This is a genomic window from Microbacterium sp. NRRL B-14842 (assembly GCF_050470785.1).
Genome location: NZ_JBFLUM010000001.1, coordinates 2,473,513 through 2,930,275, shown reverse-complemented (window position 1 = coordinate 2,930,275; position 456,763 = coordinate 2,473,513). Strand labels below are relative to the sequence as shown.

The window sequence follows — 456,763 nt, the reverse complement described above, 5'->3', positions numbered from 1 at the left end:
ATGCTACTCCGGCGTCAGCGACCGAGCTTCTCGGCGCAGGCCACGCAGTATTCCGCGAACGGCCGTACCTCCAGGCGCTCCGGCGGGATAGGCCTGCCGCAGTGCGCGCAGATGCCGTAGGTCCCGGCGTCCATCCGCATCAGCGCCTCGTCCACCTGGCGGAGCTCCGCCTGCGCCGCCTCGGCGAGCCCCGACAGTCGCGACCACTCCGACGAGAGCGTCACCCCCTCCGGGTCGTGCTCGTCGTCGTCGTTCGAGCCCTCGCGATCGTGCATGAGCTCCGCGAGGGTGGCCGCCGTCGCCGTGACGCGAGCCGCGGCCTCGGCGCGACGCTCTTCCAACAGCGCTCGCAGATCCATCCGCCCACTCTAGGCCCGGCGACACTCACGTCGTCGCGGGTCCAGGCGTCCGCGCCGATTCAGGCGACACAGGCAGCAAGTGCCTGAACTCCCGCGCCTGCCTGTCCTCTCGGGACAGCCTGCGCCCGCGAACGCTCGCGCAGGGTCAGGCATCCGCGCGGCATCAGGCGACACCAGCAGCAGGTGCCTGAACCCGCGCGAACGCCTGAACCCGCGCGTGACCGCGATTCAGCCGCGGGTGCGCGGAGCCTCCACGGTGGGCACGGAGTCGGTGTGCACGCTGGGGTGATCCCGCTCCAGCGCCGCGCCCTCCATGTCGACGTTCGGGATGATGCGGTCGAGCCACTTCGGCAGCCACCAGGCCGAGCGTCCGAGCAGGTGCATGAGCGCGGGCATCAGCAGCATCCGCACGACAAACGCGTCGAGCAGCACGCCGAACGCGAGGCCGAACCCGATGGACCGGATGATGGTCGACTCCGAGAACACGAACCCGCCGAACACCGACACCATGATGAGCGCGGCCGCGATGACCACCGAGCGCCCGGCCCGGAAGCCCTGCGCCACGGCATCGCGCGCGGAGGCACCGTGCACATAGGCCTCGCGCATCCCCGACGCGAGGAAGAGCTGGTAGTCCATGGCCAGTCCGAACAGGATGCCGACGAGGATCACCGGCAGGAAGCTCAGGATCGGACCGGTGCTGTGCAACCCGATGAGGTCGGCGCCCCACCCCCACTGGAACACCGCGACGATGAGCCCGTACGTCGCGAACAGCGACAGCACGAACCCTCCCGTGGCGATGAGCGGCACGAGCAGTGAGCGGAACACGACGATCATGATGAGCAGCGACAGTCCCACGACGACCACGAGGTACAGCGGCAGCACGCTCGCCAGGGCCTCGGAGATGTCGATGTTCGTGGCAGCCTGCCCGGCGACGCCGAGGGTGATGCCGCCGTCGATCTCGGGGAGACCTCGCAGATCCTGCACCAGTTTCTCGGTGGAGGCGCTGTTCGGGCCCTCGGCAGGAAGCACCTGGAAGGCGAGGAGCGTGTTGTCGTCCGACGTCGCGATGGGAGCGACCGCGACCACGTCGTCCTGCTCCGCGATCTTCTCGGCCACGGTCACCTGGGTGGCCAGCAGGTCGTCGTCGCTCACGGCGTCGTCGAGGGTCGCGGTCACCAGGAGCGGCCCGTTCGCACCCTCGCCGAACTGCTCGTCGACGGTCTGGAACGCGCGGTAGCTGGTGGAGTCGGCGGGTTCGCTCGACCCGTCCGGGAGGCCGAGGCGCATCGACATCGCGGGGATCGCGATCACGAGCAGCGCGATGACGCTGACGAGGGCGGTGACGACCGCGCGCAGCGTCGACATCCGGCGCACGGGCTTTCCGGCCGCGTGCTCCTGGCCGATGGTCGCCCGCGCCTTGCGGCCGAGCAGGCGGGTGCCGACGAGGCCGAGGATCGCCGGGGCGAGGGTCACGGCCACGAGCACGGCGACGGCGACGCAGACCGCGCCCACCGTGCCCATGAGGCCGAGGAACGGCACGCCCGTCACGTTGAGGGCGAGGAGTGCGACGATGACCGTGGTCCCCGCGAACACCACCGCGGTCCCGGAGGTGCCGGTGGACAGGCCGATGGACTCGCGCACGGGCGACCCGGCCAGCAGCTGCTTGCGGTGCCGGTTCACGATGAAGAGGGAGTAGTCGATGCCGACCGCGAGCCCCAGCATCACGCCGAGGACGGGAGTGACCGAGGCCATGTCGACGACGCCGGAGAACGCGAGGGACGCCGTGACGCCCACGCCGACACCGACCACGGCCGTGACGATCGGAAGGGCCGCACCGATCAGCGAGCCGAGCATGACGATGAGCACGACCGCGGCGAACGCGAGACCGATGGCTTCGCCGACGCCGAAGATCTCCGGCACACCCTGGGCGATGTCGGTGCCGAAGTCGACCGTGACGCCGTCGATCTCCTCGTCCTGGAAGTGGGCGATGGTGCTCTGCTTGGTCTCTTCGGCGAGTTCCAGGCGCGGGTCGACGAAGGAGACGTTGACGATCGCCGTGGAGCCGTCCTCCGAGACGACGCCGATGCCCTCCGAGAGGTTGAGAAGGGTCGTTCCGAGCTCCAGCTGCTCCGCACTGTCGGCGAGCTCGTCGCGGTTCGCGTCGATGGTGGCCTGCTGGGCCTCGAGCTGCGCGAGCTGGGCGTTCAGCTCCGCGAGCTGCGCGTCGAGCGCGGCAGTCTGCTCGGGCGGTGCACCGGCGGCGTTGGCCTGAGCCCGCGCTCCTTCGAGCTGGGTGATCCCGGTCTCGAGCTGGGCGCGGCCGTCGTCGAGCTGGGCCTGGCCGGCGTCGAGCTGCGCGCGGCCGTCGTCGAGCTGGGCCTGTCCGTCTGTCAACTCCTTCGCCTGCTCGTCCTGCTGCCGCTGGGCGTCGAACGGGTCGACGACGGAGGCGACGCCGTCGAGGTCCTCCGCGCTCGCTGCGAGGTCGGAGATCGCCTGCTTCTGCTCGTCGGTGAACGGCTCGCCGTCGTCCGTCCGGTAGACGACCGTCCCGGTGCCGCCGGCGGTGTCCGGCAGCTTGTCGGCGAGCTGATCGGTGACCTCGCCGGACGCGGTGCCCGGGATGTCGAAGCTGTTGCTCAGCGTGCCGCCGAACGTGAGGAAGGCGCCGACGCCGAGCCCGAGGATGAGCACCCAGGAGACGATCACCGTCCATGCTTTGCGCGCAGCGAAAGAACCCAGACGGAACAGCAGTGAAGCCACGTGATCTCCTTCAGACGAAAAGAGCATACGGCACGTCTCGTCTAGGGATCTGTGGCTATCCTGAACGCATGGTGAACGAGCATCGCAGCGGCCCCGTGCGCAGCACCGCGGCCCGCGAGGCGATCCTCGACGCGACGGCCCGGCTCTTTCACAATCAGGGGTACGACCGGCTCACGATCGAGGGCATCGCCAAGGAGGCCAAGGTCGGCAAGCAGACCATCTACCGCTGGTGGCCGTCGCGGGGTGCGCTCATCGGGGAGTGCCTGGCCGAGGGGCGACTCATCCCCGTGGACTTCGTCGTGCCCGACACCGGAGACCTCTCCGCCGACGTGGAGACCTGGCTGCGGAGCGTGCTCTCCATCCTCGAGAAACCCCAGGGCGGGGTGCTGCTGCGATCACTCGTGGCCGCGGCGACCGAGGACGCCTCGGTCGGCGCGCACCTCGGGGAGAGCCTCGGGGTGGAGAAGTACCTGTCGGAGCGCCTCCGCGGGGGCATCCGGGACGGTCAGCTGCCGGAGGACGCCCCGGTCGAGCAGCTCGGCCGCGCGATCCTCGGGGCCATCATCGTGGAGTCCCTCGGCCGCGAGGCCCACGATCCGGGTTCCGTCGTCGCCCTGACCCGCTACCTCTTCGCCCGCTGAGGTCGCGGATCCGCACGAGGTCGCATGGGTTCCTGGAATCCCTGCGACCGGGTGCGAATCTGCGACGTAACGCCAGGTCAGCCGAGGAGGATGGTGAGCACGGTCGCGCCGCCGCCACCGAGGATCAGTGCCACGATGACGGTCCACGCGATGATGCGGATGCGCCGGTTGCGCTTCTCGCCGAGGTCGCCGTAGTCCTCGCTGAGGCCGTCGCCGCTCATCAGGCCACCGGCTCCGTGACGGTCGGACCGAAGTACGACGGCAGCGTGGCCTGCGAGCGCTGGCGGAGCTCGGCGGCCGAGACGGTGAAGACGTCCTGCACCTCGAGCTGTGGCTCGCTGTCCGTGACGCCGATGCGGGCGACCGGGTAGCCGCGGCCCTCGCAGAGACCGCGGAACTTCACGTCGTCCTCGCGGGGGACGGTCACGAGCACGCGGCCGGTCGACTCGGAGAACAGGGCGGACGCGGCGTCCACGCCGTCGCGCTCGATGATCTCGTTCAGCCAGACGCGGGCACCGACGCCGAAGCGCATGACACCCTCGGCCAGGGCCTGCGCGAGACCACCCTCCGAGAGGTCGTGCGCCGAGGAGATGAGCCACTCGTCACGGGCCGCGGCGAGCAGGCCGGCCAGGCGCTTCTCGCCCGCGAGGTCGACCTTCGGCGGGCGGCCGCCGAGGTGCTGGTGCACGACGTCGGCCCACGCGGAGCCGGACAGCTCGGTCGAAGTCGTGCCGAGCAGGTAGATGTTCTGCCCCTCGTCCTGCCAGCCGGACGGGATGCGGCGGGAGACGTCGTCGATGATGCCCAGCACGCCGACGAGCGGGGTCGGGTGGATCGGCACGTCACCGGTCTGGTTGTAGAACGAGACGTTACCGCCCGTGACCGGGGTGCCCAGCTCGTAGCAGCCGTCCGCGAGGCCGTCGACGGTCTGCCCGAACTGCCACATGACCTCGGGGTTCTCGGGGGAGCCGAAGTTCAGGCAGTCGGTGATCGCGGTCGGCACGGCGCCGGTGACGGCGACGTTCCGGTAGGCCTCGGCGAGCGCGAGCTGCGCGCCCGCATAGGGGTCGAGCTGGCAGTAGCGGCCATTGGCGTCCGTCGAGACCGCGAAGCCCAGGCCGGATTCCTCGTCCACGCGGATCATGCCGGCGTCGTCGGGGAAGCTCAGGGCCGTGTTGCCGAGCACGTAGTAGTCGTACTGGTTCGTGATCCAGCTCGTGTCCGCGAGGTTCGGGGAGGCGACGAGGGCGAGGAACTGTTCGCGGAGCGTCTCCGGGTCGTTTGCCCGCGGCAGGTTCTCGGCGGCGTCCGCCTGCAGGGCGTCGATCCACGTCGGGTAGGCGACGGGACGGTCGTAGACGGGGCCGTCGACCGCGACGGTCGAGGGGTCGACGTCGACGATGCGCTCGCCCTGCCAGTCGATGATGAGGCGTCCGTCTCCGGTGACCTCGCCGAGCACGGAGGTCTCGACCTCCCACTTGTTCACGACGGCCAGGAAGGCGTCGAGCTTCTCGGGGGCGACGATCGCCATCATGCGCTCCTGCGACTCCGACATGAGGATCTCCTCGGCCGTGAGCGTGGGGTCGCGCAGCAGCACGTTGTCGAGGGAGACCTTCATACCGCTGTTGCCGTTGGCCGCGAGCTCGCTCGTCGCGCACGAGATGCCGGCGGCGCCGAGGTCCTGGATCGCCTCGACGAGCTCGCCGCGGTACAGCTCCAGGCAGCACTCGATGAGCACCTTCTCGGCGAACGGGTCTCCCACCTGCACCGCGGGGCGCTTCGTGGGGCCGCCGTCGGCGAACGTGTCGGAGGCCAGGATGCTCGCGCCGCCGATGCCGTCGCCGCCGGTGCGGGCACCGAACAGGACGACCTTGTTGCCGACGCCGGTGGCGTTCGCGAGCTTGAGGTCTTCGTGGCGCAGCACGCCCACCGCGAGCGCGTTCACGAGCGGGTTGGCCTGGTAGACGCTGTCGAAGACGGTCTCGCCGCCGATGTTCGGAAGGCCCAGGCAGTTGCCGTAGAAGCTGATGCCGCTGGTCACGCCGTGCACGACGCGGGCGGTGTCCGGGTGGTCGATCGCGCCGAAGCGCAGGGCGTCCATGACCGCGACGGGGCGGGCGCCCATCGAGATGATGTCGCGGACGATGCCGCCGACACCGGTCGCCGCGCCCTGGAAGGGCTCGATGAACGACGGGTGGTTGTGCGACTCGGCCTTGAAGGTGACGGCCCAGCCCTCGCCGACGTCGACGACGCCCGCGTTCTGGCCCATGCCGACCATCAGGCGTTCCTTCATCTCGTCGGAGACCTTCTGGCCGAAGCGGCGCAGGTAGTTCTTGCTCGACTTGTAGGAGCAGTGCTCCGACCACATCACCGAGTACATCGCCAGCTCGCCCGAGGTGGGGCGGCGGCCGAGGATCTCCTTGATGCGCGCGTACTCGTCGTCCTTGAGCCCGAGGGCGCCGTACGGCTGCTCCTTCTCGGGCGTCGCGATCGCGTTCTCGACGGAGTCGGGGACGTGCTGGGGGGAAGGTGCAGGGGCGGTGGTCACGCGCACTCCAAAGGAAGGGGCCGGCGGGGCGTGTTCAGTCTACCGGCGCGGTCGGGGCCGTTCTCTCGTGCGCGCAGTCGCACGGCGTCGGGGTGGGAAGGCGGCGTCATGGCAGCTCGGCGAGGCTCAGGCCCTGTGCGCGTGCTGCGGCCGCCAGCTCACGGTCGAAGGTGAGGAGCGCAGTGACCACGTCGCCGAGTTCGAGCGCGGCGGCGAGGTGGAGAGCATCCAGAGCGCGGAGCCCTGAGCCTGCCTGGATGGCCGCGGTCAGCGTTTCGTCGTCGACGGAGACGAGCGCGACGCGGTCGAGGAGATCGACGACGGCTGCGCGGTCGAGGGAACGGCGGTCTGCGATCGCGTGCAGTTCCACGGCGAGGAGGCGCGAAGAGACGAACTCGCTGCCGTTCGCGAAGGCGCGGACGACCGCTTCCGACCCCTCTTCCTCGATGAGTGCCTTCGCGGCCGCTGAGGTGTCGAGGTAGATCACGACCGGTCGGCCCGAAGCTCGCCGAGGATCTCCGTCACGGACAGCGAGTCCGGCACGGGGGCGTGGCGGAGCGGACCGTTCGCGCGGGGCAGCGTCACCCGCCCGTTGACGATCATGCGCGTCCAGGCCGTCTCGGCGGGCGGCGACAACTCGGCGATCGGGCGCCCGCGGTCTGTCACCGTCAGGTGCTCTCCGGCGGTGACGCGCGCCAGCACCCGCGCGGTCTGCTGATTCAGTTCGGTCTTCGACACGGTGCCCATCTCCTCAGGGTAGATCCAAAGTAGTAGAACTACTAGTTCTTGGATTCGTGGGTCCAGTGAACCATCGCTCGGCGACATTGCGAGGCCGGGTGGACGGAGCTCCCCGAACGTTCTGGATAACTCCCCCACAGGGCAGCGTCAGGAGGAGGAGTGCGCTGCCGCGAACCGCTGCGCCAGCATCCCCGCCGCCTCGCGCAGCGCCTCGGGCCCGACCACCGTGAACGGTGCGTCGAACCGGGCCACCGCGGCGAGCACACCCGTCCACGACCAGGAGCCGACCATAAGGCGGCACGAGCCGTCCGACAGGGGCACCACCTCGCCGTCGCCGACCCACGGCATCACCTCCCGCGCGGGCAGGTCGAGGTCCACCTCGCCCGTGCACGGCCAGCGATCCTCGGTCGTCGAGCCCTTGGCGCGCGCGGCGAGGAGTGTCTGCGCGTTCGCGGCGGGGAGAGGCCGCGGCGTGAAGGAGGGCCCGGTCGGCGTGCGGGGCCGCAGTCGATCGAGGCGGTACGTGCGCCAGTCGGCCGCGTCGAGGTCCCAGGCCAGCAGGTACCAGCGGCCTTCCCGCGCCACGACGGCATGGGGCTCCGTGCGCCGGGGCGGGCGGTCCCGTGCGGAGCCGTAGTCGAATCGGAGCACCTGTCGGTCGCGCACGGCCGCGCTCGCCGCCTCCAGCACGGCCGGGTCCACGCGGATCTCGGCCGGTGCGCCGGTGAAGCGGATGCCGTCGATCCGGTGGCGCAGGCGTGAGGGCATCACCTGGCGCACGGTCGCGAGTGCACGCTGTGCGGCCTCGGTGACTTCGACCCCGGTCGCGCTCGCACTCTGCAGGGCCACGGCGATCGCCACGGCCTGATCGTCGTCGAACAGCAGCGGCGGCATATCCGATCCCGCTTCGAGGCGGTAGCCGCCGTACGGGCCCTTGCTGGATCCGATGCGGTAGCCGAGCGCGCGCAGTCGATCGACGTCGCGGCGCACCGTCCTGGGTGTGACGCCGAGACGGTCGGCGAGTTCCCCGCCCGGCCAGTCCCGTGTCGCCTGCAGCAGGGACAGCAATGCGAGCATGCGCGAGGAGCTTCCGGTCATGGCTCCATTCTGTGTGGGGAAGCGGACAGAAACAGACCTCTACTGCTGTGAGGGTGGGGTCACACGGCCCGATCGGCGGGCCGGGACACGGAGGACACCATGACTCTCACGACCACCACCCACCTCAACTTCCGCGGCACGGCTCGGGAGGCGCTCGACTTCTACGGGTCGGTCTTCGGCGGCGAGGTGACCGCGGCGACCTACGGGCAGTTCGGGATGCCGGAGGGGGTTCCCGGGTTCGACAAGGTCGTGTTCGGGCAGCTCGACGGACCCGTGCGGCTGATGGCGTACGACATCCCGGGTGCGGACGACACCGCTGCGCCCTCGGGAGCCACCCGCCGCGAGAACGGGATGACGATCACCGACCGCTCCTTCTTCCAGTCGCTGCGGGCGGAGTCCCTCGCGGAGCTTCAGCCCGTGTGGGATGCCCTCGCCGACGGCGCGACGGTGGTCGAGCCCCTCGCCGCCTCCGCGTGGTCGGCCGGCTTCGGCATGCTCACGGACCGCTTCGGCGTGACCTGGGTCCTCGACGTCGCCTGATCCCGTCGGACACTCGACCCGGCCCTGTGCCGTCGACCCGGCCCCTTCCGGTCGTCCGCAAGGGGCCGGGATGCACAGAACGGGGTGGCTCGACGAGCGGCGTGCCTCCTGTGCCCGAACCGGCCCCTTGCGGTCGACCCGGCCCCTTGCGACCGTCCGCAGGGGGCCGGGATGCGCGGAAGGGGGTGGGTCGGCGCGGGCGCGCGACACGACATGTCAAGGGCCTCTTCGCTGTCGGTCGCCTCACGTAGAAAGGAGGAGACGAAAGGCAGGGCATGGCCGCAGGAGACATCGAGACGTTCTCGCGCAACGGCATCTGGTTCAACCGGATCCAGGGCGAGTCGCACACGCTGGGCAGCAGCTTCGAGTCGATGGAGGAGGCGGTGAAGGTCGGCCGCGGGGCGGCGACCGCGCGCCAGGTGCAGCACTTCGTCCGCACGGAGGAGGGGCCGTCGGAGGACGTGGCGCCGAACGAAGCGCACCCGCGCGACCTCATGTGGTGAGGCGCGGATGATCCTGCAGGCCTGTGTGAACGGCGCCAGAGACGTCGCGGAGCACCCGTGGCTGAGCGCCGACGAGACGGTGGTCGCTCAAGACGCCGCGGCGGCCGTCGATGCCGGGGCTGCGGAGATCCACGTGCACCCGAAGGACGCCGCCGGCCGCGACTCCCTCGCGCCCGAGGATGTGCAGCGGTGGCTCGGGGCCGTCCGCGCCGCGGCGCCGGGAGTGCCCGTGGGCGTGACGACCGGGGCCTGGGCCGAGCCCGACGTGTCGCGAAGGCTCGAGGCCATCGGAGGCTGGACGGAGCTCCCCGACTATGCCTCCGTGAACTGGCACGAAGACGGGGCCGACGATGTGGCCGTGGCGCTGGGTCGACGGGGCATCGGCGTGGAGGCGGGTATCTGGGACGCGGCGGGACTCGAGGCGTGGCGGGTCTCCCCGGTCCGCGGCGACTGCCTGCGCGTGCTCGTGGAGCTTCCGGCGGAGGCGGCCGACGTCGTCCGTTCGCACGCTGAAGGTCTGATCGCGCACGTGGCTCGCGAGGAGCCCGACCTGCCGATCCTGCTGCACGGGGAGGAGCTGTCGACCTGGCCCGCCGTCGACCTGGCCGCGGAGTTCGGCCTCGACACGCGGATCGGCCTGGAGGACACACTCCTCCTCCCAGACGGCTCCGAGGCTCCGAGCAATGCCGCCCTCGTCCGCGCCGCCCGCGCCCGCCTCCCGCGCCCCTAGCCACGCCGCGTCCCTCCTTTCGCGTGAGAGTGCAGGAACGTCCCTTCGGCCACCGGATTCGGGGCGTTCTTGCACTTCTGACCGCAACGAGGTGACGATCCTCTCTACCTACCGTCGCTGGAGCACGACCGCCCCTACGCTGGAGCGATGTTCGCCGGTACCTCCGTCCTCTTCCTCCTCGTCTACCTGGTCGTCCCGCTTCTCGCGCTGCTGCTCCTGTGGCTGATCATCTACTCGGCGGTCCGGGCGGCCCTGACTGCGCATCGCCGCGCGCTTGCCGCCGAGCGCACCACCGCGCCGGATACTCTCTGACCCTTCGCCTCCAGCGACCTCGACGGCCTCATGCGTCGTCGCTGAAGCCCCGGTGCAGGCGCAGAACCGTTCCTCCCGTCGCCGGCTCGGGCACGTTTCCGCCCTTATCTGCACGGGTTCCCGTCCGGGACCCCGGTGCGAGCGCAGAAACATCCCTCATCCTGATCTCGCCTCGACCGGAACGGTTTCGCACTCCCCACCGGGTGCATCCCATTTCAGTGCCGATACGGGATCAGAAACGGCCCTGACGCCGCCCGCCCCGGGACGTTTTCGCACTCTGCACCCGCGGGAGACCGCACGAACGGGCCGCACGAACACCCCGGACTCACGCGGTGCTCCACCCACGCCAGTCGGGACGGTCGACGACGCAGAAGCGGTTCCCCTCGGGGTCTTCCATGATGATGTAGTCCGCGTCGTCGGGGCGGCCATCCCAGTGCACCTCCCGCGCTCCGAGTCCGGCGAGGCGCTCCACCTCCGCGGACTGGTCCTCCGCATAGATGTCGAGGTGGATGCGCGGCGGAAGCACACGCTCCGAGTGGTGTGCGTCGAGGGCGATGCAGGGTGCGTCGGCGTCGCGGGGTCTGAGCACGACCCAGTCGTCCTCCGCGGGGTCTCGTTCGACGTAGTCGAGGGCGGCCTTCCAGAACGCGGTCTGGGCCGGGAGGTCGTCCACGCGGATCACGATCGACACGATCTTCAACATGCGGCGAGGGTACGGCGAGCGAAGGCATCCGCGGAGGGGCTTGCGCCGCCGCGTGCGATCAGCTTCCGGAACGGCCGAAGTCGCTCGTGAGCCACTCCTCGACCGATGCGAACGGGAACTCCCGGGGCGCGAACACCCCCGGCAGCGCCCGCACCTCCCGCATCCGGTCGAGCCGGAACAGCCGCCAGTCGTCGCGGTCGATGTCGAAGCCGACCACGTACCACCGCCCTCCGCGGAAGATATGGCGATGCGGCGCGATCACCCGCTCCGAAGCGCGATCGTGCTGGTCGGTATAGGTGAAGGCGACCCGAGCGCTCTGAGCGACCGCGTCGGCCAGCGTCCCGACCGCACCCCACTCTGCGGGTGCCGGCTCCGCGCGCAGGATCTGCGTGGACAGCGCCGTCGCCGCAGCCCGTCGCCGGAGGCCAGGCGGGAGGACCTGTTCGATCTTCCCGCGGGCGACGGCGGCGGCCGGGTCCTCCGGGCTCCACGCTTCGAGGACGAGCAACCCGGTGATGATCGTGGTGACGTCGTCGGCGTCCAGGAGCAGCGGCGGAATGCGCGTCCCCGGTCGCAGGCGGTAGGCCGCGCCGGGACCGGGGCGGGAGCGCACGTCGTAGCCGAGGTCGCGCAGGCGCTGCGCATCACGGCGGACCGTCCGCGGGCTCACCGCGAGGCGGGCGGCGAGGTCGGGCACGCTCCACTCGCCGCCGGTCTGCAGCAGAGACAGCAGATGGAGGGTGCGGTGCGAGGGGGCGTCCACGGCTCCATCATCGCGCGAGATGCGGCCGGAATCAGGCCGTATCCGTCCGTAGCGTGGAGCGACACCGACCGAGAGGACCCTCATGCGCATCGCTGTCACCACCCCCAACGGCCACGTCGGGCACCACCTCACGCGGATGCTGATCCGCGCCGGCGTCCGTCCCCTACTGCTCACCAGGGACCCCGATCGCATCGCCGCCGACCTGCGCCCGTACGTCGACATCGCGCAGGCCGACTCGCAGGATCCCGAGGCGATCGTCGCCGCGACACGAGACGTCGATGCCCTGTACTGGGTGGATCCGTCGGCGTTCTCCGACGACCCGCTCGCCGACTACGCGCGTGCGACCGAGGCCCTGGTGCAGGCCGTCCGGGCGAACGGCGTCCGGCGCGTGGTGTTCCAGAGCAGCGTCGGGGCGGAGAAGCGGCACGGCGTCGGCGAGATCGACGGCCTGGCCGGCACGGAGGTCGCGCTCGACGCCCTCGACATCGACGTGACGCATCTGCGCTGCGGCTACTTCTTCACCAACCTGTTGCTCGACGTCGAGTCACTGCGGGGAGGGACGCTCGCCACCGTGCTGCCGCTGGACTTCCGGATGCCGTGGGTGGCGCCGCGCGACATCGCGGAGGTCGCCGCCCTCACGCTGCTGAACGGGGAGTGGAGGGGGCGGCGGGTGCAGGCCGTGCACGGACCCGCGGATCTGAGCTGGGCCGAGGTGGCCGCGATCCTGACGCGCGAGCTCGGGCGAGAGGTGACCGTGCAGCGCGTCGACGACGAGGAGATGCGCCAGGGGCTCCGCGCCGCCGGGATGCCGGAGGCGATGGCCGTGGCCGTGCTGGGGATGTCGACCGGGCTCCGCGACGGCTTCGTGGCGGAGCAGCCGCGGTCCGTCCTCTCGACGACGCCGACGACTCTCGAAGCATGGGCGCGCGAGGAGCTCGTCGGAGTGGTGTGACCGGCATCCTGCCGGAACCGGTCCCGTCCGATATGGTGCGGCCATGGAGACTACATCCGAGGTGACGCACGAGACCGATGACGACGCGCGGTCGGGGACCGCGCCCGAGACCGATGAGGTCGACCTCGCGGAGCGGCGACGGCTGGCCGTGAACAGCTTCGGATGGATCGCCGCGTGGGGTGTGTCGGTCGTGGCCCTGATCGTCGGCATCAGTCTCACGGGAGTCGGGACGGTCGAGCACATCGTCGAGTACGACGACAGCTACGACGTCTTCACGCGAGAGGTCTGGCCCGCGGGTCTCGTGCTCCTCGGCGTGGGCGCGCTCGGCATCATCGGCACCGCCCTCGCCACCACGGTCCTCACGCAGAGGCGCTGACCCCGGACGGAGAACGCCCCCGCCGTTCGGGTCGGCGGGGGCGTCGGTTCCATGGAGTCGCGTTACTGCACGGACCAGCCTCCGTCGGAGGCGAGGATGGCGCCGTTGATGTTCACGGCGTCATCCGAGAGCAGGAAGGTGATCGACGCGGCCAGGTGCTCGGCGGTCGCGACGGTCGGGATGGCCTGCTGGAATGGGGCGAGGCGGCCGGAGCCGTACTCGGACATGTTCGGGGGCATCGGGATGCCGGTGGCGACGCCGCCGGGGGCGACGGAGTTCACGCGGATACCCTTCGGCCCGTACATGAAGGCGGCGGACTTGGTGACCCCGATGATGCCGTGCTTGCTGGCCGTGTAGGCGTTGCCCGAGGCGTTGCCGCGCAGACCCGCCTCGCTCGACACGTTGAGGATCGCGCCGCGACCGGCCTTCTCCATGACGGGGATGACCGCGCGCATGAGCTTGAACGGCGCGGTGAGGTTGATCGCGATGACGCGGTCCCACACGGCATCCGGGGTCTCGCCCGCAGGGGAGAAGTCGTCGTTGATACCGGCGACGTTCGCGAGCCCGTCGATGCGGTCGCCCGCGGCGGCGAGCACGGCGTCGATCGCGTCCTGCTTCGTGAGGTCGCCCGCGACCGTGACGATGTCGGCATCCGGGAGCTCGGCCTTGAGGGCGTCGAGCTTCTCGGCCGCGATGTCGCTGGCGATCACGCGTCCGCCTTCCCGGGCGATGCGCGAGGCGGTGGCCTTGCCGATGCCGGAGGCGGCGCCCGTGACGATGACGGTCTTGCCGGCGAAGCGGCCCGCCGTGACCTTCTCGGTCCAGCCCTCGGAGGCGTCGTCCTCGGGGATCTCGCCGTTGTTCGCGGCGCGCACGAGGTCGTCGACGACCGACTGCGGGAGCTGGCCCTGGCTCATGGCGACGAGCTGCTGCAGGGGGAGTCCGAGCACGGGGGTGAGGAGTTCGGGGTCGGCACCCGTCTGCTCGAAGAGGCCCCGGATGAGCGGGCCGCCGGTGGGGTCGTTCATCCAGTCGCCGATGGTGGAGTGTGCGGTGAGGGCCATGCTCTTTCTCCTTGCTCGGGTTTCGCAACGGTGCGTCTACTTATGTTCCAGTGTACGCCTCTGTACGCTCGAAAGGTGCCTCGTCCTCGCAGTGAAAAGGCCCGCCAGTCCGTGCTGGAGGCGATGCGTCGCGCGCTCGCCGCAGACGGGTACGAGGCCGTGACGATCGAGGGTCTCGCGGCTGAGGCGGAGGTGTCGAAGCAGACCATCTACCGCTGGTGGCCGTCGAAGGCCGCGATCCTCGGCGAGGCGCTGCTCGAAGGGGCGGTCCCTGGTTCGGATGTCGTCGTACCGATGACGGATGACCTCGGCGCGGACCTGCGTGCATGGTTCACAGCGGTGTCCGCGGGGCTCGCCCGGCCTGAGGGTGTGTCGCTGGCGCGGGCGCTCATCGAGGTGACGGCGGCTGATCCCGAGCTGGGGCTGGTGTTGAACGAGCGGCTGGCGGCGCCGATCCGGGAGTGGGTGTCGGAGCGTGTGGCGCGCGGACGGGCGGACGGAGACGTGCGGGCGGACGTGGATGCCGCCGCGGTCGCCGACGAGTTCATCGCGATCGCCTCATACTCCGCCCTGATCGGGCAGCCGTTGAGTGCGGAGCGGGTGGAGGAGACGGTGGTGCGGTTGCTGCGGGGGATTGCGGCGGGCTGAGTCTCTCGCTGGATTGCTGTGCGGCGCGACGGTCGCGGTTCTCCACGCTGCACTCGTCGGGTACTCGAGGCGAGAATATCGGTTGTGACCTCATATGTATGCTTCCATGTGTCACATGACACAGCGAGCGCGATCTCGCGGCATTGTGTTGGTGGGCCCGCGGGTGTGGTGGCCGTGGGTGAGGAACTGCTAGAGGTGGACATCATGCTCTTTGTCGCGGTGGGCGTAGCTCTTCTCCTCTGGGGGGCGTTGGTGGGGCGGGTCGGCAGGAAGCTCGGTACTCTTCTCGCCATGGTTCCCGTTCTGGTGTGGTTCGGGGTCCTTGCGTGGTTCGGCTCGTCGGGCAACCTCGACAGCCCGGCTGGAGATGCGCTTCCGGTGTACCTCGTGATCGGGCTCCTTGCCTTGATGACCGGCGTCAACCTCACCGATCGCTCCGTGTCCGTGCGCAATTCACGACAGAAGCCATGACCCGATCGGCGGGTGATGCCGGCGACGAGTGTGGCGGTGACGTCTTGACCGTGCCGCCGGCCGGGGTCTGACCTGCGCGGGCTGAGAAGTCGCCCTCCGCCGCCTGGAAGCGGATCAGCCCGCGAGACCGCCACATCTAGACGGAGGAGACGGCGGAGCGGTTGCTGCGGGGGATCGCGACGTGACTAGTCCGCGGTCGGGCTGAATCGGAGCACGTTCGTCTCACGCCTGCGGAACCCGACGGACTCGTACAGCCGCAGTGCGGACTCTCGGGACGGGCGTGAGGTGAGATCGAGCGTCCGGAGCCCGCGCTCTTGCGCGAGCTGAGTCATGTGCTCCAAAAGGAGCCGCGCGATGCCCCGCCCCCGAGACGCCTCGTCGACTACGACGTCTTCGACGTGCCCGCGGAGCCCGGTCAGGGAAGGCGCGGTCACGAGAGTGGCGGTGCCGACGATGCGCCCAGAGTCACGCGCCACCAGGAGCTCCGTCGCCTCGTGTGCGATGACCGCCTCGGTTCGAGCGCGATCGAACTCGGCAGATGCGGAGAGCTGCGTCAGGAGTGACGCCAATGCCGCGCCATCGGTGTCGGTGAGACGTTGCAGCGGTTCGACGATCAGGCGCGGCTGGTCCATCTCGATACCGTAGCCCGGCGCGGAGCGCGGCGAGTGCAGATCGGGCTCGTTGCGCCGGCGCATCAACGGTTCCGCCCTGATGCCTTCGGAGTTCAGGGAGAGGCTGTCGCCCGTCGCGGTGATGAGGCCGCTCCGGGTCAGAACGTCGACCGCCCTCTCCACCTTTGCCCGGGGGATGTCGCCCGCGGATACTCGGAGGACGATGCTCGCGAAAACCCGAGCGACCTCCTCGTTGGCCAGACAAGCCAACGTTGCTCTCACGTCACTCACGATGCCTCCACTGTCCCAGGTCGGCGCCGCGGGCTCCGCATCGGCCCGAGCAGGACGAGCAGCACGCAGAGAGCTTAGACGGCGCACGAACAGATGACCGTCCACTCGAGAAGCGAGCACGGGAAACGCTGATCAATCGCCTGGGTCAGGGTCCATCGCTGCGACGAAGGCCACTGCGATAGCTCCTCATCATCGCGACGTACCAGCTGGCGACGCCCACCATCGCAGTCACTTCGAGGACGGGTGCGATGTGTGGCAGGAGTCCGCCGCCCATGAATGCGGCGATGAACCAGGTCCACACGCCGAGGGTCGCGATCAGGTGACGGCGAGGCTTCGTGATCGTCGAGAACCACCCTTCGGGCTGCTTGCCGAACATCGTGGTTCCCTCCTCGTGAAGCGTCAACGACTCGCAATGCGTTGCAGGTCCTCATCGGTGACGTCCTGAAAGCCGATCGACACGGGCGCGAGGCGAGTGGTGTGTGCCTTGCCACTGCCGTCCGTGTAGTCAATGGACGGACTCATGACGCGGAAGTCGAAGTCTCCGTCGCATGCAAGTTCCGCTGTGACGCTGTGCGACCGTGTGTCCAATGAGACCCCGTCTGCGTGGACGTCTGGTGAGCCCGGGTCGAAGCGCTGTACCCACGCCACAGCATCAGGAACGGGGAAGTCAGCCGTTGTGCACCTCGGCATCCCGACCACGTCCGCGCTGGCGTCTGCGGAGGCGAAATCGTCGGCCGGCGCGCCCTTCAGTGACCAGCTGCCGACGGGCACCTGAGTGATCGTCGATGAGCCCGCGAAGACGAGGCCGACCGTACGGAACGACAGCCCGGCGGCGGGAATGTCGACAGTGAAGGTGACGTTCCCGAGCGTGACCCCGTTGGCACCGTCTCCGCGGGCGACGGTGAAGTCGCCCGGCGGGACCGAGAGGTCGTCCGAGAGCATGATGCCGGTGAGGTTCGTCCAGATCGCGTCGTCGGGCGCGGCCACGAAGATCAGGTTGACCGGATAGGCCGCGTTGGTCGGCTGGACGATCGTCGCGGATGTCCGTGCGAAGGAGGCGGTCGAAGGTGACGTTTCCTCGGGAGAGCAGGACGCCAGGGTGGGGATGAGGCTCAGCGCGAAGATGCTCCACGTACTCAGCGTCCCGACGAGGTTCTGACGTCGTTGCGAGACCATCGAGAACCACGAGCCGTCGCCTCCGAGCGGATCGTCAACGAAGATGCGGGCTCCCACGTCGCTTCTGCTCGACATCACGACGAGAGTTGTACCGAAGTCGGCGGTAGGCCGCTCTTCCCAAGAGGAAGATGGCGTACCCCGCACCGCCGACGACGACGAGCCAGAGGAGGATGACGGTGACAGCGAAGACGTTTCCGAACATTGGGGTTCCTTCGTGCTGCGGCGCTGGCGGCGTTCAATAGGTGGAGACGGATGTGCCGCTTACGCGGATCCCGATAGAGCCCTTTGTGGTTGCCCAGGCCAAGTTCGCGGTGTACCGGAGTTCCGCCCATGCCGGGCCCGCGGCGCTCTGCGTCGCCCGCTTGATGCTGCCCGATCGGGTGCAGGAGCCGGCGACGTTGTCGCAGGTGAGCGATCGCATGTCGCGAACCCTCGCGCGACCTGAAGTGCTGGTCTGGTAGTCGATGACGAAGGTCGCGCTGCTGATGAGGTCGTAGACTCCCACCCGGCATCCCACCTTCCAGCCCGCGGAGCTTCTGCAACCGCTGATCGAGGAGCGTGTTGCTGCGTCTGACGCACCGGTTGGAAGCTCGAGTTCGGTCCAACTCCGAGAACCGTCGGCGAAGATGCTGATGGTGCGAGTGCCGGTGCTCGTGGATTCGATCATCGTCCGCACAGGACCCTTTCCAGCAAGTGAGTCAGGAGCTTCGCCGTGCTCCATCTTGTCGACTAGCTGATCCTGGATCTCCAGGTCGATGCCGCCCTCGGTCATCGTGGAGCGGATCGCCGACTCTTCGGCGTCGGAGAGAAGTCCCGCATCGGCCGAAGCGGGAGCCGCGAGGAGCAGCGTTGTAGCCACACTCAGGCCAGCCACCAGGCCGAGGCTGGGAATGTACCGTCTCATGGATCCTCCTATGCGATCTGTATCTGCAGTGAGTAAAGCTCACACGTGAGGACGATTGCAATATATTTGGGTTACGAACGTAGTCCAGGCGATGGTGTCGGAGATGGTGCGGTTCCCGGCGCATCAAGGGGCTCACTGAGTGTTGGCCTGGGAGTGTTCGGCTCTCGGGTGGGCTGCCGCTGTCCGCCCATCCGTGAACCGCGCCTGCGCACGGTCGTGTCGCCGCGGCACGGGCACGTGCTCCGTCGCGGCTGCGAGGCCCATGCGCTTCGTCGAGACGTACACGCTCTCGGCGGTGTCGACGAGGAACGTCTCGTGCCACACGCCGACCGTTCCCGGAGCCTTGCGGGCGGCGCGGTTGAAGGCCGTCCATGCCGGACGATGCTGCTGGTCCGGGTTCGAGGCATAGGCGTAGAGCTTGTCGACGGACGACCAGAACTGCACGACATAGGGCCCACCCGATCCGAGGAGGAGCTGGTAGCCGAGCAGGCCGGAGTCGGGCTCGGTGCTGAGCTCGCGCAGCATGCGCGGCATGGCGACGAACGCCGGCAGCCACAGGTCGGGGCGCCACCAGCGGTTGATCTGCATCCCGATGTGGAACACGACGAGCTCGCCGTCGTGGCGGTGGGTTATGCGGCCCGTGATGACTTTCGACATGATGTCTCCTTGATTGGATAGCTGCACTATCCATACTGGATAGCGCTACTATCAAAGTCAAGAGGTGGCCATGAGAATTTCCGAACTGTCAGCCCAGACCGGCGTGACCGTGCCGACGATCAAGTACTACCTGCGCGAGGGGCTGCTGCCCGAGGGTGAGCGCAGTTCCGCGACTCAGGCCGCGTACGGCGAGAAGCACGTGGAGCGGCTGCGGGTGATCCGGGCGCTGCTCGACGCGGGGGTGAGTATCGCCGAGACAAGGCGGGTGGTCGGTGCGCTGGATGATCCGCCGGAGAGCGCGCACGAGCTGCTGGGCGCGGCGCATGCGGCGATCATTCCGCCGGTGGACGAGTCTTTGGATCTGACGGAGGCTGAGGCTCTTGTCGCGGGGCTCGGGTGGAAGCCGGGGATGTGCGACGAGGCGGTGCTGCATGCGGTCGCGCGGGCGCTGCAGGGGTTGGAGCGCGTCGGGTTCACGGTGCCGGAGGCGGCGATGAAGGAGTACCTCGCGAGTATGCGGCGGATCGCGGATGCGGAGATCGCGGGGGTGCCGGAGGGCTCCGCGGAAGCTGCGGTGCGGTACGTGGTGCTGGGGTCGGTGTTGGTCGAGCCGTTGTTATTGGCTTTGCGGCGGGTGGCGCAGCAGGTGAGCTCGGGGGAGAGGTTTGGGGGGAACTAGCGCATCGACGCAGTCGCTTGACGCTCCCTCGGTGCTGGATTACGCCCATAGGCGTATGTCCTTCGCATGGCACGCGTTAGCAGCACTCGTAGATGTTCCGGATGAACGTCAGCAGTTCGCCGTCTCCAAACGCGCCTTTCAGGTGCCCGGTATTCTCCCTGCCCTTCTAGTCGCGATAGCTCCGGTGATGCTCCCACCGTCAGCGAATCCTCGCAGGTGGAACTGCGGCACGTTGTGATGCCGCTTCGAGGCAAGCGCAGTCCCCATGACCCGACGATATCGCCGCGCGGCTGAGCCCGGTCGATCTCGAAATCCCGGCTAACGCGGGCCGAGGAGTCGGCGGTCAGGTGAAGTAGTCCTCGTCTACCTCGACGGCGCTGAAGTGCTTCTCCTCTTGAACGCCGACGCGGTACGCGATCATGAGCTCGACGAGCCGGGAGCCGTCGATCAGGATGATCCGCGACGGCACCTTGTTCGCGTATTCGATGGCACCACTGGTGAAAGCGCTAGTGGTGAGGAACACCCCGCGAGATGCCCCGAAGCCGTGCAACGCACCGACGAACGCCTGGATCGCCTCGCGCCCGACATTGTTGCCTTCTTTGTAGCGCTTGGCCTGGATGTAGACCTGATCAATGCCGAGCGCGTCTTGGTCGATGAGCCCGTCGACCCCCTCATCATTGGTGCCGCCGATGCGCTTGCCCCGCTGGGCCGCACCGCCGTATCCCATCTTCAGCAGCAGATCGACGACCGCTTGCTCGAAGAAATCGGGATGGCTGTCGCGCAACCGGTCGAGGAGCTCGCCACCGACGAGCGCCTCGATGCGAGCGATCGCATCCTCGATCACCTCCACCGGATCAGAGACCTCGTCCGATTGGGATGACGTAATCGCCTGCGTCGAGTCGGCCTTCGTCTTCTCGGGCCAGAACGGTGCGAACACCAGCTTCGCCAGGCTGTAGTCGAATCCGTCGGGGTACTGTGCCAGCGCCGCGCGGCCGGCGTCAGTGATCAGGTACCGTCCACGTTCAGGCCGATCAACCCACCGTGCCTTGCTGAGGTTGCTCAGCGCCCACCCCATGCGCTGCTCGAAGCGGGTACCCCCGGACTTCAGTGTCTCGGCGCGCGCCTCGTCTGCCACGTTGGCATAGTCGGCGACCGCATCGAAGATCTCGCGACGATGGCGGCTCTGCCCATCCGAGAGAATCTGCAACGTGGGGACGGCGAGCATCGGCCAGATGGGAACGAGTGATTCTTCAGACATTCGGTTTTTTCCTTGAGCTTCGCGGCCTGCGCCGCCTCAGATTCCGAGGTCGGGCAGACCGTCTACGATCTTCATCGTGTCGAGGCTGACCCGGGTCACGCGGCCAATGAGGTCGATGATGTACCGAGGCTGCTCGTGCTCGCGTGACCAGTCGTTGGGGTCGTTGACGATGCCAGAGGGATTGTCGGTTTTGACTTGGTAGCGCTCGATGATCCAGTCGAGCGCGGAGCGGCTGCCGAGCATGTAGCGCTGGGCATCTTCCGGGATGCCGTCGACGTCGATGAACGCGTTGTATTTGATGCGGGTCTTGTCCCACGCACCGGCCTTGCCGGCATACTTCATCCTCTGCGCTGCGAACCGCTCGAACTGATCCTCCGGCGCGCCTTGGCGAATGGACTCGGTGAGCGGATACGGCTCCACCGTTTCGTAGCCGATGTGCAGCTCCGACAGCTTCCGCCCGGCGTCGACAAATGCCTCGAAGCGTTCCCGACCCGGCACCATCGGGATGCGCGGCAGCTGTTTCTTCAGGTCGGCGGCGTAGCGTTCGCGGTAGTCGGGTGAGTGCAGCAGCCCGTAGACATAGAAGAAGATGTCATCCTTCGTGACTTGAACACCGTACTCGCGCTGGTACTCACCGAGTGCCCAGTCGGTGATGTTGTCGATGCGTTCCGGCTCAGCGAGGAGCTGATTGGCGTCGGGCTGGGTGTAGGAGTAGCGGGCGAAGAACTGGCCTGTATCCAAAGTGTGCAGGTCTGGCACAGAGTCCGTAGCGAGCACCTCGAACGTCGGATAGTGCGTCGAAGGTGAAGTGAGGTAGAACCCGAGAGTGCCGCGCGCGGGCGACGGGAACAGCTTAGGCACCTGGCCACGTTCGTGATTGAGTAGGCGCGCGAAGTACACTTTCTGCTTCTGGAATGGCCGGTAGAGCCCGTCGTGCATGCGACCTTTGTCGTACTGGAGCCGTTCGCCCTTCGCAAGAGCACTGCGCAGGCTCCGTGCCCAGCTGATCTTCGTCGCGTCAGTGTCGATGAATGCCTCGACAGGTTTCGGTTGTCCGGCCGCTTCCCAGCGGTCGACTTCGGCGTTGTAGTTGTCGATCATGCGGCGCACGTTCGATCTCACTTCTTCGGCGGATGACCCGTACACCCACGCATCCCGTCCGGTCTCGAGGCCGCGGCCGAAGGTGCGGAAGATGGTACGTCCGGTCGCGTCCTTCTTGTCACCTATTGGCGGGTAGGTGTCGTAATGCGGGTCGCGCTGATTAATCCAATCGCCCTCAGGGTTCGGGGTGATCGTCTGCCAATCGAGTGTGCCGATGGATGCGCCGTCGACCGTGGTGAGTTTCTCGTCGCGGGTGAGGTAGTCGCCGATGTCCTTGTAATGCAGTGTGCTGTCGGCGACGGTGCCGGGACGCTTGATGAGCACCAGGATCGCGACGGTGTTTCTTGAGCCTGAGTCGAAGATCTTGCCGCCTTCTTTGCGGCTCTGCTCACCGGCGGTGCGCTGATTGCCGCGCAAGTTGTAGACATAGATGTCGTGGAACTCGCGGCTGAGTGTTTTGCGGAGTCCGTCGGCGGTGTTTCCGTCGATGTAGCCGCCGTTGGAGACGTAACAGATGATGCCGCCGTGGTCGGATTTCAAGACTCGGTTGGACGCCCACCGGATGGCGCGGATGTACGAGTCGTAGAGCGAGTTCTTGTTCGTCGCGGTAGAGAGCTTCGCGTACGTGTCGCGGATGGTCGCGTCGAGGGTTGGGTATTTCAGGTTGGCGTTGTTGTCGTTGCCACTGGTCTGCCCGACCGAGTAGGGCGGGTTGCCGACGATCACGCGAATGTCGAGGGCGTTCTGTTCGACGACGCGGTCGCTGTTGGAGGTGAACATGCGCTCGTCGAGCGCGTCGCCGTCTTCGGTCATCTGGAACGTGTCGGTGAGCACGATCCCGTCGAACGGTGCGTAGTCGACAGCATCCGCATCTTCGCCGCATTCACGTGCCTGGTCTTGCTGCAGGGCGTGGAAGGTCGCTTCGATGTTGATCGCGGCGATGTAGTACGCCATGAGTAGGATCTCGTTCGCGTGCAGCTCCTTCGTGTACTTGCGCAGCAGATCTGCCTGGTCGATCAGCCCGGACTGCAACAGCCGCACGATGAAGGTGCCAGTGCCGGTGAACGGATCGAGCACGTGCACACCCTCATCGCCAATGCTCGCGCCGAAGTGCTCACCGAGGGCGTCGTTGACGGCACGGAGGATGAAGTCGACAACTTCCATGGGCGTGTAAACGATGCCGAGGCTCTCGGCGACTCGCGGGAAGGCGAGCTTGAAAAACCGCTCATAGAGCTCGGTGATGATCTTCTGTTTGCCCGCCGCGCTCGTGATGCCTTCCGCGCGTACCCGGACGGAGCGGTAGAAGTTCTCCAGCTGCGCCGTCTCGGAGTCGAGGTGGTAGCGGTCGAGCACGGTGAGCATACGATCCATCACCTGGGACACCGGGTTGTGCTCGCTGAACGCGTAGTCCTCGAATAGGGCATCGAACACGGGCTTGGTGATGAGGTGCTGCACGAGCATGTCGACGGCGTCGCGGCTGGTGATGCCGTCGTTCAGGTTCGCCTGCAGTGCTTCGTGGAAGCCGACGAACTCAGTGTGCGCGTCAGGCACGGTGTCGAGAATCGTCTGGATGCGGGTGACCTGACGGTCAGCGATGTCTTTGACGTCGCTCGCCCAGTCCTCCCAGTACCGGCGGTCGCCAACCTTCTTCACCATGCGGGCGAAGATCGCATCCTGCCACTCGGCGGCGTTCGCCATCGAGAACAGCGCGGCGTTCGCGCCAGCATCCGATGACGCAGTGCCGGCGTCACGGTCGTTGCCGCCTCCGCCGATGCCGATGACGTCGATGCGGTTGTTGGCTTTCTTGTCGAGGTCGATCTTGTTGATCATCGCTTCGAAGCGGTCATCGTGCGCGCGCAGTGCCTGCAGCACGTCCCATACGACTTTGTACTTCTTGTTGTCGTTCAGTGCTGTCTCGGGATCCTGCGAGGCGGGCACCGCGATCGGCAGGATGATGTACCCGTACTCCTTGCCCTCAGCGCGGCGCATGACGCGCCCGACGGCCTGGACCACATCGACCTGCGAGTTGCGGGGGTTCAGGAAGAGCACCGCGTCGAGGCTGGGAACATCCACGCCTTCGGTTAGGCACTTCGCGTTCGTGAGGATGCGGCACTCGTTTGCCGCGTCTCCGCCCTGCAACCAGTCCAGCCGGGCGGAGCGTTCCAGTACGTTGAACGTGCCATCGACGTGCTTGGCCTGCAATTCGAGGGCGGAGTCGCCGTTGCGTGCGTTCATGAGCAGCTCGCGGCCGATGACGTTCATCTGGTTCGTGATCGCCTTGGATTCTTTGATGTTCCTGGCGAACGCGACCGCCCGCTGCATCGGCGCGTCATCCGTGATCGAGAGGCGTTCGCCATTCACACCGCGCTTGGAGAGACCGTTCCAGCATCCGACGATCCGAGCGACGTCATCGAGGTTCATGTCGCCCTCGCGTGCGAGGAGGTCTTGGAAGCTGGTCGCGACTGATTCTTCGTCGACGGCGAGGATGAGCACCTTGTAGTCAGAGAGGTGCCCCATCTCGACGGCGCGCCCGAACCCGAGGTGATGGAACTCCGGGCCGAAGGTGTCCTCGTCATCCATGGAATAGGTGACGATGCCGTCCTTCGCGGCCTTCGCCTTCGAGTCCTCGACGTACACGCGCGGGGTTGCCGTCATGTAGAGGCGCTTCCTCGCGGCCAGGAACTCTGTGTTGTGCACGCGGACGAAAGCGCTGTCGTCGCTGCCGGGCTGGGAGATGCCGGTGGTTCGGTGCGCCTCGTCACAGATCACCAGGTCGAACTCACCCAGGCCCAACTGCTGCGCCTGATGGATCACATCGATCGACTGGTAGGTCGAGAACACGACCGAGATCGTTTCGTCACCCGTGGAGATCTGGAAGCGATGGAACAGCTTCGCCGGGTCGGTCGTCGCGGGGAACCCGAGATCGTGGGCAGAGACGTCCTCGTTCTCCTTCCGCCCCACCGAGGAATCCGAACACACGGCAAAGGGCCGGATCGGCACGTCGGCCTGCGCAGTCCATTCGTTCAATGTCTGCTGCAACAGCGCGATCGACGGCACGAGGAACAGCACCGAACCACCAACGGGGACATGCTCCTCAACCAACTTTAGCGACGTGAACGTCTTGCCCGTGCCGCACGCCATGATCAGCTTGCCGCGATCGTGCGTCTCGAACCCAGCGATCACATCGCCGATTGCCTCGCGTTGGTACTTACGTGGAGCCTTACCCGCCCCCTTGTACAGCACCTCCGGCGTGCGAGGGTCGAACAGCGACCAGTCGATCCGGGAATCGGCGAGATTGTTCAGATCTACCCGCTGTACCGGCTTGGACTGATCATTCAGCGCGGCCTCAGCGTGCTTGGACCAATTCCGTGCCGTTGTGACGATCATCCCGTTCGCGAACGGAGCCTTGCCTAGCTCGGTGAAGAACGAATCGATCTCCTGCTTCGGCAAGGACCGGGCGGGATCGTAGAACTTTGCCTGGATGGCGGTGAGTTCACCGGTGTATCGATCCTGCGCGACCAGATCGATGCCCGTATCGGGGCGGCCCGCTCGGCCGGGCCACTCCTGCCACATCCACACATCCGAGAACAGGTCCACATATTTCGGCTCTGTCTGAAGGTAGCTCTTGAGGAACCGTTCGAACTTTGAGCCCTTGTCGCGCTCGTTCGTCGCCGCGCGATACATCTCATCCAGCAGGTCCCAGAGCGTAACCCGCGGATTCGTCGGCCTCAGCGAACGCCGCAGCGGTCCCGACGTCCCCTTGCTATCGGGTGTCGTTGCATCCGGCGTCGATGTAAAAGAGACAGACATACTTCTATGCTCTCGCATACTCGACTCCGCATGTTGAGACGGATCGACGCGTGTCTGCTCTTATGTGTCGTCACGAGCTATGAGTTTTAGATCCGCCGAGCGCTCCGAGCGATGCGGAGCCGGAAAGAGCACTATCTCACGGCGCTCCGCATCGTTCAGCTCTCTACTCAAACCCACCCGTCAGCCGCCCGTGCATCGTCCCGCTCGAGTCATTCATCCCAACGATCTCCACCGTTTTCCCCAACGCCCGATACTTCGTCTCGATCGCATCCAAGGCCGAAACGGTCGACGCATCCCACACGTGCGACCCCCACATATCCACGACCACCCGCTCCGGATCTTCCGGATACGAGAACAACGTCGTCAGGTCATTGCTCGAGGCGAAGAACAATTCTCCCTCTACGACATACGTCACCACGTCGCCCGCCGGCCCCAGAACCCGACGAACCGAAACGAAGTGCGCCACCCGCCGCACGAACAGCACCGACGCGACCAGCACCCCACCGACAACCCCTACCGCCAGATTGTGCGTTAGCAAGACAAGAACAACGGTCGCCACCATCACGAACGTCTCGCTCTTCGGCATCCGCTTCAGCGTCGACGGACGCACGCTGTGCCAGTCGAACGCCCCGATCGCGACCATGATCATCACGGCCACGAGCGCCGCCATCGGGATCGTCCCGACGAAGTCACCGAACACCACGACCAACACGAACAAAGACAGACCGGCGCAGTACGTCGAGATGCGGGTACGCGCACCTGACGCCTTCACGTTGATCATCGTCTGACCGATCACCGCACACCCGCCCATGCCGCCGAAGATCCCCGACAGCACGTTCGCGACGCCTTGCCCCCACGACTCGCGCGTCTTGTTCGAGTGGGTGTCGGTGATCTCGTCGACGAGCTTCGCGGTCAGCGGTGACTCCATCAGCCCGACGAGCGCGACCCTGAGCGCGAACGGCGCGATGATCGTGAACGTCCCCTCGTGCTGTGCGCCGCGGCCCTCGCGCTCGTGCTCGCCCTTCTTGTCATCGAACGCCGCACGCCGGAGCCGCTCCTGCCGCTGACGGTCTTCCGCAACCGGGACCTCGCCCTCGGTAACGTCGTGATGCTCCTCGGAGGCGCCGCCATGGTCGCGCTCTTCTTCGCCCTCTCCGTGTTCATGCAGGAAGTGCTGGGCTACGACGCACTCGCCACCGGGCTCACGCAGCTCCCCCTCGCCGGAGCCCTCGTGATCGTCGCCGGTGTCGTCCCCGTCCTCAACGGCAAGCGAGGAGGCCGTGCGGTGCTCGCGGCATCCCTCGTGGTGCTGGTCGGCGGCCTCGTGTGGCTTGCGTTCGCTCCGTCCGACGCGGTGTTTCTCCTTCACCTGCTCGGCCCGACCCTGCTGATCGGCGTGGGCCTCGGTGGCGCGTTCGTCGCCATCACCCAGCTCGCGGTCGATGGCGTCCAGGGAGGGGAAGCGGGGCTCGCTGGGGGCCTCATCAACACGAGCCAGCAGATCGGAGGTGCGGTCGGTCTCGCCGTGCTCGGGTCCATCGCCGGAATTCGGACGTCAGCACTGGATCTCGCCGGCGCCTCGCCGGCTGACGCTCTCACCGGCGGGTTCGCCTGGCTCTTCCTGGGGGCCGCCGGACTCTCCTTCCTCGAGGCCGCCGGACTCTCCTTCCTGGGGGCGGTTGTCGTGGCCGTGTGGCGGCGCGCCTAGGACCGCGAGTTGTGCCCCGCGCGCTCGGAATATCGTCGAGCGCGCGGGGGTTCGCGGCGTTCCATAACAAACCCGCAAACAGCAGCTTTCCGCTCACAGCGTTCTGCCAGGATGAGCGCATGACAACACCCAACAACACCCCCGCCGGCTGGTATGACGACGGCTCGGGCCGGAATCGTTGGTGGGACGGTCAGCAGTGGGGGAATTTTGCCGATGAGGCAAGCGCTCCGGCTCCCGTCACCACCGCCGCGCCTGTCTCGCCCGCCGAGCCTCCGAAAAAGCTCAACGTTCTCGCGCTCGTGTCGGCGATCGTCGCCGCGATCGGCTTCGTCTTCGCCTGCATTCCCGGTGCACTGATCGTTGGCTGGATTCTCCTTCCCATTGCCTTCGTCTTGAGCATCGTGTCGCTCTTCCTCAAGGGAGATAAGAAGTGGCTCGGCATCGTCGGACTCGTCCTGTCGATCGTCGGAACGATCGTCGGAGTCCTCGTGTTCCTCGGAGTCGTCGCTGCCTCCGTCGATGAGGCGTTCAGCGGGGGGGAGACCACGGTGACACAGCCCACCGAAGAGGGTGACGCTGAGGAAGAAGCCGCGGAAGAACCGACCGCGGGCGAGCAGGGGAGCCGGGAGAACCCTCTCGCGCTCGGCTCGGAGATCAGCAACAACAACTGGACCGTCGTCGTCAACTCCGTAAACCCGGACGGCGACGCCGTCGTTGCAGAGGCGAACCAGTTCAATGAAGCTCCTCCGGCAGGGTCGCACTACGAGATCGTGAACTACACGATCACGTACAAGGGTGCGGAATCCGCCTATGCCGTGGAGGTCATGGTCGACGCTGTCACGTCGGCGGGGAACGTCATCAATGGCTACGACAACTTCGCGATCCTCACCGACAACTTCTCTTCGGATGAGCTGTACAAGGGCGGAAGCGTCACGGGCTCCCAGGCGTTTCTCGTGCCCGATGGCGAGACGATCCTGATCCGCGTCACCCCCGGAGTCCTCGCAGACGAGGTCTTCGTCAAGCCGTAACACTGCGGTATCGGGCCCCGGAGCGCAGGCGCGTTCCGGGGCCTTTGGCGTCAGCCCCGACTTCTCGGGCCGGCGCCACGGGTTAGGTCGTGCGCTTGCGGGAGGCGGCACTGCGCGGGGGATTCGCCCGGAGGTGGGCGCTGACCTTCGTCATGACCCGAGCGAGCGCCGCCACCTCGTCGCTGTCGAGAGAGTCGAGCAGCTGCGTCTTCACGGCCTGGATGTGTCCCGGGAAAACGGTCGACAGCACTTCGCGGCCCTCCGCGGTGATCGCGACGATCGTGCTGCGCTCGTCGTCGGGAGACGGCCCGCGCGTGACGAGCCCGCGGTCTTCCAGCAGCTGCGCTTGATAGGTGAGGCCGCTGCGGCTGTACACGACGCCGTCCGCGAGATCGGTCATCCGCTGGCGGCCGTCGGGGGCGTCACCGAGCCGAGCGAGCAACTGGAACTGCACGTAGCTGAGCTTCGCGGCATCGCGGAGCTGCTGCTCGACGGCATGACGCAGGAGCCTGCTCACCTCGGTGAACGCGAAGTAGGCGGTGAGCTCTGTGGCGGAGAGCTGAGGTGTGGGCGTGCTCATGCGATGAGCCTAGCAGTTGCTTCGAATTCGAAGGAGTGATAGCGTCGCCGTAGTGCTTCGAATTCGAAGCACATGACGAGAGGAATGACATCATGAAGGCAGTGCGGTTTTACGAAGTGGGCGGACCCGAGGTTCTTCAGTACGGCGACGTAGAGCAGCCGGAGCCGGGTCGCGGAGAAGTGAGACTGCGTGTTGCGGCCTCCGCGTTCAACGCGGCGGACAACGGCATGCGAGCCGGCTTCCTACCGATCCCTGTCCGTCTCCCGCATGTTCCCGGATACGACGTGTCGGGCACAGTCGATGCGCTCGGTGAGGGCGTCGACGGCCTCACTATCGGCGACGAGGTCATCGGCTTCCTGCCTATGGCCGAAGACGGAGGAGCCGCCGAGTACGTCATCGCCCCGGCGGAGGTCCTCGTCGGGGCACCGACCACCGTCCCGCTCGCCGACGCCGCGGCTCTGCCCTCTGTCGCTCTCACGGCCCGACAGGCGCTCTTCGATGACGGCGGTCTCGTCGCCGGGGAGCGGGTCCTCATCGTCGGTGCCGGTGGCGTGGTCGGCAAGTACGCGATTTCCCTCGCTCAGCGCACGGGCGCCACGGTGATCGCCACTGCGAGCCCCCGGAGCGCCGAGGCCGTGCGCGCCGCCGGGGCGGATCAGGTCATCGACCACACAACGACGCCTGTGCAGGATGTGCTCGCCGCCCCGGTCGACCTGCTGCTCAACCTCGCGCCCATCGATCCGGAAGAGTTCACCAACCTGGTGCGACTCGTACGGGACGGAGGCAGGGTTGTGAGTACGACCGCGTGGATGCCGGCGCCCGACGATGCGGCCCGGAACGTTCGCTCGACCGTCGTGTTCGTGCGAAGCGACGCGGACAGGCTGCGCGAGCTAGTGGGGCTGCTCGACAGCGGCCACCTGACGCTGGAGGTCAGCCGTCGTATCCCTCTCGCCGACCTTCCGGCGTTGCATGCCGAAGCGGCCGAAGGCCGGATCGTCGGCAAGGTCATCGTGCTCCCGTGACCGCGGACGGGGTGTGCGGACGCCGGTCGGTCAAACCTGGGTTGGCCGACCGGCGCGGCGTGCTCCCGCCTACTTGAACCCACCCGTCAGCCGCCCGTGCATCGTCCCGCTCGAGTCGTTCATCCCGACGATCTCCACCGTCTTCCCCAGGTTCGCGTACTTCGTCTCAATCGCATCCAATGCCGCAACGGTCGACGCATCCCACACATGCGACCCGGACAGATCCACCACGACCCGAGCCGGGTCCTCGGTGTAGGAGAACAACGTCGTCAGGTCGTTGCTCGACGCGAAGAACAACTCCCCTTCCACGACGTAGGTCACAACGTCCCCCGCCTCAGACAGCACCCGATTAACCGAAACGAAGTGCGCCACCCGCCGCACGAACAGCACCGACGCGACCAGCACCCCGCCGACGACCCCGACCGCTGTTTCCTGGGGACTCCCTCTCAGAGGTAGGGCGTGAACTCCGCCGTCACATCCCGCCCTAGAGTCTGTGCGGAACGGAGAGACAGAAGGTGGCCATTCACGTGCGCTGACCAGCGTGAAGCACTGCGGACCTCGTTCGGTCCGATCTCCCTCGCCCACTGGAGCGCATACGTGCGCGAATCGAGCACCAAGAGCGTGGCGACGTCGAAGTCAAAGGACCGAAAGACGGAGAAGACCGCATTCGCACTCGTCGATGCGCTCCTCGTTCGTGCCTTCACCTGGATTCGACGGTCACCCGCGAGCACGTCGTACGACTTGGCGGAGTTCGGCTCGAGAACGCCACCGTAGACCCGAGCGGCGATGTGCTCGGCGTAGTCCCCGAGTGGCGCGTTCCCGGTCCGGACGACTCCGCGCATGCGCAGTTCGGCGAGAATCTGGGCGTATTGCGTCAGCAGCGCGGGCGTCGGCTCCGACTCGAGAGGCCGAGTTACTTCCCTAGCGAAGACCTCATCGAAGAGATCAAGAACTTCCTCGGCGGTCAGATCCCAGGCCTCCCCGCCCTTCGGAAGAGCACCGTGACGGGACCGGAGAGCGGTGCGCGCCTCTGCTATCGGCACGTCGAACCGGGCAGCGAATGCGCGGGCGGTGATCTTCACTCCTTCACGCTACCCACGACCGAGGAGAAACCAGGAAGGCTTCCGCCCACCCCACACATCCGCCAGGATGAACACGACCGCCCCGAAAGTAGCCGCCGCATGCCGTCGCAAGCCCCCTCCACCTCCCCGGACACGGCACCCGCCGCACTCCCCGGCGCCGTGGTCATCGCCGCGATCCGCCGCGTCCTCCTCTGGTCGCTGATCACCGCGTTCCTCTACCCGGCGCTCATGACCGCGAGCAAGGGCATCTGCCCCGGCGCCGTCGACGGGAACGGCGGGTTCATCGACTCCGCGGGTCAGCCGGTGGACGAGGCTCCGCAGTGCATCCAGCTGTCGCTCACGCCGAGCCCCCTCGTCTACATCGCCATCGCCGTCGTCGTGCTGCTCGCGCTCGGTCGGGTGATGAAGGCGGCCGACGAGCGCACGGCGCTGCGGACGCTGGAGTGGACGCTGCGCGGAGTCGGGGTGCTCGTCGTGGTCGCGATCGTCGTCTCGCACGTGTGGTTCGCGCTGATCCCGCTCGAGCAGTTCACCGGCGACTCCTGGAGCGTGTTCAGCCCGTTCCCGTTCGGCTCGATCGACGTCGAGGTGACGCCGATGACGACCTCGTGACGGCTTAGTCCCGCCAGTCGATCCCGACGCCGGCGATCCGTCGCCCGGCCTCGTCGGCGGCCACCGGCTCTCCGACGTCCGCGCCGCGTTCGAGCGAGACGGCGGAGTGCACGATGGTGTCGGCGTAGACGTGCACGAGGTTGTAGCCCTGTGCGGCGTCCTGTCCGCGGGTGGCACCCACCGGCTGCGCGAGGTCCTGACCGTAGGCGCTCGACGAGGCGACGGCCACGGGGATCCCGGCAAAGGTGCCGAACGACGGGTGGTGCACGTGTCCCGACAGGATGCCCCGCACGTCCGACCCCCGCAGCACCGCGGCCAGCGCGTCCTGGTTCCGCAGCTCGACGGTCACGGCGAGGTCGAGCACCGTGGGCAGGGGCGGATGGTGCAGGAGCAGCAGCGTGCCCTGCGGTGCCGCCGTCGACAGCTCTCCCTCCAGCCGAACCAGCTGCGACGACGGCACCTCCCCCCAATGCGCGCCGGGCACCGTCGAATCGACGACGATGACGCGCATCCCCCCGAACCACCGCACCTCGACGATCGGCTCGTCACCCGCCCCCGCGAGTCCGAGCTCCGATCGCATGGCACGGCGGTCGTCATGGTTGCCGGCCGCCCACACGACCTCGCACCCGAGCGCCGCGGCAGCGGGCGTCACGAGTTCGCGCAGTCGCCCGTACGCGGCGGCATCGCCCCGGTCCGTCAGGTCCCCCGTGAACAGCAGCGCGTCGGGACGGAGCCCCGAGGCGACGAGCCGGTCGAGCATCTCCGCCAGGTTCGCGTCGGCGTCGGCCCCGCTGCCGTACAGCGGCGACCGCTCACCGGGCAGGTGCGTGTCGGAGATGTGCACGAAGGTGTGCGACGGGCGAGGGTGTTCGGTGAGGATCATGTCTCTTCCTGGTCGGCGGACGAAGGCAGGTCGGGGCAGATGTCAGACGGCGGCGGCCGTGGATCCGGGGACGAGCGTTCCCGTGAACGAGCGGCGCACGAGCGTCTCCGGCTCGTCCGCGGTGAGCAGCTGCTGCATGGTCTCGACGGCGGCCGCGGCCACCGCCTCCACGGGGATCCGCAGGGTGGTGAGCCCGAGCAGATCGGCGCCGGGCAGGATGCCGTCGCACCCGGTCACGCTCACGTCCTCCGGCACGCGGAGGCCTGCCGCGCGGGCGGCGCGCATGACGGCGAGCTGCCGGTAGTCCGAAGCGCACATGACGGCGGTCGCCCCGGCTCGCACGGCGGCGAGGGCTTCGTCGACGCCGTCATCGGGACGCGCGCCGGCGGAGATCATCGTCACGGCGACGCCCGCCGCGGTCAGGACCTCCTGCATCGCGAGCGCGCGGAGGTGCTCGGGGTACGACGCGTCGGGGCTTCCGGCGAGCACGACGACGGTCCGGTGCCCGAGCGCGACGATGTGCTCCGCGAGCAGTCGCCCGTGCCCCTCGTCGTCGTAGTGGGCGGTGTGGATGCGGCCCGCCGACTCCACGCGCCCGGCACGGAGGATCGGCACCTGGTCGGCGAACGGCTCGAGCTGCGCCGCGGAGATGCCGCCGGTGGCGACGATGAGTCCCGCGACCCGCATGCCGAGCAGCCGGTGCAGCGCATTCACCTGCTTGGCGCCCTGCTCGTCGGCGCCGATCGTGACGGTCACGAGGTCGAGGCCGCGCTGATGCGCCTCCTCCTGCAACCGGGAGAAGAGGAGACCGTACGCGGGGTTGCTCGCGTCGCGCAGCATGAGGCCGACGGTGCCGGTGCGTCCGGCGGCGAGCTCAGCGGCCATCGTGTTGCGCACGTATCCGAGCCGCTCGGCGGCTTCCAGGATGCGCTCCTGCGTCTCCGGCGCGAACCGGCCCTCGCCCTTCAGCGCCCTGGTCGCCGTCGCGCGGGACACTCCGGCTGCCGCGGCGACGTCGCTGATCGTGACCCGCAGGGCGGGCGTCCCGGCATCCGCCCCGCTCATGCGCGCTGCTTCCGTCGGCGGGGCGCTCCGGCGCGTGAACCTCGTCCATACACGAGATACATGGTGACACCCATGATGATCATGAGCAGCACGGTGTAGACGAACGTGATGGGCATCGCGTCGAGGTTGTTCTCCCCGCGCGTGCTCTCCTGGATCGCGACGCCGAGCGGCTTGTACAGCGGGTGGTAGAGGAAGATCGCGGCGTCGTAATCGTCGAGCAGGCTGTTGAAGTTCAGCGCCGTGATCGCGGCCGCGGTCGGCAGCACGAGCGGGATGAGCACGCGCCGGAACGTGGTCAGCGAGCGGGCTCCGAGGATGCGCGAGGCGTCTTCCAGCGAGTCCGGCACGGACGCGAACCCGGCCTTGAGCAGCCGCAGCGTGAACGGGATCTTCACGCAGATGTACGCGACGAGCAGCAGCACCGGCGTCCCCGTGAGCACGATGTTGCCGACGAGCGGCTGCGGGGCGTCGAACGCCATCACGAAGGCCAGCGCGATCAGCACGATCGGCAGGATCCACGGGATGTGCAGCACGTATTCGATGGCCGTGGTCAGCAGATTGCGGTGCTTCTGCATCATCCGCGCGACGAACAGCAGCCCGCCCACCACGATGACCGCGGCGAGGGCGCTGTAGACGACGCTCACGATGAACGGCCGGAGGGCCGCCGCGCTGGAGAACACGGTGATGTAGTTGTCGAGCGTGAAGCTGTCGAGCGTGATGGATCCGGCGAGGATGCTCCGCGCGTCCACGAACGAGAAGATCACGATGAGCACGACCGGGATGAGGTAGATCACCCAGAGCAGGTAGGCGACCACGTGCACGACGGCATTCGCGAACGGGTTGCGGATCCGCTGCTTCTGGATCGGCGTCGCCACCTTCGCCACCGAGAAGTACACACCCGACTTCTCGGCGCGGTTCATGATCGCGAGCAGGATGATCGTCGCGACACCGAGCACGATCGCCAGCAGCGCCGCGATGTCACGGGTGATGGGGCTGCGCGACAGGTCGATGATGAGGGGTGCGACGGTCTGGAAGTCCGGTCCGCCGAGCACGAGCGGCGCGGTCAGGGCCCCGAGGCCGATGAGGAACGTCAGCACCGTGACGGCGAAGAGCATCGGCTTCATGACCGGCAGCACGATGCGGCGCAGGATCGTCCAGGTCGAGGCGCCCATGAGCTTCGCGGCCTCGATCGACGCGTAGTCCACCTTGCCGAGCGACGAGGACAGGAACAGCATGTGGTTCGTCGTCGTCGCGAACGTCATCACGAAGACGACCGCGAAGTAGCCGGAGAACCAGTCCCGGTTCATGTCCGGCCAGATGTTCACCATCAGGTTCGTGATGAAGCCGAACTTGCCGTAGATGAAGTTGTAGCCGGCGGCGAGCACGATGCCGCCGTAGATCAGGGTCGTGGCGTAGCCGAGCCAGAGGAGTTTCGCGCCGCGCACCTGGAAGTACTGCGTCACCAGCACGATGAACACTCCGACGACGTTCACCGTGACGGACAGCGTGATGGCGAGGAGGAAGCTGTTGCCGAGCGTCTTCAGCGCGCGCTCGCTGCCGAGCAGCTTCTCGACGGCGCGGATGCTGAACTGCCCGTCCGGGAAGAAGGTCGCGGCGAGCAGCTCGGCGTTCGGCAGCACGAGGAAGGCGGCGGCGAACCAGATCACGACGATGCCGGTCACCCAGGCGAGCGGCGAGCGGAGCATCGCGCGCACGCTGCCGGGACGGCCGCGGCGGAGGCGGGGCTTCGTCGCGGTGCCCGCCTCGGCCGCCTCGGTCGTCAGCGCGCCGGGGGTGTCGGTCATCGCCGCGGACGGCGGAGGCACCGGGCGGGAGTCGTTCTGCGGAGCGCTCATGTCACGCCGCCGGGTACTGCAGGATCCACCGCGGATCGACGTCGATGCGCACGGCATCGCCGACGTCCCAGCGGTGCGCGCTCGCCGCGGCCGGCACGCTCACCCGGAGCGTCGCGTCGGCCGCCGACACCGTGTAGACGCTGTGGCTGCCGTGGTACGTGCGCTCGGCGACGGTGCCGTCGAGCGACGCCGTGCCGCCGGCGGTGGCCTCGGACGGCGACGCCAGGTGCAGCTTCTCCGGCCGCACGTAGCTCTCGGCCGTAGCATCGAGGCCGGCGCCGATCGCGATGAGCTGCGCGGGCGTGAGGCGGTTGTTCTCGCCGATGAACCGGCAGACGAACGGCGTCGCGCTGCGGTCGTAGATCTCCTCCGGCGTGCCCACCTGCTGCAGCGTCCCGGCGTCGAGCACGGCGATCCGGTCGCTGAGAGTGAGCGCCTCCTCCTGATCATGCGTGACGTACACGGTGGTCACGCCGACCTCGTGCTGCAGCTCCTTGAGCTGTTCGCGCAGCTGCACGCGGAGCTTGGCGTCGAGGTTCGACAGCGGCTCGTCGAGCAGCAGGATGCTGGGGGTGAGCGCGAGCGCCCGGGCGATGGCGACGCGCTGCTGCTGACCGCCGGACAGTTCCGCCACGTTCTTCTCGAGCTGCGACGCGGCGAGCCCGGTGCGGTCGGCGACCTCGTCCACGCGCCGCCGCTGCTCGGCCTTCGACACCTTCTGCACCGAGAGGCCGAACGCGATGTTCTCCCGTACGTTCATGCTCGGGAACAGGGCGTAGTTCTGGAACACCATGCCCACGCCGCGCTTCTCGCTCGGCACCCGGGTCACGTCGCGGCCGGCGATGTGGATGCGGCCGCGGGTGGGCTCGATGAACCCCGCGAGCGTGCGCAGGGCGGTGGTCTTGCCGCATCCGGACGGACCCAGGAGGGTGAAGAACTCACCCTCCTGGATCTCCAGATCGAGGTGCGAGACCGCACGGTGGTCGCCGAACACGACCTCGACGTCGTCGAAACGGATCATCGTCTTCTCTCTCTGCCGGTGCGGGACTGCGCGGGTCAGCCGATGTACTCGAGCGTGACCTTCTCGACCCAGGCGCCGAGGTTCTCGCTCACGAAGCCGAAGTCGATGTCCTGACGGTCGAGCGTGCCCATGAGCTCGACGACCTCGGGGTTGGCCTTCTCGACCGCGCCCTCGTTCACGGGCATGGCGTTGAACTCCGCAGCGAACTCGCCCTGGACCTCGGCGCTGCCGAACCAGTCGATGAATTCCTGGGCCTTCTCCTCGTTGTCCGTGCCGTTGATCTGGGCGATCTGCTCGGTCACGTAGGGGACGCCGTACTCGGGGACGATCATGCCCGTGCTGGTGCCGTACTCCTCGTCGCGGGCGGAGATGCCGCTCGACGGCAGCACGCCGTAGTCCACCTCGTCGCGGGTGATGCGGGCGTAGAGGTCGGTGCCCTCCACGGCGGGGGAGCCGTTGGCGTAGTACGACTTCGCCAGGTCCCAGCCCTCGTCGCTCACGCCGAGGTCGCCGTCCTCGTCGAGGTGACGGGTGAGCATGCTAGCGAGCACGAGCTGCGGGGTGGCCTGGCCGAGCGCGGGGTTGACCTCGTAGCGGCCGGCGTACTCCTCATCGGTGTACAGGTCGTCCGGGTCCGCCGGAGCGTCGCTGATGCGGTTCTCGTCGTAGACCGTGACGATCGCCTGCTCCACGAGCGGCCAGAACGCGCCGTCCTTCGGGTCGCCGGCGTCTGCGGGGACCTCGCCGCTCCAGCTCGGTTCGTAGGCCGTGATGGCCTCTTCCGTCTTGAGCTGCTCGAAGAACATGTTGTTCAGGCCGAAGACCACGTCGCCGACGGGGTTGTTCTTCTCCGCGATGATGCGGTTCGTCAGGTCGGCGCCGCCGAGGCCCACGATCTCGATGTCGATGCCCGCGTCCGCCGCCTTCTCGGTGATCCACTCACCGCGGCCGTCGCTGTTCGAGTTCGTGTAGACGATGAGGGTGTCGCCGTCGCTGCCGCCGCCGTCGCCCGCGTCTCCGTCGCCGCCCGCTGTGCATCCGGTGAGCGCGATCGCCGCCGCGGCCGTCAATCCGATGAGCGCCCAGCGCCTCTGCTGCCTGTCGGCCATGTTCGTCCCTTTCTCGCCTTCGAGGTGTGTCGATGCGACACTACCGGTTCTTGTGGTGAAGGCACAAAGATTGTCTGGTTTCGTGAGCGCGGTCGCGCGTCCGCACTCAAGGTAGGCGCGCGGCGTGAACGCGAGGATGCGACGAGGTGAACGAGTGGGATTCGTGAATGTCATCCTTTAGTTGACGCTCGCGAGTCAGGTCCATAGGCTCGCTTCATGGATGGATCATCGACCAGCGGCTTGTCGCTTGCCGACCTCGCCTCCCTCGTCGACGCTGGCGGACGAGAAGCGCCGTCTCGCTCGGATGACGAGGTCCTGATGATCCGTCAGGCCGACGAGTTGGTCCGGCGTTCGCGTGAGCGCTTGCAGGAGTCGGTCTCCACCGCGCGCTCGCATGGCGTCTCGTGGCAAGAGATCGGCGCCACGCTCGGCGTGAGCCGACAAGCAGCGTTCAAGCGGTTCGGCACCAAGGGTGAGGGAGAGATGATGGCAGCGCCGGTGACAGACCTCTCGGATCGCACGAGCGCGGTATTCGCACACCTGGATGCCGGCGACTACGAGGCGGTGCGAGCACACATGACGTACGCCTGCGGTCGCGCGCTGACCAAGCGCAAACTGATGAGCGTGTGGGACCAGATCCGCAGTGACACCGGCCGCCTCGAAGCCTGCGTCGATTCGACGGTACAGACGGCGGACGGCAGTACGCCGCTGAGCACGCTCGCCAACCGGCACCTGAGTAACGGAGCGATCGTGCAGGTGACCCTGCACCACGAGGCCGGAGAGTGGATCGGCCGCGTTGCCTACAACGGCTTCGGCAAGATCACGGGCATCCTCATCGCCCCACCGGGGTCTCGCGACCTGCCGTTCTAGACTCGTTCCACCCGGGCGTCTCACCCTCCTGACAGGGCGGGTTGCTGTGATTTGATCCCGCCGCCGCTGTCCTGCTCGGGACGTGTGGTGTCGTCGCGTGCTGATGCGCACGCGCGATCGTCGGACCGATCGACACGGCCCGTGATCTTTCCCGCCGCGTGGGCATCGGCGAGGATGCGCCCCGTCGACCTCGCCGAATCGGCGTCCGTTCGCCTCGCGATCCATAGGGGAGACGCCCGAGAGGAGCCGTCGCCTGTGCGCGGGGCGCGGAGGCGCCGTCGCGACTGCCGCCCTGACTCGTTTTCGGGAGCGTAGGGGCGGGCGGGAACGCTGCAGAATGCCGGCATGCATTCGAACATAACTTCGAAAGTCGAGGCCTGACGAGATAGAATGAAGCATGTCGAAAACGTCCGGACTGCGCGAGGCGATGGATCGCCTCGACGAGGCGTGGGGCGCCGCGGGCGATGTCGCCGAGCTCTCCCGCGTGCAGCTCGTCGAGGTGGCCGACGCGATCGGACTTCTGCAGCGCCGGCTCGATGCGATCCACGTCGACGTGGCCGCCGGCATCGCCCGGGAGTCGCGCGCGGAGCTCGGGGCCGACAGCTTGGCGAAGCAACGCGGGTACCGCACGGCGGCGAAGCTCATCGCCGCGACGACGGGCATCTCGACGGCGGGGGCGCAGCGCCTGGTGAAGGTCGGAGAGGCGACCGCGCCGCGAAGCGATCTGCTCGGCGCGCCGCTGCCCGCGCGGTATCCGCTCCTCCGGGAAGCACTCGCGTCGGGTGTGCTCGGAGCGCCAGCGATCGGTCTCCTCGTCGCTCTCCTCGATCGCTGCCGCGTGGCCGCCGGTGTGGAGCGCATCGCCGAGGCGGAACGCGTGCTGACCGCCGCAGCCGAAGGGCTCGAGCTTGATGCGGTGCGCAAGCTCGTCCTCCGCGCCGAAGCGTGGCTCGACCCCGACGGTGTGGCGCCGCGGGCGGAGGAACAGCGCGGTCGGCGTGGACTGCGCATCTTCGAACGTGACGGCATGGTGCATCTGCACGCGCAGCTCGATGTCGAGTCCGCTGCGCCGGTCGTCACCGCGATCCGCGGGCACGTGTCTGCCGTGTTCGCCGCCCGCCTCGAAGCCCCCGATGCGGAGTCGCCCGACGCGGATCGGCGCTCCGTCGCGATGATCCAGGCCGATGCGCTGTCCCTCTTCTGCGCGCACGTGCTCGGGTGCGAGGGCGATCGGGTGCCGCTCGCCGGGGCGACGGTGATCGTTCGGGTATCGCTGGACGATCTGCAGGCGGGAACCGGGTCGGCGACGGTCGACGGGCTCGACCAGGTGATCGACATCGGTGCCGCCCGGCGGATGGCGGCCAGCGGGGGCGTCATCCCCTGCGTCCTCGGCGGTGCGAGCGAGGTACTGGACTGGGGCCGCGAGAAGCGCCTCTTCACCCGAGCCCAACGACTGGCCCTCGCCGAGCGGGATGGCGGGTGCGCCATGTGCGGGCTCCCGCCCGGGATGACGAAGGCTCACCACCTCCGCTGGTGGCAGCGAGATCGAGGTCCGACGGATCTCTCGAACGGGATCCTGCTCTGCGAGACCTGCCACCACCGTATCCACGACAACGGGTGGGAGATCGTGATCGAGGGTTCCGGCGTGACCGGCCGACCGTGGTTCCTTCCGCCGCGGTGGGTCGACCCGCAGCGCACACCGCGGCTGGGCGGACGGGCGCGCTTCGATGTCGCAGCGTGACTGGGCCGCGCCTGCTCGCGGTGGTGGGTGTCGGGGTCACAGCTGGTCGGCGCCCGAAGGGAGGGGGCGCGCGACGCTCGGTCTGTCAGCGGCGAAGTCGGGAGCGGACGCGGCGGGCGGCTCGTGCGAGGGCGTCGCGCCAGGCGCCGCCCGGCCACTCGCGGCGCAGCCGCAGGCTGCCGTCCTCGTTCCGTACGAGCTCGACCCGACGGCCCGCGAGAAGCGGGGACCTGCCGAGGTGTGCCGTCACGTCGGGCGCCGCTGTCAACGGGGCGGTGAACATCCACCCGGCGTAGCGGACGGCCACGGTGAGGTCGGCGTCGCGAGCGCCGTCCTCACGGAACGCCTTCATCGGGTCCAGGGCGATCGGCACCGCGTCGAGGCGCTTCGGGCGTCGGCCGCCGATCTTGCGCTCCGAGCCTGCCGTCGACTCCGGCGCCTGTCCGGGGGTCGGCGTATCCCGCGCGACGAGGTCGACGCGGTCAGCGCGACGCTCCTTGCGAGCGTTGAGCACCCCGGAGGGGAGGTCTTCGGTCGCCGACGGGGGCAGGGAGACCAGCCGGTCGGCGGAACCGACGGTCTCGAACACGAACGCCTCCTCGCCGTCCCGGAGCAGACGGACGCGCACGGTGAGCTGCAACCCGCCGCGCGACCAGCGCGCCGCGGTCACGGTGGCCGTGCAGGTCGTGTCCGCCTCGAACGCGGCGAAGGCGAGCAGGTCATCCCGGCGGTCGGCGCGCAGCAGAGCCGCCCGGATGCGCTGCGGGAACGACAGCCCCGCATCCACGCCGGGGCCGAATCGACGCTGCGCGAGCGGCACCACCACGTCCAGCAGGCGGTCGCGGTACTCCGCCGGGTACTTCACCATCCGTCGTCCGGCGATCCGGTTGAGGATCTTGCCGCGGAACCAGTGCCGCAGCAGCCGGTCGCGCACCTTCCCGGGCTCCGTGTTCGCCTCGACGACATCGAGCACGGTCTCCAGGTGCGGGAAGTACGACTCGGGGTCGATGCGCGACGAGCTCGCACTCCCGGGCTCCTTCACCCACGCGTAGCAGGGCTCGCTGGCGAGCACCGAGATCGTGTCGGCCGCGAAGTACGCCTGCATCACGAACAGGTGGTCCTCGAGTCGCACCTTGCCATCAGGGAAGCGGATGCCGTGCTCGCGGAGGAACGCCGTCCGGAACATCTTGTGCGGCGTCAGCATCTCCAGGATCGGGTCCTCGCCGAGCACCGCGTGCGGGATGTCGCGCTGGAAGATCTTGGCGGGCAGCTTCCGTCCGATGCCCACCTCCTTGCCGACCACGACGTCCGACCCATGCTCATCGGCGTAGTCGCACAGCCGCTCGAGTGCGCGCGGATACAGCCAGTCGTCCTGGTCCACGAACTGCACGTACGTCCCTCTGGCCTCCTCGACGCCGCGGTTGCGCGGAGTGCCGGGCCAGCCGGAGTGCGGCAGCGACAGCACCCGTACATGAGGGCGATCCTTCGCGATGCTCTCCAGCCGCGCGGCCGTCTCCTCCCCGGAGCCGTCGTCGCAGAGCAGGACCTCGAAGGCCTCCCGATCCAGCGTCTGGGCGTCGAGCGAGGCGATGAGGTCGTCGAACGACGCCTTCGGCCGGAACACCGGCACCACCACACTCACCCGCACTCGGCTGCCCGCCGCCTCGTGCCCGGTCGTACTGCTCATGGACGCCGTCCCCCCTGTGGTCGTACCCGGCTCGAATCTCCCCCGCCGGAGGTTCCAGCCAACCATCCCTTCCTGTGGAGCGCGCCAGGCTCGCGGCGGTCGCGGGTGTATGCCGGCGCCGCGGAGGAGTCAGCGCAGGGTGAGACCGATCTCGAAGGAGCGCCGCCAGGGGAGGGTCAGCTCCTCGATCCGCACGTCGTCGGCGGGAAGCATCGACTCCAGCAAGCCCGTCAGCTCGGCGCGGATGACGCGCTCCGCCGTCGCGACCTGCGCGTCGTCGGCCATCGGATAGATGTCAGGGAAGAGGGACGGCCCCGCATCCGTGCGCACCACGGCCTGGTAGGCGAAGTCGTCGAGCAGGCGGGTCAGCAGGGCGATCCGCGCGGCGCGGTCGTCGAAGGAGCCCGAGGCCCGACCGACGACGCCGGCGGCGGCCACCGCGACGACGCTGCCGAGCGTGTTCCCGGCGGTGTTCCACCCGCCGAAAGCCTCCAGGCGGCCGAGCAGTCCGGCCTCGGCGAGCGCGCGCACGAGCGCCTCGTCCGCGCCGTTCGGGTACCGCACATCCGCCAGGGCGACGTGCTCCCCGGCGTCCAGACGCTCCCGCACGAGAGCGACCGTCCCCGCGACGGCGTCCGCATCGACGACCTCGGGCCGCCCGCGGAACATGTCGTGCCGGTCGGGGTCGGGGGCGTGCAGCACGAGGGTGACGTCGCCTCCGGCGGCCACCTCCTCGGCGCCGGCCGCGCGGATCTGCCGGCTCGCCGACGCCGCGAGCGACATGTTCTCGTAGGGCGGGACGCGCTCCATGCCGTCGGCGTCCGCGCAGGCGACCGAGAACGAGGCGGTCACCCCGGCGTTCGCCGCCAGGGCCCGGGCGACGAGCGCGGCGCCCACCTCGTCGGCCCCCGGGTACATCAGCACACGCCGGCCCGACGGCAGCATCCGCATCCAGTGCCGGAGCCACACCTGCTCTGCGCTGCCCGCCGCGAAGGGGGCGGTGTCGTCGGCGGTGATCGCCAGGAAGTCGAGGGTCTCGTCCTCCATGAGTCCCAGCGCGGAGAGGTTCACGATATGGTTGCGCAGCCGTCGAGACGAGTAGTCGGAGACGACCTCGGCGGGCACCGGAGTCAGGTCGTCCAGCGGCAGCACCTCGGTCTCGCCGAGCAGTCGGTGCGCGTCGCCGCCGAGCGCGTGGATCTCCTTGCCGTGCTCCGTCCAGTAGGTCGGCTCCTCGGCCGCGGAGTAGGAGTTGCTCGCCCGGGTCACTAGCGACACCGCCGAGATCGGCAGGTCGGGCCGCATCCGCCGCACCTCGCGCAGCACGTCCAGACGCGCCAGCACGCCGCGGGTGGTGTCGTCGCTCGTGCGGCTCGCGATCAGACCGCCGTAGAGGAGCATGTCCACCGAGACGACCAGGTGCACCGTCGCGGGGTCGGCCGCCCGCTCCCGCAGCCACCCGCCCAACGCGTCGGCGTCGCCCGCGGTCCGGTACGAGGGGAGGATCTCGGCGGGCGGGACGTCGAGGATCACTCCGGCGACGGCCGCGACGTCGCCCGGGAGCTTGACGTTCACCGGCCGATCGTCGAGGGGGAGCAACGCGATGCGCGGGCGGAGGGTCGGGTCGGACACGAGGAGCCTTTCGTCGGTGAAGGGGATCGCAGGTCGGGAGTCGTCGGGGATCAGGGGCGGGCGATGGAGACGAGGTACGAGTAGCGGTCGCCGCGGTACACCGACTCGGCGTACTCGATCGGGCGGCTGCGGGCGTCATAGGTCGTGCGCTTCACGAGGAACGCGGGGGAGAACGGCGGCGTCTGCAGCGCGGCGGCCTGCTCCTCGTCGAGCACGACCGCATGGATCTCCTGGTCGGCGCGCACGGCGGTGATGCCGAACCGGGTGCGCAGGTCGTCGTAGAGCGAGTCGCCCACGATGCCGTCCTCCAGGCCCGGCACGGCGTCGGCCGCGATCGAGCACACCTCCAGGCAGATCGGGATGTCGTCGGCGGTCCGGACGCGGCGGATCCGCACGACGGGGGACTGCGGGCTGAGGTTCAGGGCGTACCCTGCGGTCTGCCCGGCCGCCGCGGTGCCGACGTCGACGGAGAGGGAGCCCGGTCGCATGTTCCGGGCGAGCATGTCCTCCGAGAACGAGGTCAGCTCGAAGGCCTTGCTGATCCGCGAGGCGCTCACGAACGTGCCCGCCCCCTGCAGCCGATAGACCAGTCCGTCCCGTTCGAGCTCGTCGAGGGCGCGACGCACGGTCTGCCGGTTCACCTCGAGCGACTCCGCGAGCTCGCGCTCCGTGGGCAGCTTCTCGTGGGGTGCGAGGCCCTGATCGATGACCTGCTCCAGATGCCGCCGCACGCGTTCGTGCTTCGTGACGCCCTCGATCGCCGACATGATTCCCCCTCGTTTGGACTAACCCAATCTTGACGATCACCCCGGTTTGTGTCAATGTCTCCTCTCAGCGGTTCTTAATTGGTCTATTCCAATCCTTTGCACGGTCAACGATGAGCGGAGAATCCCCATGCACGTGAAGCACAACATGCGCCGGCGCGTCCTGGTCGCCGGGGCGCTGGGCACGGCGACGGTCGTCGCCCTGAGCGGCTGCGCCGGTGGCGGCGGCGACGCCGACGGCCCCACCGAGATCACGTTCTCGTACCTGTGGGGCGGGGAGGAGGCGAAGGCGCTGGAGGCGATCATCGCCGACTTCAACGCCAGCCAGGATGACATTGTCGTCAAGGGCGTCTCCAGCCCCGACACCCAGAAGCAGCTCACGTCGATGTCGTCGTCGAACGGCTCCTTCGACATCTCCGACAACTTCGGCAACACCGTCGGCGCGTGGGCCTCGAAGGGCATCCTCGCGCCGCTCGACGACGCGATCGCCGCCGAGGACATCGACGTCGACGACTTCGTCCCGAGCGCCATGGAGCAGATGACCTACGACGGCACGATCTACTCGCTGCCGATCGCGATCCACAGCTTCCAGCTCCTCTACAACCCGCAGCTGCTGGAGGAGGCCGGGGTCACCCCGCCGACGACGATGGACGAGCTCGCCGCCGCCATCCCGAAGCTCACCAAGAAGGACGCCTCGGGCAAGATCACGCAGCTCGGTCTCGGCTCGGCGAACGACAGCACCACCCTCACGACCCTCGGCTACGCGTTCGGCGGCAGCTGGGACGGCGAGGACGGCCCGACCCCCGCGGAAGGCGGCAACCTCGAGGCCCTGCAGTGGTACCAGGACAACGTGATCGAGCCGGTCGGCGCCGATGCCATGGCCACCTTCGTGTCCGGACAGGGCGAGTACCTCTCCGCACAGGACCCGTTCTTCAGCGGCCAGGTCGCCATGATCATCGACGGCGAGTGGCGGTCGGCCAGCGCCGCCAAGATCGCCCCCGACTTCGAGTGGGGCGTGACCGCGATCCCCGCCGCCTCGCCGGACCTGGAGAACAGCACGCAGGTCACCGCGAGCACCCTGTTCATCCCCGCGAACTCGAAGCACAAGGAGGAGGCGGCCACCTTCCTCGCCTACCTCGTGAGCGACGAGCCCATGGAGAAGTTCGCCGTCGCCCTCGGCAACCTCCCGGGCCGCTCCTCCCTCGCCGGCAGCGCCGCGTTCGACGAGCTGCAGGACTTCGGTGTCTGGGCGGAGGCCGCGTCCTCCCCGAACGCGAAGTCCCTGGCCAGCCGTCCGTACAGCGCCGAGTACGCGACGGACCTCGCGACCGCGTTCGACGAGGTCGTGCGGCTGACCGCCACCCCGGAGGAGGCGATCGCGACCGTCGAGGAGCGCATGGCCTCCTACACCTCGAAGTGAGCCGGTCCTCGTGACCACGGCAACAGCACCCCGGGTCCGGCAGGAGAACGCTCCTGCCGGACCCGGCGCTCCCGTCCGGCGGCGCCGCAGCCGCCGGACCACGCTGATCGGCCTGGCTTTCGCGTCGCCGTTCATCGTCGGCTTCCTGTTCCTGTTCGCCTATCCGATCGCGGCGTCGGCGTACTACAGCTTCACCGACTTCAACCTGTTCCAGGCGCCCGAGTGGGTGGGGCTGGACAACTACACCCAGATGTTCGCCGACGGGGTGTTCTGGAAGTCCCTCGCCAACACGGCCGTGCTCACGGTGTTCGGCGTACCGCTCGCGATCGGCATCGCCCTGGCCGGTGCGCACCTGCTGAACACCCCGGTGCGGGGCCAGCCGCTGTACCGCGCGCTCGTGTATCTCCCGTCGATCGTGCCGGTCGTCGTCGGCGGCTACCTGTGGCGCTGGCTCCTGAACGCCCAGTACGGCTTCATCAACCACTTCCTCTCGTGGTTCGGCATCGAGGGACCGGCCTGGCTGCAGCAGCCGGAGTGGACGAAGCCCGCCATCATCCTCATGTCGCTGTGGACCGTGGGCGGCACCATGATCATCTACCTCGCCGCCCTGCAGGAGGTGCCGAAGGAGCTGTACGAGGCGGCCGAGCTCGACGGCGCAGGCGCCTGGCGCCGCTTCACCAACGTCACCTGGCCCACGGTCTCCCCGGTCACCCTGTTCCAGGTGATCGTGAGCATCATCGGATTCCTGCAGATCTTCACGCAGCCGTACATCCTGTCGCAGGAGCGCCTGAATCAGGCGGGGTCGGGCCCGGGGCAGTCGATGCTCTCGTACGCGATGTACCTGTACCAGAACGCCTTCGTGTTCCTGAAGATGGGCTACGCCTCCGCCATGGCGTGGACGCTGTTCATCGTCACGCTCGTCGTGAGCCTCATCGTGCTCGCGACCTCGAGGAAGTGGGTCCACGATGGCGCACGCTGACATCTCCGCTCCGGTGCGCCGCCCCCGTCGCACCCTCCGCCGCGTCCGGCAGCAGATCGCGGTGACGCTGCTCGCGCTGCTGTTCCTGTTCCCGTTGCTGGTGATGCTGTCGACGGCGTTCAAGACGCCCGGCGACGTGTTCTCCTCGCCGCCCACCCTGCTGCCCGCCGAGTGGACCACGGCCAACTTCGCCGAGGCGTTCGCGCAGATCCCGGTGTGGCGCTACCTCGCCAACACGCTCTTCGTCTCGGGCATGAGCATCCTCGGCACGGTCATCTCGTGTCCGCTCGTCGCCTACGCCCTCGCGAAGGTGAAGTGGCGCGGTGCCCGGCCGCTCCTGATCCTCGTGCTCGCCACGATGATGCTGCCGCCGCAGGTCACGCTGATCCCGCTGTTCCTCGTGTGGAACGGGCTGGAGGCGACGAACACCTACCTCCCGCTCATCGTCCCCGCGTTCCTGGGCACGCCGTTCTTCATCTTCATGATCCGGCAGTTCCTCCTCGCGGTACCGGACGAGCTCATCGAGGCCGCCCGTCTGGACGGCGCCTCGGAGTTCCGCACCTACGCGACGATCGTCCTTCCCCTGGCGCGTCCGGCCATCGTGACCGCCGCGATCTTCCAGTTCGTCTGGGCGTGGACCGACTTCCTCAATCCCCTCATCTACCTCAACGACCAGTCGACGTACACGCTGTCGATCGGTCTGTACGCCTTCTTCGGGGAGAACGACGTGGCCTGGGGGCCGCTCATGGCCGCGTGCGTGATGTTCACGCTCCCGGCCGTGGCGATCTTCCTCCTCGGTCAGAAGTTCTTCATCGGCGGCGCCAGTGCAGGAGCCCTCAAGTGACCCACGATTCCCTCGCTCTCCTCCGCGGCCGGCTCGTCGCCTCGGTCCAGGCCTCCACGGGCGCCCCCGCCAGGGACACCGACGTCATCGGTGCGCTCGCCGAGTCTGCGCTCCTCGGCGGCGCGAGCGGTCTGCGGCTCAACGGGCCGGAGGACATCCGCCGGGTGCGTCGGGTCACCGACGTGCCGATCATCGGACTCCACAAGATCTGGAACGGCGTCCGCAACGTCATCACCCCGGAGCTTGCGCTCGCCACGGGGCTGGCGGAGGCCGGGGCCGACATCATCGCGGTGGACGCCACGGCGGAGCAGCTCGGCGCGGACTTCCGGCTCATCGGGGAGATCGCCGCGGCGACGGGGCGACCGGTGATGGCCGACGTGTCGACGGTCGCGGAGGGCGAGCGCGCATGGGCGGCGGGGGCAGCGGTCGTCGGCACGACCCTGTCCGGCTACACCCCGCACTCGCCGCGCCAGGACGAACCGGACCTCGACCTCGTGGCCGCGCTCGCCGCCGCGGGGATCCCGGCCATCGCCGAGGGGCGCTACCAGTCGCCCGCGCAGGTGCGGTCGGCGTTCGACGCCGGGGCCTTCGCCGTCGTCGTGGGCGGGGCGATCACCGATCCCATCGCCCTCACCCGCCGCTTCGTCGCCGCGACGCCGGCCGCCACGGAGCGGGCGTGATCGTCGGGGTCGACATCGGCGGCACGAAGATCGCCGTCGCCGGGTTCCGGCAGGAGCCGGACGGCGGACGCCGTCGCGTCACCGCCGTGCGCACCCTGTCCACTCCGGCCAGGGAGGGCGGCGAGGCCATCGTGCGGGCGGTCGTCGATGCGATCGACATGGTCCGCGGTGCGGAGCGGGTCGCGGCGGTCGGTGTGGGCACCGCCGGGGTCGTCGATCAGGACGGCGGCATCACCTCGGCGACCGATGCGATCAGCGGCTGGGCGGGCTTCCCGCTGCGCGCGGCGCTCATCCACGCCCTCGATGTGCCGGTGGCGGTCGTGAACGACGTGCACGCGGCGGCGGTCGCGGAGGCCGCGGCAGGGGCGGGTCGGGGAGCGTGCGGGCTGTTGATGGTCACCGTCGGCACCGGCATCGGCGGAGCCGTCGTGCTCCCGGACGGTCTCCGCGCGGGCGTGACCGGCACGGCGGGGTCGGTCGGGCACACCGAACTGGCCCTCCCTCCGGAGCTGGCCGGGCGTCGCTGCGGCTGCGGAGGAGTCGGACACGTCGAAGCCGTCGCCTCCGGCCCCGGGCTGGAGCAGACGTACCGGGAGCGCACGGGCACGGCGCTCACGCTGCGGGAGGTGGACGCGGCCGCTCGCGCCGGTGACGCGGTCGCCGAGGAGGTGATCGCGGAGGGGGCGCGGTTCCTCGGTCGCGCGCTGGCCGGGGCGCAGGCGCTTCTCGACGTCGAGGTGATCGCGGTCGGCGGCGGTGTGGCGGCCATCGGGGAGCGCTATCTCGCCGAGGTCGCCCGCGCGTACCGGGCGGCGGCGATGCCGGGGCCGACGGCAGCCCGCGTGCGACCCGCGGAGCTCGGGATCGATGCGACCGTCACCGGGGCTGCGCTGCTCGCGCCGGTCTGAATCCGGATTCCCACCCCGCGTTCAGTGTTAACGATATATCGTTGAGTATCGTTCACGACTGGGAGGTCATCATGAACAACGCATTCCCCTCCACCCCGTTCGGCGGAAACAGCAACGGCAGCAACAGCGGCGATTTCGTCGGCGGCCTCGGCAATCTCTTCGGCGGCTCGCAGGGTCCGGCCGGAGCGCTGTTCGAGGCGATGGACCAGCTGCGCAAGTCGTTCGAGTCGCGCCCCTCCGGCGGATCCCGCATGGCCCGCGGCGACGTGCGCGCCGCCGTCCTCTCGCTCCTCGTCGAGCGACCGATGCACGGCTACCAGATCATCAACGAGATCGCCGAGCGCAGCGGCGGCACCTGGAAGCCGAGCGCCGGTTCCGTCTACCCGACGCTCCAGCTCCTCGCCGACGAGGGCCTGATCGAGGCCGAGGAGCAGAACGGCCGCAAGACCTACGCTCTCACCGAGGCCGGCCGTGCCGTCGCCGCGGAGAGCACCGAGACCCCGCCGTGGGTGCCGTCCTCCGACAAGGACCGCAGCCGCGACGCCCGCTACAGCGCCCTGCCCAAGGCCGGGGTCGACCTCGCCGCCGCGGCCGCGCAGGTCGGGCGCAGCGGCTCGCCGGAGCAGGTGCAGCAGGCCATCGAGGTGCTCGACGAGGCCCGCCGTAGGCTGTACACGATCCTCGCCCAGGACTGACCGCGTCGTGCGGCGTCCGGCGCGGAACGGCGGAAGGATGACGCGATGACAGCAGCGGCGGCACAGGGTCCTCACCGAGCCCGGTACCGCCGCATCCTGTCCTTCGCGAGCCGTGAGTTCGTGGCGATCTGGTGGTTCGAGCTCGTCCTTCCGCGGTTCGGGCTGCGTGGTGTCGCCGAGCGTACCCGCGCCCGCCGCATGCAGCGGTTCGCGCGGCGGTTCCATGCGCTCGCCGTCGATCTCGGCGGCCTCATGATCAAGGTCGGGCAGTTCATGTCCTCGCGCCTCGACGTGCTGCCGCCCGAGATCACGGCGGAGCTGGAGGGGCTGCAGGACGAGGTCCCGGCCGTGCCCACGCCGCAGATCCGGGCGCTCGCGGAGGCCGAGCTGGGCATGCCGCTCGAGCGTGTGTACACCTGGTTCGACGACACCCCGGTTGCGGCCGCATCCCTCGGCCAGGTGCACCGCGCCCGCCTCTCGTCGCTCGATGCCGAGGACACCGGGCTCGACGAGGTCGTGGTCAAGGTGCAGCGCCCTGGCATCGACGAGATCGTCGCCGTCGACCTCGCCGCCCTCCGCCGGGTCGCGCGGTGGTTGACCCGGGTCCGGATCGTCGCCGACCGGGTGGACGCCCCCGCCCTCGTCGAGGAGTTCGCCGTGACGAGCCTCGAGGAGATCGACTACCTCCACGAGGCCCGCAGCGCCGAGCGGTTCCGCGAGAACTTCGCCGACGACCCGCGTGTGGCCGCCCCCGAGATCGTCTGGGAGCGTACGACCCGCCGGGTGCTCACGCTGTCCGACGTGACCGCGATCAAGATCAACGACACCGCGGCTCTCCGAGCGGCAGGCATCGACCCCTCCGCGGTCGCGGATGCCTTCGCCGAGGTCATGTTCGACCAGGTCTTCACGCACCGGTTCGTGCATGCCGACCCGCACCCCGGCAACATCTTCGTCACGCCCGTCCCTTCGACGAGCTCAGGGGCCCAGGGCGGCTCAGGAGCCCAGAGCGGCTCAGGAGCCCAGGGCGGCTCAGGGGCCCAGGGCGGCTCAGGAGCTCAGGGGGGCTTCCGGCTCACGTTCATCGACTTCGGCATGATGGCCGAGGTCTCCGACAACCTCCGGCAGGGACTGCGGACGCTGCTCATCGCGGTGACCGCGCGGGACAGCCGGGGCCTGGTCCGCGCCGCGAAGGAGATCGGCGTACTCCTGCCGACCGCCGACACCGGCGAGCTGGAGCGGGCGCTGACCGCCCTCTTCGCGCGCTTCGGGGGGATGGGCTTCGCGGAGCTGAGCCGCGTGGACCCGCGGGAGTTCACCGACTTCGCCGAGGAGTTCGGCGACATGGTGCGCCGGCTCCCGCTGCAGCTCCCCGAGGACATGCTGCTCCTCATCCGGGCCGTGTCCCTCACCTCCGGCATGTGCAGCGCCCTGAACCCGGCGTTCAACGTGTGGGACGCGGCCGAGCCGTATGCCGCGCGGCTGCTCCGGGACGAGTCCGGCACCCTCATGCAGGACATGGCGGAACAGGCGATGGCGAACGCGGCCACGACCTGGCGGCTCCCGAAGCGCATCGACGACATCATCACCCGCGTCGACGACGGCAATGTGTCCTTCGACACCTCCCGCCTGGAGCGGCGGCTCGACCGGCTGGAGGGCATCGCGCGACGGATCGCCTCCGGGGTCCTGTTCGCGGCGATGCTCGTGGGTGGGGCGCTGCTCGTCGATCCGCTCCCACCGTTGGGCATCACGCTGCTGTGGGTGTCGGTGCTGCCGCTGCTGGGCGCCCTCTTCCTGGGTCGCCGCCGCCCCCGCTGACCCCGCGCTGACCCCGCGCTGACCCGCCCGACGGCCCCGCGAGAACAGGCGCTCGCGCGGGATCAGGCGCTCTCGTGCGGGAGCGCCTGATCTCCCGCGTTCGCCTGAGCCCGCGCAGGTGGAAAGATGGTCTCTCATGGACACGCCTGACGAGAAGCCCACCGAACGCTCCGCAGGATCGACCCGTCCGCGCACCGACGCCGTCGTGACCGGGACGCACCGCCAGGCCGCGAAGGCCTCCGAGACCGCGCGCAAGATCGTCCGCGACATCACGACGGTCCCGCCGCGCAGCGTGCACCCGGCGCTCGTCCCCGGGGTCTCGGTCGAGGAGACGGGGCGCACCTACCGCACGGACCCGCTGGTCTTCGGCGTCGCCGCCGCGTTCGCCCTCGCCTTCATCGCCTGGGGCGTGTTCGCGGGGGACAACCTCGCCGGCACGACCAGCACGGTGCTGGCCTGGGTGGTCGAGTACTTCGGCTTCTTCTTCACGACGATCGCCACGATCATCCTCGTCTTCATGCTGTTCGTCGGGTTCAGCAAGTACGGGCGCATCCCCCTCGGCCGCGACGACGAGGAGCCCGAGTTCTCGATGTTCTCGTGGATCTCGATGCTCTTCGCGGCGGGCATGGGCATCGGCCTGGTGTTCTGGGGCGCCGCCGAGCCGCTGACGTTCTTCGAGAACCCGCCGCCCGGCACCGTCGAGGCGAACACCCTCGAGGCCATGCACACCGCGCAGACCCAGGTGCTGTACCACTGGGGCCCGCAGGCCTGGGCGTTCTACGCGCTCGTCGGTGGAGCCATCGCCTACGGCGCCTACCGCCGCGGTCGTACGCCGCTGATCTCGTCGATCTTCGCCCCGCTGCTGGGCGAGAACCGCACGACGGGTCCGGTCGGCCGCACGATCGACATCTTCTCCATCATCGTGACGCTGTTCGGCACGGCCGCCTCGCTCGGCCTCGGGGCGCTGCAGATCGGCCACGGCGTCGAGATCATCAGCGGAGCCGGACCCCTCGGCAACGGCATCCTCATCGCGGTCATCGCCGTGCTCACGGCGTGCTTCATCGCCTCCGCCGTGTCGGGCGTCTCCAAGGGCATCCGCGCGCTGTCGAACATCAACGCCGTCGTCGCCATCCTGCTGGCGTTCTTCGTCTTCTTCGTCGGTCCGACGCTGCTGATCCTCAATGTCATCCCGTCGGTCGCGGTCCAGTTCCTCGGTGACCTGCCGACCATGATCGGCCGCTCCGCCTCGCAGGGTGAGGCCGCGCAGGCCTTCCTGTCGAGCTGGACGATCTTCTACTGGGCGTGGTGGATCTCGTGGTCGCCCTTCGTCGGGATGTTCATCGCGAAGATCTCGCGCGGCCGCACGCTGCGCCAGTTCGTGTCCGTCGTCATCGTGGTGCCGTCCGCCATCTCACTCGTGTGGTTCGCGATCTTCGGCACCACGGCCATCCAGCAGCAGATGGACGGCGCGGGCCTCGTGGTCGACCCGCCGGAGGAAGTGCTGTTCGGGGTGCTGGGGAACCTCCCGTTCCCGCTCATCACCAGCATCGTGCTGATCATCCTCATCGCGATCTTCTTCATCACCGGCGCCGACTCCGCCTCGCTCGTCATGGGCACGCTGTCGCAGCAGGGCCGCCCGGAGCCGTCGCGCTGGGTCGCCGTCGTCTGGGGTGTGCTCGTGGGGGTGATCGCCGCCGTGCTGCTGGTCAGCGGGGCCGAGGGCAGCGGACTGCAGTCGCTGCAGAACGCGACGATCATCGCGGCTCTGCCGTTCGCGATCATCATGGCCTTCATGATGATCGCGTTCATGAAGGATCTGCGGCGCGATCCGCTGATCCTGCGCGACCGGTATGCTCGCGCCGCCGTCCGGCACAGCGTCATGGCCGGGCTCGAGGAGTACGGCGACGACTTCGCCCTCGTGCCCGTCGAGTACGACCACTCGGAGGACGACCTCGCCTGGATCGACGAGGACACCGTCGACGACACGCTCGCCGAGGTCTACGAAGCGGCGACCGAGGCGATCGACATCATCCCGCCGGCCGAGGTGGACGCCGCCGTCGAGGCCGCGATGGACGCCCCCGCCGACAAGGACTGAGCGCGGGAGCTCAGGCGCTCACGCCGGGTCAGGCACTTCCGCACGGAAGGCGCCTGAACCGGCGTGATCGCCTGACTCGGCGGCCGCGGTGATCCGTGCGGCCATGCCGGAGAAGATGAGTCCGTGGAAGGGCAGCACGGCGAGCCAGTACAGCCGGCCGAGGAGGCCGCGGGGGAAGAACACGGCGCGCTGTTCGTAGCGGGCGCCCTCGCCGTCGGGCACCGCGCGCAGTTCGAGCCAGGCCTCGCCCGGCACCTTCATCTCCGCGCGGAGCCGCAGCAGATGGCCTTCCTCGGTCTGCTCCACCGCCTCCACGCGCCAGAAGTCGATCGCATCCCCGACCCGGGCGGCGGTACGGCTGCGGCGTCCGCGGCTGAGGCCCACGCCGCCGACCACGCGGTCCATGAGCCCCCGCACCGCCCAGAGCAGCGGCGACGAGTACCACCCGTTCTCCCCGCCGATCCCGAGGATGACGCGCCACAGCTCCGCGACGGATGCGCGCGTCGCGACCGACCGCTTATCCGTGAAGACGGTCCGTCCCGCCCAGTCGGGGTCGCTCGGCAGCGGGTCGCTCGGCGCTCCGGACACCTCGGCGTCCTGCCAGCTCGTCTCCACGGCGTCCGCGTCCACCCGGCCGAGGGCCAGCGCCACAGACCGGCGATACGGCGTGAGGCCGCCCTCGGGCCGCGGGATGAGTGCGTCGACGGCATGATCCTTCATGATGCACTCGTTCTGCAGCGAGGCCACCAGGGGCCGGGCGATGGAGCGCGGCACCGGCGTGACGAGGTTCACCCAGTGCGACGCGAGCTCCGGCGTCAGCACCGGGAGGGCCGCGATGGCGCGCTGCCGCAGTCCGGCCTCCACCGCGTACCCGTTCATCATCTGGCCGTAGCGCAGCACATCCGGTCCGCCGATGTCGACGGCGCGATTGACACCCGCGTCGACCCGCGCCGCGCCGAGTAGATAGTGCAGCACGTCGCGGACGGCGATCGGCTGGATCCGGTTGCGCACCCACTTCGGCGCCGGCATGTACGGCAGCACGTCGGTGAGGTGCCGGATCATCTCGAAGGACGCCGAGCCGGAGCCGATCACCACGCCCGCCTGCAGGACGAGGGTGGGCACCCCGGACTCCAGGAAGATCTCCCCGACGTGGACCCGGGAGCGGAGGTGCGGGGAGAGCTTCACGTCGTCCGGGTGCAGGCCGCCGAGGTAGACGATCCGCCGGACCCCGGCTCGGGCAGCCGCCGTGGCGACGGTGGTCGCCGCGCGCTCGTCGCTCTCCTCGAAGCCCGTGCCGGCCGACATGGAGTGGATGAGGTAGTACGCGACGTCGACGTCGTCCATCGCGGAGGCCACGGCGTGCTCGTCGTCGGCGGACCCCTCGAAGATCTCGCACTCCTCGCCCCAGCCGAAGGAGGCGGCACGAGCGGCATCGCGCGCGAGGACCCGGACCCGGTAGCCGGCGTTCAGCAGGCGCGGTGTCAGGCGGCCGCCGATGTAGCCGGTGGCGCCGAGCACGAGCGCGCGCGGCGCGGAGCCGTCGCCGCGCGGGATCGCCCGCAGGGCGTCCTCGCGACCGGTGGGCTGGGTGAGCTCGCTCATGCTCCGAGCGTAGATCCCGGGGCCGACACGCGGAACGGGCTTGCGCCCCCAGCATCGCGCCGTGACGACACGCTCGCGAGCACCCCGGAGACACGGTACGGTCGTATCCGTGACTTCAATCGAATCGATTCGACGAGCACCCGCGAACGTCGCCACCCGTCGGGCGCGCATCGCCGTCTCGGCGCTGTTCCTCACGAACGGCGCCCTGTTCGCGAACATCCTGCCGCGGTACCCCGAGATCAAGGCCGCCCTCGGCCTCGACAACCTCGGCTACGGTCTCGCTCTCGCCGCCTTCCCCGCCGGCGCGATCGCGGCCGGACTCCTGGCGGCCACGCTGATCCGTCGCTTCGGGTCGGCGCGCATCGCGGTCATCGGCACCGTCCTCACGAGCCTCGGTCTGCTGTCGGCGGCGCTGTCCCCGACCGGCGTCCTCTTCGCGATCGCGCTCTTCGTCGGCGGTGCCTCCGACGCCATCACCGATGTCGCGCAGAACGTCCACGGCCTGCGCGTGCAACGGCGGTACGGGCGCTCCATCATCAACTCCTTCCACGCCATCTGGTCCATCGGCGCGGTGCTCGGCGGAGTGATGGCGGCGGGCGCGATCGCGCTGCAGCTCCCGCTCGCCGTCCACCTGGGGATCTCGACCGCGGTGTTCGCCACGGTCGCCCTCGTCGCCCTCCGCTTCTGCCTTCCGGGCCGCGACGACGAGACGGAGGAGGACGCCGTGGCGGAACCGGTGGAGATCTCCGGCGCTGTCCGTCGCGGCATCCCGGCGCGGACGGTGGTGGCCGTGATCGCCCTGACCCTCATCGCGATGGCCGGCGCCATCGCCGAAGACGCCGGCAACTCGTGGGCCACGCTCTACCTCGGCGACTCCCTGGGGGCGGCAGCCGCGGTCGCGCCGCTCGGGTTCATCGCTCTCGTCGGCGCGCAGTTCGTCGGGCGTCTGCTCGGCGATCCGATGACCGACCGCTTCGGACAGCGCTGGGTGGCGCGGGTCGGCGGCCTCATCGCCGCCCTCGGGATGACCCTCGCTCTGCTGTTCCCGAGCGTGCCCGGCACGATCCTCGGGTTCGCGGCTGTCGGCTTCGGCATCGCCACCCTCATCCCCGCCGCGATGCATGCCGCCGATGAGCTCCCGGGGCTGCGGCCCGGTGTCGGGCTCACCGTGGTGTCCTGGCTGCTCCGGCTCGGCTTCCTGCTGTCGCCGCCGTTCGTCGGATGGCTGGCGGAGACGCAGAGCCTTCGCGCAGGGCTCGTGGTGGCGCCGGTCGCGGCGCTCGTGGCGGTGCTGCTCGCAGGCTTCCTGGACAAGCGGCGCCCGCGGAACGCGTCGGACTAGGCCGGCTCGTCCACGAGGTCGGCGCCGCTGTGCACGGCGTCCGCCTCGGCGGCCTCCTGGATCGCGGCGGTCATCCCGACGAGGAACCGCATCACGACCACGCGCTCGTCGTCGGAGAGGTCGTCCACGAGGGAGAGCATCCGGCGGTGCATCGCCCCGAGCGTCGCCCGCACCTCGTCGTCGCTGCTCACGGTCGGCACGACGATGCCGGCGCGACGGTCGGTGGGGTGGGGTTCGCGGCGCGCGTGCCCGCCCTTCTCCAGCCGGTCGATGAGTGTGGTCGTCGACGCCGTGGAGATGTCCAGCGTGCGGGCCAGGTCGATCGGGCGCACGATGCGTCCCGCCTTCTGCTCGCGCAGCAGGAACCGGAGGGCGACGAGGTCGGTCTCGTTCATCCCCATGGACGCGCGCGTGCGGGCGCGCATCGCCGTCTCGGCGCTGCGGTAGCGCCGCAGCATGTTGAGCACATCGACCGTGGTGGCGCGCTCGCTGTCGGGGTACCAGTACCCGGAGGCGTGGAACTCGCCGGTGCTGTCGGTCACGCGACCTCTCCTTCGTCGCTGGAACCGGCCTCCCGCTCGAGCATCTCCATCGCGCCGGTCTCGACCTCTGCGGGGACGATGCGCAGGAGCCCGCCCGTGATCGCGTCGGTCTCGGCGCTGATGATCTGCTCGATCCGGCGTCGCGAGACGGAGGGGAAGAGTTCCTCCAGACGGGCGAGCAGATCGGCGTAGCGGATGTACGACGCCTCCTCGATACTCAGTCGCTCCGGCATGGCATCCTTTCGGGGGCAGACTTCCATCTTCGCATCTCCGGAAGTCCTGGTCGCCCCCGAATATCGCTAGTCAGCCTTACTGTCAGTCAGTCGAGGTACCATGGGAAGCGGGGAAGGAGGATCTCTGCATGGGGAACATCAGTACCGACGTCACGACCTCGGCGCTCGCGCGCGATGTCGACGATTTCCGTCGCGCCGACGCGCAGTTGAACCGCCGTCTCGCCGCCCGCCGCGAGCCCAACGATACCGACCGCGCGGCGATGCACTTCATCAGCACGGCGCCCGTCGAGAAGCCGGTCACTCCCCGCGATCTCGCCACGTACCTCGGCATCAGCACCGCCGCCGTCACGAGTGTCGTGCGACGGATGTCCGAGCGGGGGCAGATCGTCGTCGCCCCGCACCCCCTGGATGCCCGGTCCAAAGTTCTCCGTCCTTCGCTCCGTGATCTGCACGGTCACGGGGATGAGCTCACCCAGCGGGTCGCCGCCCTGGAGGAGGAGTTCTCCCCGGAGGAGGCCGCGGTGATCTCCCGCTTCCTGCGTCGACTCACCGACGAGCTCGGCGACCTTCCCTGATGGATTTGATTTAACTAGTTAAACTAGTAAACTATCCTCGTCCAGGTTTTCTGCCACGAGGAGAAGAACATGGGAACCCTCACCTACGCGAACCTCGCCGACCCGATCGAGATCGACGACGAGCTGCTCGCCCACCTTCGCGCCGCCACCGTGACCAAGCTGCGGCGCAACGAGCCGTTCGCGCTCACGGTGCAGACCGGCGCCGACCGCACCGAGACGCTGTGGATCCACGCGTCCATTCCGATCCGCTTCGTCGTCGAGACGTCGGTCACGCTCCAGCGGCCGCTGTTGGCCCGCCTCATGCAGGCCGCGGGCTCGACCGGCGGACTCGACCTCACCGACCCCGAGCTCTCGCTCGATGCGATGTCGCGCGAACTGCACGCGATGTCCGCCTGATAACGGAGGGGTGCACAACCTGCCTCATCGCCTCGGGATCCTCTTCAAGGGCTCTCGGATTCCCGGACGGTGACGGCTACGGCGAGAACGGAGCGGGGGCTCTGGATCGCCGACCGCGGCATCCGGCCGCCGGGATTCGGGTTCCCGGCAGCCGGATGCCGTTTCTTCGTCAGAGGGCGGTGTAGCCGCCGTCGACCAGGTGGTAGCTGCCGGTGATGAAGCTGGCCGCGTCGCTCGCGAGGAACACCACGAGGTTCGCCACCTCGTCCGCCTGGCCGAGGCGACCGATCGGGTGCTTCGACACGAGGAAGTCCTTCGCCTCGTCGCCCATGTTCGCCAGGAGCGGGGTGTCGATGAAGCCGGGGCCGACCGAGTTCACGCGGACGCCCTGCGCCGAGTACTCCAGAGCGGCGGTCTTCGTCATTCCGACGACGCCGTGCTTGGCGGTGACGTAGGCGGGGGAGCCTGCGAAGCCGACGCTGCCGAGGATCGAGGCGATGTTCACGACCGAGCCGCCGCCGTTGGCGAGGATCGACGGGATCTGCGCCTTCATGTTGCGGAAGACCGCGTTGAGGTTGATGGCGATCACCTTGTCCCACGCGTCTTCCTCATAGTCCGCGGTGGGCGCGGTGGCGCCGCCGATGCCGGCGTTGTTGACGCCGATGCGGAGCGGGGCGAGCGAGTTGGCGAGCTCGACCGACGAGGCGATCCAGGCCGGGTCCGTCGCGTCGCCGACCGACGCCTCCGCGGTGCCTCCGGCGGCGCGGATCTCCTCGACGACCGCGTTCGCGTTCTCCGCGTTCAGATCGTTCACGACCACCGCCGCGCCGTTCTGCGCCAGCAGCAGGGCGACCGAGCGGCCGATGCCGCTGCCCGCTCCTGTCACGATCGCCGAGCGGTTCGAGACGTCGTACTGAGCCACTTTCGGGCTCCTTCCCGGGCGGGCGCGGTGCCGGGAGATCTTCTCGGACGGTCCGTCCTTCCCTCCAGCCTACGCCCGGAATACCGGTGTGGATTCATGTGAATGGAAATGCTCGGCCGCCTGGCTACGCTGTGGGGACCGTCTGCCGCGGGAGTGCCGACTCCGGCGGGACGAATCCGGAGGAGGCGACCAGTGGATCCGCTCGCAGATGAGTCCGAAGGCTCTCCGGGGGCGGACGCGTTCTCGCCCCTCGCCCTGGTCGTCGTCGGGGAGGATGACGGCGTGGTCGTGCGCCGTCTGCGTGCGGCGCGGCCGGATGCGGTCGTGACGGGTCTCGGGCCCGTCGATGCGGCCACCGTGGCGCACGCCTCCGCGACGGCGCATCTCGTGCTCGGCATCGGCGAAGTGTCCGCCGGCGCGTGGTGCGACGCGGTTATCGCGGAGGGCGACGAGGACGGCCTGTCCCGCTTCTTCGCCCGAGCGGCGGAGGTCGAGGAGCGCCGGAGGGCTCGGCGACTCCCTCCGGACACGCCGCCGATCCTCGAGTCCTGGTCGCCGCGCTGGGCGGCGGATGCGGCCCGCCTCGGCGCTCGGATCGCCGCGGCATTCGACGGTGTCCTGGTGCGCGTCGATCACATCGGCTCGACGGCCGTGCCCGGGCTGCGCGCCAAGCCGATCATCGACCTCCAGGTGGGGGTGCGCGACCTCGCGGACGCGGATGCCGCGGAGCAGCGCCTCGGGGACGCCGGCTTCGTGAACGTGCAGCGCATCGTGCCGGACGCGCCGGGCGTCTCCCGGGACAACGCGCGGACGGGCGGCGATCCGGACGAGTGGTCGAAACGCCTGTTCGCGAGCGTGGACGCCAGGGCCCGGGCGATCGTGCACGTGCGACGCGTCGGGGCGTCGAACTGGCGATACGCCCTCCTGTTCCGAGACTGGCTGCGGGCGGACCCGGAGGCGCGCGACGAGTACGCGGCGCTCAAGACCGCTCTGGCCTCCGCGCACCGGGGCGACTGTGACTTCGACGGCTACGCGCGGGCGAAGGACCACTGGTTCGACCGGGCGCAGGGGGAGATGGAGGCCTGGGCGCGAGCGACCGGGTGGGTGCCGGGCGGCCGTGCGGCGTGAGTGCCGCGGAGAGATCCGAGCTCATGACGCAGGGCGAGGCTGCTCCTCGGCTGCGGGATCGCTGTGCTCCGGTGCCGCGTCGTCCGAGTCCTCGGGGTCATCGACACCCTCGCACGGCTGAAGGCCACGCATGAGCGTGGCACCCAGGCACAGCAGGACGAGAGCGACCACCCCGGCACCGACCAGGGCAAGCCGGGGGCCGGCCACCGCCACGATGATGCCGGCGGAGAGGAAGACAAGGATCTGGATGACGTTCTCGGCCATCTCGTCGAGCCCGCCGATTCGCCCCAGGTGTTCGTCCTCGACGCTCGTCTGAAAGAGCGAGGTGACGGCGACGTTGTAGGGCGCGTTGACGAGCGCGCTGATACCCACGCCGACGAGGAGGACTCCGATGTTGGGTGCCATGCCCATCACGAACTGCGCGACCACGAAGAAGGCGAGGCAGACAAGGAACAATGGTTTGACCTTCACCCACTTCACGAAGATCCCCACGAGCAAAGCAGCGACGACCGCAATCAGTCCGTTCCACGACAGCACGATTCCCAGGGTCTCGACGGGGAGGCCGAGTTCGTCGTCGAGCAGGAAGATGAGACCGAAGGAGTTGACGCCCGCAGTGAACGTCACGCCGTAGGAAGCGACCAGCATGCCGAGCGCGAGTCGGTTGCGCGCCAGGATGCCGACAGCTTCGGGAATGCCGCGGATCGAGTCGGTGGCTTCCCCCAGGCCGGTGCGGATGCTGACGCGGAGAGGCGTCTTCTCTCCACTCGTGGGCTCGGGGCGGATCAGGACCTGCAGGAGCGCGGCCGAGATGAGGAAAGACACCGCGTCCAGGAGGAAGGCGACCGACGGGCCGTAGGCGGCGAAGGCAAGCGCCGCCAACGCCGGACCGACGGAGGCGAGGGCCCAGCTCACCGCCTGGATGATGCTGTTCGCGCGGGGGATCATCCCGCGCCGAACCAGGCGGGGCACGAAGACGAACGCCGACGAGGCGAAGAAGACGCTCGCCGTCGCTGCGCTGAAGACGAGCACATAGGCGAGCACGCCTGGAGCAACCAACCATGCGACGACAGCGAGCGCCACGCTGAGAGCGCCGCGGATGAGCATGGTGGCAATGAACGTCTTCCGAAGGTCGAAGCGATCGGCGATCGCTCCGGCGATCGGAGCGAAGAGCATCCCGGGGATGACTCCTGCCAACAGGAGAAGGACGCGGGTGAGCTCCTTGTCCGGAGTCTCCTCGTAGAACCAGAGATTCAACGACATGACCCGGAAGGCGTCGCCGAGGTTCGACACGGCGATCGTGCTCAGGAACACGAAGAAGGTTCCGGGGAGGCCGAAGAACGACCTTCCGGGGTGCCGCACTGTGTTCATGCTCTGCCTTCTTGATTCGGTGCAAGACGATCCGCCCACCGTAGCCGAGCGGGGATCGCCGACAGGAAATGTCAGAATCGCGATGAAATCGGACTAAGTCCGATGTAAAGCGCGAAGCCCACTCCCTCACCGAACCGCCTCACGAAGGGGCTGATTCGATCATACGGATGGGGTCGGACATCTCGCCTCAGGGAGCTCTGAATCCCCATGGCGCGCATCTCGGCGACCCAGCGCTCCCCGATCGGCCAAGCAGGACAGCTCTAGCGTCGAAGTTCGTAACCCTGTTCGTTAAGGAGGTTGATTGCGATCTCGAGCAGCGTCCCAATGAACTCGATGAGGTCTGCGATCAACTCCTCGTCTGGTTCGTACAGAGTCCTGCCCATCTGAGGTGTAGATGGGCGCGTCTCGATCGCGTGGCGCAGAGTGGTGATGAACTGCCCGTGCGCGTGGGCCGAAGTTATCGCCCAATAGTTGAAGGTCCGCAACGTGGGGCCTGGAACGCGACTCGCAATCTTCCTTGTGATCGAGGAGGGATCGATCAATGGCGCACTGAGAACGTCCTCTGGATCGGACCCGAGGTTGGTCGCGGTGGTCCTAAGGAAACGCCCCAGCGCGGCTATTCCTTGTTCCGTTCTGTCATCTGGTGTTTGAGCTTTGCGCAGAGCGTTCGTCAGCTTCAGCCCGTGCCTGTACTCGATGCGGGCGATCTCGAGCGCCCTGCGGACTCGAGGAATCGGTGCCGTCCAGGATCCAGATGAGCTCCGCAAGCCCCTCCAAGACAGGACGGAACAAGGTGTAGTCAGCCTGCATATGAAGGAGCAACACGTTCTCCTCGGGGCTAGCGGCAAGCTCCGCCCAGGCGGATACGTGGTCCGCAGCGGTGAGGACGAGCCCGGAGACTATGGCATGAGGGATGACGATGTTTCCTGCGAGGGCTTGATCTTCCTCCGCCATTGACCCCTTTCGAACCGTGGGCACTCCACTCTTGATCGCCGCCGCGAAGTCCCGGAATCCTTCGACAGCACCGCCGAGAGTCTGCAATGTGGAACGCTTTGGCATAGCACTGAGAGTACGGGTGGATCGAGCGTCATCTGATAATCCGAGAATCGCGGACTGCCGTCCTGGGGCGGTTCTATTTCTTAACGCGGTAGCCGAGCCTTTTCACGGCTTTCGCGAGGTACACGTTCGCACTGGATGAGTCCAGTCGGGTGTGCACCAACGGCAGCGGCGGGAACGAGCCCTCGGCGGACGAGAACAGCGTCACCATCGGGCCGAAGTCGATCGATGACACATGGTAGAGCCCGTCGATGCTCGACCCAAGCTGGTCATGGATCGCATTCGCCCAGTTCCGCGTGTATCGCTTAGGCCCCATCTGGATCGAAGAGGTCGTCCCGTTGATCACGGGCCAGTTGCTGGTGAGATCCAGTAACCGAAGCTCACGCGTCGGCCGCCAAGCCGCGAGGGTGTTTCCACGAACGCGCCGATTGATTAGTCGGCCCTTCTGAAACACCTCGCCGAGAGCTGTTGTAGATCCGGCAGCTGCGTACGTCACGCCATAATCGGCATGGTGCTGCTGCGGCTCGGGATGCGGGTCAAAGCGCATGGTTCTGATCGGCCCGAAGTGCCGTAGCTCATCCCACGCCTGTGGGTGAGCACCTCTCGTAGCGAAGACCCGCCAGAGGATCCCATCGAATGATCTCAGGTGCTCACTCGCGTCGAGTGTGAGCGGCGCCGGGGGTGTTGCGGGGACTTTCGCGTTCGACGGGCTCACGTGATGTCGGCGTCTTCGAGGATGTCCACTACGGGTGCAGGATCCTTCGCGGCAGCCAGCCACTCGATCGGCGTCATCCATTCCTGGGGGTCGACAGACTCATCGCTCGACCGCAAGTCGTCTTGAGGTGTTGTCATGAAGCCTTCGACGTCGGCCGGATCCCAGTCGGACGGGATCGCTCGGACGAGCAGCGGGAGGTGGGGGATCGTCGAGACCCTATCGCCGGAAATGAACTGCCATCGAGGGTAGAGGCGGATCCTTCCTGCCCGGAAGCCGTACAAGGTGTTCTTGCTCTGGCGGTGACGCACACTGGAGGCATCGATGCCGAGGAGCGCTGCGACCTCGGATGCGGTGTAGGTGTTGGTTAGGGCGCGCACGTGAGTCTCGCGCTCGAGCTTGGCGATCCCACCGCTGGTGACGAATGCGGCTGCCTCGGCGAGCTCCTCCGGAGTGAAATCGCCAGACTCGATCAGGAAGTTGGCTTCCTGCTCTGTGAGGCCCAGCTCGGTCGATTGACGGTCGGTCATGGCATCGGCGAGCTCGTCGATGAGTGCGTTGAACACGGATACGTCGACGTTTGACGTCTTCGCCACCTGCGCAAGGCGCTCGACACCGGCTTGTACGTCGGTCTTTGCGGGGGCCTTGGTCGCCACGACGAGCTTCGGGTTCCCGTTGAGGAATCGACCTGTCACTGTGCCGCGGTTCACAGTCGCCTCGCGAGCGGAGGCGGCACGAGTGCGACTTTTCTTCACGGCCATCTTGCCTCCTCGTGTCGTCATCTGGTTAGCGCGTACACGCAATATCTTACGCGCGCTTTTGCGTGTATGCACCCCCGCGAGGTGACGAGGTGAGAGCGGTCAAGAGCTCCCTGGCCCGGGAGCAGCGGCGTTGAAGGAGACCTGTCGTCCGCGCGTTCGAGGCGGCACCCCAACTCTTCGCCACCTTCCTCCCCGGCGCAACGCTTTCAACGCTCAGTAATCAGTGCGGATGTCGTTGGCTTACGCTTGAATGCTTGCGTGGGAAAGAGCAAGAAAACTCGGAGAAGCAAGCGGTCTCGATCTCAACCGCGGGCGGTGAGCGCCGCGCGACGGGAGCCCGACGCACTCGAACTGGCCTTTTCAGCGTACGATCCGGACGAGCTCTGGACGCTGATTTTCGCCGCCGCCACGTCCCCCGGCAACAGGCATCGGTCGGTGACATTGGGGAGCAGCTTCGCGGCTGCGCTACGAGCCTCCGCCGCTCCGGCGCCAGACGAATACCAGCCGCTGCCTTCGATCCAAGCACTGTCCGATCTAGCGGCTACCACCTATGGGATCGGCCCGGCGCGTGAAGATTTCATCCCCACCGACCCGACTCGAACTGTCTTCCTCGCGGTCGGCTCTGAGCCGCTGCGCGCGGTGCCTGGCCTCACCGAACGGCCGGTCGCCGACCTCACGCGTGCGCTCAGAATGGCGGAAGCGGTAGACGGTCGGCTTCACAGACGATTTCAATTCGGCATCGCAAACGTGGTGAACGTGGCGATGAAGTACGGCGACTTCTGCGCCCGCCACCTTGCAGACGCATGGGTACCAGCCCCGGACCTCGCGCTCAACGACGAGGTCTCCCTGCCGGACGCGGAGTACGAAGCGACGCGGGCCCTCCTCAACCTGAACCCGCTCGACCACATCGAACTCGGTGAAGCTGATGAAAGGGCGTTGGAATGGATGACGAACTCCGCAAGTCGGGCCACGTTCGACGCGGAGAGTCTCTCCAGCCCGTTCGGGAGGTACCTTCGCTTCGCTGACTCGGCGGGTGCACATCGATGGGTGCCGCCACTTTTCATCCCAGAGATCATGGCCCATGCCGTACGAGAACTGGTGTCTGCGCTCGACCGGGACGGGCAAGCACGACGAGCCCTCCGGAGTTCTTGCCTGAACCAGATTCGCCAGTCCCTATGGCGCTTTTCCAACAGCTTGATCGAAGCTCCTCCCAACAGCGAAGGCCTCGATTCCCCGCTTCGCGGGATTGACGTTCAGTGGTTGGTGCCGGTGAACCCGTCCACTTTCATCGCCGTCTCAGTCATCTACGTCCCCGACCTGGGGGCCGCGCCGGCGCCATACATCGGCTCAGTGGAGCTGGCGAAACAGGTGAGGTCGCAATCAGACCCTGTGCCGGTGCGGATGGCGGGCGGGCGACGAGGAACCGTCAGGCCGGGCGCGGAGGTCATCCCGTTGACGGTGTTCGCTGCGCCCGGTCACATCGCTGTGCCGCAGGCGGTCGGCGAAGCAAAACTCGCGCTCGAAGACCTGACCTGGATCGCGGAAACGGCTACGTCCGACGATGATCTCTACGCATTCACGCGGGACCTGAGCGCTCCCGATTTCCCTGAGAGTTTCGGATGGGAAGCGATCAACTACTGGGAGCCATGGAAAGCCAATGGCAAGTCTTTTTTCAAGGGTGGCGTGGTACCCAATGCCGTCTACTTTGAAGCGCACGCGGGCGAGGCCGAGTGGGATCGAGCGGTAGAGCTATCGGATCTCGAAGTGGCGCTCCTCAGGGTTGGGCTTCCCCCGATTCGAGACCTCCGAGCGGCAGAAGTCGCCCCGGGGCCCGTCGCAAACGTCGCGATGATCGCAGGTGACCCCATGTACGACGCCACCCGCGGTGTCAACATCGCGCCGAGTGTTGACGGGTGGTCTCTCGCTCTCACCGAACCTCCCGTTGCCGTGGCACGGGCGAGCCTGGAGGAAGCATCTGCCGACCACCGACGGTTCTTCTTCGACTTCTGCGGCGGGCTAATCTACGGCTTCGCTGCGCTTGGTGATCGATGGCGTTTCGCGCACCAGGAGATCGATGTGCCCGGATACGTCCTCTACCTCCACGCATCGGAAACGGTCTCGGGTGAACCGCCCGGTGTGGTCACGCCGTATCTCGACCCGCACGCGCGTGCCGTCGACGAACCAGTCAACTTCTTGTGGCGCATCGATGTCGAGGGATTCGCAGACTCGGCGAATGGAGATCCGCACGCGGCGAATCTCCTAACAGCGGATGCAGTGTTCGATCTGCTCCGCGCGGGCGGCATGGATATCGACACCGGAGCGGCGCTCCGCGACCAGTGGCGCACAGCGAGACCCTTTCTCATCTTGGAGATGAAGCAGGCCCGGACCACTCTCAATCACCTGCCTGATCCGTGGCGTCTACGACCCTCTGATGAGAGCCGCATGGTTGCGGCTTTGGGACGACGACTCCACGACGCCGGCGTTCAACCGGGAGAGTACCGAGCGGACGACGCGAATCGACTCATCCGCGAGCATCTTGCGCCCCTTGCTCTCGAGACCCTGACTGAAGGAATCAAGAGACACGACGTGAGCGAGGTGGTGCTCACGGGGATGGAGCAGCTGGCGAGGGTGATGGACAGTGCCATTCATCAGCAAGACGATCTATCCCGAGTCGCAGCGAATCTCGCGACCGAATGGGATCCGCTCACCCGCACGGCCGAGCTCTCGGCGGAGACACTTCAGCTTCGTCAGTGTAACGAGATCGTGGTGGAGGCTGCCTTGCGCATCCTGGGCAATCCGGCGGCGGTGAAGCCGATCACTCCTCAGGAGTGGAGCGGTCTTCTTGCCGCCGCAGATGCGTACCTCACCGCGACCACGCTGAGTGAGCGGATGTATCACCAAGTCGCGCCCGCAGTCATCAACCTCAGCCCGATGTACGAGCTGGCAGTTGACGACGATCCGCATCCCGACGCATCGGCGTGGGGCCTGCGAAACGACGAACTGACCCGTGCAGCTGCGAGCGTCCGATTGCACGGCACTCAAGACGACGACTCGCTGCAACAGGCGAACGAAGAAGACGACGTCGAAGATGCGTTCCAGCCGGCATGGGGAGCGACGTCGCAGGACATGCTCGCCGCACTCGCCACCCTCGCAAAGTGGGAAACGTTCGAGCCAAGCAGGACGACCGCGCACGTCACCGTGGCCGAGGCAACAGCATGGGTCTGTGACGCGCTGGGCCCGGACGCGGATGAGTCGCAGAGAACGCGTGTTGACGCCGCTATTCGGATGCTCACCAGCACGGCCGTCCAGATGCAAGCCGTGGAGTGGAAACCCTGGCAAACGCGCACACGGCGTCACCGGCTCCTCGTGCAACCGCTGGTGCAAGACTCGGACGGACGACTCATTATCAGCCCGCAGTACTTACTGACGTCCTTCCAGGTCTACTACCGCCACCTCCTCCAAGGAGTTCTTCCCTGGGCGGGAGACGTTCCCCAGCCTGTCAGCAACGCGCTTGCGGATCGCCGTGCGCGCCGCAATATTCGGTTCGAAAGATTCCTTCAAGACCGGCTAGAGGAACTCGGCTACACCACGGTCGCCCGCGTGAAACCCAACGACCACGCGCGACTCGGCGTGCCGATTCTCACGACCGAAGTTGACCTCGTGTGCGGACGCCCTGGCGATAGCACCATCTGGTTAATCGAGGCGAAGGATCCTGCGTCGGTGCACGGATTCGCTGAGACGGCACGCCAACTGCGCACCTTCTTCCGGGACCAGGTAGGAGACCGCGGGGCCAAGCCCTGCTACGCCACGCAGCTAGCCCGCAAGGAGAGCGAACTAGCGCCCCACGTCGCGAGCATTGCGACGCGCCTCGGACTCGGGGACCCGCCTGAAGGCGAGCAGTTTCGCCTGAGCACGCTCTTCGTAACCCGAAATCTCACTCCGGCAAACTACGTCGACGAGCGGTATCGGGTTGAGACGGCGACGGAGTTTCTCGCAGCTCGAGGCCAAACGCCGTAGGTGACATGCGAGAGCGGCGGCGCGCACGAATTCACGTCCCCAGCAGGAGCTCTATCGCCACTTCTGAGCCTCGATGATCCGAGCCAGGGTCTCCGCGTCGCCGCCGCGCCTGAACCATTCCACAGGGCTCTGGTGCCCGTCGGTGACCATGATCGACTGGGGCGTCGCCATGAGAGCCGATACCGACACCCATCCTTTGTCTTTCACAATGTCGATGATCTCGGTCAGGTGCGGCAGGATTTTTCCTGGCGACGAGAGACTGAACTGCCACGACGGAAACCGTCTGGAGTGGGCAACATCGACGGCGTACAACTCGCCACGATCGGCGGCGGCGAAGAGCGAGTCCTCGTCCATACTCAAGAAGGCAGCGGCTGCGGACGCGGACATGGTTTGAAGCACGCCCGTCAGAAGGGTGCTCGCTTCGCTCGCCAGAAGACCGCCGCGAGCAACCCGAGTCGATGTCTTCTCGAACGACTCGGGCGTGAAGGCCTTGGACCGGGTGAGATAGCTGATCTCCTGCGGCGTCAGCTCTTCCTGGTCCGCGATCGGTCGCTCTGCGAGCAGCTGGTCAGTCAGCGCTCGAACGATGAAGTCCCCGTCGGCGTTCAACCGAGCGACGGCGTCAGTGAACGCCGCGATCACATCGGTGGATGGCTGTGCTTGCCAAGGGCGGGGCCGTGGCTGGCCATCGGTTTCATCCATGTGCGACAGCGTAGATGAGCCTTCACCGGAAGGGGAGGGTTCCCTGGGCATTGACGTCGAGGATCCGATCGGTTCAATGGCAGGCGGGCGGAGCTCAGGCCTCGCCCTACTCGGCTCAAATGTGCGCGCTGGTGATCGGATTGGGATCGTTTCTCGTCGCCGGGAGAACCCCGTACGGTCGAACGCGTTCGCTCGCCGGTTCAGCCGGATAGGCAGCAGCACTGGTACAGAATGTCTCTAATGCGCCTCATAGGCGTCGACGTTGACCCGGAGGGACTCTGTGGGCCACTACAACCTCAACCGAATGGGCTGGCAGCAGTTCGAGCACATGCTCCAAGCGCTTGCAAAGGCTGAGCTGGGCAATGGTGTCCGGCCGTTTGGGTCAGGTCGCGACGCGCAGCGCGACGCCACGTTCGACGGCCGCGTCGACTTCCCGGTCGGGGCGGGCGCGAAGTGGGATGGCTACGGCGTCATTCAAATGAAGTACAACGAGAAGCCTGTATCGACGACGGCTGACTGGCGTTGGTTCCTTGACGAGGTCCGCTCCGAGCTGCGTGGTTGGCTCGTAAAGAGGAGGGTCGGCGAGAAGACGCCGGAGTACCTGCTGTTCTCCACCAACGTTGTGCTGACGGGGACCAAAGACACGGGCGGCCGCGACCAGTTCGACCAGCTTCTTGCAGCCAACGCGGAAGATTTGGGGCTGCGTGGGTGGTACGTGTGGGACTACGACGAGATTCGCGTCATGCTCGACACCCACACGTCCATTCGACAGCGATACCTGGAGCAGATCGTCACCGGCGACTTTCTTGCGCAAGTCGCCGAACTGCTCCCGGAAAAGACAGCTCTCGAGGTGGACCGGCTTGCTGGGCATGCAGTCGCCGAGCTCATCAACAGGCAATGGGTTCGAACGGGCGACGCGGGGTACAACGACGCGTCGAAGGTGAGGCTCGCGGACATCGCTATCGATTTGCCGTTCACTGCGGAGGCGCGCGCGGGCGAGGAGGGCCACCTGCGGTTGATGACCGCGGCCGAGACGGTGCAAATCGGAGACCTCCACTTGTCGACCGTCTCAGGGCGGGGGCCTCGCGGGGTGGTCATCGTTGGAGGCCCAGGTCAGGGCAAGAGCACGATCGCCCAAGTGATCGCCCACACGTATCGTGTCGCCTTCCTCGCTGACACAAACGTCGCGGAGTACGGCGAGAGGGCGCAGCTCGCCTTCGATGGCCTCGACGCACGGCTCAGAAAGGCGGGAATCCCGAACCCGCAGAAACGTCGGTGGCCGTTCGTGATCGAGCTGGCAAAGGCGGGGGCCGCAATCGCATCCTCCCCGTCGACGTTTTCATTGCTCACCTACATTGCAGATTCCATCCTGATTCGGGGGAAGAAGTCGGACCCAGGGGCGTTGCTGGACTGGTTGCGCACCTGGCCGTCATGCCTCGTGCTCGACGGCCTTGACGAGGTGCCTGACGCGAAGATCCGCAGCCGGCTCATCGAGGCCGTCACAGCGCTAGTGAGCGAGCTCAGCTCTGAGAAGGCGGACGTGCTCTTCGTCGCCACAACACGCCCACAGGGATACCGGCGGGAGTTCGACGATGCGTTTCCCTGCACGCAGATCATCCTGTCTGAACTCACCGAGACAGAAGCGATTAGCTACTCGGAAGCACTCACCGCGTTGCGGGCGGTCGACGATCCGGACCTCGCCGAGCAGGTTGCACAAAGGCTCATCACGGCCGTCCATGGACGAGTGACGCAACGACTGATGACCACACCGTTGCAGGTGACGATCATGACTGCTCTCGCTGAAGAAGCAGTCGACCTTCCGACGGATCGATTCGAGCTGTTCGACCGGTACTATCGCGTCGTCTACGACCGTGAACTGGCGAAAAGTGAAGCCTTCACGGAACTGAAGTCGCTGCGCCCACACATCGACCATCTTCACGAACAGGCCGGGCTCAAGCTGCAAGCAAGAACTGAGCGACCAGGTAACTCGGACGCTATCCTCACGAAAGCCGAGATCTCCCGTATCCTATGCCGCCGGCTGAGCGCGGCTGGGTTCGAAGAGAGTGAATCGGAGTCGATCGCGACGACTCTCCTCAAACTGTCGACGGAGCGACTGGTCATGCTCGTCTCCCCGAAGACATCGAAGTATGAGTTCGAGGTGCGATCGCTGCAGGAATACATGGCGGCTCGCGCGATCACCGATGGTGACGAACAGGTCGTCTTGCAGAACCTGCGCGAACTCGTTCCATCAAGTCACTGGCGCAACACGTGGCTGCTCGCGGCGGGCCGCCTGCTGAAGCGTCGAGAGCACCTCATCGATGACCTCATCAACATCGTCGTTCAATACGACACTCAAGCCGCCGAGTCGCCGATCACAGCCCTCGGCGCGAGCCTCGCCGGCGACCTCTACCTCGACAACTTCGGGATCGAGTTCCCGGCGACACGACGCAAACTCCTCAGCGCCGCTGTGAACCAATTCGCAGATCTCGCTGATGGCATGCCGGCCGGCGTTGCGAACCTTCTGGCGACTGCGTTGGAGCAAGGCGAGCGAGAGCAGGCCATCGTGCTTGAAGCCCTGCACGAGCTCAGCCGCGAGAACCCTGCAAACCTCGCCACCCGCGCATTGAGCGACAATAGTGCCGGTATGTCAGATATCGCCAAGCAGGCACGAACGACCTTGACCGAGGGGCGGAAATACATCAGACCCGAACCCGGACCGATCCACGCTGATGCGGCGATCCTCGCACGCGCTCTCGCCCGGGCATCCAACCCGACGGCGGAGGTCCTCCTCCTTGTCGAGCAACTGCAGACGCCTGGTGCTGTCTGGCGGGGACGTTCGCTCGGAGTCTCGGTCGACATGCTGATTGCTCTTGAGCGGGATGCCGCTCGTCCCGCCCTTGCAGCTGCTGCGAAGAGCTTGTCGCAGAGCAGTCCGGCAAGCGCAGCCCTCAGTATCGAGCTACTTCGGTTGCACGCCGCGTCGAAGCTTCGCGGCGACATGTTCGCGAAGTAGTCGCGTCTCAGTCCCGCACGTTTCGAGCACCGGCACGTCTGAGGGGGTCGCAAGGTTCGGCAACTAGAATCCTGGCATGACCGCTCAGCCTGCACCGAAGCCTCGGGTCGGAGCTGCGCTCAATCGTGGTGCGGCCGAAGAGCTGGCGCGGACGCTGAGGGCGGTCGCTGATCCGACTCGTCTCCAGATTTTGAGTATCGTGCTGGGCTCGGCTGATGAACGGGCGACCGTAGGTCAACTGACGGAGGCGCTGGGGCTGCGGCAGCCGACAGTGACCCATCACGTCCGCATTCTCTTGGACGACGGGTTCCTGGCACGTGAGCAGGACGGCAAGCTCGGCTGGCTCTCCGTGCACCCGACGCGCCGCAGCGCCGTTGAGGATTTTCTGCGGTGAGCGAGGAGTCGCAGCACCGAGTGGGAAGCCCTCTCGGCGAGCGTGCTGCCCGGGAGCGCGCAGGTCAAGTGTCGGTTCTCGGTAACCCCGACACGCTCCGTGTTCTCAGCGCGCTTGCTTCCGGTATCAAAGCGCCGGACATAGCGGTTGTGCTGAATGCCGATCTCTCGGTCGTCGAGCAAGCAATCCACTCGCTGGAGCTCGTCGATCTCATCCGCAGCGATGACGATGTCTGGGTGCCGACCGTCGATGCCTGGGTCCGTTTCGGGAGACTGCTGTTGAGTGAGTCGATTGAGCCGACAACCCCCGAGGCTCCCGTCACGGCTCTCCCACGCGCTGTGGCCACCGTCGTTGACGACCTCTCTTACAGATTCAGTTCAACCTTCAGCCGCGAGACAGTGGCCGGTTATGTCGCCCAAAGCTACCTGTTGCTGAGCCAGCGAACGCGAGTGCGTGAGCACCTGTTGACGATGACCGCTCGGTACGCGGCCGACCGCTTGGACGCACTGGCGACTAGTCAGGGCCTGGTTCTCCGTGACACTCCTGAGGTCCTGTTTGTGTGCGTTCAGAACGCGGGGCGGTCGCAGATGGCTGGAGCCCTGCTACGTCATCTTTCGGGCGGCCGGGTGCACGTGCGTACCGCAGGTTCCTCACCGGCGGAGGGTGCACACCCTCGTGTTGCCGCTGCGCTCGAGGAAGTGGGCGTGGAGCTGTGGGGAGAGTTCCCGAAACCGCTGACCGATGAAGTGGTGCGTGCCGCCGACTACGTCATCACGATGGGGTGTGGGGATGCGTGCCCCGTCTTCCCTGGGCGCCGCTACATGGAGTGGGATCTACCGGATCCGTTGGAGCTCGACCAAGACGGTCTTCGTGGCGTTCGAGACGACATTCGCGCCCGGGTGCTACAACTCCTGGTCGAGCTCAAAGTGGAGCCTCAGGACGCGAGCCGGTAGCCGGCGACTCGCACCGTCTCGATGAGGGCTTGTGCGGGGGCGAAAGTCGCCAGCCGTGCGCGCAGCTTCGTCATGGCGACGCGAACAGAGGCGTGCGGATCCTCAAGGTCGGAGCCGAAGGCGAGGGCGAGTGTGTCAATGCTCACGCTCTCCGGGTACGCGCGCATGATCTGATGCAGGAGTTCGAATTCGCGCGGAGGAAGCAACAGCGCATGCTTCTGCCAACGGAGGCTGCGGTGCGTGATGTCGAGGGTCAGTTCCCCGAATCGGAGGGTGCGGTCCAGCGGCCCTGTCCGTGGGTGCAAGCGGGCCAATTCACGCAATCGGTCGGGGGTGATGGGGAGGCGGATGGTGCCACGCATTCCTGCCCGCATCGCGGCTTCAATCATCGACGTCTCCGTGTCTTCGCTCACCCCGAAGAAGATCGGTCCTCCGCACACCGGCTCGGCGATCTGCACGATGGCCGCCAGCCGGTCAACTGACTCCCCGCCGGCGAGGACGAGCGACGCCTCGTAGTCGTGGGCCAAGTCTGCCAGCGCATCGACGATCTCAGCGTGCACCGCTATCGGGACGCCTGCATGCCTGAACTCAGCGAAGCTTCCACGAAGGATCTCCGAACTGCGTCCGTGCAGAACGAACCGCGGGTCACCACCAGACGGGGAGGTCATCCGAATCGTCCGCTGATGTAGTCCTCCGTGCGCTGGTCTTGCGGCTGCTCGAAGATGTTGCGGGTGAGGTCGTACTCGACGAGCACGCCGGTGCGGTCACCGGTGCTTTCGTCGGCGAGGGCGGTGAAGAATGCGGTGCGATCGGCCACGCGTGCTGCCTGCTGCATGTTGTGGGTGACGATGATGATCGTGTAGTCCTTGCGGAGCTCGTGCATGAGGTCTTCGATCCGAGACGTGGCGATCGGGTCAAGGGCGGAGCAGGGCTCGTCCATCAGGATCACGTCGGGTTGCACGGCGATCGTCCGCGCGATGCACAGGCGCTGCTGTTGACCACCGGAGAGACCGAACGCGGATTGTTTGAGCTTGTCCCTCACCTCGCCCCAGAGCGCGGAGCGGGTCAGTGCCTCTTCGACGAGGTCGTCCATGTTGTCGACTTTCATCCCGGTGACCCGGGGGCCGTAGGCGATGTTGTCGTAGATCGATTTCGGGAACGGGTTGGGCTTTTGGAACACCATGCCGATCCGCCGACGAACCTCGATCGGATCCACGGCCTTGGCATAGATGTCCTCGTCTTGGAAGAGGACGGTGCCCTCCACGCGGGCACCATCGACGAGGTCGTTCATACGGTTCAGGGAGCGCAACAGCGTTGATTTTCCGCAGCCGGAGGGTCCGATTAGCGCGGTGATCTCGTTACGCCCGAACTCGAGGTTGACGCCGGTCACGGCCCGGAAGTCGCCGTAGTACACATTGACGTCTTCGCAGCGGATCAGGCCACTGGGGGTGGCGGCGAGCCGTCGTGTTTCTGCGGCATGGAAGTTCGTGTGCGTCGCTGTCGCGGCGCTGCCTGTGGGAGTGCTCATGGTTACCACCGTTTCTGGAACTTGTTGCGGATGAAGATCGCGAGAGCGTTCATCAGGATGAGGACGGCGAGCAGCAGGATGCTGGTGGCGCCGGCGAGTTCGTGGAACCCTTCTTGCGGGCGGCCGGTCCAGTTGAAGATCTGGATCGGCAGCGTGGTGTAGCCACTGAGGAGCCCGTTCGGGTCGAAGGTGATGTACACCAGCGCGCCGAGCACGAGCAGCGGGGCGGCCTCCCCGAGTGCGCGGGAGAGCGCGAGGATGGAGCCGGTCGCGATCCCGGGAACGGATGCGGGGAGCACCTGTCTCCACGTCGTCTGCCATTGGGTGGCGCCGAGTGCGAGGGATCCGTCGCGAATCTCTCGCGGGACCGCGCGCAGTGCTTCTCTGGTCGCGATGATGATCACCGGCAGGATGAGCAGCGTCAGGGCGAACGCCCCGCCGATGACGATGTTTTTGTTGGTGACGCCGAGCATCGAGAGGAAGGCGAGCGCGAGCAGCCCGTACACGATCGAGGGCACTGCGGCGAGGTTCTGCACGTTGAGTTCGATGAACCGGTTGAACCACCGCTTCCGGTCGGCGAACTCTTCCAGGTGCACGGCGGCGGCGATCCCGAGCGGGAGTGTCATCACGGCGGTCGCACCGATGGCCCACACGGATCCGAGGATGGCGGGCCGGGCTCCGGCCTCGTCAGGGTCGGCGGAGGGGAAGTTGAACAGCAGCGCCGTGGAGAGCTTGTTCTGCCCGGTGAGGAAGATCGTGATCAGCAGTGTGATGAGCACCGCGAATGCGACGAACAGGGAGAGCCACAGCAGCACAAGGAACGCGAGTGCGCTCGGTCGCATCTCACCGTTGCGGCCGGTCGCGATGGGGGCCGAGGCGCGCAACGGTTGCGTCGCGGTCGTCGAGGTGGGGGACATCAGTAGGCCTCCCGGAAGCGGCGGACGAATCGGATGCTGATGAAGTTGATCAGCAGGGTGATGAGGAACAGCAGCAGCCCGACCGCGAACAACGTGTTGTATTCGAGGCTCCCGACACGGGAGTCGCCGAGGGCGGCGTTGGCGATGAATCCCGTCATCGTCTGCCCCTGATCGAGCGGGTTGGTGACGAGCTGTGCTTGGTTGCCGGCGGCGATGGCGACGATCATGGTTTCGCCGACCGCTCGGGAGATGCCCAGCACGACGGCCGCGACGATCCCGGACAGGGCGGCGGGGAACACGACACGGAGGGTGGTCTGCATCCGGTTCGCTCCGAGCGCGGCGCTGCCCTGGCGGAGCGCCTGCGGGACAGCGGACATGGCGTCTTCTGCGATCGACGCGATCGTCGGGATGATCATCACACCCATAACGAGGCCCGCCGCGAGGACACTGAACGCCCCGGTCGGAAGGTGGAGCCAGTCCCGCAGGACGGTGCCTTGCACGAACTGCAGGGCGAAGAATCCGTAGACGACCGTGGGGATGCCAGCGAGGATCTCGAGCAAGGGCTTGAGGACCTTGCGGACGCGGGGGCGGGCGTACTCGGCGAGCAGCGTTGCAGCCCCGAGCCCGAACGGCACCGCCACGAGCAGCGCGATGAGCGTGGTCCACAACGTCGCGGTGACCAGGGGCAGCACGCCGAACGATGCGTCGGCGAAGCGCGGCGCCCACCGGGTGCCGAACAGGAACTCCAGGACCGGGACCTCGGCGAAGAAGCTCAGCGACGGGATAAGCAGCGCGATGAGGATCCCTACCGTCGTCACGACGGTGACGGCTGCAGCCAGGCGCAGGGCGAGCTTGATGAGGAACTCGCCGGGGCGGCGGCGGCCGGCGAAGCTGCTGGCGGGGGCAGGGGCCCGGCCGGAAGCCGGACCCCCACGCCGTTCAATGATGGCGGTCATGGAGAGTGCGGTGCTCAGCCGAGCGAGGCGAGCTCGTCGGTGGCGATGGTGACCTGCTCCTCGGTCAGCGGCACGAACAGTGCACGCTCAGCGATCTCCGCGGAGTTGGCGACGTAGAAGTCGATGAACGACTTCACCTGCTCCTTGTCGACGTACGAAGCGTTGTTGACGTAGATGAACAGGGGGCGACCCAGCGGCGTGTAGGTGCCGTCCTGCACGGTCTCGGTGCTCGGCAGGACGCCGTCGACGGCGACTGCCTTGATGACGCCTTCGTTCTCCTCAACGTAGCTGAGACCGAGGAACCCGATTGCGCCGACGTCTCCGGCGACACCCTGGATGGTGATGTTGTCATCTTCGGAGGGGCTGTAGTCGGTGCGGATCGCACCGTCCTCGCCGTTGATCGCCTCGGTGAAATAGTCGAACGTTCCTGAGTCGGTGCCGGCGCCGAAGAGCGTGATGGCCTGGTCGGGGAAACTGGAATCGACCTGATTCCAGTTCGTGATCTCGCCTTCCGCTTCGGGACCCCAGATCAGGTTGAGCTGCTCGACGGTCAAGTCCTCCGCCCAGTCATTCTCCGGGTTCACGATGACCGACAGGCCATCGTTGGCGGCGATGATCTCGGTGTACTCGATGCCAGCGGCCTCGCACTCGGCGGCCTCCTCGTCCTTGATCGGACGTGACGCGTTGGACACATCCGTTTCACCGGCGCAGAACGTCTTGAAGCCACCACCGGTTCCCGACGTCGCGACCGAGACGTTCACGCCGCTCTCCTCGTCGCGGAACAGATCGGCGGCGGCCTCAGTCAGCGGGGCGACGGTCGATGAACCGTCGGTGTTCACCGAACCGGTCAGTCCGCCTCCGCTCGCGCCGGATCCAGAGGTGTCGCCACCAGAGGACTGCCCGCCGCACCCGCTCAGGGCTAGTGCCCCGATCACGACCAATGCGGTGGACGCGAAGATCTTTGCTGTGGACTTTCGCACGTGTGCTTCCTTCATCTCAGGTATTCGAGGGATGAAGCAGTCAAATCGCCGCTTCACATAGATGCTTGTCTATCCGACGTAGTTATAGAAGGCTATCTATATGAACGCGGGGTGAACGGGGGCGAAAGGGTTCGTTGATCTTCCCGCCCGGGTGTCGGATCGTGCCGTGATCGACGCGATGATCAGGTGCGCGGACGTCGCGCGCGTCAGTGAGGCTTCGCAGGCGGCGAGGTCTCGACAGAAAGGACTCACATGCACCTGGTCGTGATCGGGGGAAGTGACGCAGGAATCTCCGCGGCGCTCCGTGCCCGAGAGGTGGACGAATCCGCTGATGTGACGGTCGTCGTTGCCGATGCATACCCGAACTTCTCGATCTGTGGCATCCCTTACTACTTCTCGCGGGAGGTGCAACCGTGGCAGTCGCTCGCACATCGCACGCTTGCCGATCTGGAAGCGGCCGGTCTCCAGGTGCGCACCAACACGCTCGCGACGGGCATCAGCGTCAATGCCCGCACACTCACCGTGCGGAACAACGGTGGAGCGGAGTCCGCCATTCCTTACGATGCGCTCGTCGTCGGGACGGGCGCATCCGCCTCGACGGCGGGTATCCACGGGACCGACCGGCTCGGGCCTGCGGACGGGGTGCATACGCTCCACACGATGGGTGACACCTTCGCTCTTGAGAACTACCTCGATGAGCATCAACCGTCGACGGCAATCATCATCGGCGCGGGGTACGTCGGCCTCGAGATGGCCGAAGCGCTCACCATCCGCGGGCTCCAGGTCACGCAGCTGCAACGCGGACCCCAGGTGCTCTCCACCCTCGACACGGAACTCGGAGCGCTCGTGCGCGACGAGCTCGACCGCAACGGCGTCACGGTGGAAACGGGCATGCAGGTGCACGATATCGGCCGCGACAGCGGGCTCCTCGCGGTCCAGGGCACCCGCGACGGTGCCCCGTTCGTGCGTCGCGCCGAGCTGGTCCTCGTCGTGGTGGGTGTGCGCCCCAATGTGGAGCTCCTCACCGGAATCGGGGCACGAACCGGAGCCGGCGGCGCCGTCATCGTGGACGAACGGATGCAGACAGGGATCCCGCAGATCTGGGCGGGCGGGGACGGTGTGATCACCCGTCATCGCCTTCTCGGCGACACGTATCTTCCGCTCGGCACGACCGCGCACAAACAAGGGCGAGTCGCGGGCGCGAACGCGGTCGGCGCCGATGCGCGATTCCACGGCAGCCTGGGAACCCAGGTCGTGAAGGTGTTCGACCTGGTGGCTGCCCGCACGGGCCTTCGAGATCACGAAGCCGAAACCGCGGGGCATCGACCGCACAGCCACACCGTCACTGCCGACGACCACAAGCGCTACTACCCCGGTGCCACCCCCATCCACATCCGCGTGACCGGAGACTTCGAATCGGGGCGTCTCCTCGGCGCGCAACTGCTCGGATCGCGCAGCGCCGAGATATCCAAGCGCGTCGATACGTTCGCGACAGCACTGCACCACAGCATGTCCGTAGACGCGATCAGCGACCTCGACCTGTCCTATACCCCGCCGCTCGGCTCCCCCTGGGATGCGGTGCAGATCGCTACCCAAGCGTGGAGCACGTCAACCCGCGCAGCGGGATCAACGACCCCTGTCCACGCCGGTGCGTCTCGCAGCTCGGAGGCGGGCGGCATTGACCGGGCGGCGAGATCAGGTGAAGCGGGCGAAAATGAGTGAAAGCCCGGCGAACCCGACAGCAACCCATGCCATGGCGGAGTACGACCCCGTCGCCACCGCGATGAGCGGGCCGAGTGCGGGACCGACCGCACCGATCGCCGTGATCGGTGCGGCGAAGACACCATTGATCGAGCCGTAGTTCCGCGTGCCCCACCGGTCAGCGACGGCAGAGCCCTGCACGAGCGTCTGTGCACCGCGCACGGCTCCGACCCCCACGCCGATACTGATGAGCAGCCACGGCGGCCCAGGCACGATCGCGAGCAGAGCAAGCCCGATGACGCTCAGCCCCGCCGTCGCCGCCAACGCCACCCAGGGTGCGGCGGCGTGTGGGATGGCGACATACAGCAGTCGGCCGATCACCTGGCCGGCGCCGAGCAGCCCCAGCGCCCAAGCGGCGACCTCGTACGTCATCCCCTTCTCAGTGAACAGAGGAATGATCGCGAGTGTGACGCTGAACAGCGCCGCCGCCAAGGTGAGCATCGACGCCTCAAGCATCCAGAAGCGCCGCGTGCGCACCACGCTCGCCACCGTATGGTGATCGGCCGACGCATCATGGACGACGGGCGGCCAGGACGACTCGAGAAAGAACCAGTGCAGCGGTGTGGTCGTCACCACGAGGACGACGGCGAGGACAAGAAACACCGACCGCCAATCCATCACCGTCAGCAACACGGCGACGATAGGAGCGAAGACGGTCGACGCCAATCCTCCCGCGAGGGTGAGGATCGTCATCGCACCCCGGCGGCGGTCTCCATACCGGCGAGCGATCACCGTGAACGCGGCCTGGTACAACACCGCGGCCTGCGCGGTCCCCGCCACGATCCACCCCGCCGTGAACACGACAAGATTCGGCGCGGCCGCGACGATGACCAGCCCACCCGCACCGACAATGCTTCCCACGGTCATGATCATCCGAGGCCCACGCTCGTCGAGCCAGCGCCCGACAACGACACCCGCGATCGCCGACGCAGCGAGTCCACCCGAGAACGACAACGTCACCAGCGCCACGGGCCACCCTGTCGCGTCCGCGATCGCGGGCGAGGCGACGATCAACGCATAGAACAGAACCCCCCAGCTGATGACCTGCCCCAGCGACAGCGCGACAAGCCGCCCCCCGAACCGGGAGCCCGGGGCCCGGGCCGTCACACCGAACGCAGGGTGTCCGCGGCGGCGTCCAGCGCCCCGTCGGTGATCGCGAAGTATGCCCACTTCCCTCGCTGCTCGCGGGTGACAAGCCCCGCGTCGGCGAGCAACTTCATGTGGTGCGACACCGTGCCCTGCGACAGTCCGACCGGCGCGGTGAGGTCGCAGATGCACGCCTCCCCACCGTCACCGGCGGCAATCAGCGACAACAGGCGCACCCGTGTCGGATCCCCGAGCGCTTTGAACACCCGTGCGACGCGCTCCGCGTCCTCGACCGTGATCGCTGCTGTCACCCGAGGGGCGCAGCAGGACGTCGAGGTGTCGAGGGTGGCAGGAAGACTCATGACACCAGTATCGCACGCATTGACAAACTTCGATAGGAGGAGCAGGCTATTCATATTGAAGTTTTTCGATTTGAGGAGATGTGATGAACGAGCTTCCCGTCGTAGTCATCGGCGCCGGCCCCCAAGGGCTTGCTGCGGCCGCCCACCTGACGGAGCGTGGCATCGCCGTGACGGTCGTTGAGCGAGGCGATGAGCCAGCTGCTGCGGTGTCCGAGTGGGGGCATGTGCGCCTGTTCTCCAGCTGGCCGGAACTCACCGACACGGCCGCCCGGCGTCTGCTGGAGCCGACCGGGTGGACCGCACCGCACTCGGGCTACCCCACGGGAGCCGAATGGGTCGCCGGCTACCTGGACCCGCTCGCCCGCGTCTTCGGTGACCGCGTCGTCTACTCGACGACCGTCACCGGTGTCGCCCGCAAGGGCCGGGATCTGATGGTCGACAGCGGCCGTAAGGGGCAGCCGTTCATCGTGCATACCCGGGACACGCAGGGGGCAGAAGGGCGGATCTCCGCGCGCGCCGTCATCGACGCCAGCGGCACATGGACGCTCCCGAACCCTGCCGGGGCGGACGGGCTGCCCGCGCTCGGCGAGCGGGCCGCGGTCGCGGCCTCACGGATCTCGTACCGCATCCCGGAGGATGTCTCCGCGTGTGCGGGGCAGCACCTGGTCGTGATCGGTGCCGGGCACTCCGCAGTGCATGCCGTCCTCCGGCTGAGCGAGCTGGCGCGCAGAACCCCAGGCACCCGGGTGACGTGGCTGCTGCGTCGCGGTACGACGGGCAACGTCTTGGGTGGTGGAGCGGGCGATGAACTGCCCGAGCGTGCAGCTCTGGGCACCCGAGCGCGCAAGGTGATCGAAGCCGGTGTTGTCGAGGTGGTGACGGGCTTCCGCGTCGCCGAGTTCCACGACGAGGCGGCGGGGCTGCGCATCGTCGCGGAGAACGGCAAGGAGGTCGACGGGGTGTCCCGCGTGTTCGCGCTGACCGGATTCCGCCCCGATGTGAGCATCCTGTCGGAGATGCGCATCGACCTGGATGCGTCCTTGGAGGCGGTCGCCGGGATCGCGGAAGAGATCAATCCGAACGTCCACTCCTGCGGATCGATCGGCGCCACCGGGGCCCGCGACCTCACCCAGCCCGAGCCGGACTTCTTCATCGTCGGCGCGAAAAGCTACGGGCGCGCCCCCACCTTCCTCGCTCTCACCGGGTTCGAGCAGGTTCGCAGCGTCGCCGCCCACCTCGCGGGCGACCATGCAGGCGCCGAGCGCAATGAGCTCGTCCTTCCCGACACCGGCGTCTGCGGCGGATCCGGAGACTTCGACGGGGCCGGCAGCAGCTGCTGCGCAGCGCCCGTCATCCAGCTCGAGCCCACCCGCGTCGCCGTCGGCTGACCGGCCGCTCGAACCACCACCCAGCGCCCCGCGGGGCGCAATCAACCCAAGGAGTACTCACATGGCCAACCAGCTGATCGAGAAGAACGTCACGATCGAAGACCCCCGCGACGGCACCCCGCTCGCCGTCACCATCCAGCTCGAGCTGGATCTGTCCGACTGTGCATGCACGCCGCGCACGCCCTCCCTGGGCAACCCAGTTGGATACGGCTCCAAGTAGACCTGGACGTCGAACCTCGGCCCCGCGAAGGGGAGCTCTTCCACCTCGGGCGAGCTCCCCTTCTGCATGTATCGCGGGACATCTGCCGTGAGTGGCTTATGGGGAGAACAGCGTCCGCACGCGGGGAATCACTCGTCTGTACGTCTGACGGACTTCCCCGTACGCGCTGACGAGTTCGAGGTCGGGCTGAATTTCTTGTCCTGTCCCCACCATGGCAGTGATGGCGTCAGCCCAGGTGGGGTGCAGCCCCGTCCCGACGGCCGCGCAGATCGCTGCCCCCATACCAGCTGCGTCACGTACACGGGGTGTGCGCACGGGTACCCCATATACGGCAGCCAGGATGCGCAGCATGAGATCCGATTCGCTTCCACCGCCGGTGACGATGAGGGAACGACGGTCTCGCCCGAGCGCGCGGCGCGCACGGGCGTCAGCGCTCTCGGTCTCGATCGCGAGCGCCTCGAGGATCGCCCGATAGATGTGGAACCGTCCCTGCGTGCCGTCGAAGCCGACCAGCGCCCCGCGCCGCCACGGCTCATCCGCGGGCGCGAGCCAGTCCAGAGCAGCGACGAGGCCGCCCGCGCCAGCCGGGACGTTGTCGGCACCGCGGTTGAGGTCATCTTCCGACGTTGCCTCGATGGACCCGGATACGACGTCGCGGAACCAGCTGACCGTCCACATGCCGCGTCGCACTCCGGCGCTTTCGTAGAGGTATCCGCCGGGCTGTGACGAGAAGTTCGTCCACACGTCTGGATGCGGTGGCAGCGGACGATCCCCTGGCGTCATGGTCGCGACGTACGTGCCCAGGGACAACAATGCGTCCCCCTCGTCCTGGAGCCCTGCACCCAGGGCTTCGACGGCCTTGTCGTTCGACGTCGCGATCACGGGGATTCCCGCGGGCAGACCGAGCAGCAGTGCTACCTCGGAGGCGAGAGTGCCGAGTGCCTCGCCTGGAGCGACCAGGTCGAACAACATCTCCCGTCCCAGACCCACACGCTCATACTCGGCGGCATCCATGCTCCAGGCCCAGTGTGCAGTGTCGATAGGCCAGCTGCCCTGTACGTTGCCCGCGGCATCCTGGCGCTCTCCGGTGAGCTTGTGAGTGATGTACCCCGACGAAGTTGTGACGTACACCGCCTCGTCGGTTTCACGCTCGTACGCGCGCGGCAGACGCTCGTCCATCCAGCTCATGACCGGCTGGGCGAGCGATCCGTCAGCGCGCAGCACGGCCCGGCAGAAGCGGATCGTGCACAGGCCGATGCCGCGGATCTCGGCCGGATCCCCCGCGAAGTCGGCGACCGCGGCGCGCGTCGCGGCGACGATCGAGTCCCACAGGTCGTCGTCCGGATGCTCCCATCGACCCGGCGCGGGCGACGAATACGGCCGCAGCGCGACACGGGCGCTCGCGTGCACGGTCCCGTCGCCGTCGACGATCAGGACCTTCGTGCTCTGCGAGCCGTTGTCGATCGCGACGACGTACCCCGCCGCCGACGCGCTCACGCCCGCGTCGCCATCTCGGCCTCGGGCGTGGCGACGTCGTCCAGGGGATAGATGGTCCCGCGGTTCATGATCCCGCGCGGGTCGAGCCCGTCCTTGAGGGTGCGCAGCAGCCGGTAGGCGCTGCCGTGCTCCTCATGTGTCCACGGCGTGCGGTACTTGCCGATGCCGTGGTGGTGCACCATGGAGCCGCCGAGGCGCAGTGCCTCCTCCACGACGATCGCGTTGAGGGGCTCGTGGTACTCGGTGATCTCTTCGCGCGGCTCGCAGGCGATGTCGTAGTCGTAGACGAAGTACAAGTTGGTGCCGGTCTGGTAGCTGTGCGAGGAGTGCGCGCCGAGCATCCGCAGGTCCGCCGCGCGCGGGAACTCGGTGCGTGCGCGGCGCATGACGGACTCGAACAGTTCCTCGACGCCTGACCAGTCGATCGATACCTCGGTCGTGTAGCCGAGGCGCGCCTTCTCGAGCATCTCGCGCTTCTCGGCGTCGATCTTGTCCTGCCCCCAATTGAGGTTGTCGAACCAGTTCTCGATCAGTGCGGGGTCGACCTTCTCGTGCGGGATGCTGGCGAAGATTTCCTCGACGCCGGCGGCTGTGGCGTCGGCCACGCCCTTCGGTCCTTCGGCGACGACCACGACCACGGCCTTGCCGTCGGCGAAGTGCGAGAAGTGCTGCGCGGCGTCCTCCTCGGAGTACGCGCGTGCCACCGACGGGCGGTAGCCGGCGACGATGATCTCGCGGAGACCTGCCACGCCCGCCGGGAGCGAGTCGACGAGGTACCCGAGGAAACGATTGTTCTCCGGCTGGTAGGTGAACACCTTGACGGTGACCTCGGTGATGACGGCAAGCGCGCCCTCGTTGCCGATCATGATGTGGCGGATGTCGGGTCCGGCGGCGCGTCGCGGCACGTTCTTGATGCGTACGACCTCGCCGTCGGGCAGCACGGCTTCGAGCCCGATCACCATGTCCTCGATCCCGCCGTACAGCGTGGAGAACTGGCCGATGGACCGGGTCGCGACCAGTCCACCCATCTGCGCGAGCGGCTTCGACTGCGGTGAGTGCCCCGTCGTGAGGCCCTGCGCCCGAAGGGTGTCTTCGAGCAGCTGCAGCGGAACGCCGCACTGGGCCGTGACCATCATGTCGACGGGGTCGATGTCGAGGATCGCGTCCATTCGCGAGCCGTCGAGCACGATCGAATCCTCGACGATCGTCTCGAGTCCGCCCTCGGTCGCGGTGCGGCCGGTGCGGGGCACGACGTTGACGAGGTTCTCGTCCGCGAACGCGAGGATCGCCGACACGTCGGCGGTGGACCGCGCGTAGGCGATCGCGGAGGGGATCGGACCGTCGAAGATGCCGTGCACGGATGTGTACTTCTTGAAGCGGTCGACGCTCGCCTCGCGCAGCGCCTGCGCCTCGGTCTCGACCTGGTCGGTGCCGAGGATCTCCTGCAGTCGGGTGACGATCTCCTCACGTGAGAGAGCGGATCGTGAAGTGACCATGGGGAAGGTGTCCTGTTCGTTGAGGGTGTGGGGGCGCCGCGGTCAGCGCACCAGGTAACCGCCGTCGACGGACAGCACGTGCCCGTTGACGAAGTCGGAGGCGGGGCTCGCGAGGAAGACGGTCGCGCCCATGAGATCGGCGACGTCCCCCCACCTCCCCGCCGGCGTGTGGTCGACGATGCGCCGGTTCGCCTCCGCGTCCCCACGCGTCTCGGAGGTAATCGGGGTGGCGAAGTATCCCGGGGCGATCGCGTTGACCTGGATGCCGTGTCCGCCGAGCTCGTCGGCGTACGCCTTCGTGAGCCCGGCGATGCCGTGCTTGGTCGCGGCGTACGCGGGAGATCCGAGTCCCCCGAGGAACGAGAACAGCGAGGCGATGTTGATGATCTTGCCCGAGCCCTGCGGGATCATCCGCTTCGCGGCCTCGTGCGACATTTCGAACGCGGCGGTGAGGTTCACCGCGACCATGGGGTCCCACTGCACGCGCCCGAACTCGGTGACGTCGGCGATGCGGCTGATCCCGGCCGAGTTGACCAGAACGTCCACGCCCCCGAACGCCTCGACGCATGCGTCGATCACGCGCGCGGGTGCGCCCTCCGCCGTGATGTCGACGCGGAGTTCCCGGTAGCCGACACCCGCCTCGGCGAGGAGAGCTGCGGTCTCGCCGCCGTCGTCGAACAGCGTCGGAACGAACATGTCGGCACCCGCTTTGGCGAGAGCGAGGGTGAACGCCTGGCCGAGACCGGTGTTGCCCCCGGTGACGATCGCCCGCTTGCCCCGGAGGGAGAAGTGGTCGAGGGAGAAGTCGGTGATGTGCACGGATGATCCTTCAGGAGTGGGTGCCGACGAAGGGATCGGCGATGCCGATGTAGGTCGTCTCGAGGTACTCGTCGATGCCCTCGAAGCCGCCCTCGCGACCGATGCCGGACTGCTTGACGCCACCGAACGGCGCAGCCGGGTTCGACACGAGTCCGGTGTTGAGGCCGAACATGCCGGTCTCCAGACGCTCGGCGAGGCGCAGCGCCCGGTTCAGGTCGCGGGTGTACGCGAAGCACACCAGCCCGTACTCGCTCGCGTTGGCGAGGCGCACGGCCTCGTCCTCGTCGCGGAACACGGTGATGGGCGCGACGGGTCCGAAGATCTCCTCCTGGAGGATGCGGGCGTCCTGCGGCACGTCCACGAGCACGGTCGCCGGGTAGAAGTAGCCGCGCCCCTGGGGGATGCTGCCGCCGAGTGCGATGCTCGCTCCGTCCTCCAGCGCGCCGGACACGAGGTCGGCGACCTTCTTGCGGGTCGACTCGTCCACGAGCGGCCCGAGGGTCGACTCCGGGTCGGTGCCGCGGGCGTTGACGTACCCTGCCATGCGTTCAACGAGCCGCGAGGTGAATTCCTCCGCCACGCTCTCGTGCACGAGGAAGCGGTTCGCGGCGACGCAGGCCTCGCCGCCGTTGCGGAGCTTTGCGAGCAGGGCACCCTCGACCGCGGCGTCCACGTCAGCGTCGTCGAACACGAGGAAGGGGGCGTTGCCTCCGAGTTCCATCGAGACGCGGAGCACCTGGTGCGCGGCGTCCGCGATGAGGCGGCGCCCCACTTCGGTTGATCCGGTGAACGAGAGTTTGCGCAGTCGCGGGTCGGTGATGAGCGGGCCCGTGACCGCGCCGGCGCGGGTCGTGGGGATGACGTTCACGACGCCGTCCGGCACTCCGGCCTCGCGGAGCACCTCGGCGAACAGGAGTGCGGTGAGCGGTGTGAGCGCGGCGGGCTTGAGCACCGAGGTGCAGCCGGCCGCGAGTGCCGGCGCGATCTTGCGCGTGGCCATCGCGAGCGGGAAGTTCCACGGGGTGATGAGCAGGCTCGGACCGACCGGTCGCTTCGCGACGAGCAGTCGGTTGCGGCCGTCGGGAGCGGTGGCGTATCGCCCGGAGATGCGGGGTGCTTCTTCCGAGAACCAGCGCAGGAACTCGGCGCCGTACGCGACCTCGGCGCGCGATTCGGCGAGAGGCTTGCCCATCTCGAGCGTCATGACGAGTGCGAAGTCCTCGGCGCGGGCCGTGACGAGCTCGAACGCCCGGCGCAGGATCTCCCCGCGCTGTCGCGGAGCAGTGGCGGCCCAGGCGGTCTGCGCCGCAGCAGCAGCGTCGAGTGCGGCCATGCCGTCCTCGGGCGTCGCATCGGCGACATGGGCGAGCACCTCACCCGTCGACGGGTCGTGCACCTCGAAGGTGTGGCCGGAGGTCGCTTCCCGCCACTGACCGCCGATCAGCAGGCCGGTGGGGACGGAGGCGATGACCTCGGCCTCGCGTGCCGCGGTCATGCGGGCATCTCCCGACGGAGGTCGCGGCCGAGTAGTTCCTCGTAGAGACGCACGGGCGTCATCTCCCCGGCGCGGTCGCCGTAGCTCGCGCGGGCTCGACGGAAGATCTGCTCGACGAGGGAGGACAGCTCGACCGGCATCCCGACCGAGCGGGCCAGATCGACGGAGAGACCGAGGTCCTTGCAGGCGAGGGCGATCGCGAAGCCCTCGTCGTAGTCGCCGTGGTCGAGGATCGACAACACGTCGCGTGAGACGAAGGTGCTGTTCGCGGGGCTCGCGATGAGCGCGTCCCGCAGCACGCCAAGGTCGACCCCCGCGGCGACGCCGACCGACAGCACCTCCGCCGTCGCGACCAGGTGGGAGAACCACAGCTGGTTGATCATGAGCTTCACGGCGTAGCCTGCGCCGGGCCCGCCGACGTGCAGGATCCGCTCCGGGTCCCCCATCGCCTCGAACACGGGACGCAGCCGCTGCACATCGTCGGCGTCACCACCGACGAAGATCTGCAGCATCCCGTTCGCGGCGCCCACTGACATCCCACTGACGGGGGCGTCGAGCAGGTGCAGTCCGCGGCCGGCGGTCGCGGCGCGCACACCGTCCAGCACGTCCGGCACCGAGGTCGACATGTCGATCCAGGTACCGCCGTCCGGCAGCCCCACCACGAGGCCGTCAGGCCCCGAGGCGACGGCCTCGACGTGCTTGGGCGTCGGCAGCATCGTGATGATGAGGTCACTGGCGGCGGCGACCTCGCGAGGGGTCTCAGCCCACCGGGCACCGCCCTCGATCAGGTCGGACGCCGACTCGCGGCGCAGATCGGTCACGACCAGCGGGAAGCCCGCGGCCTGCAGGTTGCGGGTCATTCCTGACCCCATGTTGCCGAGTCCGATGAACCCGACGGTGGGTCGGGTCCCGACCGGCGTTGGGTCGAGGACGGGGGTGGGAGAGCTCATGGGTGATGCGTGTCCTTTGTGGATCAGGCGGATGCGGTGGAAGGGGTGTAGAACGGATTGGTCGGCGCGTGCCGGGCTTCCAGCACGGCGTCGAGCTTGGGCAGGCCCGCCGCGCCGTTCGCGAGCGCGGTGCGTGTCGCCTCGCGGTTGTTGCGGTAGACCGTGTCGGCGTCGTCGGCCGCCGGATTGACCCACACTGCGGCGATGAGGGCGTGCGTGTCGGCAGCCTCGCGCGGGATCACACCGTCGGCGACGGCGTCGGCCACGCCCGCAGCGACTCCGGCCTGCGCCGGGCCCCAGATGAGGAGGCCGTGCTCGTCACCCGCCGGTGCGGCCTTCGTGACGAACAGCGTCAGGGGCTTCACCGGGAGGGAGGGGCGGAGCACCGCCACGAAGGGCACGTGCCCCTGGCTGGGGCTGGCGAGGGCAGTGGCCCACGCCGTCCCCGCAGGTCCCTCGCGGTGGCCGAGCACGGTGTTGATGTGTGCGGCGTTGACGCCGTCGCCGACGAAGCTCTCGCCGAGCTGGATGGTCGAGGTCATCAGATGAGTCCCTGCTCCTCGAGCCAGTCGATCGCGATGTCCTCGGGGTCCTCACCGTCGACATCGGCCTTGGCGTTGAGCTCCTGCATGACCTCGGTGGTCAGCAGCGGGCTCAGCTCGGCCAGCACGTCGGCGATCGCCGGGTACTCGTCGAGGGGGCTCTGCTTGAGCGTGAAGCCGCCCTGGTAGCTGGGGAAGAACTCCTTGTCGTCTTCCATCACCACGAGGTCGAGGGCGGGGATGCGGCCGTCGGTCTGGAAGACCTCGCCGAAGTTGCAGTCGTCGCCCTTCTGGGTCGCCGTGTAGATGACGCCGGTGTCGAGCATCGTGACGTTCGAGTCCGGGGCATCGAAGCCGTAGGCGGCCTTGAGACCCGGCCAGCCATCGTCGCGCGTCGAGAACTCGCTCTCGATGCAGAACGTCTGATCGGCGCTCGGCAGGGCTGCGACATCACTCAGCGTCTTCACGCCCAGCTCGTCAGCCTCCTTCTTACGGATCGCGAAGGCGTAGGTGTTGTTGAACGGCGCGGGGTCGAGCCACGCGATGCCGTTCTCGGCGTCCGCTCCCTTGACGGCATCGAACTGCGCCTCGGCGCCCTGCACCGGCGTCGTATTGCCGTTGTACGTGATCCACGACGTGCCGGTGTACTCCCAGTAGCCGAGGAACTGGTCATTCTCGAGCGCCTGACGCACGTTGGCGGAGCCGACGAGCTTCGTGTTGGCCTCGACGTCGGCACCGTGCGCATTGAGCAGTTCCGCCGTCATGTAGGCGAGGATGTACTGCTCCGAAAAGTCCTTCGAGCCGATCTCGCCAGTGAGACCTTCCAGCTCGTCGCCTTGGGCTCCGGAGCCTCCGCCGGCACCGGACGAGCAGCCGGTGAGGAGCAGAGCGCCGGCGGCGATGGCGGCGAACGAGGCGGTGGCGATGGTGCGTGTGTTCATTGCAAGTTCCTTTCGGGAAGGGAGTGTGCTGTGCATGTGAATTAGTGGTGGAGTGGTGGTGCTCAGAGGCCCTTGGGTCGAACGATGTCCTCCACGACGCCGGCGGCCCAGTCGATGAGCACGGCGATCGAGGCGACGAGGATCGCTCCGACGACGAGAACGGGATAGCGCTGCAGCTTCAGGCCGTTGATGATCATGTCGCCGAGACCGCCGGCGTTGATGAAGGTCGCGACCGTGGCCACACCGACCGCGAAGACGAGCGCGGTGCGGAGTCCCGCGAGGATCACGGGCGAGGCGAGCGGCAGCTCCACTCGGCGCAGAACCTGTGACGGGGTCATGCCCATGCCCCGGGCCGACTCGCGGATGCTGGGATCGACCTGGGCGAGGCCCGCGATCGTGTTCTGCAGCACGGGCAGGAAGGAGTAGATCACGAGTGCGAGCAGTGCCGTCGTGAATCCCGTCTGCCAGACGATTGCGAGCAGGATCACGACGCCGATCGCCGGCGTCGCCTGACCGATGTTCGCGATGCCGATCACGACGCCGCGGAACACCTTCGATCGGGAGCGGCTCACCGCGATGCCGGCGGGGATCGCCAGCACAGCCACGAGCACGGAGGCGATGATCGACAGCACGAGGTGCTCGCCGATGCGGGCCGTGATGTAGTCGGCGTTGAGCGTGCGCTGCTCGATCGAGTCGAGGTCGAGGCTCGACACCCACACGTAGGTGAGCACCAGCACGACCGCGACGACGATGAGCGGCATCAGGCGGCGCAGCAGCACGGGCATGCCGCGTCGGGGCGCGGACTGCGTGCGCAGCATCGTGGTCGCGGAGGGCACGACCTGGGGGCCGGTCACGGTCACGCCTCCTCGGCGCGACGCGCGGGGCCTTCGGAGCCCAGCGCTGCCGAGATGGCCGCCTGGTCGATCGAGCCGACGACCGCCCCGGCGCGGGTGACGTTGACGCGCGCGGCGCCGGTCAGCACCAGGGTGTCGAGGGCCTCGCGCAGCGAGGAGTGCTCGTCGACCGTGACGGCCGGGGCTGCGGCATCCGCGGATCCGATTCGCGCGTCCGTCACCGGGATCAGAGCGAGACGCTTCAGGGCGGCCCCCTCGCCGATGAACGATCGTACATAGTCGTTGGCAGGCTCGGCGAGGATGCGCGCCGGAGTGTCGAACTGCTCGATCTGGCTGCGATCGCTCAGCACTGCGATGCGGTCGCCCATGCGGATCGCCTCTTCGAAATCGTGCGTCACGAAGATGATGGTCTTGCCGATGTCGGCCTGAATGCGCAGGAACTCCGCCTGCAGCTTCTCCCGCGTGATCGGGTCGGTCGCACCGAAGGGCTCGTCCATGAGCATGACGGGCGGATCGGCAGCCAGTGCCCGGGCCACTCCGACACGCTGCTGCTGCCCGCCGGAAAGCTGACGGGGGTATCGCTGTGCGAACGTGCCCGGGTCGAGCTGCACGGTGCGCAGGAGCTCGTCCACGCGCTCGGCGATACGGGCTTTGGACCAGCCGAGCAGCTTCGGCACGATCGCGATGTTCTCGGCGATCGTGAAGTGCGGGAACAGGCCGATCTGCTGGATGACGTAGCCGATGTGCCGACGCAGCTCGTTGCCGTCGAGCGACAGCACGTCATCGCCGTTGATCCGGATCGACCCGGAGGTCGGCTCGATGATGCGGTTGATCATCTTCATCGTCGTGGTCTTGCCGCAGCCGCTGGGGCCGACGAACATGATCAGCTCGCCGGGCTCTACACGCATCGAGAAGTCCTCGACGGCGGGCCTCTGCTGACCCGGGTACTGCTTGGTGATGTGGTCGAGGACGATGTCGACGCCGCCCTGCTGCGCCGCGAGGGAGGTGAGAACGCCGGTGTTCGTTGTGATGTCAGGCACGGAGACCCCTTGAGGTGGTGAGGCGGGCGACGAGCACGAGGATGCCGTCGAGGACGAGCGCGAGGATGATCACTGCGACGGTGCCCGTGAGCGCGTAGTTGAGGGCGTTCTTCGAACCGAGCGAGCTCAGGCCCTTGAAGATGTACTCGCCGAGCCCGGGGCCGGCGACGTAGGCGGCGATCGCCGCGATCCCGACCGTGAGTTGGGCGGCGACACGGATGCCGGTCATGATGACCGGCCAGGCGATCGGCAGCTGCACCGTGAAGAGGATGCGGGTGGGGCCGAGGCCCATGCCCCGCGCCGACTCGAGCACCGAGACCGGTACTTCGCGGAGTCCCACGACGGTGTTCCGCACCACCGGGAGCAGCGAGTAGAAAACGAGGGCGACGACGGTCGGCAGCCACCCGAGGCCGAGGACGGGGCTCAGGAGGGCAAGGAGGGCGAGTGACGGGATGGTGATCGCGACAGCGGCGGCCGTGAGCACGGTGGTGCGGGCGATGCGACGGTTGCGGACCAGGATGCCGAGGCCGATGCCGATAATCGCCGCGAGGACGACTGAGACGACGACGACGACGAGGTGATCGCGGGTGAGCTCAAGAATGTCGTCCGCGCGACGCGTGAGGAAGGCCATGAGGTCTTCCCAGTTGAATCCGGTCAAGAGGGCTCCTGTCTCGTCGTTGAGGCCGGTACCGGGGATGAGACTCACGGTAGCCTTTGTGGCCATTTCGTCAAAGAGCGTTGTGTATATGGCAACCGCTGACGCTACACTCTTACCGTGACCACCACCTCCGGCGGCCCTCGCCGCAATTCCTCCGGCCTCGGACGCGACATCGAGATCCTCGAGCTGCTCGGCGGCGACGAGGCGTTGCGCTCCGGCGGACTCGGCGTCTCGCAGGTGGCACAGCTCACCGGGCGGGACAAGGCGGTCGTGTCACGCACACTCGCGACGCTCGCCGAGACCGGACTCGTCGAACGCGATGAGGAGTCGCTGCGCTACCTGCTCGGGCCGCGGCTATACGCCCTGGCGGCGCACACGGCCACGTCGACGCTCGTGCACGCCTCGCGCAGCATCCTGCGACGACTTGTGCAGTCCACGCGCGAGACGAGTCACCTGTGCGTGCTGCGCGGCGGCAACGTGCTTACGCTGCTTAGCGAGCTGAGCCCGCACGACGTGCGCACGACCGGCTGGGCGGGCACCACCACGGCCGCGTGGCGCACTCCCTCGGGTCGTGCGCTGCTGAGCGACTGGGACGAGGAGTCCCTCGCACGCTGGTATGACGACCACGGGCAGGATCAGCCCCTCGTCGGCCGTTTCGACCAGGCTGACCCCTCCGGATTCCCGGTTCTGGACTCTCCCCCGCCGGGCAACTCTCCGGTGACGGATCTCGCGAGCCTGCACACCGAACTCGGCCGTATCCGCGAGCAGGGCTACGCGCTATCGGACGAGGAGCTCGAGTTCGGGGTGGTGGCAGCCTCGGCGCCGATCATCGACTTCACGGGACGTATCGTCGCAGCCGTGAACGTAAGCGCCCCGAAGGCGCGAATCGGGCACCGCCTTGAGGCGCTTGGCGCGCTCGTCTCGCGAGCTGCGCGCGAGCTGTCGACGCGTCTAGGTATGGTCTGAACTCGCCGAAGGCGACGGCCGCGACGGCCAGAGGTATTGAGGTCGATGCAAGCCTGCCATGCTCTGAGGTGTACCGCCCAGGCGGGAGTGGTGATGAAGGTTGAGCGTGCCTGCGCTGCGAGGATCTTCCTTGAGGGGCCTGGCTACTCCAACAGTCGGGCTGCCAGTGCCCGCACCTTGAGATCGACCGAATCGCGCAGGTCACGAACCGAGTCGCTGTCCACGGACCAGTCCGCAGGGTCGGGGAACTCCCACTGCACGAGCTCGCCGGAGACCGGCCCGGGTAGTTCCAAGCCCGGCTTCATCAGCACCACCACATCAGCGTTCGCGAGGTCGTCCGGGGTGACACCGCGCGGTACTGCCGCTGATGTGTCGATGCCGAGGTCGTCGAGGGTCGCGGCGACCGCGGGGTTGATCGCGGCAGCGGGGTGCACTCCGGCGCTGTCTGCGATCAGTCGATCGCCAGCATGCCGGGCCAGCAGGTGCGCGCCCAGCTGCGAGCGTCCCGCATTGTGCGTACAGATGAACAGCACGGTCTGAGGGTCTGTCACGTCATCCTTCTCTCCTCCGGCGAGACACTCGCCGGATCGTTGGTATGACACCAGGCTTGCACGTTGCATTGATAAGTGTCAATATAGACGCATGTCGATTCAAGAGGTTGAGCTAGTCATCATCGGATCCGGGCCCGCCGGGTATACGGCTGCGGTGTATGCGGCGCGGGCGGGCCTTGCCCCTGTCGTGCTTGCCGGTTCCGTCACCGCCGGCGGTGCGCTCATGACAACCACCGAGGTGGAGAACTTCCCCGGTTTCGTCGACGGTGTCCAGGGTCCGGAGTTGATGGAGTCGATGCGCGCGCAGGCTGAGCGCTTCGGTGCCCGCATCCTTCTCGACGACGCTGTCGCGGTCGACCTGGCAGGGCCGGTGAAGACGGTGCGCACCGGATCGGGTGACACGTACCTGGCGCGTGCGGTGATCCTCGCCATGGGGTCCGCGTACCGCAAGATCGGACTGGCCGACGAAGAGCGTCTCACCGGCCACGGGGTCTCCTGGTGTGCGACCTGCGACGGCTTCTTCTTCCGCGACCAGGAGATCGTCGTGGTCGGCGGTGGCGATTCGGCGATGGAGGAAGCTCTGTTCCTCACCCGGTTCGCGTCGAAGGTCACCGTGGTGCACCGCCGCGACACGTTCCGCGCCTCACAGATCATGGCGCAGCGGGTGCTCGAGCACCCGAAGATCGACGTCGCCTGGAACAGCGAAGTGGCCGGCATCCTCGGGACGGACAAGGTCGAGGCGGTCACGCTGCGCGACACGGTCTCCGGGGCGGAGCGCGAACTCTCCGTCACTGGGGTCTTCGTCGCCATCGGGCACGACCCGCGCTCCGAGCTCGTCGCGGGCTCCGTCGACACCGACGCCGACGGGTATGTGCGGGTCGTCCACCCGTCCACCCGCACCACCCTCGACGGCGTCTTCGCCGCCGGCGACCTGGTCGATCACACCTACCGGCAGGCCATCACCGCAGCCGGTACGGGCTGCGCGGCCGCCCAGGACGCCCAGCACTACCTCGCGGCCCTCACGGACACCGCGCCCGCATTCGATGCCCAGGAGGTCCTCGCATGAGTTTCCCGATCGTGGTCACCGACGCCACATTCCAGAACGAAGTCACCGACTCCGAGATCCCCGTCGTGGTGGACATCTGGGCCACCTGGTGCGGTCCGTGTAAGCAGATCGCACCGCTTCTGAACCAGCTCGCCGTCGAGTACGACGGGCGGGTCAAGATCGTGAAGCTCGACGCCGACCAGAACCCGGCCACGGTGACCGCCATCGGCGTCACCTCGATCCCCACGCTGGTCTTCTACAACCAGGGTGCGCGCGTTGACATGCTCATCGGCGCCCACGCCAAGCCCGTAATCGCAGAGAAGATGGAGGCGCTCCTCGCATGAGCACCGCAACCGCACCCACCCCCACAACGACGACCCGCCGCCTGTCGACCCTTGACCGATGGTTGCCGCTGTGGATCGGACTGGCTATGGTCGCCGGAATCCTCGTCGGCCGCTTCATCCCTGGCGTCTCCGACCTCCTCGCACACATTGAGGTTGGCGGCATCTCTGTGCCGATCGCTCTCGGCCTGCTGGTGATGATGTACCCGGTCCTCGCGAAGGTCCGCTACGACAAAGTCGCCGCTGTCACCGGCGACAAGAAGCTACTCATCTCCTCACTCGCTCTGAACTGGGTCGTCGGACCGGCACTGATGTTCGCCCTCGCCTGGGCGTTCCTTCCGGATCTCCCCGAGTACCGCACCGGCCTCATCATCGTGGGCCTGGCCCGCTGCATCGCGATGGTCGTCATCTGGAACGATCTCGCCTGCGGCGATCGGGAAGCCGCCGCCGTCCTTGTCGCCATCAACTCCGTGTTCCAGGTCATCGCCTTCTCCCTGCTCGGTTGGTTCTACCTCACCGTGCTCCCCGGATGGCTCGGACTGGACTCGCAGGGACTGGAGATCTCGGTCTGGCAGATCGCCCTCAATGTCCTCGTCTTCCTCGGCATCCCCCTGATCGCCGGCTTCGCCTCCCGCCTGATCGGGGAGCGTGCGAAGGGCCGCGACTGGTACGAAGAGAAGTTCCTTCCCAAGATCGGACCGTGGGCGCTGTACGGCCTGCTGTTCACGATTGTGTTGCTGTTCGCCCTGCAGGGCGAGCAGGTCACCAACCGGCCGTGGGATGTGGCCCGTATCGCCCTCCCGCTGTTGGCGTACTTCGCCGTGATGTGGTTCATCGGACTGTTCACCGGGAAGGCGCTCGGGCTCGGATACGCCCGATCCTCCACGCTGGCGTTCACGGCCGCGGGCAACAACTTCGAACTCGCCATCGCCGTCGCCATCGGCACCTTCGGGGCCACCTCCGGTCAGGCCCTCGCCGGCGTCGTCGGCCCACTGATCGAGGTCCCCGTGCTCGTCGGACTCGTTTACGTCTCCCTGTGGGCGGCCCGACGCTGGTTCCACACCAACCCGTACACCGCTGAAAGGATGTAGCCATGAACGTCACACTGACGACCACCGGCGACACCTGCAGTCCCGTCGCCACCCACGCGATCGGCATCGACGCTGCCACCTCGGTCGCAGCGACGCTAAAAGCGCTGTCCGACCCGCTCAGGCTGCGCATGCTGTCGGCCATCGCCTCCGATCCCCGCGGAGAATCGTGCGTGTGCGACCTGGCCGAACTGGCCGACGTCTCCCAGCCCACCGTGTCGCACCACCTGAAAGTCCTCAAAGACGTGGATGTCCTCGTCTCCGAGCGGCGTGGCACCTGGGTCTGGTACCGCATCAACCCGAACCGCCGAGGCGCGGTCACCGCTCTCCTGGACTCGTTCGCACCTGCGACCGTGAGTGAGCCGTGGAGCGTTGAGCACACGGATGCGAGCACTCGACCCGACTTCGACGCGCGCGTGACTCATCTTGCCGATGAGCTCGCCGCCGAGATTTCGGAGGTTGACGCGGACGTGGTGCTCACCATCGTCCGCGAGTCGTACACGTCCCTTGCCCGCACTGCTCGCGTCACCTCTGCATTGATCCCCTTGACCGAGAGGTTCGCCCGGCAGCGCCTCGCTGACCTCACCAGAGACCGCGTCTCTTCCGTCCCGCAGGTGCTGTTTGTGTGCGTCGCGAACGCCGGACGCTCCCAGCTCGCCGCAGCACTCGTGAATCAGATCAGCGGCGGCAAGGTCGTTGCGCGCTCCGCAGGGTCGAATCCCGCGGACGTCATCCACCCCCATGTGCGATCATTGCTCACGGACATCGAAGGTGACATTGCCGCCGATCGGTATCCCAAGCCGCTCACCGACGACGCGGTGCGCGCGGCAGATGTGGTCGTCACGATGGGCTGCGGGGACGTTTGCCCGATCATCCCCGGCGTTCGGTACGACGACTGGGCGGTGGGTGACCCCGCTCTCGCGTCTCGCGAAGGCGTCGAAGCGATCCGTGACGATATCGCCGCACGCGTCCATGTTCTCGTCGACGACCTTCTCCGCTAACCCCTCTACCGCCCATTCAGGAGCAAACATGACTGACACCACCGTCAAGCCGTCCGTCCTCTTCGTCTGCGTTCACAATGCCGGACGGTCGCAGATGGCGGCCGGGTTCCTCCGCGAGATCGCTGGCGACCGTATCGAAGTGCGCTCGGCCGGGTCCATGCCTGCGGATCAGATCAACCCCACCGCCGTCGACGCGATGCAGGAACTTGGTATCGACATCACCGCCGAGCAGCCCAAGGTCCTCACCACCGAGGCGGTGCAGGCCTCTGACGTCGTGATCACCATGGGTTGTGGCGACGCCTGCCCGTTCTTCCCCGGAAAGCGCTACGAAGACTGGAAGCTCGACGACCCCGCTGGCCAGGGCATCGACGCCGTACGGCCCATCCGCGACGATATCCGTGGTCGCATCGAACAGCTGGTGAGCGAGCTCCTCTGAGAAGCGCACGCGCTCGACAATCCGCGACGCTGACGTGAACGGCGAGTCGGCAGTGCGACCTTGGTCAGGCCTTCAGCGCTTCTCGACTCGCTCGCGTTTGGGCGAGCAGCGAACACGTGAGCCTTTGTCCTTCGTGCTCGAGGGGGTCAGCATTGCCAAGTGCGAGCTCGATGGCGTTGGAACCTGGAGTGTCGCTATTTGCGGCATTCGGGGCAGCGGGCGTGAGGCCTGCGGGTTCTGGTCTGAACTCTCGATGGCCATGTATACCCGCAGGCACAGTGCCAGGTGACTTTTCTCCCCGATCCCACGGTGACCTCGGTGGGCGAGAGGGCGTTAGAGGAGTCCCACTGCGCTGCGAGATCGGGTCGCAGGGTTGCAAGGTCGGTCTCCCCTGGGATGGGTAGCTTTCCTGTGCAGTAAGGGCAGCCGCAGCCGGACGTCCGGTTTTTGACTGTCGCGGGCCACGAGTGATTGCGGTGGCAGATCCACGACACTTTCACGTGGGAGGAGACCGTGACCTGATTCGGTGAGCAGTCGTTGCTGGGATCCCATTGCGCGGCAATATCGGGTCTGCGTGTCGCGAGGTCAGTGGCTCCCGGGATAGCGACCCGGCCGGAGCATGACGGGCAGCCTGAGCCTGCGTGTCGGTTGGCGACGGTCGCTGGCCAGGTGTGGTTTTCTGCGCACCGCCATTGGGCTTCATAGGAACTACTGACGGTCACTTCGGACGGTGTCCGGTCGTTCGCTCCTGGGGTGCGGTCCCATTCCGAAGCCAAATGAGGATCGAGAGTCCCCAAGTCATTGAACCCCGCGAGGACGACGCGATTCGCACACACGGGGCATCCCGTCTTGTCCTTCGTGCGGCCCCAGACGGGGAGCTCCCATGTGTGACTCAGCGCGCAGCGCCATACTGCGGGGTAATCCGAGCCCGCGGTGACCTCACAAGCGGACTTGGAGTTGACGCGGTCCCATTGTTCGGCGAGATGAGGGTGAGTGGTGGCGAGGTCATTGAAACCGGCGAGGGTGCGTTGATTGGAGCAGTACGGGCACCCGTGTCCTGAGCAACGGTCACCGACAGCCGCGTCCCAGCTGTGGTCGCAGTGGCCGTGCCACCAGACGACACGGTCCGATCCGGGGGTGACTGTCTCCGGAGTGATGGAGCTGTCGTTGAGTTCGTGATCCCACTCTGCTGCGAGGCCGGGGTGAAGAGTGGCTAAATCTGTTTCACCCGGTATCGCCCGGCTACCGCTGCAATAGGGGCATTTGCTTTCTTGCGTGGTGCGGGAGCGCACCTGGGCGGGCCAGGTGTGCTCGTGAGCAGTACACCTCCAGTTGATTTTCCGGGCGGAGGTGGCGCTCACGTGATGGGGGTCCCCCCGGTTGGCTCCTGGGGTAGTGTCCCATTCCGCGGCGATGTCTGGCCGCAGGGTGCCGAGATCGGTGTGTCCCGGCCAGAAGTCCATGCCGATGCAATATTCGCAGTTGGTCTCGGCAGAGCCTCGCACGTGGGGGCTTGCTTCCCAGGAGTGCCCCTCCTCGCACAACCACCACGCTTTGTGAGAGACATCGACTCCGGACCAGGGGTCGCGGGTGGGCGGGTTGCGATCCCAGTCCCATTCGGAGATGGCTTTCGGGTGGCGGAGGATCCACAGCGGGTAGTTGGCGGTGGTGTCGAGGATGCGGGGGACGTCGACGGTGTCGAGGGCGGCTTCCAGGGGGCGGAATTTCGTGGGGATGGTGTGGCGGCGGAGGGGGCGGAGCCAGAGAATCACGCGTTCGACGAGGATGTCGCTGTTGGTGAGGCCCAACGTTGCGGTGATGTCGAGTCGTAGATCTGCCGCCGACTGAGTGCGCCATCGTGCGCAGTGTGCACGATTGGACAAGATCTGCAGAACGCGCACCGTCGCGCGGTACAGATGTGCGCGGCGATCGATCTCGCGTACCGCGCTCATCAAGCACGGATTCTGCCCGGTCTCTGCGTTCTGGGCGGAGAGCGTTTCGTTGTCGCGCACCATGGCCCACACTTGACCGTGCAGTTGTGTGGTGACCCGACCAGTGGCGACGAGTCGACGGAAGGAGAGTTCCGCGTTCCGAAGCGTGGGATCGAAGGGAACGATCACCTGGGTATCGGGTTCGGTTCCGGGACCGACCCACACCATCTGCCTCGGGTGTCGGAGACAGAAGTTTTCCCGATCGTGGGGAATTTGCTCGATCGTCTCCCCGGCACTGCATAGGCGGCACAGGAAGCGCTGCGGGTAGGCCCGTGTGGAGTCCGGTTGCGCTAGACGCTTCATGCGGAGGTAATGACCGGCTGGGCGCCCTGCCGTCGCCTCGACCGTCCGAGCGGCCGCTTCGTCGTCGATCCAGACGCGGTGGATGTTCGGTTGCGCTCGGCTGGTCAGTGCCCTCTCGGCGAAGTCGAACGGTACTCCTGCGGCGCGGCATTGCCGCTGCGCGTAGGAGCGTGGCGTCTCAAGATGATGCCACTTGGGTCGTTTCGCCCACGCCTGCGTGCTGATCATGCGGCGTCCACCAGGTCGTCCAGGGTGACGTTGTGTGTGTTGAGCGTGGTGCGCCGGAGAGTATCGAGAACCCCGAAGAGTCGCTCGCGGGTTACGGTCTCCGAGGTGCGCGATTCGTCGCGCAAGATGGACGCGACGAGGCGGTCCACGATCATCGCGAGAACGGCGAGTTTCCCGTCGGCGGCGTGGACTAGCGTGCCGGCGTTGCGGGTGAGAAGGCCGTGGGCGTGCCCGCATAGTGGTAGGAAGCTGTCGAAGGTGGCGACCCATTTGATCCATTGTTCGAAGTCCTCTTGGACGGCGGGGTCGATCTTGTCGAGTGTGACGAAGTCACATCGTGCGCTGACTTGCAGGCCGTCGCCCGTCTTGAAGGCTTGGTCGAGATTGATTCCAACCAGGACGACGGTCGCACAAGACTCGTTCTGGAGGGCTTTGATGACACTGGAGGGTTCAGTCCCGCCGAGCTTGTGCGCTTCGTCAATCACGAGCAGCTTCGTGCCGTGACGGTGGAGGGCCTCGACGGCAAGCTTCCTCAGCCTGTCGGTGGCGATCTGTTTGGGGAGAACGATGGTGGGGGCGAGAAACTCCACGATCTGGGCAAGGAGAGCTTTTCCGGTCGAGTGTTCGGTCATCTCCACCCAGACGACCGGTGCGTCTCCGTCTCTGAGGTAGTCGGGGTGTTGGGCTGCGTGTCTGCGTTCTACGGATCGAGCCAACAGGAGAGCGAGCTCTGTCTTGCCGGAGAACATCGGCGCGGATATCATCAGCCCGCGCCGCGAGTTCTTCAGCCGAGGGTTGATCCGGATGAGGTCCTCCAGAATGCGAGCGCAGACCGCTTGCTCGCGTGTCTTCACCCTCAGCGTCAGCCGGAGAAAGTCTTCGCGAGCTTGGTCGTATAGCTCTCGAGCTTCACTGTCCAGATCTCTGTACTGACGGAAGGTGATCTTCGGCGGGGATGCGGGCTCGGCGTCGAATGCTTCTCGAAGCCCTGCAAGGCTGGTCTTGCGGTCATGGTGGAGGACGAGTGGGGTGATCTTCATGAATCAAGCTCCTCTGCTTGCGCGAGATCTATGTCGGGGGATGTCCAATCGATGGTGCTGATGTCGACGGGTTTGGCCCATTGCCGTAGTGGGATCGGTGTCGTTGTCGAGGGGCCTGGTTCACGTTGCGCTTCGACCTTGAGGCGCTGTTGCTCCCGTTTGTGCTGGGTGCGCTTCCGTTTGTCTCCTCGTTCGCGACTTTCGACGTGGTCGATCCACTCGCGGCGGCGGTCGGGATCGTCGATTGCGGCGTCGGGGTATCGGGCAAGGAGTTTCATGTCGATCTCGGCGACCATCGGTGCTGTCTTCTCCCGCAGAGCGATGTCCCAGCACTCGATCCACACACCGGTTTCTGGGTGACGCACCCAGACGGCATTGGCGTTGTAGGGGTCGAAGCTCACTGGGAATTTCCTGGCTTTCGCGGATCCCGGTTCAGCGCCCGTGAGGGAGCGATTGCGGAGATCTTCCAGGTGGGATGAGTCGTAGCGGCGATTGTGGAGTTCGATCCCTGCACGACCGATCATGCGCCGTTCCGTGGGCAAGAGCGCGAGGTACTCCTCAACTCCGAAAGGCACCGGGACGCCGGGTCCTACAGCGAACAGTTCGGTGTACATCTGATTCGGGGTGAAGATGCGCCCTGGGGAGCTCGTCGACTTCAAGCCACGGTGAGGCCTGTTCAGGTAGATGTTCGTTATCCAGCTGTCGAGGATGAGGCGAAGCGAATCCAGGGTGAGGGTGGGGTCGTCTTTGGCGGCCCGATGGGCGACGGAGTTCCCCACGAAACCGGCCAGCCATGCGGCGAAGTCTGTCGAGAGGGTGCCGAAGTTGCGCTCTACGTGTGGCTTTACCGTCGGCGTTCTGGAGGGGGCAAGTTCCCTGTGGATTCCGTACGCGCTGCAGGCATCTCTGAACGTGCGGGACCGAAAATCTGCTCCGCCGTCGATAGTGATCGATCGCGGGAAGATCCACGGGAGGGCCAGAGAATCGTCAGTGAGGTAGGGGTTCACCTGCTTCATCAGGTCAGAAGGCAACGTGGCTGATCCCGCGAGGGTGGCTGCTCCCGAACCAGGTACGGCTTTGCGCCCGATGACAGCCCGGGCGAGCAGGAGTGCATGGTCGAATCCGCCAGGGCTGTCCGCGTGAATCGCCCAAGCGAGCGGTACCCGGCTTGCGACATCGAGAAGCACGGTGAGTGTCGGCCGGAACTCACTGTTCTCATCCCAGACGAGAACGTCGAGTTTCGTTGAATCGATCTCGCATCGCTCCCCAAGTTGATAGGCAGCCCCGGAGTAGTACTGACGCTTGGGGCTGTTATCGGTGTTTCGCCGGGTGGTCGCTTTGTCGAAGCTGTAACGGCCGGCCGCCCGCTCGTTGATGTAGCCCTGGAGGGTGCGAGCCTTGATCTCGCATAGAGGATCGCCCGGGTAAGTGGTCTCGAGCTCTCGCCTCACCAAGACAGCGCACCGGCGTTTGCTGCTCGTCGACTTGTCCGTTTGGCGATCGAGGAATCGATCGATGATCGTCACCAGCCGTGCATCTGCCCGGCTGATGGAGAGTCGCTGCTCGCCCTTGCGATGCATGCGGGCATTCAGCCCGGCTGCACCGTCTTGCTGGTACGTCTTCCACAGGAGGTGAAAGGTGCTGCGCGCTCGCCCAAGTGACGTGCCTTTTAGCTCGAGCAGCTTCGCGTCAACGCGTGCGTTCTGAGTTGTCAGCGCAGGGTCGTATTGTGCCCGAGAAGCGGAGGCCAACGGATCCATCGGCCTGCCCGTGAACGCCTCAAGGAGATGGGCTTCCATATCGCATACGTCGGTCGGCCATGCATCCCCGTCCGGTCGAAGAGATACGCTGCGATCCCGTTGGGCTGTTCCGGCCTGGAGCAGGAACTCGTCTACGGACATGATCAGGTGTCGATCGGGCGCGTGTTCAGAGCGGAGCTTCACCTCCAGGCCAGGAATGATGTGGACCCAGACCCAGCTCTCGCCGTCAATCTCGAAAGAGTCTCCGAGCTTCAGTTTGCGTTCATCGGACACTGATCGCGTCCGTTCTCTCCCGATGTGCGGTAGTCAGTAGCGTGTTGCTATTGAATACGGACGACAAGTCGAGCGCGAGAAGTCTGCGCCAGGCGAGGTTGTCAACCCATGCGCACGCTAGAAGCGGGCAATCTGGAGACGCCAGCTCACACAACTCCCGGCGTGTTTTGCCCTGAGTAGCTGCGTCGAGGATCTTGTCCTCGATGTCCGCCGACGGCCTGCAACGGTCATGACGCGACGCCGACAACCATTCGACCACGCGAGTCGCATGGACGCTGTGACCGGAGAGCACCTCGTAGTGCCAGCCGAGCGTTGCCGACAGCCGTGCGGTTTCATCGAACTGCAGTTGCACGGACTCGTCGATGCGTTCCTTCGGCTTCACATCTCGGACGGCGTAGGAGCCGTCCGACATCTGCAACAAGAAATCCGGCACGTGCCAATGACCGGCCATCGGTGAGCGGACGCCGAACACCACGCCAAACGGCTGCGACCACACCCTTTCGACCTGTCCGGCAAAATCGAGCCACATCAACTCGTCGCGCTCGAACTGAGACTCACACCACACGTGGCTGCGGGTGCGACTCCAGAAGTACTCAGATCCTGTGAAGAAGTGGCTGGCGCCCTTCGATACTCGAACCTTCATGGGGTCGATGACAGACCAATCCAAACGGCCGAGACTTCGGTCGACCGGTGCGAACGAGGTGTTGTTCGCATAGCCAGTCTCCGAACGATGATCACGCGGCACCCAGTGCAGCTCCGACTCTTTCGAGAACCGTCGACGAGCGATCATCCGTGCGATCTCAGCTGGCTTCATCATCACTCCCGGAGGGAGGCGGAGTGCCGGTAGGCACATCTTCGTCGCCTGCGCCCAGGATCAGCCCGGTCGGCTTCGACGGGCTTCCGACACACCGGCGCGGACCGGATATCGTTCGATCTGATCTCGAGTGGCCCGACGTGAAGCGAGAACCGCATCGTTGGTCGCCCGATGTCACTCGGGACTCCACCGGCTTCCGTCGCAAGGTCTAGGCAACGCAAGGCCAGACTTGAACGAACGAGGGGAAAGCTCCCCCACTAGCCTTCGGGTGAACAGTACTCGCCGCCGGCTTCCGGTGAACATTGCCGGCTCCGGCGCTGCGGCAGACATTGAGATGCCGGTCGGCGTTGCCGTCCCGGGCGCTCACGCCTTGGCGTCCGCGGAGACCGTTGCGGACCCCGACCTCGTGAGACTGACCATCCCGCTCCCCCAGTGCAGGACCCGTCCCGCACGAGATGCTCGACGGGAACCTCGTCATCGACAAGGTGAACTACTGACCGCCACCGACGGGGTTCTGGAGGCCCTCGACTTACACAACGAGGGCCTGCACGTGTGCACGTGCAGGCCCTCAGGTTCGATTAGACGCGCTGGCTGATCGTGCCGCCCGGGTTGCGGTTGGCGGTCGATTCGGTGACGAACCGGCCCGACGACGCGGAGCGGTGCACCGTGGTCGAGTTGCTCGTGCCGGAACCGACACGTTCGGTGGTGGTCTTTCCGGGCCAGCGGGCCGCAGCGGCCTTGGAGACGAAACGACCGGTGGATGCAGAGCGACGAACGGTTCCCATGGGAACTCCTTCACTGATTGGTGCCGGGGTGCCATGAGATGGAGCGCCGCTAGTCTGCGGCTGCCAACTCCGGTACAGTCAGTGCTCTGGATGAGACCTGACCTTCTCAGGGCTTGTGAGCCGTCCCGTTACCGCGGGGCGGCTCTTTTCCGTTGTGATCCCGACATCTCGGTATATGTCCGCCGCTGGTCACTTCCCCTCGCGGCCTCTCAACTGCTTCGATTGAGTCTTGCCCGTCATCGATCGCGAGACGAGCGACTGCGCTTTGTTGGCGGAAACGGTTCGGCGTGCCGCCTTCGCGTTCTGGGTCCCGAAGGACGAGCGCTCGATCTTGCCTCGAAATTCACTGCTCATGCGGACTCCCGGTTCTGTCGTACTTGCTGACGTGCGCGCGCGATCGCCGACTCCACCGCTTTCGCGGTCATGCCAAGCTTCTCGCCGATCTCCGCGTGCGTGAAGCCATGCGTCACGTTCAGATAAAAGGCTGAGCGGACACGCTCGTCCTTGATGCTCCCGAATGCACGACGCAGCTCGTCCTTGATGTGCGCCGCCTCGCTCGCGTCGGGAGCAGCCGACGTCGACGGACCCTCCTCGAAGTCGTCGGCCCAGGCCGCTGCGGGCGGCGGAGCCTGCGGCTCCGCATATGAACGCAGCTCTTCTCGACGCCAACGCTTGTAGACGTTGCTGAACTGCAGAAGGCACTGGCCCACGAAGAACGTGCGCAGGGAAGCTCCCTTGGCGGGGTCCCACTTGCCCGGGACGAGCACCTTGTCTCGGAACGCGGTGAGGGCGAGCACGATCGTCTCATCCGCCAGGCTCTCGGCCTCTTCGATCATCGAGCCCGGGCGGGGCTCAGGCTCCAGTGCGCCGAAGCCTTTTCGCTTCACCTCGCCACGAATCTGCCCTTTGTAGATCCACCCGCGGATGACAGCCCACCCGTACTTCGCGATCTCATTCGCGAACAGATCGTAGTTCCGGCCACGGTATCCGCTGGCCTGGAGTGCGGTCGCGAGTTCGCGGTCTCCAGCGAGCCGGTCGAAACGTTCCTCGGCGCGATCGCGGTCTGCCTCGGCCAGCCAGGCCTGATCCGTTGCCCACGCGATGAGAGTAGGAACGCCATCGGGGGACGAATGCCCTTCGGGCTCGTCGTTACCGGTCATAGCGTTCCCTCACGATCCTGGTCAGCTCATAGTCACCACGATCCCTCATATGTCCGACATTGCAGACTTCCCCTCGCCTCTCGCAAGAAAATGTTGAGCAACCTCACGGTTCGGTGCCGCCCGCCGTACACGATCGTTTGCGGCGTGGTTTCGCATTCGGTTCTACTGGTGGTGCCGCAAGCGAGGCCTCGGACCCATCTCCGCTTTCCAAAATCTCCCGCTGAAGACGCGAGTGAGCACAGCAGGAGGGAGCGTGCAGCAGACGACCCGCCGAAAACGATCGTTTCCGGCGAGTTCGCGTCGCCCGTCATCGTGCGCCCGCCGTTAACGTTCGCCGGTATCTGCTTTCGGCAGACGTTTCCGGCGTTCAGGTAGCGGGTCTCGCTCGTCGTCCGCCGATGCGAGTTGGCGAGGATGGTTTCGTTCCGCGCGGAGTTGTTGCTCGATCTTGGCGTGTGCTTTTCGTTCGTTGCGGTCGGCTCTGATGATGGACCGCAGGACGAACCAGAATGCTGCGACGACGGCGATCGTGGGGATGACGGACCAAAAGGCGTTGGTCCAGTAGTCATTGAGATTCATCCGCGCCTCCCGGGGGTTCACGCAGCACGAGCGCCAGTCCGACGATCGCGAGGATGAACGCTGTTTCGTAGCTTCCGAGCGTGTATGCCCAGAGTGACCGTTGGTCTGGAACGGTTGTGTCGATGAGGAGATGAGTTGCGATCAGTGCGACGGCGGCCAGGAGAAGGAAGGCCCCGATACGTACGAGGCGATCGTGACGCCGCTGTGGGGACATGTGGCTGGTGCGCGTGGGAACGTGTGCTCGTGGACGGTGCCGAGCTGGGTGCAGGTGGCGGGTCATCTGAATATGGCTCCGATGAGGTAGAAGCTCGCAAGGGCGAGAAGCAGGGCGAGGACTGTGGCGCACGCGATGAAGACGGATATGCGTCGGAAGGGATTGCGGCGGGGGACCATGGGTGGCCGTTCTGGTGGTGGCGTTCTCTACCGGGCGGGGGCGAGGATGGTTGTGTCGTCGGCTGTGATCTGGACGATGCCGCGGTCGTCGACAACGATGAAGCGTTCGTCATCGATCGCGGTGAAGGCCTGAGCGGCCCCTTGAAGCGGGTCGAGGCGTTGCCATGTTCCTTCGGTGTTCTGTGACCAGAGGGCACCGTCGGTTCCGACTCCTGCGAGCGAGCCATTGGGTTTGGCGTCGAGTGTGTAGAGCAGCGGGGCGTCGGCGACGGGGGTGAAGGTGGCGCCGTTGTCGGTGCTGAGGAGCAGTCCTTCTTCCGCGGCGGCGTAGAGACCGTCGCCGGTGGCGGCGAGGTCTGCCGCGGCAAGTGTTGCGCCGCGGGTCCATTCGAGACCGTCGTCAGTGCTGATGAGCAGATCGACGCCATCGGAGGCGATCCCGTAGAGAGTGCCGTCTGGTCCGGCGGTGAGGACATGGAAGTCCGTACTGCCAGTGAGGGCGATCGGTGACCACGATTCGCCGAAGTCGTCACTACGAATGACACCTAGGTTCGGGGAGCCGAGCTCTGCGGGTGTCTGTGTGCCCGGGTGACCGGATGCGAAGAGGGCGTCGTCGAGGACGGTAAAGCCCATCGCATCGAAATCGTGGCCTCCGATGGGACCGGCGATCGCACCTTCAGGAGTGAGGGTGAAGAGTCCTCCGTGGGTGGCTATGAAGAGGTCCTCACCGCGGGGGTCAGCGGCAACACCGTGAATGTGTTGGATAACGGGGGGGACCGCGTTGGTGCCGGAGGCCTGCGGCACGGCGCAGCCGGTGAGGGCGACGGCTGCGAGAGCGATCGCGAAAGCGGGTAGGGGCGAGTGGCGGTTCATGAGACTCCGACGTGAAGAAATGCATGCAGGTGCGCGAGCGGTACGCGAATGAGAGTCGCGACATGGCACCAGCGCGGTGGCGTGGGTTACTGCGAGAAGGCCAGTTCGGGGGTGCGGGCGAGCGCCGCACCCCCGGAACGTAGATCAGAGTGTGTCGAGGAGGTCTTTCATCGTGGCGATCTCCGTGGTCTGTGCCTCGATGATCGTCTCGGCCAGGGCGACCGCGTCACTGTTCTGGCCGTTGTCGACTTCGTCTTGGGCCATTTCGACGGCACCCTGGTGGTGCTCGATCATCTGCTCGAGGAACAGACGGCTGGCGTCCGCCCCGGTGGCATCTTCGAGGGCCTGCATGTCGTCGTCGGACATCATGCCGCCGCCGTGGTCCATGCCTTCCATGTTGGAGGTATCAGCGCCCCACTCTTCGAGCCACTGCTCCATCTTCTGGATTTCGGGGCCCTGCGCTGCCTTGATCTCTTCCGCGAGGGCGGCGACGCGCTCGTTGACGCCGTCCTTGCTGAGGAGCATGTCAGACATCTCGATGGCCTGAGCGTGGTGCTCCTTCATCATGCTGGCGAACATGATGTCGGCGTCATTGGCGTCCGCCGACGCCGGGGCGGAGCTGCTGCTCTCGTGATTCATGCCGGGCATATCGCCTCCGCCGGAGGTGTTTCCAGCGCAGCCGGCAAGGGCGAGCACAGCAGTGAGAGTGAGTGCGGCGGTCGCCGCAAAACGGGTCTTCATGATGGTTCTCTCCAAGAGTCGATGATGGTGCCCAGCGAGACAGGCTGGGCGAGGGGGCGTTGCCCATAGAACGGGCATGCCAGCCATCAGGTGCGACTGATGCAGAGAACGGTGAGAGACGGCGGCCGCAGCGGGTACAGCGCGCCGCGAAGCGCAAAACGTGAAAGGAGCGGACCAGGGGTTTCGGTGAGTGAGCGCCACCAGGCGGGCGGCCGGGTGACCAGCACTACGGCGATGAGGAGCGCGAGAACGCAGGCCATCCACGACATGCCGTGATCGTCAGAGCACGTCGCACAGCCCGTCTCATCCATCGCTGCAGCTTCGCCTGAGGCGTGTGCGGGGTGAGCGTCGGCATGCGCGGGTGCGACCGCGATGGTTTCGCTGTGCCCGGAGGGCATGGTGTGCGTGTTCATCGAGTGCATCGCCAGAAGCCCGAAGATCACGGAAAAGGCGACGGCGACGACGGTCAGGAGGGTGCGGGTGAGGGTGCGCTGGTCATGCACGCGCCGTGCGATCGTCGTCAACACTGTCCCACCTCCCTTTCTTCCAGGGTACGTCGCCGCCGCCCATGCGCCTACTTGTCGACGACGGCGTCCGGGCTGAGGTTCAGCCGTCGCAGCAACTGCGCATTCAGCGCGACAACGATCGTGGATAGTGACATCAACACTGCACCGACCGACATCGGCAACACGAGCCCGACGGGGGCGAGCGCACCGGCAGCCAACGGCACCGAGAGAAGGTTGTACCCGGCGGCCCACCAGAGGTTCTGTTTCATCTTCCGGTAACTGGCCCGCGACAGCTCAATCACGGAGATCACCGACCGGGGGTCGTCGCTGGCGAGGATGACCCCCGCAGACGCGATTGCGACATCGGTTCCCGCCCCGATCGCAATACCGACGTCCGCCTGCGCCAGCGCGGGGGCATCGTTCACCCCGTCACCAACCATGGCGACCTTTCGACCTTCGCCCTGAAGCTCTTTCACCTTCGACGCTTTGTCCTCGGGGCGTACCCCGGCGAAGTACCGGTCGATGCCGAGTTCGCCCGCCACGGAGGCGGCGACCGCGTCCGCATCACCGGTGATCATGACCACCTGCACACTGCTCTCATGGAGCGCGTCGACCGCATGGCGCGACTCCGAGCGGATCTCATCCGCCAGACGCAGCGCGCCCACAACCTGACCGTGGACGAGCACGTGAAGGATGATCGCACCCTCGTTCCGCCACTCGTCAGCAACGGGCAGCTCCTGCGCATTCTCCTGCTCGAGCATGTACGGGCCACCGACCTGCACGACACGTCCGTCAACGCGGGCACGCACCCCGACAGCGGGGGATGACTCGAAGTCGGTTGAGCGTGGAACGGTGAGCGTCTTCTCTTTTGCCGCGTTGACGATCGCGCGGGCGAGGGGGTGCTCGGAGTCTGCTTCCGCCGCGGCCGCCCACGCCAACAGCTGATCGGCGTCGGTCCCCGTGACGGGGTTGATGGCGGTCACCGCGGGGGTGCCCTTGGTGAGCGTGCCCGTCTTGTCGAACAGAACAGTGTCGACGGTGCGCATGCTCTCCAGCGCGAGACGATCCTTGATGAGCACGCCCCCGCGGGCGGCGCGCTCGGTCGCGATCGACACGACCAGCGGGATCGCCAGGCCCAGCGCGTGCGGGCAGGCGATCACCAGCACCGTGATGGTGCGGATGACGGCGGCGTCGGGTAGGCCAACAACCGTCCAGACGATCGCGGTGATCGCTGCGGCGCCGAGCGCGAACCAGAACAGCCACCCTGCGGCCTTGTCCGCGAGCCGCTGCGCCCGAGACGACGAACTCTGCGCCTCGGTGACCAGCTTCTGAATCCCCGCGAGAGCGGTGTCCTCACCGATGGCCGTGATCTCCACCCGCACTCCGGAATCCGTGGCGACGGTACCGGCAATGACCGGGTCGCCATCGCTGCGGCGCACCGGCCGGGATTCTCCGGTGATCATCGACTCGTCCATGCTGGCCGATCCCTGAACGATGCGCCCATCGGCGGGGACCCGCCCGCCCGGACGCACGACCACGACATCGCCTACCTGCAAGTCCGAGGGCGCGACCGTTACGGTCGTATCGCCGTCGACCTTTTCTGCCTCGTCAGGCAGCAACGCCGCTAAGGAATCCAAGGCCGATGTCGTCTGCGCGAGCGAGCGCATCTCGATCCAGTGACCAAGCAGCATGATCACGATCAGCAGCGCCAGCTCCCACCAGAAATCCAACTCGTGGTGCAGCATGCCGAGGCTCGCACCCCAGGACGCCAGGAATGCCACGGTGATCGCAAGGGCGATCAGCAGCATCATCCCGGGCTTGCGTGCACGGAGCTCGCTCACGGCACCCGTGAGGAACGGGGCCCCGCCCCACACATACATCACGGTCCCGAGAACCGGGGACACCCAACCCACCCACGCGGCGTCGGGCAATGGGTACCCGAGCAGCATCGAGAACATCATCGAGAACCCAACCACAGGGGCCGCGAGGACCAGCATGATCCAGAACAACCGCCGGAACTGACCGACATGATCGCCGTGACCGCCGTGACCGCCGTGACCGCCGTGACCGCCGTGACCGCCGCGGCTCGTGTGACCAGCGTGCTCTGGGGGAGCACCGTGGTCGTGGCTCATCGCCGTGTGGTCATGCTCCGTTGTCGGCACGCTGCCGTGATCCTGATGCGCAGTGTGTTCGTGGTGCTGGTCATGCTGGCTCATCGGAAACTCCTTGCTCGGATGCACCCGGATCAGCCGGGCGCAAACGGATAGCGACTCAGATCGGGGAGGTTGCGAGGGTGTAGCCGGCCTCTTCAACCGCAGCCCGTACAGCCGTGGGATCGATAGGGGCGGCGCTGTGGACAATCACGCGGGATGCCCCGCCGGCATTCAGGTCGACCGTGACACCGTCGACACCATCGATGGCGTTCAGCTCATCGCTGACGCTGGAGGCGCAATGCGAGCATGTCATCCCCGCAACCAAGATCTCGGCCGAGACCGGGGCCGCGACAGGCGCGGATGCGTCAACGGATGAAGGGGCAGCGCAGCATGCGCACCCCGCATTCGCGTCCTTCAAGCCGAGTTCGATGCGATCAGTCATGATGTGCTCCTTCGAGTAGACAGACGTAGTAGTTATGAACGGACGAGACGAGCGATCGCTTCGTTGGCCTCGCGGACCTTCGCCGCAGCCACCTCGCCTCCCTCAGCACTTGCCTGAGCGACACAATGAGCGAGATGGTCACTGAGTAGCGACAACGCCACCGTCTCGAGGGCCTTCGTCGCCGCAGACACCTGCGTCAAGATATCGATGCAGTACTTGTCCTCATCAACCATTCGTGCGATACCTCGCACCTGACCCTCTACCCGGCTCAACCGCTTACGCAGATCAGCCTTGTTGCTCTCGTAGCCGTTCACTCCCAAAAAGATACCCCCTAGGGGTATATAACACAATGCATGCGAGTCTATTCCCGGTCGGGAAGTGTCCGAGGCAAAGGTGACGCATAGGTGATCTGTGTAAGGTTCGAAATATGCGTCGAAGACCCCGCTTTCGTGCCGTTCGTGGCGCGGTCGGGGCCATGCTCGCTGTGTCCGTGATCGGTCTGAGCGGGTGTGCGCCGGATCCGGTCAGCGATTCCTTCCTCAAGGGTGAGAACACCGGGTATGTGGCCGCTGGCGGCGCGATCGTCGAGATCCCGATCGACGAGCGGAGCGAACCGGTCGACTTCAGCGGCATCACTGAAACTGGTGATGATTTCGACAGCGCAGACAACGCCGGCAAGGTCACGGTGGTGAACTTCTGGTACGCCGGGTGCGCGCCGTGCCGCATCGAGGCGAAGGATCTCGAAAGCGTCTGGCAAGAATACGGCGGCGAGGATGTAGCTTTCATCGGCATCAATACCCGCGACCAGGCCGACACTGCCCAGGCTTTCTCTCACGAGTTCGGCATCACCTACCCGAGCCTGATCGACGTGAACACGGCCGAGGCGAAACTCGCTTTCTCCGAGGTCGTGCCGATCCAGGCGACGCCGACGACTCTCGTGCTCGACAGGCAGGGCCGTGTCGCCGCCCGCATCATCGGACCCATCGACGGCACCTCGATCCTCTCGACGCTCGTCAAGGACGCTCTGGCGGAGACACCGTGAACGCCGACACCATCATCGGGTCCGGTGCGCTCTGGCTCGCAGTCCCCGTCGCGATGCTCGCTGGCCTCGTGTCGTTCTTGTCGCCCTGCGTGCTCCCGCTGGTCCCCGGCTACCTCGGCTTCCTTGGCGGGGTGGTCGCGCCGGACTCGAAGGGTCGCGCGACGAACGCAGTCGCGCCCCAGCGCCGTCAGCTCGTAGTCGGCGTACTGCTGTTCATCCTCGGCTTCAGCGTCGTCTTCGTTCTCATCACCGCGCTGGGCGGCACGGCCGGCGTGTTCTTCCTACGCTGGGGCGACCTGGTCACACGCATCCTCGGAGTCGTCATCATCCTGATGGGGCTCGTCTTTCTCGGGTTGTTCAATTTCGCCCAGCGGGAGGTCCGCTTCCACGTCGGCTCCCGGGCCGGAATCGCAGGGGCGCCGCTACTTGGAGTGGCACTTGGTATCGGCTGGGCACCGTGCATGGGTCCGACGCTTGCCGCGATCATCGCGCTTTCGTTCAATGCTGGCGACCCTGTCCGTGCCGGCTTCCTCGGCCTCGCGTATTCGCTCGGCCTCGGCATCCCGTTCCTGTTGGTCGCATTCGGGTTCGGTTGGGCGGCGAAGACGGTCGAGTTCCTCCGTCGTCACATCCGGGTGGTGAACGTATGCGGAGGCATACTGCTGATCGTCCTCGGAATCCTGATGGTGACAGGGCTGTGGACCGACATCATGTCGCGGCTGACGGCGGTGATGGGTAGCGTCATTCTCCCTCTCTGAGATCCCTAGCAAGGATGTCGCGAGTGACGACTGGAGCAGCCCTCTCTACCCAACTGGTCATTGTGGGTGGCGCCACTTCGTGCTCCCATGTCGGAGCCTTAGATATAGACGCCGCGGTCTTCCATGAATCGGACGGGGTTGGTGTAACCACCATTGATGTAGACCTCGAAATGCAGATGGCAACCGAAGGAGCGTCCAGTGTCACCCGCGTAAGCGATGACCTGGCCCGAATTGACCCATTGCCCCCTGCCAACGAGGATGCCACTGGGTTTGATGTGCGCGTACCCGGTGCTGACGCCCCCGCCGTGTTGGATGCGGACGTAATTGCCGTAGTTGCCGTTCGCGCCGGCGTAGTCCACTGTTCCGGAGTTGGCGGCGTAGATCGCCGCTCCGCAGCCATTGGCCATGTCCGCGCCGTAGTGGTAGCTCGAGGAGCAGCCCTGCGAACCGCAGATCGGGGTCCGCGGGCCGTAGCTTGAACTTCGGCCGCCCCCGTGGGGCCGGACCCAACCGCCGCTACCGGCAGAGCCTCCGCCGCCGCCGTTGCCGCCACCGTTGGCTGCCGCTTCCGCGGCTTCGCGTTCGCGACGGGCGCGCTCTTCGGCCTCGCGCGCGGCCACACCCGACTGGTAACCAGCGACAGTCTGCGTGGTGGTGTCTTTCAGCGCGGCGAGCTGCGCCTGCATCGTCTCGAGGTTCGCGGCTTGCTCGTCGAGCGCGGCCTGTGCGGCGTCGGCCGCTTCTTGTGCCGCAATCATCTTCTGCTCTGCGACCTGCTGCAGGCGGTCTCGTTCGTCGCGGGCAACCTTCGCCTGATCGGTCAGCGATTGGGCGGTGTTGCGCGCCGAGATTGCGCCATCGTAGACCGACCGGTTGTACTCGAGAAGCTTGTCCATGGTGCCCAGGCGTGACAGGAGCTCATCGGCGTTGGCCGCGGAACCGGAGAAGAACAGTTGCAGTGCTGAATCATCTCCACCGTTGCGATACAGCTGTGCCGCAACTTGACCGGCCCTGCGCGCAGAGGTTTCGGCAATCGCTGATTGTTCGTCCGCCTGCGCCTGCAGGCTCTGAGCTTCCGTGATCGCAGCGAAGTACTCCTGCTGCGCTGCATAGAACTCGTCGGAGGCTGTATCGGCAGCAACCTGAGTCTCAGCGACCTTCCGCGTCAAGGACTGGATCAGCCCTTCGATTCGGGTGATCTCGGCAGCCTTGGCAGCTTCGTTGTTCTTGGCGCGTTGCACATCGTCCCAACTCGGGTACGACGCAGCGTACGCCGCTGAGTCGCCGGAGCCGATGCCGAGTGCAGCGAATGCAGCGACACCGAGCGCGCCGAGCCCGAAAGCGCCACGTCGAGTAACACTCAGCTTCCAGAACGAGTCGCGTTCGGCGGGCGTGGGTGCACAACCGCATTCTTCAGCCGCCTCCGTAGCCGCAGAGACGAGTCGTCCGTTCACTGTGCCCTCTCCTCGAGCTCGGCTTCGTGGATTCTGCTGCCATGGGCGCGCAGATTGGCCACGCTTGCATTGCCCGCCGTCTGGTCCATCGGCCGTACGTGGCCGCCGAAGTCGCGCCGACTCGCTCGTGATCTCTGATCAGTGGCCCATATCTGTCGCATCGAATTCGAGTTCGACTGTCCTGACACGAAGTTCACGCTTTCGGGTCCGTGTGGATGTCGGGGCTCACCTTGTTGTGTTTGTTCTTTTTCACTTGCCGTACGACAACGGTGGTGGCGATCACCGCGGCACCTATGACAGCCACGGCGATGATGAGCGGGATCGCGATCGAAGCCACCTCGTTCTCGCCTGCGGATGCCGCCGGGGCAGGGGTGTCCGCTGCGGGAGGTTCGGTAGTTGGCACAGCAGAGGGCGACGCCTTTGCCGGTTGCATCCGTGATTGTTCGTTCCCGCATGCTGGTTGGTCCCATCCCAGCCCTGGCTCGATGCCGGTGGGAGCGTACGTGAACGTGAAGCTCTCGGATATGGGGTGACCGTCGCTGGAGACGGCGTTCCAAAGCACGGTGTAGACGCCGGGTTCTCCGAGTGCGACCGGGGTGGTGAGGATGTTGCGGTCGATGGTGGAGCAGCTGGATTCGTAGAAGAGGCCGTCGGGTCCTTGCACTTGGGCGAAGCTTGCCTGGCTGAAGTCAATGAGTTCCCCGCTGAACGTGAGAGCGACGTCGTCGAGTTGGGTGACGGTTTCGTCTGCCCCGGGCACGGTGTCCAGGAGGTTGTCGTGCGCGAGAGCTGCGGGGGCCGGTGCGGCCACGATTCCCAGTGCGATGAGGGCAAGAAGTGTGCTGGCGAGCCAGCGGGTGCGGTGGGTGGAGGTCACGGGCGTGGGTCCTTTCGTCCGGCGGGCACGGGGGTGCTGTCGGTAGGTCTGTTGTTGCGTTTCGTGTGGAGGACGGAGAAGCCGGTGAGGATTGCGAGCATTCCCGCGATCATCAAGGTGGCGGCTCCGGCGAGGGCCTGGTCCTGCAGGGGGGTGGGTCCCCACGTGCGCCCCATGGCGCCAAACCACTCCGCGACGATGAGGTCGGAGCGAGCGATAGTGGCGATGCCGAAGAAAGTGGCCACGCCTGTGAGCGCAGTGAGTGAGGCCACACGCCACCGCCCCTCGGGAGTCGTGGACGCGTTCGGGGAAAGCGATCGTACGAAGAGGCACCCGGTGACGAGGAGCTGGCTGATCATCCATTCCGCTCCGAGCTGGTCGTAGAGCGACCATCGGAACAGGTCGGAGTAGTGGAACAACCACAGCGACGTGGCGAACAGGGACGCGGCGACGACGGGGCGACGAGTAAACCGGGCCAGGGGGCTGTGGGCGGCCCAGAGAAGCCATTCGCGCGGTCCTCGGCTTCCATCGTCCCGTGGGTGGATGACCAAGGTTGCGAGGGTGATCGGCGCCGCGAAGACAAGGAGCAAGGGGATCGCGAGACTGAGGAGAGCGAAGGCGAGGAATCGCATACTGATGAGCGAATCGTCATAGGCTGCGATCGGCCCACTGGTCGTCCACAGAAGCGCCCCCATCCCCGCAATCCAGCTGATCGTGCGCCTGGCTGGCCACGGATACCCGCGGCGCCGTGCGCGTCGGACGCCGACGAGGTAGAAGACGATTCCGAAACCCGCGACGAGCACCCAAAGGAGGTCGGGACTCCACGCCGTGAACCATCTCTGCAGGGTGAGTGCGACCGGGACGGGTGCGTCGGTGAGGATCTCCGCGGCGGTGGTCTGCGGCAGGGTGATCGCATCGGCGGGGGCGGCGGTGCGGGCGAGGGCGGCGGCGACCCCGCTCGCGACACCCATGAAACCGAGTTCGACGCACACGATCGTCCAGAAGGCGCCACGGCCCTCGCTGGTCTTTGCGATGAGTCGGCGGCGGTAGGCGGCACCCAGGACGCCCATGACCAAAAGCGCGCCGATCTTTGTGAGAAGGAGGATGCCGTACGGTGAGGCCAAATCCTCCCACCGGCCGAGGGCTGTGAGCGTCCGCGCGTATCCCGAGACGGCGACGCCGATGAACGCGATGAGCGCCACCGTCGAGTACCGGCGGAGCAGGTTCTCGAGTTCGCGCGGCGAGCTGATCGGTCGCGCGACGACGAGCAGGATGAGACCGCCGAGCCATACTGCTGCTGAAATGACATGCAGGACGAGGGACATGACCGCGGGATCGTGGTTGGCGAGCTCACCCGAATGACCCTGGGTGGCCATGGGTATCAGGCTGATGATCGCGAGCACGGTCGTGAACAGCACCGCCCCATTGCTGCGAACAGCGAATGCGAGGACTGTCACGACCGAGGCGAGGATCACGGTGATAAGCCATGATCGTCCCAGCTCCGTGTCGAGAAGAAAGCGGCCCAATTGCGCACCGAACTCGGCGTTCAGGCTCACTTGCGGATTGAACGACGACAGGAAGGTGAGGAAAGCCACCACCCCGCTTGAGATGGTGAGGGTCGCGGCGCCGGCGGAGGCGATATCGAGCGCGACGGTGAACGGTTTCCCCCCTGAGGGGAGAGCGAACACCGCCAGCACCAGGGGCCCGAGCATTGCCGCACCGGAAAGATTGACGATCAGCTTCGCGGCCGGGAGTCCCCATCGCACGAGCGCTCCAGGGTCATTGGTGAGTCTTGGTGCAGCTCCTCCACCGATCGCGAGCCCGACCACCGCAGCGATGAGTGCGGCGACAACGAGAATCGTCGGACCAACAATCCGGAGAACAACGGGATTCATGGAGCGGTATCTCCCGTCTCATCGCCTACGACGTCTGGGTCTTCGGTTACAGGTGCCGTGCATTCACCGGTCTTGGGGAGCTGCTGGATCGCCCCGGCGAGAGATTCAAGAACCGCGTCTGCCGACAGGGTGGTGGTGTCCACGTACACCTGGGCAGCTGGCTCTCGGCCGTAGGTTGTGAGCCGCAGATTCGGGGTGTCCTCCTCGTCGACGATCCAATCGACGCCACCCAAGCTGACACATTGCAGCGTGGTGGGGGCCGGGGGCTCCGACCCGCAGGTGAGGAGCACGCTGCTGGGGGTGCCCCATGCTGCGGTGGCCTGAGCGTCCGTCCAGACGCGATCCTGGTCGCCTATCGAGTCCGGTAGTCGTACGGTGACCTCTGCGCACAGCGGGTCATTCGCGTTTGCTGCGGGCTCGAGGTGGACGGTGGGTGCGCAGCTGCTGAGTAGAAACAGTGCGCAGAGTGCCGCGACAGAGGTCAGAATCTTGAGTTTCACAACTTCATCCATCCGTCTTCCTGGGAGTGAGCATCCGACCGCCGCTGTCGGATCGACACGACGAGCAGCGCGAGTACGCTTCCGATACTGAGTGTCCAGCCGAGCCACGGCATCAGCACGACGGCGAGGGTCGTGCCGGTGCGGAGGGGGACCTCGGTGATCTTCGCCGCGGTCGTGTCCACCGCAACCTGAGCCAACACTTTTCCATCGCGGCCGATGACTTGACTGGTCCCGGTGGTGGAGACGTTGACGGCAGTTCTCCCTGTTTCGAGCGCGCGCATACGGGCGATGGCCAGCTGTTGGAGGTTCTCGTCGGTGCCTCTGAAGTCCGCGTTGTTGGTTTGAAACACGAACATCTGCGCACCAGAGGCCGCGCTTTGGTGGATGACGTCGTTGTAGATGACGTCGAAACAGATGGCCAGACCGATGGGCACATCGCCAACGTTCATGAGGGGTGTGTTGGAGCCGGGCGTGTACTCGCGTTGTATCAATCCGATGAGGTCGGGGGCGATGGCTTCGTAGAACCAACGGTCCGGGACGTATTCGCCGAAAGGGACGGGGTTGGCCTTGTCGTGGAGCTGCTGCGGCCCGGCGCTGGTCCACAGCATCGAGGTGTTGAACGTGTCGGCTCCGCGGGTGGTCGCCGCATTCACCAGTGCCGGAGCGCCGGCGCCCTGCACGAGTCGATCAAGGCGGCCCGCGACGGCGACATCGCGCAGGGGATCGGCGTCGACGGCCCCTTCTGGCCAGACGAGAAGGTCCATCTCACGGTCCAGAAGAGGAGCGGTCGCTTCTTCCTGCGCGCGCAGGATGTCACCTGTTGTTTTGGTGTCGAAGTAGCCGCTGGGACCGTTGCCCTGCACCCATCCGACGCGCAACATTCCCGCTTGCTCAGTCGGGAACAGAGGGACGGCTATCGCGGCAACGACGATGACCGCCGCTGCTGCTGCTGGCTCCCATCGGCGGAGGATGAGGGCTTCCACAACGCTCGCGCAGACCAGGACTGTCAGGAAGGACAGCCCGGTGGTCCCAACCCAGGATGCGGCCTCCGCGAGCGGGCTCTCGGCGAGACTGAAACCGACGCGCGCCCATGGGAACCCGGTGTACGGCGTGCTACCCATCAGCGTTTCTCGCAGCACCCACACCCCGGCGACCAGCAGAGGGGTAAACGCGCGGTACCCGTATCCGGTCCGGGTGGTGGCTCGATAGGCGAGTGCGATCAGCACGCCGCCGGCACCGAACAGCAGAGCTTCCAAGCCAGCCAGCGCGACCCACGGGATAGGCCCCAGAAACCGTGACACCCATGCCAAGTGGGTGAAGTAGAAGGCCGCGCCGTAGACGAGGGAGATCAGGAACGCCCCGGGTAGAGAACGTCCGCGGAGCGTCCACAGCCCGATGGTTACGCTCACGAATGCTGCGGGCCACCACCCGTATGCGGGGTAGGCGAAATCCAGTATTCCTCCTGCGACGGCGGCCGCGATGATCGCTACGGAAAACGGCACCGCAACAGGCAGGCGCGCGTTGTGCTCTCTGGGGTTGCCGCGCCTCGATCGAACGAAAATGGGGGGTCCCACCAACGGGTCAGCGGTCACGGTCATGAGAGCTCAGATTTTTCAGATAGGCGTTGTACGTGTCGAGGTCGGCGTTCCCATGCACGTCGGCGTACCGGTCCGCCGCGGCAGCACGAGCGGTGTCGCTGCGGAACCAACGATGCATCACGTAGATCAACATCAGCACGGTCGGGGCTTCGCCGTAGGACCAGGCCAGAGCACCGGCTAGCTGCTGGTCAGCGAGGGGATCGATGCCTAGCGCCTCTGTGGGGGCGACGAACGAGCCGACCAGGATCGTGCTGGCCATCATGAGGAACACCCCGAAGAATGCGTGGAGCGCGGCTTCAGCAAACACATCCAGCGCACGGGCACCGTGACCCAACCTGACCGGCAGAGGATCGGAGGACAAGATGGGGATGGTGAACAGCATGCCGGCGAGGAGGAATCCGACCTCGAGCGCGACGTGACCCGTGGGGAGAGTGAGGATGGAATCGGCAGCACCCGCAAGGTAGATGCCGTAGAACGCGAACAGGTAGAGCGGCACAGTGGCCCACGGGCTAAGTACCCATCTCGCGGCCGGGCTTCGAAGAGCACTGTGGGCCGCTGTGAGGACTACCCGTCCCGCTCCGTGATGCGGTGTTGCTCGCAGAAGAAGGGTTCCGGGTGAGCCGAGGACCAGTAGCGGCGGCACCATCATCATCAGAGTGAGCTGCTGGAACATGAAAACGGACACCAGCGCCTGGCCATACGTTTCAACGCCCAGGCCAGTGACCGCCGCGAGGAGAACGCACCCGAGAAGGAAGCTGACCGTCCGCCACACGGGCCAACGACGCCCGTGCGTCCACAATCGGATCGCTCCGACGAGATAAAGCGCAGCGAGGATCCCCGCGACGATGGGTAGCACCGGAAGAGGAATGTCGGCCGGTGCGAGGAACGTCTGCAGTGACGGGGGACTGTCCGGGATCTCGCCGCTCACACGCATGGTCGTGACGCGAAGCTCACGCCGCTCACTTCCGGATCACCTTGATCGTCGCACCCGCTGCCAAGAAGACCACGGCCGCGACGGGCTGTGCTGTGGTCCACACGACACCGGAGAAGGGGAACGGCATCACCGGATTCCAGAGCACGGCGATCGCGAGGAAAACCGGGATCCACCACCAGTGGCGTGCCTGCAGCGCAAACCACCCGACGATCAGCCCGAAAATCGAGGCGATGAAGAGGACGAGCGGTGCCCAGTTCGCCTGGAAGAGCGCCGGGGCCAGGAACAGGATCGCGGCGGCGACGAGGCTGGGGGCCAGGGCATTCCGCTGGTAAGTGGAGGGGACGCGTTCTTTGGGACTCATGGGTGAACCGTTTCTTCGGCGGGTACAGGGTCGACGGGATCGGGGCGGGACGCGGGGTCTGGCCGGCGACGGCTTGTGCGCAGACCCGCGACGATGAGGAATACGGCACCGATGCCGAGAGCGACATCGGCGAGGTTGCCGATGAACAGGTTCCCGTAGGCGAGGAAGTCGGTGACGTGCCCGATCCCGAACGCGGGCGGCGAGAATAAGCGATCGATGAGGTTTCCGATCGCACCGCCCACGATGAAACCGAAACCAACCGCCGACCAGACGTTCCGGGCTCGGATGGCGGCACCGATGAGGACCGCGGTGACAGCGACCCCGATGACGGTGATGACCCATGTGGAACCTTCCCCGAGCGAGAAGATCGCCCCGGGGTTGAAGGCCAGTTGAAGACCGAGCCAGTCACCGATCAGCGGTATACGCGCATCTTGCCGCAACGTGTTCAGAGCAAGAGTCTTGGTGCCTTGATCGATCAGGATGACGATGGCGGCGACGATGAGCATCACGGCCGACCGGCGGACTCGATCACGCATCGGCGTCGTTCTCCGTAGCTGCGGCATCCTTGGCGGCCTGTGCGCGGTCGCGCTGGTGACGCTGGCGCCCGGCCATAACCACTCCCACAACGCCGATCCCCAGAATCAGTGCTAGACCCGAGAGGAAGAACAGGGGCAGCAGTTCGAAAGCGCCGCCGCCGGATGCCGTGCCACCGTATGTTTGCGCGGGTCGGGCCGGTTCCGGCTCCTCGGTTGGGGAGGTTTCAGGGGTGGGGCTTGTGGTCGGAGTGCTGGGTTCCGTGGCCATCGCGGGCGTGACGGTGTAGACATACTCTCCGCTGATCGGGTGTCCGTCGGCGGAGACGGTCTTCCAGCGGACGGTGAAGATGCCGGTTGCGGCGTCCGGGGAGAGGTGTTGGGTGATCGAGTCACCGCTCACCGTCGGCGGGTCGACGGCGACGTTTGCTCCGCTTTCATCGATAACCTCGACGACCGTTGCGTCGTCACCACCGGTGAGGGTTCCGGTGAACATCAGAGAGATCTCGTCGGGGGATCCGTTGATGGTCGAGTCGGCGGTGGGGTACGACGAAACGAAGTCGTCATGAGCGGCGGCCGGAGATGCAGCCCCAAGTACGACGGATGCCGACAACAACAGGGTGGTGAGGACGGCAGTGGTGCGTGCCGAGAGGCGTTTATGCATGGGTGTCGTGCTCTCCGGGGTGGGATTCGGGTTCAATCTGGAAGGTGGAGTGTTCGATGCTCACGGCGAAATGTTCGCTGACGCATTGCTGAAGTGATGCCAGCAGTTCGGCGGAAGCTTCCATCGTGACGGTGTCATCGACCACAACATGGGCGGTGAGCGTGGGGAGGTCGGTCGAGACCTGGGTCGCGTGGAGGTCGTGCACCGCGACCACGTGCGGAAGGGCAAGGATGTGGCGGCGAACATCCTCGAGGTCGAGACCGGCAGGTGTGGACTCCAACAGGACCCGGCCGGATGCTCGCAACAGGATGAGGGTGCGGGGAATGATGAGTAGCGCGATTAAGACGCCCGCGACAGCGTCCGCCTGATACCAACCGAAAACGGCGATGAGGATGGCGCTGGCGATGACGCCGACGGAACCGAGGGCATCGTTGACGACCTCGAGGAACGCGGCGCGCATGTTGAGATTGCGCCCGCGGCCGCTGAACAATACGAGCATGGAGGCGATGTTGGCGACGAGACCGACGATGCCGAAGAACAGCAGACTTCCCGAAGCGATCTCCGGGGGCTCGAACAGCCGACGTACGCCTTCCACGAGCGCGAAGATGCCCACTCCGAGCAGCAGAGCTGCTTGAGCGAGTGCACCGAGCACCTCAGTGCGTTGAAGACCGAAGGTGTACTTGGGAGTCGGGGGACGGTTCATCAGATGCGCAGCGGTGACGGCCATCGCCAACCCGACGACATCGGTGAGCATGTGCGCCGCATCAACGAGCAGTGCGAGGCTGCCTGTGATGATTGCCCCGACTACTTCGATGATGAAGACCGAGGAGGTGATCGCGAACGCGATGACCAGGCGATTGCGGGGAGTGGCGTCACCGATACCGTGACTGTGCCCTGTTTCTGTCATGGTGCTCCTTTATGGCCGTCCGACGATTAGCCGGGCGACGGTCGCCGCTTCACGGCTCGCCCCAGCGAGGGTGTCAGCGTCCGCCCGGGAGTATCGCGGCATGCCAACAGTGAACAGTCCGGGGATGCGTGCACTGACGTGTAATGGCTGCCCGGGGGGCTCCGAATCGGGCAGCCATCCGTCTGCCGGCTCGTACCCGGTCGCGAGGATCAGGGATTGCGGCTTCATGGACGCCCCATCGGCGAACATCACGGTGTCTCCGTTGACCCCCGTTACGGCGGCGGCATGAGTGACGTCTGTCGAAGCTGCGCGGGGGCGTGCCTCGGACATCGGACCCTTACGTCGCAGCCTTGACCAGATGGGCCGCTCTGATGCCCGTGGTGGTTCCGCTCGAGTCGCGAGGGTGACGTCGTGGGAGGACGTGAGTTCTTCAGCAATCTCCACTCCGCTGTATCCGCCGCCAACGATCAACACGCGGCCGGGGGGTATCTGCGCGGGGTCGAGGTACTGGCTGGAATGCAGCACAACACCGGGCACTGCCAGTTCCTGGCGCCACCCCGGTATGCGCGGCACGGCGGCAGCTCCCGTTGCACAGACCACATTTCGTGTTTGCACTTCCCCGGCGGAGGTCGACAGATGCAGCGTGGATCCGTCGCCCAACCGGTTGACTCCAAGAGCTCGTGTGCTCCACACGGTCTTCACACCGATGGCTTTCTCCACCGAAGACAGATAGTCGGACATCTCATCCGCACTCGGATGACGATCTTCATCGCCCGGGAAAGGGAACCCGCGGACGACACTGTGGCGTGCCGCACTGCGCAGTTTCATCGACTGCCACCGTGTGGCCCAGCTTCGTTGACCGGGGGGTGCAGAATCGATGATCACGAAGTCTTTCTGTGGCTCAAGCCCGGAGGACCTGAGCGCGGCGGCTGTCGCCAATCCGGAATGCCCGGCGCCAACGATGATGACGCGACGGTGCGATAGCGAACGCGCCATCATTCAGCACCGTTCACCGCGGCTTCAATGCTGTCCTCCAGGTCGGTCCACGTTTCCAGCACGACAGGCTCTCCATCGATGAAGAACGAGGGGGTACTGCTGACACCGAGCTGCTCACCCTCGTCGAGATCGAACTGGACCCGTTCTGCTGTCGCCGGATCAGCGACCGCATCATCGAACGCGGCCATGTCCAATCCGAGTTCCTCCGCAAACCCCCGGAACAGGTCCGCACGAGACTCTTGAGCCTCACCCCATTGAGGCTGCGTCTCGAACAGGCGGTGATACATGTCTTCCAGCCGCCCCTGCTGCGCTGCGGCTTCGGCAGCGATTGCGGCGTTCTTCGAGTTGAGGTGACCAGGCAGCGGGAAGTAGCGGATCACGTACGTGATCTCGCCATCGAACTTGCCGCGGAGATCCTCGACGAGGGGATAAAACGCACCGCAGGCCTCGCACTCGAAATCGAGGAATTCGACAACCGTCACCGCCCCTTCCCCTCCGTCATCGAGGACATGCGAGTTCTCACGGACGACCTGTGGACCGTCAGCGGTCCCCGTCTCGGGTGCGGCAGCTCGATTCTGATTGACAAGGACGAAGACCAGCGCGACGACCAGCAACACCACGGCGAGAGCAACGGTGACAAGTACCGCTTTCACGGAAGATTTCATAGACACTCCAAACACACACAACGAACGAGGGCGACCAGTGGAGCGCCATCGAAGAGATGGCGCCGCCAGAGTCAGGTCCGCGACAGAGAAAGCTGTGTGAGAGAAGGAGGCAATGCGAACAGGCGCCCCGTCATGGCCGCCAGTGATGGTGCGCGCGGCAAACGTTCGCGAATGTGAGAACCGGGGACGTGCCGGCGGAAGGTCCGCGTGACGATGAGCACCAAGAAGCAGCAGATGATACCCAAGAGGCACCCGGCAACACCGATCACGATGTCGTTTGCGGTATCCCCGGTCACGAATTGTTCGGCGGTCGCGCCGACAACGCTTTCACCGGAACCAGCGGAGTCCTGGCCGACAGAAGGCGTCCCTAGTGACGACGAGGATGTCGTGCTCAGATACGGAGTCGTATCTGTCACGTCACGATGGCCGCCCGGCCATGCTCCGACAACGAGAAGAAGCGCCAGCCCGAGGGCTGTAATGATCTTCGTTATCAGGAACTCGTCGGCTCGGCTAACGCATTTGTGAGCGCGACCGTGGACGACCATGACCTCAGGATGATACCAGCCCCACCAATCAAGTCTTCTTGCGAACCCGTGAGCCACGCGCCCGTTCTACGGGCGAAGCGAGAAAGCCTTGGGACGTCGTCCGCTGAGCCAGCCCATCACCCATCAACTGGACCAGTTCCAACAAACCGCCACCACACCCAACCCGCCCCGATCATGCCCGGAACGATCACCAGCCATCCCAAGTAGAAGTTCTCGGCAGGGCGGCCATACGCGTTACTCCAGAGTGCGATGAGACCGCCGTGCAGCAAGTACAGGGACAACGCCACCTGACCGCACGCGCACAGGGGAACAAAGACAGCACCCCAAAAACGCTCTGCATGCTCCCGCCTCACCGTAGCCCCCAGCACAACGCAGACGTAGACGGCGAACACCAAGCCAATATCCCTCAGAGAGTCCAGGTAGTCCCCCGATAACACCGTGCCGAAGCGCTGCCCGAAACCCCAGGCAAGATACGCCAACAGCGCCACAGCCGCCATGATCCACAACAAGCGATCGCGTTTCAAGCCGTGACGGATCAACAGGGCACCGATGAGGAACACCGGCAACAGGTTGACCACCCGATACTGAGGGCCCAGGAACATCCAGGTCGTGACCTCACGCACGGGCGGCGGCGCGGTGTAGACCCAAATCCAGGTGCGTGCGACGCTCAGCAATGGCTGACTGGCCAGGACAAGGACCGCTGTCGCGGCGATCACGACCGAGCTGCGCAGGAGTAGAAGGGGCGCGCCGAGGATGATGAGCAGCCCGAGATAGCTCAGGATGACCGCCAGCCAGGAGCCCCACGTGGCCATCCACACACCCAGGACGATGAGGAACAGGCCACGCAGAGCCTGTTGCAGCAACGTCACCCCCGCAGCGCCGCCGCGTCTCCACACAAGCTCCGCCGACATGCCCATGACGAGTGCGAAGAGCGGCGACGCGACACTACTGAAGTTCGCCGTGACGAATTGCACCGCCCACGGTGCGTTCGGCACGAACGGAGCAGCGTGCGCGATGAGCATCGCGACAATCGCGAACCCACGGAGCGCGTCCGGAACCAGAAGACGGCTCATGTCAGAGACGCGTCGAGCTCGCCTGTGCATTCTGGGCGGCAGCGTTCTTTCGGGCTCGAAGACCATGCCCTGAGGGCATTGGCTTGACCGCATAGGAAATAGGTCAGCGGAGACTGTATAGTTCAGCTTATGCTGACCATTGCTTCTCGTCTCGACGTCATGAACCGGCTCGGCCGCGCCATGGCTGATCCTACGCGTTCTCGGATTCTCATGACTCTGCTCGGTGGCCCGAGCTACCCCGCAGTCCTGTCCCGTGAGCTAGAGCTGACGCGCTCCAACGTGTCGAACCATCTCACCTGCCTGCGTGACTGCGGGATCGTTGTCGCCGAGCCTGAGGGCCGGCAAACCCGCTACGAGATCGCCGACCCTCATCTCGCCGCGGCCCTCCTCGCGCTTGTGGATGTGACGCTGGCTGTGGACGAGCACGCGCCGTGTGTGGACTCGGCCTGCACGGTGCCGGGCTGCTGCGGAGCAGGGGCTGACGCGTGAGCGCGGCGTGCGGCTGCGAGCACGAGTCCGCCGCCCCGGCGGGAGAGGAACACGAAGAGGCTGAGCGGCCGTGGTGGAGGGACCGCGGGATCATGGTGCCGGTCCTTTCCGGCGTTGCGTTCCTCGTCGGCCTGATCCTCGAGTGGTCCGGCCTCGAGATTCCGGCGCTCGTGCTGTTCTGGGCCGGTCTGCTGCTGGGTGCGTCGACGTTCACGCCTGGCGCGATACGAAAGCTGTTCAAGGGCAAGCTCGGCATCGGACTGCTGATGACCATCAGCGCCATCGGTGCAGTCGTCCTCGGATACGTCGAGGAGGCCGCGGCTCTGGCGTTCCTGTACTCGATCGCTGAGGCGCTCGAAGACAAGGCGATGGACCGGGCCCGCGGGGGGCTACGGGCGCTCCTGAAGCTCGTCCCGGAAACAGCGACCGTGCTGCAGGGCGGCAACGCTGTGCAGGTGCAAGCGAGAGAGCTTATGGTCGGTCAGGTCATGGTGGTCCGCCCGGGCGAGCGGATCGCAACGGATGGGATCGTCCGCTCCGGTCGCTCCAGCCTGGACACCTCGGCGATCACTGGGGAGTCGATCCCGGTCGAGGTCCAGCCTGGCGATGTTGTGTCGGCCGGCGCGATCAACAGCGCCGGCGCGCTGGAGGTCGAAACGACGGCTGCGGGCACCGACAACTCGCTCACCACGATCGTCGAACTGGTAGAGAAAGCACAGACCGAGAAGGGCGAGCGTGCTCGTCTCGCGGACAGGATCGCCCGCCCGCTGGTGCCCGGCGTGCTGATCCTCGCAGCGCTTGTCGCGATCATCGGTTCGCTGCTGGGCGACCCCGAGGTGTGGATCACCCGCGCGCTCGTCGTGCTCGTCGCGGCCTCCCCGTGTGCGCTGGCGATCTCGGTGCCGCTGACGGTCGTCGCTGCGATCGGTGCGGCGAGCAAGTTCGGTGTGATCATCAAGTCCGGCGCCGTTTTCGAGCGCTTCGGGACGGTCCGGCACGTCGCCGTCGACAAGACCGGAACCCTCACCCGCAACGAGCCCGTGGTCACCGCCGTGCTCACCACGAACGGTGTAACCGAGGTCCAGGCGTTGGCGTGGGCGGCTGCCCTGGAGCAGCACAGCACACATCCTCTTGCCTCAGCAATCACCGCCGCAGCCTCGGGGACACCGGCAGCTGCAGATGTGACCGAGCAGGCCGGCCACGGTATTGACGGCACCGTCGACGGATCGAGAATCACCGTCGGCAGTCCCCGCTGGCTGGACGCCGGCGACCTCGTCGAGCGGGTCGCAACGCTGGAAGAGCAGGGCATGACCGTCGTCATCGTGCACCGCGACGGGTCACCGGTCGCCGCGATCGGCGTCCGTGACGAGCTGCGCCCTGAAGTCTCTGACGTAGTCCGGACACTCACCGGCCAGGGCGTCGGCGTGACGATGCTCACCGGCGACAACGCCCGGACCGCTCGTGCTCTGGCTGCGCAGGCCGGGATCAGCGCCGTGCGAGCGGAGCTGCGCCCGGAGGACAAGGCGACCGCGATCGCAGAACTGTCGAAGGCAGGACCGGTCGCGATGATCGGCGACGGCATCAACGATGCCCCGGCCCTCGCTAGCGCAGACGTCGGCATCGCGATGGGCGCGACAGGCTCCGACGCAGCGATCGAATCCGCCGACGTGGCCTTCACCGGCCATGATCTGCGCCTCATCCCGCGGGCGTTCGATCACGCCCGGCGCGGTCGACGGATCATCAACCAGAACATCATCCTGTCGCTGCTGATCATCACCGCCCTGCTCCCGCTCGCGCTCTTCGGCGTCCTGGGGCTCGCGGCTGTCGTCCTGGTCCACGAGGTCGCGGAGGTCATCGTGATCCTCAACGGCCTGCGTGCCGCCCGCACGCCACGACTGGAAAGCTGATGCTCGCCACCATCGGTTCAGCGATCGGCCTTTTTGCGGCGACGAACATCGACGACATCGTCGTGCTCACCGTGCTGTTCCTCGCCTCCAGTCGAGGGAAACCCCGCCCGTGGCAGATCATCGCAGGCCAGTATCTCGGGTTCATCACCCTGGTCGTGATCAGTGTGATAGCCGCGCTCGGGCTCACGATCGTTCCGGACGAATGGGTCGGGTTCCTGGGTCTGATCCCGCTCGGCATCGGCGTGTGGACGCTCATTCGCGGCTTGCGCCGCAACGGCGACAATGACGACGACGACTCCAAGATCACCGCGGTCGGACTATGGGGCGTCGCAGGGATCACGATCGCCAACGGGGCCGACAATATCTCCCTCTACACGCCAATCTTCCGCACCAGCACCCCAGTCGACGTCGCGATCATGATCGTCGTGTTCCTCATCCTCGTCGCGGTCTGGTGCGCGGCCGGCCGGCTGATCGGCACCAACAAGGCTGTTACCGAGGGGCTGGAGCGCGTCGAGCACTGGCTCGTACCGGCCGTGTTCATCGGCCTGGGCCTGTTCATCCTGATCGAATCTGGGGTCATCGTCCGTCTGATCGAGGTGCTCGCATGACCTCCTCCCAGTCAGAGGCTCATCCGCCCGCTGCGCGCAAGCTGTCGTCGACCCGGCGGCGGCAGCTCACTGGTGGAGCGCTCTTGATCGCCGTGGTCGTCGTGCTGATCGATCAGGGAACCAAGGTGTGGGCCGAAGCGACCCTCACCGACCGTGAGCGCATCCCGCTGATCGGTGACCTGCTGGGTTTGCAGCTCGCCTATAACCCCGGAGCGGCATTCTCCTTCGGGGAAGGCTTCACCTGGGTGTTCGCGCTGCTCGCTGTCGCCGCCACGGTCACAGCGATCGTGTTCGCGTTCCGAGTGCAACGCGTGAGATGGGCGATCGTCATCGGCGCGCTCGGCGGCGCTTCCGCCTCACACGCAGGCGACCGCCTTTTCCGGGACCCCGGATTCGCCCGTGGTCACGTCGTGGACTTCCTCGCCTACGGAAACTGGTTCATCGGCAACATCGCCGACATCGTAATCTTCGCCGCAGCGATCACCGGAGCAGTTTTCATGATCCGCGCCGGGGATGAGAGCACCGAGTGAGATCCGTTGTGCGGTGGTGGGACACCCATCAACTCGCCCTCTACATCGGCGCGATCGCCGTGGGCAGCCGTTGAGTGAGTTCACGCTTAGGCAGGCGGGCGGTCGCGATGTAGGCGCAGAGCCACCCACCAGCCGCATCGTCGACAGATGAAAGCGCGATCGTCTCCGAGTGCGTGCAGCTTCTTGCGTGGCAGATGTCGCCCGCAGCACGTGCACGCAACGTCCTCGTCAGTCGCCATGAGCGGAGAGCGCCTCTCGAATCTGTTCAACCGTTGGCATCCCGGCCAGCCCAGCAGGGGTGCTGTAAATACGGCAGGCGAGGTCATTGCTTCGCCCCGACCCCGGAAAGAGATCGTTGCCATCCAGGGTGATCGTGGGGGAGCCCGCGAACGAGACTGCGCCCGCGTCCTCCTCCGTCCGGATGAGTCGGTAGTGAACCTCCGATTCGTCGTGGCCTGTTTCTCGTAGCGCCTCAGAAACACGACGGCCAGCCTCAACCCAGCTGGGGCAACCGGCGATATAAAGCAGCTCAATCTCCACGACTCAATCATCCTCGACTTCGCTGTTGATGTCGTGCCCGGGCTACCACCGAAAACGATCGTTTGCGGCCGGGCACCCGTGGTGGTGCTGGGGAAGTGCGACACGCCGAGCGTCGCCCCGCCGTAACCCCCTGCCGAAACGTTAGGGCGCCGAAACGGGTGGTGTATGGGTTTCGGCGCAGGTTCTGCCGACCGCCAACCATCCGTATTCGGGGTCTGGATGTGCGCGCGTTTTGACCGTCGTCCTGCATGAGTCGGCCTGACGATCTGACTTTCCTCGCGACCGCAGCTGGCTTCATTGCCACTCCGAAGGGAGGCGGCCCCCAGCACTCTGCTTTAGATCGGACTTAGTCCGATCTCGCCGCGGGTAGTCCGGTGTAAAGCCGTTAGTCCGATCCAAAGGCGGAAATCACAGGAAAGCTCTTGACACGCTCCCGACCCGGGTTTAACGTACAACCAAATGGTTGCACAAACGGAGTTGAGCGAAGCGGAGGTCGACCGTGTGTTCCACGCACTGGCGACGTCGACCCGGCGGGACATCCTGCGCCGGACGATCGAGCGGGAGCAGTCCGTCTCGACCCTCGCCTCCGAGTACGAGATGTCGTTCGCCGCGGTCCAGAAGCACGTGGCCGTGCTCGAGGCGGCGAGCCTCATCGTCAAGCGCGCCGAGGGACGCGAGCGGCTCGTCCGCGCGAACCCCGAGATGATCGCCCGCGCCAGGGCGCTCCTCGCCCGATACGAAGAGCTGTGGCGGTCGCGCATCGCCCGGCTCGACGATCTCCTGGCCGAGCCGTCCCCGCCCGCGGGGAAGCCGGCCCCCACCGGCCCCACCAGCAGTCAACGCACCGAATCGCAAGGAGACTGACATGCCTGTCACGGACATCATCACGGATGCCGAGAACCTCACCATGACCGTCGTCGCCGACCTCGCCGCGCCCGTCGAGCGCGTCTGGGCCGCCTACACCGACCCGCAGCAGCTCGAGCGGTTCTGGGGTCCTCCCGGCTGGCCGGCCACCTTCACCCGGTGGGACCACACCGTCGGAGGCCGAGCCGTCTACACGATGAACGGTCCCCGCGGGGAGAAGGCCTCCGGCACGTGGGAGTTCCTGGAGATCGACGCGCCGCGCAGCTTCACGGTGCTCGACTCGTTCGCCGACGAGGACGGCACGCCGGACGCGAACCTCCCCTCCATGCGCATGACGTTCACGTTCGAGCCGACGGCCGAGGGCACGCGCATGGTCAACACGAGCCACTTCACGTCCGCCGAGGCGCTCGAGCAGGTCGTCGCGATGGGCGCCGTGGAGGGCACCCGGATGGCCATGGCCCAGCTCGACGCCGTGCTGCAGGACCTCCGCGACTACGCGCAGGGCAAGGGCACGCGGGTGGAGCTGCTGGACGACACGCACGTGCGCATCACCCGCCTCGTCGAGGGTCCGCGCGAGCTGGTGTGGCGCGCCCACTTCGAGCCCGAGCTCATCCGGCAGTGGATGCTCGGCCCGGACGGGTGGGAGATGACCGAGTGCGTGTCGGCGACCGAGGTCGGCCAGTCGTACCGGAACTCCTGGGCGCCCGTGGGCGACACGGAGGGTGAGCCGTTCGGATTCGAGGGGGAGGCGCTGCTGATCGACGCCCCGAAGCGCGCCGTCACCACCGAGCGGATGCAGGGCATGCCGACCGAGACGCTCAATGACCTCAACCTCTACGAGGAGGACGGCGCGACCCTCGTGACGGTGCTCATCGAGTACCCCGACAAGGAGACGCGGGACATGATCCTCGCCACCGGCATGGCCGACGGCATGGAGGCCTCGTTCGCGCGGCTGGAGCGGGAGCTGCTGTCCGTCTGACACCCAGGCACTCGCGCCGGAACAGGCGGTTCTCGTGGAGAGCCGCCTGTTCCGGCGCTTCTGCCTGTGCGAAAGCGGGATAAAGTGGCGGCACGATGAGGATCACGCGCCGTACCCTGCTCCTCGGCGCCGGTGCCGGTGCCGTCTCGGTGCTTCTCGCCTCCTGCACGCCGGAGCCGGAACCGACGCCGACCCCCACTCGCACGCGCGAACCGGAGCCGCCGCCCGGTGTCCCCGCTCCGAGCGGCAGTATCCGCAGCACCTGGACCACCGACCCGTTCGCCGGGGGCGCCGCGAGCTTCACTCCCGTGGGGGTGCTCGCGGCGACCCGCACGGCGCTCGCGCAGCCCGTCGACGACCGGCTCTTCTTCGCGGGCGAGGCGACCGACGACGAGGCGCCGGGTACCGTCCGCGGCGCCCTGCGGTCGGGCCGCCGTGCTGCTCGGGAGCTCACCGTCGCCGCGGAGGACGGCGAGCGGGTGGCCGTGATCGGCGCCGGGATCGCCGGGGCGACCGCCGCGGCGCAGCTCGCGGAGGACGGCCTGCAGGTGACGGTGTTCGAAGCGCGCGACCGCGTCGGCGGTCGGATCCTCTCCCGCACGGGCGACGACTGGCCGGTTCCGGTGCAGCTCGGCGCGTGGCTGTTCGGCGACGCCGACGCGGAGCTTCTCGATGCGATCGATGAGGGGGACATGGAGCTCGTCGACCTCGACGGGGCGCGGTGGCGCTCCGCCGAGGGCGACGTCGACCCCGTGGATCCGCAGCCGGTGGAGGCCGCGGTGACCACGGCGCAGTCCGCCCCGCAGGACTCCTCGGTGGCGGACGCCCTGGTGGCGGCCGGCATCGACCCGGAGGATCCCGCGACCGCCGCCCTCCTCGCGCTCCTCGCCGCACGCACGGGCGCCGACGCCGCCGACCTGTCGAGCTGGTTCGCCCCGCCGCTCCCGGACGCAGCGCTGCAGGGCGTCGGCGACGATCTGACCCCGTTCATCGAGAGCACCTTGGACGGGGTGAAGGTCGGGCTGAGCTCCCCGGTCACCCGTCTCGCGTGGGACGACACCGGCGTGAGCGTGCGCCTCGGCACCGGCGAGGCCCTCTCCTTCGACCGGGTGCTGCTGACGGTGCCGCTCGGGGTGCTGCAGGAGCAGGCCATCGAGTTCGATCCGCCGCTGCCGTTCGACAACCGCGGCGCCGTGTCCGCGCTCGGCATGGGTGCGATCGAGACGGTCTGGCTGCGGTGGGACGAGCCGTTCTGGGACGGCGACGAGGCGATCTGGCACGCGGTCGGCGAGGACATCGCGATCCCCACGTGGATCAACCTCCGCCCCTCGACCGGCGAGAACGTGCTCGTCGGGATCGTGGGCGGTGCGGCCGCGCGGGAGTTCGCGGAGCTCGGGGAGGCCGAGGCCGTCGAGGCGGCGCTCGGGTCGCTGGCGCTCTACGCCTGAACCGTCTCACGTGCGGCCTCGGCCGGGGCGCTGTCCTCGGGCGGCGGCTCCGTACGAGCGCGGTCCCACGGGTCCGGCAGGCGGCTGATGAGCACGAGCGCGGTCGCCACGGCGGCGAAGACGGCCAGCGCGATCGCGCAGGAGACCGTGAACTCGACGGGACCGCTCACCTGCCGCGGGTCGAGGAAGTAGTACGGGTACCAGCCGATCAGCGGTCCGCGGATGAGTGTCGCGACGCCCCACAGAACCGGGTACGCCAGGGTCACCGGGATCACCCGCCACGGCACCGCCCGATGCCCGGGGGCCAGGGCCCAGGCCGCGACGGTCACCGCGGGCAGCCAGAAGTGCAGCACCTGATCCGACCACGGCACGTCGATGCGGATCCCCCGGACTCCGGCCTGCCAGACCAGGATCGCGAACACGAGTCCGGCGGTGATGGTCCAGGTGAGCACGAGCGCGAGCGCCACGGTGAGCCACCGCGGATCGCGGGCTCTCCGCAGCGCGAGGACTCCGGCGATGGTCAGGAGGACGACGAAGGCGATGTTCGACTGATTGGTCAGATACGCGAAGAAGTTCTGGCTCGCGATGGTGTTCGACGCGAGTCCCCACGCGAGGCGGTGGATCAGCGCGATGAGGCAGACGGCGGCGGCGGTGAGCCGGAGCAGGCCGAAGACGGTGCGCTTGTTCACCGTCGCCTCGTCCTTTCCGCCATCCGCCGAGTCTACGGAGCCGACCCGGGGTGACGCCGCATCAGGCCCCCGCGCGGGTTCAGGCGCGGGTGAGTGTGGGGGCCGGTTCTCGCGGGAACGTTTGTTCTCGCGGGGTCGGTCAGCGCCGCGGGGCGCGCGTGGACCACAGAGCCAGCGCGATGAGGGCCGGCTGGAAGAACAGACGCACGAAGCGCTTCATATCGGTGTCGAGGCCGAAGCCGTCGCGATGATGCATCCACTGGGCCACGTTGCCGGGGAACACCGCGGCGAAGAAGAGAGCGGCGACGGTGCCGACCGAGCGACGGCGGCGACGGGCGAGAAGGAGAGCGGAGCCGAGTGCGACCTCGGCGACGCCGGACGCGAGCACCGTGGTGTCCGGATCGAGCGGCAGCGATTCCGGCACCTGCGCCTGGAACTCCCCTCGGGCGAACGTGAGGTGGGAGACGCCGGCGAACACGAGCGAGGCGCCGAGGAAGATCCGGCCGATGGTGCGGGGAGTCGACATGGTGCGAGTGTACGCCCCGCGCTCTCCGTCAGATCAGGCGGCGGAGCGCTTCTTCCAGGGTGATGCCCTGCGCTTCGGCGCGGTCCCGGAGGCGGGCGTGCTCGTCGGGGGACAGCGGGACCTGGAGCACGATGGGGTCGTCCTGGGCGAGGTCGAGTCCGTCGAGGAGGTCTGAGGTCTCGGCCCACAGCGGCTGGGCGAAGTCCGCCTCCGCGACGGGCGTCGTGGTGCGGGATGAGGGTGCCGTGGAGGAGGATGCCGGGGCTTCCGTAGCGGCAGCGGCGACCGGCGCGGAGGCGGCGACGGCGGCTCCGGCATCGGTCGCGCGGGTGAACCCGGGGCCTCGACGCGGCTCCTGCTTCTGCTGATAGGCCTTGGCGGCGGCGTTCGCGCGCTCGTCGGCGGCTTCGTTCAGTGGGTGCCCGGCGTGGCCCTTGACCCAGGAGAACTCGACGTCGCGACCGCGCAGGGCCTCGTCGATCCCCTCGAGGAGGTCGCGGTTCAGCACGGGCCCGCCGTCGGACTTCCGCCATCCGCGGCGCTTCCAGCCCGGCATCCACTTCGTCACGGAGTCGATCACGTAACGGCTGTCGCACTCGATCAGCAGCTTCTCGTCGGTGCCGGCCGTCGCCCGGAGCAGTTCGAGGACGGCGCGGAGCTCGCCCTGGTTGTTCGTGCCGTGCGGGGAGCCGCCGGCCGCCCAGTTCGCGTCGTCGATGTACCAGGCCCAGCCGTTCGGGCCGGGGTTGCCCAGGGCGGAGCCGTCTGCGGCGGCGGTGATGGTCATCCGTCCACCGTATCGCTGGCCGCGGACGCACTTTCGCGCCGCGGTCGCACGGATTCCCGCGGAACCTGCGACGGGAGTGGGAGAGTGCGACGCCGTGCGGGGTCAGTCCTCGGGGTCGGCGTTCTCGGTGCTCTCGGCCTCGGGAGCGGGCGGGGCGACCGGGAACACGATCGAGCTCACCGAGGAGGGGGTGTCGAGGCCGAGGGTCAGCGGGTCGAGCGCCGGCGCGGCGTCGAGCGTGTCTGCGGGCGAGCTCTCGAGAGGTTCAGAGGGGAGTCCCCCACTGCTTCTCTTCTTCCTCGGGTCGCTGCTGGAAGAGTCCCATGTGTCCATTGTCACCCCCCGGGCGGCGCGGGGTCGCGGTTTCCCACCGAGGTCGCAGGGATCCGTGGGTTCCTGTGACGGGAGTGCGACTCTGCGACCGCGGGCTCACGCGTCGCGAGCGGCCTCCCGCACGGCATCGACGAGGGCGCGCCACGGACCGTCCACGGCGGAGTCGGGCAGCTCCCGCTCCCGGCGCTCGGAGGGGGTGCGGGCGCGGATGCTCCACACGAACCGGTCGGCCCCCGGCTCCGTGTCGACGTCGTCGTCCAGGGGCAGCTGTCGATGAGGCCCGATCCACTCCTCGGCGTCCGGCGGCTCGGCCTCCACGCGCCACTGGCGACGGATGCCGGCGAGCCCTCCCGAGCGCACGACGGCGATGACTGGACGGGGGGCGTCAGGCGGCGTCGGGTCCTCGGTCATCCTCATAGACTCCCACGGTCGTCCAGGCACGTCGAGCCGCGGCGAACCGTCTCCTGATCGACCGTGGCCGCTGCGGCGACCGTGGCGTCGGCGAAGTCCGTGAAGTTCGCGGTGCTCGACAGGCGCCGGTGAGCGCCCGGTACCAGACCGTGCCGGCGCGCTCCCAGGCGTTGCCGCCGAGGTCGAGGGCGAAGAGGGCGAAGGCGCGGTTCGGGATGCCGGAGTTGATGTGCACGCCTCCGTTGTCCTCGGTCGTGCGCACGAACCCGCTCATGTGGTCGGGCTGCGGGTCTTTCCCGAGTTCGTCGTCGTCGTAGGCCGTGCCCGGCGCGATCATGGAGCGCAGAGCCGACCCCTCCACGGCGTCGGTGAAGATCTCCGCCCCGATGAGCCAGCTCGCCTGGTCGGTGGACTGCCCCAGCGCGTACTGCTCGGTGAGGGGCGCCGAACACGTCGGCGACGGACTCGTTCAGTGCGCCCGGCTGGCCCTGATACTCCAGGTTCGCCGTGTGCTGCACGACGCCGTGGGCGAGCTCATGCCCGATCACGGTGAGCGATCCGGTGAAGTGCTGGAACACCTCGCCGTCGCCGTCGCCGAACACCATGCGCTCGCCGTCCCAGAACGCGTTGTCGTAGTCGACGCCGTAATGGACGGTCGCGTCGAGGGGAGCGCCGGCGTCGTCGAGCGAGTTGCGGCCGAACGCGGAGAGCAGCATCTCGAACGTCGCGCCCAGGCCGTCGAACGCCTCGTTGACGGCGGTGTCGGCGACCGGCTCGTCGTCTTCCGTGCGGACCACGGCCCCCGGGAGCTGCTGCGTGTTGCCGGCGTCGCTGATCGTGCGGTTCGGCGCATCGGAGAGCTGCGCGACGAGGTCGCCGTTCTCGTCGATGGAGAGGTCGATGCGGGCGCGGAAGGGCGGGCGCCCGGCGGTGAGCGTCTGCCGGGCGGCGGCCGCGGCCTTGGGGAAGCGACCCGACTCGGCCAGGCGCGCGAGCAGGTAGGAGGGGACGACGCCGGGGTGCGGGAAGGATTCTGCGCTGCTCATGCGTCGACCCTACGCCGGGGATCGGACAGAGCAGGAGACCCGCTGCCGTTCCTCGAGGACGGCGGGAGCCATGGCAGCGGTGGCCGTGCGAGTGCTAGTCGCCGGATTCGCCAGGGGAGGCGCCGGGTCGGCGACGTGCCCCGACGATGAGCAGCACGATTCCCAGCACCGCCAGCAGGATGTTCACGCCGAGGTACACGGCGCCGTCGGCGCCGCCCGCCCGGACGACCGAGAAGGATGCGACCGTCCCGATGACGGCGAGAGCGAGGCACACGAAAGCGACGATCCTCAGCGTGCCGGCCTTCCTCATCTCATCCCTTCCGTCCGGACCCAGCGTAGCCGCGCGGCGCCCGGCACCCCACACGGCAGGAGACCCCGAGGACTGTCGCGTAAAATCGGCCCAATGACCGACGCGCCCGACGCCACTCCCGACCTGGGCCCCGGCATCGACCCCGACGACCTCGCCACGACGCTGCGCGTCCTCGCCGAGCTGCACACGATCGACAACGAGCACCCCGACTTCGTGGCCGTGCGCCACGCGACCGCGGCGATGTTCAAGGCGGTCAAGCGCGTGCGGCGCAAGGAGATCCGGGACGCGATCGCCGAGGCGGACAAGGCCGTCGTCGCCCGCACCGCCACCGGCGCTCCCGACCGCATCGACGACGAGACGCGCGGCAACGATCTCGCCACGAGCGTGGTGGACGCGCCCATCGCCGGCGAGCTCCTCAAACCCCGCAACTGCTACATCTGCAAGCAGCCGTACACGCTCGTCGACGCGTTCTACCACCAGCTCTGCCCTGACTGCGCGCGCTTCAGTCACGGCAAGCGCACCGCCCGCACGGACCTCACCGGCAAGCGCGCTCTGCTCACCGGCGGCCGCGCGAAGATCGGCATGCACATCGCGCTGCGCCTCCTCCGCGACGGCGCGCACACCACGATCACCACCCGGTTCCCGCGCGACGCGGTGCGCCGGTTCTCGGCCCTGCCGGATGCGGGCGACTGGCTGCACCGGCTGCGCGTGGTCGGCATCGACCTCCGCGACCCGGCCCAGGTGATCGGGCTCGCCGACTCGGTCGCCGCGCAGGGGCCCCTCGACATCCTCATCAACAACGCCGCCCAGACGGTCCGCCGCTCGCCGGGAGCCTATTCGCTGCTCGCCGACGCGGAGCTCCAGCCGCTGCCGGACGGGCCGCTGCCGGAGATGGAGACCTTCGGGCACACCGTCGACCCGCACCCGCAGGCGCTGCAGGCCTCGGTCGATTCGCACCCGCTGCTGTCGGTGGCCGCGCTCGGGGGCACGGTCGCGGAGCAGGGGGGACAGGCGCTCACCGCGGAAGACCTCGCACGGCTCGCGATGGCACCGGGCTCGTCCTCGCTGGAGAAGCACGCGGACGGCACGGCGATCGACGCGGGCGGACTCGTGCCGGACGTGAACCGCGTCAACAGCTGGGTGCAGTCCGTGGATCAGGTCGATCCGCTGGAGATGCTCGAGGTGCAGCTCGCCAACACGACCGCGCCGTTCCTGCTCATCAGCCGGCTGCGGGCGTCGATGGCCGCGTCGCCGTCGCGCCGGAAGTACGTCGTGAACGTCTCCGCGATGGAGGGGCAGTTCTCCCGGCGTTACAAGGGTCCAGGCCACCCGCACACGAACATGGCGAAGGCCGCGCTGAACATGCTGACCCGTACGAGCGCGGGGGAGATGCTGGAGACGGACGGCATCCTCATGACCGCCGTCGACACCGGCTGGATCACCGACGAGCGCCCGCACTACACGAAGGTCCGGCTCGCGGAGGAGGGCTTCCACGCCCCGCTCGACCTGGTCGACGGCGCCGCCCGCGTGTACGACCCGATCGTGCGCGGCGAGGCCGGCGAGGACATCCACGGCGTCTTCCTCAAGGACTACGAGCCCAGCCCCTGGTGACGCCCGTTCGACTCCGTTCGAATCGCCTGAATGGTTCTATCCGGAGCCGAAACAGGGCGAATCGCGCGATTCGAAAGCCGGGTCAGCCGGGATAGGGGTGCGGGAACCAGACGGTCACGATGAGGCCGCCGCCGGTGCGGGGGGTCAGCACGAGGGTGCCGCCGTGTGTCTGGGTGATGCGCTGGACGATCGCGAGGCCGAGGCCCACCCCGGCGTGCTCCGCTCCCCGCGTGCGCTCGGTGCCGCGCTGGAAGGGTTCGACGAGCGTGGCGACCTGGGAGGCGGGGAGCTCCGCACCGGTGTTCTCCACGACGAGGGCCACCGCGTCCGGGAGGGAGTGCGTGCGCACCGCGACGGAGCCGCCGCCGTCGCCCCGGTTGTGGACGATCGCGTTGGCGACGAGGTTCATGACGAGTTGCGGCAGCAGGGCGGAGGAGCCGAGCACGGTCGCCGGGACACCGGAGACCTCAACCTCGACCCCGCGGCGGTCGGCGAGCGGGAGGAGGGCCTCGACGGACTCCTCGGCCAGGAGCGACAGGTCGACGAGCGTCCGCGAGAAGGTGCGCTGATCCGCCCTGCTCAGCAGCAGCAGCGCCTCGGTGAGGTCGATCGCCCGCGTGTTCACCTCGCGGAGCCGGTCGATGAGGGCGTCGACGTCCCGGTCGGGATCGGTGCGGGCCACGTCGAGGAGCGTCTGCGAGATGGCCAAGGGGGTCCGCAGCTCGTGCGAGGCGTTCGCGGCGAAGCGCTGCTGCTCGGAGACGTGCGCCTCCAGCTGCTCCAGCATGGTGTCGAAGACGTCGGCGAGGTCGCGGAACTCGTCGCTCGGGCCCTCCATGCGGATCCGGTGCGACAGCGAGCCCTGGGCCGCGAGCCGGGCCGCGTCGCCGATGCGGTCGAGCGGGGCCAGCATCCGGCCGGCGAGCAGCCACCCGCCGCCGAGACCGATCGCGAGCAGGGCGACCATCACCATCGCGGCGACGGGTACGAACGCCCGGATCAGGTCCGAGCGGTTGGGGACGAAGAACTCGACGACGGGGATCTGCACATCCGGGACGTACCGCAGGAGGTAGAGCGCCACGGCGCCGAGCAGCAGGAGGCCGGAGACGACGACGATGCCCGCGTAACTCAGCGTCAGCTTGAGGCGGACGCTCATCCCGCGCCGCCTACGCATCCGGGTCGGCCCCGATCCGGTAGCCGACGCCGGGCACCGTGAGGATCAGCCACGGCTCGCCGAGGCGCTTGCGCAGCGAGGAGACGGTGATGCGGACGGCGTTCGTGAACGGGTCGGCGTTCTCGTCCCACGCCCGTTCCAGCAGCTCCTCGGCGCTGACCACACCGCCCTCGGCGTCGACGAGCACCTCCAGCACGGCGAACTGCTTGCGGGTGAGGGCGACGTACCGGCCGTCGCGGTAGACCTCGCGGCGGAACGGGTCGAGACGAAGACCGGCGATCTCCAGCACCGGCGGTCGCGCGCGCTGGCGGCGGCGATCGAGGGCGCGCAGCCGCAGCACCAGCTCCCGCAGCTCGAACGGCTTGGTGAGGTAGTCGTCGGCGCCGAGCTCGAACCCGGAGGCCTTGTCGTCCAGCCGGTCGGCGGCCGTGAGCATGAGGATGGGGATGCCGCTGCCCGAGGCGACGATCCAGCGCGCGATGTCATCGCCGGACGGCCCCGGCACGTCGCGGTCGAGGATCGCGATGTCGTACGCGTTGATGCTCAGGAGCTCGAGCGCGGTGTCGCCGTCGCCGGCGATGTCGGCCGCGATCGCCTCGAGCCGCAGCCCGTCGCGGACCGCCTCGGCGAGGTAGGGCTCGTCCTCGACGATCAGCACACGCATGGCAGCGATCCTACGCAGTGCGGCATATCGGCGGTGTATGGAAAACGCCATACGCCCTGGCAACCGCGTCCTCTCTTCACTGGAAGCATGAACGACCTCCACACCCCCCGAGCCGTCCGGGCACGGCGCCGTCGGCGGATCGCCACCACGGCCTCCGTGCTGGCACTCGCCGTGGTCGCCGCCGTCGCCGTGCAGCAGTCGCTCTCGGCCGCGTTCGCCGAGACCGCCCCGATCGTCACGCCCGCCACCACCGGCTCCTCCGGCTCCGACACCGATCCGCATCCGCCGACCACCGGATCGGTGCTCGCCCCGAGCGAGGCGGACGGCGTGATCCGCGACGGCGATCAGCCGACGGTCTTCGACGTCGACAGGATCGCCGTCGGCAACCTCGACCCCGCGCTGCTCGACGCCCTCCAGCGTGCCGCCTCCGATGCCGAGGCCGACGGGGTCACCTTCGTCGTGAACAGCGGATGGCGGTCGGCCACGCTGCAGGAGCAGCTGCTCCGCGACGCCATCGACGACTACGGCTCGGAGGAGGAGGCGCGCCGTTGGGTGGCGACCGCCGAGACCTCGGCGCACGTCTCCGGCGACGCGGTCGACCTCGGTCCGCTCCCCACCCTCGACTGGCTCGCCCAGCGCGGCTGGCGCTACGGGCTCTGCCAGACCTACGCCAACGAGTCCTGGCACTACGAGCTGCGACCGGAGGCTGTCGAGGACGGCTGCCCCGCACAGTACGCCGATGCCACCGAAGACCCGAGGATGCAGCGATGACCGCGGTGCTCCCGGAGGGGGCGACCCTGTCCCGCCTGCACGCACCGACCCTGTCCACCCTTCCGGGTGCCGTCGCCGAGAACCTCCGCCGCGTGCGGGCCGCCGCTGCGGTTCCCGTCATGGCCGTGGTCAAGGCCGACGCCTACGGTCACGGCATGGTGGCGGTGGCGACCGCCGCCGTGGCCGCGGGAGCCGAGTGGCTCGGGGTCACCGACGTCGCCGAGGGGGTCGCGCTGCGCGACGCCGGCCTGCGCGTGCCGATCCTCGCCTGGCTACATCCGGCGGGCATCGACGCGCCGCTCGCGGCCGCTGCGCGGGTCGACGTGGCCGTGGGCTCCGTCGAGGAGCTGCGCCAGCTCGCGGCCGATGCCACAGCTTCCGTGCGGGTGCACCTGCACCTCGACACCGGGATGGCGCGCGGAGGGTGCCCCGTGGAGGACTGGGACACTCTGCTGCGCACGGCGAGGGCGGCCCGCGGACGGATCGATGTCGTCGGGGTGATGGGGCACCTCCCCTGCGCGGACGCCGCGGATCCGCGGGCGAACGCGGCCGCGGTGCTGCGGATGCGCCAGGGGAGGGACGCGGTCCTGCGCGCCGGGTTCGGACCGCTGCTCGTGCACCTCGCGGCGACGTCGGGGGCTCTCACGGACCCCGCCACGCACTTCGACATGGTGCGGGTGGGGGCCGCCCTCGTGGGGATCGACCCGTCCGAGACGGTGTCGTTGGTCGGGGCCTCCCGGTTCACCGCGCCCGTGGTGCACAGCGCCGCCGTGCCGGCCGGAACCGTCGTGGGCTACGGGGGCACGCACACGACGGCGACGGCCACGCACCTGAGCGTCGTGGGCGTCGGGTACGCGGACGGCATCCCGCGGGAGGTCGGGCCGGGTGCGGGGGTGGAGATCGGAGGGGAACGGCACCTCATCGTCGGGAGGGTGTCGATGGATCAGATCGTCGTCGACACCGGGGGGAGGGCGCTCCCGCGGGGAGCGGTCGCGTCGGTGTTCGGGCCGGACGGCGGCGCGGTGCCGTCGGTGCAGGACTGGGCACGGTGGGCGGGCACGATCCCGCACACCATCGTCACGGGCATCGGCCCGCGAGTGAGGAGGAGCGTCGCATGACGAAGCAGGTCCTGGTCATCGGAGGGGGACAGAACCCGGAGCACGAGGTGTCGCTCGCGTCGGCCGCGGCGGTCGCTGCGGCGCTGCGGCTGGGCGGACACAGCGTCACGGCCGTGACGATCGATCGCGACGGCGTCTGGCGGACGGACGGCATCCCGCCCGGCGTGAGTCCGGCGGCATCGTTGCAGCAGGCCCTGCCGCTGCTCGCGGCGAGCGACGTCGTGTTCCCGGCCGTGCACGGGGCGCTCGGGGAGGACGGCGCCCTCGCGGCGCTGTGCGCGCTCGCCGGGGTCCCCGTGGTCGGATCCGCGCTGGGGGCGGGGGCGATCGGCATGGACAAATGGGCCACGAAGCTGGTGGCCCAGGCCGTGGGGCTGCGGACCGCCAGGGGGCGACTGGTCGCCGCGGAGGACATCGGCGATGTGGAGTTCGACGGCGCGGTCGTGGTCAAGCCGGTCACGGCCGGCTCAAGCCACGGCGTGAGCCTGGTGACGGAGGAGGGCGACCTGCTCACGGCGCTGCGGGGGGCAGCGCGGTTCGACCGGCGGATCCTGGTCGAGGAGGTCGTGCATGCACGGGAGATCGACGTCGCCGTGCTGCGGGAGAAGGGCGGGGTGCGGTGGGCCGCCCCGCCCCTGGAGATCCACGCGCCCGGGCTCTTCGACACCGCGACGAAGTACGACGGCACGGCCCGCTTCACGGTTCCCGCGCAGCTCGATACAGCCGCCACGACGGCGCTCAAGCGCGCGGCGATCGCGATGTTCGATGCCCTGGGGTGCGACGGCGTCGCCCGGATGGACTTCTTCCTCACGGACGAGGGCCCTGTGCTCAACGAGGTGAACACGATGCCGGGGCTGACCGCCGCCTCCCAGGTGCCGCGGATGTTCGCGGCGGCCGGGGTGGACTACGTCGACCTCGTGGGCAGGCTCGTCCGAGCGGCCGTGTGAGAGGGGCTCGACACGGCGCGTGCGGAGGCGGATGCTGGGGGCATGGCAGCCTTCACAGCGGAGAACGCGTTCAGCGGTTTCAGCGTCGACGACATCGACGCGGCGAAAGAGTTCTACGGCACGACCCTCGGGCTCGACGTCGAGGTCAACGCGATGGGATTCCTCGATCTGCGCCTGGCCCGCGGCGGGTCGATCCTCGTCTACGCGAAACCGAACCACACCCCGGCGAGCTTCACGGTCCTGAACTTCCCGGTGGCGGACGTCGACGCCGCGGTCGAGGAGCTCAACGAGCGCGGCGTGCAGACGAAGATCTACGGCGACGACGAGTTCCCGTCGGACTCCCGCGGCATCGTCCGCGGGAACGGGCAGGGGCCGGACATCGCGTGGTTCCGCGACCCGGCGGGGAACGTGCTCGCTGTCATGCAGGCCTGACGGGGCCCGCATCGCTCACAGCCGGTCGACCGCCGTCACCGTGACGACCGCCTCGCCCGCTTCGTCGGACGCGGCGAGGTCGACGGTGGCGCTGATGCCCCAGTCGTGGTCGCCGGCGGGGTCGTCGATGATCTGCCGCGCCGTCCAGGCGGTCGGACCCTCGGTGAGCAGCAGCATGCGGGAGCTGCGGGCGTCCGGTCCGGTGCCGATGTCGTCGTGCTCGGCGAAGTACGCATCCAGCGCGGCCGACCAGGCGGCGGCGCCGAACGACGGGTCGAGCTCGGCCAGCGCATCCACGTCCTCACGCGCGGCGAGCTGCACGCGCCGGAAGAGTTCGTTGCGGACGAGCGTGCGGAAGGCGCGGGTGTTGCTCGTGAGGCGCTTCGGTGCGGGCGGGACGATCGGCTCGTCGGTCTCGCCGCGGGCGGCGGTCCCTGCGGTCAGCTCGCTCCACTCGTCGAGCAGGCTGGAGTCGATCTGGCGCACGAGCTCGCCGAGCCAGGCGATGAGGTCGTGGAGGTCCTCGTCCTTCCGCTCCTCGGGGATCGTCTGGGAGGCGGCGCGGTACGCGTCCGACAGGTACCGCAGGACGACGCCCTCGGAGCGGGCGATCTTGTAGAACGCGACGTACTCGCCGAACGACATGGCCCGCTCGTACATGTCACGGACGACGGACTTCGGGTGCAGGGCGAAGTCCCGGATCCACGGTTGCGCAGCGCTGAACGTCTCGAAGGCGGCGTCGAGGAGCTCCTCCAGGGGCTTCGGGTACGTGATCCCTTCGAGGAGCTCCATGCGCTCGTCGTACTCGATGCCCTCGCGCTTCATCGCGGCGACCGCCTCGCCCCGCGCGAGGAACTCCTGCTGGCTGAGTACGGCGCGCGGATCGTCCAGCGTCGCCTCGACGATCGAGATCATGTCCAGCGCGTACGACCCCGTCCCCACCTGGGTCCCTGAGCCTTCCTGGGCCCCTGAGCCTGTCGAAGGGTGGGTCCCTGAGCCTTCCTGGGTCCCTGAGCCTGTCGAAGGGTGGGTCCCTGAGCCTTCCTGGGTCCCTGAGCCCGTCGAAGGGTCCAGCAGATCGAACGCCGCGAGGGCGAAGGGGGACAGCGGCTGGTTGAGCGCGAAGTTGGGCTGCAGGTCGACCGTGAGCCTGACCCCCTTCGGTGCTCCGGGCACGCCCGTGTCGAACGTCTCCACGACGCCCGATTCCCGGAGCGTCCGGAAGATCGCGAGGGCGCGGAGGGCGAGCGCACGCTGCCGGGCGCGCGGCTCATGGTTGTCGAAGACGAGCCGGCGGACGTTCCCGAACACATCATCGCCCCGGGCGATGACGTTGAGCAGCATCGCGCTGGTGATCTGCATGTGCGAGGTCAGGGTCTCCGGCGTCGCATCGATGAGCTTCCGGAACGACGGCTCTCCCCACGACACGAACCCGTCCGGGGCCTTCTTGCGGATGATCTTCCGCTTCTTCTTCGGGTCGTCGCCGGCCTTGCGGATCGCGGCGAGGTTCTCCGTCTCGTGCTCGGGCGCCTGGGCGACGACGGTACCAGCGGTGTCGTAGCCGGCGCGTCCGGCCCGCCCCGCGATCTGATGGAACTCCCGGGCGTTGAGCTGGCGCATCCGGGTGCCGTCGAACTTCGTCAGCGCGGTGAGCAGCACGGTCCGGATGGGGACGTTGATGCCCACGCCGAGCGTGTCGGTGCCGCAGATCACGCGCAGGAGACCGCGCTGGGCCAGCTGTTCGACGAGCCGGCGGTACTTCGGCAGCATGCCGGCGTGGTGCACGCCGATGCCGGCCCGGAGGAAGCGGGAGAGCGTCTTGCCGAACGCCGTCGTGAAGCGGAAGCCGCCGATGAGGGCGGCGATCTCGTCCCGCTGCTCACGCGTCGCGACCTTCGTGCTCGACAGGGCCTGGGCCCGCTCCATGGCGGCCGCCTGCGAGAAGTGCACGATGTAGACCGGGGCCTGTCCCGTGTTCAGCAGGTCGTCGATGGTCTCGTGGATGGGCGTCGTCTCGTAGAAGAAGTGCAGCGGGACCGGGCGCTCCACTCCGGTGACCGAGGCGGTCTCCCGTCCTGTGCGACGCGTCAGGTCGGCGGCGAGGGTGGTGACGTCGCCGAGGGTGGCGGACATCAGCACGAACTGGGCCTGGGGGAGCTCGAGGAGCGGCACCTGCCAGGCCCACCCGCGGTCCGGGTCGCCGTAGAAGTGGAACTCGTCCATGACGACGAGGCCGACGTCGGCGGCATCACCCTGCCGCAGCGCCAGGTTCGCGAGGATCTCGGCGGTGCAGCAGATGATGGGGGCGTCCGCGTTCACGGCGGAGTCTCCCGTCACCATGCCCACGTTCTCGGCGCCGAACACCTCTGCCAGCGCGAAGAACTTCTCGCTGACGAGGGCCTTGATCGGCGCCGTGTAGTAGCTGCGGCGGCCGCCGACCATCGCCGCGAAGTGGGCTCCGACCGCGACGAGCGACTTTCCGGTGCCCGTCGGCGTGGACAGGATGACGTTCGCGCCGGAGACGATCTCGATGAGCGCCTCGTCCTGCGCGGGGTAGAGGCGGATACCGGTCGACTCCGCCCATTCCACGAACGTCAGGTAGACCGCGTCGGGGTCCGCCGCGTCGGGAACGAGAGAGGGTTCGAGCCGCGGCGTGGGATTCATGGTGCTTCGATCATCCCATCTGCGTCATGTCGCCGATCCCGTGACCCCGAGCGCGGTGAGCAGCTCGTACGCCGTGGAGCGCGCGTGCACGATCACGGTCCCGAGCTGCGACGACGAGGCCGACACCGAGAGCAGGAGCTGGCCATACGGCGCGAGGAGGAAGCTCAGCAGGGCCATCTGGTTCTCTCCGATGGACAGCGACACGATGGCCGACAGGGTCGGCTCCGTCCCGCCGGCGATGATCTCGGCTTCGGCTCGCGCGACCCCGAACAGGGAGCCGTTCATCGCCGCGAGCTGCTCGCCGCCGTCCTGGTCGACGCCGAGCGAGGCGATGTGGAGGCCGTCGGCCGTGCCGAGGACCGCGGTCGTCAGCTCCGGGAAGCGCTCCTCCAACTGCTGCAGACGGGTCTGCGCCGACGGGCCGACGATGCGCGACCACAGGGCCCAGTTGCCGGCGACGTCGGGGTGCATGCGGGACGGATCGGGCGTCGCGGCGGCGTCGTGCCGCCGGGCGGGTCCGGTCATGGCTTCTCCTCCGGAAGATCGAGAGCGGCGCCGGCGACACGCATCACGCTGTCGCGGTCGCGCGCGTCGGCCGCGAGGACGCGCGAGGCGGGGATGCCGTGTCGCGCGAGGGGGGCGGCGAGCGCGCGCCGGATATCGCCGATCGCTCGTCCGGCGGTGTGGCTGACGGCGATCACGACGCGATGCTCCTCGCCCGCGAGAACGTCCAGCCACTCGTCGGCGTCGGCGACGAGGGTGTCGCGGTCGCCGCGCAGCCAGAGCAGCACCCGGGTGCCCGGGATCGAGACGCGCTGCCGTGCCGACGCAAAGCGCTGCTGCCCCGGGATGCCGATGAGCGCGATGGAGACCTCGGGCGTCGGCCGCCAGGTCCCGTAGTCGAGCCCGACCGTCGTGGTGGTCTTGCCGTCACCGCTCGCGAACGACATCGGCACGTCGGTGTCCACCGGCGCGACGTCGCTCAGAGCGCGGACCGCGGTCGTCTTGCCCGCGCCCACCGGACCGGCGAAGATCACCCGGTACCGCTGAGGCAGGTCGGTCCGTCGGCGTCGGGGGCGCCTCATCGTCCGCTCCCCGGGACCGGTCTTTCGCTGTCGCCCTCTCCCGAGGCCGCTCCCCACGGCCTCATGGATCACGCGCCGAGGGCGGCGACCCGGCGGTTCACCGAGGAGCGCAGCAGGGCGAGGTTCGTGGCCTGGCGATCGGCGGCCAGGTAGATGAACAGATCGTCGTCGAGCATCTTGAGCAGGTGCAGCTGCGTGTTCAGCGTCAGCAGCATGTCCTCGAGCTCGCCATCGATGCCGAGGGCATCGATCGTGCGCTTCTTGTTCTTCACGATCTCGCTGTTGAACGCGCTCGCGACCTCGAGGTCGAAGTCCGGACGGACGGAGCTCGAGGCGAGCGGCAGCCCTGATTCCAGGTCGACGATCGACGCCCCGATGAATCCGTTGATGTCGCGCTCGATGTCCGCCAGAAGCGTGTTGAGCTGATCTTGCGTGGCCATGGTTCTCCCCAGTCGTCTTCATCGCGCGCAGCAGCGACCGCCCTGTGCGGTCGTCCCCGGCGCCGCGCGACCTGTGAAGTGTATAACGTTACTCGACGAGGGGGCCAGTCTCAGACCGAGGTCGCTGCGCGGAGGGCGATGCGGACCATGTCGCCGAACGTCTGCTCGCGCTCCTGGGCCGTGGTCTCCTCGCCGGTGACGATGTGGTCGCTGACCGTGCAGATCGCGAGGGCGCGGCGCCCGTGGAACGCGGCGAGCGTGTAGAGCCCTGCCGCCTCCATCTCGACGCCGAGGATGCCGTGCCGCACGAAGGGCTCCGTGAGCTCCGGCCGGGTGCTGTAGAACTGGTCGCTCGAGAACAGCGGCCCCACGTGCACCGTGGACGACACCGGCTCCGACTCGCTCGCCTCCACCGCCGCGCGCAGCAGGGCGAAGTCGGCGAGCGGGGCGTAGTCGAGGCCGTGGAAGCGCACGCGGTTGATCCCGGAGTCGGTGCTCGCGCCGTTGGCGATGATGATGTCGCGGACCGCGAGCTTCTCGGTCAGCGCGCCGCAGGATCCGACCCGGACGATCGTCTGCACGTCGTACTCCGTGAACAGTTCCGTCGCGTAGATCGCCATCGACGGCTGCCCCATCCCCGAGCCCTGGACGGAGACCCGATGCCCCTCCCAGGTGCCGGTGAAGCCCAGCATGCCGCGCGTCTCCGAGTACAGCTCGGCGTCGTCGAGGAAGGTCTCGGCGATCCACTTCGCCCGCAGCGGATCGCCGGGGAACAGGACGACGGGGGCGATCTGACCGGGTTCCGCGGCGATGTGCGTGCTCATCCGCTCAGCGTACTCAGCCCTCGCGACGCCGGACGATCTCCCCGATCCAGAGGGGCGCGAAGGGCGAGGTGCAGCCGGGGGCGGTGGGGTAGTCGGCCAACACCTGGAGCCGTTCTCCGATCTCCACCGCCCGTCCCCGCAGGTCCGGATGGAAGATGCCGATGTTCGCGAGGGTCTCGTTCATGGCCCACTGCAGGCGCGGCGGGGCCTGCTGCAGGTCGCGGTCGATCAGGTCGAGCAGGTGCGGCAGGTCGAGACCGTCGGCGTCCTTCGTCACCCGGACCGTCGTCAGCGACCACGCGGCGGACGCGACGGTGGGATCCGCGTCGTCGAACCAGCGCCGGCGCAGCTCCTCGGCGAGGGGCGACTTCTTGAGCACGTAGTTCACGAACCAGTCGTTCACCTTGGGGGGCCTCGTCTCGCGCAGCATCGTGTCGAGCTCGTCGGCGGTGAAGTCGGCCGGACGGCACACGAGCAGGGCCAGAAGCCGGGCGGACGTCTCGCCGGTCGCCCACAGCTCCCGCGCCAGGGCCTGGTCCGTCTTGATGCGCTTCGCGAGGGCGCGCATGCGGCTCAGGTTGATGCCGTGGTCGTCGCCGCGCTTCTCGTTCGCCGCGCGCTGCTTCGGGTCCTCCAGCGCCGCGAGCTCCGCCAGCGCCTCCTCGACTGTCATCCCGCCAGGGTAACCCCGCCGACCCACCCCTTTCGGTGCGCCCCGGCCCGTTGCGGACGCACAGAGGGGGCCGGGAGGTGCGAAGGGGGGTGGGTCGGTACTCAGTCTTCGTCGAGGAGCTCGCCGCGGATGCGACGGAGGTCTTCCATGAGGGAGCCGATGAGGATCCAGTGCTGCGAGGACGGCGGACGGATCACGAGCGGAGCGGTCAGCGCGGGGATGGCGGAGGTCAGCGGTTCGGGCTCTGCGGCGGGAGCCGTGGTCTGCACCGCGAGACGCACGTCGTGCCCGGCCCGGCGGAGCTGCTCGGCGATCGCGGCCACCGCGGGCTCCTCGCCGAGCCGGTCGTCGTAGTGGTCGAAGTAGGCCCGCGTCATGCCGATGGTCTGCGTGACGATGGGCGAGAGCCGGTCGAGCAGCGCCCTCAGCTCCTGCAGGTCGGCGCGGTGGGTCGAGCGCCGGGGGTTCAGCGTGAGCGACTCCTCCCCGGCGGCGATCGCGGCTTCGGCGGCGTCCTTCATGGGTCGCAGCAGCCGCACCTCGAGCATGAGCTCCTGCAGCCGCGCCGGAGTCTGCGGGGCGGGCAGGGCGTCCGCGAGACGGTCGAGGCTCGCGGCGAGCTCCCGTCCGAGCAGCCCCACGTCCCGCCGCGCCGGCTCGACGAGCACCGGTGGCACGATCAGCGCATTCACGACGATGCCGATCACCACCCCGATGAGGGTCTCCCCGATCCGGGCGATCGCGTACTCCGGACTCGACGACCCGAGCGCCAGCACGAGCATCGCCGAGATCGCGACCTGGTTGCCGGTGCCGGGGGACGCCCGGAAGATCCATGCCACGAGCATCGCGACGACGATCGCGAGCAGCACGATCCAGCTCGGCGAGCCGAGGAGCAGGCCGAGGCCGACAGCGATCACCACGCCGACGATCACGCCGATGCTGCGCTCCAGCGCCTTCGACAGCGACTGGTTGACGCTGGGCTGCACGACCAGCAGCGCGGCGATCGCGGCGAACACCGGCAGCTGCCCGGGGAAGACCAAGCCCGCGATCAGCCACGCGGCGATGGTCGCCGCGGCCGACTTCACCACCTGCAGCAGGGGGGAGCGCTGGGAGGCGCGGATCGCGGCGGGGATGCGCATGACCTCCACGGTAGTCGCGCCGATGTCAACCCCATCGCCGATCTCGCCCGCAGCGGGCTGAATGGAAGCACACGAACGACGAACAAGTGAGGAGCATCCCCATGGTGCAGATCATCGAGACCATCGACGTCGACGTTCCCGTCCGCACGGCGTACAACCAGTGGACGCAGTTCGAGAGCTTCCCGAAGTTCCTCGACGAGGTCGTCTCCATCACGCAGATCGACGCGACCCACACGCACTGGAAGGTGAACGTGGGGGGCGCGGAGCGTGAGTTCGACGCCGAGATCACCGAGCAGCACCCGGATGAGCGCGTCGCGTGGAACAGCGTCGGCGGCGAGACCGAGCACGCGGGCGTCGTGACGTTCCACAAGATCGACGAGAACACCACGCGTGTGACCGTCCAGCTCGACTGGGCGCCGGAGGGACTCCTGGAGAAGGTCGGTGCCCTGGTCGGCGCCGGATCCCACGCGGTGAAGAAGGACCTGAAGAACTTCAAGGAGTTCATCGAGGGCCGTGGCGTCGAGACCGGCGCCTGGCGCGGTGACGTGGACGCCTGACGCATCCTCTTCGAGGCCCGGACCGCTGCGCGCGGCCCGGGCCTCGTCGCGTGTGAGGGCTGCGGGCGTCGGAGGGGCGTGCTTGCATGGGCGCATGGACACGAGGGAGCGTCTGCGCGGCGAGGGGCGTGCCGTGCTCGCGACCGTGGTCTGCTTCGTCGGGGGAGCTCTCGCCGGGGCGCTGCTCCTCGCCGGCCCGCCGCGGCCGCTGACGGGTGAGGGAGGACTGGCGCTGCCCGCTGCGGGGGTCGCCGGCAGTGTCGCGGCCCTGGCCTTCGTCGTCAGCACTCTCCTGCACCGTCGCGATGAGCCAGCCGCGATGCCGCGCTGGCAACGGGTCGTGTCGCGCCTCTCGGCCGCCGCCCTCACCGTCGCGTTCGGGGCGGTGACGGCGATGGGCGTGCTGCTCACGGCCGAGGTGCTCGCGGCGGGCCTGCGCGGCCTCGCGCTCGGAGCCATCGGCGGCGGGCTGCTCACGGGGGTCGCGGCCGCGGTCGGCGGACGACTCGCCTTCGGTGCGGGAATCGGGCTCCGGACCGCGGACCTCGCCGGGCTCCTGTTCGGGTTCCTCGTGATCGGCACGCTGTTCGCGATGGTGACCGCCGTCGACCCCCGGTGGTGGGAGGAGAACTTCTCGCAGCTCGGGGTGGGGTGGGCGTTCAACGGCACCCTCGTCGTCGCCGGGCTGCTGGTCGCCACCGTCGGCTCGTACATCGGTCGCGATCTGCATCGGCTGCTCGGGGACCACGCGCTGTCCCGGATCGCGACCGTGGTCGTGCTGTGGGCGGCGGCCGGACTCGCTCTCGCCGCGGTCGGGGTCCTGCCGCTGTATCGAGCCCCCGTGCCGCACGACATCGCAGCCGTCGCGGCACTGCTCCTCTTCCTCGGGGCTGCCGCGGCGACGACTTTGATCGTCCCCGGTCGGCCCCTGGCCCTCGTGGTGACCTCCGTCGCCGTCGGGGTGCTCGTGGTCGGGGCCGTGCTGCTGTGGTGGCCGCTCGGCTTCTTCCCGGTGACCGCGGTGGAGGCGGCCGTCGTCGGGCTCGGACTGCTGTGGATGACGACGCTCGTGCGGGTGCTCGCGATCGTCGTGCCGGAGGGGACCCGTCCGTCCGCGCGGCCCTCGCTCTGGGAGGGCGGGCGTTCGCGCGGGCTCAGGCGGGTGGGTGGACCAGGAGCCTGATGCGGCGCGGGGGCCTGCGTCGGCGTAGGGAGGTGGGCGGGAAGAGGGCGCGGAAGATAGGGCATCCGTCCGATGTCGAGGGGGCACCTCAGAGCGGAGTGTAGGGATACACCGAACCGTCGAGGAGACATCATGTTCGAGCACCCCTCCCTCATCCATCAGGTCACCGTCTTCGAGCAGGAGCAGATCGAGCGCGCGGTCGCCCGGCGCCGGATGCTCATCGAGCACGCGGACCAGATCGTGCCGCGTCCTGCGGGTCCGCTGCGCCGGCTGCTGCGCCTCGGACGCGGGCGAGCGTCGGCGCCGCAGGCTCCGCGCACAGCGGCGTGCGATCCGGCCGTCGCCCGATGACGGACGGCGTCGTCCTGTCCTTCCCCGGCCCTCCGGATGTCCGCGGGCAGTGGCACGATGGGTCCATGGCCCCAGCCCCCACCGCCGCGATGGTCGGGCGTGATGCCGAGCTCGCCGGGATGCGCCGCCTGTTCGACGGCGTGCGCCAGGGTGTGCCCGCCGCGCTGCTCGTGGAGGGCGAGGCGGGGATCGGCAAGTCCCGGCTGGTGCGGGAGTTCAGCGCCGAGATCGCGACCGCGGCCGACGTGCACGGGGGCTGGTGCCTCGACCTCGGCACCTCGCGCGCCCCGTTCGGCCCGCTCGCCGGCATCCTCCGCTCGCTCGTGGAGCGGCTGGGCGCGGAGCGTGTGCGCGAGGCGGTCGGCGTGGGCGTCGAGGCTCTCGGCATGCTGCTGCCCGAGCTCGTCGACGCTCCCGCCGCTCGCGACCGCACCAGCCCCGAACGCCTGCGCGACGCGATCGCCTCCCTCATCGAGGCCGCCACGGAGCTGGCGCCGCAGGTCATCGTCGTCGAAGACCTGCACTGGGCCGACGACTCGACCCTCGCGATCCTCTCCTTCCTGCTGCGCACGCTCGACCGTGGCCGCCTCCTGCTGCTCATCACCTGCCGCACCGACGATGTGCGCCGAGGCGACGCGGTGAGCCGGTTCATCGGCGAGGCCACGAGGGCGCGGCTGCTCGAACGGATGACCGTGCCGCGCCTCGACGACCATGCGGTCGGCGAGCTGGTTGCACAGATCACGGGACGCGCGCCGACCGCGACGGCGCTGGAGCGGCTGCAGGTGCGCGCGGAGGGCGTCCCCTTCTTCGTCGAGGAGATCGCCGGGTGCGCCCAGGGCCCCCTGCCGGAGAGCCTGCGCGACCTGCTGCTCGCCCGCTTCGACCGCCTCGGCGACGACGCGCGCCGGGTGGTGCAGGTGATGTCCGGCGCCGAGCGGCCGCTCACGGATCCGCTGCTGCTGCGCCTCGTCGATCTTCCGGAGGATCGTGTCGAAGACGCCGTCCGTGAGGCCGTGCGCAGCGGCATCATCGTCGTGGGCGAAGACGACTACCGGTTCCGCCACGCACTGCTGCGGGAGGCCGTGCACGGCGATCTGCTCCCCGGCGAGAGGGCGCGGCTGCACCGGGCCTACGCCGAGGCGTTGGAGGAGGGCGGGGGCGACGACGCGGCGGCGTCGGCCTACCACTGGCAGCTCGCGCAGGACGATCGTCGTGCGATCGCGGCCGCCGCCGACGCCATGCGGCAGGCGAAGGCCCAGTACGCCTTCGCCAGCGCGGCGCGGTTCGGGGAGCTCGTCCTCGAGCTCTGGCCGCTCGTGCCGGACGCGGCGGAGGCGACGGGCTTCGCGCGTCTCGACCTCCTCCACGTGCTCGGGTCGGTCCTGCGCAACGCCGGCGACGGGGAGCGCGCGCTCGCGGTCGCCAACGTCGCGCTGAGCGAGGTCGACGCGGCGACGGTCGACCCGCGACTGCACGCCCGGCTGCTGCGCAACAAGGCGCTGTACCTCGTCAACCTCGGGCGTCTCGGAGCCGTCCCGTTGCTTCAGGAGGCGTTGGCGCTCGCCGAGCGGGTCGACGACGACGTGTTCCGTGCGGAACTGCTGAATCAGCTCGCGAGTCGTCGCATGATCGCGGGTGACCGGGAGGAAGCCATCCGCCTCGCCGACGAGGCGGAGCGCCGGGCGGCGGGCGCCCCGACGACGGACCAGCTCTCGATCGCCGCGAACGTCCGTGGCGGGTCGCTGGCGCACCTCGGACGGGTCGCGGAGGGGGTGCGCGAGTACGGACGGGCACGCGACCTCGCCGCCGGATCGACGGCCGAGATGCGTTACCGCGTCAACTACTCCGACCTGCTGACGCTGCTGGGCCGCTACCGGGAGGCGGTCGCCGTCGCGGAGGAGGGTCTGCGGCGAGCCCGTGAGCTCCGCGTCGAGCGCACCTCGGGCTCGATCATGGCGCAGAACATGATCGTGCCGCTGCTGGAGCTCGGGGAGATCGACCAGGTCGAGGACATGCTGGCCCGCGATTTCCTGCAGGGCACGCTGCGGGTGTTCCGGATGTACGTGAGCATGACCCGGGTGCGGGTGCTCGCCTGGCGGGGCCGGGCCGCGGAAGCCGCGGAGACCCTGCGGGAGTGGCTGCCGGCGTTCGAGGAGACGGGGGTCTCGGAGCGGCAGATCTGGTACGACCGGATCACGATGCAGGTCGCCGTCACCGAGAGTCAGGGCGACCTCCGCGGAGCGCTCGACGTGATCTTGGCGATGCTGGAGGACGAGCGTCCGGCGTTGCTGCATCAGCGGCGGCTGCTCCTGGAGGCGGGGGCCCTCGTGACGGCGCTGCGTGCGGGCGGCGCGGACGTCGAGGCGGCGGCCGCGGCGGTGCGGACGGCGTGGGAGGCGCAGCCGCCGGAACTCCAGGACGACGCGTGGTCGACGGTGCTGCACGCCCTGCTCGAACCGGAGCCGGCGGTGGTCGACGAGGCGCTGGTGTGTGCGGACGGGGACGACGTTCCGGTGACGTTCCGGGTGGTGCTCCGGCTCGAGCGGGCCCGGCTGCACGTCGCCGCCGGGGAGCGCGCCGAGGCGGCTGCCGTGCTGGCCACGGCGACGGCGATCGCTGAGCGCCTCGGCCACGTGCCGCTGCAGAAGGCACTGACACGGTTCGGCGATGCGTCCGGGGTACGTCCGACCGGACCCCGCGAGGCCGACGCGGAGCAGCTGACGGCCAGGGAGCGGCAGGTACTCGCCCTGATCTCTGAGGGCCTGAGCAACCGCCAGATCGGGGAGCGCCTGTTCATCAGTGTGAAGACCGTCAGCGTGCACGTCTCGGCGGTGCTGCGCAAACTCGGTGTCAGCACGCGCACCGAAGCGGCACTCGCCCATCGCACGGCCGAAGAGGCGGCATCCGGTCAGTCGGCCGTGGTAGCGTGACCGAGCATGCATGTCGGATCATCGGCATGATGCAGGCCGCGCGAGCGGCCGGTCAACAGAAAGTAGAAAACACATGGCCACTGGCACTGTGAAATGGTTCAACGCAGAGAAGGGCTTCGGCTTCATCGCTCCCGATGACGGCACCGAGGACCTCTTCGCCCACTACTCGGCTATCGCCGGCTCCGGTTTCAAGGAGCTCCGCGAGAACCAGAAGGTCGAATTCGACGCTGAGCGTGGCCCCAAGGGCATGCAGGCGGCGAACATCCGCGCTCTCTGAGCGTGCGCTGACTTCCTGAAGCCGGCCGGATCCGTACGGGTCCGGCCGGCTTTTTCGTTGCCCCGACACCTTCGAATCGCCCACTTTGCGGCATCCGGGCGCCGGATGGGACAAGGTGAGCGATTCGAAACGGGAGTGAGGCAGCCCTAACCTCCGTGTTAGATTAGGCGAGGCTTACCAAAGGCCGGACGCTCTCGCGTCGACACCCCATCTCCCATCCCGAAGGGAACGCCTGTGCGCACCTCTCGACTTCTCGCCCTCGGCGCGGCCGCCGCGCTCGCCGTGACGCTCTCCGCCTGCTCGTCCTCCGCGCCGGAGTCGACCGCGTCCGCCGGGAGCAACCCGGCCTCCGACGACGCGTTCCCGGTCACCATCGAGCACGTCTACGGCGAGACGACCATCGACGAGAAGCCCGAGCGCGTGGCGACCATCGCGTGGGCGAACCACGAGGTGCCCCTGGCCCTCGGCATCGTCCCGGTCGGCATGAGCAAGGCCACCTGGGGCGACGACGACGACAACGGCATCCTGCCCTGGGTGGAGGAGAAGCTCGACGAGCTCGGCGGCGAGACCCCGGTGCTCTTCGACGAGACCGACGGCATCGACTACGAGGCGGTGGCCGACACCGAGCCCGATGTCATCCTCGCCGCCTACTCCGGCCTCACGCAGGAGGAGTACGACACGCTCTCCAAGATCGCCCCGGTCGTCGCCTACCCCGACGTCGCGTGGGGCACGTCCGTCGACGACATGGTCGAGATGAACTCCAAGGCCCTGGGGCTCGATGCTGAGGGCGAGGCCCTGATCGAGGACCTGCACGCCGACGCCGACGCGGCCCTCGCGGCCAACAGCGCGCTCGAGGGCAAGAAGGTGCTGTTCGCCTACTTCGACCCGAGCGACCTGAGCCAGATCGGCTACTACACCGCGGCCGACACGCGCCCCGGCTACCTGCACGACCTCGGCCTGCCGCTCCCCGCGATCGTGGAGGAGAACGAGGACAGCGACCAGTTCTACCTGCAGGTGAGCGCCGAGGAGGCGCAGAAGTTCGACGACGTCGACGTGCTCGTGACCTACGGCGACGACTCCACTCTCGCCACGCTGCAGGCCGACCCGCTGCTGTCGAAGATCCCGGCCATCGCGGAGGGCCGCGTCGCGATCCTCCCGGACGCCACCCCCATCGCCGCATCGGCGAACCCGTCGGCGCTGTCGATCCCGTGGGGTCTCGAGGACTACCTGGCCATCCTCGCCGCGCCGCTCGCGAAGTAAGCTCCGCGTCCGCCCCCCAGCGGAGAGTCGTCGTGATCTCAGCACCCGTTCTCGCGCCGGACGCCGCCACCCTGCGGCGTCCGGCGGTGGTACGCACCCTCTGGCTGCTCGCCGGGGTCGGTGTGATCCTCGTGCTCGTCGTGCTCTCGGTGTCGTTCGGGGTGCGGGCGGTCACCCTCGACGACATCCTCGCGGCGCTCTCCGGGCAGTCGGACACGATCGCTCAGGCCGCGGTCGTCAAGCGCATCCCCCGCACGGTGCTCGCGCTCCTCGTGGGGGCGGCCCTCGCCCTCGCGGGAGCGACGATGCAGGCCGTCACCCGCAACCCCGTCGCCGACCCCGGCATCCTGGGGGTCTCGAACGGCGCTTCGTTCGCGGTCGTCCTCGGCATCGCGTTCTTCGGACTCAGCAATCCCTACGGGCAGATGGCCTTCGCGATCGTGGGCGCCGCGGCGGCCGCCGTGTTCGTCTACACCGTCGGCTCCCTCGGCCGTGGCGGGGCCACCCCGCTCAAGCTGGCCCTCGCGGGGGCGGCGACCTCCGCCGCGTTCGCCTCGCTCATCAGCGCGGTCATGCTGCCGCGGGTCGACCTGCTCCAGACGTTCCAGTCGTGGCAGATCGGCGGCGTCGGCGGGGCGGAGTGGCCGCGGATCGCGATCACCGCCCCGGTCCTCGCGGTCGGCGCCCTCATCTGCTTCCTGTCTGCACGCGGCATGAACTCCCTCGCCCTCGGTGACGACATGGCCAAGGGGCTCGGCGAGCACGTGCTGCGCACCCGGATGCTGTCGGCCCTCGGTGCGGTCATCCTGGCCGGCGCGGCGACGGCGATCGCAGGGCCGATCGGGTTCGTCGGGCTCATCGTCCCCCACATGTGCCGGATGCTCGTGGGCACAGACCACCGCTGGCTGCTGCCGTTCTCGGCCCTCGCCGGCGCCGCGCTGCTCACCGCGAGCGACATCGTCGGACGCGTGATCTCGCCGTCGTCCGAGGAGATCCAGGTGGGTATCATCACGGCGATCATCGGGGCGCCGTTCTTCATCTGGATCGTCCGCCGACAGAAGGTGCGGGAGCTGTGAGCACGACCGAGCACACCCTCGTCCGCGGCGACGAGTCCGCCGCCGCCCGCACCGCGCGTGTCATCGCCGGCCGCCGGGCACGCCACCGCCGTCATGCCGTGGTCACCGTCGCGCTCGGGGCCGTCGTGGTCGTGCTCTTCACGGTGGCGCTCATGGTCGGCAACACGTTCTACCCGCTCGACGAGGTCGTCCGCGTGATCCTCGGCGAGACGGTGCCCGGTGCGTCGTTCACCGTCGGCGACCTGCGCCTGCCGCGCGCCGTCCTCGCGATCCTCACCGGCCTCGCGTTCGGCATGGCGGGCGTCACCTTCCAGACCATGCTGCGCAACCCGCTCGCCTCCCCGGACATCATCGGCATCTCGAACGGCGCCGGTGCCGCCGCGGTGTTCGGCATCGTCGTGCTCTCGCTCAACGGCCCCGCCGTCTCGCTCCTCGCGCTCGTCGGTGCCCTCGTCACCGCGCTGGCGATCTACCTCCTCGCCATCAAGGGCGGCTTCGCGGGCACCCGCCTCATCCTCATCGGGATCGGCGTCGCGGCGATGCTGCAGAGCGTCATCTCCTACCTGCTGTCCCGGGCCGCGAACTGGGACATCCAGACCGCGATGCAGTGGCTCACCGGCAGCCTCAACAACGCGTCGTGGGAGCGGGTGCTGCCGATGGCGATCGCCGCCGCGATCCTCGTGCCGCTGCTGCTCTCGCAGGGCCGGGCGCTGGGCACGCTCCAGCTCGGGGACGAGTCCGCCGCGGGGCTCGGCGTGCGGGTCACCGCCACGCGCCTCGTCTTCATCCTCGGCGCCGTGGCCCTCCTCGCCTTCGCGACCGCTGCCACCGGGCCGATCGCGTTCGTCGCGTTCATGGCGGGACCCATCGCCGCGCGGCTCACCGGTCCCGGTGCCACGCTGCTGCTGCCCAGCGGCCTCGTCGGCGCGGTGCTCGTGCTCGGCGGCGACCTCATCGCCCAGTTCGCGCTCGGCGCGCGGTACCCGGTCGGCGTGGTCACCGGCGTCGTCGGCGCGCCGTACCTCATCTACCTGCTCATCCGCACCAACCGCACCGGAGGCTCGCTGTGACCGCCGCCCACCGCCTGTCCGCCGAGGGGGTCACCCTCTCCTACGGCGACCGCACCGTGGTCGAGGGCCTCGACCTGCAGATCGCGCCGGGGAAGATCACCACGATCGTCGGCGCCAACGGCTGCGGCAAGTCGACGCTGCTGCGCGCCCTCGCCCGCCTGTTGTCGCCGGGGGACGGGGAGGTCGTGCTCGACGGGAAGTCCATCCACGCCCGCCCCACGAAGGAGGTCGCGCGCATCCTCGGTCTGCTGCCGCAGTCGCCCGTGGCCCCCGAGGGCATCGCCGTCGCGGACCTCGTCGGTCGCGGGCGTCATCCCCATCAGCGGGCACTGTCGCGGTGGAGCGCGCACGACTACGAGGTCGTCGCCGACGCCCTGGACGCGACCGGGATCAGCGACCTCGCCGACCGCAGCGTGGACGAGCTCTCCGGCGGTCAGCGGCAGCGCGTCTGGATCGCGATGGCCCTCGCGCAGGAGACCGACATCCTGCTGCTGGACGAGCCGACGACGTTCCTCGACGTCGCCCACCAGGTCGAGGTGCTCGACCTGCTCACCGACCTCAGCGTCGCGCGCGGCACCACGATCGTCATGGTGCTGCACGACCTCAACCTCGCCGCACGCTACGCCGACGAGCTGGTGGCCATGAAAGACGGCCGCGTGCACGCGATCGGCGCCCCGCAGGACGTCGTCACCGCCGAGCTCGTGCAGGAGGTCTTCGGCCTCCCCAATCAGATCACCATCGACCCGGTCTCCGGCAAGCCGATGGTCACCCCCATCGGAAGGCATCATGTCCGCTGAATCCACCACGACCGAGCGCCCGACCTACATTCTCACCCGCGCCGAGGTGCGCGGCGTCGACCGCGTCTCCCCGTCGTTCGTGCGGGTGACGCTCGGCGGCGAGGAGCTCAGCGAGCTGGGGACCCCCGGCGCGGTCTACGACAGCCGGGTCAAGCTCGTCTTCCCGCCCGCGTCCGGCGTGCTCGCGGAGATCGACCGGTCGACGTACGACTGGTGGGGCTCGTACCTCGCCGTCCCGGAGGAGGAGCGCGGCTCGATGCGCACCTACTCCGTGCGCGAGCTGCGGGTCGCCGACGACGGCCGCACCGAGGTCGACATCGACTTCGTGCTGCACCTCGAGCCCGGACTCACCGGTCCGGCCTCGCGGTGGGCGAGCACCGCCGCGGTGGGTCAGGAGCTGTGGCTGGTCGGCCCGCGCCGCGGCGTCGTCGCGCACGGCGGGGCGGAGTACGCGCCGGGGGCGGCGACCTCGGTGGTCCTCGTCGGCGATGAGACCGCGGCCCCCGCCATCGCCCGGATCCTGGAGGACGCCCCGCGTGACCTCCGCGGCGTCGCCTTCATCGAGGTGCCGTCGCCCGCCGACGTGCTCGCGATCGACGTGCCGGCCGGGGTCGACGTGCACTGGCTCCCGCGCGACATCGGCGAGCCCCACGGCCTTCGCCTCATCCCCGCGGTGCTCGAGTATCTGGGGGATGACGACGCCGGGGACGAGATCCGGGTCACCGACATCGAGGGGGAGGACCTCCTGTGGGAGACCCCCGAGTACTCGAGGTTGGGGGAGGAGATCCCCCGTGAGGACGACCGCGCCGGCCGCTACTTCTGGATCGCGGGCGAGAGCGGTGTCGTGACGACGCTGCGTCGGCACCTCGTGAAGGACCTCGGCGTCGATCGCGCGCAGGTCGCCTTCATGGGCTACTGGCGCCGCGGCGTCGCGATGCGGGGCTGAGATGACCGAGGCCATCGATCGCCACAGCCTGGAGGGGGAGTCCCTCGTCCTCGGCTACGGCCGCACCCGGGTCGTGCACGACGTATCCCTGCGCCTCGCGCCGGGCCGGGTGACCACGCTGATCGGACCGAACGGCAGCGGCAAGTCGACCGTCCTCCGCGCTCTCGCGCGGCTGCACCGCATCGAGGCGGGGACCGTGCGCGTCGGCGGCGCGGAGTCGCGCGACGCCGCCGCCCTCTCCGCCAAGGAGTTCGCGAAGACCGTCGCGATGCTGTCGCAGTCCCGGCCGCACCCGTCCGGGATCGAGGTCTCCGACGTCGTCGCCTACGGCCGCCACCCGCACCGCGGACGGTTCTCCGGCGTGAGCGACGCCGACCGAGCGGCCGTGGCGCGCGCCCTCGCCCTCACCGGCCTCTCCGCCATGGCCGCCCGTCCGGTCGACCAGCTCTCCGGCGGCGAGCTGCAGCGCGTCTGGCTGGCGACCGCACTCGCCCAGGACACCGGGGTGCTGCTGCTCGACGAGCCGACCAACCACCTCGACCTGCGCTACCAGGTGGAGACCCTCGACCTGGTGCGGGAGCTCGCCGACGACCACGGCACCGCGCTCGGCGTCGTGCTGCACGACCTCGACCACGCCGCCTCGGTCGCCGACGACGTCGTGCTGATGCACCGCGGCCGGGTCCACGCGGCGGGGGCGCCCGCCGAAGTGCTCACCGGCGAGAACCTCTCGCACGTGTACGGCCTGCGCATCGACACCGCCCTCGACGAGGAGACCGGGCTGGTGCGGGTGCGTCCGCGCGGTCGCCACCACGGTCGCCTCCGCGCCCCCTCCGCCTCCTGATCCCGACCCCTGAAGGAACCACCGATGAAGAAGACCTCCCTCGCCGTGCTCGCCCTGGGCGGCGCCCTCACCCTCGCGCTCGCCGGCTGCGGCACCACGCAGACGCCGTCCGCCGAGGGATCGGACGCCCCGACCTCGACGAGCGCGGGCTGCACGGACGACACCACGAGCACCTCGACCGGGGCGGTCTCCGTCACCGACGACCTCGGCCGCACGGTCGAGCTCGACACGCCGGCCGAGCGGATCGCGGTGCTCGAGTGGCAGCAGATCGAGGACGCCCTGTCGCTGTGCGTGACGCCGGTCGCGGTGGCCGACGCCGAGGGGTACAGCACCTGGGTCACCGCGGAGGAGCTGCCGGAGGGCATCGTCGACGTGGGCACCCGCCAGGAGCCGAACCTGGAGACGCTGTTCGGCACCGACCCCGACCTCGTGATCGTCGAGGTCAGTGCCGCGGACGACCCCATCGTCGCGCAGCTCGAGGCCTACGACGTGCCCGTGCTCGCGACGATCGGCGCCGATGCGAAGGACCCGATCGCCAAGATGCTGAACACCTTCGACCTCATCGCCCAGGTCACCGGCCGCGGGGAGCGGGCCGACGTCGTCACCGAGGAGTTCCAGGAGCACCTCGACACCGCGAAGGCCGAGCTCGCCGACCGCGACCTCGCCACCACCGACTTCGTGTTCTTCGACGGCTGGGTCGACGGCGGCAACGTGGCGCTGCGTCCGTTCGGCCAGGGTTCGCTCGTCGGCGAGGTGGGCGAGGAGCTCGGGCTGACGAACGCCTGGACCGGCGAGGTCGACCCCGTGTACGGCCTCGGGCAGACCGATGTCGAGGGCATGACGACGGTCGGCGACGCGAACCTGTTCTACACCAGCACCGCGGACCCGGATTCCGAGAGCTTCGTCGACGCCCTCGCGGACAACCCCGCGTGGACCTCGCTCCCCGCGGTGGCGGAGGACCGCCTGACCGCGTTCCCGGCAGGTATCTGGACCTTCGGCGGCCCGCGCTCGACCGCGCAGATCATCGACGGCTACCTCGAGGTGCTCTCGAAGTGACGGAGACCCTCCGCCTCGACGACGCGACGGCGACCGCGGAGCCTGACGCCCCGGCGTCCGCCGTCCGCGTGGGGGCGGAGGGTCGGAAGCCCGCGGTGTGGACGGGCGTCGGCGTGCTCGTCGCTCTCGCCGTCGTGCTGGTGGCGGTCGCCTGCTGGCACCTCACGCAGGGCACGAGCGGCGCGGTGTTCGCCGACGCCGACGTCCTCTGGGGATCGCGGGTGCCGCGGCTCGCCGCCGGCGTCGCGGTGGGCGTGGCCCTCGGCGTCGCCGGCATCCTGCTGCAGTCCCTCGCCCGCAATGCCCTCGCGTCACCCGACACGCTCGGCGTGACCGCCGGGGCCTACCTCGCCGTCACGGCGCTCGCCGCGTTCGGGATCGCCGTGCCGGTGTGGGCCTCCGGGGCGGTGGCGTTCGCGGGCGGCATCGTCGCCGCGGGCATCGTGCTCGGACTCGCCGGAGGGGCGGGGTCGTCCACGACCCGCCTCATCCTCGCGGGCTCTGCGCTGGCGCTCGCCTTCCAGGCCGCGACCTCGACCCTGCTCATCCTGTTCGACGAGGAGACCAAGGGACTGCTCGCCTGGGGGAGCGGGAGCCTGTCGCAGCTCGGACTCACCGCGTTCCTGCAGGCGGCTCCGGTCGTCGTGGTCGTCACGGTGCTGGCCCTCGTGCTCGCGCGGCGCCTCGACATCCTGTCCCTGGGCGACGACACCGCCTCGTCGCTCGGCGTGCCGATCCGGTCGACCAGGACCATCGGGATCCTCCTCGCGGTCACCCTCACGGCGGTCGCGGTGACGCTCGCCGGGCCGATGGGCTTCGTCGGGCTGTGTGCGCCGGTGCTCGCGCGGCTGCTGGCGCGGGTGGTGCCGAGCCTGAACCGCCATCTGCTGCTGATCCCCGCGTCGGGGCTCCTCGGCGCCCTCGTCGTCATCCTCTCCGACGCCCTCCTGCGCGCGCTGATCGGCGCGGAGGCCGCGATCCTCATCCCGACCGGCGTCGCGACGACGCTGCTCGGCGCGATCGTGCTCGTGCTCATGGCCCGACGCCTCCGCGACGCCGGTCCCACGCGCGAGCCTCCGCGGGTGCGCTTCGGGGTGCGCAGCCGCCTGCGCTTCCGGATCACCCTCGCCCTCGTCGCCCTCGGCGTGGTCGGGGTGCTGCTGCTCGGACTGCTCGCCGGGCACACCTGGCTGCTCACCGGCGACATCGCGCTATGGCTGCAGGGGCAGGCTCCCGCGCCCATCGCCTTCGCCCTCGACGAGCGCGCGCCGCGGATCGTGGCCGCCGTGGTCGCCGGCGCCGCGCTCGCGCTCTCCGGCGCCGTGATCCAGGGGGTGAGCCGCAACCCGCTCGCCGACCCGGGCATCCTCGGCGTCACCGGCGGCGGCGGGCTCGGCGCGGTGCTGGTGATCACGAGCATCACGTCGTCGACGGGCGGGATGATCGCGGGAGCCGTCACCGGCTCGCTGCTCGCCTTCGCCCTCGTCTACCTGCTGTCGTGGCGGGGCGGCCTGAACGCGGACCGTTTCCTGCTCATCGGCATCGGGGTCTCGTACTTCACGGTCTCCCTCACGACCTTCTTCCTGCTGCGCTCGAACCCGTGGGACACCCCGAAGATCTACACCTGGCTCTCCGGGACGACGTACGGGCGGGTGTGGGAGCAGGTCATCCCGCTGGCGATCGTCCTCGTGATCGCGGTGCCGTTCGTGGTGATGAGTCGCCGGGAGCTCGACGTGCTGTCGCTCGATGAGGACACCCCGCGACTGGTCGGCATCCGGCTGGAGCCCGTCCGGTTGACGCTGCTGCTGGTGGCGGCCGTCCTCGCGGCGCTGAGCGTGACGGCGATCGGGGTCATCGGCTTCGTGGGGCTCGTGGCGCCGCACGCGGCGCGGGCCCTGGTGGGCGCGCGGCACTCGCGAGTGATCCCGACGGCGGTGCTCCTCGGCGGGCTGCTCGTGGGCATCGCGGACACGATCGGCCGGACGGTGATCGCCCCCGCGCAGCTTCCGGCGGGTCTCGTGGTCGCGCTGATCGGTGCCCCGTACTTCGTCTGGCTGCTCTGGCGCTCCCGCTGACCCGCTTCGAATCGCCCGAATGGCCCCATCTCCGGAGGAAATGGGGCCATTCGGGCGATTCGAACGAGGGTTACCGGGCCAGGAACTGCGTCAGGGCGGCGTTGACCTCGTCGGCGTGGGTCCAGAGGAGGCCGTGCGGGGCGCCCTCGACCTCGACGTACTCGGCCTCGGGGACGGCCTGGTGGAAGCGGCGGGCGGTCGCGTCGATCGGCAGGATGTTGTCCTTGGTGCCGTGCAGGATCAGGGTCGGCTTGCCGGCGGCGGCCACGGCCTTCACGTCGTCGCGGAAGTCCTCGATCCAGGTCGGGACCACGGCGTAGGCGGCGACCGGGGCGCTGGTGACGGAGAGGTTCCAGTTCGCGTCGACGACCTGCTGGCTGATGCGCGTGCCGAGGTTCTCGTCGAGGTTGTAGAAGTCCTTGTAGAACTGGGTGAACCAGGAGTAGCGGTCGTCCTTGGCGGCGGCCTCGATCCCGTCGAAGACCTCCTGCGGCACGCCCTCGGGGTTGTCGTCGCGCTGCACGAGGAAGGGCTCGAGCGACGCGAGGAAGGCGAGCTTCGCGACGCGCTCGTGGCCGTAGCGGCCGACGTAGCGGGCGAGCTCGCCGGTGCCCATGGAGAAGCCGACGAGCACGACGTCGCGGAGGTCGAGGGTCTCGAGCACGGTGTTCAGATCGGCGGCGAAGGTGTCGTAGTCGTAGCCGGAGCCGACCTTGGAGGACTGTCCGAAGCCGCGGCGGTCGTAGGTGATGACGCGGTACCCCTGGGCGAGGAGCTCGCGGGTCTGGCGCTCCCAGCTGTGCCCGTTGAGCGGGTAGCCGTGGATCAGCACGACGGGCTGACCGCTGCCCTGGTCTTCGTAGTAGAGCTCGATCGGGGTGGTGTTCTCGGTGCCGACGGTGATGTAACCCATGATGTGTTCCTTCCGATGCCGGTGAGAACGACCGTTCTCGCCTGATGTGATCAATCTAGAGAACGTTCGTTCTCATGTCAAGTAGACTTCTGGACATGACCGAAGACGAGGCGCGCGAACGCATCCTCTCCGCCGCGGAGGAGCTCTACTACCGCAAGGGCTATGCGGCGGTCGGCATGGACGAGCTCCGGTCCGCCGCCGGGGTGTCGCTGCGGCGCGTCTATTCGCTGTTTCCGGCGAAGACGGACATCGTCGCGGCGGTGCTGACGCGGAAGCACGCCGAGTGGGAGCAGGGGCTCACCGCCGCCGTGGCGCAGAGCGGCGACGATCCGCGCGCCCGCCTCCTCGCGGTCTACGGCTACCTGGAGGACTGGTTCTGCAGCGACGGGTTCCGGGGCTGCGCCTTCATCAACGCATTCGGCGAGCTCGGGGGCACGAGCCCCGAGGTCGCCGGCATCGTCCGCGCGCACAAGGCGGCGTTCCAGCAGTACATGGCGGAGCTCGTCGCGGCGACCGGCGCCCCGGTGGGCCTGGCCGCCCAGCTCTCGCTCCTCGCCGAGGGGGCGCAGAGCACGGCGGCGATCGGTGCGGACCCGGAGGCCGCCGTGCACGCGCGCCGCGCCGCCGAGGTCCTGATCGACGCCGCCCTCGCTCCGGCCTGACGCCTCCACTCGCTAACCTGGTTAGCGAAACGAAGGGGCACTGTCAAGGCCACTCCCTTCCGTCCTCCTCCCGCGTAGGGTGCGGGCATGGAGACCTCGACGAAGGGCATCGCCCGCCAGAGCCTCGTGATCGCCGCCGCCGTGTTCATGCTGATCGCCGCGGCCATCGGCGCCGGCGCCTTCGGCGGTGACTCCGTCGATGAGCTGCAGAACGGCGCGCTCTCGGCCCAAGGCTCGTACCTCGCCCCCGCCGGACCGGCCTTCTCGATCTGGTCGCTCATCTATGTGGGACTCCTCGCCTACACCGTGTGGCAGGCGCTCCCCGCGCAGCGCCGCGACGAGCGACAGCAGGCGGTCGGCGGCTGGATCGCCCTCTCGATGGTGCTCAACGGCCTCTGGCTCGTGACCGCGCGCTACCTGACGCTGTGGCTGACCGTGCTCGTGATCGCGCTCCTGCTCGCGACGCTCGCCCGCGTCATCGTGCTCCTCGGCCGGTTCCCCGCCCGTAATCTCGCTGATCGGCTCCTCACCGACGGGGCGAACGGCCTGCACTTCGGCTGGGTCACCATCGCGACGGTCGCCAACACCGCCGCCTGGCTCACCCAGACGGTCCCGGAGATCGGAGCGGGTGCCCCCGACGCCTGGGCCGTCGCCGTGCTCGTGGTCGTGCTGGTGATCGGCGCCGCATCGGCCTGGTTCACCGGACGCCTCGCGCCGGCGCTCGCGACCGCCTGGGGTCTGAGCTGGCTCGCGGTCGGGCGTCTCACGGGCGAGCCGGAGAGCACGCCCACCGCCGTCACCGCGATCATCGTGGCCGTCCTCCTCGTAGTCGTCGGCGTCGTGGCGGTCCTCCGTCGGCGTCGCATCGCGGGCACGCACGACCGCGCGCCGCTCGGTCGCTAGAGGACCAGCCGGTAGCCCATTCCTGACTCCGTCAGCAGGTGGACGGGCGTCGAAGGCTCGCGCTCCAGCTTCTTGCGGAGCTGGGACATATAGAGCCGCAGGTAGCCGGAGTCGGACACCTGGGCACTGCCCCAGATCTCCTTGAGGAGATCCTGCCGGGTCACCAGCGCGCCCGGATGCCGCGCGAGGTGCTCGAGCATCCGCCACTCGGTCGGCGTGAGGTGCACCCGGGTGCCGGCGCGGGTCACGGTCTTCGTGGCGAGGTCGACGACGACGTCCCCGAACGCGACCACGGACTCCCCGTTCGCGGCGACCGCGCGGCGGGAGAGCGCCCGCAGCCGGGCCAGCAGCTCGTCGACCTGGAAGGGCTTCGTGACGAAGTCGTCCGCCCCGGCGTCCAGCGCCTCCACCTTGTCGGCGGAGCCCGTCCGCCCCGACACGACGATGATGGGCACGCTCGTCCAGCCGCGGAGCGCCTGGATCACCTCGATGCCGTCGAGGCGGGGCATGCCGAGGTCGAGCATGATGAGGTCGGGATGGCTCTGCGCTGCGGCGGCGATCGCGGCGGCGCCATCGGCGGCCACGACGACCTCGTAGCCGTGCGCCGCGAGGGTGATCCGCAGCGCCCGCACCATCTGCGGGTCGTCGTCGGCGATGAGGAGCTTCACTCCGTCCCCTCCGTGTCGGAAGACCCTGCGGCGAGCGGCAGGGAGATGACCATGGTGAGTCCGCCCCCTGGGGTGTCCTCCGGAGTCAGGCTACCGCCCATGCCCTCCGTGAAACCGCGCGACAGGGCGAGCCCGAGCCCGAGCCCCGCTGTGTTGTCGGTGTCGCCGAAACGCTGGAACGGCTGGAAGACGGCATCGCGGCGTTCCGGCGCGATGCCCTCGCCGCGGTCGATGATCCGGAGCTCTGCCCGATCCCCCAGCCGGCTGCTCGACACGAGCACGCGACTGCCGTCGGGAGCGTGACGGTGGGCGTTGGCGAGCACGTTCACGAGTACCCGCTGCAAGAGCACGGGGTCCGCGTGCAGCGGCGGCAGGTCGGGGTCCAGGGCGAGCTCGACGTCGGCGGGGCCGAGACCGAGCTCGTCCACCGCGGCGAGCACGGGGCCGGCCGCGTCGATCCGCTGGGCCGAGACCGCGAGCACTCCCGCCTCCACGCGGCTCACGTCGAGGAGATCGGTGACGAGGGCGGAGAGGGTCGCGAGGCTCTCGTCCGCGGTCTCCAGCAGCTCCGCGCGGTCCTCCGCGGACAGGCCGTGCGCGCCGCGGAGCCCGCCGATCGCGGCGACCGCCGAGGCCAGCGGCCGGCGCAGGTCGTGACTGACGGCGGAGAGCAGGGCGCTGCGGACCTGGTCGGTCTCGGCGAGGGCTTCCGCCTCCCGCGCGGTCGCGCGGAGATCGGTGTGCTCGATGGCGGCGGAGAGCTGGGCGACGATCGCGTCGAGCAGTCGGCGCTCCGGACCGGCGATCGGCTCCCCGTTGAGCTCCAGCACGGCGCGCGGGCCGCCACCGGACGCGACCCCGACCGGGATGGTGGTGGCGCGGCCGTCCGGTACCGGCTCGCCGTCGCTGGCCAGCACCTCGCCGGAGGGGCTGAGCAGCCGCACCCCGCTCAGCCCGAACGCCTCCCGCGTCCGGCTGACGAGGGCGAGCACGGCGTTGTCGCCGCGGAGCACGTTCCCGGCGACGGCCGCGAGGAGCTCCGCCTCGGCGGTCGCCCGCTGCGCGGTCCGCGCCCGGCGGGCGGCCTGGTCGACGATGAGGCTCACGAGGATCGCGATGATGACATAGAGGGTGAGCGCGAGCACGTGCAGCGGGTGCGCGATCGTGATCGTGAACAGCGGGGCGACGAAGAGGAAGTCGAGGGTGATGCCGGAGAGCACCGCCGCGAACACGGCGGGACGGATGCCGCCGATGAGGGCGACCACCACGACGAGCAGCTGGTAGGCGAGCACCTCCGCCGTGATCGACTCGGGGCTGCGGACGGTGAACATCAGCCAGGACAGCAGCGGGCCGAACACGAGGGCCACGCCGAAGCCCAGCGCCTGCCGACGCCAGCCGAGCGCACCGCCGGTGATGCGGGGGAGGGCGAGCCGGCCGCCCGCCGCGGCGTGGGTCACGATGTGCACGTCGATGTCGCCCGAGCGGCGGATGACCTCGGCGCCGATCCCCGGCCCGGTGAGGGCGGCGGCGAGGCGGCCGCGCCGGCTCACCCCGATCACGAGCTGCGTGGCGTCGGCACTCTGCGCGAACTCGACGAGCGTCGCCGGGATGTCGTCCCCGACCACCTGGTGGTACGTGCCGCCGAGGGACTCGACGAGGGAGCGCTGCGCGGCGAGGGCGCCGGGGGTCTCGTCGCGCAGTCCGTCCTGGGCGGTCACGTGCACGGCGAGCAGCTCCCCGCCGGCGGAGCGTGCGGCGATGCGGGCCCCGCGGCGCAGCAGCGTCTCGCCCTCCGGGCCGCCGGTGAGGGCGACGACCACCCGCTCGCGCGCCTGCCAGGCTCCCGCGATGCCCTGTTCGGCGCGATAGCTGCGGAGCGCGCTGTCGACCTCGTCGGCGAGCCACAGCAGGGCGAGCTCCCGCAGGGCGGTGAGGTTGCCGAGCCGGAAGTAGTGCGAGAGGGCGGCGTCGACCCGCTCAGCGGGGTAGACGAGACCTGCGGCGAGCCGGTCGCGGAGCGTCTGCGGTGCGAGGTCGACGACCTCGATCTCGTCGGCGGCGCGGACGACCGCGTCCGGGATGGTCTCGCGCTGGGCGATCCCGGTGATCTTCTCCACGACCGCGTTCAGCGACTCGATGTGCTGCACGTTCACGGTGGTGACGACGTCGATCCCCGCGTCCAGCAGCTCCTCGACGTCCTGCCAGCGCTTGGGGTTCCGCGAGCCGGGGGCGTTCGTGTGCGCGAACTCGTCCACCAGAGCGATCTCCGGGGCGAGGGAGAGCACCGCATCGAGGTCGAGCTCGGAGAGGGTGACCCCGCGATGGGCGTCCTCGCGCCGCGGCACCTCGGGCAGCCCGGAGGTGAGGGCGGCCGTGGCCGCACGGCCGTGGGTCTCCACGATCGCGATGACCACGTCGCGGCCTTCCTCGCGGAGTCGCCGACCCTCGGCGAGCATCTCGAAGGTCTTCCCGACGCCCGGCGCGGCGCCGAGGAGGACGCGCAGCCGTCCGCGGCGGTTCCGGTCCGTCGCGGGGCGCGGCGGCCGCTCTGCGCTCATGCACCCTCCCGGTCGTCGAGTGCGAGATTCAGCTCCGCGACGTTGATGCGCTCCTCGCCGAGGAACCCCAGGTCCCGCCCTTGAATCCTAGACTCCACGAGGGCCCGCACCTCGTCTTCGGCCAGGTCGCGGGCGGCGGCCACCCGCGGCACCTGGAGCAGGGCGTACGCGACGCTGATGTGCGGGTCGAGGCCGGAGCCGGACGCGGTCACGGCATCCGCGGGGACCGCGGACGGATCGATGCCCACTCTGGCGGCGACCTCGGCCTTCCGCGCGGCGATGGCGGCGACGAGGTCGGGGTTCTCCGGCCCGAGGTTGCTGCCGCCGGACGACGCCCCGTCGTACCCGTCGCCGGCCGCCGAGGGGCGGGACTGGAAGTACTCGGGCAGGGCTTCGCCGTCGGCATCTGTGAAGGACTGGCCGAGGAGCGCGCTGCCCCGGTCGCCGGGGAGCATCGAGCCGTTCGCCTGTGCGGGGAGGAGGAGCTGGCCGATGCCGGTGACGAGCAGCGTGTACCCGACGCCGAGGACGAGGGTGAGGACGAGCATCGCGCGGACGGCGACACCGGCGGTGCGCATCGTGGTGCGGGTGGTGGACGACATGGCGTTCCTTTCGAGCCCGGTCAGAAGCCGGGGAGGAGGCTGACGAGGAGGTCGATGAGCTTGATGCCGAGGAACGGGGCGATGACGCCGCCGAGGCCGTAGACGAGCAGGTTCCGCTGCAGGATCTGCGAGGCGCTCGCCGGCCGGTACTTCACGCCGCGCAGCGCGAGCGGGATGAGGAACACGATCACGATGGCGTTGAAGATGATCGCGCTCGTGACCGCGGAGGCCGGGGAATGCAGCTGCATGATGTTCAGTGCCGCGAGTCCGGGGAACACCCCCATGAACATCGCCGGGATGATGGCGAAGTACTTCGCGATGTCGTTCGCGAGCGAGAACGTCGTCAGCGCGCCGCGGGTGATGAGCAGCTGCTTCCCGATGCGGACGATGTCGATGAGCTTGGTCGGGTCGGAGTCGAGGTCGACCATATTGCCGGCTTCCTTGGCCGCCGAGGTGCCCGTGTTCATCGCGACGCCGACGTCGGCCTGGGCGAGCGCGGGAGCGTCGTTGGTGCCGTCCCCGGTCATCGCGACGAGACGTCCGCCCTCCTGTTCCCGGCGGATGAGGTCGAGCTTGTCCTCCGGGGTGGCCTCGGCGAGGTAGTCGTCGACGCCGGCCTCGGCCGCGATGGCCTTCGCGGTGAGGGGGTTGTCTCCGGTGATCATGACCGTGCGGATGCCCATGCTGCGCAGCTCGTCGAACCGCTCTCGGAGGCCGTCCTTGACGATGTCCTTGAGGTGCACGACCCCGAGGATCCGCGCGTCCACAGCCTGGGTCACTGAGCCTGTCGAAGGGCCTGAGTCCGGCTGGGTCCCTGAGCCTGTCGAAGGGCCTGAGCCTGTCGAAGGGCCCTGCACCGCGACGACGAGGGGCGTGCCGCCGCCCGAGGCGACGTCGTCGGTGAGGGTCGCGAGCTCGGGGCCGGGGGTCTGCCCCAGCCAGGCCGCCACGGCCGAGGCGGCACCCTTGCGGATCTGCGTGCCGTCGGCGAGGTCGAGACCACTCATGCGCGTCTGCGCCGTGAACGGGACGACGACGGCGTCCGCCGGGGCCTCCACCCGGATCCCGCGGGCGGCGGCGAGTTCGACGATCGATGCGCCCTCCGGCGTCGGGTCGGCGAGCGAGGAGAGGGCGGCGGTGCGCAGCAGCTCCTCGGCGTCCACCCCGGTGAGCGGCAGCACGGCGTGGGCGCGGCGGTTGCCGTGGGTGATCGTGCCGGTCTTGTCGAGGAGCAGCGTGGTGACGTCGCCCGCGGCCTCCACCGCCCGCCCCGACATCGCCAGCACGTTCCGCTGCACGAGCCGGTCCATGCCCGCGATGCCGATAGCGGAGAGGAGCGCGCCGATGGTGGTCGGGATGAGGCAGACGAGCAGGGCGATGAGGACGGGGATGCTCACGGGCGACGCGGCGTACGACGCGATCGGGTTCAGCGCGAGGACCACGACGACGAAGACGATCGACAGGCTCGCGAGGAGGATGTTCAGCGCGATCTCGTTCGGGGTGCGCTGTCGGCTCGCCCCCTCGACGAGGGCGATCATGCGGTCGACGAACGTCTCGCCGGGCTTCGACGTGATGCGCACGACGATCCGGTCCGACAGCACCCGGGTGCCGCCGGTGACAGCACTGCGGTCGCCGCCGGACTCGCGGACGACGGGGGCGCTCTCGCCGGTGATGGCCGACTCGTCGACCGTCGCGATGCCCGCGACGATGTCGCCGTCGCCCGGGATCAGTTCGCCCGCGGAGACGATCACGAGGTCGTCGCGCTGCAGCTCCGCCGACGACACCGTCTCCGTCGGCGCTTCGACGAGCTCAGCGACCCACCCGGCGCCACGCTGGGTCCCTGAGCCCGCACCCTGGGTCCCTGAGCCCGCACCCTGGGTCCCTGAGCCTGTCGAAGGGCCCACCACCCGTCGCGCCATCGTCTGGGTGCGGGTGTTCCGCAGGCTCGCGGCCTGGGCCTTGCCGCGCCCTTCGGCGACCGACTCCGCGACGTTCGCGAAGAACACGGTCAGCCAGAGCCAGAGCGCGATGCCCCAGGTGAACGCCGCCGGGACGGGGGTGCCGCCGGACGGGGCGGGCCCGCCGAGGAAGGGCTCCGCGATCGCGAGGACGGTCGTGAACGCGGCGCCGACCCACACGAGGAGCATCACGGGATTGCGCACGAGCGTCGCGGGGTTGAGCTTCCGGAGGGCGCCGGGGAGCGCCTGCGCGAGCTGCGCGCCGCCGAAGGAGCGCGGCGGGCGGGCCGCGACGGCGGGGGCGTCCTGCTGTTCGGGAGGGGTGGTCAGGAGGGTCATGGTCAGAGTCCTTCGGCGAGCGGTCCCAGTGCGAGCACGGGGAAGTAGGTGAGGGCCGTCACGACGACGGTCACGGTGAGGAGCAGGCCGACGAACTGCGGCCGGTGGGTGGGGAGCGTGCCGGTCGTGGCCGGCACCCGCTCCTGCGCGGCGAACGACCCGGCGAGAGCCAGCACGAGCACGATCGGGAGGAATCGCCCGAGCAGCATCGCGACGCCCAGGGCGGTGTTGAACCACGGAGTGTTCGCGGTGAGCCCCGCGAACGCGGAGCCGTTGTTGTTCGCGGCGGAGGTGAACGCGTAGAGCACCTCGCTCATGCCGTGCACCCCCGGGTTGAGGATGCTCGTGGACTCCACGTCCTCCCGGATCCCGGGGATCGCGAAGCTCAGGGCCGTGCCGCCGAGGACGAGCACCGGGACCACGAGGATGTAGAGGCTCGCGAGGGTCATCTCCCGCGGTCCGATGCGCTTCCCGAGCCACTCCGGGGTGCGGCCGACGAGCAGCCCGCCGACGAAGACCGCGACGATCGCGAGCACGAGCATCCCGTACAGACCGGAGCCGACGCCGCCCGGAGCGACCTCGCCGAGCATCATGTTCAGCATCGGCATCATGCCCCCGAGTGCGGTGTACGAGTCGTGCATCGAGTTCACGGCCCCGGTCGAGGTGAGCGTGCTCGCGCTGCCGAAGAGGGTCGAGCCGAGGATGCCGAAGCGCTGCTCCTTGCCCTCCATCGCCGCGCCGGCGAGCTCGGGGGCGGAACCGCGTCCCGCCAGCTCCAGGGCCGAGAGCGCGGCGAGTGAGGCGAGGAACAGGGTGCCCATGACCGCGACGATCGCGTAGCCCTGCCGGTGGTCGCCGACCAGTCGGCCGAACGCGCGGGGGAGGGCGAACGGGATCACCAGGATCAGCAGCACCTCGAGGAGGTTGGTCCACCCGGTCGGGTTCTCGAAGGGGTGGGCGGAGTTCGCGTTGAAGAAGCCGCCGCCGTTGGTGCCGAGCAGCTTGATGGCCTCCTGCGACGCGACCGGACCGCCGGGGATCGTCTGCGTGCCGCCGGAGACCGTGGCGACGTCGGTGAAGCCGTTCACGTTCTGGATCACGCCGCCCGCGAGCAGGGCCACCGCGCCGATCAGGGCGAGCGGGAGGAGCAGCCGCCCCAGGCCGCGGGTGAGGTCGACCCAGAAGTTGCCGATCGTCGCGGAGCCGCGGCGCGCGAGCCCGCGGACGAGAGCGATGGCGATGGTGAGGCCGACGGCGGCGGAGACGAAGTTCTGCACCGTGAGGCCCGCGAGTTGCACCGTGTAGCCCATGGTCTGCTCGGGCGAGTACGACTGCCAGTTGGTGTTCGCGACGAAGGACGCGGCGGTGTTGAACGCGAGTCCCTCCGGCACGGCGGGCAGGCCCAGCGAGGCGGGGAGGAAGGCCTGGAGCCGCTGCAGCCCGTACACGAGCAGGAGCCCGACGAGGGAGAACAGCAGCACGCTGCGGGCGTAGGCTCGCCAGGTCTGCTCGGAGCGGGGGTCGACCCCGATCACCCGGTACAGCCCGCGCTCGAGGCGGAGGTCGCGCCCGGAGGTGTAGACGTGCGCGATGTAGTCGCCGAGGGGGCGGTAGAGGAGCACGAGCACGACCACGACGGCCGTGATCTGGAGGACGCCGAAGAGGACCGTCGCGTCCATCAGAAGCGCTCCGGGGCGACGAGCGCCACGACCAGGTAGACGACCGCGGCGACGGCGAGGACGGCGGCGAGGATCTCGAAGACGATCATGCGCGGTCCACCGCCTTGGCGATGAGGGACACGAGGGCGAACAGCGCCAGGGTCAGCGCGAGGTAGATGATGTCGAGCACGTCCTCGATCCAACTGCGCCGCCCGGCCGCATCCGTCGATCCTCACGGTTCCCCTACGCCCGTCCCCCGGATGCATGCGGGTTGCTCACACCTCCTGCCTTCGAATCGCGCACCTGGTCCCCAACCCGCCGCCGATGCAGCCAGGTGCGCGATTCGAAAGGGTGGCGCCGGCCCTATGCTCACGAGGTGGGGATCGGACGGATGCGGATCGGCGTCGGCGCGGGGATCGTCGCCGGGCTCGTCGTGATCGCGCTCGTGTGCGTGCTCACGGGCTTCCTGCCGCGCACGGATGCCGGTGCGCTCGGGGCGCGGATCGCGCCCGTGCTGGGGTTCGTCGTCGCGATCACGATCGTCGCCGAGCTCGCCCGTGATGCGGCGGTGTTCGACGTCGTCTCGCAGCGCCTCGCGCGCTGGGGTCGCGGCCGCGTGGTGGTGCTGTGGGCGCTGGTGGTCGTGCTCGCCGTGGTGAGCACCGTGTTCCTCTCGCTCGACACGACCGCCGTGATCGTCACCCCGGTCGTGGTGGTCCTGGCGCAGAGCATCGGCGTCTCCCCGCTGCCGTTCGCCCTGGCCACCGTCTGGCTCGCCAACACCGCGTCCCTCGCGCTGCCGGTCTCGAACCTCACCAACCTGCTCGCCGCGCCCGCGATGGGGTACGGCCCCGGGGCGTTCATCGCGCTGAGCTGGGCGCCCACGCTCGTGGGGATCTTGGTGCCCGTCGCGATCCTCACGGTCCTGCATCGGCGCACGGTCTTCGGCGCGTACGAGACGCCCGTGGCGCGGCGCCCCGCCGACCCCCTGCTGTTCTGGAGCGCGACCGGCATCCTCGTGGTGCTGATGCCGCTGCTCGCGCTGACCCCCGACGTGTGGATCCCCGCCTCGGTCGCGGCTCTCGCCTTGATCGCGCTCTTCGCCGTCCGTCGTCGCCGGGCCCTGCGGCTCTCGCTCGTCCCGTGGCAGGCGCTCGCGCTCGCCGCGTCGCTGTTCGTGCTGGTCGAGACCGCGCACGCGCAGGGGCTGCTCGACTTCCTGACCTCGGCGACCGCGAACGGCGACTCTCCCGGCGACCTGTTCCGGCTCGCCGCGCTCGGGGCCGTGAGCGCGAACGCGATCAACAACCTCCCCGCCTACCTCGTGCTCGAACCCGCGGCAGGGGACCCGGTCGCCCTGATGGCCCTGCTGATCGGCGTGAACCTCGGTCCGCTCGTCACGCCGTGGGCCTCGCTCGCGACGCTCCTCTGGCACCATCGCGTGACGGCGCTCGGGGTGGAGATCCGCTGGGGCCGCTTCGCCCTCTGGGGGGTCGTCGCCGCGGTGCCCACCGTCGTCCTGGCCACGCTCGTCCTCTGACCCCGTTTCGAATCGCGCGCTGTGTTGCAAATCCGCCCGAGATGGAGCACAGTGCGCGATTCGAACGGGGGTCAGACGCGACGCATCTCGGCGGCCAGGGCGGGGTGGACGGCGTCGAACCGGGCGGCGATGCGCTCGCGCACCTCGGGGGCCTTGTTCTGGCTGAGCTTGGCGCGGGCGTCGAACCGGGTGACCCGGAGCCGCAGGCCCACCGTGCCCTTCGCGGCTCGTCGGGTGCCCGCCTCGTCCTCCGCGAGGCTCCGCCCGTGCGGCTGCCCACCCTCGAAGTGGTCGGTGAGCCGGGTGAGCATGGCGTAGTTCTCCTCCGCGGTGAGGATCTCGGGGGTGCCGGAGAGGTGCGCGGTGACATGGTTCCAGGTCGGCACGAGGTCCCCCGGTGCATAGAGGCTCGAGGACACGTAGTCGTGCGGCCCCTGGATGATCACCAGGACCTCGTGTCGTCCGAGCTCGTGGAGCTCATCGTCCGGGCGTCCGAAGTGGCTCACGAGCACGATGCCGTCCTCGTCCTCGTCGAGCAGAACGGGGTAGTGCGAGGCGACGAGACCGGTGGAGGTCGGCGAGACGAACGTCGCCCACGGGTGCGCCGCGGATGAGGCGCTTGACCTCCTCCGGGTCGGTCATGAGGTAGCGGGGGGTGTGACGCATGGCGCCTCCTGTCGGGTGGGGGTGGGGGTGGGGGCGGGAGGAGAACTGCGGGTGCGGACGGCGAGTCCGGCGCACACGACGACCGCGAGTCCGCCGAGCACCGTGGCCAGGCCGACGTCCTCGTGGAAGAGGAAGGCTGCCCAGGTGATGCCCATGACGGGCTGCACGAGCTGGATCTGGCTCACCTGTGCCATGGGGCCGATCGCGATGCCGCGGTACCAGGCGACGAATCCGAGGAACATGCTGACCGCGGCCAGGTAGGCGAACGCGAGCCAGGCGGTGGGGGTGGCGACGGGCGGTGCGGCGACCCCGGCGGCGATGGCCACCGCGAGCATGACGGGAGCGGCGAGCACGAGTGCCCAGGAGATCGTCTGCCAGGCACCGAGCTCGCGCGCGAGCAGGCCGCCCTCCGCGTAGCCGACGGCCGCGGCGATCACGGCCCCGAACAGCTGGAGGTCGGCGGGGCGGAGCGCGCCGGGCGTGCCGTTCTGCAGCGTCGCGAAGACGAGGGCCGCGGCGGCGCCGAGGAGTGCGAAGACCCAGAACGAGGGGGACGGGCGCTCCCGGGTGCGCAGCACGACGGCGACCGCGGTCGCGGCCGGGAGGAGGCCGATCACGACCGCGCCGTGACTCGCGGGCGTGGTGGTCATGGCGAACGAGGTCAGCAGGGGGAAGCCGGCGACCACTCCGAGGGCGACGATCGCGAGTCGCGCCCACTGGACCGGGCTCGGCGGCTGCTGGCGTGTGACGAGGAGGACGAGCGCGGCGAGCACAGCGGCGACGACCGCGCGGGCGGAGCCGATGAACAGCGGCGAGAGCCCGCCACCGAGCGCGATCCGGGTGAACGGCAGCGTGAACGAGAAGGCGACGACGCCCAGGAGGCCCCAGGCGGGACCGGCGGCGCGGGATAGCAGTGTTCCGTTCGGACGGATAACGCTACTCTGTTCTTTCATGAGTCAGGATAGCACCGCACGTATCGTGGCCGGCCTCCGGACGTGGATCGCCGCCGCCGCACCCGGCGCCCGCCTCCCCTCCAACCGCGCGCTGACGGCCGAGTACGCCGCGAGCCCCGTGACCGTGCAGAAGGCGGTGCAGCAGCTCGTCCGCCTCGGGCTCGTCGAGGCGCGGCCCGGCGTCGGCACCTTCGTGCGCGCGGCGCGCACGGTCCTGCCGGCCGACTACGGCTGGCAGGCCGGGGCTCTTGGCGCGGCCGCCGTGCGCCTGGACGGTCTCTCCTCGGCGCAGCGCCCGACCTCGCCGGACGCGATCGGGTTGCACTCCGGGTATCCCGCTCCGGATCTCCTCCCCGAGCGGCTGGTACGGCAGGCCCTGGTGCGCGCCTCCCGGACCGCGTCCGCTCTCACCCGCTCGCCCGCGGCCGGCGAGCCCGGACTGCAGGAGTGGTTCGCGGCGGAGCTGGCCGCGGCGGCCCCGGCCGGGATCACGGTGCCGACCGCCCGCGACGCCGTCATCATCTCCGGGAGTCAGAGCGGACTGAGCTCCATCTTCCGGGCGGTCGTCGGCGTCGGCCGGCCGCTGCTCATCGAGTCGCCGACGTACTGGGGTGCCCTGCTCGCGGCGGAGCAGGCGGGGGTCGTGCTCGTTCCCGTCCCCTCCGGTCCGCAGGGTCCGGATCCGGACGCGGTCGACAGGGCGCTCGCCGAGACCGGAGCCCGGGCGTTCTACGCGCAGCCCACGTTCGCGAACCCCACCGGAGCGCAGTGGCCGGCGGCGACCGGTGAGGCCGTGCTCGACGCGGTCCGTCGCCACGGAGCCTTCCTCATCGAGGACGACTGGGCGCACGACCTCGGCATCGACGCCGACCCCCGCCCCGTGGCCGCCTCCGACCACGACGGCCATGTGGTGTACCTGCGCTCGCTGACGAAGAGCGTGTCGCCGTCCCTGCGGGTGGCGGCGGTGATCGCGCGCGGTCCCGCCAGGGACCGCATCCTCGCCGATCGCGCGGCGGAGTCGATGTACGTCAGCGGCCTCCTGCAGACGGCCGCGCTCGACGTGGTGACCCAGCCCGCATGGCGCACGCACCTCCGCGGCTTCCGCGAGCAGCTGCGTTCGCGGCGCGATCTCCTGCTGTCGTGCCTGGCCGCGCAGGCGCCGACCGCGCTGGTGGAGGCCGTGCCGGTCGGCGGGCTGAACCTCTGGCTGCGGCTGCCGGACGGCACCGACGCCGCCGCGGTCGTCCGCGAGTGCGCGGCGCGCGGCCTGGTCATCGCGCCGGGGAGTGAGTGGTTCCCCGCCGAGCCGTCGGGGGCGTACGTACGGCTCAACTACGCGAGCGCCGACCCGTCCCGCTTCCCCGAGGCTGCGGCGATCCTCGGCGCGATCCTCGCCGGAACCTGACCGTCGCCGTCAGGACTCGGACGGCGGCCCGGCGGGGCGGTGCGCCCGGCGCCCGGCCACCACGACGGGCCGCCCCGCCCTCTCCTGACCGGGCAATGGACGCGAGCGCCGGCCGTAGATGAGCTCGGACGAGTCGAGCAGCCACGGCACCAGGGTGATCGACACCCCGTGCACGAGCATGAGCTGGTTCGCGAGGCGACGGGCGCGCCGGTTGTGCAGGAAGTTCTCCCACCAGTGCCCCACGATGTACTGCGGCAGGTAGACCGTGACGACGGAGGATCCGTGCTTCTCGCGGTACTGCCGGATGAACTGCGTCACGGGCTGCGCGAACGAGCGGTACGGCGACTCGACGATCACGAGCGGCACCGGCACGAGGTGGTCCGCCCACTCCTGCTGCAGACGCGCGGCGTCCTCCTGGGAGACGGCCACGTGCACCGCGAGGGTCTTGTCGTGCTTGGCGGCGATCGCGTAGTCGATGGCCTTCATGACCGGCTTCTGCAGATGGTTCACGAGGACGATGGCGACGTCGCCCGAGGCGCCGAACCGGGTGGTGTCGTCGATCGCGATCTCGTGCTCGACATCCCGGTAGTAGCGCTTGACGCCGATCATCAGGAACGCCAGCACCGGGATGGCGAAGAACACGAGATAGGCGCCGTGCGTGAACTTCGTGATCGTGACGATGACGAGCACGAGCACCGTCAGCGTCGCCCCGGCGGAGTTGATGAGCAGCCCCACCCGCGCGGAACGCCGGTCCGCGGCGCCGTCGCCGTTCGGGGGGACGGGTGCGCGCAGCAGCCGTCGCCAGTGCCGCACCATGCCGATCTGGCCCAGGGAGAAGGAGACGAAGACGCCGATGATGTACAGCTGGATCAGCGTCGTCAGCCGCGCCTGGAACACCACGAGCACGGCGATCGCGGCGATCCCGAGGAGGATCATGCCGTTGGAGAACACGAGCCGGTCGCCGCGGGTGTTCAGCGACTTCGGGGCGTAGCCGTCGCGGGCGAGCACGGCGCCGAGCAGGGGGAAGCCGTTGAAGGCGGTGTTCGCCGCGAGGAGCAGCACGCAGGCCGTGGCCGCCTGCACGATGAAGAACGGGATGCTGCCGCCGCCGAACGTCGCCGCCGCGATCTGCGCCATCAGGCTCGGCTGCGGGGTCGTGCAGTCGAAGCCGATGAGGTCGCAGGGGTTCTCGGCGTAGTGCACGCCGGCGATGAGGGCGAGGGCGGTGAGGCCGGAGAACAGGCAGATCGCGATGGTGCCCATGAGCACCAGCGTCGACTGGGCGTTGCGCACCTTCGGGGCCCGGAACGCGGGGACGCCGTTCGACACGGCCTCGACCCCGGTCAGCGCGGAGCAGCCGCTGGAGAACGCGCGGAGGATGAGCAGCAGTACGGCCGCCTGGCTGAGGCTCTCGGCCTGGACGGCGAACTCCGCGCTGGAGGCGACCGGGGCGTCGCCGAGGGCCGTCCGGACGAGCCCGGTGACGATCATGACGCCGACCGAGCCGATGAACACATACGTGGGGATGGCGAACACGAGCGAGGCCTCGCGCACCCCGCGGAGGTTCACGATGATGATGAGCACGACGAAGCCGACGGCGAGCTCCACGCGAAGAGGATCGAGACCCGGCACCGCCGAGATGATGTTGTCCACCCCGGAGGCGACCGACACCGCCACCGTCAGCACGTAGTCGACGAGGAGCGCTGCGGCCACGATCACCCCGGGGACCTCGCCGAGGTTCTTCGACGCGACCTCGTAGTCGCCGCCGCCGGAGGGGTACGCCTTGATGAGCTGCCGGTAGCTCAGCACCACCACGAGCAGCAGCACGACGACCGCCGCCGCGACGAGCGGGGTGAACGACAGGAACGTGAGACCGCCGATGAGCAGGATCATCACGAGCTCCTGTGGGGCGTATGCCACCGAGCTCAGCGCGTCCGAGGCGAAGATCGGCAGCGCCATGCGCTTGGGGAGGAGCTGCTCGTCGACCTGGGCGCTCGTGAGCGGGTCGCCGAGCAGGATGCGCTTGGCGCGCGGCGGCGCGTCCGGGGTCGGCCTCGTTTGTTCTGACACGTCCGGCGACACTACGCCGACCGCAGCCGCCCTCACGCGATCCTCACGGAATCCCTACGGCGCGGTGGCGCTCCCTCACGGAATCCTCACGGCCTCCCGGTATCCTTGCGTCAGTGGGGGATCAGGTGGTTCTGGGGGTCATCGCCGTGGCGATCGGCCTCGCCGTGGGCGTCGTGCTCTTCGTGCCCTTCGTCGCGATCAGCTACCGCCGCCGCGGACGCCTCTCGCTCGGACGCACGCTGCTCTGGCTCGCGGCGCTCGTCTACTTCTGGGCCATCTGGACGTACACGCTGCTGCCGCTTCCCGACCCGGACACCATCCGCTGCGTGGGGGCGATCACCGACCCGATGTCCGTCGTGCGCGACGTGCAGAAGGCGTTCGCCGCTCCGGGCAACCCGCTGCGCCAGCCCGCCCTGCTCCAACTCGTGTTCAACGTGCTGCTGTTCGTCCCGCTCGGAGCGTTCCTCCGCGTGCTGGGCGGCCGCGGCCTCCCCACCGCCCTCGTGGTCGGGTTCGGTCTGTCCCTGCTGGTGGAGACCACCCAGCTCACCGGGGTCTGGGGGCTGTACCCGTGCGCCTACCGCTTCTTCGACGTGGGCGACCTGATGACGAACACGACCGGAGCGGTCGTCGGCTCCGTCCTCGCGCTCGTGGTGCCACGGTCGCTGCGCGGAGTTCAGGCCCGTGCCGACGCCGATGAGCCCCGTCCCGTCACGCGCGGTCGCCGCGCGCTGGCGATGCTCTGCGACGGGCTCGCGAACGGCTTCGTCGTGCTTGCCGGGGGCGTCGCGGTGCAGCTCTGGCTCGAGTACGTCGTGGAGGACCGTCAGGCCGTGCTCGACGGCACCCTCGCCGGCACGGTGAGCACGGCGACCGCCTGTGCCCTGTGGCTCGTGATCATCCTCGTCACCGGCCGCTCGGTGGGAGACCTCGCCGTGCAGCTGCGCTACACCGGGTCGCGACTGCCGGCCGCGCTCGCCCGGCTGCTGCGCTGGGCGGGCGGCATCGGCGGACTCACGGCGCTGGGGATGCTCGGCGGGGTGTTCGACGCGCTGTCCTCGCTGCTGATCCTCGTCGCGATCGTGCTGCTGTTCACCACCCGCCAGGGTCGTGGGCTTCCCGGCCTGCTCTCCGGCCAGCACCTCGAGGACGCCCGCGTGACCGCGAAGAGTTGAGCCCATTATGTACATAAGAGGTATTCTGTACGCATGAACACTCTCAGCCGCAGCGTGCCGTCGAAGGACCTGCGCGATCAGCTCGCCGACGTTCTCGGCGGTGTCGCGTACGGGGCGGAGCGGGTGGGGGTGACGCGTCACGGCAAGCTCACCGCGGTCGTGATCGGCGTCGACGATCTCGAGCTCCTGGAAGAGCTCGAGGCTGCGCGAGATGCGGCGGAGTTCGGAGCGGCGAAGGCGGCGGACGACGGGGGTCGAGTCTCGCTCGATGACCTCCGTGCGGAACTCCCGTGACGCGGTACCGCGTCGAGTTCACCACCGCAGCGGCGAAGGAGGTCCGCAAGCTGGATCCTCCGCTCCGTCGGCGCATCCTCGCCGGGATCTCCGACCTCGAAAGGGAGCCTCGTCCGCACGGCGTCCGCAAGCTCGCCGGGTTCGACAACGCCTGGCGCGTGCGGATCGGCGACTACCGTGTGCTCTACGAGGTCGTGGACGAGCGGGTGCTCGTCACCGTGGTCCGCGTCGCCCACCGGCGGGACGTCTACGACCTCTGACGGCATCTCGAATCCACAGGGGTTTCCGATCACGGATCGATAACGTCGTCCTCATGAGCGTGATCCCGGTCGACGAGCACCTGATCTCCGAGGCGAAGGAGCTCCGCGACCAGCTGCAGCGCTTCCTCCGCGAGTACGAGTTCGGGATGCGCGAGGTGGAGACGAAGATCTCGATCCTCCGCGACGAGTTCACCCACGACCACGCGTACAACCCCATCGAGCACGTCAAGAGCCGGCTCAAGTCGCCGGACAGCATCGTCGAGAAGATCGCCAGGAAGGGCATCGACGACCCGGACTTCGATCGCATCCGCACGGAGATCACCGACATTGCCGGCGTGCGGGTGACGTGCAGCTTCGTCGCCGACGTCTACCGCCTGTTCGATCTGCTGACCGCGCAGGACGACGTGACCGTCCGCACGGTCAAGGACTACATCGCGAATCCGAAGCCGAACGGGTACAAGAGCCTGCACGCCATCATCGAGGTCCCCGTCTTCCTCTCGACCGGGGCGCTGGCCGTACCGGTCGAGGTGCAGTTCCGCACCATCGCGATGGACTTCTGGGCGAGCCTGGAGCACAAGATCTACTACAAGTTCTCCAACCAGGTGCCCGCGCACCTCGTCGACAGCCTCAGCGATGCCGCCGATGCCGCCGCCGAGCTCGACACCCGCATGGAGCGGCTGCACCGCGAGGCGCACGGCGTGCCGCAGCGACAGCTCGCCCCGCCTCCTCCGCCTGCGCCGCGCGTCGTCGAGGTCTGAGCGCCCCGCCTCAGGCGAGGAACTCGCGGGCGGCCGCGGACATCGCGGTGACCCCGACCTCGATCGTCGGATGGATCTCCGGCGCGAAGAAGGGTGAATGGTTGGTGGGGATGTCCTTCCCCACGGTCCCCGCCGCAAGAGCCTCGGCGAATCGGGCGGGGTCGACGCCGCCCCAGAACCAGAACACGAGCGGGACCTCGGCGTCGCGCGCGAACCACGAGACGTCCTCGCTGCCGGTGAACATGCCGGGGTCGACGACGGCCGAGTCCCCGAGCGCGCGACGCAGCGCCGAGGAGACCCGCGCCGTCGCCTCCTCGTCGTTGATCGTGGCGGGCAGCGTGTGCTGCGTGTGGATCTCGGGCTCGCGCTCGGCACCGGACGCCATGGCCTCGGCGCGCACGATCCGTTCGACGCTCTTCAGCACCTTCTCGCGCGCGTCCTCGTTCGGATAGCGGAGGCTGAGCTCCAGCTTCGCCTCGGCCGGGATGATGTTGTTCTTGAGTCCGGCGTGGATCGATCCGACGGTCACCACGGCCACGCCCTGCGGGTCGATCTCGCGGGAGGCGATCGTCTGCAGGCGCATCACGGTCGCGGCCGCCATCACGACAGGGTCGATCGTGGCGTGCGGGCGGGAGCCGTGGCCGCCGCGGCCGTGCAGGGTGACGGTGAGGCCGTCGGAGGCGGCCATCTGGGTGCCGCTGCGCACGCCGATGATGCCCGCCGGGAGCGGGGTGACGTGCTGACCGAGCACCACGTCGGGCTTCGGGTAGCGGGCGAGCAGGCCGTCGTCGAGCATGGCCCTGGCGCCGGCGCCGTACTCCTCCGCGGGCTGGATGAGCACGACGAGGGTGCCCGACCACTCCCCGCGGGTGTCGACCAGCTTCTGCACGGCGCCGATCATCGCGGTGACGTGCATGTCGTGGCCGCACGCGTGCATCACGGGCACGGTGGTGCCGGCCGGGTCGACGCCCTTCGCGGTGCTCGCGTACGCCAGACCCGTCTGCTCCTCGACCGGCAGCGCGTCCATGTCGGCGCGTACCCACACCACCGGCCGCGGGAACTCCTCGACCTGGGTCCCTGAGCTCGTCGAAGGGCCTGTCGAAGGGTTGCGCAGCACGCCGACCACGCCGGTCACGCCGACCCCCTCCTCGACCTCGAGCCCCAGGTCGCGCAGGTGCTGGGCGGCGATGCCCGCGGTCCTGGTCTCCTGGAACGACAGCTCCGGGTGCTGGTGCAGATCGATGTAGAGCGCTTCGAGGTCGATGGCCATGCGCCCGAGCCTAGCCGGGAGGTCAGGGCCGCGCGTAGGACTCCAGGGCCGGTCCCGGATGCAGCACGCCGTTCACGATCGCGCGGATCGCGAACTCGCTCGCGGCGCCGAGGGGGACCACTCCGGGGTGCAGGAGCCACTGGAGCTGCAGCCCGTCCATCACGGCGAGGATGGCGGCCGAGGCGGCGGCGATGGTCGCGGGTTCGGTCACGCCCTCCTGAGCGCAGAGCTCGCCGAACGCCGCCGTCACCTCCCGGCGCAGGGTCGTGTAGCGGTCCTCGAAGTACTCGCGGCCGGGGTGGTCGTCGGTCACCGACTCGGAGGACAGGACCGTGTAGGCCTGCACGATGCCCGGCCGCTTCTCGTTGGCGAACGCCGTGCGGACGAGGTGGAGGAAGAGCTCCGGCCCGTCGGGGATGTGCTTCTCGGCGAGGTCGGCCACGTCGGCCTGATCCCGGTAGGCGAGCACTTCGAGGAGGAGCTTCTGCTTCGAGCCGAAGTGGTGAAGGACGCCCGCGTGGGTGATGCCGACCTGTTCGGCGACATCGGCGAGGGTGCCGTTCGTGGAGCCCTTGTTGCCGAAGATCTCCACCGCAGCCTTGAGGATCTGCTCGCGCTTCTCCCGCGTGGCCGGGCGCACCCGGACCGTGTGTACGTCGTCCGTCATGAGCCCACCTCCCCTCGTCGCACTCTGCTTGCCAACCAACTTACTCCTCGGTAACCTCTCCACAGCTTACTTTCTCGACAGTAAGCGAAAGCGCGGTCGGAGGCGATCCGTCGGCCGCGTCGCCGCACAAGGACCCGTGCCCAAGGAGAAGCAATGAAGCTCACGAAAACCCTGATCGCCGCCAGCGCGGTCGCCGTCCTCGGCGTCTCCGCGCTCGCCGGATGCTCGTCCGGAGGGGGCGACGACGCCGCCGCGGGCGAGGCCGTCGCCCTCACCATCGCCAAGCCGGACGGCGCCATCACCACCGAGTCGAACAACCCGTACGTCGGAGACTCGTCCGCCTCGAAGTACGGCTACGGAAAGGTCGTCTTCGAGACCCTTGGCCTCGTCAACCAGACCGGAGACCGCGGGGTCACCCCCTGGCTCGCGGAGAGCATCGAGTGGAACGACGACTACACCGCCGTGACCGTCGTGCCCCGCCCCGACGTCACCTGGAGCGACGGGGAGCCGTTCACCGCCGACGACATCGTCTACTCGTACGAGCTCGTCTCCACGCCCGCGCTGGACACGGCCGGTCTGAAGTTCGAGGGCGCCACCGTCGACGGCGACGCGGTCACCCTGACGTTCGGCGAGTCGAAGTACGTCAACCAGGCGCGCGTCCTGCACGTGCCGATCGTTCCGAAGCACATCTGGGAGAACCTCGACGACCCCGCCACCGATCCCGTCAAGGGCGACGACCTCGTCGGCACCGGCCCCTACGCCCTCTCCAACTGGTCCACCGAGTCGGTCACGCTCACCGCGCGCGACGACTACTGGGGCGGCGACCTCGCCGTGCCCGAGCTGCACTACGTCTCCTACGGCGACAACACCGCGCTGACCACGGCCCTCGCCCAGGGCGAGGCGGACTGGGCGCAGGCGTTCATCCCGCAGATCCAGGAGCAGTTCCTCGACGCCGACCCCGAGCACAACAAGTTCTGGGCCGCCCCGACCACCGGCTCGGCGACGCTCTTCATGAACCTGCAGCAGAAGCCGTTCGACGACCCGACGTTCCGCCAGGCCCTCGCCTGGGTCATCGATCGCGACGCCTACGTGGACATCGCCCGGGAGGGCGCCAGCGAGCCGGTCTGGTCGGTGACCGGACTGTCGTCCATCCTGGACGACGAGATCCAGCCCGAGTTCGAGGGCCAGGAGTACGCCGTCGACGCCGAGAAGGCGCGGGATCTGCTGGAGTCAGCCGGGTACACCTGGAAGGACGACGCGCTGATCGATCCGGACGGCACCCCCGTCTCGTTCACGCTGTCGGTGCCCTCGGGCTGGAGCGACTGGAACACGGCACAGGAGCTCATCGCGGAGGATGTGACCGAGGCCATCGGTGCCGAGGTGAAGATCGACATGCCCGACTGGGGCGGCTGGCAGGTCCCGCGTGACGAGGGCACGTTCTCCGCGATCATCCACTGGCTGGAGGACAGCGGCACCGCTTACGGCCTCTACACCTCGACCATGGACCCCCGCTGGATCTCCTCGGAGGGTATCGCCGGGTTCAACTTCGGCCGCTTCGAGGACCCGGAGGCCACGGCGGCGCTGAACAGCTACGCCAACGCATCGTCGGACGAGGAGCGCACCACCGCCCTCACCACGCTGCAGGAGATCTTCGTCGAGCAGGTGCCCGCCATCCCGCTCGGCGCGCACCCGCTGCTGGGGGAGTTCAACACCCGGAACTACGTGGGCTGGCCCTCCGAGGAGGACCCGTACGCCTCGGCCGATCCGACCCAGCAGAACATCGTGCAGATCCTCACCAAGCTGGAACTCGCCGACTAGCGCTTCGACAGGCTCAGCCACCCACGGCGGGGCTTCGACAGGCTCAGCCACCCACGGCGGGGCTTCGACAGGCTCAGCCACCCATCTGGGTCCCTGAGCCTGTCGAAGGGCCCGCCCCCACTTAGGAGCACCATGCCAGATCCCCTGCTCACCGTGCGCGACTTCTCCGTCGTGTACGACGTCGACCCGCCCGTCGCGGCGGTGAAGAACGTCACCCTCCAGCTGCAGCGCGGCGAGATCCTCGGCCTCGCCGGCGAGAGCGGCTGCGGCAAGACGACGCTCGCGTACGGCGTCCAGCGGCTGCTGCGCGCGCCCGCCGTGATCACGAGCGGCAGCGTCACCTTCCACGACGTGACCGGTGTCGACATCGACATCAACGCGCTGGACGTCGACGCGATGCAGCGATTCCGCTGGGACAAGGTGTCGATGGTGTTCCAGGGGGCGATGAACGCCCTCAATCCGGTGGCGACGGTCGGATCGCAGCTGGAGGACGTGTTCGAGATCCACCGACCCGACATGACCCGGAAGCAGCGCCGAGCCGAGGCGGAGGAGCTGCTCGAGATCGTGAAGGTCGGGCGTGAGCGTGCTCGCTCCTTCCCGCACGAGCTGTCCGGAGGCATGCGGCAGCGCGTCATGATCGCGATGGCCCTGGCGCTGCGGCCGCAGCTCATGGTGATGGACGAGCCCACCACGGCGCTCGACGTCCTCGTGCAGCGGGAGATCCTCACGCAGATCTCGCAGCTGCGGCACGAGTTCGGGTTCTCGGTCGTCTTCATCACGCACGACCTCCCCCTCCTGCTGGAGATCAGCGACCGGATCGCGATCATGCGCGAGGGAGAGATCATCGAGCTCGATACGGCAGAGCGCATCTGGACGCAGCCCGAGCACGAGTACACGAAGACCCTGCTGTCGTCGTTCCCCCGGCTGACCGGGGAGAGAGGAGTGCTGGTGCGATGACCACCCTCGAATTCCGTCACGTCACGAAGGCGTACAACGTCCGAGGCGCCGGCCAGATCAAAGCCCTCGACGACGTGAGTTTCACGCTCACCTCCGGGCAGACGATCGGCCTGGTCGGACAGTCTGGCAGCGGCAAGTCCACGATCGCGAAGATCCTCACCCAGCTCGAGACCCCGACCAGCGGTGAGGTGCTGCTCGACGGCACGCCCATCCCGCGCCGCGGCAGAGGCCTGCGGAAGTACCGTCAGCAACTGCGCATGGTGTTCCAGGACCCGTTCGCCTCGCTCAACCCGTACCACTCGATCCGCTACCACCTGGAGCGGCCGATCCGCCTCGACGACGTGGTGCCCAGAGCGGAGACGGAGGCCGAGGTGCGCCGGCTCCTGGAGCGCGTGCGCCTCGACCCGGATGCGGTGATCGACCGCCGACCGCACGAGCTCTCCGGCGGGCAGCGCCAGCGTGTCGCCATCGCGCGGGCGCTCGCCTCCCGGCCGTCGCTCCTCGTCGCCGACGAGCCCGTCTCCATGCTGGACGTCTCCATCCGGCTCGGGGTGCTCACCCTCCTCGCCGATCTGCAGCGTGAGGAAGGGCTCGGCGTGCTCTATATCACCCACGACCTCGCCACCGCACGCCACTTCAGCGACGAGATCATGGTCCTCAACCAGGGCCGGGTCGTCGAGTACGGCACGGCGGACGACGTGATCCTCGATCCACAGGACCCCTACACCCGCGCTCTGCGCGCCGCATCGCCCGACCCGGAGAAGCACTTCGCGTCGGCGGCATCGAACGGAGGTGCGCGGTGAGCACGGCTTTTCCGCAGCTCGACGACAACGACCTCATCGCGCAGGGCGCACGGGAGGCGGGGACGACCGCGACGACGGTGGACCGCGGGACCCGGCGCGTGCCCTGGCGCTTCTTCGCCGGACGCGCCGCGTTCTACCTCTTCACGCTCTGGGCCGCGATCACCATCAACTTCTTCCTGCCGCGGCTGATGAAGGGCGACGCGGTGACGTCCTACCTCGCCCGCAACCGCACGGTGAGCCCGGAGGCCGCCGACGCCCTGCGCATCCTGCTGGGGATCGACACCGACAAGAGCCTCTGGCAGCAGTACCTCGAGTACTGGGGCATGCTGCTCCGCGGCGACCTCGGCATCTCGACCCTGCACGGGCTGCGGCCGGTGGCCGAGGTGCTGGGGGCGGCGTTGCCCTGGACACTGGGGCTGGTGGGCATCGCGACGATCATCTCGTTCGCGCTCGGCACCGTCGCCGGCGCCATCGTCGGCTGGAAGCGCGGGAGCAAGCTCGACGCGATCATCCCGGTGACGACGTTCTTCAACACCATCCCGTACTTCTGGCTCGGCCTCATCGCGATCGCCATCTTCTCCTCGACGCTGAAGTGGTTCCCCTCCTCGCATGCCTACGACAAGGGGCAGTCGCCGGAATGGAGTCTCGACTTCATCGGGCAGGTGATCGCGCACGGCACCCTCCCGGCGCTGACGATCGTGGTCGCATCGCTCGGCGGTTGGGTGCTGGGGATGCGCAACATGATGCTGACCGTGCTCGACGACGACTACATCACCGTCGCCCAGGCCAAGGGCATGCCCAACCGACGCGTGCTCTGGGCGTACGCGGCCCGCAACGCCGTGCTCCCGCAGATCCAGAGCTTCGCGCTGTCGATCGGCTTCATCGTCGGCGGCACGATCGTCATGGAGATGGTGTTCAGCTATCCGGGTGTCGGCAAGCTGCTGCTCGACGCGACCAACGCGAAGGACTTCGCGCTCATGCAGGGCGTGTTCCTCGTCATCACCCTCTCCGTGCTCGTGGCCAACATCCTCGCCGATGTCGTCTACGCCGACCTCGACCCGCGCACGCGCCAGATGGAGTCCTGACATGACCGTTCCCACCACCGCAGCGACGACAGCGCCCGACGGATCGGCCGTCGTCTCCGGCATGCCCGAGACCGCGACACTGCGCACCCCGCCGGCGGGAGCGCCGCCGCGCAAGACGTTCTGGTCGCAGCTCGCGCAGGCGTTCGCGATGTTCCGCAATCCCAAGTCGATCGCCGGGCTCATCATCCTCGGGGTGTTCGTGCTCATCGCGATCCTCGCTCCGTGGATCGCCCCGTACGGGCCGACCCAGAAGGACCGCACGGCGCTGCGTCAGCCGCCCTCCTGGGAGCACTGGCTGGGCACGACGCACATGGGCGAAGACGTGCTGAGCCAGATCATCTACGGCACGCGCGGGGTCATCGTCGTCGGCTTCCTCGCCGCCTTCATCGCCACGGCGATCGCGATCACCATCGGCGTCATCGCGGGCTACGTGCGCGGGTGGCGGAGCGAGTCGCTGTCGGCGCTGACGAACGTGTTCCTCGTCATCCCCGGCATCCCGCTCATCATCATCATCGCCTCCCAGTTCGAGAACCCGCCGCTCATCGTGATCGCCGCGGTGCTCGGGCTGACCGGGTGGGCGTGGGGAGCCCGCGTGCTGCGCGCCCAGACCATGTCGCTGCGCAACCGCGACTTCATCCAGGCGGCGCGCGCCAACGGCGAGCCGCTGCGTCGCATCATCACGGTGGAGATGCTGCCGAACCTCCTCGCGCTCATCGCCTCGAGCTTCGTCGGTACCGTGACCGCCGCGATCCTCGGGCTCACGACCCTGGCGTTCATCGGCGTGATCCCGGTGAGCAACCTGAACTGGGGGACGATCCTGTTCTGGGCCCAGCAGAACGGCGCGTTCCCGCGGCTGTGGTGGTGGTATGTGCCGGCCGGGCTCTGCATCGCGATCATCGGCGTCGCGCTCTCGCTCATCAACTTCGGCATCGACGAGTACGTCAACCCGCGCCTGCGCTCGGCGGGAGAGCGGGCCAGGGCGATGAAGAAGAAGGGGCTCAACGTGAACGACGCCGTCACGGCCGTCCGCAGCGTGCCCCTGCCGGAGAAGAGCCCCGATCCCGTATCGTCGGCGACTTCGCCGGGCGCTTCCGGCACCACCGACTCCTCGAACACCGCGACACCGCACACGAACCAGAACACGAAGTGATGACCTCTCAGACTCTGACCACGCAGCTCCCGTACCAGGACCCCGCTCTCTCCATCCCCGAGCGCGCGGCCGACCTCCTCAGTCGCATGACGCTCGAGGAGAAGGTCGGGCAGATGCTCCAGCTCGACGCTCGCGACGACATCGACGACCACGTGCTCCGGCGGCACGCGGGCTCGATCCTGCACGCCTCGGACGAGCGTCTGCGGCGGGCTGCCGTCCTGGTCGCGCAGACCCGACTCGGCATCCCGCTGCTCGTGGGCGAGGACTGCATCCACGGTCACTCCTTCTTCCCTGGGGGCACGATCTACCCGACGCAGCTCGGCATGGCGGCCTCGTGGGACCCGGCGCTTGTCGAGCGCGTGGCGCGGGCGACGGCCGAGGAGGTCGCCGTCACCGGCATCCACTGGACGTTCTCGCCGGTGCTCTGCATCGCCCGCGACCTGCGCTGGGGGCGGGTGGGGGAGACCTTCGGGGAGGACCCGTTCCTCATCGGGGAGCTGGCTTCGGCCATGGTGCGCGGCTATCAGGGTGACGGGCTCGACGACCCCACCGCGATCCTCGCCACGGCCAAGCACTTCGCCGGCTACTCGGAGACGCAGGGTGGACGCGACGCGAGCGAGGCGGACATCTCCCCGCGCAAGCTGCGCTCCTGGTTCCTGCCGCCGTTCGAGCGGGTCGCCCGCGAGGGCTGCCGGACGTTCATGCTCGGCTACCAGACGACGGACGGGGTGCCCATCACGCTGAACGAGTGGCTGCTCAGCGACGTGCTCCGTGGCGAGTGGGGCTACACCGGCACGCTCATCACCGACTGGGACAACGTGGGCCGGATGGTGTGGGAGCAGCGGGTGCAGCCCGACCTCACGCATGCGGCGGCCGCCGCGGTGCGCGCAGGGAACGACATGGTGATGACCACGCCCGGGTTCGTCGAGGGGGCGCTGGACGCGGTCGCCAGGGGGCTGCTGCCGGAGGACGCGTTCGACGACGCGGTCTCCCGCATCCTCACGCTGAAGTTCGAGCTCGGACTCTTCGAAGACCCCCGGCTGCCCCGCGACGACGTGTCCGCCGTGATCGGCAGCGCCGCGCATGCGGAGCTCAACCTCGAGATCGCGCGCCGCTCGCTCGTGCTCCTCGAGAACGACGGCCTGCTGCCGCTGGACTCCGCGGAGCCGCTGCGGGTGGCGGTGACCGGGCCGCTCGCGGACGACGCGCAGACGCAGCTCGGCGACTGGGCGGGCGGCTCGGGCCAGGCGGGCTGGCTCGACGGACAGCCCCGCGAGATGATCACGACCGTGCTCGACGGCCTCCGCGCGGTGGACGCGTGGACGGTCACGCACACGCGCGGCGCCGACATCCTCACGCTCGCCGACGACCCCCGCGGCACGCACTTCCCGGACAACCAGCCGCGTCCTCCGGTGGTGCAGCCGTGCCCGCCGGATCCCGCGCTGATCGCGGAGGCGGTGGCCGCCGCCGAGGCCGCGGACGTCGTGGTCGCGGTGGTGGGCGATCGCATCGAGCTCGTGGGCGAGGGACGGTCCACGGCCACGCTGGAGCTCATCGGCGGCCAGAACGCCCTGCTCGATGCGCTCATCGAGACCGGGACGCCCGTCGTCGTGGTGCTGCTGGCGTCCAAGCCTCTCGTGCTCCCATCTTCGGTGCAGCGCGCGGCGGCCGTCGTGTGGGCGGCCAACCCGGGCATGCAGGGCGGACGGGCGTTCGCCGACATCGTCACGGGTGCCGTGGAGCCCTCGGGCCGGCTGCCGATCTCGTTCGCGCGGCACGTCGGACAGCAGCCGACCTACTACAACCAGATCCGCGGCCAGCACGGCGACCGCTACGCCGACCTCACCCAGGCGCCCGCGTGGGCCTTCGGCGAGGGCCGGTCGTACACGACCGTGGCGTACGCGGACCTGGAGCTGGAGCAGACGGAGCTGCGCCTCGGCGACACCGTGGTGGGGCACGTGACCGTGACGAACACGGGGGACCGGCCCGTCCGCGAGACCGTGCAGGCCTACGTGCGGGACGAGGTGACGAGCGTGAGCTGGACCGACCGTGAACTGAAGTCCTTCCGGCAGGTCGAGCTCGCGCCGGGGGAGAGCGCCCGCGTGCGGATCGAGGTCCCCGTCGCGGACTGCACGATCGTGACCGCCGCCGGCGTCCGCACCGTGGAGCCCGGTGCCTTCACGCTCCTCGTCGGCCCCAGCTCCCGCGAGGAGCACCTCCTCCCCGCCCCCTTCGAGATCTCCCCGTCCTGATTCCCCGAGACCCCGCTTCCCCGCCGAGACCCCGTCGTATCCGCGCGGCGGCGGCGGGGTCTCGGCGCGAGGCCGGGGTCTCGGCGCCTCGATTTGACCTCAAGTGCACTTGAGGTTTTACGGTGGAGGGCGTGAGTGGGACAGAGAAGAAGTCGCGATGACGTACGTGATCGCGCTGCCGTGCGTCGACCTCAAGGACAAGGCCTGCATCGACGAATGCCCCGTCGACTGCATCTACGAGGGCGAACGGTCGCTCTACATCCACCCGGATGAGTGCGTGGATTGCGGGGCGTGCGAGCCGGTGTGCCCCGTCGAGGCGATCTACTACGAGGACGACCTCCCCGACGAGTGGCAGGACTACTACAAGGCCAACGTCGAGTTCTTCGACGAGATCGGCTCGCCCGGCGGCGCCGCCCGCACCGGACTCATCCGGCACGACCACCCCCTCATCGCCGCGCTCCCACCGCAGGAGGTGCACGAGTGACCCCGCGCATCGCCATCGTCGGCGCGGGCCCCGCGGGCATCTACGCCGCCGACCTCCTCCGGGCGCAGGTGCCGGAGGCGGCCATCGACCTGTACGAGAAGCTTCCCGCCCCGTACGGCCTCGTCCGCTACGGCGTCGCCCCCGACCACCCGCGCATCCGCAAGATCATCGATGCGCTGCACGACGTACTCCTCCAGCCCGGCATCCGGCTGCGCGGCAACGTCGAGGTCGGCGTCGATGTGACGGTCGACGAGCTCTGCCGGGCGTACGACGGCGTCGTCATCGCGACCGGAGCCGACCGCGACGTGGCGTTCGACGTGCCGGGAGCCGACCTTCCCGGATCGTACGGCGCCGCGGAGTTCGTGGCCTGGTACGACGCGCACCCCGACGTCGCCCAGGGCTGGGGTCTGGAGGCGGAGTCCGTGGCCGTGCTCGGCGCAGGCAACGTCGCGCTCGACGTCACGCGCATCCTTGCGAAGCACGCCGCGGCGCTGGAGTCGACCGACACCCCCGACCACATCCTCGACGCGCTCGCCGCGAGTCGGATCCGCGACGTGCACCTCTTCGCCCGCCGTGGCCCGGCCGATGTGCGCTTCTCGGCCCTGGAGCTGCGCGAGCTGGGCGAGCAGCACGACGTGGAGGTGATCGTCGATCCCGCCGATCTCGAGCTCGACGACCACGCCGCCCGCATGCTGGAGCAGTTCTCCCAGCGCCGCATCATCGTGCGCACCCTCACGGAGTGGGCGCAGCGTCCGTCCGCCGGGGCCTCCCGGCGCATCCACCTGCACTTCCGGCATCGACCCGTCCGCGTCCTCGGTGCGGACCGCGTGGAGGGCATCGAGTTCGAGCGCACCGCGTCCGATCCGCTCGGACGCATGGTCGGCACCGGCGAGCTCGTGCGCTACGAGGTCGGCGCCGTCTACCGGGCGATCGGCTACCTCTCCTCGCCCGTGCCCGGTGTGCCGTTCGACGCGGCACGGGGCATCGTGCCGAATGCGGAGGGGCGGGTGCTCGATGCCGACGGCACGCCCGTCCCCGGCCTCTACGCCACCGGCTGGATCAAGCGCGGGCCGATCGGACTCATCGGCTCGACCAAGTCCGACGCCGCGCAGACCGTGCAGCATCTCGTCGAGGACCTCGCTGCCACTCCGTCCGCCCGCATCGACCGGGACCCGCCCCTGGACCTCCCCGGCGTGGTGGACTGGGAGGGTTGGTTGCGCATCGACGAGGCCGAGCGCCGCGCCGGAGCCGTCCGCGGCCGGGAGCGCACGAAGCTCGTCGACCGCGCGGCCATGCGCGCCCACGCGACCCCCACCCCCATCCCTCTCGAGGAGAGCACCCGATGACCCGCGACCCGCACACCACCCCGCACCCCGCCGCTCCGGTGCCCACGCCGGTCGGAGAGGGGCTCAAGGCGGCGTTCCGCACCCACCCCGCCGGTGTCGCCATCATCACGGCGCAGGGTCCGGACGGCCCCGTCGGCCTCACGGCGTCGAGCGTGTCGTCGGTCGCGGTCGATCCGGCGGCCATCGTGTTCTCGGTGACCAGGGCGACCGGAAGCGCCGGGGCCATCCTCGGCGCGGAGACCTTCGTCGTGCATCTCATCGACGACGAGCACTCCGCGCTCGCCCAGAGCTTCGCGGTGAGCGGTTCCGAGCGCTTCACGCCCGAGCAGGGCTGGACGACGCTGCCGACCGGGGAGCCGCACCTGGCGGAGGCCAGGGTCGCGTTGCGCTGCCGAGCGATCCAGACCGTGCCCGTCGGCTCGTCGACCGTGGTGATCGCCGAGGTGCTCGAGGTGCTCGCGGGCCGCCCCGCCCGCCCGCTCGTCTACATCGACCGCCGATTCCACGCCCTGTCCCACGACACCGCCCTCTGACCCCGTCACGAAAGGAACAACCATGTCCACTCCGTACACGCTCCCCGAGCTGCCCTACGACTACTCCGCGCTGGAGCCGCACATCTCCGGCAAGATCATGGAGCTGCACCACTCCAAGCACCACCAGGCCTACGTGACCGGCGCGAACACGGCGCTGGAGCAGCTCGCGGCGGCCCGGGACAGCGGCGACCTCGGAGCGGTGAACAAGCTCGAGAAGGACCTCGCGTTCAACCTCGGCGGCCACATCAACCACTCCGTGTTCTGGCAGAACCTCTCGCCGGAGGGCGGCGGGGCTCCGGAGGGCGAGCTCTCGGCGGCCCTGGCGGACTCCTTCGGGTCGATCGACGGCTTCCGCGCGCACTTCACCGCGACGGCCCTCGGCGTGCAGGGCTCCGGGTGGGCCGTGCTCGCCTGGGACTCGGTGGGGGCCCGCCCCGTGATCTTCCAGCTCTTCGACCAGCAGGGCAACGCGCCGCTCGGCGTCATCCCGCTGCTGCAGCTCGACGTGTGGGAGCACGCCTACTACCTCGACTACCTCAACGTGCGGGCGGACTACGTCAAGGCATTCTGGAACCTCGTGAACTGGCCCGACGTGCAGCGCCGCTTCGAGACGGCGCGCACCGCGACCGCGGGTCTCCTCGTCCCCTGACCCCCTCTTCGCCGACCCGGCCCCTTGCGTGCGCCCCGGCCCGTTGCGATCGTCCGCAACGGGCCGGGGTGGCCGCAAGGGGCCGGGTCGCGTTCAGGCGAGGGTGAGGAAGAGCTTCTCCAGGTCGGGGAGCGGGACGGCGTCGTCCTGCGCGGGGTCCTCGAGGCAGGTCTTCATGGCGGAGGCGATGATCTGGAACCCCGCCTTGTCCAGGGCGGAGGTCACGGCGGCGAGCTGCGTGACGACGGCCCGGCAGTCGCCGCCGCTCTCGACCGCGGCGATCACGGCGCCGAGCTGTCCCTGTGCGCGCTTGAGGCGGTTGGCGATCTTGCGCTGCGTGTCGATGTCGACGGTGGTCATGGTCTCTCCCTGAAGGCCGGCTGTGCGCTCCACTATACCCCCGGGGGTATAGTGTCTGCATACCCACCGGGGTATCGAGTGAGGAGAGAACACATGTGTCGAGCAGTCCGTTGCCGTACCTGCGGGAAGACCACCTGGGCGGGGTGCGGTCAGCACGTCGACGCCGTCCGCCGCACCGTGCCGGCGTCGGACTGGTGCACGGGCCATCCGAAGGACGAGGCCAAGGGCGGTCTCCTGGCCCGGCTGTTCGGCCGATGAGCGCGCCACTCCGCGTCGTCATCGTCGGTGGCGTCGCCGGCGGCATGTCGGCGGCGACCCGGCTCCGACGGCTCGACGAGTCCGCGGACATCGTCGTCTTCGAGCGCGGGCCCGAGGTCTCCTACGCCAACTGCGGTCTGCCCTACTATGTGGGCGGCGTGATCGAGGAGCGCGGCGCCCTCCTGCTGCAGACCCCGGAGTCGCTGCACCGCCGCTTCCGGCTGGACGTCCGCGTCCGTCACGACGTCGTCGGCATCGACACCGCGCGCAAGACGGTCGAGGTCGTCGATCTCGACAGCGGCCACCGGAGCACCCACCCGTACGACCGCCTCGTGCTCGCCACCGGTGCCCGGCCCCGCGGCGACGAGCCGACCGGAGCCCTCCCCGCGCGGAGCCTGCGGACCGTGGCCGATGCCGATGCGATCGACGCAGCCCTCCGCCCCGGGCTGCCGGTGGTCGTGGTGGGCGGCGGATACACGGGGCTCGAAGCGGTGGAGAACCTCGTCGCCCGGGGCGCCGCGGTCACCCTGGTGCAACGCGGTGCCCAGCTGCTCGCCCCGCTGGATCCGGAGATGGCCGCCCCCCTCGCGGCCGAGGTCCGGCGCCGCGGGGTTGAGGTGCGACTCGGCGTCGAGGTCGTGGCCACGGCCGCGGATTCCGTGACCCTGAGCGACGGTGCCACCCTCCCTGCGGAGTTCCTCGTCGACGCCTCCGGGGTCGTGCCCGAGGTCGGACTCGCCCGCACCGCCGGGATCCGTCTTGGCGAGACCGGCGGAATCGCCGTCGACGAGGCCTGCCGCACCAGTGCGCCCGACGTCTTCGCGGTCGGCGACGGCGTCGAGAAGGCCGACCTCATCGGCGGTGGTGCGGCACTCGTGACCATGGCCGGTCTCGCCAACCGCCACGGCCGGATGGTCGCTGACGTCATCGCGGGGCGGGAGGAGTCAGCGCGCCCCGCGCTCGGCACCGGCATCGTGCAGGTGTTCGGCCTGGCCGCCGCGAAGACCGGATGGAGCGAGAAGCAGCTCCGTGCGGCGGGCCGCGAGTTCTACGCCGTGCACGTGCATCCGGTGTCGCACGCCGGCTACTACCCGGGCGCGGAGACCCTCTCGATGAAGATGCTCGCCGACCCTGCCACCGACCGCATCCTCGGGGCGCAGATCGTGGGTCGTGACGGTGTGGACAAGCGGATCGACGTCATCGCCACGGCGCTGCAGGCGGGCGTCACGGCCGCCGGTCTCGCGCACCTCGAGCTCGCGTATGCCCCGCAGTTCGGCTCGGCGAAGGACGCCGTGAACATCCTCGGCTACGTCGCCGAGAACACCCGCAGCGGCACCACGCCGACCCTCCAGTGGCACGAGCTCGACGACGCCGTGCAGGCGGGCGCAGCCCTCATCGACGTCCGCTCCGCGGGCGAGCATGCGAACGGCGGCATCCCCGGCGCGCGGAACATCCCGCTCGACGAGCTGCGCGACCGCCTCGACGAGCTGCCGGACGGGCCCCTCGTGGTGCACTGCCAGGTCGGTCTCCGGGGGCACATCGCCACCCGGCTGCTGCGGCAGCACGGGCGCGAGGTGCGCAATCTCGACGGCGGCTACCGCACCTGGCGGGACGCGACCGCAGAGTGCTGAGCTCGACGCGTTCACTACTCAGGAGAACCGGCGCACCTGCGCCCGTCAGGGCCGGAACCGCGGTCTCCGCGTGCCGTACTCCTGAGTTGTGAACGCCGCCCGGCTCAGACGAGCCGGGCGGTCGTGCCGCGGACGTTGAGCTCGTACGGAAGGGCGGCGGGCGGGCGCACGGCTTCCGGGTCGGTGAGCTTCGCGAGGACCGCGTCGGCCGCCCGTTCGCCCTGTCCGAGCGGGAACTGGTCGACCGTGGTGAGGCGGAAGAACTCGCCGAGCTCATGGCCGTCGATGCCCACGATGGACAGGTCCCCCGGCACCGCGAAGCCGAGGTCGCGCGCGGCGAGGAGCGCCCCGATCGCCATCTCGTCCGACGCGGCGAACACCGCGGTGGGACGCGGCCCCGGACGCCCGAGGAGCTGCTTCGCGGCGCGGTAGCCGCCCTCCACCGTGAAGTCCGCGGGCTCCAGGAACGCGGGGTTCAGGGGGATGCCGGCCGTGGCCAGTGCCCGCTCGAACCCGAGTCGTCGGTTCGTGGGGATGTGGAAGTCGATGTCGAACTCGGGGTTCGCGCCGATGTGGGCGATCTCGGTGTGGCCGAGGCCGAGCAGGTGCTCCGTCGCGAGCTGCGCCACGGCGACGTCGTCGACCGTGAGCGTGTCGAGCTTCGGATTGGGGCCGCCGATCGCGATGACGGGCAGACCGAGGTCGAGGAGCTGCTGGGTCTCGTCCTCGTCCAGCTCGATGGACACGGCGATCACGGCGTCGACCCGCTGGCGGCGCAGGAACGTGTCGAACACGTGGCGGCGCACGTCCTTGTCGGCGGTGATGTTGTAGAGCGTGATGTCGTAGCCGGCCCGCATCAGGGCCGCGGAGACCCCGGACAGCACGGTGCTGAAGAACCAGCGGTCGAGGAACGGCACCACGACTCCGATGTTGCGGGTGCGCCCCGACGCGAGGCTCGAGGCGCGGGAGGAGACCACGTATCCGAGCGAGGCGGCGGCGGCCTGCACGCGCTCGCGCGCGGACTCCGACACGTGCCCGCGGCCGCTCAGCGCGCGCGAGACCGTCGCGGTGGAGACGCCGGCGAGCCGGGCGACCTCGTCGATGCTCGCCATCGTCGTTCCTTCGGATCGGAGACGCCCGTGCCGCGCCCCGGGTGGAGCGCGCCACGGGCGCCGCGGTGTCAGGCCGTGGTGTACCAGACGGCGGTGTCGACCGGGACCTGGGCGCCGTCGAAAGGCTGGCTGCGGAGCAGGACGACCGCGCCTTCCGGAAGGTCGAGCGGAGCCGTGCCGAGGTTCGCCAGCACGTGGACCTCACCGCGACGGAAGGCCACGGCGTCGGGGCCGGCGTCCTCCCACACCAGCGACCCGGTGCCGAATCCGAACTCGCGACGACCGGCGAGCAGGCGCTTGTACAGGGCCAGGGTCGACGCCGGGTCGACCTCCTCGACGTCCCGGGCGTAGGCCGCCCAGTCCGCGGGCTGCGGGAGCCACGAGAGTCCGGTGTCGTTGAAGCCGAACGCCGGGGCCTCCGCCTCCCACGGCAGCGGCACACGGCAGCCGTCGCGGCCGTAGCGCTCGCCGTTCGTGCGGAACCAGGTCGGGTCCTGACGGTACTCGTCCGGGATCTCCATGGCCTCGGGCAGTCCGAGCTCTTCACCCTGGTAGAGGTAGGCGGAGCCGGGGAGCGCGAGCATCAGCGTGGTGGCCGCGCGGGCGCGGGCGAGGCCGATGGCCGTGTCCGGCTTGTCCGGGGTGTTCGGGCCGATCCCCTCGCCCTGCGGGTTGTCGATCGTGAGCGCCAGGCGCGTGGCGTGCCGCACGACGTCGTGGTTCGACAGCACCCAGGTGCTCGGTGCACCGACCGCGCCGAAGGCGTCCAGCGACTCCCGGATCACGTCGCCGAGCGCCTTCGCGTCCCACGCCGTCATCAGGTACGGGAAGTTGAAGGTCTGGTGCATCTCGTCCGGACGCACCCAGAGCGCGGTCTCCTTCAGCGTCGGCATCCAGGCCTCGCCGCAGAGCGCGCGGTCGCCGTCGTACTCCGCGAGCACCTTGTGCCAGTCGCGGTAGATCTCGTGCACGCCGTCCTGGCCCCAGTACGGCACGTTCGACTCGCCGCCGCCCATGGAGTCCGCGTCGGTGGGCGGTGTGTAGTCGGGGAGGCCCTCGGTCTTGATCATGCCGTGGGCCACATCGACCCGGAAGCCGTCGACACCGCGGTCGAGCCAGAAGCGCAGGATCGAGCGGAACTCCTCCTGCACCTCCTCGTTGTTCCAGTCGAAGTCGGGCTGCGTGGCGTCGAAGATGTGCAGGTACCACTGACCCGGCGTGCCGTCGGCCTCGGTGACGCGCTGCCACATGCCGCCGCCGAACACCGACTCCCAGTTGTTCGGGGGCAGTTCGCCGTTCTCACCGCGGCCGTCGCGGAAGATGTAGCGTGCGCGCTCCGGGCTGCCCGGCGCGGCCTTGAGCGCCTCCTGGAACCAGGGGTGCTGGTCGGACGAGTGGTTCGGGACGAGATCGACGATCACGCGGATGTCGCGGGCGTGGGCCTCGGCGAGCATGAGGTCGAAGTCGGCGAGCGTGCCGAACAGCGGGTCGACGTCGCGGTAGTCGGCCACGTCGTAGCCGGCGTCGCGCTGCGGGCTCGTCATGAACGGGCTGAGCCAGATCGCGTCGACGCCGAGCTCCTGCAGCGAGTCGAGGCGACTCGTGATGCCGGGGAGATCGCCGATGCCGTCGCCCGACGCGTCCGCGAAGGAGCGGGGGTAGATCTGGTAGATGACGGCGCTGCGCCACCACTCGGAACCGGGGGCTGCGATCTGTTCGAGCTGTGCCATGCGATCAGGCTACTGCAAACGCTTACAGTCCCGCCACCACAGGTATCGAAACGGTTCGGTGAAGACGATGGGACCCTCCACGGGTGATCGACGTTCCCCATCCCCGGAAGCCGATCAGAGTATTGCAAAGGTAGGACTTAAGTAGGTAACGTGCTACCGAGTGCCGCGCATCCGCGCCGTACTCGGGCCCCGCGGGGACGCAGACATCGGATGTGTGGAGCCCTTTCGTGTCGGGTGGCGACCAGAGGTCGCGTGCCGCCCGACAACCACCTGCGCTGGGAGTGCTCGAAGATGAAAATCCGCCGATTCCTGTCCGTCGTCACCGCCGCATCAGCTCTCGCGATGCTCGTCGGCTGCTCGACGGACGAAAGTCGCGATGCCGACGGTCGCTCGGTCTTGAAGGTCTACAGCTGGAAGGGTTCGGAGGGCGAGCCCGCCAACTTCGCGGAGATCAACGACGCCTTCGAGGAGGCCAATCCCGACATCGTGCTCGACGTGGAGGTCATACCCGCCGGGGAAGCCTACGCGCAGCGGGTCCAGCCAGAGCTGCTGGCGGGAGAGGCCGCGGACGTCATCATGACCGACAGCGCTCTCGCCGGCACGCTCGCCGATGCCGGTTATCTCGCGGATCAGTCCGATGCGACGTGGGCGGATCGAGTCCGCGATGACATCACCCCGTTCGTCACCTTCGACGACAGCGTGGTGGCGATGCCCATGGAAGCGATTGGCGTCGGTCTCTACGCGAACATGGACCTCCTCGCCGCGGCAGGTATCGCGGAGGTTCCCCGGGACTGGTCGGCCTTCCTGGATGCGCTGCACCGCCTCGCGGATGCCGGAGTCACGCCGATCTCCCTTCCGGACAAAGGAGGCTGGACCGGCACGATGGCGTTCCTCAACAGCGGCGCCACGCTCGTGCCGACGAGCTGGGACGAGGATTTCTACACCGGCAAGACGGACTTCGAGACGTGGCGGCCCGCGGTGGAGCAGCTCCTGCAGTTGCAGGAGGAAGGCTTGGTGGACTGGAGAACCGAGCTCGGTCGCGATGAGTGGACGGACGGCGTCGCGGACTTCGCCGCAGGCAGGACCGCCTTTCTGCTGCAGGGTGCGTGGAATCTCTCCGGGTTCCTCGACGCCGGCCTCGACGTGCAGTTCATCGCGTGGCCCGGTGGTGAAGAGGGGACTGCACCCGCGGAACTCCTCTTCGTCGGAACCATGTGGAGCGTCAACGCGGCGACCGATGTGCGCGAGGCCGCGCAACGCTACGTCGACTACTGGGCCGAGGGGAAGAACCTGCAGCCCTATCTGGAGGCGGAGAACGCGATCAACCCGTTCCTGCAGGGGGCGAGTCCGGTCACCGCGGCTTCGGAGGACTTCGTGGCGGGCTTCGACGCCGGTGACTACCGCTTGATGCAGACCAGGACGTGGATGGCGGGCGACGTGCAGCAGAAGATCGGGTCCCGTCTGCAAGCCCTGTTCCTCGGGGACATCGACACCGATCGATTCCTGTCCGAGATGGCCGACATCGCGAAGCGCGAACGATGATCGCCAGACGCCCGTCGGTGGCGGGCGGATTCCTTCTCCCCGCCGTGGTCGTGTACAGCCTCCTGGTCATCTATCCGCTGGTGAGCGGACTCTGGCTCAGCCTGACCGACAGCCGTGGCGGTCCCGCGAGCGACTTCGTCGGGTTGGAGCAGTACGAGCGACTGATCGGGGATCCCGAGGTGGTGCGTGCGGTGGGGACGACGGTTCTCTACGCAGCGATCGTGGTCATCGGACAGAATCTCGTCGGGCTTCTGCTTGCGCGCGGCCTCTACCATCGGCCCCGATTCCGTCGCGTCGGGAGTGTTCTCATCCTGCTGCCCGCACTCATCGCGCCGATCATGGCCTCGTTCATCTTCGCCTACATCTACGCGCCGGACGGAGCACTCAACCGTCTCCTGGCCGCCCTCGGACTGGAGCAGCTGAACCGCGTGTGGCTCGGTGACCCATCCACGGCACTCGGAGCTCTCGCCGCGATAAACGTCTGGATGTACGCCGGATACTCGGCGGCGATCTTCCTCGCGGGGTACCTCGCGCTACCCGCCGAACTGCTGGACGCCGCCGCCGTCGACGGCGCGACCGGGTGGCGACGCTTCCGGGCGATCGAATGGCCTCTCCTCGCTCCTTCGCTCACCGTCAATGTCACACTCTCCCTGATCGGCACGCTGAAGGTGTTCGAGTATCCGTTCATCCTCACCGACGGCGGTCCGGCGGGCGCCACCACCACCATGAGCATCCTGATCTATCGGAAGATCTTCGGAGGTGCGGGTGAGTTCGCCTACGGGATCGCGATCGCCGTGCTGCTCCTTGCCGTTGTGGTCGTGCTGAGCTCCGTCACCACCACCCTGCTGCGCCGACGCGAACAGAAGGTCGCCTGATGACGACATCCCCGTCACGCCATCGATTCGGACACGCCGCCGGCACCGTCATGCTGGGTCTCGCGGTCGCGGCGATCATCGCGCCGTTCGTCTTCGCCGTCGTCGTGGCACTCCGGCCATCGGAAGACTTCGCGCGTGACCCACTGGGGCTGCCGACCCGTCTCACCCTCGACAACATGGTGCAGACGTTCGTCCGCATGGACTACCTCACCGGATTCGCCAACACACTCGTGATCCTCGTCGGGGCGGCGGCGCTCGTCATCGTCCTGGGCGCCCTCGCGAGCTATCCGCTCAGCAGGATCACCCGACGCTGGACCGCGGCGGTGTATCGATACTTCGTCCTCGGCACCTCGGTTCCCATCTACGTGCTGATGGCGCCGCTCTTCCTCCTCGTCCGCGATCTGCACATCCTCGGCAGTCATCTGAGCGTCATCCTCATCTACACGGCGATGAACCTCCCGGTCGCGATCTTCTTCTACACCAGCTTCCTGCGACAGGTCCCGCGCGAGCTCGAAGAGGCGGCGGCTCTCGATGGCGCCGGCCCGTATCGGACGTTCGCGATCGTGGTCTTCCCGCTCCTGGCGCCGGTCACCGCCACGCTCGGGACGTACCTGAGCCTCGCGATCTGGAACGACCTGCTCATTCCCATCGTGTTCCTCCGCGGTGCGTCGAGCGGCACGATCATGGGCAACGCCTTTGCGCTCATCGATCCCAACACCGTCGAGCCGTCCACCCTCTTCCCCGCGGCGCTCCTCGGCGTTCTCCCGCTGGTCCTCGTGTTCGCGCTCCTGCAGAAGTATGTGGTGGCGGGCATCTCGGCCGGAGCGGTGAAATCCTGAGCGCCGCAGTCTCCCGCGCCGCGGGGACACCGCCCCGCGGCGTGGGAGATCGCTCGGGTCTCAGGAGTCAGGGGGTCGGCATGCCGCCGTTGACGTTCAGGGTCTCGCCGAGCACGTAGCTCGACTCCGGGGAGGCGAGGAAGACGTACGCGGGGGCGAGCTCCGCGGGCTGACCCATCCGGCCGAGCGGAGTGTCCTGGCCGAACTGGTCGATCTTCTCCTGCGGCTGCCCGTCACTCGGCTGCAGCGGGGTCCAGATCGGTCCGGGCGCCACGGCGTTCACGCGGATGCCCTTGGGTGCGAGCTGCTGGGCGAGGCCCTTCGTGAACGCGTTGATGGTCGACTTGGTCGACGCGTAGTCGACGAGGATGTCCGACGGCGAGTAGGCCTGGATGGAGGTCGTGTTGATGATCGTCGACCCCGCGGGGAGGTGCGGCAGGGCGGCCTTCGTGATCCAGAACATCGCGTACACGTTGGTCTTGAACGTGTCGTCGAACTGCTCGTCCGTCACGTCGGTGAGGGACTCCTGGAAGACCTGCTTGCCGCCGTTGTTGACGAGGATGTCGAGTCCGCCGAGCGTTGCGACGGCCTCGGCCACGAGGGTGCGGCAGTACTCCGGGTCGCGCAGGTCACCGGGGATGGTGGCCACGGTGGCACCCGCCTCGCGGAGGATCCCGGCGATGCGGCTGGCGTCCTCCTCCTCTTCGGGGAGGTAGGAGATCGCGACGTCGGCCCCCTCGCGAGCGAACGCGATGGCGGTGGCCGCGCCGATGCCGGAGTCGCCGCCTGTGATGAGCGCCTTGCGTCCGGTCAGTCGTCCGGTGCCGCGGTACGATTCCTCGCCGAGGTCGGCCTTCGGGGTGAGGTCCGCGTCGAGACCGGGCTCGCGCATGTGCTGCTTCTGCGGCTGGATGTCGGCGTAGAGCTCGACCGGGTTGGTGAAGGTGTACTGGTCGCGGGACATGGGGTGTCCTTTCCGGGAGGTCGGGGACGGGAGGACCATCGTGCGCCCCGCGCTCCGGGTCCGGCAAACGCCTTGCACGCGTCCGGTCGCTTTGGTACACGCGCATGTGGCCGAAAGACACTTCCCCTCGAGCCTCTTGTCATGACAGGGTGGCGAACATCCCCCCGTGTCGCTCGCGGCATGTCCCCCGGGGGTCCTGCCGTCGAGAGGTCGTGATGTCCGCTTCCGCCCGCCGATCCGCGCCCTGGGCGGTCGTCGCCGCCCTCGTCGTCGGCGCCGTGCTCGTCGGTGCCGCCCCCGCCGTGTCCGATGCGTTCGGCACGCGCGTGCAGCCTCCCGCGGACCCGGTGAACGACCCCGCCGCTTCGGTCGCGCTCGCCTACGAGTTCCTCGACGCCCGGGTCGACGAGTTCTGCGACGGCGAGGGCCGGTGCCTGCCGCGCAGCTACGAGGGCGGATTCTTCACCACGCCGTCCTGGGACTTCACGCCCTCCTTCGTCTACGACGACGCCCTTGTCGTCATCGCCTACACCGCCCGCGGTCTGCCGGACGACCTGCGCCGCGCGCAAGCTGTCGCGGACACCCTCCTCTTCGTGCAGGAGAACGACCCGGTCGCCGACGGCCGCGTCCGCACCTCGTACGAGCCGCACGGCATCCGCCAGGGGCGCATGGAGATCACGGGGCCGGGCACCTTCACCGGCAATCAGGCCTGGGTGGGCATGGCGCTCGCCCGCCTCTTCCACGCCACCGGCGAGACGCGGTATCTCGACGGCGCGGTGCGCATCGCGGAGTGGATCCAGGACAACACCGCCGACATGACCCGCGCGCCCCACGGCTACACCGGTGGACAGACCGATGCCGGGGTGCCGCTGGAGTGGAAGTCCACCGAGCACAACAGCGACATCGCCGGGTTCTTCACGCAGCTCGCCCAGCTCACGGGCGACGCGGTGTGGGCGGAGCGGGCGGCGGTGGCCGCAGGCTTCGTCGCGGCGATGCAGAGCGCCGACGGGCACGTGGACACCGGGACGCTGCTGGACGGCAGCACGATCAACACCCGCCCGATCCCGCTCGACGCGCAGACGTGGAGCCTCCTCGGCACCGGGGACGCCCGGTACGGAGCGGCCGTCGACTGGACGCTCGCGCACCTCGTGGCCCAGGACGGTCCCTACCGAGGCCCGTCGATCAGCGACGTGGACGTGTCCAAGGTCTGGTTCGAGGGCAGCGGACACCTCGCCCTCGCACTGCAGGAACGCGGGGCCCCTGGTGACCAGGCGCGCGCGGAGGAGCTGCTGGCCGACATCCGACTGGTGCAGCGCGACGCGGCGAACGGCGACGGCAAGGGCATCGTGGCGACTTCGACCGACGGACTCGACTCCGGCTTCGGCGACCTCTACTACGCGAGCCTGCACACCGGCACGACGGCCTGGTACCTGCTCGCGGCCGTGGGCGACAACCCCTTCCGTCTCCCCTAACCTCGTCCGTCGACCCGGCCCCTTGCGGTCGACCCGGCCTCTTCGGTGCGCCCGCAAGGGGGTGGGACGCTCGCAGAGGGGGGTCGACGGAGGGGTCAGGCGGCGACGCGGGCGACGGCGGCGATCGCGCTCGTGAAGAAGTCGAGACCGTCCACGCCGCTGCGCATCGCGACGGCGGTGTCCGGACCGAAACCGGGCTCCGTGGCGTGCTCGGGATGCGGCATGAGCCCCACGACGTTGCCCGCCTCGTTGGTCAGCCCCGCGATGTCGCGCAGCGAGCCGTTCGGGTTCACGCCGGCATAGCGGAACGCCACGAGACCCTCGCCCTCGATGCGGTCGAGCGTCTGCTCGTCGGCGATGTAGCCGCCGTCCGCGTTCTTCAGCGGGATGATGATCTCCTGGCCGGTGCGGAAGGCGTTGGTCCACGCGGTGTCGGCGTTCTCGACCGTGAGCTTCTGGTCGCGGCGGACGAAGTGCTGGTGCCCGTTGCGGATCAGGCCGCCGGGGAGCAGGTGCGCCTCGACGAGCATCTGGAAGCCGTTGCAGATGCCGAGAACGGGCATGCCCTTCGCGGCAGCGTCCTTGACCTCGCTCATGATGGGCGAGAGCGCGGCGATGGCGCCGGCGCGCAGGTAGTCGCCGTAGCTGAAGCCGCCGGGGAGGACGAGGGCGTCGACGCCCTCGAGGTCGTGCGAGCCGTGCCACAGGGCGACCGGCTCGGCTCCCGCGATGCGGACGGCGCGCTGCGCGTCGACGTCGTCCAGCGAGCCGGGGAAGGTGACGACGCCGATGCGGACGGTCACTCCGCCACCTCGACGCCCACGACGTCTTCGATCACGGAGTTCGACAGGACCTCGTCGGCGAGGCGACGGGCCTCGGCGAGGACCTCGTCGGTGACCTCGCCCTCGACCGTGAGCTCGAAGCGCTTGCCGATGCGGACGTCGGTGAAGCCCTCGACGCCGAGGCGGGCGAAGGCGCCGGAGACGGCCTTGCCCTGCGGGTCGAGCAGTTCGGGCTTGGGCATGACGTCGACGACGATGGTGGGCATGACGGCTCCAAGAGTCGCGGGCGGACGGGCGGTTTCAGTCTACCGGCTCGCCGATGCTCCGCCGAGACCCCGGGCTCCCGTCCAGACCCCGCCCTGCGCCCGCCGCTACATCGGGGTGTCGGCGGGAAACCGGGGTCTCGGCGGCAGAGGGGGTCAGGAGTGGAAGACGGTGTGGAGGTCGCCGATCGCCTCGCGGCCGCCGAGGCCGTCGATCTCGAAGAGCACCGAGATGCCGGCGACGTGGCTGCCGAGGCGCTCGACGAGCTGGCGACCGGCGGCCAGGGTGCCCCCGGTCGCGAGCACGTCGTCGATGAGGAGGACGCGGGAGCCCGCGGGCAGATCGTCGTGCATCTCGATGGTCGCGGTGCCGTATTCGAGGGCGTAGTCGACGGACGCCGCGGGCCGGGGGAGTTTGCCGGCCTTGCGGATCGGGATCAGTCCGACGCCTGCGGCGATGGCGGCCGCCCCGGCGAGGATGAAGCCGCGAGCCTCGATGCCGGCCACCACGTCGAACCGCCCCGCGAAGGGCTCGATGATCGCCTCGGTCGTCACGCGGAGGGCCTCGGCGTCGGCGAGGAGCGGCGTGATGTCGCGGAAGATGATGCCGGGCTCCGGGTAGTCCGGGATGCTGCGGATCAGGGATTCGGCGCGGGTGAGGGCGGGGGAGAGGGTGGCTTCGGGCACCGGACAAGGGTACGCCGCGTTCACAACTCCGGAGAATTCGCGGGCTCCGGGCCGATAGCGGTCGAACGGCGGCATCGGATCCCGATTCTCCTGAGTTGTGAACGGGGACCGGCGGCCCCCCGCACCCTTGACATCGTGGGAGCGCTCCCATAGAGTTCACGGAAGTTCGTGGGAGCGCTCCCACGACTCACCCACGCACCACCACCCGCACGAACCCACAAAGGAGTGAACCGTGAACTCACGTGCCCGCACCCGGATCCTGGCGACAGCCGCCGTGGCATCCGTCTCCGCTCTCGCCCTGGCCGGCTGCTCCGGCAGCACCGGCGGCGACGGCGACACCGGCGGCAGCGCCGACGAGAAGGTCACACTGACCGTCACCACCTTCGGCACCTTCGGCTACGACGACCTCTACGAGGAGTACGAGAAGGCGCACCCGAACGTGACGATCGAGGCCACCAACATCGACACCGGCGGCAACGCCCGCACCGACGCCTTCACCAAGATCGCCGCCGGCTCCGGCCTCAGCGACATCGTCGCGATCGAGGAGGGCTGGCTCGGCGCCATCATGGACGTCTCCGACACCTTCGTTGACCTGCGCGACTACGGCATCGAGGACCGCAAGGACGACTGGGTCGACTGGAAGTACGGTCAGGCCACCGACGCCGAGGGCCGCGTCATCGGCTACGGCACCGACATCGGCCCGAGCGGCATCTGCTACAACGGCGCCGCCTTCGAGGCCGCCGGCCTGCCCAGCGACCGCGAGTCCGTCGCCGAACTGCTCAACGGCGACTGGGAGAACTACTTCCAGGTCGGTGCCGACTACACCGAGAAGACCGGCAAGGCCTGGTACGACCACTCCGGCTTCGTCTGGAACGCCATGGTCAACCAGCTCGACGAGGGCTACTACACCGCCGACGGTGAGCTGAACGTCGAGGGCAACGACGAGCTCCAGGAGCGCTTCGAGCTCCTCGGCGCCGCGACCGAGGGCGGTCAGTCCGCAGCGCAGACCGCGTGGGACTGGAACGGCGGCAAGTCGTTCGTCGACGGCACCTTCGCCACCTTCGTCTGCCCCGGCTGGATGCTCGGCGTCGTGCAGGGTCAGGTCGAGGCCGGCGGCGGCGACGCGTCGACCGGCTGGGACTTCGCGGACGTGTTCCCCGGCGGCGCGGCCAACTGGGGCGGCGCGTTCCTGTCGATCCCGGAGTCCTCGGAGCACAAAGAGGCCGCGGCCGAGCTCGCCGACTGGCTGACGCAGCCCGAGCAGCAGGTGAAGCAGTCCGCCGCCGCGGGCAACTTCCCCTCGACCATCAAGGCGCAGGAGTCCCTCGCCGACGAAGCCACGCCCAACGCGTTCTTCAACGACGCGCCGACCGGCGCCATCCTCGCCGAGCGTGCCAAGGGCGTCGTCGCGCAGTTCAAGGGCGCCGACGACTCGGTGATCCAGGAGAACGTCTTCGGCCCGGCGCTGAGCGCACTCGACCGCGGTGAGACCGACACGCAGGGCGCCTGGGACCAGGCGATCGGCCTGCTGAACGACCTCGTCGGCTGATCATCTCGCTTCGACAGGCTCAGCGACCCAGAGTGGACGCCCAGCGCCCCGAGTGGACGCCCAGCGCCCCCGAGTGGACGCCCAGCGCCCCGAGTGGACGCCCAGCGCCCCGAGTGGGTGGCTGAGCCTGTCGAAGCCCGGCAAAGGACACGCCCATGACCCTCACCGCCCCGCCGGCGGAGCCGCAGGCCGCCGCCCCCGTGGCGGCGGACGCTCCGCCGCGACGCTCCTGGCGCACCCGCGTCTCCCGTTTCGACCACCGCGCCTCGCCGTACTTCTACATCTCCCCGTTCTTCCTCCTCTTCGGGCTCATCGGCCTCTTCCCGCTGCTGTACACGGTGTGGGTCGCGGTGCACGAGTGGGATCTGTTGAAGGGGGAGGGGCCGTTCGTCGGCTTCGGCAACTTCGCGGCGATCCTCGGCGACGGCATGTTCTGGAACTCCATCCGGAACACGCTGAGCATCTTCCTGCTCTCCGCCATCCCGCAGCTCGCCGTCGCCCTGGTGATCGCGTACCTGCTGGACCGCGGACTGCGGACGCCGACGTTCTGGCGGATGAGCGTCCTCATCCCCTTCGTGGTGACGCCGGTCGCCGTGGCGATCATCTTCTCGAGCATCTTCAACGAGGCGGACGGGCTGGCCAACAACCTCCTCAACCTCGTCGGCATCGCCGATCAGCAGTGGAAGCACGACACATTCCTGTCGCACATCGCGATCGCGGTCATGGTGAACTTCCGCTGGACCGGCTACAACGCCCTCATCCTCCTCGCCGCGATGCAGGCCGTGCCGCGCGACCTCTACGAATCGGCCGCACTGGACGGTGCCGGGGCCGTGCGGCGGTTCTTCGCCATCACGATCCCCACCATCCGTCCGACGCTGATCTTCGTCATCATCACGGCGACCATCGGCGGCCTGCAGATCTTCGCCGAACCGCGTCTGTTCGACGTCTCCACCGCGGGCGGCATCGGCGGCAGCGATCGGCAGTTCCAGACCACGGTGCTGTTCCTCTGGGAGCTGGCGTTCTTCCGCCGGAACCTCGGCGAGGCCTCGGCCGTCGCGATCCTGCTGTTCCTCCTCATCGTCGCGATCGGCCTCATCAACTTCCTGATCTCCCGGCGCATCGCCACCGGAGACGCCCCGAAGAACCGCGCGGCCCGACGCCGCATCCGCCCGACCGGAAAGGAGGAGGCGCGATGACCGCCACCCAGGCCCTCAGCGTGCCGGAGCGGATCCGCCGCCGGCGCGGCGCCGCGAGCGGGAGCGCCGGCCTCGGCAGCCGCCCCGGCTTCCTCACCTACGGGCTGCTCGCGGCCTTCGTCATCGGCGGCGCCTACCCGCTGTGGTGGTCGTTCGTCGTGGCGAGCGGGACCAACGCGACCCGCGGTGAGACCCTGCCCCTCATCCCCGGCGGCAACTTCCTCGCGAACGCGGCGAAGGTGTTCGATGCGATCCCGTTCTGGCTCGCGCTCGGCAACTCGTTCCTCATCTCGACGATCATCACGATCTCCGTCGTCACGTTCTCGACCCTCGCCGGCTATGCGTTCGCGAAGCTGCGCTTCCGCGGGCGGGACGGCCTCATGGTCTTCGTGATCGCGACCATGGCCATCCCCACGCAGCTCGGCATCATCCCGCTGTTCATGCTCATGCGCGAGCTCGGCTGGACGGGGACGATCGGCGCGGTGATTGTCCCGACCCTCGTGACGGCGTTCGGGGTGTTCTTCATGCGGCAGTACCTCGTGGACGTCATCCCGGACGAGCTCATCGAGGCCGCCAGGGTCGACGGCGCGAACCAGTTCCGCACGTTCCTCACCGTCGGGGTGCCCGCGGCGCGGCCGGCCATGGCGATCCTCGGACTGTTCACGTTCATGACCGCCTGGACCGACTACCTCTGGCCCCTGATCGTTCTCTCCCCCCAGAACCCGACGCTGCAGACGGCGCTCAGCCAGCTGCAGTCCGGCTATTACATCGACTACTCGATCGTGCTCACCGGCGCGGTGCTCGCGACCCTTCCGCTCCTCGTGCTCTTCGTGATCGCGGGGCGGCAGCTGGTCAGTGGCATCATGGCGGGCGCGGTGAAAGGATGACCCCTATGACGCGTGCCTTCCCCTCGGACTTCCTCTTCGGCGCGGCGACCGCGGCCTACCAGATCGAGGGCGCCGCCTTCGAGGACGGACGGACGGCATCCATCTGGGACGCCTTCTGCCGGGTGCCCGGGGCCGTGGTCGGCGGCGACGACGGGGATGTGGCGTGCGACCACTACCATCGGTATCCGCAGGACGTCGCGCTGATGAAGCAGCTCGGGCTGCAGACCTACCGCTTCTCCACCTCGTGGTCGCGGGTGCGCCCGGACGGCGGCGCGGTCAACCAGGCGGGGGTCGACTTCTACAGCCGTCTGGTCGATGAGCTCCTCGCGGCCGACATCCTGCCCTGGCTCACGCTCTACCACTGGGACATGCCGCAGGCCCTCCAGGAGGTCGGCGGCTGGACGAACCGTGACGCCGTCGACCGCTTCCTGGAGTACGCGGGCACCATGCACGACGCCCTCGGCGACCGCGTGAACGTGTGGACGACCCTCAACGAGCCGTGGTGCTCGTCCTTCCTCTCCTACACCGGGGGCGAGCACGCCCCGGGGCACACGAGCATCGCCGAGGGACTGCTGGCCTCGCACCACCTGCTCCTCGCGCACGGTGCGACGGTGCGCGAGCTCCGCGGTCGCGATGCCTCCCTCAACCTCGGCATCACGCTGAACCACACGGTCGCCGATCCCGCCGACCCGCAGAACCCCGCGGACGTGGACGCCGCCCGGCGGCTGGACGGCCAGTTCAACCGCTGGTTCCTCGACCCCATCTACCGCGGCGCGTATCCCGTCGACACCGTGGAGGACATCCGCGCGGTGGACCCCGACGCGGTCGCGCGGTTCGAGGCGGCGGTGCACGAGGGCGACCTCGACACGATCGCGCAGCCCATCGACACGCAGGGCGTGAACTACTACCACGGCGACCTCGTGTCCGGCACGGGGCCCGACGACGCCCCGGTCTCCAGCGGCCCGGAGACGGCACACGTGACCCGGAGCCCGTACCCCTCGCACGAGGGCATCCACGCGGTCGAGCGCGGGCTGCCCCGCACCGCCCAGGGCTGGGAGGTCCAGCCGGAGGGACTCACGCGACTGCTGCAGCGGTTGTGGACCGAGTACGCCGAGCCCGCGGGAGTCGTGCTCTCGGTGACGGAGAACGGCGCGGCCTATGACGACACGGTCGTGGTGGCGGACGGGGAGACCCGGGTGCCCGATGCCGACCGCACCGCGTTCCTGCGCGCGCACCTCGACGCCGTGCTGGACGCCAGGGACAGCGGTGTGGACGTGCGCGGCTACTTCTACTGGTCCCTGTTCGACAACTTCGAGTGGGCGTGGGGGTACGACAAGCGCTTCGGGATCGTCCGCGTGGACTACGACACCCAGGAGCGGACGGTCAAGGATTCCGGCCGCGAGTACGCCCGGATCATCGCCGCGCGCTCCCTCTGACCCGTTCGAATCGCCCGATTGGCTCCATCCGCGGCCGAGATGGGACCAATCGGGCGATTCGAAGCGGGGATTTTCACGGGCGAGGGTCCGGGTGGATGAGAATGGGGCGATGGAAGAGAGCAAGCGATGATGTCGCCCCGGGCGACCATCGAGGAGGTCGCGACGGCCGCCGGCGTGTCCCGGTCGACCGTGTCGCGGGTCGTCAACGGGTCGACGGCGGTCAGCCCGGAAGCGCTCGCCGCCGTGCGCGCCGCGATCGACGAGCTCAACTACGTGCCGAACCGGGCCGCGCGCTCCCTCGCCTCCCGGCAGACGCACGCGATCGCCCTCATCGTCCCCGAGGACACGTCGCGCTTCTTCGGCGACCCGTTCTTCGCAGCGATCGTGGCCGGCATCACCGGCGCCCTCCGCAGCTCCGACTACCTCCTGAACCTGCTGATCGCGAGCGACGACCCCGGCGACAAGATGACCAGCTTCGTGCGCAACGGCGGCGTCGACGGAGCTCTCATCGTGTCGCACCACACGAGTGACGCCTTCGTCGACCGGATCGCCGACGCGGTCCCCGTCGTCTACGGCGGCCGCCCGGTGCGCCGCGCCGAGGGGGACTACGTGGTCGACGTCGACAACGTCGCGGGAGCGCGCGAAGCCACGCAGCGCCTCGTCGACATCGGACGCACCCGCATCGCCACGATCTCCGGCCCGCTCACGATGCCCTCGTCGACCGACCGCGTGCAGGGGTTCCGCGCCGCGCTCGCCGCCGCCGGTCTCACCCCCTTCGCGGAGGAGGAGGGCGACTACAGCGAGGCGAGCGGAGCCGACGCCGCCCGCCGGCTGCTCGCGGAAGGGCGGCCGGACGCGATCTTCGTCGCCAGCGACCTCATGGCCCGAGGGGCGCTGACGGCGCTGCGGGGCGCCGGGGTGCGGGTTCCCGAGGACATCGCGCTCGTCGGCTTCGACGACTCGTCGGTGGCGCTGACCACCGATCCGCCGCTGACGACCATGCGCCAGCCCATGTACGCCCAGGGCGAGGCGATGACGCAGGTGCTGCTCTCCCGGCTCGCGGGGGAGGATCCGCCGCGCACCACGATCCTGCCGACGGAGCTCGTCGTCCGCGGTTCCGCCTGAGCCGCGTCGACCCCGGACACGGGTGAGGCCCGATCGCGGACGACCGGGCCTCGGTGGTGCCGGAGCGAGTCCGACGAGAGGGTCAGTTCCCGTAGAGGGAGACGACCCCGGTGCGGTCGGCGGTGGTCATCGAGAGGTCGTCCGAGCTGCCGTTGCACTGCGGGTAGTGCATGATCGACGACGAGTCGTACGGGGTGAGCGGACGCCAGTTGTTGTCCTCGAAGCAGGTGCCGGCCTCCGGACGGGTGTGCTCGTGGCGGAAGCCGAGCACGTGGCCGAGCTCATGGCCGAGCACGTTCGTCGGCGTCCACGCTCCGGCGCTCCAGATCGAGTCGTCGATGAGCACGTTCTGCTGCCGGGCCGGCGTGCTGGGGAAGAACGCACGGGCGATGTACTGCGTCGTGGCCACCGGCTCGACGGAGAAGACGACGGCGTTGTTCCGCGTGGTGCAGTTGGCGTCCGCGCTGCTCACGTACCGGAAGTCGATCTTCGAGGACGCGGACTCCCAGAGCGCGGCGCCGCCCTCCATCGCCCGGACGACGTCCGCGTGACGGCTGCCGAACTTCGTGCTCACGCAGTAGGTGAGGTTGGCCACCTGCGACGCCGACCACTTGTCGTCGATGTTGTTGACCGTGTTGACGATGAGGCCGTCGTTGCGGGTCTCGGGGCCGATCAGCCGGTCGTAGAAGGCGCGCAGCTCCTTCTTGCCGGAGATCACCTCGTCGCCGTTGACGACGTAGGCGCCGTCCACGTCCCGATAGGTGGACGACGCGAACTCCTGGTACGAGGGCGCGGAGTCGTCGGGCGACGCGGCCGTGGCGGGGATGACCGCGCTGAGGCTGAGCGCGGCCGCCGCGGTGGCGGCGAGCGCGAGTTTTCTGGTGAATCGCATGGAAGATCCTCTTCGATCTGAGCGGTGCCGCGCGTCCGGTGGGCGAGCGGTCTCCGGTCCGGACGGTGAGCATCGCTGCCACCGAGGGGCCGAAGCCCGCTCACGCTAACCGCGCCGTTTCGACGGGGTCAAGGCGCGACACGGCCCGTCGTGCGCTTTCTGCACTCAGGTCAGGAATCCGCCCGAGGGGTCACCGCCGAAGGTCCCGTCGGCGCTCGGCCGGACGTCGGCACCGGTGGTCGACGACCGGGCCTGGTCCTCGGTCCGTCGTCGTATGCCGGAGGTCGAGGAGGGCCACGGACGCATCTCCGCCTCCCCCTCCATCGGCTGGAGACGCGTCCGTGGCTGCTGCGGCGAACCCCCGCGCCGCGAGTGCTCGCACCCTCCATAGGTTGAACGAGCATTCAGTGATTAATCTATCCCGAGACGGCCCGTGAGGGAATTCCGCCGGACCCGAAAGGTGGATGCCGTATGGCGCGATCGGATGAGCAGAATCGTCTGGCCCGCGAACGCGCCAGGGAGAACATCCTCCAGGCGGCGATCGAGGTCTTCAGCGAACGCGGCGTCGCCGGGGCGGGCATCGCCGAGATCACCCGTCGCGCCGGAGTGGCGCAGGGGCTGGTGAACTATCACTTCGGCGGCAAGGACCAGCTCGTCGCCGCGGTGATCGACCGCTGGTTCGAGACGGTCCTCGCCTTCGCGCAGGTCGAGGGCACGCCCGACGAGATGCTCGCCGCCATCATCGACGGGGCGATCGGTGCGACGGCCTTCGCGATGCCCTTGCAGCGTGCGGTGCTCGCCATGCAGCAGCAGCCGCTGACGCATCGCCTGTTCGCGGAATCGGAGCAGCGCTATGCCGACGGTGCGACGGCCGCGGAGGACGCCGTGCGCGCCGTCTTCCGCGCCCGAGGTGCCGAGGACCCGGCCCTGGAGGAGGTCATGCTCCGCAGCACCCTGGAGGGGGTGTTCGTGAAGTACTGCGTCTTCGGCGACACCTATCCGCTCGAGGACGCGCGGCGCTGGCTGCACCGCCGGTACGGGCTCCCGGAGCCGGACGCTGCGCTGCCGGGCGTGCCGGCGTCATACCGGGGCGAGGAGCCTCGACCCCGCGCGACAGCGGCGCTGCGGACCGACGCGACCTGAGCCGCGGCGCCGCTCAGCCGAGCTGCATCCGCGCGAACGCGCCGAGCACGACCCGCTCCGACTGCACGAGGTACCGCTCCAGCTCCGCCGCTCCGGCCTCGGCACCGCGGGTCAGGAAGGTGTCGAGCACGGCGCGGTTCTTCCGGACGAACGGCTCGTGCAGGGCGCGGGGGTCGTCGATCTTGAGGAACGCGAGGCGCAGCTCCGCCGCGACGTTCCGGTAGGTGCGGGCGAGGCGCGGGCTGTCGGCGACGTCGACCAGCGCGACGTGGAACGCCATGTTGGCACTGCCGACCGCGCGCCAGGCGGACGTGTCGTCGGGGGAGACCCCGGCCACGGCGGCCTCGGCCGCGGCGACCGCATCGGTCATGCGCTGGACGGCGGGATGCTCCGGTTCGGACTGCCGGAGAGCCGTGCACTCGATGACCCGGCGAGCCCGGTAGATGTCGATGACGTCGGCGATCGAGGGTGAGGCCACGGAGACGCCGCGGTGCGGGATGTGCTCGACGAGTCCCTGTTCCGCGAGCACCCGGAACGCCTCGCGCAGGGTGTTGCGGGACACGTCGAAGCTCTCCGACAGCGCCGACTCGGACAGCCGGGAGCCCGGGGCGACGTCGCCGTCGATGATGCGCTGACGGAGCACGTCGGCGAGCGGGCCCTGCTGGTTCATGCCTTCATCGTAGGGGCCGTCTCCGAGCGATGATCACACGAAAGCAACCGCGCTGTAGCACGACGGAAACATGATTGTTGAACAATCTGGTTCTGTCCGTTCTACACTGGGGGTCACCCGACACCCACCAACGACGATGGGACCCCCCTATGTCCGAGCAGTCCGCCCCCGCCCTCACCCCCGAGGACGAAGCCCGCGCCGCCCACGCGAAGAAGCGCGCCGGCCGCAGTGCCGTCATCGGCGCCATCTTCCTCATGGCCACGAGCGCCATCGGTCCGGGGTTCATCACCCAGACCGCGACGTTCACCGCCCAGATGGGAGCCGCCTTCGCGTTCGCCATCCTCGTGTCGATCCTCGTCGACATCGCGGTGCAGCTGAACATCTGGCGCATGATCACCTCGTCCGGCAAGCGCGCCGGCGAGCTCGCCAACAGCGCCATCCCCTTCTCCGGCCATGTGATCGCCGTGCTCGTCGTCATCGGCGGGCTCGCGTTCAACATCGGCAACATCGCCGGTGGCGGCCTCGGCCTCAACGCGCTGCTCGGGATCGACCCGAAGATCGGCGGCGCGCTCACCGCGGCCCTCGCCATCATCATCTTCCTCGTGAAGAAGGCCGGGAAGGTGATGGACATCGTGCTCATCGTCCTGGGCATCGCGATGATCGTGATGACGCTCGTCGTCGCGTTCATCGCCCAACCGCCGGTCGGCGACGCCCTGCGCCAGACCTTCGTGCCCGACCAGCTCAACTTCGCCACCATCACCACGATCGTCGGCGGCACGGTCGGCGGCTACATCACCTACTCCGGTGCGCACCGCTACCTCGACTCCGGCCACGTGGGCCCGCAGTACGCGAAGCCCGTCATGCGGGCCGCCGCCAACGGCATCATCGTGACCGGCATCATGCGCTACGTGCTGTTCCTCGCGATCCTCGGCGTGGTCGCCTCCGGCGTGGCGCTCGACCTCTCCTCGCAGGCCGCCAACCCGGCCGGCCAGGCGTTCGGCGCGGTGCTCGGCGACGCGGGTCTGCGGATCTTCGGCGCGATCTTCTGGGCCGCCGCGATCAGCTCGGTCATCGGTGCCGCCTACACCTCGGCGACCTTCCTCTCGACGTTCACCGCCAAGCTCCGCGGCGGCTGGCCGCTGCAGCTCGCCACGGTCGCGTTCATCGTCGTCTCCCTCGGCGTCTACCTCGCGATCGGCACGGCCCCGGCCGCGATCCTCGTGTTCGTCGGCGGCTTCAACGGCCTGATCCTGCCCATCGGCCTGACGGTGTTCATGTACATCGGCTGGTTCCGCCGCGACCTCCTCGGCGACCGGAAGTACCCGATGTGGCTGCTCATCGCGGGCACCGTCGTGACCGCGCTCACCTGGTACATGGGCGCCGTCTCGATCGGCCCCATCTTCGCCTTCCTCGGAATCGGAGCATGACATGGCGACCATCGACCTGAACTCGGACCTCGGCGAGAACGTCCCCGACCGGATCGTCAGCGACGACGCAAGCATGCTCGAGATCGTCACGAGTGCGAACGTGTCGTGCGGATTCCACGCCGGGAGCCCGGAGGGCATCCGCGAGACCCTCGCGGCGGCGGTCGCCGGCGGCGTCGTGATCGGTGCGCACCCCGGGTACCGCGACTACGAGAACTTCGGGCGCACGAAGGTCGACATCGACTCGGCCACGCTGCAGGCACATGTCGAGTACCAGCTCGGTGCCCTCCTCGGGCTCACCGCGGCGGTCGGCGGGCGGGTCTCCTACGTCAAGCCGCACGGGGCCCTCTACAACACCATCGCCCGCGACGAGCGGCAGTCGAAGGACGTGGTGGCGGCCATCACGGCGATCGACCCCTCGCTCGTGCTGCTCGGCCTCGCCGGCGGCGTCGTGCTCGACGTCGCCGAACGGGCGGGGCTCGCTGTCGCGGCGGAGGCCTTCGCCGATCGCGCCTATCAGCCGGACGGTCAGCTCGTCTCGCGCACCGAGGAGGGGGCCGTGCTGCACGACCCCACCGCGGTGGCGGAGCGGATGGTGCGCCTGGCCGCTGAGGGTATGATCCGGGCGATCGACGGCACCGACGTCGCCGTGTCCGCGCAGTCGATCTGCGTGCACGGCGACAGCCCGGGATCCGTCGCGATGGCCGCGGAGACGAAGCGCCTGCTGCAGGCGGAGGGCATCACCATCGCCCCGTTCGCCGGAGTCTGACATGGCGGTGCTCGCGACTCCCGCCCAGCTCGCCGACGCCCGGGCCGCCCGTGCGGCGCACCGCGCCGGTCACGCCGCGCCTACCAGCGGCGTCGCCCCGGGGCTGACCCAGGCGAACCTCATCGCCGTGCCCGCGGACTGGGCATTCGAGACCCTCCTCTACGCGCAGCGCAACCCGAAGCCCTGCCCCGTCCTCGAGGTGATCGAGCAGGGCGAGGTGGAGTCGCGGCTCGCGCCGGGCAGCGACATCCGCACCGACATCGGGCGCTACCGCATCTGGCGGGACGGCGAGCTCGTCGAGGAGGTGTCCGACGCGACGGCGGCGTGGGCCGAGCATCCCGACCTCGTCGCGTTCCTCATCGGCTGCAGCTTCACGTTCGAGACGGGGCTCGTCGAGGCCGGGATCCCGATCCGTCATCAGGAGCTCGGACGCAACGTGCCGATGTACCGCACGGCGGTGGACTGCACGCCAGCCGGGCGCCTCCGCGGCGAGATGGTGGTCTCGATGCGTCCGATCCCCGCGGACCGCGTGGCCGACGCCGTGCAGATCTCCGGGCGCACCCCGGCTGTGCACGGCGCGCCGGTGCACATCGGCGATCCGGCGTCGCTCGGCATCGCCGATGTGATGGCGCCCGACTTCGGCGACGCCCCCGAGATCCGCCCCGGCGAGATCCCCGTGTTCTGGGCGTGCGGTGTGACCCCGCAGGCGGCGATCATGGCGTCGAAGCCGCCGTTCGCCGTCACCCACGCCCCGGGGTACATGTTCGTCACCGATGTTCCGGATGCGGAGTACCGGGTCTGATGCGCATCCTCACGGCCTCCGACAGCGCGCTGCTCGTCGAGGCGGACGACCTCGAGCAGGCCATGCGGCTGAATCTGACGTGGAGCGACATGCCCGGTGTGCTCGAGCGCATCCCCGGCGCCCGCACCGTGCTCGTGCGGTTCGATCCGCACCGCACCTCGGCCGCCGCGCTCGCGGAGGCGCTCGCCGCGACCGAGGTCGACGCGGCGGCCCTGCCCGATGCGGGGGAGGTCAGCATCCCGGTCCGCTACGACGGGGAGGATCTCGACGAGGCCGCCGCGCTCCTCGACGTCTCGGCGGAGGAGCTGGTGGCTCGTCACCTCGCCGCGGACTGGAGAGTGGCCTTCTCGGGTTTCGCTCCCGGCTTCGGCTACGCCGTGAGCGGCGACCCCCTCTTCGACGTGCCGCGGCGGTCGTCGCCGCGCACCCGGGTGCCCGCCGGCTCCGTCGCGCTCGCCGGGGCGTTCAGTGGCGTGTATCCGCGGGAGAGCCCGGGCGGCTGGCAGCTCATCGGCCGGACCGCCCTGGAGATGTGGGACATCGACCGCGACCCGCCGGCCCTGCTCGCGCCGGGTCGACGCGTGCGCTTCGTGCGTGCGGAGCGGGAGACCGTGGCGGCGTCGCCTATGGGGGTGGCCGACGCGACGCGTGTCGACCGCCGTGCGGGCGGTCCGGCGGTCGAGGTCGTGCGATCCTCGCTGCAGCTCCTCGTGCAGGACGCGGGTCGCCGCGGCTTCGCGGCCCTGGGCGTCTCGGCCTCCGGCGTCGCCGATCGTGTCGCGATGCACGCGGCGAACCGGGCGGTGGGCAACACCCCCGCCGCGGCCGTGCTGGAGAGTGTCGGCGGAGCCGTGCTGCGCTTCCACGGTGCGGGAGTGGCCGCGGTCACCGGCGCCACGGGCCCGCTCACGCTCACCGACGCCGATGGCACCGAGCGCACGCTCCTCCCCGGGGTGCCCTTCGCGACCGTCGACGGCGATGAGCTCACGCTGGGCCACCCCGACCGCGGACTCCGGTCCGTGATCGCGGTCCGCGGAGGGCTCGCTCCGGCCGCGGCGCTCGACAGTCGCGCGACCGACACGCTCGCCGGGCTGGGCCCCGCGCCGCTGTCCGTCGGCGACCTCCTCCCGATCGGAGATGCCGCCGTGGCCGCCGTCGAGCCGGATCCGGTGCCGCGCGCGCTTCCCGCGGCCGGGGAGCTGGTCGCGCTCGAGATCACCCTCGGGCCGCGCGACGACTGGTTCACCGCCGCCGGCGTCGACGCGCTCACCGGGCAGGAGTGGACGGTCACGCCGCGCTCGGACCGCGTGGGCATCCGACTGCAGGGCGACGTGCCCCTGGAACGGGCGGTCGGCGGCGAGCTGCCGAGCGAAGGCGCCGTGACCGGGGCCATCCAGGTGCCGCCGGACGGGCAGCCCGTGCTCTTCCTCCCCGATCATCCGCTCACCGGCGGCTACCCCATCATCGGTGCCCTCACCGATCGCAGCCTCGACCTCGCCGCCCAGCTCCCGCCGGGTGTGCGGGTGCGCTTCACCGTCAAGGAGACCTCATGACCACTGTGCTGATCGCCAACCGCGGCGAGATCGCGGTCCGCGTGATCCGCGCGTGCGCCGAGGCCGGCTACACGTCGGTCGCCGTCTACGCCGACCAGGACGCCGACGCCCTGCACGTGCGGCTCGCAGACGAGGCGATCGGCCTGGGCGGCGACACCGCGGCGACGACGTACCTGTCGGTCGAGGCGCTGATCGACGCGGCCCGCCGCAGCGGTGTCCATGCCGTGCACCCCGGCTACGGCTTCCTCTCCGAGAGCGCCGCGTTCGCGCGAGCCGTCGAGGACGCCGGACTCGTCTGGATCGGACCCTCGCCGGAGAGCATCGACGCACTCGGTGACAAGATGACCGCGCGTCGGATCGCCCAGCGTGTGGGGGCCCCGCTCGCCGCCGGCACGGATCAGCCGTTGTCCGGACCGCAGGAGGCGGTGGCGTTCGCCGAGGAGCACGGCCTCCCGATCGCGATCAAGGCCGCGTTCGGTGGCGGCGGCCGAGGGCTCAAGGTCGTCCGCGAGCTGTCCGAGGTCGCCGACGCGTTCGACGCGGCCACCCGTGAGGCGACCGCGGCATTCGGCCGCGGGGAGTGCTTCGTGGAGCGCTTCCTGGAGAGCCCGCGACACATCGAGGTGCAGGTGCTCGGCGACGGGCGCGGCGGCGTCGTCGTCGTGGGCGACCGCGACTGCTCCATGCAGCGGCGCAACCAGAAGCTCATCGAAGAGGCTCCCGCGCCCGGCCTGACGGAGGCGCAGCGGGCGGCGTTCCATGACGCGGCGCGGGCGATCTGCGCCGAGGTGCAGTACCGCGGCGCCGGCACGGTCGAGTTCCTCCTCGCCGCGGACGGCACGATCTCGTTCCTCGAGGTGAACACCCGGCTGCAGGTCGAGCACCCCGTGACCGAGGAGGTCACCGGGACCGACCTCGTCCGCGAGCAGTTCCGGATCGCGTTCGGCGAGGGGCCGTCCTTCACCGACACCCCGGCTCCGACCGGGCATGCGTTCGAGTTCCGCATCAACGCCGAAGACCCCGGCCGCGGATTCCTGCCCAGCCCCGGACGGGTGGATGCCCTGCGCATCCCCGGCGGACCCGGCGTGCGGTGGGACAGCGGCATCGAGGCCGGCGACACCGTGCAGCCCGCGTTCGACTCGATGATCGCGAAGCTCATCGTGCACGCGGAGACCCGGGACGCGGCGCTCGTGCGGGCGCGTCGAGCGCTGCGGGAGCTCGCTGTCGAGGGTCCGGCGACCGTGATCCCGTTCGACCTCTGCGCCATCGACGACCCCGCGTTCGCGACCGCGACCTTCGCCGTGCACACCCAGTGGATCGAGACCGTGCTGCTCCCGGCGCTGGAGTCGCAGCCGCGCCCCGCGGTCGCCCCGGTCTCCGGACTGCAGCGCTTCCCGGTGGAGATCGACGGCCGCCGCGTGATGCTCGGTCTGCCCGCGGAGCTGCTGGCCGGCATCGGCCGTCCGGCGGGAGAGGCCGCTGCACCCGTGTCTGCGGCGGACCCCTCCGAGCTCCGGGCTCCCGCGCCGGGCACGCTCGTGCGGTGGCTCGTCGACGACGGGGCCGAGGTGGCCGAGGGAGACCCGGTGGCCGTGCTCGACGCGATGAAGATGGAGACGACGGTCACCGCGCACCGCGCCGGCACCCTCACCCCTCGCGCGGACACCGGCGCGACCCTCTCCGCCGACGCCCTCCTCGCCACGATCGCCTGACCCCGGTCCCGTCCCGTCCTGTCCCGTCCCGTCCCGTCCTGTCCCGTCCGGGCATGCGGAGTGCGAATACGTCCCTCCCGCGTCGCTCCGACGCCCGTTTTCCGTCCGGGCTCCACCCCGCAAACCCATGCGAGTGCGAAAACGGGCTTTCGAGGGGTGCGGGAGGGGCGAAACCCGTCCCGCACGCACCCGGGAGCGGGCGGGACGTTACGCGGGGTCGCCGCCGAGGGGGCCGACGGGCTCGAGGGGCTTCGGGTCGTCGGCACCGGTCTTGCGTGCCCGGGCGATGAGGTTGCCCAGGTGGTAGATGAGCAGCGCCGCGACCGTCCCGAGCACGATCCCGCCGAAGGCGAAGTCACCGAGCTGCATCGTGAACCCGGCGATGCCGATCACGAGGGACACCGCGGCGGTGTACTGGTTGACCGGCCGGGAGAAGTCGACGCGGCTGTCCACCCAGATCTTGATGCCGATGATGCCGATGAGGCCGTAGAGCGCGGTCGTCGCCCCGCCGAGCACGCCCGCGGGGATCGAGTTGAACACCTCGCCGACCTTCGGGGAGAAGGCGAGGAGGATCGCGAACAGACCCGCCACCCAGTACACGGCGGTGGAGTACACGCGGGTCGCGGCCATGACGCCGATGTTCTCGCCGTAGGTCGTGGTGCCCGAGCCGCCGAAGCCACCCGCGATGGTCGTGGCGACGCCGTCGGCGATGAGCGCGCGGCCGGTGTGGCGGTTGATGGCGGGGTCCTCGGTCATGGTCGCGACACCGCGCACGTGGCCGACGTTCTCCGCGATGAGCACGAGCACGACGGGCAGGAACATCGCGATGGTCGACCAGGTGCCCGGCTCGACGAAGTCCGGGAACTGGAAGTGCGGGAGGCCGATCCAGGGGGCGTCCGCGATGAGCTCGGCGGGGGTCTTGTCGCCGCGGAGCGGGTTGGGCACCTCGAACGAGCCGTTGAACGCGGCCCAGATGAAGCCGACGGCGACGCCGAGGAAGATCGAGATCCGTCCGAGGAAGCCCCGGAAGAGCACGGCGAAGAGGATGATCGCGACGAGGGTGATCGTGGCGGTCACCGGGTCGAGCGCGAAGTTGCTCCAGGCGGTGGGGGCGAGGTTGAAGCCGATGAGCGCGACGATGGCGCCGGCGACGACCGGGGGCATCAGGGCGTCGACCCAGCGCAGGCCGACGAACTGCACGACGAGGCCGACGACCGCGAGGAGCACGCCCACCGCGACCACGCCCGCGAGGGCCGAGCCGGTGCCGCCCGCCGCGACGGCCGCGGTGATGGGGGCGATGAAGGCGAACGAGGAGCCGAGGTAGCTGGGCAGCTGGTTCTTCGTGATGAGGAGGAAGAGCAGCGTGCCGATGCCGCTGAAGAGCAGGGTCGTCGACACCGGGAAGCCGGTGAGCGTCGGCACGAGGAACGTGGCGCCGAACATCGCGACGACGTGCTGCGCGCCGATGGCGATGGTCGCGGGCCAGGACAGACGTTCCTCGGGGGTGACGACGGCGCCGGGCTCGACGGTGCGGCCGTTTCCGTGCAGCTTCCACAAAGCCATGCGGGCTCCTCAGGGGTCGGGATCGGGGGCGGAGTGCTGGAGCAACACTACCGATTCCTGAGTTTTCCCTGTGCGCCTCGCGGTCGCGGGGAGCGCGGTGTCAGGCGCCGAGGCGGTCGATGAGCTCGCGGTACCGGGCGGCCGTCCGGGCGACGACCTCGTCGGGCAGCACGGGGGGCTCGCCCTGCCTGTCCCAGTTCGCCGCGAGCCAGTCGCGCACGATCTGCTTGTCGAAGCTCGCCATCCGCTCGGCAGGCGTCGACCCCGTGCGCCAGGCCTCAGCGTCCCAGTACCGGGAGGAGTCGCTCGTGAGGACCTCGTCCGCGAGGCGGAGGGTGCCGTCGGCGTCGGTCCCGAACTCGAACTTCGTGTCGGCGAGGATGAGGCCCTTCTCCTCGGCGATGGCCGCGGCCCGACGGTAGATCGCGAGCGAGGCGTCGCGGAGCTCGGCCGCCCGGTCCGCCCCGACGAGCTCGACGACGCGGTCGAACGTGATGTTCTCGTCGTGCTCACCCATCGGCGCCTTGTAGGCCGGGGTGAACAGTGGCTCGGGCAGACGGTCGCCGTTCTGCAGCCCTGCCGGCAGGGCGATGCCGCACACGGTGCCGTGCTCCTGGTACTCGGCCCAGCCGGAGCCGGTGATGTACCCGCGCACCACGCACTCGATCGGCAGCATCTCGAGCGACTGGGCGAGCATGGCGCGATCGGCCACCTCCTCCGGCAGGTCGCCGTCCGTGAGGTGATTCGGCACGTCCAGCTGGGCGAACCACCAGCGGCTGAGGCGCGTCAGCAGGGCGCCCTTGTCGGTGATGCCCGGGGAGAGCACGACGTCGAACGCGCTGACGCGGTCGGACGCGACGACGAGGATGCGGGTGTCTTCCGGGTCCTCGGAGGCGTAGAGGTCGCGGACCTTCCCGGAGTAGAGGTGTCGCCACCCGGGGATGGCCTGCGCGTTTCCTGCGGACGGTGTGCTCACCCGCCCATTATCCCGGTGATGCGTGCTCTTCCGCGCCGAGACCCCGCGTTCGCGTCGAGACCCCGGGGTGAGCGCGCCGGGACCCCGGGGTCTCGCCGGAAAGACGGGGTCTCGGCGGAGGAGGGGCGGGTGTATAGTCCATGTGGACTATTCGTGCGGGGCAGGGGACAGGGCATGAGGGGGAGAGGCGTGGGGAAGAGCAGGGATGTGGTGGCGGGACTCACGCCGCTCGGCGTCATGGTGCTGGCACTGCTCCGCGAGAGCGACATGCACCCGTACGAGATGGTGCGCCTGCTCCGCGCGCGTCACGACGACCGGCTCATCACCGTCACCAACGGCACGCTCTATCACACCGTCGCCCGACTCCAGCGGGCGGGGCTGCTCGACGAGGTCGGCACGGACCGCGAAGGCAACCGGCCGGAACGCACGACCTACACCCTCACCGACGCCGGACGGGAGGCGGTGGTCGCCTGGGTGCGGCGCTCCCTTCCCCGCATCGACCGCGAGACCGACGCCCGCGTCGCGCTCGCCGAGTCGCACAACCTCGACCGGGACGACGCCGTCGCGCTGCTGCAGGAACGGCGTGAGGCCCTCGTCGCCTCGTACGCTCTCCACCACGACGGCCTCGCCGCCGCCCGCGCCAAGGGCGTCCCGCCGCAGGTCCTCGTCGAGATCGAACGGCAGGAGGCGCTGCTCGACGCCGAGCTCCGCTGGCTCGACTCCCTCCTCACCCGCCTCGACGGCGACGAGCTCCGCTGGGGCCCCGACGCCTTCGACGACACCGACCGCTACCGCGCCCAGCGAAAGGCTGCACAGCAATGACCGATTCCCGTCAGACCTCGGGACCCGAGACCGGGCCCTTCGCCGCCGGTCACGCACCGAAGAGTCCGTGGCCGGCGCTCTGGGCGCTCGTCATCGGGTTCTTCATGATCCTCGTCGACACCACGATCGTCTCCGTCGCGAACCCGGCGATCAAGGCCGCCCTCGACCCCGACACGAACAACCTCGACAACGTCGTGTGGGTCACCAGCGCCTACCTGCTCGCCTACGCCGTCCCGCTGCTGATCACCGGACGACTCGGCGACCGCTTCGGGCCGAAGAACATCTACCTCATCGGGCTCGCGGTCTTCACCCTCGCCTCGCTCTGGTGCGGACTGTCCACCACGCTCGAGGGCCTGATCGCTGCCCGCGCGGTCCAGGGGCTCGGCGCCGCATTCATGACGCCGCAGACCATGGCCGTGATCACCCGCACGTTCCCGCCCAACCGCCGCGGCGCGGCGATGGGCCTCTGGGGCGCCACGGCCGGCGTCGCCACTCTCGTCGGCCCCCTCGCCGGCGGTCTGCTCGTCGACGGCTTCGGGTGGCGGTGGATCTTCTTCGTCAACCTCCCCGTCGGCGTCATCGCCTTCGTGCTCGCCTGGATCCTCGTGCCGAAGCTGAAGACCCACCCGCACCGGTTCGACGTGGTCGGCGTCGTGCTCAGCGCCGTCGCGCTCTTCCTCATCGTCTTCGGGCTGCAGGAGGGCGAGAAGTACGACTGGGGGACCATCGTGGGGCCGATCTCGGTCTGGGGGCTCATCATCGCGGGCGTCGTGGTGCTCGCGCTCTTCATCGTGCAGCAGGCGCGCACCCGCAGCGAACCCCTCGTGCCGCTCGCGCTCTTCCGCGACCGGAACTTCTCCGGCGCGAACGTGGCGATCGCCGCGGTCGGCTTCACCGTCACGAGCATGTCGCTGCCGATGATGTTCTTCCTGCAGACGGCGCGCGGCCTCACCCCGACCGAGGCGGCGATGCTGCTGATCCCGATGGCCGTGCTGTCGGGCGTGCTCGCCCCGGTCGCCGGGAAGATCCTGGACCGTGTCGACCCGCGTATCATCCTCGTCCCCGGCCTGATCTGCGTCGCGGCTGCCCTGGTCTGGTACTCCGCCCTGACCACGATGGACACCCCCATCCTGATGTTCCTGCTGCCGTCCGCCCTGATGGGCATCGGCAACGCGGGCATGTGGGGGCCGCTGGCGACCACGGCCACGCGCAAGCTGCCGCCGCGGCAGGCCGGTGCCGGCGCGGGCATCTACAACACCACGCGCACCATCGGGTCGGTCATCGGCTCCGCGTCGATCGCCGCGTTCATGCAGTCGCGGCTGGAGGCGAACCTCCCCGGTCTGGCCGACGCCCCGGCCGGCACGGGTAGCGGCGCACTGCCGCCGCAGGTCGCCGAGGGCTTCGCTGCGGGCATGTCGCAGACCCTCCTGCTCCCGGCAGGCGTGATCCTCATCGCACTCGTCGCCTCGCTGTTCCTCCGCGGACACGACCGCAAGGACGAGCCCGTCGCCACGACCCCTCCGGCGTGACCGCGGCGGCCTCGACACGCCGGTATCCACGCGGGTTCCGGCGGGGTCCGGGGTCGCGCCGAGATTCCGGTGCGCGGGAGGTGCAGGGTTAGGGTGGATGGTCGGCGGCCGCCGGGCCGCCCTTCCGAACCCCGAGGAGCACTCGACGTGAGCCGCCATCCATCCTCTCCGCCGAGCCGTCTGCGGCGGTTCGGCCGCACCGCCGGCGCGACCGCCCTCGCCGCGCTCGTCGCCGTCGGGGCGCTGCTCGCCGGAGCCGCGCCCGCCACCGCGGCCGACGACGGCGAGACCTATGTCATCGGCACCGACACGACCTTCGCGCCGTTCGAGTTCACGAACGAGTCCGGCGACCTGGTCGGCATCGACATGGATCTCCTGCGCGCGATCGCCGAGGACCAGGGCTTCGACGTGGAGATCCGCCAGCTCGGGTTCGACGCCGCCGTGCAGGCGCTGCAGTCGAACCAGGTCGACGCCGTCATGGCCGGGATGTCGATCACCGAGGAACGCCAGCAGACGTTCGACTTCAGCGACCCGTACTTCACGAGCGGCGTGCAGCTGGGCGTGCTCGAGTCCAGCGACATCGAGTCCCTCGACGACCTCGACGGCAAGACCGTCGCGGTCAAGACCGGTACCCAGGGGCAGACCTTCGCCGAGGAGAACGCCGACGAGTACGGCTTCCGCATCACGCCGTACCAGGACACGACCGACATGGTCGACGCGGTCAAGGCGGGTCAGGCCGTCGGCTACTTCGAGGACTTCCCCGTGCTCGCCTACGGCATCCAGCAGGGCTCGGGCTTCCGTCTCGTCGGCGAGCCCGCGCTCGGCGGCGAGTACGGCTTCGCGGTGAACAAGGGCGAGAACGCCGAGCTCCTGGAGATGTTCAACGCCGGCCTCGCCAACCTGCAGGACTCCGGCGAGTACGACGAGATCGTCGACACCTACCTCGCGTCGGGCGACGACGCGCAGGAGGCGCAGCCCACCGACATCATCTCGGTCGCGGTGAAGTACTGGCCGGCCCTCATGCAGGGTCTGTGGCTCACCATCCTCGCCACGATCGTCGCGGTGATCGCGGCCTTCATCCTCGGGATCATCTTCGGCTTCGGGCGCCTGTCGAAGTTCGCGCCGTTCCGCTGGATCGCGACCGCGTACGTCTACGTCTTCCGCGGGACCCCGATCCTGATCCAGGCGTTCTTCGTGTTCTTCGCCATCCCGCAGCTGATCCCCGACCTCAAGTTCGACCCGTTCGTCGCCGGTGCGATCACCCTGTCGCTGAACACCGGTGCGTACATGACCGAGATCATCCGCGGCGGGATCCAGGCGGTCGACCCCGGTCAGGCGGAGGCGTCGCGCTCGCTCGGTCTCAGCCACTGGAAGACGATGCGGAAGGTCGTGCTGCCGCAGGCGTTCCGGATCATGATCCCGTCGTTCGTGAACCAGGGCATCATCACGCTGAAGGACACCTCGCTCATCAGCGTCATCGGTCTCGCCGAGCTGACCTTCGTCTCGCGTCAGATCATCGCCTCGACGTATCTCTCGGCGCAGGTGCTGACGATCGTCGCCATCATCTACTTCGTCGTGATCACGCTGCTGACGCTGCTCGCGAACCGCCTGGAGAGGAAGGCCAACGCATGAGCAAGATCGACGTCAGGGACCTGCACAAGTCCTTCGGCGACAACGAGGTGCTCAAAGGCATCGATCTCACCGTCGAGGACGGCGAGGTCATCGCGGTGATCGGCCCGTCCGGGTCGGGCAAGTCCACGCTGCTGCGCTGCCTGAACAAGCTCGAGGAGCCGACGTCGGGGCACGTGATCATCGACGGGGTCGACCTCACCGACAAGAGCGTGAAGCTGGACGAGGTGCGGCAGCGCATCGGCATGGTGTTCCAGCACTTCAACCTGTTCCCGCACATGACCGTGCTGGAGAACATCACGCTCGCCCCGGTCGAGCTGGGCCGCATGACGAAGGCCGAGGCCCGCGACCGCGCCCGCTCGCTGCTCGAGCGCGTCGGCCTGTCGGAGAAGGCGGACGCGAAGCCCGCGTCGCTCTCCGGCGGTCAGAAGCAGCGCGTGGCCATCGCCCGTGCGCTCGCGATGGACCCGGAGATCATGCTGTTCGACGAGGCCACCAGCGCCCTCGACCCGGAGATGGTCGGCGAGGTGCTGCAGGTCATCCGCGACCTTGCCGAGGGCGGCATGACCATGGTGCTCGTGACCCACGAGATGGGCTTCGCGCGCGAGGTGTCCGACCGCACGGTCTTCATGGACGGCGGCGTCGTGGTCGAGGAGGGCACCCCCGCCGAGCTGTTCGGCGCCCCCAAGAACGAACGCCTCCAGGACTTCCTTTCCAAGGTTCTCTGACCCCGGCTTTCGAATCGCGTGAATGGCTGCAATCCGGCGACGGATGCAGCCATTCGCGCTACGTGAAGCGGGTCAGCGGGCGACGCGGGCAGCGATGTCGGTGCGGTGGTGGGAGCCCTCGAGGCGGATGCGGCCGAGGGCGTCGTAGGCGCGGGCGCGGGCGGTGCGGAAGTCCGGGGCGACAGCGACGACGTTCAGCACACGGCCGCCCGTCGCGATGAGCGAGCCCCCGGGTGCGTCGGGGCTGGCGGTCGCGGCGTGCACCAGACGGACGCCCTCGACCGCGGCGGCGTCGGTCAGGCCCTCGATCGGACGCCCGGTCTGCGGCGCCTCGGGATATCCCTCGCTCGCCAGGACCACGGTGATCGCGACCTCATCGCGGAACACGGGCTCCGGCTGGTCCTCGAGCGTGCCGGAGGCGGCGGCGAAGAGGAGCTGGGACAGCGGGGTCTCCAGCCGCGGCAGCACGACCTGGGTCTCCGGGTCGCCGAAGCGCGCGTTGAACTCGATCACGCGCACGCCCTGCGGGGTGAGGATGAGGCCGGCGTAGAGGAGCCCGATGAACGGGGTCCCCTCGGCATCGAGCTGTCGGACGACCGGGAGCGCGACGTCGCGGGTGACCTCCTCGACGAACGCCTGCTCGCTGCCGAACTGCTCCGCGAGCCAGGGCAGGGGGGAGTACGCCCCCATGCCGCCGGTGTTGGGGCCGGCGTCGCCGTCGAGGGCCCGCTTGAAGTCCTGTGCCGGGCTGAGGGCGCGTACCGTGTCGCCGTCGCTGAGGAAGAACAGCGAGACCTCGGGGCCGGACAGGAACTCCTCGACCAGGACGGGGCCGGCCGGGAGGTACTGCTCCGCGTGGGCCAGGGCCTCGGCGCGGTCGGAGGTGACGATGACACCCTTGCCCGCGGCGAGTCCATCGGCCTTGACCACGTGCGGGGCGCCGAGCTCCTCGAACGCGGCTTCGACGTCGGCGACCGTGGCAGCGCGGACCGCGCGGCCGGTCGGCACACCGGCGGCGTCCATGACGCGCTTGGCGAAGGCCTTGGAGCCCTCGAGCTGCGCGGCGGCCTTGCCGGGTCCGAAGACGGGGATGCCGCGGCCGCGGAGCTCGTCCGCGACGCCTGCCACGAGCGGAGCCTCCGGGCCGATGACGACGAGGTCGATCGCGTGCTCGTTCGCGAAGGCCGTGACCGCGGCGCCGTCCAGCGGGTCGAGGGCGACGGGGGTCGCGTCCTGCGCGATGCCGGCGTTGCCGGGGGCGACGAGGATCTCGTGCGCGGTGGACTCGGCGCGCAGCGCCAGGATGATCGCGTGCTCACGGGCACCGGAACCGAGGACGAGGATCTTCACGCGTCCAGCCTATCGAGGCACGTGCGCGGGGTTTCGGCCGGTCCCGCGTTCACAACTCAGGACGATCGGCGCGGCAGCCGGGATCCGACGGCATATCCGGACCGATCCGCCGCGGTTCTCCTGAGCTGTGCACGGAGGTCGGGAGGGTCAGAGCGCGATCGGGCGCTCGTCCGCGGTGTCCCAGGGCACGGTCCAGCCGGTCGCGTCGAACAGCGCGTCGAGAACCATGGCGGTGAAGCCCCACACGATCGTGCCGTCCACGTCGAAGGCGGGTCCGCGGAACGTGCGGCCGGCACGGGACAGGGTCGAGGTGAAACGGGTCGCCGGGTCGAGGAGCTGGGCGACGGGGACGCGGAACACCTCGACGGTCTCCGCGTGGTCGACGGCGACGACGCGGGACGGCGACTGCCACCAGGCGAGCACGGGGGTGACGAGGTGGTTGCTGGCAGCGAGGGGGATGACGGGGAGCGTGGCGAGCACCTCCACGCCGTCGGGGTCGAGGCCGGTCTCCTCCTCGGCCTCCCGCAGCGCCGTGGCGACCGCGTCGGCGTCGGCCGCTTCGGCGCGTCCGCCGGGGAAGGAGACCTGGCCCGGATGCGAGGAGAGCGTCGGAGCGCGACGCTGCAGCAGGACGTCGAGATCGCGCGCGACCGCCGCGTCCACGGTCGGTGCGGGGATGTGGTCGAGGACGCCGAAGAGGATGAGCACGGAGGCGTCGTGGGCGCCGCCCGGGTCCGCGAGCGGAGGGATCGGCACGCTCCAGGAGTGGTCGGCCGCGGCGGCGAGCAGCTCGGCCCGGGCGCCCTGCGGATGCATGCTCATGTCCTCGAGCTTATGACCCGGTCCGGGGCGGCGGATCTAGGGTGGGGGGATGGCCAGGAAGATCGACATCGTCGACGGGCGCGCGGCGCTCGGTGCCGTGCGCGACGCGGAAGCCGCGGGGACGAAGCCGGCGCGTGCGGAACTCGCGACCGCGGTGCGCTACCTGCTGCAGCTGCTCGACGAGAAGGCCCCTGGCAACAGCGTCGAGGTGCGGGTCCCGCCGTTCGGAGCCGTGCAGGTGATCCAGGGGCCGCGGCACACACGCGGCACGCCGCCGAACGTCGTGGAGATGGACGCGGCCACCTGGATCGCGGTCGCCACCGGCGCCGAACCGTGGGCGGACGCCGCGACGGCCGGGCGCATCCACGCCTCGGGCACGCGCGCTGACCTCACCGGCGTGCTCCCATTGCGTCCCTAGCGGCGGGCGACGACGAGCGGCACCCCGGTGCGCGGGTGCGGGAAGACGTCGACGGGCTGCCCGTAGACCTCCTCGATCCGCGCGGCCGTGAGGACCTCGTCCGGCGTGCCGGTGGCGGCGACCCGCCCGTCGGCGAGCAGGGTGACGCGGTCGGCATGCGCGAGCGCGGCGTTCAGATCGTGCAGCACGATCGCGACCGCGACCCCGGCCTCCGCCTGGGTGCGGACCACGCGCATCACGTCTTCGTGATGCTTGAGGTCCAGCGCCGCCGTGGGCTCGTCGAGCAGCAGGATCCCGGTGCTCTGGGCGAGCACGCGGGCGAGCGCCACCCGCGCGCGCTCACCGCCGGAGAGCGAGGGGACGGACCGCTCCCGCAGCGCCGCGACCTCGGTCGTCGCCATCGCCGTGGCCACGGCGCTGTCGTCCTCGGCGGCGGCCGGGGTCCGCGCCCACGGGGTGCGTCCCATCCGCACGACCTGCTCGACCGTGAAGGGGAAGGTGACGGTGTTCTCCTGCAGCAGCACGGCCCGGTGCCGGGCGAGGTCGCGGGGGCGGGTCGCCGCCACCGGACGGCCGTCGAGGAGGACGGTGCCCGAGACCGGAGCGATGTCGCCGGAGAGCACGCCGAACAGGGTGGACTTGCCCGCGCCGTTCGGCCCGACGAGGGCATGCACCTCCCCGGCGTGGATGTCGATGGCCGCGTCGGCGAGGATGGCGCGTCCGTCCCCGACGCGCACCGTGAGCCCGCGGCCCTGCAGCCGGAGGCTCACGCCCACCCTCCCGACCGCCGCCGCGTCCGCACGAGGAGCCAGAGGAAGAACGGGCCGCCCACGAGCGAGGTGATCATGCCGATCGGGAGGTCCGCGAGCGGCACCGCGGTGCGGGCCACGAGGTCGGCGACCGCGATGAGGAGGGCGCCGCCGAGGGCGGAGGCGATCACGAGCGGCAGGTGCGCCGGGCCGATCAGCATGCGCATGAGGTGGGGGACGACGAGTCCGGCGAAGCCGATGATCCCCGCGAAGGCCACCGCCGCGCAGACGAGCAGCGCCACGGTGACGATGACGACCATCCGCAGCAGCTCGACCGGGACGCCGAGATGCCGGGCGGTGCGCTCGCCGAGGGCGAAGAGGTCCAGGCCCGGCGCCACGATCAGGGCGACGACGATCCCGATCGCCACGAGCGGCGCGACGAGCTGGATGTTCGACCAGAGCGCGCCGTTCAGCGAGCCGAGCTGCCAGAACACGATCTGCTCGCGCGTCGAGGTCGTGCCGAGGAAGGTGAGGAAGGCCATGCCGGCGCCGGCGATGGCGTTGATCGCGATGCCGGTGAGCAGCAGGGTGACCACTTCGGTGCGGCCGCCGGAGCGGCTCAGCAGGTACACCGAGAAGACGGCCACGAGGCCGCCGAGGAAGGCGAAGGCGGGCGTGGTCCACATGCCGAAGGTGGCCAGGCCGAACGTGATGCTCGCCGCCGCTCCGAGCGCCGCGCCGGACGAGACGCCGACGACGCCCGCGTCGGCGAGCGGATTGCCGAAGATGGCCTGCATGAGCACACCGGAGACCGCGAGCGCGGCGCCGACGAGCAGGCCGAGGACCAGCCGCGGGAGGCGGAGGTTGAAGATCACGCCGTCGTCTGTCGCCGCAGCCGCAGCCCCCGTGGTGTCGATGCCGAGACCGCGCAGGAGCACGCCGACGAGCGCGGTCGGCGACAGGTCGTACTGCCCGCTCGTGATCGACGCGACGCAGGTGACGAGGAGGGCCACGACGAGGGCCACGACGACCGCCGCGAAGCGCAGTCCCCGATGCCGGGTCGGCGTCGGGGTGACGACCTCGCCGGTCACGAGGCGGGTTCCGGCGCGTACAGGGCGCGCGCGAGGGCGCTGATCACGTCGGCCGACCGGGGGCCGAAGCTGAGGATCTCGGCGTCCGCCATGTCGATCACCCGGCGATGTGCGCCCGCCGGGGTCTCGGCGATGGCGGGGATGCGTTCGATGAGTCCGTCGACGCCGCCGACCGATTCCAACCCGTCCGTCATCATCACGAGCACGTCGGGCTGCGCGGCGACGAGCGCTTCCGCGGTCATCGGCTTCATGCCCTCCCAGCCGATCTCCTCGGCGACGTCGACCCCGCCGACCGCGTCGATGAGGGAGTCCGCCCCCGAGTCCTCGCCGAAGATGTAGTACACGTTGGCGCTCCCGCGCACGTACAGGAACAGCATGCGGCCCCTGTCCGCCTCGGCGGGCGGGGTGACGGCGGCGATCTCCGCGATGGCGGCGTCGAGCTCGGCGTCGAGGCGGGCGATGAGCGCCGCACCGCGCGTCGGGACGCCGAGGGCCGTGGCGATCTCCGTCACGAGCGCGTCGGTGGTGTCGATCCGTCGGTCGCTGGAGATGACGACGACCGCGATTCCGGCGTCCCGCAGCTGCTGGCGGACCTCCTTCGGACCGATCGTGGTGTCGGTGAGCACGACGGTCGGGGCCAGTTCGAGGATCGCCTCCGGGTTGAGCGTGTGCCCGGTCTTGGTGACGACCGGAAGGTCCTCGGTGCCGGGGAACTGCGTGGACGCGTCGCGCCCGACGACCTGATCGCCGAGCCCGAGCGCGAACACGGTGGCGGCGATCGTGCCGGAGATGTCGATCGGGAGGATGCGATCGACGTCCGTGATGTCGACCTCGTGGCCTTCGCTGTCGGTCGCGGTGACCGGGAGCGCCGGGGCGGTGTCGTCATCGACGGGGACGACCGCGTGACTCGCGAGGCACGCGGTCGAGGGACCCGTGGCCGCGCGCACATCGGCGACCAGGTCGAGATCGGCGAGAGGAGTCGATGCCTGCGGGCACGCCTCGTCGACGGGAGGTGTCGACGCGGGGTCGGAATCCGGTCCGGCACAGGCGGCCAGTCCGAGAACCAGCGCGGCGGCGAGGAGCAGGGCAGGAGCGCGTCGCATTAGGCAAGGCTATCCTAAAACTTAACGTCCTCGCCGACGCCCCTCTACGCTCGGGATCGACGGCTTGCTTAGCCAAGCCTAACCAAAGTCCACTTCGCCCGACTGCCGTGCGGTACCGCCGGGAGCGCACGATCGATCGCGCCCCGCGGGCCGCGGAGAACCGTGAACGCCACAGCACATACCCCCTCAGCGAGCACACGCCTGCGTGTCCTGCTCGCCGCCCTCGTCTCCTTCGTCCTCGTCGCCGCCGGGGCGATGGCCAGCCCGCCGGCGCACGCTGCCGCGGCGACCGTCACCGCAACGGTGTCGTCCGCTGACACCACCGGCCTCACCGTGCAGGTGCGGGCCGAGGGTCTGCCGGACGTGACGGGCGTCTATGCCGCACTGATCGTGTCGGGCACCGAGAGCGGCGTCTCCGCCGGTGGTGGCTACGCCGCGTTCGCGCTGCCCTTCCCGAGCGTGCAGCAGGGGGCCGCCTCCTTCACGCTGCAGGCGCCCGTCGCGTCCCTGGACCGCACGAAGACGTACGAGGTGCTCGTCTGGCAGCAGCACTCCGCGCCGACAGCCGCCACGATCTACGGCCGCGGCGACGTCCCGGTGACGCCTGCGCAGTGGGACACGGTCTTCGGAACGACGCCCGTCGAGCCGGGCGAGACGGAGCCGGGCGAGACGACTCCGGGTGAGACGGATCCCGGTGAGACGGAGCCCGGGGAGACGGAGCCGGGCGAGACGGAGCCGGGGGAGACGGCCCCGGGCGAGACCGAGCCGGCGCCCGCCGAAGCCGCCATCGACGTGTTCCTCGCCGACGGCACCACGCCCGCTGCGGGTGCTCGCCTCCAGGCGGGTGACGAGATCGTCGTCAAGGGCACCGGATACGACCCGACCGCGAACGTCGGCGGGCGCGGCGTCCCGATCCCGTCGAACCTGCCCCAGGGCACCTATGTGGTCTTCGGCAACTTCGCCGCGACGTGGCAGCCCTCGCAGGGGGCGCCGTCCTCGGCGCGTTCGGTCGGTGCACAGGCCTGGGCGCTCGCCGAAGGCGTGCTGACCCAGGTCCCGGCGCAGTACCAGGGCGCGATCCGCGCACAGTGGGTGGACATCACCCCCGAGGGCTCGTTCCAGGTCACGCTCACGCTGAAGGACACTCCGGCGACGCCCGGCTCCTACGGCGTGTACACCTACCCGGCAGGCGGCGTCGTCAACGCCGACCAGGAGCGCCGCGTCGCTCTGGACTACCGCGTCGCCTCGGGGCTCACGACCACCGTGAAGGCGGCGACGGCCGATGACGGTCTCACGGTCACGGCAGCGGCGACGAAGCTCGGCGCCGTCTCGGGCGCCTACGCGGCACTGATCGAGAAGGGCACGGAGGCCGACGTCACGGCCGGAGGCGGCTTCCTCGCGATGCAGTACGTGCGCGGCATCACCGGTGGCGGCTTCAGCGTCGACCTGACCGCTGCGGCGACAGCGCTGGACCGGTCGAAGGCCTATGAGGTGATCGTCTGGCAGCAGCACACCATGCCGAATGCGAACACGATCTACGCGCGCTCCACCGTCACCGTCACCGACGCGCAGTGGAACGCCCTGCTGCCGTCCCCCGGGCCGTCGGTCACCACCGCCGTCACGGGAGCCTCGGCCGCGGACGGGCTCACGGTGAAGGCCACCGCCGCCGACCTCGGCGCGGTCACCGGCGCCTACGTGGCGCTCATCGAGACGGGGACCGAGGCTGACGTGACGGCCGGCGGCGGCTTCCTCGCCATGCAATACGTCCGGAACATCGGCTTCGGAGCCTTCGCGGTCGACCTGAACGCGGCGGCGAAGGATCTCAACCGGTCGAAGACGTACGAGGTGATCGTGTGGCAGCAGCACACGATGCCGACCGCCGACACCATCCACGCGCGGGGCGCGATCACGATCACCGATGCGCAGTGGCGCGCACTGCTCGGCGAGAAGCCGACCGAGCCGAAGCCCCCGGTCACGCCGAAACCCCCGGTGACGCCGACGAAGCCGGCTGCGACCGTCCCCGGCGGGTCGCTGCGCTGGGCCATCTCGTCCTCGTTCACGAACTACATCACCGGCCCGATCGCCCAGGGTGCGATCGCCGTATCCGGTGGCGCCACCCGATCCGGCGGTCAGTTCCAGTTCGGGCAGACCGTCGGCGGCGATTTCGACGCGACGTCCGGGCGCGGCAGCGTGGTCTACCGCGGCGCGGTGCGCTTCACCGGCCACCACGGGGTGCTCGACGTCACCGTCGCCGATCCGATGATCCGGATCACCTCGGCGTCCTCCGCCACGCTGTTCGTGACGAGCGGGGGTGCGCAGGTGCCGTTCGCGACCCTCGACCTCTCCCGCGCCGTCCGCACGGCGGCCGGCGGCGCCGTCACCTACACGGCGGCACCCGCCGCCCTCACGGACGCCGGGCGCGACCGCGTCCTCTCGGGATACGGCACCACGCTCAACCCCGTCTCGTTCACGATCGGCTCCGTCGCCGCCGCGCCCTCGGGCACCACGGGAACGGTCGCGGCGGCCGCGGTCGCGCCGAAGGCCACGCTCCCGGCGACCGCGCCGACGTCCACCGGCATCGAGGTCGACGAGAAGAACCTCGCCGCGCTCGCCGCCGGGAAGCCGGCCACGGTCTCCGCCTCCGGCTTCCGTGCGAACGAAAAGGGCATCACGGTGGTCGTGTACTCGACCCCGGTGCTGCTCGGCACCGTGACGGCGGATGCGTCGGGTGTCGCGACGTGGTCGGGTTCCCTCCCGGCGACGCTCGCGGACGGCGACCACACGCTCACCTTCCAGGGCTCCGTCGATCGCGGCCTCTCATTCACCCTCGCCAGAGCGACCACGGAACTCGGGGTGTGCACGGTGGAGGGAGCGACCCTGCACTGGGGCTACAAGGAGTCGTTCCGGACCTACATCGAGGGCATCGCGCGGGGCGGCTGGACGCTGACCGACGTGACGTACGAGTACCCCGCCTTCGTGTGGTCGAACGGCACCGGTTCGCTGGACGACGAGGCGCGCGCGGGGCTGGTCACGTACGGCGGCAGCATCGCCTTCACGGGCCACGACGGGGCGCTGAACACGACGCTGGCGAACGCGCGGGTCGAGCTCGCAGGCGACACCGGGTACCTCATCTTCGATGTCACCGGGACCACCCAGGACGGAGAGGCCGTGGCGCAGCAGGGGGTGCGTCTCGCGGAGTTCGCCCTCACGGACGCCGCCGTCACCGACGGTGCGCTGACCCTCGACGACGTACCCACGACACTGACCGCGGCCGGTGCCTCCGCGTTCGGCACGTATCAGGCGGGCGAGGGGCTCGACCCGGTCTCCGCCGTGATCCCGGTCGACGATGCGTGCGGCGCTCCTGCGGAGGAGGAGTCCGAGCCGGAGGCCGAAGCCGATGCGGCGGTGACCGCGATCAGCGCGCCGGTCGCCTCGGACGAGGCCCCGGTGTGGCCCTGGATCGTGGGCGGTCTGGTCGTCGTCGCGCTCGCCGCGACGGGCGGGGTGCTGATCGTGCGTCGCACCCGGAGGGGGGAGCCGGCCGAGACGACGACCGAGGTCTGAGACCGGCGGCTAGCGGAACCGCCCTCCCCGGTCATCCGGGGAGGGCGGTCTCGCATGCGGCTGCGCACGGCTGCGGAGGGTGGGAGAATGGAGGCATGCCCTCCCACGACACCCATCAGACCGTCGAAGCGACCGTGCGCCGCGTGCCGCGGTACGGCGTGCTCATGGGCATCGGGGTCGTGCTGGGCGTCATCGCCGCCGGCATCCTCACGATGGTCGGCAGCTTCGAGCAGTCGCAGGCGCTCGACGTCGTCTATCCGCCCGGTCAGGTCTTCGGCTTCCTCCTGCTCTGGACCGTGCCGATCGGTCTCGCGCTCGGCGGCGTGGCCGGTCTGGTGCTCGAGCGTCTCGCCCGCCGCCACGACCGCGTCGTGACCGTCGACCGGGAGACCGTCGTCGACGACGGCACCACGGACCGCGACTAGGCGAGCTCGGCGATCACGGGGCGGATCGCGGAGTCGAACGCCACGACGTCCCGGCGGAGCCCGTCCGTCACCGCGACCGTGAGGTCGCCGATCCACCAGATCCCGCGCTGCGACAGAGGCAGCACCTGCACGTTGAGCTCGAAGGAGTGCGCACGGCGCCCGATGTCGCGCTCGAACTCGGCGATCGCGCTCGCGTACGCCCGGTAGGCGTCCCCGCCGGTGTGGCTCTTCATCGACCCCACGTACCGGTCGTGTGCGGCGGTGGCATAGCGGAGCGCGGTGCCGGCATGCGGTCGGATCGCCGACGAGAGCGCCTCGGCGCCGGTCGCCGGGAGGGCCACCAGCGTGTCGAAACCGTCGATCAACTCCAGCGGGACGCCCGAGTGATGAGCCCGCGGCTCCACGGTCATGTCCCAGTAGCCCTGCCACTGCGCCTCGACCTCGGGCGGGGCGTCCACCGCGTCGGGTGCGCGGACCGACAGGTCGCGGAGGGACGGCAGATCCAGGGGTGCCCGGATGCCCAGCAGCTGGCGCAGGGCGAGCGCGACGAGCACGGGGACGCTCGCGTCTTCGCGGATGAGCCACTGCGGCTTGTCGGCCATGGCCCCATCGTAGGCGGGTGCAGCAGCCGTGCGGAGCCCCGGCACGGTAATGCCCGCGGAGAGCCGCGTCAACCCTCGCCGTGATCGCCGGATCCAGGGGTAGACCTGCTGACACGTCGGCGGCCGTCGGCGGGAGTCGAGAGGAAGAACGATGTCGCAGAGCAATGCAGAAGGTGCCGCGGGCAGCGGTACGACCGAGTCTCCGGGCACCGTCCGGACCGCCGCGCACGAGGCCGCAGGCGTCGCCGACGAGGCGAAGAGTCAGGCGGCGGGCGTCGTCGAGACCGCGAAGGCCGAGGCCGGTGCCGTCGCCCATGAGGCCAAGGACCAGGTTCGCGACCTGTACCACCAGACGAAGACCGAGCTGTCGGAGCAGGCGGCGGTGCAGCAGCGCCGTGTCGCGGACGGGCTCCGGTCCGTGGGCGGGGAGCTCGGCACGATGGCCGAGCGCTCGGACGGCGGTGTCGCCGCCGACCTCGTGCGCCAGGCGTCCACCCGGATCCAGGGCATCGCGGGCTGGATCGGCGACCGCGACCCCGGTTCGCTGCTCACGGAGGTGAAGTCGTACGCACGGGCGAAGCCCGGCACGTTCATCGCCGTGGCGGCACTCGCCGGTCTCGTCGCCGGGCGGCTGACCAGAGCGCTCTCCGAGGGCGCTGCCGAGTCGGCCTCCTCGGGGTCGGGTCCCGCCCGGTCCGGCTCTTCGTCGGCCGCAGGGGCGACGGCAGCCGCCGTTCCGCCGCGTCCCGTCGTCCCCGCGGCGACCACGCCCGGGGCGGTTCCCGGTGGTGCGGGCGCGGCCGGTGTCGCCGGAGGCGCGGGAGTCGCCGAGAACACCACCCTCGGTCAGCCGCCGCTGCCGACCGATGGCACGGTCCCCGGAGCGCCGGACGGGATGAGCGGTATCGACGCCGGCACCGCGCCGTGGGGCGTCACACCGCACGGCGAGACGGTGGATGACGGGGACACTCCGCTCTACGACCGGACGGATGCCGCCACCCGCGGCTCCGATGAAGAGGGACGACCATGACCGACCCCATCCCCACACCTTCGGAGCAGAAGGCCGAGACCACATCTCTCGGCGATCTGCTCAGCGAGGTCACCACTGATCTGTCGACCCTGATGCGGCAGGAGCTGGAGTTGGCGAAGGCCGAACTCAAGCAATCGGCCACGCGCGCCGGCCGGGGGGCGGGCATGCTCGGCGGGGCCGGATACGGCGCGCTCATGGCCGTGTTCTTCCTGTCGGTGGCCCTCTGGTGGGCCCTCGGCGCCTATGTCACCGGTCTCGGCTGGTCGGCCGTGATCGTCGCCGTCATCTGGGCGGTGATCGCCCTCGTCCTGTTCGTGCTGGGACGCAAGCAGTTGAAGAGCATCGAAGGGGCTCCGCGCACCGTGGACACCCTCAAGCGCATCCCTGATGCGGTGAAGAGGAATGAGGAGAACAAATGAGCGATTCACCCGACGCGATCCGCGCCGACATCGAGCGGACCCGAGCGGAGTTCGGCAGGGACGTCGACGCTCTCGCCGACAAGGTCACCCCCTCGAAGGTCGTGCACCGGCAGACGCAGAAGATGAAGGGCGCGGTGCGCTCGGTCGTCGACCGGGTCATGGGCGCCGCCGATGACGCCGGGGACCGGCTGGGGGACGCCTCCTCCTCGGTCGCCGATGCCGGGCGGCACACCGTCGCCAAGGCGCAGGGGAATCCGCTGGCGGTGGGCCTCATGGCCTTCGCCGCCGGCCTCGTCGTGGCCGCCGTCATCCCCGCCTCCTCGAAGGAGAAGGAACTGGCCGAGGACATCAAGGAGAAGGCCCAGCCTCTCGTCGATGAGGCGACCGACGTCGCCAAGACGATCGGACAGGACCTCAAGGAGCCGGCGCAGGAGGCCTTCGCCGCCGTCAAGGATGAGGCCGCCGGCGCCGCAGCCCACGTCCGCGACGACGCGACCCACGCCGTCGACGAGGTGAAGGGCAGCGCTCAGGACGCTCGCGACAACGTCGCAGGCCAGAGCTGACCGCACGGAACCCCGTTGCACGAGGGCCCGGTCCGATCCGTCGGACCGGGCCCTTCGCGTCGCGGGCGAGCGTCAGTTCTCGATGCCGGTGCTTCCGGGTGCGGAGTCTGCGTGGGTGGCGGACCGACGGCTGAGCAGGATCCCCGCTGCGAGCGCCAGCACCGCCCCGGTGGCGAGTCCGATCAGACCGCCGGGGTCGCCGCCGGTGGCCGCGAGGCCCGTGGTCGGCGGCGAGGGCGGTGCCGGCGGCGTCGAGGGTGACGGCGGTTCCGTCGTGGTCGGCGGCGTGCTCGGGGACGGCGGGGAGAGCGTGGCCGGGTTGGTCAGCTCGACAGCCACGACCGACCCTGCGCCGATCGTGAGCTGTGCTCCTTCGTCCGTCGTGGTCACGCCGTCGCCGCGGAACTGCGGAGTTCCCCACACGACGCCGGGGACGGCATCCGCGGTGTGCTCGGACAGCGTCACGACCGTGCCGACGGGAATCCGCCCGATGCTTCGGTCGGTGCCGTCCACGGGCAGCGTGAGGGTACCGGTGACGGGGCTGTCCGCTCCGGGGTACGAGTAGTCGACGGCGAACGTCGCGCCGGCCGGGACGAGGGGTGCGGCCGCGCCCGTGATCCGCTTCGCGACCGAGAAGCCGCCGAGACCGTCGCCGTCGCCGTCGCCTCCGGCCAGGCTCGCGGTGACGGACGCCGTGGTGGTCGTGAAACTCGACCCGGAGACGGTGTTGCTGAACACCTGTCCGGTGTGCGCGTCTGCGGGCAGGCGCGTCTGGTACGAGACGCGATAGAGGCGGTCAGGCTCCGCCGGCGCGGCGAAGACCACTGTGAACGAGGAGCTGTCGGTGTCCGGGGTGAAGACATAGTCCGACCCGGCTGTGAGGGTGCGGAAGTCTGCGGCATCGAACAGGCCGCCGTTCCAGGCGTCCACGGCGACCGAACCGATCGCCACGGTGCTCGGCAGCAGGCTCAGCCCCGGGGTCGCGGTGTCGGTGAGGGTCGGGCGCTCGCCGCTGAGCAGGCGTCCCGGCACCCAGATGTACCACTCGATCGTCCCGTCGGCGGTCTGCACGCCCGACTTGGTCGCGTCCGTCGGGGCCGGCTCGGAGCGCTGCGGACCGACGCCGCCACCGGGGATCTCCACGGTGATCGGGCCTCCGTCCCCGGTGGTGAAGGTCACGGTGTCGTCTTCCGTGGTCTCCTCCGCCTTCATCTGGAAGAACAGGGTGCCGCGGACGTTGTCGTGCGTGAGGACGTAGTCGCTCAGCGTGCACGTGATGGCGGTCGCCGCGACGGTGCACGTGCCGACGGTGGCGCCGTCCGGGGCTCGCAGCGGGAAGGACGAGGTGACACCGACGAAGCGGGGCGTCGTCGGAAAGCTGAGCGAGAAAGTGTCTCCGGGCTGCGCGCTGTCGGGGACGGCCCACGTGGCCTCGAGGCGGAGGGTGTCGTACAGGTGCACCTCACCTGTCGGCTCCACCACCGTCGCCGAGGTGATGGCGTCCCACTCCGCGGCGTGCGCCGCCGGCGGCACGGCGAGCCCGACCAGCGCAAGGAGGGCGATGGCACTGCTCACGCCGACAACGCTCCTCCCCTGTCGTCGCTGCGTTCTCCTCTTCTGCGCGCGCACTGTCCACCTCTCCTGTTCTTTCCGGGAACCCCGGACACCGGACCCGCCTGCTTCGGCGATAGACTCTCACATGCGCAGATGATTACGCCACATATGAGGACTGATATGTGCAGATCGCGGCGGGTGAACCGGGAAGGAGGCGGCGAGCCGAGTGGTCGGCCGCGGGCGGTAGGCTGTTCGAGTGGCTGCCTCCCCCACCAACCCCTATTCCGAAGCCGGCGTCGACACCGCGGCGGGTGACCTCGCCGTCGAACTGATGAAGTCCTCCGTCCGTGCCACGCACGGCCCCGAGGTGCTCGGCGGTGTCGGCGGATTCGCCGGCCTGTTCGACGCCAGCACGCTGCGGGACTTCCGTCGTCCGCTGCTCGCGACCAGCACCGACGGCGTCGGCACGAAGGTCGCCATCGCGCAGGCCATCGACAAGCACGACACGATCGGCCAGGACCTCGTCGGCATGGTCGTCGACGACATCGTGGTGGTGGGCGCGAAGCCGCTCTTCATGACCGACTACATCGCCTGTGGCAAGGTCGTCCCCGAGCGGATCGCGGACATCGTGCGCGGCATCGCGGAGGCGTGCGCGGCGACGGGCACCGCCCTCGTCGGAGGTGAGACGGCGGAGCATCCCGGCCTCCTCGGTCCGCGCGACTACGACGTCGCCGGGGCGGCGACGGGCGTGGTCGAGGCCGACGCCATCCTCGGCGCCGAGCGCGTGCAGGACGGCGATGCGGTCATCGCGGTCGCCTCCAGCGGCCTGCACTCCAACGGCTACTCTCTCGTGCGTCACATCATCACCCGCGCCGGGATCTCCTACGGTGACAACGCCGCGGACTTCGGCTCGACCTGGGGCGAGGCCCTCCTCGAGCCGACCCGGCTCTACACGCTTCCGCTCCTGCGCCTGATCGAGGCCTCCGGCGGAGTCCACGCCCTGAGCCACGTCACCGGCGGGGGTATCGCCGCCAACCTCGCCCGCGTGCTGCCGCAGGGAAGCTGGGTCGAGGTCGACCGCAGCACGTGGTCGCCGAGCCCGGTCTTCCGTGTGCTGAGCGACATCGCCGGTTCCACGCTCGAGTCCGCCGAGGGCACCTGGAACCTCGGCATCGGATTCCTCGCCGTGGTGGCGGCGGACAAGAAGGACGCCGCGATCGCGGCGCTGAACGCCGAGGGCATGCCCTCCTGGCAGGTCGGCACGGTGGGCTTCGGCCCGCGTCCGGCCGGCGAATTCGAACAGGGCGCCAAGGGCGTCGATGGTGGAGCGGTGCGCCTCGTCGGCGCCTACGCGGACGGAGCGAAGTAAGAGCCCATGTGCGGCATCGTCGGAATGGTGGGCTCTGCCCCGGTCAATCAGGACATCTACGACGCCCTCCTGCTGCTGCAGCATCGCGGGCAGGACGCGACGGGCATCGCGACTGCTGAGGCGAACGGCGTCATGCACAACGCCAAGGCTCAGGGGATGGTGCGCGAGGCGTTCCGCACCCGTGACATGCGCGGCCTGCTGGGCAACGTCGGCCTCGGCCACGTCCGCTACGCCACCAAGGGCACCGCGTCCAGCGAAGAGGAGATGCAGCCGTTCTACGTGAACGCGCCCTACGGCATCATCCTCATCCACAACGGCAACCTCACGAACACGCGCGAACTCGCCGCCGACATGGCACAGCGCGACCGTCGGCACCTGAACTCGTCGAGCGACACCGAGCTGCTGCTCAACGTGCTCGCCGGTGAGCTGCAGGCCACGACCTCCACGGTCGACCTCGACCCCGACCGGATCTTCGAGGCCGTCGCCCGCACGCATGACCGCATCGAGGGCGCGTACGCCGTGATCGCCGTGATCGCCAACTACGGCCTGCTCGCGTTCCGGGATCCGTTCGGCATCCGTCCGCTGATCCTGGGTCGTCGTCCTTCGACCGTCGTCGGCGCTGAGGGCAAGGACGAGTGGGTCGTGGCGAGCGAGTCGCTCGTGCTCGAGAACGGCGACTACGAGGTCGTGCGCGAGGTCGAGCCCGGAGAGGCCGTCTTCATCACGAACGACGGCGAGCTGTTCTCCCAGCAGTGCGCCACCGCCGCGACGCTCGCACCCTGTGCGTTCGAGTACGTCTACCTCGCCCGTCCGGACTCGGTCATGAACGGCATCTCGGTGTACGAGTCGCGCCTGCGGATGGGCGACAAGCTCGCCGACACGATCGCGAAGCACGTGCCGATGGACAAGATCGACGTGGTCATGCCGATCCCCGACTCGTCCCGTCCCGCGGCCATGGAGGTCGCCCGCAAGCTCGGCATCGAGTACCGCGAGGGCTTCTACAAGAACCGCTACGTCGGCCGCACCTTCATCATGCCGGGGCAGGCGGTGCGCAAGAAGAGCGTCCGCCAGAAGCTCAACGCCATGTCGACGGAGTTCCAGGGCAAGAACGTGCTCCTGATCGACGACTCCATCGTGCGCGGCACCACCTCGAAGGAGATCATCCAGATGGCCCGGGATGCCGGAGCCGCCTCGGTGACGTTCGCCTCCGCCGCCCCGCCGGTCCGGCACCCGCACGTGTACGGCATCAACATGCCGTCGCGGCACGAGCTCATCGCCCATGGCCGCACGATCCCGGAGATCGCGGAGGAGCTGGGCTGCGACCACCTCGTGTACCAGGAGGTCGACGACCTGAAGGCCGCGATCACCGAGGGCTCCGCGCTGGAGGATCTCGACATGAGCTGCTTCGACGGCCGCTACGTCACCGGCACCGTCACCGACGAGTACCTCGCCTGGGTGGAGGGGTCGCAGACCTCTTGATGTCCGGGTCCCTGAGCTCGCCGCAGGGCCGACCCCTCTGGCAGGGGCGCGCCCTCGCGTTGATCGGGATCGTGCTGGTCGCGTTCTCGCTGCGGTCGGCCGTCGCCTCGCTCTCTCCGGTCCTGGACCACGTCGCCGAGGACTTCCCGGTGGCCCCCGTGATCGTGGGGTTGATCGGCGCCGCTCCGCCCGTGTGCTTCGCGCTGTTCGGGCTGCTGACCCCGCTGTTCGAGCGCCGGTTCGGGCTGGAGCGGATGGCGGTCGCGGCGATCGTGCTGATGGCGGCGGGCATGCTGCTGCGCGGCCTCGCCCCCGACTCCTGGAGTCTGCTCGCGGCGACCGCGGTCGTGTTCGCCGGCGTGGGGTCGGGCAACGTCCTGCTGCCGCCGCTGGTCAAGAAGTACTTCGCCGACCGGCTCGGCGTCATGATGACGGCGTACTCCACGACGCTCGCGGTCTCGACCTTCCTGCCGCCGCTGGTCGCCGTCCCCGTCGCCGACTCGCTCGGGTGGCGGATCTCGCTGGGTATGTGGGGCGTGGTGGCCGCACTCGCCCTCGTGCCGTGGGTCACGCTGCTGGTGCGCTCCCGCGGTGACGACCGCCCGGTGCCGACGGAGCTCCTGGTCCCTGACCCCACCGACGGCGTGGACGATGTGCGCGACGCGGTCGCCGCCTCGACGGGGCCGATCACGACACAGTCGGCGAGTCCCCGTGTCTTCGGCCGGCTCTGGCGGCTGCCGCTGGCGTGGGCGCTCGCCCTCGTGTTCGGCACGTCGTCGACCATGGCCTATGTCGCCTTCGCCTGGCTGCCGACCATCCTCGTGGACCTCGGCGGCGTGACCCCGGCGACGGCCGGCTTCCTGCTCTCGCTGTTCGCGCTGGTCGGCCTGCCGTGCTCCATGCTCGTGCCGGTGCTGGTCGTGCGGTTCCAGGCGACCCGCCCGCTGTTCTTCGTTGCCGTGGTCGCCGGCCTCGTCGGGCTCGCCGGCCTGCTGCTCTTCCCGACCGTCGCGCTGCCGCTGTGGGTGGCGATCTTCGGGCTCACCGCGATCATGTTCCCGCTGAGCCTCGTGCTCCTGAGCATCCGCGCGCGTACGCCGGAGAGCGCCGTCGCCCTCAGCGGCTTCGTGCAGAGCATCGGCTACGCGATCGCGGCGGTGTTCCCGCTCCTCGTCGGCCTTCTCCACGACACCAGCGGCGGGTGGCAGGTGCCGCTTCTCGTGGTGGCGGGGGTGCTGGTCGTCTCGGTGCCCGCGGGGATCATCGCCGGTCGCCGCCGCACGATCGAGGACGAGTGGGAGCGGCGTCACGGCCGCTGGTGACGATCGCTGTCAGAGCGCTCGTCGGTGCGGCGCGGCTGCGCCAGTACGATCGGATGCGCTGTCCTCCGAAAAGCGGGCAGCCTGGTGTTCCTCTGCGCTGTATGGTGACATGTGAAATGTCAGTCGTTAGTGACGACGGAGGACTCATGACGCAATCGGTTCTCTCAACGCGTGAAGATGTGGGAGTCGCGCCAGCGAGGGTGCGGAGATGGGCGATGCTCGTGCTCGCACTGGCTTACATCGCGTTCGCAACGTACTACTATCTCGGACCGGCAAAACCGACAAACGACGTCGTCGTCGTGGGGCTCTCTGTCTTGTGGAGTGCATGGCTCGGCATGCTGTTGGTGACGCTGATCGCTCGGCCGCGGACACGTGCCGACCGACTGGCAGGCACTGCGGCACCGATGTTCATCGTTGTCGCAGGGGCTTTGAGCTTTCTGGCGTCGTGACGCGAGGTGGGGCGGTCGAGGAGCGCACGATGAGCTGCGGGTCGGTGGAGGGCATCTCGCCGACCGGGTCGTGGCCCTCGATCTGGGTGATGAGCCGCAGGGCGGCAGCGCGGCCCATGGCCTCGAACGGCTGACGGACGGTCGTCAGGGCGGGGGAGGCGTACGCGGCGAGGGCGATGTCGTCGACGCTCACGACGGAGATGTCCTCCGGCACGCTGCGCCCGGCCTCGTGCAGGGCGCGGATGAGGCCGAACGCCATCTCGTCGCTGCTGACGAAGACCGCGGTCGCCTCAGGGATCGCGGCGATGGTGCGCCCGGCCCGGTACCCGGACTCCGGGGTCCAGTCCGCCGGGATCACCGGCGGCGGGACGATGCCGCGCTCGCGGAGCGTCTGCTCCCAGGCCTCGCTGCGCTGCTGCGTCTCCGTCCAGTAGTCGTCGCCCGAGACGTGCCACACGGTCTCGTGGCCGAGGTCGAGGAGGTGCTCCACGGCGAGCCGGGCGATCGCGCGCTGGTCGACCGCGAGCGGGGCGTCCTCCTCCAGGGAGGTGCGCTCGCTGCGGGTGGCGGGCGTCCGTTCGGTGCGCGCCCGCATCGCCGGTGTGTCCAGGGCGATGGGCACGCCGAGGATGATGCCCTCCGCACCCTGCCGCTCCAGGCGGTCGAAGGCCTCGAGGAAGGCGTCGTCCGAGGCGTGGTCTGCCACCGCGGCGGTGGTCACGGTGTAGCCGTTCGCCGCCGCGGCCTGTTGGATGCCGACGCCGAGCGCGGCGGAGGAGTAGCGGTCCGTCGAGACGACGATCACGCCGAGCACGCGCGTGCGTCCCGATGCGAGCGACGCGGCTGCGGCGTGCACCCGGTAACCGAGTTCCTCGACGGCGGCCAGCACCCGTCGCGCGGTGTCGGGGCGGACGTTGTCCTGCCCGGACATGACGCGCGAGACGGTCTGCGTGGAGACGCCGGCGAGGCGGGCGACGTCGACCTGGCTGGGGGCGCGGTCGTCTTTCGGGCGGCGAGGGGACATGCCCCAATGGTAGCGATCCATCGGCGGAAAACCAGGGAGCACGGACCTCGGCGATGCGATAATGTGAACGCAAACAATTCAGCTGGGAGTGCAATGTCCGACCTTCTCGCCGCGGCCTCCGACGGCTCGACCACCGCCGTCGCCGCGCCGGCAGACGCCGCTGCCTCCGGCGCTCCCGCCCTGTCCTGGCGCGAGGGGGAGATCCTCCGCGACGGTGTGCCCCACCGCATCCTGTCGGGCTCGATCCACTACTTCCGCGTCCACCCCGACCAGTGGGAGGACCGCCTGCGCCGGCTCGCCGCGATGGGCGCGAACACGGTCGACACCTACGTCGCCTGGAACTTCCACGAGCGGGTCGAGGGGGACATCCGCTTCGACGGCTGGCGCGACGTCGAGCGCTTCGTGCGGCTGGCCGGCGAGGTCGGCCTCGACGTCTTCCTCCGACCGAGCCCCTACATCTGCGCGGAGTGGTCCAACGGCGGGCTGCCCTTCTGGCTCACCGGCAGGGTCTCGGCGCTGCGGACGAGCGATCCCGCGTTCCTCGCCGCCGTCGACGCCTGGTACGACGCGCTGCTCCCGCGGCTCGTGCCCCTGCAGGCGGCCTACGGCGGGCCGATCGTGGCGATCCAGATCGAGAACGAGTATGGATCGTTCGGCAGCGACGCCGCCTACCTCGCCCACCTGCGTGACGGGCTCCGGCGACGGGGCATGGTGGAGATGCTGACGACCGCGGACGGGATCACTCCGGACATGATCGCGCACGGGAGCGTGCCGGGTGCGATGACGACGTTCACGTTCGGCACCGGGGTGCCGGTGGCGGCCTCCCTGCGTCGGCACGGTGAGGCGCTCATGTGCAGCGAGCTCTGGGGCGGCTGGTTCGACCACTGGGGCGAGCGGCACCACGTGCGTTCGGCGGAGAGCATGGGCGGGACGATCCGGGAGCTCCTCGACGAGGGCGGCTCGGTCAGCCTCTACATGGCGCACGGGGGCACCAACTTCGGCCTGTGGAACGGTGCGAACCACGACCTCGTGCTGCAGCCCACGGTGACCAGCTACGACTCCGATGCCCCGATCGGCGAGGACGGCACGCTCGGGGAGAAGTTCCATGCGCTTCGCGCGCTCTTCGCCCCCTTCCACGCCGACGGACTGCCGCCCGTGCCCGACCAGCCGCGGCGGCAGTCCGCGACCTCCGCGCCTCTGGAGCGGCGAGCGAGCCTGCTCGACGTGGTCCGGGCGACCCCTGCCGCGGGCGGGCTCTCGCCGCGCCCGCTGACCTTCGAGCAGCTCGGAGCGGAGGACGGCCTCGTGGCCTACGAGGCCGACGTGTCGTTCCCGGACGAGGCGACACTGACCGTCGACGGCCTGCACGATCGTGCGGTCGTCTTCCTCGACGACCGCCGCCTCGGTGTGCTCGAGCGGGACGGCGAGACGTCCCTCGCTCTCCCGGTGGACGGCGGTTCCGGTCGGCTGGCGCTCGTCGTCGAGAGCCTCGGGCGCATCAACTACGGGCCGTACACCGGCGAGGGCAAGGGCATCATGCGCGGCGTGATGATCGGCCGCCGTCTCGTGAACGGCTGGACGCATCGCCTCCTGCCGCAGACGGCACCGGCGGTGGACGCCGCTGCCGTGGGCGGGGTGGACGGCCTCGCCGTCGCCGCGCTGGACGTCGCCGAACCCCTGGACGCGTGGCTCGCCTTCCCCGGTGGCGGCAAGGGCCTGGTGTGGCTGAACGGATTCCTGCTCGGACGCTACTGGAGCGTGGGCCCGCAGGAGACGCTCTACGCCCCCGCGCCGTTGTGGCGTACCGGGCGCAACGAGATCGTGGTGCTCGACACCGACGGCCTCGGTGCGACCGTGGAGATCCGGGAGGCGCCGTCCCTCGGGGAGACCGAGGAGTTCATCGGCTCCTGAGCCGCACTCGGGCCTCGGGTGGTGACCTTCGGCCAATGTTTGCGCATACTTGACGTTCGACTCTTGTCTTAAGCCACAAGCTCGCTCTACGGTGATAGCGCAAACATCGGTTTCGATCGATGATCCATCTGCGACGCACCGGGGCGTCCCTTCCTCCGGCCGTCGCACCGTTCGAGAGGCAAGACGTGTCGACACCTTCCCGACCGCCGCGCACCGCCGTCGCTGTCAGTTCCCTGCTGGCGACGGCTCTCGCGCTCGGCGGAGCGCTCCTCCCTGCGACCGCGGCGCAGGCCGCCGATCTCGTCCCCGTCCCGCACGCGGACTACCGGCTGCACGCGGTGTCCAGCGAAGCCGATCCGTATCCGGCGCCGCCTTCGCTCGACGGCACGGCTCTCGGCGCCTTCGACGGCGACTACTCGACCCAGTGGACGTCGCGGTACTCGGCCAACGCCCCCTTCCCGCACTGGATCGCGCTCGATCTGCAGCGGCCCCTCTCGGTGAAGGCGCTGGACTATTCGGTCAAGCGCGGGCAGAGCGTCGCGGCGAAGACCGTCGAGGTGTACGTCACGGATGACGCCGACGCCGCGCGCACCTCGCCCGCCGACGGGGGATGGGGCGCCGCCGCCGCGGCCGCGACGCTGCACGCGCCCACCGCGAACGACGAGAAGCAGCGCATCACGCTGGAGACCGCGAAGGACGGCCGGTACGTCGCCCTCCTCATCATCGACGCGCAGGGCACCACGGGCGGCGGCGCCGGCGAGATCCAGGTGCTCTCCGACGAGGAGCTCCCGCCGATCGTGACCGAGCCGGAGGCGCCGGAGCAGCCGGAGCCCGGGGACACCGTCGAGATCGCCGCGGGCGGCACCACGGCCACCGTCTCCTCCGCGTTCCCGCAGATCCTCGGCTACCGCGTGGGCGATGAGCGCCTCGGCGGCCAGAAGGGCTCCCCGCGCACCTGGGCGGTCAACGGCACCGCCTATGCGTCGACCACCACGTCCACGGCGACGGCGACCGGCGTCGACTACGTCTCGGCCCTGACCGGCATCGACGTCACGGTGCGCAGCAGCATCCGCGTCGCGGCGAACGGCACGGTCGAGTTCGCCGTGACCGGAGTCGACGGCTCCGCTGCGGTGAACACCCTGGCGCTCCCCGACAACGCCTTCCTCTCCGCGACGGCCGCGGACGGCGCCGTCCTCGACCGCACCGTGATCAGCCCGAACAGCACGACGAACGCCGATGAGCACATCGCTGTGGGGCCCGCGACCGCCACCGGGACGAAGGGCGCGGCCTTCGCCTTCCTCGGCGACGGGACCCTCGCCGGCAGCGTGATCACGAACGCGACGACGCAGGCCTCCGGCGGCACCGCCTCGTGGAACACCCGGCTCACGACGCGGGTGACCGCGGCCGACGGCCGGACTGCCGAGATCGGCTCGAACACCTGGCTCATCCATCCGACCACCGCCGTCGACAGCCGGGTGACGACCTACGCCCTTCCGAAGGTCACGGTGCTCCTCACCGCCGATCGCAACGGCGACGAGACCGTGGACTGGCAGGACGCCGCGATCCGCTACCGCGAGGTCGACGCCCCGCGCCTCGGTGCCGACCGGGTGGCCGACCGCGTGATCAGCCGCATCCCGTTCAACTTCGCCTCGAGCGCCACGAACTACTTCGACCTCGTGCTCGACAACACCAAGCGCATCGCGAACCAGACCGACGGCCTCGGGCAGTGGGTGCTCAACAAGGGCTTCGGCAGCGAAGGACACGACTCCGCGAACACCGACTACGGCGGGAACTACAACGAGCGCGCGGGCGGCCTCGCCGACCTCAACCGTCTCGTCGACGAGGGGGCGAAGCTCAACGCCGACATGAGCGTGCACGTCAACGCCACCGAGATCTATCCGCAGGCGGACGCGTTCGACGCGGCGATCCTCGACGGCACACCGCCGTACAAGCCCGGCTGGAACTGGCTCGACCAGTCGTACTACATCGATCAGCAGACCGATCTCGGCACCGGACGCGTGCTCGACCGCTTCCAGCAGCTGCGGGACGAGGTGCCGGGGCTCAGCGGCGTCTACATCGACGTGTACTACTCCAACGGCTGGGTGGCCGAGGAGCTCGCGGACGAACTGAACGCCATGGACCTGGAGGTCGCGACCGAGTGGGGCGACAAGTTCGTCGACAGCACGGTCTGGTCGCACTGGCCGAACGACCTCGCCTACGGCGGCAAGGACAACAAGGGCATCAACTCCACCATGGTCCGGTTCATCCAGAACGCGCAGGCGGACGTCTGGAACGACGACGTCCTGCTCGGCCAGCAGCGTCTCGTCGATGCCGAGGGCTGGGTGGGCAACCGCAACTGGGACGGCTTCATCGGCAACATCTGGTCGCAGAGCCTGCCGACGAAGTTCCTGCAGCACTTCGACCTGCAGACGTACGCGGCGGGGGCCGAGGCGACCTTCACCGACGACGTGACGGTCCGGATCGACGGTGGTACCCGCGTCATCACGATGGACGGCGCGACCGTCCTGCGGGGCGACTCCTACCTGCTGCCGTGGCAGTCGCTGGAGTCGAGCGCCGAGTCGGGTTCGCCCGTCGACGCGGACAAGATGTACTTCTTCACGGCCTCCGGCGGTGAGAAGACATTCGGGCTCACGGATGCCTTCCGCGGCAACACGACCTTCGACGTGTTCGCACTCGGCGACCAGGGGCGCGAGAAGGTGGACACCGTCACCGCGGTCGACGGGAAGCTGACGCTCTCCGGCGAGAAGGGGGCGGCTTACGTCGTCGTGCCCCAGGGTGGGGCGCAGCGGGCGGCGATCGAGTACCGCGACGCGGGCCTGGCCGATCCCGGGTTCAACTCGGGGTCGCTGGACGGCTGGAACCCGCGGGGCGACGTGACCATCGAGCGCACGGACCTCGGCGCGGCGAAGAACGCCTCACGGGGCGACAACATCGCGGTGTTCGGCTCATCCGCGTCCGCGATCTCGCAGACCGTCACCGGCCTCACCCCCGGGAAGCGCTACGCGTTCTCCGCGCAGGTGCAGATCGATCCGACGGCCACGCGCGACGTGAGCGTCGCGGTCGACACCGGCGCCGGCGTCGTCAGCCGCACCTGGAACCTCTCGCCGACATACAACTACATGCGCGCCGACTCCAAGGCCGGGCAGTACTACCAGCGCGGATCGGTGTCGTTCCTCGCCCCGGCCTCCGGCGAAGTGACCGTCTCGGTCTCGGCGGTCGCCGGTGACGCGGCGGTGCGAGTCGACAACGCCAGGGTGATGGCGGACACGACGGCGCCGACCGCCGCGGGCACCGTGTACTCGAACGACTTCGAGGCCAACCAGCCCGGGTGGGGCCCGTTCGTGAAGGGTGACGCCAACGGCATCGACGACCCGCGTACGAGCATCTCGCGTCGGCACGACCCGTACACGAGCAGCGACTGGCGCAACACGGCCAAGCCGTTCGACACCGGAGCCACCGCGGGCCTCGCGGTGGACTCCACCCTCACCGGTGAGCACTCGCTGATGTCGCACTCCGAGAACTCCGGCGTCGTCTACCGGACCGACCCCACGCTCGTCCCGCTGCAGGCCGGGCACACCTATCGCATCGGGTTCGACTACCAGGCCGGAGCGAGCGGAGCGTACCGCTGGCTGACCGGTACGGACGCCGTGATCGACGGGGAGATCTCCTCGACGACCCTGCGTCGCACCCCTGTCGTGCAGGCGCTGGAGACCACCGCGTTCCGCGAGGACGTGATCGTGGGCTGCGGCGACTACACCTGGGTCGGTCTGGAGCGCGTCGGCGGGCCCGACGTCGACTTCGTCCTCGACGATTTCACGGTGACGGACCTCGGCCCGACGGACGGAGGCACCCCGTGCGCCACCGTCGCCGGCGAGGCCGTGACCCTGAGCCCCGGGGCGCAGACACCCTTCACCACGACCTTCACCAACAGCGAGGACATCCTGGCGGAGAACGTCGGCGTGCAGCTCGACCTCCCGGAGGGCTACACCGTCGAGGTCGCGGACGGCTCCTCGAACCTGTTCACGAAGGTCGCCCCCGGCGAGAGCGTGACGACGGACTGGCTGCTGACGGCACCGGCGTCGGCCGCGGGCTCGCCGGTGAGCATCGGCATCGCCGCCACCTACCTCGTCGACTGCGACGTGCGGACCGTGCAGACCGCGCAGGAGGCCGCTGTCGCGTCCCGCGCCCGCATCCCGAACGCGCAGATCACCGCGACCGCGAGCTCCGAGGAGACCGCGGGTGAGGACGGCACGGCGGCGAACATGCTCGACGGCAACGCCGGGACGTTCTGGCACAGCCGCTGGAGCACTGACGCCGCCGCGTATCCGCACGTGCTGACGTTCGACCTCGGTTCCGCGGAGACGGTCGACGGTATCTCCTATCTGCGTCGCGGCGCGAACCAGAACGGCCCCATCAAGGGCTTCCAGGTCGCGGTCTCCACCGACGGGCAGACCTTCACCGACGTGGCCGCGGGGGAGTGGAAGAACGTCGCGGAGTGGCAGGACGTCGACTTCGCGGCGACGACCGCGCGATACGTTCGGGTGACGGCGACCTCGTCGATCTCGGGCACGCCGTTCGCGGCCGTGGCGGAGATGGCGGTGTACGGCACCACCGCCCCGCAGGCCGGGCACGCACCGGAGGCGCGACCCGAGGACGACCTCGGGGTCTGCGCTCCGGAGACCGATCCTGCGTTGACGCTCGGCGCGGATTCCGTGCGGGCAGGGGAGACGGTCGAGGCCGTGCTCTCGGGCTTCGCGCCCGACGCCGCCGTCTCGTTCTGGCTGGACGGCGTGCGGCTCGCGGACGCGACGGTCGATGCGCACGGTGCGCTGACCACCCGGGTCCTCATCCCCGCGGATGCGACGGTCGGGAAGCACCGCTTCCTCGTCAAGGACGCCTCCGGCGCGGAGGTGGCCGGTGCGGCGCTCAAGGTCAAGAAGGCGAAGCCGGCGAAGGTGCCGGTCCTCACCCCGTCGGTCGGCACCGCGGCGGCCGGAGACTCCCTCCGCGTGCAGCTCCGCGGCTTCGACCCCGAGTCCGTCGTGCAGCTCTGGCTCCACTCGGAACCGGTCAGGGTGGGCGAGGTGACGATCGCCGCCGACGGCAGTGCGGTCGCGACCGTCACCATCCCGGCGGCCACACCCGCGGGCGCCCATGCGCTCGTGGCGACGGACGCCGAGGGCGCCGAGCTCGCTCGTGCGGATCTCGCGGTCACCGCCGCGGCGACGGCCGGTGGCGGGGCGCTGGCCACGACGGGTGCGGAGGGGATGACGTGGCTGGCGGTCGCCGTCGGTGCGCTCGCCCTGAGCGCCCTCGGCGCGGGGCTCTGGCGACGGCGACGCGGCTGAGTCCCTCTGCTGCACACGAGAGGCCCGGGGTTCGCCCCGGGCCTCTTCTGCACGCGGCGGGGAGTTTGCCGGTTCTCCACGGGTTGCGGTTCCGAGGCCGGAGAGCGTGCCTCCGGTCCCCGATACTCGAGGGGTAGCCACGAAAGGAGCCGCACATGCCGAACGTACTCATCCGCGATCTCGACCCCGGCGTGCATTCCGTGCTCACCGCGCGAGCGCAGGAGCGAGGACAGTCGCTGCAGCAGTACCTCTCGGCGGAGCTCGCCCGCATCGCCGCCCGCCCGACGCTGTCGGAGTTCCTGAGTGGACGAGCGCAGGAGTCGGAGGTGACCGCGCTCACCCGGAGAGCATCGTCGCCGCCGTGCACGAGGGGTGCGCCGGGCGGTGATCGTCGTCGACGCCGCGATCGTCGTCGACCTGGTCTGCACCGGAATGTCGACCCGAGTCTTGCAGGCGCGGCTGGACGACGAGTTCCTGCTGCCCCCTCCTCACGCACGACCGGAGGCTCGCGCGGGCGGCCTCCGGTCTGTGCGCGGTCGAGGTGCCTAGCCCTTGACGGCGCCGGCGGCGAGACCGGAGCGCCAGTACTTCTGCAGCGTGAAGAACAGGGCGATGAGCGGGATCACGCCGAGCAGCGCCCCGAGCATGACGGCGCCCTTGTCGGGGGAGAAGTAGCTCATCATGCCGTAGAGGCCGAGCGTGACCGGCTTGAGGTCGGGGCTGGAGATCATCATGAGCGGGAGGAGGAAGTTGTTCCACGTGGCCACGAAGATGAACAGGAAGATCGTCACCATCGCGGGGCCGAGCAGCCGCAGCACGATCGTGAAGAAGATCCGGGCCTCACCGGCGCCGTCGATGCGGGCGGCCTCCAGCAGCTCCGTCGGCACCGACGACTGCGCGTAGACCATGCCGAGGAAGACGCCGAACGGCGAGACCGCCGAGGGGATGATGATCGCCCACACGGTGTTCGTGAGGCCGAGCGCCTGGAACTCGATGTACAGCGGCACCGTGAGCAGGGCGACGGGCAGCAGAAGTCCCGCCATGATGATGCCGACCGCGAGCTTCTTCCCGGGGAAGGCGAACTTGGCGATCGCGTAGCCGGCCATCACGGCGAACAGTGTGCCGATGATCCCGGCGCTGAGCGAGTAGAACAGGGAGTTGCCGACCCAGCGCCAGAACAGCCCCTGGGTCCAGCCCATGAGGCTGTCGTAGTTGGCGGCGAGGTTCGGCTCGGCGAACCAGAATCCGAACGTCGAGGTGAGGTCGGTGTTGTTCTTCGTCGAGGCCACCACGAGCCAGAACACCGGCACGAGGAAGTACAGCGTCGCGACGACGAGGGCGATGATGCCGAACGTGCGGGCCGCGGGTCCCGGGGCGATGGAAGGAGGAGGGGCGTCCGCCGCCTGCGGCCTACGAGAGCGCCGCTTCGTCGGCGGGGTCACGGTGACGAGTCGTGTGGTGGTCATGCGTCGCCCTTCCGCCGCTGGAGCAGTGCGTACACGATCGCGAGCACGCCCGCGATCCCGGCCATGAGCAGCGAGTACGCCGACGCCGGACCGCTGCCCGACGGCGACAGCTCGCCCATCATCGTGTTGTAGGTGAGCATCATCGGCGTGAAGTCCTTGCCCATCCAGGAGTTCGCGGCCTCCAGGATGACCGGCTCGTTGAACAGCTGGATCGTGCCGATGATCGACAGCAGCACCGCCAGCAGCGCGGCACCGCGCACGAGCGGCACCTTGATGCGGGTCGCGATCTGGAAGCCCGTCGCACCGTCCAGACGGGCGGCCTCGTAGAGGTCGCGGGGGATGGCCTGCAGGGCGCTGAGGAAGATGAGCATGTTGTAGCCCGTGTAGGTCCACGTCGTCATGTTCGCCATCGAGAAGAGGATCGTCTGCGGCGACATGAGGTCGGTCCCCTCCGGCAGATACGGCAGGAAGGGCGACACCTCGGGCGTGTAGAGGTAGAGCCACATCATCGCCGCGATGATGCCGGGGACCGCGTACGGGAGGAAGAAGGCGAGGCGGAACAGGGCGGGGCGGCGCACGATGAACGAGTCCAGCAGCAGGGCCAGGGCGAGGGCCGCGATGATCATCACCGGGATCTGGAACGCCGCGTAGAGCACGACCCGTCCCATGCCGGCCCAGAAGGCGCCGTCGGTCGCCGCCGCCGCGAAGTTGTCGAGGCCGACGAAGGTGTCGACGAGCTCGCCCCCGCCGTACAGGCCGCCGCCGGCGGGCACCTGCGCGAAGAACGCCGACCGGACCGACACGATGATGGGGATGAGGAAGACGACGGCGAACAGCAGCGCGAACGGCGCCATGAACAGCCACCCGGTCAGCCCCTCTCTTCGGATCCGCGATCGACGGGTCGACGGGGCGACGGGACGGCGCGCGGGAGGGAGCGGCGCCGCTGCCCTCGTCTCGGTCACTGTGGCCATGATGTGCCTCTCGCTCTCACGACGACGGCGGAGTGCACGATCGCCCGTGCACTCCGCCGTCGTTCATCCGATGATGCCGTCCGGTCCGGTCATTCCGCGACCGGGAGGCCGAGGTCCTTCAGCGACGCCACGGCCGTGTCCTGCGCCGTCGTGAAGATGTCCGCGACCGTGGCGGTGCCGGCGGCAGCCGCGGCGGCCGTCTCGTTCATGTTCGCCAGGGTGGAGAATCCGGGGGCGTACGGGAAGTCGGGGTTGAGGTTCTCGGTGGCCGTGCCGAGTTCGGCCAGCACGTCCTGGCCGCCGAACTGACGCAGCATCTTCTCCGGGGTCTCCACCTCGCCCTTCGCGGCGACGACGAGGCCCTGGGAAGCGAGGTCGTCGACCTGCGTGTTGAACCAGTCATTGAACTCCATGGCGGCCGCGGGGTTCTCGCAGCCCTTCATGACCGAGACGCCGGACCCGCCGTCGGGGCCGCTCATCGCCCCGGCGCCGAAGTCGGGGAGCTGGGCGACGCGCCACTGCCCCTCGGCCGGAGTGCCGTCCAGGGAGTCGAGGAGGAAGCCGGCCTCCCAGGCCGCGCCGACGTGGCCGATGAGGCTGCCGTTGTTCAGCGCCGCCGTGAACCCTTCACCCCAGCGCTCGGTCGCGAGTGTCTGCTTGCCGTCGAGCAGGCCCTGCCAGAAGGCGGCGACCCGCTCGGAGCCCGCACCCTCGGCATCCACCTTCCACTCCTCGCCCTCCGTGGAGAACCAGGTGTCACCGGCGGCGGCAGCCTGTCCGGAGAGCCAGTTCTGCGCCTCGTCCGGTGTGAACGCCGTGACGAACTTGCCGGCGGCGGCGGCCGTGGCGGAGGCGGCGGTCAGGTCGTCGAGCGTCGCCGGGGCGTCGAGGCCGAGCGCCTCGAACTCGGCGGTGTTGTAGAAGTAGACGAGGGGTCCGGTGTCCTGCGGGAGGCCCACGATGGCGTCGCCGACCCGCATGCCGCTGAACGCTCCGGCCGAGTAGTGGTCCTCGTACTTCTCGGCCTCCGCGGCGACGTCCTCCAGCAGACCCTTCACGTAGAGCTGCGGCACCTCGGAGTATCCGGTCTGCGCGAGGCACGGACCGTTCCCGGCCTTGATGTCGGTCTCGAGCTTGAGGATCATGTCGCTGGCCTTGCCGTCGAACTTCGTGGCCTTGACCTGGATGTCGGGGTGCTCCTCGTTCCAACGGTCGACGATCTCGGCGACCGTGGTCATGCCCTCGCCGTCGGGGAGGCGGTGCATGTACTCGATGGTGACGGGCTCTCCGCCGGCGCCCCCGCCCCCGGAGGCGGCCGGGGCGCAGGCCGCGAGTCCGAACGCCGACACCGCGCCGAGGGCGACGACCGCGGCGACGCGGGGGGTGCGTGAGGTGGGTGCCATGCTGTTCTCCTCTTTGAGGTCATGTTCCTGCGGATCGCCCGAAGCCGGGACGCGGCGAGGGTGCGCCGTCGATCACATGCACATCAAATCAGAAAATGTTTGCGCTCACAAGACGCGGATCGGCGGAATTGCGTCGGATTATCCTGCCCTTGAGGGAGCGCTGACATCGCGAGGGCCTCCTCGTTCCGGCGGCAGGCCGCTCGGTCGGGACGAGCGACCGGGGCGTCGCATCGCCGCCCGGGAACGACGAAACACCCGCACGAGCCGTGCGGGTGTTTCGAACCGAGGGGCTAGGCCTTCTCTAGTTCGTCTTCGTCTTCGTCCGCGTACTCGTCGGCCCACTTGTCGACGTAGGCGTCTTCGTCGGAGTCGCTCGAGTGCGCGAGCTCGCGCTCCAGCGCCGAGTAGTTCACCGACGGACTGTACGCCTTGAGTTCGCGGGCGATCTTTGTGTGCTTCGCCTTCTGACGGCCACGGCCCATGCCTGAGACCCCCTCACGAGTTAAGCTGCGGGCAGACAGGCGCCCGAGTCATTCACGACACCGGCTCGAGGCCGGTAAGAGTAGCATTCAGGATAGCACGCGGGGAACAGACCCTGGCCGCGGCCAGGCCGGCGAAGGGAGCGATCTCCATGACCGACAGCACCTCCACTCCGTCCGACGAGGCCACGCAGAACGCCGCTCTGCAGAAGGCTGTCATCGTCGGGATGCAGCTCGACCAGGACCCGCACGTTCTCGATGAGGCCGTGCGGTTCGCCCGGCTGCTGAACGCTCCGCTCGTGGTCGCCCACGTCGACATCACGCGCTTCGTCACCTACGAGGATCCGGACGGCTACGTGCACTCCGCCCCCATCGACATCAACTTCGACGCGGGCGCCGCCGAGTTCGAGGCCGTCGAGGCCGCGGCTGCCACGATCCTCGCCGGGAAGGGGGTCACCTGGACGGCGCGACAGCTCGTCGGCGACCCGGCCCTGGCCATCAAGCAGCTCGCCAACAAGCTCGACGCCCAGCTCATCGTGGTCGGCACCCGCAAGCGCGGCATCGGCGAGTCGATCCGGGAGTTCTTCACCGGCTCCGTGGCCGCCCGGCTGGCTCATCGCCAGCACCGTCCGGTGCTCGTCGTGCCCCTGGGGGAGTCGGTACCGGACGAGCAGAAGGAGATCTGGCCGGAGTGACCCGGACGCGACGAGGCCCCGCCGACGGATGTCGGCGGGGCCTCGTGCTGTGTGATGGAGGCTCAGGAGTCCGGCTGGCTCAGCGCGACCGTCACGGTGCGGGCGGCCTGATCCAGCGCGTTCTCGAGGTCGGTGACCACCGACGCCGGGAGCACGCCGCCCTTCGCGACATGGGTGCGCAGGTCGGTGCGGACCCGTGCGCGGAAGGCGTTCACGACGGCGTCGGCGCGGTGCAGCTCCTCGCGGCTGGTCAGCCGCGCATCCTCGCTCGCGGTGCGGGGCCGCGACTTCGCCGCCGCCCGGTCATCCTTGGTGGCCGTCGCCAGATCGGCGCGGAGGCTCTTCATCGCCTCCTGTACGCTCTGGCGCACCTCGTTGGCGATGAGGCGGACGGTGTCGGTGATGCCCGCCTCGATGTCGGCGAGGTCGTTCTCGCGGGAGGCGAGCTCGGCGCGCCCGGCCTCGGTGATCGCGTAGATCGTGGTGCGTCCGTCGACCGTCTTGGTGACGAGTCCCTCCTCCTCGAGCTTCGCGAGGCGCGGGTAGATCGTGCCGGCGCTCGGGGTGTACGTCCCGCCGGTGCGGTCCGTGAGGGACTGGATGATGCCGTAGCCGTGCTGCGGGGACTCCGCGAGCAGCGACAGCAGGTACAGGCGCAGATCGCCGTGGGAGAAGACCGCGGGACTCATGCTTCCCACTCCGGGTCGTTCTCGATCGTCTGCGGAGCGCGGCGGAGGACCGTCACCCCTCCGGAGACGGAGTTGGCGCGGAGGTCCACGAAGCGCCCGGCGAGCTCGCCGGACGTGCCGTTGTAGGTGCTCGGGCCGGAGGTGCTGCGCTCCACGCCGTCGATGAGGAGACGACCGCTGAGCGAGCGGATCACGTAGTTCGCCGCGAGGGACTCGTCGAGCCGGACGGTCGTGCCGCCGGAGACCGAGTTCACGGTGATCGTGTTGACATCGCCTGCGGCGTCCACCAGCGTCGACCCGGAGACGATGTCGACCGTCGCCTTGCGGATCGCTCCGGTGACGGCCACGTCGCCGGAGACGCTGTTGGCGTTGATCGAGCCGGTGAGGTTGCGCACCTGTACGTCGCCGGAGACGGAGTTCACGCTGAGGTCGCCGATGAGGGTGTCGACGATGATGTCGCCGGACACGGTGTTGAGCCGGGTGTCGTTGCGAATCCCCGACACGAGGGCGCCGGCGCTCACGACGCCCAGGGTCAGGGCGATGGAACGCGGGACGGCCACGCTCACCTCGGCGCGCGGGCCGCCGGAGCCGAAGTTCCGGAACACCTCGAGGAAGTTGTCCCAGCCCAGCTGCGGGTGGTCGATCTCGACCTCCCCGTCACGGGATTCGATCCGGAGGTCCTTGGTGGTGACGCCGTGCACCTCGATCCGGATGCCGGGTTCGTCATGGGCGATGACGTCGACCTGGCCGCCGACGAGGCCCACCTTGAGCCGGGTCGCGGAGGCGATGTCGATGACGCGTTCCTCGCCGGGGGCGATGAGCCACTTCTCGGTCATGTCTGCTTCTCCTGTGTCGAGGGATTCACGATATATCGTGTTGCCGTCACGATAACACGATATATCTCGATTCCGACACCCCCTCTCTCCTTCGAATCGCCTGATTGGCCCATCGCCGCCGGAAATAGAGCCAAGCCAGCGATTCGGAGGCGGGGTTGACCTTGACGTAGCGGCAACTTCTACGGTGGGAGGAGACCTGACACGGAAGGGGTGGGCGGATGGAATCGCGGGACTGGTCGATCCAGGAGATCGCGCGGCTGGCGGGCACGACGAGCCGGACGCTGCGGCACTACGACGACATCGGGCTGCTGCCGCCGTCGCGCATCGCGGCCAACGGCTACCGGCACTATGACGCGGCGGCGCTCGTGCGACTGCAGCGGATCCTCCTGCTGCGGGAGCTCGGACTCGGGTTGCCGCAGATCGCGGAGGTGCTGGGCCCTTCGACAGGCTCAGGCACCCAGGGCTCAGGGAAACAGGGCTCAGGGACGCGGGACGCGGGCTCGGGGACGCAGGGCGGGGGCTCGGCGGCCGAGGCGTCGGCCCTGGAGACCCACCTCGCGCTGCTGCGCGAGGAGCAGACCCGGCTGGCGCGGCAGATCGCGTCGGTCGAATCCACCATCACGGCATTGAGAGGAGGTGAGAACCTCATGGCAGAGAACATGTTCGACGGCTTCGACCACACGCAGTACAAGCAGGAGGTCGAGGACCGCTGGGGGACGAAGGCCTACGCCGACAGCGACCGCTGGTGGCGCGGGATGAGCGACGCCGAGCGCGCCGACTGGCAGCAGCGCGTGTCCGATCTCGGACGCGACTGGATCGCCGCGGCGGAGAGCGGCATCGATCCCGCGTCCGCCGAGGCACAGGAGCTCGCGCGTCGTCACGTCGCCTGGCTCACGGGCATCCCCGGCACTCCGGCCGCCGCCCTCCGGAAGGGGCCGGATGCCGCAGCCAAGGCGTACGTCATCGGACTCGGCGAGATGTACGTCGCGGACCCGCGCTTCGGTGCGAACTACGCGACGTCCGCGGGCGGCACGCAGGGTGCGGAGTTCGTCCGCGACGCGCTCCGCATCTACGCGGACGCCGCCCTCTGATCCGTCGAGCGGCCCCTTTGCGTGCGACCCACCCCGGTGCGGTCGTACTCAAGGGGGCCGCTCGTACGCAAGGGGGTGGATCGGGGGAGGAGGGGAGGGCGTAGGGTCGTGCCATGACGGGGCGACGGAAGCGCGAGCGCGACGACCGCCCCGCGTCCGGAGTCTTCGCGGCGGCGGCGACGGCCTATGCGGCGAACTGCGCCCTCGGGGCTGCGGTGGCGGGACGGCTCATCGACACGCGTCGTTTCCGCTGGGTGCACCACGCGCTCTACATCCTGACCTGCGCGACGACCGGACTCGCCGTCGTCGTCGGTCTGGCCACTCGCACGCCGCGCAGCCGCCGCGCCGCCCTGGCCCTCCTCCCCGCTGCCGTCCCGCTTGCCGCGATCCCCTACGCCGGGACGCACACCCGGCGGCACCCGCTCGTCGCCCTCACGGCAGCGCCCTTCGTCCTCGCGGGCCTCGTGGTCTCGCGCCTCCCCTCCGACCGGAAGTGACCGTATGGAACTCCTCGACGCCATCCGCCGCCGCAAGACCACGAACGGAGCGTTCCTCCCCGACCCGGTCTCCGAGGAGCACCAGCGCATCCTCCTGGAAGCCGCAGGTCGCGCACCGTCGCAGCTCAACAGTCAGCCGTGGCGCTTCGTCGTGATCGAGAACCGGGACACGATCGACGAGATCGCGCGCATCTCCGGCGAGAGCATGACCGAGGCGATGTCGAACGGCACGTTCTTCGAGCGGTACAAGCCCTACTTCCGCTTCAGCCAGGAGGAGATGGAGGAGAAGCGCAGCGGCATGCTGTTCGACAAGCTCCCCGCGCCGCTGCGCCCCTTCACGTCGCAGGTGTTCACGAAGCGCGGCCAGACGCTGATGAACACGTTCGGGGTGCCGAAGACGCTGGGCGCGGAGAACCGCAAGCTCGTGGCCGGGTCGCCCCTCCTGCTCGGCGTCATGCTCGACCGCAGCGAGTACCGGCCGGGGCAGCTGTCGTCGTTCTACTCCGTGTTCAGCATGGGCGCGGCCATGGAGAACGTCTGGCTGACCACGGTCGAGCTGGGCATGGGCATCCAATTCATCTCGTTCCCGATGGAGGTGCCGGGGCGCTGGGACGAGATCGTGCGGCTGCTGCGGGTGCCCGACGACCTGGAGCTCATGGCCGTCTACCGGCTGGGCTACCTGCCGCCGGAGCAGCGTCGCCCGGCGATCGACTGGTCCAGCAGCCAGCGCAAGCTCGTGTCGCAGTACGTGTTCCGTGAGGACTGCGACACCCCGCAGCAGGGTTGGGACGCCCCGCCGACCCGGTCCTGAGTCACGAGCCGCCGACCGTCCGCGGCATCTGCTCGAGGTCCTTCAGAGCAGGCCCCTCGATGCGGGTGCCGTCCGCGGCGAACCGCGACGCGTGCAGCGGGCAGTCCCATGTGCACTCGGCGTCGTTCCAGTCGAGGACGCCGCCGAGGTGCGGGCACACCGCGCTGACCGCACGGGTCACGCCGTCGACGGTGGAGATGGCGACCGGGCGGCCGCCACGGTTCGCCACCACGCCCTCGCCCTCCGCTGGTTGCGGCACCGGGACCGGCGTGGTCTCGGCCGCGACCCAGCCCTTCGTGGCCGCGGCGGCCACCTTCGCTCCCTCGACGGCGCCGCGCGCGAGGTCGGCGGGGACGGTCAGACGGGTGCCGAGGCGCAGCATCCAGGACGGACGCTCGCTGCGCTTCGTCCCGATGATCTCCTCGGTGAGCCGCAGGGCCGCGGCGGGCGCGTTCGACAGCCCCCACTTCGCGTACCCGGTGGCGATGCGGATGCGACCGAGGCCGCGCGGCAGAGCGCCGACGAAGGGGATGAGGTTGTGCGACTGGTAGTCCTGCGCGGACCAGCGGTGCGTCTCCTCCGCGTCCGGGAAGTGCAGCCGCGTCCAGGCGACGAGATCGTCGATCGCCGCGGTCTCACCGTCCGAGCGGCCGACCGGATGCCCGTTGCCGCCGACGACGAGCTGTGCCGTGTCCGCCGGACCGTCGGCAGCCGAAACCGGGCGGATCGACCGCGTGGGGCTGTCGGCGGAGATGAACGTCCCCTCCGGCACCCCGCTGGAGACCCGGAACGAGACGCAGTACGACCGCATCCCGGCGACCTTGGAGAAGTACAGGCCCCGGTCGAGGATCGGGGTCCCCGTCGCGAGGACGATGTGCTCGGCGAACATCGGGCCGGCCGTGGTCTCCACCCGAGGCTCCGGGAGGGCGTGGGCGCCCGTCACACGGACGCCGGTGTGCAGGGTGCCGCCGCCCGCGAGGAACTCCTTCGCGAGCGCGTCGGCGACGGCGACCGGGTCGATCGTCACCTGGGAATCCAGCGCGACCGCGCCCGCGACGGGGAACGGCGTCGACAGCTCGCCCGCGGTGAGCAGACGCGTCGGCAGTCCCGCCTCCCGCGCGGCGGCATGCTGGGACCGCACCGATTCGAGCCCCTCAGGACCCTGGGCGTAGGTGTGGTCGGTCCGCTCCGTGTAGCTCAGGCCGGCGCTGTCCGCGAAGCCCGTGAGCCACTCCATGCCGGCGCGGTTGGCGTCGACGTACGCCTGGACGAGCGCGGCCGGATGGTGCGTGCGGATCGTGGCGAGCTGCTGCCCCTGGAGGAGGGAGAGCTTGCCCGTGTTGCCGCCCGTCGACAGCTCCGCCACATCGCCTGCATCGACGACGACGACGTCGAGTCCGGCGCGGGTCAGGAGCACCGCGGTCGAGAGTCCCGTGAGGCCTGCCCCCACGATGAGCACGTCGTGCTGCGCGCCGGGATCGAAGGGAGTGCCGTGGGGTGCGTCCTGGTCGACCTTCCAGAGTGGCTTCATGCCGACAGTCAACGCCTGTCCCCGTCCCCGCCCCAACGCCTTGACATCCGACGGTCGCGCTGTCATGCGCGACTACAGTGGCCAGCGTGAGTCTCCGTCGTGTCCTGCTCGTCGCGCTCGGCGGCACGCTGGGGACGGCGGCGCGCCTGGGCCTCGGGCTCCTCGTCCCCGACCTCGGCGGGTTCCCCCTCGCGGTGCTGCCGGCCAACGTGCTGGGCGCCCTGCTCATCGGCGTCGTGGCGGCGCGGCTCCCGGCCTCGGCGGAGCTGCGGCTGCTGCTGGGCACCGGGGTCCTCGGGGGGTTCACGACCTACAGCGCCTTCATGACCGGGACGCTAGCCCTGTGGGCGTCGGCACCGCTCCTCGCCGCCGCGTATGCCGCGGTCAGCCTCGCCCTCGGCCTCCTCGCGGCGTCCGCGGGGCTCCGGCTGGGGCGCCCGCGCCGGGGAGGGGCGACGTGAGTCCGCTGCTGTTCCTCGCCGCGGCGCTCGCCGGGGGCGTCGGCGCCGTCCTGCGCTATCTCGTCGACCTCGGTGTCGCCCGGCTCGTCGGCCGGCGGTTCCCGTGGGGGATCCTGGCCGTCAACCTCAGCGGCTCCTTCGCGCTGGGGCTGGTGGCGACGGCGCTTCCGGACGCGGCGTTCGTGCTCGGCGCTGGTCTGCTCGGGGGCTACACGACCTTCAGCACCGCGATGCTCGATGCGGTCGCCCTGTGGCGGGACGGCGAACGCGGGGCTGCGGCGTTCGACGCGCTCGGCATGCTCCTGCTCGGTCTCCTCGCCGCGGGGCTGGGGCTGGCGCTGGGATCCGCGCTCTAGATCGGTGCTTGCGAAGAACGGACGCGGCGCGCTACTCTCGCTGCTAATCGTTTAACGCTAAACGGTTAACATCGCGCACCGCCTTCTCGTGCACCCGTCAAAGGAGACCTCGATGCCCCGCACCTCCCGCCGCGCCCTGGGCGCTCTCGCCGCCTCCGCGGCCGCCGTCCTGGCGCTCTCCGCCTGCTCCTCCTCCGCGACCGGGGAGTCCTCGGGCGGCGACATCACCCTCAGCTACGCGATCTGGGACGAGAACCAGAAGCCCGCGATGGAGGACATCGCCGCCGCCTATACCGAGGAGCACCCGAACGTCACGATCGAGATCCAGGTCACGCCCTACAAGGAGTACTTCACCAAGCTCCAGACCGCGGTGACGGGAGGATCGGCCGCCGACGTGTTCTGGATGAACGGGCCGAACTTCCAGCTCTACGCCTCGAACGGCCAGCTCGCGCCGCTCGACGACGTGAACGCCTCCGACTACCCCCAGGGCCTCGTCGACCTCTACACCTACGACGACGCGCTCTACGGCGCCCCCAAGGACTTCGACACCGTCGCGCTCTGGTACAACAAGACGCTGTTCGACGCCGCCGGAGTGGAGTACCCCAGCGCCGGCTGGACCTGGGACGACTTCACCACCGCGGCCGCGAAGCTGACCGACCCCGCGAGCGGCCGGTTCGGCGTCGCCGCGAGCCAGTACGGCCAGGAGAACTTCTACAACTCGATCGCACAGGCCGGCGGCGAAGTCATCTCCGCGGACGGCACTGAGAGCGGCTACGGTTCGCCCGAGGCTCTCGAGGGCGTCGAGCTGTGGACCGACCTCATCGCTGACGGCTCCTCGCCCACGGCGCAGCAGATGACGGACACGAACCCGGAGGACTTCTTCCTGTCGGGCAAGGTCGCCATGTTCCAGAACGGCTCCTGGGCCGCCATCGCCTACGCGGACAACGCCGACATCGGCGACAGCGTCGACGTGGCTCCGCTGCCCGCAGGCCCGGAGGGCAATCAGAGCGTGATCCACGGCGTCGGGAACGTCGCGAACGCCAAGAGCGCGCACGTGGAGGAGGCGAAGGACTTCGCCGCCTTCGCGAGCGGCGAGCAGGCGGCGAAGATCCAGGCCGAGACCGGCACCGTGATCCCGGCGTTCAACGGCACGCAGCAGGCCTGGGTGGATGCGCTCCCGCAGTACGACCTGCAGGTCTACATCGACGCGCTGGAGACGGCCGTCCCGTACCCGGTGTCGAAGAACACCTCCGCGTGGACGAGCATCGAGAGCGAGGTGCTGTCCCAGGTCTGGTCCGGAGCGGTCTCCCCGAAGGAAGGCCTGCAGGATCTCGCCGCGCAGATGCAGACCGCGCTGGACGCCGAGCAGGAGTGACCGGATGACCGTCCTCGCGCCTCGCGCGGTCGCCCCCGCCGCCGGGCGGGCACCGGAGGCCCCGTCCTCCGGTGTCCGGCGGCGGCGCCGGACACCCGGTGCCTCGCCGTGGTGGGCCCTCGTCTTCCTCGGGCCCACCGCCCTGGGGCTGGCCGTGTTCTACCTGTGGCCGACCGTGCGCACGCTCATCATCTCCTTCACGAAGTCCGGCCCGTTCGGCGGCTCCGAGTGGATCGGGTTCGAGAACTACGTGCGGCTGTTCCAGGACCCGGAGCTCCTCGGCGCTCTGCGCAACACCGCGGTCTACACGGTGATCGCGCTGATCGGCATCCCCCTCGCGGTCGGGATCGCCGCGCTGCTGAACACCACCGGCCTCACGGGCCGCAGCGCCTACCGCACCCTCTACTTCATCCCCGTCGTCACCATGCCCGCGGCGATCGCCCTCGTCTGGCGCATGATCTACAACGGCGACTACGGCGTCCTGAACGCCGCCCTCGGCGCGGTGGGCATCGACGGGCGGAGCTGGCTGACCGACCCGAACACCGCGTTGATCGCGATCGCCGTCGTCGGCATCTGGGCGGGACTGGGGACCAACATCGTCATCTTCCTCGCCGGACTCCAGGGCATCCCGGACACGATCATGGAGGCGGCCGACCTCGACGGGGCGGGCCCCGTGCGGAAGTTCTTCTCCATCACGATCCCGCTGCTGTCGCCGTCGATCTTCTTCGTCAGCGTCATCAGCGTGATCGGGGCTCTGCAGGTGTTCGACCTCATCTACATGATGCTCGGCCGCAGCAACCCCGCGATGCCGAACACCCGCACGGTCGTCTACCTGTTCTACGAAGCGGGTTTCCTCGACAACGACCGCGGGTACGCCGCCGCCGTCGCCTTCCTCCTGCTGCTGATCATCCTCGTGCTGACGATCGTGCAGTTCCGGCTGCAGAAGAAGTGGGTGCACTATGAGTGACGTCTCCCTCGACACCCGCGCGGTCGTCGGCGCCGCCCCCGCACGATCGCGGACGGCCGGCACGCCCCGGAACCGCGGACTGTGGATCGTGCACGTCGTGCTCATCGCCGGCGCCGCACTCATGGTGTTCCCGTTCGTCTGGCAGCTGCTGACCTCGTTCAAGACGCTGTCCGACTCGGTGCAGGTGCCGCCGTCGTTCCTCCCGCGCGAATGGGTGTTCACGAACTTCGCCGAGGTCTTCGACTCGATGCCGTTCGGCCAGATGTTCCTGAACTCCGTGCTCCTCACCGTCGGCCGCACGGTCGGGCAGGTCGTCCTGTGCACCATGGCGGGCTACGCGTTCGCGCGCATCGCCTTCCCCGGCCGGAACGCCCTGTTCGTCGTGTTCCTCTCGGTGCTCATGGTGCCCTCGCAGCTCTACCTGCTGCCGCAGTACGAGATCATCCAGGCGCTCGGCTGGCTGAACACGTTGCAGGCGCTCATCGTGCCCGGCATCTTCAGCGCCTTCGGGACCTTCCTGATGCGCCAGTTCTTCCTCTCCATGCCGGCCGAGCTGGAGGAGGCGGCGCGGATCGACGGGGCGAATCCGTGGCAGACCTTCTGGCGGATCATGGTTCCACTGGCGAAGCCTGGCATCATCGCACTTGTGGTGTTCACCGTGCTGTGGTCCTGGAACGATCTGCTGTGGCCGCTGATCGTGACGACCGACCCGGCGAAGATGCCGCTGTCTGTCGGACTCTCGCAGCTCGTCGGCATCCACGGCACCGATTACCCGGTGCTCATGGCCGGCGCCCTGCTGGCGACCCTGCCCATGCTGGTGACGTTCATGATCCTGCAGCGGCAGTTCATCCAGGGCATCGCGTTCAGCGGGACGAAGGGATGAGACATGGCACAGCGTGAGCACGCCCCCAGCCGCCGACCGACGCTGCGGATGGTGGCCGAACGTGCCGGGGTGTCGACCGCGACCGTGTCGTACGTCTTCTCCGGCCGCGCCGGTGCCAGCGGGGCCGGCGTGGCCGAAGCGACCGCGGCCAGGGTGCTCGCGGCCGCGGACGAGCTCAACTACCGTCCGAACACGGCGGCCAGGGCGATCCGCACCGGTCGCAGCGGCATGGTACAGCTCTCCCTCCACATGCTGAGCGATCCGTGGTCGCTGGCGGTGGCCGACGCCGTGAACGCCGAGGCGAACAAGCACGGGCTCACGACGCTGATCCTCGCCGACGGCGACTGGCACGCGGCGCTCGACCGCGTCGAGAGCGACGTGGCATACCTCGACGGCGTCGGGCTGGACGAGGAGGACGCCCGACGGCTGGGCGACCTCGTCAAGCGCGGCCAGCGGCTCGTGGTGTTCTCGGAGCATCTGGAGCCGGACGGGTTCGACGTCATCCGCTCGGACGCGATCCCGGGGTGCGAGCTCGCGATGGACCACCTGCTGGAGCGGCACGCGGCCATCGGCTGCATCGCCGCGGAGGGCGCCGTCCGCCTCGCGGCCACGCAGGTCACGCGGTACACGCCATATGTCGAGAAGCTCGCGGCGGCCGGCATCTCCCCGGACCCGGCATGGACCGTGACCTATGCCGAGACGCAGGCCAGCGCCTTCACCGCCGCGATCGAGCTGCTGTCGCAGGAGAACCGCCCGGACGCCGTGTACGCGACGACCGACTTCGCCGCGATCGCCGCGATCAACGCCGCCCACATGCTCGGGCTCCGCGTGCCGCACGACGTCGCGGTGGTCGGCGTCGGGAACACCCCGGACGCCCGGCTCATCGCCCCCACCCTCACCACCGTCGGCCCGACGGACTTCTACGAGCGGCAGGCGCGGATCATCGTCGAGAAGGCGCTCGAGAGCGACCCCTCGCCCGGTGCGCTGCACGAGTTCCCCTGGGCCCTCGTCCCCGGCGGCTCGACCGATCTCGACGCCCCGGCTGCCCGCGGTCGCTGAGCCGCCCCCTCTTCTTCCCCCCCCCTTTCACGAAGGACTTCTGTTGGACCTCCACATCGGCATCATCGGCTTCGGCGCGCGCTCCACCCTTCAGGAGGAGGTGCATCGGCCGGGCCACGGCTCCCGTATCACCGCCGTCTGCGACCTCGCCCCGCGTGCCCGCGAGGACGCCAGGGCGCTCGTCCCCGACGCCCTCATCACCGACTCCCTCGACGAGCTGCTCGCGTCCGGGGTGGACGCGGTCATGGTGCTGACCCCGGACGACACGCACGCCGCGCTGACCATCCGGGCGCTGGAGGCCGGGGTGCCCGTCTTCTGCGAGAAGCCCCTCGCGATCGACCTCGCCGACGCCGACCGCATGCTGGAGACGGCGCGACGGACCGGGACCCGCCTCTACATCGGCCACAACATGCGGCACATGCCCGTGATCACGCTCATGCGCGGGCTCATCCAGACCGGGCGCATCGGGCAGGTGAAGGCCGTGTGGGTGCGGCACTTCGTGGGGCACGGCGGCGACTTCTACTTCAAGGACTGGCACGCCGACCGGAGCCGCACCACCGGACTCCTCCTGCAGAAGGGAGCGCACGACCTCGACATCATCCACTGGCTGGCGGGCGCGTACACCCAGCAGGTGGCGGCGATGGGCGGTCTCAGCGTCTACGGCGACATCACCGACCGGCGGGACCGCACGGGGGAGCGGATGCCCGACTGGTTCAGCATGGACAACTGGCCGCCGACCGCGCTCACCGGACTCCACCCTGTGGTCGACGTCGAGGACATCTCGATGGTGAACCTGCGGCTCGAGGGCGGGATCTTCGCCTCGTACCAGCAGTGCCACTTCACCCCGGACTACTGGCGGAACTACACCGTGATCGGCACCGAGGGGCGCATCGAGAACTTCGGCGACGTGGCCGGCAGCGAGGTGAAGCTGTGGAACCGTCGGCATGCCGGGGCGGCCGACGCGGACGAGGTGTTCGTCGTGCCCGAGGTGCCCGACGCCGGACACGATGGAGCCGACGCGCTGCTCGTGGCCGAGTTCCTCCGGTTCGTGCGGCACGGGGGTCTCACGGCGACCTCTCCCGTCGCGGCGCGCGAGGCCGTGGCCGCCGGCATCCTCGCCACCGCGTCCCTCCGGGGTGACGGCTCCGCGATCGCCGTCCCCCCGCTCGACCCCGATCTCGTCGCCTACTTCGAGCGCGGCCAGACCCCCTCCTCCGCCCCGTCTTCCTCCGCCGCCTGACCCCGCTCTCGCCCCCACCCCGGTACGTTTTCGATCACGGGAGGAGGTTCCCGCCCGTGAGAGCGCGAAAAGGGACCGTGAACGGGGGTGCGGGGTGCGGAAGTGATCCGGCACAGCGGGGAGACAGGAAAGAAGTGGGCGGCCGTTCTCAGGGAGTTCACACCGGAGCGAATGTACAAACGTACATGTACGGGTGTCCAGGGGGTGAGCGATGGTGGAGAGCGCGCGTCGGCGGCGTGACCCCGAAGCGCGTCGTCGGGAGATCGTCACCGCGACGGCCGAGCTGATCGTCGAGGTCGGGGCCGACGCCATCACGCATCGGATGGTCGCCGCCAGAGCCGGAGTGCCGCTCGGGGCGACCACCCAGTACTTCGACACCCTCGACGACCTGCGCACCGCCGCCTTCCGAGCGCTCGCGGACGAGATCGAATGCCGACTCGACGGAGTGCGGCAGACCCTCGCCGAACGGGGAGCCGGGGCCGACGTCATCGCGGCGCTCGTGTACGACAGCATCCACGACGGCCACGCTGTGCAGGCGGATCGGGCCGTGGTCACGGCAGCCGTGCACGATCCGCGTCTGCGCCAGCTCGCGCGCCACCTGTCCGACCGCCTCGTCGACCTCCTGGAGCCGACCTATGGCGCCGACCGGGCCCGAGCGGCGATGATCTTCATCGACGGCGTCATGTGGAGCACGCAGATCCGCGACGTCGATCTCGAACAGTCCTTCCTCGAATCCGCACTGGCGCGGATCCTCGGAGTACCTCTCTCCCTCCCATCCGCAGCGACCGCCACCCCCTGACACCGAGGAACCCGCCTTGTCGAAACTCGCCATCCTCAGCCTGAAGAACCGCGCGCTCATCGCGCTCGTGACGATCGTCGCCGCGGTGTTCGGCGGGCTCGCGCTGACCAACCTCAAGCAGGAGCTCATCCCGTCGCTCGAGCTGCCGGCGCTCGTGGTCATGACCACCTACCCCGGCGCCTCGCCCGAGGTGGTCGAGAACGACGTCTCGACGCCGATCGAGTCCGCCATCCAGGGCGTGCCCGACCTGGAGTCGACGACCGCGACGAGCACGACCAACGCCTCGATCGTGCAGGCGATGTTCTCGTACGGCACCAACCTCGCGACCGCGGAGCAGAAGATCCAGCAGGCGATCAACCGCATCTCTTCGCAGCTCCCGGAGGACGTCACGCCGCAGGTGCTCTCGGTCTCGATCGACGACTTCCCGGTGATCCAGGTCGCGGTCACGGGCTTCGAGGACGCGGACAACGCCCAGGCGCAGCTGGAGAGCGTCGCGATCCCCGATCTGGAGGACGTCGACGGGGTGAACGCGGCGGAGATCGTCGGCGGCGTCGGGCAGCGCATCACCATCACCCCCGACCTCGCGAAGCTCGGCGCGGCCGGGCAGAGCAGCGAGGCGATCAGCACCGCGCTGCAGCAGAACGGCACCCTCTTCCCCGGCGGTGAGATCACCGAGGACGGCGAGACCCTCACGGTGCAGACCGGCGCCAAGATCACCTCGGTCGACGAGATCGCCGCCTTGCCTCTCGTCGGTACCGCGGTGACCATCGGCGACGTCGCGACGGTGGCCCAGGTGTCGGACCCGGTGACCTCGATCTCCCGGGTCGACGGCGAGGATGCCCTGTCGATCTCCATCACCAAGCTCCCCGCCGCCAACACGGTCGAGGTGTCGCAGGGGGTTCTGGCCGCGCTCGACGAGATCGGGGAAGCGCTCCCGGACGCCGAGTTCACCGTCGTGTTCGACCAGGCGCCGTTCATCGTGCAGTCGATCGACACCCTCGCCACGGAGGGTCTGCTCGGCCTCGTGATGGCCGTGCTCGTGATCCTCGTGTTCCTGATGTCGGTGCGCTCGACGCTCGTCACCGCGATCTCCATCCCGACGTCCGTCCTCATCACCTTCATCGGGCTGCAGGCATTCGGCTACTCGCTGAACGTGCTGACCCTCGGGGCGCTCACGATCGCGATCGGCCGCGTGGTCGACGACTCCATCGTGGTGATCGAGAACATCAAGCGCCACTACGTCGGCGGCGCGGACAAGGGCGATGCGATCCGTCTCGCGGTGCGCGAGGTCGCCGCGGCCATCACCGCGTCGACCATCACGACCGTGGCGGTGTTCCTGCCGATCGTGTTCGTCGGCGACATGGTGGGCGAGCTGTTCCGTCCGTTCGCGATGACGGTCACCATCGCCATGGTCGCCTCGCTCTTCGTGGCTCTGACGATCGTGCCGGTGCTGGCGTACTGGTTCCTCAAGCCCGGCAAGCCGCTCCTCGACGAGAGCGGGAACGCGATCGACCCGGAGGACCCGGCGGCCCCGCCGACGCGGCTGCAGCGCGGCTACCGCCCCATCCTCGGCTGGACGCTGAAGCACTCGGGCATCACGGTGGCACTCGCGGTAGTGGTCCTCGCCGGGACGCTCGCCGCCGCCCCGCTGATGAAGGTGAACTTCCTCAGCGACTCCGGTCAGAACACCATGACCGTGACGCAGGACCTCGGGCCGACCGCGAGCCTGCAGGCGAAGTCCGATGCCGCTGCCCCCGTCGAGGAGGCCCTTCTCGACATCGACGGCATCGAGCACGTGCAGGCCTCCATCGGGTCGAGCGGCTCCGCGCTGCGCGACGCGTTCTCCGGCGGCGCGGGGATCACCTACTCGGTCCTCACCGACGGCGACGCCGACCAGGAGAAGCTGCGTGCCGAGGTGCAGGATGCCATCGACGGCCTCGGCGACGAGGTCGGCGAGGTCAACGTCGCGGCGTCCGCCGGTTTCGGCTCCAGCGACATCGAGATCACCGTGACGGCGGCGAACGGCGACGACCTCGCCACCGCGACCTCCGCCGTGGTGGAGGAGCTCGACGGCCGCGAGGGCATCGGGCAGGTCACGGACAACCTCGCCGAGGCCCTGCCGTACATCGCCGTGGTCGTGGACCGCGAGGCCGCCGCGCGGGTCGGGCTGTCCGAGGTCGCCGTCGGGTCGATCGTGTCCAACACGATGCGTCCGCAGCAGATCGGATCGGTCGAGATCGACGACACCGCGCTGACGGTATACCTCGTCAACCCGGAGCCGCCGACGACCGTCGCCGCGCTCCAGCAGCTCGCGATCCCCACCGCGGCGGGCATCGTGCCGCTGCAGGACATCGCGACCGTCGAGCAGCGCAACGGCCCCACCTCGATCACCACCGAGCAGGGACGCCGCACCTCGACCGTCACCGTGCCGCCCGCATCGGACAACCTCGCGGTCGCCACCCAGTCGGTCACCGAGGCGCTCGCCGCGGCGGACCTCCCGGACGGCGCCTCGGCCGAGGTCGGCGGCGTCGCCTCGCAGCAGGCCGATTCGTTCGCGCAGCTCGGCCTCGCGATGCTCGCCGCGATCCTCATCGTGTACGTCGTGATGGTGGCGACGTTCAAGTCGCTGCGGCAGCCGCTCCTGCTGCTGATCTCGGTGCCGTTCGCGGCGACCGGAGCCATCCTGCTGCAGATCGTCACGGGCGTGCCGCTGGGCGTGGCCTCGCTGATCGGTGTGCTGATGCTCATCGGCATCGTGGTGACGAACGCGATCGTGCTCGTCGACCTCGTGAACCAGTATCGGGAGAAGGGGCTGTCGACCGCGGATGCCGTGATGGCAGGTGGGGAGAAGCGTCTGCGCCCGATCCTCATGACAGCGCTCGCCACGATCCTCGCCCTCACCCCGATGGCGCTGGGGATCACGGGGCACGGCGGGTTCATCTCCCAGCCGCTGGCCATCGTGGTGATCGGCGGACTCGTCTCCTCCACGGTGCTGACGCTCATCGTGCTGCCGACGCTGTACAACCTCGTCGAGGGGGCGCGGGAGCGCCGCCGGGCCCGCAAGGGCGAGCACCACGAGGATGCCGCCCCGGTTCCGGTCCATGCGGACGGCACACCGGTCAGCCGCCGAGAGCTGCGCGAGAACCACGGCGAGTAGCCGAGCGTTCACAACTCAGGAGAAAGGCCCCGATTCCGTCGGTGAGACGAGGATCGGGGCCTTTCCGCGTGTGTTCTCCTGAGTTGTGAACCGCGGTCAAGCGAAGGAGAGGCCCCACTCCAGCGTCCAGGTCTCGCCAGAAGCCAGACGGCGCACCCCGAGGCCGCTGTTGAACGCGTCCGCCGGAGCGGTCATCGGCTCGATCGCGACGGCGAGCGGGGTTCCGGGGTAGTTCGTCGCGGTGTACACCTGCACGAAGTCGAAGCCCTCGCCCTGCCAGAGCGTGACGGTCCGGCCGTCGGGCGCGGTGAGGGTGTGCCGCACGCGGCCGTCGGGGTCGCGCACAAGGTCCGTGAACCCGGTGTCGAGCGAGACGTCGCCGACTCGGACGCCCTCGCGCAGGTCGGGGTCGGCGGGACGGGTGCCGATCGGAAGCATGCGGTCGTCCGTCTCGAACACGGTGTGGGCCGGGACGCGGAGGACGAGGTCGTGCGGGTCGACGTCGCCGATCGTCGGGAACGGGTGCGTGCCGAGCGCGACCGGAGCAGCCGAATCGGACCAGTTGGTGAGCGTGTGCGTGACCTCGATGCCGTCCGCGGTGAGGACGTAGGCGACGGACGTCTCGATCAGGTACGGGTAGCCGGTCTGCGGGAAGACGGTCGCGCGCAGGGTCGCGGCTCCCTCCGTCTGCTCGACCGCGTAGGCGGTGTAGCGCAGGAGCCCGTGGCTGGCGGTGGTGGTCTTCGGCTCGCTGATCGCGAGCTGACGGACGGTGCCCTCGTCGTCCCAGCGGCCGTCCCGCACCCGGTTGGGCCACGGCGTCAGCACGACTCCTGAGCATGATGGCGTCGGGACGTCGAGCGGGTAGGGCGAGACGAGGTCGACCTCGCCGATGCGCAGGCCACGGAGCGAGGCGCCGACCTGGGCGATCTGCGCGGTCACGTCGCCGAGGCGGAGGTGGACCTGGGTGCCGGTGGGAGAGACGGAGTTCACCTCGACATCGTAGTGCCGCAGGCCGCCGGAGTGCGGGGGTCTCCCAGGGTCGCCGGGTAGACTGGGGCGGTCGGCTTCGGACACCCGCGCAGGGCGCGGACGTTTTTCAGTGTGTGAAGTGTGAGTCCAGGGGCCGATGGTGCGCGTCGATCGACGCGAATCAACCATCACAGGAATGGCCCCGGCCGCAGATCGTCCGGACTCCGCTGGATCGGAGTGCTCGCGCGTGCGCGCAGCGCTGTTCTCGTGCGAGAACGCAAGAAGGACACCCGAATGCCCAAGAACAAGAAGCCCCGCGGCGGTCGCGCCGCCGCGAACTTCGAGCCGCGCTACGGCGCCAAGAAGACCTCGTTCCACGACCGCCACCGACCGACCGGTGGTCGGGACACGGCCCGCGACGAGCGTCCCGCTCGCGAGGACCGCGACTCCCGGGTGACCGGCGGGTACGACCGCCGCCCCGGCAGCCGCAGCCCCGGCCACCGCGGCTATCGCCCGGAGGAGACCGAGTCCGGTGCGCCGAAGCGTCGGTGGAGCTCTCAGGAGCGCGCCGGCCGCGACGAGGCCCGCAGCATCCGCAACCGTGCGGAGTCCGGACGCCGCGAGGCCCCGCACCGCCGCGACGACCGCGCAGGCGCCGGCCGGTTCGACGACCGCTCCGAGCGTCCGCGGTACAACGACCGCGCAGGGGCCGGCCGCTTCGACGACCGTCCGCGGCGCGACGACCGCGGCGGCTCGCAGCGACAGGGCTTCCGCGACGGCGACCACCGCGACGGGGGCCGCCCGCGCTTCGACGATCGCCGGAACGAGCGTCCGCGCTTCGACCGCGACGACCGTCCGCGGCGCGATGACCGCGGGGGCGACCGCGCCCGCGGCAACGACCAGGGGGCCGACCGCTCCTACGACGCCGCCCGTGCCCGCCGCGCCTTCGACCGCGACCGCACGCAGCGCTCCTTCGAGGGCGGGCGCGAGCGGCCGTCGACCGGCGGGGCCTACCGTACCGAGCGTCCGCGTCGGGACGAGCGCCCCCGCCGCGACGACTGGAACGCGAAGCCGAAGGCGGCGTTCGAGCAGGCCGACGACGTCGTCCACGAGCGCCTCGAGGCGCAGGCCGTGCAGGCCGTCGAGGTCGAGGGCATCACGTTCGCCGATCTCGGCCTCGGCTCGAACATCACCGAGACCCTGAACGGCATGGGGGCCGCGACGCCGTTCCCGATCCAGGCGGCGAGCATCCCCGCCGTCCTCGAGGGACGCGACGTGCTCGCCCGCGGCCGCACGGGCTCCGGCAAGACCATCGCCTTCGGCGCGCCGCTCGTCGAGCGGGTGCTGAAGTCGCAGGCGGGCAAGCGTCGCGAGTTCGGCCGCTCGCCGCGCGCGATCATCCTCGCCCCGACGCGCGAGCTCGCGCTGCAGATCGACCGGACCATCCAGCCGATCGCCCGGAGCGTGGGCCTGTTCACGACGCAGATCTACGGCGGTGTGCCGCAGGGTCGTCAGGTGGGCGCGCTGAAGAAGGGCGTCGACATCGTCATCGGCACCCCCGGCCGCGTCGAGGACCTGATGAACCAGGGCAAGCTCGACCTGTCGGACTGCCGGATCGCGGTGCTCGACGAAGCCGACCACATGTGCGAGCTCGGGTTCGTCGAGCCCGTCCAGCGCATCCTCCGCCGCACGGCCGAGGGCAGCCAGAAGCTCCTGTTCTCCGCGACGCTCGACCGCGAGGTCGCGGCGCTCGTGGACGAGTTCCTCGTCGACCCCGCCGTGTTCGAGGTCGCGGGCGAAGACCAGGGCTCCAGCACGATCGAGCACCGGGTGCTCGTCATCGAGCACCGCGACAAGGCCGACATCCTCACCTCCCTCGTCGACCGCGAGGGCAAGACCCTGGTCTTCGCCCGCACCCGTGCCTACGCCGACATGCTGGCCGACCAGTTCGACGACGCGGGGATCCCCGCGGTCTCGCTGCACGGCGACCTCAACCAGGCCAAGCGCACGCGGAACCTGGAGAAGCTGACCTCGGGCCGGGTGAACGTCCTCGTGGCCACCGATGTGGCCGCGCGCGGCATCCACGTCGACGACATCGACCTCGTGGTCCAGGCCGACGCGCCGGACGAGTACAAGACGTACCTGCACCGCTCGGGTCGCACCGGACGCGCGGGGCGCTCGGGCCGGGTCGTCACGCTCATCACGCGGCAGCGCCAGCGTCGGATGACCGAGCTGCTCGGCCGCGCCGAGATCGAGGCGCCGTTCGAGCAGGCGCGCGTGGACGACGACGTGATCGAGGAGATCGCGGGGCGCGTGCCGTCCGCCGCGGAACTCACCTCCTGACGCGTTCGGGATCAGAAAGGCCCCGGAGACTTCGGTCTCCGGGGCCTTTTCGCACTCCGCACCGGGAAGGTGCGCGGGCAGCCGGGGTGTCAGGGGAGGGTGTGCTCGTGGAGGGTGGTCGTCAGGGACGTGCCGTTGAGGTCGAGGTAGAGAACGCGCTCGGTGACCGTGAGGGTCAGGGTGTTCCGGCGGGCGAGGTGGGGCGTAGCGCTGTCGATGAAGCCGGGGTCGAAGCTGTACACCCGGATGTCCTCGGAACGATGGATGCGCTTGTCGGCCCACGGCGCCATGACCTTGGCCGGGTCGCGGTGCGTGTAGACCACTGTCCGGTCCGCGAGGCGGGAGGCGTGATGCAGCCGCGCGGCATCCGGAGCGCCCACCTCGATCCAGACGGTGACTCGGCCCGTGAGGTCGCGCACGAGCACCGCGGGCTCCTCCGTGTCGGAGACGCTGCCGCCGAACGCGACGCCCTCCGCGAACTCGAGCCCGTAGGCGAGGACCCGGGTGAGCATGTACGCGTCGGTCTCGGACGGATGCCGGGCGGCCCGGAGCGAGACGTCTTCGTAGACCCCGCGATCGGTGTCGGCGAGCTGCATCTCGAACGTGTGGACTGTCGAACCGATCGCCATGATCCTCGAGCCTACGCGGAGCCGCGCCCTCCGGCCGACCGGGTCAGAACAGCATCGGCTGCGGCGGGGCGGCGGCCGCGCGGCCGCTCGGCGTGAACATGACCGGCCCGGCCGGCGGCGTCTCCGTCTGGACATGCCCTTGGCCCGGGCGGGACCCGCGCCGCGGATAGTCGTCTTCGTGCCGGCCGTCGAGCCCGTGCATCCGGATGAGGGGGCGAGCGCGCTTGGCGAGCCACTGCCGGTACGGCTTCGGTGCCTCGACGGACGCCCCGGGATACAGCCCGCGATACGACGACACGAGATCGGGACGGTTCTCACCAAGCCACTGGAAGAACCACGGCTTGACTCCCGGACGCAGATGCAGGGCCCCGTAGATCACGCTCCGCGCTCCGGCGGCCTTGATACGGCGGAGGGCGTCGTCGATCGCGGGAAGGGAGTCGGTCAGATGCGGCATGATCGGCATGAGGAACACCGTGACGGGGAAGCCGGCGTCGGCGAGCGCGCGCACCGTGTCGAGGCGGGCCTGCGTGGTCGGGGCGCCCGGCTCGATCGCCTTCTGCAGCGCGTCGTCGTACATCGCGATCGACATCTGCACGTCGACCGGCACACGCTGCGCCGCCTTCTTCAGCAGCGGGATGTCCCGACGGATCAGTGTGCCCTTCGTCAGGATCGACATCGGGGTGCCGGACGCGGCCAGCGCCTCGATGATGCCGGGCATGAGGGCGTAGCGCCCCTCGGCCCGCTGGTACGGGTCGGTGTTCGTACCGAGGGCGACCGTCTCGTGCTGCCAGCTCCCGCGGCGCAGCTCCCGCTCGAGCACCTCGACGACATTGACCTTGACGACGATCTGGGTGTCGAAGTCCGCGCCGCCGTCGAGGTCGAGGTACTCGTGCGTGCCCCGGGCGAAGCAGTAGGTGCACGCATGGGAGCAGCCGCGATAGGGGTTGATGGTCCAGGCGAAGGGCATGCGCGACGCCCCGGGGACGTGGTTGAGCGCTGACTTCGACAGCACCTCGTGGAACGTCATGCCGGCGAACTCCGGTGTGGTCACCGTGCGGAGGACGCTCGAACGGTTCTCGAGGCCCGGCAATGCCGCCTCGTCGCTGTCCGCGAGTTTCTGTCCCTGCCACCGCATCCTCCCAGTCGAACAAAGAATCGAATCGAAGTCAAGTGAGTGTGGCACTGATGTTCGAATGGAAGAATGGGGGCATGCCCTCCTCGCCGTACGCTCAGCATGCGGCGCCGCGCTCCCCGATCTTCGGACCCGCCCTGCCGGTCGGGCTGGCGGTGACCGCGATCGGCGTGGTGCTCTCGCTCACCGGGGCGGCCGCGACCCCCGTGGCATCCCCACCGCTCCCGCGCCCCGTCGCGGTGATGCAGGTACCGACCGTGCAGAACACGGCGACCCCTGCGGCGGACCCCTGCGCCGACCCCGTGGTGCAGGCTGCGATCGCGGCCGGGGACGACGCCGCCACCGTCGCGGGGTTCGGCGGTGGAGCGCGCTTCCGTGAGGCGGTGATCGCCGGTAATGCACCCTGTGTCTCGCTCAGCGATCCCGCCCGGATCTGGGTCGTGATCAACAAGGGGCGTCCGCTCGAACCCGCCGCCTACGAACCCGAAGGACTGAGCCAGGTGCCGCTGCAGATGACGACCCCGTCGGGCCGGGTGCGCGCGGAGGTCGCCGACGCCGCCGGGCGCATGGCGGACGCCGCCGGGGCGGCCGGGGTCGGACGCATCGGAGCGAACAACGGCTACCGTTCCTACGGCCTCCAGGTCGCGACATACGGTGCGCACGTGCGGGACCAGGGGCAGGCGGACGCGGATGCCGGCTCGGCGCGACCGGGTCACAGCGAGCATCAGACCGGTCTCGCCCTCGACGTCGTGGCCTGTGATGACGGCTGCGGCGGTCTGGACGGCTTCGGCGCGACGCGTCAGAGCGAGTGGGTGGCGGCGCACGCCTGGGAGTACGGGTTCATCGTGCGCTACGAACAGGTCGGCACGCCCGTCACCGGGTACGCCCCGGAGCCCTGGCACCTGCGCTACGTCGGCAGGGAGCTCGCGGCGGCGTATCACGAAGGCGGCTATCACACGCTGGAGGAGTTCTTCGGGCTCCCGGCGGCGCCCGATTACGACCACTGAGCCGGCGCGGCAGGGGTGTGATCCGCTCGCACTGAGGCATTCCACAAAGGCGATACCCAGTCCCACCCACGATGGGATGCATTCTCACAATCGCCTGTCCTGCCCCGTGTTCCCGCCGTAGACTCGCCGGAGCAACGACGCACGACACGTTCGGGAGGACGGCATGGAACGCGACATCTACGAAGAGGATCACGAGGCATTCCGCGACCTCGTCAAGGATTTCGTCAAGCGCCACGTCACGCACGAGGCGATCGAGAAGTGGGACGCCGCCGGCGAGGTGGACCGCGCCACGATGCGCGCCGCGGGTGAGGCCGGCATCATCGGGCTCTCCGTGCCGGAGGAGTTCGGCGGCGCCGGAATGCTGCAGGACTACCGCTTCCGCGCGATCGTGAACGAAGAGGTCATCGCGGCCGGAGCGGGATCGCTCGCCGGGGCCTTCGGCATCCAGGACGACCTGGCCGTGCCGTACCTCGTGCACATGGGCACGCAGGAGCAGAAGGAGAAGTGGCTGCCCCGCATGGCCACCGGTGAGGTCGTCGGCGCGCTCGCCATGACCGAGCCCGGCGCCGGCTCCGACCTCCGCGGCATCAAGACCACGGCGAAGAAGACGGACGGCGGCTACATCGTCAACGGCGCGAAGACGTTCATCTCATCGGGCGCGACCGCCGACCTCGTCGTCACGTTCGTGAAGACCGGCGAGGGCAACCGTCCCGACGCGTTCAGCCTCGTGCTCATCGAGAAGGGCATGGAGGGATTCGACAACGGCAAGAAGCTGTCCAAGATGGGCTTCCACGGCCATGACACCGCCGAGCTGTCGTTCAGCGACGTGTTCGTGCCGGAGGAGAACCTCATCGGCGGCGTCGAGGGCAAGGGCTTCATCCAGCTCATGATGAACCTGCCGCTCGAGCGCCTCTCGATCGGCGTGGCCGGAGCCGCCGCCGCGCAGGCCGCGTTCGACTGGACCGTCGCGTACACCAAGGACCGCGAGGCCTTCGGGGAGCGCATCATCGACTTCCAGAACAGCCGCTTCACCATCGCCGACATGTCCGCCACGGTCGACGCGCTGTGGGCCTTCATCGACCGCGCGCTGCTGGCCTACAAGGACGGCAGGCTCTCGGCGGAAGAAGCCGCGAAGGTCAAGTTCTGGGCGACCGAGCGTGAGTGGGAGGTGCTCGACGCCGGCGTCCAGCTCCACGGCGGCTACGGCTACATCACCGAGTACCCCATCGCCCGGGCCTTCCTCGACGCCCGTGTGCACCGCATCTACGGCGGCACGAACGAGATCATGCGCGAGATCGTCGGGCGTCAGATCGCCGGCAAGCGCTGACGTCCCCGGGCACAGCTTCGGAGATCCCCATCGACACGCCGGGGCGGCATCGTCCGCCGCGGCGTGTCGTGCCATGGCTCCGAAGCTGTGCCCCGGGATTACGTGCGGGGCTCCGCGGCGGCCTCGCGGGCGGCCTTCGAGGCGGGGGAGGCGGCACCGATCTTCCAGTAGCCGCAGAAGCTGACGGCGTTCCTGTCGACGCCGCGCTCGCCGACGAGCTGCTTGCGGACGCCGGAGGCCAGCGCCTGCTCTCCCGCCGCGTAGGCATGGAACGGCGCGGCGGGCAGAGTGGTACGAGCGAGGGTGTCCAGAGCGAGGGCCCCGGGCGGAATCTCCTGAGGCCGCACGACCCACACCACCTCGAGCCCCGACGGGTGCGCGAACTCCAGGGCGTCCTCCGCGGACGGGACTTCGATGATCGCCGTGCCCGAGGAGTCGGTCGGCAGGGAGGCGCTGATCGACGCGATCGCGGGGAGGGCGGTCTCGTCGCCGACGAGCACCACCCGGTCGGTGCCCCGCTCGGGGTTGAACGTCAGGCCCTCGTCGATGATGAGGACGTGCTCGCCGGGGGTGCACGTCTCCGCCCATCGGGACGCCGGACCGGCGGTGCCGTCGGCCGCCGAGCCGTGCAGGACGAAGTCGACGTCGAGCTCGGCGCCGATCTCGGCCGTGGCCGGGCGGTAGGCGCGCACGGTGTAGTTGCGCATCACGGGGCGCTCGCCGTCGGGGATGCGGAGGAACTTCAGGTACCCGAACATCCGGTTCGCCTTCGCGGGCACCCGCTCCAGCCCCGCCTCGCCGCCGATCGGCAGGAACAGCCGGAACCACTGGTCGTAGCCCATCGGGCGGAAGCGGTCGATCTCGCCGCCGCCCAGGGTCACCCGCACCCAGTGCGGCGCGAGCCGTTCGGTGCGGAGAACCGTGAGGTGCAGGAGCTCGGCCGTCTCCGGCTTGACCATCTTGCTGAATGCCATGGGGCACCTTTCAGGGGAGCTGCCAGGGGAAGAAGACGACGAAGATCGCGGCCGACACGGCGAGCGTGACCACGGTGAAGACGGTGTCCCTCGTGCGGAACGCCACGAGGTGCCGCTCGGTCCGCGTCGGATGCGCGCCGAACGCTCGGGAGTCCATCGCGAGGGCGACGCGCTCCGCATGCCGGATGGCGCCCGCGAGCAGCGGGACGATGTACCCCCAGCCGCGGGCGATCCGCGCGAAGGGGCCGCGGCCGCCGTGGTAACCGCGCACCCGGTGCGCGGCGCGGATGACGGCGAGCTCGTGCCCGAACCGGGGCACGAAGCGGAAGGCGGCCAGGGCCGTGTACCCGATGCGGTACGGCACGCGCAGCTGCTGCACGCTCGCACGCACGAGATCGGAGCCGCTGGTGGTGAGGCCGCCGACCAGCGCGAGCGCGACGATCGATCCGAGCCGGAGCGCCGTGGCGAAGCCGATGAGGAGGGCGCCTCCGTAGAGGGTCCAGTCGCCGATCGTCACGACGGGGGCTGTGTCGGCGACCAGGGCCGCGTCGACCCACAGCGAGAAGCCGACGCCGATCGCGAGCATGCCCGCGGGCAGACCGAGCAGGAGCAGCGTGAGGAGGCGGCCCGTCACCCGCGCCCCGACGAGGATGAGGACGTACGCGAGCACGAGGAAGGCGGCCGGGGTGGCCAGGTCGCGCACGAAGACGAGGAGCAGCATCGCGGGGGCGAAGCCGGCGACCTTCGCCAACGGATTGAGGCCGTAGAGGAACTGCCGCCGCGAGGTGGCCACGAGCGGCGCATACGGATCGAGCGTGGACATCGTCACGGTGTCACCTCCCACCCGGCCTCGGCGAGCACCCGCTGCAGGGCGGGGACGCGCAACCCGGCGGAGGGGAGGATCGCGGGATCGGAGAACAGTGCCGCCGTGGGGCCCGCGGCCCGGACCCGCCCGTCGGCGAGGACGACCGTGTCGGTGGCGTGCTCCGCGACGAGCTGCAGATCGTGGGTGACGATGACGACGGTCGTGCCGTCCGCCCGGAGACTCTCCAGCAGGTCCAGGAGCTCGGCGGCCCTGGCGCGGTCCTGCCCGAAGGTGGGCTCGTCGAGGGCGAGGACGGGAGGACGGGTGATGAGGGCCGTGCCCACCGAGAGTCGTCGCTTCTCGCCGCCGGAGAGGAGGAACGGGTGCACGTCGGCCTTGTGCGTGAGCCCGAACCGCTCGAGCATCTCCGTCACGCGAGCGCTGACCTCGGCGTCCGGCACATGGCGCAGCCGGAGCCCGTGGGCGAGCTCGTCGAACACGGTGGCGGCGATGAACTGGTGCTCCGGGTTCTGGAACACGAAGCCGATCCGGGCCGCGAGATCCCGGGGGGAGGCGGTGCCCGGGTCGACGCCGTCGACGGAGACCCGGCCCTTCGGCGGGGGCACGACCCCCGCGAGGGCCTGGATCAGCGTGGTCTTGCCCGCGCCGTTCGCCCCGACGATCGCGGTGAGACTGCCCGCGGCGATGTCGAGGTCGACCCCGTGCAGGATCTCGGTGCGGCGCCGCGAGACGGTGAGGCCGCGCGCCCGGATGATCGGCTCCCGGTCGACGGCGGGAGGAGCGTCGGCGAGGATCGAGGACGCGCGGGCCGGACCGGCAGGCAGGGCCGCGGCCAGTGCCTCGGGCGTCAGCGGCAGCGGGTCGAGGACGATCCCCCGGTCGCGGAGGCGGAGCGCAGCGAGCGTCGCGGCGGGCAGCCAGACCCCCATCGCCACGAGCTCGTCGGCATGCGCCCGGATGGTCTCGGCGGCCGGACCGTCGAAGACCACCCGGCCCTCGCGGTCGAGCACGACGGTGCGCGTGACGAAGCGCATCGCCGCATCGAGGTTGTGCTCGACGAGGAGGATCGCCCGGTCGCCGGCGGCCACGACCTCGGTCAGCGCCGCATACACGTCGTCGATCCCCTGCGGGTCGAGGTTCGCGGTCGGCTCGTCCAGCACGATGAGAGGGGAGCCCATCGCGAGGGCGCAGGCGATGGCGAGACGCTGTCGGCCGCCGCCGGACAGGTGGTCCGGGTTGTCGTCCCGGCGCGCCCACAGGCCCACCCGCCGCAGCGCATCCTCGACGCGTGCCCGCACGGTGCCGAGCGGGAGCAGGAGGTTCTCAGGGCCGAAAGCCACCTCGTCGTACACCGTCCCCGTGACGATCTGGGCGTCAGGGTCCTGGAAGACCATGGCGACGTGCGTGCTGAGCGTCGCGGTGTGCGCGGTGGTCGTGTCGACACCGCCGGCCTCGACGGAGCCGGACATGGTCGCGGGGAGCGCGTGCGGGATGAGGCCGTTGAGGGCGAGCGTGAGCGTCGACTTCCCGGAGCCGGACGGGCCGAGCAGCAGCACGACCTCACCGGGCTCGATGTCGAAGGTCACGTCACGGGGCGACGGATGCGCGGCATCCGCGTGGGTGAGGGTGAGCTCGCGCACGCGGAGGAGAGGCGCGGATGGGCGCACGGCAGGTCCCGGGTTCGACGGAGGGTGTGCCTCTAACTTAGCTGAGCCTTACCTGTGTTGCCAGCAGGGCACGTGCGCGATCAGCGGCGTGCGACGCCGGCGGTGCGCAGCGCCGAACCGATGGCGAGGCCGATCGCCGTCCAGGCCACCGGGCCGAGCACGGAGATCGTCAGGTACAGCAGCTGGGCCCAGAGCGGCAGGACGGCGAGGTTCGCCGCGAAGAACACCGCCACCGCCACGACGACGCCGATCACGACCGCCGAGACGAAGAACCGCCAGGCGCCCCAGGAGCGATAGCGGGTGAGGGCGGCGACACCTTCCTGGATGAGGCCGAACAGCAGCGCCGTGCCGATGAACCGCAACGACCACGCCGGGTTGAAGGCGCTCGCGATGAGCGCGGCGAACACGTGCGTGATGAGTGCCACGAGCGGCAGCCGCAGCACCTCCTGCGCGATGATGCCCGGCAGCACGTGCGAGCCCAGCACGAGGCCGTAGAGGAACAGCAGCGGGCTGGCCAGGAGGAGGGGAGTGACCCATCCGGCGATGCCGCCGAGGATGCCCGTGGCGACACCGATCGCTGCGCAGATCAGCAGCACTCTGGTCGACAGGACGGAGGTACGGGCCACGTCTCCAGCCTACTGGCGACATTCGGAGACCCGGCCGTCGTCCACCCTGACCGATCGGCGCGATCGGGATTCGACCATCGTTCAGTTCTCGATCCGGCGCCGAGGAGCGGGTCTATCGTGAGCCGCGGTGCGGCAACGAGGCGGCATCGGGATCATCGGATCATCAGGAGCGAGATATGGGTCGAACACCCCTTCGGATCGCAGCAGCCACCACCCTGGCGACGCTGTTCATCGCATCGACGGCAACCGCAGGCTACGCAGCGACCGGGGAGGTGACGCACCCCGTTCCGGTCGCGGGGACCCCCGGGCACTACATCGTGATCATGAAGGCCGATCCCCTCGCCAGCTACGAAGGCGACGTCAAGGGACTCAAGGCGACGAAGCCCGACGAGGGCGAGCAGCTCGAGACGCAGTCGCAGGACGCGCGGCGGTACGTCAAGCACCTCGAGTCCGAGCAGAAGAGCCTCATCAACGACGTCGGCGTCACGCCGGACACGACCTACCAGGTCGTGCTCAACGGGTTCAGCGCCGACCTCTCGGGTGAGCAGGTGGACCAGCTCCGTGCCTCGAAGGACGTCCTGGGGGTGTATCCCGACGAGATCCGTCACCCCGATGCGCAGACCTCCACGGACTACCTCGGCCTCGGCGACGACCGCAAGGGCCGTGGCGGGGTGTGGCAGCAGACCGGAGGCGTGAAGAAGGCGGGCGAGGGTGTCGTGGTCGGCGTGATCGACACCGGCATCGCTCCCGAGCACCCCTCGTTCGAGGGCAAGAAGCTCAAGCAGCAGAAGAAGCAGAACAGCCGCCACAAGGGCACAGATCCCTATACCGACGGCACCTACGTGTACTTCGACAAGTCCGACGGCGGACAGTTCCGCGGCGCGATGGTCGACGGCCAGGACTGGGACGAGCGCGACTACTCCACGAAGCTCATCGGCGGGCAGTACTTCTTCGCGGGAGCGCAGGCCGCCGGGTTCGACTTCCAGTACGACTACCTCTCCCCACGCGACGGCGACGGCCACGGCTCGCACACCGCGAGCACCGCCGCGGGCGACTTCGGAGTGGAGGCCGCGGTCGAGGGCGTCGACTTCGGGACCATCTCGGGCGTCGCGCCCGCGGCGAAGGTCGCCGCGTACAAGGCCTGCTACGTCGGTCCGGACACGACCGTGACCACCGATGACATCTGCGCGCTGAGCGACCTCGTCGCCGCGATCGATCAGGCCGTCGCCGACGGTGTCGACGTGATCAACTACTCGATCGGCGGCGGCGCCGCGAGCACCGTGATGGCCCCGGAGGACCTCGCGTTCCTCAACGCCGCGGCCGCCGGCGTCTTCGTCGCGACCAGCGCCGGCAACGACGGTCCCGATCCGGTCACCGCCGACCACGCCTCGCCGTGGTACACGACGGTCGCCGCCTCCACCATCCCGACGTGGGAAGGCACGGTGCAGTTCGACGGCTTCGAGGAGGCCGGGGCATCGGTGAGCGTGCCGTTCGGGGAGAGCGTCTCCGGGCCCTCCATCGCCGCCGTGGATGCCGCGGCGCCCGGTGCGGTGGATGCGCAGCTGTGCCTGCCGGGCACCCTCGACCCGACGAAGGTCGCGGGGCACATCGTGGTCTGCGACCGCGGCGGCAACGCGCGCGCGGAGAAGTCCCAGGTCGTGAAGGACGCCGGAGGCATCGGCATGGTGCTGGTGAACGTGCCCGGTGGCGCGGACTCGCTGGACAACGACTTCCACGCGGTGCCGACGGTGCACCTGAACGCCGTGCACCGCGCAGGCGTGCTCGCCTACGTGCAGGGCGGTGTCGATCGGCCGATCACCCTCGTCGGTGAGAACACCACCGGGGTGACCACCCCGACCCCGCAGATCGCCGGCTTCTCGAGCCGTGGGCCGGTCCTGGCCGACGGCACGGACGTCCTCAAGCCGGACATCGCCGCTCCCGGCGTCGCGATCCTCGCCGCCACGCACAATGCCCCGGGTGAGGACCCGACCTTCGGCATCCTCTCCGGGACCTCGATGGCCTCCCCGCACATCGCGGGCCTCGGGGCGCTGTACCTCGGGGAGCACCCGAGAGCGACTCCGGCGGAGATCCGTTCGGCCATGATGACCACCGCGTACGACACGGTGCTGCCCGACGGCTCGAAGAACACGGACCCCTTCGAACAGGGTGCGGGGCAGATCGACGCGAAGCGCTACCTGAACCCGGGCCTGCTGTACCTCAACGGCTTCAAGGACTGGGCGGCCTTCCTCGACGGGAAGGGGCTGTCGGACTTCCCCGGCATCGACCCCATCGACGGCAGCGACCTGAACCAGGCATCGATCTCCATCGGCTCCCTGGCCAGCGCGCAGACCGTCACCCGCTCGGTCACCTCGACCGAGAAGGGCGTGTTCACCGCGAAGGCGTCGGTCCCGGGCGTGAAGGTCACCGTCACTCCCTCTCAGCTCGCCTTCGACAAGCCGGGACAGACGAAGACGTTCACGGTCACGTTCGACAGCACCACCGCTCCGGTCGAGCAGTGGGCCACCGGCTCCCTCACCTGGACGAGCAAGAAGAACACGGTGCGCTCGCCGATCGCGGTGTTCCCGGTCACGGCGGATGCCCCGGCCGAGGTCACCGGCAGCGGCGTCGACGGCAGCACGACGGTGGACATCATCCCCGGTCTCGACGGCGATCTGGCACTGGGCGTCTCGGGCCTCACCCCGTTCCAGCTGCTCAGCGACCCGGACAACCCCGTCGAGGGGCACTCGGGGAACGAGAACTCGGGGGACGCGAACAAGGACGTGTCCTGGATCGTCGACGTGCCGGAGGGGGCCACGCTCTCCCGGTTCGATCTCGAGTCGTCCGACGACGAGGGCAGTGACCTGGACCTCACCGTCTACCGGGTGGTGAGCCCCGACGACCTGCGCTACTACGAGCGCTGGCAGTCGGCCACGGGCTCGGCCGACGAGCAGGTCACGATCCCCACGCCGACTGCGGGCACCTACCTGGTCGTGGCGAACGTGTACTCCACCACCGGGCCGATGACGTGGGACATGACCTACGCCAACGTGCTCCCGGACGGGGAGGGCTCGTTCACCGCGACGCCGAACCCGATCGCCGCGGTCCGCGGGCAGGAGACGAGCTACGAGCTGAGCTGGACCGGTCTGACCGCCGGGACCCGCTACCTCGGACTCGTCCAGTACGGGGACTCGGCCGTGCGCACCGTGGTGACGGTCACGACGCCCGCGGAGGTCGCGCCGACGCCGACCCCCGCTCCGAAGCCGACACCGACCCCGGATCCGTCGCCGACTCCGGATCCGACTCCCGCGCCGGAGCCGACCCCGGAGCCGACCCCGCCCCCGGAGACCGACGCCCCCGGGTGATCCGGGATCGTCTGCACGACTCAGGCACGGCCGCACGACGGAATCCGTCGGGCGGCCGTGCCGTCGTCTCCGGGTCGTGCATCCGGTCGGAGCGGGGACTGCCGGGCATCCGTTCGTCGCATGGCCGCCGCCGCTCGTCGCAGCGTGCCCGGATCCGGGTGCGACGGCGGGACGCACTCCCTACCGTGGGGAGACGCAATGATGCGCCCCCAGAGGAGAACCCCATGACCGCACCTTCGTCGCGCCGCCGCGACGGCGCCGGGCTCGTCGACGACGACCCCGTCATCGATACCGACCCGAACCTCCCACCCGTCGCCCTCTCCGCGGAGCACGAGGCCAAGAGCCGCCGCTGGACCCTGCCGAAGATCCTGCTGTGGACGGCCATCGCCCTCCTCGGCGGCGTCGCCTGGGTGATGCTCGCCATCGTGCGCGGCGAGACCGTGAACGCGATCTGGTTCGTGTTCGCCGCCGTGTGCACCTACCTGATCGGCTACCGCTTCTACTCCAAGGTCATCGAGCGGTACATCACCCGCCCCGACGACCGCCGCGCCACGCCCGCCGAGGTGAAGCAGGACGGCAAGGACTACGTCCCCACCGACCGCCGGGTGCTCTACGGCCACCACTTCGCCGCCATCGCCGGCGCCGGACCGCTCGTCGGCCCCGTGCTCGCGGCGCAGATGGGCTACCTCCCCGGCACCATCTGGATCATCGTGGGCGTCGTGCTCGCGGGAGCCGTGCAGGACTACACGGTGCTCTTCTTCTCGATGCGTCGCGGCGGCCGGACCATCGGCCAGATGGCGCGGCAGGAGCTCGGCAAGATCGGCGGCACTGCGGCGATCATCGCCTCGCTGCTCATCATGCTCATCATCGTGGCGATCCTCGCGCTCGTCGTCGTCAACGCGCTCGGCGAGAGCCCGTGGGGCGTCTTCTCCGTCGCGATGACCATCCCGATCGCTCTGTTCATGGGCGTGTACCTGCGCTACCTGCGTCCCGGCAAGGTGACCGAGGTCTCGATCATCGGCTTCGTGCTGCTGATGGCCGCGATCATCGGCGGCGGCTGGGTCGCCGGCACCGAGTGGGGCCAGGCCATCTTCCACCTCGACCGCACCACGATCGCGTGGGGCATCATCATCTACGGGTTCATCGCCGCGGTGCTGCCGGTCTGGCTGCTGCTCGCGCCGCGCGACTACCTCTCCACGTTCATGAAGATCGGCGTCATCGTCATGCTCGCCGGCGCGATCATCCTCGTGCGGCCGGAGATCTCGGTCCCCGCAGTCAGCATCTTCGGCGAGAACGGCATGGGACCGGTGTTCGCGGGTCCGCTCTTCCCCTTCCTCTTCGTCACCATCGCGTGCGGCGCGTTGTCCGGATTCCACGCGCTGATCGCGTCGGGCACCACGCCGAAGCTCGTGGAGAAGGAGCGGCAGACCCGGTTCATCGGCTACGGCGGCATGCTCATGGAGTCGTTCGTCGCGATCATGGCCCTCGTCGCCGCGATCTCGATCGACCAGGGCATCTACTTCGCGATGAATGCCCCCGCCGCCGCGACCGGGGGCACCGTGGAGGGAGCGGTCGCCTTCGTGAACTCGCTCGGTCTGACCGGGGTGAACCTCACTCCCGACATGCTCACGGGCACGGCTGCGGCGGTCGGCGAGGAATCGATCGTCTCGCGCACCGGTGGCGCTCCGACGCTCGCGCTCGGCCTCGCCCACATCATGCAGCAGGCCCTCGGCGGGCAGGCGCTCATGGCGTTCTGGTACCACTTCGCGATCATGTTCGAGGCGCTGTTCATCCTCACAGCGGTGGACGCCGGAACCCGAGTCGCGCGCTTCATGCTGCAGGACTCGATCGGCGCCTGGTTCCCGAAGTTCCGCGACGTCTCCTGGCGCCCCGGGGTGTGGATCTGCACCGCGATCATGGTGGCCGGCTGGGGAGCGATCCTCATCCTCGGCGTCACCGACCCGCTCGGCGGCATCAACACCTTCTTCCCGCTGTTCGGCATCGCGAACCAGCTGCTCGCGGCGATCGCGCTCGCCGTGGTGCTGGCCATCGTCGCCAAGCGTGGTCGCAGCTACTTCCGGTGGCTGTGGATCATCGCGCTGCCGCTCGCCTTCACCGCGGTCGTCACCATCACGGCTTCGCTCTACAAGATCTTCTCGCCGGTGCCGGCGATCGGGTACTGGGCGAACCACTTCCGCTACCTGGAGGCGCTGAACTCCGGTGACACCACGCTCGGCGCACCGGAGGTGCTGCAGGCCGTCATCCGCAACACCGCGGTGCAGGGAACGCTGTCGATCATCTTCGTGGTGCTCGCGATCATCGTCATCGTCATGGCCGTCATCGCGACTGCGAAGGCGATCCGCAACGGCGGCGGCGAGAACACCGAGGACCCGCCCGTGCCGTCGCGCCGCTTCGCCCCGGCCGGGTTCCTCCCCGACGCGGAGGAGCGCGAGCTGGAGAAGCAGTGGGAGCCGATCCTCGCCGAAGAGCGCGCGGCGGCACGGCACTGAGATGACTCACGCGATGGATCGGACGGATGCCGCGACCTCCCCGCTGCGGGCGCTGTGGAGCGCCCTCGGCCGGGTCGGCCGCGGCATCCGCTGGTACATGACGACGCTGATGGGCGACACCGCGTACGCCACGTACGTCGCCCATCACCGTCGGCATCATCCGGGCGAGGAGCCGCTGACGGAGCGGCAGTTCTGGCGTCAGCGCATGGACGACCAGGACCGCAATCCCGGTGCCCGCTGCTGCTGACCCTTCGACAGGCTCAGGGACCTTCGACAGGCTCAGGGCCCTTCGACAGGCTCAGGGACCCAGGGTGGGTCGCTGAGCCTGTCGAAGCGCGGGTCGCTGATTCCGCGCGCGCGTCCCTAGGCTGAGCGCATGAACGACGTCGTCCTCGCCGCGGTCCTCGGCGCGCTCGGCGGCATCGCCCTCACGGTGCTGCTGCTGCTCGCCCGCCGGTTCGCGCGCGGGTCCGCCGACCTCGGCAGCGAGGCGGAGCAGGGGGCGCTGCGGGCGCTGCATCAGGCGAGCCTCGCCGCCCCGCATCTCCGCGGCGGACTGACCGGGCCGGATGCGGTCAAGGCCGCCCGGCACCTGCGGGCCCTGCTGGGCAGCGCTGCGGTCGCCATCCTCGGCGACGACGACACGGTCACGCTCGACGGCGCCGCGGACGGGCTCGAATCCGCCGCCGTGCGCATCGCCGCCCAGGTGCGCGCGTCTGGGCGACGGCAGGTGTTCCCCGCGCCCTCGCGGACGGACGACCTGGAGGCGGTCGGCGCGCCCATCCTCGTCGACGGGGTGCCGGTCGGGGTGGTCGTCGCCTTCGCGTCCCCGGTGCGCGCTGCGCTCGTGCGGGCGGCGGAGGAGGTCGCCGACTGGTGCGCGGCGCAGGTCGCGCTCGGGGGACTCGAGGCCTCGCGCACCCAGCTCGCGGAGGCCGAGCTCCGGGCTCTGCGCGCGCAGATCTCCCCGCATTTCATCTACAACGCCCTCACCGCGATCGCGTCGTTCATCACGACCGACCCGGACCGGGCCCGCGACCTCGTGCTCGAGTTCGCCGATTTCACCCGATACTCCTTCCGTCGCCAGGGGGAGTTCACCACGCTCGCGGAGGAGCTGGGCAGCATCCACTCGTACCTCGAACTGGAGCGCGCGCGATTCGGCGACCGCCTGCGGGTGACGCTGCAGATCGCGCCGGAGACGCTCGCGACGGTCATCCCGTTCCTCTCGGTGCAGCCGCTCGTGGAGAACGCGGTGCGGCACGGCCTGGAGCCGGGGGAGGGCGGGGGCGAGATCCGCATCACCTCCCGCGACGACGGCACGCACACCGAGATCCTCGTCGAGGACGACGGCGTGGGCATGGACCCTGACGGCCTGCGCGCGCTGCTGACCGCGCGGGAGGAGGGCGGTCACGTGGGTCTGCGGAACGTCGACACCCGGCTCCGTCAGGTCTATGGAAGCGGGGGCGGACTGGTCGTCGAGACCAACGCCGGCGCGGGTACCCTGGTGCGCATGCGAGTCCCGAAATCGCAGCCCCTCCACGACCCGGACGACGACTGAGGAGCGGCATGATCGACGTCCTCGTCGCCGACGACGAGCAGCCGGCCCTCGACGAGCTCGTGCACCTGCTGCGTGCCGACCCGCGCATCGGCGAGATCCTCACCGCGGCAAACGGCGCCGACGCGCTGCGTCAGCTCTCCGCGCGTGCGGTGCGGATCGCCTTCCTCGACATCCACATGCCCGGCCTGCTCGGCACCGAGCTCGCCCGCGCGCTCCTCGGTCTCGCGGAACCGCCCGCCGTCGTGTTCGTCACCGCGGACGAGGCCCGCGCGGTCGAGGCGTTCGAGCTGCGCGCCGCGGACTACCTCCTCAAGCCGGTCCGGCGGGAACGGCTGCGGAGCGCCGTGGACAGGGTGGTCGCGCAGGAGGCCACCCCGCGTAGCGAGGACGAGGTGCTGCCGGTGACGGTGGGCGCCGCGGTGCGGTTCGTCCGCCGCAGCGACGTGCGCTGGGTGCAGGCGCAGGGCGACTACGCGCGACTGCACACCGAGGACGACGGCCCCGGCCACCTCGTGCGCGTCCCCCTCTCCGAGCTCGAGACCCGATGGGCGCCCGTGGGGTTCCTCCGCATCCACCGTTCCACGCTCGTCCGGATCGCCGCGGTGACCGAGGCGCGGCTGTCGGGCGGGGAGCCCACGGTCGTCGTCGGCGCGGCCGTGTTGCCGGTGAGCAGGAGGCTCGTCCCCGCGGTGCGGGAGGCCCTCGTGCGGGGCGAGGGGACGGCATGACCGAGGCGCCGAAGCGGGTGCGCGTCACGGCGGACGCCCCGCCCCGTCGCTCCTCCGCCGCCACGCGGGGGATCGCGCTGCCCGGCGCCCCGGTCGCGGAGGCCGATGCCGTCTACGCGCGCGCTCTGATGCGCAGCCAGCTCCGGCTCGCCCTGGGCACCGTCGCCGGCTTCGTGGTTGTCGTCGTCGCTCTGGCGCTCGGGATCGCGCTCATCCCGGAGATCGACGCCGTCGTCCTCGGCGGGCTGCCGCTGTCGTGGCTTCTCCAGGCCTTCGCGTTCTACCCGGTGATCCTCGTCTTCGCGGTGCTGTACGTGCGCACGGCGGTCCGCAACGAGCGGCGGTACCGCGCCCTGCGGGACCGCGAATGAACGCCGTGCTCGACCTCGTCGGCGTCGCCCTGGTCGTCATCGCCACCCTCCTCATCGGCGTGTACGGGCTGCGGGTGTCGCGCACGACGAGCGACTTCTTCGTGGCGTCGCGTACGGTGCGTCCGGTCTGGAACGCCTCGGCCATCAGCGGAGAGTACCTGTCGGCCGGCACCTTCCTCGGCCTCTCCGGGCTGGTGCTGCTGGACGGCGCCCGCGGGTTCTGGTTCCCCATCGGGTACGCCGCGGGGTATCTGCTCGTGCTCGTCTTCGTCGCCGCGCCCCTGCGCCGCAGCGGGGCGTACACGATCCCGGACTTCGTCGAGGCCCGGCTCGACTCGACGGCCGCGCGCCGGGTCACCAGCCTCGCGGTGCTCATCATCGGCTGGCTCTACATCGTGCCGCAGCTGCACGGCGCGGGCATCACGCTCGTCGTGGTCGCCGGGTTGCCGGAGTGGGTCGGAGCCGTGACGATCGCGGTGCTCGTGGCGGCGGCGGTCGCCGCGGGCGGGATGCGCGCGATCACCTTCGTGCAGGCATTCCAATACTGGCTCAAGCTCACGGCGCTCCTCGTGCCGGTGGTGTGCATCGCGTTCGCGCTGAGCGGCGGCCCGCACGATTTCGATCCCGCGCTCGTCTTCCCCGCGGAGGCCGGGCCGTCGGGCTTCGACGCCTACGAGACAGCGTCGCTGCTGCTCGCCCTGCTCCTCGGCACGATGGGTCTGCCGCATGTCCTGGTGCGGTTCTACACGAGCCCGACGGGGGCCTCCGCGCGGCGGACGACCGTGATCGTCATCGCCATGGTGAGCGCGTTCTACGCCGTGTCGAGCGCGATGGGGCTCCTGGCGCGGATCGCCGCCCCGGACCTCGCGCGGCCCGGGATCGCCGACACCGTGGTGCTGCAGCTCCCGTCGCGGGTGTTCCCCGGGCCGGCCGGCGAGCTGCTGACGGCCCTCATCGTCGCCGGGGCCTTCGCCGCGTTCCTGGCGACCTCGGCCGGACTCGTGGTCTCGCTCGCGGGGGTCATCAGCCAGGACGTCTTCTCCGGCTCCGTGCGCTCCTTCCGGCTGTCCGCGGTGGTGTGCGCGCTCGTGCCGCTGGGGGTCGCGCTGCTCACGGTTCCCGCGGGGCTCGTGTCGAGCGTGGGGGTGGTGTTCGTCGTGGCGGCGTCGACGCTCTCGCCCGTGGTGCTGCTGGGCGTGTGGTGGCGGGGCCTCACCGCGCGTGGGGCGGTCGCGGGCATGGTGTGCGGCGGTCTCGCGACCGGGCTCGCCCTGCTCGTGCACGCCGCCGTGGACGGGGTCGGCGTCGCGGCGCCCTACCTCGCGCAGCCCGCCGCCTGGACGATCCCGCTGGCGACCGGGGTCACGGTCGCCGTGTCGCTGCTCGACCCTCGCGGACCCTCACCCCGCACGGACCGCTTCCTCGCACGCGTGCACACCCCCGACCGCGCTTGAGTCTGCTTCTGCGTCCCGGAACAGGCGATCACGCGGGTTCAGGCAGGTGAAAGCCAATCGAGCCTGAGCCCGCGCGAGTGCCTGAAGAGCGGGGAGGGTCGGTGTGGTCGGGTCAGGAGGATCCCGCGCGAGGGCAGGCAGCGGCGTGAGGGCAGGCAGGGAGAGTCAAGAGTGCCTGTGTTGGCGGGAGTGCCTGAATCAGCGGGAGTGCCTCAGCGGGAGGGGGTCAGAGGGTGCGGCTGCGCGGCATCAGGCGCACCGGAGGGAGCGGCGGCGCGGGGATGCGCTGGTCATGCCCCTCGACGACGCCGAACCGCGCGGATGCGGCCTCCCAGTCCTCGCGGGCGGCGACGATCTCGTCGTGGGAGCGCCCGGCGAAGTTCCACCACATGACGATCTCGTCCTCGAACGGCTCACCCCCGAGGAGGAACAGCAAGCCGCCCTCACTGCTGGTCACCTCGACGCCGTCGCGGGAATCACCGAGATAGAGCATGTCGTTGCGGGTCATCGCGTGCTCCGGGACGGCGGCGTCGCCCTCGACGAGGAGCAGCGCGTGCTCCCACTCCGGCCGCAGCGGCAGGCGCACGGTGGTTCCGGCCGGCACGACGATCTCCGCCCCGACGATCGGTGTGTGCACGGTCGCTGGCGAGTGCACGCCCGCGAACTCGCCGAGCACGACCGTGGCCGTGGCGTCCGATCCGGTCGCGGACGGCAGCGTCGTCGTCGGCAGATCGGTGTGCCGCTCGAAGCCGCCGTCGCCGTGGCGCGCGTACTCCGGGAGAACGACCCAGAACTGCAGCGCGTCGAGCGGGACGGGGCCGTCGCCGACGGAGTACTCCGAATGCGAGATGCCGTTGCCGGCGGTCATGAGGTTGAGCTGTCCGCGCCGGAGGTCGGCGTCGCTGCCCAGAGAATCGCGGTGCCGGATCTCGCCGACGAGCGGCCAGGTCACCGTCTGCAGACCGATGTGCGGGTGCGGCTCGACACGCATCCGGGTCTCGGCCGGGCCGAACCGGTCGAGGAAGCACCACGCGCCGATGGTGGGGAGGTTGCGATGCGGCAGCACCCGCAGCACCTCCATGCCGCGCACGCCGCCGAGCGGGACCGCCCGCGGCTCGAGGACGAGGCGGCGCTGCCCGATCATTCCGCCCTGCCCGTGGGGTCCTCGTCCGCGCCGGTCGACTCCTCCTGCACCGGGGCGTCCGCCGTCGAGCCCGGGCGCTGCGGCCAGCGGATCTCGGCGCCGGGCACCTCGTGCGTCTGGAGGTACTTCGCGATGTACGGGCAGAGCGGCACGATCGCGTCGCCCGTCGACGCCACGTCGGTCAGCGCCGCCGCGGCGAGCTTCCCCGCGAGGCCCTGGCCCTGGAACGCCGGGTCGACCTCGGTGTGCAGGAACCGGATCGCGCCGGGGCGGGTGTCGAACTCGGCGAACCCGGCCAGCACGTCGTCGGAACGGATCTCGTAGCGGGAGGCCTCGTCGTTGCGGGTCACGGTGATGTCGGTCATCGGATGCTCCTTCCGGCGTCTGGAACCAACCTACGCCCGGGATCGGGGGTGCGGGCCTGTGGACGTCGCCGTGCCGCTGTCCGTCGGGGTGATTACGCTGGAGGGATGCCGCAGACTCCCCGTGATCCGTACGACGGATGGATCCCCGAGCCGGACGCGGCATCCGACCAGCCCTGGGACGACGGGTGGGAGCCGACCGAGCCGCCGGAGCCGATGGACTGGGAGCCGCAGGGCGCGGGCTTCGAGCCGCCCCTCGACTGGGGTCCGGGCCCGACGACCGCGGTGACCACCGTGCCGGCAGTCCGCCGCGCCACGCCCAGTCGGTATGCGACGGCCCGCGAGGCATTGCACACCGTGTTCGGCTACGACGACTTCCGCGGCGACCAGGCGGCCATCGTCGAGCAGGTCATCGGCGGCGGCGACGCCGTCGTCCTGATGCCCACCGGCGGCGGCAAGAGCATCACGTACCAGGTGCCGGCACTCGTCCGCGAGGGCACCGGACTGGTCATCAGCCCGCTCATCGCGCTCATGCACGACCAGGTCGACGCGCTGCGCGCCAACGGCGTGAAGGCCGCGTACCTCAACTCCACCCAGTCGATCGAGGAGCGCCGCGAGGTCGAGCGCGCCTACGTCGCCGGGGAGCTCGACCTCCTCTACGTCGCCCCGGAGCGACTCTCGGGCGCGCAGACGACCTCCCTCCTGCAGCGCGGCACGCTCAGCGTCGTCGCGATCGATGAGGCGCACTGCGTGTCGCAGTGGGGTCACGACTTCCGGCCCGACTACCTCGCCCTCGGCGACCTCGGCGAGCGGTTCCCCGGCGTGCCCCGCATGGCCCTGACCGCGACCGCGACGCGGGCCACGCACAAGGAGCTCACCGAGCGTCTGCACCTCGACACGGCGAAGCACTTCGTCGCGAGCTTCGACCGCCCCAACATCCAGTACCGGATCGTCCCGAAGGTCGACCCGCGCAAGCAGCTCGTGCAGTTCATCCGGTCGCAGCCGGAGGGCGCGGCGGGCATCGTCTACGCCCTCAGCCGGAAGTCCGTCGAGCAGACGGCGACCTATCTCGCCGCGCAGGGTCTCGACGCGTTGCCGTACCACGCGGGCCTGCCCGCCGAGGTGCGGGCGGCGAACCAGTCGCGCTTCCTCCGCGAAGACGGCGTGGTGATGGTGGCGACGATCGCGTTCGGCATGGGCATCGACAAGCCCGACGTGCGCTTCGTCGCCCACATCGATCTGCCGAAATCGGTCGAGGGGTACTACCAGGAGACCGGCCGCGCCGGCCGCGACGGCGAGCCGTCCGTGGCGTGGATGGCGTACGGGCTCGGCGACGTCGTGCAGCAGCGCCGTCTGATCGATCAGAGTCCCGGAGACCGCACGTTCAAGATGCGCATGGGGCAGCACCTCGACGCGATGCTGGCCCTGTGCGAGACGGTGGAGTGCCGCCGGCAGAACCTCCTCGGGTACTTCGGTCAGGACTCGCAGCCCTGCGGCAACTGCGACACGTGCCTCGACGACACGGCGACCTTCGACGGGCTCGTCCCCGCGCAGAAGCTGCTGTCCACGATCGTGCGCCTCAAGCGCGAGCGGAATCAGGCCTTCGGCGCGGGCCACCTCATCGACATCCTCCGCGGTGCCTCGACCGAGCGCATCCGCCAGCAGCGGCACGACGCCCTCGCGACCTACGGCATCGGCGCCGACCTCTCCGACCAGGACTGGCGGAGCGTGGTGCGCCAGCTCCTCGCCCGGGGCATCCTCGTCGCGCAGGGCGACTACGGCACGCTCGCGCCGGGGGAGGCGGCGGCCGGGGTGCTGCGCGGCGAGACCGCGGTGCCGCTCCGGAAAGACACGATCGGACGCCCGTCCTCGCCGTCCCGCGCCCGGAAGGCGAGTGCCGCCGACGCCCTCGACGCCGGAGACCGGGAGCTGTTCGAGGCGCTGCGGGCCTGGCGGGCCGAGACCGCGAGGGAACAGGGCGTCCCGGCGTACATCGTCTTCGGTGATGCCACGCTGCGTGCTCTCGCGGAGCATCGGCCCACGTCGCACGCCGACCTCGACGGCATCACCGGCATCGGTGCGAAGAAGCGCGAGGCCTACGGCGACGGCGTGCTCGCCGTCATCGCCGCCTCCTGACGTCGACCCACCCCCTTCCGGTCGAGCCACCCCTTCGCGGACGCCCGCACGGGGCCGGGGCGCATGGAAGGGGGTGGGTCGACGGGCCGAACCTGTCGCGAGCCGACAAGGACGGGCACGGACGGGGAGGCGGGGGGTTGGAGGATGCGGACAGGGGACTTCGTGTCGTTTTGTCGCACACCTACCATGAGAGGAATCCACCTTCGTCTCTCCGAGAGGAACGCTCATGGTCGACGCCGCCGTCCGCCCTTCGACGACACCTGACCCGCGCGAGAGCGCGACCGCCCCGCGGATCGATGTCGCCCGCCTGAACGACGCCCTGATGGGCACCTGGGGCGACGTGCGCCGCCAGGCCCGCGAGATGATCAAGGATTCCGCATTCTGGCGGAAGGACGAACTCGGCAAGGACGACCACCGCGAGCGGGTGCTCAGCCAGCTCCACCTCCTCGTCGACAACAAGGCCGTGCACCGCGCGTTCCCGAAGCGCTTCGGCGGCGAGGAGAACAACGGCGGTAACATCGCCGGATTCGAGGAGCTCGTGGCCGCCGACCCGAGCCTGCAGATCAAGTCGGGCGTGCAGTGGGGCCTCTTCGGCTCCGCGATCCTGCAGCTCGGCACGAAGGAGCACCACGACACCTGGCTCCCCGGCGTCATGGACCTGTCGATCCCCGGTGCGTTCGCGATGACCGAGATCGGGCACGGCTCCGACGTCGCCGCCGTCGGCACGACCGCGACGTACGACCCGGAGACGGAGGAGTTCGTCATCCACACGCCGTTCCGCGGCGCGACGAAGGAGTACCTCGGCAACGCCGCCCTGCACGGCATCGCCGCGACGGTCTTCGCCCAGCTCATCACGAACGGCGTCAACCACGGCGTGCACTGCTTCTACGTGCCGCTGCGCGGCGAGGACGGCGTCGACCTCCCCGGCATCGGCCGCGAGGACGACGGCCTCAAGGGCGGACTCAACGGCATCGACAACGGCCGTCTCTCCTTCGACCAGGTGCGCATCCCGCGCACGAACCTGCTCAACCGCTACGGCGACGTCGCCGCGGACGGCACCTACTCGAGCGCGATCGACAGCCCCGGCCGCCGCTTCTTCACGATGCTCGGCACCCTCGTGCAGGGACGCGTCTCGCTCGACGGCGCCGCCTCCTGGGCCTCCGCGCTCGGTCTGCACATCGCGATCACCTACGCCACGCAGCGTCGCCAGTTCGATGGTGCGGACGGGCAGGAGGTCGTGCTGATGGACTACGGCAAGCACCAGCGCCGTCTGCTCCCGCGCCTGGCCACCACGTACGCGCAGATCTTCGCGCACGACGAGTTCCTGCAGAAGTTCGACGGCGTCTTCTCCGGCCGCACCGACACCCCGGACGACCGGGAGGACCTGGAGACGCTCGCGGCGGCACTCAAGCCGCTGTCGACCTGGCATGCGCTCGACACGCTGCAGGAAGCCCGTGAGGCGTGCGGCGGCGCCGGCTTCATGTTCGAGAACCGGCTCGTCGGGCTCCGTGCCGACCTCGACATCTACGTCACGTTCGAAGGCGACAACAACGTCCTGCTCCAGCTCGTGGGCAAGCGGCTGCTGACCGACTACGCGAAGCAGTTCCAGGGCAAGGACGCTGCGGCGCTCGCGCGCTACGCCGTGGGGATGACCGCCGGCAAGGTGTTCCACGGCGCCGGCCTCCGTCAGCTCGGTCAGGCGGTGACCGACTTCGGCCAGGTCGCCCGGTCGGTGGAGCGCGGACTGCGCGAGGAGCAGCAGCACGACCTCCTCGCGGGCCGCGTACAGCAGATGGTCGCCGACATCGCGACCCGGCTGCGTGCCGCCGGCAAGGACAAGGTGCTCGGGGCACGGCTGTTCAACGAGAACCAGGCCGAGCTCATCGAGGCGGCCAGGGCGCACGGCGAGCTGCTGCAGTGGGAGGCCTTCACCGACGCCGTCCACGCGATGGACGACGCCGAGACGAAGAAGGTCATGACCTGGCTGCGTGACCTCTTCGGTCTGCAGCTCATCGAGAAGCACCTCGCCTGGCACCTCATCCACGGGCGGCTCTCCACCCAGCGGGCGGCGGCGGTGTCGAGCTACATCGATCGGCTGTGCGCGCGGCTGCGTCCGTACGCGCTCGACCTCGTGGATGCCTTCGGCTACGAGCCCGAGCACGTGCGGGCTCCCATCGCGAGCGGTGCGGAGAAGCAGCGGCAGGACGAGGCCCGTGCGTACTACGCCGACCTCGAGGCCACCGGTCAGGCGCCCGTCCTGGAGAAGACGCTCAAGCGGCAGAAGCGCTGAGCGATCGGCCCGGGCCGTCCCCACACGGCCCGGGCCGTCCGGACAGCGGATTCATCGACGGAGGCGGATAGTCTCGGCGAGTACCGACCCGAGGAGCATCATGTCGACCGTCACCGCCTACGCCGCCCCCGCCGAAGCCGCCCCGCTCGAGAAGACCGTCATCGAGCGTCGAGAGCTCGGCCCGCACGACATCCTCATCGACATCGCCTTCGCCGGCATCTGCCACTCCGACATCCACACCGTGCGCGGCGACTGGGGTCCGCAGCAGTACCCGCTCGCCCCGGGACACGAGATCACCGGAACGGTCGCCGCGGTGGGCGCCGAGGTCACGAAGCACGCCCTCGGCGACCGCGTCGGCGTCGGCTGCCTCGTGAACTCGTGCCGGGAGTGCGTGTACTGCCTCCGCGGCGACGAGCAGTTCTGCACGCAGGGCGCCGTCGGCACCTACGGGGCGGTCGACCGCGACGGGACGATCACCCAGGGCGGCTACTCGCAGCAGGTCGTCGTCACCGAGGACTTCGTGCTGCGCATCCCGGACGCCCTGCCCCTGGACGCGGCGGCTCCGCTGCTGTGCGCGGGCATCACCACGTACTCGCCCCTGCGGAATTGGAAGGTCGGCCCCGGCACGCGCGTCGCGGTGGTCGGACTCGGCGGCCTCGGTCACATGGGCGTTCAGATCGCACACGCCCTCGGCGCGGAGGTGACCGTGCTGTCGCAGACGCTCTCGAAGCAGGACGACGGCCTCCGCCTCGGCGCCGACCGCTACTTCGCGACGAGCGACCGGGAGACCTTCCGTGACCTGCGCGGCTCCTTCGACGTGATCCTCAACACCGTGAGCGCCGTCATCGACCTCCGCTCCTACCTCGGGCTGCTCGACGTGGACGGCACCATCGTGTGCGTGGGTGCTCCGGCGGAGGCCCTCGCCCTGAACGCGGGGTCGCTGATCGCCGGACGACGCTCCATCGCCGGCTCGAACATCGGTGGCATCAGGGAGACCCAGGAGATGCTCGACTTCTGCGCGGAGCACGGCATCACCGCGCAGATCGAGGTCATTCCCGCGTCGGCGATCAATGAGGCGTACGAGCGGGTCCTCGCGTCCGACGTCCGCTACCGCTTCGTCATCGACGCCGCCACCTTCGCCGACTGACCCCGCCCGGTCCCGGGTCCGTCCGCTGACGGTCGCCGTCCGCTCCAGTACGGGATCAAAAGCGGGCCTCCGGCCCCTGCCTGAGGAGCGATTTCCGTCCCGCGACCGTCGAGTCCCTGGGCCGGGACGGAAAAGTCTCCGGATGAGGACCGCGCAGGTACAGTTCTGATCCCGCGCTGCTCTCGTGAGGGTCCCGCGCGTCCCCTGCGGAGAACTGCCTCCGCGCTCGGTGCGGGATGGGAAAGGTGCCGCGGGGTTGTTCCGGGAGGGCCTTTTCGATCCCCCGTTGGAGGGGGGCGTCGTGGCGGGATGGGGAACGGGCCTGGGGAGGCGAGGGGAGGGGCGGAATTGAACTCACACGAGGGGATGCGGGACGGGCCGGGAGGGCGTCGGTGGGGGCGGATACGGTGAGGGGATGACCTCCCTCCTCCTGGGGCCGGACTCCCGTGCGCGCTGCGCGTGGGTCGGCGACGACGCAGAATACCGCCGGTACCACGACGAGGAGTGGGGAACGCCGCTGCACGGGGACCGGGCGCTGTTCGAGAAGATGGCGCTGGAGGGTTTCCAGGCGGGACTGTCGTGGATCACGATCCTCCGCAAGCGTCCGCGGTTCCGGGAGGTGTTCGCGGGCTTCGTGCCGGAGGCGGTGGCGGCGTTCGACGACGCCGACGTGGAACGGCTGATGGCCGACACCGGCATCATCCGCAATCGTGCCAAGATCCTCGCGACGATCGGCAACGCCCGGATCGTGCAGTCGATGGCCGACGGCGAGCTCGATGCGCTGATGTGGTCGTTCGCCCCGCCGGCGACCGGAACGCGGCCACGGTCGTTCTCCGAGGTCCCCGCCGTCACACCGGAGTCGACCGCACTGAGCACGGAGCTGCGCCGGCGCGGGTTCCGCTTCGTCGGCCCGACGACGATGTACGCGCTCATGCAGTCGGCGGGCATGGTGGACGACCACATCGAGGGGTGCTGGAAGGCCTGACGTCTCGACGGAAAAGAGCGCGGGGCCACGGTCCCTCGCCCGATATACTCGGCACATCGGGGGATCTCCCGGCGCACGACGCCGGGTGGCTGCAGGCGCGCGGTCTCCCATCAGACCGTGAGGAGCAGGAGTGGCAACGCGCATGGCCGCGACACCGCCGACGCTGGCGGGGTACAGCTACGTGCGTCCACTCGGGTCCGGCGGGTTCGCCGACGTGTTCCTCTACGAACAGGACATGCCGCGTCGCGTCGTCGCCGTCAAGGTCCTGCTCGCGGATGCCGTGAACCCCGAGGTGCTGCAGACCTTCAACGTGGAAGCCGACATCTCGGCGCGACTGAGCGCCCACCCGTCGATCGTCACGATCTACCAGGCGTCCATCTCGGCGGACGGGCGGCCGTACTTCGCGATGGAGTACTGCCCCGACACGATGAGCGCGCGGTACAAGAAGGCCCCGCTCCCGCTCGCCGAGGTGCTCGACATCGGCGTCCGCATGGCCGGCGCGCTGGAGACCGTGCACAGGGCCGGGCTGCTGCACCGCGACATCAAGCCGTCGAACGTGCTCATCAACTCCCTCGGCGCGCCCGTGCTGGCCGACTTCGGCATCGCGGCCGCCGTCATCGAGGAGGGTGAGGGCGAGACCATCGCGATGTCGGTGCCCTGGAGCTCCCCCGAGGTCCTCCAGGAGCGCGTGTCCGGATCGATCCCCAGCGAGGTCTGGAGCCTCGGAGCGACGCTCTACACGCTGCTCGCCGGCCGCAGTCCGTTCGAACGCGCCGACCGCGGCTCGAACTCGCGCGATCAGCTCACGGACCGCATCATCAAGGCGCGGTACACGGCCGTGCCCGTCCCCGGCATCCCGCCGATCATCGACGACCTCTTCGCGAGCGCCATGCATCGCGACCCGGCGAAGCGGCCGGCGAGCATGGCGGAGTTCGCGGAGAAGCTGCGCTGGGCGCAGTACGAGCTCGGCATCTCGCCGACGGCCTTCGAGGCGGCGTCGGCGGAGTGGGCGGCGGCTGCTCCGGTGAACTTCTCGGACGCGACCGTCCGCGGTCCCGTCATCACCACGGTCGCGCCCGACTCCCGGAGGGCCGCGCGTGCGGCCCGTCCGCAGGTGGCACCCCGCGAGCGGGACGACGTCCCGGCGAGCACGCGCGGCCGGACCCGGTCGCCCCTGGTCGTCGGCATCGTCGGCGCGGTGATCGGCGCGGCCGCCATCGCGGGGATCGGCACCGCGGCCCTGTTCCTCACGGGGATCCTCTGATGGCGGCAGGCAACCGCACCGGCGCCGATGCCACGACCCCACCCCGGGGCAGGCTGATCGCGCTGATCTCGGGGATCCTCGCGCTCGCGGTCGTCGTGGCACTCGCGGTGACGGCGCAGGGGTATCAGTCCCAGGAGGTGCCGCGCCTCGAGCCGGCCGTCTGGGTCATGCGCGACAGCGGACAGTACGCGCGCGTCAACACCGAGCTCGCCGAGATCGACACGGTCCGCGACGTCGACGACCCCGAGGCGGTGTGGCAGAGCGGCTCCAGTACGGTGCTCTTCGCCCAGGGGAACCGGCAGCGGTGGGACGTCGATGCGGCCAGCCCCTCCGATCTGCTCTCCGACAGCTCGGAGGAGGGCACGCCGCTCGCCTCGCAGCCGACGCCCGCCGGGACGCGCGACGTGCTCTCCGCCGGGGTCTACGTGGCCTACCGGACCGACACCGGGCAGGTGTCCGTGTCGACCCTGGCCGCCGGGGCGGGGACAGCCCTCGTCGACCCGTTCGCGGAGGTCGAGGTCGAGGAGGGGGAGGGCCCGCCGACCTACACCGCCGACGCGATCGGCCTCTCGCCGGACGGCCTGCTCGTCCTCTACTCCGCGGACGAGGGGGCTGTCCGCCGGTTCGACATCGACGAGCACCGCTTCCTCGGAGACGAGTCGCCGGTGGCCGACGCGCCGGAGGCGGGCGAGGGTCTGGCGATCGCGGTCGTCGGCGAGCGCTGGGCGATGCTGCAGCCGGGGTCGGGGGAGCTGTGGCTCTCCGGACGCGATGAGGTCGTCGCCCTGGACGTCGCCGAGGACGCACACCTGCAGCACGGGGCCGCCGAAGGCGATGCGGTGCTCGTCGCCGATTCCGACGGCCTCGTGTCCGTTGACCTCTCGTCCGGCGAGTCCGATCGCGTGGCGGAGGCGTCCGGCGTCCCCGCCGCACCGGTCTCCGTCCGCGGGGAGACCTACGCGGCCTGGCTCGACAGCGGCGGCGGGACGCTCTGGAGCGCGGGGGGGACCACCCCGCTGCAGGTCCCTGACGAGACGCTCGACGCGGCCGCCATCGAGCCGGTCTTCCAGGGGAACGGCGACCGCGCGGTGCTCGTCGAGACCGGGACGGGGCTCATCTGGACCGCTCCGGACGGCGTGCTGATCCCGCTCGAGCAGTGGAAGATCGAGGACGACACGGAGCAGCAGGAGGGCACCATCGTCGTCGAGGACGTGGCGGAGCAGCTGCCGCCGGTCGCGGTCGACGACGCGTTCGGCGTGCGCGCGGGGGAGCAGGTCATCCTGCCCGTCCTGCTGAACGATCACGATCCGAACAAGAAGGACGTCCTGACGATCGACCCCGAGTCGGTCTCGGCAGGACTCAGCGACCCTGCGTTCGGGGACCTCGCGCTCGTGGCGAACGGGCAGTCCCTGGTCGTCGATGTGAAGGCGGGCTCCGGCCAGGCGAGCTTCACCTACGCCGTGACGGACGGCGCGGCCGTCTCGCCGCCGGCGACCGTGACGCTGACGGTCGTCGATCCCGGCGTCAACTCGGCCCCGGTCTGGTGTGGCGTCGAGGCCTGCACGCAGGACTGGCCCGCGCCGCAGATCCTGGCCGGCGGCAGCACGATCGTCTCGGCGCTCTCCGGCTGGGTGGACCCCGAGGGCGATGCGTTCATCCTGAGCGACGCCTACGAGACGGACTCCTCGGCGCCGGTGATGGTGGCGCCGACGGACGACGGCCGGGTCGCGATCCGGCACACCGATCCGAACGCCGCGGACGCCGTGATCCCGATCACGGTCGTGGTGCAGGACGTGCACGGCGCGACCGCGGAGAAGACCCTCGAGGTCCAGGTCAGCGGCAGTCCCGCGCTCCAGGCATCGGCTGTCGCGGTGACCGCGCGCGTCGGCGAGCGGCAGTCCATCCGGATCTCCGATCACCTGTCCGGAGGCTCCGGGTCGTATCGCCTCCTGGACGCCGTCCAGACCGCCGCGACCGCGCAGGGCTTCGAGGTCACCCCGAACGCGGCCGCGGGCACCGTGGAGCTGACCGCGGCGAAGCCGGGCCAGTACGTGGTGACCTACACCGTGCAGGACGTCACGACCCAAGCCGAGCAGTCCGCCGTCATCCGCATCACGGCGGTCGACGGCTCCGCGGCGCTCGCCATGGCACCCCTGACCGCGTTCGTGCGCGAGGGTGAGGACACGACCGTCGATGTGCTCCGCGCCGTGCAGAACACCAGCGGACGCGTGCTGCTGCTGTCCGACGCCGTGAGCTCCACACCGCAGCTCAACGTCCGCGTGGTCGGCAACGAGAGCCTGCGGGTGAACGGCACGACCGAGGACGGAGAGCCCGGTCTGATCGGCACGGCCACCGTCACGGTCGCGGATGGCGCGGGCGGGGCGGTGCAGGGCACGGTGAGCGTGTTCCTCACCCCGCCGTCCACCGTCACCCGCCCGATCGTCTTCCCGGACGCGGTGACGGTGCGCGCCGGTTCGCTCACGCGCATCGAGGTCGCCGCGAACGACGTCGCGCCACGCGGGGAGCCGCTCCTCGTGCTCCCGGAGGTGACGGGATCCGGCGAGCCGGACGAGCTCGTGTTCGCCGACCGCAACGCTCTGCGGTACCTGGCACCGAAGACGCCCGGCACCTACCGGCTGACGTATTCGGTCTCGCTCGAACGGAACCCGTCGCTGTCCGACGACGGCGTCGTGACGGTCACGGTCGTCCCGCCCGGAACCAACCGCGCTCCCACACCGATCACCCTCACCGGTCGCGTCCTCAGCGGCCAGACGGTCACCGTCCCCGTGCCCACGACCGGGATGGACGGCGACGGGGACCGCGTGGTCCTCTCCGGCGTCGATCAGCCGAAGAAGGGCGGCGGCACGGCGACCATCTCGGCGAACGGCGAGGCGATCGTGTACCGGGCGCCGGCAGGCGGAGTGGACGGCGGACAGGTGTCGTTCCGCTACACCGTGCGGGATCCGCAGGGCGAGGAGGGCAGCGGCGCTGTCCGCATCGGCGTCCTCGACGCGGATGTCGACGACGCCGCTCCGGTGACGTTCAGCGATTATGTCCGCGTCGAGGCAGGATCCCGCACACCGGTCGTGCTGGACCCGCGCTCGAACGACCTCGACCCGGCGCAGAGCGAGCTCGAGATCACCGCGCTCGTGCCGAACGCGCCCCCCGTCAAGGGCAATCCGCTGTACGAGCGGCTGAACGCGCTGATCGATTCGGACACCTCCCTGAAGGACGGCCGCGTCGTGCTGCGCGCCGGGGAGACGGCGGGGACGAACTCGTACTTCTACACCGTGAGATCGACGCGGACCGGGAGCACGGCGCAGGGCCTCATCGTGTTGACCGTCACCGAGGGCACGGTCGCCGATCAGCCGGTCATCGCGGACACCGTGCTCACGGCGCGCGACCGTGACGATCTCGCGGACGGCGGTGTCGATGTCGTGACGGACCGGGTGGGGTGGCCGTCCGGCGACGTCTCGTCCCTGCGCCTGAGCCTGTGGGGTGAACAGTCCGGATACACGGTGCGGGGCAACCGGATCATCGGGGAGGCGCCGAAGGAGGGCGCGCTGGTCCCCTTCCAGCTCACCGGCACCGCCGCGGGCGGACGGGACGTGGCCGCCTACGGCTTCCTGCGGATCCCGGCGTTCGACGATATGCAGGTCCAGCTCGTCCCCGGCGCGACACCGGTCGTCGTCGACGAGGACGCGTCCGTGTCGTTCGCGGTGCAGGACTACCTCGATCTGCCGTCGTCGGATGCCGTGGAGATCGGCTCCGGCGCCTTCACTGCTCAGCGGGCCGCAGCGTCGTGCGCGGCCGACGGTCCGCGCAAGGCGGAGTACCGCGCCGGTCGCGAGGCGCCATGGTCGGACACCTGCCTGATCCCGGTGCGCCTGGAAGGTCAGAAGCGCTGGTCCTTCGTCGACGTGCCGGTCAGCATCCGTCCCTCGGAGCCCCAGCTGCTGCTCTCCTCGATCTCGCACACGATCGCCCCAGGGGCCACCGAGAGCGTCGACCTCTACGCCAACATGGCCGCCTGGGAAGGCGGACGCGAGGGCAACGCGGGCTCCCTCGAGTACCGGATCGTGTACTCGGGTTCGGCGTTCGTCGTCACGCAGAGCGGGGCGAAGCTGACGATCGAGGCGCGCGCCGATGCACGACCCGGCAACACCGAGAACGTCAGCGTGACGGTGCCGCAGTACGGTCAGCCGTCCGCCTCCGTGCGCCTGGTCGTCGGCGCGGCCCCGCCCGACGCTCCACGGGGAGCTACCTTCACGAAGCAGTGCGTCGTCACCAGCGCCAACTGCTCGATCGACGTCGTCGACGTGGCCGGCGAGTACGACCCCTTCGACGGCAAGCCGGGCTCCGGCTTGCGGCTCATGTCGCTCGGGGCAGGCGCGCGCTGCGACGTCGCCTCCATCTCGACGACCGGCACCAAGACGATCACGGCGAGCTGGCCCCGCGGCGGCCAGGCTCCGGGAGGACAGTGCGTGATCCCGTTCGTCGTGGCCGACGCCCAGGGGCGGACCGGCACGGGAACCCTCACGCTCGACCTGCAGGGCTTCCCGCAGGCGCCGGCGAGCGTGACCACCGTGGGCTTCACCCGCTCGACCGTCGTGCTGGAGGTGCCGCTCGGGGAGGCGCGGCGCGCCCACCCCGGGGTGTCCGGCGTGACCATCCTTCAGGACGGGGCCGCAGCCAACGCCTCCTGCAGTCCGGCCGGTGCCGTGTACCGCTGCACGGTCAGCGGTCTGACCAACGGCGCCCCGCACACCTTCACGGCGGCCGCGGTCAACGCCGTCGGCACATCGGCGTCCACCTCGCCGCACACGAGCTGGGCCTACGCGGCTCCGGTCGTCGCGAACGCGACGGCCACGCCGGAGTATCGACCGGGTGTCTCGGACCGCGGGCGCGGGGCGGTCAGGGTCTCGATCGACGCCGCCGACGACGCCGTCTCGTTCCGGATCGAGGAGACGGGCGAGGTCATCAACCGTACGGGGGCGACCACCACCGCCGACATCGCGCTCTCGCCGGGAGCGCAGACCCTCACGATCGTCCCGATCAGCCAGTTCCAGCCGCCGACCGGCGGCGGGAACGAGGGCGGCGGGTTCCGCACGTCCGTGACCGTCGCCGGCTCCGTGTACTTCGACCCGGCGTCGACACAGGCGACCGCGGTCTCGAACACGGCTGTGAACGTCTCCGGCATCGCCGCGCAGGCCAACGGCAGCGCCAAGGGCGTCCAGGTCACCTACGTGGCGTGGCGGTCGGGCAACGTCAGCTGCACGGCGAACGGGGACGGCACGCTGTCGGTCTCCGGCGGAGAGGTACGGTCCGAGTCCCCCTCGCTGCAGGGGCTGCGGCCGTACCAGCTGTACTACGTCAAGGCGTGCGCATCGAACGGCTACGGCGTGGCCGAGTCGTCCCCCACGACCGTCTTCACGTTCACGTTCGTCGACGGCCCCGGCGGCGACACCACCTACACGGTCGCGAAGGACCCGCGGCGCGACGGGAACCGCTACGACTACCGCCTGGCCTCGGCGCCGCGCATCGACGTCGAGAACGGCTTCGTGCCGCAGTACTACCTCTACGGGCAGTGGGTCGGCGACTTCGCGCTCACCCCGGATTCGTCCCCGGGTCAGGTCCGCGCACGCGCCTGCCATGCCACGCAGACCGGCTCGTGCTCCGGAGAGGTGAACATCACCGCGACGACCGCGCCGACAGTGGTCAACGCCGTTTTCCAGCCCTGCATGCCCGTCGTCGAGGGTGATGTCGTGACGGTGTCCGGCGCGGCACGCGGCTCGTACATCCTCGAGGTGACGCCCCTGGTCGACACCCCCGGCACCTTCGACGTGAAGCTCTCGTGGAACGGCGCCTACGAAACCCTGACCCCCATCACGCATCGCGTCACGGGCCTGTGCCCCTGATCGCCGAGCACACCGACACGAATACTCTTTCCCTATGCCAGCCACCGCAGCCGCCCCCGTCACCCTCGCCCCCGAACAGGCCTCCTGGTTCGCCGAGACGTTCTCGATCCTGACCGGCAACGTCGAGCAGGCGATCCTCGGCAAGCGCCACGTGGTCGAGCTCGTGCTCGCGACCGCCGTCAGCGGAGGCCACGTCCTCCTGGAGGACTACCCCGGAACCGGGAAGACGGCGCTCGCCAGGGCCGTCGCCCAGACGGTCAACGGAACGAGCAGCCGCATCCAGTTCACGCCCGACCTCCTCCCGGGTGATGTGACCGGCATCACGGTGTACGACCAGAAGGAGGGCACGTTCGAGTTCCACGCGGGGCCCGTCTTCGCGAACATCGTGCTCGCCGACGAGATCAACCGGGCGAGCCCGAAGACCCAGTCCGCGCTGCTGGAGGTCATGGAGGAGGGCACGGTCACGGTCGACGGCGTCACCCGTTCGGTCGGCTCCCCGTTCCTCGTGATGGCGACGCAGAACCCCATCGAGCAGGGCGGCACCTACCGGCTCCCCGAGGCGCAGCTCGACCGCTTCATGATCAAGACCTCCATCGGATACCCGGACGAGGCGGCGACCATGCGCATCCTGCAGGGCGCCGGTCGCCTGAAGACGGTGCTCGACGGCATCGTGGACACCGACACGATCCTCACGATGGCGGAGATGTCGCGCGGCGTGTACGTGAACCCGCTGGTGTCGGATTACATCATGCGCATCGTCGATGCCACGCGCCGGGCGTCCGAGGTCCGTCTCGGTGCCAGTGTGCGCGGCGCCCTCGCGCTGTCCCGCCTGGTGATGACGTGGGCGGCCAAGAACGGACGCACGTTCGTCACCCCCGACGACGTGCGCGAACTCGCCGTCGTCGCCCTCGCGCACCGCCTGGTCCTCGAGCCGGAGGCCGAGTTCGACGGGGTGACGGCCGTGGCCGTCGTCGGGCAGATCCTCCTCGACGTCGAACCCCCGCGCGAGAACGGCACTGCGTGACCTTCAGCACCGAATCCCGCCTGACGCGGACGACCGCGGGCACGAGCACGTCGACGCGGACGTCCACCGTCACGCGTTACGACCGCACGCGCCGCGGTCCCGTGCGCGGCGCGGTCTTCGGCGCGCGTCGCGTCGCCCGCTCCGTGGGCCGCGCGACCAGGGCCACCGTCGGCTGGGTCCGCGAGACGGTGACCACGGCGGGCATGCTCGTGGCCGTCGCGGTGGTGCTCGGTGTGCTCGCCGGGCTGCTGTTCGGCTGGGTGGAGGCCTGGGCGGTGGCCACGATCGCGCTCGTGCTGCTGGTGGCCTGCGTCCCGTTCATCCTCGGTGCCCATGACTACCGGATCGATCTCGTGCTCGATCGCGACCGCGTCGTCGCGGGCGCCGAGATCGGCGCGACCCTGGACGTCCGCAACAACGGCGAGCGCCTCTCGCTCCCCGGTGTCGTGGACGTGCCGGTGGGCGAGGGCCTCGTCGAGGCGCACGTCCCGCTGCTGCGGCCGGGGGCGCATCATCGGGAAGAGCTGACCATCGCCGCGCACCGCCGCGGCGTCATCGACGTGGGCCCCATGACCATCACCCGCGGCGACCCGATCGGCATCCTCCGCCGCGAGCTCCGGTGGCCGGACGTGCAGCGCATCCACGTGCACCCGGTGACCGTGCGGCTCCCCAGCACCAGCGCGGGACTGATCCGCGACCTCGAGGGCACGCCGAGCACCACTCTGGTGGACGCGGACCTCTCCTTCCACGCGGTGCGCGAGTACGTCGTCGGCGACTCGCCGCGCCACATCCACTGGAAGTCCACGGCGAAGACGGGCACCCTCATGGTGCGGCAGTACGAGGAGTCCCGGCACGCGCGCATCGCCGTCATCCTGGATCTCGACCCGGAGTCGTACGCCGACGACGACGAGTTCGAGAACACCGTCAGCGCGGCCGCCTCGCTGGCGCTGCAGGGTGTGCGGGACGGCAGGGACGTGCTGTTCTCGGTGAGCAACGAGATCCCGGAGCACGGCCGCGCCGAGGTGCTGTCGATCCGTACGCTGCCCACGGTCACCCCCAAGGGTCTCCTCGACGCGACCTCCACGATCGATCAGACGGCGCGGGTGATGCGGCTCGAGGCCGTCACCGCTCTCACGGCGCAGTCGTATCCCGACCTCTCGATCGGGTTCCTGCTCACCGGTTCCGTCCTGCCGATCGAGCGTCTGCGTCACGCGGCGGTGAAGCTCCCGGCAGCCGTGGAGGCCGTCGCGGTGCGCAGTGAGCTCGGCGCGCAGCCGACGATGCGGACGGCCAGGGAGCTCGCGGTGATGACCCTCGGTGCGCTCGGCGACCTCCCCCAGATGCTCGCCCGCGGAGCGCTGCGGTGAGCGCCGGCGGGCCGAAGCGCGGACGCGCGCGATCCGGACGGGGGTTCGTGCCGTCGGCGCTTCTGCTCTGGTCTCTGGGATACGTGCTGGCCGGTGTGCTCCTCGCCACGGCGGCCGCCTGGCCCGTCTACGAGTCGTCCCGAGCCCTCGCCGTCGGGATCATCGGCGGCCTCCTCGGTATCGCCGTCGCCGTCGTCGCGCGCGTCCTGCGCTGGGGAACGCTGCTCGCCGCGGTCGCCGCGGCCGGCGTGTACCTGCTCGTCGCGGTGCCGCTCGCCATCCCCTCCGCCCTCACCTCCGTGCCCGCGTTCCTCGGCGGTGTGCGGGATGCGGTGCTCGGGGTCGTGCTGGGCTGGAAGCAGATGCTCACGCTGAATCCGCCGCTGGGGGAGTACCAGGCAGTCCTCATCCCCTTCCTCGTGGTGATGCTGGTCGGCGCATTCGTCGCCACGCTGCTCGTCTGGGGCGGGGGCAAGCGGGCGGCGGCGGCCGTCCCGGTGGTGGTGGCGATGAGCGTCTTCGGCATCGCCTTCGGTGTGAGCGGGACGTCCTCTCCCGTGACGGTGGCGGGAATCGAGCTCCCCGCGCCGCGCGAATGGCTGGTCGGGGTGGCGGTCTTCGTGGTGTCGCTGGTCTGGCTCCTCGGGCGCACGCGCCTGCAGCGCGCCGCCGCGCTGCGCAGCGTGGCGGCGGCGAACATCTCCCGTCGCGCGACCCCCGCCTGGCTCACCGTGCGCCGGCACCTCCTCTCGGCGGGGCTGGCCGTGGTCGCCCTGGCTGCGGGCTTCGCGATCGCCCCCGCCGCGGCCGGCTGGTCCGACCGCTCCGTGCTCCGCGACGAGATCGAACCCATGGTCGTGGTGCAGGAACAGCCGAGTCCGCTCAGCTCCTACCGGTCCTGGTTCTCCGGCGACACGCTGGACACGCCCGTGGTGCAGCTGGAGGGCGACCCCGGCGCCGTGGACCGCCTCCGCCTGGTGACCCTCGACGCGTACGACGGCGAGGACTTCCACATCGACGCCGACGACCGCTTCAGTCGTCTGCCGCGCTCCGCCCTCCCGGGCTCCGGCCGGGTGACGCTGGAGGTGACGATCGGCGACGCCTACCGCGGGATCTGGGTGCCGGCACCCGCCGGACTCGCGGAGGCGCCCGGATTCTCCGGGGAGCGTGCCGATGCGCTCGCCGACGGCTTCCATGTGAACGCCGACGGCGACACCGCGATCACCGTCGCCGATGCGCCCGGTGGCGGGGAGGGCCTCGTGCCCGGTGACCGCTACTCCGTGCTGATCGATGCGCCGGAGAAGCCCGGCGACATCACGGCCCTCCAGGGCGGCCGGTCGACCCTCGACGCCGATCGATTCCCCGCGCTCGTCGAGTGGGCGGAGATGCAGGAGCAGCCGCGCACCGGCGCCGGCTACCTCGAGCTGATCGATCGCCTCCGGTCGCGGGGCTACCTGAGCCACGCGCTGCTCGAGGACGCCTCCGCTGCGGGGTGGATCGCGGCGCTCCAGGCGTCCGAGGGGTACGCGTTCGCGCCCAGCTACGCCGGACACTCGGCCGCGCGCATCGAGGAGCTGTTCACCGAGCTGACGGAGCAGGAGCGGCGGGCCGGTCCCGACGCCGACCCCGAGCTGCTCGTGTCGGCGGTCGGTGACGACGAGCAGTTCTCCGTGGCCGCGGCGCTCCTCGCGCAGCACTGGGGTCTCGAATCCCGTGTGGTGCTGGGCGCACGACTCGCGACGGCGGAGAAGGTCCCGGGGATCCCGGCCTGCACCGAGGTCTGCACCGGCGCGAACATGAGCGCCTGGGTCGAGGTGCGTGCGTCGGGCGACGAGTGGATCCCGGTCGATGCGACGCCGCAGTACGCGATGCTGCCGAGCGCCATCACCGAGGGAGAGCAGCTGCCGGAGCACCCGACCGTTCCGGAGCAGCCGCGGTCCGAGGCACTGGACCCGCCGCAGGCGCAGAGCGACGCGAACAACGACGCGCCCCCGCTGGAGGAGCCGGGCTCGGAGGTCCTCGCCTTCCTGCTGCCGATCCTCACGGGGGCCGGACTGGGTCTGCTCGCCCTGCTCCTGCTGGCCCTGCCGTTCCTCGTGCTCCTGGTCGCGAAGAGTCGACGTGCCCACGCGCGCCGCACGGCCCCGGACCCCGAGGTCCGGCTCGCCGGCGCCTGGGAGGAGCTCGCCGACGTGTACGCCGACCACGACGTGCCCATGGTCGCGCAGGGCACCCGGACGCAGCGCGCACAGTCGAGCGGTCGTGCGGCCGCGCAGCGGCTGGCCGCTCTCGTGGACCGCGCCGTCTTCGCCGAGCACCCGCCGACTCCCGACGACGCGACGGCCGCGTGGGCGATCGTGGATGCGGAGCGAGCGGAGCTGGCGAAGACGGGGACGCGGTGGCAGCGTCTGCGCACGCGTGTGCGGCCGACGTCTTTCGTCGCGAGGACGCGCTCCCTGCGTCTCCCCGGCTTCGGCGCGCGACCCACGCTAGGTACGCTCGGAGGGACCGGTTCACTGGATGACCGGAAGAAGGGGGACTCATGACCGCGCCCGCGGACTCCGGTCCGGCCACGATGCTCGCCATCATCGTCGGACTCGGCCTGCTCGTCGGCCTGGCCGTCTACGTCTGGTACGCCCTGGCGCTCTCGCGCCTGTTCCCCCGCATCGACGGGGAAGGGTGGAAGGGATGGGTGCCCGTCCTCAACGAGGCCGAGATCCTCGCCCGCGGGGGAGTGCCCGCCTGGTCGGTGGTCTTCTACTTCATCCCGCTCGTGCAGCTCTACGGCATCTACCTCAAGGTCGTCGCCACGCATCGCATCAACCGGCGGTTCGGACGGGGCGCGGGGATGACGGTCCTCGCCATCCTCCTGCCGCCCGTGTGGGCGACCATCCTCGCGTGGGGCCCGGCGCCCTATCCGGAGGGGGACCGACTCGCGGCGCTCCAGCCGGGTCCGCGCCGTAGTGCTCCGCCTTCCGCGGCTCCCACGCGCGACGCTTCGGGGTACACGATCCCCTCCCTCGCTCCGGCGGGGAACGGATCGCCGGAGGCGCCGTCGCTGATCTTCCCGGACTACGCCGCGCCGCCCGCGGTCGCTCCGACCCCACCCCCGGGTGCCCCGCCGACCGCGGGTGCGCCGCAGGGCGAGCCCGCGGCACCGAGGTCGTTCGCGCCGCCGGTGTTCGCTCCGCCTGCCGCGCCGCCGGCTCCGTCGTCCTCGACGCCGTCTCCGTCGTTCGCGCCACCGGCGCCGCCCGCGCCGTCGCCCGCGGCTGCTCCCGTTCCGCCGACTGCCTCGATTCCGCCTGCTGCCCCGGTTCCGCCTGCGGCGCCCGTGCTTCCGCCCGCGGTGGCTCCGACACCACCCTCCCCGGCCGCACAGCCGACGCCCTCCGCTCCCGCGCAGCCGACGACCGGCATCATGGCCGCGATGGGCGACGTACCGCCGGCCGCCCCGCAGCCCGCGCCGGCCCCTGCTCCCTCCGTGGACTCGTCGCCGAGCGAGGAGCCCGCTGCCCCCGCGCCGGCTCCGGAGGCGAACCGTGTCGTCCGACCCGTGCCGCCCTCGTTCCGCGACGGCGGTCAGCCCGAGGCCCCGCAGATGCCCACGATCCGCCCTGTTCCGTCGATGACGGCTGCGGCACCCGCGGCGGAGCAGAGCGCGCCGGCGCCTGCCCCCGCGACAGAGGCGCTCGCGGTCCCGGGCGGTCTGGTCCCCGACGTCGACAAGACCGTGGTGACACCGCGCCCGACCGACGACGACCTCGATGCCACGGTGGTGGTCGCCCGCAAGCGCGGCGTGCGGCGGGTCCTCGTGCTGGACGACGGTCGCCGGTTCTCGCTGTCCGGTGCGAGCGTCGTGATCGGCCGGAATCCCACGGGGGAGCCGGGCGAGCAGCGGCTGGCCATCCCGGACACCACGCGCACGCTGTCGAAGACCCACGCCCGCCTGGTGGTGCAGGAGGACGAGTGGCGACTGACCGACCTGCACGCCACCAACGGCGTCGTGGTGGTCGCGGACGACGGCTCGGAGACCCTCCTGGACGCCGGGGAGAGCGTGGTCGGCACCGGCCGGTTCATCCTGGGCGAAGTGGGCATGCACGTCGTCGCGGAGCGCGATTCGTGACCGTGGAATCCGTCGTCCTCCGGGTCGCAGCGCTGACCGACACCGGGCTCACGCGGACGGCCAACGAGGATGCGGTGCTCGACGCACGCCCGGTCTTCCTGGTCGCCGACGGCATGGGCGGTCACGACGCCGGTGACCGCGCCAGTGCAGCCGTCGTCGCCGCCTTCGAGCCGTTGCGGGGGCGAGCGGTCGACGTCGGCGACATCAGCGACGCTCTGAGCCGTGCCACGGCCGTGGTCGAGGCGATCGCCGCCGCGCACAAGCGCGGCGCAGGCAGCACCGTGACGGGTGTGGCCCTCGTGGAGCACGAGGGCGCGCCGCACTGGCTCGTCTTCAACGTCGGGGACTCCCGGGTCTACCGGCACCACGGCACCGAGCTGGCGCAGCTCACGATCGACCACTCCCTCGGGCAGGCGCTCGTCGATGCCGGGGAGCTCCGCCCCGAAGACCTCGCCTCGTTCTCGCGCCGCAACGTCATCACGCGGGCGGTCGGCGCTCCGGACAGCACCGCGGACAGCTGGCTCCTCCCCGTCGTCGACGGTGAGCGGCTCCTGCTGTGCTCCGACGGGCTCACCGGCGAGGTCAGCGACGAAGCCATCCGTGCGACGCTGACCATGAACGGCCGTCCCGAGACAGCGGCGGCGGCTCTGGTGCGCCGCGCGCTGCAGGGCGGCGGACGCGACAACGTCTCGGTCCTCGTGATCGACGTCGTCTCCGGCGGCGCGCGGACCCGTGCCGACGACGCGACGGGCGGACGGGCCGCGGTGTCCGCGCTCACCGACTCGATGCTCGACGGCACGACCGTCCCGGTACGGGCGCGATGAGCGACGATGAGGTCGAGGAGACCGTCATACTGACGCGGCGGGACCGCCGGCGGGCCGAAGCGGCCGCCGACCCGGTGCCCCCGGCGGCCGATGACACATCGTCCGCCGTCGACGAGGCGACCATCGTGGTGGATCGCGCGAAGACGGCTCCGGCTCCCGACCGGACCGACGATGCCGCAGTGGACGCGCCAGAAGGCACCGTCGCCGATGAGCCGGACGATGCCGGGCCCGAGGACGCCGCGGGTGAGGCCATCGACGACGCGACCGTGGTCGTCGATCGGTCCGCACCTCCGGCGGCCGACGCCCCCGAGGACGCCACCGTGGCGGTCGCGCGTCCGGCTCGACGCCTGCGGCGGAAGAAGGGTGCCGCCGCAGCGGGCGACGGCATCGCACCCGAGACCGCCGGGCCGCGGTTCACGGTCGATTCCTTCGCCGCCCCGGACGGTGCACCGGCCCCCGCGATCTACAAGCCCCGACCGGCACCCCGCACCCCCGTCGCCCCGCCCGTCGTCGTCGGGGCGGCCGCACCCACGCGGGTGGTGGAGCCCGGGCTGCCCTCCGTCGCCAAGCAGGCGCAGCGGTGGAGCGTCTTCACCCTCGCTGCGACCGTCGGCGCGAGCGTCGTGTCGGTGGCCGGTCTCGTGGTGCTGGGCTTCGTCGTCTTCGGCTGAGGAAGCAGGCGCCGTGCGGTCCTCGCTAGGGTGGGACGTCGGTGGAGGGGACGGACGGATGGATCAGGGTGTGAAGCGGTCGGCGACGACGAGCAACACGTCGCGCAGGTCACGTGTCGCCGGCGTGTTCGCTCTTGTGTTCGGTGCTCTGACGACGATCGTCGCGATTCCCTCGCTCGTCGCGGCGGGGACCGACCCGGGATTCCTCTTCGCGGGTCTGGTGGCTCTGGTCGTCGCAGCGGTGTCGTTCCTCTTCGCCGGCTTAGCCTTCCGGTTCGTCCGGGAGCCGTCGACGACGCTCACCGCGATGACCCCACTGCTCTGGCTCGTCGCGGCGGCGCTCTTCGTCGGTGTGCTGGGCAGCATGGGGGCCTTCGTCTACGGTCAGGTCGTTCAGAACCAGCAGAGCGCGGCCGTCGGGCTGCTCCTGCTCCCGTTGGCGGGAGGTGTCATGATCACCGGTGCGGTGCTCGTGGGGGCGGTCGTCAGGGCGCGACGGGCGGCAGCCGCCGGCCGGTGAGTCGGCCTCTGACTCTCAGACCTCGGGCTCGGGGCGGTCGAGGAGGCCGCCCTGTCGTTCGACGTCGGCCGCCGCGTCGGGCGGGGACTCCCGGCGTCGCCGGAGCACGATGAGGATGCCGAGGACCCCGAGCAGGGTCGCTCCGGCGATCGCGGCGATCAGCGCCACCTCGCGGGTGAGGATGAAGGGCGGCACGCCGTGGTCGGGGTCGACGCTCACGACCGGGGGTCGCACCGCGCTCTCCGCGGTGTCGAAGAAGGGGCTGACGGGCCCGCGCGTGGTGGGGTCGGGGAGGAGCTGGATGGCGGCCGACGGCCGGATGAAGCCCCAGCCGTTCACGTCGTCGCGGTTGTCGGCATCGGCGCGGAGTGCCGTGGCCGTCAGTCGATACGCCCACCCCGCCGGAGGATCGTCCGGGTGTGCCTGGGCGACCAGCGCGGCCGCCGCGCTCACGTAGCCGGTGGCGAAGCTCGATGCCGGGGCGTCGGAGGCGAACAGGCAGTCGCCGCCGCCCGTCGCCGCGGTGAGGACATTCGCGCCGGGGGCCGTGACGCCGACCTGCGGCCCGTGGATCGAGCTGTCGGTCGCGAGGCCGTTGGCGTCGGCCGCGCTGACGCCGAGGGCCTGTTCGTAGGCGGCGGGATACCGGGCTCCGTCTTCCGCCTCGGGGTCGGAGGCCCTGTTGCCGCCGCTGGCGACGACGAGCGCTCCGACCGCAGCAGCGTGCTCTACCGCCCCGCGCAGCGCAGGCGAGTCCGTCTCCTGTGACGACGAGACGTTGATGATGTCCGCGCCGTTGTCGGCCGCCCAGTTGATGCCGTCGGCGAGGCGCTGGGCGCTCGGGCCCCACCCCTTGTCGACGTCCTGCGGCGAATCGCTGCGGAACGCGCGCACGGACAGCAGGCGCGCGTCGGGGGCGAGGCCCACGACACCGGAGCCGGAGACGGGCTGCGCCGCGATCTGCCCGGCAATGGCGGTGCCGTGCCCGGTCAGATCGCTCAAGCCGTCAGCGCGTTCCCCGTCGCCAACGAGGTTCACACCGCCGACGACGACACCGGCGAGGTGCGGGTTGCCGGCGTCGATTCCGGAGTCGACGACCGCCACCACGATGCCCTTCCCGGTGGCGAGACGGTTCGCATCCTCCGCCCCGAGGGCCGTGAGTGCCGACGGCGCCTCCGCAGCGAACACCACGGTGCCGGGCTCGCAGGCACCGGTCGCCATCGACACGATCGTCGTGGGGGCAGCCGGCGCGGCCACCGCGGCGGCCGGCGTCCCCAGCACGGCAGCACCCACCACGAGGGTGGCGAGAGCGGCACGGCGGCGCATCACTCGTCCCCGGAGCCGGGCGACTCTCTCGCGGCCTCGGTGGTCAGCGCCGGCCCGGCGGCGAAGAAGTCGATCCACGTGCTCGGCACCCGTCCGACGTCGCCCGGGGTGTAGCCGAGCTGGGCGAGCGGGCCGCTCGCCGCGTCTTCGGCCGACTCGTCCAGGACGGCGCCCGGAATGGCGTAGGCGGTGCCGGACTCGTCGACGAGAACGGCCATGCCCACCGCTTCATCGGACGGGCCGCTCGTCTGCACGAGGGCCCCGCCGCCGACGGTGACGCCGACGCGGTCGCGACCTTCCGGCAGCTCGGTGCTGGTGGACCCGAGGACGGTGCGGGCGTCGTCACCCAGGACCGCGCACGGCGTCTCGTCGGATGCGAGCGGCGTCAGCGGAAGCGTGGGCCAGTCGTCGCCACCGGCGTTCGGCACGGTGGGCACGTCGGCCACTTCCGCCGGCGACACCTCTTCCTCGTCCGTGCCGGCCTCCTGCGCACTGCCGAGCAGGTAGAGCTGGTACGCGAGCGGGCTGAGGCGCGCGAGCTCTCCGGTCGCGAGCGCGACGTAGCGCTCGTCCGCGGGGCTGCCCTGCACGTGCACGATCGTGCCCGCCGTCAGGTCGGTCCCCGGCACCTGGGCGCCGACGGCGTTCAGCCGGATCGGCTCCAGATCGGCGCCGCTCTCGAAGAGGTTGAGCCAGCGCCCGTCGACCTCGATGACGTCGCTGGTGCCGAGGCCGACCGCGCGCAACACCGCGTTGGCGTCGTCGGCGGGGACGGCGTATCGCAGGCCGCCGGCGATCACGAAGAGCTCGTCGCCACGCTGCACCACAGCGCCCGTGCCCGTCGACGGTGCCGCGATCGGCGTCCCCGACAGCGAGACGGCGGTGCCGGCGGCGTCGTCGACGCACGCCGTCCATGCCGTGTTGATCAGGGCACGCGGGGTGGGCAGGTCGTCGGGCGCGCCGAGGATGCCGATCGAGCCGCCGACCGGGATGCCGTCGAGGGCGGCCTGATCCGTGCGCACGACCTTGAACTCGCCGGCGGGGATGAGCAGGCGGGCGCTGGCGGTGTTGATGACGGGGTACAGCGTCCCCTCGACCGAGACGTAGCGGGCGCCCGTGTCGGTGGCGACGATGAGGCGGTTGTTCTGCCAGTCGCCCGGGAGGCCCGGCTGCATGATGCCCCAGAACACGCCGACGAGGATCACGCCGACGGTGAGGGCGATGCCCGCGATGACGGCGCGCAGCGGCTTGGCGGGTTCGAGCTCCTTGCCGCCGGGGGCGCCGCCGGTGAAGGCGGAGAGGAGTCGTCGTCGGCTGAAGCCCTGGGCCTCGATCAGGTCTTTCTTGGTCGCCATCGGTCAGACGAGCCCCGCCGTGATGACGCCGAGCGGGAGCAGGAGGGCGAGCGCGACGACCTCGACCGTGTCGCCGAGTCGCGTGAGGCGGAGGCGGGCCTTCGGCGTGAGCAGCGTGAGACCGATGAGGACCACGGTCGCGACCACGAGGATGAGCAGCATCCAGGTGCGCACGTCGGGGAGGGCGAGAGCGACGGTCACGCCGGTCGCGGCGAGGCCGATCGCCCCGATCGTCATCAGCACGAGCACACCGAGACGGGCGTGCATCTGCCGCGACTGGAACATCATGCCGACGAAGGCGAGCACGCACAGCACGGCGCCCGTGACACCGCTGGCGGCGACGAGCGGGGTCGCGATCAGGGCGGCGAGGCCGAGCGCGGCACGGAGCGCGATCAGCGTGCGGGTACCGGCCGCGGCGCGACGCTTCACCTCCTCGGCATCGATGGGCTGCGGTGCGGAGAACATGTCGGCATCACTCTGCGGCGAGATCACCCGGATGCGGGTGGAGCTCAGGGCCAGCCACGGGATGCCGTTCGCGAGCAGCGCCGTGGTCGCGAGCATCAGGGCGTACGAGGCGAGCGGATCGCCGAAGACCGCGGCCGCCGTGGCCGTGATCCCGACCGAGGCGCCGAGGGCGATGGGCACGAGGTGGATCTCGGGCTTGTCCTGGGTGACGGCCAGGCTGAGGCCTCCGACGACGACGAGTCCGAGCCCGAGAGCGGCGAGCGGCCAGCCCCAGATGCTCTGCGCGGGGACCGCGAGGTAGCCCGCGAGCCCGCCGTACGCCGCGGCGGTGAGGCCGAGCGCATGACCGGCCTCGGGCTGCCGCAGCCGCATCAGCACCGCGGCCGCGACGCTGAGCACGACCGCGCCCGATCCCGCGATGATCGCCGGGAGCAGAGACGTCGGCGGCGTCGCGACGAGGAGCACGGCGCAGAGGGCGAGGAAGGTGAGGCTGACGAAGAGGGCGGTGCGGGAGCTGTCCGCGGGCGTCCAGGAGTTGTGCTGCTCCGCCGTCGCGTCGATCACGGCTTCCACGACGTCGTCGTAGATGCGCGGCTCGCGCATGAGCCCGCCGCGCACCAGGGTCAGCAGCTCGCCGTCGTGCACGCCCTGGGCCGCGGCGCCGCGAGCGGGGTCGAGGGGCGTGCCGTCCGCCCGCTGCAGCGCGTATCCGCCGTGCGTGAGGGTCGGATCCAGCACGCCCAGACTCCGAGCGAAGCCGGGGATGATCTCGACCAGGGGGACCTGCGATGGCACCCCCACGTCGAGCCTGCGGTCGTCGCTGACCACGGAGATCCGCAGCACGGTTCCTGCCACGGTGCCGCTCTGGCTCATATCGGTGGTGTCCCCCCACGTGTGCGATGCTCTCCCGCCGCAGGCGTTGCGGGGGTCCGGCCCGGACTCACTCTAGTTGACAGGCCAGATACTATCTGTTGCGAACGCGTGGACGAGCGATGGCGGCGTCGCGCGACCGGAGGAAGGCGGGGGAGATGTCGGAAGAGATGAAGATCGGCGGCTCGCAGATCGAGGCGCTGGTCGGTGAGCTCCGTGGGGCGCGCGACGAGATCGCGCGACTGCTCGGCGACCTGCAGGCGAGCCTGGACCGGCTCGCAGGTGAGTGGAGCGGCGAGGCCTATCGCGCATATGCGCACGCCCAGGGGCGCTGGAATGCACTGATGCAGGAGATGCAGGACGAGCTCGACCGCGTGCAGCGACGGACCGGGGACTCGAACGATGTCTTCGCGAACGCACAGCGGTCCACCAAGAGCTTGTGGAGTGAGGCATGACGAATCACGATTCGACGCATGAGCGTCTGGGAGCCCTGCGCGCGGCGGATCCCGAGATCTGGACAGTGTCCGACGATGATGGGCTCGTACAGGTGTCGGTCGGGGCCGACGGTGCGTTCGACCTGCTGCGCCTGTCGCCGCAGTGGTGGCGATCGGTGCGCGCGGAGGATGTCGGTCCGCTGATCCTGCGGCTGTTCCATGCGAGCGAGGCGTCCAGGAATCAGACGAAGGTGGAACTGGAAGAGGAGCTGGGGCACCGCGCCTCAGCGGGCGAGACCGCCCCCACCGTGGAGACGCCGAGAACGCAGGGCCGCGCCGCCCTCAGCGCTCGGCTCGGCAACCTTCTCGCCGCGTTCTCCGAACTCGATGACTATCGGCGATCCGTCGAAGCAGCGACGCGCGAGTCGATTCAGCTGCGCAGCCCGTCGGGAAACGTGACGCTCGAGCTGGTCGGCGGGACTCCTCGCGCCCTGGACGTCGACCCCTACAACGTCCAGTTCACGCCCGAACAGACTCTCGCGTCCGAGATCGTCGGACTGTTCCAGGAAGCGGACCATTGGCTGCGTGATCAGCGTGACCGCGTGCTCGGTGACCTGCCGGAGCTCGAGGCGGTCGTGTCATCCGTCCGCGCCCGCACCCACCCCTCGCACTGACCACCCCTGCACCCGCATAGCGACGACGGAGGACCATGAGTTACGAAGACTATGAGGCGGCGCTCGAAGATCTCGAGGCGGACTCGAAGGTGTGGAGCGACCTGTCCACGACGTACGGCGAAGTGGCCGGGATCGTCGAGGAGTGCGCACTGGCCCGATTCGAGATGGACGGAATCGGACACATGGTCGGTGCCGAAGAGAACTACAACACGGCGCAGGACACGATCTCGACGCTCGTCGACGATGCCAAGATCGCGCTCCAGGCCGTGTCGGACAAGCTTGTCCAGACGAAGCGGAACTACGAGGCGGCCGACGGCTACTCGCAGTGGTTGCTGGATCAGGGCTGAGCCGGAGCCTCGGAGAGGAACAACATGGAGTTCATCACACCCACCGACCAGGGTTCGTTCGACGACCTGGTGCGCAACGTCACCGACGGCATCGCCGAGACCGGCCAGAAGCTCACGGAATGCAACGAGGCGTACGACGCCAAGAAGGGCGACATCAGCCTCTGGGATAAGTTCCTCGACTGGTTCAAGAACACCATGAACGAGGTCAGGGAACGTCTCAACGACGCCATCGAGAAGTACAACGAGTTCGTCGCCACGATCGCCGACTATCTGAGTCCCGGCAATCCGTTCGCGATGTACGCGAAGCACGACAAATGGATCACGGTCAAACAGAAGATCACCGGCTCGAAGACGACGATCGAAGGTTCCTACCTGCGCGCGGACAGCACGTGGAAGGGCGACCCCGGCGATGGCTACGGTGACCTCGCGGAACGGCAGAAGGCCGCGATGGACACCCTGGCGGGGTACACGGACTCGATGATGGACTTTCTCAACGAGTACGCGGAGAAGATCCTCAACGCGTGGATCGACTTCGGTGAGCGGATGATCACCTACATGCTCGACCAGGTCGATGCGGCGTCCGAGTTCATCTCGGCAGACCCGCTGAAGTGGCTCGACATCGTGCCGAAGATCGTGAATGTCTGCACGAACCTTGCGCAACTCGCGGTGGACATGACGGCGCAGCTGGCCCGGAACTTCACCGCATCGAAGAGCACCGCCGACTCGCTCAAGCAGGGGATGGCCAATCTCTACGGCTTCCCGAACGGCACCTGGCCGGCTGCCGTCATCTACTGAGGTGATCATGCACGAAACCCGCATCCGCCGTGCGCGGAAACTGCTCGCGTGGACGGGGGCCCTCTGCCTGGCCGCCTCCATGAGCGCGTGTGCTCCGGCGTCGCCGGTGCAGCCGATCGCGACAAGCATCGACGACCTGCAGGCAGAAGCCACGGTCGAGAACTTCTTCGAACTCCTCGAGGACGGAGATGCGCGATCGGCGGCGTTGATGACCGACCTCGACGTCGACATCGACGCCGACGAGGCGCTGCTGCTCGCCGACGAGGTGTACTCGTCTGTCGATTCGAGGCCTGAACTCGTCGAGGTCACCCGGGCGGAGACGGTCGCGGACGGCGCGCAGGTACAGGTGCGGTACCAGGTCGGAGACGACACCAGGGACGAGACCATGCACCTCGTCCGCATCCCGAAGGAGGGCACGGTCCCGGAGCATCGCCTCGTCCATCTGTCGTCCGAGACGGTCGGGGTGGACATGTCGGGTGCGGAACGGCTGCCCGACGGCACGGAGTACCGCATCAACGGCGTGGACGTGACCGCGGCGATCGTCGCGGCAGTGCAGAATGCGTCCGCCACGGGAGGGACACCGCGCGTGCTGGCGTTCGGGGGCAGCTACCCGATCGACGTCGTGGTTCCGGGTGGCGACGGATTCACCGACACGTTCCTGCTCGAGGTCCCCACCTTCGTCGGTGGCGATTCAGCCGGCGAAGGATTCGCGGACTTCGTCCGTCAGCACGGGTTCTGAGTGGTGAGGGCACTCATTCATCGATCGAACATAGAAATTTCCATACGGATCTGTCCAGGCCGTTGGAAATGGGCACCGACCTGCCTTAGCCTATGTGCGGAAACAGATTGGTCGGGGGTTGTTCCGAAGTCGTCCCGTATCGGGAAGGCGCTCCCCCGCGTGTGTCCTCATGGGGACCGGAGGGAGTGAGTAATGGCTGATGTCATCTCCGCAGAAGAGGGGGCTCTGCGTCGCGGAGCCCAGGCCGTGCGGGAGACGAAGTCCGGGATCGATCAGCAGACCAAGAAGGTCCGCGGTGAGATCGAGCAGCTGCGCGGGTTCTGGACGGGTGCGGCTGCCGCATCGTTCACCACGCTGATGTCGCGGTGGGACGAGCAGGCTCGTCAGCTCAACGAGGTCCTCGTGACGCTCGAGGATGCCCTCGCCGGCACCGAGCGCGACCAGGCCGCGACCGAAGAAGCTCACCAGCAGACCATCTCGGGCCTCGGCTCGATGATGGGCGCCTGAGCGCAGACCGCAGAGATTTCAAGGAGAACATGATGCAGTCGATGTCCGTTCGCCCGGAGCAGGTCAACGCTCTCGCGGCGCAGATCCGCAGCGGGTCGCAGGGTATTCGTTCCGAGCTGGACCGCCTCGAGTCCGAGGTCGGCAAGCTGCGTGCGGCGTGGGATGGTGCCGCGCAGCAGGCCTACGACCAGGCGCAGGCCAAGTGGAACCGCTCGCTGAGCGAGATGCAGCAGCTGCTCACGCAGATCGCCGGGAAGACCGAGGAGATCTCGGGTCAGTACGTGCAGACCGACAAGTCGGCTGCGGGGCGCTTCGGCGCGTGAACCCGAGGCGCGGGTCTGGCGCAGAGATGCGTCGGGCCCGCGCCGTCTGCTGTGCTTTTCGGTGAGCCACCGGACGGTACAGCAGGCGTGACGGGATCGCCGGAGGAAAGAAGAGGGGGCGTCGATGAGCATCGCAGTCGACTTCGATGGAGTGTTCGCCGAGCTGAAGCGGCTTCTGCGCGAACTGCAGGAGTTTCCGAGTCCTGCAGAGGTGGCTGTCGTCGAAGGCGAGGCGTCGAGCACGACTCGCGAGTTCCATCAGGCTGTCGCCAATGCCGCGCGCGAAATGGGCGATGCGACAGAGCGTGCCATCGAGAAGCTGCAGAATACGCACGACACCATCCGTGCGGCGGTCCTCCAGCTCGCGGAGCAGGACGCCGCCCTGGCAGATGAGACGAAACTGATCGTTTCTCTGCTGGACTCGGCTGTCGAGCAGACCGAGTCGATGACTCCGGTCGGGGGTGGTCTGAGCGATGGCGTGAAGGCGGATGCCGCCGACAAGTCCACCGAGCCCGAGGACGCCGACTTCTGATGCAGCGTGCGTTTCGTGGGGTTGCCGCGATCGTCGGTCTCACCGGCCTGGCGTTCGCGGCCCTCGTGCCGGCGGCTGCGGTTGCGGACACCGCAGAGTCCGGTCTGTGGTGGTTCGATCGTGGCCGGATCCAGGAAGCTCACGATGCGGGCTTCGATGGTTCCGGTGTCAAGGTGGCCGTGATCGACAGTCAGATCAATCCGGATGCGGTCGGTCTCCGCGGGGCGGACGTGACGGTCCGGGAGCCGTCGTACTGTCTGGATGCGTCTGGGACGCCGTATCCGTCGGTCGCGACAGATTATGTGGCCTCCCATCATGCGACGAACGTCGCATCGATGATCGTGGGAACGGGGGAGGCACCCACTGGCGGCGCCCCGGTGAAGGGCGTCGCGCCCGGGGTGGAGATGCTGTTCTACACTGCGCCGGTGGTCGACGGTGTCCTCGACGACGAGGGCGAGGATGCTGAGTGTCTGCAGGAGGGTGGCAGCAAGTTGGCGGCGGACAACCGGACAGGGCTGGACCATGCCGTCTCGGACGCAGTGGCTGACGGGGCGGACATCATCTCCATCTCCTCCGGTGGCATGGACGCATCGAAGGGCATCGCGGAGGCTTACGCCAACGACGTGGTGGTGGTCGCCAGTATGCCGAACGAGGATGGGATCGCCTCCCCGCCGGCCAGTCTGAACGGTGTCGTGGCCGTGCAGGCGTTCGGTGAGGACGGCAAGATCCAGAACGGGCAGTACGGGAAGCCGAACGTGAGTGACGACGTCATCGCCGCCGCCCCGGGAATCGGTCTGTTGCTGCAGGGCGCGTCGGACTCGTGGGAGGCGCAGTCGCTCGGATCGGGGACGTCGTACGCGACGCCGATCGTGGCGGGGATGCTGGCGGTCGTGAAGCAGAAGTATCCGGAAGCTACAGCGGGGCAGCTGATTCAGAGTCTCATCCACAACACGGGCACGAAGGGCGAGCACGAGCCGAAATGGAACTCCGGCACGGGATACGGCGCGGCGTCTCTTGCCGGGATGCTGGCGGTGGATCCAACGAAGTACCCGGATGAGAATCCGATCTTCGATGCCGATGATCCGAACGCCTCCCCGTCACTTGCGATGGTGAACGAGGTCAAGGCGGCACAGGATCGGGAAAATGGGACAGCGAGTCCACGACCCTCTTCCGCGCCCGGCGGGGCTGAGCAACCATCGGATGTGTCGGCGATGCCGTGGGTGATCGGCGGTGTCATCGTTGCTGTGCTGGTCGTGGGCGGCATCACTCTCGCGATCGTCTTGACACGATCATCACGTCGACAGACAACGGAACAAGGGGGCAACCATGGCCGGTAAGCAGAGCGGCGGGTACGAGGCGGAACTGAATCGCATTCGAGCCCTGTCGGATTCAATCATCCCGAAGACGTCGGCGCTGATCCACGCGCTGGAGTCGCTGGACGGTGCGCTCGCGAACGCCCGAAAGTCGGAGTACTGGACGGGGAGCTCGGCGGAAGCTGCTACGGCCGCTGTCGACGAGATCCGAGACAAGTTCACCCGAATCCGGAACATCGTGACCGTGATCGATTCGGCCGTCGGCGAGGGCAACGAAGCACGGCGCACGGCGGCCTCAGCGGAACTTCCCTCGGCCGCGGTCGATCCGTTCTGGGCCAACGCAGCGAAGGGTGCTTCCTTCGTGGTCCACCCCGTGCTGGGACCGCTCGCCGCCGACAAGGCCTTGGACGTGATCGGGGACTTCCTCGGGAACCAGCGCGAGGAGGCGGCACGGGCCATCGTCGAGAAGGTCGAGAAGGCGCTGCTGGAGCCGACGAGGAAACTGAGCGCGGCATCCGCGGAACTCAATCAGGTCCGGATCGACTCCTCGAACAGCGAGAAGATCGACGACGGACCCACGGGTGGCCCTGAGATCGATGCCCCGAGGATCGGATCCCCGGGAATCGGCGGCGTGCCCTCCGGCTCTGCTCCCGGTGTCGGCGGTACCCCGGCGCCCAGCGGCGGGGTCGGCACGTATCAGCCGCCCGTTCCGACCTCTCCTGCGCACCCCGGCTTCCCCACGCCCCCGACGAATCCGGGGGGACCCGGGATCGGGTGGGACCCGGTGGTACCGGGGGGCGAAGGTCCCGGGCTTCCCGGCGGAAAGGACCCGTCGATCGACTCTCCCGGCGGAGGCGTGCTTCCCGGTGGCCCTGGCGGCGCGGGCAGCGGCGGAACGGGTGGCGGATACCCGACCGGCCCCGGGGGATATGTCCCGGGCGGTGGTGCGGGTGGTGGCGGCCTCGGCGGCATCGTGGGCGGTGGCGCCGGTGCGGCGGCGATTGCGGCGAGCTCGAAGATCGCCGGCTTCGGCAGCATGGGCGGACTCGGCGGTGCCGGCTTGGGGCCGGGCGCAGGCGCTGGGCTCAAGGCCGGTGGCGGTCTGCTCGGTAACTCCGCCGTCGGTGGTCTCGGCGGCGTCGGTGGAGCAGGAGGCCCCGGCGGTATGGCCGGTGCCGGCGGCGTCGGCGGGGCGGGTGCCTCGGGCACCGGGTCCTCCGGCGCGGCAGGAGCCGGTGGCCGTCCGGGCATGGGCATGATGGGCGGCGCCGGTGGCGCCGACGAGGAGGAGAAGGCGAAGCGTTCGGGCCTCGGTGGTCCTATCGCGCCGAAGCTGGAGGACGAAGAGGAAGCCGGCCCCCGCGCCAAGGGTGCTCGCGCCGGATCCCGCGACGAGCCTGCCAACTGAATGACGCCGCTGTGGTTCGGACTGGCGAGTATGGGGATGAGTGGACGCAGTGAGCTGACCCGTCGGCGCGCCGTGTCCGGGATGCGGCGGGCGGCGGCAGCGTCCCTTGCTACGGCGTTGACTGCGCTTTCGCTTGCGGGCTGCGCGTCGAGCGGCGCGACGGTGCTCACGGTGACCTCCGTGACCGGCGGCGGAGAGCAGACTCTGACGTTGCAGCCGGACCAGATCACCTGCGACTCGACCAGTGCGCACGGGCTTGCGATCTCGAAACCCGGTGACGATGTGAGTGTCACGGCCGATGATGCCCAGCGGTACCCCGCGAAGCTGACCGGATCGATCGCCTGCGACGGCCCTGTCCCCCAGCCGCATACCGAGCCTCGGGCCTCCGGTGAGGCGGCGGCATCGGATGAGTCCGAGGGCGGGCTGTGGTACTTCAACCGGGGCGAGGTGCAGGCCGCACAGGACGCCGGCCTCGACGGTTCCGGAGTGACGATCGCCGTGATCGACACCCAGGTGAATCCGGATGCTCCCGGTCTGCGGGGCGCTGACCTCCAGGTGCGGGAGGAGTCGTTCTGTTTCGACGAGTCGGGAAAGCGGTATGACGCGATCTCCTCGGACTATGTCGCGGCGAATCACGGCACGAACGTCGCCTCGATGATCCTGGGCACGGGAGAGGCGGTCGGCGGCACCCCCATCAAGGGTGTGGCGCCGGGCGCGACGGTGCTCTATTACAACTCGATGATCACCACCAGCGCGCCGGAGGGGAACGACGTCGAGTCCACCTGCCTGCAGGAGAACGGCGAGCTGATCAATGACGATCTGAGCGATGAAGGAATGCGCCGCCCCTCCGGCCTGGCAAAGGCGATCTCGGCGGCGGTGGACGACGGTGCGGATATCATCTCGGTTTCGCTGGGCGGGCTGGTCGACGCCGCGGATTCGGTGGCGAAGGCTCATGCGGCCGGAGTCGTGGTGTTGGGTTCGCTGCCGAATGTGGGCGGGGTCGGTGACTGGCCTTCGAGCTACAACGGTGTCGTCGCCGTGCAGGCGTTCGGCCCCGATGGCAAGATCCAGTACTCGACGTACGATCCGGTGCTCGCCGAGCCCTCGCCGAATCTGAGTGAGGACGTGAAGGTGGCGTCTCCGGGGCTGGAGATCATCGCGCAGGGCACCGCGGACTCGTGGGACGCGCAGCAACTGCGTTCGGGGACCTCATTGGCGACGCCGATCGCGGCCGGCTTCCTGGCGGTCGTGAAGCAGAAGTACCCGGAGGCGACGTCCAATCAGCTCATCCAGAGCATGATCCACAACACCGGGACGAAGGGCGAGCACGAACCGAAGTGGAACAACAGCGGCGGGTACGGGGCGATATCGCTCTCCGGCATGCTGGCTGTCGATCCGACGAAGTACCCGGATGTGAACCCGCTCTGGGACGCCGACGATGAGAACGCTGTTCCCCAGCAGGCCAACGTGGACGAGGAAGCCGCATTGCTCGCCGCGAGCGCTTCTCCGCAGCCGACGAGTGAGGCGGGATCCGGCTCGGGTACCGCCGGGACAGATCTCGCGCCGCTGCTGATCGGCGGTGGGGCGGTGCTCGCCATGCTCGTCATCGGCGGGGTGGTCCTCGCCGTGGTGCTGACCAGCTCGTCACGACGACAGACCGCCGCGCAAGGGCACAGTCATGAGCAGTAAGCGCAATCGGTCACTCGACTCGTTGTGACCGAACGGAGGGGGAAGAAGATGCCGGAGGGAAATGACGTTCTCGCGTCTATGGAGGCGTTGAACGCGAAGATCGATGCGCAGATCGCGCGTTCGCGTGTGCTCGCGGAAGAAGCGGCGCGGGTGTCTGCCGAGGCGACGCAGACCACGGCGACGGTCACGTCGTCGGACGGTCGGGTCACGGTGGTGGCGCAGCCGACCGGGGCGATCGCCGAGGTACGGCTGTCGAGCGCCGTCGACGATGCGATCGCGCTCGGCGCGACGATCACCGACACGATCGCTGCGGCTCAGCGCGCGGCGGCCGACGCCGTGGTCGAGTCCCTGGCGCAGACGCTCGGTGCGGATTCCGGGCTGGTCGACGCTGTCCGGCGGGACGTCCAGGTCGCGTTTCCGGCTCCGGGCGACGACACCCTCGGGTACCGCTGATGGCGACGATCGAGGTCAACCCGTCCCGCCTGGCCGCGGCTGCGCGCTCCATCGGCGATGCGTCCGCGAACATCGACGCGGCCCTGGAGCAGCTCGTCGGGATCGCCGGCGTGCTGCGGGATTCGTGGTCGGGGGAGGCCCAGTCCGCGTTCGACTCCGCGCACGGGCGCTTCGACCTGTCGATGCGGGAGCGCAGCGCCCTCGTCGAGGCCATCGCGACCACCCTGGACGATCTCGCGACGTCGTACTCCGAGACGGACCTGGCCGGCCAGCGCGCACTCGGGGGGTAACTGAACATGACGATGTCGGGAGGATGGAAATGACCACGGGAGCGGCGAACCAGCAGATCGTCGTCGACGCGGATCTGCTGCAGGCTCATGTGCGGGCGCTCTCGGATGCCGCGGACATCCTGCGCGGCGCCGCGGCGAACGCGGCCGGCGGCGTGGGCGGAGAGGCGTTCGGGGTGCTGTGCACCCCCCTGCTCGGCCCGGCGGTGTCGGCACTCGCAGAGGCATCCCGGTCGACGCTCGCGACGGCGAGCGCGCTCTCGGCACTGACATCCGCTGCTCTCGCGGCCACTGTCGGACAGTTCCGCGAGGTGGAGGAGACCGCCGTGACGACGTTCCGCGCGATCGAAGGACAGGCCCTGTGACCGCGGTCGCCGCGATCAGCGGCCAGGTGCGATCCGGGTCCTGGGCAGCGGGCGCTGCGGGCTACACGTCGGCGCAGGCCGATTGTGCGAGCATCCCCGGCATCGCCGGTCTGCTGATCCAGTACATCCAGCCCCTCCGCGAGTGGTTCGACGATCTGCTCGGCGACCCGGGCACCGTCGGCGCCTTCGCGGCGCGCTGGGAGGACGCGGAGCGCGCGCTCGGGAGGACGCACGCGATGCTCAGCGACGCTGATCGTCGGCTGGTCGACCTGGACGGCCGCACGGTCAGGGCGTTGCGCGAGCGCTTCTCCGATGTGCTCTCCGTGAGCGAGGACGGCGTGCAGTGGACGGGCGCGACTGCGAGCGCCGTGCGTGCGGTCTCGCACATCATCGAGTCCACCCGCGTGCTGATCTGCGACTTCCTCGGCCGTCTCAGCCGATTCGCCGAGGACCTCTTCGGATGGTCGGTGAACCCGCTGTCGAAGCTCAAGGACCTCGAGCGGTTCGCGAACTCCGCCGCGGAGTTCGTCACGGTCGGTGGCGCGCTCGTGAAGAACCTCATCAGCGCCGTCGTCTCACTCGCGGAGCTGCTGTACAAGCTCGTCCCGCTGGTCGGCGACGCGCTGCAGCGGCTCCGCGGAGTGATCGCCGACATGATGCCCGTGCTCGGGGGGCTGTTCGGCGGCCCGCTCGGAGTGCTCGGCGGCAATGTGCTGGACGACTTCCTCGACACGGATGTGAACGTGCGGGAGATCGACCCGGATGACCTGAGCGGGAGGGCGCTCCTCGCGTGGATCGAGGCGCACGAAGTCACCAACCTGCGCTCCCTCTCGGATCTCGTCGCGGTGAACACGACGACGGACGCCATGGGCGGTCAGGACGCGACGGTCATCGACATCAAGCAGGTGCGGGCGGCGGACGGTTCGACCCACTGGGTGGTGTCGCTGCCCTCGACGCAGCCGTGGGAGTTCGACGGGCCGCACGGTGCGATGAACGACCGCGACAGCAACCTGGCTCTCATGATGGACAACCCGGTCTTCCGTGGACAGTATGAGCGCGCGGTCCTGCAGGCGATGAAGGAAGCGGGGATTCCCGCCGGCGCTGATGTCGTCCTGACCGGTTTCAGCCAGGGAGGCATCATGGCGGCCAACCTCGCTGCCGACCCGACCTTCCCTTACAAGCCGCTCGCGGTGGTGACGAACGGTTCACCCGTCGACAACTTCGCGGTGCCGCCGCACGTCCCCGTCTATGCGTTCCAACACGCATCGGACGTCGTGCCGATGACCGATGGAAGCGCGGTGGCGGTGCCCGGACTACCCGGGCTGGCCCCCATCGACGTCCCGCACACGCCGATCACGGTTCTGCCGCCTAACATGCATCAGATCACGCTCCCCGACCCGCCAGGAAAGCACCTTTTCGATGCGCACGACAATGATGCGTACGCGGAATCCGTCGCCGCGTGGGAACGACACTATCGGTCTGAGAACGATGGCGAAGACCCCTGGGATCTCGCCGGACTCGGGGGGCAGGTCATCGACCACCAGGTGTATTCGGGGGTGGAGCATTGAGGCGTCATCGCGCTCTTGCTGCCGCCGCGCTTCTCGCAGGGGCGGTCTCTTCCCTTACCGGTTGCTCGCTCGTAGCTGGCGATCTGGCGGACGACGAGGTCGAGGAGATCCCCGCGGCGCTGTTGGCCTCCGATGTCGGAGTCACCGAGGCGTTTGCAGAGAAGGCGACGAGCGGCCTCTCCTTCGAGCTGTCGGTCGGCGTCTATCTCGATGATGCGGAGTTCACCGAGTCGGACCTCGCGTCGGTTCTTCAGATCATCATCGATGAGAACGATCTGCCGACCGATGACATCGAGCTTGCGGTCCGTGACGTCGACGGTGCGGCCATCGACCTCGAATCGATGATGGAGCGGCTGGTCCCGGGAGTCGTCGACACGTCTGTGTACGGGCACGTCACGCTCACGACCGACGGCGCACGCGAGATCATCGACGCCGTCGGAGCGGGGGCATCGTGATCCCCCGAAGTGCCTGCGGCGGCGCCGCGCGGCGAGAGCCTCGCGCAGTGGATAGGGTGCAGGTGTGTCAGTCGAGATCGTAGAGCGGCGTCGGATCGTCCTCCAGAGCGAAGATCGTCGCATCGACCTCTCCCTGCCGCTCGACGAGACGCTGGAGGACGCCCTCACCCTGAGCGGGATCCCCGACGCGGACCGGTTCGTCACGATCGGCCCCGGGGGATACGAGATCCCCGGCGACACCGAGTGCGAAGACCTCGTCGACGGCGGCCTCTATGCGTTGATCGACCGCACGGCTCTGGCTCCGCAGGCGCGCCCGGCGGAGAAGGCGACGGACCAGACGCGCGCCGACCACGGCGCACGGTGGTGGCTGCTGGCCGTGAGCGGGATGCTGCTCGTCGCGGTCTTCGCCCAGGGCGCCGTCGATCCACTGATCCGGCTTCTCGTCGCCCTCCTCGTCGCGGCCGGTGCGATCGGTGGCGCTGTCGCGTGGGCGCGACGAGACTCCGCGGCGGGAGTGCGCGGCATCCTCGGGGTGCTCGCGCCGGTGCTGCTGTCGTTCGCGGCCGGCGTTCTCCTCATCCCGGCCGGGCTGGAGGACGCGTCGCACCTGTCGACCGCCGCCGGGTTCCTCGCGGCGGGTGTCACCACCGCGATCATCGCCGTGACGGCCAGGGCTCGCCCGATGCGCGCCGCGGCCGGGACGGCGACGGTGCTGCTCGTGGGCCTCGCCGCCGTCTGGGGCCTGGCCCTGCTCCTGCGGTGGGGGGAGGCGGAGGCCGCCGCCGTCTCGCTCGGCCTCGTTCCGCTGGGCCTGCGTGCCCTCCCGAGCAGCCTCGTCAACCTGCCCGAAGGCTACTTCATCGACTACAAGCACTTCATGACCAGCCGGTGGACCGTGCGCGGAGCCATCCCCGAGTCGGTCGGGCTGCTGCGTCCGGAGCGCATCACCGCCGTGGTCGACGATTCCTCCGCGCGCCTCATCGCGGGCACCGCCGTGCTGAGCATCGTGGCCGCGGCGATGGCTCCTGTCGCGTTCCTGCGGCCCTGGCCCGATGACGCGTTCGTGGTATCCGGCGGGATCGCTCTCCTCTGCTGCCTCGCGCTCGCCCTGCTGCTCACGCCGCGGCACACCACCTCGCGCCTCCTCCGGTGGTTCCCCCGTGCCGCGGCCGCCGTGGTCTGCCTCGTCGCCGGCATCCAGGTCGCGGCGGCCCTCGGGAGCGGCTTCCACCTGCTCGGAGCGGCCCTGCTGTTCCTCGTCGGGTTGGCGGCGGTGGCCGTCGTCATCCCGGTGTCCAAGGGCGCGAAGTCGCTGGTGTGGTCGCGGGTCGGAGACGCGTTCGAGTGGCTCGCCGTCGCGCTCGCCCTACCGTCAGCCCTGCTCTACGCGAATGCGCTCTCCCTGGTTCGTGGAATGATGGCCGGATGAGCGGGAACGGCCCATCACAGTCCTGGCCGAGCGGGGGTCCGATCCCGCCGATGGCGCCCGGCGCAGACCGTCCAGGGGAGATCCCCGCGCTGCCGCCCGCCCTGATCGCGGCGCCGCCGGGCGTCGACGGCACGCCGCTCCGCCAGACGCCCGCGCCGCCCACGCCGATCGCCTCGTCGCGACGCACCGTCCCTCGGCCGGCCGAGGGACTCGGCCCCGCCTTCCGTGGAGCGCCCGCGGGCACCATCCAGCGGATCGCCGCCTTCACCCTCGACGCGGCCGCCGTGTTCCTCGCGTCCGCCGTCGTCCTCGTGCTGACCCAGAGCGTGCTGCTCGCGGGCCTCACCGTCTTCGAGCTCGCCCTGTTCCTCTGGGTGCTGGAAGCGCGAACCGGCCTCACCCTCGGCAACGCCGTGCTGCGCCTGCGCAGTGCCCGCGCCGACCGGCCGTGGTCCCCGGGGATCGGGCGCCAGTTCGTCCGCGGCATCATCACCGGCGCCGGCTTCCTCGTGGCTGTCGGCAGCTGGGTCGTCGTCGCCTCCAGCGCCTGGGATCGCGGCGGCAGACGGCAGTCCTGGGCCGACCGCGTGGCCGGCACCGTCGTGGTCGCCGTGCCCGCCAAGGCGGCCGTCGAGGCTCCGCCGACTCCTGCCGCGGTGGAGGCCGCTCCGCTCGCTCCGCCGCAGGTCGTGCCGCTGGTGGCGTCGCCGTCCGTCGTGGACGAGGACTCCCAGCCCACCGACGCCCGCGCGGCCTCCCGCCGCACCGAGACCCCGGAACCGGCGGCACCCGGATCGGACCGGCCGCTCTTCACCGTCGCCCCGGCGCCCGGGTCGCAGGCGGGTGCCGAGGCCCCGGCCCCTGCCCCCGAGACCGGGGCGCTGCTGCTCATCTTCGACACGGGTCAGCGGGTGCAGCTCGCCCTCCCCGTGGCCGCGAACCTCGGGCGCGGCCCCGTCGCCAGCGCCCATGACGATCGCCTCATCGTCGTCACCGACCCCGACGCGTCGGTCTCGAAGACCCATCTGCGCATCGAGCACTCCCGCGGCCGCACCTGGGTCACCGACTTCGGTTCCACGAACGGCTCCGACGTCCGCAGCGACGACGGCCAGACGACCGAGCTGGTCGCGGGCGAGCGCGTGCTCCTCGACGACGCCGACCGTGTCCGCATGGGCAACCGCAGCTTCACCATCAGCCTTCTGCTGGGCACCGACAGCAGCGCCGGAGAGAGAGCATGACAGGACCCCGTCTCGCCCCGCCCCGTGTCCCCTCCGGGAGGCTCCCGGTCCAGGCCCCGCCGGAGCTGCAGCCGAACGACGGCGGCATCGGGATCCTCGGGTCGCTGCTGCCCATGCTCGGCAGCGTCGGCGCGATCGTCATGGTCACCATGTCGAACCAGTCCGTCACGGGTCTGCTCACCGGTGGCATGTTCCTGCTGTCCTCGCTCGGCTTCGTCGCCGTCAACGGCTGGCGGCAGCGCTCCCAGCGGCAGGCGGCCACGCTCGGTGCCCGCCGCGAGTATCTGGCGTACCTGACCGAGTTGCGGCAGACCGTCCGCGTCGCCGCCCGACAGCAGCGCCGCTCCGCGAACTGGCACCTGCCCGCCCCGTCGACTCTGCCGTACCTCGCGGAGGAGCGCACCCGCGTCTGGGAGCGCGGCGTCAACGACCCCGACTTCCTGTCGGTCCGCGTGGGCGTCACCGATCAGCCGCTGTGCGTCACGCTCGAAGCCCCGGAGCTCCCGCCACTGGCGCAGCTCGACCCCGTCGCCGCCTCGGCCGCGCACCGCTTCATGCTGACGCACGAGGTCCAGAAGAACCTCCCGCTCGGCGTCACCCTCCGCGACTACGCCCGCATCGAGATCACCGGCGACGAGGACGAGACCCGCGCGCTGGCGAGAGCCATGCTGCTGCATGCGGCCACCATGCACGACCCCGACGTGCTGCAGATCGTCATCGCCGCGGATACCGGCGTGCTCCCGCAGTGGGAGTGGGCGAAGTGGCTGCCGCACACGCACTCACGCACCGTGCGGGACGGCCTCGGCGCCGCCCGCATGATCGGCTCGCAGCTGTCCGAGCTCGAGGACATGCTGCCGCCCGAGGTGCGTGAGCGCTCGCGCTTCGCCCGCGACGGCTCCGGACCGAAGACGCCGCACATCGTCATCGTCACGGACGGCGCCACGACATCGTTCAACGACGCCCTCGTCACCGGCGACGGCGTGCAGGGCGTGACCGTGATCGACCTCCCCGCCCGCTGGGGCGACCTCGACGACCCCAACGCCCTGCGCATCGCTTTCGAGACCGGCGGTGCCAGCACACGCGCCGAGCTCGTCAGCCTGCAGGTGCCCGCACGGCCGTTCGAGGCCGATGCGATCACCATCGTCGAGGCGGAGGCGACCGCCCGTCGGCTCATCGCCCTGTACTCGGGCGGCACCGCGATCGCCAGCAAGAAGAGCGCGACCGGCCAGGCCGAGCTCGTCGAGCTCCTCGGCCTGCCCGACGTGCGCGACCTCGACCTCGACGCCGCGTGGGCACCGCGCCTGGAGCGCGATCGGCTCCGCGTGCCGATCGGCCAGACCGAGGACGGCAGCCCGCTCATCCTCGACATCAAGGAATCGGCGCAGCAGGGTATGGGCCCGCACGGGCTCATCATCGGCGCCACCGGCTCCGGGAAGTCGGAGGTGCTCCGCACGCTGGTGCTGGCCCTCGCGATGACCCATTCGCCGGAGCAGCTCAACTTCGTGCTCGTCGACTTCAAGGGTGGGGCGACGTTCGCCGGCATGGCCGACATGCCGCACGTCTCGGCGATCATCACGAACCTCGGTGAGGAGATCTCCCTCGTCGACCGCATGCAGGACGCGCTCCAGGGCGAGATGGTGCGCCGACAGGAGCTGCTGCGGGCCACCGGCCCGTTCGCCAACGTGGCCGACTACGAGAAGGCGCGTCGCGGCGGACGCACCGATCTGGCGCCGCTGCCTGCCCTGCTCATCGTCGCCGACGAGTTCTCCGAGCTCCTGTCGGCGAAGCCGGAGTTCGTCGACACGTTCGTCAACATCGGCCGCCTCGGCCGCTCGCTGCAGGTCCACCTGCTGCTGTCCTCCCAGCGACTCGAAGAGGGAAAGCTGCGCGGCCTCGACACGCACCTCTCGTACCGCATCGGTCTTCGGACGTTCTCGGCGGCCGAGTCCCGCACGGTCCTCGGCGTGCCGGACGCCTATCACCTGCCCACCCAGCCGGGCGCCGGCATCCTGAAGTCCGACACCGAGACGATGACGCAGTTCCGTGGTGCGTACGTATCGGGCCCGCCGCCGCGTCGTCGCCGGAGGGCGTCGTCCGGCGGCTCCGGCCAGAGCACCGGCTCGACGGCGGTCGAGCTGTTCACCGCCGCGCCGGTGTGGCGGGCGGAGGCACCCGTGGACGAGCCGGAGGTCATGGTCGACGCCGAACCGGAGGAGAAGCGCAACACCTTCGAGATCGCGGTCGAGTCCATGAAGGGACGCGGCCCCGCGGCCCACCAGGTGTGGCTGCCGCCGCTGGTGACGCCGGCCACCCTCGACCAGCTCTTCGGCGACCTCGTCGAGGACCCGTCGCTCGGGCTCGTCTCCCCGCGCTGGCGGGGTGCGGGGGCGCTCACGGTCCCGCTCGGCATCGTCGACGTGCCGCTGGAGCAGCGCCGCGAGAACCTTGCGGTCTCCCTCGGCGGCGCGGCCGGCCACATGGCGATCGTCGGCGCGCCGCTGAGCGGCAAGAGCACGCTCGCGCGGACGACGGTCGCCGCGCTGGCGCTCACCCACACGCCCCAGGAGGTGCAGTTCTTCGTCATCGACTTCGGCGGCGGCAGCTTCACCGGCCTGCAGGACTTCACGCACATCAGCGGCGTCGCGACCCGCTCCGAGCCGGACGTGGTCCGCCGTACGGTCGCCGAGGTCACCAGCCTGCTGAACGCCCGCGAGGTGTACTTCCGGCAGAACGGCATCGACTCGATCGACGCGTACCGCCAGCGCCGTGCGCAGGGTCTCACCGACGACGGCTATGGCGACATCTTCCTCATCGTCGACGGCTGGGGCACGCTGCGCGCCGAGTTCGAGATGCTGGAGCCGCAGATCCAGGCGATCGCCGCGCGGGGTCTCACCTACGGCGTCCACGTCGTGATCACGGCGGCGCGTTGGATGGAGATCCGGGCGAACATCAAGGACCTCATCGGCACCCGCATCGAGCTGCGCCTGGGCGACCCGACCGACTCCGAGGTCAACCGCAAGGCGGCGGAGAACGTCACGGCCATCCCCGGCCGCGGCCTCAACGACCGCGGCCTGCAGATGCTCACGGCGCTGCCCCGCGTCGACGGGGTGGACGACGCGTCGAGCCTCGCCGACGGGATCGACGACCTCGTGGCACGGGTCGCGGCGGCGTGGCACGGACCGGCAGGGCCCAAGCTGCGGCTGCTGCCCTCGCGCATCAGCCATGCCGATCTGCGCGCCGTGGCGGCCGCGCAGTCGCCGGACGGCACGGAGCCCCGCGAACTCCTGCTGGGCATCGATGAGGCGAACCTCGCCCCGTTCTCGATCGATCCGGTCGCCGAGCCGCTGCTGTACCTGTACGGCGACGCGGACTCCGGCAAGTCGTCGATGCTCCGCGGCGTCGTGCACGAGATCACGCGCCTGTACGGGCCGACCGAGGCGAAGATCTTCGTCGTCGACTACCGTCGTGCCCTCCTGGGCGAGATCCCGCAGGAGTACCTCGGCGCCTACCTCACGTCGCACGAGATGACGGAGGGCGGGATGAACGAGCTCGCCCAGTTCTTCCGCAGCCGCATCCCGGGACCCGACGTCACGCCCGACCAGCTCCGCAGCCGATCGTGGTGGAAGGGCGCGGAAGGGTTCGTCCTCATCGACGACTACGACCTCGTGGCGACCTCGCAGGGCAACCCGGTCGCGGTGCTCGCACCGCTGCTCGCGCAGGCGGCCGATCTCGGCCTTCACGTGATCCTCACCCGCCGCACCGGCGGGGCGAGCCGCGCCGCGTACGATCCCATCATCCAGCGCATGACCGACCTGGGTGCGACCGGCATCCTGCTCTCCGGCAGCCCCGAGGAGGGCCAGCTCATCGGCAAGGTGAAGGCGGTTCCCGCGATTCCCGGCCGTGCGCAGATCGTCAGCCGCGATCGGGGCCTCGTCTCCGCGCAGCTGCTGTGGGTGCCGCCGAGCTACGAGTGACAACCGAGGAGAGACCGAGATGACCTTCGAACCGACGCCGGCCGCAGCGCCGATGGTCCCACCCGTGCTGTACCTGCCCCTGAGCGTGACGTCGACGCCGGAGGAGCAGCTCGTCGAGATCCGGGAGCTGAAGGACGGGCGGCGTGCGCTGCTCGCCTACACCGCCCTGGACCGGCTGCTGGAGCTCGCCGGCGAGCGGCAGCCCTGGGTCCTGGTGCGCACCGAGGACCTCGGTCAGATCAAGGAGGCGCAGCCCTACGACGTCGTCATCTTCGACCTCGACGTGCCCGCGTCCTACCGCCGGAACGGAGCCATCGCATGAGCCGCATCGCGATGGACCCGGAGGTGATGGCCGTCCATGCGGACATGCACGAGGAGGCGGTCGAGCTCATCGAGACGAAGCTCTCCGGCATTCCGACGGCCGTCGACGGCGGACTCGCCTCCGACACGGTCGCCGCCATCATGCAGCGGGTGGGGGAGGGCGTCGACGCCCTGTACCGGATCAACGGCACCCTGGGAGAGATCGTCCGCGCCATCGCCGACGACGCGGAGACGAACGAACAGGACGTGATCGACCAGCTCGACCCGGTCGCGGCCATCGTCGAGGACCTCTGATGACGATCGACACGACCACATACGGCGACGCCGACCAGGTACAGGCGGCCGCGGACTGGCTCGACCCCGACCTGAAGGACGCCGCAGACGTGTCCTCCAACGTCACGACCTTCATCCCGACCGGCGTGCGCGGGCACTGGTTCGGCGAGTCGGCGGACGACTACGTCACGATCCTCTCGCGCACGACGGACGCCGCGAAGGAGATCAAGGACCTCGCTCGTGACGCCGCCGAGAAGCTCCGGTCGTACGCCGGGCAGCTGCGGCGCATGAAGGAGGACTTCGCGACGCACCGCGACAATGCGCGGGCGGCGGGGCTTCCGGTGAACGGCATGATCATCGGCCGGCCGGTGTCCCTGATCCCGGTGTGCCCCACGTCGAGGGACGACCCCTACTGGGACGAGTGGCAGGAGCACCTCGACCGCATCGAGCTGTACAACGAGATCGCGGCCGACGTCGGCTCCTGGTGGGGCGAGCTCGAGGTCTGGATCAGCGAGAACCTCGACGGCTTCCTCGGGACCATGCCGAGCCAGTCCACGGCGGACAGGATCCTGTCCGGTCTGCGAGAGGCGAGCGGCGAGGTCCCGAAGATCTACCTCGAGGGCCAGGGCCTGGCGTGGGCGGAGACGGCGGCCGAGCTCACCTCCCACGCGGAGGATCTGCGTCTCGGAGCATCGGACTTCGTTCGCGAGCTGCGCTCCGGCAATCCCGCCGTCAAGGCCGCTGCCGAGGCCGCCAACCCCACCGGCATGCGGTGGGCTGCGGACGAGGCCGAGGATCTGGCCCGCGGACTCTCTCGCGCGAGTCGGGCGGTGCCGTTCATCGGCTGGGGCGTCGACGCCTGGAATCTGGGCTCGGCGATGTCGTCGGGCGACGACCCCTCGTCCACCGCGGTGGAGATCATCGGCGGCGCGGCGGGTGGCGCGGCTGCGGCTGCCGGTGTCGCCGCGCTCGCGGCGGCCGGTGTCGTCACGCTCCCGGTCTGGGGCACGGCGGTGGTCGTCGGCGGGGCCGCGGTGGCGGTCGGCGCCGGTGCGGTGTGGGCTTACGAGAACTGGGTCCCGCAAGACGTCCGGGAGTCGATCGACGCCGGCATGGCGGATGCGTGGGACGCCACGACGGACTTCGCGGAGGACGCCTGGGAGAACACGACCGACTTCGTGGGCGACGCCGGGCACAACATCGGCAAGGCGTGGAAGGGACTGTTCGGGTGACAGGTCAGCAGCAGTCGACCTCTCCGGAGACGATCTGGGTACCCGGTCATCCGGGGTGGGACGGGCAGCAGCGCGCGACCACGGCGCTCACGGTGTTCGGCGTCGTGTTCGCCATCGTGGTCCTGCTGTTCAGCCTGATCCTGTTCGCCGATCCGGCTCCGGCGATGAAGGCACTGGGGATCGGTGTGCTCGCGGCCGTCGCCGTCGGCGTCTGGCTGATGGTGGCCCACGCCCGCGTCTCACGGGTCCGAGTCGTCCGGCCGGTCGTCGACGGTCCGGCGATCGCGTTCGGCGGGGCCGCGGGGATCGTCTGGCCGCTGCGCGCCCTCGCGCCGGTGGGGGCCCTGCTCCTCGCGGCGTGGGCATGGAGCATCTTCACGGTGCCCGCGGACCGACTGCCGCTCCTCACCCTGCTCCTCCTCCCGGTGGTCGCGCTGATCATGACGATCGCCGGCATCCGGTCGTGGTTCCGGGCTCCCTCCGCCCATCGCCTGACGCTGCGCCCCGACGGGCTGCAGCTCCGGATCCCGCGCAACAACGTGGCCGTGGCATGGGAGGAGGTCGTCAGCGCCGGCGTGGAAGGCAACCGCGTGGTACTGCGGACGTCGACCGCTCAGCAGTCCTCGTGGGCGGCGGCCGATCTCGCCAGCGACCCGGTGCTCCTGGCCGAACTCGTCACCTTCTACGCGCACCGTCCCGACGTCCGTGCCGAGATCGGCGCGGGCACGCTCGCCCGTCTGCGGTCCGGGGACTTCTAGCGGCGCCTCTCAGCGGGCGCCGGCGGCGTCGGCGAGATGACGCGCCTCGTGGCCGAGGACCTTCACGATGATCCCGTGTCGCCGGAGCTCGGCGACCGTGCGGGCGCCCTCCTCGGCGTCGAGCCCCAGGGCCCGGATGTTCGCCACCACGACCACGTCTCCGGTCCGGAGCGTCGAGATGAGCCGCGCGAGGCGGTCGTTCCAGCTCTCCAGGATGTCCGGCGCCGGGTGACGGAAGCCCTCGATGGGCACGCCGAAACGGGTGAGGTCGGCGCGCTGCTCGACGACCGACGGCATGCCCTCACGAGCGACGACGAGGCCGACCAGGCGGGAGCCCGCGGGACGCGCGGTCCAGAAGTTGCGGTTCTGCTGCAGCTCCGTGAAGCACTTCGGGCACTTTGCTGCGTCGTGCGGGAGGTGGAGCGGGCTCGTCAGCGCATCGTCGAGAGACGGCGTCGTGCCCGCCGGGTCCATCGTGTCGCTCATCCCGCACCTCCGCCCTCTATTCTGCCCTGCCGGGGCGTCCCGCGGCGACCGGATCAGAGCAGTCCGAGGGCACGGACCGCCTCCCGCTCCTCCACGAGCTCCGCGACCGAGGCGTCGATGCGCGTGCGGGCCCAGTCGTCGATCTCCAGGCCCTCCACGATGCGCCACTCGCCGTCGACGGACTGCACGGGGAACGAGGAGACGAGCCCCTCCGGAACGCCGTACTCTCCGCGCGAGACGACGGCGGCGGAGGTCCAGTCCTCGGTCCCGCGGACCCAGTCGCGCACATGGTCGATCGTCGCGCTCGCGGCGGAGGCGACGGAGGACGACCCGCGGACCTCGATGATCTCCGCGCCGCGCTTGGCGACCCGGGGGATGAACGTCCGGTCCAGCCACGCCGGGACGTCGCCGACGATCCGCTCCAGGGCGTCCTGCACGGGCTTCCCGCCGACGGTCGCGTGCGACACGTCGGGGAACTGCGTGGCCGAGTGGTTGCCCCAGATCGGTACCCGCCGCACCGTGTGCACGGGGGCGCCGAGCGTCTGCGCGAGCTGGGCCCGTGCCCGGTTCTCGTCCAGCCGCGTGAGTGCGGTGAATCGGTCGGCGGGCACGCCGTCGGCCGCCGCCGAGGCGATCAGGGCGTTCGTGTTCGCGGGGTTGCCCACCACGGTCACGCGGACCCCGGGATCGGCGTTCGCGGCGATGGCGGCGCCCTGGGGCCCGAAGATGCCGCCGTTCGCGGCCAGCAGGTCGCCGCGTTCCATGCCCGGACCGCGGGGGCGCGCGCCCACGAGCAGCGCGAGGTCGCAGCCGTCGAAGCCGACCGCTGCGTCGTCGGTCACCTCCACGTGCTCGAGCAGGTCGAAAGCGCCGTCCTGGAGCTCCAGCGCCGCGCCCTCCGCAGCGCCGAGTCCCTGCGGGATCTCCAGCAGCCGCAGCCGCACCTTCTCGTCCGGACCGAGCATGTCGCCGGCGGCGATGCGGAAGAGGAGCGCGTAGCCGATCTGTCCGCCCGCGCCGGTGATGGTGATCGTGGTGGCCATGCCACGAGCCTACGTCCGTCAGGGTGTCGGCGCGCGGAGTACCCTCGACGCATGACGTTCAATCCCGACGCCGACCTCTCCCGCAACACCACGCGCCGCCGCGGACGCACGGCGGCGATCGCGGGCGGCACCGGCATCGGCGTGCTCGGTCTCCTCGCCCTCATCGCCGGCCCCCTGCTGGGCATCGACCTCAGCGGACTGGTCGGTGGCGCGCCCGGGGGCGGCAGCGAGCCCGCCGGCGGTTCGGCCATCGAGAACTGCGACACCGGTGCCGACGCGAACGCGAACGCCGAGTGCCGGCTCGCAGGCGCTCAGCTCGCACTGGACGCGTTCTGGGGGGACAACGTCGAGGGCTACCGGGCTCCGCAGAACATCGTCGTCGACGGCGCGACATCCACGCAGTGCGGAACGGCCTCCAATGCCGTGGGGCCTTTCTACTGCCCGCCGGAGGAGACCGTCTACATCGATCCCACCTTCTTCCAGCTCATGCAGGAGCAGTTCGGGGCCTCGGCCGGAAACCTCGCGCAGCTCTACATCATCGGGCACGAGTGGGGGCACCACATCCAGAACATCACCGGGACGATGGACCAGTACCCGAACAACGGCACCGGTCCCGGCAGCAACGGCGTGCGCATGGAGCTGCAGGCCGACTGCTACGCCGGCGGCTGGCTCGGCCGCATGACCGAGCAGACCGACGCCGACGGCGATCCCTACCTGGAGAAGCCGACGGAGACGCAGATCGAGGACGCCCTGAACGCGGCGGCCGCGGTCGGAGACGACCACATCCAGGAGCAGGCCGGCATGGTCAATCCGGAGAGCTGGACGCACGGCTCCAGCGCGCAGCGTCAGCGCTGGTTCGCGGAGGGATACCAGAACGGGCTCGACGCGTGCGGGCAGGTGTTCACCCTTCCCGCCGATCAGCTCGACCCGTAGGCCCGGTGATCCCGCCGTTGTCAGATAACGTGGACTCGGCAGGACCGCACGACCGGTTGGGGGACCGAACATGACGAACACCGAAGGGCTCTATCCGCCCATCGAGCCGTACGAGACCGGGGTGCTGCTCGTCGGCGACGGGCACCGCGTGGCCTGGGAGATCAGCGGCAACCCGGAGGGCAAGCCCGTGGTCTTCCTCCACGGAGGTCCGGGCAGCGGGACGTCGCCGTGGCAGCGGCAGTTCTTCGACCCCGAGGCCTACCGGATCGTCCTCCTCGATCAGCGCGGATGCGGTCGGAGCACGCCGTCCGCCGCGGAGCCCGATGCCGATCTCCGGCACATCACCACCGCGCACCTCATCGCCGACCTCGAGCTCCTGCGCAAGAACCTCGGCATCGAGAGCTGGCAGGTGTTCGGCGGGTCCTGGGGGAGCGCCCTCGCGCTGGCTTACGCTCAGGCCCACCCGGATGTCGTCTCCGAGCTGATCCTGCGCGGCATCTTCACCCTGCGTCGCGCCGAGCTCGAATGGTTCTACGAGGGCGGGGCGGCGGCGCTGTTCCCCGACCTGTGGGAGGACTTCATCGCGCCGATCCCGGTCCTGGAGCGCTCGCGGATGATCGAGGCGTATCACCGGCGGCTGTTCGATCCGGACTCGGCGGTCCACGAACCGGCGGCCCTCGCGTGGGCGGCCTGGGAGGCGGCGACCGTCACCCTGCGCCCCGACCCGGAGCAGATCGCGGCGATGGCCGATCCCCGCCGGGCCGTCGCCTTCGCGCGCATCGAGAACCACTTCTTCGTGCACCGCGGCTGGTGGGCCGAGGGACAGCTGCTCGCCGGGATCGACGCCATCCGGCACATCCCGACCGTGATCGTGCAGGGCCGCCACGACGTGGTCACGCCGATGATGACGGCGTGGGACCTGCACCGGGCTTGGCCGGAAGCCGACTTCCAGGTGGTCGACGACGCGGGCCACTCCGCCGCCGAACCCGGCATCCGCGCGGCTCTCCGCGCCGCGACCGATCGGTTCCGGCCCGAGGCCTGACGCGTCCCCTCAGGCGCGGAGCGCGCGCATCAGGGTCTTCACGAGGCCGACGGCGCCGCCGTCCGCGCGATGGCGGGTGAGACCCTCGCTCACGGCCGCGCCGGTGCGGGAGGAGACGAACCACGGCGGCTTCGGGAGGATGGTCAGGCGTCCGCCGCCGTTGGCCACGGGCAGCGAGCGCGGGAACGGTCGGAAGGGGCCGCGCAGCACGGAGCGCTCCACCCGATCCAGCAGCAGGGCATTGTGGACGACGCCGATGCCGCTGCCGACGTCGTCGATCGTGCCGCCGGGGAAAGCGCCCCAGGTGAGGGTCGGGGTGATGAACCCGAAGGCGGTCCACCCGTTGATCGCGATCGAGCCGTAGTGCAGGGCGGTGAGCGCCCGCTCGAACCCGCTGCCGAGCGCCTTCTCGGTGGCCGGGTCGATGAGCAGGTTCGCGCCGAGCGTGCCCTGCAGCTTCTCGTTCGCGTGCGCGACCGCGGCGTCGAGGAACTCCTGGCCGGTGCCCGGCAGGCTCACCACGCCGAGGACCGGGGCGAAGTACTCCGTGCTCTCCAGGGCGGCGGGGTCCTCATCGCCGTCGATCTCGACGAGGAGCCGGTCCCCGAGCACGAGCGCGTCCGGGTAGTCGTCCGTGGCGGCCTGCATGCGGGAGGGGGCGCCGGGGTACCAGATCGGGCGCTCCGGAGCGGTGGCGTAGGCGTGGCGCAGCGCGGCGCGGAAGTCGTCGGCCTGGTCCCAGTCGGCGGAGAGGATGACGACCTGCCCCGCGATGCAGTTGTGGCCGCTGTTCTGCAGCCGCATGGTCGCGATGTGCTCGGCCTGATACGCGAGGTCGGCGGCCGTCCACTTCCCGGGCACGACGATGATGGGGGAGACCCCGCCGAGCTCGGCGGTGATGGGCTTCTTCAGCAGCGGGCGGTTCTCGCGGCGGCGGCGCTTCGTCGCCGCCGCGCCCTCACCGGAGGACGGCCCCCAGACGATGGTGTCGAACGTTGCCGCCGAGCCGGTGATGTGCACGTGCGCGAGGCCCGGGTGCTGGGTGAGATACGCGCCGGCCGCCGGGCCCCCGCGCACGATCCGCAGCAGTCCGGGCTCGATGAGCGGGGCGAGCGCGCGCTTGTAGACGGGGACCAGGGCGTCCTGCGTGGGGTTCACCTTCAGCAGGGCGGTGCGGTTGTGGGCGAGCAGTTCGTACAGCACGTCCAGCACGGGGATGGAGGTCACGTTCCCGGCGCCGAGCACGAGGCCCACGCCGCCGGACACCGTCGGCGTGCGCTGGGCCAGACCCGCACCCGCCCTGGCGGCGTTCGGCGTGGTCCCCGGCTCGAGCCAGACCTCGCCGGTGAATCCGGACAGCAGGAACCGGTCGATGCCGGTGAGAGGGAAGGCATGCACGCGTGCCCGGCCACCGGGCGCCCGGTCGACCCGGATGCCGTCCAGTGGATTGGCCCCGTTCGCGATCCGGGTCAGCGTGGCGATCGAGGCGTCGAGCGCCCCGAGGACGCTGTACGGACCGCTCAGCCACTCCTCGCCGCGGAGCGGATGCCGCGCGTCCAGGCCCTTGGAGGCGGCGGCGGTCGTCGCCCAGTCCTCGGCCGTCGCGGCGACGCTCGTGCGGACCTGCCGGAGCAGCGTCGCGCGCTGCGCCACGGTGAGCGCGGTCCACACCGACGTCCCGGTCTGCAGGTCGGCGACGGCGGCGTCGAGCCTCTCCGCCTCGCCTTCCCCGAGAGCGGGAACGGCAGGCGCTGTCGTGGGCGCAGAAGTCATCGGCGTCTCCTTCGAACGGGCTTTCAGCTTAGGCGTCCGCGCGGAGATCCGCCGAGTGGCGAGACGATCAGATGAGCGAGAGCTCGCGCAGCTTCGACTCCACGTCGGCGTTCGACGGCTCGACGTGGTGCGAGGCGTCGGGGTAGACGACGACGGGGATGTTCGTGCGGCCGGAGATGTCCTTCGCGATGTCGGCGGCGTCGGGGTCGGCGACCAGGTCGACGTAGGTGTACGCGACGCCGAGCTCGTCGAGCTGCTTCTTCGTGCGGATGCAGTCGCGGCACCAGTCGGCGCCGAACATCGTGATGGTGTCGGAGGCGGGGTTGGTCATGCCTCCAGCCTACGTCCGTGGGGGAGGGGCGGCTCCGAAGAAGCCCGCCAGTGCGGCGGCGAGAGGTTCTGGCGCCTCCTCCGCCATGTGGTGCCCGCTGTCGATGCCGTGGCCGCGGACATCGTCGGCCCAGTCCCGCCAGATGCGGAGAGGGTCGCCGTAGAGCTCTTCGAGATCGTCGCGTTCCGACCAGAGCACGAGCGCGGGCATCGCGAGTCGGCGCCCGGCGGCGCGATCCGCCTCCTCGTGTGCGCGGTCGATCGTGAGACCGGCGCGGTAGTCCTCGAGCATCGCCCGGATGACCGACGGCTGCCGCACCGCGTGCAGGAACTCTGCATGGTTCGCCGCGCCCATCGTCGCCGGGTCGGCCTTGGGGGCGTACCAGGCCTCCGGGTCCGCGCCGATGACGCGCTCCGGGATGTCCGGCTGGGCGAAGAAGAACCAGTGCCACCAATGCACGGCGAAGGTCGCGTCGCAGCGGCGAAGGTGCTCCGAGATCGGCAGGCAGTCCAGCAGCGCGACCTGTTCTACGGTCTCCGGGTGATCGAGGGCGAGCCGGAGCGCGACGTAGCTGCCTCGGTCGTGCCCGACAAGGCGGAAGCGCTCGTGACCGAGTCTCTCTGCGACGGCGCGGATGTCTCGGGCGACGGCACGCTTGGAATGGGCCGAGTGATCGGAGGTGGGCGCCGGGCCGCGGGAGCGTCCATAGCCGCGCAGGTCGGGGCAGATCACGGTGAAGCCGCGCTCGACGAGCAGGGGAGCCACCCGATGCCACGTCGCCGAGGTGCGGGGGTGACCGTGCAGGAGCACCACGGGCGGTCCCGAGCCACCGTGACGGACGAGGATGTCCGCCTCGGAGGTCGGGATCCGAGTGGTCGTGAAGCCGGGGAACAGCGCCTCGTCGGCGGCGCTCATCGCCCGGGGTCCGCTTCGGCCGGCAGCTCCTCGACCGGGATGATCACGACGTCCTGCACCTTCCAGTCCAAGTCGGCGATGCCCTCGGACGCGGCGGTCAGGTCGGCCGTGCGGACGGCCCGGTGATGCGGCACCACGAACGCCTCGATGTGGAACACCTGGCCCTGATCCCGCATGCGCACGGCAGCCTGATCCACCCAGGGGCGGCTGCGCAGGTAGGAGACGACATCGCGGGCCAGCGGATGCGGCTCCGCGCTGTCGAAGGTGCGGGCCCGCTGATCCATGAGATCGACGATGGCCGTCTTCGTGTTGCGGAAGCCGTCCCAGATGATGCCGAGCGAGATGAAGAGCGCCGCGGCGCCGTCGAGCCACCAGATTCCCGCGCCCACACCGAGCACGCCGACGATCGAGGCGACCGTCGTCTGCCAGTCCGCCTTCGCCATGTCGGCGTCGGCGTAGAGCAGCTTGTTGTGCAGGACGGGGGCGAGCTTGGCCTTGGCCGGACCGTAGAAGAACACCGGTCCGACGATCACGACGGCCATGACGGCGACCATGAGCCAACCGAGCCAGATCGTCTGCCCGAACAGCTGCACCGTGCCGATGGTCGGGTGCTCCCCCCGGAGGAGTCCGGCGACGGCCTCGACGGCGAGGTTGAGGCCGACCGCGAGGAGCGCGACACCGGCGACGAGGTGCCCGACGCCCATCACGCGGTGCAGGCCGTAGGGGTGCTTCCGGGTGGGGCGGCGCCGCACGAACACCAGGGCGAGAAGGAACGCGAACTGCGGGATCAGGGACAGCATGTCCTCGATCCACGCCGTGCGCATCGCCTGGGACTCGCCCACGACGAGCGCGATCACGGTGATCGTGATCGAGGTGTAGACGATCGTGAAGATCTCCCAGCGCACGGCTTTCCGGGTCGCCTGCTGCTGTTCGTCGGGGAGCTCGGTACGCCCGAACCGCTTCGTCTCGGTCATCGATCGACCTCACCGTCGAGGTAGGTCTCGAGGGCCGAGAGGAAGGCGTTCTCGCCCAGGGGGACGAGCATCACGAGCTCCCGATCGCCCGCGCCCTCGATCCCGGGATAGCCGCGGGTCACGCCCGCCTTGTCGATCCACGGGGTGTCCGGGGTCAGGCCGCCGGCGACGAGATCGAGGTCGCCGGTCTCCAGCATGCCCACCAGGCTCTCCTCGGTCGCGACCGTCCAGGTGACGTGGGCGTCCAGGCTCGCGGCGAAGCCGTCGACGAGGGCGACGACCGGCCCGTGGGGCCGGCCGCCGTCTGTCTCGACCAGGCCGGGGTCGGGCGAGGTGCCGACCCGCAGCTCTCCGCCCGTGACTCGGTCCAGGGTGCCGTCCGGGTCTGCGGGGACCGTCGCTCCGCACCCGCTCAGGGCTGCGGCCACGATCAGGCCGACCAGGGCGCCGACCAGGCGGCGTCCGGCGGGCGTGCGTCGAATCCTCTCACTGCTCACGGACTCAGGATGACGCGTGGCGCCGTCCGGGTAAAGGTGTTGACGAGCGCCGTCGCGGAGGACTAACGGCTTGATGGTAAGGGTAGCCTTACCTATAGTGGAGGCATGAGCATCGCGTGCGAGCACCTCGAGGATCCGGACTGGGAAGCGATGGAGGGAGCCGTCCTCATCGCCGGGGACGCCGCCGATGTCGGAGCCATCGCCCGCGTCGCGTCCCGGCTCCCGTGGGATGCGCACGGCGTCATCCTCATCGAGGCGGCGGCCCGTATCCAGTTCCGGCACATCGACGTCCCCCAGGGGGTCTCGGTCCGCTGGCTCCTGCGCGCCGAGGGGCCGCGCGCCCATGCCCGCGGCGAGCGTCTCGCGAACGCCGTCTACGCGTGGTGCCTGGAGTGGACGTGCAGTGAGCCCCCGGAGCACTGGACGGTGTGGCTCGGCCCGCACACCCCGCCGCACGTGGCGCGGATGGCGCGCAGCCTCCTCGGCGTCGCGAACTGACCGACGCCGGCTTCAGCGGGTCGCGCCGACCACCGACGCCGTGGCGTTCGCGGTGATCGCGTCGAGCGCGCGGCGGAGCGCCGAGCTCGACGTGTGCGCGGTGTACGGGAAGTAGACGACCTCGACGCCCACCTCCGCGAACTCGCTCTCCAGCCGCAGGCCCTTCTCGGTGCCGCGCCAGTCGTCGCCCTTGAAGAAGTGCGTGAAGCGCACGTCGCGCCAGGAGTCCATCTTCGACGGCGTCGTCTCGACGTAGACGTCGTCGACGAAGGAGATGTGCCGCACGATCTCGGCACGCTCGGCGGTCGGGATGACCGGCTCGATCCCCTTGACCTGACGCAGCATCTCGTCGCTCACCACACCGGCGATCAGGATGTCGCAGTGCTGTTTGGCGTGCCGCAGCAGATTGAGGTGCCCGACGTGAAACAGGTCGAAAGCTCCGACGGCATAGCCGATACGCGTCCCCATGATCTCCCCAGATCGATCATTCCCCAGTCGAACGGATCCCCACCCGTTCGTCGCGACTCCCACAGCCGCAGACGACACTCTAGCAGGAACATGTCCTGCGGCCCATAGGAACCCATGGAACGATGGATGCCGGAGCCGATGGGGCTGCGGAACGAAGGGGACCACGTTGGGGGCAGGGGTCACGGTCATCGTGCCGACGTACAACGAGCGCGACAACGTCGCCGAACTCGTGGAGCGGACGGCGGCGGCATTGGCGGGACGGGACGCCGAGATCCTCTTCATCGACGACAGCACCGATGACACAGCGGCCGAGGTGGAGCGCCTCGCGGCCGACGCCCCGATCGCGGTCCGGGTGCTCCATCGCGCGGACAACGTCGGGGGCCTCGGCGGGGCGGTCGTCGTCGGCCTGGGGGCCGCGAACGGCGACGTCTGCATCGTGATGGACGGCGACCTCCAGCATCCGCCGGAGCTCCTGCCGACCCTGCTGGACCGGTACGCGGACGGCGACGCGGACGTCGTCGCCGCCTCCCGCTACATCGGCGGCGGAGACACCAGCGGCCTCGGGACGGCCGTGCGCTTCGGCGTCTCCCGCGCCGCCACCTGGCTGACCCGCGCGATGTTCCCGCGGCGGCTCGCCCGGAGCACCGATCCGATGACCGGGTTCTTCCTCGTCGACCGGCGGCGACTCGATCTCGCTGCCCTGCGGCCGCAGGGCTTCAAGATCCTCCTGGAGATCCTCGCCCGCACCGATCTGCGGATCGCGGAGGTCCCGATGGAGTTCGGCGAACGCCGCCACGGTACCTCGAAGGCGAGCCTCCGGCAGGGGGCCACGTTCATCGCCCACCTGGCACGGCTGCGCTTCGGAAAGATGTCCCTGTTCGCCGCGATCGGCGTCCTCGGCGCCATCGCGAACCTCGCGATCATGTGGGCGCTGACCGCCGCGGGCGTGCCCTACGTGTGGGCGGCGATCATCGGCGCCGAGGTCACGATCGTGGGCAACTTCCTGCTGCAGGAGCGGTTCGTCTTCGCGGACATGCGCACCGACGCCCGCAGCGCCGCGGCACGCTTCGCGGCCTCGTTCACGTTCAACAACGTCGAGGCGGCCCTGCGCATCCCGGTGATGGCGCTCATGGTCGAGACGTGGCACATCTCCAGCGTGCTCGCCACGGCGCTCTCGCTCGTCGTGGCGTTCTTCGCCCGCTTCCTCTTCCACTCGCTCGTCGTGTACGCGCCCCGTCGGCGACGGGAGGAGCGGGAGGCGGCGGGTGAGCCGGAGCCGGACACCGCGACCCTGCGCATCATCCGCGCCATCGACGCGGAGGCGATGAAGCCGGGCGAGCTCTAGGCGTCGTCGGCGGATAGGTAGTCCGCGAGGGCCGCATCCGCATCCCTCGGCGTCCAGCCGGTGGCCGTGATCCGGGCGAGGTCCAGGACGCTGTTGCGCGGACGCGGCGCGATCGGTCCGGCCTGGTCGGCGAAGTACTCCTCCGTCGTCACCGGGGTGACCGCGGCCGGGTCGTGCCCGGTCAGCCGGTAGACCGCGCGGGCGATGTCGGCCCAGGAGCGCGGTTCGCCGCCCCCGGTCACGTTGTAGAGCCCGAACGGCGCCGAGACGTCGAGCAGGTGCCGGATGGCCGCGGCGAGGTCCGCCGTGAAGGTGAGCCGCCCGATCTGGTCGCCGACGACCCGCGGCGCGACGCCCCGCTCCGCCAGCGAGGCCATCGTCCGCACGAAGTTGCGGCCGTCGCCGATCACCCAGGAGGTGCGCAGGATGTAGTGACGGGGCACGGTCGCGATGATCGCGTCCCCCGCCGCTTTCGTCTGCCCGTAGACACCGAGCGGACGGACCTCGTCCGTCTCCGTGTAGGGGCCGTCCTTCGTGCCGTCGAACACGTAGTCGCTGGACACGTGCACGAGCGTGAGGCCGTTCTCGGTCGCGATGCGGGCGAGCGCGGACATGCCCGTGACGTTCGCCGCCCAGGCCTCGGCCCGCCCCTCCGCGGTCTCGGCGTGGTCGACGGCCGTGTAGGCGGCCGCGTTGATGATCGTCCCGTAGTCGCGCCAGCGCCGTGCGACGGCCAGCTCGGGGTCGCGGAGGTCGAGCGTCTCCCTGGTCGTGTACTCGACGTGCTCCGCGTCCCCGAGAGCCGCCCGCAACGCCAGGCCGAGCTGACCGGACGCCCCGACGACGAGGGTCTTCCGCGGGCCGATCGGGGTCACGTCGGCCAGTCGAGGATGCGCCCGGTCCTTCGGGGAGATCTCGACCTGGTCGAGCGGGATCGGCCACGCGATGGCCGCCGTCTCGTCGGCGAGATTGAGGAAGGAGTACGCCGCGTCCGGCGACCAGTGGTCGTTCACAAGGTAGGTGTAGGCGGTGTCCGCTTCGAGCGTCTGGTACGAATTGCCGACGCCGCGAGGCACGAGGATGGCGCGCGACGGGTCGATCTCCGCCGTGAAGACGCGCCCGAAGGTCTCGCCCGCCCGCAGATCGACCCAGGCGCCGAAGATCCGGCCGGTGGCGACGGAGACCCACTTGTCCCACGGTTCGGCATGGATGCCGCGGGTGGTGCCGATCGCGTCGTTGAACGAGATGTTGTTCTGCACGGGACCGAAGTCCGGAAGGCCGGCGGCGACCATCTTCTCGCGCTGCCAGTTCTCCTTGAACCAGCCGCGGGCATCGCCGTGCACCGGGAGGTCGACGAGGAGCAGGCCGGGGATCGGCGTCTCGGTGATCGTGAGCGCCTTGCCGAACGCGGTCATCACTGCCCCCGGGCGGCGTAGAACGACTCCGTGGCGTCCTTGGCCGGCGCCCACCAGTCCTCGTTCGCGCGGTACCACTCGATGGTGGAGGCGAGGCCCGACTCGAAGTCGGAGAACCGCGGCGCCCAGCCGAGCTCGGTGCGCAGCTTCGTGGAGTCGATGGCGTAGCGCAGATCGTGACCGGCGCGGTCCGTGACGTGGTCGTAGGCGTCGGCGGGCTGGCCCATCTGCGTGAGGATCAGCTCGACGACGGACTTGTTGTCCTTCTCGCCGTCGGCGCCGATCAGGTACGTCTGGCCGATCTCGCCCTTCTCCAGGATCGTGAGGACGGCCGAGGAGTGGTCGTCGGCATGGATCCAGTCGCGCACGTTCTGTCCGGCGCCGTACAGCTTGGGTCGGATCCCGCGCAGCACGTTCGTGATCTGGCGCGGAATGAACTTCTCCACGTGCTGGTACGGGCCGTAGTTGTTCGAGCAGTTGGAGATCGTCGCCTGCACGCCGAACGAGCGCACCCAGGCGCGCACGAGCAGGTCGCTGCCGGCCTTCGTGGACGAGTACGGCGACGAGGGGTTGTACGGCGTCTGCTCCGTGAACCGTGCCGGGTCGTCGAGCTCGAGGTCTCCGTACACCTCGTCGGTGGAGATGTGGTGGAACCGGCGATCATGCCGACGGGCGGCCTCCAGCAGCGTGTACGTGCCGATGATGTTGGTGTCGAGGAACGGCCGTGGGTCGTGCAGCGAGTTGTCGTTGTGGGACTCGGCGGCATAGTGGACGACCGCGTCGGTCCGGGCGAACAGGCTGTCGACGAGCGCGGCGTCGGCGATGTCCCCCTCGACGAGTTCGACCCGGTCGGCGGGGAGACCCGCGAGCGAGGCGCGGTTGCCGGCGTAGGTGAGCTTGTCCAGCACGGTCACGTGCGCGTCCGTGTGCGCGACCACGTGGTGCACGAAGTTCGATCCGATGAAGCCGGCGCCGCCGGTCACGAGCAGGCGGGTCATCGAGCGCCCCTTTCGAGCAGTCCGAGCAGGTAGGTTCCGTAGCCCGACTTCACGAGGGCTTCCGCGCGCGTCCGAAGCGCCTCGTCGTCGAGGAAGCCCTGACGCCAGGCGACCTCCTCCGGCACGCCGATCTTCATCCCCGTGCGGCGCTCCATCGTACGCACGTAGTCGGCGGCGTCGGTCATCTGGTCGAAGGTCCCGGTGTCCAGCCACGCTGTCCCGCGGGGGAGGACCTCGACCTGCAGCTTGCCCCGTTCGAGGTAGGCCCGGTTCACGTCCGTGATCTCGTACTCCCCGCGAGCGCTGGGCGCCAGGTTGCGAGCGATCTCGATGACGTCGTTGTCGTAGAAGTACAGGCCGGGCACCGCGTAATTGCTCTGCGGGGCGGCGGGCTTCTCCTCCAGGGAGACGGCCTGGCCGTCGGCGTCGAACGCCACGACTCCGTAGGCTTCCGGCTCCGCCACCCAGTACGCGAAGACCGCGCCACCGTCGATGTCCGCGAAGCGCTTGAGCTGCGTGCCGAGGCCCGGCCCGTAGAGCAGATTGTCGCCGAGGACCAGCGCGACGCTGTCGTCGCCGATGAAGTCCGCGCCGATGGTGAACGCCTGGGCGAGGCCGTCCGGCGACTCCTGCTGCGCGAAGGACAGGGAGACGCCGAACTGGGAGCCGTCTCCCAGCAGCCGCTCGAAGTGCGCGGCGTCGTGCGGCGTCGTGATGATGAGGATCTCCCGGATCCCGGCGAGCATCAGGGTCGACAGCGGGTAGTACACCATCGGCTTGTCGTAGACCGGGATCAGCTGCTTCGAGACCCCCAGCGTGATGGGGTGCAGCCGCGTGCCCGAGCCGCCCGCCAGAATGATGCCCTTCATATATGTCCCCCTCGTGAAACATCGATGCTCGTGGCGGCGTCACTGAGAGGACGGCCATCCCCTGCCGTCCGACGACCCCCACAGTCGTACGCTCGACTCTAGCGGAGAACTCCCCCTTTACACCGCCCGGGCCGAGGTCCATAGTGGGCCTCGTGGGATCCGAGGACAGCCCGGCGCTGTCCGTCACCTGGGCGCACCGTGCCGAGCAGTCGGCATCCGCCTGGGCGCGCGCACACGCCAGGGGAGAGGTTCCGAGCGTCTGGCCCTACGGGCTGGACGCTCTTCGCGACCACGCCGTCGTGGAGGTCGATGAGCTCCCCGACCCCGGCCGGATCGCACGGCTCCGCGCACGCGCCGGCGTCGGCCCGCGGCCCCGTGCCGGGTTCGCCATCGCGTGGGACGAGAACACCGCCTATCGTCTGCAGATCCTGCGGCCGCGGACGCGGTACGCCGCTGGCGTCATCTGGCTCACCGACATGGCGGCGGCCGGCGCTGCACCCGGTCGACTGGTGGCGATGCTGCGGGCGGCCACGGCGCTCTGGGTGCTGAGCGAGGCACAGGTCGTGCCCCTGCAACGGCTCCTCGGGGCCGACGCGCCCCGCATCTTCGTCGTGCCGTTCGGGATCGACCACGAGTTCTTCGGCGCGCGGCCACCCGCCGCCCGACCCCGGATCGTCAGCGCCGGCAACGATCGCGACCGGGATCCCGCGACGCTGTACGCCGCGCTCGCCCTGGTCCTCGCTGCGCGCCCGGGAGTCGACGTCGTCGTGCAGTCGCCCTCCGCGCTGCCGCCTCCGGAGGGCGTCCGGCTCGTGCGTCGGCTGCCGCACACGGAGCTCCGCGATCTGTACGCGACCGCGAGCGTCGTGGTGACCGCGACCCGCCCCAACCTCCACGCGTCAGGGATGACCGTGGCGCTGGAGGCTCTGGCCACGGCCCGCCCCGTGGTGGTCTCGGACACCCCTGGCATGCGCGATTACGTCAGCGCCCGCACCGGTGTCCTCGTCCCGCCGGAGGAGCCGGAGGTGCTGGCGGAAGCATTGCTCGGAATGCTGGACGATCCCGACCGCGCCGCCGAGCTGGGTCGGCAGGGCCGGATCGAGGTCGAGCGCCGCTTCACGACCGCGACGATGGTCGACGCCCTCGTCCGCGGTCTCCGAGCGGACGGCTGACGTCGACGCTCAGACCGAAGGGGGCACGTCGCTGATGATGTACTTCGTCTTGCCGCCCGTGTAGGGCAGGGAGTCGACGAAGTCGGTGCGCACCGGCACCTCGTTCGCGATCCGCTCCTGCAGTGCGGCGACCGCGCTCTCGATCTGACTCCGCGCCTCCGCGCCGTCACCCTCCACGACGCGGATGGTGATCGAGTGATCGGCGAGCTGGTGGATCTGGAAGAGACGCACGGCTTCCGGGTGTGCGGCGAACATCCCCATGAGGCGGTGCGCGAGCACGGTACCGCTGGGGAGACGGATCATGTCCGTCGTCCGCCCCTGAGGCTGCTCCATGAGCGGGAGGGCACTGCCGCAGCGGCAGGGTTCCGATCGCAGGATGCCCTTGTCGCCGGTGCGATACCGGATCAGCGGGAAGACCCTGTTGCGCAGATCCGTGATGACGAGGTCACCCAGCTGGCCGGGGGCTGCGGGGGCCCCGTCCTCGTCCACCACCTCCACCCGGCGGACGTCGGCGAAGACGTGGAGACCGTCGCGATGAGCGCATTCCCCGGCGATCCATCCGAATTCGGAACCGCGATACTCGTCGTGGACGGGAGCGCCGAAGACCGACTCGAGCCGTGCGCGGACGGAGGCCGTGAGCGGCGCCGCCGTCGTCGCGATCGCCTTCGGGATGGGGACGCTCAGCTTCCGGCGCTCCAGGAAATCGGCGAACTCCAGCATCGCTCCGACGTACCCCTCGATCAGGCGCGGTCGCGTCGCGGTGAGTCGTCGATGGAACGCTTCCATCGTCTGCTCCGAGATCAGACCGGCGTCGAGGTAGACCTGAGTGGTGGGCCACCAGGCGAGGTCGTTCTTGATGGTCGCCAGCCGCCCGAAGTTCCAGCGACCGACCCGGGCGAGGTCGTCGTACGGCTCGATCCCCCACCAGGAGTACATCCTCCAGCTCAGGGCCAGAGCCGGCACCCTGGCGTCGTGGAGGGTGGCGAGGGGCTCTCCCGTGCTGCCGCCCGTCAGAGCAGGTCGCGCACTGGCTTCCGTCGCCTCGGGCGTGCGCATCTCCGCCGCGTGCTGCTTGACGGTCGCCCGGTCGAGGATCGGCAACGACGCCCAGGCTTCCGGATCGGTCAGGGAATCCGGGCGGACGCCGAGCTCCCGGTAGCGGGCGCCGTAGAACGCGGAGGAGTCCATGGCGAACGCCGCGATGTCCCGAGCGAGCCTGTTCTGCATACCGGCGAACTCGGCCGGGGCCAAGTGCTCGTTCGAGAGGAGTTCACGGTGGAAGGCTCCCGCTCTCGCCCGTACGGTCGCGGCCTTGGCGCGGAAGAACGCGCCCTTCAGTGATGCGGACATGGATGGAGCCTCTCGTCATTGAGCGGGCGGGTGGGAGGGTGGGTCAGACGCGGTGGCGGCGCCGACGCTTGTGTGCGACGCCCTCGCGGAAGGCGTCCCGGTGGGCACGGCCGGCGTCCGCCCATTCGCGGCGGGAGAGGTCGGGTGCCCCGGTCAGCGTCGATGCCGCCCGCCAGGCCTCGACCACCGCTGCGGCGTCGAGGTCGCCGTCGTACAGGAGCACCCACTCGGCGCCCACTTCGCGCGCCAGCGCCTCATTCGCCTCGTTCCGCGGCACCAGCACGGGCCGTGCCATCGACAGGGCGGCGAGGACGCTGCCCGAGTTGTGCATGAAGCGGTAGGCCAGAACGATCAGCTCGGAGGAGGTGGCGAGCTGGACGAGCTCGGCATCGCTCAGGAAGTCGAGGTGCAGTTCGACGGCGGGGAGACCGGACGTCCGTTCACGGAGGTCGTCGCCGAGCTCGGGGGTGGAGGGGCGACCGCCGATCTTCAGGCTCAACGTCGGCTCGATCGTCACCGCCTCCGCATAGGCGTCGATGAACCCTTCGAGCCCTTTGTAACGACGCACCCCGCCGAACGATCCCAGCCGACCGGGCACACGCTCGGCGGAGGGGAACGCGGCGTACCAGTCGCGGTAGTGACCGTGCAGGATGAGGCTGTGCGGCGTGCCCGGAGGGAGCGGCGTCGTCTCGTTGATGACGATCCGATAGTCGGTGTGCCGATCGATGGACCGCAGCAGCCACAAGCGTGGCGCGTTGTCATCGGGAAGCTCGATGTTGTGGACCGTCCGCACCACGGCGATACGTCGAGACAGGCGGTGCCTGGCGACGAGGGCCGCCGTGAGGAGGAACTTGCCGGTGGACTTCCACCAGGTCGATCCGTGGAGCTTGGCCTCGGGCCAGTGCCAGTGGAAGGCGTCGTAGCGGCCGAAGAGGGCGGTCTTCCACGAGAACCGGAGATGCTCCAGGCCCTCCGTCGTCCCCAGGGCCTCGTCGAGCATCTTGTTGTACGGATTCGTCGTGGGGCGCGGGGCGCCGAGGGACTGCATCACGCGGATGCTCGACGCGGATTCGGTCATCGTGTTGTCCTCCGAGGGGCGACGGTATTCGTCGTAGCGGCGGCCGAGAGCGGCGGCGATGGTGCCGCGGCCGCGGTGGATCAGGCGGGTGCCGCGGGCGTGATGGGCGATGTTCGAGGTCGCGGCGCCGAAGGCTCGACGTGCTGCACCGACGACGATCCGGGCGATCCCACCGATCAGGGAGCGCACCCGGAGCAGACCGCGGCGCAGCCTCCCTCGGGTGAGCTGCAGGTCGATGCGGGTACCGGCATTGGCCGAGCTGAACGCCCGCTGCGCCGCCCACGCGCGGCTGAGGCGCGCGGCGACGACGAGGTCCTCGGTCTCGGACTCGTTGCACCAGACGATGCGGCCGCCTCGGCCGACGAGTTCGCGGGTGAAGAGCGTGTCCTCGCCGCCGCCGAGCCCGAGGGACGGGTCGAAGCGCACGCCGAAGCGGCGCACCGCTCGGAGGTCGAGCAGCAGGTTCCCCGCCGCGGCGACCGAGAGCACGGTCCCGGTCGGGCGGGGCGGACGACGGAACGTGCCGGATGCGAGCAGCCAGGGATCGACGTCGTCGTCGAACACGGAGATGACGCGGCCCATGACGGCATCCGCGTCGAACGCGCGCCAGGTGGTGATCAGCGCCGAGAGCCAGCCGGCACGGGGGACCTCGTCGTCGTCGATGAAGGCGAGCAGGTCGCGGTCGGCGCACTCGTCCAGCAGCCGGTTCCGCGCGGCCACGATGCCCGGCGTCGGCTCGACGACGTACCGGACGGGCAGGGCGGCGTTCGCGGCCACCTCGCGCGCGGAGCCCGCGGCGTCGTTGTCGACGACCAGCACCTCCACGTCCACGCCGAGGTCCGCACACTCCGCGATCCGGTCAGGGAGTGCGCGCAGCAGCGCCGCCAGCAGCTCCGGCCGTCGGTAGGTGGGTACGCCGATCGTCACGGCGATCGCGTCGCCCGTCCCCGGTCCCCTCGTCATCCGCCTCATCCCCATGGCAGTCGTGCGCCTGTCTCCCCGCGCCGGCTCATCGTACCGTGAACGACGGGTGCGCCGAGCCGCCTCTGGCGTATAGTCGGTGTCCTGGGAGTCGACGCCGGTCGCGACTCTGGGGAATTCGACCGGCGACCCGAGCGGACCGTGTGGGCGGATCCGGGGGGAGGATCGCGTGTCAATCGTGCACGGACGGCTGGCCGTCGTCGTCGTGAACTACGCCTCGGCGCGGCTGCTCGAGCGCAACCTGGTGCTCGTGGAGCGCGAGGCTCGTGCCGTCGACGAGGAGGCCCTGGTGGTCGTCGTCGACAACTGGGCCGGTGCCGCGGAGCGCGAGGCCGCCGTCGCGGTCGCGGAGGCGCACGGATGGACCCTCATCACCCCCGAGACGAACAGCGGATTCGGCGGCGGCGTCAACATCGGGGTCGCGCGGGCGCTCGCCGACGGCGCGACCGACGTCCTCGTGATCAACCCGGACGCGCACATCGACCGTGCGTCTCTGGCGCGCCTGGCCGCGGTCACCGCGGCCTCGCGCACGACCCTCGCCTCGCCGGTGATCACCGACTCCGAGGGACGCACCTGGTTCGCCGGCATCGACCTCCTGCTCGACGACGGCACGATGCGGGCGCGTCGCAAACGCCGGGCGGACGACGCGCGCCCCTACGAGCCGTGGCTGAGCGGTGCCTGCCTGTGGATCACCCGCGAGGTGTGGGCGCTCTCGGGCGGCTTCGACGACGAGTACTTCCTCTACTGGGAGGACGTCGACTTCTCGCGCCGGGTGGTCTCGGCCGGGGGGACGCTCGTGCTCGTCGAGGAGGCGACGGCCGTGCACGACGAGGGCGGCACGCAGCGCGCCGAACCCCAGCTCGCGAGGGCGAAGTCGGAGGGCTACTACTTCTACAACATCCGCAACCGGATGCTGTACGCGGTCCGGCACCTCGACGACGAGGCCGTGCACCGCTGGCGCCGGTCGATACCCCGTACCGCCCGCGAGGTGATCCTCCGCGGCGGCCGCCGACAGCTGCTGCATTCCGCCGCTCCGCTGCGCGCCTACGTCCGCGGGTGTGCGCGAGGCCAGACGGATCGCGCGCCTGTCCGGCACGGAATCGAAGGGAACGTCATGGTCGTAGACGCCTACCGTCAGCTCGCCAGGGCGCAGAAGGGCCATGCCCGCGGCGCCCCCGCCTACTCGGTCTACGTGAACCGCAGGCTCGGACGCGTGCTCGCCGCGCTGGCGTTCCGGCTCGGCCTCACGCCGAACCAGGTGTCGATCATCAGCGCCGTCCATTCGTTCGCCGCCATCGGCCTCATCGCCTTCGCCCCGGTCACGGTGCCGCTCGGGCTGCTCATCGCGCTCCTCCTCGTCCTCGGCTATGCGTGGGACTCCGCGGACGGTCAGGTCGCGCGGCTCCGCGGCGGCGGGAGCCCGCAGGGCGAGTGGCTGGACCACTTCATCGACACGCTCAAGATCGCGTCGCTGCACCTCGCGGTGCTGATCGGCCTGTACCGGGTCCTTCCGGAGTCGCCGGCGCTGCTGCTGATCCCGATCGTGTTCAGCATCGTCGCCTCGACCACGTTCTCGGGCATGCTCCTGAACGACCTCCTCAAGGGCAAGCACGCCGTCGCGTCCACCCATGAACGCGGCGGAGGCACCCTGCGACGCTCGCTCATGCTGCTGCCGACCGACTTCGGGCTGGTCTGCCTCGTCTTCGTCCTCTGGGGCTGGACGCCGGGATTCCTCGTCGCGTACAGCGCGCTCTGCGCCGCCGCGGTCCTGTTCCTCGCGCTCGCCGCGGTGAAGTGGTTCCGCGAGATCGGAAGGCTCGGTGACCCGGCATGACCGGCGGCTCGATCCTCATCGTGTGCGCGGCCAACGTCTGCCGGTCGCCGCTGGCCGAGCTGGAGCTGCGGCGCCGGCTCGGGGAGGGCTCCTCGCTCTCGGTGCGCAGCGCCGGCGTGCGCGCCAACGACGGAGACCCGATCTGCGCCGACGTCGCGTCGCGGCATGCCGACGAGGACTGGCGGGCACGGGCGCAGGCGCATCGAGCCCGCGAGGTCACCCCGGAGATGCTGGCCGCAGCCGACCTCGTGCTGACCGCCTCGCGCGATCTCCGAGGGGAGCTGGTGCGGGCGGCGCCGGAGCACCGCGACCGGATGTTCACGCTGCGTGAGGCCGCGCACCTCGGCGTCGGGTTCGCGCCCGGCGGCTCCGATGTCATCGCCGACTACGTCGCTCACCTCGACCGGGCACGGACGCGTGCGGTGCCCCTCAGCGGCTCGCCGGGTCGCGGCGGCGGGCTCCGGCGTCTCCTCGGTCGTCGCTCCGTCGAGGACCCTGCCTCCATCGCGGATCGGCACGGGAGTCGGGGTCATGCCGGCACCCTCTCCGAGGTCGAGCAGGCCGTCGACGCGATCGGCGGGCAGCTCGGGAGACAGCGCCGACACTCCTCCTGACCGGAGGGTTGTGGTTTTCCACGGTCCGCACTACCATTAGCCGACGCCGTGTTCTGCATGGCTGGGGGGAAACCGGAGCCGAGGGGGCTCCGGCTGGGGATCTGGGTTCTGGGGAGCTGCAGTGTTCACTGTTTCAGCATGCCGTTCTGGGGACGGCTCATCACGCGCACGCCGTGCGCTTTTCATCGCGCCCGTCGTGGCGCTCGCGCTCGTGTTCGCCGGATGCACGGCGGCACCGGACACCGCGGCGTCGCCGGAGCCCGAGGGCACCAGCACGACCGACTGGACGCCGCCGGCCGATCCCGACGCCCAGGGGCCCACCGAGGCCCCCGCGCTGACCGAGGAGAGCGGTGCGCTGGACGCGGAGATCGCGCTGTCCACCGACATGGTCGTGACCGTCGACGACATCTCGACCACCGAGGTCACCCCCGAGACGCCGGGCGAGTATGCCGGCTCCGCCGTCGTGGTGACCGTGAAGGTCGCCAACGACTCGAAGCGGGCGCAGAGCATCGACTCCGCCGTCGTCAGCCTCGTCACGGACGACGGCGACGTCGGGGTGGCCACCACCGCGGGTCCGAACGAACCTCTCCATGGAGAGCTGGCCGCCGGCGACGAGGCCACGGGAACCTACGTCTTCATGCTCGACCCCACGAAGGGTCGCGCCGTGAAGATCAGCGTGAACTACGCCGCCGGCGAGCCGGTGGCGACCTTCGCGGGCGAGCTCTCCTGAGCCGTGGGCGCGACGACTTTCACCGCGTCTCGTACGTGACATTTTCGAAGAAGAGAAATCTGGGGCTGGGGAGCAACATGGGTAAGACATCCACTTCGAGGCGGGCGCTGAGCGCACTCGCGTCGGTCGTGACGGCGGCGCTGCTGATCACGGGCATGACCACGCTGGGGGCGACCGGGGCCGCGGCGGCGGATTCGCCGTCGACGCCGCCGCCGCTGCTGCAGCGGAACGACGACGTCGTGACGTCGGACCCGATTCCGACCGTGCAGATCGACAACGGCTACGTGTGGTCGCAGACCACGATCGGGTCGACCGTCTACGCGGTGGGCAAGTTCGACAACGCCAGGGCGCCGCTCGCCGTACCGGGGACCAGCCTCACCGCCCGGTCCAACGTCCTCGCATACGACATCAACACCGGTCAGCTGCTCTCGTTCGCACCGCAGGTGAACGGCGTGATCAAGGCCGTCGCCGCCTCGCCGGACGGCAGCCGCATCTACATCGGCGGCTCCTTCAACTCGGTCAACGGCCAGACGCGCTGGAACTTCGCCGCGCTGGACGCCGTGACCGGGCAGCTGGTGCCCGGGTTCTCGCCCTCGATCGGCGGCAGCGGCGTGTACGCCCTCGCCACCTCGGGCTCGAGCGTCTACGTCGGCGGTCTCTTCACGCAGGGCAACGCGACCCCGCGGAAGAACCTCGCGGCCTTCTCGGCGACGAACGGCGCGCTGCTCAGCTGGGCGCCGCAGACCGACCTCCAGGTCGACGCCATGGTGATGGACCCGGCGGGTCAGAACGTCATCGCGGCCGGCCGCTTCTCCCAGGTCAACGGCGACCTGACGATGCGCGGCACCGTCGCGCTCGACAAGACGACCGGCGCGGTGGACAGCGGATGGGCGCTGCCGCAGACGGTGAAGAACGGCTCGAACACGGGCGCGAACTCGGGCAAGGCGGGGATCTTCGGCCTCGCGGCCGACGCCAACGCCGTGTACGGCACCGGCTGGGTCTACGCGGATGCGGCCACCGGCAACCTCGAGGGCACCTTCGCGGCCGAGGCCGGAAGCGGTCAGGTCCGCTGGATCGCGGACTGCCTGGGCGACCACTACGGCGTCTACTCGACCGGCAAGACGGTCTACACCACCAGCCACACCCATGCCTGCAGCACCATGGGCATGCACCCCGAGCAGAATCCGCGCACGCACCGTTACTCGGAGGCGTACACCGCCGACGCCCGCGGTCTGCTGGGCAACCAGCCCGCCGCCGGAGGCACGTACAAGAACTGGGCCGGGACGCCGGCGCCCTCGGCCTACGCCTGGACGCCGGACTGGGCCGTGGGCGTGACCACGGGCATGGGTCAGGCCGGACTCTCGATCACCGGTGCGGGGAACATGATCTCGATCGGCGGCGAGTTCCGCTCCGTGAACAACGGCCGCTTCGAGGGACTCGTGCGGTTCTCCACCAACCCGCCCGGCGGCGCGAAGGACGGCCCTCGGCTGTCGGGGGCGAACTGGACCGGCACGGCGCAGTCGTTCATCCCTGGACGCGCGCGGATCTCGATCCCCGCGAACTGGGACCGTGACGACCTCACGCTGACCTACGAACTGCGTCGGACCGGCACCACTGCCCCGGTGGCCACCGCCACCGCCCGCGGCACCTGGTGGGACCGCCCCTCGGTGAACCTCGAGGACAAGACCGCAGCTCCCGGATCGACGCAGGAGTACACCGTCGTCGCGAAGGACAGCGCGGGCAACTCCGTCTCCAGCCAGGCGATGAGCGTGACCATCGCGGCCGGTGCCGTGTCGAACTACGTCAACGCCGTCACGGCGGACGGCCCGCAGCTCTACTACCCGCTCGGCACCGCCGCGCAGGACTGGGCCGGGTCCAACACCCCCGTGTTCGGCACGGGCGTCACCGCCTCGACCTCCGGGGTGGAGAACACGGCGACGGGCGCCTCGACCTTCACCGGGACGAGCGCGGGACGCGTGGCCTCCGGGAGCAAGATCGCCGCGCCGTCCGAGTTCTCGACCGAGCTCTGGTTCAAGACCAACACCACCAGCGGCGGCAAGCTGATGGGCTACGGCGCCGCGGCGTCGGGTGAGTCGACCAGCTACGACCGTCATCTCTATATGACGAACAACGGGCGTCTCGTCTTCGGCACGTACAACGGCAGCACGCAGACCGTCCAGAACGACGCCGCGCTCAACGACAACGAGTGGCACCACGCCGTCGCGTCGCAGAGCGCGGAGGGGATGAAGCTCTACGTCGACGGCAAGCTCGTGTCGTCGCTCGCGGGGGCCACCACGGCGGAGAACTACACGGGATATTGGCGTATCGGCGGAGACAACCTCGCCGGATGGCCGTCCGAGCCGAGCTCCAAGTACTTCAAGGGGGCGCTGGATGAGGTCGCGGTCTACCCGTTCGCCCTCACGGCGACCCAGGTGAAGACGCACTACGGAATCGGCAAGGGCTTCCAGGCCCCGACCGCTGCCTTCACCGCCACGCCGACCGACCTCGCCGTCGCGTTCGACGCGGAGGCTTCGGCGCCCGCGGGCTCGGCGACGATCGCCGGCTATCGGTGGGACTTCGGCGATGACTCGGCGACGGCCACCGGCAAGACGACGAGCCACACGTACGAGGCGTCCGGCACCTACACGGTGGCGCTGACCGTCACGGACAGCAACGGACTCGCCACCACGGCGGAGAAGCAGGTCGTGGTGAAGGCACCGAACGTCCTGCCGACGGCGGCCTTCGAGACGACGGCGAACGGGCTGTCGGTCTCGGCCGATGCGTCCGCCTCGACGGACTCCGACGGCTCCCTCGCCTCCTACGCATGGAACTGGGGGGACGGCACCACTTCGACCGGTCAGGTCGCGACGCACGTCTACGCCACGCCGGGCACCCGCACGGTGACCCTGACGGTGACCGACGACCGCGGCGGGAGCGCGTCGACCACACGACAGGTCGAGGCGACGCATGCCGACCCGGTCGCCGCCTTCACCGCGACCGCGTCGGGGCTGAGCGTCAACGTCTCGGCAGCCGGATCGAGTGCGTCCGACGGCGCGACGCTGTCCTACTCGTGGAACTGGGGCGACGGGTCTCCCGCCGGTTCCGGGGCCACGGCAGGCCACACGTACGCCGCGGCCGGCGCGCATGACATCACCCTCACCGTGACCGACAGCCTCGGCGCGTCCAAGGCCGTCACGAAGACCGTGACCGTGACCGCGCAGGTCTTCGCCGCGTCCGACGCGTTCGGTCGTGTCGTGTCCAGCGGCTGGGGCGCCGCCGACAAGGGCGGCACCTGGGCGCCGATGAGCGGCTCCGCCGCAGCGCTCTCCGTCGGCGACGGCGTGGGCAAGGTCAACCTGGCACCCGGTGACACAAGGGAGATGCTGCTGCAGGGCACGTCCCTTCTCGACACGTCCGCGCGGATCACCTACACGCTCGCCTCCGGGCCCTCCTCCGGGGCGGCGTACGAAGGTCTGGGCGCACGGCGTTCCGGGTCCTCGGGCTACCGGGCTCTCGCCTGGCACCGTCCTGACGGCACCACCTGGCTCGTGATCCACCGCAACGGCACGGCGATCGCCAGCACCGCCGTCTCCGGTCTCTCCTGGAGCGCGGGCAGCTCGTTCTCGCTCCTGATGGAGACGACCGGGTCGTCCACCACGACCATCCGCGCCAAGCTGTGGGCGGCGGGGTCTGCGGAGCCCGCCAACTGGCAGCTCACCACGACGGACGCGACGCCGGCTCTGCAGGTCGCCGGTGCCCCGACGGTGTTCTCCTACCGGTCGGGCAGTGGCACCGGCACCAACCTCGCCAGCTTCGACGACTTCACGCTGAAGAACCTCGGCACGCCGGCGCCGGAGCCCGAGCCGCAGCCCGAACCGGAGCCCGCGAACGTCGCTCCCACCGCCGCGTTCACCGCGACCGCGACGAACCTCACGGTCGCCGTGGACGGCAGCGCCTCGACCGACTCCGACGGCACGATCGCCTCGTACGCGTGGGACTTCGGCGACGGGACGACCGGCACCGGTGCGACCACCAGCCGCACCTACACCGCGGCGGGGACCTACACCGTCACCCTCACGGTGAAGGACGACAAGGGCGCCACGCACACCACCAGCAAGCCGGTGACCGTGACGGCGCCTCCCGTCGACCCGCAGCCCGAACCCGAACCCGAACCCGAGCCGCAGCCGGCTCCGGTGGCGGACGACGGCTTCGACCGCACCGCGGGGCCCGGCTGGGGCACCGCCACGGTCGGCGGGGCGTGGACGATCGCCGGCGGTTCGCAGGCGGCGGCGACCGTCGCCGACGGCCAGGCGAAGCTGAACCTCATCGCCGGCGACACCCGGCATGCGACGCTCAACACCACGTCCGTCGCCGATGCGGTGCTCGAGACGCAGTTCCGGGTCGATCAGGCCCCGGCCGCGGGTGGCGCCTATGTCGGCGTGATCGCGCGGCAGTCGGCGGCCGGGAAGTACTTCGTCCGCGCCTGGCTGCGTCCTGACGGCACGGTCTGGCTCGTCGTGCACCGCGAAGGGACCGTCCTGCGCACGCAGGCCGTGCCCGGACTGGTGTGGGCCGCGAACACCTCGTACAACCTCGAGGTGTCCGTGACGGGGACGACGTCGGCGACCCTCTCCGCCAAGTTCTGGCCGACGGAGACGACGAAGCCGGCAGCCTGGCAGATCACCACGACCGACGCGGCACCCCTGGGTGCGGGTGCGGTGGGACTGAGCGGCAACCGCTCTGGCAGCGCGACCGCGCCGCTCGGCGTGTCGTTCGATTCGTTCCGCGTCACCGCACCGCAGTAAGATCCTGACGCATGGCCACTGCTGTCCCGATCGCGCTCCTCGCCTTCGGTGGAATCGCGGCAGTGGCCATCGTCGTGTTCGCACTCCGGCTGCTCCCGCGTACCGCCTTCGTCGTGTGGGCGGTCGTGCTGTTCTTCGTGCCTCTCTGGGTAGGGGTGAACATCAGCTTCTACTGGGCGGCGATCACCCTGCTCACCGTCCTGCTGATCATCGTGAACTGGTCGGTGGTGCCGTTGCGGGCGGCCGATGCCTGGGTCGCCGCGTTCGTCCTCGTCGTCGTCGGGTTGTACGGGTTCGGCGCGGTCGACCTGGCCTCCCTCGTGGCATCGCTTCTCGAGTGGGTGATCCCCTACATCTGGGGGCGCGTGGTGCTCGCTCGCATGACGACCGAGTGGGTCACCTCGACGATCGCGGTCGTGGCGATCGTGGCCGCCGCTCTCGCGGTCGTCGAGTTCCTCACCTCCTTCAACCCCTTCGTCCTCATTCCCGGGTCCGGCGTGGTGTACGACACATGGAGCCCGCTGCAGGAGCGCGGCGGGGTGCTGCGTGCGGAGGGGGCGTGGGGGCACTCGATCGCGCTCGGCGCCGCGCTGGCGATGTCCTCCGCGTTCGTCGTGGCGACACGATGGCGACTGTTCCCGAAGATCGCCGGCATCGTGCTCATCGCCACCGCCACGGTCTTCACATTCAGTCGGGCGGGCCTGCTCACACTGGTGTTGACACTCCTCCTGTCCACCTTCCTCATCGTCGGGGTCTCGACGCGCTTCCGGGTGACGGTGGCCGTCGCCGGGGTGATCGGCACCGCGATCGTCATCCCCGTCATCGATTCCGTCTTCGGTGCCGCGGGGGACGAGGCCGGAGGCAGCGCCGACTACCGCACGGACCTGCTGGTCCTCCTGGAACAGGTGCAACTGTTCGGGAACCCCGGCGACTGGCATTCCCTCGTCTCCGGCGACTACTACCTCGGATACTTCGCCCGGTCGGTGGACAACGCCCTCGTGCTCACGCTCCTCCGGTACGGGTACGTGCCGACCCTGCTCATCATGGCGGCCGTCGTCTGCGCGGCGCTGATGGCCGTGCGGCGCTCGACGCGGAGTCCCGCCGCCCTCGCCGTCGTCGGACAGCTCCCGAGCCTGGTCGTCGTCGCCCTCATCACGCAGTACAGCATGTTCCTGTGGTTCTGCGTCGGGCTCGCGGTGACCTGGGCGCGCGACGCCGGAACGCGATCCACCACCGCGGAAGAGGCCTTCCTGCGGGATCTCGGGACGGCGTCACCGCCGGCGACGACCGGACCCGCTCCACAGGTGCGGCAGACGTGAACGGGCCGTGCAGATGGCTCCTCTAGAATCGAGACCTCAGGGGGAATGGGGAGTCATGGCCGAGAGCCGGGTCAGCCTGCGTGTCATCGCGGGCTCGCTGCGCAAGTTCTGGTGGTTGATCGTGCTGTGCGGCGTCGTGGGCGCCGCGGGGTCGTACGGATACGCGTCGCTGCAGACGCCGTTGTTCCAGGCGACGACCTCGCTGTACTTCGCGCTGAACCAGGGCACGAGCGCCTCGGACCTCAACCAGGGCTCCGTGTACACCCAGAGCCAGATGCTGTCGTTCGCCCAGCTGGCGACGAGCTCGCGCGTGCTCGATCCGGTTATCGAGGAGCTCGAGCTCGACACGACGCCCCGCGCGCTCGCGAGGGACATCGAGGTGACCATCCCGCAGAGCACCGTCACCCTGCGGATCACCGGCATCACGGACGGCCCGGAAGCTGCGGCCGAGCTCGCGAACGCCGTCGCCGAGCAGCTCATCACGGTCGTCAAGGACGTCGCTCCGAAGGATCCGCAGGGCGAGTCCACCATCACCGCCGAGGTCATCGACGACGCCGTCGTCCCCGAGTTCCAGTTCACTCCGAGCAAGCCCAGGGACGCGGCCCTCGGCGGTTTCCTCGGAGGCGTGCTCGGCCTTGCGGCCGCCGTGCTCATCGGTGTGCTGGACACCCGTGTCCGCAACGAGGAGGCGCTGACGCAGGCCGGCGGGGATCCCGTGCTCGGCGTCGTCTCCAAGTCGCCGCTGCTGGAGGCGCGGGGAATCGCCGTCGCCCAGGAGCCGCTCGGCCACACCTCGGAGGAGTTCCGCCGCATCCGGTCGGCGCTCGCGTACGCGAACGTGTCGTCCCGGGTAAAGGTGCTGCTGGTGACCTCCGGTATGCCCGCCGAGGGCAAGTCGACCGTGTCGGTGAATCTCGCGATGACCCTCGCCGCGCTCCGTAATTCCGTCCTGCTCATCGACGCCGACATGCGCCGCCCGCGTGCCCACGAGCACGCCGGCATCGACGGTTCGGTCGGACTCACGAGCGTCCTGCTCGACGAGGTGGAGTTCGAGGTGGCCAAGCACCGCGTCGCGGACACCACGCTGGACATCCTCCCTGCCGGGACGATCCCGCCGAACCCCGCCGAGCTGCTCACGTCGGCGCGCATGGCACAGCTTCTCGACTTCGCCGCGGCGGACTACGACTACGTCGTGATCGACTCGCCCCCGACGCTGAGCGTCGCGGACGCCAACCTCCTGGCCACCCAGACGGACGGTGTCATCCTCGTCGTCGACGCCACCAAGACGCGGCGGGCGGCACTGGCGAAGAGCATCAAATCGCTGGAATCGGGCGGCGCCCGCATCCTCGGCACGGTCCTCAACCGTGCGCGTCCGGACCGGCATCGCAGCGAGTACTACAGCGAGTGAGCGACCCGCCGTCCTCCCGGGGGGAGGCGTGCAGCATATCGGCGGAAGGGCTCGAATCGTTTGCCATCGTCCAGACGGGCGGTTATTCTTCATGGGTTGCGAGGGGGGCTCGCACTTTGTCGCCGGGGTTGAAACTGCGGCGAAGCGTGGGTGATCGTGTATTCCACCCCAGAAACGGTGACATCGTGTCCTTTCCGTTCCCTGTTCGTCTCTCATCGCCAGCGGCGCCACGGCGTCGCCATCGCCTGCTCGCGGGTGCCCTGGGCGTCGCCGTCGCGCTCTCCGGAGTGCTGATCGCCGCACCGGCCTCCGCGGCGGTCGCCGCCGCCTCGCCTTCGGCCCGACCGGCGGCAGCGTCTGCGGGTCCCCTCCTCTCCGACCCGATGAACCGCACCGTCGCCTCCGGCTGGGGCGCCTCTCCCGTCGGGGCCTGGCGTGTCGTCGAGGGTGCGTCGAGTGTCGGGAACGGGCAGGCGATGCTCGCCAGCAGGAAGCCCGGGATCACGGCGCGGGCGACCGTGGCCGGGGTGACCGCGGCGGATGTGTCGAGCCGCTACACGGTGACGGTCCCTGCCCTCCCCGTCGGCGGTCCGCTCTACCTGGCCCAGGCCGTCCGCATCGTCGGCAAGGACTCCTACGGTGTGCGTCTCCGCGTGCACCCCGACGGCTCCGCCTACGTGTCCGTGGTCCGGATGACCGACCTCACCACTGTGCAGAACCTGAGCGAGCGACGACTCCCCTTCCCGGTGACGACGGGCATGTCGCTGCGCGTCGCCCTCGACGTGACCGGGACCAGTCCGGTGACGCTCGCGGCCAAGGCCTGGGCGGCAGATGGGGACGAGCCGTCCGCGTGGCAGGTGACGCACGCCGATTCCTCGGCCACGCGGATCACGGCCGCGGGTGGTTACGGCTTCGCGCTGTACACGTCCTCCGGAGCGAAGGCCGCCGTCCCGCTGGCGATCGACGACGTGCTCGCAGCCGCGCCCGCGCCGGTCGCGACTCCGACTCCGACTCCGACGCCGACGCCGACGCCGGCTCCCGCCCCCGCGCCGAACCCGGCTCCCGCGCCGAACCCGCTTCCGGTTCCCCCGGTGACGCCGACCACCCCGGTGACACCCGCTCCGCCCGCCACCCCGGCCGGTGTCCGCGGGAAGCCGGGCGCCGCCGCCCCGGGGTCGCTGTCGTACCCGGCACCCGCCACCGCGATCTACGCGGCGCCGGGCGGATCGGACGGCGCTGCCGGTACGAAGAGCTCGCCGGTGCGCACGATCGCGGCCGCGCTGCGGCTGGTACCGAACGGCGGCACCATCGTGCTCCGCGGTGGCACCTACCACGAGGAGATCGTCGTGCCGCCGCAGAAGCGCGTCACGATCCAGCCCGCTCCGAACGAGGCGGTCTGGATGGACGGCGCGAGGACCGTCACCGGCTGGAAGCCCGCAGGCAAGACCTGGACGGTCGACGGCTGGGGGACCGCGCTCGACTCGAGCCCCACGTACACGAAGGGAGCGCCCGACAACACCCAGCCGGAGTGGCGCTTCGTCGATCCCGCGCACCCGATGGCCGCGCATCCGGACCAGGTGTGGGTCGCGGGCGTGCAGCTGCGGGAGGTCGCCTCCGCCGCGCAGGTCGTCGCCGGGACCTTCTTCGTCGACGATCGGGCGAAGCGGCTCGTGATCGGCACCGACCCGACGGGCAAGCCCGTGGAGGCGAGCGTGCTCACCCAGGCGCTCTCGATCCGGTCCGCCGGATCCGAGGTGCGCGGCATCGGCATCCGCCGGTACGCCACCAGCGTGCCCCAGATGGGGACCGTCATCGCCGCAGCGAGCGACATCACGCTCGCCGACGTGACGATCCGCGACAACTCGACGACCGGCTTCTACTCCTGGGCGCCGAGGACGACGTTGACGCGCGTCTCGTTGATCGGCAACGGTCTCCTCGGTGGCGGCGCCTCCCAGGCCGACGGCTTGAAGGTGAAGCAGATGCTCTCCGTCGGGAACAACGCCGAGCGCTTCAACCACTCCCCGGTGTCCGGCGCGTTCAAGGTCACCCGGACGCGCGGAGTGACCGTCACCGACAGCGCGTTCACGGGGAACGCCGGTCGTGGTCCGTGGTTCGACGAATCGGTCATCGACATCGTCTTCACGGGTAACGACGTGATCGGCAACACCGGTCACGGTGTCATGGTCGAGCTCTCGGAGCGGGCGGTCGTCGCCGACAACATCATCGCCCGCAACGGCGACTTCGGGCTGTTCGTCCTGAACTCCGGCAACGTGAAGATCTGGAACAACACCTTCGTCGGCAACGCCAACCGGAACGTCAGCATCGGTCAGGACGGTCGCCGAGCCTCCGACCCGAACGCGGCGGGCCACGATCCGCGCACGCGCTTCGCGCCGCTGGCGCCGTGGATCGTGCGCAACACCGTGATGTCCAACAACGTCATGGCGGAGAGCGCGGGCAACTGCCTGGTCTGCGTACAGGACTACTCGACCACCTTCACCGGTGCGCAGATGATGTCGAGCGTGAACGGCAACCTCTACCACCGCACCGCCCCCGGCACGCCCCGATGGTTCTCGGCCTGGTCGAAGGGATCCGTCTCGCGGGATCCGGCGGTGGCAGACACCCTCGCGGCGTTCACCGCGGCGACGGGTCAGGACCGCCGCTCGCAGTTCGTGCAGGGAGCCTCCGTGGTGTCCGCCACGTACGTGCTGGCGCCCGCGCAGGCGCAGCGTCAGGCCGCAGTGGCGGTCCCCGTGCCGGCGGATATCGCCTCGGTATCGCGACTCCCCGGCAACAGCGCGACGCTGGGAGCCCTGCCGCGGTGACGATCTAGGTATGGGTTCTCTTCTCGCTGTCGGCGCCCGCGCGCTGACGATGGTCATCGCGCTGGTCTGCGGCGTTCTCACGACGCGGATGATCATCGGAGACGCGGGCGTCGGCAGCTTCGCCCTCTACACGCTGCTCACGACGATCCCGTCGCTGCTGACCTTCACCGATCTCGGTAGCGGCGCCGTGCTCGTGAACGCCGTGGCCACGAGCGACGACGTGAGGACGGACGAGAAGCTCCGCTATCAGCTCACGTCGGTCGGCCGGGTGCTGCTGATGTTCGCGGCCTCCGCCATGGCGATCAACACCGTGCTCCTGGCCACCGGTGCCTGGGAGATCGTGTTCGGCGATGCCGGAGGAGAGCCGGGGGCGTCGCTGGCCGCCTTCTTCTGCGTGACGATCTTCTGTCTCGGTATCCCGCTGGGCATCTGGGCGCGGATCATGCTCGGGCAGCGCAAGAACCACATCGTGATCCTGCTGCAGGGCCTCATCTCGCCGCTCACGCTGGCCGGGGTGTGGCTGCTGCTGACGTTCGGTGGCGAGAATCTGCATTCCTACGCGGCGATCGCGTCGTTCGCGGCCTCGCTGATCGTCTCGATCCTCGGCGTCCTCATCACCGCTCGGACCACGTCTCCGTTGATCCCCGAGGCTGCGCGCATGGTTCTGCGCCCGCGACGGTTCCCTGGCGTACGGGTGATGGACGTGGGATGGCCGATGCTGGCTCAGATGGTGACGTATCCGATCGCGGTGGGGTCGCAGCGGTACGTGATCGCCCAGCTCGGCGGTCCGACCGACGTCGCCGAGTACGGTGTGGCCGGGCAGGTCTTCTTCGCGCTCAACGGTCTGGTGATGGCCGGTGGGCTCGCGCTCTGGCCGCATTTCGCTCGCATGCGACACCAGGGCGATCTCCGCCGCGGACCATTCCTGCTCTCCGGACTGTTCGCCGTGGCCGTCGCCCTCGCGACGGTGGTGGTGTGGCTCGTCGGGCCGTGGCTGTTCGGGTTCATCACGCAGGGAGAGCTGGAGGTCCGGCCGACCACGATCTTCGCGTTCGGCCTCATGATCATGCTCACGGCGGCTGTCTACCCGCTCGGGATGTTCATCATGGACAAGCCCGGGATCCGATTCCAGGTGATCCCCACCCTCAGCATGGCCGCGGTCGGGGTCACCCTGGCGTTCGTCCTCACACCGATCCTCGGTATCGCCGGTCCGCTCCTCGGTGTCGCCTTCGCGCTCCTGGTCTGTCAGCTGATCCCGTTCTCGATCTACATCGTGCGTCATCGGGCGCGGCTCACGGCCGAGGCCGCCGTCTCGGCGTGAGCCCAGGTCGCGTGCGCCCGGCGCCGTGCGGATACCCGCGGGTCGTCAGTCGAGGACGCCGGCGGTGACGCCGGCGCGGTAGACCGCAGGTGCGTGCCGACGCAGGGCTTCGTCGCGGCTCTCGGCCACATTGCCCACGAGGTCGTCCCACCGTGCGCACACGTCGTCGAGTGCGGCGGCGATCGCCGGAGCATCGTCCGGTGCGACCAGCTGCGCCGTGGCGTAGCCGCCCGCGGCCTCGCGCAGACCGCTGCTGTCGCTCGCGATGACGGGGCGGAGCCCCAGAACGCCCTCGACGGCGGTGTTCCCGAACGGCTCGTCCACCCGGGAGGGCACGACCAGCACGTCGGCTTCCGCGAGGAACGGCCAGATGTCGGCGTGGAATCCCGCGAAGGTGACGGAGACCCCGGTCTCTGCGGCACGGGCGCGCAGTTCGCGCTCGTACCATTCGTATCCCTCGAAGACCGCCCCGAGGAGCGTGACCTCGACGGGCCGCCCCTCCGCCTGCACTGCCGCCGCGGCGTCGATGACGAGGTCGGGACCCTTCCGAGGCGAGAGCCGCCCGACGTACAGCACGCGGAGGGCGCCGTCGATCCGGGGCCGCGGCGGCGCGGGGTGCGGTGGCGACGCGACGCCGTTGGCGACGATCCGGGTGCGGTCGGCGAGAGCGGGCAGCGCGCGCCGGATGGTGTCAAGGCTGAAGCGGCTGTTCACGAGGGTGCGGACGGAGGCGAGGTGCGGCATGTAGAGCAGGCGGTTCACCAGCGTGCTCCCGGAGGCCTCCGCCTCGTGCACGTGACTGACCGCGCGAGTGCCGCGGAGTCGGGCCACGAGGGGCCATTGCGGAATGATGATGGTCGACACGTAGACGGCGTCGGGGCGCACGCGTCCCATCAGACGCCATGCGGCGCCGAGGCCCCGGAACATGTCGCGGAACAGGCGGGGCAGACCGCGCGGGGTGAGCAGCACCTTGCGCAGGACGAGCATCGGCAGGATGACGACCTCTGCTCCGGCGGCGCGCAGCGGCGGGACGAGCAGACCCGAGCTCGGAAGGGCGACCACCACACGGGCTCCGGCCTCCACGAGACCGATCGCGCTCTCGAGGAGCATGCGGTCCGACCCGAACATCTCGGCACCGGGATGCACGAGAAGGACGGTCTTGCGCTTCACGCCGGTGGTCATCGTGTCGCGTCCGCGGGGGCGGGGGCCCAGTCGGCGCTCCGTCGGCGCGCACGCCGGGCGGACGCGTGGACGCTGGATCCTTCGGACAGACGGCGGGCGAGGTCTTCGTACTCGTCCGCGACGTCGTCCCAGCGGAAGCGCGTGCGGGCGATCTCCTGCACCGCGGCTGCATGCGCGTCGCGGGTCGTGGGGTCGGCTTCGGCGGCCGCGACGTGGGTCGCGACGTCGTCCGCGTCGGCGAAGAACCAGCCGTTGCCGGCGAGGACCTCCCGGTTGAAGGGCACCTCGTAGCCGATCACCGCGGTGCCCGCACCCATGGCGCGCAGGAGCGACGGGTTGGTGCCACCGACGGAGTGGCCGTGCAGGTAGGTGGCGGCGTGGGCGTAGAGCCCGTCGAGGAGCTCCTGGTCGTAGACGCCGCCCACGAGGCGGATCCGCTCGTCGCCCTCGGCGGCGTTCCGGATCTCCTGGATGTATCCGGCGGCGTACGGCGCGGAGCCGACGACCACGAGCGGCAGTCGCGCGGCGCTGGCGCGGTATCCGCGGACGATCTCGAGCACGTGGTTCTCCGGCTCGAACCGAGCGACGACGAGGTGGTAGCCGTTCGGAGTGAGGTCCATCTCGGCCAGGCGGTGCGTCGGCGGCTGATCGAGGATCGGCGCGCCGTATCGGATGAGCTCCGTGGGCACGTCGAACTGGTGGCGGTAGTAGTCGGAGATGCCGGGGGCGTCGGCGATGAGCGCGTCCGCGGTGCGGACGCCGAACTGCTCGGCCCAGCGATAGTACGCCTTGCCGCGGGGACCCCACTTCGACCGGCGCCACTCCAGACCGTCCATGTGCAGGGCGACGGGCGCCCGGCGCAGCCGGAGCAGCGGGAGGAACGGCGAGTTCGCGGCGTTGAAGACGAAGGTCGCGTCGGGGCGGCGGTGGAAGAGCAGATGCAGGGCCGACAGCCCGGTGTGGCTGAGGGTCTCGATCTGCTTCACCGGGACCGCGGGGAGGTGCACCACGCGCATGCCGAGGTACTCCTTCTCGCGGTGCTCGGAGCCGCGGGTGTACACGACGACATCGTGGCCACGGTCGGCGAGCCGTCGCCCCACCTCTTCGATGGCCGTCTCGAATCCGCCGTAGGCCGCAGGCACGCCGCGGGTCCCCACCATCGCGATCGTGAGGGGTGTCGTAGTGCTCATCCGCTCAGTATGCCCCGCTCGGCTGCGCCATGACCTTCGCGGTGCGCCACATGATCTGCAGATCGTTCATGACGGACCAGTTCTCCACGTAGCGCAGGTCGAGCCGCACGCTCTCGTCCCACGACAGGTCGCTGCGTCCGGAGACCTGCCACAGACCCGTGATCCCGGGCTTGATGTACAGGCGGCGGAACACGGTGCCGTCGTAAGCGGTGACCTCGCTGGGCAGCGGCGGCCGCGGACCGACGACGCTCATGTCGCCGACCAGCACGTTCCAGAACTGCGGGAGCTCATCCAGCGACAGCTTGCGCAGCACCTTCCCGACGCGGGTCACGCGGGGGTCGTCCTTCATCTTGAAGAGGAGGCCGGCGCCCTCGTTGTGGTCCTTCAGCGCCGCGAGCTGCTTCTCGGCGTCGGTGCGCATGGAACGGAACTTGACCATCTTGAACGTACGGCCGTCCCGGCCGACACGCTCCTGGAAGAAGAACACGGGCCCCGGAGAGTCGAGCTTGATGAGAGCGCTGAGCACAGGTGTGAGCAGCGCGATCGGAATCAGCGCGATGGCGGCCACCAGTACGTCGAGGGCGCGCTTCAGCAGGTGGACGCCGCCCTCGTAGGTCGGGATCTTCACCTGGATCAGCGGCAGGCCGTCGACCTGGCGGAGCGAGATGCGAGGACCCGCGACGTCCGTCAGGCGGCTCGAGAGGACGAGCTCGGCGGCCGTGCCTTCGAGCTGCCAGCTGAGCTGCTTGACGAAGTCGGGGGACCCCTCGGGGCGGCTCGCCACGATGATGGTGTCCGCCCCGAGCTGTGCCGCCGCGGGGGCGACGGTGTCCAGATCGCCCACGACCGGGTAGATGCTCTCCCCGATCCTGAGCGCGCCGGCATTGCGATCCAGCAACGTCGTCCCCACGACGTGGTAGCCGTTCTCCCCGCCCTTCTGCAGGGAGTCGATCACATACTCGACGTCCTCGGTGGCGCCGACCACCAGTGTCCTCGACGCGAACCGTCCGGACAGGCGCTGCCGCTGCAGCCAGCGACGCCAGGCCCAGCGGGCGAAGAGGAGACCGAGCATGCCGACCGGGAGCGCGATGAAGAACAGCGGCTGCAGCCCTTCCCACTCCAGGAGCACGCCCGCAATGGCGGTGATGCCGAAGGCGAGACCCGCCGCGTGCGCGACGCGACGGTACTCCGTGGCCCCAGACCCGAAGATGGCGGCGGCTCGGCTGTTGAGCGCCGACAGCATCAGGTACCAGGCGAGACCCAGCAATGCGGCGTTGCGCACGGCCTCGATCACCGTGACGCCGGTGAGCAGCTGGACCGCCGCCGTCAGTGCGACGGCGATCAGGATGACAGCCGCATCCGTGATCCGCAGCCGCATCCGATAGCGACGCTCCCACTGCAGGCGTCGTTCGAGCGTCGCCGAGACACGCGGCGTGCTCGCCGCATGCGTCACCGACGCGGTCGCCCGCGGAGCCGTGATCGGCGTGAAACCCGTACGAGCGATGCTCAGAGCATCCTCGACGGAAGTCATGCCGAGGCCCCTTGAGCCGTGAATGTACGCAGATAACCCCAGTGCGCCATCGTTTCCCCAGTTTTCCCCAGACCATGAACCCCACGTTCACGGACACGTCTGCGTCCCGACCCCTCGGGTCCTGCTGAAGCTTCGCGATCCCACATCGAGAAGGTGTCCTCGTCGTCCCAAACCGACGAGGCGTGCAGCAGGCACTGCAGACGGTCATCACTGTAGCGGATTCGGCCGCCTGACGGAAGCGCTTCCCGAGGGTGAGTGAAAACCCGTTCCGGAATACCGCATGCGAGGGTGCACCCGGAGCTAGTCTGTCGCGGTGACCGCGCACCCGACATCGAGTCCTCGCTTCCGTCTGCAGCCCATGCGGCCGCGCGGCCCCGGACAGCCGCATCGGGCCGCGAGTCCGCTGGAGCTCTTCTTCGACCTCGTCTTCGTGGTGGCGGTGAGCATCGCCTCGGCGCAGCTGCATCACGCGCTGAGCCACGGCGACTTCCTCCACGGGATCACCTCCTACGCGATGCTCTTCTTCGCGATCTGGTGGGCGTGGATGAACTTCACCTGGTTCGCGACCTCGTTCGACACGGACGACTGGCCGTACCGGATCGCCACGTTCGTCCAGATGGCGGGCGTCCTCATCCTCGCCGCCGGGATCCCCGGGGCCTTCGAGGAGGGCGACTTCACGCTCCCCGTGGTGGGCTACGTCGTCATGCGGATCGCGGTGGTGGCGCAGTGGCTGCGCCTCGCGGAACGAGGGCCCGCTCCGGCGCGTCGCTCTGCGGTACGCCCTCGGCATCGCCGTCGTGCAGGTGCTGTGGCTTCTGTTCCTGCTGATCCCGTCCGGCCCCATGCAACTCGCGGCCTTCGTCGTCTTCGCGCTTATCGAGATCGCGGTCCCGGTGTTCGCCGAGCGCCGGCACCAGACACCCTGGCATCCGCACCACATCACGGAGCGCTACGGTCTGTTCACTCTCATCGTGCTCGGCGAGAGCCTCCTCGCCTCCGCCAACGCGATCATCGACGCGCTGGACGAGGTGGAGGCCCTGGGTCCGCTCCTGGCCATCTCGGCCCTCGCCTTCGTCGTGACGGCGGCGTTGTGGTGGATCTACTTCTGGCCGCCCCACCACCGGGCCATCACCACTCTCGGCCGTTCGCTGCGCTACGGCTACACGCACTACTTCGTCTTCGCGGCGGCCGCGGCCTTCTCCGCCGGCATCGAGGTGGAGCTGGACGTGATGACGGGGGAGAGCCATCTCGCTCCCGTGGCGGCCACCTTCACGGTGTCCATCCCGATCGCGGTGTTCCTCATCGGGATCTGGTGGGTCGCCATCCGCGACAATGCCGACCGCGTCGTCAACACGGTCATCCCCGTGGGGGCGCTGCTCGTCCTGCTCGACCCGTTCGTGCCCGTGCCGGTGGCGCTGACGGCAGCGGTCATGGTGGGGATCGTGGCGGTGCTGGTGATGCGGCCGCCGATTCCCCGCGGCGCCGCGGCGACGGACGCCTGAGCGCCGCGGTCAGACGCTGGCGGCGAACAGGTCCAGGCATTCGACGCGCAGGCGCGCGATCGCCTCGGTGTCACCGCGGAGGTGACGGATGAGGGCGTGCTGCATCATGCCGTCCGTCAGCGCATACGCGAAGAGCGGCGTGAAGCGGCAGGGCCGACCGCGCAGCTCGGAGTAGCGCTCGACCACGCGCCAGATGGCCTCCTGCAGGTCCGCCTCGACCTCCGCGATCGTGTCGCCGAAGCCGGACTCGAACAGCGATTGATTGCGGAGGTCGTACCAGAGCCGGTGCAGGCGGGCGTCGTCGTGCACGCTCCTGGCGAGCTCCTCCGCGGCGCCGGCCGCCAGGTCCTCCGCGGTCTCCGCCTCCTCCATGACGGCGAGGTAGCGGTCACCGAGCCCGCCCTTGGAGATCCGCACGGCCTCCGCGATGAGGTCGTTCTTGTCGGTGAAGTAGTAGTGCAGGGCTCCGTGCGAGAGCTCCGAATGCTGGGCGATCTCGCGGAGTCCCGTCCTGGCGAACCCGCGCTCGGCGATCGCCTCCAGCGCCGCTTCGGCCAGCGCTCGCCGGCGGATCGCGAACTTGTCCACCCCTGCGCGTTCCGCCCGCTTGGTCGCCGTCGTCATGCTGTGCCCCCGGTCTCGTCCCCTTCGGGATCGGTGCGGGCAATGCTATGGCATTCTCGCGGATCTGGACAGACGTCCAGGAAAAACTTGACAGGTGCCAAGCCGCGTGTTGCACTGGATGCGCCACGGCCGCGCATGTCCCCTGCATGCCGGCCGTCTTCGTGGCCGCGCGAGCGATTCCCCCATCGCCCCGGCCCTGCGTTGTCCGCCGAGTTCTTCGAGCGCCAGCGCTGCAGAGCGGAGCGATGTCCCCGCATCCTCCGCTCTGCTCCCGCTTCTAGGCTCCTCATCGGTCGCGCATAGCTCCCTGATTGTTCACTCGTCGAGCATCGGGGGCAACGCCGCCCACGCTCGAGAGGAGCACATCATGAGCCGAATCCCCGAACCGACGTCGACGCCGCAGGGGCCCATGTACGAAGGACGACCGCTGGATCGCGCGGACGAAGAGGTGGTCGACCAGGGCGTCGCCTTCGATCTCCGGACGCTGATGAGCCGCCGCGGGCTCCTGATCGGCGGCGGCCTCGGCCTCGGCGCCGTCGTCCTCGCCGCCTGCGCCCCGGCAGCCACCGGCTCGTCGTCGACGACCGCCACGCCCACGCCCAGCGCCGGCGCCACCGCATCGGACTCCGCGATCACGGAGATCCCGGATGAGACCGCCGGTCCCTACCCGGGCGACGGCTCGAACGGTCCCGACGTCCTCGACGAGGCGGGGATCATCCGCCAGGACATCCGCTCGTCCATCGACGGCGGTGCCACCGCGGACGGGGTCCCGCTCTCGTTCGAGTTGCAGATCCTCGACCTCGCGAACGGAGGGGGGCCGTTCGCGGGCGTCGCCGTGTACGCCTGGCACTGCAACGCCCAGGGGGAGTACTCGCTCTACTCGTCGGGGCTCGAGGACGTCTCCTATCTCCGAGGGGTGCAGGTCGCTGACGAGGACGGCAGGGTCTCCTTCACGTCCGTGTTCCCCGGGTGCTATTCGGGGCGGTGGCCCCACATCCACTTCGAGGTCTACCCGGACGCGGCGTCGATCACCGAAGCATCGAACGCGATCGCGACATCCCAGCTCGCGCTGCCCGAAGACGCCTGCGGAGCGGTCTACGCGGAGACGGCATACGCCGGATCGGCGGACAACCTGGCACGGATCACGCTGACCTCCGACAACGTCTTCGGCGACGACGGCGGGGCATCGCAACTCGCGACGACGACGGGGAGCGTCGCCGGCGGCTACACGGCGACGCTCGTGATCGGCGTCGACACCACGACCGCCCCGAGCGCCGGTTCCGCACCGGGCGGGAGCGGGAGCGGACGCCCACCGGGAAGTTGAGGTCGTCGGAGCGTGGTTCCGTGGATCTGCTAAACTGATCGTGCAACGTGTGCGTTTCGCCCCCTCTCGGCCGCCTCGTCGCCACTGATCAGGGCCATCCACGGACCACGCACATCGACGCGCGCGGAATCCGCCCTCGGTCTCTTCACGTGCGGAGCGCGACAGCGCGCCCGCCCCACAGCAATGAGCATGAGCATGAGCACCACCACCATCCCTCCGTCCACCCCTCTCACCTGGAAGCAGGCCGACGTCGACGTGCACGTCGCCACCCGGAACGGCGAATTCGCCGGATTCGTCGAGTTCGACGGATTCGCGCACCGACTGCGGGACGAGCGTGGCACCGATCTCGGATCCTTCCCCTCCCTCGACGACGCCTTCCGTGCGCTCGCCGAGGCGAACGAGCCGAAGCGCGCAGCGGCGTCGCCGTCTCGCCCGCGCCCCCGCCGTCGGCGCATGCGGCGGGCGCGAGCCTGACTCGTATGCCGGCTCGCGTATGCGGGCGCGGTTAGTGTGGCCACAGCGATCGGCATCCGCCCTTGGCTACCTCAGCTCAAGGGCTCCCGATCGGCAGGAGAGCATCATCTCCCTTTCACCCTCCCCGTCCGTCACCGCCACTCTGGGGCCCGTGCGTCAGACCTATGCCGGCAACGCGGACTTCCCGCCGCTCGCCCGGGCCTACCGGGACGTGCAGCAGGTCGTGAAGGAGACCGGCCTCCTGCAGCGGACGCCCGTGTTCTACTCGCTCGTCGGCGCCGCGCTGGTCGTCGCCTTCGCCGGTTGCGTCGCCGGATTCCTGCTCCTCGGTGACAGCTGGTTCCAGCTGCTCATCGCCGCCGCCCTGGGCATCGTCTTCACGCAGGTCGCGTTCCTCGCGCATGAGGCCGCGCACCGCCAGATCCTCTCCACAGGACCGGCGAACTTCCGCCTGGCCCGCGTGCTCGCCGGCATCATCGGCATGAGCTACCACTGGTGGGATTCCAAGCACACCCGCCACCACGGCAACCCGAACCAGGTCGGCAAGGACCCTGACATCCAGGTCGACACCATCTCCTTCCTGGAGGAGGATGCGGCACAGTCGCGTGGCATCGTCCGGCTCATCACGCGGAAGCAGGGCTGGCTCTTCTTCCCCCTTCTGACGCTGGAGGGGCTCAACCTGCACTTCCTGGGTCTGAAGCACCTGATGACGCGCAAGAACGTGAAGGGTCGCTGGATCGAGCTCGGACTCATCGTGCTGCGGTTCGCCGTCCTCCTCGTGCCGCTGTTCCTCCTGCTGCCCGTCGGCATGGCCTTCGCGTTCCTGGGTGTGCAGCTCGCGGTCTTCGGCGTCTACATGGGCGCATCCTTCGCCCCCAACCACAAGGGCATGCCGGTCATCGCGCCCGACGCCAAGCTCGACTTCTTCTCGAAGCAGGTGCGCACGTCGCGCAACATCCGCGGCGGGTGGTGGGTCACCGGGCTCATGGGAGGCCTCAATCACCAGGTGGAGCACCACCTCTTCCCGAACATGTCGCGGCTGCACCTGTCGAAGGCGCGCGGCATCGTCCGCGACTACTGCGCCGCCAACGGCATCCCGTACACGGAGACGAGTCTCGGGCGCTCGTACGCGATCGTCATCGCCTACCTGAACCGGGTGGGCCTGGCGGCGCGCGACCCGTTCGACTGCCCCGCGGCGGCACAGCTCCGTCGCGCCTGACGCACACGGAGACGACGAAGGGGCGAGCAGACAGCTGCTCGCCCCTTCGTCGTATCCGCGCGGATCAGCGCTTCGAGTCGTCCGTCTCGACGACGTCGATCGTGATCTTCTCCAGCGGACGATCGTCGTCGAGCTCGTCGTCGAGGACCTCGTCTCCGCGGAAGCTCTCGACGGACGCCTCGACGACGTCGTCCTCGTTCTCGTCGTCGTCCTCGTCGATCGTGGCCTCTGTCACCGCGATCTCCGTGGGGAGGCTGTCGTCGCTGAAGATGCCGTCGGGCCGGATGAGCTCGCGCACCTCGGCCATGAAGCTGGTGAGCTGCTGCTGCTGCCACCGCAGCTGACGGGCTCGGTCCTCGGCGTCGCGGAGGACGGTGGAGGTGTGCCCGGTCACCGCATCGACGATCTTCTGCGACTTCACGCGGGCACGCTCGAGGATGTCCCGCGCACGGACCTGTGCGTCGGCCTCGATCGCCTGCGCCTGCGAGCGCATGAGCTTCTCGTAGCCGTCGGCCTTCGCGGAGATGCGCTGGGCGTGCTCCAGCGAGGCCGTCACCTGCTCGTTGGCGTCGGTCGTGATGCGCTCGGCGTGGGCGACGGCCTGGTTGTGGAGGACCAGGAACTCCTGCTGCGCGTCGTCCTGCCGGCGGGTGAGGGTCTCCTCGAACTCCAGCACGCGGGCGTTCATCTCGCGTACCTCGCGCTCGGCGTCCGCCCGCAGCTGGGTGGTCTCGCGCGTGACGAGGGAACGCAGCGCGGCGGCCCCCTTCTCGGCCTCGGTGCGGATCGCCGTGGCCTCCTGCGACGCCTGGCTGACCTTCTCCGCGGCGTGTGCGGCCTCGCGCTCGATGCGCGCCTCATGGGCCGTGTACTCGGTCTCCATCTTCAGTCGCACCTGGTCGGCGTCGCGCTGAGCCTGGGAGATGATGCGCTCGGCATCCGCCTCGGCCTCGGCGCGCTGCGCGGCGACTTCTTCGCGGGCAGAGGTCATCAGGCGGTCGGCCTGCACGGCGGCGTTCTGGATGAGGACGTTCGCCTGCTCCTCGGCCACCCGCAGGATCGCCTCGAACTGCTGGCGAGACGGCGCTTCCTCACCGTCGGCCTGCGGCATGTCGACGAGCTCGGAGGTGAGCGTCGCCACCTGCTGCTCCGCGTCCGAGGCCTTGGCGTTCGCCGCGGCGAGCTCGGCCTCGAGGGCCTCCCGTGCCTCTCGCTCCTCCGCCTTGACCGCGTCGACGGACTCGGCCTCGCGGGCCTTCGCCTCGGCCACCTCGTCGGCCGCCTGCTGGAGCTGGGCCCGCATCGATGCGAGCGCGGCGTCGACCTCGCCCTTGTCGTAGCCGCGGAATCCGATGGTGAATGCGGCCGAGGATGAGGGCGACGTGTCGCGGGGATTCGTCTCGATCAGCTGATCGAAGAAGTCCGGCGACCGCTCGTCGTCGCGGGGAGTGCCCGAGGATTCGCTCATGGGTTCAAGCCTTTCTGGCGTGTCCGCGACACGAAGCGGACTTCGTTTCCGTGGACGGGATCGCAAGCACGGAGGAGGAGGCCTCCGGCATGCGCCACGACCGGGTCGTCATCCGAGTCCCCGCGGGGCGCGGCGCGCGTCTAGCCTAATTGCGTCGCCTGAGAATCGTGACCCCCATCTGCGGGGGCCGGTGAACGCTGATCAGGCCTGGCGGAACCAGCGCGCGTTGCGGTCGTCGAGCACAGGGCCCCGCTCGAACACGGAGACGGGTCCGTCGGCCACCTCGATCTGACGGGTAGCGGCCTCCGCGGCCACCAGGGCCCGCAGCTCCCGCCACAGCGGCGCGGTCTGCGGGAAGCCGAGGTACTCGCGGAAGGTCTCGACGCGCAACAGCGTTCCCTCGGGACCCGGAACCAGTCGTGCGACCGTGTCGTCCGGTTCCACGAAGCGGATACCCAGTGCGTCGTCGGGGAGCAGAGAGAAGCTTGTGCCGCGGTCCGCGATGACCGTGCGCACGATCTCGGCCGCGGCTGTGGGGGAGTCACGGACGACCAGCGTGGCACCGAGATCGGCGAGGATCTCCTCCGTGCGGGCAGCGGTGTACCGATCGCCCGCACGCTGTCCCGCGGAGGACGCGCTGCGCCGTACCCACCCCCGCAGGAACGCCGCTCCGACGATGAGGCCGAGGATGATCACGAAGAGAGCCGGGATCACTGCGGTGTCCACGGGCAGCGCCCCTTCCGTACCGGACGTCGGAGCGCGTCAGCGCGGGTCGGTGAGGTGGTCCAGGTGAAGATCGCCGGAGGCGTTGAGAGCCTGCACGATCTGCTGGATGCGGTGCGGGTCCACCGCTGGCGGCTCCGCGTCGTCGAAGCCGAACTGCAGGGGGATGGCGGGGTGGATCCACACGCTGGCCCGCCGGTCGATGCCGCCCTCGAGAGGCCGCCACGTCATCATGAAGCTCTCCTGTCGGCGCAGCTTCGTGGCGATGACGATCTTCAGATGCGCGAGCGTCTCATCGTCGATGAGGATCGGATCCGAGTGCCCGTCGTACCGGAGTCTTCCCATAATGCTGACGGTACACCCCTCCGGGGTCTCACCCCGTCCGGGGCGCGAGAGCAGCGGAACGGGAGCGAAGGGGGTGGCGTTCGCGTCGCGGGACGCCCGCCCTTGGTACGGTGACCGCGGAGGACACCACGTCCCCTGGGGCCGCCGAGCAAGAGAGAACTTCGAGATGAAGCGCACGTCCCGCTTGCGTCTTGGTCGCATCGGGATCGTCGCCGTGCTCGCGATCGTGCTGGGATCCCTGGTGCCGGCCCTCACCACGACCGGCTCCGCGGTCGCCGCTTCCGACGGCTACATGGTCTATCCGGCCTCGGGCAACATCCAGTCGAAGGTCGGAGACGGCTGCCTCGGCAACTATCGCGCGCACGACGGCATCGACATCTCCCGGAACGGCGGGACACCGATCCTGGCGGCGTACGACGGTGTGATCAAGAGCCGCACGTCGAACGGCGGCTACGGCAACTACGTCGATGTGCAGCACCCGGGCGGCTACGTCACCCGGTACGCCCACATGGCGGCATCCGGCTGGTACGCACCGGGCACGAAGGTCCTGCGCGGGCAGCAGATCGGCGTCGTCGGGAACACCGGCAACTCCGCCGCCTACCACCTGCACTTCGAGGTGTGGCTGAACGGCAAGGTCTACTCCCAGATCAACCAGGGTTTCACCTGCCTGTCGAACGTCACGCGAGGTGGGACGATCCCGCTGTTCTTCCCCGGTCTCGGAGCCAGCGATTCGGCGGGGATCGATACCGCTGACTTCACCGGTAACGGAAAGGCCGATCTTCTCGTCGTCGCGGGCAACGGGGACCTCCGGCTGCGGGCGGGGAACGGCCGAAGCGGCCTCGCCGGCCCGACCACGCTGTTCGGAGGCGGGTGGGGGAACTCCCGACGGCACATCACCCACTCGGACTTCAACGGAGACGGCCATGCGGACATCCTCGTGGCGCGCTCCGACGGCGCCCTGGAGTTCTACGCCGGGAACGGTGCCGGCGGCTTCCGCGCAGCGACCACCCCGGGAGCCGGGTGGTACGGAATGCGTCACGTCACATCCGGTGCGGATTTCACCGGGGATGGACGGCAGGACGTCATCGGGGTGTCCCCGACCGGGACCCTCGTGATCTTCCCCGGCAACGGGGCGGGCGGCTTCCGCACTCCGAACGTCACCGTGGGCAACGGCTGGGAGGGTTTCCACTACCTCGTCGCCGGAGACTTCGACGGGGACGGACGGGGTGACCTCATCGGGGTCGCCGGTGATGGCGTGCTGAGGCTCTACACCGGCGCGTCGGGCCTGCGTACCTGGCGTCAGGCCGGGACTGGGTGGCAGGAGATCACCGAGGTCACCGGCGGCGCGGACTACAACGGGGACGGCCGCGCAGACCTCGTCGCGCGCACGGCCGCAGGACAGCTCTATCTCTATCCGGGAAACGGCGCCGGAGGGTTCGGTACCAGGATCCTCATGGCCTCGGATGCGGCGGACTACCTCGCGATCGAATAGCCCCGTCGCGTGACCGTCCCCCGCCGACGCGTATCGTGGGCGCATGGCCGCTCCGACCCTCGATGACATCGCGGCGGCGCTCTACGCCGGGCCGCCCGAGGAGTTCACGGCCGCCCGGAATGCGCGGGCGAAAGACCTCGACGATCGCGCGCTCGCCGCGGAGGTGAAGGCGCTGCGCAAGCCGGCAGTGGCTGCTTGGGTCGTCAACGTCTTCGCGCAGGAGCGTGCCGCGCAGCTCGGGGAGGCCCTGGCGCTGGCGGCGGAGCTGCGCGAGGCGCAGGCGGATCTGGACGCTGCGGCGTTGGCGAAGCTCGGCCGGGAGCGGCGCGCGCTGACCCGGCGGCTCGCAGAGACCGCCGCGGACCTCGCGGGCTCCCGCGGAGAACGAGTGACGGCGGCGACGCGGGATGCGGTCGAGCAGACGATCTCCGCGGCGTTCTTCGACCCGGACGCGGCGGCCGCCGTGGCGTCCGGACGTCTCGTGCGGACGTTGGAACCTTCGGGCACGGCGGACGACATCCGCGACGCGGTGGCCGGAACGCTCCCCGCACTGCAGCCCCAACCCCCGCGTCCACCGGACGAACTGCAGGAGCGCCGGAAACGTCGGGACGCGGAACGTCGGGTGGCTGCTGCGGAGAAGGACCTCGCGGCGGCGGAGCGCGCCCTCGCGAAGGAGGACGAGGCGGTGCAGGCGCTGCACGACCGCGCCGAGGAGCTGGCCCACGGAATCGCCGAGCTGGAAGCGCAGCTGGAGCAGCTGCGTCAGGAGGCCGACCGCGTCGACCGCGACCGTCCCGCCGCGGAGGAGAGGCGCACCGCGGCCGTGGAGAAGAAGGACACCGCTGCCGAGGCCGTGCAGGCGGCGCGCGAGGCCCTCGACGACCTCTGAGCGTCAGCGTCGGGCGGCGGTCTTCTCCTCGTCGGAGTTCGGCGTCCATCCGAACCAGCCGTCGTCGGACGGGATGACGCTCCAGTCGCCGCAGACGAAGACGGTGCTCGCCTCGTACGCGGAGGGGGCATCGTCCAGAGTCCAGGTCGGGGCGGAGGTCCGCTCCGTCTCCACGCAGTCCTCCGGCAGTTTGGTCGTGCTCGCCAGCAGGAGGACGGCGTCGTCGGCGTCCTCGATGGTCGACGTCCGGAGCGTGAGCGTGGTCGCGTCGTCCGGAACCCAGTCCGCATCGACCGGCGCGTCTGCGCGGAAGGCCTCGACGTCATCGAACGTCCTGGTCGACTGCTTGTGTACGAGACCCTCCACGGCGGCGCATCCGCCGAGCAGCAGGGTGCCGCCGAGGAGCAGAGCGGCAGCGGGGAGGAGGTGTCGTCGTGTCATACCTCCACTTTGCTGGCGTGGCTCGCGGGGGGCGTCAGTCGGGGGAGGTATCCCTCGTCACCCGGAGGAGTGATCTCTGCCGAAGGCGCCTCCGATAGCCTCGGGGGATGCGGGAGGAAGTCCTCGAGGGCGGCAATGCGAGCGGACCCGTCGTGCGGGTCGGGGACACCGTCCGCAAAGCGTGGACAGCCGCGACCCCGCACGTCATCGCCTATGTGCAGGCGCTGCGGGACGGCGGCGTCGATGCGCCGGAGCCGCTCGGCAGAGACCCGCAGGGGCGGCAGATCATCGAGTTCCTCCCCGGCACGCTCGCGATGGATGCCGCACCGCTCTCCGCCGCCGAGCTCGGCCGCGTGGGCGGGATGGTCCGCCGGATCCATGACGTCTCGGCGCGGTACGTCCCTGCTGCCGATGCGGTCTGGGAACCACCCCTCTCGCCGCCCGCGCAGGAGCTCATCTGCCACAACGACCTGGCGCCGTGGAATCTGATGCTCGGCGACCGTTGGGTCTTCATCGACTGGGACGGCGCCTCCCCGAGCACCCGCTCGTGGGATCTCGCCTTCTCCGCGCAGACGTTCGCGCTTCCGGATCCGGCCCGAGACCCGCAGCGCTCCGCCGATGACCTCGCAGCCTTCGTCGACGGATACGGCGCCGACGAGGAGCTGCTCGCGGTGCTCCCGGACATGATGCGCCGACGCACGCAGGCGATGCTCGATCTGCTGCGCTCGTCCGCAGAGGTGGGACGCGAGCCGTGGGGGACCATGTACCGCACTGGTCACGGGGCGCACTGGGCGGCGGTGCTCGACTACGTCACCGCGCATCGGGGTGTGTGGCAGCGCGCGCTGGCGTGACGTTCCGCATGTCTGGTTCTCCTAGGGTGATCGACATGAGTGACGACCTCGGCCGCGCAGTGATCGCGGATCTCTGCCGGATCCCGAACCCGGAGTCGATCGACAGGACGGCGTACGTCGACCTCGGCGGTGTCTCCCAGTTCGTCTCGATCCGCGGGCGCAGCACACGGAACCCCGTGCTCGTCGTCTGCCATGGCGGCCCGGCCCTGCCGTCGCTGCCCTCGTCGTGGATCTGGCAACGAGGCGTGGAGGAGTACTTCACGGTCGTCAACTACGACCAGCGCGCGAGCGGCAAGTCCGCGAGCGCAGTATCCGAAGGCATGGACCTCAGCGTCGACCGGTACGTCGACGATCTCGCGGAGCTGATCGCGTGGCTCCAGCGGGAGCTCGGCGTGCACAAGGTCGGAGTCCTCGGGCACAGCTGGGGGACGGTCCTCGGTCTCACTCTGGCCCAGCGGTGCCCCGACCTGCTGTGGGCGTACATCGGCGTCGGCCAGGTCATCTCCGGTCCCGAGAACGAGGAGGAGAGCTTCCGCCACGCGATGCAGAGTGCTGTCGCGGACCGGAACGAGCAGGCGATCTCCGAGTTGCAGGCGCTCGGGGAGTACCCCGGCGAGGAGCCGTTGACCGTCGAACGCATCGTGACCTGCCGGAGATGGGCGCAGTACTACGGCGGCCTCTCGGCGTATCGCTCCGACTTCGCCTACTTCACCGACTCGCAGGAGCTGTCCCCGTATTACACGGACGCCGACCTGAGCCTCATCGGTGTCGGGCAGCGCGCGACCATGCCCGAGGTGCTGCCGGCCCTGCTCGGCTTCGACGCCCGCGATCAGACGGCGTTCGAGGTGCCGATGCTCCAGTTCCTCGGACGACACGACTGGACGACGCCCACCGGACCGGTGGCCCGCTGGCTGGAGACCGTGACGGCGCCCGCGACGCACGTCGTCTGGTTCGAGAACTCCGCACACCTGTGCATGTTCGAGGAGCCGGGGAAATTCCTCGTGAGCCTCGTGACCCACGCGCTGCCGCACGCGGTCGCCGCGGGGGAAAGCAAAACCCCCGCCATGTAGAAGCTAGGCGAGGGTTTCTGGGCTGATTGTAATGATCAGCCGTGTGGCTCCGACCGGCATCGATCCGGTGACCTTTCGATTTTCAGTCGAACGCTCTACCAACTGAGCTACAGAGCCGCGCGGCGATGATGCTGCCGCGTCCTAGACGAAGAGCCCTCTCCGAAGAAAGAGCTCGTCGCACGGAGCGACCCTGACGGGACTTGAACCCGCGACCTCCGCCGTGACAGGGCGGCACGCTAACCAACTGCGCTACAGGGCCATACTGGTGTTTTCAATTGTATCGGATGGAGTGACCCCAACGGGATTCGAACCCGTGCTACCGCCGTGAAAGGGCGGCGTCCTAGGCCGCTAAACGATGGGGCCGAGTCAGTCCCGGGGGACTTCCTTGCCGACGCTCAAGCATAAGGGATCATCCGGGCAAATCGCGAATCGAGGCCCGAACCCGCTTCCCCCGGGCGTGTTCGAGCGGGACCATGGAGGAGCCGGGGATGCCGTTCGCGCCGTTCCAGGAGTCTGGTGCTGGTGTGAAAGTTGTTGTTACTGTGGCATCTGTGAAACCGGCGGAAGGGGCCGTGTGAACGAGAAGACCACGCAGGATGCGGCACTCGCGGCATCCGCGGACTGCGGGTGTGCGCCCACCCCGGCGGAGCGCCGTACCCTCTTCCGCGACGGGATCAGCCGCCGCGGCGCTCTCGGACTCGGCGCGCTCAGCGTCGTCGCCCTCAGCGCGTTCGGCATCTCGTCCGGTGTCACGGCCGCGCACGCCGCGTCGTATCCGAGCTGGGACGACGTGCAGAAGGCCAAGCAGAACGAGGCCTCCAAAGCCGCAGAGGTGAAGCGCATCGAGGGGCTGATCCAGTCGCTCACGCAGAAGGTCTCCGAGACACAGGCCGCGGCCGAGGTCGCCTCGACCGAGTTCTACAACGCGCAGCAGGCCTACTTCGCCGCGATCGCCGAGGCCGACTCCCTGCAGGAGAAGGCGGACGCACAGGCCGCCGTCGCCGACGAGTCCGCCCGCAAGGCCGGCCAGGTCGCCGCACAGCTCTACCGCAACGGCGGTGACGACACCTCGCTGGAGCTGTTCTTCGCGGATTCCGCCGCCAACGCTGACGAACTCCTCGCCCGCCTCGGCTCCATGGACAAGCTCCTCGAATACAACAAGACCGTCTACAACGACGCGGTCGCCGCGCGGAACTCCGCACAATCCCTCAGCGATCAGGCCGTCGTCGCCCGTGACGAGCGCGACCGCCTGCAGAAGATCGCCGAAGAGAAGATGGTCGCGGCGCAGCAGGCCGCCGACGCCGCGCAGGCCGCGCTCGACGAGCAGTCCTCGAACCTCGCCACCATGCAGGCGCAGCTCGCCGCGCTGAAGGACACCACCGCGACCACCGTCGCCGGCTACCAGAAAGGCGTCGAGGAGCGCGAGAAGGAGCGCAAGCGCCGAGAAGCCGCCGAGGCCGCCGCGAACGCCGGCGGCAACAGCGGCGGCGGCGGGACGCCGGGGAGCGGCGGCTGGGTGCGTCCGCACGGCGGCTACCGCAGCTCCGGCTACGGCCCCCGCTCGCAGCAGTGCAACGCCAACGGCTGCTCGTCGAGCTGGCACTACGGCGTCGACCTCGCCAACGGCTGCGGCGCGGCGATCTACGCGGCGCACTCCGGGACCGTCGACGCGGCCTTCTACAACGGCGGGTACGGCAACTACGTCCGCATCCAGCATGGCGGCGGCATCGCGACGGGCTACGCGCACATCAAGCCCGGCGGGTTCGCCGTCCGGAACGGCCAGTGGGTGCGGGCCGGCCAGGTCATCGCCTATGCGGGCAACACCGGCGGTTCCTTCGGCTGCCACCTGCACTTCGAGGTCTACATCAACGGCCGCTACACGAACCCCATCGACTTCATGGCGAGCAAGGGCATCTCCGTCTGACGGACGGCTGGACAGCGGAAGACCCCCGGATGCATGGCGTCCGGGGGTCTTCGCTTCGACAGGCTCAGCGACCCATAGCGGGTCAGTGACCCTGCTCGCCGAAGCGGACGATGGCCTCGTCGAGGATGCGCTGCGCCTCGGCGGCGTTGCCCCACTCGTCGACCTTGACCCACTTGTTGGGCTCGAGGTCCTTGTAGTGCTCGAAGAAGTGTGCGATCTCCTTCTTCGTGTACTCGGCGATGTCGTCGATGTCCTGGATGTGGGCCCAGCGCGGGTCCTTGGAGAGCACGGCGACGAGCTTGTCGTCTCCGCCGGCCTCGTCGCTCATCTTCAGCACCGCGACGGGGCGGACCTCGACGACGACGCCCGGGTAGATGGCGTGGTCCAGCAGCACCAGCACGTCGAGCGGGTCGCCGTCCTCGCCGAGCGTGTTGTCGAAGTAGCCGTAGTCGGCCGGGTAGCCGAAGGTCGTGTAGAGCACGCGGTCGAGGTGCACTCGCCCGGTCTCGTGGTCGACCTCATACTTCACGCGGCTGCCGCGCGGGATCTCGATGACGGCGTCGTGTGCGCCCATGCGTGTGCTCCTCAGGAAGATCGGTTGGATGCCGCCGACCAGCCTACTCGGGGGCCGCGGATTCCAACCGTGACGGACGAGACGGTGCCCTAGCGTGGAGGGATGCCTTCCCTCGCCCCCGCCGTCGCCGAGATCCGCCTCGCCGTGCGCACCGCGCTCGCCGATCTGCCCGAGGGCTCGACCGTGGTCGTCGCGCTGTCCGGCGGTGCCGACTCGCTCGCACTGGCGGCGGCCACCGCGTTCGAGGCTGCGAAGCGGGGGGTGCGTGCGACCACGGTGACAGTCGACCACGGTCTGCAGGAAGGGTCTGCCGAGGTCGCCGCCGAGACGGGACGCATCGCCGGACAGCTCGGGCTCGAGGCGCTCGTCGTCCGTGTCGAGGTCGACGGCGACGGCGGTCCGGAGGCGGCCGCGCGGGATGCGCGGTACCGCGTGCTCCGGGACGCGGCGGGTGATATCGGCGCGCGGGCGGTCCTGCTCGGCCACACCCTCGACGATCAGGCGGAGACCGTCCTCCTCGGGCTCGCCCGCGGCTCCGGGGCGACGAGCCTGCAGGGGATGGCGCCGGATCGGGAGGACGACCACGGCCTCCGCTGGCTGCGCCCTCTGCTCGGCGTGCGCCGCGAGACCACCCGCGCCTTCTGCGCCGCGACGGAGCTGCAGCCGTGGGAAGACCCCCACAACACCGACGACCGCTATACGCGGGTGCGGGTGCGTCACCACGTGCTCCCCGTGCTGGAGACGCAGCTCGGCCCGGGCATCGCCGAGGCGCTGGCTCGCACCGCCGAGCAGCTCCGGGAGGACGCGGAGGCGTTCGACGAGATGATCCACGAGACGATCGAGGACATCGTCGAGCATGCCGAGGCCGGGATCTCCGTGAGCGTCGCCGCGCTCGCCGCCAACCCCGCCGCGTTGCGCAACCGCATCATCCGTCTCGTGGTCGACAGCGAGTTCGGGGCGAGCCTGAGCCGTGCGCAGACGATCGAGGTCGCCCGCCTCGTGACCGACTGGTCGGGTCAAGGGCCGATCGACCTGCCGGGGTGCGCCGCCGTGCGCCAGGGCGGCCGAATCGTGTTCACCGCTGCGACCCGCTGAATCCCTGGCCGCGGCGGCGTCACGTCCTACTTCTTGCCGCCGAAGAGGCCGCCGAGGATCCCGCCGAGGTCGATGCCGCCGCCGGAGCCGCTCTTGCCGCCGCCGAGGAGGCCACCCAGCACGTCACCCAACCCGCCGCCGGAGCCCGAGTCGCCGCCGCCGAGGATGCCGCCGATGACGTCGCCGATCCCGCCGGAGCCCTCCGTGCCCGCATCCGCCTTCGCCGTCTTGTCCTTGGTCGCGTTGGCGATGAGACCCATCACGATCGGCGCGAGGATGGGGAGGAGCTTCCCGAAGTCGATGCCCGGGGTCGCCTTCGACTCCGTCAGCTCCTTCGTGACCTCCTTCTCCTTCCCGCCGAGGATGTGGGAGACGATCTTCTCGCCGTCCTCCTGGTCGATGTCGTCGACCGTCGCCGGGCTCGACGCGCCGCGGTGCTTGCCGAGGGCCTTCTCGATGGCCGCCGATCCTTCCGAGCTCTCCGCGTTCTTCGCGAGTCCGCCGAGGAGCACGGCGCCCCCCTGCTCGACCGCGACCTTGGCCTCGTCACGCGACACTCCGAGCTTCTGCGCGATGTCGTCGAGGGGCACCTGGCTGAGGATGTCGTGAGTCGCCATGGGGATCTCCTTCCGTCGGGGCGTGCGCCCGCGTCACCGTCAGAGTAGTGCGGTGTCGTCGCGCAGGGGAGGGTACGCGTCTGCGACCGGAGCACACCGCCGCGTCGCCTAAAATCGATCCATGCGCGCCGCGGAGATCCAGGACGACCTTGCACAGATCCTCGTCACCGAGGAGGAGATCAACGCCAAGCTCGAAGAGCTCGCGGCGCAGGTCGCGAAGGACTACGAGGGCAAGGACCTCCTCCTCGTCGGCGTGCTGAAGGGCGCGGTCATGGTCATGGCCGACTTCGCACGCGCACTGCCGTTCCACGCGCCGATGGACTGGATGGCGGTGTCGAGCTACGGCGCCAGTACGAAGTCGAGCGGTGTCGTGCAGATCCGGAAGGACCTCGACACCGACCTGCACGGCAAGCACGTGCTCATCGTCGAGGACATCATCGACTCCGGCCTCACGCTGAGCTGGCTGCTGGAGAACTTCGGGTCCCGCGGTGCGGAGTCGATCGAGGTGCTCGCGCTGCTGCGCAAACCGGAGGCCGCGAAGGTCGAGATCGACTGCAAGTACGTCGGCTTCGACATCCCCGTGGAATTCGTCGTCGGCTACGGGCTCGACTACGCCGAGCGCTACCGCAACCTCCGCGACGTCGCGGTGCTGGCGCCCCACGTGTACAGCTGACGCTTCGACAGGCTCAGCGACCCACGCTTCGACAGGCTCAGCGACCCACGTTTCGGCAAGCTCAGCGACCCACGTTTCGGCAAGCTCAGCGACCCAGAGGCGGGAGCGTTGCGCCGTGGGTGAACGCACAGCGGCCCCCTAGCACGGAGGCGATACGCTGATCCGACCATGGATGTGAAGAAGCTCACCCGCAATCCGCTGATCTACGTCGCTCTGATCGGCGTGCTGCTCTTCGGCGGATTCCTGCTGATCTCCAACCTCGGCGCGCCGAAGCAGATCACGACGCAGGAGGGGCTCGAGCTGCTCTCCGGCAAGACCGTGACCGAGGTCGTCACCACCGATGGCGATCAGCGCGTGGACATGACGCTGTCGAAGCCGTTCGAGGGCTCCGAGAACGTCCAGTTCTACTACGTCGAGGCCCGCGCCGACGAGGTGGTCTCCGCGATCGACGCGGCCGCTCCGAAGGACGGCTTCAACGACGCCGTGCCGCGCGCGACCTGGTTCGACGGCTTCCTCTCGCTGCTGCTTCCCCTCGTGCTGCTCGGCCTGCTGTTCTGGTGGCTCCTGTCGTCCATGCAGGGCGGCGGCGGCAAGGTCATGCAGTTCGGCAAGTCCAAGGCCAAGCTCGTCAACAAGGAGACCCCGACGGTCACCTTCGCGGACGTCGCCGGAGCAGACGAGGCGATCGAGGAACTCCACGAGATCAAGGAGTTCCTGCAGGACCCGGCGAAGTTCCAGGCCATCGGCGCCCGCATCCCGAAGGGCGTGCTGCTGTACGGCCCTCCCGGAACCGGAAAGACCCTCCTCGCCCGCGCCGTCGCCGGCGAGGCCGGCGCCCCGTTCTACTCGATCTCCGGTTCCGACTTCGTCGAGATGTTCGTCGGCGTCGGTGCCTCCCGCGTGCGCGACCTCTTCAGCCAGGCCAAGGAGAACGCTCCGGCCATCATCTTCATCGACGAGATCGACGCCGTCGGTCGCCACCGCGGCGCCGGCATGGGCGGCGGAAACGACGAGCGCGAGCAGACGCTGAACCAGATGCTCGTCGAGATGGACGGCTTCGACCCGAACGCGAACGTCATCGTGATCGCGGCCACCAACCGTCCCGACATCCTCGACCCCGCGCTCCTGCGCCCCGGACGTTTCGACCGCCAGATCGGCGTCGACGCCCCCGACCTCAAGGGTCGCCAGAAGATCCTCGAGGTGCACAGCAAGGGCAAGCCGCTGTCGAAGAACGTCGACCTCGAGGTCGTCGCCCGCAAGACCCCCGGCTTCACCGGTGCCGACCTGGCGAACGTGCTCAACGAGGCCGCGCTGCTCACGGCCCGCTCGAACGCGCAGCTCATCGACAACCGCGCCCTCGACGAGGCCATCGACCGTGTGATCGCGGGTCCGCAGCGCCGCACGCGCGTGATGAAGGACAAGGAGAAGCTCATCACGGCGTACCACGAGGGCGGACACGCACTCGCGGCGGCGGCGATGAACTACACGGATCCCGTGACGAAGATCACGATCCTGCCCCGCGGCAAGGCGCTCGGCTACACGATGGTGCTGCCGCTGGACGACAAGTACTCCGTGACCCGCAACGAGCTGCAGGATCAGCTCACCTACGCCATGGGCGGCCGCGTCGCCGAGGAGATCGTCTTCCACGACCCGACCACCGGTGCCTCGAACGACATCGAGAAGGCGACCTCGATCGCTCGCAAGATGGTCATCGAGTACGGCATGACGACGCAGGTCGGCCCCGTCAAGCTCGGCACCGAGGGCGGCGACATGTTCGTCGCCCGCGACATGGGCCGCGGCCGCGAGTACTCGGAGAAGGTCGCGGAGCGCGTCGACGCCGAGGTGCGGGCGCTCATCGAGCAGGCGCACAACGAGGCGTACGCGGTGCTCAGCGAGAACCGCGACATCCTCGACCGTCTCGCTCTGGCCCTCCTCGAGGAGGAGACCCTCGACCACAACCGCATCGCCGAGATCTTCACCGAGGTGAAGAAGCTCCCGGAGCGTCCGCTGTGGCTGTCGAGTGAGGACCGCCCGGTCTCGGAGCGGCCGCCGATCGAGGTCCCGAAGAAGGACGTCTCGCTCGCCGCCTCCGTCGAGGCGCCGACGACCCCGCCGCGCCCGCAGCAGGGCTCCGCCGGAGCGGGCAGCCCTCGTCCCGCGACGGCGTGACGTGACCGTCGACAAGGGACGCGTCGAATGGCTCACCAGGGAACTCCTGGAGGCGATCGGCGAGGACCCCGATCGCCCGGGGATCAAGCAGACTCCTTCCCGGATGGCCGAGCTGTACGCGGAGTTCTTCGCCGGGGTGGGGGAGGATCCCGCCGAGCCGCTCGCGCACACGATCAGCGTGACCCGCGGGCCGGCGCCGGACACCCTGCCCTCCGGCGCGGTGCTCCTGCGCGACATCCGCTTCCGCTCGGTGTGCGAACACCACCTGCTGCCCTTCGCGGGGCATGCGCACATCGCCTACCTTCCGGGCGAGCAGGTCGTCGGTCTCGGTGCGCTCGTGCGCGTCGTCGAGATCCTCGCCGCGCGGCCGCAGGTGCAGGAGCGGCTGGGCGAGCAGATCGCCGACACGATCGCCGAGAACCTCGATGCCCGTGGCGTGCTCGTCGTGCTCGATGCCAGCCACGGCTGCGTGACGATGCGGGGTGGACGGCAGACCGAGGCCTCGACGCTGACCATCGCGGCGCGCGGGGTCTACACCGATCCGGTGGCACGTGCGGAACTGGTGACCCTGATCGGCATGACCGTGCCAGGGGGCGGGACGTCGCGCGCATGACCGGGATCTGGGGCATCGTCAACGTCACGCCCGACTCGTTCAGCGACGGCGGGCGCTACCTCGACGCGGACCGGGCGGTCGCCCACGGCCTTCGCCTGCGAGCCGAAGGGGCGTCCGTCCTCGACGTCGGGGGAGAGTCGACCCGGCCGGGGGCGGAGCGCGTCGGGGTGGAGGAGGAGCAGCGCCGCGTCCTTCCCGTCGTCGAGCAGCTCGCGGCGGCCGGCGTCGTCGTCAGCATCGACACCCTCAACGCGTCGACCGCGGCGGCGGCCGTCCGTGCGGGGGCGCGCATCGTCAACGACGTCTCCGGCGGGCTCGCCGACCCCGACATGCGCGCCGCGGTGGCGGAGTCGGGAGCCGACTTCGCGATCGGGCACTGGCGGGGCTTCTCCGCCGACATGTACGCGAACGCCGACTATCGCCGTGTCGCCCGGGAGGTGGCCGGCGAGCTGCGCGAGCGGATCGGGGAGGCGGCGGCCGCCGGCATCGCGCCGTCCCGCGTGATCGTCGACCCGGGTATCGGGTTCGCCAAGGCGGGCGGCCAGAACTGGGATGTGCTGCGGGGCCTCGACGAGATCGTGGGCCTCGGCTTCCGCGTGCTGGTCGGGACGTCGCGCAAGCGCTTCCTCGCCGACGTGCTGCAGTCGGCGGCGCCGGGCAGTGACGGCGTCTCCGAGGAGCGCCGGGACCTCGCCACCGCGGTGACGAGTGCGCTCGCGATGCGCGCCGGCGCCTGGGCGGTGCGCGTGCACGACGTCGCGGGGACCCGCGACGCCCTTGCGATCACCCGCGCCTGGGAAGGCTGAGTGCGGAGTCGGAGCGTCACCGTACCCTAGAGGCATGGACTTCCTCGACGAGATCGTGCTGACAGGGCTGACTGTGTTCGGCCACCACGGCGTCTACCCGCACGAGCGGGAGAACGGGCAGGAGTTCACGGTCGACCTCCGGCTGCGGCTCTCCCTCGAACAGGCCGCCGCCTCCGACGACGTGGCCGACACGGTCCACTACGGCGAGCTCGCGGAGCGCGTGGCCGCGGTCGTGTCGGGTGAGCCGGTGAACCTCATCGAGACCCTGGCCGAGCGGATCGCGGACGTCGCCCTCGGCGACCGCCGCGTGCAGCAGGTGACCGTGACGGTGCACAAGCCGCAGGCGCCGATCCCGCTGACCTTCGGTGATGTGGCCGTGACGGTGCATCGGACGCGGGCGCCGGAGTCGCTGGAGGACATCACGACATGAGCCGCAACCTCACGCGCCCGCCGGAGGTGCCGGGCCCCCGGCCGCCACGCCCGGAGACGGTGGCGGTCGTGGCGCTCGGCGCCAACCTCGGCGACCGCGAGGACACGATCCGCGCTGCGGCGGCACGAATCGGGCGTCTTCCGCTCGTCTCCGACGTGCGCCTGTCGCGCCTGTTCGAGACGGTGGCGCTCCGCGTGGACGGCCCCGATCCCAACGCCCCCGGCTACGTGAACGCAGTGGCTCTGGTGACCACGCGCCTCGCTCCGGAGATCCTCCTCGGCATGCTGCACGCCATCGAGGACGAGAACGGTCGCGTCCGCGGCGAGCGGTGGGGTGACCGCACTCTGGACCTCGACCTCATCGCCTACGGCGACGTCGTCTCGGACGACCCCCGGATCCAGTTGCCCCATCCGCGGGCGGCGGAGCGGCTGTTCGTCCTGGAGCCCTGGCTCGACGTCGCCCCCGACGCCGAGCTCGCGGGGCGCCGCGTCGCTGATCTGGCGGCGGACCTCCGCGCGCGAGGCGAGGGATGAAGCGCACCTCTGCCGGGCTGCTCGCCGTCCTCGCGCTCGTCGGCGCCGGTGCGGGGTTCATCCTCGACCAGATGCTCACGGCGACCGGTCGAGCCACGTTCACGCCGTCCCTGTTCCTCCCGGTGCTGCTCGTCCTCATCGCCGGCGCATCGCTCGGGGTGGCCTGGCCGGTGCGGCGCAGCGTCCGGTCCGGGGTGCGCATCGACCCGTTCCGTGCCCTGCGGGCCGCGACCCTCGCCCGGGCATCCAGCCTGCTGGGCGCGATCCTGGCCGGCTTCGGCGCCGGGCTGCTGGCCTTCCTCCTCACGCGCCCCATCGATCCCCCGATAGGGTCGACTGTGGCCATGGTGGCGCTGATCGCGAGTGCGGTCGTGCTCGTCGTCGCCGCTCTCGTCGCCGAACAGTTCTGCACCCTGCCGAAGGATCCTGATGACTCAGAACCCAGAGACCGCGCCCCTGAACCCGGCGGAGGGCACTGACCTCGACGCCCTCGACCAGGGCACGTACACGCGGCTGCGCACGGCACGCAACGAGTCCCGCCTCGAGCTCGACGGCACCTGGCACCAGATCTCGCCGCGCTACGTCGTGTCGCAGATCGTGCAGAACGTCATCTTCCTGGCCATCGTCGTTGCCGCCGCGATCGTCCTGAACATCGTGCTCGAGCAGGACTGGGTGTGGATCCCGGCCGGGATGATCATCCTCATCACGCTCGTGACGCTGATCATCCTCCCGCGACAGGCGCGGGCGATCGGCTACATGCTGCGGGCGGACGACATCGTATTCCGCAAGGGCATCCTGTGGCAGCGCATGATCGCGGTGCCGTACGGGCGTATGCAGCTCGTCGACATCACCCAGGGGCCGCTCGACCGGGCGTTCGGCATCTCCCAGCTCAAGATGGTCACCGCGGCGGCGACCACCGGTGTGCAGATCCCCGGCCTCACCCAGGCAGCGGCCGAGGCGCTGCGCGACACGCTGATCCAGGTCGCCGAGACCCGCCGGACCGGCCTGTGAGCGAGTCGCAGCTTCCCACCGCCGCGCCGGGGCAGACCTCCGCGGGCACGCCGTCGACGCACCTCGCGGACGGCGAATGGCACCGGATGCATCCGCTGACGCCGCTGTTCAAGGGCGGCCTGGCGCTCATCATCGTGGGCGGCATCGTGATCGCGAACATGCGCGACCGGGTCATCGCCTGGCTCGTCGGGCAGTTCGCGCCGGAGGAGGCGCACTACGACGAGTACACCGGGGGCGACCCGGTGGACTGGGTGCTCGCGAACAACTTCGCCCTGATCGCGCTGCTGGGTGTCCTGGCGCTCGTCGTGGTGCTCGTGGCGGTCTTCTGGTTCGTCTGGCGCTTCCAGCAGTTCCGCATCACCGGCGACCACGTCGAGGTGCGAAAGGGCATCATCTTCCGCTCCCATCGCCGCGCGCCCCTCGACCGCGTGCAGGGCGTGAACCTCACGCGGCCGTTCCCCGCACGCATCATCGGCCTCGCGAAGCTCGAGGTCGTGGGCGCGGGCACGGATGCGAACGTCGCGCTGGAGTACCTGGCGACGCCGCGGGCCGAGGGGGTGCGCGCCGAGATCCTCCGACTCGCCTCGGGCGCGCGCGCCGCACGGCACGCCGCCCTCGACCCTCAGGGCGCAGCGACGCCCGACGGGTCCGCTCCGACCTCCGCGCGCGCACAGCTCGTCGGCTCGATGAACGAGGGCGTCAACGGCTTGCTCGCCGGAGTGGACCTGCAGGACGTCGTGCCCGAGAGCGTCGTCAAGATCCCCGCCGGCCGACTGATCGGCTCGCAGCTCATCTCCGGGCTGCTGTGGCTGGTGTTCTTCGGCGTGATCTTCGCCATCGCGATCGGCAGCACCCTGATCGGCGTCCTCATCGACGGGGATCCCGACGGCGGGATCGTCCTCCTCGGCATCGGTCTCGGCATGGGCGTCCGATGCTCATCGCGGTCGTCGGTATCACCTGGGCGCAGATCTCGAAGTCGCTGCGGTACTCCATCGCGCCCACCCCGACGGACGTGCGCATCACCTACGGACTGCTCACCACCGTCACCGAGACCCTCCCGCCGGCCGTATCTTCGCGGTCGAGGTGTCGCAGTCCCTGCTCTGGCGGCCGTTCGGCTGGTGGACCATCAAGATCAACCGAATGAGCGGACAAGAGCGCCGCCAGCAGTCGTCGAGCAGCGGTCAGCAGTTCAACGTCGTGCTGCCCGTCGGCAAGCGCGCGGACGTCGAGCGCGTGCTGTCGCTCGTGCTGCCCGACGTCCCGGCGGAGAGCATCCCCGCGCTGTGGGATCAGGGCGTCGTCGGTCCGGCCGAGAACGACCCCTACCGGACGATGCCGCGCCGGGCGTGGTGGCGGCGGCCGGTCTCCTGGAAGCGCCACGGATACGCGCTGACGACGGACGGACTGCTGCTGCGCCGCGGCATCGTGTGGCGCAAGCTCGCGGTCTTCCCGCTCGCGCGTCTCCAGGGTGTGTCGCTCAGTCAGGGGCCGATCGACCGGGCTCAGGCGGTCTCCGGAGCCCAGGTGCACACCGTGCCCGGACCGATCACCGGCCTCCTGTCGGGTCTCGAGCGGGCCGATGCCCTCGCACTGCTCGACGAGGTCAGCATCGCCGCCGCCGAAGCGGCATCCCGCGACCACACCCACCGGTGGAGCGAGCACGCCGCGGCTCCCGTCGCGCCGCCCGCTCCGCCGCAGTTCGGCGGTCCTGCCGCTCCGATGCCTCCCGCGCCTCCCGTGTTCGGCGGCCCGGCATCAGCCCCGTCCGTGGCACCCGCGCCCCCGGTCGCGCCGCCCTCCGCATCCCCGGGGTCGGCGGCCCCACCTGCTCCGCCGGTGCGGACTCCTGCGGTGACGCCGCCGCCGGCGCCTCCGGTGACCGCGCCCCCGGTCGCACCGCCTCCGGCCCCTCCCGTCACGGCGCCCCCGGTCGCACCCCCACCTGCTCCGCCGGCGCCGCAGACGACCGCGCCTTCGGCCCCGCCGGCGCCGACCGCGCCGCCCGCGCCGCCGGCGCGAACCGACGCGCCGCGCGAGGAGTGAGCGTGGTGCGCGACGGCCGTCTCGGCGTCGGCATCATCGGCGCGGGGCGGGTCGGACCGGTCATCGGCGCGGCGCTGGCCGGGGCCGGGCACGCGATCGTCGGGATCACCAGCGGGTCGGACGACGAGCGTGCGTCGGCGGTGCTCCCCGGCGTCCCGGTGCTGGAGACGCAGGAGGTGGTGCGGCGGTCCGAACTGGTGATCCTCGCGGTCCCTTCCGCTGAGCTGTCGGCCCTGGTCTCGGGCATCGCCGAGCTCGGCGGGTGGCAGATCGGCCAGCTCGTCCTCCACACCGATCCGGCACAGGGCATCGAGGTCCTGCGCCCGGCGGCGGAGCGCGGCGCCATCCCGTTGGCGGTGCATCCGGCGATCACGTTCACCGGGACCTCGATCGATCTCCGGCAGTTGCAGGCAGGATTCGCGGCGGTCACCGCTCCCGCCGCCGTGCTTCCGATCGCCCAGGCGCTGGCCGTCGAGATGGGGTGCGAACCGGTCGTCATCGCGGAGGCCGACCGTGCCGCCTATGCCGACGCGATCGCCACGGCCACGGAGTTCTCCCGTTCGATCATCGGACAGTCCACCTCGCGGCTCCGGGAGATCGGGGTCGAGAATCCGGGCGGCTTCCTGTCGGCCTTGGTGCAGTCGACCGTCGAGCGGGCGTTGCGCGACGCCTCGGACCCGCCACCTCTCGTCTGATCACGCGCCCGCGCCGTGACCCCGGCTCAGCGTCCGCCGGAGAAGCCGCCGCCACCGCCGCCCCCGGAGAAGCCTCCGCCGAACGAGCCGCCGGTGCTGGACGACGTACCGGTGGACGGGGCCGAGTAGGTCGCGGCCGCCGTGGAGGAGCTCATGAACGCCACGAGCGACGTGCGGAGAGCGAAGGACGTGGGGTCGCCGATCCACGTCGGGCCGTGCGCCTCCCGGCTGTACGCCGTCTCGAGCACCCGGCCCCACTCGTCCTCCATGCCGAACAGCATCGCGTAGGGGAGGAGGCGCTCGTACACATGGATGACGTCCGCGCCCTCCTCCGTGCGCCGTTCCGCGCCGGTGTAGGACTGCAGCATCCGCAACCGATCCTCCTCCGCGACGCGGATGAACTCGCGCACCCCCTGCAGGTGCTCGTACGCCCGCGCTCCCTCCGGAGTGAGGACCGTGTGCCGAGAGAAGGTGAAGAAGCTCGAAGCCGCGACGAGCAGCGTCCCGACGGAGATGGCCAGAAGCGCGGGTCCCGCAGACAGGCGACCGGATGCCACGGCGACGATGGCGACGACGAGACCCACCACGGCGACGGCGATGGCCACGGACTGCAGGATGACGGCAGCGCGGCTCCGCACCCTGGTCGTCAAGCCCCGGCGGGAGGCCTCCTCCTGGCCCTTCGTCGTCAGCGCGGTCATCCGCGTCGCGAAGGCCTCGCTCTCGGCCGGCAGGTCCACGACGCCGTCCGCATCCGCGTGGGGGAAGAGCGCGTCGAGCGCAGCCTGGTCGAGGGGACTCGGCGCGCTGCCCTGGGGCTGTCGTCGCAGCCGGGGCGCTTCGTCCGACGCCCCTTCCTCGATGCGCAGCGTGCCGCGGACGGCGAGGTGGACGATCTCCGCCGGGACGACGTTCTTCGCGCCGGGGATGAGCGCCGCGGCGAGCAGGGGCGGCTGGTCATCGGGGACGTCGTACTGCGCCACGATGATCCCGGTGGCGCGGCGTCGACGTCGGTCGGCGGCCACGGTCGCCGCCCAGCCGGCCGCCGCGAGACCCACGGCGCCGACGGCGGCGACCACCGGCCCGACATCGGCGACGGGGTCGGGGGTCCGCGCGGATGGCTGGACCACCGTGCCGGGGTCGAAGCCGACGGCTACCGTCACCCCGTCCGCCGCCGGCAGCGGTGCGGCCTCGACGCGGAAAGTCGTGGCCTCTCCGTCTGCGACCGGTCCCTCGAGGTCGCAGGGCTCCGTGGAACCGGAAGGACCGATGTAGCACTTCGTCGCCCCGGTGAGATGGGTGCTCAGGGCGGCATCGAATCGGATGTCTGCCCGGAACGCCTCGATCGGCTGCGTGCTGTCGAGGGGGAGGAGGTCCCAGTAGAACTCGTCCGCGGCGCGGGAACCGGACGCGTCGGGTGCGCTCCCGACGATGACGTCGCGCATCTCGTATTCGATGACATAGGTGGTGAGGCCATGGACGAAGTCGTCGTCCCCGGTGAGGACGAAGAGGGTCCCGTCGTCCTCCTCGGTCTCGTACGGGACCGCGGTCCCGTCCTCGTCGGTGACCGCGATGACCCGGGTGTCGATGCCGGCGCCCTTGTACGTCGTCGCCAGGCCCCGCACGATGCCGCGGTTCTGGTCGGCGTCGGGGAAGCGGGCGACCACCGTCTCCGTCACCTGCATGCGCGCCCGGCCATCGTCGTCGAGTCCGACGTCGTAGACCGCATCCCAGGATGCGTACGAGAAGTCGTCGACATCGGCGGCCGCAGCGACCGTCGTCGCCGGGCGTTCCACGGCCATGGCGACCGAGGGGGCGAGGACCGGGATGACGGCGAGGGCGAGGACGGCGCTGGCGCGGAGGATCCGGGTGGGGGCCATGGTTCGAGGCTACCGAGCCCCGCGCCGCGGGAAGAACGCCCGCCGTCGGTCTCCGCCCGACCGGCCGGAGTCCGCCGCGCCATCTCGGTAAACTGGGTACGACTTCCAAGGAGCCCCGCACATGACTGACGCGCCCGCCGCGCCCGAAACGGCCTCGGCCGCCTCTTCCGCCGAAGAGGACATCCACGAGCAGAAGGCCGTCCGCCTCGCCAAGCGCGAGCGCCTGATCGAGAAGCGCGCGGACGCGGGCGGCGGGGCGTTCCCGGTCGCCGTGCCGGTGACGCACAGCATCCCCGCCCTGCGGGCGGAGTACGGCGACCTCGAGCCCGGAGCCGAGACCGGTGTGATCGTCGGCGTCGCCGGCCGCGTGGTCTTCAGCCGCAACACCGGCAAGCTCTGCTTCGCCACCCTCCAGGCCGGGGACGGCACCCGGATCCAGGCGATGGTCTCGCTGGCCAACGTCGGCGAGGAGTCGCTCGCCGAGTGGAAGGAGTTCGTCGACCTCGGGGACCACGTCTTCGTGCACGGCGAGGTCATCTCCAGCCGCCGCGGTGAGCTGTCGATCATGGCGGATGATTGGGCCATCGCCTCGAAGGCGATCCTGCCGCTCCCCAACGCCTACGCCGAGCTCAGCGAAGAGGGCCGGGTACGGAGCCGCTACCTCGACCTCATCGTGCGGGAACAGGCGCGGACGACCGTGCGCGCACGCGCCGCGGTGAACGCCAGCCTGCGGTCCACGTTCGCCGCGCACGGCTACCTCGAGGTGGAGACTCCCATGTTGCAGGTGCAGCATGGCGGCGCATCCGCCCGACCCTTCATCACCCACTCCAACGCCTTCGACACCGAGCTCTACCTCCGCATCGCGCCGGAGCTCTACCTGAAGCGCGCGGTCGTGGGCGGTATCGAGCGCGTGTTCGAGATCAACCGGAACTTCCGCAACGAGGGCGCCGACTCGACCCACAGCCCGGAATTCGCGATGCTCGAGGCCTACCAGGCCTACGGCGACTACAACCAGATGGCGGCGCTCACCCAGGAGCTCGTCCAGCAGGCGGCGGTCGCCGTCGCCGGGTCGACCACGGTGACCTGGGCGGACGGCACCGAGTACGACCTGGGCGGCGAGTGGGACCGCATCTCGATGTACGAGTCGCTGTCGGCCGCCTCCGGCCGCACCGTCACGCCGACGGACGCCGTCGAGGACCTGATCGCCTTCGCCGAGGCCAACGGCGTCGACGTGCCGCCCCAGGCCACGCACGGGAAGCTCGTCGAGGAGCTCTGGGAGCACTTCGTGAAGGGTGACCTCGTGCGGCCGACCTTCGTCATGGACTTCCCCGTCGACACGTCGCCTCTCGTACGCGAGCACCGGTCCGTCGAGGGCGTCGTGGAGAAGTGGGACCTTTACATCCGTGGCTTCGAGCTGGCGACCGGCTACTCCGAGCTCGTCGACCCGGTCATCCAGCGGGAACGGTTCGAGGAGCAGGCGAAGCTCGCCGCGCGCGGCGATGTCGAGGCCATGCCGATCGACCAGGAGTTCCTGCGGGCGCTGGAGCACGGCATGCCGCCGTCCGGGGGCATGGGCATGGGCATCGATCGCCTGCTGATGGCGATCACCGGCCTCGGCATCCGCGAGACGATCCTCTTCCCGCTGGTCAAGTAGCCGCGAGCCGCTCACTCTCCACGCCGCCCGCGGAAGGCCCACTCGGGCAGCACGGCACCGCACATCATGGTGTCCAGGAGCAGGGCGAGGCTGTAGTCCGGATCGATCTCCCTGGCCATGTCGAGGTAGCGTCCCGCGTGCGTGGCGCGGCCGAGCGCCCACGAGAGCCAGGCGGCGACCGTGAGCGGTCCGGGACGCGCTTCTCGTGGCGCCAGGGCAGTGGCGTGTCGGACGGCGTGCAGCGCGGTGCGAAGGCGCTCGCCGTCCGGCGCCGGGCCGCGACCGAGGAACACCCGTCCGATGTCGTCGGGTACCGGAGCGCCGGAGGCTGCGAAAGCCAGCTGCGCCTCCATGGTGTGGATCCCGCGGCGGTGATCGGTGGCCCACTGGGCGATGGCCGCGTCGCGCACCGGCGGGCGCCCGAGGCACCACACGAGCGCTGCGGCGGCCAGAGGCTGCAGGGGTTCACGGGCGAGGGCGACGGCTTCGAGGAAGGCGGGGATGTCGTCGAGGAGGGCGTACGCCGCGATCACCTCCGCGTCCGCCGGATCGGGGGCCCCGGCAGGCCCGGACGGGAGCGCGCCGTCGAGCCCGCGCAGCACGCGCGCGACCTGCTGCTCCTCTGCGGCGGGAACCGGCGGGAGTCCCGCGCCGGAGAACTGGTCGCCGGAGACGTCGCCGAGCGCGGAGGCGTCCGGCGGGGGAACGATGTCCGACAGCGGATGGAGCGCCGGCTCGGCGTCGTCGTAGCGGGCCCATCCTTCGGGCGTCACGCACAGGGCCTCGACGGCGCGCAGGCCCGCTCCCTCGGCGCAGCCCAGCAGTGTGTCGACCATCACGGCGTGCGGCAGGACCAGGCCGTCAGGCGTGCGCTGCGAGGGCTCGTCGGTGTACACCACGACGGCCACCGCGTCGGTGCCAGGGACACGGACGACGAGCTCGACCGCCGCTGCGGCGTAGTGCAGGACCGGGACGGCGGCGTCAGGGAGGTCGAGGCGCATCGCCCCGTCGCTGCGGGTGCCGTGGAACGGGAGGAGGGCGATGCTCTCGCGCGGCGTGAAGCCGGCGAGTGCGGGCACGATACTGAGGAACTGGGCGGAGTCGGAGGCGCGGAGCACGGTTGTCATGAGGAGAGGTTCGCGTGCCTTCGCGCCCGTCGGACCGGTGATGGACCCATGTGGATGAGAATCCTGAGAAGCGCCGCCTGTGCACGATCAGTCGCTCGCGTACGATGGAGGCATGGACAACTTCTGGCTCGCCGCGGCATGGTCGCTCCTGCCGACGGTCGGCGTCAGCATCGTCTTCTTCGTCGTGCTCCGCGGCATCCTGCGGTTCGACCGCACGGAACGGAAGGTCCATGCGCAGATCGAGGCCGAGGAACGCGCCGCGCGCGGGCTGCCTCCGCGGGCCTGAGTCCGACCCATCCGCTACTGTGAAGCGAGCGCGCCGGGTCCGGTGCGCCCCGGGGTGACGATCCCCGGTGTGGGTGAGGGGGCGTGATGACCGCGGAGTCCTGGGGCTGGTGGGTCGCCGCCGTGGTCCTGGTGCTCGACATCATCATCCGCGTCACCGCCGTCATCGTCATTCCGCGCAACCGCCGCCCCACCGCGGCGATGGCCTGGCTCCTCGCCGTGTTCTTCATCCCGGTGGTCGGCGTCTTCCTGTTCCTGCTGATCGGGAACCCCCGCCTGCCGCGCGCGCGGCGCCGGAAGCAGGAACAGATCAACGAGTACATCGCCGAGACGAGCGAGCACCTGCACTTCGGGACGCTGCGACCCAACGCCCCCGCATGGTTCGGTCCCATCGTGCAGATGAACCAGCGCCTCGGTGCCCTGCCGCTCTCCGGGGACAACGGCGCGCACCTCATCTCGGACTACCAGGAGTCGCTCGACGAGATGGCCGAGGCCATCCGCACCGCGCAGGATTACGTGCACGTGGAGTTCTACATCCTGCAGTCCGACGACTCGACGGACAACTTCTTCCGCGCCCTCGAGGAGGTCGCCGCGCGGGGCGTGGCGGTGCGCGTGCTCCTGGACCACTGGGCGAACCGCGGCAAGCCCCGCTATCGCCAGACCATCGCGCGTCTGAACGAGATGGGCGCCGAGTGGCACCTGATGCTGCCCGTGCAGCCGCTCAAGGGCAAGATGCAGCGGCCGGACCTGCGCAACCACCGCAAGCTCCTCGTCGTGGACGGCAACATCGCCTTCCTGGGCTCGCAGAACATCACGGACTCCACCTACAACCTGCCGAAGAACATCCGGCGCGGTCTGCACTGGGTCGACCTGATGGTCAGGCTCGACGGACCCGTCGTGCTGAGCGTCAACGCGATCTTCCTCAGCGACTGGTACAGCGAGACCGATGAGGTGCTCGAAGAGATCGACATCTCCCACGCCAACATCGGCTCCGGGGACCTGGACTGCCAGGTCGTGCCGTCCGGCCCCGGCTTCGAGGTCGAGAACAACCTGCGGCTGTTCCTCGCGCTCCTCTACGCGGCGAAGAAGCAGATCATGATCGTCAGCCCGTACTTCGTGCCCGACGAGGCCCTGCTGCTGGCGGTCACCGCGGCCGTGGACCGCGGGGTCGAGGTGCAGCTGTTCGTCTCGGAGGAGGGCGATCAAGCGATGGTCTACCACGCGCAGCGCAGCTACTACGAAGCGCTGCTGCGCGCCGGCGTGCGGATCTGGATGTACCGGAAGCCGTACATCCTCCACACGAAGAGCCTCACCATCGACGACGAGGTCGCCGTCATCGGCTCGAGCAACATGGACATGCGCTCCTTCGGCCTGAACCTCGAGGTCTCGATGCTCGTGCGCGGCGAGGAGTTCGTCGCCGAGATGCGCGAGGTGGAGGACAAGTACCGGTCGCTGAGCAGGGAGCTGAGCCTCGAGGAATGGATGCAGCAGCCCCTGCGCTCCACCGTGCTCGACAACCTCGCGCGGCTCACCTCCGCACTGCAGTGAGCGGGCATTCCGTCAACCCCCGTTTCGGGCGGAGGAACCCGCCGCTACCCTGAGGGCATGACTCCCCGCAGGCTCGTGATCGCCGTGTCCTCCGCGCTCGCCGCGGCCCTCGTCCTCGCCGGCTGCACGGTGGGCCCGGGCGGCACCGCACCGCACACCACGTCGGATCCCTCCAGCGGCCCCGGGAACGCCGGGAGCAGCGACGAGCAGGACGACATGGACGCGACGCTTCTCGACGACGCGCGGATGTTCGCCATCGTGAGCTGGGGATCCTCGACGTGCCTGCCTCAGGTCGACGAGATCACCGCCGAGGGGCAGCGGGTCTCGGTCACCCTCGTCGAACCTGAAGGCGATGGCGCGACGGAGCAGGCGTGCACGGCGGACCTCGCGCCGCGGGCGAGCGTCGGCGCTCTGCCCGAGGGCGTGGACCCGACGAAGGACATCACCCTCGTGGTGACCTACGGCGACCTGCTCGACGAGATCGATGTCGATGCCGACCCCGAGGCCACGGCGACGCCGGGCTCGGCGACCGAGTACCAGCCGTCGGCCGGCTGGTTCGACGACGGCGGGCTCGTCCTGTTGACCTGGGGGTCCTCCAGCTGTGCTCCGGTCGTCGAATCCGCCGAGGCCGACGGATCCACGGGGACCGTGACCTTCGTCACCGACGAGAACCAGGTCTGCACCATGGACATGGCGCCGCGGGCCACGGTGGTCGAATTCCCCGAGGATGACGTCGACGACGACGGTCCGTTCCAGCTGACGCTCGTCGGCGGCGGCCTCGACGGCACGGTCGAGGTGCGCTGAGTCCGCAGCCCCTGGTCAGATGATGTGCACCGGGTGCCCGGTGGGCAGCGCCAGCAGGAGCGCACCGGGGTCCGCCCGGCAGGTGACGTGCACGGCCTCCCCGAACTCGTCGCCGTCGAGCTCGATCGGCGTGGGGCCGGGTGCGGCGGCCTCGGCGCGGGCGCCGCGGAAGTAGTGGACGGACGCGTCCGTGCCGCGGCGATCGAGCACGAAGCGTCCGGCGCGGAAGCGGCGCAGCACGGAGTTGTCCCACCAGATCTTCCGCCAGACGCCCAGCCAGCCGAGCACGCCGGTGGGCTGGATGACCGCGACGTCGAGGGTGGCATCCGTGATGGAGGCGTCCGGGATGAGGGAGATGCCCGCGGGGAGGGTGCCGCAGTTCGCGAACAGGATGCTGTGCACCTTCGTGGAGTGCAGGCGTCCCGTGCCGATCTGGTACACGGCGCGGAAGGGCTTCGCGCGCGGAAGGGACCGGGCCGCGCCGTCGACGTACGCGATCCAGCCGACGGACTTCTTCAGGTCGGCTCGGGTGTTGGCGATCATGTCGGCGTCGAGACCGATGCCGGCGAGCACGACGAAGGCGTGCTCCTCCTCGCTGCCGTCCTCCCTGGTCATCCGTGCCCACCCGATGTCGATCGGATGGTGGAAGTCGCCCAGCGCGGCGCGGATCATCTCCGCAGGGTCGGTCAGCGGGAGGCCGAGGTTCCGCGCGAGGAGATTCCCGGTGCCGCTCGGGAGGATCGCGAGTGGGACACCCGTGCGGGCGATGGCTTCGGCGACCGCCCGCACCGTGCCGTCGCCGCCGGCCACGAGCACGACGTCCACCCCGCGTGCGAGCGCTTCCGCCGTCGCCCCCTGCCCCGCGTCCTCGATGGTCGTCGGATAGAAAGCGGGGTGATCCCACCCCGCTTCGCGGGAGAGGTCGCGGACCTGAGCGCGCAGGCGCTTCCCGTCCACTTTCACCGGGTTGTACACGAGCGCCGCCTGCTTCAGGACGGGGGGACTCGTGGTCATGGCGCTACTCTAGACCGCCCGCCCGGGCCCTCCCCTCGCACCTCGTAGACTTGCGGGATGATCGACCTCGCACTCCTCCGCGACAACCCGGAGATCGTCCGCCGTTCGCAGGCTGCCCGTGGCAACGACCAGAGCACCGTCGACGTCGCACTCGAGGCCGACCGGTCGCGCCGCGCCGCGCTCGCCGCATTCGAGGAGCTGCGCGCCGAGCAGAACGCGTTCGGCAAGCAGGTCGCGAAGGCACCCAAGGAGGAGAAGGCCGCCCTGGTCGCGCAGGCCAAGGACCTCGCCGACCGGGTCAAGCAGGCGCAGCACGCGGCGAACGAGGCGGCCGAGGCCGCGGCCACGGCACTGGCGCGGATCGAGAACGTCGTCATCGACGGTGTCCCCGCCGGCGGTGAGGAGGACTTCGTCGAATTGCGCCGCGTGGGCGAGGTCCCCGCGTTCGACTTCGAGCCGCGCGACCACCTCGAGCTCGGTGAGATGCTCGGCGCCATCGACATGGAGCGCGGGGCCAAGGTCTCCGGAGCGCGCTTCTACTTCCTCCGCGGGATCGGCGCCCGGCTCGAGATCGCGCTCATGAACCTCGCTCTCGACAAGGCGCTGCAGAACGGCTTCGTCCCGCTCATCACGCCCACCCTCGTGCGCCCCGAGATCATGCAGGGCACCGGCTTCCTCGGCGAGCACGCCGATGAGGTCTACCACCTCGACAAGGACGACGACCTCTACCTGGTCGGCACGAGCGAGGTCGCCCTCGCCGGCTACCACAAGGACGAGATCGTCGATCTGGCACCTGGCGCGCTCCGTTACGCCGGATGGTCGACCTGCTACCGCCGTGAGGCCGGCTCGCACGGCAAGGACACCCGCGGGATCATCCGCGTGCACCAGTTCAACAAGCTGGAGATGTTCGTCTACACCACGGCCGAGGACGCCGAGGCCGAGCACCTGCGCCTCGTCGCTCTCCAGGAGGAGATGCTGACCTCGCTCGGTCTCGCGTACCGGGTGATCGATGTGGCGGCAGGTGACCTCGGGTCCAGCGCAGCCCGCAAGTACGACATCGAGGCATGGGTCCCCACCCAGGGAGCGTTCCGCGAGCTGACCTCCACGTCGAACTGCACGACCTTCCAGGCGCGTCGTCTCGACGTGCGATACCGCCCGGCGGCGGAGGAGGGCGGCACGGCGCCGAAGACCCAGCATGTCGCGACCCTCAACGGCACGCTCGCGACCACGCGCTGGATCGTCGCCCTGCTCGAGACGCATCAGCAGGCGGACGGCTCGGTACGGGTCCCCGAGGTCCTGCGCCCCTACCTCGGCGGACTCGAGGTGATCCGCCCGCTCGCCGACGAGCAGAGCACCCGGTGACGGCGCCCTGGCTGGTCGGCCTCGACGTCGACGGGACCATCCTCCTCCAGGACGAGACGATGAGCCCCGGGGTGCCCGAGGCCATCACCCGAGTCCGCGAAGCGGGGCACGTGGTCACCATCGCCACCGGCCGCAGCTGGATGGCGACCCGCCGCTATGTGGAGGAGCTCGGCCTCACCGCCGACTATGTGGTGTGTTCCAACGGTGCCGTGACGATGCGCCGAGACGGGGATGACTGGGAGCGCTGGCACGTCGAGACCTTCGACCCGACACCCGTGCTGGCCCTGTTGCGGGATCGGCTCCCGGACGCCCGGTACATGGTCGAGCTCGGCTCCGGCCAGCGCCTGTTCACCGAGCAGCTCGACGACTGGACTCTCGACGGCGGACGCCAGGTCGACTTCGAGGAGCTCGGAGCCCTTCCCGTCTCCCGAATCGTCGTCGTCTCGCCCGGACACGACGAGGACGACTTCCATCGGCTCGTCGCCGACGCCGGCCTCAACGAGGTCTCCTATGCGATCGGGTGGACGGCCTGGCTGGACATCGCTCCGCAGGGCGTCGACAAGGGCACGGCCCTGGAGCGTGTGCGGGACGAACTCGGTCTCGATGCTGCGCGGGTGCTCGTCGCCGGGGACGGACGCAACGACATCGGCATGTTCGGCTGGGCCCGCAGCGGCGGCGGACGCGCGGTGGCCATGGGACAGGCGCCGGTCGAGGTGAAGGACGCCGCGGGGGAGATCACCGCCGACGTCGAGCGGGGAGGGCTCGCCGCCGCCCTGAACACGCTTCCAGCGCCCGCCCAGGTCGACGCCGGAGAATAGAACTCGGCTAGACTCGCGCCTGGTCGACAGAAGTTTCTGTCGGGAGGGTTGTCCGAGCGGCCGATGGAGCTGGTCTTGAAAACCAGTGGGCAGAGATGTCTCGTGGGTTCGAATCCCACACCCTCCGCTTCCTGAGCGCGGTACCCCCGCCGTCGCTGAATCCGAAAGGGCCCGAGTGAGCGAGAACACCCGACGCCGCCGCACCGTCGCGCGACATGGTCAGCTGCGCTCGCCCGGTCCCGTCAGCCAGCTCCTCCGGCTTCTCGCGATCAGCATGGCGGTGGTGCTCGTCAGCGGCATCGGCGTCGCGGCCTACTTCTACCTCGACTTCTCCAGCACCGTCTCCGCGAACGCCGTCGATCTCGACGGGCAGGAAGACCTGCCGCCGGACATCGGGGCCTACAAGGGTGGGTTCAACCTCGTCCTCGCCGGAGTCGACACCTGCGAGGACGACTACAAGCAGTACTTCGGCGACCGGTGCACCGGCGGCGACGCCGAGGGCACGCTCAACGACGTGAACCTGCTCGTGCACGTGTCCGAGGAGCCGCGGCGGATCACCGTCGTCAGCTTCCCGCGTGACCTCATGATCCCCATCCCGTCGTGCGAGGACGAGGACGGCAACGCCACGGCCGCGATGAGCAAGCAGCCGCTCAACGTCGCGTACACCGACGGCGGGCTGAACTGCGTCGTCCGTACGATCTCGGCGCTCACGGACCAGGAGGTGCAGTTCGCCGCCTCCGTGACGTTCGGTGGTGTCATCGAGATCACCAACGCGATCGGCGGGGTCGACGTCTGCCTCGCGAACCCGATCCGCGACCGCTACACGGGTCTGGACATGGCGGCCGGCACGCACACCGTCCAGGGCCTCGAGGCTCTGCAGTTCCTCCGCACCCGGCACGGCGTCGGCGACGGCAGCGACCTGGGCCGCATCGGCAACCAGCAGCAGTACATGTCCAGTCTCGCCCGCAAGCTCATCAGCGGCGAGGTGCTGGGCAACGTGCCGGTCATGCTGAAGCTCGCCAACACCGGCATCCAGAACCTGGAGACGAGCACGTCGCTCGCCGACCCGATGATGATCGTGCAGATCGCGCTGGCCGTGAAGTCGGTGCCGTTCGAGGACATCGTGTTCGTGCAGTATCCGACCCTGGAGGACTGGGACGACCCGAACAAGGTCGTGCCGAACGAGGAGGCCGCCGCCGCCCTCTGGGACGCGATCGAGGCCAACGCCCAGTTGCAGATCACGCACGAGAACACCAGCAACGATGGCGTCGTCGTGGAGGAACCGACGACTCCGACCGAGCCCACGGAGCCCACCACGCCGACACAGGGGGCGACGCCGACCCCCACGACGGCTCCGGACGTCGTGGCGCTTCCCGATTCCATCAAGGGCAACTCCGCCGCGCAGCAGACGTGCTCGAACGGCAACGTGCGCTGAGCGGGACTCAGGAGCTCCGCGGGCGATAGGCCGCCGGCGGATGCGTCGCGGCGACGAGGGCGCGAAGCTCCGAGAGCTCGGCCGGCGCCGCGCCCAGAGCCCGCGCCTGGACGAGGACGTTGCCGAGGGCTGTCGCCTCGACAGGCCCTGCCAGGACGGGAAGCCCGGTGCGGTCCGCCGTCGCCTGACACAGCAGCCGGTTGAGAGACCCGCCGCCGACGAGGTGGACGACGTCGAGAGACTGCCCGGAGAGCCGGCCCGCCGTGCGGACCGCGTCGGCGAACGCGGCGGCGATGCTCTCCACGACGAGCCGCACGAACGCCGGACGATCGGTGGGCGCGACGGCACCGTGTGCGTGCAGGAGGCCAGCGATACGCGTCGGCATGTCCCCGGGGGCCGACAGCGAGGGGTCGTTCGCGTCGAACACGGCGGAGGGCGGCGCTGTGGCGGCCGCCTGGTCGAGAAGCCCTGACAGGTCGATGGCCTTGCCGTCTTCGCTCTCCCACGCGCGCACGGTCTCGCTGAGGAGCCAGAGACCGGTCACGTTGTGGAGGACGCGGAACCGATCGTCCACACCGCGTTCGTTGGTGAAGTTCGCTTCCCTGGCCGCGTCCGTGAGGATCGGCTGAGCGTGCTCCACACCGACCAGCCCCCAGGTGCCGCAGGAGATGTACGCGGCGCGGGGCGACGTCATCGGAACGGCGGCCACCGCCGACGCGGTGTCGTGCGAACCGACCGCGATCACCGGCAGATCGGCGCCGATGCGCTCTGCCACCTCCGGGCGCAGCCGGCCGATGACCGTGCCGGGATCGACGAGGTCCGCCAGGAGGGAGGCGTCGATCCCGAGACGGGTCGCGAGCGCCACATCCCAGGTGCCGGACTCCACGTTCAGCAGGCCTGTCGTCGAGGCGTTGGTCCGTTCGGCGACGCGGGCACCGGTGAGGAGGAAGGCGAGGAGGTCCGGGATGAGGAGCGCGGTGTCGGCGTCGTGCCGGAGCTCGTCCGCCCGGAGCTGGTAGAGCGTGTTGAACGGGAGGAACTGCAGGCCGTTGCGGGCGTGGAGCTCCTCGAACGGGACCAGGGCGTGGACCTCGTCCACGCCGCCGGCGGTGCGGTCGTCGCGGTAGTGGAACGGCTCGGCGAGCAGCTCACCGGCACGCAGGAGGCCGTAGTCGACCGCCCACGAGTCGATGCCGATGGACTCGATGTGCGGTTCCCGGCGCACCGCTTCCGCGAGGCCGTCGAGGACATGGGCGACGAGGGCGTCGAAGTCCCAGTGCAGACCGTCGGCGCGGGTCACCGGTCCGTTCGGGAACCGCGACACGGGCTCGAGCTCCAGGACGCCCGGCCCCACTCGGCCGATCATCACCCGACCGCTCGTGGCGCCGAGATCCACCGCCGCGACCGCACGGACGTGCCGTACGGTCGCGGGCGAGCGGTCGTCGGTCATCGCAGGAATGCCGCGGCGACGCCGGAGTCGACGGGGATGTGCAGACCGGTGGTGCGGCTCAGCTCCGGGCCGGTCAGCACATAGACGGCGTCCGCGACGTTCTCCGGCACGACTTCGCGCTTGAGGATCGTGCGGTCGGCGTAGAACTGGCCGAGGTCCTCTTCCTTGACGCCGTACGTGGCCGCCCGGTTCGCTCCCCAGCCGGAGGCGAAGATCCCGGACCCGCGGACCACGCCGTCGGGGTTGATGCCGTTGACCCGGATGCCGTGCGCGCCGAGCTCCACGGCGAGCAGCCGCACCTGGTGCGCCTGGTCGGCCTTCGTCGCCGAGTACGCGATGTTGTTCGGGCCGGCGAAGACGGAGTTCTTGGAGGAGATGTAGATGATGTCGCCGCCGAGTCCCTGGTCGATGAGCACGCGCGCGGCGGTCTTCGAGACGAGGAACGAGCCCTTCGCCATCACGTCGTGCTGGAGATCCCAGTCCTTCTCGGTCGTCTCCAGCAGAGGCTTCGACAGCGACAGGCCGGCGTTGTTCACCACGAGGTCGATGCCGCCGAACGCGAGCACCGCCTGGTCGATCGCGGCCTGCACCGCATCGGCGTCGGCGACGTTCGCGGCCACACCGATCGCCACGTCGTCGTTCCCGAGCTCGGCGGCCGCGGCCCTGGCCTTGTCCAGGTCCAGGTCGGCGACGACCACACAGGCGCCCTCCGCGGCGAGGCGGGTCGCGATGGCCTTGCCGATCCCGCTCGCGGCACCGGTGACGAGGGCGATGCGGCCCTGGTGGGACTTCGGCTTCGGCATGCGCTGCAGCTTCGCCTCCTCCAGCGCCCAGTACTCGATGCGGAACTTCTCGGCGTCGGAGATGGGGGAGTACGTGGACAGCGCCTCGGCACCGCGCATCACGTTGATGGCGTTCACGTAGAACTCGCCGGCGACCCGCGCGGTCTGCTTGTTCGCTCCGTACGAGAACATGCCGACGCCGGGCACGAGGACGATCAGCGGATCCGCGCCGCGGATCGCCGGCGACTCGGCCGTGGCGTGGGCGTCGTAGTAGGCCTGGTAGTCGGCGCGGTAGGCGGCGTGGAGCTCCCGCAGCCGTGCGGTCTGCTCCTCCACGGTCGCCGTGACAGGGAGGTCGAGGAGGAGCGGCTTGACCTTGGTGCGCAGGAAGTGATCGGGGCAGCTCGTGCCGAGGGCGGCGAGGGCCGGGGCCTTCTCGGAGGCGAGGAAGTCGAGGACCACGTCGCTGTCGGTGAAGTGACCGACCATCGGCTTGTCCGTCGACGCGAGCCCGCGGATGGTTCCGGCGAGGGCGGCCGCCCGCGCGCGGCGCTCCGGCTCCGGCAGGGCCCCGAAGCCCGAGCGCGTGCCGCCGAACGGTTCGGGCGACCCGTGCTCCGCGATGTAGGCGGCGGCGGTGTCGATGATCCAGAGGGAGTTCGCCTCTGCCTCCTCGGAGGAATCGCCCCAGGCGGTGATGCCGTGTCCGCCGAGGATCGTGCCGATGGCCTGCGGGTTCGCCGCCTTGATCTCCGCGATGTCCAGCCCCAGCTGGAAGCCCGGGCGGCGCCACGGCACCCAGACGACCGGGTCGCCGAAGATCGCTCTCGTGAGCTCCTCGCCGGCGGCGGCGGTGGCGATCGCGATGCCCGAGTCGGGATGGAGGTGGTCCACGTGCGGGGCGTCGACCAGGCCGTGCATCGCGGTGTCGATCGAGGGGGCGGCGCCGCCCTTGCCGTGGAGGCAGTAGTCGAAGGCGGCGACCATCTCGTCCTCCCGCTCGACGCCCGGATAGACGTCGACGAGCGCGCGCATGCGGTCGAGGCGGAGGACGGCCAGGCCGTTCTCGGTCAGCGTGCCGAGGTCCCCGCCCGACCCCTTGACCCAGAGGAGCTCGACCGGCTGCCCGGTCACGGGGTCGATCTCGGTGCCCTTGGCGGACGTGTTGCCGCCGGCGTAGTTCGTGTTCTTGGGGTCGGCGCCCAGGCGGTTGCTCCGCGCGAGTAGTTCGGCGGCGGTGGGGTTCGTCATGCGAGTCCTCGGTTCGTAAGTGAAAATACCCGGTCGGCGCCGGAGAGTCAGGGGAGTTGCAGGATCCGAGCCGCGAACCGATCGATCGTCGAGGCGAACGCGGATTCCTCGGGGCGATTGAGATGGCCGTGGGTGGTGCCCGGCTCGACAGCGACGGCGACCTCGACGCCGGCGGCGGTGAGGGCTCGGGCGAATGTCTCGCCGGACACGCGGAGCTCGTCGGTCTCGTCGTTGACCATGATGGTGGGCGGGAAGGAGACGAGCGCCGCGGATGCTGCGGTGCCGGGGATGGCATAGACGTCCGCCGTCTCGGGGTCGCCGCCGAGGTAGTTCTCATACATGCCACGCACGAAGTCGGGGGTGAACACGTCGGCGGAAGGATCTCCGTCGAGCAGGGCGCGCAGCTTTGGGCCGGGCGCCGCCTGCACCGCTTGCAACGTCGGGTAGGCGAGGACGGCGAGAGCGGGCACGATGCCGCCCTCGTGGGAGAGGCGGAGCGCCGCGCCGGTCGCAAGGTTGCCACCTGCGCTGGCTCCGCCGATCGCCCATCCTCGCGTGGCGACGTCCGACGTGGCGGCCCAGCGGAACGCGAAGACCATCTCGTCGTGCGGGACGGGGTAGTGCACGCCGCCGCGTTCGGGCGCGCCGAGGCGCGCGGTCCACTCGGGGGTGATCGGGGCGAGAGCGTAGTCCACGCTCACGACCGCGATTCCCCGATCTACGAACGCTCGTGCGACGGCGTCGGCTTCCGGCATGTCAATGTCGCCGCCCGCGAATCCGCCGCCGTGCGCCCAGACCAGGCCGTGGCCGCTCGGCGACTTCGAGGAGTAGACGCGCACACGCAGCGGACCGTGCGGGCCGTCGAGGACGTGGTCGCGGATGTCGTGCGCGGTCATCGGCTCAGGCCCCCCAGCCGGCCTGCACGCCGCCCACGCGCTCCTCCGCGATCCGCTGCCCGTACCCGGAGGCCGCGTAGGCCGCCATCGGGTCGGCGGGGAGACCCCGTCCCTCTCGCCATTCGGCCAGCGCCGGACGGACGTCGGTGGAGAAGGCGTCCATGAAGACGGCGTTCGCCGTCAGCACGTCCCCGCTGCGCTGAGCGGTCGTCAGGGCTTCGCGGTCGACGAGCAGCGCACGCGCTGTCATCTCCTGCACGTTCAGCACGGAGCGGATCTGTCCGGGGATCTTGTCCTCGATGTTGTGGCACTGGTCCAGCATGAACGCGACGTCGGGGTTGTTCAGCCCTCCGCCCCGGATCACCTCGAACAGGATCCGGAACAGCTGGAACGGGTCGGCGGCACCCACGATGAGGTCGTCGTCCGCGTAGAAGCGGGAGTTGAAGTCGAACGAGCCGAGCTTCCCGAGGCGCAGCAGCTGCATGACGATGAACTCGATGTTGGTGCCCGGCGCGTGGTGACCGGTGTCGAGGCAGACCATCGCCTTGTCACCGAGGGCGGTCACCTGCACGTAGGACGTCCCCCAGTCCGGCACGTCGGTGTGGTAGAACGCGGGCTCGAAGAACTTGTACTCGAGCACGAGGCGCTGGTGGTCGCCGAGGCGCGCGTAGATCTGCTGCAGAGAATCGTGCAGCCGATCCTGCCGCCTGCGCAGATCCGCTTGCCCGGGATAGTTCGAGCCCTCCGCGAGCCAGATCTTCAGGTCGCGGCTGCCGGTCGCGTCCATGACGTCGATGCAGGCCAGGTGGTGATCGATGGCCTTGCGGCGGACGGCCGCATCCTCGTGGGTGAGGGCGCCGAACTTGTAGTCGTCGTCCTGGAAGGTGTTGGAGTTCACCGTGCCGAGGGAGACGCCCTGGTCCTCGGCGTGACGTCGCAGGTCGTCGAACGAGTCGACGAGGTCCCACGGGATGTGCAGCGCCACGGTCGGGGCGAGCCCGGTGTGGGCGTGGACCTGCGCGGCGTCCGCGATCTTCTCGTACGGGTCGCGGGGCGTGCCGGGAGTGCTGAACACCTTGAACCGGGTCCCGGAGTTGCCGAACGCCCAGCTGGGCAGCTCGATGCTCTGCTTCTCGAGCGCGGCGAGGATGTCGGGGGTGAGGATGCTCACGATGCACGGCCTTCGTTGTCGGTGGCGGGTGTGGCGCTCTCGCCGGCGGCGGCGAGCTGGTCTTCGAGGTGGAACACCTCGGTGAGAGGGGTGGCGGCCTGATCGGGACGGCCGTCGAGGTCGAGGAAGAAGGGGGCCATCTCGGCTTCCCAGCGTGCGGCGACGGGGGAGGCGGCGAGGTAGGCCTGCGCGGCCGCATCGTCATCGGTCTCGTAGTAGCCGAAGAGCACGCCGCCGGCACCGAGGAAGAGACTGTAGTCGCGCCGGCCGGCGGCCGCGATCTCGCGGAGCATCTCGGGACGCACCGGCGTGTGGCGGGCGAGGTACTCGGACAGCAGCTCGGGCTTCACCTGGAGCTGGAAGGCGACGCGGGTCATGCGATTCCTCTCGGAGGTCCGGCCGGCGCCCGCGGGGAGCGCCGGCCGGAGGGCGACTCAGAAGTCGAAGTCGCCGATGTTGTCGGCGTCGAACACGAACGGGTCGCCCAGCAGGACGACGCCGTCGGCGCCGACGGTGTACTCGCCGAGGTCGCCGGCCTCGAAGGTGTCGCCTTCCTCACCGGTGATGTCACCCGCGATCAGGGCCTGCGCGGCGTAGGCGGCCAGGTAGCCGAGGTCGGCCGGGTTCCACAGCGCGAAGGCGGTGACGGTGCCGTCCTCCACGTACTCGCGCATCTGGTTGGGCGTGCCGAGGCCGGTCAGCGCGACCTGGCCCTTGAAGTCGGACGTCGACAGGTAGCGCGCCGCGGCGGCGATGCCGACCGTGGTGGGCGAGACGATGCCCTTGAGGTCGGGGTGGGTCTGCAGCAGCGCGGCCGTCTTGTCGAACGACGTCTGGTCGTCATCGTCGCCGTAGACCGTCTCCACGATCGTGATGTCGGGGTACTCGCTGGCGACGTACTCCTCCATCAGCTCGATCCAGGCGTTCTGGTTCGTGGCGTTGGCCGAGGCGGAGAGGATGGCGATCTCCCCGGCGCCGCCGATCTGCTCGGCGATGAGGTCGATCTGCACCTTCGCGATGCCTTCGGAGTCGGCCTGGTTGATGAACAGGTCGCGGCAGTCGGTGTTGGTGTCGGAGTCGAAGGTGACGACCTTGACGCCGGCGTCCCTGGCCTCGTTCAACGCGTCGCAGATGGCCTGCGGGTCGTTGGCCGAGACGACGAGGGCGCCGACTCCCTGCTGCGTGGCCGTGTTGATGTAGCTGACCTGGGCGTCGGGCGTGGCCTCGGCCGGGCCGACCTCGGAGAACGTGCCGCCGAACTCCTCGACGGCTTTCTTGCCGCCCTCGCTGGACGTGTCGAAGTACGGGTTGCCGAGGTTCTTGGGCAGGAAGGTGATCGAGGCGTCCGACCCGTCGCCGCCGCCGTCTCCTCCGCCGTCGGTGGAGCCGGCGCAGCCGGTGAGTGCGACCGCCGCCGCCACCGCGAGGGCGGCGAAGGCGGTGACACGCTTGCGTGCAAACGTCATTGTTCGTTCCTTTCGTCGGGAGATGCCGCGGATGCGGCGTCCATCGGTGCCTTCGTCGCTGTGGCGGCACCGGCGGGGGGTCTGCCCGGTCGGCGGCGTGCCTTCTGCAGCCAGGCCAGGAAGCTTGCGGCCACCACCGAGATCACGAGGAGCGTGCCGGTGATGATGTTGATGACGTCGGAGGTGACGTTCACCAGGCGGAGTGCACTCGCGAGCGCTCCGATGAGGAAGGCGGCGGCGATGACGCCGTAGATCTTGCCGCGACCGCCGAACACCGACACGCCGCCGAGCACGACGGCCGCGATGACCTGGAGCTCGAGGCCGGTGGCGTTGTCGCCGCGGGCGCTGCCGTAGCGGAGCGTGTAGAAGATGCCGGCGAACGCGGCGACCGCCCCGGACAGCACGAACAGAATGAGCTTCGTGCGCTCGACGTGCACACCGGAGAAGTGCGCCGCGTCCTTCGACAGACCGATCGCGTACACCCCGCGGCCGAACGGCGTGAAGTGCAGCAGGACCGAGAAGACCGCGACGAGCACGAGGAACGGGATCGTGATGACGGGGATCGGGGTCCCCGTGATCTTCGCCTTGGCGAGAGCCGTCCAGAACTCCGGGAAGTCGGTGACGGCCGCCGTGCCGAGCAGCCCGACGGCGAGGCCGCGGAAGAGCGCGAGCGTGCCGATCGTGACGGCGAGCGAGGGCAGGCCGACGACTGTCACGAGGAAGCCGTTGAACGCTCCGCCGACCACGCCCACGACGAGGGCGGCGAGGGCCGCGAGCTCGAAAGGGATCCCCGCCTGCACCAGCGCGCCGGTGACGACGCTGGACAGTCCGACCATGCTGCCCACCGAGAGGTCGATCTCACCGGTGATCATGATGAGGGTCATCGGCAGGGCGATCAGCAGGATCGGGGCGATGTCGAGCAGCAGGTAGGTCAGCGTGATGGGCTGTCCGAACCCGCGGATGCTGGACGCCGAGACGATCGCGACGAGCAGGAGCAGACCCACGATCGCGGCCTCGCGGGTGAGCAGGAGGCGACGCCACAGGGGCTTGTCGTAGTCGCGGATGACGCGGGTGGTCGCGGTGACGGTCGCGGTGGTCATGATTCGTCCCTCGCCTCGATGAGACGCCGTCTCTGCCGTACCGCGAGCACGCGGTCGAGCACGATGGCGCCGATGATGAGCAGGCCGACGACGGCACGCTGCCAGAAGTCGGGGATGCCGAGGATCGGCAGCGCCCGGTTGATGGTCAGCAGGAGGACGGCGCCGATCGCCGCACCCCAGACCGAGCCGATGCCGCCGGTGATCGCGACGCCGCCGATGACGGCCGCGCCCACCGCGTCCAGCTCCCATCCCGCTCCCGCCTGGGAGTTGATGGTGCCGTAGCGGGCCGCGTAGAAGACGCCGGCGAGTCCGGCGAGGGCCCCCGACAGGACGAAAGCGGTGAGCACGCGGCGGGTGACACGCAGGCCGTACAGCTCGGCCGCCGCCGGGTCGGAGCCGATCGCGTAGAACTCCCGGCCGCCACGGGTGTTCTTCATGTACCAGGCGGCGACGGCGAGCACGAGGACCGCGACGATCGCGAGGATCGGGATGCCGAGGAGCTGGCCCGTGCCCAGGGCCAGGAAGTCGCGCGGCATGTCGGACGCGTTCACGCGGTCGCTGCCGGTCCACAGCACGTTGATGCCGCGGTAGGCGTAGAGGGTGCCGAGGGTGATGACCATCGCCGGCACCTTGGCGTACGCGACGAGGGCGCCGTTGATGAGGCCGAGGAGGGCGCCGAGCACCACGGCGGCGACCACGACCAGCACGATCGGGATGCCCGGGATGTCGATGAAGAGTCGTCCGGTCAGGTAGGCGGTCAGACCCATCACGGACCCCACGGACAGGTCGACGTTGCGCGTGATGAGGACGATGGCCTGTCCCACCGCGACGAGCACGAGGATCGAGGGCGTCAGCAGCAGGTCGCGCCAGCCGTCGGCGCTGAACAAGAACTTGGGGTTGTTGAGGGTCGCGGCGGTCACCACGAGCACGAGGGCCAGGAGGATGCCGAACTCGCGGGCTCTGCCGAGACCGGAGATGCGCTTGGTGAGCGCGGAGACGGGGATGGCGGTGGTCACGAGCTGAGCTCCGATGCGTGCGTCGCGGCGAACATGACGTTCTCGGAGGTGGCCTCCGAGCGGGGGATCTCGGCCGTGATGCGACCCTCGCGCATCACGAGCACGCGGTCGGCCATGCCGAGGACCTCGGGCAGCTCGGACGAGATCATCAGGATCCCCATGCCCTGACCGGCGAGCTGGGACAGCAGACGGTGCACCTCGGACTTGGTGCCGACGTCGATGCCGCGGGTGGGCTCGTCGATGAGGAGCACCTGCGGCTGCGTCGCGAGCCACTTCGCGAGCACGACCTTCTGCTGGTTGCCGCCGGAGAGCGTGGCGGCGACGGTGTCGAGCGCGTGCGTCTTCACCTCCAACCGTGAGGCCCACTCCCGGGCGGCACGGTTCTCCATCGCCGTGGTGAGCAGGCCGAGGCGGGCGAGGCGCCGACGGATCGCGAGGGTGATGTTCCCACCGACGCCGGCTTCGATGACGAGGCCCTGCTTGCGGCGATCCTCGGGGACGAGGGCGAGCCCGGCGCGCATGGCGTCCACCGGGCGCCGGGCGCGGATACGGCGCCCCTTCATGTGCACGCTGCCCTCGCGGTACCCGTCCACGCCGAAGACGGCGCGGGCGACCTCGCTGCGTCCGGCGCCGACGAGGCCGGCCAGTCCGACGATCTCGCCGGCGCGGACGGAGAAGGAGATGTCGTGGAAGAGGCCGGGGCTGGTCAGCCCCTCGACCTCGAGCAACGGTTCGCCGATCGTCGCCTCCTGCTTCGGGAACAGCTCGGACACCTCGCGACCCACCATCTGATGGACGAGCTCGTCCACGGTGGTCTCGGCGATGGCGGAGGTCGCGATGTACGCGCCGTCCCGCATGACCGTCACGGTGTCGCAGAGCGCGAACACCTCGTCGAACCGATGCGAGATGAAGATGAGGCCGCGGCCCTCGTCGCGCAGGCTCCGGGCGATCGCGAACAGACGCTCCACCTCGACGCCGGACAGTGCCGCGGTGGGCTCGTCCATGATGAGCAGCGTGGCGTCGAGGGAGACGGCCTTGGCGATCTCGATGACCTGCTGGTCCGCGATCGACAGGCCCTCGGCGGGACGGTCGGGGTCGATCGTGACGCCGAGGCGGGTGAAGAGGCGCTCGACCTCGTGGCGCATGGCCTTGCGATCGATCCGTCCGAACCGCCCGACCGGCTGGCGGCCCATGAAGATGTTCTCGGTGACGGAGAGGTCGGGGAAGAGTGTCGGCTCCTGGTAGATCACCGCGACGCCGGCGGCCTTCGACTGCGCGGTCGAGGTGAAGTCGACGTCCTCGCCGCGGAGGCGGAAGACTCCGCCGTCGCGCTGGTAGAGACCGGCGACGATCTTCACGAGGGTCGACTTGCCGGCACCGTTCTCGCCGACGAGCGCATGGATGGAACCGGGGTGGACGGCGATGGTGCCGGAGCGCAGGGCGATCACCGACCCGAAGGCCTTCTGGACGTCGGCGAGCTCGAGCACGGGCGCCGTCGTGGGTGAGGACATCATTTCTCTCTCCATTGAGGGAATGAATCGTTTCAAACCCTGATGGAGTTGAGACTAGGGGCTGTGTTGACGCGTGTCAATACGGCGTGAGAGTCTGAGGCGATCCCCGCGGATGAGTCGTTTCAGCGGCGGGAACCGGAGGGAGGGCGCGATGGCCGTCAGTGTGCGGGAGGTCGCCGAGGACGCGGGTGTCTCCGTCGGGACCGTGTCGAACGTGCTCAATCGGCCGGAGAAGGTGGCCGCGGAGACCGTCGCTCGCGTACAGGCGTCCATCGACCGTCTCGGGTTCGTGCGCAACGACGCGGCGCGGCAGCTCCGTGCCGGGCGCAGCCGCACGATCGGGCTCGTCGTGCTCGACATCCGGAACCCGTTCTTCGCCGAGGTGATCCGCGGGGCCGAGGAGCGCGCCGACCAGCACGGACTCTCCGTCCTCGTCGCGAACAGCGACGAGAAGCAGGAGCGCGAGGCGATGCACCTGGACCTCTTCGAGGAGCAGCGGGTGACGGGTGTGCTCGTCACCCCGGTGGCGGAGTCACTGCCGCGGCTGGTGCGGATGCATGAGCGCGGTACGCACGCCGTCCTCGTCGACCGGGAATCGCAGGATGAGCGGTTCGCCTCCGTCGCCGTCGACGACGTGGAGGGCGGGCGCATCGCGACGGAGCACCTGCTCGCGGTCGGCCGTCGCCGGATCGCCTTCGTCGGCGGCCCGGTCGCGCTGCGCCAGGTCTCCGATCGCCTGAGCGGCGCGCAGGCCGCGGCGGCTGCGGCAGGGGTCGGGCTGGAGTTCATCGCGACCTCCGCGCTCACCGTCGAGGAGGGGCGGCGCGCCGGTGCGCAGATTCTCGACCGTGCCGCGGGGGACCGGCCGGACGCCGTCTTCGCGGCGAACGATCTCCTGGCCCTCGGCCTCCTGCAGAGCCTGGTGATGACCGGCGATGCCCGGGTCCCCGAGGACATCGCGCTCGTCGGCTACGACGACATCGACTTCGCCGCGGCCGCCGTGATCCCGCTCAGCTCGGTGCGGCAGCCGGCCGCGCTCATCGGCTCCACCGCGGTCGACCTGCTGCTGCGGGGCCAGGACGACGTGGCGCCCGCGCCGGAGCACGTGCTGTTCCGGCCGGAGCTCGTCGCCCGCCGCTCGACCACCGGGGAGTGACCGCGGTCAGGCCGGCGTCGGCGTGGAGCGCTGGGCGCTGGCGCCCCGCATGATGCGCGCCACGGCGGTGATGAGGAAGAGCTGCCCGGTGATCCCCTCGGCGATGGCCACCGCCTGCACGCCCGATCCGACGGGGACGAGGTTGCCGTAGCCCGTCGTCGTCAGGGCGGTGAACGAGAAGAAGAGCTGATTGCCGAGCGAATCGCTCGCCGCATCGCCGAACAGCGGGGTCGGCAGCAGCAGCGACAGCAGGTTGTAGACGAAGGCGAAGAACATGCCCACGAGGATGTAGGCCGTCACGGCGGCCAGGAGGGCCTCGACGTCGAGGCCTCGTCGGGTGACCTGGTGCGCGATGATCGCCCACGGCGCGACCAGCAGCGCGATCATGGAGGCGGCGGAGAGGGCGACGGCGAGGGCCGGACTGTCCGTGGCGAAGAACGCCGCGAGGAGGGCAGCGAGCCCGGCGGCCGAGAGCACGACCCACGACACCCGCTGCACGAGGGCGCGGGCCCTGGTCACGCGGAACACGATCGCGACCGTGACCAGCATCGCCAGGAACGCCCAGGGGCTGGGAACCGTGCCGGGCTGGGCCGCGCACAGTCCGTACGAGACGATGAGGAGGGCGAGCACCGCGGCATAGCCGAGGGCACCGCGCCTCGGGTCGGCCGGGGCGGCGAATCCCGCGCGGACGTGCGCTCCCGATGGCTCGGACATGGCGTCTCCTCTCGCGTCCGCGGGGGCGGGCCCTCGCAACGTGCGGCCAGTATCGCAGGGCGGCCGGCCCGCGCCGGGGAGCGTCCGAGACCGGCGGTTCGTGACCACGCGTCGGACCCGTTATGATGGTGGGGTGCATCAGTGCTCTCGAGCCGGATGCCTGGAGACGTCGCATAGTCCGGCCTAGTGCACCACCCTGCTAAGGTGGAGTCCCCTCACGGGGACCAGGGGTTCAAATCCCCTCGTCTCCGCACGGAGAAGCCCCGACGAGTCCGCTCGCCGGGGCTTTCGTGTTCGCGGCTGCGGGGGCTGTCCTCCTCACGCCTGCGTCCCGGGCGTCCAGGTCGGGTCGGGGGAGAGTGCGGCGGAGAGCTTCCGGCTGACCACGCCGAGCTGCCGCGCCTGCGCCGGCGTGAGGGCATCGAAGACGACGCGGCGGATGAGCGCCTGGTGGGCGGGAGTCGACTCCTCGACCTTCCGATGGCCGGCGTCCGTGAGGATGCCGAGGGTGAAGCGCCCGTCCTCCGCGTCGACTTCGCGTCGGACCCAGCCTTTCGCCTCCAGGCGAGTGATGGCGCGGGAGAGCCGGGACAGCGTGCTGTTCGCGTAGCCGGCGAGGACGCTGAGGCGGAGGGTGCGCTCCGGCGCCGAATCGAGGGCAAAGAGGATCCCGTGCTCGAAGTGGGTGAGCCCGCTCTCCCGCTGCAACTGCGCGTCGAGGGCCGCCGGGAGCCGTTCGAGGAGCGTCGCGAGTGCCGACCAGACGTCCATCTCTTCGGCGTTCAAGGGGGCGGGGGAGAGCGGCGACATTCCTCCACCGTAGCGGTTGAGCCATGCTCTTCGCTTGCTTGGGAAAGTGAACAGTGGATAATATGACTTGCTCAGGCAAGTGATGCGGGAAGTCCGCTGAAGCGAGAGGGAGACGGATGGAACTGGGGTTGCGCGGCAAGAGGGCGTTCATCAGCGGGTCGAGCCAGGGGATCGGATATGCGGTCGCGTCCGCTCTCGCTGCCGAGGGGGTCGATGTCGTGATCAACGGTCGTGACGAGGGACGCGTCGACGCGGCGGTCGCCGCCGTGGCCCTCGCGCATCCCGGTGCGGCCGTCTCCGGGATCGCCGCGGACTTCACCGATCCCGACCAGGTGGCCGCGTTGACGGAGAAGCTCGGTCAGGTGGACATCCTCGTCAACAACGTCGGTCTCTTCGGACTCGCCGACTTCGCGGACATCACCGATGAGGACTGGGCGCGCTACTTCGAGGTGAACGTGATGAGCGGAGTGCGCCTCTCCCGGGCTCTCCTGCCGGGGATGCGGGACCGGGGCTGGGGACACATCGTCTTGGTCAGCAGCGAGTCCGGCGTGAACGTCCCGGCCGACATGGTGCACTACGGCGTGACGAAGGCGGCGATGATCGCCCTCGGCAACGGGTTGGCCAAGCTCACCCGCGGCACCGGCGTGACGGTCAACACCGTCCTGGGTGGCCCGACCTACTCGGAGGGCGTCGCGGCGAGCGTCGCCGCCGTCGCAGCAGCCCAGTCCGTCTCCGTGGACGTGATGAAAGAGGCGATCATCGGACAGAACACGACCACACTCCTGGAGCGCTTCCTCGATCCGACCGAGGTCGCGGACCTCGTCGTCTACCTCTCCAGCGTCCGGGCCTCCGCGACGAACGGCGCCGCGCTGCGGGCGGATGGGGGCGTGCTGACGGCGATGCTCTGACCCGAGCGCGTCACTCGCCGGGGCCCATGGCTTCCGGTATCCTCGCGGGCATGCCTAGACCCACCCAGACGCCGCAGCGCGAGGCCTTCGGCTCGCGGAACGTGTTCATCCTCTCGGCGATCGGCTCGGCCGTGGGTCTCGGGAACATCTGGCGCTTCCCGTACGTCGCCTACGAGGGCGGCGGCGGTGCGTTCCTCATCCCGTATCTGTGTGCGTTGTTGACGGCCGGCATCCCGCTGCTGTTCCTGGACTACGCGATCGGCCACCGGTTCCGGGGCTCCGCGCCGCTCGCGTTCCGACGCCTGCACCGGGCCGCCGAACCGCTGGGGTGGTGGCAGGTGCTGATCTGCGTCGTCATCGCGGTGTACTACGCCGTGATCGTCGCCTGGGCCGGCATGTACACCTGGTTCTCGGCCCAGCTCACCTGGGGAGCGGGCAACGAGAACGACTTCTTCTTCGTCGACTTCCTGCAGTCCGCCGACGTCGCGGAGGTCGGCCTCTCCGGCGAGTTCGTGCCGCAGGTGGGCCTGCCGCTGATCGCGGTGTGGCTGATCGTCATCATCATCATGGCGCTCGGCGTCAAGCGCGGTATCGGGCGCGCCAACATGATCCTGATGCCGCTGCTCACCCTCATGTTCGCCGTGCTCGTGGTGCAGGCCCTCTTCCTCCCCGGCGCCCTGGACGGTCTCAACGCCTTCTTCACGCCGAACTGGGAGGCACTCGCCGACCCGGCCGTGTGGGCCTCCGCCTACGGGCACATCTTCTTCTCGCTGTCTGTCGCCTTCGGGATCATGGTGACCTACGCCTCGTACCTGAAGCGCAAGACCGACCTCACCGGCTCGGGCCTCGTGGTCGCGTTCGCCAACTCCGGTTTCGAAATCCTCGCCGGCATCGGCGTGTTCGCGGCCCTCGGGTTCATGGCGCAGGCGCAGGGCACGGATGTCTCCGGCGTCGCGACCTCGGGCATCGGCCTCGCCTTCGTCGCGTTCCCGACGATCGTGTCCCAGGCGACCGGCGGGTCGATCATCGGCGTGCTGTTCTTCGGCGCCCTCGTCTTCGCCGGGATCACCTCGATGATCTCGATCCTGGAGGTGATCGTCGCGGCACTGCAGGACAAGCTCGGCTGGGCGCGGGTGCGCACCACCCTCGTCGTCTCGATCCCGCTGGCCATCATCTCCGCCGCGCTGTTCTCCACCACCACCGCGCTGTCGGTACTCGACACCACTGATGCCTTCGTCAACGCCTTCGGCATCATGGCGGTCGCCCTCGTCGCGGTGATCGTCGTGGCCTGGGTGCTGCACAAGCTGCCGCAGCTGCAGGAGCACCTGAACCGCCGTTCGAGCTTCCGCGTCGGCCTCCTCTGGCGCCTGCTCGTGGGCGTGCTGGCCCCGCTCGTGCTCGGGTACCTGCTGATCACCGAACTCCTGACGAAGATCGCGGAGCCGTACAGCGGCTACCCCGGCTGGTTCCTCGGCGTGTTCGGCTGGGGCATGGTCATCGCGTTGGTCGTCGGCGGAGTACTGCTGTCGCTGGTGCCGTGGAGCAGGCGCTCCCGCGCCAAGGACGACGTCGGCTACGACGACTTCCTGGACCAGGAGGAGTACGCCGCCGATCCGGAGACGACGAGCATCGCCGTCCCGGCCGCGCAGACGAAGGGAGCAGGGGCATGACCACCACTGCGATCGTCATGATGATCATCGCCATGGTCACGGTGTGGGGCGGCCTCATCGCCGCCGTCGTGAACCTCGCTCGGCACCCCGAGGTGGAGGACGCCGAGCCGGCGGTGCCGACCGAGCTCTGATCTCCGACCCGATCGCATCGGACCGGGACGATCGGGTGCCGGGAGGGCTGCGGCGACACGATGGTGGGGAAAGGAGGACCCCCGTGATCGGCACGCTCAACGCCCTGGTCGACCTCGTCGACGCGGACAGCGGTCAGGAGATCGACGTCGCCGCGTTCGCCCGCGCGCACGGCACCACCGAGTACCACCTGCGCCGGATGTTCTCGGCGCTCGCCGGGGTGCCGTTGACCGAATACGTGCGGCGTCGTCGGATGACGCTCGCGGGTGCGGAGCTCGCCGCCGGTGCACCGAGTCTGCTCGATGTCGCCGTTCGGCACGGCTACGGCTCGACCGAGGCGTTCGCCCGGGCGTTCCGCGCCGTGCACGGCATCGGGCCGGCGGACGCGCGTCGGCACGGGGGTCCTCTCCGCACACAACCTACGCTCCGGTTCCGCCTGAGCGTCGAAGGGAGCACCCCGATGGATGTCACCATCACCCACCGCCCCGCGTTCGCCCTCGTCGGTCATGCCGCGGAGGTCCCGCTCATCCACGTCGGCGTCAATCCGCACATCCAGGCGCACATCGCCGCCATCCCGCCGGAGGAGCACGCCCGCCTCAAGGCGCTCGGCAACGAGGAGCCCGCGGGCATCCTCGCCGTGACCGCCGACATCGATCCGGATGCCCCGGAGGGGACGCCGCTGACCTACCTGCACGGGGTGGCCGTGCGCGACGACACCGCGGTTCCGGACGAGCTCGACACCCTGCGCGTGGCGGAGGGCACGTGGGCCGTGTTCGGCGCGAGCGGCCCGTTTCCGGAGACTCTGCAGAATCTGTGGGCGGCGACGGCGACCGAGTGGTTCCCGTCGAACCCGTGGCGGCTGCGACCCGGGCCCTCGATCGTCCGCTACCGGGAGTTCACCGGCGACACGGCCTCCTGTGAGCTCTGGCTCCCCGTCGAGCAGAGCTGACCGTGGATCGGGTCGGGCCCGTGGGGCTCGACCCGATGTCGGTGCCCTGGGGCACACTGACCGCACGACGACGAAGCGGGGGCAGGCCATGACGGCGACCGATCCGAAGAAGACGCTCGATGCGTACCAGGCGAAACGGGGGACCTTCCGGATCCTCGAGGTGCCGCCACTGACCTATCTGATGGTCGACGGCGCCGGCGATCCGAACACCGCGCCGGCGTTCTTCGACGCGGTCGCGGCCCTCTACCCGCTGGCGTACACGCTCAAGTTCGCCAGCCGTGCCGAGCTCGGCGTCGATCAGGTCGTGATGCCCCTGGAAGGCCTGTGGCACGCGCCGGACATGGCGTCCTTCACCACCCGACGCGACAAGTCGACCTGGCTCTGGACGCTGATGATCATGGTCGGCGACCACGTCACTCCCGTCCTCTTCGACCGTGCCGTCGAGACGGTCGCGGCGAAGAGCGCGAAGAAGGGGGAGGAGCTCCCGGCGCTGGCCGCGGTCCGGCGGGAGGTGCTAGCCGAGGGGCTGTGCGTGCAGACGCTGCACGTCGGACCGTTCGACGATGAGGGCCCCGTGCTGGAGGAGCTGCACGAGCGGTTCGTCCCGGAGAACGGGTTGCGGATGCGCGGTCGGCACCACGAGATCTATCTCAGTGACCGTCGCCGGACGGCCCCGGAGAAGCTGCGTACCATCCTGCGGCAGCCGGTGGAGCGGATCACCTGAGCGCTTCCGCACCGCGCGTCCGGAAAGCAACCCCCTGATTCCGACCGCCCGCGGCGGATACTCTTCGAGCATGAGCACCGTCAAGCATGCGGCGCGCGTGGCGAAGGACTCCACCGCGTTCCGGCGGACCGCCCGCGCGGGTTTCGTCGTCCTCGGCGTCATCCACATCATCATCGGCGCGATCGCCATCACGATCGCCGCGGGTGGGTCGGGTGACGCCGACCAGGACGGCGCGATGGAGCAGGTGCGCAACAACCCGGTCGGGGGACTGCTGCTGCTCGCGATCGCCGTGGGCCTCCTCGCGCTCGCCGTGTGGCAGGTGGCGAGCGGGTTCCTCGCCGCCGACCCCGCGGAGACGAAGAAGTGGGGCAAGCGTCTCAAGCTCTTCGGCATCTCCGGCACGTACCTCGTGATCGCCGGACTGGCGCTCATCTACGCCGTGGGCGGCCGGGCGGAGTCCTCCGACGCCTCGAAGACCCTGAGCCAGGTGGTCCTGTCCGCGCCCGGCGGGGTGGCGCTGCTCGTGGTGATCGGTCTCAGCGTCGTTGGCGTCGGCGTCGGCTTCATCATCGGCGGGATCATGCGCTCCTTCCGCAAGCTCATCGACGTGCCGACCGGAGCCGCCCGCGCCGGAGTGATGACCCTCGGCATCGTGGGCTACATCGGCAAGGGCATCGCGGTGGGGGTCACCGGGGTGCTGTTCGTGGTGGCCGCCGTGACGCAGGACCCGGAACGCGCCGCGGGGCTCGACGCCGCTCTGCACAGCCTCCTCAGCCTGCCGTTCGGGCGGCTCATCCTCGGTGCCGTCGGCGTCGGCTTCGCGCTGTACGGCGCCTTCTGCATCGTGCGGGCCCGTCTCGCCCGCATGTCGTAGTCCTTCCGCCCGGGCCACGCGGAAGATGGGAGACTGGAACGATGAGCGCTTCTCCCGGAGTCGACGTGATCACCCCGCTGACCGAGACCGAGGTGCAGCGGATCCGCGAGGACTTCCCGATCCTGCACACCCGCGTGCACGGCCACCCCCTGGCGTACCTCGACTCGGGCGCGACGTCGCAGCGTCCGGAGTCCGTGCTCGACGCCGAACGACGCTTCGCCACCGCCATGAACGCGGCCGTCCACCGCGGCGCCCACACGCTCGCGGCAGAGGCGACCGAGCTGTTCGAGGACGCCCGCAGCACGCTCGCTCGTTTCGTGGGCGCCGACGACGACGAGATCGTCTGGACCTCGAACGCCACCGAGGCCGTCAATCTCGTCGCCTACTCCCTCTCCAATGCCTCGCTCGGCCGGGGCGGTGCCGCCGCTGCAGGCCTCCGGCTCCGCGAGGGGGACGAGATCGTCACCACCGAGATGGAGCACCACGCCAACCTCATCCCCTGGCAGGAGCTCGCTGCGCGCACCGGGGCCACGCTCCGGGTCATCCCGCTCGACGACGACGGGGCCCTCCGTCTGGATGCGGCCGCGGAGCTCATCTCGGAGCGCACGAAGCTCGTGGCCTTCACCCACGTATCGAACGTGTTGGGCGTGATCAACCCCGTCGAGACCCTCGTCGCGCTGGCCAGGGAGGTCGGCGCCCTCACGCTGCTCGATGCCTGCCAGTCGGCTCCGCACCTGCCGCTGGACCTCCACGCGCTCGGGGTCGATCTCGCCGTCCTCTCCGGCCACAAGATGCTCGGCCCCACCGGCATCGGGGCGCTCTACGGCCGTCGCGAGGTCCTCACCGCGATGCCCCCGTTCCTCACGGGCGGTTCCATGATCACGACCGTCACCACGACCGAGGCCGAATACCTGCCACCGCCGCAGCGCTTCGAAGCGGGCACGCAGCGGGTGTCCCAGGCGATCGCGCTCGCCGCCGCGGTCGACTACCTCTCCGCGGTGGGGATGGATCGCATCGCCGCGCACGAGGCCGCGTTCGGGCAGCGACTCGTCGACGGGCTCGATGCGATCGACGGCGTGCGGGTCCTGGGTGCGGGCATCGAGCTGCCGCGCGTGGGGCTCGCAAGCTTCGACGTCGCCGGGATCCACTCGCACGACGTCGGGCAGTTCCTCGACGACCAGGGCATCGCCGTGCGCGTCGGGCACCACTGCGCGCAGCCGCTGCACCGCCGGCTCGGTGTGACCTCGTCGACGAGGGCGAGCACCTATCTGTACACGACAGCGTCCGAGGTGGATGCCGTCATCGAGGCGGTCGCCGGGGCGATCGCGTTCTTCGGGAGGGGCGCATGAGCGACCTGCAGAGCCTGTACCAGGAGCTGATCCTCGACCACTCGCGCACGCCGCACGGCTTCGGGCTCCGCGAGGAGATCGCGGCGCAGTCGCATCAGCTCAACCCGACCTGCGGCGACGAGATCACCCTGCAGGTGCATCGCGGCGCCGACGGCGACGTGGAGGCGATCGCGTGGGAGGGGCACGGGTGCGCCATCTCCCAGGCGTCCGCCTCCCTGCTCGCCGAGCTCGCCGAAGGCCTCACCGTGGACGAGCTCGAGGTGCGCATCGCGGCCTTCCGCGAGGCGATGCGCTCCCGGGGCACGATCGAGCCGGACGAGGAGCTGCTCGGCGACGCCGCGGCCCTCGGCGGGGTCTCCCGGTATGTGGCTCGCGTGAAGTGCGCCATGCTCGCCTGGGTGGCGGCCGAGGACGCGCTCACGCGCCTCTGACCTCGTCCGCTCCTGTCTCGGACCGGGAATAGCATCGGGCGGCAGGCGTTGGCCCGAGCATGACAACTCTCGGAATCATCGGAGCAGGCAACATCGGCAGCCAGGTCGCCCGAGTGGCGGTGGCCAACGGCTATGACGTCGTGATCGCGAACTCGCGAGGGCCGGAGACCTTGGCCGACCTCGTCGCAGAGCTCGGGCCGCACGCGAAGGCGGCGACGGCGGAGGAAGCGGCCGCCGCGGCGGACGTGGCCGTGGTGACGGTGCCGCTGCACGCGATCGATCAGCTTCCCGCCGCACAGCTTGCCGGCAAGATCGTGCTCGACACGAACAACTACTACTTCGAGCGCGACGGGCACATCGAGTCCCTCGACAAGGGCGAGACCACCACGTCCGAGCTCGTGCAGGCGCAGCTCCCGGAATCGAGGATCGCCAAGGCGTTCAACCACATCTACGCCGCGGACATCACGACCGACGGGACTCCGGCCGGTACGCCGAACCGGCGGGCGCTGGCCACCGCGGGTGATGACGCCGAGGCTGTGGCCTTCGTGACCCGCTTCTACGACGAGGCCGGCTTCGACACGGTCAACGTCGGCCCGCTCAGCGAGTCGTGGCGGGTCGAGCGCGACCGTCCGGCGTACGTCGTCCGGCAGAACGCGGAAGAGCTGACCGCGAACGTCGCGCGGGCGAACCGTCTGCCCTGAGTCGGCTCGCGCCTCCGGTCTGGGATACCAAACTTGGCCAATCCCGGGCCGGGGTGCGAGAATGCCCGGATGGCGGGGGCTGTGGGGGTAGGCGGGGAACTCGAGTCGGTCAGGGTCACGAGGATCCTCCGAGACGACATCGTGCTCGGGCGACGCCCACCGGGATCGCGTCTCGTGGAACGGGACATCGCGGCCGAGCTGCAGGTGTCGCGTCTCCCGGTGCGGGAGGCGATCAGGACCCTGGTCGCGGAGGGCGTGGTGGTCGCACGACCGCGGACGTGGGCGGTCGTGCGGGAGTTCACCCATGACGACATCCGCAACTTCGCCGAGGTGCGGGAGGCGATCGAGACCCTCATCTTCGTCTTCGCGGCCGAGCGGCATGACGCCGCCGGGCTCGCACGCCTGCGGGATGCCTATGAGCGCGAGGCTGCGGCGGCGCGGGCAGGAGACGCCGAGACCGCGCGCACAGCGGCGGCGGAGTTCCACGAGATCGCCGTCGATCTGGCGGGCAACGAGATGCTGGGCGAGCTCATCGCGGTGTTCCTGACCCGCCTGCGGTGGCTGTTCGGACAACACGACGATCTGGCGGCGATGGCGGACGAGCACCGCGTCATCCTCGAGGCCGTCGCCGCGCGGGACGTCGAGGCGGTGCGCCGGATGGTCCCCGCTCACCTGGCCAGCGGACATTCGGCGGCCGAACGACGGCTGGCGCAGACCGTGACCGGCTGAGCGCGTCCGTCTGCGAAGACACCCCCACCGCGCGGAAGGCCGGTTGTATCCTTGTCCGGTCGGAGTCGGTCCGGTCTGTTCGTGCTGTCCTGGGGAGCGAGATGCGAAATCTTGCTGTCGTCGTCGGGGGAATCCTCCTGCTCGGCGGTGCTGCGCTCCTCGTCATGGCCGACCAGGAGCGTGCCGCGGACGTCGCCGCTGTGAAGGCCGAGATCGCTCGGATCGAGGACGTGCTCGACGAGTCGCAGACGGAGAACCTCGCCCTCGCGGAGCGTCTCACCGAACTCCGGTCCCGTATCGCTGAGCAGGACGCCGATCTCTCGGACACGACGGGCTTCCTGCCGTGATGCGCCGGAAACTGGCGGTGACGGTGTCGGTGGCCGTGCTCCTCGCGGCGGCCGTCGTCGCCCGGGCCGACGCGCTGGACCACGAGCGGGCGGAGGCGTTGGCGCAGCTCTCCGTTCTGGCCGACCGATCGCACGACGCCGCGCAGCGCACCGACCACCTGTCCGGCGCCGTCGCGCAGGCCGAGCAGGACACCGCGGATCGGGCCGCCGTGCTGGCCGTGCGTCCCGCGTTCCTCGAAGAGCTCTCGACGCTCGCGGCCGTCCTCCGTGGTGCGGACGGCAAGGTCGACACCGCGGCGCATCTCGCGTCCGCCCGGTCGGCTCAGGAGACGGTGCGCGCCGAGCGCCACGATCCCGACACCGTGGTCGCGGCGACCGCGACGGTCGAGGCGCTCACGCAGAAGGTCGGCACCGAGGTCGCAGGGTGGCAGGCATCGCAGAGCGCCGGTCCCGGCGGGCCCGTGTGGACGTCGAGCGGGCCGGACGGCTATGCGCGGGTGCGCGCGGCCCTCGACCGGGTGGGCGGCGGGGGCGTCGGGCTGTACGAGTCGTCGTCGTGTGCGGGCGGCACATCGCCGGCCTGCGCCAACAGCAACGGCTACATCAAGTACCGTGCCGACATCACCGGGTGGAGCGACGGACGCCTGAACTGGGCGATGGCGCACGAGCTCGCCCACATCCATCAGTTCCGGGTCTGGGGTGCCCTCACCTCGTCCGGCGCCTACGCGACGATGTTCGGCGGCGATCCGGAGTTCCTGGCCAACTGCATGGCCGTCGTCCGCGGCTTCCCGGGTTCGGTCGGGTGCTCCGGCGAGCAGCAGACCTGGGCCTCCGGTATCTGGGTCGGGGTCGTCCGCTAGCCCCGGCCCGACACGGGCTTCGATGTCGGAGGTGTGCGGCATGCTGATCCAGAGCCAATCCGGCCGAGACTGCGCGGCATCGGTACCGGTACGCTCGAGAGAAGGAGGTGCCGGTGGGACGGACTGCGGATGCCATCGCCGAAGGCGTCGCGATCGCGACGGCCGCTGCGCGCCTCGCCGTGAAGAATCACATCCTCATCGGCACCATCGCCGAGGACGGCGTCTTCGACCTCGACAAGTACGTCGAGGATGCCAGGGCTGCTCTCGGCGCGATGGCCGAGGAGTCGGAGGAGGCCGCGGCCACGGTCACGGCCCTGCGCAAGCGCGCCCGCGGTCGGCATTCCGACCCGGTCGGCACCCACGACTACCGCGACCGCGATGTGCGCAATCTCCGGAGGCGGGCGAAGCAGTCGCTCGGCGTCGCGCAGCGTCTGCGCGAGATGATGGATGACCGTGCCCAGCTGGAGAGCATCGTCGAGGAGGCGCGCGCGGCGGCCTGGGCCGACGTGCGGCACAACCTCGACCGTCGACTGCGCGTCGAGGGCATGCGACCCGATCAGGATCCCGACTACGCACGTATGCGTGAGGCGCGGATGCAGGCACTGCGGCTCGTCGACCTGCAGGCGCTCTCCTCGCAGCAGCGGGCCAGGGAGAAGCGGCGGAAGAAGCAGGAGAAGGTGGCCGCGAAGGGGGAGTGAGCCCTCGTTTCGCTTTCCGGTCTCGTCTGTTGTAGGCTGGTCGTCGGCCCGCTGAGCGGTAAAGCACCGCGGGTCCTGCGCCTCTAGCTCAATGGATAGAGCATCTGACTACGGATCAGAAGGTTGGGGGTTCGAGTCCCTCGAGGCGCACACTGTGTTGAGACAGTACGGAAACCCCCGTCGCGGAAGCGGCGGGGGTTTTCGCTGTCCGGGGGCAGGTGCCGCGGTCAGAGCAGGCTGGTGATAGCGGGATCGCGTTCCGCGAGGTCGGCCGCCGTCGCCATGATCGCCGACCGCATCGCGGCGACCGCGACGGCGGGCGTCACGTCGGAGCGGTGGGCGAGGCTGATCGTCCGGGACATCGCGGGGTGGGCGAGACGCGCGGATCGCAGTGCGGGGCGTTCGTACAGCACCATCGCCGGGACCACCGCGACGCCGACGCCGCGCTCGACGAAGCGCAGCACCGCATCCATCTCCGCGCCCTCCAGCGCGAGGGTCGGGGTGAGATCGGCGGCCCGGAAGACGGCGTCCATCGCGGCGCGCAGTTCGTAGCTCTCGTCGAACTGGATGAGCGGGAGCGTGGCGAGGTGCGCCAGGCTCACGGACGAGCCGTGGGTCACCGGAGGGGCCGCCGCCGACGAGATCACCACGAGCTCCTCGGCGAGCAGCGGGACGTGCGTGAGGCTGACCCCTGCCGGCACCGGACCCTCGGACTGGGTCACGAGGGCGATGTCGACCGCGCCGACCGCGAGCTGCTCGACGAGCAGGCGAGAGCCGCCCTCCGTGAGGTGCAGATCGATGCCGGGGTGGGTGGCATGGAACGAGCTGAGAGCTTCCGCCACGAGGCTGATGCACAGGGTGGGCGGGGCGCCGAGTCGCACCCGTCCACGGCGGAGCCCGGCGAGCTCGGCCACCTCGTCGCGGATGGCGTCGGCTTCGGCGAGCATGCGCTGCGCGCGAGGGAGGACCGTCTCCCCGGCCGCCGTCAGGGCGATGTGGCCGCGCGCGCGATGGAACAGCTCGGCGCCGAGCTCGCGTTCGAGGGTCGAGATCTGACGGCTCAGCGACGGCTGGGCGAGGTGGAGGTGCTCGGAGGCGCGGGTGAAGTGGCCGAGGCGGGCGACTTCGACGAACCCGCGGAGCTGCTCGAGGTTCATATCCATAGCGTACCCGCATGGTTTCCAGACAAACTATGCATTGGAGTTATTAGGATCGCCTAACTAGCGTCGAGAGCATGAATGCACCCGAACGTCAGATCTCCACCACGGTCCTCGTGATCGGCACCGGAGGCTCCGGGCTCCGCGCCGCGATCGAGGTCGCCGAGCACGGCGTCGACGTGCTCGCCGTCGGCAAACGCCCGCGGCAGGACGCCCACACGTCGCTCGCGGCCGGCGGCATCAACGCCGCTCTCGGCACGATGGACGCCGAAGACAGCTGGCAGCAGCACGCGGCGGACACGATCAAGGAAAGCTACCTCCTCGCCAACCCCCATACCGTCCAGATCGTCACCCAGGGCGCCGAGCGCGGCATCCGCGACCTCGAGCGCTGGGGCATGGACTTCGCCCGCGAGGGCGACGGCCGCATCTCGCAGCGCTTCTTCGGTGCGCACACCTACCGCCGCACCGCCTTCGCCGGCGATTACACCGGCCTCGAGATCCAGCGGACGCTGGTCGCCCGCGCCGAGCAGCTCGACGTCCCCATCCTCGACAACGTCTACATCACCCGTCTGCTCGTGCGCGACAACGTCATCTTCGGCGCGTACGGCTTCGATCAGGCGGACGGCACGCGCTACCTCATCCATGCGGACGCGGTGATCCTCGCCGCGGGCGGGCACAACCGCATCTGGCGCCGGACGTCGTCGAGGCGTGACGAGAACACCGGAGACTCCTTCCGGCTCGCTGTGGAGGCGGGGGCGCGACTCCGCGACCCCGAGCTGGTGCAGTTCCATCCGTCCGGCATCATCGAGCCCGAGAACGCCGCCGGCACCCTCATCTCCGAGGCCGCGCGCGGGGAGGGCGGCATCCTCCGCAATGCCCGGGGCGAGCGGTTCATGGAGAAGTACGACCCCGAGCGGATGGAGCTGTCGACGCGCGACCGTGTCGCGCTCGCCGCCTACACGGAGATCCAGGAGGGCCGCGGTACGGAGAACGGCGGCGTCTGGCTCGACGTGTCGCACCTGCCCCGCGAGACCATCATGACCCGGCTTCCGCGCGTCTATCAGACGATGATGGAGCTGCAGATGCTCGACATCACCGCGGACCCGATCGAGATCGCGCCGACCGCGCACTACTCGATGGGCGGCGTGTGGGTGCGGCCGGACGACCACCAGACCGACGTCGACGGGCTGTACGCGATCGGGGAGGCGTCGAGCGGACTCCACGGCGCGAACCGTCTCGGTGGGAACTCGCTCATCGAGTTGCTCGTCTACGGCCGGATCGTCGGTCAGGCCGCCATGGCCCACGCCGCGGGGCTCGACGCCCAGCGCCGGTCGGCCGATGCGGTCGCCGCCGCTCGTGCCGAGATCGACGACCTCCTCGCCGCGGAGGGGCGCGAGAACGTGCGGGCTCTGCAGCGCGCGATCCGCAACCTCATGACGGAGTACGCCGGCGTGGTGCGGTCGGAGGACGGGCTGAAGGCGGGCCTCGCCGACCTCGACATGATCGAGGGGCGCATGGAGGACATCGGCATCCACCCGGACATCGCCGGATTCCAGGACCTCGCGCACGCGTTCGACCTCAAGGCCTCCGCGCTCGCTGCCCGGGCCACGCTGGAGGCGGCGCGGGAGCGTCGGGAGACTCGCGGATGCCACAACCGCAGCGACTTCCCGGACACCGATCCCACGCTGCAGGTGAACCTCGTGTGGTCCCCGTCCGCCGGCGTGACCCGCGAGGAGATCCCCGCGATCCCCGAGGAGATCGCCGAGCTCATGCGCGACGTCGACACGACCGGCAAGCTCGTCGAGTAGATCCCCGAGACCCCGCTCTCGCGTCGAGACCCCGCCCTGCAGACGTCTGCGGGGCGGGGTCTCGGCGGTAGTCCGGGGTTTCGGGGAGGGAGTCAGTCGACGCCGAGGCCGACGGCCTCGTGATCCGGTTCCGGGTCGTCGCGCTTCGGGGCCTTCGGCTCCTCGCCGGGGGACTTCTCGGTGCTGGGCTCCTCCAGCTCCTCGGTGCTCGGGACCTCGGCCGGGTCCGCGTCCTCCGGGGAGTCCGCCTGCTCCGGCGTCGTCGCCTCGCCCTCCGAGGTGTCGGACGCGGGGGTCGGCGTGGGGGTCTGCGCCTCGGGCGAGAGCTCGTCGTTCGCGGTCGGTTCGGGAGTGTTGTCGGTCATGATCGTCCCTTTCTGCGATGTCGTGCTCTCAGCCTGCCTCCGCCTCGACGCGAGATGAAGGGCCTTGACGCGGACCCGTCGGCGACGCGGTTAATCGCGGTGAACCGGATCCGCGAAGTCGGCGTAGCCTGGAGGGGTGACTGCGTACGTCTCGGCCTTCGACCTCTTCTCCATCGGCGTCGGCCCGTCCAGCTCGCACACCGTCGGACCGATGCGGGCGGCACTCGACTTCGCGCGCCGGCTCTCCGGCTCCGGCGAGCTCGACCGCATCGCCCTGGTCGAATGCACGCTGTACGGTTCGCTCGGCGCCACCGGTATCGGCCATGGCACCCCGGACGCGGTGGTCGCGGGGCTGCGCGGTCTCGCACCCGAGACCTGTGACCCGGCGGCGGTGCGCGCGGCCTGGTCCGCCTACCCCGAGGGGGAGCCGCTGCGGATCGACGGCGCCCACGCGGTGCCGTTCCGGAAGGACGACATCGTGTTCGCGCCGCGGACCCGCCTCCCCGGCCATCCGAACGCCATGACGCTCATCGCCCGTGACCGGGACGGAACCATCCTGTTCGAGCAGACGTACTACTCGATCGGCGGCGGGTTCATCCGGCGCGAGGGGGAGGAAGCGCAGCTCTCCACCGGCGCCTTCCCGCACCCGTATGCCGATGCCGCCTCGCTGCTCGCCCTGTGCGACGAGCTGGGACTGTCCATCGCGGAGGTCGCCCGCCGCAACGAGACGGCGCTGCGGAGCGAGGAGGAGGTCGCCGCCGGCCTCGACGCGATCTGGGATGCGATGTCGGGCTGCGTGGACGCGGGGCTCCACGCCGACGGGGTGCTTCCGGGCATGCTGCAGGTGAAGCGCCGCGCCGGCACGATCCGCGCACAGCTCGAGGCGGTCGAAGCCGAGGGGCACCGAGAGCTGCCCGGCGAGTGGCTCGGCGCGTTCGCGCTGGCCGTGAACGAGGAGAACGCGGCGGGTGGGCGCGTTGTGACCGCTCCGACCAACGGCGCGGCGGGCATTCTCCCCGCGGTGGCGATGTACTGGTGGCGCTTCCTCGCCGACTCGGGGCTCGGCGCCGGGAACGCGGTGACGCCGTACGGGGAGCTCGTCGCCAGCGCGCTGCTCGGGTTCGACGGGGCCCCGCCGCCCGCTCCCGCACTCGACGGGGAGGACGCGGAGATCGCGGAGGCCAATCGCCGCCGGGGCATCCGCCGGTTCCTGCTGACGGCTACCGCCCTCGGGTCGCTGTTCAAGGCCAACGCCTCGATCTCCGGCGCCGAAGGCGGGTGTCAGGCCGAGGTCGGCTCCGCGTGCGCGATGGCCGCGGGTGGGCTCACCGCGGTGATGGGCGGCACGAACCGGCAGATCGAGAACGCCGCGGAGATCGCGATGGAGCATCACCTCGGCCTCACATGCGACCCGATCGGCGGACTCGTGCAGATCCCGTGCATCGAGCGCAACGCGATCGCCGCCTCCACCGCGGTCACCGCCGCACGTCTCGCGCTCCGCGGCGACGGGAGCCACTATGTCTCGCTGGATGCCGTCGTCGAGACGATGCGCCAGACCGGTCTCGACATGTCGACCAAGTACAAGGAGACCAGCGAGGGCGGTCTGGCGGTGAACGTCATCGAGTGCTGACCTCGCCGACCCACCCCCTCTCGTGCGTTCCGGCCCGTTGCGTGCGCATGAAGAGGGGTGGCAGGCACACAGAGGGGTGGGTCGACGGAGGAGGGAAGGGAGAGGCATATGCGGCAGCAGCCGGTCGTCGCGGTGCGGGCGAACGACGAGGCGCCGACCCCGGACGGGACGTGGCCGACGAACATCCCCGCGGTGGCACAGGTGCTGCGCGAGGGACTGGATCTGGGACCGGGAGTGACCTTCCTCGTCGGCGAGAACGGCAGCGGGAAGTCCACCCTCGTCGAGGGCATCGCGATCGCGTACGGTCTCTCCCCGGAAGGCGGATCCCGGCAGGCGCAGCACCGGACACGTCCGACCGAGTCGCCGCTGTCGGACTGGCTGCGCCTCCAACGGGGCGTCGGCGCGCACCGCTGGGGATTCTTCCTGCGGGCCGAGACGATGCACTCGTTCTACACGTACCTCGAGGAGAACCCCTCCCTGCGCGGCGACGTGCCCTTCCACGAGATGAGCCACGGGGAGTCGTTCCTCGCCCTGCTCGACAGCCGCTTCGATGATCCGGGGTTCTACTGCCTGGACGAGCCGGAGGCCGCCCTGTCGTTCCATTCGACTCTCACGCTGATCGCCGTGCTGCAGCGCATCGCCGACGAGGGCGGCCAGGTGCTGTGCGCCACGCACTCCCCGGTGCTCGCGGCGCTCCCGGGCGCCACCATCCTGGAGGTCGGGGAGTGGGGGCTCCGCCCTGCCGCCTGGGAGGACCTCGAGATCGTGAACCACTGGCGCTCGTTCCTCGGGCAGCCGCAGCGGTATCTCCGGCATCTGCTCGACGAGCGAGGCTCCGCGGAGCCGTAGGCTGACGGGCATGACCGAGCAGAGGGCGCCGAGACGACGCGGGCGCCCGCGCGGCGGCACCGACTCCCGCGAGCGCATCGTGTCCGCGGCCGTCGACGAGTTCGGCGCGCAGGGGTACGACGGCGCCACGGTGCGGTCGATCGCCGCCCGCGCCGGCGTCGACTCCGCGCTCGTCCACCACTACTTCGGCACCAAGGCCGACCTGTTCGCAGAGGCCGCCGGGATCCCGTTGCGCCCCGACCTCGACGTCCCGGAGATCCTCGCGGGGCCGAAGGACGAAGCGGGGGCCCGGCTCGTCCGCTATGTGCTCGACGCGTTCGAGAAGCCCGACGTGCGCCGCCGCGGGATGCTGCTCCTGCGCACGGCGATCGGGAGCAGGCTGACGACCCCCCTGCTCGCCGGCTTCCTCTCCCGCGAACTGCTCTCCCGCGTGGCACGACGCCTCGACGTGGAGGACGCTGACCTCCGCGCCGCCCTCGTCGCCTCGCAGATCGCCGGCATGCTCATCGGTCGCTACGTGCTGCAGCTCCCCGCGCTCGCCGGAGCCTCCGTCGACGAGCTCGTCCGCCGCGTCGGCCCCACCGTCCAGCGCTACCTCTTCGACTGACGCCCGCGTCCCCGGGCACGGCTGCGGAGATCTCGGCCGCCGCGCCGGACGGCACGGGCCGGCGACGGCGTGTCGATCCGGCGCTCCGCAGCTGTGCCCACCGAGCCGTTGACGCCCGACGAGGCGAGGCGCATAATTCATCGCATGATGAATAACGCGGCGGTCGAGATCACGCAGCTCCGCGTGCGGCGTGGGGCCGTATCCGTGTTCGACGGCATCGACCTCGCCGTCCCGCGCGGGCAGATCACGGGTCTCCTCGGCCCCTCGGGGTGCGGCAAGACCACGCTCATGCGGTCGATCGTCGGTGTGCAGCGGATCGCCTCCGGCGACGTGACCGTTCTGGGTGAGCCGGGCGGTTCGCGTCGGCTCCGGCACCGCGTGGCCTACGGTACGCAGGGCGCCTCGGTCTACGGCGA

General features: G+C 69.6%; 423 protein-coding genes, 6 tRNA genes and 6 pseudogenes (1 of these 435 cut by a window edge). 239 read left to right on the top strand and 196 right to left on the bottom strand.

Features of this window, described 5'->3' with window-relative positions:
* Positions 1-14 precede the first annotated feature (14 nt).
* Positions 15-359: a TraR/DksA family transcriptional regulator gene (locus AB1285_RS14335; protein WP_187662958.1), complete on the bottom strand. Its 345-nt coding sequence runs from the start codon at positions 357-359 to the stop codon at positions 15-17.
* Positions 360-587: 228 nt separating this feature from the next.
* On the bottom strand, positions 588-3,122 hold the full coding sequence (locus AB1285_RS14330) for an MMPL family transporter (RefSeq protein WP_370428118.1): 2,535 nt from the start codon (positions 3,120-3,122) through the stop codon (positions 588-590).
* Positions 3,123-3,190: 68 nt separating this feature from the next.
* On the opposite strand from AB1285_RS14330, the gene AB1285_RS14325 reads away from it, so the two are divergent.
* Positions 3,191-3,763, top strand: a complete 573-nt coding sequence (locus AB1285_RS14325) for a TetR/AcrR family transcriptional regulator (RefSeq protein WP_025104106.1) — start codon at positions 3,191-3,193, stop codon at positions 3,761-3,763.
* Positions 3,764-3,840: 77 nt separating this feature from the next.
* Here the strand turns inward: AB1285_RS14325 and AB1285_RS14320 are convergent, their stop codons facing one another.
* From AB1285_RS14320 to AB1285_RS14300, 5 genes are all read right to left on the bottom strand, one after another.
* A complete protein-coding gene (locus tag AB1285_RS14320; RefSeq protein WP_187662960.1) occupies positions 3,841-3,984 on the bottom strand; it encodes a hypothetical protein in 144 nt (47 codons plus the stop codon).
* A complete protein-coding gene (purL, locus tag AB1285_RS14315) occupies positions 3,984-6,311 on the bottom strand; it encodes a phosphoribosylformylglycinamidine synthase subunit PurL (RefSeq protein WP_370428117.1) in 2,328 nt (775 codons plus the stop codon). Before purL ends, AB1285_RS14320 begins: the two co-directional genes overlap by 1 nt.
* 106 nt (positions 6,312-6,417) lie before the next feature.
* Positions 6,418-6,798, bottom strand: a complete 381-nt coding sequence (locus tag AB1285_RS14310; protein WP_370428116.1) for a PIN domain-containing protein — start codon at positions 6,796-6,798, stop codon at positions 6,418-6,420.
* On the bottom strand, positions 6,795-7,058 hold the full coding sequence (locus AB1285_RS14305; protein WP_370428115.1) for a type II toxin-antitoxin system Phd/YefM family antitoxin: 264 nt from the start codon (positions 7,056-7,058) through the stop codon (positions 6,795-6,797). Before AB1285_RS14305 ends, AB1285_RS14310 begins: the two co-directional genes overlap by 4 nt.
* Positions 7,059-7,196: 138 nt before the next feature.
* Positions 7,197-8,147 carry a helix-turn-helix transcriptional regulator gene (locus AB1285_RS14300; protein ID WP_370428114.1) on the bottom strand — a complete coding sequence of 317 codons (951 nt, stop codon included), beginning with the start codon at positions 8,145-8,147 and terminating at the stop codon, positions 7,197-7,199.
* A gap of 99 nt (positions 8,148-8,246) precedes the next feature.
* Here AB1285_RS14300 and AB1285_RS14295 point away from each other — a divergent pair, with 99 nt between their 5' ends.
* The 4 genes from AB1285_RS14295 to AB1285_RS14280 all read left to right on the top strand — a co-directional run bounded on the left by AB1285_RS14295 (position 8,247) and on the right by AB1285_RS14280 (position 10,232).
* A complete protein-coding gene (locus tag AB1285_RS14295) occupies positions 8,247-8,687 on the top strand; it encodes a VOC family protein (protein WP_292795972.1) in 441 nt (146 codons plus the stop codon).
* Positions 8,688-8,962: 275 nt separating this feature from the next.
* Entirely contained in the window at positions 8,963-9,190 is a 228-nt protein-coding gene (locus tag AB1285_RS14290) for a hypothetical protein (RefSeq protein ID WP_187662965.1), read from the top strand.
* Between the two features lie 7 nt (positions 9,191-9,197).
* Entirely contained in the window at positions 9,198-9,920 is a 723-nt protein-coding gene (locus tag AB1285_RS14285) for a 3-keto-5-aminohexanoate cleavage protein (RefSeq protein ID WP_370428113.1), read from the top strand.
* Between the two features lie 147 nt (positions 9,921-10,067).
* Positions 10,068-10,232, top strand: a complete 165-nt coding sequence (locus AB1285_RS14280; protein WP_187662967.1) for a hypothetical protein — start codon at positions 10,068-10,070, stop codon at positions 10,230-10,232.
* A gap of 325 nt (positions 10,233-10,557) precedes the next feature.
* Here AB1285_RS14280 and AB1285_RS14275 read toward each other — a convergent pair whose 3' ends face one another.
* Complete coding sequence (locus tag AB1285_RS14275; RefSeq protein ID WP_259951796.1) at positions 10,558-10,935, bottom strand: VOC family protein; 378 nt, start codon at positions 10,933-10,935, stop codon at positions 10,558-10,560.
* 58 nt (positions 10,936-10,993) lie between these two features.
* Positions 10,994-11,698 carry a helix-turn-helix transcriptional regulator gene (locus tag AB1285_RS14270; protein WP_370428112.1) on the bottom strand — a complete coding sequence of 235 codons (705 nt, stop codon included), beginning with the start codon at positions 11,696-11,698 and terminating at the stop codon, positions 10,994-10,996.
* Between the two features lie 82 nt (positions 11,699-11,780).
* Here AB1285_RS14270 and AB1285_RS14265 point away from each other — a divergent pair, with 82 nt between their 5' ends.
* The gene (locus AB1285_RS14265; RefSeq protein ID WP_370428111.1) at positions 11,781-12,650 is read left to right on the top strand and encodes an NAD(P)H-binding protein; all 870 of its coding nucleotides are present in this window, start codon (positions 11,781-11,783) and stop codon (positions 12,648-12,650) included.
* Between the two features lie 43 nt (positions 12,651-12,693).
* A complete protein-coding gene (locus AB1285_RS14260; protein WP_280566516.1) occupies positions 12,694-13,026 on the top strand; it encodes a hypothetical protein in 333 nt (110 codons plus the stop codon).
* Positions 13,027-13,088: 62 nt separating this feature from the next.
* Here AB1285_RS14260 and AB1285_RS14255 read toward each other — a convergent pair whose 3' ends face one another.
* Positions 13,089-14,090: an SDR family NAD(P)-dependent oxidoreductase gene (locus AB1285_RS14255; protein ID WP_280566514.1), complete on the bottom strand. Its 1,002-nt coding sequence runs from the start codon at positions 14,088-14,090 to the stop codon at positions 13,089-13,091.
* A gap of 75 nt (positions 14,091-14,165) precedes the next feature.
* Here AB1285_RS14255 and AB1285_RS14250 point away from each other — a divergent pair, with 75 nt between their 5' ends.
* Positions 14,166-14,738: a TetR/AcrR family transcriptional regulator gene (locus tag AB1285_RS14250; protein WP_370428110.1), complete on the top strand. Its 573-nt coding sequence runs from the start codon at positions 14,166-14,168 to the stop codon at positions 14,736-14,738.
* A gap of 174 nt (positions 14,739-14,912) precedes the next feature.
* The gene (locus tag AB1285_RS14245) at positions 14,913-15,209 is read left to right on the top strand and encodes a hypothetical protein (protein WP_429977482.1); all 297 of its coding nucleotides are present in this window, start codon (positions 14,913-14,915) and stop codon (positions 15,207-15,209) included.
* A gap of 185 nt (positions 15,210-15,394) precedes the next feature.
* Here AB1285_RS14245 and AB1285_RS14240 read toward each other — a convergent pair whose 3' ends face one another.
* The 6 genes from AB1285_RS14240 to AB1285_RS14215 all read right to left on the bottom strand — a co-directional run bounded on the left by AB1285_RS14240 (position 15,395) and on the right by AB1285_RS14215 (position 18,848).
* Positions 15,395-15,904 (bottom strand): GNAT family N-acetyltransferase, encoded by a 510-nt coding sequence (locus tag AB1285_RS14240; protein WP_370428108.1) that lies wholly within the window; start codon positions 15,902-15,904, stop codon positions 15,395-15,397.
* A gap of 352 nt (positions 15,905-16,256) precedes the next feature.
* A complete protein-coding gene (locus AB1285_RS14235; RefSeq protein ID WP_370428107.1) occupies positions 16,257-16,487 on the bottom strand; it encodes a hypothetical protein in 231 nt (76 codons plus the stop codon).
* A gap of 23 nt (positions 16,488-16,510) precedes the next feature.
* The gene (locus AB1285_RS14230; RefSeq protein WP_370428106.1) at positions 16,511-17,098 is read right to left on the bottom strand and encodes a hypothetical protein; all 588 of its coding nucleotides are present in this window, start codon (positions 17,096-17,098) and stop codon (positions 16,511-16,513) included.
* Between the two features lie 223 nt (positions 17,099-17,321).
* Complete coding sequence (locus AB1285_RS14225) at positions 17,322-17,489, bottom strand: hypothetical protein (protein ID WP_429977481.1); 168 nt, start codon at positions 17,487-17,489, stop codon at positions 17,322-17,324.
* A gap of 33 nt (positions 17,490-17,522) precedes the next feature.
* Positions 17,523-18,191 carry a hypothetical protein gene (locus AB1285_RS14220; protein WP_370428105.1) on the bottom strand — a complete coding sequence of 223 codons (669 nt, stop codon included), beginning with the start codon at positions 18,189-18,191 and terminating at the stop codon, positions 17,523-17,525.
* A gap of 132 nt (positions 18,192-18,323) precedes the next feature.
* Positions 18,324-18,848, bottom strand: coding sequence for a DUF4188 domain-containing protein (locus AB1285_RS14215; protein WP_370428104.1), 525 nt, complete (start codon positions 18,846-18,848; stop codon positions 18,324-18,326).
* Positions 18,849-18,918: 70 nt separating this feature from the next.
* On the opposite strand from AB1285_RS14215, the gene AB1285_RS14210 reads away from it, so the two are divergent.
* The gene (locus tag AB1285_RS14210; RefSeq protein ID WP_370428103.1) at positions 18,919-19,527 is read left to right on the top strand and encodes a MerR family transcriptional regulator; all 609 of its coding nucleotides are present in this window, start codon (positions 18,919-18,921) and stop codon (positions 19,525-19,527) included.
* Positions 19,528-19,870: 343 nt separating this feature from the next.
* On the opposite strand, the gene AB1285_RS14205 is transcribed toward AB1285_RS14210, so the two are convergent.
* The 3 genes and pseudogenes from AB1285_RS14205 to AB1285_RS14195 form a co-directional block, all read right to left on the bottom strand.
* On the bottom strand, positions 19,871-20,752 hold the full coding sequence (locus AB1285_RS14205) for a restriction endonuclease (RefSeq protein WP_429977480.1): 882 nt from the start codon (positions 20,750-20,752) through the stop codon (positions 19,871-19,873).
* Positions 20,753-20,821: 69 nt separating this feature from the next.
* Positions 20,822-25,696 carry a DEAD/DEAH box helicase gene (locus tag AB1285_RS14200; protein ID WP_370428101.1) on the bottom strand — a complete coding sequence of 1,625 codons (4,875 nt, stop codon included), beginning with the start codon at positions 25,694-25,696 and terminating at the stop codon, positions 20,822-20,824.
* 163 nt (positions 25,697-25,859) lie between these two features.
* A pseudogene (locus AB1285_RS14195) lies at positions 25,860-26,675 on the bottom strand (SulP family inorganic anion transporter); the annotation flags it as partial.
* 6 nt (positions 26,676-26,681) lie between these two features.
* On the opposite strand from AB1285_RS14195, the gene AB1285_RS14190 reads away from it, so the two are divergent.
* Complete coding sequence (locus AB1285_RS14190; protein WP_370428278.1) at positions 26,682-27,404, top strand: MFS transporter; 723 nt, start codon at positions 26,682-26,684, stop codon at positions 27,402-27,404.
* Between the two features lie 11 nt (positions 27,405-27,415).
* The gene (locus AB1285_RS14185) at positions 27,416-28,432 is read left to right on the top strand and encodes a hypothetical protein (RefSeq protein WP_370428100.1); all 1,017 of its coding nucleotides are present in this window, start codon (positions 27,416-27,418) and stop codon (positions 28,430-28,432) included.
* Positions 28,433-28,514: 82 nt separating this feature from the next.
* Here the strand turns inward: AB1285_RS14185 and AB1285_RS14180 are convergent, their stop codons facing one another.
* A complete protein-coding gene (locus AB1285_RS14180; RefSeq protein ID WP_370428099.1) occupies positions 28,515-29,012 on the bottom strand; it encodes a MarR family winged helix-turn-helix transcriptional regulator in 498 nt (165 codons plus the stop codon).
* Between the two features lie 92 nt (positions 29,013-29,104).
* Here AB1285_RS14180 and AB1285_RS14175 point away from each other — a divergent pair, with 92 nt between their 5' ends.
* Positions 29,105-30,034 (top strand): NADP-dependent oxidoreductase, encoded by a 930-nt coding sequence (locus AB1285_RS14175; protein ID WP_370428098.1) that lies wholly within the window; start codon positions 29,105-29,107, stop codon positions 30,032-30,034.
* A gap of 69 nt (positions 30,035-30,103) precedes the next feature.
* Here AB1285_RS14175 and AB1285_RS14170 read toward each other — a convergent pair.
* Positions 30,104-30,460 (bottom strand): annotated as a pseudogene (locus AB1285_RS14170) (STAS domain-containing protein); the annotation flags it as partial.
* A 20-nt stretch (positions 30,461-30,480) separates the two neighbouring features.
* The gene (locus AB1285_RS14165) at positions 30,481-31,116 is read right to left on the bottom strand and encodes a hypothetical protein (RefSeq protein ID WP_370428097.1); all 636 of its coding nucleotides are present in this window, start codon (positions 31,114-31,116) and stop codon (positions 30,481-30,483) included.
* 99 nt (positions 31,117-31,215) lie between these two features.
* On the opposite strand from AB1285_RS14165, the gene AB1285_RS14160 reads away from it, so the two are divergent.
* Complete coding sequence (locus AB1285_RS14160) at positions 31,216-31,728, top strand: hypothetical protein (protein WP_370428096.1); 513 nt, start codon at positions 31,216-31,218, stop codon at positions 31,726-31,728.
* A gap of 4 nt (positions 31,729-31,732) precedes the next feature.
* Here AB1285_RS14160 and AB1285_RS14155 read toward each other — a convergent pair whose 3' ends face one another.
* From AB1285_RS14155 to AB1285_RS14135, 5 genes are read right to left on the bottom strand one after another with little or no spacing between them, the layout of a single operon-like run.
* Positions 31,733-32,611: a metallophosphoesterase gene (locus AB1285_RS14155; protein ID WP_370428095.1), complete on the bottom strand. Its 879-nt coding sequence runs from the start codon at positions 32,609-32,611 to the stop codon at positions 31,733-31,735.
* 42 nt (positions 32,612-32,653) lie between these two features.
* On the bottom strand, positions 32,654-33,676 hold the full coding sequence (locus AB1285_RS14150) for a LacI family DNA-binding transcriptional regulator (RefSeq protein WP_370428094.1): 1,023 nt from the start codon (positions 33,674-33,676) through the stop codon (positions 32,654-32,656).
* A complete protein-coding gene (locus AB1285_RS14145; RefSeq protein WP_327036732.1) occupies positions 33,673-35,532 on the bottom strand; it encodes an ABC transporter permease in 1,860 nt (619 codons plus the stop codon). Before AB1285_RS14145 ends, AB1285_RS14150 begins: the two co-directional genes overlap by 4 nt.
* Position 35,533: 1 nt before the next feature.
* Entirely contained in the window at positions 35,534-36,553 is a 1,020-nt protein-coding gene (locus AB1285_RS14140) for an ABC transporter ATP-binding protein (protein WP_370428093.1), read from the bottom strand.
* A gap of 35 nt (positions 36,554-36,588) precedes the next feature.
* Positions 36,589-37,662, bottom strand: a complete 1,074-nt coding sequence (locus AB1285_RS14135) for an extracellular solute-binding protein (protein ID WP_370428092.1) — start codon at positions 37,660-37,662, stop codon at positions 36,589-36,591.
* 216 nt (positions 37,663-37,878) lie between these two features.
* Between AB1285_RS14135 and AB1285_RS14130 the strand changes: the two genes are divergently transcribed.
* Positions 37,879-38,532 (top strand): hypothetical protein, encoded by a 654-nt coding sequence (locus tag AB1285_RS14130; RefSeq protein WP_370428091.1) that lies wholly within the window; start codon positions 37,879-37,881, stop codon positions 38,530-38,532.
* 397 nt (positions 38,533-38,929) lie between these two features.
* Positions 38,930-40,273: an HNH endonuclease signature motif containing protein gene (locus tag AB1285_RS14125; RefSeq protein ID WP_370428090.1), complete on the top strand. Its 1,344-nt coding sequence runs from the start codon at positions 38,930-38,932 to the stop codon at positions 40,271-40,273.
* Positions 40,274-40,358: 85 nt separating this feature from the next.
* On the opposite strand, the gene AB1285_RS14120 is transcribed toward AB1285_RS14125, so the two are convergent.
* From AB1285_RS14120 to AB1285_RS14110, 3 genes are all read right to left on the bottom strand, one after another.
* Positions 40,359-41,960: a glycosyltransferase family 2 protein gene (locus AB1285_RS14120; protein WP_187662994.1), complete on the bottom strand. Its 1,602-nt coding sequence runs from the start codon at positions 41,958-41,960 to the stop codon at positions 40,359-40,361.
* Positions 41,961-42,089: 129 nt separating this feature from the next.
* Entirely contained in the window at positions 42,090-43,592 is a 1,503-nt protein-coding gene (locus AB1285_RS14115) for a DUF4127 family protein (RefSeq protein ID WP_370428089.1), read from the bottom strand.
* Between the two features lie 50 nt (positions 43,593-43,642).
* Positions 43,643-44,359 (bottom strand): GntR family transcriptional regulator, encoded by a 717-nt coding sequence (locus AB1285_RS14110; RefSeq protein ID WP_259951856.1) that lies wholly within the window; start codon positions 44,357-44,359, stop codon positions 43,643-43,645.
* 127 nt (positions 44,360-44,486) lie between these two features.
* On the opposite strand from AB1285_RS14110, the gene AB1285_RS14105 reads away from it, so the two are divergent.
* The 8 genes from AB1285_RS14105 to AB1285_RS14070 all read left to right on the top strand — a co-directional run bounded on the left by AB1285_RS14105 (position 44,487) and on the right by AB1285_RS14070 (position 53,792).
* Positions 44,487-45,776 carry an ABC transporter substrate-binding protein gene (locus AB1285_RS14105; protein ID WP_370428088.1) on the top strand — a complete coding sequence of 430 codons (1,290 nt, stop codon included), beginning with the start codon at positions 44,487-44,489 and terminating at the stop codon, positions 45,774-45,776.
* A gap of 10 nt (positions 45,777-45,786) precedes the next feature.
* On the top strand, positions 45,787-46,755 hold the full coding sequence (locus AB1285_RS14100) for a carbohydrate ABC transporter permease (protein WP_187662998.1): 969 nt from the start codon (positions 45,787-45,789) through the stop codon (positions 46,753-46,755).
* Positions 46,742-47,599 (top strand): carbohydrate ABC transporter permease, encoded by an 858-nt coding sequence (locus tag AB1285_RS14095; protein ID WP_370428087.1) that lies wholly within the window; start codon positions 46,742-46,744, stop codon positions 47,597-47,599. The genes AB1285_RS14100 and AB1285_RS14095 overlap by 14 nt, the downstream gene beginning before the upstream one ends.
* Positions 47,596-48,279, top strand: coding sequence for an N-acetylmannosamine-6-phosphate 2-epimerase (locus AB1285_RS14090; protein WP_370428086.1), 684 nt, complete (start codon positions 47,596-47,598; stop codon positions 48,277-48,279). The genes AB1285_RS14095 and AB1285_RS14090 overlap by 4 nt, the downstream gene beginning before the upstream one ends.
* A complete protein-coding gene (locus AB1285_RS14085) occupies positions 48,276-49,187 on the top strand; it encodes an ROK family protein (RefSeq protein WP_370428085.1) in 912 nt (303 codons plus the stop codon). Before AB1285_RS14090 ends, AB1285_RS14085 begins: the two co-directional genes overlap by 4 nt.
* Positions 49,188-49,258: 71 nt before the next feature.
* A complete protein-coding gene (locus tag AB1285_RS14080) occupies positions 49,259-49,882 on the top strand; it encodes a PadR family transcriptional regulator (protein WP_187663001.1) in 624 nt (207 codons plus the stop codon).
* A 45-nt stretch (positions 49,883-49,927) separates the two neighbouring features.
* A complete protein-coding gene (locus AB1285_RS14075; protein ID WP_370428084.1) occupies positions 49,928-51,697 on the top strand; it encodes an ABC1 kinase family protein in 1,770 nt (589 codons plus the stop codon).
* Positions 51,698-51,833: 136 nt separating this feature from the next.
* Positions 51,834-53,792: a BCCT family transporter gene (locus AB1285_RS14070; protein WP_370428083.1), complete on the top strand. Its 1,959-nt coding sequence runs from the start codon at positions 51,834-51,836 to the stop codon at positions 53,790-53,792.
* Positions 53,793-53,810: 18 nt separating this feature from the next.
* On the opposite strand, the gene AB1285_RS14065 is transcribed toward AB1285_RS14070, so the two are convergent.
* Positions 53,811-55,394 (bottom strand): SDR family oxidoreductase, encoded by a 1,584-nt coding sequence (locus AB1285_RS14065; protein WP_370428082.1) that lies wholly within the window; start codon positions 55,392-55,394, stop codon positions 53,811-53,813.
* A gap of 118 nt (positions 55,395-55,512) precedes the next feature.
* Between AB1285_RS14065 and AB1285_RS14060 the strand changes: the two genes are divergently transcribed.
* Positions 55,513-56,736, top strand: a complete 1,224-nt coding sequence (locus AB1285_RS14060) for an MFS transporter (RefSeq protein WP_370428277.1) — start codon at positions 55,513-55,515, stop codon at positions 56,734-56,736.
* Here AB1285_RS14060 and AB1285_RS14055 read toward each other — a convergent pair.
* A complete protein-coding gene (locus tag AB1285_RS14055; RefSeq protein ID WP_232089158.1) occupies positions 56,733-57,278 on the bottom strand; it encodes a MarR family winged helix-turn-helix transcriptional regulator in 546 nt (181 codons plus the stop codon). The two genes, AB1285_RS14060 and AB1285_RS14055, sit on opposite strands and share 4 nt — an antisense overlap.
* Positions 57,275-57,511, bottom strand: a complete 237-nt coding sequence (locus AB1285_RS14050) for a hypothetical protein (protein WP_370428081.1) — start codon at positions 57,509-57,511, stop codon at positions 57,275-57,277. Before AB1285_RS14050 ends, AB1285_RS14055 begins: the two co-directional genes overlap by 4 nt.
* Positions 57,512-57,639: 128 nt before the next feature.
* Here AB1285_RS14050 and AB1285_RS14045 point away from each other — a divergent pair, with 128 nt between their 5' ends.
* Complete coding sequence (locus AB1285_RS14045; RefSeq protein WP_187663006.1) at positions 57,640-58,086, top strand: MarR family winged helix-turn-helix transcriptional regulator; 447 nt, start codon at positions 57,640-57,642, stop codon at positions 58,084-58,086.
* Positions 58,087-58,155: 69 nt separating this feature from the next.
* Positions 58,156-58,482: a hypothetical protein gene (locus AB1285_RS14040; RefSeq protein ID WP_187663007.1), complete on the top strand. Its 327-nt coding sequence runs from the start codon at positions 58,156-58,158 to the stop codon at positions 58,480-58,482.
* A gap of 169 nt (positions 58,483-58,651) precedes the next feature.
* On the opposite strand, the gene AB1285_RS14035 is transcribed toward AB1285_RS14040, so the two are convergent.
* On the bottom strand, positions 58,652-59,404 hold the full coding sequence (locus AB1285_RS14035; protein WP_187663008.1) for an SDR family NAD(P)-dependent oxidoreductase: 753 nt from the start codon (positions 59,402-59,404) through the stop codon (positions 58,652-58,654).
* A 192-nt stretch (positions 59,405-59,596) separates the two neighbouring features.
* On the opposite strand from AB1285_RS14035, the gene AB1285_RS14030 reads away from it, so the two are divergent.
* Positions 59,597-60,532, top strand: coding sequence for a GrpB family protein (locus tag AB1285_RS14030; RefSeq protein WP_370428080.1), 936 nt, complete (start codon positions 59,597-59,599; stop codon positions 60,530-60,532).
* A gap of 21 nt (positions 60,533-60,553) precedes the next feature.
* On the opposite strand, the gene AB1285_RS14025 is transcribed toward AB1285_RS14030, so the two are convergent.
* The 3 genes from AB1285_RS14025 to AB1285_RS14015 form a co-directional block, all read right to left on the bottom strand.
* A complete protein-coding gene (locus AB1285_RS14025; RefSeq protein ID WP_370428079.1) occupies positions 60,554-61,900 on the bottom strand; it encodes an MFS transporter in 1,347 nt (448 codons plus the stop codon).
* A 1,132-nt stretch (positions 61,901-63,032) separates the two neighbouring features.
* A complete protein-coding gene (locus AB1285_RS14020) occupies positions 63,033-63,752 on the bottom strand; it encodes an RES domain-containing protein (RefSeq protein ID WP_083512992.1) in 720 nt (239 codons plus the stop codon).
* Positions 63,668-64,429 carry a hypothetical protein gene (locus AB1285_RS14015; protein WP_017201976.1) on the bottom strand — a complete coding sequence of 254 codons (762 nt, stop codon included), beginning with the start codon at positions 64,427-64,429 and terminating at the stop codon, positions 63,668-63,670. Before AB1285_RS14015 ends, AB1285_RS14020 begins: the two co-directional genes overlap by 85 nt.
* A 258-nt stretch (positions 64,430-64,687) precedes the next feature.
* On the opposite strand from AB1285_RS14015, the gene AB1285_RS14010 reads away from it, so the two are divergent.
* Complete coding sequence (locus tag AB1285_RS14010) at positions 64,688-68,446, top strand: hypothetical protein (RefSeq protein WP_151460109.1); 3,759 nt, start codon at positions 64,688-64,690, stop codon at positions 68,444-68,446.
* A gap of 51 nt (positions 68,447-68,497) precedes the next feature.
* Here AB1285_RS14010 and AB1285_RS14005 read toward each other — a convergent pair whose 3' ends face one another.
* Entirely contained in the window at positions 68,498-69,148 is a 651-nt protein-coding gene (locus AB1285_RS14005; RefSeq protein ID WP_151460108.1) for a hypothetical protein, read from the bottom strand.
* Positions 69,149-69,428: 280 nt separating this feature from the next.
* On the opposite strand from AB1285_RS14005, the gene AB1285_RS14000 reads away from it, so the two are divergent.
* The 3 genes from AB1285_RS14000 to AB1285_RS13990 all read left to right on the top strand — a co-directional run bounded on the left by AB1285_RS14000 (position 69,429) and on the right by AB1285_RS13990 (position 73,508).
* Positions 69,429-72,161, top strand: a complete 2,733-nt coding sequence (locus AB1285_RS14000) for an NACHT domain-containing protein (RefSeq protein ID WP_429977479.1) — start codon at positions 69,429-69,431, stop codon at positions 72,159-72,161.
* A gap of 76 nt (positions 72,162-72,237) precedes the next feature.
* Complete coding sequence (locus tag AB1285_RS13995; RefSeq protein WP_040568244.1) at positions 72,238-72,555, top strand: ArsR/SmtB family transcription factor; 318 nt, start codon at positions 72,238-72,240, stop codon at positions 72,553-72,555.
* Positions 72,552-73,508, top strand: a complete 957-nt coding sequence (locus AB1285_RS13990) for a low molecular weight phosphatase family protein (RefSeq protein ID WP_270366663.1) — start codon at positions 72,552-72,554, stop codon at positions 73,506-73,508. Before AB1285_RS13995 ends, AB1285_RS13990 begins: the two co-directional genes overlap by 4 nt.
* Here AB1285_RS13990 and AB1285_RS13985 read toward each other — a convergent pair.
* The 5 genes from AB1285_RS13985 to AB1285_RS13965 form a co-directional block, all read right to left on the bottom strand.
* A complete protein-coding gene (locus AB1285_RS13985) occupies positions 73,490-74,068 on the bottom strand; it encodes a winged helix-turn-helix domain-containing protein (protein WP_017201971.1) in 579 nt (192 codons plus the stop codon). The two genes, AB1285_RS13990 and AB1285_RS13985, sit on opposite strands and share 19 nt — an antisense overlap.
* A gap of 104 nt (positions 74,069-74,172) precedes the next feature.
* Positions 74,173-74,946 carry a phosphate ABC transporter ATP-binding protein PstB gene (gene pstB / locus AB1285_RS13980; protein WP_225855885.1) on the bottom strand — a complete coding sequence of 258 codons (774 nt, stop codon included), beginning with the start codon at positions 74,944-74,946 and terminating at the stop codon, positions 74,173-74,175.
* A 92-nt stretch (positions 74,947-75,038) separates the two neighbouring features.
* Entirely contained in the window at positions 75,039-75,953 is a 915-nt protein-coding gene (gene pstA, locus AB1285_RS13975) for a phosphate ABC transporter permease PstA (protein WP_017201969.1), read from the bottom strand.
* Positions 75,953-76,909: a phosphate ABC transporter permease subunit PstC gene (gene pstC / locus AB1285_RS13970; RefSeq protein ID WP_017201968.1), complete on the bottom strand. Its 957-nt coding sequence runs from the start codon at positions 76,907-76,909 to the stop codon at positions 75,953-75,955. The genes pstA and pstC overlap by 1 nt, the downstream gene beginning before the upstream one ends.
* Before the next feature lie 14 nt (positions 76,910-76,923).
* Positions 76,924-77,904, bottom strand: a complete 981-nt coding sequence (locus AB1285_RS13965) for a PstS family phosphate ABC transporter substrate-binding protein (protein WP_040568242.1) — start codon at positions 77,902-77,904, stop codon at positions 76,924-76,926.
* Between the two features lie 237 nt (positions 77,905-78,141).
* On the opposite strand from AB1285_RS13965, the gene AB1285_RS13960 reads away from it, so the two are divergent.
* The gene (locus tag AB1285_RS13960) at positions 78,142-79,611 is read left to right on the top strand and encodes an FAD-dependent oxidoreductase (RefSeq protein ID WP_017201966.1); all 1,470 of its coding nucleotides are present in this window, start codon (positions 78,142-78,144) and stop codon (positions 79,609-79,611) included.
* On the opposite strand, the gene AB1285_RS13955 is transcribed toward AB1285_RS13960, so the two are convergent.
* Together AB1285_RS13955 and AB1285_RS13950 are read right to left on the bottom strand one after the other, a co-directional pair.
* A complete protein-coding gene (locus AB1285_RS13955) occupies positions 79,585-80,757 on the bottom strand; it encodes an MFS transporter (RefSeq protein WP_017201965.1) in 1,173 nt (390 codons plus the stop codon). The two genes, AB1285_RS13960 and AB1285_RS13955, sit on opposite strands and share 27 nt — an antisense overlap.
* Positions 80,754-81,098, bottom strand: a complete 345-nt coding sequence (locus AB1285_RS13950; RefSeq protein WP_017201964.1) for an ArsR/SmtB family transcription factor — start codon at positions 81,096-81,098, stop codon at positions 80,754-80,756. Before AB1285_RS13950 ends, AB1285_RS13955 begins: the two co-directional genes overlap by 4 nt.
* 83 nt (positions 81,099-81,181) lie before the next feature.
* Between AB1285_RS13950 and AB1285_RS13945 the strand changes: the two genes are divergently transcribed.
* Together AB1285_RS13945 and AB1285_RS13940 are read left to right on the top strand one after the other, a co-directional pair.
* Complete coding sequence (locus tag AB1285_RS13945) at positions 81,182-82,486, top strand: FAD-dependent oxidoreductase (RefSeq protein ID WP_151460106.1); 1,305 nt, start codon at positions 81,182-81,184, stop codon at positions 82,484-82,486.
* 61 nt (positions 82,487-82,547) lie between these two features.
* Positions 82,548-82,706: a hypothetical protein gene (locus AB1285_RS13940; protein WP_017201962.1), complete on the top strand. Its 159-nt coding sequence runs from the start codon at positions 82,548-82,550 to the stop codon at positions 82,704-82,706.
* A 96-nt stretch (positions 82,707-82,802) separates the two neighbouring features.
* Here AB1285_RS13940 and AB1285_RS13935 read toward each other — a convergent pair whose 3' ends face one another.
* From AB1285_RS13935 to AB1285_RS13890, 10 genes are all read right to left on the bottom strand, one after another.
* The gene (locus AB1285_RS13935; RefSeq protein ID WP_017201961.1) at positions 82,803-84,203 is read right to left on the bottom strand and encodes an FGGY-family carbohydrate kinase; all 1,401 of its coding nucleotides are present in this window, start codon (positions 84,201-84,203) and stop codon (positions 82,803-82,805) included.
* Positions 84,200-85,699, bottom strand: a complete 1,500-nt coding sequence (locus AB1285_RS13930; RefSeq protein ID WP_017201960.1) for an FAD-binding oxidoreductase — start codon at positions 85,697-85,699, stop codon at positions 84,200-84,202. The genes AB1285_RS13935 and AB1285_RS13930 overlap by 4 nt, the downstream gene beginning before the upstream one ends.
* Before the next feature lie 42 nt (positions 85,700-85,741).
* On the bottom strand, positions 85,742-86,518 hold the full coding sequence (locus AB1285_RS13925; RefSeq protein ID WP_017201959.1) for an SDR family oxidoreductase: 777 nt from the start codon (positions 86,516-86,518) through the stop codon (positions 85,742-85,744).
* 10 nt (positions 86,519-86,528) lie between these two features.
* Positions 86,529-88,013: an NAD-dependent succinate-semialdehyde dehydrogenase gene (locus AB1285_RS13920; protein ID WP_017201958.1), complete on the bottom strand. Its 1,485-nt coding sequence runs from the start codon at positions 88,011-88,013 to the stop codon at positions 86,529-86,531.
* Positions 88,010-88,963 carry an NAD(P)-dependent oxidoreductase gene (locus AB1285_RS13915; RefSeq protein WP_017201957.1) on the bottom strand — a complete coding sequence of 318 codons (954 nt, stop codon included), beginning with the start codon at positions 88,961-88,963 and terminating at the stop codon, positions 88,010-88,012. Before AB1285_RS13915 ends, AB1285_RS13920 begins: the two co-directional genes overlap by 4 nt.
* A gap of 23 nt (positions 88,964-88,986) precedes the next feature.
* Positions 88,987-89,505, bottom strand: a complete 519-nt coding sequence (gene fae, locus AB1285_RS13910; RefSeq protein ID WP_017201956.1) for a formaldehyde-activating enzyme — start codon at positions 89,503-89,505, stop codon at positions 88,987-88,989.
* Positions 89,505-90,446, bottom strand: coding sequence for a glycine betaine ABC transporter substrate-binding protein (locus AB1285_RS13905; protein WP_370428077.1), 942 nt, complete (start codon positions 90,444-90,446; stop codon positions 89,505-89,507). The genes fae and AB1285_RS13905 overlap by 1 nt, the downstream gene beginning before the upstream one ends.
* Positions 90,447-90,508: 62 nt before the next feature.
* A complete protein-coding gene (locus AB1285_RS13900; protein WP_017201954.1) occupies positions 90,509-91,306 on the bottom strand; it encodes an ABC transporter permease in 798 nt (265 codons plus the stop codon).
* Positions 91,303-92,340, bottom strand: coding sequence for an ABC transporter ATP-binding protein (locus AB1285_RS13895; protein ID WP_017201953.1), 1,038 nt, complete (start codon positions 92,338-92,340; stop codon positions 91,303-91,305). The genes AB1285_RS13900 and AB1285_RS13895 overlap by 4 nt, the downstream gene beginning before the upstream one ends.
* Positions 92,333-93,046 (bottom strand): ABC transporter permease, encoded by a 714-nt coding sequence (locus AB1285_RS13890; RefSeq protein WP_017201952.1) that lies wholly within the window; start codon positions 93,044-93,046, stop codon positions 92,333-92,335. The genes AB1285_RS13895 and AB1285_RS13890 overlap by 8 nt, the downstream gene beginning before the upstream one ends.
* Positions 93,047-93,115: 69 nt before the next feature.
* Here AB1285_RS13890 and AB1285_RS13885 point away from each other — a divergent pair, with 69 nt between their 5' ends.
* Entirely contained in the window at positions 93,116-93,964 is an 849-nt protein-coding gene (locus AB1285_RS13885) for an IclR family transcriptional regulator (RefSeq protein WP_017201951.1), read from the top strand.
* A gap of 143 nt (positions 93,965-94,107) precedes the next feature.
* Here AB1285_RS13885 and AB1285_RS13880 read toward each other — a convergent pair whose 3' ends face one another.
* Positions 94,108-94,515, bottom strand: a complete 408-nt coding sequence (locus AB1285_RS13880) for a low molecular weight phosphatase family protein (protein WP_017201950.1) — start codon at positions 94,513-94,515, stop codon at positions 94,108-94,110.
* A gap of 91 nt (positions 94,516-94,606) precedes the next feature.
* Between AB1285_RS13880 and trxB the strand changes: the two genes are divergently transcribed.
* From trxB to AB1285_RS13855, 5 genes are read left to right on the top strand one after another with little or no spacing between them, the layout of a single operon-like run.
* Positions 94,607-95,581: a thioredoxin-disulfide reductase gene (gene trxB / locus AB1285_RS13875; protein ID WP_151460105.1), complete on the top strand. Its 975-nt coding sequence runs from the start codon at positions 94,607-94,609 to the stop codon at positions 95,579-95,581.
* Positions 95,578-95,904 (top strand): thioredoxin, encoded by a 327-nt coding sequence (gene trxA, locus AB1285_RS13870; protein ID WP_017201948.1) that lies wholly within the window; start codon positions 95,578-95,580, stop codon positions 95,902-95,904. The genes trxB and trxA overlap by 4 nt, the downstream gene beginning before the upstream one ends.
* Positions 95,901-96,992, top strand: a complete 1,092-nt coding sequence (gene arsB / locus AB1285_RS13865) for an ACR3 family arsenite efflux transporter (protein WP_026049682.1) — start codon at positions 95,901-95,903, stop codon at positions 96,990-96,992. The genes trxA and arsB overlap by 4 nt, the downstream gene beginning before the upstream one ends.
* Before the next feature lie 2 nt (positions 96,993-96,994).
* Positions 96,995-97,990 carry a metalloregulator ArsR/SmtB family transcription factor gene (locus AB1285_RS13860; RefSeq protein WP_270366658.1) on the top strand — a complete coding sequence of 332 codons (996 nt, stop codon included), beginning with the start codon at positions 96,995-96,997 and terminating at the stop codon, positions 97,988-97,990.
* A 28-nt stretch (positions 97,991-98,018) separates the two neighbouring features.
* Positions 98,019-98,426 (top strand): arsenate reductase ArsC, encoded by a 408-nt coding sequence (locus AB1285_RS13855; RefSeq protein ID WP_017201945.1) that lies wholly within the window; start codon positions 98,019-98,021, stop codon positions 98,424-98,426.
* Positions 98,427-98,620: 194 nt separating this feature from the next.
* Here the strand turns inward: AB1285_RS13855 and AB1285_RS13850 are convergent, their stop codons facing one another.
* From AB1285_RS13850 to AB1285_RS13785, 14 genes are all read right to left on the bottom strand, one after another.
* The gene (locus AB1285_RS13850; RefSeq protein WP_192576810.1) at positions 98,621-100,948 is read right to left on the bottom strand and encodes a zinc-ribbon domain-containing protein; all 2,328 of its coding nucleotides are present in this window, start codon (positions 100,946-100,948) and stop codon (positions 98,621-98,623) included.
* Positions 100,945-101,988 carry a TniB family NTP-binding protein gene (locus tag AB1285_RS13845; RefSeq protein WP_017201943.1) on the bottom strand — a complete coding sequence of 348 codons (1,044 nt, stop codon included), beginning with the start codon at positions 101,986-101,988 and terminating at the stop codon, positions 100,945-100,947. Before AB1285_RS13845 ends, AB1285_RS13850 begins: the two co-directional genes overlap by 4 nt.
* On the bottom strand, positions 101,985-104,021 hold the full coding sequence (locus AB1285_RS13840) for a Mu transposase C-terminal domain-containing protein (protein ID WP_029264081.1): 2,037 nt from the start codon (positions 104,019-104,021) through the stop codon (positions 101,985-101,987). The genes AB1285_RS13845 and AB1285_RS13840 overlap by 4 nt, the downstream gene beginning before the upstream one ends.
* Complete coding sequence (locus AB1285_RS13835) at positions 104,011-104,838, bottom strand: TnsA-like heteromeric transposase endonuclease subunit (RefSeq protein WP_164743619.1); 828 nt, start codon at positions 104,836-104,838, stop codon at positions 104,011-104,013. Before AB1285_RS13835 ends, AB1285_RS13840 begins: the two co-directional genes overlap by 11 nt.
* 575 nt (positions 104,839-105,413) lie before the next feature.
* Entirely contained in the window at positions 105,414-105,620 is a 207-nt protein-coding gene (locus AB1285_RS13830; protein WP_017201940.1) for a hypothetical protein, read from the bottom strand.
* A 189-nt stretch (positions 105,621-105,809) separates the two neighbouring features.
* On the bottom strand, positions 105,810-105,974 hold the full coding sequence (locus AB1285_RS13825; RefSeq protein ID WP_157547053.1) for a hypothetical protein: 165 nt from the start codon (positions 105,972-105,974) through the stop codon (positions 105,810-105,812).
* A complete protein-coding gene (locus tag AB1285_RS13820; protein WP_029264083.1) occupies positions 105,971-106,780 on the bottom strand; it encodes an RNA polymerase sigma factor in 810 nt (269 codons plus the stop codon). The genes AB1285_RS13825 and AB1285_RS13820 overlap by 4 nt, the downstream gene beginning before the upstream one ends.
* A 324-nt stretch (positions 106,781-107,104) precedes the next feature.
* Entirely contained in the window at positions 107,105-107,359 is a 255-nt protein-coding gene (locus tag AB1285_RS13815) for a hypothetical protein (RefSeq protein WP_081859903.1), read from the bottom strand.
* Positions 107,360-107,779: 420 nt separating this feature from the next.
* Positions 107,780-108,625 carry a F510_1955 family glycosylhydrolase gene (locus AB1285_RS13810; protein WP_029264085.1) on the bottom strand — a complete coding sequence of 282 codons (846 nt, stop codon included), beginning with the start codon at positions 108,623-108,625 and terminating at the stop codon, positions 107,780-107,782.
* Positions 108,626-108,769: 144 nt separating this feature from the next.
* Positions 108,770-109,366: a DUF305 domain-containing protein gene (locus AB1285_RS13805; protein ID WP_026049681.1), complete on the bottom strand. Its 597-nt coding sequence runs from the start codon at positions 109,364-109,366 to the stop codon at positions 108,770-108,772.
* 86 nt (positions 109,367-109,452) lie between these two features.
* On the bottom strand, positions 109,453-109,893 hold the full coding sequence (locus AB1285_RS13800) for a DUF6153 family protein (RefSeq protein WP_042538298.1): 441 nt from the start codon (positions 109,891-109,893) through the stop codon (positions 109,453-109,455).
* A 47-nt stretch (positions 109,894-109,940) separates the two neighbouring features.
* Positions 109,941-112,088: a heavy metal translocating P-type ATPase gene (locus tag AB1285_RS13795; RefSeq protein WP_270366652.1), complete on the bottom strand. Its 2,148-nt coding sequence runs from the start codon at positions 112,086-112,088 to the stop codon at positions 109,941-109,943.
* Positions 112,089-112,143: 55 nt separating this feature from the next.
* On the bottom strand, positions 112,144-112,467 hold the full coding sequence (locus tag AB1285_RS13790) for a heavy-metal-associated domain-containing protein (RefSeq protein ID WP_017201932.1): 324 nt from the start codon (positions 112,465-112,467) through the stop codon (positions 112,144-112,146).
* A 32-nt stretch (positions 112,468-112,499) separates the two neighbouring features.
* Positions 112,500-112,781, bottom strand: coding sequence for a metal-sensitive transcriptional regulator (locus AB1285_RS13785; protein WP_026049679.1), 282 nt, complete (start codon positions 112,779-112,781; stop codon positions 112,500-112,502).
* Positions 112,782-112,942: 161 nt separating this feature from the next.
* On the opposite strand from AB1285_RS13785, the gene AB1285_RS13780 reads away from it, so the two are divergent.
* Both AB1285_RS13780 and AB1285_RS13775 read left to right on the top strand, forming a co-directional pair.
* Positions 112,943-113,509 (top strand): TlpA family protein disulfide reductase, encoded by a 567-nt coding sequence (locus tag AB1285_RS13780; RefSeq protein WP_017201930.1) that lies wholly within the window; start codon positions 112,943-112,945, stop codon positions 113,507-113,509.
* Complete coding sequence (locus AB1285_RS13775; protein WP_017201929.1) at positions 113,506-114,267, top strand: cytochrome c biogenesis CcdA family protein; 762 nt, start codon at positions 113,506-113,508, stop codon at positions 114,265-114,267. Before AB1285_RS13780 ends, AB1285_RS13775 begins: the two co-directional genes overlap by 4 nt.
* A 98-nt stretch (positions 114,268-114,365) precedes the next feature.
* Here the strand turns inward: AB1285_RS13775 and AB1285_RS13770 are convergent, their stop codons facing one another.
* The 14 genes from AB1285_RS13770 to AB1285_RS13705 form a co-directional block, all read right to left on the bottom strand.
* Positions 114,366-115,721: a M23 family metallopeptidase gene (locus AB1285_RS13770; RefSeq protein WP_026049678.1), complete on the bottom strand. Its 1,356-nt coding sequence runs from the start codon at positions 115,719-115,721 to the stop codon at positions 114,366-114,368.
* Between the two features lie 193 nt (positions 115,722-115,914).
* The gene (locus AB1285_RS13765; protein ID WP_026049677.1) at positions 115,915-116,598 is read right to left on the bottom strand and encodes a copper resistance CopC family protein; all 684 of its coding nucleotides are present in this window, start codon (positions 116,596-116,598) and stop codon (positions 115,915-115,917) included.
* Complete coding sequence (locus AB1285_RS13760; protein ID WP_311877283.1) at positions 116,595-118,493, bottom strand: cytochrome c oxidase assembly protein; 1,899 nt, start codon at positions 118,491-118,493, stop codon at positions 116,595-116,597. The genes AB1285_RS13765 and AB1285_RS13760 overlap by 4 nt, the downstream gene beginning before the upstream one ends.
* Positions 118,490-119,005 carry a DUF3515 family protein gene (locus tag AB1285_RS13755; protein WP_036304312.1) on the bottom strand — a complete coding sequence of 172 codons (516 nt, stop codon included), beginning with the start codon at positions 119,003-119,005 and terminating at the stop codon, positions 118,490-118,492. Before AB1285_RS13755 ends, AB1285_RS13760 begins: the two co-directional genes overlap by 4 nt.
* A complete protein-coding gene (gene lnt / locus AB1285_RS13750) occupies positions 118,990-120,591 on the bottom strand; it encodes an apolipoprotein N-acyltransferase (RefSeq protein WP_017201926.1) in 1,602 nt (533 codons plus the stop codon). Before lnt ends, AB1285_RS13755 begins: the two co-directional genes overlap by 16 nt.
* On the bottom strand, positions 120,575-121,525 hold the full coding sequence (locus AB1285_RS13745; protein WP_017201925.1) for a cytochrome c oxidase assembly protein: 951 nt from the start codon (positions 121,523-121,525) through the stop codon (positions 120,575-120,577). Before AB1285_RS13745 ends, lnt begins: the two co-directional genes overlap by 17 nt.
* Before the next feature lie 25 nt (positions 121,526-121,550).
* A complete protein-coding gene (locus AB1285_RS13740; protein ID WP_017201924.1) occupies positions 121,551-121,886 on the bottom strand; it encodes a DUF6804 family protein in 336 nt (111 codons plus the stop codon).
* Positions 121,883-122,395 carry a signal peptidase II gene (lspA, locus tag AB1285_RS13735; protein WP_263971446.1) on the bottom strand — a complete coding sequence of 171 codons (513 nt, stop codon included), beginning with the start codon at positions 122,393-122,395 and terminating at the stop codon, positions 121,883-121,885. Before lspA ends, AB1285_RS13740 begins: the two co-directional genes overlap by 4 nt.
* A 19-nt stretch (positions 122,396-122,414) precedes the next feature.
* Positions 122,415-123,083: a copper resistance CopC family protein gene (locus AB1285_RS13730; RefSeq protein ID WP_017201922.1), complete on the bottom strand. Its 669-nt coding sequence runs from the start codon at positions 123,081-123,083 to the stop codon at positions 122,415-122,417.
* Positions 123,076-123,990, bottom strand: a complete 915-nt coding sequence (locus tag AB1285_RS13725) for a cation diffusion facilitator family transporter (RefSeq protein ID WP_017201921.1) — start codon at positions 123,988-123,990, stop codon at positions 123,076-123,078. Before AB1285_RS13725 ends, AB1285_RS13730 begins: the two co-directional genes overlap by 8 nt.
* A 9-nt stretch (positions 123,991-123,999) precedes the next feature.
* A complete protein-coding gene (locus AB1285_RS13720; RefSeq protein WP_040568255.1) occupies positions 124,000-124,986 on the bottom strand; it encodes an NAD(P)-binding domain-containing protein in 987 nt (328 codons plus the stop codon).
* Positions 124,986-125,651, bottom strand: a complete 666-nt coding sequence (locus AB1285_RS13715; protein ID WP_017201919.1) for a DsbA family protein — start codon at positions 125,649-125,651, stop codon at positions 124,986-124,988. The genes AB1285_RS13720 and AB1285_RS13715 overlap by 1 nt, the downstream gene beginning before the upstream one ends.
* A 71-nt stretch (positions 125,652-125,722) precedes the next feature.
* On the bottom strand, positions 125,723-126,253 hold the full coding sequence (locus AB1285_RS13710; RefSeq protein ID WP_151460098.1) for a hypothetical protein: 531 nt from the start codon (positions 126,251-126,253) through the stop codon (positions 125,723-125,725).
* Positions 126,254-126,312: 59 nt separating this feature from the next.
* The gene (locus AB1285_RS13705; RefSeq protein WP_017201918.1) at positions 126,313-127,269 is read right to left on the bottom strand and encodes an acyltransferase family protein; all 957 of its coding nucleotides are present in this window, start codon (positions 127,267-127,269) and stop codon (positions 126,313-126,315) included.
* A 129-nt stretch (positions 127,270-127,398) separates the two neighbouring features.
* Between AB1285_RS13705 and cmtR the strand changes: the two genes are divergently transcribed.
* The 4 genes from cmtR to AB1285_RS13685 are packed head-to-tail and all read left to right on the top strand — an operon-like array spanning position 127,399 to position 130,803.
* Positions 127,399-127,758, top strand: a complete 360-nt coding sequence (cmtR, locus tag AB1285_RS13700; protein WP_017201917.1) for a Cd(II)/Pb(II)-sensing metalloregulatory transcriptional regulator CmtR — start codon at positions 127,399-127,401, stop codon at positions 127,756-127,758.
* Positions 127,755-129,665: a heavy metal translocating P-type ATPase gene (locus AB1285_RS13695; RefSeq protein ID WP_040568236.1), complete on the top strand. Its 1,911-nt coding sequence runs from the start codon at positions 127,755-127,757 to the stop codon at positions 129,663-129,665. Before cmtR ends, AB1285_RS13695 begins: the two co-directional genes overlap by 4 nt.
* Positions 129,665-130,273, top strand: coding sequence for a cadmium resistance transporter (locus AB1285_RS13690; RefSeq protein ID WP_017201915.1), 609 nt, complete (start codon positions 129,665-129,667; stop codon positions 130,271-130,273). The genes AB1285_RS13695 and AB1285_RS13690 overlap by 1 nt, the downstream gene beginning before the upstream one ends.
* Positions 130,270-130,803: a signal peptidase II gene (locus AB1285_RS13685; protein ID WP_029264099.1), complete on the top strand. Its 534-nt coding sequence runs from the start codon at positions 130,270-130,272 to the stop codon at positions 130,801-130,803. Before AB1285_RS13690 ends, AB1285_RS13685 begins: the two co-directional genes overlap by 4 nt.
* Positions 130,804-131,031: 228 nt before the next feature.
* Here AB1285_RS13685 and AB1285_RS13680 read toward each other — a convergent pair whose 3' ends face one another.
* Positions 131,032-131,343 (bottom strand): hypothetical protein, encoded by a 312-nt coding sequence (locus tag AB1285_RS13680; protein WP_029153956.1) that lies wholly within the window; start codon positions 131,341-131,343, stop codon positions 131,032-131,034.
* A 459-nt stretch (positions 131,344-131,802) separates the two neighbouring features.
* Between AB1285_RS13680 and AB1285_RS13675 the strand changes: the two genes are divergently transcribed.
* The 3 genes from AB1285_RS13675 to AB1285_RS13665 all read left to right on the top strand — a co-directional run bounded on the left by AB1285_RS13675 (position 131,803) and on the right by AB1285_RS13665 (position 134,634).
* A complete protein-coding gene (locus tag AB1285_RS13675; protein ID WP_370428076.1) occupies positions 131,803-132,207 on the top strand; it encodes an ArsR/SmtB family transcription factor in 405 nt (134 codons plus the stop codon).
* A gap of 1 nt (position 132,208) precedes the next feature.
* A complete protein-coding gene (locus AB1285_RS13670; protein ID WP_259951878.1) occupies positions 132,209-133,186 on the top strand; it encodes an SRPBCC family protein in 978 nt (325 codons plus the stop codon).
* A 95-nt stretch (positions 133,187-133,281) separates the two neighbouring features.
* On the top strand, positions 133,282-134,634 hold the full coding sequence (locus AB1285_RS13665; protein ID WP_370428075.1) for a flavin monoamine oxidase family protein: 1,353 nt from the start codon (positions 133,282-133,284) through the stop codon (positions 134,632-134,634).
* Here AB1285_RS13665 and AB1285_RS13660 read toward each other — a convergent pair.
* The 8 genes and pseudogenes from AB1285_RS13660 to AB1285_RS13625 all read right to left on the bottom strand — a co-directional run bounded on the left by AB1285_RS13660 (position 134,625) and on the right by AB1285_RS13625 (position 138,736).
* Positions 134,625-135,323 carry a Pr6Pr family membrane protein gene (locus AB1285_RS13660; protein ID WP_370428074.1) on the bottom strand — a complete coding sequence of 233 codons (699 nt, stop codon included), beginning with the start codon at positions 135,321-135,323 and terminating at the stop codon, positions 134,625-134,627. The two genes, AB1285_RS13665 and AB1285_RS13660, sit on opposite strands and share 10 nt — an antisense overlap.
* 139 nt (positions 135,324-135,462) lie before the next feature.
* Complete coding sequence (locus tag AB1285_RS13655; RefSeq protein ID WP_187663012.1) at positions 135,463-135,849, bottom strand: DoxX family protein; 387 nt, start codon at positions 135,847-135,849, stop codon at positions 135,463-135,465.
* A 28-nt stretch (positions 135,850-135,877) separates the two neighbouring features.
* On the bottom strand, positions 135,878-136,636 hold the full coding sequence (locus tag AB1285_RS13650; protein WP_370428073.1) for a ribonuclease H family protein: 759 nt from the start codon (positions 136,634-136,636) through the stop codon (positions 135,878-135,880).
* Between the two features lie 102 nt (positions 136,637-136,738).
* On the bottom strand, positions 136,739-136,975 hold the full coding sequence (locus AB1285_RS13645; protein WP_429977478.1) for a hypothetical protein: 237 nt from the start codon (positions 136,973-136,975) through the stop codon (positions 136,739-136,741).
* A gap of 90 nt (positions 136,976-137,065) precedes the next feature.
* The gene (locus AB1285_RS13640) at positions 137,066-137,380 is read right to left on the bottom strand and encodes a protealysin inhibitor emfourin (protein ID WP_429977477.1); all 315 of its coding nucleotides are present in this window, start codon (positions 137,378-137,380) and stop codon (positions 137,066-137,068) included.
* On the bottom strand, positions 137,355-137,768 hold the full coding sequence (locus AB1285_RS13635) for a M4 family metallopeptidase (RefSeq protein ID WP_429977497.1): 414 nt from the start codon (positions 137,766-137,768) through the stop codon (positions 137,355-137,357). Before AB1285_RS13635 ends, AB1285_RS13640 begins: the two co-directional genes overlap by 26 nt.
* Positions 137,769-137,850: 82 nt before the next feature.
* Positions 137,851-138,426: pseudogene (locus AB1285_RS13630) on the bottom strand (M4 family metallopeptidase); the annotation flags it as partial.
* Between the two features lie 94 nt (positions 138,427-138,520).
* Positions 138,521-138,736 (bottom strand): hypothetical protein, encoded by a 216-nt coding sequence (locus AB1285_RS13625; protein WP_187663017.1) that lies wholly within the window; start codon positions 138,734-138,736, stop codon positions 138,521-138,523.
* A 93-nt stretch (positions 138,737-138,829) separates the two neighbouring features.
* On the opposite strand from AB1285_RS13625, the gene AB1285_RS13620 reads away from it, so the two are divergent.
* Positions 138,830-140,347, top strand: coding sequence for an SDR family NAD(P)-dependent oxidoreductase (locus AB1285_RS13620; protein ID WP_187663018.1), 1,518 nt, complete (start codon positions 138,830-138,832; stop codon positions 140,345-140,347).
* A gap of 82 nt (positions 140,348-140,429) precedes the next feature.
* On the opposite strand, the gene AB1285_RS13615 is transcribed toward AB1285_RS13620, so the two are convergent.
* Positions 140,430-141,503, bottom strand: a complete 1,074-nt coding sequence (locus tag AB1285_RS13615) for a sensor histidine kinase (RefSeq protein WP_311198654.1) — start codon at positions 141,501-141,503, stop codon at positions 140,430-140,432.
* A gap of 10 nt (positions 141,504-141,513) precedes the next feature.
* Positions 141,514-142,185 carry a response regulator transcription factor gene (locus AB1285_RS13610; RefSeq protein WP_259951898.1) on the bottom strand — a complete coding sequence of 224 codons (672 nt, stop codon included), beginning with the start codon at positions 142,183-142,185 and terminating at the stop codon, positions 141,514-141,516.
* An 87-nt stretch (positions 142,186-142,272) separates the two neighbouring features.
* On the opposite strand from AB1285_RS13610, the gene AB1285_RS13605 reads away from it, so the two are divergent.
* Genes AB1285_RS13605 through AB1285_RS13590 form a run of 4 tightly spaced genes read left to right on the top strand, consistent with a single transcriptional unit; the run spans position 142,273 to position 145,453 of the window.
* Positions 142,273-142,956 carry a M15 family metallopeptidase gene (locus tag AB1285_RS13605; RefSeq protein ID WP_259951900.1) on the top strand — a complete coding sequence of 228 codons (684 nt, stop codon included), beginning with the start codon at positions 142,273-142,275 and terminating at the stop codon, positions 142,954-142,956.
* Positions 142,953-144,074, top strand: a complete 1,122-nt coding sequence (alr, locus tag AB1285_RS13600) for an alanine racemase (protein WP_370428072.1) — start codon at positions 142,953-142,955, stop codon at positions 144,072-144,074. The genes AB1285_RS13605 and alr overlap by 4 nt, the downstream gene beginning before the upstream one ends.
* Positions 144,071-145,021, top strand: a complete 951-nt coding sequence (locus tag AB1285_RS13595) for a D-alanine--D-alanine ligase family protein (RefSeq protein ID WP_370428071.1) — start codon at positions 144,071-144,073, stop codon at positions 145,019-145,021. The genes alr and AB1285_RS13595 overlap by 4 nt, the downstream gene beginning before the upstream one ends.
* A gap of 42 nt (positions 145,022-145,063) precedes the next feature.
* Positions 145,064-145,453 carry a VOC family protein gene (locus tag AB1285_RS13590; RefSeq protein WP_370428070.1) on the top strand — a complete coding sequence of 130 codons (390 nt, stop codon included), beginning with the start codon at positions 145,064-145,066 and terminating at the stop codon, positions 145,451-145,453.
* 15 nt (positions 145,454-145,468) lie between these two features.
* Here the strand turns inward: AB1285_RS13590 and AB1285_RS13585 are convergent, their stop codons facing one another.
* The 7 genes from AB1285_RS13585 to AB1285_RS13555 form a co-directional block, all read right to left on the bottom strand.
* Positions 145,469-148,117 carry a DEAD/DEAH box helicase gene (locus AB1285_RS13585; RefSeq protein ID WP_370428069.1) on the bottom strand — a complete coding sequence of 883 codons (2,649 nt, stop codon included), beginning with the start codon at positions 148,115-148,117 and terminating at the stop codon, positions 145,469-145,471.
* A 24-nt stretch (positions 148,118-148,141) separates the two neighbouring features.
* Complete coding sequence (locus tag AB1285_RS13580) at positions 148,142-148,642, bottom strand: hypothetical protein (protein WP_370428068.1); 501 nt, start codon at positions 148,640-148,642, stop codon at positions 148,142-148,144.
* The gene (locus tag AB1285_RS13575) at positions 148,639-149,202 is read right to left on the bottom strand and encodes a GTP-binding protein (RefSeq protein WP_187663026.1); all 564 of its coding nucleotides are present in this window, start codon (positions 149,200-149,202) and stop codon (positions 148,639-148,641) included. The genes AB1285_RS13580 and AB1285_RS13575 overlap by 4 nt, the downstream gene beginning before the upstream one ends.
* 68 nt (positions 149,203-149,270) lie before the next feature.
* Complete coding sequence (locus AB1285_RS13570; protein ID WP_187663027.1) at positions 149,271-149,642, bottom strand: hypothetical protein; 372 nt, start codon at positions 149,640-149,642, stop codon at positions 149,271-149,273.
* Positions 149,643-149,752: 110 nt separating this feature from the next.
* On the bottom strand, positions 149,753-150,466 hold the full coding sequence (deoD, locus tag AB1285_RS13565; protein ID WP_187663028.1) for a purine-nucleoside phosphorylase: 714 nt from the start codon (positions 150,464-150,466) through the stop codon (positions 149,753-149,755).
* Between the two features lie 13 nt (positions 150,467-150,479).
* On the bottom strand, positions 150,480-151,139 hold the full coding sequence (locus AB1285_RS13560; RefSeq protein ID WP_292794062.1) for a DNA alkylation repair protein: 660 nt from the start codon (positions 151,137-151,139) through the stop codon (positions 150,480-150,482).
* Between the two features lie 101 nt (positions 151,140-151,240).
* Positions 151,241-152,278: an FUSC family protein gene (locus AB1285_RS13555; protein ID WP_259951919.1), complete on the bottom strand. Its 1,038-nt coding sequence runs from the start codon at positions 152,276-152,278 to the stop codon at positions 151,241-151,243.
* 101 nt (positions 152,279-152,379) lie between these two features.
* On the opposite strand from AB1285_RS13555, the gene AB1285_RS13550 reads away from it, so the two are divergent.
* The 13 genes from AB1285_RS13550 (at position 152,380) to AB1285_RS13490 (ending at position 166,697) form a co-directional block, all read left to right on the top strand.
* Positions 152,380-152,835: an SRPBCC family protein gene (locus AB1285_RS13550; protein WP_187663031.1), complete on the top strand. Its 456-nt coding sequence runs from the start codon at positions 152,380-152,382 to the stop codon at positions 152,833-152,835.
* Positions 152,836-152,929: 94 nt separating this feature from the next.
* On the top strand, positions 152,930-154,018 hold the full coding sequence (locus AB1285_RS13545; RefSeq protein WP_370428067.1) for a hypothetical protein: 1,089 nt from the start codon (positions 152,930-152,932) through the stop codon (positions 154,016-154,018).
* 132 nt (positions 154,019-154,150) lie between these two features.
* On the top strand, positions 154,151-154,369 hold the full coding sequence (locus AB1285_RS13540; protein WP_187663032.1) for a hypothetical protein: 219 nt from the start codon (positions 154,151-154,153) through the stop codon (positions 154,367-154,369).
* 65 nt (positions 154,370-154,434) lie between these two features.
* Positions 154,435-157,299: a helix-turn-helix transcriptional regulator gene (locus tag AB1285_RS13535; protein WP_370428066.1), complete on the top strand. Its 2,865-nt coding sequence runs from the start codon at positions 154,435-154,437 to the stop codon at positions 157,297-157,299.
* A gap of 73 nt (positions 157,300-157,372) precedes the next feature.
* Complete coding sequence (locus AB1285_RS13530) at positions 157,373-157,576, top strand: cold-shock protein (RefSeq protein WP_025104028.1); 204 nt, start codon at positions 157,373-157,375, stop codon at positions 157,574-157,576.
* A 234-nt stretch (positions 157,577-157,810) separates the two neighbouring features.
* Positions 157,811-158,836, top strand: a complete 1,026-nt coding sequence (locus tag AB1285_RS13525; RefSeq protein WP_370428065.1) for an iron-siderophore ABC transporter substrate-binding protein — start codon at positions 157,811-157,813, stop codon at positions 158,834-158,836.
* 32 nt (positions 158,837-158,868) lie between these two features.
* On the top strand, positions 158,869-159,912 hold the full coding sequence (locus AB1285_RS13520; protein ID WP_370428064.1) for a FecCD family ABC transporter permease: 1,044 nt from the start codon (positions 158,869-158,871) through the stop codon (positions 159,910-159,912).
* On the top strand, positions 159,909-160,982 hold the full coding sequence (locus tag AB1285_RS13515) for a FecCD family ABC transporter permease (RefSeq protein ID WP_370428063.1): 1,074 nt from the start codon (positions 159,909-159,911) through the stop codon (positions 160,980-160,982). The genes AB1285_RS13520 and AB1285_RS13515 overlap by 4 nt, the downstream gene beginning before the upstream one ends.
* The gene (locus AB1285_RS13510; protein ID WP_025104024.1) at positions 160,979-161,779 is read left to right on the top strand and encodes an ABC transporter ATP-binding protein; all 801 of its coding nucleotides are present in this window, start codon (positions 160,979-160,981) and stop codon (positions 161,777-161,779) included. The genes AB1285_RS13515 and AB1285_RS13510 overlap by 4 nt, the downstream gene beginning before the upstream one ends.
* Entirely contained in the window at positions 161,769-162,725 is a 957-nt protein-coding gene (locus AB1285_RS13505; protein ID WP_370428062.1) for a siderophore-interacting protein, read from the top strand. The genes AB1285_RS13510 and AB1285_RS13505 overlap by 11 nt, the downstream gene beginning before the upstream one ends.
* Before the next feature lies 1 nt (position 162,726).
* Positions 162,727-163,566, top strand: a complete 840-nt coding sequence (locus AB1285_RS13500) for an ABC transporter ATP-binding protein (RefSeq protein WP_259954923.1) — start codon at positions 162,727-162,729, stop codon at positions 163,564-163,566.
* A gap of 24 nt (positions 163,567-163,590) precedes the next feature.
* A complete protein-coding gene (locus tag AB1285_RS13495) occupies positions 163,591-164,622 on the top strand; it encodes an ABC transporter substrate-binding protein (protein WP_370428061.1) in 1,032 nt (343 codons plus the stop codon).
* The gene (locus tag AB1285_RS13490; protein ID WP_370428060.1) at positions 164,619-166,697 is read left to right on the top strand and encodes an iron ABC transporter permease; all 2,079 of its coding nucleotides are present in this window, start codon (positions 164,619-164,621) and stop codon (positions 166,695-166,697) included. The genes AB1285_RS13495 and AB1285_RS13490 overlap by 4 nt, the downstream gene beginning before the upstream one ends.
* Before the next feature lie 70 nt (positions 166,698-166,767).
* Here the strand turns inward: AB1285_RS13490 and AB1285_RS13485 are convergent, their stop codons facing one another.
* Entirely contained in the window at positions 166,768-167,610 is an 843-nt protein-coding gene (locus tag AB1285_RS13485) for an alpha/beta fold hydrolase (RefSeq protein WP_370428059.1), read from the bottom strand.
* 95 nt (positions 167,611-167,705) lie between these two features.
* Between AB1285_RS13485 and AB1285_RS13480 the strand changes: the two genes are divergently transcribed.
* Both AB1285_RS13480 and AB1285_RS13475 read left to right on the top strand, forming a co-directional pair.
* A complete protein-coding gene (locus AB1285_RS13480; protein ID WP_370428058.1) occupies positions 167,706-168,272 on the top strand; it encodes a TetR/AcrR family transcriptional regulator in 567 nt (188 codons plus the stop codon).
* An 87-nt stretch (positions 168,273-168,359) separates the two neighbouring features.
* Positions 168,360-169,175 (top strand): TspO/MBR family protein, encoded by an 816-nt coding sequence (locus tag AB1285_RS13475; protein ID WP_259954928.1) that lies wholly within the window; start codon positions 168,360-168,362, stop codon positions 169,173-169,175.
* Here the strand turns inward: AB1285_RS13475 and AB1285_RS13470 are convergent.
* Genes AB1285_RS13470 through AB1285_RS13445 form a run of 6 tightly spaced genes read right to left on the bottom strand, consistent with a single transcriptional unit; the run spans position 169,172 to position 177,068 of the window.
* On the bottom strand, positions 169,172-169,843 hold the full coding sequence (locus tag AB1285_RS13470; RefSeq protein WP_187663044.1) for a response regulator: 672 nt from the start codon (positions 169,841-169,843) through the stop codon (positions 169,172-169,174). The genes AB1285_RS13475 and AB1285_RS13470 overlap by 4 nt on opposite strands.
* Positions 169,840-172,401 carry an ATP-binding protein gene (locus AB1285_RS13465; protein ID WP_370428057.1) on the bottom strand — a complete coding sequence of 854 codons (2,562 nt, stop codon included), beginning with the start codon at positions 172,399-172,401 and terminating at the stop codon, positions 169,840-169,842. The genes AB1285_RS13470 and AB1285_RS13465 overlap by 4 nt, the downstream gene beginning before the upstream one ends.
* Positions 172,398-173,003 carry a potassium-transporting ATPase subunit KdpC gene (gene kdpC, locus AB1285_RS13460; RefSeq protein ID WP_370428056.1) on the bottom strand — a complete coding sequence of 202 codons (606 nt, stop codon included), beginning with the start codon at positions 173,001-173,003 and terminating at the stop codon, positions 172,398-172,400. The genes AB1285_RS13465 and kdpC overlap by 4 nt, the downstream gene beginning before the upstream one ends.
* 20 nt (positions 173,004-173,023) lie before the next feature.
* Positions 173,024-175,300 (bottom strand): potassium-transporting ATPase subunit KdpB, encoded by a 2,277-nt coding sequence (gene kdpB, locus AB1285_RS13455; RefSeq protein WP_370428055.1) that lies wholly within the window; start codon positions 175,298-175,300, stop codon positions 173,024-173,026.
* A 2-nt stretch (positions 175,301-175,302) separates the two neighbouring features.
* The gene (gene kdpA / locus AB1285_RS13450) at positions 175,303-176,979 is read right to left on the bottom strand and encodes a potassium-transporting ATPase subunit KdpA (protein WP_370428054.1); all 1,677 of its coding nucleotides are present in this window, start codon (positions 176,977-176,979) and stop codon (positions 175,303-175,305) included.
* Complete coding sequence (locus AB1285_RS13445; RefSeq protein ID WP_036292752.1) at positions 176,979-177,068, bottom strand: potassium-transporting ATPase subunit F; 90 nt, start codon at positions 177,066-177,068, stop codon at positions 176,979-176,981. The genes kdpA and AB1285_RS13445 overlap by 1 nt, the downstream gene beginning before the upstream one ends.
* A 281-nt stretch (positions 177,069-177,349) precedes the next feature.
* Here AB1285_RS13445 and AB1285_RS13440 point away from each other — a divergent pair, with 281 nt between their 5' ends.
* Positions 177,350-178,498 (top strand): SLC13 family permease, encoded by a 1,149-nt coding sequence (locus tag AB1285_RS13440; protein WP_370428276.1) that lies wholly within the window; start codon positions 177,350-177,352, stop codon positions 178,496-178,498.
* A gap of 71 nt (positions 178,499-178,569) precedes the next feature.
* Here the strand turns inward: AB1285_RS13440 and AB1285_RS13435 are convergent.
* Together AB1285_RS13435 and AB1285_RS13430 are read right to left on the bottom strand one after the other, a co-directional pair.
* Positions 178,570-179,164 (bottom strand): annotated as a pseudogene (locus tag AB1285_RS13435) (FMN-binding negative transcriptional regulator).
* Positions 179,137-180,117 (bottom strand): DMT family transporter, encoded by a 981-nt coding sequence (locus AB1285_RS13430; protein ID WP_429977476.1) that lies wholly within the window; start codon positions 180,115-180,117, stop codon positions 179,137-179,139. The pseudogene AB1285_RS13435 and the gene AB1285_RS13430 overlap by 28 nt, the downstream one beginning before the upstream one ends.
* Here AB1285_RS13430 and AB1285_RS13425 point away from each other — a divergent pair.
* Complete coding sequence (locus AB1285_RS13425; protein WP_370429060.1) at positions 180,116-181,522, top strand: PLP-dependent aminotransferase family protein; 1,407 nt, start codon at positions 180,116-180,118, stop codon at positions 181,520-181,522. The genes AB1285_RS13430 and AB1285_RS13425 overlap by 2 nt on opposite strands.
* A 9-nt stretch (positions 181,523-181,531) precedes the next feature.
* On the opposite strand, the gene AB1285_RS13420 is transcribed toward AB1285_RS13425, so the two are convergent.
* The gene (locus tag AB1285_RS13420) at positions 181,532-183,481 is read right to left on the bottom strand and encodes an APC family permease (protein WP_370429086.1); all 1,950 of its coding nucleotides are present in this window, start codon (positions 183,479-183,481) and stop codon (positions 181,532-181,534) included.
* A 224-nt stretch (positions 183,482-183,705) separates the two neighbouring features.
* Between AB1285_RS13420 and AB1285_RS13415 the strand changes: the two genes are divergently transcribed.
* The 4 genes from AB1285_RS13415 to AB1285_RS13400 are packed head-to-tail and all read left to right on the top strand — an operon-like array spanning position 183,706 to position 186,079.
* A complete protein-coding gene (locus AB1285_RS13415) occupies positions 183,706-184,767 on the top strand; it encodes a VanZ family protein (protein ID WP_187663052.1) in 1,062 nt (353 codons plus the stop codon).
* 33 nt (positions 184,768-184,800) lie between these two features.
* Positions 184,801-185,061, top strand: a complete 261-nt coding sequence (locus AB1285_RS13410) for a type II toxin-antitoxin system prevent-host-death family antitoxin (RefSeq protein ID WP_085604709.1) — start codon at positions 184,801-184,803, stop codon at positions 185,059-185,061.
* Positions 185,058-185,321, top strand: a complete 264-nt coding sequence (locus tag AB1285_RS13405; protein WP_187663053.1) for a type II toxin-antitoxin system RelE family toxin — start codon at positions 185,058-185,060, stop codon at positions 185,319-185,321. The genes AB1285_RS13410 and AB1285_RS13405 overlap by 4 nt, the downstream gene beginning before the upstream one ends.
* Positions 185,322-185,374: 53 nt before the next feature.
* A complete protein-coding gene (locus AB1285_RS13400) occupies positions 185,375-186,079 on the top strand; it encodes a GTP pyrophosphokinase (protein WP_259954947.1) in 705 nt (234 codons plus the stop codon).
* A 10-nt stretch (positions 186,080-186,089) separates the two neighbouring features.
* Here AB1285_RS13400 and AB1285_RS13395 read toward each other — a convergent pair whose 3' ends face one another.
* Both AB1285_RS13395 and AB1285_RS13390 read right to left on the bottom strand, forming a co-directional pair.
* The gene (locus AB1285_RS13395) at positions 186,090-187,349 is read right to left on the bottom strand and encodes an amidohydrolase (protein WP_370429061.1); all 1,260 of its coding nucleotides are present in this window, start codon (positions 187,347-187,349) and stop codon (positions 186,090-186,092) included.
* Between the two features lie 22 nt (positions 187,350-187,371).
* On the bottom strand, positions 187,372-188,016 hold the full coding sequence (locus AB1285_RS13390; RefSeq protein WP_187663056.1) for a TetR/AcrR family transcriptional regulator: 645 nt from the start codon (positions 188,014-188,016) through the stop codon (positions 187,372-187,374).
* Between the two features lie 153 nt (positions 188,017-188,169).
* Here AB1285_RS13390 and AB1285_RS13385 point away from each other — a divergent pair, with 153 nt between their 5' ends.
* From AB1285_RS13385 to AB1285_RS13340, 10 genes are all read left to right on the top strand, one after another.
* A complete protein-coding gene (locus AB1285_RS13385; protein WP_370429062.1) occupies positions 188,170-189,834 on the top strand; it encodes an ABC transporter substrate-binding protein in 1,665 nt (554 codons plus the stop codon).
* Positions 189,835-189,966: 132 nt separating this feature from the next.
* Positions 189,967-190,791 (top strand): ABC transporter ATP-binding protein, encoded by an 825-nt coding sequence (locus AB1285_RS13380; RefSeq protein WP_280565248.1) that lies wholly within the window; start codon positions 189,967-189,969, stop codon positions 190,789-190,791.
* The gene (locus AB1285_RS13375) at positions 190,788-191,594 is read left to right on the top strand and encodes an ABC transporter ATP-binding protein (RefSeq protein ID WP_259954957.1); all 807 of its coding nucleotides are present in this window, start codon (positions 190,788-190,790) and stop codon (positions 191,592-191,594) included. The genes AB1285_RS13380 and AB1285_RS13375 overlap by 4 nt, the downstream gene beginning before the upstream one ends.
* Positions 191,591-192,679 carry an ABC transporter permease gene (locus tag AB1285_RS13370; RefSeq protein WP_292796193.1) on the top strand — a complete coding sequence of 363 codons (1,089 nt, stop codon included), beginning with the start codon at positions 191,591-191,593 and terminating at the stop codon, positions 192,677-192,679. The genes AB1285_RS13375 and AB1285_RS13370 overlap by 4 nt, the downstream gene beginning before the upstream one ends.
* Position 192,680: 1 nt before the next feature.
* Positions 192,681-193,829, top strand: coding sequence for an ABC transporter permease (locus AB1285_RS13365; RefSeq protein ID WP_292796196.1), 1,149 nt, complete (start codon positions 192,681-192,683; stop codon positions 193,827-193,829).
* Positions 193,829-196,081 (top strand): glycoside hydrolase family 3 N-terminal domain-containing protein, encoded by a 2,253-nt coding sequence (locus tag AB1285_RS13360; RefSeq protein ID WP_370429063.1) that lies wholly within the window; start codon positions 193,829-193,831, stop codon positions 196,079-196,081. Before AB1285_RS13365 ends, AB1285_RS13360 begins: the two co-directional genes overlap by 1 nt.
* A 157-nt stretch (positions 196,082-196,238) precedes the next feature.
* Positions 196,239-196,565 (top strand): ferredoxin, encoded by a 327-nt coding sequence (fdxA, locus tag AB1285_RS13355; RefSeq protein WP_025103996.1) that lies wholly within the window; start codon positions 196,239-196,241, stop codon positions 196,563-196,565.
* The gene (locus tag AB1285_RS13350; RefSeq protein ID WP_366237318.1) at positions 196,562-197,911 is read left to right on the top strand and encodes an FAD-dependent oxidoreductase; all 1,350 of its coding nucleotides are present in this window, start codon (positions 196,562-196,564) and stop codon (positions 197,909-197,911) included. Before fdxA ends, AB1285_RS13350 begins: the two co-directional genes overlap by 4 nt.
* Positions 197,908-198,444, top strand: a complete 537-nt coding sequence (locus AB1285_RS13345; RefSeq protein ID WP_187663063.1) for a flavin reductase family protein — start codon at positions 197,908-197,910, stop codon at positions 198,442-198,444. The genes AB1285_RS13350 and AB1285_RS13345 overlap by 4 nt, the downstream gene beginning before the upstream one ends.
* A gap of 22 nt (positions 198,445-198,466) precedes the next feature.
* Positions 198,467-199,093 (top strand): superoxide dismutase, encoded by a 627-nt coding sequence (locus AB1285_RS13340; protein WP_025103993.1) that lies wholly within the window; start codon positions 198,467-198,469, stop codon positions 199,091-199,093.
* Between the two features lie 93 nt (positions 199,094-199,186).
* On the opposite strand, the gene AB1285_RS13335 is transcribed toward AB1285_RS13340, so the two are convergent.
* The gene (locus AB1285_RS13335) at positions 199,187-199,453 is read right to left on the bottom strand and encodes a metal-sensitive transcriptional regulator (protein ID WP_187663064.1); all 267 of its coding nucleotides are present in this window, start codon (positions 199,451-199,453) and stop codon (positions 199,187-199,189) included.
* A gap of 254 nt (positions 199,454-199,707) precedes the next feature.
* Here AB1285_RS13335 and AB1285_RS13330 point away from each other — a divergent pair, with 254 nt between their 5' ends.
* Positions 199,708-201,342 (top strand): FAD-dependent oxidoreductase, encoded by a 1,635-nt coding sequence (locus AB1285_RS13330; protein ID WP_292793242.1) that lies wholly within the window; start codon positions 199,708-199,710, stop codon positions 201,340-201,342.
* Positions 201,343-201,446: 104 nt separating this feature from the next.
* Here the strand turns inward: AB1285_RS13330 and AB1285_RS13325 are convergent, their stop codons facing one another.
* Both AB1285_RS13325 and AB1285_RS13320 read right to left on the bottom strand, forming a co-directional pair.
* A complete protein-coding gene (locus AB1285_RS13325; RefSeq protein ID WP_187663066.1) occupies positions 201,447-202,454 on the bottom strand; it encodes a LacI family DNA-binding transcriptional regulator in 1,008 nt (335 codons plus the stop codon).
* Positions 202,455-202,522: 68 nt separating this feature from the next.
* Positions 202,523-204,184, bottom strand: coding sequence for a glycoside hydrolase family 13 protein (locus AB1285_RS13320; protein ID WP_187663067.1), 1,662 nt, complete (start codon positions 204,182-204,184; stop codon positions 202,523-202,525).
* Between the two features lie 291 nt (positions 204,185-204,475).
* Here AB1285_RS13320 and AB1285_RS13315 point away from each other — a divergent pair, with 291 nt between their 5' ends.
* Genes AB1285_RS13315 through AB1285_RS13305 form a run of 3 tightly spaced genes read left to right on the top strand, consistent with a single transcriptional unit; the run spans position 204,476 to position 207,440 of the window.
* Positions 204,476-205,726: an ABC transporter substrate-binding protein gene (locus tag AB1285_RS13315; RefSeq protein ID WP_370429064.1), complete on the top strand. Its 1,251-nt coding sequence runs from the start codon at positions 204,476-204,478 to the stop codon at positions 205,724-205,726.
* On the top strand, positions 205,723-206,601 hold the full coding sequence (locus AB1285_RS13310) for a carbohydrate ABC transporter permease (RefSeq protein ID WP_370429065.1): 879 nt from the start codon (positions 205,723-205,725) through the stop codon (positions 206,599-206,601). The genes AB1285_RS13315 and AB1285_RS13310 overlap by 4 nt, the downstream gene beginning before the upstream one ends.
* Entirely contained in the window at positions 206,601-207,440 is an 840-nt protein-coding gene (locus tag AB1285_RS13305; protein ID WP_370429066.1) for a carbohydrate ABC transporter permease, read from the top strand. The genes AB1285_RS13310 and AB1285_RS13305 overlap by 1 nt, the downstream gene beginning before the upstream one ends.
* Positions 207,441-207,507: 67 nt before the next feature.
* Here AB1285_RS13305 and AB1285_RS13300 read toward each other — a convergent pair whose 3' ends face one another.
* Positions 207,508-208,404 carry an SDR family oxidoreductase gene (locus AB1285_RS13300; RefSeq protein ID WP_370429067.1) on the bottom strand — a complete coding sequence of 299 codons (897 nt, stop codon included), beginning with the start codon at positions 208,402-208,404 and terminating at the stop codon, positions 207,508-207,510.
* A 215-nt stretch (positions 208,405-208,619) separates the two neighbouring features.
* Here AB1285_RS13300 and AB1285_RS13295 point away from each other — a divergent pair, with 215 nt between their 5' ends.
* Positions 208,620-209,876: a hypothetical protein gene (locus AB1285_RS13295; protein WP_370429068.1), complete on the top strand. Its 1,257-nt coding sequence runs from the start codon at positions 208,620-208,622 to the stop codon at positions 209,874-209,876.
* 95 nt (positions 209,877-209,971) lie between these two features.
* On the opposite strand, the gene purQ is transcribed toward AB1285_RS13295, so the two are convergent.
* From purQ to AB1285_RS13280, 3 genes are all read right to left on the bottom strand, one after another.
* Positions 209,972-210,679, bottom strand: coding sequence for a phosphoribosylformylglycinamidine synthase subunit PurQ (purQ, locus tag AB1285_RS13290; RefSeq protein WP_187663069.1), 708 nt, complete (start codon positions 210,677-210,679; stop codon positions 209,972-209,974).
* A complete protein-coding gene (purS, locus tag AB1285_RS13285; RefSeq protein WP_050304938.1) occupies positions 210,676-210,924 on the bottom strand; it encodes a phosphoribosylformylglycinamidine synthase subunit PurS in 249 nt (82 codons plus the stop codon). Before purS ends, purQ begins: the two co-directional genes overlap by 4 nt.
* 153 nt (positions 210,925-211,077) lie before the next feature.
* Positions 211,078-211,608 carry an adenine phosphoribosyltransferase gene (locus AB1285_RS13280; protein ID WP_187663070.1) on the bottom strand — a complete coding sequence of 177 codons (531 nt, stop codon included), beginning with the start codon at positions 211,606-211,608 and terminating at the stop codon, positions 211,078-211,080.
* 232 nt (positions 211,609-211,840) lie between these two features.
* Between AB1285_RS13280 and AB1285_RS13275 the strand changes: the two genes are divergently transcribed.
* The 5 genes from AB1285_RS13275 to AB1285_RS13255 all read left to right on the top strand — a co-directional run bounded on the left by AB1285_RS13275 (position 211,841) and on the right by AB1285_RS13255 (position 217,801).
* Positions 211,841-213,157: an ABC transporter substrate-binding protein gene (locus AB1285_RS13275; RefSeq protein WP_259952930.1), complete on the top strand. Its 1,317-nt coding sequence runs from the start codon at positions 211,841-211,843 to the stop codon at positions 213,155-213,157.
* A gap of 155 nt (positions 213,158-213,312) precedes the next feature.
* Positions 213,313-214,353, top strand: a complete 1,041-nt coding sequence (locus AB1285_RS13270; RefSeq protein ID WP_187663072.1) for a carbohydrate ABC transporter permease — start codon at positions 213,313-213,315, stop codon at positions 214,351-214,353.
* Complete coding sequence (locus tag AB1285_RS13265) at positions 214,350-215,240, top strand: carbohydrate ABC transporter permease (protein ID WP_259952927.1); 891 nt, start codon at positions 214,350-214,352, stop codon at positions 215,238-215,240. Before AB1285_RS13270 ends, AB1285_RS13265 begins: the two co-directional genes overlap by 4 nt.
* Before the next feature lie 5 nt (positions 215,241-215,245).
* The gene (locus AB1285_RS13260; RefSeq protein WP_268777721.1) at positions 215,246-216,676 is read left to right on the top strand and encodes a GH1 family beta-glucosidase; all 1,431 of its coding nucleotides are present in this window, start codon (positions 215,246-215,248) and stop codon (positions 216,674-216,676) included.
* 129 nt (positions 216,677-216,805) lie between these two features.
* Complete coding sequence (locus AB1285_RS13255) at positions 216,806-217,801, top strand: LacI family DNA-binding transcriptional regulator (protein WP_187664081.1); 996 nt, start codon at positions 216,806-216,808, stop codon at positions 217,799-217,801.
* An 82-nt stretch (positions 217,802-217,883) separates the two neighbouring features.
* Here the strand turns inward: AB1285_RS13255 and AB1285_RS13250 are convergent, their stop codons facing one another.
* Positions 217,884-218,693, bottom strand: a complete 810-nt coding sequence (locus tag AB1285_RS13250; protein WP_268777720.1) for a M57 family metalloprotease — start codon at positions 218,691-218,693, stop codon at positions 217,884-217,886.
* Between the two features lie 471 nt (positions 218,694-219,164).
* On the opposite strand from AB1285_RS13250, the gene AB1285_RS13245 reads away from it, so the two are divergent.
* On the top strand, positions 219,165-219,836 hold the full coding sequence (locus AB1285_RS13245) for a TetR/AcrR family transcriptional regulator (RefSeq protein ID WP_370429069.1): 672 nt from the start codon (positions 219,165-219,167) through the stop codon (positions 219,834-219,836).
* A gap of 13 nt (positions 219,837-219,849) precedes the next feature.
* Here the strand turns inward: AB1285_RS13245 and AB1285_RS13240 are convergent, their stop codons facing one another.
* Positions 219,850-220,506: a GntR family transcriptional regulator gene (locus AB1285_RS13240; protein ID WP_370429070.1), complete on the bottom strand. Its 657-nt coding sequence runs from the start codon at positions 220,504-220,506 to the stop codon at positions 219,850-219,852.
* A gap of 149 nt (positions 220,507-220,655) precedes the next feature.
* On the opposite strand from AB1285_RS13240, the gene AB1285_RS13235 reads away from it, so the two are divergent.
* The 5 genes from AB1285_RS13235 to AB1285_RS13215 are packed head-to-tail and all read left to right on the top strand — an operon-like array spanning position 220,656 to position 226,766.
* The gene (locus tag AB1285_RS13235) at positions 220,656-221,933 is read left to right on the top strand and encodes an NRAMP family divalent metal transporter (protein WP_259952916.1); all 1,278 of its coding nucleotides are present in this window, start codon (positions 220,656-220,658) and stop codon (positions 221,931-221,933) included.
* 1 nt (position 221,934) lies between these two features.
* On the top strand, positions 221,935-222,699 hold the full coding sequence (locus AB1285_RS13230) for a LamB/YcsF family protein (protein WP_268777718.1): 765 nt from the start codon (positions 221,935-221,937) through the stop codon (positions 222,697-222,699).
* 1 nt (position 222,700) lies between these two features.
* A complete protein-coding gene (locus AB1285_RS13225) occupies positions 222,701-223,501 on the top strand; it encodes a putative hydro-lyase (RefSeq protein WP_363588236.1) in 801 nt (266 codons plus the stop codon).
* Positions 223,501-225,054 carry a carboxyltransferase domain-containing protein gene (locus AB1285_RS13220; RefSeq protein ID WP_370429071.1) on the top strand — a complete coding sequence of 518 codons (1,554 nt, stop codon included), beginning with the start codon at positions 223,501-223,503 and terminating at the stop codon, positions 225,052-225,054. Before AB1285_RS13225 ends, AB1285_RS13220 begins: the two co-directional genes overlap by 1 nt.
* A complete protein-coding gene (locus tag AB1285_RS13215) occupies positions 225,051-226,766 on the top strand; it encodes an acetyl/propionyl/methylcrotonyl-CoA carboxylase subunit alpha (protein WP_370429072.1) in 1,716 nt (571 codons plus the stop codon). Before AB1285_RS13220 ends, AB1285_RS13215 begins: the two co-directional genes overlap by 4 nt.
* Positions 226,767-226,973: 207 nt before the next feature.
* On the opposite strand, the gene AB1285_RS13210 is transcribed toward AB1285_RS13215, so the two are convergent.
* Positions 226,974-228,329 (bottom strand): uracil-xanthine permease family protein, encoded by a 1,356-nt coding sequence (locus tag AB1285_RS13210; protein ID WP_062766125.1) that lies wholly within the window; start codon positions 228,327-228,329, stop codon positions 226,974-226,976.
* 100 nt (positions 228,330-228,429) lie between these two features.
* A complete protein-coding gene (locus AB1285_RS13205) occupies positions 228,430-229,305 on the bottom strand; it encodes a phosphoribosylaminoimidazolesuccinocarboxamide synthase (RefSeq protein WP_370429073.1) in 876 nt (291 codons plus the stop codon).
* A gap of 189 nt (positions 229,306-229,494) precedes the next feature.
* On the opposite strand from AB1285_RS13205, the gene AB1285_RS13200 reads away from it, so the two are divergent.
* The 4 genes from AB1285_RS13200 (at position 229,495) to AB1285_RS13185 (ending at position 234,013) form a co-directional block, all read left to right on the top strand.
* Entirely contained in the window at positions 229,495-230,127 is a 633-nt protein-coding gene (locus AB1285_RS13200; protein WP_313362741.1) for a PadR family transcriptional regulator, read from the top strand.
* On the top strand, positions 230,124-231,656 hold the full coding sequence (locus tag AB1285_RS13195) for a DHA2 family efflux MFS transporter permease subunit (RefSeq protein ID WP_187663085.1): 1,533 nt from the start codon (positions 230,124-230,126) through the stop codon (positions 231,654-231,656). The genes AB1285_RS13200 and AB1285_RS13195 overlap by 4 nt, the downstream gene beginning before the upstream one ends.
* Before the next feature lie 147 nt (positions 231,657-231,803).
* The gene (locus AB1285_RS13190; RefSeq protein WP_315638043.1) at positions 231,804-233,288 is read left to right on the top strand and encodes an amino acid ABC transporter substrate-binding protein/permease; all 1,485 of its coding nucleotides are present in this window, start codon (positions 231,804-231,806) and stop codon (positions 233,286-233,288) included.
* The gene (locus AB1285_RS13185) at positions 233,285-234,013 is read left to right on the top strand and encodes an amino acid ABC transporter ATP-binding protein (protein WP_370429074.1); all 729 of its coding nucleotides are present in this window, start codon (positions 233,285-233,287) and stop codon (positions 234,011-234,013) included. The genes AB1285_RS13190 and AB1285_RS13185 overlap by 4 nt, the downstream gene beginning before the upstream one ends.
* Positions 234,014-234,085: 72 nt before the next feature.
* On the opposite strand, the gene purD is transcribed toward AB1285_RS13185, so the two are convergent.
* Together purD and AB1285_RS13175 are read right to left on the bottom strand one after the other, a co-directional pair.
* On the bottom strand, positions 234,086-235,363 hold the full coding sequence (purD, locus tag AB1285_RS13180) for a phosphoribosylamine--glycine ligase (RefSeq protein ID WP_268777711.1): 1,278 nt from the start codon (positions 235,361-235,363) through the stop codon (positions 234,086-234,088).
* A 147-nt stretch (positions 235,364-235,510) separates the two neighbouring features.
* Positions 235,511-236,185, bottom strand: coding sequence for an NUDIX hydrolase (locus AB1285_RS13175; protein ID WP_268777710.1), 675 nt, complete (start codon positions 236,183-236,185; stop codon positions 235,511-235,513).
* Between the two features lie 49 nt (positions 236,186-236,234).
* Between AB1285_RS13175 and AB1285_RS13170 the strand changes: the two genes are divergently transcribed.
* Complete coding sequence (locus AB1285_RS13170) at positions 236,235-236,603, top strand: sterol carrier family protein (RefSeq protein WP_187663089.1); 369 nt, start codon at positions 236,235-236,237, stop codon at positions 236,601-236,603.
* Here AB1285_RS13170 and AB1285_RS13165 read toward each other — a convergent pair.
* Genes AB1285_RS13165 through AB1285_RS13155 form a run of 3 tightly spaced genes read right to left on the bottom strand, consistent with a single transcriptional unit; the run spans position 236,600 to position 239,546 of the window.
* Complete coding sequence (locus AB1285_RS13165) at positions 236,600-237,373, bottom strand: heme ABC transporter ATP-binding protein (protein ID WP_363444926.1); 774 nt, start codon at positions 237,371-237,373, stop codon at positions 236,600-236,602. The two genes, AB1285_RS13170 and AB1285_RS13165, sit on opposite strands and share 4 nt — an antisense overlap.
* A complete protein-coding gene (locus AB1285_RS13160; protein WP_268777708.1) occupies positions 237,370-238,443 on the bottom strand; it encodes a FecCD family ABC transporter permease in 1,074 nt (357 codons plus the stop codon). Before AB1285_RS13160 ends, AB1285_RS13165 begins: the two co-directional genes overlap by 4 nt.
* Entirely contained in the window at positions 238,440-239,546 is a 1,107-nt protein-coding gene (locus AB1285_RS13155) for a heme/hemin ABC transporter substrate-binding protein (RefSeq protein WP_370429075.1), read from the bottom strand. Before AB1285_RS13155 ends, AB1285_RS13160 begins: the two co-directional genes overlap by 4 nt.
* A 162-nt stretch (positions 239,547-239,708) precedes the next feature.
* Between AB1285_RS13155 and AB1285_RS13150 the strand changes: the two genes are divergently transcribed.
* Together AB1285_RS13150 and AB1285_RS13145 are read left to right on the top strand one after the other, a co-directional pair.
* The gene (locus tag AB1285_RS13150) at positions 239,709-243,110 is read left to right on the top strand and encodes an HtaA domain-containing protein (protein WP_370429076.1); all 3,402 of its coding nucleotides are present in this window, start codon (positions 239,709-239,711) and stop codon (positions 243,108-243,110) included.
* Between the two features lie 95 nt (positions 243,111-243,205).
* The gene (locus AB1285_RS13145; RefSeq protein ID WP_187663094.1) at positions 243,206-243,535 is read left to right on the top strand and encodes a potassium transporter Trk; all 330 of its coding nucleotides are present in this window, start codon (positions 243,206-243,208) and stop codon (positions 243,533-243,535) included.
* Here AB1285_RS13145 and AB1285_RS13140 read toward each other — a convergent pair.
* Positions 243,532-244,137, bottom strand: a complete 606-nt coding sequence (locus AB1285_RS13140) for a zinc-binding alcohol dehydrogenase (RefSeq protein ID WP_187663095.1) — start codon at positions 244,135-244,137, stop codon at positions 243,532-243,534. The two genes, AB1285_RS13145 and AB1285_RS13140, sit on opposite strands and share 4 nt — an antisense overlap.
* Positions 244,138-244,288: 151 nt before the next feature.
* Here AB1285_RS13140 and AB1285_RS13135 point away from each other — a divergent pair, with 151 nt between their 5' ends.
* Genes AB1285_RS13135 through AB1285_RS13125 form a run of 3 tightly spaced genes read left to right on the top strand, consistent with a single transcriptional unit; the run spans position 244,289 to position 246,149 of the window.
* Positions 244,289-245,167 (top strand): hypothetical protein, encoded by an 879-nt coding sequence (locus AB1285_RS13135; RefSeq protein ID WP_370429077.1) that lies wholly within the window; start codon positions 244,289-244,291, stop codon positions 245,165-245,167.
* The gene (locus AB1285_RS13130; protein ID WP_370429078.1) at positions 245,164-245,586 is read left to right on the top strand and encodes a phage holin family protein; all 423 of its coding nucleotides are present in this window, start codon (positions 245,164-245,166) and stop codon (positions 245,584-245,586) included. The genes AB1285_RS13135 and AB1285_RS13130 overlap by 4 nt, the downstream gene beginning before the upstream one ends.
* Positions 245,583-246,149 carry a DUF3618 domain-containing protein gene (locus AB1285_RS13125; protein ID WP_370429079.1) on the top strand — a complete coding sequence of 189 codons (567 nt, stop codon included), beginning with the start codon at positions 245,583-245,585 and terminating at the stop codon, positions 246,147-246,149. The genes AB1285_RS13130 and AB1285_RS13125 overlap by 4 nt, the downstream gene beginning before the upstream one ends.
* Positions 246,150-246,221: 72 nt before the next feature.
* On the opposite strand, the gene AB1285_RS13120 is transcribed toward AB1285_RS13125, so the two are convergent.
* Entirely contained in the window at positions 246,222-247,724 is a 1,503-nt protein-coding gene (locus AB1285_RS13120) for a DUF5979 domain-containing protein (RefSeq protein WP_370429080.1), read from the bottom strand.
* A 235-nt stretch (positions 247,725-247,959) separates the two neighbouring features.
* Here AB1285_RS13120 and purM point away from each other — a divergent pair, with 235 nt between their 5' ends.
* From purM to AB1285_RS13105, 3 genes are read left to right on the top strand one after another with little or no spacing between them, the layout of a single operon-like run.
* Positions 247,960-249,072, top strand: a complete 1,113-nt coding sequence (gene purM / locus AB1285_RS13115; RefSeq protein WP_370429081.1) for a phosphoribosylformylglycinamidine cyclo-ligase — start codon at positions 247,960-247,962, stop codon at positions 249,070-249,072.
* A gap of 6 nt (positions 249,073-249,078) precedes the next feature.
* Positions 249,079-250,551 (top strand): amidophosphoribosyltransferase, encoded by a 1,473-nt coding sequence (gene purF / locus AB1285_RS13110; RefSeq protein ID WP_259952892.1) that lies wholly within the window; start codon positions 249,079-249,081, stop codon positions 250,549-250,551.
* Positions 250,551-251,873 carry a CynX/NimT family MFS transporter gene (locus AB1285_RS13105; protein WP_187663102.1) on the top strand — a complete coding sequence of 441 codons (1,323 nt, stop codon included), beginning with the start codon at positions 250,551-250,553 and terminating at the stop codon, positions 251,871-251,873. Before purF ends, AB1285_RS13105 begins: the two co-directional genes overlap by 1 nt.
* A gap of 408 nt (positions 251,874-252,281) precedes the next feature.
* Here the strand turns inward: AB1285_RS13105 and AB1285_RS13100 are convergent, their stop codons facing one another.
* Entirely contained in the window at positions 252,282-253,346 is a 1,065-nt protein-coding gene (locus tag AB1285_RS13100; protein ID WP_187663103.1) for a LacI family DNA-binding transcriptional regulator, read from the bottom strand.
* 93 nt (positions 253,347-253,439) lie between these two features.
* Here AB1285_RS13100 and AB1285_RS13095 point away from each other — a divergent pair, with 93 nt between their 5' ends.
* The gene (locus AB1285_RS13095) at positions 253,440-255,257 is read left to right on the top strand and encodes a glycoside hydrolase family 35 protein (RefSeq protein WP_370429082.1); all 1,818 of its coding nucleotides are present in this window, start codon (positions 253,440-253,442) and stop codon (positions 255,255-255,257) included.
* A gap of 185 nt (positions 255,258-255,442) precedes the next feature.
* Positions 255,443-260,626: an endo-alpha-N-acetylgalactosaminidase family protein gene (locus tag AB1285_RS13090; protein ID WP_370429083.1), complete on the top strand. Its 5,184-nt coding sequence runs from the start codon at positions 255,443-255,445 to the stop codon at positions 260,624-260,626.
* A 545-nt stretch (positions 260,627-261,171) separates the two neighbouring features.
* Here the strand turns inward: AB1285_RS13090 and AB1285_RS13085 are convergent.
* From AB1285_RS13085 to AB1285_RS13070, 4 genes are all read right to left on the bottom strand, one after another.
* Positions 261,172-262,092 carry a carbohydrate ABC transporter permease gene (locus AB1285_RS13085; protein WP_187663106.1) on the bottom strand — a complete coding sequence of 307 codons (921 nt, stop codon included), beginning with the start codon at positions 262,090-262,092 and terminating at the stop codon, positions 261,172-261,174.
* The gene (locus AB1285_RS13080) at positions 262,089-263,063 is read right to left on the bottom strand and encodes a carbohydrate ABC transporter permease (protein ID WP_259952879.1); all 975 of its coding nucleotides are present in this window, start codon (positions 263,061-263,063) and stop codon (positions 262,089-262,091) included. Before AB1285_RS13080 ends, AB1285_RS13085 begins: the two co-directional genes overlap by 4 nt.
* 89 nt (positions 263,064-263,152) lie before the next feature.
* Entirely contained in the window at positions 263,153-264,466 is a 1,314-nt protein-coding gene (locus tag AB1285_RS13075; protein WP_370429084.1) for an ABC transporter substrate-binding protein, read from the bottom strand.
* 290 nt (positions 264,467-264,756) lie between these two features.
* On the bottom strand, positions 264,757-264,948 hold the full coding sequence (locus AB1285_RS13070) for a DUF3073 domain-containing protein (RefSeq protein ID WP_025104705.1): 192 nt from the start codon (positions 264,946-264,948) through the stop codon (positions 264,757-264,759).
* 149 nt (positions 264,949-265,097) lie between these two features.
* Here AB1285_RS13070 and AB1285_RS13065 point away from each other — a divergent pair, with 149 nt between their 5' ends.
* Positions 265,098-265,640 carry a universal stress protein gene (locus tag AB1285_RS13065; protein ID WP_187663109.1) on the top strand — a complete coding sequence of 181 codons (543 nt, stop codon included), beginning with the start codon at positions 265,098-265,100 and terminating at the stop codon, positions 265,638-265,640.
* Positions 265,641-265,702: 62 nt separating this feature from the next.
* Here the strand turns inward: AB1285_RS13065 and AB1285_RS13060 are convergent, their stop codons facing one another.
* Entirely contained in the window at positions 265,703-266,329 is a 627-nt protein-coding gene (locus tag AB1285_RS13060; RefSeq protein ID WP_187663110.1) for a PadR family transcriptional regulator, read from the bottom strand.
* Entirely contained in the window at positions 266,326-267,165 is an 840-nt protein-coding gene (locus AB1285_RS13055; protein WP_187663111.1) for a DUF4097 family beta strand repeat-containing protein, read from the bottom strand. The genes AB1285_RS13060 and AB1285_RS13055 overlap by 4 nt, the downstream gene beginning before the upstream one ends.
* Before the next feature lie 218 nt (positions 267,166-267,383).
* Here AB1285_RS13055 and AB1285_RS13050 point away from each other — a divergent pair, with 218 nt between their 5' ends.
* The 3 genes from AB1285_RS13050 (at position 267,384) to AB1285_RS13040 (ending at position 269,564) form a co-directional block, all read left to right on the top strand.
* The gene (locus tag AB1285_RS13050) at positions 267,384-268,256 is read left to right on the top strand and encodes a MerR family transcriptional regulator (protein ID WP_370429085.1); all 873 of its coding nucleotides are present in this window, start codon (positions 267,384-267,386) and stop codon (positions 268,254-268,256) included.
* A gap of 113 nt (positions 268,257-268,369) precedes the next feature.
* The gene (locus tag AB1285_RS13045; RefSeq protein WP_187663113.1) at positions 268,370-268,753 is read left to right on the top strand and encodes a hypothetical protein; all 384 of its coding nucleotides are present in this window, start codon (positions 268,370-268,372) and stop codon (positions 268,751-268,753) included.
* 4 nt (positions 268,754-268,757) lie between these two features.
* Positions 268,758-269,564, top strand: coding sequence for a nitroreductase family protein (locus AB1285_RS13040; protein WP_259952866.1), 807 nt, complete (start codon positions 268,758-268,760; stop codon positions 269,562-269,564).
* A gap of 1 nt (position 269,565) precedes the next feature.
* Here AB1285_RS13040 and AB1285_RS13035 read toward each other — a convergent pair whose 3' ends face one another.
* Positions 269,566-271,095: an FAD-dependent oxidoreductase gene (locus AB1285_RS13035; protein WP_280565097.1), complete on the bottom strand. Its 1,530-nt coding sequence runs from the start codon at positions 271,093-271,095 to the stop codon at positions 269,566-269,568.
* Between the two features lie 86 nt (positions 271,096-271,181).
* On the opposite strand from AB1285_RS13035, the gene AB1285_RS13030 reads away from it, so the two are divergent.
* From AB1285_RS13030 to AB1285_RS12990, 9 genes are all read left to right on the top strand, one after another.
* A complete protein-coding gene (locus tag AB1285_RS13030) occupies positions 271,182-271,556 on the top strand; it encodes a FluC/FEX family fluoride channel (protein WP_280565095.1) in 375 nt (124 codons plus the stop codon).
* Positions 271,553-271,912: a fluoride efflux transporter FluC gene (locus AB1285_RS13025; RefSeq protein WP_280565093.1), complete on the top strand. Its 360-nt coding sequence runs from the start codon at positions 271,553-271,555 to the stop codon at positions 271,910-271,912. Before AB1285_RS13030 ends, AB1285_RS13025 begins: the two co-directional genes overlap by 4 nt.
* A 112-nt stretch (positions 271,913-272,024) precedes the next feature.
* On the top strand, positions 272,025-273,287 hold the full coding sequence (locus AB1285_RS13020; RefSeq protein ID WP_370428972.1) for an ABC transporter substrate-binding protein: 1,263 nt from the start codon (positions 272,025-272,027) through the stop codon (positions 273,285-273,287).
* A gap of 4 nt (positions 273,288-273,291) precedes the next feature.
* On the top strand, positions 273,292-274,254 hold the full coding sequence (locus tag AB1285_RS13015) for a carbohydrate ABC transporter permease (protein ID WP_268777693.1): 963 nt from the start codon (positions 273,292-273,294) through the stop codon (positions 274,252-274,254).
* A complete protein-coding gene (locus tag AB1285_RS13010) occupies positions 274,247-275,137 on the top strand; it encodes a carbohydrate ABC transporter permease (protein ID WP_370428971.1) in 891 nt (296 codons plus the stop codon). Before AB1285_RS13015 ends, AB1285_RS13010 begins: the two co-directional genes overlap by 8 nt.
* 3 nt (positions 275,138-275,140) lie before the next feature.
* Positions 275,141-276,196 carry a LacI family DNA-binding transcriptional regulator gene (locus AB1285_RS13005; protein ID WP_187663121.1) on the top strand — a complete coding sequence of 352 codons (1,056 nt, stop codon included), beginning with the start codon at positions 275,141-275,143 and terminating at the stop codon, positions 276,194-276,196.
* Positions 276,197-276,239: 43 nt separating this feature from the next.
* The gene (locus AB1285_RS13000; protein WP_370428970.1) at positions 276,240-277,436 is read left to right on the top strand and encodes a Gfo/Idh/MocA family protein; all 1,197 of its coding nucleotides are present in this window, start codon (positions 276,240-276,242) and stop codon (positions 277,434-277,436) included.
* 211 nt (positions 277,437-277,647) lie between these two features.
* A complete protein-coding gene (locus AB1285_RS12995) occupies positions 277,648-278,235 on the top strand; it encodes a TetR/AcrR family transcriptional regulator (RefSeq protein ID WP_370428969.1) in 588 nt (195 codons plus the stop codon).
* 16 nt (positions 278,236-278,251) lie between these two features.
* A complete protein-coding gene (locus tag AB1285_RS12990; RefSeq protein ID WP_370428968.1) occupies positions 278,252-281,392 on the top strand; it encodes an efflux RND transporter permease subunit in 3,141 nt (1,046 codons plus the stop codon).
* Positions 281,393-281,488: 96 nt separating this feature from the next.
* On the opposite strand, the gene AB1285_RS12985 is transcribed toward AB1285_RS12990, so the two are convergent.
* Positions 281,489-282,385: an aldose 1-epimerase family protein gene (locus AB1285_RS12985; RefSeq protein WP_268777688.1), complete on the bottom strand. Its 897-nt coding sequence runs from the start codon at positions 282,383-282,385 to the stop codon at positions 281,489-281,491.
* A 273-nt stretch (positions 282,386-282,658) separates the two neighbouring features.
* On the opposite strand from AB1285_RS12985, the gene AB1285_RS12980 reads away from it, so the two are divergent.
* Positions 282,659-284,707: a DEAD/DEAH box helicase gene (locus tag AB1285_RS12980; RefSeq protein ID WP_370428967.1), complete on the top strand. Its 2,049-nt coding sequence runs from the start codon at positions 282,659-282,661 to the stop codon at positions 284,705-284,707.
* Between the two features lie 89 nt (positions 284,708-284,796).
* Here the strand turns inward: AB1285_RS12980 and AB1285_RS12975 are convergent, their stop codons facing one another.
* Positions 284,797-285,336 (bottom strand): YaeQ family protein, encoded by a 540-nt coding sequence (locus AB1285_RS12975; RefSeq protein WP_280569113.1) that lies wholly within the window; start codon positions 285,334-285,336, stop codon positions 284,797-284,799.
* 43 nt (positions 285,337-285,379) lie between these two features.
* Positions 285,380-286,471, bottom strand: a complete 1,092-nt coding sequence (locus AB1285_RS12970; protein WP_363444870.1) for an Rv2578c family radical SAM protein — start codon at positions 286,469-286,471, stop codon at positions 285,380-285,382.
* Positions 286,472-286,545: 74 nt separating this feature from the next.
* Between AB1285_RS12970 and AB1285_RS12965 the strand changes: the two genes are divergently transcribed.
* Both AB1285_RS12965 and AB1285_RS12960 read left to right on the top strand, forming a co-directional pair.
* Complete coding sequence (locus AB1285_RS12965; RefSeq protein WP_370428966.1) at positions 286,546-287,475, top strand: M15 family metallopeptidase; 930 nt, start codon at positions 286,546-286,548, stop codon at positions 287,473-287,475.
* A 163-nt stretch (positions 287,476-287,638) separates the two neighbouring features.
* Positions 287,639-288,802, top strand: a complete 1,164-nt coding sequence (locus AB1285_RS12960; RefSeq protein ID WP_187663129.1) for an acyl-CoA dehydrogenase family protein — start codon at positions 287,639-287,641, stop codon at positions 288,800-288,802.
* Between the two features lie 98 nt (positions 288,803-288,900).
* Here the strand turns inward: AB1285_RS12960 and AB1285_RS12955 are convergent, their stop codons facing one another.
* The 4 genes from AB1285_RS12955 to AB1285_RS12940 form a co-directional block, all read right to left on the bottom strand.
* On the bottom strand, positions 288,901-289,776 hold the full coding sequence (locus AB1285_RS12955; RefSeq protein ID WP_259952807.1) for a siderophore-interacting protein: 876 nt from the start codon (positions 289,774-289,776) through the stop codon (positions 288,901-288,903).
* Between the two features lie 10 nt (positions 289,777-289,786).
* Positions 289,787-290,599 carry an energy-coupling factor transporter transmembrane component T gene (locus AB1285_RS12950; protein ID WP_370428973.1) on the bottom strand — a complete coding sequence of 271 codons (813 nt, stop codon included), beginning with the start codon at positions 290,597-290,599 and terminating at the stop codon, positions 289,787-289,789.
* A gap of 2 nt (positions 290,600-290,601) precedes the next feature.
* Positions 290,602-292,269, bottom strand: a complete 1,668-nt coding sequence (locus AB1285_RS12945) for an ABC transporter ATP-binding protein (RefSeq protein WP_370428965.1) — start codon at positions 292,267-292,269, stop codon at positions 290,602-290,604.
* Positions 292,270-292,349: 80 nt separating this feature from the next.
* The gene (locus tag AB1285_RS12940) at positions 292,350-292,895 is read right to left on the bottom strand and encodes an ECF transporter S component (RefSeq protein ID WP_187663132.1); all 546 of its coding nucleotides are present in this window, start codon (positions 292,893-292,895) and stop codon (positions 292,350-292,352) included.
* A 176-nt stretch (positions 292,896-293,071) separates the two neighbouring features.
* On the opposite strand from AB1285_RS12940, the gene AB1285_RS12935 reads away from it, so the two are divergent.
* From AB1285_RS12935 to AB1285_RS12905, 7 genes are all read left to right on the top strand, one after another.
* Positions 293,072-296,257, top strand: a complete 3,186-nt coding sequence (locus AB1285_RS12935) for a S8 family peptidase (RefSeq protein ID WP_370428964.1) — start codon at positions 293,072-293,074, stop codon at positions 296,255-296,257.
* 224 nt (positions 296,258-296,481) lie between these two features.
* Positions 296,482-298,767 (top strand): carbon starvation CstA family protein, encoded by a 2,286-nt coding sequence (locus tag AB1285_RS12930; protein WP_370428963.1) that lies wholly within the window; start codon positions 296,482-296,484, stop codon positions 298,765-298,767.
* A gap of 13 nt (positions 298,768-298,780) precedes the next feature.
* The gene (locus AB1285_RS12925) at positions 298,781-299,014 is read left to right on the top strand and encodes a YbdD/YjiX family protein (protein ID WP_232089162.1); all 234 of its coding nucleotides are present in this window, start codon (positions 298,781-298,783) and stop codon (positions 299,012-299,014) included.
* Between the two features lie 129 nt (positions 299,015-299,143).
* Positions 299,144-300,325 carry a sensor histidine kinase gene (locus AB1285_RS12920; RefSeq protein WP_370428962.1) on the top strand — a complete coding sequence of 394 codons (1,182 nt, stop codon included), beginning with the start codon at positions 299,144-299,146 and terminating at the stop codon, positions 300,323-300,325.
* Positions 300,326-300,333: 8 nt separating this feature from the next.
* Entirely contained in the window at positions 300,334-301,053 is a 720-nt protein-coding gene (locus tag AB1285_RS12915) for a LytR/AlgR family response regulator transcription factor (RefSeq protein ID WP_259952791.1), read from the top strand.
* Positions 301,050-301,424 (top strand): heavy metal transporter, encoded by a 375-nt coding sequence (locus AB1285_RS12910; RefSeq protein WP_280569199.1) that lies wholly within the window; start codon positions 301,050-301,052, stop codon positions 301,422-301,424. Before AB1285_RS12915 ends, AB1285_RS12910 begins: the two co-directional genes overlap by 4 nt.
* A complete protein-coding gene (locus AB1285_RS12905) occupies positions 301,421-302,878 on the top strand; it encodes a cation acetate symporter (RefSeq protein ID WP_280569197.1) in 1,458 nt (485 codons plus the stop codon). The genes AB1285_RS12910 and AB1285_RS12905 overlap by 4 nt, the downstream gene beginning before the upstream one ends.
* A 226-nt stretch (positions 302,879-303,104) precedes the next feature.
* Here the strand turns inward: AB1285_RS12905 and AB1285_RS12900 are convergent, their stop codons facing one another.
* Together AB1285_RS12900 and AB1285_RS12895 are read right to left on the bottom strand one after the other, a co-directional pair.
* Complete coding sequence (locus AB1285_RS12900; RefSeq protein ID WP_370428961.1) at positions 303,105-304,022, bottom strand: pirin family protein; 918 nt, start codon at positions 304,020-304,022, stop codon at positions 303,105-303,107.
* Complete coding sequence (locus AB1285_RS12895) at positions 304,019-304,387, bottom strand: GNAT family N-acetyltransferase (RefSeq protein WP_370428960.1); 369 nt, start codon at positions 304,385-304,387, stop codon at positions 304,019-304,021. Before AB1285_RS12895 ends, AB1285_RS12900 begins: the two co-directional genes overlap by 4 nt.
* Positions 304,388-304,492: 105 nt before the next feature.
* On the opposite strand from AB1285_RS12895, the gene recQ reads away from it, so the two are divergent.
* From recQ to AB1285_RS12835, 12 genes are all read left to right on the top strand, one after another.
* Positions 304,493-306,520 (top strand): DNA helicase RecQ, encoded by a 2,028-nt coding sequence (recQ, locus tag AB1285_RS12890; protein WP_370428959.1) that lies wholly within the window; start codon positions 304,493-304,495, stop codon positions 306,518-306,520.
* 226 nt (positions 306,521-306,746) lie between these two features.
* Positions 306,747-308,810, top strand: coding sequence for an acyl-CoA dehydrogenase (locus AB1285_RS12885; protein ID WP_312673890.1), 2,064 nt, complete (start codon positions 306,747-306,749; stop codon positions 308,808-308,810).
* Positions 308,811-308,910: 100 nt separating this feature from the next.
* On the top strand, positions 308,911-309,957 hold the full coding sequence (locus AB1285_RS12880; RefSeq protein ID WP_370428958.1) for an NAD(P)-dependent alcohol dehydrogenase: 1,047 nt from the start codon (positions 308,911-308,913) through the stop codon (positions 309,955-309,957).
* A 415-nt stretch (positions 309,958-310,372) separates the two neighbouring features.
* The gene (locus AB1285_RS12875) at positions 310,373-310,942 is read left to right on the top strand and encodes a DNA-3-methyladenine glycosylase I (protein ID WP_259952775.1); all 570 of its coding nucleotides are present in this window, start codon (positions 310,373-310,375) and stop codon (positions 310,940-310,942) included.
* Positions 310,943-311,072: 130 nt separating this feature from the next.
* A complete protein-coding gene (locus tag AB1285_RS12870) occupies positions 311,073-312,206 on the top strand; it encodes a serine/threonine-protein kinase (protein WP_232089163.1) in 1,134 nt (377 codons plus the stop codon).
* Complete coding sequence (locus AB1285_RS12865) at positions 312,206-318,124, top strand: Ig-like domain-containing protein (RefSeq protein WP_370428957.1); 5,919 nt, start codon at positions 312,206-312,208, stop codon at positions 318,122-318,124. Before AB1285_RS12870 ends, AB1285_RS12865 begins: the two co-directional genes overlap by 1 nt.
* 34 nt (positions 318,125-318,158) lie before the next feature.
* Positions 318,159-319,148: an AAA family ATPase gene (locus tag AB1285_RS12860; RefSeq protein WP_370428956.1), complete on the top strand. Its 990-nt coding sequence runs from the start codon at positions 318,159-318,161 to the stop codon at positions 319,146-319,148.
* Entirely contained in the window at positions 319,145-320,515 is a 1,371-nt protein-coding gene (locus tag AB1285_RS12855; protein ID WP_363588128.1) for a DUF58 domain-containing protein, read from the top strand. The genes AB1285_RS12860 and AB1285_RS12855 overlap by 4 nt, the downstream gene beginning before the upstream one ends.
* Positions 320,512-323,061, top strand: coding sequence for a transglutaminase domain-containing protein (locus AB1285_RS12850; RefSeq protein ID WP_429977475.1), 2,550 nt, complete (start codon positions 320,512-320,514; stop codon positions 323,059-323,061). The genes AB1285_RS12855 and AB1285_RS12850 overlap by 4 nt, the downstream gene beginning before the upstream one ends.
* On the top strand, positions 323,058-324,641 hold the full coding sequence (locus AB1285_RS12845; RefSeq protein ID WP_370428954.1) for a DUF5684 domain-containing protein: 1,584 nt from the start codon (positions 323,058-323,060) through the stop codon (positions 324,639-324,641). Before AB1285_RS12850 ends, AB1285_RS12845 begins: the two co-directional genes overlap by 4 nt.
* Entirely contained in the window at positions 324,638-325,465 is an 828-nt protein-coding gene (locus tag AB1285_RS12840; RefSeq protein ID WP_370428953.1) for a PP2C family protein-serine/threonine phosphatase, read from the top strand. The genes AB1285_RS12845 and AB1285_RS12840 overlap by 4 nt, the downstream gene beginning before the upstream one ends.
* A complete protein-coding gene (locus AB1285_RS12835) occupies positions 325,462-326,136 on the top strand; it encodes a hypothetical protein (protein WP_280568938.1) in 675 nt (224 codons plus the stop codon). The genes AB1285_RS12840 and AB1285_RS12835 overlap by 4 nt, the downstream gene beginning before the upstream one ends.
* A gap of 63 nt (positions 326,137-326,199) precedes the next feature.
* On the opposite strand, the gene AB1285_RS12830 is transcribed toward AB1285_RS12835, so the two are convergent.
* Complete coding sequence (locus AB1285_RS12830; protein WP_429977474.1) at positions 326,200-326,439, bottom strand: hypothetical protein; 240 nt, start codon at positions 326,437-326,439, stop codon at positions 326,200-326,202.
* A gap of 4 nt (positions 326,440-326,443) precedes the next feature.
* Between AB1285_RS12830 and AB1285_RS12825 the strand changes: the two genes are divergently transcribed.
* Entirely contained in the window at positions 326,444-326,656 is a 213-nt protein-coding gene (locus AB1285_RS12825; protein WP_429977473.1) for a hypothetical protein, read from the top strand.
* Positions 326,657-326,671: 15 nt separating this feature from the next.
* On the opposite strand, the gene AB1285_RS12820 is transcribed toward AB1285_RS12825, so the two are convergent.
* From AB1285_RS12820 to eccD, 3 genes are read right to left on the bottom strand one after another with little or no spacing between them, the layout of a single operon-like run.
* Positions 326,672-327,982: a S8 family serine peptidase gene (locus AB1285_RS12820; RefSeq protein WP_363444831.1), complete on the bottom strand. Its 1,311-nt coding sequence runs from the start codon at positions 327,980-327,982 to the stop codon at positions 326,672-326,674.
* Complete coding sequence (gene eccB / locus AB1285_RS12815; RefSeq protein WP_370428951.1) at positions 327,982-329,337, bottom strand: type VII secretion protein EccB; 1,356 nt, start codon at positions 329,335-329,337, stop codon at positions 327,982-327,984. The genes AB1285_RS12820 and eccB overlap by 1 nt, the downstream gene beginning before the upstream one ends.
* Positions 329,338-329,340: 3 nt before the next feature.
* Positions 329,341-330,675, bottom strand: a complete 1,335-nt coding sequence (gene eccD / locus AB1285_RS12810; protein WP_259952760.1) for a type VII secretion integral membrane protein EccD — start codon at positions 330,673-330,675, stop codon at positions 329,341-329,343.
* A 155-nt stretch (positions 330,676-330,830) separates the two neighbouring features.
* Here eccD and AB1285_RS12805 point away from each other — a divergent pair, with 155 nt between their 5' ends.
* The 23 genes from AB1285_RS12805 (at position 330,831) to AB1285_RS12695 (ending at position 351,786) form a co-directional block, all read left to right on the top strand.
* Entirely contained in the window at positions 330,831-331,127 is a 297-nt protein-coding gene (locus AB1285_RS12805; protein WP_366237357.1) for a WXG100 family type VII secretion target, read from the top strand.
* Positions 331,124-331,780 (top strand): hypothetical protein, encoded by a 657-nt coding sequence (locus AB1285_RS12800; RefSeq protein ID WP_363444825.1) that lies wholly within the window; start codon positions 331,124-331,126, stop codon positions 331,778-331,780. Before AB1285_RS12805 ends, AB1285_RS12800 begins: the two co-directional genes overlap by 4 nt.
* A gap of 35 nt (positions 331,781-331,815) precedes the next feature.
* Positions 331,816-332,127: a hypothetical protein gene (locus AB1285_RS12795; RefSeq protein WP_187663158.1), complete on the top strand. Its 312-nt coding sequence runs from the start codon at positions 331,816-331,818 to the stop codon at positions 332,125-332,127.
* Between the two features lie 24 nt (positions 332,128-332,151).
* A complete protein-coding gene (locus tag AB1285_RS12790; RefSeq protein ID WP_187663159.1) occupies positions 332,152-332,922 on the top strand; it encodes a hypothetical protein in 771 nt (256 codons plus the stop codon).
* A gap of 7 nt (positions 332,923-332,929) precedes the next feature.
* Entirely contained in the window at positions 332,930-333,661 is a 732-nt protein-coding gene (locus tag AB1285_RS12785; protein ID WP_259952754.1) for a hypothetical protein, read from the top strand.
* A gap of 192 nt (positions 333,662-333,853) precedes the next feature.
* Positions 333,854-334,168 carry a WXG100 family type VII secretion target gene (locus AB1285_RS12780; RefSeq protein ID WP_187663161.1) on the top strand — a complete coding sequence of 105 codons (315 nt, stop codon included), beginning with the start codon at positions 333,854-333,856 and terminating at the stop codon, positions 334,166-334,168.
* Positions 334,169-334,197: 29 nt separating this feature from the next.
* Entirely contained in the window at positions 334,198-334,491 is a 294-nt protein-coding gene (locus tag AB1285_RS12775; protein WP_167945426.1) for a WXG100 family type VII secretion target, read from the top strand.
* A gap of 124 nt (positions 334,492-334,615) precedes the next feature.
* Complete coding sequence (locus AB1285_RS12770) at positions 334,616-335,023, top strand: hypothetical protein (protein ID WP_280568913.1); 408 nt, start codon at positions 334,616-334,618, stop codon at positions 335,021-335,023.
* A complete protein-coding gene (locus AB1285_RS12765; RefSeq protein ID WP_370428950.1) occupies positions 335,023-336,360 on the top strand; it encodes a S8 family peptidase in 1,338 nt (445 codons plus the stop codon). The genes AB1285_RS12770 and AB1285_RS12765 overlap by 1 nt, the downstream gene beginning before the upstream one ends.
* Complete coding sequence (locus AB1285_RS12760) at positions 336,350-337,744, top strand: hypothetical protein (protein ID WP_280568908.1); 1,395 nt, start codon at positions 336,350-336,352, stop codon at positions 337,742-337,744. Before AB1285_RS12765 ends, AB1285_RS12760 begins: the two co-directional genes overlap by 11 nt.
* Entirely contained in the window at positions 337,745-339,433 is a 1,689-nt protein-coding gene (locus tag AB1285_RS12755) for a S8 family peptidase (RefSeq protein ID WP_429977472.1), read from the top strand. It begins immediately after the preceding gene.
* Positions 339,434-339,520: 87 nt separating this feature from the next.
* Entirely contained in the window at positions 339,521-339,886 is a 366-nt protein-coding gene (locus AB1285_RS12750; RefSeq protein ID WP_187663166.1) for a YbaB/EbfC family nucleoid-associated protein, read from the top strand.
* A complete protein-coding gene (locus AB1285_RS12745) occupies positions 339,886-340,176 on the top strand; it encodes a WXG100 family type VII secretion target (RefSeq protein ID WP_187663167.1) in 291 nt (96 codons plus the stop codon). The genes AB1285_RS12750 and AB1285_RS12745 overlap by 1 nt, the downstream gene beginning before the upstream one ends.
* 29 nt (positions 340,177-340,205) lie before the next feature.
* Positions 340,206-340,538 (top strand): hypothetical protein, encoded by a 333-nt coding sequence (locus AB1285_RS12740; RefSeq protein ID WP_370428948.1) that lies wholly within the window; start codon positions 340,206-340,208, stop codon positions 340,536-340,538.
* Positions 340,535-342,106, top strand: coding sequence for a hypothetical protein (locus tag AB1285_RS12735; protein WP_259952738.1), 1,572 nt, complete (start codon positions 340,535-340,537; stop codon positions 342,104-342,106). Before AB1285_RS12740 ends, AB1285_RS12735 begins: the two co-directional genes overlap by 4 nt.
* Positions 342,103-342,561, top strand: a complete 459-nt coding sequence (locus AB1285_RS12730; protein WP_232089166.1) for a hypothetical protein — start codon at positions 342,103-342,105, stop codon at positions 342,559-342,561. The genes AB1285_RS12735 and AB1285_RS12730 overlap by 4 nt, the downstream gene beginning before the upstream one ends.
* Positions 342,562-342,625: 64 nt before the next feature.
* Entirely contained in the window at positions 342,626-343,990 is a 1,365-nt protein-coding gene (locus tag AB1285_RS12725) for a hypothetical protein (RefSeq protein ID WP_370428947.1), read from the top strand.
* 50 nt (positions 343,991-344,040) lie between these two features.
* Entirely contained in the window at positions 344,041-345,228 is a 1,188-nt protein-coding gene (locus AB1285_RS12720; RefSeq protein WP_370428946.1) for an FHA domain-containing protein, read from the top strand.
* Complete coding sequence (gene eccCa / locus AB1285_RS12715; RefSeq protein ID WP_370428945.1) at positions 345,225-349,202, top strand: type VII secretion protein EccCa; 3,978 nt, start codon at positions 345,225-345,227, stop codon at positions 349,200-349,202. The genes AB1285_RS12720 and eccCa overlap by 4 nt, the downstream gene beginning before the upstream one ends.
* A 19-nt stretch (positions 349,203-349,221) precedes the next feature.
* Positions 349,222-349,524 (top strand): SAV_915 family protein, encoded by a 303-nt coding sequence (locus tag AB1285_RS12710; protein WP_187663173.1) that lies wholly within the window; start codon positions 349,222-349,224, stop codon positions 349,522-349,524.
* A complete protein-coding gene (locus tag AB1285_RS12705) occupies positions 349,521-349,817 on the top strand; it encodes a hypothetical protein (protein ID WP_062635420.1) in 297 nt (98 codons plus the stop codon). Before AB1285_RS12710 ends, AB1285_RS12705 begins: the two co-directional genes overlap by 4 nt.
* Positions 349,817-351,028 (top strand): hypothetical protein, encoded by a 1,212-nt coding sequence (locus AB1285_RS12700; RefSeq protein ID WP_187663174.1) that lies wholly within the window; start codon positions 349,817-349,819, stop codon positions 351,026-351,028. The genes AB1285_RS12705 and AB1285_RS12700 overlap by 1 nt, the downstream gene beginning before the upstream one ends.
* Positions 351,025-351,786 (top strand): hypothetical protein, encoded by a 762-nt coding sequence (locus tag AB1285_RS12695; RefSeq protein ID WP_370428944.1) that lies wholly within the window; start codon positions 351,025-351,027, stop codon positions 351,784-351,786. The genes AB1285_RS12700 and AB1285_RS12695 overlap by 4 nt, the downstream gene beginning before the upstream one ends.
* 9 nt (positions 351,787-351,795) lie before the next feature.
* Here AB1285_RS12695 and AB1285_RS12690 read toward each other — a convergent pair whose 3' ends face one another.
* Both AB1285_RS12690 and AB1285_RS12685 read right to left on the bottom strand, forming a co-directional pair.
* Positions 351,796-352,272, bottom strand: a complete 477-nt coding sequence (locus AB1285_RS12690; RefSeq protein WP_101847531.1) for a dehydrogenase — start codon at positions 352,270-352,272, stop codon at positions 351,796-351,798.
* Positions 352,273-352,325: 53 nt separating this feature from the next.
* Complete coding sequence (locus tag AB1285_RS12685) at positions 352,326-353,315, bottom strand: malate dehydrogenase (protein WP_187663176.1); 990 nt, start codon at positions 353,313-353,315, stop codon at positions 352,326-352,328.
* A 51-nt stretch (positions 353,316-353,366) separates the two neighbouring features.
* Here AB1285_RS12685 and ypfJ point away from each other — a divergent pair, with 51 nt between their 5' ends.
* Complete coding sequence (gene ypfJ, locus AB1285_RS12680) at positions 353,367-354,248, top strand: KPN_02809 family neutral zinc metallopeptidase (RefSeq protein WP_268777667.1); 882 nt, start codon at positions 353,367-353,369, stop codon at positions 354,246-354,248.
* A 70-nt stretch (positions 354,249-354,318) separates the two neighbouring features.
* Complete coding sequence (gene pip, locus AB1285_RS12675; protein ID WP_370428943.1) at positions 354,319-355,290, top strand: prolyl aminopeptidase; 972 nt, start codon at positions 354,319-354,321, stop codon at positions 355,288-355,290.
* 9 nt (positions 355,291-355,299) lie between these two features.
* Here the strand turns inward: pip and AB1285_RS12670 are convergent, their stop codons facing one another.
* The 5 genes from AB1285_RS12670 to AB1285_RS12650 all read right to left on the bottom strand — a co-directional run bounded on the left by AB1285_RS12670 (position 355,300) and on the right by AB1285_RS12650 (position 359,780).
* Positions 355,300-357,063 (bottom strand): aldehyde dehydrogenase family protein, encoded by a 1,764-nt coding sequence (locus tag AB1285_RS12670; RefSeq protein ID WP_370428942.1) that lies wholly within the window; start codon positions 357,061-357,063, stop codon positions 355,300-355,302.
* A 67-nt stretch (positions 357,064-357,130) separates the two neighbouring features.
* On the bottom strand, positions 357,131-357,394 hold the full coding sequence (locus tag AB1285_RS12665) for a glutaredoxin family protein (protein ID WP_071327714.1): 264 nt from the start codon (positions 357,392-357,394) through the stop codon (positions 357,131-357,133).
* A gap of 9 nt (positions 357,395-357,403) precedes the next feature.
* The gene (locus tag AB1285_RS12660; protein ID WP_187663180.1) at positions 357,404-358,309 is read right to left on the bottom strand and encodes an alpha/beta fold hydrolase; all 906 of its coding nucleotides are present in this window, start codon (positions 358,307-358,309) and stop codon (positions 357,404-357,406) included.
* Positions 358,306-359,283 carry a cation transporter gene (locus AB1285_RS12655; RefSeq protein WP_366237366.1) on the bottom strand — a complete coding sequence of 326 codons (978 nt, stop codon included), beginning with the start codon at positions 359,281-359,283 and terminating at the stop codon, positions 358,306-358,308. Before AB1285_RS12655 ends, AB1285_RS12660 begins: the two co-directional genes overlap by 4 nt.
* Positions 359,280-359,780 (bottom strand): hypothetical protein, encoded by a 501-nt coding sequence (locus AB1285_RS12650; RefSeq protein WP_366237367.1) that lies wholly within the window; start codon positions 359,778-359,780, stop codon positions 359,280-359,282. The genes AB1285_RS12655 and AB1285_RS12650 overlap by 4 nt, the downstream gene beginning before the upstream one ends.
* A 105-nt stretch (positions 359,781-359,885) precedes the next feature.
* On the opposite strand from AB1285_RS12650, the gene AB1285_RS12645 reads away from it, so the two are divergent.
* On the top strand, positions 359,886-360,278 hold the full coding sequence (locus AB1285_RS12645) for an SIP domain-containing protein (RefSeq protein ID WP_187663182.1): 393 nt from the start codon (positions 359,886-359,888) through the stop codon (positions 360,276-360,278).
* 12 nt (positions 360,279-360,290) lie between these two features.
* Here the strand turns inward: AB1285_RS12645 and AB1285_RS12640 are convergent, their stop codons facing one another.
* Positions 360,291-360,746 carry an adenylyltransferase/cytidyltransferase family protein gene (locus AB1285_RS12640; RefSeq protein WP_187663183.1) on the bottom strand — a complete coding sequence of 152 codons (456 nt, stop codon included), beginning with the start codon at positions 360,744-360,746 and terminating at the stop codon, positions 360,291-360,293.
* Between the two features lie 166 nt (positions 360,747-360,912).
* Here AB1285_RS12640 and AB1285_RS12635 point away from each other — a divergent pair, with 166 nt between their 5' ends.
* Positions 360,913-362,091, top strand: coding sequence for a glycosyltransferase (locus tag AB1285_RS12635; RefSeq protein ID WP_232089168.1), 1,179 nt, complete (start codon positions 360,913-360,915; stop codon positions 362,089-362,091).
* On the opposite strand, the gene AB1285_RS12630 is transcribed toward AB1285_RS12635, so the two are convergent.
* From AB1285_RS12630 to rfbA, 3 genes are read right to left on the bottom strand one after another with little or no spacing between them, the layout of a single operon-like run.
* Positions 362,088-363,506 carry a sugar nucleotide-binding protein gene (locus AB1285_RS12630; RefSeq protein ID WP_370428941.1) on the bottom strand — a complete coding sequence of 473 codons (1,419 nt, stop codon included), beginning with the start codon at positions 363,504-363,506 and terminating at the stop codon, positions 362,088-362,090. The genes AB1285_RS12635 and AB1285_RS12630 overlap by 4 nt on opposite strands.
* Complete coding sequence (rfbB, locus tag AB1285_RS12625; RefSeq protein WP_187663185.1) at positions 363,506-364,504, bottom strand: dTDP-glucose 4,6-dehydratase; 999 nt, start codon at positions 364,502-364,504, stop codon at positions 363,506-363,508. Before rfbB ends, AB1285_RS12630 begins: the two co-directional genes overlap by 1 nt.
* A complete protein-coding gene (gene rfbA, locus AB1285_RS12620; protein ID WP_187663186.1) occupies positions 364,501-365,373 on the bottom strand; it encodes a glucose-1-phosphate thymidylyltransferase RfbA in 873 nt (290 codons plus the stop codon). The genes rfbB and rfbA overlap by 4 nt, the downstream gene beginning before the upstream one ends.
* 152 nt (positions 365,374-365,525) lie before the next feature.
* Here rfbA and AB1285_RS12615 point away from each other — a divergent pair, with 152 nt between their 5' ends.
* Entirely contained in the window at positions 365,526-366,545 is a 1,020-nt protein-coding gene (locus AB1285_RS12615) for a glycosyltransferase family 4 protein (protein ID WP_187663187.1), read from the top strand.
* Positions 366,546-366,554: 9 nt separating this feature from the next.
* Here AB1285_RS12615 and AB1285_RS12610 read toward each other — a convergent pair whose 3' ends face one another.
* Entirely contained in the window at positions 366,555-367,895 is a 1,341-nt protein-coding gene (locus tag AB1285_RS12610; protein WP_429977471.1) for a phenylacetate--CoA ligase family protein, read from the bottom strand.
* A gap of 43 nt (positions 367,896-367,938) precedes the next feature.
* Positions 367,939-369,936 (bottom strand): glycosyltransferase, encoded by a 1,998-nt coding sequence (locus tag AB1285_RS12605; RefSeq protein ID WP_232089169.1) that lies wholly within the window; start codon positions 369,934-369,936, stop codon positions 367,939-367,941.
* Between the two features lie 1,132 nt (positions 369,937-371,068).
* Between AB1285_RS12605 and AB1285_RS12600 the strand changes: the two genes are divergently transcribed.
* From AB1285_RS12600 to AB1285_RS12565, 8 genes are all read left to right on the top strand, one after another.
* A complete protein-coding gene (locus tag AB1285_RS12600) occupies positions 371,069-371,788 on the top strand; it encodes a CDP-alcohol phosphatidyltransferase family protein (protein ID WP_363444774.1) in 720 nt (239 codons plus the stop codon).
* A complete protein-coding gene (locus AB1285_RS12595; protein WP_187663190.1) occupies positions 371,785-372,402 on the top strand; it encodes a hypothetical protein in 618 nt (205 codons plus the stop codon). Before AB1285_RS12600 ends, AB1285_RS12595 begins: the two co-directional genes overlap by 4 nt.
* A 196-nt stretch (positions 372,403-372,598) precedes the next feature.
* Positions 372,599-373,132, top strand: coding sequence for a DUF4352 domain-containing protein (locus tag AB1285_RS12590; RefSeq protein WP_187663191.1), 534 nt, complete (start codon positions 372,599-372,601; stop codon positions 373,130-373,132).
* Between the two features lie 77 nt (positions 373,133-373,209).
* Positions 373,210-377,937, top strand: a complete 4,728-nt coding sequence (locus AB1285_RS12585; protein WP_366237372.1) for a PKD domain-containing protein — start codon at positions 373,210-373,212, stop codon at positions 377,935-377,937.
* An 11-nt stretch (positions 377,938-377,948) separates the two neighbouring features.
* The gene (locus AB1285_RS12580) at positions 377,949-379,256 is read left to right on the top strand and encodes a hypothetical protein (protein ID WP_370428392.1); all 1,308 of its coding nucleotides are present in this window, start codon (positions 377,949-377,951) and stop codon (positions 379,254-379,256) included.
* 55 nt (positions 379,257-379,311) lie between these two features.
* On the top strand, positions 379,312-380,664 hold the full coding sequence (locus AB1285_RS12575) for a polysaccharide biosynthesis tyrosine autokinase (protein WP_370428391.1): 1,353 nt from the start codon (positions 379,312-379,314) through the stop codon (positions 380,662-380,664).
* Between the two features lie 185 nt (positions 380,665-380,849).
* Positions 380,850-383,486, top strand: coding sequence for a right-handed parallel beta-helix repeat-containing protein (locus tag AB1285_RS12570; protein WP_370428390.1), 2,637 nt, complete (start codon positions 380,850-380,852; stop codon positions 383,484-383,486).
* 10 nt (positions 383,487-383,496) lie between these two features.
* Positions 383,497-384,807, top strand: coding sequence for a hypothetical protein (locus AB1285_RS12565; RefSeq protein WP_187663194.1), 1,311 nt, complete (start codon positions 383,497-383,499; stop codon positions 384,805-384,807).
* Positions 384,808-384,852: 45 nt separating this feature from the next.
* Here the strand turns inward: AB1285_RS12565 and AB1285_RS12560 are convergent, their stop codons facing one another.
* From AB1285_RS12560 to AB1285_RS12550, 3 genes are read right to left on the bottom strand one after another with little or no spacing between them, the layout of a single operon-like run.
* Entirely contained in the window at positions 384,853-385,989 is a 1,137-nt protein-coding gene (locus tag AB1285_RS12560) for a glycosyltransferase (RefSeq protein ID WP_429977470.1), read from the bottom strand.
* Complete coding sequence (locus AB1285_RS12555) at positions 385,986-387,179, bottom strand: DUF1972 domain-containing protein (protein ID WP_370428388.1); 1,194 nt, start codon at positions 387,177-387,179, stop codon at positions 385,986-385,988. Before AB1285_RS12555 ends, AB1285_RS12560 begins: the two co-directional genes overlap by 4 nt.
* A 4-nt stretch (positions 387,180-387,183) precedes the next feature.
* Positions 387,184-388,710: a sugar transferase gene (locus tag AB1285_RS12550; protein ID WP_268777657.1), complete on the bottom strand. Its 1,527-nt coding sequence runs from the start codon at positions 388,708-388,710 to the stop codon at positions 387,184-387,186.
* 358 nt (positions 388,711-389,068) lie between these two features.
* Here AB1285_RS12550 and AB1285_RS12545 point away from each other — a divergent pair.
* Positions 389,069-390,212: pseudogene (locus tag AB1285_RS12545) on the top strand (low temperature requirement protein A).
* 9 nt (positions 390,213-390,221) lie between these two features.
* Here the strand turns inward: AB1285_RS12545 and AB1285_RS12540 are convergent.
* Complete coding sequence (locus tag AB1285_RS12540; protein WP_187663198.1) at positions 390,222-390,836, bottom strand: TetR/AcrR family transcriptional regulator; 615 nt, start codon at positions 390,834-390,836, stop codon at positions 390,222-390,224.
* A 367-nt stretch (positions 390,837-391,203) separates the two neighbouring features.
* Here AB1285_RS12540 and AB1285_RS12535 point away from each other — a divergent pair, with 367 nt between their 5' ends.
* The 3 genes from AB1285_RS12535 (at position 391,204) to AB1285_RS12525 (ending at position 393,853) form a co-directional block, all read left to right on the top strand.
* Entirely contained in the window at positions 391,204-392,160 is a 957-nt protein-coding gene (locus tag AB1285_RS12535) for an intradiol ring-cleavage dioxygenase (protein WP_370428387.1), read from the top strand.
* Positions 392,161-392,355: 195 nt separating this feature from the next.
* Positions 392,356-392,634: a hypothetical protein gene (locus AB1285_RS12530; RefSeq protein ID WP_370428386.1), complete on the top strand. Its 279-nt coding sequence runs from the start codon at positions 392,356-392,358 to the stop codon at positions 392,632-392,634.
* 151 nt (positions 392,635-392,785) lie between these two features.
* Positions 392,786-393,853, top strand: a complete 1,068-nt coding sequence (locus AB1285_RS12525) for a fatty acid desaturase family protein (RefSeq protein ID WP_232089173.1) — start codon at positions 392,786-392,788, stop codon at positions 393,851-393,853.
* Positions 393,854-393,917: 64 nt separating this feature from the next.
* Here the strand turns inward: AB1285_RS12525 and AB1285_RS12520 are convergent, their stop codons facing one another.
* The 3 genes from AB1285_RS12520 to AB1285_RS12510 all read right to left on the bottom strand — a co-directional run bounded on the left by AB1285_RS12520 (position 393,918) and on the right by AB1285_RS12510 (position 396,389).
* Positions 393,918-395,321 carry a cell division initiation protein gene (locus AB1285_RS12520; RefSeq protein ID WP_280564746.1) on the bottom strand — a complete coding sequence of 468 codons (1,404 nt, stop codon included), beginning with the start codon at positions 395,319-395,321 and terminating at the stop codon, positions 393,918-393,920.
* Positions 395,322-395,522: 201 nt separating this feature from the next.
* Positions 395,523-396,047, bottom strand: a complete 525-nt coding sequence (locus tag AB1285_RS12515; protein ID WP_187663203.1) for a hypothetical protein — start codon at positions 396,045-396,047, stop codon at positions 395,523-395,525.
* A gap of 36 nt (positions 396,048-396,083) precedes the next feature.
* Entirely contained in the window at positions 396,084-396,389 is a 306-nt protein-coding gene (locus tag AB1285_RS12510) for a hypothetical protein (RefSeq protein ID WP_187663204.1), read from the bottom strand.
* Positions 396,390-396,555: 166 nt separating this feature from the next.
* Here AB1285_RS12510 and AB1285_RS12505 point away from each other — a divergent pair, with 166 nt between their 5' ends.
* Both AB1285_RS12505 and AB1285_RS12500 read left to right on the top strand, forming a co-directional pair.
* Positions 396,556-397,881, top strand: a complete 1,326-nt coding sequence (locus AB1285_RS12505) for a VCBS repeat domain-containing M23 family metallopeptidase (protein ID WP_363444758.1) — start codon at positions 396,556-396,558, stop codon at positions 397,879-397,881.
* A 43-nt stretch (positions 397,882-397,924) separates the two neighbouring features.
* Entirely contained in the window at positions 397,925-398,770 is an 846-nt protein-coding gene (locus AB1285_RS12500; RefSeq protein WP_370428385.1) for a transposase, read from the top strand.
* 3 nt (positions 398,771-398,773) lie between these two features.
* On the opposite strand, the gene AB1285_RS12495 is transcribed toward AB1285_RS12500, so the two are convergent.
* Complete coding sequence (locus tag AB1285_RS12495) at positions 398,774-399,211, bottom strand: hypothetical protein (protein WP_370428384.1); 438 nt, start codon at positions 399,209-399,211, stop codon at positions 398,774-398,776.
* Between the two features lie 107 nt (positions 399,212-399,318).
* Here AB1285_RS12495 and AB1285_RS12490 point away from each other — a divergent pair, with 107 nt between their 5' ends.
* On the top strand, positions 399,319-400,062 hold the full coding sequence (locus tag AB1285_RS12490) for a phosphotransferase (RefSeq protein ID WP_370428383.1): 744 nt from the start codon (positions 399,319-399,321) through the stop codon (positions 400,060-400,062).
* Positions 400,063-400,097: 35 nt separating this feature from the next.
* Positions 400,098-401,132 (top strand): alpha/beta hydrolase, encoded by a 1,035-nt coding sequence (locus AB1285_RS12485; RefSeq protein WP_370428382.1) that lies wholly within the window; start codon positions 400,098-400,100, stop codon positions 401,130-401,132.
* Between the two features lie 44 nt (positions 401,133-401,176).
* On the opposite strand, the gene AB1285_RS12480 is transcribed toward AB1285_RS12485, so the two are convergent.
* The 3 genes from AB1285_RS12480 to AB1285_RS12470 form a co-directional block, all read right to left on the bottom strand.
* Positions 401,177-401,249 (bottom strand) — tRNA-Phe (locus AB1285_RS12480).
* Positions 401,250-401,317: 68 nt separating this feature from the next.
* Positions 401,318-401,391, bottom strand: a tRNA-Asp gene (locus AB1285_RS12475).
* Positions 401,392-401,422: 31 nt separating this feature from the next.
* Positions 401,423-401,495 (bottom strand) — tRNA-Glu (locus tag AB1285_RS12470).
* 211 nt (positions 401,496-401,706) lie between these two features.
* Here AB1285_RS12470 and AB1285_RS12465 point away from each other — a divergent pair.
* Positions 401,707-403,056 (top strand): peptidoglycan DD-metalloendopeptidase family protein, encoded by a 1,350-nt coding sequence (locus AB1285_RS12465; RefSeq protein ID WP_370428381.1) that lies wholly within the window; start codon positions 401,707-401,709, stop codon positions 403,054-403,056.
* An 82-nt stretch (positions 403,057-403,138) separates the two neighbouring features.
* Here AB1285_RS12465 and AB1285_RS12460 read toward each other — a convergent pair whose 3' ends face one another.
* Entirely contained in the window at positions 403,139-403,630 is a 492-nt protein-coding gene (locus AB1285_RS12460; protein WP_017204665.1) for an inorganic diphosphatase, read from the bottom strand.
* Between the two features lie 102 nt (positions 403,631-403,732).
* Between AB1285_RS12460 and tilS the strand changes: the two genes are divergently transcribed.
* Entirely contained in the window at positions 403,733-404,725 is a 993-nt protein-coding gene (gene tilS, locus AB1285_RS12455) for a tRNA lysidine(34) synthetase TilS (RefSeq protein WP_370428380.1), read from the top strand.
* A 26-nt stretch (positions 404,726-404,751) separates the two neighbouring features.
* On the opposite strand, the gene AB1285_RS12450 is transcribed toward tilS, so the two are convergent.
* Complete coding sequence (locus AB1285_RS12450) at positions 404,752-405,342, bottom strand: DUF937 domain-containing protein (protein WP_259953597.1); 591 nt, start codon at positions 405,340-405,342, stop codon at positions 404,752-404,754.
* A 121-nt stretch (positions 405,343-405,463) separates the two neighbouring features.
* On the opposite strand from AB1285_RS12450, the gene hpt reads away from it, so the two are divergent.
* The 9 genes and pseudogenes from hpt to AB1285_RS12405 form a co-directional block, all read left to right on the top strand.
* Positions 405,464-406,015, top strand: coding sequence for a hypoxanthine phosphoribosyltransferase (gene hpt / locus AB1285_RS12445; protein WP_187663213.1), 552 nt, complete (start codon positions 405,464-405,466; stop codon positions 406,013-406,015).
* Between the two features lie 168 nt (positions 406,016-406,183).
* On the top strand, positions 406,184-408,184 hold the full coding sequence (gene ftsH, locus AB1285_RS12440) for an ATP-dependent zinc metalloprotease FtsH (protein ID WP_187663214.1): 2,001 nt from the start codon (positions 406,184-406,186) through the stop codon (positions 408,182-408,184).
* Position 408,185: 1 nt separating this feature from the next.
* The gene (gene folE / locus AB1285_RS12435; protein ID WP_370428379.1) at positions 408,186-408,797 is read left to right on the top strand and encodes a GTP cyclohydrolase I; all 612 of its coding nucleotides are present in this window, start codon (positions 408,186-408,188) and stop codon (positions 408,795-408,797) included.
* Positions 408,794-409,603 (top strand): dihydropteroate synthase, encoded by an 810-nt coding sequence (gene folP, locus AB1285_RS12430; RefSeq protein ID WP_259953601.1) that lies wholly within the window; start codon positions 408,794-408,796, stop codon positions 409,601-409,603. The genes folE and folP overlap by 4 nt, the downstream gene beginning before the upstream one ends.
* A 34-nt stretch (positions 409,604-409,637) precedes the next feature.
* Positions 409,638-410,033: a dihydroneopterin aldolase gene (gene folB, locus AB1285_RS12425; protein ID WP_259953603.1), complete on the top strand. Its 396-nt coding sequence runs from the start codon at positions 409,638-409,640 to the stop codon at positions 410,031-410,033.
* Positions 410,030-410,566 (top strand): 2-amino-4-hydroxy-6-hydroxymethyldihydropteridine diphosphokinase, encoded by a 537-nt coding sequence (gene folK, locus AB1285_RS12420; RefSeq protein WP_370428378.1) that lies wholly within the window; start codon positions 410,030-410,032, stop codon positions 410,564-410,566. The genes folB and folK overlap by 4 nt, the downstream gene beginning before the upstream one ends.
* Positions 410,563-411,045 (top strand): DUF3180 domain-containing protein, encoded by a 483-nt coding sequence (locus AB1285_RS12415; RefSeq protein ID WP_259953606.1) that lies wholly within the window; start codon positions 410,563-410,565, stop codon positions 411,043-411,045. The genes folK and AB1285_RS12415 overlap by 4 nt, the downstream gene beginning before the upstream one ends.
* The gene (locus AB1285_RS12410; protein ID WP_259953608.1) at positions 410,996-411,577 is read left to right on the top strand and encodes a PH domain-containing protein; all 582 of its coding nucleotides are present in this window, start codon (positions 410,996-410,998) and stop codon (positions 411,575-411,577) included. Before AB1285_RS12415 ends, AB1285_RS12410 begins: the two co-directional genes overlap by 50 nt.
* An 86-nt stretch (positions 411,578-411,663) precedes the next feature.
* Positions 411,664-412,089 (top strand): annotated as a pseudogene (locus AB1285_RS12405) (PH domain-containing protein); the annotation flags it as partial.
* A 110-nt stretch (positions 412,090-412,199) separates the two neighbouring features.
* Here AB1285_RS12405 and AB1285_RS12400 read toward each other — a convergent pair.
* The gene (locus AB1285_RS12400) at positions 412,200-412,448 is read right to left on the bottom strand and encodes a hypothetical protein (protein WP_429977501.1); all 249 of its coding nucleotides are present in this window, start codon (positions 412,446-412,448) and stop codon (positions 412,200-412,202) included.
* A gap of 212 nt (positions 412,449-412,660) precedes the next feature.
* On the opposite strand from AB1285_RS12400, the gene AB1285_RS12395 reads away from it, so the two are divergent.
* Together AB1285_RS12395 and AB1285_RS12390 are read left to right on the top strand one after the other, a co-directional pair.
* Positions 412,661-413,620 (top strand): PH domain-containing protein, encoded by a 960-nt coding sequence (locus AB1285_RS12395; protein WP_429977496.1) that lies wholly within the window; start codon positions 412,661-412,663, stop codon positions 413,618-413,620.
* A 2-nt stretch (positions 413,621-413,622) separates the two neighbouring features.
* Positions 413,623-414,315, top strand: a complete 693-nt coding sequence (locus tag AB1285_RS12390; RefSeq protein ID WP_259953614.1) for a DUF2520 domain-containing protein — start codon at positions 413,623-413,625, stop codon at positions 414,313-414,315.
* Positions 414,316-414,341: 26 nt separating this feature from the next.
* Here the strand turns inward: AB1285_RS12390 and AB1285_RS12385 are convergent, their stop codons facing one another.
* Positions 414,342-416,192, bottom strand: a complete 1,851-nt coding sequence (locus tag AB1285_RS12385; RefSeq protein WP_370428377.1) for a DUF2207 family protein — start codon at positions 416,190-416,192, stop codon at positions 414,342-414,344.
* A gap of 121 nt (positions 416,193-416,313) precedes the next feature.
* Between AB1285_RS12385 and lysS the strand changes: the two genes are divergently transcribed.
* Positions 416,314-417,846 carry a lysine--tRNA ligase gene (gene lysS, locus AB1285_RS12380; RefSeq protein ID WP_187663223.1) on the top strand — a complete coding sequence of 511 codons (1,533 nt, stop codon included), beginning with the start codon at positions 416,314-416,316 and terminating at the stop codon, positions 417,844-417,846.
* A gap of 11 nt (positions 417,847-417,857) precedes the next feature.
* Here the strand turns inward: lysS and AB1285_RS12375 are convergent, their stop codons facing one another.
* Positions 417,858-418,973 (bottom strand): DUF4192 family protein, encoded by a 1,116-nt coding sequence (locus AB1285_RS12375; protein ID WP_268777641.1) that lies wholly within the window; start codon positions 418,971-418,973, stop codon positions 417,858-417,860.
* Positions 418,974-419,085: 112 nt separating this feature from the next.
* On the opposite strand from AB1285_RS12375, the gene AB1285_RS12370 reads away from it, so the two are divergent.
* From AB1285_RS12370 to AB1285_RS12360, 3 genes are all read left to right on the top strand, one after another.
* A complete protein-coding gene (locus AB1285_RS12370; RefSeq protein WP_167627854.1) occupies positions 419,086-419,259 on the top strand; it encodes a hypothetical protein in 174 nt (57 codons plus the stop codon).
* Positions 419,260-419,345: 86 nt separating this feature from the next.
* A complete protein-coding gene (gene cls / locus AB1285_RS12365; RefSeq protein ID WP_363588017.1) occupies positions 419,346-420,806 on the top strand; it encodes a cardiolipin synthase in 1,461 nt (486 codons plus the stop codon).
* A gap of 57 nt (positions 420,807-420,863) precedes the next feature.
* Positions 420,864-421,610, top strand: a complete 747-nt coding sequence (locus AB1285_RS12360; RefSeq protein ID WP_370428376.1) for a hypothetical protein — start codon at positions 420,864-420,866, stop codon at positions 421,608-421,610.
* A 15-nt stretch (positions 421,611-421,625) separates the two neighbouring features.
* Here the strand turns inward: AB1285_RS12360 and AB1285_RS12355 are convergent, their stop codons facing one another.
* Positions 421,626-422,624, bottom strand: a complete 999-nt coding sequence (locus tag AB1285_RS12355; protein ID WP_370428375.1) for a diacylglycerol/lipid kinase family protein — start codon at positions 422,622-422,624, stop codon at positions 421,626-421,628.
* A 57-nt stretch (positions 422,625-422,681) separates the two neighbouring features.
* Between AB1285_RS12355 and serS the strand changes: the two genes are divergently transcribed.
* From serS to AB1285_RS12335, 4 genes are all read left to right on the top strand, one after another.
* The gene (serS, locus tag AB1285_RS12350; RefSeq protein ID WP_187663228.1) at positions 422,682-423,986 is read left to right on the top strand and encodes a serine--tRNA ligase; all 1,305 of its coding nucleotides are present in this window, start codon (positions 422,682-422,684) and stop codon (positions 423,984-423,986) included.
* The gene (locus AB1285_RS12345; protein ID WP_187663229.1) at positions 423,983-424,804 is read left to right on the top strand and encodes an HAD family hydrolase; all 822 of its coding nucleotides are present in this window, start codon (positions 423,983-423,985) and stop codon (positions 424,802-424,804) included. Before serS ends, AB1285_RS12345 begins: the two co-directional genes overlap by 4 nt.
* Positions 424,805-424,846: 42 nt before the next feature.
* Positions 424,847-424,931: transfer RNA gene (locus AB1285_RS12340), tRNA-Ser, on the top strand.
* Positions 424,932-424,979: 48 nt separating this feature from the next.
* The gene (locus tag AB1285_RS12335; RefSeq protein ID WP_187663230.1) at positions 424,980-426,239 is read left to right on the top strand and encodes an LCP family protein; all 1,260 of its coding nucleotides are present in this window, start codon (positions 424,980-424,982) and stop codon (positions 426,237-426,239) included.
* 7 nt (positions 426,240-426,246) lie between these two features.
* Here the strand turns inward: AB1285_RS12335 and AB1285_RS12330 are convergent, their stop codons facing one another.
* From AB1285_RS12330 to AB1285_RS12290, 9 genes are read right to left on the bottom strand one after another with little or no spacing between them, the layout of a single operon-like run.
* Positions 426,247-427,689 carry a rhamnulokinase gene (locus AB1285_RS12330; protein ID WP_268777639.1) on the bottom strand — a complete coding sequence of 481 codons (1,443 nt, stop codon included), beginning with the start codon at positions 427,687-427,689 and terminating at the stop codon, positions 426,247-426,249.
* Positions 427,686-429,722 carry a bifunctional aldolase/short-chain dehydrogenase gene (locus tag AB1285_RS12325; protein WP_370428374.1) on the bottom strand — a complete coding sequence of 679 codons (2,037 nt, stop codon included), beginning with the start codon at positions 429,720-429,722 and terminating at the stop codon, positions 427,686-427,688. Before AB1285_RS12325 ends, AB1285_RS12330 begins: the two co-directional genes overlap by 4 nt.
* 47 nt (positions 429,723-429,769) lie before the next feature.
* Positions 429,770-430,618, bottom strand: a complete 849-nt coding sequence (locus AB1285_RS12320; RefSeq protein WP_187663233.1) for an alpha/beta hydrolase fold domain-containing protein — start codon at positions 430,616-430,618, stop codon at positions 429,770-429,772.
* 4 nt (positions 430,619-430,622) lie between these two features.
* Positions 430,623-431,789, bottom strand: coding sequence for an L-rhamnose isomerase (gene rhaI, locus AB1285_RS12315; RefSeq protein WP_370428373.1), 1,167 nt, complete (start codon positions 431,787-431,789; stop codon positions 430,623-430,625).
* Complete coding sequence (locus AB1285_RS12310) at positions 431,786-432,166, bottom strand: L-rhamnose mutarotase (protein WP_187663235.1); 381 nt, start codon at positions 432,164-432,166, stop codon at positions 431,786-431,788. Before AB1285_RS12310 ends, rhaI begins: the two co-directional genes overlap by 4 nt.
* Positions 432,167-432,223: 57 nt before the next feature.
* Positions 432,224-433,255 carry a rhamnose ABC transporter substrate-binding protein gene (gene rhaS / locus AB1285_RS12305; protein WP_187663236.1) on the bottom strand — a complete coding sequence of 344 codons (1,032 nt, stop codon included), beginning with the start codon at positions 433,253-433,255 and terminating at the stop codon, positions 432,224-432,226.
* The gene (locus AB1285_RS12300; RefSeq protein WP_292794510.1) at positions 433,252-434,355 is read right to left on the bottom strand and encodes an ABC transporter permease; all 1,104 of its coding nucleotides are present in this window, start codon (positions 434,353-434,355) and stop codon (positions 433,252-433,254) included. Before AB1285_RS12300 ends, rhaS begins: the two co-directional genes overlap by 4 nt.
* Positions 434,352-435,371: an ABC transporter permease gene (locus AB1285_RS12295; protein WP_232089176.1), complete on the bottom strand. Its 1,020-nt coding sequence runs from the start codon at positions 435,369-435,371 to the stop codon at positions 434,352-434,354. Before AB1285_RS12295 ends, AB1285_RS12300 begins: the two co-directional genes overlap by 4 nt.
* Complete coding sequence (locus tag AB1285_RS12290; RefSeq protein WP_187663238.1) at positions 435,368-436,885, bottom strand: sugar ABC transporter ATP-binding protein; 1,518 nt, start codon at positions 436,883-436,885, stop codon at positions 435,368-435,370. The genes AB1285_RS12295 and AB1285_RS12290 overlap by 4 nt, the downstream gene beginning before the upstream one ends.
* Positions 436,886-437,033: 148 nt before the next feature.
* Between AB1285_RS12290 and AB1285_RS12285 the strand changes: the two genes are divergently transcribed.
* A complete protein-coding gene (locus AB1285_RS12285) occupies positions 437,034-438,038 on the top strand; it encodes a LacI family DNA-binding transcriptional regulator (RefSeq protein WP_259953641.1) in 1,005 nt (334 codons plus the stop codon).
* Positions 438,039-438,044: 6 nt separating this feature from the next.
* Here the strand turns inward: AB1285_RS12285 and AB1285_RS12280 are convergent, their stop codons facing one another.
* Entirely contained in the window at positions 438,045-438,752 is a 708-nt protein-coding gene (locus tag AB1285_RS12280; protein WP_315637191.1) for a potassium channel family protein, read from the bottom strand.
* A gap of 162 nt (positions 438,753-438,914) precedes the next feature.
* Here AB1285_RS12280 and AB1285_RS12275 point away from each other — a divergent pair.
* Positions 438,915-439,003: transfer RNA gene (locus AB1285_RS12275), tRNA-Ser, on the top strand.
* Positions 439,004-439,070: 67 nt separating this feature from the next.
* Here the strand turns inward: AB1285_RS12275 and AB1285_RS12270 are convergent.
* Complete coding sequence (locus tag AB1285_RS12270; RefSeq protein ID WP_370428372.1) at positions 439,071-439,562, bottom strand: MarR family winged helix-turn-helix transcriptional regulator; 492 nt, start codon at positions 439,560-439,562, stop codon at positions 439,071-439,073.
* Between the two features lie 116 nt (positions 439,563-439,678).
* Here AB1285_RS12270 and AB1285_RS12265 point away from each other — a divergent pair, with 116 nt between their 5' ends.
* The 14 genes from AB1285_RS12265 to AB1285_RS12200 all read left to right on the top strand — a co-directional run bounded on the left by AB1285_RS12265 (position 439,679) and on the right by AB1285_RS12200 (position 450,081).
* A complete protein-coding gene (locus AB1285_RS12265) occupies positions 439,679-440,470 on the top strand; it encodes an SDR family NAD(P)-dependent oxidoreductase (RefSeq protein WP_429977469.1) in 792 nt (263 codons plus the stop codon).
* 26 nt (positions 440,471-440,496) lie between these two features.
* Positions 440,497-442,140: a sodium-dependent transporter gene (locus AB1285_RS12260; RefSeq protein ID WP_187663243.1), complete on the top strand. Its 1,644-nt coding sequence runs from the start codon at positions 440,497-440,499 to the stop codon at positions 442,138-442,140.
* On the top strand, positions 442,137-442,271 hold the full coding sequence (locus AB1285_RS12255) for a methionine/alanine import family NSS transporter small subunit (protein ID WP_187663244.1): 135 nt from the start codon (positions 442,137-442,139) through the stop codon (positions 442,269-442,271). Before AB1285_RS12260 ends, AB1285_RS12255 begins: the two co-directional genes overlap by 4 nt.
* 83 nt (positions 442,272-442,354) lie before the next feature.
* Positions 442,355-443,218, top strand: coding sequence for an AraC family transcriptional regulator (locus AB1285_RS12250; protein WP_315637193.1), 864 nt, complete (start codon positions 442,355-442,357; stop codon positions 443,216-443,218).
* Positions 443,219-443,306: 88 nt separating this feature from the next.
* Positions 443,307-443,942 (top strand): GyrI-like domain-containing protein, encoded by a 636-nt coding sequence (locus AB1285_RS12245; RefSeq protein WP_370428371.1) that lies wholly within the window; start codon positions 443,307-443,309, stop codon positions 443,940-443,942.
* A gap of 70 nt (positions 443,943-444,012) precedes the next feature.
* Positions 444,013-444,816, top strand: coding sequence for a DUF1206 domain-containing protein (locus AB1285_RS12240; protein ID WP_370428370.1), 804 nt, complete (start codon positions 444,013-444,015; stop codon positions 444,814-444,816).
* Between the two features lie 41 nt (positions 444,817-444,857).
* Positions 444,858-446,165: an aminotransferase class V-fold PLP-dependent enzyme gene (locus AB1285_RS12235; protein ID WP_370428369.1), complete on the top strand. Its 1,308-nt coding sequence runs from the start codon at positions 444,858-444,860 to the stop codon at positions 446,163-446,165.
* Positions 446,162-446,596: a Fe-S cluster assembly sulfur transfer protein SufU gene (gene sufU, locus AB1285_RS12230; protein WP_187663249.1), complete on the top strand. Its 435-nt coding sequence runs from the start codon at positions 446,162-446,164 to the stop codon at positions 446,594-446,596. The genes AB1285_RS12235 and sufU overlap by 4 nt, the downstream gene beginning before the upstream one ends.
* Positions 446,597-446,655: 59 nt before the next feature.
* Positions 446,656-447,297, top strand: a complete 642-nt coding sequence (locus AB1285_RS12225; RefSeq protein ID WP_268777612.1) for an NADPH-dependent F420 reductase — start codon at positions 446,656-446,658, stop codon at positions 447,295-447,297.
* Positions 447,298-447,366: 69 nt separating this feature from the next.
* Complete coding sequence (locus tag AB1285_RS12220; RefSeq protein ID WP_187663251.1) at positions 447,367-448,026, top strand: GntR family transcriptional regulator; 660 nt, start codon at positions 447,367-447,369, stop codon at positions 448,024-448,026.
* Positions 448,027-448,127: 101 nt separating this feature from the next.
* The gene (locus tag AB1285_RS12215) at positions 448,128-448,373 is read left to right on the top strand and encodes a hypothetical protein (protein ID WP_187663252.1); all 246 of its coding nucleotides are present in this window, start codon (positions 448,128-448,130) and stop codon (positions 448,371-448,373) included.
* On the top strand, positions 448,373-449,233 hold the full coding sequence (locus AB1285_RS12210; protein ID WP_292794539.1) for a hypothetical protein: 861 nt from the start codon (positions 448,373-448,375) through the stop codon (positions 449,231-449,233). Before AB1285_RS12215 ends, AB1285_RS12210 begins: the two co-directional genes overlap by 1 nt.
* A gap of 113 nt (positions 449,234-449,346) precedes the next feature.
* Complete coding sequence (locus AB1285_RS12205) at positions 449,347-449,931, top strand: asparagine synthase (protein WP_187663254.1); 585 nt, start codon at positions 449,347-449,349, stop codon at positions 449,929-449,931.
* 77 nt (positions 449,932-450,008) lie between these two features.
* A tRNA-Arg gene (locus tag AB1285_RS12200) sits at positions 450,009-450,081 on the top strand.
* Between the two features lie 77 nt (positions 450,082-450,158).
* On the opposite strand, the gene AB1285_RS12195 is transcribed toward AB1285_RS12200, so the two are convergent.
* Positions 450,159-451,094, bottom strand: a complete 936-nt coding sequence (locus tag AB1285_RS12195; protein WP_370428368.1) for a LysR family transcriptional regulator — start codon at positions 451,092-451,094, stop codon at positions 450,159-450,161.
* A gap of 71 nt (positions 451,095-451,165) precedes the next feature.
* Between AB1285_RS12195 and AB1285_RS12190 the strand changes: the two genes are divergently transcribed.
* On the top strand, positions 451,166-452,896 hold the full coding sequence (locus AB1285_RS12190; RefSeq protein WP_187663256.1) for an L-aspartate oxidase: 1,731 nt from the start codon (positions 451,166-451,168) through the stop codon (positions 452,894-452,896).
* Between the two features lie 92 nt (positions 452,897-452,988).
* Here the strand turns inward: AB1285_RS12190 and AB1285_RS12185 are convergent, their stop codons facing one another.
* Positions 452,989-453,261 carry a hypothetical protein gene (locus AB1285_RS12185; protein WP_187663257.1) on the bottom strand — a complete coding sequence of 91 codons (273 nt, stop codon included), beginning with the start codon at positions 453,259-453,261 and terminating at the stop codon, positions 452,989-452,991.
* A 136-nt stretch (positions 453,262-453,397) separates the two neighbouring features.
* On the opposite strand from AB1285_RS12185, the gene AB1285_RS12180 reads away from it, so the two are divergent.
* The 4 genes from AB1285_RS12180 to AB1285_RS12165 all read left to right on the top strand — a co-directional run.
* Positions 453,398-454,891 (top strand): L-serine ammonia-lyase, iron-sulfur-dependent, subunit alpha, encoded by a 1,494-nt coding sequence (locus AB1285_RS12180; protein WP_292794549.1) that lies wholly within the window; start codon positions 453,398-453,400, stop codon positions 454,889-454,891.
* Positions 454,892-454,999: 108 nt separating this feature from the next.
* The gene (locus AB1285_RS12175; RefSeq protein ID WP_187663259.1) at positions 455,000-455,740 is read left to right on the top strand and encodes an AAA family ATPase; all 741 of its coding nucleotides are present in this window, start codon (positions 455,000-455,002) and stop codon (positions 455,738-455,740) included.
* A 10-nt stretch (positions 455,741-455,750) separates the two neighbouring features.
* Complete coding sequence (locus tag AB1285_RS12170) at positions 455,751-456,347, top strand: TetR family transcriptional regulator (protein ID WP_292794551.1); 597 nt, start codon at positions 455,751-455,753, stop codon at positions 456,345-456,347.
* Positions 456,348-456,494: 147 nt separating this feature from the next.
* Positions 456,495-456,763 carry the 5' portion of an ABC transporter ATP-binding protein gene (locus AB1285_RS12165; RefSeq protein WP_370428398.1) on the top strand. It continues 514 nt past the right edge of the window, so 269 of the gene's 783 nt are visible here — the first part of the coding sequence; its start codon is at positions 456,495-456,497; the stop codon falls past the right edge of the window.

Coding starts and splice junctions, on each gene's coding strand:
- AB1285_RS14335 (WP_187662958.1), bottom strand. CDS start 359: ATGGATCTGCGAGCGCTGTTGGAAGAGCGTCGCGCCGAGGCCGCGGCT.
- AB1285_RS14325 (WP_025104106.1), top strand. CDS start 3,191: ATGGTGAACGAGCATCGCAGCGGCCCCGTGCGCAGCACCGCGGCCCGC.
- AB1285_RS14320 (WP_187662960.1), bottom strand. CDS start 3,984: ATGAGCGGCGACGGCCTCAGCGAGGACTACGGCGACCTCGGCGAGAAG.
- AB1285_RS14305 (WP_370428115.1), bottom strand. CDS start 7,058: ATGGGCACCGTGTCGAAGACCGAACTGAATCAGCAGACCGCGCGGGTG.
- AB1285_RS14300 (WP_370428114.1), bottom strand. CDS start 8,147: ATGACCGGAAGCTCCTCGCGCATGCTCGCATTGCTGTCCCTGCTGCAG.
- AB1285_RS14295 (WP_292795972.1), top strand. CDS start 8,247: ATGACTCTCACGACCACCACCCACCTCAACTTCCGCGGCACGGCTCGG.
- AB1285_RS14290 (WP_187662965.1), top strand. CDS start 8,963: ATGGCCGCAGGAGACATCGAGACGTTCTCGCGCAACGGCATCTGGTTC.
- AB1285_RS14285 (WP_370428113.1), top strand. CDS start 9,198: ATGATCCTGCAGGCCTGTGTGAACGGCGCCAGAGACGTCGCGGAGCAC.
- AB1285_RS14280 (WP_187662967.1), top strand. CDS start 10,068: ATGTTCGCCGGTACCTCCGTCCTCTTCCTCCTCGTCTACCTGGTCGTC.
- AB1285_RS14275 (WP_259951796.1), bottom strand. CDS start 10,935: ATGTTGAAGATCGTGTCGATCGTGATCCGCGTGGACGACCTCCCGGCC.
- AB1285_RS14265 (WP_370428111.1), top strand. CDS start 11,781: ATGCGCATCGCTGTCACCACCCCCAACGGCCACGTCGGGCACCACCTC.
- AB1285_RS14260 (WP_280566516.1), top strand. CDS start 12,694: ATGGAGACTACATCCGAGGTGACGCACGAGACCGATGACGACGCGCGG.
- AB1285_RS14255 (WP_280566514.1), bottom strand. CDS start 14,090: ATGGCCCTCACCGCACACTCCACCATCGGCGACTGGATGAACGACCCC.
- AB1285_RS14240 (WP_370428108.1), bottom strand. CDS start 15,904: ATGCGCCGGCGCAACGAGCCCGATCTGCACTCGCCGCGCTCCGCGCCG.
- AB1285_RS14235 (WP_370428107.1), bottom strand. CDS start 16,487: ATGTTCGGCAAGCAGCCCGAAGGGTGGTTCTCGACGATCACGAAGCCT.
- AB1285_RS14225 (WP_429977481.1), bottom strand. CDS start 17,489: ATGTTCGGAAACGTCTTCGCTGTCACCGTCATCCTCCTCTGGCTCGTC.
- AB1285_RS14220 (WP_370428105.1), bottom strand. CDS start 18,191: ATGAGACGGTACATTCCCAGCCTCGGCCTGGTGGCTGGCCTGAGTGTG.
- AB1285_RS14215 (WP_370428104.1), bottom strand. CDS start 18,848: ATGTCGAAAGTCATCACGGGCCGCATAACCCACCGCCACGACGGCGAG.
- AB1285_RS14210 (WP_370428103.1), top strand. CDS start 18,919: ATGAGAATTTCCGAACTGTCAGCCCAGACCGGCGTGACCGTGCCGACG.
- AB1285_RS14205 (WP_429977480.1), bottom strand. CDS start 20,752: ATGCTCGCCGTCCCCACGTTGCAGATTCTCTCGGATGGGCAGAGCCGC.
- AB1285_RS14200 (WP_370428101.1), bottom strand. CDS start 25,696: ATGTCTGTCTCTTTTACATCGACGCCGGATGCAACGACACCCGATAGC.
- AB1285_RS14180 (WP_370428099.1), bottom strand. CDS start 29,012: ATGAGCACGCCCACACCTCAGCTCTCCGCCACAGAGCTCACCGCCTAC.
- AB1285_RS14175 (WP_370428098.1), top strand. CDS start 29,105: ATGAAGGCAGTGCGGTTTTACGAAGTGGGCGGACCCGAGGTTCTTCAG.
- AB1285_RS14160 (WP_370428096.1), top strand. CDS start 31,216: ATGCCGTCGCAAGCCCCCTCCACCTCCCCGGACACGGCACCCGCCGCA.
- AB1285_RS14155 (WP_370428095.1), bottom strand. CDS start 32,611: ATGATCCTCACCGAACACCCTCGCCCGTCGCACACCTTCGTGCACATC.
- AB1285_RS14150 (WP_370428094.1), bottom strand. CDS start 33,676: ATGAGCGGGGCGGATGCCGGGACGCCCGCCCTGCGGGTCACGATCAGC.
- AB1285_RS14145 (WP_327036732.1), bottom strand. CDS start 35,532: ATGAGCGCTCCGCAGAACGACTCCCGCCCGGTGCCTCCGCCGTCCGCG.
- AB1285_RS14140 (WP_370428093.1), bottom strand. CDS start 36,553: ATGATCCGTTTCGACGACGTCGAGGTCGTGTTCGGCGACCACCGTGCG.
- AB1285_RS14135 (WP_370428092.1), bottom strand. CDS start 37,662: ATGGCCGACAGGCAGCAGAGGCGCTGGGCGCTCATCGGATTGACGGCC.
- AB1285_RS14130 (WP_370428091.1), top strand. CDS start 37,879: ATGGATGGATCATCGACCAGCGGCTTGTCGCTTGCCGACCTCGCCTCC.
- AB1285_RS14125 (WP_370428090.1), top strand. CDS start 38,930: ATGTCGAAAACGTCCGGACTGCGCGAGGCGATGGATCGCCTCGACGAG.
- AB1285_RS14120 (WP_187662994.1), bottom strand. CDS start 41,960: ATGAGCAGTACGACCGGGCACGAGGCGGCGGGCAGCCGAGTGCGGGTG.
- AB1285_RS14110 (WP_259951856.1), bottom strand. CDS start 44,359: ATGTCGGCGATCGAGGGCGTCACGAAGCACGAACGCGTGCGGCGGCAT.
- AB1285_RS14105 (WP_370428088.1), top strand. CDS start 44,487: ATGCACGTGAAGCACAACATGCGCCGGCGCGTCCTGGTCGCCGGGGCG.
- AB1285_RS14095 (WP_370428087.1), top strand. CDS start 46,742: ATGGCGCACGCTGACATCTCCGCTCCGGTGCGCCGCCCCCGTCGCACC.
- AB1285_RS14080 (WP_187663001.1), top strand. CDS start 49,259: ATGAACAACGCATTCCCCTCCACCCCGTTCGGCGGAAACAGCAACGGC.
- AB1285_RS14075 (WP_370428084.1), top strand. CDS start 49,928: ATGACAGCAGCGGCGGCACAGGGTCCTCACCGAGCCCGGTACCGCCGC.
- AB1285_RS14070 (WP_370428083.1), top strand. CDS start 51,834: ATGGACACGCCTGACGAGAAGCCCACCGAACGCTCCGCAGGATCGACC.
- AB1285_RS14065 (WP_370428082.1), bottom strand. CDS start 55,394: ATGAGCGAGCTCACCCAGCCCACCGGTCGCGAGGACGCCCTGCGGGCG.
- AB1285_RS14050 (WP_370428081.1), bottom strand. CDS start 57,511: ATGCCGGAGCGACTGAGTATCGAGGAGGCGTCGTACATCCGCTACGCC.
- AB1285_RS14045 (WP_187663006.1), top strand. CDS start 57,640: ATGGGGAACATCAGTACCGACGTCACGACCTCGGCGCTCGCGCGCGAT.
- AB1285_RS14040 (WP_187663007.1), top strand. CDS start 58,156: ATGGGAACCCTCACCTACGCGAACCTCGCCGACCCGATCGAGATCGAC.
- AB1285_RS14025 (WP_370428079.1), bottom strand. CDS start 61,900: ATGAACACAGTGCGGCACCCCGGAAGGTCGTTCTTCGGCCTCCCCGGA.
- AB1285_RS14020 (WP_083512992.1), bottom strand. CDS start 63,752: ATGGATGACGCCGATCGAGTGGCTGGCTGCCGCGAAGGATCCTGCACC.
- AB1285_RS14015 (WP_017201976.1), bottom strand. CDS start 64,429: ATGGCCGTGAAGAAAAGTCGCACTCGTGCCGCCTCCGCTCGCGAGGCG.
- AB1285_RS14005 (WP_151460108.1), bottom strand. CDS start 69,148: ATGGATGAAACCGATGGCCAGCCACGGCCCCGCCCTTGGCAAGCACAG.
- AB1285_RS13995 (WP_040568244.1), top strand. CDS start 72,238: ATGACCGCTCAGCCTGCACCGAAGCCTCGGGTCGGAGCTGCGCTCAAT.
- pstA (WP_017201969.1), bottom strand. CDS start 75,953: ATGTCCCCCACCTCGACGACCGCGACGCAACCGTTGCGCGCCTCGGCC.
- pstC (WP_017201968.1), bottom strand. CDS start 76,909: ATGACCGCCATCATTGAACGGCGTGGGGGTCCGGCTTCCGGCCGGGCC.
- AB1285_RS13965 (WP_040568242.1), bottom strand. CDS start 77,904: ATGAAGGAAGCACACGTGCGAAAGTCCACAGCAAAGATCTTCGCGTCC.
- AB1285_RS13960 (WP_017201966.1), top strand. CDS start 78,142: ATGCACCTGGTCGTGATCGGGGGAAGTGACGCAGGAATCTCCGCGGCG.
- AB1285_RS13950 (WP_017201964.1), bottom strand. CDS start 81,098: ATGAGTCTTCCTGCCACCCTCGACACCTCGACGTCCTGCTGCGCCCCT.
- AB1285_RS13945 (WP_151460106.1), top strand. CDS start 81,182: ATGAACGAGCTTCCCGTCGTAGTCATCGGCGCCGGCCCCCAAGGGCTT.
- AB1285_RS13940 (WP_017201962.1), top strand. CDS start 82,548: ATGGCCAACCAGCTGATCGAGAAGAACGTCACGATCGAAGACCCCCGC.
- AB1285_RS13930 (WP_017201960.1), bottom strand. CDS start 85,699: ATGGTCACTTCACGATCCGCTCTCTCACGTGAGGAGATCGTCACCCGA.
- AB1285_RS13920 (WP_017201958.1), bottom strand. CDS start 88,013: ATGACCGCGGCACGCGAGGCCGAGGTCATCGCCTCCGTCCCCACCGGC.
- AB1285_RS13915 (WP_017201957.1), bottom strand. CDS start 88,963: ATGAGCTCTCCCACCCCCGTCCTCGACCCAACGCCGGTCGGGACCCGA.
- fae (WP_017201956.1), bottom strand. CDS start 89,505: ATGACCTCGACCATCCAGCTCGGCGAGAGCTTCGTCGGCGACGGCGTC.
- AB1285_RS13905 (WP_370428077.1), bottom strand. CDS start 90,446: ATGAACACACGCACCATCGCCACCGCCTCGTTCGCCGCCATCGCCGCC.
- trxB (WP_151460105.1), top strand. CDS start 94,607: ATGTCGATTCAAGAGGTTGAGCTAGTCATCATCGGATCCGGGCCCGCC.
- trxA (WP_017201948.1), top strand. CDS start 95,578: ATGAGTTTCCCGATCGTGGTCACCGACGCCACATTCCAGAACGAAGTC.
- arsB (WP_026049682.1), top strand. CDS start 95,901: ATGAGCACCGCAACCGCACCCACCCCCACAACGACGACCCGCCGCCTG.
- AB1285_RS13860 (WP_270366658.1), top strand. CDS start 96,995: ATGAACGTCACACTGACGACCACCGGCGACACCTGCAGTCCCGTCGCC.
- AB1285_RS13855 (WP_017201945.1), top strand. CDS start 98,019: ATGACTGACACCACCGTCAAGCCGTCCGTCCTCTTCGTCTGCGTTCAC.
- AB1285_RS13850 (WP_192576810.1), bottom strand. CDS start 100,948: ATGATCAGCACGCAGGCGTGGGCGAAACGACCCAAGTGGCATCATCTT.
- AB1285_RS13845 (WP_017201943.1), bottom strand. CDS start 101,988: ATGAAGATCACCCCACTCGTCCTCCACCATGACCGCAAGACCAGCCTT.
- AB1285_RS13835 (WP_164743619.1), bottom strand. CDS start 104,838: ATGATGAAGCCAGCTGAGATCGCACGGATGATCGCTCGTCGACGGTTC.
- AB1285_RS13830 (WP_017201940.1), bottom strand. CDS start 105,620: ATGGGAACCGTTCGTCGCTCTGCATCCACCGGTCGTTTCGTCTCCAAG.
- AB1285_RS13825 (WP_157547053.1), bottom strand. CDS start 105,974: ATGAGCAGTGAATTTCGAGGCAAGATCGAGCGCTCGTCCTTCGGGACC.
- AB1285_RS13820 (WP_029264083.1), bottom strand. CDS start 106,780: ATGACCGGTAACGACGAGCCCGAAGGGCATTCGTCCCCCGATGGCGTT.
- AB1285_RS13815 (WP_081859903.1), bottom strand. CDS start 107,359: ATGAATCTCAATGACTACTGGACCAACGCCTTTTGGTCCGTCATCCCC.
- AB1285_RS13810 (WP_029264085.1), bottom strand. CDS start 108,625: ATGAACCGCCACTCGCCCCTACCCGCTTTCGCGATCGCTCTCGCAGCC.
- AB1285_RS13805 (WP_026049681.1), bottom strand. CDS start 109,366: ATGAAGACCCGTTTTGCGGCGACCGCCGCACTCACTCTCACTGCTGTG.
- AB1285_RS13795 (WP_270366652.1), bottom strand. CDS start 112,088: ATGAGCCAGCATGACCAGCACCACGAACACACTGCGCATCAGGATCAC.
- AB1285_RS13790 (WP_017201932.1), bottom strand. CDS start 112,467: ATGACTGATCGCATCGAACTCGGCTTGAAGGACGCGAATGCGGGGTGC.
- AB1285_RS13780 (WP_017201930.1), top strand. CDS start 112,943: ATGCTCGCTGTGTCCGTGATCGGTCTGAGCGGGTGTGCGCCGGATCCG.
- AB1285_RS13760 (WP_311877283.1), bottom strand. CDS start 118,493: ATGAATCCCGTTGTTCTCCGGATTGTTGGTCCGACGATTCTCGTTGTC.
- AB1285_RS13755 (WP_036304312.1), bottom strand. CDS start 119,005: ATGGATGAAGTTGTGAAACTCAAGATTCTGACCTCTGTCGCGGCACTC.
- lnt (WP_017201926.1), bottom strand. CDS start 120,591: ATGACCGTGACCGCTGACCCGTTGGTGGGACCCCCCATTTTCGTTCGA.
- AB1285_RS13745 (WP_017201925.1), bottom strand. CDS start 121,525: ATGCGTGTGAGCGGCGAGATCCCGGACAGTCCCCCGTCACTGCAGACG.
- AB1285_RS13740 (WP_017201924.1), bottom strand. CDS start 121,886: ATGAGTCCCAAAGAACGCGTCCCCTCCACTTACCAGCGGAATGCCCTG.
- AB1285_RS13730 (WP_017201922.1), bottom strand. CDS start 123,083: ATGCATAAACGCCTCTCGGCACGCACCACTGCCGTCCTCACCACCCTG.
- AB1285_RS13725 (WP_017201921.1), bottom strand. CDS start 123,990: ATGACAGAAACAGGGCACAGTCACGGTATCGGTGACGCCACTCCCCGC.
- AB1285_RS13720 (WP_040568255.1), bottom strand. CDS start 124,986: ATGGCGCGTTCGCTATCGCACCGTCGCGTCATCATCGTTGGCGCCGGG.
- AB1285_RS13715 (WP_017201919.1), bottom strand. CDS start 125,651: ATGAAATCTTCCGTGAAAGCGGTACTTGTCACCGTTGCTCTCGCCGTG.
- AB1285_RS13705 (WP_017201918.1), bottom strand. CDS start 127,269: ATGAGCCGTCTTCTGGTTCCGGACGCGCTCCGTGGGTTCGCGATTGTC.
- cmtR (WP_017201917.1), top strand. CDS start 127,399: ATGCTGACCATTGCTTCTCGTCTCGACGTCATGAACCGGCTCGGCCGC.
- AB1285_RS13690 (WP_017201915.1), top strand. CDS start 129,665: ATGCTCGCCACCATCGGTTCAGCGATCGGCCTTTTTGCGGCGACGAAC.
- AB1285_RS13685 (WP_029264099.1), top strand. CDS start 130,270: ATGACCTCCTCCCAGTCAGAGGCTCATCCGCCCGCTGCGCGCAAGCTG.
- AB1285_RS13675 (WP_370428076.1), top strand. CDS start 131,803: ATGGTTGCACAAACGGAGTTGAGCGAAGCGGAGGTCGACCGTGTGTTC.
- AB1285_RS13670 (WP_259951878.1), top strand. CDS start 132,209: ATGCCTGTCACGGACATCATCACGGATGCCGAGAACCTCACCATGACC.
- AB1285_RS13665 (WP_370428075.1), top strand. CDS start 133,282: ATGAGGATCACGCGCCGTACCCTGCTCCTCGGCGCCGGTGCCGGTGCC.
- AB1285_RS13655 (WP_187663012.1), bottom strand. CDS start 135,849: ATGTCGACTCCCCGCACCATCGGCCGGATCTTCCTCGGCGCCTCGCTC.
- AB1285_RS13650 (WP_370428073.1), bottom strand. CDS start 136,636: ATGACCATCACCGCCGCCGCAGACGGCTCCGCCCTGGGCAACCCCGGC.
- AB1285_RS13640 (WP_429977477.1), bottom strand. CDS start 137,380: ATGACCGAGGACCCGACGCCGCCTGACGCCCCCCGTCCAGTCATCGCC.
- AB1285_RS13625 (WP_187663017.1), bottom strand. CDS start 138,736: ATGAGGAAGGCCGGCACGCTGAGGATCGTCGCTTTCGTGTGCCTCGCT.
- AB1285_RS13620 (WP_187663018.1), top strand. CDS start 138,830: ATGACCGACGCGCCCGACGCCACTCCCGACCTGGGCCCCGGCATCGAC.
- AB1285_RS13615 (WP_311198654.1), bottom strand. CDS start 141,503: ATGAGCGTCCGCCTCAAGCTGACGCTGAGTTACGCGGGCATCGTCGTC.
- AB1285_RS13610 (WP_259951898.1), bottom strand. CDS start 142,185: ATGCGTGTGCTGATCGTCGAGGACGAGCCCTACCTCGCCGAGGCGGTC.
- AB1285_RS13605 (WP_259951900.1), top strand. CDS start 142,273: ATGAACGACCTCCACACCCCCCGAGCCGTCCGGGCACGGCGCCGTCGG.
- alr (WP_370428072.1), top strand. CDS start 142,953: ATGACCGCGGTGCTCCCGGAGGGGGCGACCCTGTCCCGCCTGCACGCA.
- AB1285_RS13595 (WP_370428071.1), top strand. CDS start 144,071: ATGACGAAGCAGGTCCTGGTCATCGGAGGGGGACAGAACCCGGAGCAC.
- AB1285_RS13590 (WP_370428070.1), top strand. CDS start 145,064: ATGGCAGCCTTCACAGCGGAGAACGCGTTCAGCGGTTTCAGCGTCGAC.
- AB1285_RS13585 (WP_370428069.1), bottom strand. CDS start 148,117: ATGAATCCCACGCCGCGGCTCGAACCCTCTCTCGTTCCCGACGCGGCG.
- AB1285_RS13580 (WP_370428068.1), bottom strand. CDS start 148,642: ATGACCGGACCCGCCCGGCGGCACGACGCCGCCGCGACGCCCGATCCG.
- AB1285_RS13575 (WP_187663026.1), bottom strand. CDS start 149,202: ATGAGGCGCCCCCGACGCCGACGGACCGACCTGCCTCAGCGGTACCGG.
- AB1285_RS13570 (WP_187663027.1), bottom strand. CDS start 149,642: ATGGCCACGCAAGATCAGCTCAACACGCTTCTGGCGGACATCGAGCGC.
- deoD (WP_187663028.1), bottom strand. CDS start 150,466: ATGAGCACGCACATCGCCGCGGAACCCGGTCAGATCGCCCCCGTCGTC.
- AB1285_RS13560 (WP_292794062.1), bottom strand. CDS start 151,139: ATGACAGTCGAGGAGGCGCTGGCGGAGCTCGCGGCGCTGGAGGACCCG.
- AB1285_RS13555 (WP_259951919.1), bottom strand. CDS start 152,278: ATGCGCATCCCCGCCGCGATCCGCGCCTCCCAGCGCTCCCCCCTGCTG.
- AB1285_RS13550 (WP_187663031.1), top strand. CDS start 152,380: ATGGTGCAGATCATCGAGACCATCGACGTCGACGTTCCCGTCCGCACG.
- AB1285_RS13545 (WP_370428067.1), top strand. CDS start 152,930: ATGGACACGAGGGAGCGTCTGCGCGGCGAGGGGCGTGCCGTGCTCGCG.
- AB1285_RS13540 (WP_187663032.1), top strand. CDS start 154,151: ATGTTCGAGCACCCCTCCCTCATCCATCAGGTCACCGTCTTCGAGCAG.
- AB1285_RS13535 (WP_370428066.1), top strand. CDS start 154,435: ATGGCCCCAGCCCCCACCGCCGCGATGGTCGGGCGTGATGCCGAGCTC.
- AB1285_RS13530 (WP_025104028.1), top strand. CDS start 157,373: ATGGCCACTGGCACTGTGAAATGGTTCAACGCAGAGAAGGGCTTCGGC.
- AB1285_RS13505 (WP_370428062.1), top strand. CDS start 161,769: ATGTCCGCTGAATCCACCACGACCGAGCGCCCGACCTACATTCTCACC.
- AB1285_RS13500 (WP_259954923.1), top strand. CDS start 162,727: ATGACCGAGGCCATCGATCGCCACAGCCTGGAGGGGGAGTCCCTCGTC.
- AB1285_RS13495 (WP_370428061.1), top strand. CDS start 163,591: ATGAAGAAGACCTCCCTCGCCGTGCTCGCCCTGGGCGGCGCCCTCACC.
- AB1285_RS13485 (WP_370428059.1), bottom strand. CDS start 167,610: ATGGGTTACATCACCGTCGGCACCGAGAACACCACCCCGATCGAGCTC.
- AB1285_RS13480 (WP_370428058.1), top strand. CDS start 167,706: ATGACCGAAGACGAGGCGCGCGAACGCATCCTCTCCGCCGCGGAGGAG.
- AB1285_RS13475 (WP_259954928.1), top strand. CDS start 168,360: ATGGAGACCTCGACGAAGGGCATCGCCCGCCAGAGCCTCGTGATCGCC.
- AB1285_RS13465 (WP_370428057.1), bottom strand. CDS start 172,401: ATGAGCGCAGAGCGGCCGCCGCGCCCCGCGACGGACCGGAACCGCCGC.
- kdpC (WP_370428056.1), bottom strand. CDS start 173,003: ATGTCGTCCACCACCCGCACCACGATGCGCACCGCCGGTGTCGCCGTC.
- kdpB (WP_370428055.1), bottom strand. CDS start 175,300: ATGACCCTCCTGACCACCCCTCCCGAACAGCAGGACGCCCCCGCCGTC.
- kdpA (WP_370428054.1), bottom strand. CDS start 176,979: ATGGACGCGACGGTCCTCTTCGGCGTCCTCCAGATCACGGCCGTCGTG.
- AB1285_RS13445 (WP_036292752.1), bottom strand. CDS start 177,068: ATGATCGTCTTCGAGATCCTCGCCGCCGTCCTCGCCGTCGCCGCGGTC.
- AB1285_RS13440 (WP_370428276.1), top strand. CDS start 177,350: ATGCGGATCGGCGTCGGCGCGGGGATCGTCGCCGGGCTCGTCGTGATC.
- AB1285_RS13425 (WP_370429060.1), top strand. CDS start 180,116: ATGAGTCAGGATAGCACCGCACGTATCGTGGCCGGCCTCCGGACGTGG.
- AB1285_RS13430 (WP_429977476.1), bottom strand. CDS start 180,117: ATGAAAGAACAGAGTAGCGTTATCCGTCCGAACGGAACACTGCTATCC.
- AB1285_RS13420 (WP_370429086.1), bottom strand. CDS start 183,481: ATGGCGCTGCCGATCTTCGCCTCGGACGCGCTGAGCTCGGTGGCATAC.
- AB1285_RS13410 (WP_085604709.1), top strand. CDS start 184,801: ATGAACACTCTCAGCCGCAGCGTGCCGTCGAAGGACCTGCGCGATCAG.
- AB1285_RS13400 (WP_259954947.1), top strand. CDS start 185,375: ATGAGCGTGATCCCGGTCGACGAGCACCTGATCTCCGAGGCGAAGGAG.
- AB1285_RS13395 (WP_370429061.1), bottom strand. CDS start 187,349: ATGGCCATCGACCTCGAAGCGCTCTACATCGATCTGCACCAGCACCCG.
- AB1285_RS13390 (WP_187663056.1), bottom strand. CDS start 188,016: ATGACGGACGACGTACACACGGTCCGGGTGCGCCCGGCCACGCGGGAG.
- AB1285_RS13385 (WP_370429062.1), top strand. CDS start 188,170: ATGAAGCTCACGAAAACCCTGATCGCCGCCAGCGCGGTCGCCGTCCTC.
- AB1285_RS13380 (WP_280565248.1), top strand. CDS start 189,967: ATGCCAGATCCCCTGCTCACCGTGCGCGACTTCTCCGTCGTGTACGAC.
- AB1285_RS13375 (WP_259954957.1), top strand. CDS start 190,788: ATGACCACCCTCGAATTCCGTCACGTCACGAAGGCGTACAACGTCCGA.
- AB1285_RS13365 (WP_292796196.1), top strand. CDS start 192,681: ATGACCGTTCCCACCACCGCAGCGACGACAGCGCCCGACGGATCGGCC.
- AB1285_RS13360 (WP_370429063.1), top strand. CDS start 193,829: ATGACCTCTCAGACTCTGACCACGCAGCTCCCGTACCAGGACCCCGCT.
- fdxA (WP_025103996.1), top strand. CDS start 196,239: ATGACGTACGTGATCGCGCTGCCGTGCGTCGACCTCAAGGACAAGGCC.
- AB1285_RS13345 (WP_187663063.1), top strand. CDS start 197,908: ATGACCCGCGACCCGCACACCACCCCGCACCCCGCCGCTCCGGTGCCC.
- AB1285_RS13340 (WP_025103993.1), top strand. CDS start 198,467: ATGTCCACTCCGTACACGCTCCCCGAGCTGCCCTACGACTACTCCGCG.
- AB1285_RS13335 (WP_187663064.1), bottom strand. CDS start 199,453: ATGACCACCGTCGACATCGACACGCAGCGCAAGATCGCCAACCGCCTC.
- AB1285_RS13330 (WP_292793242.1), top strand. CDS start 199,708: ATGAGCGCGCCACTCCGCGTCGTCATCGTCGGTGGCGTCGCCGGCGGC.
- AB1285_RS13325 (WP_187663066.1), bottom strand. CDS start 202,454: ATGGCGAGCATCGACGAGGTCGCCCGGCTCGCCGGCGTCTCCACCGCG.
- AB1285_RS13320 (WP_187663067.1), bottom strand. CDS start 204,184: ATGGCACAGCTCGAACAGATCGCAGCCCCCGGTTCCGAGTGGTGGCGC.
- AB1285_RS13315 (WP_370429064.1), top strand. CDS start 204,476: ATGAAAATCCGCCGATTCCTGTCCGTCGTCACCGCCGCATCAGCTCTC.
- AB1285_RS13310 (WP_370429065.1), top strand. CDS start 205,723: ATGATCGCCAGACGCCCGTCGGTGGCGGGCGGATTCCTTCTCCCCGCC.
- AB1285_RS13305 (WP_370429066.1), top strand. CDS start 206,601: ATGACGACATCCCCGTCACGCCATCGATTCGGACACGCCGCCGGCACC.
- AB1285_RS13300 (WP_370429067.1), bottom strand. CDS start 208,404: ATGTCCCGCGACCAGTACACCTTCACCAACCCGGTCGAGCTCTACGCC.
- AB1285_RS13295 (WP_370429068.1), top strand. CDS start 208,620: ATGTCCGCTTCCGCCCGCCGATCCGCGCCCTGGGCGGTCGTCGCCGCC.
- purS (WP_050304938.1), bottom strand. CDS start 210,924: ATGCCCACCATCGTCGTCGACGTCATGCCCAAGCCCGAACTGCTCGAC.
- AB1285_RS13270 (WP_187663072.1), top strand. CDS start 213,313: ATGACCCTCACCGCCCCGCCGGCGGAGCCGCAGGCCGCCGCCCCCGTG.
- AB1285_RS13265 (WP_259952927.1), top strand. CDS start 214,350: ATGACCGCCACCCAGGCCCTCAGCGTGCCGGAGCGGATCCGCCGCCGG.
- AB1285_RS13260 (WP_268777721.1), top strand. CDS start 215,246: ATGACGCGTGCCTTCCCCTCGGACTTCCTCTTCGGCGCGGCGACCGCG.
- AB1285_RS13255 (WP_187664081.1), top strand. CDS start 216,806: ATGTCGCCCCGGGCGACCATCGAGGAGGTCGCGACGGCCGCCGGCGTG.
- AB1285_RS13250 (WP_268777720.1), bottom strand. CDS start 218,693: ATGCGATTCACCAGAAAACTCGCGCTCGCCGCCACCGCGGCGGCCGCG.
- AB1285_RS13245 (WP_370429069.1), top strand. CDS start 219,165: ATGGCGCGATCGGATGAGCAGAATCGTCTGGCCCGCGAACGCGCCAGG.
- AB1285_RS13240 (WP_370429070.1), bottom strand. CDS start 220,506: ATGAACCAGCAGGGCCCGCTCGCCGACGTGCTCCGTCAGCGCATCATC.
- AB1285_RS13235 (WP_259952916.1), top strand. CDS start 220,656: ATGTCCGAGCAGTCCGCCCCCGCCCTCACCCCCGAGGACGAAGCCCGC.
- AB1285_RS13230 (WP_268777718.1), top strand. CDS start 221,935: ATGGCGACCATCGACCTGAACTCGGACCTCGGCGAGAACGTCCCCGAC.
- AB1285_RS13225 (WP_363588236.1), top strand. CDS start 222,701: ATGGCGGTGCTCGCGACTCCCGCCCAGCTCGCCGACGCCCGGGCCGCC.
- AB1285_RS13220 (WP_370429071.1), top strand. CDS start 223,501: ATGCGCATCCTCACGGCCTCCGACAGCGCGCTGCTCGTCGAGGCGGAC.
- AB1285_RS13215 (WP_370429072.1), top strand. CDS start 225,051: ATGACCACTGTGCTGATCGCCAACCGCGGCGAGATCGCGGTCCGCGTG.
- AB1285_RS13210 (WP_062766125.1), bottom strand. CDS start 228,329: ATGGCTTTGTGGAAGCTGCACGGAAACGGCCGCACCGTCGAGCCCGGC.
- AB1285_RS13195 (WP_187663085.1), top strand. CDS start 230,124: ATGACCGATTCCCGTCAGACCTCGGGACCCGAGACCGGGCCCTTCGCC.
- AB1285_RS13185 (WP_370429074.1), top strand. CDS start 233,285: ATGAGCAAGATCGACGTCAGGGACCTGCACAAGTCCTTCGGCGACAAC.
- AB1285_RS13175 (WP_268777710.1), bottom strand. CDS start 236,185: ATGAGCATGCATCCGCAGGGCGCCCGGGCCGAGCTGCTCGCCGCCGCG.
- AB1285_RS13170 (WP_187663089.1), top strand. CDS start 236,235: ATGGCCAGGAAGATCGACATCGTCGACGGGCGCGCGGCGCTCGGTGCC.
- AB1285_RS13155 (WP_370429075.1), bottom strand. CDS start 239,546: ATGCGACGCGCTCCTGCCCTGCTCCTCGCCGCCGCGCTGGTTCTCGGA.
- AB1285_RS13145 (WP_187663094.1), top strand. CDS start 243,206: ATGCCCTCCCACGACACCCATCAGACCGTCGAAGCGACCGTGCGCCGC.
- AB1285_RS13140 (WP_187663095.1), bottom strand. CDS start 244,137: ATGGCCGACAAGCCGCAGTGGCTCATCCGCGAAGACGCGAGCGTCCCC.
- AB1285_RS13135 (WP_370429077.1), top strand. CDS start 244,289: ATGTCGCAGAGCAATGCAGAAGGTGCCGCGGGCAGCGGTACGACCGAG.
- AB1285_RS13130 (WP_370429078.1), top strand. CDS start 245,164: ATGACCGACCCCATCCCCACACCTTCGGAGCAGAAGGCCGAGACCACA.
- AB1285_RS13125 (WP_370429079.1), top strand. CDS start 245,583: ATGAGCGATTCACCCGACGCGATCCGCGCCGACATCGAGCGGACCCGA.
- purF (WP_259952892.1), top strand. CDS start 249,079: ATGTGCGGCATCGTCGGAATGGTGGGCTCTGCCCCGGTCAATCAGGAC.
- AB1285_RS13105 (WP_187663102.1), top strand. CDS start 250,551: ATGTCCGGGTCCCTGAGCTCGCCGCAGGGCCGACCCCTCTGGCAGGGG.
- AB1285_RS13100 (WP_187663103.1), bottom strand. CDS start 253,346: ATGTCCCCTCGCCGCCCGAAAGACGACCGCGCCCCCAGCCAGGTCGAC.
- AB1285_RS13095 (WP_370429082.1), top strand. CDS start 253,440: ATGTCCGACCTTCTCGCCGCGGCCTCCGACGGCTCGACCACCGCCGTC.
- AB1285_RS13085 (WP_187663106.1), bottom strand. CDS start 262,092: ATGACCACCACACGACTCGTCACCGTGACCCCGCCGACGAAGCGGCGC.
- AB1285_RS13080 (WP_259952879.1), bottom strand. CDS start 263,063: ATGGCCACAGTGACCGAGACGAGGGCAGCGGCGCCGCTCCCTCCCGCG.
- AB1285_RS13075 (WP_370429084.1), bottom strand. CDS start 264,466: ATGGCACCCACCTCACGCACCCCCCGCGTCGCCGCGGTCGTCGCCCTC.
- AB1285_RS13070 (WP_025104705.1), bottom strand. CDS start 264,948: ATGGGCCGTGGCCGTCAGAAGGCGAAGCACACAAAGATCGCCCGCGAA.
- AB1285_RS13065 (WP_187663109.1), top strand. CDS start 265,098: ATGACCGACAGCACCTCCACTCCGTCCGACGAGGCCACGCAGAACGCC.
- AB1285_RS13060 (WP_187663110.1), bottom strand. CDS start 266,329: ATGAGTCCCGCGGTCTTCTCCCACGGCGATCTGCGCCTGTACCTGCTG.
- AB1285_RS13055 (WP_187663111.1), bottom strand. CDS start 267,165: ATGACCGAGAAGTGGCTCATCGCCCCCGGCGAGGAACGCGTCATCGAC.
- AB1285_RS13050 (WP_370429085.1), top strand. CDS start 267,384: ATGGAATCGCGGGACTGGTCGATCCAGGAGATCGCGCGGCTGGCGGGC.
- AB1285_RS13045 (WP_187663113.1), top strand. CDS start 268,370: ATGACGGGGCGACGGAAGCGCGAGCGCGACGACCGCCCCGCGTCCGGA.
- AB1285_RS13040 (WP_259952866.1), top strand. CDS start 268,758: ATGGAACTCCTCGACGCCATCCGCCGCCGCAAGACCACGAACGGAGCG.
- AB1285_RS13035 (WP_280565097.1), bottom strand. CDS start 271,095: ATGAAGCCACTCTGGAAGGTCGACCAGGACGCACCCCACGGCACTCCC.
- AB1285_RS13020 (WP_370428972.1), top strand. CDS start 272,025: ATGCCCCGCACCTCCCGCCGCGCCCTGGGCGCTCTCGCCGCCTCCGCG.
- AB1285_RS13015 (WP_268777693.1), top strand. CDS start 273,292: ATGACCGTCCTCGCGCCTCGCGCGGTCGCCCCCGCCGCCGGGCGGGCA.
- AB1285_RS13010 (WP_370428971.1), top strand. CDS start 274,247: ATGAGTGACGTCTCCCTCGACACCCGCGCGGTCGTCGGCGCCGCCCCC.
- AB1285_RS13005 (WP_187663121.1), top strand. CDS start 275,141: ATGGCACAGCGTGAGCACGCCCCCAGCCGCCGACCGACGCTGCGGATG.
- AB1285_RS12995 (WP_370428969.1), top strand. CDS start 277,648: ATGGTGGAGAGCGCGCGTCGGCGGCGTGACCCCGAAGCGCGTCGTCGG.
- AB1285_RS12980 (WP_370428967.1), top strand. CDS start 282,659: ATGCCCAAGAACAAGAAGCCCCGCGGCGGTCGCGCCGCCGCGAACTTC.
- AB1285_RS12975 (WP_280569113.1), bottom strand. CDS start 285,336: ATGGCGATCGGTTCGACAGTCCACACGTTCGAGATGCAGCTCGCCGAC.
- AB1285_RS12970 (WP_363444870.1), bottom strand. CDS start 286,471: ATGCGGTGGCAGGGACAGAAACTCGCGGACAGCGACGAGGCGGCATTG.
- AB1285_RS12965 (WP_370428966.1), top strand. CDS start 286,546: ATGCCCTCCTCGCCGTACGCTCAGCATGCGGCGCCGCGCTCCCCGATC.
- AB1285_RS12960 (WP_187663129.1), top strand. CDS start 287,639: ATGGAACGCGACATCTACGAAGAGGATCACGAGGCATTCCGCGACCTC.
- AB1285_RS12955 (WP_259952807.1), bottom strand. CDS start 289,776: ATGGCATTCAGCAAGATGGTCAAGCCGGAGACGGCCGAGCTCCTGCAC.
- AB1285_RS12950 (WP_370428973.1), bottom strand. CDS start 290,599: ATGTCCACGCTCGATCCGTATGCGCCGCTCGTGGCCACCTCGCGGCGG.
- AB1285_RS12935 (WP_370428964.1), top strand. CDS start 293,072: ATGGGTCGAACACCCCTTCGGATCGCAGCAGCCACCACCCTGGCGACG.
- AB1285_RS12930 (WP_370428963.1), top strand. CDS start 296,482: ATGACCGCACCTTCGTCGCGCCGCCGCGACGGCGCCGGGCTCGTCGAC.
- AB1285_RS12925 (WP_232089162.1), top strand. CDS start 298,781: ATGGATCGGACGGATGCCGCGACCTCCCCGCTGCGGGCGCTGTGGAGC.
- AB1285_RS12920 (WP_370428962.1), top strand. CDS start 299,144: ATGAACGACGTCGTCCTCGCCGCGGTCCTCGGCGCGCTCGGCGGCATC.
- AB1285_RS12915 (WP_259952791.1), top strand. CDS start 300,334: ATGATCGACGTCCTCGTCGCCGACGACGAGCAGCCGGCCCTCGACGAG.
- AB1285_RS12910 (WP_280569199.1), top strand. CDS start 301,050: ATGACCGAGGCGCCGAAGCGGGTGCGCGTCACGGCGGACGCCCCGCCC.
- AB1285_RS12905 (WP_280569197.1), top strand. CDS start 301,421: ATGAACGCCGTGCTCGACCTCGTCGGCGTCGCCCTGGTCGTCATCGCC.
- AB1285_RS12900 (WP_370428961.1), bottom strand. CDS start 304,022: ATGATCGGGCAGCGCCGCCTCGTCCTCGAGCCGCGGGCGGTCCCGCTC.
- AB1285_RS12895 (WP_370428960.1), bottom strand. CDS start 304,387: ATGACCGACATCACCGTGACCCGCAACGACGAGGCCTCCCGCTACGAG.
- recQ (WP_370428959.1), top strand. CDS start 304,493: ATGCCGCAGACTCCCCGTGATCCGTACGACGGATGGATCCCCGAGCCG.
- AB1285_RS12885 (WP_312673890.1), top strand. CDS start 306,747: ATGGTCGACGCCGCCGTCCGCCCTTCGACGACACCTGACCCGCGCGAG.
- AB1285_RS12880 (WP_370428958.1), top strand. CDS start 308,911: ATGTCGACCGTCACCGCCTACGCCGCCCCCGCCGAAGCCGCCCCGCTC.
- AB1285_RS12875 (WP_259952775.1), top strand. CDS start 310,373: ATGACCTCCCTCCTCCTGGGGCCGGACTCCCGTGCGCGCTGCGCGTGG.
- AB1285_RS12865 (WP_370428957.1), top strand. CDS start 312,206: ATGGCGGCAGGCAACCGCACCGGCGCCGATGCCACGACCCCACCCCGG.
- AB1285_RS12860 (WP_370428956.1), top strand. CDS start 318,159: ATGCCAGCCACCGCAGCCGCCCCCGTCACCCTCGCCCCCGAACAGGCC.
- AB1285_RS12845 (WP_370428954.1), top strand. CDS start 323,058: ATGACCGCGCCCGCGGACTCCGGTCCGGCCACGATGCTCGCCATCATC.
- AB1285_RS12835 (WP_280568938.1), top strand. CDS start 325,462: ATGAGCGACGATGAGGTCGAGGAGACCGTCATACTGACGCGGCGGGAC.
- AB1285_RS12825 (WP_429977473.1), top strand. CDS start 326,444: ATGACCCCACTGCTCTGGCTCGTCGCGGCGGCGCTCTTCGTCGGTGTG.
- AB1285_RS12820 (WP_363444831.1), bottom strand. CDS start 327,982: ATGCGCCGCCGTGCCGCTCTCGCCACCCTCGTGGTGGGTGCTGCCGTG.
- eccB (WP_370428951.1), bottom strand. CDS start 329,337: ATGGCGACCAAGAAAGACCTGATCGAGGCCCAGGGCTTCAGCCGACGA.
- eccD (WP_259952760.1), bottom strand. CDS start 330,675: ATGAGCCAGAGCGGCACCGTGGCAGGAACCGTGCTGCGGATCTCCGTG.
- AB1285_RS12805 (WP_366237357.1), top strand. CDS start 330,831: ATGTCGGAAGAGATGAAGATCGGCGGCTCGCAGATCGAGGCGCTGGTC.
- AB1285_RS12800 (WP_363444825.1), top strand. CDS start 331,124: ATGACGAATCACGATTCGACGCATGAGCGTCTGGGAGCCCTGCGCGCG.
- AB1285_RS12795 (WP_187663158.1), top strand. CDS start 331,816: ATGAGTTACGAAGACTATGAGGCGGCGCTCGAAGATCTCGAGGCGGAC.
- AB1285_RS12790 (WP_187663159.1), top strand. CDS start 332,152: ATGGAGTTCATCACACCCACCGACCAGGGTTCGTTCGACGACCTGGTG.
- AB1285_RS12785 (WP_259952754.1), top strand. CDS start 332,930: ATGCACGAAACCCGCATCCGCCGTGCGCGGAAACTGCTCGCGTGGACG.
- AB1285_RS12780 (WP_187663161.1), top strand. CDS start 333,854: ATGGCTGATGTCATCTCCGCAGAAGAGGGGGCTCTGCGTCGCGGAGCC.
- AB1285_RS12775 (WP_167945426.1), top strand. CDS start 334,198: ATGATGCAGTCGATGTCCGTTCGCCCGGAGCAGGTCAACGCTCTCGCG.
- AB1285_RS12770 (WP_280568913.1), top strand. CDS start 334,616: ATGAGCATCGCAGTCGACTTCGATGGAGTGTTCGCCGAGCTGAAGCGG.
- AB1285_RS12765 (WP_370428950.1), top strand. CDS start 335,023: ATGCAGCGTGCGTTTCGTGGGGTTGCCGCGATCGTCGGTCTCACCGGC.
- AB1285_RS12760 (WP_280568908.1), top strand. CDS start 336,350: ATGGCCGGTAAGCAGAGCGGCGGGTACGAGGCGGAACTGAATCGCATT.
- AB1285_RS12755 (WP_429977472.1), top strand. CDS start 337,745: ATGACGCCGCTGTGGTTCGGACTGGCGAGTATGGGGATGAGTGGACGC.
- AB1285_RS12745 (WP_187663167.1), top strand. CDS start 339,886: ATGGCGACGATCGAGGTCAACCCGTCCCGCCTGGCCGCGGCTGCGCGC.
- AB1285_RS12740 (WP_370428948.1), top strand. CDS start 340,206: ATGACCACGGGAGCGGCGAACCAGCAGATCGTCGTCGACGCGGATCTG.
- AB1285_RS12720 (WP_370428946.1), top strand. CDS start 344,041: ATGGCGCCCGGCGCAGACCGTCCAGGGGAGATCCCCGCGCTGCCGCCC.
- eccCa (WP_370428945.1), top strand. CDS start 345,225: ATGACAGGACCCCGTCTCGCCCCGCCCCGTGTCCCCTCCGGGAGGCTC.
- AB1285_RS12710 (WP_187663173.1), top strand. CDS start 349,222: ATGACCTTCGAACCGACGCCGGCCGCAGCGCCGATGGTCCCACCCGTG.
- AB1285_RS12705 (WP_062635420.1), top strand. CDS start 349,521: ATGAGCCGCATCGCGATGGACCCGGAGGTGATGGCCGTCCATGCGGAC.
- AB1285_RS12700 (WP_187663174.1), top strand. CDS start 349,817: ATGACGATCGACACGACCACATACGGCGACGCCGACCAGGTACAGGCG.
- AB1285_RS12690 (WP_101847531.1), bottom strand. CDS start 352,272: ATGAGCGACACGATGGACCCGGCGGGCACGACGCCGTCTCTCGACGAT.
- AB1285_RS12685 (WP_187663176.1), bottom strand. CDS start 353,315: ATGGCCACCACGATCACCATCACCGGCGCGGGCGGACAGATCGGCTAC.
- ypfJ (WP_268777667.1), top strand. CDS start 353,367: ATGACGTTCAATCCCGACGCCGACCTCTCCCGCAACACCACGCGCCGC.
- pip (WP_370428943.1), top strand. CDS start 354,319: ATGACGAACACCGAAGGGCTCTATCCGCCCATCGAGCCGTACGAGACC.
- AB1285_RS12670 (WP_370428942.1), bottom strand. CDS start 357,063: ATGACTTCTGCGCCCACGACAGCGCCTGCCGTTCCCGCTCTCGGGGAA.
- AB1285_RS12665 (WP_071327714.1), bottom strand. CDS start 357,394: ATGACCAACCCCGCCTCCGACACCATCACGATGTTCGGCGCCGACTGG.
- AB1285_RS12660 (WP_187663180.1), bottom strand. CDS start 358,309: ATGAGCGCCGCCGACGAGGCGCTGTTCCCCGGCTTCACGACCACTCGG.
- AB1285_RS12655 (WP_366237366.1), bottom strand. CDS start 359,283: ATGACCGAGACGAAGCGGTTCGGGCGTACCGAGCTCCCCGACGAACAG.
- AB1285_RS12645 (WP_187663182.1), top strand. CDS start 359,886: ATGAGCATCGCGTGCGAGCACCTCGAGGATCCGGACTGGGAAGCGATG.
- AB1285_RS12640 (WP_187663183.1), bottom strand. CDS start 360,746: ATGGGGACGCGTATCGGCTATGCCGTCGGAGCTTTCGACCTGTTTCAC.
- AB1285_RS12630 (WP_370428941.1), bottom strand. CDS start 363,506: ATGACCGCGTTCGGCAAGGCGCTCACGATCACCGAGACGCCGATCCCC.
- rfbB (WP_187663185.1), bottom strand. CDS start 364,504: ATGACCCGCCTGCTCGTGACCGGCGGCGCCGGCTTCATCGGATCGAAC.
- rfbA (WP_187663186.1), bottom strand. CDS start 365,373: ATGAAGGGCATCATTCTGGCGGGCGGCTCGGGCACGCGGCTGCACCCC.
- AB1285_RS12610 (WP_429977471.1), bottom strand. CDS start 367,895: ATGTCCGCATCACTGAAGGGCGCGTTCTTCCGCGCCAAGGCCGCGACC.
- AB1285_RS12605 (WP_232089169.1), bottom strand. CDS start 369,936: ATGACGAGGGGACCGGGGACGGGCGACGCGATCGCCGTGACGATCGGC.
- AB1285_RS12600 (WP_363444774.1), top strand. CDS start 371,069: ATGGTCGTAGACGCCTACCGTCAGCTCGCCAGGGCGCAGAAGGGCCAT.
- AB1285_RS12595 (WP_187663190.1), top strand. CDS start 371,785: ATGACCGGCGGCTCGATCCTCATCGTGTGCGCGGCCAACGTCTGCCGG.
- AB1285_RS12585 (WP_366237372.1), top strand. CDS start 373,210: ATGGGTAAGACATCCACTTCGAGGCGGGCGCTGAGCGCACTCGCGTCG.
- AB1285_RS12580 (WP_370428392.1), top strand. CDS start 377,949: ATGGCCACTGCTGTCCCGATCGCGCTCCTCGCCTTCGGTGGAATCGCG.
- AB1285_RS12575 (WP_370428391.1), top strand. CDS start 379,312: ATGGCCGAGAGCCGGGTCAGCCTGCGTGTCATCGCGGGCTCGCTGCGC.
- AB1285_RS12565 (WP_187663194.1), top strand. CDS start 383,497: ATGGGTTCTCTTCTCGCTGTCGGCGCCCGCGCGCTGACGATGGTCATC.
- AB1285_RS12560 (WP_429977470.1), bottom strand. CDS start 385,989: ATGACCACCGGCGTGAAGCGCAAGACCGTCCTTCTCGTGCATCCCGGT.
- AB1285_RS12555 (WP_370428388.1), bottom strand. CDS start 387,179: ATGAGCACTACGACACCCCTCACGATCGCGATGGTGGGGACCCGCGGC.
- AB1285_RS12550 (WP_268777657.1), bottom strand. CDS start 388,710: ATGACTTCCGTCGAGGATGCTCTGAGCATCGCTCGTACGGGTTTCACG.
- AB1285_RS12540 (WP_187663198.1), bottom strand. CDS start 390,836: ATGACGACGGCGACCAAGCGGGCGGAACGCGCAGGGGTGGACAAGTTC.
- AB1285_RS12535 (WP_370428387.1), top strand. CDS start 391,204: ATGAGCCGAATCCCCGAACCGACGTCGACGCCGCAGGGGCCCATGTAC.
- AB1285_RS12530 (WP_370428386.1), top strand. CDS start 392,356: ATGAGCACCACCACCATCCCTCCGTCCACCCCTCTCACCTGGAAGCAG.
- AB1285_RS12520 (WP_280564746.1), bottom strand. CDS start 395,321: ATGAGCGAATCCTCGGGCACTCCCCGCGACGACGAGCGGTCGCCGGAC.
- AB1285_RS12510 (WP_187663204.1), bottom strand. CDS start 396,389: ATGGGAAGACTCCGGTACGACGGGCACTCGGATCCGATCCTCATCGAC.
- AB1285_RS12505 (WP_363444758.1), top strand. CDS start 396,556: ATGAAGCGCACGTCCCGCTTGCGTCTTGGTCGCATCGGGATCGTCGCC.
- AB1285_RS12500 (WP_370428385.1), top strand. CDS start 397,925: ATGGCCGCTCCGACCCTCGATGACATCGCGGCGGCGCTCTACGCCGGG.
- AB1285_RS12495 (WP_370428384.1), bottom strand. CDS start 399,211: ATGACACGACGACACCTCCTCCCCGCTGCCGCTCTGCTCCTCGGCGGC.
- AB1285_RS12490 (WP_370428383.1), top strand. CDS start 399,319: ATGCGGGAGGAAGTCCTCGAGGGCGGCAATGCGAGCGGACCCGTCGTG.
- AB1285_RS12485 (WP_370428382.1), top strand. CDS start 400,098: ATGAGTGACGACCTCGGCCGCGCAGTGATCGCGGATCTCTGCCGGATC.
- AB1285_RS12460 (WP_017204665.1), bottom strand. CDS start 403,630: ATGGGCGCACACGACGCCGTCATCGAGATCCCGCGCGGCAGCCGCGTG.
- tilS (WP_370428380.1), top strand. CDS start 403,733: ATGCCTTCCCTCGCCCCCGCCGTCGCCGAGATCCGCCTCGCCGTGCGC.
- AB1285_RS12450 (WP_259953597.1), bottom strand. CDS start 405,342: ATGGCGACTCACGACATCCTCAGCCAGGTGCCCCTCGACGACATCGCG.
- hpt (WP_187663213.1), top strand. CDS start 405,464: ATGCGCGCCGCGGAGATCCAGGACGACCTTGCACAGATCCTCGTCACC.
- ftsH (WP_187663214.1), top strand. CDS start 406,184: ATGGATGTGAAGAAGCTCACCCGCAATCCGCTGATCTACGTCGCTCTG.
- folP (WP_259953601.1), top strand. CDS start 408,794: ATGACCGGGATCTGGGGCATCGTCAACGTCACGCCCGACTCGTTCAGC.
- folB (WP_259953603.1), top strand. CDS start 409,638: ATGGACTTCCTCGACGAGATCGTGCTGACAGGGCTGACTGTGTTCGGC.
- folK (WP_370428378.1), top strand. CDS start 410,030: ATGAGCCGCAACCTCACGCGCCCGCCGGAGGTGCCGGGCCCCCGGCCG.
- AB1285_RS12415 (WP_259953606.1), top strand. CDS start 410,563: ATGAAGCGCACCTCTGCCGGGCTGCTCGCCGTCCTCGCGCTCGTCGGC.
- AB1285_RS12410 (WP_259953608.1), top strand. CDS start 410,996: ATGACTCAGAACCCAGAGACCGCGCCCCTGAACCCGGCGGAGGGCACT.
- AB1285_RS12400 (WP_429977501.1), bottom strand. CDS start 412,448: ATGAGGACGCCGATCAGGGTGCTGCCGATCGCGATGGCGAAGATCACG.
- AB1285_RS12385 (WP_370428377.1), bottom strand. CDS start 416,192: ATGGCCCCCACCCGGATCCTCCGCGCCAGCGCCGTCCTCGCCCTCGCC.
- lysS (WP_187663223.1), top strand. CDS start 416,314: ATGACTGACGCGCCCGCCGCGCCCGAAACGGCCTCGGCCGCCTCTTCC.
- AB1285_RS12375 (WP_268777641.1), bottom strand. CDS start 418,973: ATGACAACCGTGCTCCGCGCCTCCGACTCCGCCCAGTTCCTCAGTATC.
- AB1285_RS12370 (WP_167627854.1), top strand. CDS start 419,086: ATGGACAACTTCTGGCTCGCCGCGGCATGGTCGCTCCTGCCGACGGTC.
- cls (WP_363588017.1), top strand. CDS start 419,346: ATGACCGCGGAGTCCTGGGGCTGGTGGGTCGCCGCCGTGGTCCTGGTG.
- AB1285_RS12360 (WP_370428376.1), top strand. CDS start 420,864: ATGACTCCCCGCAGGCTCGTGATCGCCGTGTCCTCCGCGCTCGCCGCG.
- AB1285_RS12355 (WP_370428375.1), bottom strand. CDS start 422,624: ATGACCACGAGTCCCCCCGTCCTGAAGCAGGCGGCGCTCGTGTACAAC.
- serS (WP_187663228.1), top strand. CDS start 422,682: ATGATCGACCTCGCACTCCTCCGCGACAACCCGGAGATCGTCCGCCGT.
- AB1285_RS12330 (WP_268777639.1), bottom strand. CDS start 427,689: ATGACCGACGACCGCTCGCCCGCGACCGTACGGCACGTCCGTGCGGTC.
- AB1285_RS12325 (WP_370428374.1), bottom strand. CDS start 429,722: ATGACGAACCCCACCGCCGCCGAACTACTCGCGCGGAGCAACCGCCTG.
- AB1285_RS12320 (WP_187663233.1), bottom strand. CDS start 430,618: ATGACCGCGCACGACATCCGCGACCACGTCCTCGACGGCCCGCACGGT.
- AB1285_RS12310 (WP_187663235.1), bottom strand. CDS start 432,166: ATGACCCGCGTCGCCTTCCAGCTCCAGGTGAAGCCCGAGCTGCTGTCC.
- rhaS (WP_187663236.1), bottom strand. CDS start 433,255: ATGACGTTTGCACGCAAGCGTGTCACCGCCTTCGCCGCCCTCGCGGTG.
- AB1285_RS12300 (WP_292794510.1), bottom strand. CDS start 434,355: ATGACCACCGCGACCGTCACCGCGACCACCCGCGTCATCCGCGACTAC.
- AB1285_RS12290 (WP_187663238.1), bottom strand. CDS start 436,885: ATGATGTCCTCACCCACGACGGCGCCCGTGCTCGAGCTCGCCGACGTC.
- AB1285_RS12285 (WP_259953641.1), top strand. CDS start 437,034: ATGGCCGTCAGTGTGCGGGAGGTCGCCGAGGACGCGGGTGTCTCCGTC.
- AB1285_RS12280 (WP_315637191.1), bottom strand. CDS start 438,752: ATGTCCGAGCCATCGGGAGCGCACGTCCGCGCGGGATTCGCCGCCCCG.
- AB1285_RS12270 (WP_370428372.1), bottom strand. CDS start 439,562: ATGTCGCCGCTCTCCCCCGCCCCCTTGAACGCCGAAGAGATGGACGTC.
- AB1285_RS12265 (WP_429977469.1), top strand. CDS start 439,679: ATGGAACTGGGGTTGCGCGGCAAGAGGGCGTTCATCAGCGGGTCGAGC.
- AB1285_RS12260 (WP_187663243.1), top strand. CDS start 440,497: ATGGCTTCCGGTATCCTCGCGGGCATGCCTAGACCCACCCAGACGCCG.
- AB1285_RS12255 (WP_187663244.1), top strand. CDS start 442,137: ATGACCACCACTGCGATCGTCATGATGATCATCGCCATGGTCACGGTG.
- AB1285_RS12245 (WP_370428371.1), top strand. CDS start 443,307: ATGACGGCGACCGATCCGAAGAAGACGCTCGATGCGTACCAGGCGAAA.
- AB1285_RS12240 (WP_370428370.1), top strand. CDS start 444,013: ATGAGCACCGTCAAGCATGCGGCGCGCGTGGCGAAGGACTCCACCGCG.
- AB1285_RS12235 (WP_370428369.1), top strand. CDS start 444,858: ATGAGCGCTTCTCCCGGAGTCGACGTGATCACCCCGCTGACCGAGACC.
- sufU (WP_187663249.1), top strand. CDS start 446,162: ATGAGCGACCTGCAGAGCCTGTACCAGGAGCTGATCCTCGACCACTCG.
- AB1285_RS12225 (WP_268777612.1), top strand. CDS start 446,656: ATGACAACTCTCGGAATCATCGGAGCAGGCAACATCGGCAGCCAGGTC.
- AB1285_RS12220 (WP_187663251.1), top strand. CDS start 447,367: ATGGCGGGGGCTGTGGGGGTAGGCGGGGAACTCGAGTCGGTCAGGGTC.
- AB1285_RS12215 (WP_187663252.1), top strand. CDS start 448,128: ATGCGAAATCTTGCTGTCGTCGTCGGGGGAATCCTCCTGCTCGGCGGT.
- AB1285_RS12210 (WP_292794539.1), top strand. CDS start 448,373: ATGCGCCGGAAACTGGCGGTGACGGTGTCGGTGGCCGTGCTCCTCGCG.
- AB1285_RS12195 (WP_370428368.1), bottom strand. CDS start 451,094: ATGGATATGAACCTCGAGCAGCTCCGCGGGTTCGTCGAAGTCGCCCGC.
- AB1285_RS12190 (WP_187663256.1), top strand. CDS start 451,166: ATGAATGCACCCGAACGTCAGATCTCCACCACGGTCCTCGTGATCGGC.
- AB1285_RS12185 (WP_187663257.1), bottom strand. CDS start 453,261: ATGACCGACAACACTCCCGAACCGACCGCGAACGACGAGCTCTCGCCC.
- AB1285_RS12175 (WP_187663259.1), top strand. CDS start 455,000: ATGCGGCAGCAGCCGGTCGTCGCGGTGCGGGCGAACGACGAGGCGCCG.
- AB1285_RS12170 (WP_292794551.1), top strand. CDS start 455,751: ATGACCGAGCAGAGGGCGCCGAGACGACGCGGGCGCCCGCGCGGCGGC.